The sequence below is a fragment of the uncultured Pseudomonas sp. genome (assembly GCF_943846705.1).
Classification (GTDB): domain Bacteria; phylum Pseudomonadota; class Gammaproteobacteria; order Pseudomonadales; family Pseudomonadaceae; genus Aquipseudomonas.
This window is the reverse complement of the sequence record NZ_OX044366.1, coordinates 2,782,722-3,235,557: the sequence shown is the minus strand read 5'-3', so window position 1 is coordinate 3,235,557 and position 452,836 is coordinate 2,782,722. Positions and strand designations below refer to the sequence as shown.

Sequence of the window (452,836 nt, the reverse complement as noted above, 5' to 3'; positions counted from 1 at the left end):
GTCGCGCAAACCTGAATGGCGCATGCGCGTGGTGCCGACCTCAATCGTCGGCACCGACTCAACCACCGCGGACAACATTGCCGACCACCGCTTCGATATCAGCAAACTGGGTTGGAGCAAAGCCGAACTAAGCAAACTGGATGTGCGCCTGTTTGGCGCGACGGTAGACGATATCGAAATGCGCAGTGTCTCCAGCGCCAAGGCCCTGGCCTATATCACCGCCTATGTAGAAAACCGCGCCTATCAGGATGCGGCTATCTCCGACCGTGAGCGCTGGCGCATGGACGGTTATGGCCTACCGATTGGCGTGCAGGAAAAACGTGGCTACAAAGCCCGGCCACTGGATGGCATCTGGGCCACCCCGCCGTTTTTACATAATGGTTCGGTGCCGACCTTGTTTCAGCTGTTATCGCCCGTATCAGAACGGCAAACCCAGTTTTGGCTGGGTAACTTCGAATTCAACCCCAAGCAGGTTGGCTACAACAGTGAGCGATTCAGCGGCGGTTTCCTGCTGGACACCCAGGTGACTGGCAACAGTAACCGCGGCCATGAGTTCCGCGCCGGTTGCCGTCAGGGCGGAGTGGTCGGCCGCGCCCTGCAACCGGAAGAGCGCTGGGCGCTGGTCGAATACCTCAAGGTGCTGGGTAACCCGGCGCTGGAGCAGCAACTACAGCCGGTCAAAGCCAAAGCCTGGACGCCTGGCCCGGCGTGCCAGAACTGAACGGCGCACGGCTTGAGAGCGCCACAAAGAACAACGCAAAGGAATTGACCATGTTAAAACGACTTTGGCTGGGCTTCGGCCGTGTACTGGGCACGTTACTGCTGCTTGTACTGGTAATCGGCCTGGGGGGTTGGGCCATCGGAGCCGCTTACTACGAGCGGAAGTTCTCCGGCCCGGTGGCCAGTGAAGAGCAAATCCCCGCCGATGAAGCTGCACTGACGCAAGGCATCATCGAAGATGCCATCCGTGTGGTTGAGCAGCACCGCGACAACACCCGTGTGCTGCGCGACGCGCACGCCAAAGCACATGGCTGTGTAAAGGCTGAAGTCACCGTTAACAGCGATCTGCACAGCAGCTTGCAGCGCGGCGTATTCAGTGAGCCGGGGAAAACCTGGCAAGCTTGGATGCGCCTGTCCAACGGTAACGCCTACCCACAGTTCGACAGAGCCCGTGATGCGCGAGGCATGGCAATCAAACTGCTGGATGTGCCGGGAGAGAAGCTCAGCCAAAGCCCGCAGCACGCAGGCGAACAAGATTTTGTGATGTTCAACCACACGGCCTTTTTTGTGCGTGACGTGGCTGAATACCAGAGCAACTTCGCGGCCCAGGCTGATGGCAAAAAGATCATGGCTTTTTTACCCAGCTGGAACCCGAGTACCTGGGAAATCCGCCACCTGATCATTGCCCTGCGCACCCTAGCCCCAGCCCCGCACACCCCGCTGGCGACCACCTACAACTCCATCGCCCCGTTCAAGCTAGGTGAGCACAACATCAAGTACAGGGTGATTCCTCAACCAGAAGCCTGCCCGGACTATCAACTGCCTGAACCAAACCACGCCTTACCGAACTTCCTGCGCGCCGCGCTATATCGGCAGCTGTCGCTGGACCGTGTACCGGCCTGCTTTGCCCTGCAGGTGCAACGGCAGAACCCTGAATACTACATGCCTATCGAAGACCCCAGCGTCGAATGGAGCGAAGCCATCTCGCCCTATGAAACGGTCGCCAGGATTAAAGTCCCGGCGCAGGATTTTGATAGCCGCGAGCAGAACCTGCTCTGTGACAACCTGGCCTTCAACCCTTGGCATGCGCTCCCCGAACATCGCCCGATTGGCGGCATAAACCGCCTGAGAAAGGCGGTCTACGAGGCCGTCAGCAGCTATCGACTGGAGCGCAACCAGCCATAAAACTGTATCCAATTCTCGCAACACTCGGTTAACCGCGCGTGAGCTGGTAACATTCGCGCCTTGCTAAGCGTGCTGTTAGCCGCGTACACCTGAGAGAAATTCCGTGGAACTGTTCAAAGAGTTTATGTTCGAGGCCGCGCATCGCCTGCCTCACGTCCCTGAAGGTCACAAGTGCGGCCGTTTGCATGGCCACTCCTTCAAAGTGGCGGTGTATATCGAAGGCGAAGTTGACCCCTATACCGGCTGGATTCGTGACTTCTCCGAGATCAAGGCGATCTTTAAGCCGCTGTATGAGCAACTCGACCACAACTACCTGAACGACATTCCTGGCCTGGAAAACCCCACCAGTGAAGTGCTGGCCAAGTGGATCTGGCAGCAACTCAAACCACTGCTGCCTGAACTGTCGCGCATTCGCATCCACGAGACCTGCACCAGCGGCTGCGAATACCGCGGCGACTGATCGCACCTTGCCTGGTGCCTGCTTAAAGGCACTAGGCAAGCGACTCAACCGACAACACAAGCGTTCAGTGCGGTGTCCAGCCCCAGGCTTTACTTGGGGCCGTACTGGCTAGAGGCCGAAGCCCGCCAAGGCTGACAGAAACTGCGCCTCATCCATTACCCGCAGCCCTAACTCGCTGGCTTTCGCCAACTTCGAGCCGGCACCAGGCCCCGCCACCACACAGCTGGTTTTCGCTGACACCGAACCCGCCACTTTAGCCCCCAGGCTTTCCAGCTTCGCCTTGGCGATATCGCGGCTCATGATCTCCAGGCTGCCAGTCAGCACCCAGGTCTGCCCAGCCAGGGGCAAGCCTGCAATGACTTTCTTCTCGCTGTGCCAGTGCATGCCAAAGGCTTGCAGCTGAGCCTCGATAGCGCGGGCGCGCTCGGCATTGGCCGCATTATCGAAAAATTCGCGCACTGCTTTGGCTTGCTTCTCCGGCAAGGTTTGCCGCATATCCAGCCAATCAGCCGCCAAGATGGCTTCCAGGCTGGTGAACTTATCCGCCAGCTTCTGCGCACCACCGGGGCCTACTGACGGTATGTGCAATTTATCGAGCATGCCCGCCAACGTAGCGCTGGCGCTGAACTCGGCGCTGAGCTCGCCCTGCCCCTGGAGCGCCAGGCCACACTCATCGCTGGCCAGCAACGCCGCAATCACCTGCTGGTTATGGCTGTCTGCAAAGAAGCTGTGGATCTCATACGCCACCTCAAGGCCGATATCCGGCAGGTAGGTCAGCACCTCGGGGAGGGCTTGCTGAACACGCTCCAGCGAAGCCAATACGCGTGCCAGCACCTTGGCCGTCTCTTCACCCACATCAGGTATGCCAAGGGCGTAAATAAAGCGCGCCAGGCTGGGCTGTTTGCTGTCCGCAATGGCCTGCAGCAGCTTGTTGCAGGAAACCTCGGCAAAGCCCTCCAGGTTGATGATCTGCTCGTACGTGAGCCGGTACAGGTCGGCTGGTGAGGTGATGAGCCCCTCATCAACCAGTTGCTCAATGGTCTTGTCGCCCAGGCCTTCAATATCCATAGCGCGCCGCGAGACGAAATGAATGATCGCCTGCTTGAGCTGAGCAGCACAGGCCAAACGGCCGACACAGCGGTACACCGAGCCTTCACTGAAGGTTTCCTTGCCCTTACTGCGCTTAACCAACTGGGTGCGCTCAACATGCGAACCGCAGACTGGGCAGCTTTCGGGGATCTGCACGGCCCTGGCATCCGCAGGACGCCGCTCAAGCACCACCTGCACCACCTGGGGGATCACATCACCGGCGCGGCGGATAATCACCGTATCGCCAATCATCACGCCCAGGCGCGCCACTTCATCCATATTGTGCAGCGTGGCATTGGAAACGGTGACGCCGGCCACCTTGACCGGTTTCAAGCGCGCCACAGGCGTGACGGCGCCAGTGCGGCCGACCTGAAACTCCACATCCAGCAGTTCGGTCAGCTCTTCCAAGGCCGGAAATTTGTGGGCAATCGCCCAGCGCGGCTCGCGGGCCCGGAAGCCCAGTTCGCGCTGAGAGGCCAGACTATTGACCTTGAATACCACGCCATCGATTTCATAGGCGAGCGACTCACGCCGTTCGCCTATGTCGCGGTAATACGCCAGGCATTCATCTGCGCCTTTGGCCAGCTTCAGCTCACGACTGATCGGCATACCCCACTGCTTTAGCGCCTCAAGAATGCCGATATGCGTTGCCGGCAACTCACCCTGCACCTGACCGATGCCATAGCAGCAGAACTCCAGTGGACGGCTGGCGGTAATTTTTGAGTCCAGCTGACGCAAGCTGCCCGCCGCCGCGTTACGTGGATTGGCGAAGGTCTTGCCGCCCTGCTCCAGTTGCCGTGCGTTAAGCGCGGCAAAGCCGGCCTTGGACATAAAGACTTCGCCACGCACCTCAAGCACCGCTGGCCAACCTTCGCCCTGCAGTTTTAGCGGCACATTACGAATGGTGCGCACGTTGACGCTGATGTCCTCGCCTGTACTGCCATCACCGCGCGTCGCGCCGCGCACCAGCAAACCATCACGGTACAACAGGCTGACGGCCAGGCCGTCGAGCTTAGGCTCGCAGCTGTACTCAACCTCGGCGCCGCCGCCAAACAAGTCGCCCGCAGGTAGATCCAGCCCCTCGCGCACCCGACGGTCAAAATCCAGCAGGTCGGTTTCTTCGAAGGCATTGCCCAGGCTGAGCATCGGTACTTCATGCTTGATCTCGCCAAAGGCCGAAAGCGCCAGGCTGCCTACCCGCTGGGTTGGCGAATCCGCAGTAACCAGCGCCGGGTAGTCCGCCTCCAGGGCTTTTAGCTCATGGAACAGGCGGTCATATTCGGCGTCCGGAACACTCGGCTCATCGAGTACGTGATAGCGATAGTTATGCCCATCCAGTTCGGCTCGCAGTTGCAGAATGCGCTGGGCGGCAATAGAGGCGTCGGTCATTGCGGTGTGCTCTCAAACGAAAAGAGCAGCCTTGGCTGCTCTTTCTACTTCACGGGTTAATTCAGCGCTTATTGGTCAGTTGCTTGCGCTCGTATTCGACAATGCGCTGGCGGTAATGCTCGATAGTTTGCGCAGTCATCACGCTGCGCTGATCATCCTTCAACTCGCCATTGAGTTCATGGGCCAATTTACGCGCAGCCGCCACCATTACATCAAACGCCTGCTTGGGGTGGCGCGGGCCTGGCAAGCCAAGGAAGAAGCTCACCGCACGGGTGCTGAAACCCTCAATGTCATCGAGATCAAAGGTGCCAGGCTTCAGTGCATTGGCCATGGAGAACAGGACTTCGCCATTACCGGCCATGCTTTCGTGACGGTGGAAGATATCCATTTCACCAAAACGCAGGCCACTTTCCAGAATATTCTGTAACAACGCCGGGCCTTTGAAGCCCTCTTCATCGCGGCCAATGACATGAATGACCAAGACTTCCTCAACCGGCGGCAACTCTTTAGCGCTTTGTTTAGCCTGGTTCGAAGGTTTAGCCACCTCGCCATCAACCGGGTTGAGCAATGTGGGGACAGGCTCTTCCTGGCCCAGATTAAGGTCCCCCTGCTGCGGTTCGGCGCTGCGACGGTTCAACTCACGAGCGCTTAACGACGGCAGATCCTGCTCATCAAAAGCCGGCTCATGGTTGCGATCAATAACCCGCGGCTGGCTGAGCAGATTGGGATCATCTTCATCATCCGGCAGGTTGGCAAAACTGCGGTCAAGTTTGAACTTAAGTTTGCCCTTGCCACCGCGCATTCGCCGCCAGCCATCAAACAAGATGCCGGCGATCACAATAATGCCGATGACAATCAGCCACTCGCGCAGACCGAATTCCATGAAATACCTTAACCCCTAAAAATAATGTGATGAAAAAGGCCATCCAAGGCCATTTTGCTAATTCTTTTACGTGACGCCAAGCCCATGTTCTGACAGGCCTTTCCCTGCCTTAACAGATAGGCTTAATAACAATGCGCATTAAGCTAGCACGACGAAAGACAACTTTACACCGCCTCGCGCATCAGGACTCGACCAACGCCAGGGCTTCTTCAACATCTACCGCCACCAGACGCGAACAACCCGGCTCATGCATGGTCACGCCCATCAATTGATCGGCCATTTCCATGGCGATTTTGTTGTGGGTGATATAGATAAACTGCACGGTTTCTGACATTTCTTTAACCAATCGGGCATAACGCCCAACGTTGGCATCATCCAGTGGCGCATCGACTTCGTCGAGCATGCAGAACGGTGCCGGGTTGAGTTTGAAGATGGCAAAGACCAGCGCCAATGCGGTGAGCGCCTTCTCCCCACCAGACAACAAATGAATGGTGCTGTTCTTCTTGCCCGGCGGGCGCGCCATGATCGTTACCCCGGTATCCAGCAGGTCTTCACCGGTCAGCTGCAAGTAGGCGTTGCCACCGCCGAAGACCTTCGGGAATAACGCCTGCAAGCCCGCGTTGATTTGCTCGAAGGTTTCCTTGAAGCGATTGCGGGTTTCCTTGTCGATCTTGCGGATGACGTTTTCCAGCGTATCCAACGCCTCCACCAGATCGGCATTCTGTGCATCCAGGTAGCGTTTGCGTTCAGACTGCTGCTGGTATTCGTCAATTGCCGCCAGGTTGATCGGCCCCAGGCGCTGGATACGCGCAGCCAGACGCTCAAGCTCATCTTCCCAGGCTTTCTCACTGGCCTCGACCGGCAAGCTGGCGAGCACCCCATGCAGGTCGTAATTGTCTTCCAGCAACTGCTCCTGCAGCGCTTTACGGCGTACGCTGAGGGATTGCCAGTCCATCCGCTGCTGCTCCAACTGACCACGCAGTAACTGCGCCTGCTGTTCGGCCTGGGTGCGGCGCTTTTCCGCGTCACGCAGTTCACGATCGGCATCTTCCAGGGCCAGGCGCGCCAGTTTGAGTTCGTCTTCAACGGCCATGCGCTTATCGAGCTGTTCTTCAAGCTTCATGCGCAGCTCTTCCAGCGGTGCAGCGCCCTCCTCCAGATTAAGGTCGAGCTGCTCGCGTTTCTCGTGCAGGCGCTCGGCCTGTAACTCAAGACGCTGCAAGGCTTGCTGGGTCGAGTCATGCTGGGCTTGCAACGAACCCAGGCGCACGGCTAGCTGGTGGGCGTGATCCTTGTGCTGGCGAGCTTCCTGGCGAACGCGATCGAGGCGCTCACGCAAGCTGTCACGCCGTGCCAGCAGGCTTTCCCGCTCATCGTTGTCAGAGGCCATGGCATCCAGGGCGTCCTGCAGATGCAGGCGCGACTCACCCAACTGTTCATGTTCGATTTCTCGCTGTTCGCTCAGCTCAAGCAGCTCGCTGTCCAGGCGCTTACGCCGCAGCACCAGTTGCTCGACCTTCGCTTGCCCGGCCGACAGCCGCGCTTTCAGCTCAGCAAGGCGCCGCGCTTGCTCTTGTGCCTGGCGACGCTGCTGCTCGCGCTGTTCTTCTTGGGTGCGCTGGCTTTCGCGCAAATGCACCAAGCGCTCATCGAGCAAAGCCAGCGCCGCCTCACGCTCCTCACAGTCCAAACTCAGACGTTGAATTTCCTGGCCACGGGCCAACACGCCACTTTCCGCTTCGCTGGCGCGCCGCACCCGCAAAAAATGCCGACCCACCCAATAGCCGTCACGGCTGATCAGGCTTTCACCCTCAGCCAGGCTTAAGCGTGCGGCCAGCGCTTCATCCAGGCTCTGCACCGGCTTGACCTGACCCAGCCAGGGAGCCAGATCGACACTGGCTTCGACCTTATCCAGCAAACTGCCGGCCACCCGCGCACCGTTCTTGCCCGGGCTGACTAGACGCAAATCGCCCTGGCTCAAGCCGGCGAAATCCAGGCTGTTAAAGTCATCCAGCAGCACGGCCTGCAGGTCAGCCCCCAGCACGGTTTCCACCGCCAGCTCCCAACCCGCTTCAACGCGTAAGCCTTCGGCTAAGCGCGGCCGCTCGCTCAGTTGCTGGTCGCGCAGCCAGTCGCCTACGCCCTTGCCGGGATCGAGAGCGGCCTGCTGCAAGGCTTCCAGTGAGGCCAGGCGACCATTTAGGCGTTGCAACTCACCTTGCGCCTGCTGCTGGGCCTGGCCGCTTTGCTGCAAGTCATTGCGCAGCTGCTGCAAATGTTCGGCCTGCTGCTGCTCTTCGCTCTGCAGGTCTTCCAGGCTGATTTCACTGGCCGCAATTTCTTCGCTCAACTCGATAATCGCAGCATCTTCCGGGTCGGCCGCCAATTGCTGCAGCTCATCGCTGAGACGGCGCTGCCGTTCGGCCAAACGCTCAAGACTCTGCTCCAGCTGGGCAATCCGCGACTGCTGCACCTCGGCCTGCCGCCGTGGCTCGGCGCTGCGCTGGTTGAAACCGTCCCACTGTTCCTGCCAGCCATGCATGGCGCTTTCGCAGTCTTCCAGTACGGCTGCAGACTCTTCCGCTGCGGCGGCAGTCAGCTCTTGCTCAGGCAAGAGCATGTGCAACTCTTCATCAAGGGTCGCCAGCAAGGTGCGGTCATGGCCCAGGTGCGACTCGGTTTCCAGGCGCGCGCGCTCGGCCTCGTTGAGATCGTCCTGCAGTTGACGCAAGCGTTGCTGGCCGTGCTGGATGCTTTGCTCGATACGGGCAATATCACCGCCGACCGAATAAAAACGCCCCTGCACCAGGTTAAAGCGCTCACTCAGTTCATGGTGACCATCACGCAGTCGTTCAATACTCGCGTCGGCATTGCGCTGCTCGGCTACCAGCGCTTCGAAAGCAACCTCCTGGCTACTAATCAGCGCCTCGCGGCTACCGACCTGCTGGTTCAACGCCTGCCAACGCAAAGCCGTGAGCTGCGCCTTGAGCTGACGCTCTTCGGCTTTATATTCCTGATATTTTTCCGCTGACTGAGCCTGGCGATGCAAGCGATCGAGCTGGCGCTCCAGTTCTTCACGCAGGTCGGTCAGGCGCGCCAGGTTCTCGTGGGTACGGCGGATGCGGCTCTCGGTTTCGCGGCGGCGCTCCTTGTACTTGGAGATGCCGGCGGCCTCTTCGATGAAATTGCGCAGGTCCTCGGGCTTGGCTTCGATCAGCTTGCTGATCATGCCCTGCTCGATAATCGAGTAACTACGTGGGCCCAGGCCGGTGCCGAGGAAGATGTCGGTGATGTCGCGCCGGCGGCACTTGATGCCGTTGAGGAAGTAGGTGTTCTGGCTGTCGCGGGTAACCCGGCGGCGGATGGAGATCTCGGCATAGGCCGCGTATTCGCCCGTCAGGGTGCCGTCGGAGTTGTCGAAGATCAGCTCAATGGAGGCCTGGGTGACCGGCTTGCGCGTGTTCGAGCCATTGAAGATGACGTCGGTCATCGACTCGCCACGCAGGTTCTTCGCCGAACTCTCGCCCATTACCCAGCGCACGGCGTCGATGATGTTCGACTTGCCGCAACCATTGGGCCCGACCACCGCCGCCATATTGCTGGGGAAGTTGACGGTGGTTGGATCAACGAAGGATTTAAACCCCGCGAGCTTGATGCACTTGAGCCGCATGCGCTGCCTTCCTTAGGACTCGGCCAATGCGGCCAGCACCAGCTGGCAATTGTGCTCACCGTACCCCAGCAACACCTGACGAACGGCCTGATGATCACGGGCGATTATCGCCTGCAGCAGGGCCGCAAAGGTATTGAGGAACTGGCCCATTTCGCCTTTGCGCCGCTCCAGCGCCAGGTGATAGGTGCGGCTGATGGCTGGCAGCAGGTTCTCCACGGTTTCCTGCAAGTAGACATTGTTGGAGAACGGAAACGCAGCACGCATGATGTCGAAGCTACCTTCCACAAAGCCGTGGATATCCTCACGCTGCATGCTGTCTTGCAGGCGCTGCTGAATCAGTAGAAACGCCCGCAAATCGCCCTCAACCTGCCAACTGTCGGCCACCGCCTTGCCCAGCAGGATGTACAACTCCGTCACCAGAGCATACAGGCTCTTGACGTTGTCTGCCGTCAGCTCAGCGACCTGAGCACCGCGACGCGGCGGGATCACGATCAGGTGACGACGCTCAAGAATCAGCAGTGCTTCGCGCACCGAGCCACGGCTGACATTCAGGGCCTGGGTGACCTTCTGCTCCTGAATTCGCTCACGCGCCTTTAGCTCACCACGAATGATGCGCTCTGCAAGGTGATGGGCAATCTGCTCTGCGAGGCTATCCGGTGCCTTGAACGTCATGATGATCCTTAGGCTCTATCTGACCTAATCGGGGGCAAGCAAGGGGACATAAAGCGGTTTAAGCCCTCGCCAGGCATGGCTTGGGCGCTGCAGCGCGGGGCGCGAGTGTAACACAGGCCGTTACCGGGCCAAGGCTGCCTGAGTGCGCCTGGCAAGCAAAAGATCTGCGTTTGCAACATGGCGAGAACCTGCGATTGTCCTACAATCAGGCAATACCTTTTATTCAACATCAAGGATAGGACGCCAGCATGTTCGAACGTCTGCCCTCCAACTGGATGCTCGCCATCAAAAGCATCGGCTACTGGCTTTGGTTGATCTCTGTCGTGGGCATCCCCATGAGCTATTACTCGTCCTTGCATAGCCCATACAGCAACGCATGGCCGTGGCTGGTGGTCGTGGTGGTTTTTGGCGTGATTCCGCTGCTGGACTTGCTTGTCGGGCGTGACCCGGCCAACCCCGATGAAGCCGTGCAGGTCCCTCGCATGCAGCAGCAAGGCTACTACCGCCTATTGAGCCTGGCCGCTGTGCCGGCTTTAATCGGCATGCTCGGCTGGGCCGGCTGGGTATTCGTCAACCATGCAGCCTGGAACTGGCTCGGCCAGTTAGGCTGGGTGCTATCCGTTGGTACGGTAACCGGCTCAATTGGCATCACCGTGGCCCACGAACTCATCCATAAAGACCCGGCGCTTGAGCAGAACGCTGGCGGCCTGTTGCTCGCAGCCGTCTGCTATGGCGGTTTCAAGATCGAGCATGTACGCGGCCACCACGTGCATGTCTCCACCCCGGAAGATGCCAGCTCCTCGCGTTATGGCCAGAGCCTGTATGCCTTTCTGCCGCATGCTTACAAACACAACTTTCTCAACGCCTGGAAACTTGAAGCCGAACGCCTGAAGCGCAAGAACCTACCCGCCCTGCACTGGCGCAACGAGTTGCTTGGTTGGTATGCGCTCAGCGGGCTATTTCTGCTTGGCTTCAGCCTCGCGCTCGGCTGGCTCGGCGCACTGTTTTTTATTGCGCAATCGGTGGTCGCATTTACCCTGCTGGAGATCGTCAACTACGTCGAGCATTACGGCCTGCACCGCCGTAAGCTGGAGAATGGCCGGTACGAACGCACCAACCGAACACACTCATGGAACAGCAACTTCCTGCTGACCAATCTATTTCTGTTTCATCTACAACGACACTCAGATCATCACGCCAATGCCAAACGCCGTTATCAGGTGTTGCGCCACTTCGATGACAGCCCACAACTGCCCAATGGTTACGCCGGCATGGTTGTCCTGGCGCTCTTCCCACCACTATGGCGGGCGGTAATGGACCCCCGCGTACGTGCGTATTACGCCGGCGAAGAGCATCAACTGAGCGACTCACAATTGACGCGCTCCTAATTGTGCAGCCTCTGCAACTCGCCACACAACAGTCGGGGCATGCGCTTAATGCAGCCAGGTGCTCAGCAAACCCCCATACCCAGCTGCAAAAATGCCAGGCCACTTTGCAACCAGCCCCACCAGGCCAAGCCGAGGAGCAACATGCCGGCCATTACCAGCGCGGTATTCAAGCCATAGCCCGTATTCATGCACCCGCCTCCTGTTGTTGCAAACGTGCCACCGGCTGCTCACGCACTGGCCAGTTCAGCGCTGCAGCCAGCAAGCTCAGCAGCACGGCAATCTGCCAGACCAGATCGTAACTGCCGGTACGGTCATACAGATAACCGCCCATCCAGCCGCCGAGAAAGGCACCAAGCTGGTGGAACAGGAACACAATACCGCCAAGCATCGACAGGTTGCGCACGCCGAACAGCGTCGCCACCGTGCCATTGGTCAGCGGCACCGTCGACAACCACAGCAGGCCCATGGCCACGCCAAAGGCATAGGCGCTCCACACCGTCAGCGGGGTCATGATAAACGCCATAATCACCACCGCACGGGCCAGATACAGCGCGCTGAGCAGCCGCGGCTTGGACATGCGCCCACCCAGCAAGCCGGCAATGTAAGTGCCAAAGATGTTAAACAGCCCGACCAGCGCCAACACCGTGGTGCCGACCATGGCTGGTAGGTGTTGATCGACCAGATAAGCCGGCAGGTGTACACCAATAAACACCACCTGAAAGCCGCAGACAAAAAAGCCTAACGCCAACAGCCAGAAACCCGAATGGCCGCAGGCCTCACGCAGAGCCTCGCCCAGGGTTTGCTCATCACCGCTATGTGGCAGCGGCGTGTCTTTGAGCATCGTCGCCAGCGGAATGATCAAGGCAACCAGCAACCCCAAGGCCATCAGCGCCACCGACCAACCCAGCCAGCTGAGCAAGCCCAACGTACCGGGCAGCATGACAAACTGACCGAAGGAGCCGGCGGCGGCAGCGATGCCCATGGCCATGCTGCGCTTCTCCATCGGCACGGCGCGACCGACCGCGCCGAGAATCACCGAGAACGAGGTACCGGAAAGCCCGAGACCAATCAGCAGCCCAGCACTCAACGACAGGCTCATGGGGGAATCAGCCAGGCCCATGCAGGCCAAGCCAATGGCATACAAAATACCGCCGACGATCACCGTGCTGCGCGCACCAAAGCGGTCAGCCAACGCACCGGTAAACGGCTGAGTCAGCCCCCAAATCAGATTCTGCAAGGCAATGGCAAAGGCGAAGACCTCACGCCCCCAGCCAAATTCGGCGCTCATCGGCGGCAGAAACAAACCAAAACCATGGCGAATACCCAGCGATAGGCCGAGGATCAGCGACCCGCCCAGCATGATCCATAACGTAGTTCGTCCTCGCGACGTCATGCCTGTCTTCCCTAGAAATCCCAGCGCCAAATAGCAGTCATAAGCAGTTTGCAGTTCACCATCACAGAAGGCAATCAGACCATCGGCGAGGATTTGTTGCTGGCGCACCCTGACAATTCGGCGGCGCTTTCAGCACACAAGTCGGCATCAACTGGGCCGCAGGCAGCGCCATATAGAAAGCAGTGCTGAAATATCCAGCTTAAGTCAGGCGTTGCCGCGATCAGCACAGAACTGCAGAAGGTTTTGCTAACAGCAACCACCACAGCTACCGAGCAGGCATCCGCACAAGCAGAGTAGATAAAGCGCGCACCGGGCAAACCGACGTAACGGCTCGCACAGCTGCGGTGAGCACGGCAGGCACAGCCTCACTCAGGCCTAGGTTATTGCCCCAGACCTGAGTCTGCGTTGCTGCGCTGACACTGACGCGCAGGGCGGACCAACGGGTTATTTCAGATCACTAAGCGCTGCGCCGAAGTTCAGATGCAGCACCTGGCCGTCCACCACTAGCACGGGCACCGACTTGACCCCTGCCTGCTCGGCTTCAAGCACGCGCTTCGGCTGTTCGCCGAGGTGAACGACTTCGACCTTCACTTTTGGGTCCAGCAGGCTGAGCAGGGTTTGTTCGGCCGAGACACAAACAGGGCACCCGGCGTGGTAGAAGCGTGCAATGGTCATTTCGGATCTCCTCAGGCAGTTAGTATCGTATCGACACACAACCAACCATAGGCGCAACCAGCGGTTTGTCAATGTAGTTTTTAGTCAATACTATGTGGGCAAAGGAGTAATGCCATGACCGCGATAACGCTCTTCGATCTATTCGAACGCCTGTCCAGCTTGATGCGTATGTGGCACCGCCAACACCCGCTGTTGGCGGATCTGCAACCGATCCAGGTCAGCGCCTTAATTTATCTATCGCGTTGCAACCGCTACTCGGACACGCCACTTGGAGTGACCGAGTACCTGGGCCTGACCAAGGGCACGGTGTCGCAATCACTCAAGGTGCTGGAAGCCAAAGGCCTGATTGTTAAAACGCCGGACGCCCGGGACAAACGCAGTGTCCATCTGCAGTTGACCGACACCTCGCGCACCCTGATTGACAGCCTGTTACCGCCAACCTTGTTAATCGACGGCGAAGCGCGGCTGGCTGAACGTGGGCCGCAATTAACCGCGCTGCTGGCCGAGTTGTTGGTCGAGGTGCAACGTAGCGCAGACGTGCCGAGTTTTGGCCTGTGCGCCACCTGCCGCTTCCACCAGCACGTAGCTGGCCAGCCCTTCTGTGGCCTGACCCAGGAGCCATTGAGCCAGAGTGACGCGACGCTGATTTGCCGCGAGCATCAAGCCCACGAGGCCTGCGTATCAGCCTGACAAACATCACCCTCGACACCCCGCTAACCGACCGCGCTCAGCCGTTCAGCCGCCCGGCTCACGCAGCGCCATCGATAAACAGCCCCAAGCGGCGGCGCTGGCGGCAAACACATTGGGCCTTGCCGGCGACGCGCAAGGCGATCTAAAGGTTCATGGCGGCAAAGAGAAAACCATCCACCATTACCCGTGCGAGCACCACAGCGCCTGGGTTATTGAGTTAGGCGAAGTGCAAACCACCGGCTGCAGCGGGGTCGGTAGCTGCCGGTAGCCAGGTTGCTTTCGGCCAGGAGCAACCAATCGCAGAAGCTGGTGGACAGCTCTGCCGCCGGCCAGTAGCTTCTCGCAGCAGAGGTGCAACCACCCTGCACCCGCATCAGTCTTATGGCGTTTTTCGTCCTGCCCGTGTCGCGTTCTCCGCGCGCGGCTGCATAGAGTTCAAATGCTTCGCGAGTGACAAGGAACGTTATCAGACACCAAGAAGGGTGTTATGCGACAGCGATGTCGTCTAATAATAGTTATGCACAATCTAGTTTAAATACCGTAGGTTTTCAGGCGGGTCATCGTTGATAAATTAAGGTACTAACGAATGAGCTTTTCAGATTTTCTAAGTGAGTACCTGCTAGTTCTCTCGACTCAGCTAAGCTCATCAAATACTTATCTCACTCTGTTCGCAGCAGTGCTTGGAGCCATAGTTGGTGTATTTTTATCTGTAGTTGCTGGTTGGATTTCAGGCTACTTAAAAACCATTTCATACAATGAAATAGCCAGGATGCAAGTAAGGGATTTTGCTTTCGATAATATTACAAGGTGCGACTCAAATGCCGGAATCTTAAATAATGAAATTTCAAATTTAAGCCCAGGCTCTGGCCCCATGACTCTCACTGGTATTTCTAATCTAATCGACTACCAACCTTTACTTTTACAAGTTCCAGCAAAATTCAAAAGCCCAGAGTTATTTTTACTAAGGATGCAAATCTCGGCTTTGAACACTCACCACTCTCAATTAGTCAATGTAGTCAAACTCCGAGATAGCCTATCAATAGAAATAAGAAAAGCACCTCAAGGCCAGCAAGAGTGGGAGCTAGTAGGGCTTCGCTTAGAATACGACCGTTATCTATTGAATAAGTACAACGAAATCAAGATCTACACACAAACCTTATCTGATTTTACTAAAATGTCATTTTGTAAGCGTGCCAGAATTAATTTCTCAAGAATCAACAAGCTTGAAAGCACGCTGAAAAAGTTGCAGTCACAAAAATGTGGGTAGTTGTGCATAACAACTGGTTCAAACCGTTCGCTTCGCTCACTGGGACGGGCTAAAGCCCGCCCCTTAACCAAACGTTAGCTCTCAAAAGGAAAAATTTTGCTTACTCAAGAAATGCCGATCGTATTCGTTCAACATGCAGCTGATATTCTCGCTGACACGAACTCCGGCCTGAGTGGGCCAAATATAGTTCGTATCACTGCGACATACGGCGTTGAATATGATGTAACTCTAAAGCATCCAACATATCCATTTGAAGCACCAAACAAACGAACTGCACTCCTCGACAATCTAATGTGCTTCAGCCCACAGCAGCAGTACAGAATTATAAAAGAACTCTGCGACCACACTTCCTTTCCGGTAAATCCTAATCCGGAAAGAAAGACATTAAAAATTAAGTTAGTAACGCGATACTCTCATCTTGACCCGCGCGACACGCCATCAGAAGTAAACGAAAATCTTATAGAAGAAACCCGCCACTGGCTTGATGGCTATTCGGAGGCGCAGTCACTTTACAACCAAGCACTCGAAAAATATGAGCACGGGGCTTTCAGTAGAAACCTGCTAGACGATCTCCGTTTATCACTTGAGAAATTGCTCCATAAAATATTTGAAAATAAAAAATCTCTTGAGAATCAAATACAGAATGTAGGACAGTTACTCAAAGCAAAAGGAGGCTCGCCAGAGCTATCCAACATGTTTGTAAAATTAATCGACTACTACACAAAGTATCACAACTCATATGTGAAGCACGATGACGCAGTAAACGAACAAGAAATCGAATTCATTCTTGAAATAACATCATCGCTTATGAAGTATCTAATTAGGCTCGCGCGTGTTGAAAGCTAACAACTGGTTCAAACCGTTCGCTTCGCTCTCTGGGACGGGCTAAAGCCCGCCCCTTAACCAAACGTTAGGTTCTCAATGACCAATCGCGTTTACCTCTACTGCACAAACGCAACAGAAATGCCTCATGAGATTGGCACAGAAAATTTCTTTTCTATATCAGGAAAAGAGTACGAAGCCGGAGCATGTATCCCTTTATTCTGGCTGCTTATGTATGAAGAGATAGATATAAAGATTATCTCGCCGGATGATTTAGGCGCAGATATTGATGCTCACCCGTACCCTTATCTAATCTGCAAAAAAGAGAAAGCGATTCGGCAACTCACGGATTGGCACTCAATTATCGAGTGCACTGCCAAAAATTCCGTACAAATTGCACTGCTCTCAGAGTGGATCTTACGCTTAGAGAGTGAAGAGTTTAATAACGTAATCATCCGTACAGAAGAGCTATCTTGGTTTAGTCAGCCGGGTGAGCTAGAAAAAAGCTTGCGCATTGCGCTTAAACATATAAATTCCTGCAAAGAAAAGCGGGAGTTAATACTCAGTAGGCGTGTGGTTGATCTGATCGGTTTGTGGGATCAGGAAGAATTTCTAGAATGCGAGTCGTACCAACTTGCTGGCCAGTGCAACCAGAAAGAAGGATGGCCTAAACCATTCACATCACCTTATCAAGTTAGCACCACAGAAAAACCGAAGATACGAAAATGGTGGGAGTTTTGGAAAAGAACCTAACAAGGCGCTCAAATCGCTCACTTCGTTCGCTGGGACAGGCTAAAGCCTGCCCCTTAGCTTAATCGTTAGGCAAAAACAAATGACTCGCGTGCAACTCGTAGAAATCGACCTTCAAGCGGTCACTGATACGGAAGAACTCCATTCCTTGCTTATGGTGTCGCTAGCTTTTCCGAGTTGGTACGGGTGCAACTGGGATGCCTTCTGGGATGCCATCACTGGCCTAGTTGAAATGCCAAAAACACTAAAATTCATACATTGGCAAAACCTCTCTCAGCGCTTACCTAGTGACGCGGCATTGCTCCAAGATTTACTCACGGAAATGCAGGCTAAATACCCACAGTTAGCATCTGAGGTAGTTTATGCCTAACAAGTGTATATGGACTCTCCCCACAAGTAGTGGGCAAAGCTTTTCCTAACCCTGTCGTCAGCGCGGTTGCATTCGTATATCCGGCCTGTTTTGGGCTCTAGCGCCCTGGCCATTGCTTAGTGCACACAGCGGGGCCGAAAGCGCTGCCTTTTATGCTTACTTCAGCGAGGCAGCGCGGTTGAGCTTTCAACCTTTCGACGGTTTTATTGCCGAGTCAAAACTGCCTGAATAGCGCAGCCACCAGTATCCCAGCGGCAATCGCTGGCAGCGGTTTTTTCAGTAACAGCATGGTGATGGCGGTGGTCAGTAAAGCCAGCCTTGCGCCGTTATCGCCCTCAAGCGCCATGGGTGCCAGCAGCGCCACCAGCACGGAGCCAGACATTGCACTGATGAACTGTTTTACCCGGTAGCCGATGGGCACGAATGCCATCAGGTAAACCCCGGCCCAGCGGGTCAGCAAGGTCACCCCTGCCATGATCAGCACCACGAGCAGTGCGCCGAAGCCTGTCGTTTCAATGCTCAATTTTTTTCTCCGGCAAGCACACCCCAGCTAAACCGCCTGCCACTGCACCGACGACGACGTGACTGTTATCCGGCAAGTACCAGTAGGCCAGCAAGGAGGCGCAGGCCGCGACACACCAGATCAACAGCATACGCAGGCTCTTTTCCCCGCCCACCACCATGGCGAGCAGGAAGCAGCCCATGACCATATCCAGCCCTAAGCTTTTAGGGTTTTGAATGGCCCCGCCAAAGTAGACACCCAGCCACGTCCCCACTACCCAGGATGACCAGAGGACCAGACCACCTCCCAGCAGAAGGCCGATACCTGGCTGCCCTCGATTAAATGCCTGCATCGACATTGCCCAGTTGGCATCGGTGGCAGTGAGCATGACGCCATAACGTTTTACGGGCGGCAGATAACGCAGCCACGGGTAGAGCGTTGCGCCCATCAGCAAGTGCCGGGCATTGATGGCAAACACGGTAATCACCAGGGTGAAGAACGGAATCTGCGGCCCCCATAACTCCAGCGCAGCGAACTGCGAGGCACCCGCGAAGACCAATGCGCTCATCGCTATGATCACCGAGTCTTCCAGCCCGGTCTGTACAGCCGCCAGCCCGAAGGCTGCCCCGAACACCGCTACAAACATGGAAATGGGCAAGAGCTGTTTGAAACCAGCCCAGACCATCTGACCATTAAAGTCATGCAAATTTGTCTGCATGCCGCTCATCTCACGCCCTCTTCTTGAAAACTGCTGTCGATGCGCGCAGCACTGATGTTGGCTGGCTGCGCGTGACGAGTTCAACTGGCGGCCAAGGCCACCAGCAGCGCACATTCGGCCAATTCCAGCAGCGCCCCGGCGGTATCCCCGGTGGTGCCGCCCAGGCGCTTGAGCATCAGGCCGCGCAACCAGAGAAAAACCACCGCAGCCACCAACAGAGCCAGCAGCGCCGGCCAGCCGAACAGCAGCATGGCCACTCCATTAGCGGCCAACACCCAGGGCAGCTGCCGACGTGGCAAATGTTCGGCCAGCGCCTGGCCCAAACCGCCCTTGCGCACATAGGGGGTTGTTAGAAACAGCAGCGGCACTAAACAACGCGCCAGCCAAGGCACCAACAGCACCAGCAAGGCCGAGTGGTTTTCCAGCAGGCTGACCAACGCGGCAAACTTGAGCAGTAGCAACAGCACCAGCACCACCACGGCAATCGGCCCGCTACGTGGGTCCTTCATGATGCTCAGGGTGCGTTCTTTGTCGCCAAAACCGCCCGCCCAGGCATCAACACTGTCGGCCAGGCCATCAAGGTGCAGTCCACCGCTAATGCCCACCCATAGCGCCAGCAACAGCGCGGCCTGCAACAGCACGTGGGTATTGCCGAGCAGGTGCTGTGCGCCGAGCAACAGCAGACCGATCAGCAACCCCACCAGCGGGTAGAACAAGAACGAGCGGCCGCTCTGCTCAGGCGTGGGCATGCCGGCCAGGGTCACCGGCAGACGGGTGAGAAACTGCAGGGCAATCCACCACGGGGTCATGCCAACTCCCGCAGTTCGCCCTGATCATCCAGGGACAGTTGAAAGCGCTCGGCATGCCCCACCACCACCTGCAGCAGATCGTTGCGCGGCAAGCCACGGGCGCGCGCCAGCAGCAGGCGCATCACCCCGCCATGGGTGACCAGCAGCACGCGCTCGCCGGCATGACGCGCCTGCACACGCTGCACAGCGCCGAGCACCCGCGCTTCGAACGCCAGCAGTGGCTCGCCTTGCGGCGGCGTAAAACCGTAGGGGTCACTCCAGAAACGCCCAAGCTCGTCGGCGCTGGTTTGCATCAGGTCGGCGGTATTGCAGCCCTCCCACAGGCCGAAATGCAGCTCTTGCAGATCAGGCTCCAGGCTGAGCGGCACGCCCTGTTGCGCCGCCAACTCCTCGGCAAACCGCGCACAGCGTTGCAAGGGTGAGCTGATCAAGCGATCCCAGCGGCTACCGTCGGCCACCGCCGTGCGCAGTTGCGCCCAACCGGTATCGGTCAACGCATCATCCAGGCTGCCGCGCAGGCCACCGCCCAGTTCGGTTTCCCCGTGACGCAGCAGCTCCAGATACACCGTCATGCTGGACGATCCGCCACCGCCGCCTCGGTAAAGGTGGCCATGTTGTTGTGCAGGCTGCAGGCCAGTTGCAGCAGCGGCACCGCCAACGCCGCACCACTGCCCTCGCCCAGGCGCAGGCCCAGGTCCAGCAGCGGCTCGGCTTGCAGCGCCTTGAGCACCCGTTGATGACCCGGCTCGGCGCCGCTATGGGCAAACAGCAGCCAGTCGCGGCATGCCGGATTCAGCTGCACCGCCAGTAACGCCGCGACGCTGCAAATAAAGCCGTCGACCAGCACGCTGATGCCCTGCTGCGCACAGGCCAGATACGCGCCGCTGAGGGCGGCGATCTCAAAACCGCCCAGGCGCTGCAGGATCTCGATGGGCTCGCTGATTGCCGGACGATGCAACTCCAGTGCAGCCTCGATCACCTCGGCTTTATGCGCCACGCCGGCGCTGTCCAGCCCGGTACCGGGGCCGGTCACCTCCAGCGCAGTACAATCCAGCAGCAGGCAGGCCATGGCCGTGGCGGCGGTGGTATTGCCGATGCCCATTTCGCCACCGATAAACAGCTGACAGCCCGCTTCATGGGCGCGCTGCGCGCTCGCCTGGCCGGCATTCATGGCCAGCAGTAGCTGAGCCACGGTCATTGCCGGCGCCTCGGCGAAGTTCTGCGTACCCGGGCCAATGTGCAATTGACGCACGCCACGCAGCGGCTCTAATGGCTCAGCGAGGCCCAAGTCGATCACCTCCAGCGTCGCGCCCAGCTGCTTGGCCAACACGCTGATCGCCGCGCCGCCGTTGACGAAGTTATGCAGCATCTGCCCGGTAACGGCCTGGGGGAAGGCCGATACCCCTTCGGCCACCACGCCGTGGTCGCCGGCAAAAATGCTGATCCACAGATTGTCCACCTGCGGCCGCTGATTGCCCTGCATGGCCGCCAGCTCAATGGCCAGCTGCTCCAGCCGGCCGAGTGAGCCGGCCGGTTTGGTCAATTGTTGCTGGCGCGCCTGCGCCTTGCGGCGTACCGAGGCATTCAACGCCTGACAGCTTTGTTGCCACCATTGCTCACTCATAGCGCTGCTCCTTTCAAGACCATCGGCAAACCCGCCACGGTAAACACCACGCGCTGACAGCGCTCGGCCAAAGCCTGATGCAGCCAGCCGGCCTCATCCACATAGCGGCGGGTGAGTTCACCCAGTGGCACCACGCCGAGGCCGGTTTCATTACTGACCAGAATAATCCGTCCCGGCAAAGCCGTCAGGCATTCGAGCAACGCCTCGCGCTCGGCGGGCAAGCGCTCAGGGTCATCGAGCATCAGCAGATTGGTCAGCCACAGGGTCAGGCAATCGACCAACAGGCACTTGTCAGCTGCGGCGTGCTCACGCAGCACCTGGGCCAGCGCCAACGGCTCCTCTACCAGCCCCCAGGTGGACGGACGACGCTCGCGGTGATGCTGAATACGCGCATCCATCTCGCCATCCAGCGCCTGGCTGGTGGCGATATAGGTCACCGCCAGGCCAGACTCGCTGGCCAGCTTTTCGGCCAAGCGGCTCTTGCCGGAACGGGCACCGCCGAGAATCAGTTCAAGCATGTTCAAACCTCATAGATGGGCCCACTCACAGACCACAGAGCTGACGTAGCCGAGACGTATCCAGATGCTGTTCAACCAGATCAGCCAGGCGCTCGATATCGCGCTCGCGCAGTGCGTGGTAATCCACCGTTTGCACCTCGCGCAGCCCCGCCCAGCGCAGCAGCGCGCTACACGCCTCGCTGCGTTCAAACAGGCCATGCAGGTAAGTACCGAGCACCTGGCCATCAGCACTGACTGCGCCATCGCGGCGACCATCGTCCAACTGCACCGCCGCCACGTCCAGGGCCGCGCCGCTGCTGACGCCAGCATGAATTTCGTAGCCACTGACCGCGGCATTTTCCAAACACAGCTGGCCGTGCACATTGCGCAGCTGTTTCTCCGCCTCCAGTACGGTGCTGAAATCCAGCAGGCCTAATCCAGCACTGCCACCTGCGGCACCTTCCAGGCCATGGGGATCGTCAATTCGCGTTCCGAGCATCTGTAAGCCGCCGCAAATGCCGAGCAGTTTGCCGCCATAGCGCAGGTGCTTGTCGATAGCCGCCGGCCAACCTTGCTGACGGAGGAAGGCGAGATCGGCGCGCACGCTTTTCGAGCCGGGCAGGATGATTAGGTCAGCAGGAGGAATCGGCTGGCCGGGGCCAACAAAGCTCAGCTCGACCTGCGGGTGCAGGCGCAGCGGGTCGAAGTCGGTGTGGTTACTGATGCGCGGCAACACCGGCACCACCACTTTCAGCACCTCGGCAGCCTTGACGCCCTGACGAATGTCGATGGCGTCCTCGGCTTCCAGGTGAAAATCCATCAAATACGGCAATACCCCGAGCACCGGCTTACCGGTGCGTTGCTCCAGCCAATCCAGGCCCGGCTGCAACAGGGCGATATCGCCGCGAAAACGGTTGATCACAAAACCCTGCACCCGCGCCTGCTCGCTTTCGGAGAGCAGCGCCAGGGTGCCGACCAGGTGGGCAAACACCCCACCCTTGTCGATATCGGCAATCAGAATCACCGGGCAGTCCACCGCCTCGGCAAAGCCCATGTTGGCGATATCGCCGGCACGCAGGTTGATTTCGGCCGGCGAGCCGGCGCCCTCCACCATTACCACCGGGTAGGCCGCACTCAAGCGCTGGTGCGACTGCAGCACCGCCTGCATCGCCACCTTTTTGTAATCGTGATAGGCCAGCGCATCCATGCTGCTGAGGGCGCGGCCGTGGATGATCACCTGTGCACCGGTGTCGCTATTGGGTTTGAGCAGCACCGGGTTCATATCGGTGTGCGCTTGCAACCCTGCGGCCTGGGCCTGCACCGCCTGGGCGCGGCCGATTTCGCCACCATCAGCGGTGACTGCCGAGTTGAGCGCCATGTTCTGCGGTTTGAACGGCACCACCGCGACGCCCTGACGTTTTAGCCAGCGGCACAGTGCGGTGACCAGGGTGCTTTTACCCGCATCGGAGGTGGTGCCCTGCACCATCAGGGTGGTCATGTACGTGCTCCGGCATAGGCAATAAGCGCCTGCTGCAAACGCTGCCAGCCCGCTTCATCAGGCGGCAGGCCGAAACGCAGGCTCGGTGGTGTATCGAACAGCCGCGTGAGAATGCCGCGAGCGGCGAGAAACCCATGCAGCTCGGCCGCCTGCGGCAGGCGGCAGTAATGGAACAGCGCACTGCCGCCAGTCGGCGTTAGCCCCTGGGCACTGAGTAGCCCGGCCAAACGCTGGCCATCGGCCAACAAGCGCTCACGCTGTTGGCGCTGGCCGGCTTGATCCTGCAGCAGCGCAATCGCGACTACCCGGCTCGGGCCACTGATCGCCCAAGGGCCGAGCAACTCCGCTAACTGTTCGAGCAAACCCGGCTGGGCCAGGACAAAGCCCAGACGAATACCCGCCAGGCCAAAAAACTTGCCGAACGAGCGCAGCACGACCAACCCTGGCTGCTGACTAAAAGCCGCCAGGCTGTATTCGGGGGTGCAATCGATAAAAGCTTCATCCACCACCAGCCAGCCGCCGCGTTCAGCCAGGCGGGCGTGCCAAGCCAGCAGCTGCCGGGGTTCGAAACGTCGCCCAGTGGGGTTGTTCGGATTGACCAACAGCAGCACATCCAGGCGCTGCAGCGCATCCTCGATATCGGCTTCGCTGATTTCCAGCAGATGATGACCTTCACGCTGCCAGGCGGCCGCATGCTCGGCATAGGCTGGCGAGACGATACCGACCGTGGCGCTACGCAGCAGACGCGGTAACGCCTGAATCGCCGCCTGAGAGCCGGCCACCGGCAGCAGATTGCTAACCCCGTAATAGTCGCAGGCAGCCGCTTCGAGACCGTCCTGCGCCTCGGGCAGGCGCGCCCAGGCACTCGCGGGAATCGCCGGCAGCGGCCATCCGTAAGGTGCGATGCCGGTGGAGAGGTCCAGCCAATCGCTCAGGGCAATGCCATAGCGCTGCGCCGCAGCGCGTAGACGACCACCGTGTTCAAGCATAAAAAAACGTCCCAATCAGCAGTAGCACCAGCCACAGCAGCACGCCGCCGTTGACCAGGTTGATGGCGCGCTCGATATCCCGTGCCTTGGGTTGTGGTCCCGCACCCAGTTCAGGCCGCACATGCAGCTCACCGTGATATTCAGCCGCGCCGCCGAGGCTGACGCCCAGCGCGCCAGCGCCAGCCGCCATCACCGGGCCGGCATTCGGGCTGTCCCACAACGGCGCCTGGGTTCGCCAGCAGCGCAGCGCCAGTGCGGTACGGCCGAGCAGCGCGTAAGTCAGCGCGACCAGTCGTGCCGGCAGGTAATTGAGCCCATCGTCGATCTTCGCCGCAGCCCAGCCGAAGCGCTCGTAGCGTTCATTGCGATAGCCCCACATGGCGTCCAGGGTGTTGCTCAGGCGATACAACACCACCCCCGGTGCGCCGGCCAGGAGAAACCAGAACAGCGCGGCAAATACCGCATCACTGCCGTTTTCGAGCACCGACTCGGTGCCGGCACGGGCCACGCCGGCGGCGTCCAGGTCTGCGGTATTGCGGCTGACCATATAACCAACGCGCTCGCGGGCCAGGCGCAAATCGCCCAGTCGCAGCGCCTGCGCCACCGGCCGGGCATGCTCGCCCAGGCTTTTCAGGCCCAGCGCGGCGTACAGCGCAATAATCTCCAGCGCCCAACCGATACCGCTGATCTGGCTCAGCAGCCAGGCCAGCAGGGTCAGCGGCAACACCGCCAGGCACCAGGCGCTGACACCGTGACTGCGCCAGCCGCCACCGGCCGGGTTAAAGCGTTGTTCGATGCGCTCAGCCAATTTGCCGAACGCCACCAACGGATGCCAACCCTTGGATTCGCCAAAAACCGCGTCCAGGGCAACCCCGGCGCAGGCAGCGAGCGCCACACTCATGGCGTGCCCCAGTGGTTCTCAAACAGCAGTTCACTCAGTGGCCGTGGCGTCGCCCAACCTTCCTGAGCCAGCATCGGTGCGTCATAGAACGCCTCTACCGGCCCCAGGCACAACACTGCCAACGGCTTGCTGCCGGCCGGCATGCCAAGCAGAGCGGCCAGAGCCTGGGGCTCAAACAGTGACACCCAGCCCATGCCTAAACCTTCGGCGCGCGCAGCCAGCCAGAGGTTCTGGATGGCGCAGGCCAAGGAGGCCTGGTCCATTTCCGGCAAAGTGCGCCGGCCAAACACATGGGCCTCACGGCCCTCCATCAGGGCCACCACCAGCAGCTCGGCACAGTCGCGAATACCCTCGACTTTCAGCCGCATAAATTCATCACTGCGCTCACCCAGCGCCTCGGCAGTGCGCACCCGCTCCTCTTCCACCAAGCCGTGAATCGACTCACGCAAAGCCGGACGGGTAATCCGAATAAACCGCCACGGCTGCATCAAGCCAACGCTGGGGGCCTGGTGCGCGGCCTCAAGCAAGCGCGCGAGCAACTCGGGGGGCACCTCACCGCCGCTGAAATGGCGCATATCGCGACGCTCGGCGATGGCGCGGTAGACCGCCGCGCGTTCCTCCGGGCTGAAGGCGTGCTCGCTCATGCTGGCGCTCCGGGGTTAAACAACGCCGCCGCTGCAGCCGGGTCGGACGGCAGATAGAAGTGGATATAGGAGGCCGTCAACCGGCCCTGGCGATAGACTGCCTCGGCGGTGCGTTTATAGTTCGGGCACTCACCACGGGTCAGCGGCTGCAGTTCGCTGGTCAACGCCGAGTAGTGGAAACTGTGGCCGCGCAACAGGCCTTCCGGCAGCTCGGTTTGCTGCAAGGCCATGGCGGTCATGCGTGGTTGCAGCGTCGCCTCACCGCTTAACAAGCCGAGCATCTGCCCGCTCGCGCCCTGTTTGTCGGTCAGCTTGTCGAGCAGATAGAGCATGCCGCCGCACTCGGCATGGATCGGCTTGCCGGCCCCGTGGTGTGCGCGAATCGCCCGTGCCATAGCCTGATTGGCCTCAAGCCGCTGCAGGTGCAGTTCCGGGTAACCGCCGGGCAGATAGAGGCTGTCGACCTCGGGCAGCTGCGCATCCGTCAGCGGCGAGAAGAACTTAAGCTCAGCCCCCAACTCACCCAGCAGGTCGAGATTGGCCTGGTACAGAAAGGCAAAGGCACTGTCACGTGCCACCCCAATCCGTACGCCCTTGAGCAGCGGCGCTGGCCTTGCCTGTTCTGGCGCGGCGAAGCTGACGGGTGGCGGCAACTCGGTGTCGGCGCTGGCGGCCAAGGCATCGGCGGCGGCATCCAGGCGCGCATCTAGGTCGGCCAACTCCCCCGCCTGCACCAGGCCCAGATGCCGACTGGGCAAACCAACTTCGGCGCTGCGTGGCAGTGCGCCATACCAGCGGATCGAGGCCGGCAAGGCATCGCGCAGAATCTCGCCATGCCGCGCACTGCCAACCCGGTTGCCAAGCACACCGGAGAACGGCAGATCGGGCTGGAAGGTCGCCAGGCCATGGGCCATCGCCCCAAAAGTCTGCGCCATGGCCGAGCCGTCGATCACCGCCAGCACCGGCACGCCGAAGTGCCGGGCCAAATCGGCCGCCGAGGGGGTGCCATCGAACAGGCCCATCACCCCTTCGATCAGAATCAAATCAGCTTCAGCGGCCGCCTGCCAGAGTAAGCGGCGGCTCTCGGCGGCACCGACCATCCACAGGTCGAGTTGATACACCGGTGCGCCGCTGGCGCGGGCGAGGATCATCGGATCGAGAAAGTCCGGGCCGCATTTAAACACCCGCACACGCTTGCCCTGGCGGCTGTGCAAACGCGCCAAGGCCGCCGTCACGGTGGTTTTACCCTGACCGGAGGCTGGGGCGGCGATTAACAACGCGGGGCATGAGCGGGCAGCAGAGTCGCTCATTAGAATTCGACTCCCTTCTGTGCCTTAACCCCGGCTTTGAACGCATGTTTGACCAGGCTCATCTCGGTCACGGTATCCGCCGCTTCGATCATCCCTGGCAGCGCGCCACGCCCCGTTACCACCACGTGCTGGAGGAGCGGTCGCGCTTCGATATCGGCAAGCACCGCATCAAGCTCCAGGTAGCCGTATTTCAGGGCAATATTCAGTTCATCGAGCACCACCAGGCCGATGGCCGGGTCACTGAGCAACTGCGCCGCCACCGCCCAGGCTTCGCGGGCCTTGTCGATGTCGCGCTGGCGATCCTGGGTTTCCCAGGTAAAACCTTCACCCATCACGTGGTAGCTGACTTCATCGGGAAAACGCCGAAAGAACGCCTCCTCGCCGGTGCTGGCCGCACCCTTGATAAATTGCACCACGCCGACCTTGATGCCGTGGCCCAGCGCGCGGGCGACCATGCCAAAGGCGCTGCTGCTCTTGCCTTTGCCATTGCCGCTGTGCACCAGCAGCAGGCCGTATTCATCCTGAGCCTGGGCAATCTTCTCATCGATCAGGGCTTTTTTGCGGGCCATGCGCGCTTGGTGCCGGGCGTCACGCTCTATCGATTCAGTCATCACTCACACTCACTAAAAAACGGGCAGCCAGGCGGCGTCCGGTGGGTAAACGGCAGGCAAACGAGGGGGTAAGTCATCGCGCTGCTCCACCGCCACAAGGCGGTCTGGCTGTAAAAAGCAGGCGGAGATAAACCAAGCGCGGGCTCACGCACAACGCAAGCCACACGCCAGACAACGCCCTCCGCGATGCCGTGGACTGCAACAGGCCGGTCTCCGGGCTTGTGAGTGGAACCGCTAGGTTCCCCAATCGCGCCTTCCCATGCCGCTAAGCACAGTGGCGGAATGCGATTGTTGACTCACTTACCGTTGCGGGGGCAGCGTCGGAATGGCTGGCGTAGAACGCACAACGCACCGACTTCCCTGTTTCACCCCGCACACGCATAGCGTCGGGGGCACCTGTTACAAGGCGCGAAGGGTAGAGAGTTAGCCTTTAAGCGTCAAACGAATGCGCCGTGGGTGCATCACAAGATGTGCATTGGGTCAGGCTCAATGCTTGGGCATAAAACCCGCCGGCTTGCTCGCCAGCCACTCGACGAAGGTACGCAAGCGCTCATCACTCAACAGGCTGTCGCGATTGTTGTAGGTCAGCGCCAGCTGTTTTTCGCTGAACAGCCGATGGATCTGGTTGTGACAGGCACGACAAACCCAGAGCGTGGCGCTGATGCGCTGACTTTTGCCGAAGCGCTTTTGTACGTAGACCTTGTTATGCAGCGCCTTGGGGATCAGGTGATGGCGGGTCAGCGGCGCTGCACGGGCGCAGAGTTCGCAGCTATCCGGTTGCTCAGGCAGGCGGATCGGTTCGGGCATACAGGCAGCGCCGGTTCAGCGCTTACGGCACAGGCTCAAGCCATCGCCGAGCGGCAACAGGGACAGGTCGATGCGCGGGTCATCACGCAGCGCCAGGTTGAGCGCCTGAATCGCCTGGGTGTCGGCGCTCTCGGGGGCTTTTTCAAGTACCCGGCCACTCCACAGGGTGTTATCGAACAGAATCAGTCCGCCCTGGCGCACCAGGCGCAAGGCCGATTCCAAGTAGGCGGGATAGTTGGCTTTATCGGCATCGATAAACAGCAGATCAACCCCCCCGGCCAGCCCTTCACTTTCAAGCGCGGCCAGGGTTTGCAGCGCCGGGGCCAGGCGCTGCTCGATACGCCCACTCAACCCCGCCTCACGCCAGTAACGCTCGGCGGTGGCGTTGTAGTCGCCGGGAATGTCGCAACAAATCAACTGACCATCGGCCGGCATGGCCTGGGCCATGCAGATGGCGCTGTAACCGGTAAAGGTGCCAACTTCGACAATCCGCCGCGCGCCCATCAACTGCACCAGCAAGGCCATAAACTGGCCCTGCTCAGGGGCAATCTGCCAACGCGAGTTACTCAGCTGCGCGGTTTCTTCGCGCAGACGCTTGAGCAATGGCGTTTCACGCAACGAGACGTCGAGCAGGTACTGATACAGACTGGCATCGAGATTGAGTGTTTGCGTGGTCATACAAGCCCCTCTACAAATACCCAGCGCTGGGCGCTAGGGGTTACCCGCCAGCTCCGCGGTGAATACGCGCTTGGCATTCAAGTAAGTGCGCTGCCAATAAGTATTGCTCAGGCTGTCCAGGCGCACGGTTCCGCCGCTGGAAGGCGCATGCACGAAACGCCCGTTGCCGACGTAAATGCCCGCATGACTGACCTGGCTGCCGCCATTGGTGGCAAAGAACAGCAGATCGCCGCTTTGCAGGGCATCGCGACCAACGCCCGGGCCGCGCATGCGGATCAGCTCACGGGTTGAGCGCGGCAGCTTGATGCCCGCCGCATCACGATAAACAAAGCCAATCAGGCCACTGCAGTCGAAGCCGCCTTCAGGGGTGTTACCGCCATAACGATAGGGTGTGCCCACCAATCCCAACGCACGAAACAGCACATCATCAGCATTGCCGTTAATGCCACTGATGGGCTGATAAACAGTGGATTGCGGGCTTGGTGCCGGGGCTTGGCTGGCGCAGGCGCTAAGCAGCGCGGCCAGTACAAGCAAACTGATACGGGAGAGAGCGGTCATGGACAAGGCGATCCTGAGCCGGGATGCGCCCTACTCTGCCGGCTTGCCCATTCTAGCGCAAGCTTTAGCTTTGCTTGGCAGGTTGTTGATATCTATCACTATGCGCCTACTTGGCACCTTGCCTACAGCGGCCTAGAAATTTCGACCGCTGCGCGCAGGGCTCAAGGGTGACGTACAACCGAGTCGGTTGGCGCCAACGCCAGGGCACGTTTGGCCTCGATAAAGGTGCGCTTCCAATAGCGATCATCCAGGCTATCAACCCGCACACCGCCACTGCGGCTGCTGGAAGAATGGATGAACTGATCATCACCCATGTAGATGCCGGCATGGCTGACGCGGCCGCCACCATTGGTGCTGAAGAACAGCAAATCGCCTGGCTTGAGGTCACCACGATCCACCAACGGTGCATCGATATTGATCATTTCACGGGTCGAGCGTGGCAATTTGAGCCCCGCTTCTTCCTTAAACAGGTAACCGATAAAACCGCTGCAATCGAAGCCGGAACTTACCGAGCCACCACCAAAACGGTAGCGCGTACCCACCAACGACAGGCCATGGGACAGAATGCCATCGGCCAGTTGCGGGAGTTTGTAGGCTTTTTCTTCGGTGAAATCGCCAAGGGCGGCTTCTTTGGCTTGTTCATCAAACTCGGCAAGGTCTGTCGAGGAGAACACGCTGGATTGAGTGCTCAGCTGCGGTTGCGGAGCATGGTTGGCGCAGGCGGCCAAAACCAGGGAAAGTGCGATAGGCACGAGGGGTGCGAGGCGTTGGAGCATGGGCACGACCGTGTCGGTGAATTTCACAAGGGCGCGACTATGCCCTCTATGACATGCATTTGCAAATTCTATGGCTCTAAATGTGACTCAGTAGTTCCGGCAAAACATCTAAGGCACGCCCCGGCAAATGTACATCCACCCTGTCGCTCAGCTCGGTACGCTGTGGGTTGACATCAACCGTAAAGCCACCGGCTTGCCGCGTGCGCAGCAGCGGTTCGACGATATAGGGAAAGCTGGCGCTGGTGCCGATACTGATGACCACATCAAAACCTTTGCCTAGCTCGGCGTAAAGCGTATCGATGGCCTGCTCCGGGAGCATTTCTTCAAACAGCACCACGGGCGGGCGCAGCACCCCGGCGCATTGCCGGCATTTGGGTGGCAATGGCCGCTGCAAGTGCGCGGCCAGCTCCGCATCGACCGCCCCGCAGGACTGGCAATACAACGGAGCCAGCTCGCCGTGAATCTCGATCAGCCGCTCCATCGGGCTACCGGCTGCGCGGTGGTAGCCATCGATGTTCTGCGTTAGCAACCAGCATCCTGGCTTTCTGCGCTGTAGCTCAGCAATCGCGTAATGCCCGGCATTGGCCTGGGCACCCAAACACGCCCTGCCCAGCTCCGCCAGGTACTTCCAGCACAGCGCCGGATCACGCTGCAGCATCGACCCCGATAACGCGGTTTCAATCGACAGGCCTTCGGCGGTATGACCGTTATACAGACCGCCCAGGCCGCGATAGGTAGGTAAACCGGAATCGGCAGACAAGCCGGCACCGGTAATTAGCAAAATTCTTTCGGCTTGCTTGAGTTGCTGCGCGACCCGCTTGATTGCCTGCTCCATCGCAACGCTCGACCTTAGTGATTAACCGTAAGCGCCAGCATCGCTGACAGCTGACACAGTGGCCGCCCGCTCTGCTGATGCCACTGATTGAAGGCGTCCTGCACGGCTGCCCGCTCTTTTAGGCTGGTCGGGGCTTTATCGATAATCTTCTGCGCCTTCAGTGCTGCGACCACATCATCGGTAGGCACGAACGTGTCCTTGCCAACCATGCGTAGAAACCGTGGCGCAGAGAGCCCGCCGAGCTGACTGCCGTGTTTGGCCAGGTACTTCCACAGCCCGACGATATCGCTCACTGGCCAATCGGCGATCAGCGCGCCGAAGCTGCCCTTTTCCTGGCGCACATCGAGAATGAACTGAGCATTGCGCGGCACGCTCTTAAGCTTGCCCAAGTGACGAATGATGCGCGCATCCTGCATCAGGTTTTCCAGGCGCTCTGCGCCCATCAGCACCACTTTCTCCGGATCGAAGCCGAAGAACACCTGCTCAAACGCCGGCCACTTGGCATCCACCAGGCTGTGTTTAAGGCCGGCGCGAAACACTCGCAGGCTGAGCGTCGACAGGTAGCGGTCATCACTGATCGCCCGCAATTCCTCGGCGCTGCACGACTGTGGCAGCATTGACTCCAGTGCGGCGATCGAACCGAAGCGGTTCAGGCAGTATTCGTGCAGCCATTTGTAGTCACGCATCGGGCAATCCTTAAACCGTAATTGATGGGTGTCGCTGCGCTCGACCCATCCTCCGCAGCCAAGCCTAGGCTCAGAGGTTCATTACATCGAGAAAGCGCGGCGCCGCGCTGTCATCGATTTTCAGGCTCTTGAAGTCGAACAGATTGCGGTCAGCTAATTGTGACGGCACCACGTTCTGCAAGGCGCGGAACATGATCTCGGTGCGGCCCGGCGACTTGCGCTCCCAGTCCTGGAGCATCTCTTTGACCACCTGGCGTTGCAGGTTTTCCTGCGAGCCACAGAGGTTGCACGGAATGATCGGGAACTCCTTGAGCTGGCTGTAAGCCTCGATATCCGCTTCGTTGCAATAAGCCAACGGACGAATTACCACGTTACGGCCGTCATCGGCGCGCAGCTTGGGCGGCATGGCCTTGAGGGTGCCGCCGTAGAACATATTCAGGAAGAAGGTTTCCAGGATGTCGTCACGGTGGTGACCCAAGGCCATCTTGGTCGCACCGATCTCATCGGCGAAGGTGTACAGCGTGCCGCGACGCAGACGCGAGCACAGCGAACAGGTGGTCTTGCCTTCCGGGATCTTCTCTTTTACCACCGAGTAGGTGTCTTTCTCGACGATGTGGTACGGCACACCGATGGACTCAAGATACGCCGGCAAAACGTGCTCGGGGAAGCCTGGCTGCTTCTGGTCCATGTTCACCGCAACGATCTCAAACTTGATCGGCGCGACCTTTTGCAGGTGCAACAGCACGTCAAGCATGGTGTAACTGTCCTTGCCACCCGACAGGCAGACCATGACCTTGTCGCCATCCTCGATCATATTGAAGTCGGCAACGGCTTCGCCGGCCTGGCGACGCAGACGTTTTTGCAGCTTGTTCTGATTGACCGAAAGGGTGCCCATGGTGCGCTGGAGTCCGGAAGTCGTTGAGGATGCGGCATTTTACGCAGAAAGCGTGACGCGCCCCACCCCGCAGTTGCTGAAATGCTAGGCTCGGCCGATGAATGACGATTTAGACCCCAGCCTCGACCTCTGCGAACACCTGCATCAGCTGCTGAGCGCCTCACCTAGCGGCCTTGCCGAGTACGACTTGATCCAGCAGCTGAAAGCACGCCACTGCACCCACATCCCCAACCTGCCGCTGACCGACAAGTTGGTGCTGTTTCGTACGCACTTTCTGCTGTTTAACGCGCTCTATCGCCTGCGCGAGCGACTGTGGGCAACGCGTAGCGGCTATCTACAGATCAGCGCACTGAACATTCAGCTGCTGCCCTACCTGTCGGGCAGCCTGGAGTTAAGCGAGCACGACCCACTGCGCGATTACTACCTCGACATGAGCCAGCTCAGGGACACCGACGAGGAGGATGTCGCCACGCTGCTGCGCAGTTTCTGGTCACGCATGCAGGGTGGCGAAGAACTACAGGCGGCGCTGGAGCTCTTTGAACTTGCTGAAAGCCCGGAGACACTCACGCCTGCGAGTATCAAACAGCGCTACCGACAATTGGTCAGCCTGCACCACCCTGATCGGGGCGGCAGTACAGAGCGTTTGCAGTCGATCAACAAGGCCATGGAAATCCTAGAACGTTATTACGGCCGTGGTTGAGAGTCCGATTTGCTCTAACGGCCCGCCCTTGCCTGACTGAATCGCCACCTATACTGCGACATACGGTCGCATAGGTTCGGCCTCGCACCTGATGACGCTGCACACGCGAATCAGGCGCTGAGCTGGGGGGCGATCGCTATAACAAATGGAGGTCTGGCATGATCCATCACGTTTGGGGGCTCTTCACCCATCCTGACCAGGAATGGCAGGAAATCCGTGGCGAAGAAGAAAGCATCAGCCACATGTATCTCACCCACGTCCTGATTCTCGCGGCAATTCCCGCGGTTTCGGCTTTTATCGGTACCACCCAGGTTGGCTGGGCAATCGGCGAGCGAGCGCCAGTGATGCTGACAGAGGCCAGCGCGCTGCAAATGACCATCATGACCTACCTGGCAATGCTCGCCGGCGTAGCGGTAATGGGCGCGTTTATTCACTGGATGGCACGCACCTACGATGCCAGCCCAAACCTCACACAGTGCGTAGTGTTTGCCGCTTACACCGCCACACCGCTGTTTATCGGAGGGCTTGCGGCGCTCTACCCACACCTCTGGCTGGCCATGGTGGTGGGCACGGCAGCCATCTGCTACACGGTGTACCTGCTGTATGTCGGTATACCGATGTTTATGGGCATACCCGAGGATGAAGGCTTTATGTTCTCCAGCTCGGTGCTTGCAGTAGGCTTGGTGGTGCTGGTGGCGATGATTGCCTGCTCGGTGATCCTCTGGGGCATGGGTGTTGGGCCGGTGTACACCAGCTAACATCATGCGGTGACATACAACGAAACCACCTGCGGGTGGTTTCGTCGTTTCTGGGCTGCGAAGCCCATCTACCTTGGGCATAATCACCCGCCCTGTTTCGATAGCCGCATCCATGCCTGAACACCTCCTGAGCCGCGTAGAACACTGCTACCAGCAGGCTGAAAGCTTTTTCAAACAAGCCTTTGTTCGCCCCGAAGTGAGTTTCAAGCTGCGTGGACAAAAGGCTGGCGTGGCGCATTTGACGGAGAACAAGCTGCGCTTCAACCCGCAGCTGTATCGGGAAAATCGTGAAGACTTTCTCAAACAGACGGTGCCCCACGAAGTGGCGCACTTGGTCGCTCACCAGCTGTTCGGCCTGAAGATCCAACCCCACGGCGAAGAGTGGCAGCTAATCATGCGCGGGGTGTATGAGCTGCCGCCGAATCGCTGTCACACCTATGCTGTGCAACGGCGCACGGTCAATCGCTACATCTACCGCTGCAGCTGCCCGCAGGGCGAGTTCCCGTTTACCGCGCAACGCCACGCACTGGTCAGCAAAGGCCGGCGCTACTTCTGTCGGCGCTGCAAGGTGACGTTGAGCTTTACCGGTGAACAGCGCGTCGAATAAAGCTATAGCCCGATCCAATGTTGTACCTGTTGCGAGGCGGGCGTTAACCGTGACAATCACAACACGTAGCGCAGCACTGCGACGAAGTGCATCAGGCTGCCGCCCATCACGAACAGGTGCCAAATGCCATGCCAATGGCGGAAGCGGCTGTCATATGCGAAGAAGATGATGCCCACGGTGTAGAGCACCCCGCCGCCGGCCAGCCAGGCAAACCCTTCTATACCCAGCGCACTAATCAGCGGCTTGACCGCTACCAAGACAATCCAGCCCATCACGGCGTAGATCACAACCGACAGTACGCGTGCCTCGGAGCGCGGTTTGATCTCCTGCAGCATGCCCAACACCGCCAGCCCCCAGACCACACCAAACAGACTCCAGCCCCACGCGCCTTCGAGCGTCACCAAGCAAAACGGCGTATAGCTGCCGGCGATTAGCAGGTAGATCGACAGGTGATCGAGCTTGCGCATCAGCACCTTCGCCGGCCCCCTTACGCTATGGTAAAGCGTCGAGATGCTGTAGAGCAGCACCAACGTCAGGCCGTAGATGGCCACGCTGATGATCTTGCGCAGGTCACCATCCAAGCTTGCCAGCACCAGTAGCCATACTGCACCCATGCAGGCTAAAAGGGCGCCAACCAGATGGGTCCAGGCGTTGAAACGTTCACCGTGATACATGTTATGTGTTCCCGCAGCGCTCAGAGGGGTATAGCCCCAGGCTTATGCCGGAAAAACTAACATTTGACGAGCTTCCTGTGGGGTAGATGCAGCGCCGCCGACTACTGCGCAGCGGACTCCAAGCAGGGCTCAGGCAACCACCTTGGCGGCCTTAAGCTGAACAATCTGCTCGGCGCTGTAACCCAGCTCATGCAACACCTCGGCGGTATGCGCACCCAACGCCGCGCCAATATGGCGCGGCGCGGGCAAACCGCTGGAAAACTTGATCGGGCAGGCCATCTGCGCCTGTGGCTCATTGCCCGTCCGCGGCACTTCGGTCACTAGACCGCGGGCCTTGATCTGCGGATGCGCCACCGCCTCGCTGAGATTCAGCATCGGCTCGACGCAGGCATCGAGGCCAGCAAATACCTGACTCCACTCGGCGAAATCGCGCTTCTCAAACTCGATTTCAATCTCGCGTTTAAGTGCCTGCTGATCCTCCGGGCGCTGCGACAAGCCGCGTGACGCCAATTCCGGGCGGCCGATGGCGGCGCAGAACTGCTGCATAAACTGTGGTTCCAGGCTACCGACCGAAAACCAGCGACCGTCGCGGGTACGGTAGTAGTCGTAGAAACTGCCGCCATTGAGTGCCTGATTCTCCATCGCCGGCTCCACCCCGGCCGCCAAATAACCCGCCCCGGCCATACCGTGCAAGCTGAAAGCGCAGTCGGTCATGCTGATGTCCACTTGCTGGCCCTGCCCCGTCGCCTGGCGCTGGATTACCGCTGCCAGCAAGCCGATCACCCCATGCAGCGAGCCACCAGCGATATCTGCCGCTTGAATACCCAGTGGCAATGGCCCCGTTTCGCGCCGTCCGGTGTAACTGGCAATACCGGCCAAAGCCAAATAGTTGATGTCATGCCCAGCGCGATCCTTGTACGGGCCGCTCTGGCCGTAACCGGTGATCGACACGTAGATCAGCTTCGGGTTGATCGCCTTGAGCGCCTCATAGCCCACACCGAGTTTATCCATCACCCCCGGGCGAAACTGCTCCAGCACGATGTCGTACTCAGCCACCAGTTGCTTGACCATTGCCACCGCCTCGGGCTTTTTCAGGTCCAGGGCGATGCAGCGCTTGTTGCGGTTGAGGTAGGCATGGCTGGCGGACACCCCGCCATCATGCGGCGGCAATACCCGAACCAGATCCATGCGACTGGGCGACTCAACCCGCAACACCTCTGCCCCCATATCAGCCAGCAGCAAGGAGGCAAATGGCCCAGGCAGTAGGGTGGAAAAATCCAGTACTTTCAGGGTGGACAGCGGGCCTGACATAACAGCTCCTTAAACAATCGGGAGAAAACGATGGGTATCGCTGCGCTCAACCCATCCTCGGCAGTGCAACTATTGCCAATGCAGTGGCTGCTGGGTGTTGAGCGCGGCGACTTCCTCAGCAAAGCGCGCCTCCAGCACATTACGGCGGATTTTCATGGTCGGCGTCATGCAACCGTTGTCCACGGTCCAGGGCTCACGCACCAGCACGAAATGGCTGACCCGCTCATGGTTTTGCAGCGTGGCATTGAGTTGCTGCAAGGTTTGTTGCAGGTCGGCTGTCACCTGCTCGCGCGGCTGCTCACGGGCTGCAGGCGACAGTTCGATCAGCGCCAACGGCTGGTCCAGATTGCTGCCCATCAGGCACACCTGCTCGACCCAGTGATTTTTGGCAATCTCACCTTCAATCGGTGCCGGGGCGATGTACTTACCCTTGCTGGTCTTGAAGATGTCCTTCACCCGTCCGGTGATGCGCAAGTAGCCATCGCTGTCCAACTCACCCTTGTCACCGGTGTGCAGCCAGCCATCGACCAACGCCTCGGCAGTTTTCTCCGGCTCGAGGTAATAGCCGAGCATCAGCGTCGGGCTGCGGAACAAAATCTCGCCAGAGTCAGCAATACGCACTTCCAAGCCTTTCATCGGCCGCCCCACAGTGCCAAAGCGCACCTGACCGGGGCGGTTGAAGCAGCCGTAAGCGACGTTTTCACTCATGCCGTAGCCCTCACAGAGGGTCAGGCCGATTGCTTGGTACCAGTCGAGCAGCCCCCGCGAAATCGCCGCCGCGCCAGAGATCATGATGCGCGCCTGATCGAGACCCAGGCCACGACGCACCTTGCGCGCCACCAGTGCGCCAATCAGCGGGATACGCAGCAGCCGAGCCAGCTTGGCCTGCGGCAGTTTCTCCAGCACGCCCAGCTGAAAGCGTGTCCACAGCCGTGGCACGGCGAAAAACACCGTGGGCCGCACATGACACAGATCGCGAGAAAAGGTCTCCATCGACTCAACAAACGCCACGGGGGCGCCGCAATACAGGCTGTTGAACTCGACCATAAAGCGCTCGGCGACATGCGATAACGGCAGGAAGGAGAAGAACCGATCCTGCGTACTCATGCCCATTTCCCGGCAGGCGTTTGCTGCGGTAAAGGCCATCGCATGCACCGAGAGCATGACCCCCTTTGGGTTGCCTGTGGTACCGGAGGTATACACCAGCGTCAGCACTTGCCCAGGCTGTTGCACGGCAAGGGTTTGCAGCGGCTCATGCGCGGCCAGCAAGCTATGCCATTCATGGGTACAGGCCAGGGTCGGGTACGGCAACGCGATACGCGTCAGCTGTGGGCCAATTCCAGCCTCCAGCTTTTCCGCGTCATCCAGCTTGCCAAGCAGGATGACCTTGCACTGCGCATGCTCCAGCACATAGGCAATGCTGTCGGCCGATTGCAGCGGGTACAACGGCACGCTGATCAGCCCGGCCATCATGATCGCCAGGTCACAGATAAACCATTCGGCGCAGTTCTTCGACAACAGCGCCACCCGGTCGCCCGGCACGCAGCCCTGCGCCAGCAGTGCGCTGGCTAATCGCCGGGCCTGGTCATCGACCTGACGCCAGCTGAAGTCATGCCACTGACCGTTAACCGGCTGGCGCAGCCAGACCGCATCCGGGCGTTTCTCAACCCAGAGCGCGAAACGCTCCAGGGGCAGTTGCTCATCCATATGCAGACCTCTTGTTGTTATTGTCTGTCTCGTCTTGGCTCAGCCGTTACCGCTGTATCAGAGCTTCATGCCACGGCTGATGATCTCTTTCATGATTTCCGAGGTGCCGGCGAAAATGCGCTGAATACGCGCGTTTGCGTACATCTTGCAGATCGGGTACTCCCACATATAACCCCAACCGCCGTGTAGCTGTACCCCTTCATCGACCACCTTACCCAGCAGCTCGGTGGTAAACAACTTGGCCTCGGCGGCGACCTCAGGGGTGAGTTTCTTCTCGTTGTGATCCATCACGCAGCGGTCGACGAACACCTGCGCCACGTCGATTTGCGTGCGCATTTCCGCCAGTTTGAAACGGGTGTTTTGGAAGTGTGAAATTGGTCGATCGAAGGCCTTGCGCTCCTTCACATAATCGATGGTCGTTTGCAGCGCGGCCTCGGCACCCGCTACTGCGCCACAGGCATTGGTCAGGCGCTCTTGGGCGAGCATGTTCATCAGATAGAAGAAGCCGCCCGTGGCATCCCCCAGCAGATTGGCCTTGGGCACCTTGACGTTATTGAAGAACAGCTCAGCGGTGTCCTGACTCTTCATGCCCAGCTTCTCCAGCTTCTTGCCGCGCTCGAAACCCTGCATGCCGCGCTCAACCAAAAACAGCCCCATGGCGTGCTTGTTGGCCGGATCGGTCTTGGCCGCGACGATCACCACATCGGCCAAAATACCGTTGGAGATAAACACCTTTGAGCCATTGAGCACATAGTGATCACCCTGATCCACCGCGGTGGTGCGCATGCCTGCCAGGTCGGAGCCGGCGCTGGGCTCGGTCATCGCCACGGCCAGAATCAGCTCACCGCTGATGATGCCCGGCATAAGCCGCGCCTTCTGCTCGGCATTACCATATTCGGCGATATACGGGCCGCACAGCGCCGAATGCAGCGGCAGCATAAAGCCCGCCTCGTTAACCTTGGCCAATTCCTCGCACATGATCTGCTCGTAGCGAAAATCCTTAAGGCCCGATCCTCCGTATTCTTCATCCGCCCAGGGCAGCAGAAAACCCATGTCGCCGGCCTTCTTCCACACCTCACGGCTGACCATGCCGTCGGCCTCCCACTGCTCCTGATGCGGTACCACCTCTTTCTTGAGGAAGGCGGCAAAAGCGTCACGAAACAAGTTGTGCTCGGTGTCGAAAATATTGCGCTGCATGCGGTTGGCTCCTAGAGCTGAAGTCGTCCTGCAGAGTAGGCCTGCCCTGCCACCTGCCTCAATGACCCATGCGCTCAGCCTAAATTGACCCATTCGCTCGGCGCTTGTCCTAATTCCATCAAGCTGCTTACCATCGGCGCACTTTACAAGGAGCCGTCATGCGCGAACGCACCATCGCCAGCCATTTTGTCCGCGCCGCCTTGCGTGGTGCCGAGGCCCAGGGCCACGACTGCACGCCGCTGTTGCGCCAGCTGGGTATTCAGCCGGCCTTGCTGGATGAGCCACGCGCACGGGTCGCCCCCGAGCAATTCACCCGCTTGGTGCAATTACTCTGGGAAAGCCTCGACGACGAATACTTAGGCTTCGGCCGCCTACCCAGCAAACGCGGCACCTTCGCCATGATGTGTAACGTCATCATCCACTGCCGCACACTGGAAAAAGCCCTTGGCCGCGGTGCGCTGTTCTACAGCCTGTTCCCTCAAGCACCGACCATCAGCCTGCAACGTGAAGGCGACTGGGCGCGCCTGAGCGTGGATGGCTCAACCCTGTGCGACCCCGACCATTTCCTAGTGGAAAGCCTGCTGGTGATCTGGCACCGCCTCGGCAGTTGGATGATCGGCCAACGCATCCGCCTGGAAGAAACCACCTTCACTTACACCCAACCCGCCCATGCCGCCGAATACGAGTTGCTGTTCCCCGCCAATCGGCGTTTCTCGGCAGGTCGCACCAGCCTGCTGTTCCATGCCCGCTACCTGGCCATGCCACTGCTGCAAGACGAACGCACGCTTAAGCAGTTCCTTCAGCACTCCCCCGCCGACCTGCTCGCGCGCCCGGATGGCGGCGACAGTTTGATCAGCCAGATCCGGCGCTTATTGGGTCGTGACTGCAGCAACTGGCCGGATCTGGATGCCGTCGCGCAGCAACTGCATATGAGCCCGCAAACCCTGCGCAGGCACCTGCGTGAAGAAGGCTCTAGCTTTCAGGAGCTCAAAGACCACCTGCGCCGCGACCTGGCGATCTACCACCTGGGGCGTGATGACTTGGCGATTCAGGATATTGCCGAACAGCTCGGCTTCTCCGAGCCTTCGGCGTTTCACCGGGCGTTTAAGAAGTGGACGGGGCTAACGCCGGGCGCTTATCGGGCGCAGGAGGGGTAAGGATCAGTCGAACGTTTGCAGCATCCGAGGCTGAGCCGTTTGCCCCTATAACTTGCGAGCGCTGATCCCGGCGGCGACAAACAGGGCGGCCAATACCGCCAGCATCGGCAACCAGCCGGCGTGCTCCCAGATATACCCGGCGGCGTAGCCAATCACGCTGGACCCCAGGTAATAGGCGCACAGGTAAAGCGCCGAAGCTTGCGCTTTGGCTACGCTCGCGCGTTGCCCGACTTGACCGCTGGCCACCGCGTGCGCCGCAAAAAAGCCCAGGGTGAACAAGCCCAGCCCGGCCACTGCAGCGCTTAACCACGGTGTCGCACACAGTGCCACGCCCAGCAGCATGATGCCGATTGCGCCCTGCATCACTTGCCGCGCACCCAGGCGTGGCACTAACCGCCCCGCCCAGCCGGCGCTAAATATCCCGACCAAATACACCGTAAACAACAAGCCAATCAAACTGGAGGACAAGTTGAACGGCGCAGCCGCCAAGCGAAAACCGACATAGTTGAACAAGGCGACAAAGCCGCCCATCAACAAAAAGGCCATCAGGAACAGCCGGCGCAGTTCGCCATTGCTCAGGTGCGCGGCAAAGTTGTGCAGCAAGCCGCGCAGCGACAGCGACTGCGCGGTGAAATGCCGTGACGGTGGCAGCAGCCAAATAAACAACCCCAGCGCCAACAAGCCCATGCCGGCAATACCGGCCAAGGCCAGCGGCCAACCGCCGAGATCACTGAGCAAGCCGGCGAGCAAACGCCCGAGCAGCCCGCCCAGGGCAGTGCCACCGATATACAGGCCCATCGCTGCAGGCAATGCCTCGGGCTCGAACTCCTCTCCCACATAGGCCATGGCCAGTGCTGGCAGACCGCTCAGGGCCAACCCCAGCAACGCACGCAGCCATAGCAGGTGATCCCAGCTTTCGACCAGCGCGCAGGCGATCCCCAGCACTGAAGCCAGGCCCAAGGCAATCGCCATGACCGGTTTACGCCCCCAGCTCTCGGCCAGCGCACCGGACACCAGCAAACACAGCGCCAGGCTCAAGGTGGTGAGCGATAACGCCAAGCTGCTGCCCGCCGCTGACACGGCGAAGTGCTGCGCCAGCAGCGGCAATAGCGGCTGCACGCAATAGAGCAAGGCAAAGGTGGCAAACCCGGCACAGAACAGCGCCAGGGTGGCACGCCGGTAGGCGGCAGTGCCGCGCATGAGGTACGCAGTTGAGTCAGCTACAGGCATCGGCAGGCTCGCTAAATGGCTCTAGATCGGCCGTTGCGGCAGAGTAGCACGCAGCCAGCATGAGCGGCTTTGCGTAATCGGTATAAGCGTTATGCAGAACTTGAACAGTTCGCCGCTAGGTGCAGCACCGACCTCAGAGGGCTGCCAGACATAGCGCGCAAAAAAAACGGGAGCCCAAACGGGCTCCCGTACTCATTCTCAGAGAAATGCCGACACACACCTCACGCACGCGCCGGCTACAACCTCACCTACGCTTCCACAGAAACGCAGCGCGCAGTCTGGCAAAAAACATTCACGCACTCCGTTTAGCTTTGTTGTTGCTGTGCAACGAATTGTAACTAGGCCAACACGTCTGGCCGACACCTCAAGCACGCGGCAGAATGCGCCTATGAATACAGACTATCTGCCTGCCTGCTGTACGCCGCTTGATGACCACTGGCCATTACCTCAGCCGTTGCCGTCGTTGCGCTTGATCAGCACCCGCTTTGATCCTACGCGCCTGCATGGCGAGGACTTCAACCGTTGCGGCATCCAACCGGTGCGTGGCGTCGCCAAGCGCCAAAGCGAATACCTGGCCGGCCGCCTGTGTGCGCGCGAGGCTTTAACGCAACTGACTGGCGCGGCTGCCATCCCTGGGATTGGTGAGAACCGAGCACCGCAATGGCCTGCCGCTACGCTAGGCTCAATCACCCATGGCAGTGGCTGGGCCGGCGCAATAGTGGGCCATAGCGCTGACTGGCGCGGCCTGGGTCTGGATGTTGAGCGCTGCATGCCGACCAACCGGGCAGAGCGTCTGGCGGCAGAGATACTCACCCCCGCCGAACTGCTGCGCTTGGAGGGCTTGACCGCCGAGCAGCGCGCCCGCCGCATCAGCCTGACTTTTTCGCTCAAAGAAAGCCTGTTCAAAGCGCTCTACCCCATGGTTTTGCGGCATTTTTACTTTCAGGATGCTGAGCTGCTGAGTGTGGCCGCCGACAATACAGTTCGCATACGCCTGCTAATTGATCTGCATGCGGACTGGCCAGCAGGCAGCCAACTGGAGGGCCAGTTTGCTGAGTTCGCTGGCTATCTACTGAGTTTGGTCAGCATCCCGCACTGATCTGTTCGCCACTGCCGCCCAAAGCCAGGGGCAAATCCGCTAAACTCGGCCGCTTGCCGTCTGGAGTGCCCTATGCGCGATGATTTGAATCAAGGCCTGATCGATTTCCTCAAGGCCTCACCGACCCCCTTTCATGCCACCGCAAGCCTGGCCCTGCGCCTTGAAGCGGCTGGCTTTCAGCACCTGGACGAGCGCGCCAGCTGGCACACCGAAGCCGGTGGCCGCTATTACGTGACCCGCAATGACTCCTCGATCATCGCGTTCAAGCTGGGCAAGCGCTCAGCACTTGAGGGTGGCATTCGCCTGGTTGGCGCACACACCGACAGCCCGTGTTTACGCGTCAAGCCGCAGCCTGAACTGCAACGCCAGGGCTTTTTCCAGCTCGGCGTAGAAGTCTATGGCGGGGCACTGTTAGCCCCATGGTTCGACCGCGACCTGTCGCTGGCCGGCCGCGTGACTTACCGCCGCGACGGCAAGGTGGAAAGTCAGCTGATCGACTTTGAACACCCGATTGCGGTGATCCCCAACCTGGCGATTCACCTCAACCGCGAAGCCAATTCTGGCTGGACGATCAATCCGCAGAACGAGCTGCCACCGCTAATTGCGCAGCTGGCCGACCCTGAGGCCGCCGATTTTCGTGCACTGATCACCGAGCAGCTGGCCCGCCAGCATGATTTCAGCGCCGATGCGGTGCTCGATTACGAGCTGAGCTTCTACGACACACAGAGCGCAGCGGTGATTGGCCTGAATGGCGATTTTATTGCCGGCGCGCGATTGGACAACCTGCTGTCCTGCTACGCCGGGCTACAAGCCCTGCTGGCCGCCCCGGATGAGGAAAGCTGCGTACTGGTGTGCAATGACCACGAAGAGGTCGGCTCCAGCTCGGCCTGTGGTGCCGATGGACCGATGCTCGAACAGGTATTGCGCCGTGTACTGCCGGAGGGCGACGCCTTTGTCCGCACGATTCAGCGCTCGCTGCTGGTATCGGCTGACAACGCGCATGCCGTGCACCCCAACTACCCCGATCGGCATGACGAGAATCACGGCCCCAAGCTCAACGCCGGCCCGGTGATCAAGATCAACAGTAACCAGCGTTACGCCACCAACAGTGAAACCGCCGGGTTCTTCCGCCACCTGTGCCTGGAAAACGAAGTGCCGGTACAGAGCTTTGTCACCCGCAGCGACATGGGCTGCGGCTCGACTATCGGCCCAATCACCGCCAGCCAACTGGGCGTACGCACCGTGGACATCGGCCTGCCAACCTTCGCCATGCACTCGATCCGCGAACTGGCCGGCAGCCATGACCTGGCGCATTTGGTGAAAGTGCTCACCGCCTTCTACGCCAGCGCCGAGCTGCCATGACGGGGTACCGTAGGATGGGTTAGCCGCCCAGGTAGTCATAGGTAAGACAGCTGTGCGGCGCGGCGTAACCCATCATCGCGCTGTACCTGCTGCTGCACTGATGGGTATCGCGTCGCTCAACCCATCCTACCAACTGCGACGAGTCGCTTGCTGTGCGGCTCGCAGCTGGTCGCCGAGCGTGCCGGCCAAGCCCATGTCATAGTCCGCGTCGCCACATTAGATGAAGACCCCGGCGCACGCCCGACCCAGCATATCCGGACCGATCACGATCGGCTCTGGCTGGCGACCGATGAGTTGCCTCACTACCCCGAGTGGCAACCCGGGCGTTAAATCACTCCGGCACTTCGACGCTCACATGCAGGGCGTCGTGGCGCCAGAACTCCAAATCGCAATCGATCAGACGGCCATGCTGATCTCGATTGATCCGCACGATGCGCAGCGCCGGGCTGCCTACTGCTACCTTGAGTGCTGCCGCTGCTTCACTGTGCAAAGCAGTGGGCACCATGTCGAAGCGCACTCGACCGTAATGAATGCCGTACTCGCTGCCATAGAGTTCGGTCAGTGAACGGGTCAGATCAAAACCGAGAACCCCTGGGAAATAGCTAGGATTGAGGTAATGCTCGACATACAGCACCAAGCGCCCATCAATGCGCCGTGCACGGCGAATCTGGTACACGCTGGATAACCCTGGCAAGGCCAGCAGCTGACAGATTTCGGCATTGGCCGGAATCAGCTTGGCGCTCAACACCTCAGTGGCCGGCACTCGGCCCTGCTCACCCACCATGGCATGGAAGTGGCTGCGGATCAGTGGGTTGTACGCCACGCGAGGCGGTGAAACAAACCAGCCGCGGCGCTCTTCACGGTAAATCAGCCCCTGCGCCTCAAGCTGACCCAGCGCCTCACGCAAGGTGATCCGCGTGGTATCGAACACCTCACTGAGCTTGCGCTCTGCCGGTAACTGACTTCCCGGCGACAGCAGGCCGTGTTCGATCTGCTCCTGCAATGCCCGGCATATCGCAGTGACTGCCCGCGGCGCTTCATCACGCATCAAGACCTCCATATTTGGACTAGTCCAGCACCATTCAAGGGCAATGTTTCGTGCATGCCGCCCTAAAACTCATGTTTCAAGTTTAAGCAGCCTAGATGACTGAGATGTGACAACTCTATTTCAGAGCACCAGCAAACCCAGAAAAATGGCGCTGAAAGTTGAGGTATTGGCGGTGATATTCATGGTCTACGCTTGTGAAGCGCCAACTCTGCCGAGGTGGCTGCAAGCGAAAAGAGGGCAACGTACACAAAATTGTCATTTAACCGGCCTAAATTGGTCTGGGTCTTGCTGATCTAGACCAGAACTGTTCACCGCACACCTCGAAACCGTAAAAGGAGTTTCCAATGAAACAACTGCTGATGGCTTCACTGATGGGCTCGGCCATTGCTCTGGCAACCTCTGCCATGGCCAGCGACATGGACATGCAAGCACTGGAAAAGGCTGCGCGTGCAGAAGGCGCGGTTAACAGTGTGGGCATGCCGGACAGCTGGGCCAACTGGAAAGACACCTGGGTTGATCTAGAGAAAAAATACGGCCTCAAGCACATGGATACCGACATGAGCTCGGCCCAGGAAATTGCCAAGTTCGCCGCCGAAAAGGACAACGCCACCGCCGATATCGGTGACGTCGGCGCGGCCTTCGGCCCCATCGCCGTGCAGCAAGGTGTTACCCAAGCCTACAAACCCAGCACCTGGGAGCAAATTCCAGCCTGGGCCAAAGACACCGACGGCCACTGGATGCTTGCCTACACCGGCTCCATCGCCTTTATCGTCAACAAACAGCTGGTCAAAGATATTCCACGCTCTTGGGCTGACCTGAAAACCGGCACCTACAAAGTCTCCGCTGGCGATGTCAGTACCGCTGCACAAGCAGTAAACGGCGTACTGGCCGCCGCCATCGCCATGGGTGGTGATGAAAGCAACGTCAAACCGGCACTGGAATTCTACGGTGCCCTGGCCAAGCAGGGCCGTTTGTCGCTGGCCAACCCAACCATCCAGACCCTGGAAAAAGGTGAAGTGGAAGTCGGTGTAGTGTGGGACTTCAACGGCTTGTCCTACCGCGACCAGATCGACCCGGAGCGCTTCGAAGTGCTGATTCCGTCTGACGGCTCGGTGATCTCGGGCTACAGCACCATCATCAACAAATGGGCGAAAAACCCCAACGCTGCCAAGTTGGCGCGTGAGTACATCCTCAGCGACGCAGGCCAGATCAACTTGGCCAAGGGTAATGCACGGCCGATCCGCGCTGAGCACCTGACGCTGCCAGCCGAGGTGCAGGCCAAGCTGTTGCCGCAAGAGCAATACGCCAAGGTTCAGCCGATCAAGGATGCGACCGTCTGGGAAGCCACCTCTAAAGCGCTGCCGCGCCTGTGGCAAGAGCACGTCATCATCAACATGAACTGATACCGCGCCGTAGGATGGGTTGAGCCGGCGATACCCATCGTTCCATGCACCTTGATGGGTATCGCGAGCTCAACCCATCCTCTGCACTAAGGCTTTTAACCATGTCGCACAACGTCATCCTCGTGGTTCTGGATGGCCTGAGCTATCAGGTGGCCCAGCATGCGCTGGGGCATCTGCAGGCTTACTGCCAAGCCGGACGTGCCGCGCTGTACAAACTCGACTGTGAACTCCCCGCACTGTCACGCCCGCTGTACGAGGCCATTCTGACCGGCGTTACGCCGATCGATAGCGGCATCGTAAATAACGACGTGGTTCGCCTGTCGACCCAGCGCAGCATCTTTCACTACGCCCGCGATGCCGGCCTGATTACTGCGGCGGCGGCGTATCACTGGGTCAGCGAGTTATATAACCGTTCGCCTTTCCAGGCCGCCCGTGATCGCCACACCAGCGATACCGCGCTGCCCATCCAGTACGGCCACTTTTATTACGCCGATCACTACCCCGATTCACACCTGTTTGCCGATGCCGACAGCCTGCGTCAGCGCTACGCGCCTAACTTGCTGCTGGTGCACCCGATGAATATCGACGATGCCGGCCACAAACACGGCCTCGACAGCGCGCAATACCGCAACAGCGCACGCATGGCCGATGTGCACTTGGCCGAATACATTCAGCCCTGGCTGGATGCGGGTTATCAAATTCTGGTCACTGCCGACCATGGCATGAACAACGACCGCTCACACAATGGTCTGCTGCCCGAAGAGCGTGAAGTGCCGCTGCTCGTCCTCGGTAGCGCCTTTAGCCTCGACCCCAACGCCCAGCCCAAACAGTTGGAGTTGTGCGGCACCGTCTGCGAGTTACTCGGTGTGGCCCACGACAAACCTGTGTGCCGGGAGCTCTTATCGTGATGGCAGCCCTGCGCGGCAAATGGCTGGCGCTGCTGTGCTTGCTGCCTTTTGCCTTGTTCTTTCTTGCCTTTCAAATCGCACCGCTGCTCTGGGTCGCCAGCAACAGCCTGCACTCTAGCGAAGGCTGGGGCCTGGGCAATTTCAGCGAGGCTTTTGCCTCGCCGTTCTACCGTCAGGCCATGCGTCACAGTTTGGAGGTGGCCTTCTGGTCAAGCTTGATGGGTATCAGCATTGCCATCCTTGGCAGCTACTCGCTGCGCCAGGTGGACAGCAAACTGCGCGACTTCGTCATGGCCTTCACCAATATGACCAGTAACTTCGCAGGCGTGCCACTGGCATTTGCTTTTGTCATCCTGCTTGGTTTTAACGGTGCACTGACCATTCTGCTCAAGCAGGCGGGGGTGATTGAGGATTTCAACCTCTACTCCAAGACGGGCCTGATCGTGCTCTACACCTATTTCCAGATCCCCCTCGGTGTATTGCTGCTCTACCCGGCCTTTGATGCATTACGTGAAGACTGGCGCGAGTCTGCCGAATTACTCGGGGCGAACAACTGGCAGTTCTGGCGCCACATCGGTTTTCCGGTACTGACCCCAGCACTGCTCGGCACCTTCGTGATTCTCATGGCCAATGCCTTGGGCGCTTACGCCACGGTGTATGCACTGACCACCGGCAACTTCAATATTCTGCCGATTCGTATTGCCGCCATGGTTTCTGGCGACATCTTCCTCGACCCGAATATGGCCAGTGCCCTGGCAATGATTCTGGTGGGCTTGATGACCCTGATCACCCTGGTTCACCAATGGCTGCTGCGCCGGAGCTACCATGTCCCACGCTGAAAAACGTTCACCGCTGTTCCATCAGCTGGTGGTCTTCGCCCTGATGCTGATTCTGCTGATGCCGCTGCTGGGGACCTTGATCTACTCGTTGTCGACCAGCTGGTCGGCGACCATTCTGCCGAGTGGATTGACCTTCAAGTGGTACTTGGCACTGTGGAGCGATGCGCGCTTCCTGTCCGCCTTCGGCCGTTCGTTACTGGTGTGCTTTGCCGCACTGGCCTTGTCACTGGTATTGATTCTGCCGTTGCTGTTTGTGGTCAGTTATCACTTTCCCAAGCTCGACGCCGTGATGAACGTGCTGATCCTGCTGCCCTTTGCCATTCCGCCGGTGGTGTCATCCGTGGGCCTGATGCAGCTGTTTGCCGGTGGCCCGCTGCCGATTCTGGGCACGCCGTGGATTCTGATTGGCTGCTACTTCACCATCGCCCTGCCCTTTATGTACCGCGCGATCAGCAACAACCTGCAAGCGATCAACCTGCGTGACCTGATGGACGCTGCCCACTTACTCGGTGCCAGCACCTGGCGCGCAGCCTTTATGGTGGTGCTGCCCAACCTGCGTAAAGGCTTGCTGGTCTCGGTGTTCCTCTCGTTCAGCTTCCTGTTCGGTGAGTTCGTGTTTGCCAACCTGCTGGTCGGCAGCCGCTATGAAACCCTGCAGGTGTACCTCTACAACATGCGCAACGACAGTGGTCACTTCACCAGCGCCCTGGTGATTTCCTACTTTATGTTCGTGCTGCTGATGACCTGGGCGGCCAACCGCCTGAATAAGGACAAGTCATGAGTTTTCTGAGCATCCAAGGTCTGCATAAAAGCTACGGCAGCACCTCGATTTTCACCGATATCAACTGCGAAATCGCCAAGGGCGAGTTCATCACCCTGCTCGGCCCGTCAGGCTGTGGCAAATCCACCCTGCTGCGCTGCATTGCCGGATTAACCGGGGTCAATGACGGTCAGATCCTGCTCGACGGCGAAGACCTGGTACCTGTTGCGCCACAAAAGCGCGGCATCGGCATGGTATTTCAGAGTTATGCCCTGTTCCCCAACATGACCGTGCAGCAGAACGTCGCCTTTGGCCTGCGCATGCAGAAGGTCAAAGGCAGCGAGGCTGAGCAGCGAGTAAAAGAAGTGCTGGAACTGGTGGAGCTGAATGACTTTGCCAACCGCTATCCGCCGCAGCTCTCAGGTGGTCAGTGCCAGCGTGTCGCCCTGGCGCGCTCGCTGGTTACCCGCCCGCGCCTGTTGCTGCTGGATGAGCCGTTGTCGGCGCTGGATGCGCGGATTCGCAAGCACCTGCGCGAGCAGATCCGCAATATTCAGCAGGAGATGGGCCTGACCACCATCTTCGTCACTCACGATCAGGAAGAGGCGCTGGTCATGAGTGACCGCATCTTCCTGATGAATGGCGGCAAGATCGTCCAGAGCGGCGACGCCGAAACCCTCTACACCGCCCCGGCCGATGTGTTTGCCGCCGGGTTTATCGGCAACTACAACCTGCTCGACGCCGATGCCGCCAGCCGCTTGCTGCTGCGCACGATCAACAGCCGCGTGGCGATTCGCCCGGAGGCCATTCAAATCGGTGCGCAGGGCAGCATCGAGGGTCAGGTGCGCAGCCACAGCCTGCTGGGTAATGTGATCCGTTACAGCATCGAAGCCCGCGGCGTCGAACTGCTGGTGGACGTGCTCAATCGCTCCCCCGCCGACTTGCACGCGCGTGGCCAACGCATCAACCTGAGCATTGAAGACAACGCAATATGTGAGGTGGCTTGATGGCCCTGGCAATTTTTGACCTGGACGAAACCCTGATTGGCGGCGACTGCGCCAGCCTGTGGAGCCAGGAGATGGTCAAGCTCGGCTGGGCCGACGCTGACAGTTTTATCCCCCGTGAGCAGGAGCTGATGCGCCAATACGCCGCCGGCAGCCTGGCCATGGAAGACTACATGGCCTTCACCCTCTCGCCCTTGGTCGGTCGTACTCCAGAGGAAGTCGCGCATGTGGTCGAGCCGTTTGTTGAGGATGTCATCGAGCCGATCTTCTACAGCGACGCCACCCGCTGTCTGGCCAACCACCGTGCCGCCGGCGACCGCATTTTGGTGATTTCCGCCTCGGCACATTTTCTGGTCAGCGCTATCGCCGCACGCTTGAAGATCGAGGAAGTACTGGCCATCGACCTGGAACTGCAACACGGCCACTACAGCGGCCGCACCCAGGGCGTACTGACCTACCGCGACGGCAAGGTCAGCCGCCTGCAGAGTTGGCTGCAAGAGCAGGACGAAAGCCTCGACGGTGCTTACTTCTACTCAGACTCGCGCAACGACCTACCGCTGCTGCAACGGGTCGACAACCCCCATGTGGTCAACCCCGATCCGACCTTGTTACAGCACGCGCAACAGGCCGGCTGGCCGCTTCTCAACTGGCGCTAACAGGCTGCATGATGCGTTCGCAGGCAGCAGTGAACGCCACTGCCAGCTCCCGGGCATAGGCCGGCAGCTGTTGCCGGGCATGCAGCGCAACCTCCACATCGACCACCGGCGCAAAGCCATCGGCGGCGCCCAACTCACGGTGGCTGGGGGTAAGCAGGCGGCGTGGCAGTAGCGTTAGACCCAGCCCGCCTTCGGCGGCAGCGCTGACCCCGGACAGGTTGCTGCTGACATAAGCAATGCGCCATGGCTTACCCATGGCGTCCAACGCATGGGTCATCTCCAGTCGATACAGGCCATTGGGCGGAAACACCGCCAGCGGCACGGGGTTACGCTCAAGCACGGGGCGTGTGCGACTGTCCATCCAAGCCAACGGTTCTGGCCAGCTGGCCAGGCCCTTGACACTGCCGATGCGCTGTTTGATCAGGGCCAGGTCGAGTTCGCCGGCATTGAAGGCGCTCCACACGTCATGACTAAGCCCATTGATGATTTCCAGGCGAATCCCCGGATGGCTATCGGCGAAGTCCGCTAGGCAGGATGTCAGGCTGTCGGCGGCGAAGTCGTCCGGCACGCCCAGGCGCACTTCGCCCGCCTGCTGATTGCGGCCCATGGCCAGCTCCGCTTCGTCGATCAAGGCAACGATGCGATTGGCATAACCGAGCATCCGCTCACCCTCGGTGGTGGTCACCACATAGCGCCCACCGCGCTCAAGCAACTCGGCCCCCACCTGCTCTTCCAGTCGGCGCACCTGCTGGCTGACCGTCGACTGGGTCAGGTGCAGGCTCGCGGCGGCTCGGGTAAACCCGCCCGTTTGCACCACGGTTAGAAATGCGCGTAACAACACCGGATCAAGCATGACGACATCCCATTCACAAAACCACTACCAGGGATTCTACTATTTAATTTCAGAATCCTCGCGCAAGTTCCTATAGTAAAGCCACGCCGGGAATCCAAGCCACGGCCCACGCATTCCGTTTCCGCGCCGGTCTACTGCCGACGCCCCACAGAGGCCTGTCTCGATGAGCCAAACAACTTACTACGCCCCCCATGGTGGCCACCCGGATCAGAAACAACTGCTGACCGATCGCGCCATGTTCACCGAAGCCTATGCTGTTATCCCGAAGGGGGTGATGCGTGACATCGTCACCAGCCACCTGCCGTTCTGGGACAAGATGCGCATGTGGGTCATCGCCCGCCCGCTAACCGGTTTCGCCGAGACCTTCTCGCAGTACATCGTCGAAGTCGCCCCTGAAGGCGGCAGCGAGCGCCCCGAGCTGGACCCGAACGCCGAAGCGGTCCTGTTCGTGGTCGAAGGCAAAATCGACATCAGCCTCGAAGGCAAGCACCACACCCTGGTACCGGGCGGCTACGCCTTCCTCGCGCCAGGCGCCGACTGGAGCCTGCGCAACAACAGCAAGGCCAACGTCACCTTCCACTGGCTGCGCAAGCACTACCAGAAAGTCGAAGGGCTGCCGGCGCCGGAGTCGTTCGTCACCCACCGCGACAACGCCACCGTCATCGAAATGCCGGGCACCGAAGGCGCTTGGAAGACCACCCGCTTCGTCGACATGGCCGACATGCGCCACGACATGCACGTCAATATCGTGACCTTCCAGCCTGGCGGCGTGATCCCGTTCGCCGAGACCCACGTGATGGAACACGGCCTGTACGTGCTCGAAGGCAAGGCGGTGTACCGCCTGAACCAGGATTGGGTCGAGGTCGAGGCCGGCGACTTCATGTGGCTGCGCGCATTCTGCCCGCAAGCCTGCTATTCCGGCGGCCCAGGCCCGTTCAGCTACCTGCTGTACAAGGATGTAAACCGCCATATGCCGCTGACCCTGACCGGCCAGCCGCGCTAAGCGCTAAAGTCCATATAAAAAAACGGGCCACCCTCACAGGTGGCCCGTTTTTTTATCTGCCGCTAGACCGCTTTGGCGACGCCAGCGAAGAGCCCGGCGCACCTCGGACGGTCTGTATCAGTTGCGGATCAGATGATCAAAGGCACTCAACGAGGCTTTGGCACCGTCGCCGACAGCAATCACGATCTGCTTGTACGGCACGGTAGTCACGTCACCGGCGGCGAAGATACCCGGTACATTGGTGCCGCCTTTGCTATCGACGATGATCTCGCCACGCGGCGACAGCTCGATCACGCCCTTGAGCCAGTCACTGTTAGGCAGCAGGCCGATCTGCACGAAAATCCCTTCGAGATCGACGGTGTGCAGCTCTTCGCTGCTGCGATCCTGGTAAACCAGGCCGCTGACCTTCTGGCCATCGCCCTTAACTTCGGTGGTCAGTGCGCTGGTGATCACTTTAACGTTGGCCAGGCTGTGCAGCTTTTTCTGCAATACCGCATCGGCACGCAGCGCGCTGTCGAACTCGATCAGGGTGACATGCGCGACGATGCCGGCCAGATCGATCGCGGCTTCAACGCCCGAGTTACCACCACCAATCACCGCCACACGCTTGCCCTTGAACAGTGGGCCATCGCAGTGCGGGCAGTAAGCCACGCCCTTGCCGCGGTACTCCTGCTCGCCAGGGACGTTCATCTCTCTCCAGCGCGCACCGGTAGCGAGAATCAGCGTCTTGGCTTTCAGTGATGCACCGCTGTCAAACTGCACTTCATGCAGCTCACCAGCCTGTTTGGCCGGAATAATGGCGCTGGCACGCTGCAGGTTCATGATGTCGACTTCGTATTGCTTAACATGCTCTTCCAGAGCGCGAGCCAGCTTTGGCCCTTCGGTCTCCTGCACCGAAATAAAGTTCTCGATGGCCATAGTATCGAGCACCTGGCCACCAAAACGCTCAGCTGCCACGCCGGTGCGAATGCCTTTACGCGCCGCATAAATAGCCGCTGCCGCACCGGCTGGGCCGCCGCCAACCACCAGCACATCAAATGCTTCTTTGGCGTTGAGCTTCTCGGCATCACGCTTGGCCGCGCCGGTGTCGATCTTGGCGAGAATTTCTTCCACACCCATGCGGCCCTGGCTGAACAGCTCACCATTCAGGTAGATGCTCGGTACCGACATGATCTGCCGCTCTTCGACTTCTGCCTGGAACAGTGCGCCGTCGATGGCCACATGACGAATGTTCGGGTTGAGCACGGCCATCAGGTTAAGTGCCTGAACCACATCCGGGCAGTTCTGGCAGGACAGCGAGAAGTAAGTTTCGAAGCTGAACTGGCCTTCAACGCCCTTAACCTGCTCGATCACGTCCGCTTCGAGCTTGGACGGATGACCGCCGACTTGCAGCAGTGCCAACACCAATGAGGTGAATTCATGGCCCATGGGGATACCGGCAAAACGCACGCCGATGTCTACACCCGGGCGATTCAGCGAGAACGACGGTACACGGCTATCGCTGCCGTCTTCACGCAAAGTGATCTTGTCAGTCAGACCGACGATGTCGTGCAGTAGCGCACTCATTTCACGGGATTTATCGCTGTCATCGAGGGACGCAACGATCTCAAACGGCAGAGTGACCTTTTCCAGATAGGCCTTCAATTGGGCTTTAAGCGCGGCGTCCAACATAATTCAGGTATCCCTTTGTCAAAATTCAGGAACAAAAACGCCCGGGCGGATTGCGCCCGGGCGTTCGGGCACTAAAGAGGCTGGGTTACAGCCCTCAAGCGCAGAGCAGATTAAAACGCGTTCAGTACGCTGCCTGCCTGGGCAAGGCAGCGTTGCAGACGGTTTTAGATCTTGCCAACCAGGTCCAGAGACGGAGCCAGAGTCTTCTCGCCTTCTTTCCACTTAGCTGGGCAAACTTCGCCTGGATGAGCAGCGGTGTACTGAGCAGCTTTCAGCTTGCGCAGGGTTTCCGATACGTCACGAGCGATTTCGTTGGAGTGGATTTCAACAGTCTTGATCACGCCTTCTGGGTTGATCAGGAAGGTGCCACGCAGCGCCAGACCTTCTTCAGCGATGTGCACGCCGAAAGCATTGGTCAGCTGGTGAGTCGGGTCACCGATCAGTGGGAACTGAGCCTTGCCAACAGCTGGCGACGTTTCGTGCCATACCTTGTGCGAGAAATGGGTATCGGTGGTGACGATGTACACTTCGGTGCCCGCATCGCGGAACGCAGCGTAGTTGTTGGCAGCGTCTTCAATCTCAGTTGGGCAGTTGAAGGTGAAAGCTGCTGGCATAAAGATCAGTACCGACCACTTGCCCTTCAGGGACTGCTCGGTGACTTCGATGAATTTACCGTTGTGGAAAGCGTTGACCTTGAACGGTTGAACTTGGGTGTTGATGAGGTTCATCTCTGATTCCTTCTGAGGGTTAGGAAATTTACGGGGCCCATTTTAGCGCCTTGAACAAAAAAAGCTTATTAATTGCCGCCATGGCATCGATTGACTAAGGCAATCGATGCCATCTTTCAAACCAAGCTCGGGTCTATGACCAATACCAGTTTGCCGTTGACCTGGTTAGTCGCCAACACCGCAAAGGCCGCCTCGGCGTCTTTGAGTGCATATGCCTGCTGCAGTTGCGGCTTAAGCCGACCCTCGGCAAATAGCGGCCAGACAAACTGCTGCAGATCGCGCATCAAGTCGGCCTTGAATTGCTCATCCCGGTTACGCAGGGTCGAGCCGATCAGCTGAATGCGCTTGCCCAGCAGCACCGCCAGATCCAGTTCAGCCTTACGCCCACCGAGCAAACCAATATTGACCCAACGACCATCCAGGGCCAGCAAATCCAGGTTAAGCGCCGCGTAGTTGCCACCCACCGGGTCGAGAATCACATCGAACGGGGCGAAGTCACGCAACGCCTGTAACTGCTCTTCGCCGCGCAATACACCGCCCTGAGCGCCCAGGCTTTCGCAGTAAGCCAACCGCTCCGGTGAACCGACGCTGACCCAGCTCGGACTGCCGAATGCCTTGCATAACTGAATGGCCGCAGAGCCCACACCACTGGCTCCGGCATGCAACAACACCTTTTGCCCCGGTTTCAGGCCCGCCAGCTGAAATAGATTGAGCCAGGCCGTGGCGTAGACCTCAGGCAATGCGGCTGCTTCATGCAGCGTCACCCCTTCAGGCACAGGCAAGGCGTGGCGCGCATCGACCACCACCTCCTCAGCCATACCGCCACCGCTCAGCAGTGCACACACCCGGTCGCCCACTTTCCAGCCACAACCGGCGCCCACTTCACTGACAATACCGGCGCACTCCAGCCCGAGTATCTCGGTGGTTCCTGGCGGCGGCGGATAGAGCCCGGCGCGCTGTAACAAGTCAGCACGGTTGAGCCCAGCGGCCGCCACACGGATACGAATTTCGCCAATATCACAGGCCGGTGCTGGGTGCTCTGCCCATGCCACACGGCCTTCAACGCCTTGCAATGCCTTCACGCTGCCTCCATAGTGCATTTAAACCGAGCCCGGCGTTGAACACCGGGCTTTTGCATTGCGCCGATGGAACCGGGCGCCATTAAAGACGGCCTAATATGCGTTATAAACTGCCCACACGTCGAACCAGCATGAAGCGATCCTTACTCAGCGCCACCCTCGCATTCTCATTTGCCCTGAGCGCCCTGCCGCTCGCGGCGAAAACCAGCAATGACTCCTGGGAGTACTTGCAACCTGACCGCGAGCAAGTGATCGCCAGCCTCAACGTCGTCGAGCTGTTGAAGCGTCATCATTACAACAAGCCGCCGCTGAATGACGAGCGTTCGGAGAAAATCTATCAGGGCTACCTGAAGATGCTCGACCCCTCGCGCAGCTATTTCATCGCCAGCGACATCGCCGAGTTCGACCAGTGGCGCACGCGCTTTGACGACCTGCTGAAGAACGGCGACCTGCAGCCCGGCTTCGCCATCTACACACGTCATCTGGAGCGTTTGCAAGGGCGCCTGCAGTTCGCCCTGAGCATGCTCGAGAAAGGCGTCGAGACGATTGATTTCGACAGCGATGAGAGCCTGCTCATCGATCGCGAGAACGCCCCCTGGGTCAAGAACGTCGCCGAACTGGACGACCTCTGGCGCAAGCGGGTAAAGGATGAAGTGCTACGCCTGAAGATTGCCGGCAAAGAGCCCAAAGCCATTCAAGAACTGTTGACCAAGCGCTACAAGAACCAACTCGCACGCCTGCAGCAAACCCGTGGCGAAGACGTATTCCAGGCGTACATCAACGCCTTTGCGATGTCCTACGACCCACACACCACCTACTTGTCGCCGGATAACGCAGAAAACTTCGACATCAATATGAGCCTCTCGCTCGAAGGTATTGGTGCGGTACTGCAAAGCGACAACGAGCACGTCAAGATCGTGCGCCTGGTGCCGGCTGGCCCAGCGGAAAAGAGCAAGCAGATCGCCCCTGCTGACAAGATCATCGGCGTTGCCCAGGGCAGCAAGGAAATGGTCGACGTCATCGGCTGGCGTTTGGATGAAGTGGTCAAACTGATTCGTGGACCAAAAGGCTCGCAAGTTCGCCTGGAAGTGATTCCGGCCAGCAATGCGCCGAACGATCAGACCAGCAAAGTCGTCGCCATCACCCGTGAAGCGGTGAAGCTGGAAGAACAGGCGGCGAAAAAATCGATTCTCCACCTCAAGCACGAGAACCGTGACTACACCCTTGGGGTCATCGAAATCCCGGCGTTCTACCTGGACTTTAAAGCCTACCGTGCTGGCGACCCGAACTATAAAAGCACCACCCGTGACGTTAAACGCCTGCTGACTGAGCTGGCAAAGGAAAAAGTCGACGGCGTGGTCATCGACCTGCGCAACAACGGCGGGGGCTCACTGCAGGAAGCCACTGAACTGACCGGGCTGTTTATCGACCAAGGTCCTACCGTACTGGTGCGCAACAGCGATGGCCGCGTCGATGTATTGGCCGACGAGAACACCGGCATTTACTACAAGGGCCCGCTGGCCGTGCTGGTCAATCGCCTGTCGGCCTCGGCCTCGGAAATTTTCGCCGGTGCCATGCAGGACTATCACCGTGCGCTGATTCTCGGTGGTCAGACCTTCGGCAAAGGCACCGTGCAGACCATCCAGCCGCTTAATCATGGCGAGTTGAAACTGACCCTGGCCAAGTTCTACCGCGTCTCCGGGCAAAGCACCCAGCATCAAGGTGTAATTCCGGACATTCAGTACCCGGACATCATGGACACCAAGGAAATCGGTGAGAGTGCTCTGCCCGAGGCCATGCCGTGGGACAGCATCAAACCGGCGATCAAGCCTGAGCTGGACTCGATCAAACCGTTCCTTGCCGAACTGCAGAGTCGTTACGAGAACCGTACCGCGCAAAATGCGGACTTCACCTTTGCTCGCGACCGCCTGCAACTGGCGCAAAAGCTGATGCAGGAAAACACCGTCAGCCTCAATGAGGCCAAGCGTCGCGCTCAGCAGGCGGATATTGAAGGCCAGCAACTGGCCATCGAAAACAGCCGGCGTGAAGCCAAAGGCGAAGCGCCGCTGAACAAACTCAAGCAAGAAGACGAAGACGCGCTGCCGGTGGAAGATAAGAAAATCAAACCGGAAGATGATGCCTACCTCGCCGAAAGCGGGCGCATCCTGCTCGATTACTTAGGTCTGAATACGCGCCTGGCCAAGCAGTAAGCAGCGGGCGTCATCAAAGGGTCATCAAACTGTCGTGAAATGCGGGGACTGGTAGCCATACCAGTCCCCGTTTTTATGCCACAGAGAGCCGCCATGATCGTCACCGAGCAGTTCCGCGCGCTGGACACCATCCTCGCCAACGGCGACCTGCACAGCCTGTTCCAGCCTATCTTCTCACTCTCTGAGCGGCGCATCCTTGGCTATGAAGCCCTCAGTCGCGGGCCGTCCAATAGCGCCCTGCACTCGCCCATCAACCTGTTCGCCGTGGCCCGCAGCGCCGGCCGCCTGAGTGAGTTGGAGCTGTTGTGCCGCAAGAGTGCCTGCCAGCGTTTCAGTCAGCTGAAACTTGAAGGCAAGCTATTTCTCAACGTCTCGCCAGACTCATTGCTGGAGCCCAAGCATCAACCTGGGCGCACCCTGCAACTGCTGCAAACCCTGGGCATTCCGCCGAGCCAGGTGGTCATTGAATTGACCGAGCAATCGCCCACAGACGACTTCACCTTGCTCGACACGGCCCTGCACCACTACCGCGCCATGGGCTTTTCGATTGCTCTGGATGATCTCGGCGCAGGTTACTCAAGCCTGCGCCTGTGGTCTGAACTGCGCCCGGATTACGTGAAAATCGACCGACACTTTATCGATGGCATCCATCAGGATGCGGTCAAGCGCGAGTTTGTCGGCTCGATCCTGAAAATGGCCAAAGCCTCCCGCGCCCAAGTGATCGCCGAAGGTATCGAACTGCCCGAGGAGCTCGCGGTGTTAGCCGAAATGGGCGTTGATCTGCTACAAGGCTACCTGCTCGGCCGCCCGCAGGAGCAGCCGCCGCATGATGCCGCTAACCTACTGCCCAACACCCATATCAGCAGCCCCCTCAACGAGGAGGTCAGTGATCTGCGTGCCCTGCTCAACCCGCAACCCGCCGTGCCCTTGAGTACGCCCACCAGTGATGTGCTGGAAATGTTTCGCGCCCAGGCCAACCTCAACTCGCTGGCCGTGCTCAGCGAAGCCCGGCAACCCGTCGGCATCGTGCACCGCCACTCACTGGCCGAAGCCTTGCTCAAACCCTTTGCCAACGAGCTGTACGCACGCAAACCGATTAGCCGCCTGATGAGTGATGACTACTTGGCGGTGGAGTCCAGCCAGTCCCTGCAGCAGGTCAGCCGCCTGCTTACCAGCCGCGCCCGCCAGCGAATCGAAGAAGACTTCATCATCACCGAGAACGGGAGCTATAGCGGTCTGGGTCGAGTGATCGATGTACTCAAGCAGATTACCGAACTGAAAATTCAGCAGGCCCGCTACGCCAACCCACTGACCCTGCTACCAGGCAATGTGCCTATCCAGCAGTGCCTCACCCGCTTACTGCAGCAAGCACGCGAAACCGTGGTGTGTTATGTGGATATCGACAACTTCAAGCCCTTCAACGATATCTACGGCTATGCCAAAGGCGATGAAGTGCTGCTCAGCCTGGCGCAGTGCCTGAATGACCGGGTCGATCCGACGCGGGACTTTGTTGGCCATATCGGCGGCGATGACTTTCTGCTGGTGCTCGGCTCGCAGGATTGGCGCGCGCGACTCAACCGCCTGCTGGAAGATTTCCAGAGCCAGTGCCGTCGTTTCTACCGGGAAGAAGACTTGTATGCGGGCTGCTTTGTCGCCCATGACCGCAGCGGTAAACGCCAGGAATACGCCCTGCTGTCATTGTCATTGGGGGTGGTGCATGTGCATCCCGAGCAATGCGCACACCTGGATGCCAGTCAGCTGGCAGCAATGGCCTCAGAGGCCAAGCGTCACGCTAAGGCGGTGCCCGGTTATAGCGTGCATATCATCGACACTCAGGCTGAAACGGCGGCATAGCTGTCGAGCATGGCTGGGCTTATAGACCGCTTAGGCGCTTCGACAGCTCAGTGAAATACTCGGCCTGGGCTTCATCGGCGCTAACGCCCTCGGCACCGCTGCGGTACAACTCAGCCAGGCGATACGCGGCTGCCGGGTGCCCTGCTTGCGCCGCCATGGTCCACCATTCGGTGCTTTGCTGGGCATCCGCAGCGTGCTGAGTATCACCTGCCAGACTCAAGACCCCGAGCTGATAGGCCGCCTTGGCATCGCCGGCCTTGGCCGCTAAACCGAGCAAACGCCGACCTTCGTTACGCGCCCCCAGCCCCTGCCCGCGAAACAGCAGAATGTGCCCATAAAAGCTTTGTGCCTGGGTATCGCCTAGGTTGGCCATGCGTGCAAATTGCCCTTCCAGCCAGCGCCAGGCCCGCGGCTGTTTGACCAACCACGTCCAGTGGAATAAGCGGCGCGCCAGCAAATAGCCGAGACGCGCACGCAGCGCGCCGAACATCAGGCCTCTTCCGAGTAGCTGAACTCAAATACCCGCGCCACTTCAGCGGCATGCCAAGACGCAGCCGCAACGCCATCAGAGGCACCGCTAAAGCGCCCTAAGCGGCTTACGCACTCGAAAAAACCAGTACGTGGCAAGCGGCTGGCTCCCTGGCTGATAACCAACGCACTGCGCAGTGGACGCTCAGCACGAGCATCCAGCGCCGCAAGATGCTCCAGCGCAGCGGCTAACGTTTGCATGGCCGGGCTTGGCAAAGCCAAGCGCTCGATCATCGCCCGATAGGTGACAACGTGGCGCTGCCGCTGGGCACTCTCTAGTTCAGCAAGCAAGGCCTGCCAGTGCTGCCGACTGATGCTTACACTCAAGACTGCGACTCCCAACCAGCAACACCCAAATGCCAGGCCAGTGCGCGCTGAATGGCCGCGTCAGGCAGGCGCTCACCACTCTCGATCATGCCCAGGTAATGTGGACTGATGCCCACAGTGCGCGCCAGTTGCTCGACGCTCAAGCCCTTGGCCTCGCGCAGCGCCGTGAGTTGGCTCAAGGCTGGCTTGCTGGCATCTACCTCAACAGGGGCAACCTCAGGGGCATGCCCTGCCGCTTGCAGCAACGCTTGATACTGCGCCCAGGGCAACACCGCATACTCAGGCGTGCCATCGCGCTCGATTACTTGCACATTCATCTGTAAATCTCCATGCAGAGTAATTCCATCACTCTCAGCAACTCCAGAATAGGCGGCCATCTTAACAGCCCGATACAAAAAAGAGCGTGATCGGTAATAACAACCCGCAGCGCAAGGATAACCCGAGCACTGTCATAGGTTCCCACTGATCTACAGCGAAGAAGATGCCAGACAGCGCCTCGACAATCCGGGCCTGTTGAGTGCTGCTTAACGACACCGGAGGTAAATAATCCGCCTTAGTCCAACGCCCCCTCTATCACCGCAAGGGTCTCGTCCGCCTCTGGCAAGCGTTCGACTACCTGCAGCACATCTGGAGCCTGAGCCGCTCGCCACTGCTGAAACGCCGCAAGTTCCGCCTGCCAGGTACGCAGCACCCACGCGAGAACGGCCAGATCGTCAACCAAGCCAATACCAAACAGCCAATCAGGTATGGCATCCAGCGGCGTGACGAAGTACAGCAAGGCCGCCACCACCGCCAACAATGCCCGCGAGTCAATTGCCCGATACTCACCGCGCCACCATGCAAGGCAAAGCGCCTGCAGCAACTGCAGTTGCTCTGCCAAGTCGGCAAAGCGATACCCCAATTTTTCACGCTTGCGAGCGACCGATAACAGCAAAGCCGGTAACCGTCCGGCTTTTAGGAAACGCTTGGCCAAAAACTGGTAACGGGCGAAATTTTTCGGTGCTTTCATCGTCGTCTCCCGGCAATCCCGCATGCCCGCTGGGCTGACTAAGGTTATCCACTAAAGCTGTGGATAACCTTGTGAACAGTTTCTCGATAAGCCTGGCAAACGCCCAGCCTACGCGGCCTCGTCACAGATCGGACACTTTTTGCCCACAGACCAAAACCCCATATAAATCAATGCGTTAAAAATGGCAAAGGATTTATTCAAGAGAGTTACATTAACCCGTCACAGCGCCGATGGGAAATGTGCATAACCGTAACACCACAATCACCGAATGCACCCTTTAAGACCCGCCAGTCAAGCGCAAAGTGCATATTACGGCCAGCAGAAATGACAACGCCCCGTCGAGGCGGGGCGTTGTCTACAGCGCTGAACGTTACTCTTCAGTGGCGGCGTCTTTGATCGAGATCAGCTCAAGATCAAACACCAGCACCGAGTTGGCTGGAATGGCCGGGGTCGGGCTTTGCTCGCCGTAAGCCAGCTCACTTGGGATGTACAATTTGTACTTCTCGCCAACGTGCATCAACTGCAAGCCTTCAACCCAACCTGGTATCACGCCGTTAACCGGCAGGTCAATCGGGCTGCCGCGCTCAACCGAGCTGTCGAACACGCTGCCATCGGTCAGCTTGCCTTCGTAGTGAACAGTCACCACGTCTGTCGCCTTTGGCTGCGCGCCATCGGCCTTCTTCACCACTTCATACTGCAGACCGGAAGCGGTGGTGGTCACGCCATCACGCTTGGCATTGTCTTCAAGGAACTTCTTACCAGCCTTGGCCGACTCTTCATTCAGCATCGCCATGCGCTCTTCCGCACGCTTCTGCAGGAAGGCAAAGGCCTCGATCAGCTCTTCATCTTTCAGACGCTGTTCTTTCTTGCCAATGGCGTCTTCGATGCCTTGAGCAACAGCATTGGAGTCCAGATCATCCATGCCTTCCTGAGCCAGGCTTTTGCCCATGTTCAGACCGATGCCATAGGATGCCTTCTGCGCTGGAGTTTCCAGGGCGATTTCGCTGGTTTGCGAATCGCAACCTGCGAGAACCAAACCTACCAGGGCGACCGCCGCTGCTAAACGATGCTGTTTCATGCTTGTTCCTTGTCCGGTGCGCCCTAGGGCTAATGGTGTGAAAGCGCGAGCTTAGCAGGCCGCTACGATCACTGGCTACCGTGATAGGAGGCAAGAAATGCGTATAAGTTCAGATGTTTAGGTGTTTTTTGAGAATTGATTTTGCGAGGCGTTGCGAGGAATTTCGATGTGTCACAGAGGGGATGAAGCGAGGATAAAAATGGCGCAGCGGACGGGACTCGAACCCGCGACCCCCGGCGTGACAGGCCGGTATTCTAACCGACTGAACTACCGCTGCGCGTAACTTCAAAAGCGATTGGTGGGTGATGACGGGATCGAACCGCCGACCCGCTGCTTGTAAGGCAGCTGCTCTCCCAGCTGAGCTAATCACCCTTCTCTCTCGAAGTGGGCGCATTCTAGACAGCCATACGTATCTTGGCAAGCACTGTTTTGAAAATTTTTATTGTTGCAGCAAAGGCTTAGCGCAGACTTGGCCTCAAGCACTGCGCGGGGGAATAATGCACGCCGAATGAAACGTGCAGGCTATCTAATGGGTCACATGGCCTTGAACAAGCTGAATCAGAACCTGCCCCCGCTACTCACGACTTGTGATACCTGCCGCTGCCGGCAGCTCAGTTAAAGGAGATTCACCCCCTTATGTGGTTTCGTAACCTACTGGTTTATCGCCTCACCCAAGATATCCCTTTTGATGCCGAGGCGCTGGAGACTGCTCTGGCAGCCAAACCAGCCCGCTCATGCGCCAGCCAGGAGCTCAACACCTACGGCTTTATCGCGCCCTTCGGTAAAGGTGGCGATGCTCCGTTGGTTCACGTCAGTGGTGATTTCCTGCTGATCGCCGCCCGCAAGGAAGAACGCATTCTGCCGGGCAGCGTGGTGCGCGACGCATTAAAGGATAAAGTCGACGAGATCGAATCCGAGCAGATGCGCAAGGTCTACAAGAAAGAGCGCGATCAGCTTAAAGATGAAATCGTACAAACCTTCCTGCCGCGCGCCTTTATTCGTAAATCTGCCACTTTCGCCGCCATCGCCCCCAAGCAGGGCCTGATTCTGGTTGACTCGGCGAGCGCCAAGCGCGCCGAAGATCTGCTGTCGACCCTGCGTGAAGCCATCGGCTCGCTACCGGTTCGCCCGCTGACCGTTAAAATTGCCCCGAGTGCCACGCTTACTGACTGGGTCAAGACCCAGCAAGCCGCTGACGATTTCTTTGTTCTGGACGAATGCGAGCTACGTGATACCCACGAAGATGGCGGCGTGGTGCGCTGCAAGCGCCAGGACCTGACCAGCGACGAGATCCAGCTGCATATGACCTCAGGCAAACAGGTCACCCAACTGTCCCTGGCCTGGCAGGAAAAGCTGTCGTTCATGCTGGATGACAAACTGGTGGTCAAACGCCTGCGTTTCGAAGACCTGCTGCAGGATCAGGCCGAACAGGACGGTGGTGACGACGCCCTCGGCCAGCAGGATGCCAGCTTCACCCTGATGATGCTGACCTTAGTGGAGTTTTTGCCGGCACTGTTCGAAGCGCTGGGCGGCGAAGACATTCCTCAAGGTATCTAATCACAGCGGCACAACCCCGAGGAGCAAACCACGACTCCTCGGGGCTTGACCTACTCACTCTGCGAGTGATCATCCTGGGTCAGACCCTCAGCATTAACCATGATGACCTCAAGGCCTTGGATCACTTTATTGCTGGCCATCCTGTTTGAAGTCGACTGAGCTGCCGGCCTGAAATGCACCGACGGCCTTACCTGCCCTCTCCCTACCCTGCTAACCCTAACCGCGATGATCGCCAGCCTGCCCTGATCGCCTGCGGCCTGCTCGGGCTGAAACTGAGCCACTAATCTGCCACATGCACCAACGGACGCACTGAGACCAGAGACGTTTAGATGCTCGCCGCAGTCGAGCTAAGACTGCTGCAGAAACAAAAAATCCGATACCAGAACAGCTGGTATCGGATTTTCGCGGCAGCACTGCCCAGACTTAAATGCTTAAGCGGGCAGTACTGCTGCCATTAGCAGGCGTTTACCTTTGCCTAGATCAGGCAGACAGTTCAACCAACAGCTTATTCAGGCGCTGCACATAAGCAGCCGGGTCTTTCAGGTTATCCCCCGCGGCCAATGCGGCCTGGTCGAAGAGAATGTGACTGAGGTCGGCGAAACGGTCTTCGTCTGCTTCAGCATCGAGCTTTTCGATCAGCGGGTGGCCTGGATTGAACTCGAAGATCGGCTTGGATTCCGGCACCTTCTGCCCGCTGGCTTCGAGAATCTGGCGCATCTGCAGCCCCAGGTCCTGTTCGCCAATCGCCAAAATCGCCGGCGAATCGGTCAAACGATGCGATACACGCACCTCGGCGACCTGCTCACCCAGGGCAGTTTTCAGGCGCTCGACCAGGCCTTCTTTGCTCTTGGCGACATCTTCCTGAGCCTTCTTGTCCTCTTCCGAATCCAGCTTGCCCAGGTCCAGATCACCACGAGCAACATCGACAAACTGCTTGCTGTCAAAGTCGGTGAGGTAGCTCATCAGCCACTCATCGATACGATCGGTGAGCAGCAGCACTTCGATGCCTTTCTTGCGGAACACTTCCAGGTGCGGGCTGTTCTTGACCTGTGCGTAGGACTCGCCAGTGAGGTAGTAAACCTTGTCCTGGCCTTCGCTCATGCGCGCGATGTACTCAGCCAGGCCGACGTTCTGCTCACCGTTTTCACTACGGGTTGAGGCAAAGCGCAGCAAACCGGCGATTTTTTCCTTGTTGGCGAAGTCTTCCGCCGGGCCTTCCTTGAGCACCTGACCGAAGTTCTTCCAGAAGCTCTTGTATTCTTCTGGCTGGTTCTTCGCCAGTTTTTCCAGCATGTCCAATACGCGCTTGGTCAGCGCCGACTTCATCGAGTCGATGATCGGGTCTTTCTGCAGGATTTCACGGGAGACGTTCAGCGACAGGTCGTTGGAATCAACCACACCTTTGATAAAGCGCAGGTACAGCGGCAGGAAGGACTCGGCCTGATCCATGACGAAGACACGCTGCACATAGAGCTTCAAGCCACGTGGCGCTTCTCGCTGATACAGGTCAAACGGCGCACGGGCCGGGGTGTACAGCAGCGAGGTGTATTCCAGCTTGCCTTCAACCTTGTTGTGGCTCCAGCTCAGCGGGTTCTCGAAGTCATGCCCGATGTGCTTGTAGAACTCCTGATATTCCTCGTCCTTGATCTCGGTACGCGGACGAGTCCACAGCGCGCTGGCACGGTTGACGGTTTCCCACTCCAGAGCCGGCGCTTCTTCGCCTTCGGCAGCGGTTTGCTCTTTCGGCAGCTCGATCGGCAAGGCGATATGGTCGGAGTATTTCTTGATGATATTGCGCAGGCGCCAGCCATCGGCGAACTCGTCTTCGGCAGCCTTCAGGTGCAGCACGATGCGGGTACCGCGCTCGGCTTTCTCAATGGTGGCAATTTCAAAATCGCCCTCGCCTTTGCTCGACCAGTGCACGCCCTCGCTCGCTGGAGTGCCGGCACGACGGCTGTACACATCAACCTTATCGGCCACGATAAAGGCCGAATAAAAGCCCACACCGAACTGACCGATCAGGTGCGAGTCCTTCTTCTGGTCGCCCGTCAGACGCTGCATAAAGTCGGCCGTGCCGGACTTAGCGATGGTGCCCAGGTGGGTGATCGCATCTTCACGGTTCATGCCGATGCCGTTGTCTTCGAGGGTGACGGTTTTGGCGTCTTTGTCGAAGCTAACGCGGATCTTCAGATCAGCGCCGCCTTCGAGCAGCTCTGGCTTGGCCAGTGCTTCGAAGCGAAGTTTGTCAGTGGCGTCGGATGCGTTGGAAATCAGTTCGCGAAGAAAGATTTCCTTATTCGAATACAGCGAATGGATCATCAGGTGCAGCAGCTGCTTCACCTCTGTCTGGAAGCCCAGGGTTTCTTTTTGAGTTTCCACACTCATGCTCTCTTACTCCACTTTGTTGACGAAGCCGCAGTGCGGCGGATGTCATAGAGGTGGGGGCATGTTGTGGGATTTCAAGTGCTTGGCTGTGGCTGGCTTAGGGCTCGAGTAGCTCGATGCGGGTGATTTCTTCCGGGAGCAGCCTGTAGCTGACTTCACCCCGCCCATTCATACGCTGCCGCAGGATGATCCGCCCATCCTGATCAACCCCCTGAAAGCGCCCTTCGCCAGTATTGCCGCGCTCGGTGACCGCACGCATGCTAAGGTCGTGATAGCGGCTCGGGCTGCGCAGCAAGCCTTCGAGACTAAAGCGCACACGACGGTCCAGCGCCCTGCTAGCTCGCTCAGGCAGCACAGCAACAACTGCGGCAGTTTTTTCTACATCGGTTGGAACAACGGCATTAGCCAGCGGCGCAAAACTATCAGGCACCACCTGCCAGCCACGGCCATCGAGCTTGTGCAGAGCGACCGGTAGCAGCTGCAGCTCACCATTGATGCGGGCTTGCACATTCAGGTCAATCTTCTGCCGGGGGAAACTCAGGCTGCCAATCGGCTGCAGCTGCACCTGACGAGTGGCAAAGCGGCGTTCCAAGTAATCCTGGATGACATGGTTGAGGGTATCGACCGAGTCAAATTGACGATTCACCTGATCGCCTTGGTAGCGCAGGCCATTGCGGAACAACTCAAGCCTGCCGCTCAGGGTGGTTTTAAATTGCGGGGGGAGAACCAAATGAAAATCTCCCACCAGCTTGTTCGGTGCAAGCGGCTGCAAATCTAAATGCAGGGTATAACCACGACTCAAACGGCGCGCTTCGGGCAATTCCTGCTCCGGCAACAGCCAGCTGATTTCCACCTCCGGCAGTACGCCTTGATCTGCGGGCAGCACATCGACCCGTACCGGGCCCTGACCGACGCTTGGCAGGCGAATCAGCAGCTCGCTCTGGGCGAAGAAATCCTGACCTTCACGCAGACTCAATACACCGTCAAGCAACTCCGCCTGCTGTGGCGCGAAAGGCCGGCCATTCAGCTCGCCGCGCAGATCGATGGCCAACTCGGCGGGTGCCTGCACCTCAGGTTGGAGCCATTTCAGGCTGAGGATCGCCTCCAGACGCTGCGCATCATGGCTGGCCAGCAGCGTCAGGCCGACCACCAACGGAATAATGCCTAAGCCAGACAACACCAAAGCCGGGCGCGCTGAATGCCAGTGACGCAACACATAGAGCAAGGTGAATGGCGGCAAAAAACTGGCCCAGCCCCATAGCAGGCTGGTAGCGAAAGCACGCATCACCAGCCAGACCAACCCGGCGAGTATCAGCAGCAAGCCACCCAGAATCAGCAGCGCATCCATTCAGTCGTCCTTAGCGTTGATTAAAGTCAGTGGTCATACGCCGGGCTGACGGCTAGGGCTCGTCGACCTTAAAGTGCGCCCGCGCCGTGGCAATGGGTTCGGCTTGCTTGGTTTGCCAGGCGGTGATGGCCACGTTGGCCACCCGGCGCCCCTGCCGCCACACCTGGCACTGCACGAAGGTGTCACGATAATGGCCGGCGCGCAGGTAATCTATCGAGAAGTCGATGATTTTCGGCAGATGTGGAATGCCCATAAACATCAACAGATGGAGCATCGCCGAATGCTCCATAAAGCCGGCGATCACCCCGCCGTGCAGCGCCGGCAGGGTTGGATTGCCGATGCAGTCTTGGTTGGCTGGTAGGCGAAAGACCATGTCATCACCCATACGCAAACACTCGATGCCGAGCAACTTGGCATAGGGAATCAGGCTGATCAGCGAGTCGTAGTTATTCTGCTCATGGGCTTCACGCACCAGTTGGTTAAGGTTGAGCGCACTCATTGGCCACCCCCTTGGCAGTGCGTTGCAGATCCGCAGGCTTGCCCATGCGCATAAAGGCCCCCACCACATGAGCAATCGGCTCGTCGGGATTATCCTGATAGGCATAGCCGCGCGTGAAAATGATGTTCTCGGTCACTCGATAACACTCGGCAAACCCGAACACATCCTTGTTTGGCTCGGCCGGTCGCATGTAATCGATGCGCAGGTCCAGGGTCGGGCAGATTTCAAACTCAGGCAGCACACAAACGGTCGATATCCCGCAGGTGGTGTCCATTAATGTGGTGATGGCCCCGCCGTGAATCACTCCGGTTTCCGGGTTGCCTACAATCTGCTCACTGTAGGGTAACCGCAGAATCAGGCCTTTCGGCTCAGCACTGTGCACGCGCATGCCCAGTACCTGGCAATGACGCAATACCGATAGAAAACGCTGTGCCCGCTCAATAATAGGGGAATCACTCATGGCTACAGACCCAAGACAACTGCACAAAGGGTGAGCATGATACCTGCAGACAGAAGGACCGGCACCACGGCCACAACCAGCGGGTGAGAACTAGCGGGCATCTCACGGAGGAACTTCGGCGAAAAACTGTTGTTTAATGGCTATGCTTGGGAAACCCTGCATCGATTACTACATTACAAGGAGTACTAACTGTGCAAAAGCCATTCACCTATGCCCTGCTGCTCGCCGCCATGCTTGGCCTGGCCGCGTGTGAGAAAGCCCCGGAAGACAAAATGGAGTCGGCCAAGGAATCCGCAGCTGAAGCCATCGAATCCATGGGTGATGCTGTTAAAGAGACTGGCGATGCCATCGAGCAGAAAGCCGATGAAGTAATGGGCACCGAGCCAACCACTGGCGAGAAAATCGAAGATGCCGCCAACGATGCAGCTGATGCCATCAGCGACGCTGGCGAAGAAGTCAAAGACGCAGTTGAAGGCAACTAAGCCTTCCAACTGAAACAAACAGGCCCGCATATTGCGGGCCTGTTTGTTTATGGCGTAATTAAAGTGCCGGGGTGAGCATCAGTAGCAGGCTACACAACAGCCCCACTACCCAGACCACACTGCGCTGCCAGTGCAAGTCAGCCCAGTAGCAAAACAGATACAGCACCCGCGCTACTACAAAAGTCACGGCCAACACATCCACCAGAATGCCGTGATTATTAGTCACATAGGCCACCAACACGCCCGCTGCAAACAGCGGAAACGCCTCGATACTGTTCAAGTGCGCTGCCAGGGCACGCGCACCAAAACCATTCAAGCGCGCTTGCTGGGCACGCGGATGATGATTGTCGTAGTGACCGCCACCCTCTGTCGCCATCGCTTTGGCCAGCGGCGCCTTGGCGATGAAAATCAATAGCGCACTGATAAACAGACACCAGAACGGGATGCTCACTCGCTTTTCTCCTTGGCCGCTTCAAATGGGGTCTGGGTGTAGACCATCACCTCAAGCACATCCGAGTGAAACTCGCGGCGATACAAGATCAATACCACTCCTGTGCTCACCAGCATGAAAAACCATGGATTGATAAACCAGGCCAAGGTCGCCATGCCAAAGTAATAGGCGCGCAAGCCCTGGTTGAACTGGTTGGCTGCCATCGAGATGACCCGCGCAGTCCGTTCGGCAAAGGCTTTGCGCTCCTGCTCGGTAACATGTCGCTCGCCAATCATCGGTGCAGAGCCAATTAGAGTCGCCGCAAAATTGTACTGGCGCATGCACCAACTGAACGTGAAGAAGGCATAGACGAACACCACCCCCAAGCACAGCAACTTGACCTCAGAAAGCCCGCGACTGGCGGCCTGGACAAAAGGCAGATCAGCCAGCAACGATACTGCGCGATCAGAAGACCCCAGCACGGTGAGAATGCCGGCGAGAATAATCAGCGTGCTGGATGCAAAAAATGAGGCGTTACGCTCCAGATTGCCAATCACATTGGCATCGGCGATGCGGTTGTCGCGCAGCAGCATGCGGCGCATCCAGTCCTCACGGTACAAGTGCAGCACGCTGGCCAAACAGGGTGTGGTGCGGCCCTTGGCCTGGGCATAACGGGTATAACCGGCCCAGCACACTACAAACCAGAGAGCGGCGAGTAAGTGCGGTAGGTAATAGTCACTGATTGACATGCAAACTCCTTGTTAACCTGCGCCGATTATAGACAGGCCTGGCTTTCAGTTGGCCAACAAAAAGGCCGCTCAATGAGCGGCCTTGGGTATACAGCAGAACTTAGCTCGCCGCGGCTTGCGGCGCGCCCAGTGCGCGATCCACCACCACAGCCAGCAGCAAGGTCAGCAGCACAGGCAGTAACCAACCGAGGCTCTGATCCGCCAACGGCAATTCGCTGAAGAACTGCGGAATCATGGCCTTGCCTCCTGCTGCAGCTATGCCATCAACCAGGCCGAAAATCAGGGTTACCACCATAACCGGGCGGAACACCCGTGCCGGCGAGCACCACAGATCATCCAGCAAGCTCAGCGCTACCAGCACGATCGCCAGCGGGTACAAGCCGACGAGAACCGGGATCGAGAAACTGATCAACTGGGTCAGTCCCTGATTGGCTACCAGCAAGCTGAACAGCCCCAGCGCGATCACCACGGTGCGGTAGGACACTGGCAACAGGCCACTGAAGAACTCACCACACGCAGTCAACAGACCCACGGCCGTGGTCAAACAGGCCAGGGTGATCACCACTGCCAGCAACAGACTGCCCGTGGTGCCGAAGGTGTGCTGCACATAGGCAGTGAGCACCTGCACGCCATTCTGCGCTTCACCGGCAATCTCCTGGCTGGTCGCGCCCAGGTAGAACAGCGCCAGATAGACCAACGACAACCCCACAGCAGCAATAAGACCGGCTATCACCGAATAGCGGGTAATCAGCTTGCCATCAGTCACGCCATGGTCGCGAATTGCGGTAGCAATCACGATTCCGAACACCAGGGCACCAAGGGTATCCATGGTCAGGTACCCCTGCAGAAAGCCCTGCACAAATGGCGTGCGTTGATAATCCGCCGCTACCTGACCAATCTCACCCGCCGGTACCAACAGTGCAGCACCGCCCAATACCAGCAGTGAGGCGAGCAGTACCGGGGTAATGTATTTACCGATCCGATCAACCAGTTGCCCAGGGTTCAGGGACAGGAACAACACTGCTGCGAAATAAGCCAGGGTGTAGAGCAGCAACGCCGTGCTGCTATTGCCGCTGAAAGGCGCTATGCCCATCTCAAACGACACCACAGCCGTACGCGGAGTAGCAAACAACGGACCAATGGCCAAGTAGACTGCGACCGCGAACAGTAGGCCGGCACGCTTGCCCAGTGGCGCGGTCAGCAGCGCCATACCACCGCCAACGCGGGCCAGCGCAACAATAGTCAGCAACGGCAGACCAACGCCCGTGAGCAGGAAACCCAGCGCTGCCGGGCCGATATTTTCACCCGCAGCCATACCGGCACTGGGAGGAAAGATGATGTTGCCGGCGCCGAGGAACAGCGCAAACGTCATAAAACCGAGGGCCAGGACATCCGAGCCTTTCAAACGTGTCATAGAAGGGAATACCACAGGCAGAAAGTTAAAATTCCGAGGGTTTCCCGAAGGATCGGGGGAAACGTCACCCCGCCGGTTAAGCGGAGCCACTGCAGCACCTTGAACCGCTTATGACGGAACAGGTGGTAATAGTTGCAAGCCTAACGAATTTGTCCAGCCAGCGGCACTGGCGCATGTCGGGCTGTCGGACTGGTGAATAAAGCTGTCGCCTCAACGACAGTTCCCGTATGACTGAAATAGAAAAGGCCACCCGAAGGTGGCCTTTTCTTAAGTCAAAAAGCCTTAGGCTTTTTTGACTTCCCAACCGGTCAGCTCGGCCAGGGCCTTACCGATATCAGCCAGGGAACGCACGGTTTTCACACCAGCGTCTTGCAGGGCTGCGAACTTCTCGTCTGCAGTACCCTTGCCGCCGGAGATGATTGCGCCGGCGTGGCCCATACGCTTGCCTGGAGGCGCAGTAACGCCGGCAATGTAGGAAACCACTGGCTTGGTCACGTTAGCCTTGATGTAGGCAGCCGCTTCTTCTTCAGCCGAACCGCCGATCTCACCGATCATCACGATCGCTTCGGTCTTCGGGTCTTCCTGGAACAGCTTCAGGATGTCGATGAAGTTGGAGCCTGGAATCGGGTCACCGCCGATACCAACACAGGTGGACTGACCGAAGCCAGCGTCTGTGGTCTGCTTAACAGCTTCGTAAGTCAGGGTGCCGGAACGCGACACGATGCCTACTTTGCCTGGCAAGTGGATGTGACCGGGCATGATGCCGATCTTGCACTCGCCCGGAGTGATCACGCCTGGGCAGTTCGGGCCGATCAGGACCACGCCCAGTTCATCACACTTGACCTTGGCTTCGAGCATGTCGATGGTCGCGATGCCTTCGGTGATACACACGATCAGCTTGATGCCGCCCATGGCCGCTTCAAGGATCGAGTCCTTGCAGAACGGAGCTGGAACGTAGATCACGCTGGCGGTAGCGCCAGTCTGCTCAACCGCTTCACGCACGGTGTTGAACACCGGCAGGTTCAGGTGAGTGGTGCCGCCTTTACCTGGAGTCACGCCGCCAACCATCTTGGTGCCGTAGGCGATGGCTTGCTCGGAGTGGAAAGTACCCTGCGAGCCGGTGAAGCCCTGGCAGATAACTTTGGTGTCTTTATTAATCAGGACGCTCATTACTTGCCCTCCGCAGCTTTGACGACTTGCTGAGCAGCGTCGGTCAGGCTGGTTGCCGCGATGATGTTCAGGCCACTTTCTGCCAGGACTTTAGCGCCCAGCTCGGCGTTGTTACCTTCAAGGCGAACAACTACCGGAATCTTAACGCCGACTTCTTTCACCGCGCCGATGATGCCTTCGGCAATCATGTCGCAACGAACGATACCGCCGAAGATGTTTACCAGAACGGCAGCAACGTTGCTGTCGGACAGGATGATCTTGAACGCTTCGGTTACGCGCTCTTTAGTTGCACCGCCACCAACGTCGAGGAAGTTGGCTGGCTTACCGCCGTGCAGGTTGACGATGTCCATGGTACCCATGGCCAGGCCAGCACCGTTGACCATGCAACCAATGTTACCTTCCAGCGCAACGTAGTTCAGTTCGAACTTGGCAGCATGGGCTTCACGCGGATCGTCCTGGGACGGATCGTGCATGGCGCGCAGCTTCGGCTGACGGTACATTGCGTTGGCGTCGATGTTGATCTTGGCGTCCAGGCAATGCAGGTTGCCGTCAGCCTTGATCACCAGCGGGTTCACTTCCAGCAGTGCCAGGTCATAGTCCTGGAACAGCTTGGCCAGACCAACGAAGATCTGAGTGAACTGCTTGATCTGATCACCTTCCAGACCCAGCTGGAATGCCAGATCGCGGCCCTGGAACGGCTGAGCACCGACCAGCGGGTCGATAGTGGCCTTGAGAATCTTCTCAGGAGTGTCGTGAGCGATTTTCTCGATGTCCACACCACCTTCGGTGGAGGCCATGAACACGATGCGGCGGCTCGAACGATCTACAACAGCGCCGAGGTACAGCTCCTTGGCGATATCGGTGCAAGACTCGACCAGAATCTGGTTGACCGGCTGACCGTTGGCGTCAGTCTGGTAAGTCACCAGACGCTTGCCAAGCCAGTTGGCAGCGAAAGCCTTGGCGTCTTCTGTGCTCTTGACCAGCTTCACGCCGCCCGCTTTACCGCGACCGCCGGCATGGACCTGAGCCTTAACAACCCACTCAGTGCCACCGATTTTATCGCAGGCTTCTGCGGCTTCTTCTGGGGTGTTTACCGCGAAGCCCTTGGATACGGGCAGGCCGTATTCAGCGAACAGCTGCTTACCCTGATACTCGTGGAGATTCATGCTTGTCTACCGTCTTCGTTTAGGTATTGCGCATACGGTGCTGCACTTGTGATGCCGCACCACCTGTGACTGCTTCTGGAGCAATCCGACAAACCTTCCGCGCAGCAGCCTAAGCCGTGCGCGGGCAGTTTGCCGTGGTTCTTCCTATTGAGCCGCCACCTTCATCGGTACACAACGCCGACGAAGGTAACCGCTCAAATAAACAACGACTTAACGCTTCTTGCGGTTGGCGATGTGGATGGCCTGGCCATGCACGGCCAAGGCGGCTTCGTGCAGCGCCTCGGACAGCGTCGGGTGGGAGAAGACCATCATCCCCAGATCCTCGGCGCTGGTGCCGAACTCCATACCGATTGCACCCTGCTGTACCAGTTCAGCAGCGCTCGGGCCAATTACGTGTACACCCAGAACGCGGTCAGTGTTGGCATCAGCAATCACCTTGACGAAACCGCCGGTATCGTTAGCCGCCATGGCGCGACCGCTGGCAGCAAACGGGAAGGTACCGACGTTAACGGCAACGCCTTCAGTCTTCAGCTGCTGCTCGGTCTTACCAACCCATGCGATTTCCGGGTGGGTGTAGATAACCGAAGGAATCAGGTCGTAGTTCATCTGGGCTTTATGCCCGGCGATGCGCTCGGCAACCATGATGCCTTCTTCAGAAGCCTTGTGAGCCAGCATTGCACCACGCACCACGTCACCGATGGCGTAGACGCCCGGCACGCTGGTGGAACACTGATCATCGACAAAGATAAAGCCACGCTCGTCCATGTCGACGCCGCTATCGGTAGCCAGCAGATCGGTGGTGACTGGGCGACGGCCGACGGCAACGATCAGCTTGTCGAAAACGATCTTCTGCTCGCCTTCCGCGTCGGTGAAGTTAACCGTGACTTGCTTCTTCTTCACTTCCGAACCCGTGACGCGCGCGCCCAGGCGGATGTTCAAACCTTGCTTGGTGAGGGTTTTCAGCGCTTCTTTGGCGACCTGCTCATCGGCAGCCGGGAGGAACTTGTCCAGGGCTTCCAGGACGGTAACTTCAGCACCCAAACGGGCCCAAACCGAACCCAGCTCCAGGCCAATTACACCCGCGCCGATCACGCCAAGCTTCTTCGGCACGCTCTGGAATTCCAGGGCGCCTGTGGAGTCGACGATCACATCTTGATCAACCGGCGCTGGCGGAATATCGATCGGCTTGGAGCCGGAGGCCAGGATCACATGCTCAGCTGCGACGATCTGCGTCTTACCATCGGATCCGGTGACTTCAACTTGCTTGCCTGCCAGCAACTTGCCGTGGCCTTCAAGCAGGGTCACGCCGTTGGCCTTGAACAGACCGGCAACACCACCAGTGAGGTTTTTCACGATGTTGGCTTTACGGCCAATCATCGCAGGCACATCGATAGTCACGCCTTTGGCTTCAATACCGTGAATAGCGAAGCCTTCGTGTGCTTCGTGGTATTTCCAGGAGCTGTCCAGCAGGGCCTTGGACGGAATACAGCCGACGTTCAGGCAAGTACCACCGAGGGCAGTCTTGCCCTCCTTATCTTGGTACTTCTCAATGCACGCTGTTTTCAAACCGAGTTGAGCGGCTTTGATCGCGGCTACATAACCGCCAGGGCCGGCACCGATGACTACCACGTCGAATTTCTGGGTCATAACGTATTCCTTCTCGAATAAACCGGACGGCCCTGTGTACAGGGCCGCCGTGGGAGAAACTGGCTTTAGATATCCAGCAGCAAGCGCGCCGGGTCTTCCAGCAAGTTTTTGATGGTCACCAGGAAGGTCACGGCTTCCTTACCATCAATCAGGCGGTGATCGTAAGACAACGCCAAGTACATCATCGGGCGAATCACCACTTGGCCGTTGATGGCCATCGGACGCTGAAGGATGTTATGCATCCCCAAGATCGCAGCTTGTGGTGGGTTGACGATCGGCGTCGACATCATCGAACCGAAGGTACCACCGTTAGTAATAGTGAACGTGCCGCCGGTCATTTCGTCGATCGACAATTTGCCGTCGCGGGCTTTTTTACCAAAAGTGGCAATGCCATTTTCGATTTCAGCCAGGCTCATCAGTTCAGCGTTACGCAGCACTGGAACCACCAGACCACGATCGCTGGATACCGCAACACCGACGTCCGCGTAACCGTGGTAAACGATGTCGGCACCGTCAATCGAGGCGTTGACCGCAGGAAAACGCTTCAGCGCTTCGGTAGCCGCTTTAACGAAGAACGACATAAAGCCCAAGCGCACGCCATTGTGCGACTTCTCAAACAGGTCCTTGTACTTCGAGCGCAGCGCCATGACTTCAGTCATGTCGACTTCGTTGAAGGTGGTCAGCATGGCCATGTTCGACTGCGCTTCGACCAGGCGACGGGCCACGGTGGCACGCACGCGAGTCATCGGTACGCGCTTCTCTGTGCGGTCGCCCGTAGCAAATACTGGAGCAGCGGCAGCAGGCGCAGCAGCCTTGGCAGCAGGGGCAGCTGGGGCGTTTTTCTTCGCTTCAACGGCGGCAACCACATCTTCCTTGGTTACACGACCACCTTTGCCGCTACCGGCAATACTGTTCGGGTCGATGCCGTTTTCTTCGGCGATCTTACGCGCGGCCGGCGAAAGAATCTGATCATCACCAGCGGCAGCAGTCGAAGCAGCGGCGGCAGGTGCAGCAGTTTGTGCAGCGGCCGGCGCAGGAGCAGCAGCACCGCCCTCGCCCAGGGTGCCGAGGACTTCATTGCTGAGGACGGTGTCGCCTTCATTCTTAACGATTTGTGCGAGGACGCCGTCGGCCTCGGCCAGCACTTCGATCACTACCTTGTCGGTTTCAATGTCGACGATCAGCTCGTCGCGCTTGACCGCATCGCCCGGCTTCTTGTGCCAAGTGGCCACGGTGCCGTCGGCAACCGATTCCGGGAAAGTAGGGGCTTTGATCTCGATAGCCATTATGTGTGGTTCCTTAAATTCGGTTTTTCTAGCAGGCGGCCCAGTCGGCCGCCTGTTGCGCGAAGGCGTTAAACAGTAAAGGCGTCTTGCAGGAGTTTTTCCTGCTGTTCAGCGTGCATCGATGCATAACCACAGGCAGGTGCGGCAGACGCCTCACGACCGGCGTACTCGAGGAGCAGCGTTTTCTTGTGCGCTGTTGCCACGCGACGCATGTGATGCTGACTGCAGTACCAAGCGCCCTGGTTCATCGGCTCTTCCTGACACCAGACGATGTGCTTGAGGTGCTTGTACGCCGACAAAGCCTCGGTCAAATCTTCTTCAGGGAACGGATAAAGCTGCTCGATACGCACGATGGCGATGTCTTCGCGACCTTCGTTGCGGCGCTTTTCCAGCAAGTCGTAGTAGACCTTGCCGCTGCACAGTACAAGACGTTCGACTTTCTTCGGATCGATTGCATCGATCTCCGGAATTACCGTCTGGAACGAGCCTTCGGCTAGATCTTCCAGCGTCGAGATGGCCAGTTTATGGCGCAACAGCGACTTCGGCGTCAATACAACCAATGGCTTGCGCAGCGGGCGGATCACCTGGCGGCGGAGCAAGTGGTAGATCTGCGCAGGCGTCGTTGGTACCGCAACCTGCATGTTGTGCTCAGCGCACAGCTGCAGATAACGTTCCAGACGTGCCGAGCTGTGTTCAGGCCCCTGCCCTTCATAACCGTGTGGCAACAGCATGGTCAGGCCGCACAGACGACCCCACTTGTGCTCACCGCTGGAAATGAACTGGTCGAACACCACCTGGGCACCGTTGGCGAAGTCGCCAAACTGAGCTTCCCATATCACCAACGCATTCGGCTGGGTAGTAGCGTAGCCATATTCAAACGCCAGTACCGCTTCTTCCGACAAGAAGGAGTCGTACAGGTCAAAGGCCGGCTGACCTTCATACAGGTTCTTCAGCGGCACATAAGCAGTGGCATCTTTCTGGTTATGCAGCACCGCATGGCGGTGCGAGAACGTGCCACGGCCGATGTCCTGGCCGGTCATGCGGATCGGGTGGCCTTCAAACAACAGCGTCGCGTACGCCATCGTTTCGGCGTAGCCCCAGTTGATTGACAGCGCACCGGCACCCATCTTCTGCCGGTCTTCAAGAATCTTCGCCACCTGACGCTGGACAACCACGCCTTCTGGAATTTCCAGCAGCTTGTTCGACAGTTCCTGCAGGGTTTTCAGCTCGAAACGCGTGTCATGGCGCGCGGTCCAGGCGTGACCCAGATAAGGGCGCCAATCGACGAACAGCTCCTTGTTCGGTTCCTTGACCAGGCTCTTGACCACATGCTGACCGTTATCCAGCGCGGTGCGGTACTCATCGATCTTGGCCTGCACGTCATCAGTTGACTGGCGCGCGGCAGCAATCAGCGACTCGGCATACAGCTCACGGGTGGTGCGCTGTTTGCTGATCTGCTGATACATGATCGGCTGGGTACCACTCGGCTCGTCGGCCTCGTTGTGGCCGCGGCGACGGTAGCAAACCAAGTCAATCACCACGTCACGTTTGAACTGCATGCGGTAATCGACGGCCAGTTGGGTTACAAACAGCACCGCTTCCGGATCGTCACCGTTTACGTGCAGGATCGGCGCTTGAATCATCTTCGCCACATCGGTGCAGTACTCAGTGGAGCGCGAGTCCAGCGGGTTGCTGATGGTGAAGCCAACCTGGTTGTTGATCACGATATGGATGGTGCCGCCCGTCTTGAAGCCACGGGTCTGCGACATCTGGAAGGTTTCCATGACCACACCCTGACCGGCGAATGCCGCATCACCGTGCAGGGAAACTGGCAGAACCTTCTCACCCGACGCATCGTTACGACGATCCTGACGGGCGCGCACAGAACCCTCGACCACCGGAGAAACGATCTCCAGGTGCGACGGGTTGAACGCCATGGCCAGGTGCACTTCGCCGCCAGCGGTCATCACGTTGGAAGAGAAGCCCTGATGGTATTTCACATCACCAGAGGACAGGCCTGCGGTTTTCTTGCCTTCGAACTCGTCGAACAGATCACGCGGGTTCTTACCAAAGGTGTTAACCAGCACGTTAAGGCGACCACGATGGGCCATGCCGATAACGACTTCCTTGGTGCCATAGGAGCCAGAGCGCTGAATCAACTCATCGAGTAGCGGAATCAGGCTCTCGCCGCCTTCCAGACCGAAACGTTTGGTGCCCGGGTATTTAGTCCCCAGGTACTTTTCCAGTCCCTCAGCTGCAGTCAGGCGCTCAAGCAGATGACTCTGCACCTCGACCGAGAATTGCGGACGGCCGCGTACGCTTTCCAGGCGCTGCTGGAACCAGGTGCGCTGCTCGGAATCGACGATATGGGTGAACTCAGAACCGATGGTGCGACAATATGTCTGCTGCAACGCATCGTGAATTTCGCGCAGAGTGGCTTCTTCCTTACCAAGGTGAAGCCCACCTGTGCGGAATGTGGTGTCTAGGTCAGCATCAGTCAGACCATAGTGATTGATTACCAGATCATCCGGCGCAGGACGTTGCCAGAGGCCAAGCGGATCGAGCTGAGCGGCCTGATGGCCACGCATGCGATAAGCCTGAATCAGGCGCAGCACTTCGACTTGCTTCTTCTCGTGCTCACTGCTGACGCTACCAGCAGACACCGGTTGGGCGCGCCGCTGATTTTTAGCAAGCAAGACGAAATGATCGCGAATCGTTGAATGCGATACGTCTGTAGCGGCGCTGCCGTCAGTCGGCAACTTCTGGAAGTAAGTGCGCCACTCTTCTGGCACAGCGTTGGGATCGTGCAGGTAAAGCTCATAGAGCTCTTCCACATAGGCAGCGTTACCACCGGATAGGTGGGCACTGTCCCACATGCGCTGCATCACGCTTTCTTGCATGCTTGGTCACCCTCGGTAAGGGGACACCACCGGCGAAGAAACCGTATGGCTGTCAGTCCTGAAGCAGCGACTGGTAAGCCACTACGGATCCCGCAGATAGTCCGGGCACCAGCCCGGATGCCCCTGCTGGTCGTCATATTTTTTCAAATTAGAACCACCGCTTTGTGAGCAGCAGTTCTGGCTAAAACTACAGCGCCGGATCGAAACCAGCGCTGCAGGTGTTACAGGTCTAGCAAACAGCCGTGAATCAAGTACCGCTTTGCAGCAACATGTTGCGTACGTGGCCAATTGCCTTGGTCGGATTAAGACCCTTAGGGCAAACGTTCACGCAGTTCATGATGCCGCGGCAGCGGAACACGCTAAACGGATCATCCAGAGACGCCAGACGCTCTTCAGTCTTAGTGTCACGGCTATCTGCCAGGAAACGATAAGCTTGCAGCAATGCAGCCGGGCCAAGGAACTTATCAGGGTTCCACCAGAACGATGGGCAGCTGGTGGAGCAGCAGGCGCACAGAATGCACTCATACAGACCATCCAGTTTCTCACGCTCTTCCGGCGACTGCAGGCGCTCGATGGCTGGAGCCAGCGTATCGTTCTGCAAATACGGCTGCACCTTCTCGTACTGCTTGTAGAAGATGCTCATATCAACAGCCAAGTCACGAATGACTGGCAGGCCAGGCAGAGGGCGAATCACCAGCTTGCCGCCTTTAAGGCCAGCTGCTGAAATCGGCGTGATGCAGGCCAGGCCATTCTTGCCATTGATATTCATGCCATCGGAACCGCACACGCCTTCACGGCAAGAGCGACGATAGGAAAAACCCTCGTCCTGCTCCTTCACCAGCGCCAGTACGTCCAGGACCATGATGTCCTTACCGCCGGTATCGACCTGGAAGTCCTGCATAAACGGCGCAGCATCCTGCTCCGGGTTGTAACGATAAACGCTTACTTGCAACAGATTGGCTTGCGACATATCGGCCACCCTTAGTAAGTACGAATCTTGGGTTCAAACGAGGGAACTGTCTTCGGCGAGAAGTTGACCGCACGCTTGCTGACGCGCTTCTCACCCGGGAAGTACAGGGAGTGGCACAGCCAGTTTTCGTCGTCACGCTCTTCAAAGTCTTCACGAGCGTGAGCACCACGGGATTCCTTACGAACCTCGGCTGCCACAGCAGTGGCTTCAGCCACTTCGAGAAGGTTTTGCAGTTCCAATGCTTCGATACGCGCAGTGTTGAATGCCTGGCTCTTGTCCGCGATTTTGACAGTCGCGATCCGCTCACGCAGGTCGGCCAGTTGGGTGATGCCCTTCTGCATGTACTCACCGGTGCGGAACACACCGAAGTAGTTCTGCATGCACTGTTGCAGCTCTTTGCGCAGCGGCGCGACATCTTCACCGGTGGTGCGCTCGTTCACACCCGCCAGACGCTTGAGCGACAGTTCGATATCGGTTTCGCTGGCACCACGGACTTCCACGCCTTCTTTCAGCGCTTTTTCCAAGTGGATACCCGCGGCACGGCCGAACACCACCAGATCGAGCAGCGAGTTACCGCCCAGACGGTTGGCACCGTGCACGGATACGCAGGCCACTTCGCCTACAGCGAACAGACCGTCGATGATCTTGTCGTTGCCGTTGGCATCCTGAGTGATGGCCTGACCATGAATATTGGTCGGCACGCCGCCCATCATGTAGTGGCAGGTCGGAATCACTGGCACTGGAGCAACAACCGGGTCGACGTGAGCGAAGGTCTTGGACAGTTCGCAAATGCCTGGCAGACGGCTGTGCAGCACCTCTTCACCAAGGTGATCAAGCTTGAGCAGTACGTGGTCCTTGTCAGGACCACAACCGTTGCCGGCGAGTACTTCTTTAACCATCGAGCGAGCAACTACGTCACGACCTGCAAGGTCTTTGGCGTTCGGTGCATAACGCTCCATGAAACGCTCGCCATGGGCGTTGATCAGGTAACCACCTTCACCACGGCAACCTTCGGTGACCAGTACGCCCGCGCCGGCAATACCGGTTGGGTGGAACTGCCACATCTCGATGTCCTGCACCGGCACGCCGGCACGCAGGGCCATACCAATACCATCACCGGTATTGATCAGGGCGTTAGTAGTCGAGGCATAAATACGACCAGCACCACCGGTAGCCAGAACCACAGCCTTGGAGCGGATGTAGACGGTTTCGCCAGTTTCGATGCAGATGGCAATGGTGCCGACTACAGCGCCATCCTGGTTCTTCACCAAGTCAACCGCGTACCACTCGTTGAGGAACGAAGTACCGGCTTTCAAGTTGGCCTGATAAAGGGTGTGCAGCAGAGCGTGACCGGTACGGTCAGCTGCCGCGCAGGTACGCGCTGCCTGGGTCGGGTTATCCGGCCCCTTGGACTGACCGCCGAATGGACGCTGATAAATGCGACCCTGCTCGGTACGGGAAAACGGCAAGCCCATGTGCTCAAGTTCGAATACGGCTTCAGGGCCTACGGAACACATGTACTCGATCGCGTCTTGGTCACCGATATAGTCGGAGCCCTTAACGGTGTCATACATGTGCCACCGCCAATCGTCGTTCGGATCAGCGGAGGCGATAGCGCAGGTAATGCCGCCCTGTGCAGACACAGTGTGCGAACGCGTCGGGAAAACCTTGGTGACTACTGCAGTCTTGTGACCACCCTGAGCCAACTGCAACGCAGCGCGCATACCCGCGCCGCCGCCACCAACAATGATGGCGTCATATGAAAGAGTGCGAATGCTTGTCATGGATCAGTTACCCCAAAAAATCTGCACGCCCCAGACGAGAAACACGAAAATGGCAATGCCATACGCGGCCTGGAACAGAAAACGCACGGCAGTCGCCGACTTACCCAGCGCCATTGGCGTCAAGTAATCAGTGGAAATCGTCCACATGCCGACCCAGGCGTGAGCGCAGAGCCCCACCAGTGCCAGCAGACTGAAAATGCGCATAGCATTATTGGAGAACAGACCCTGCCATTCGGCGTAGCCCATACCGGGATTGAGCAATACATAGCCCAGCAAGAACAGCGTGTAAGCAGCAAGAATGACCGCAGAAACCCGCTGAACCATCCAATCAGCAAGACCCGAACGGGCAAAGCTAGTGACGTTAGTTACCATATCCACACCCCCAGCAGCACGATCACGATCGTCGACACGACGAGAACGATTTTCGAACCCAGCTTGCCGCCTTCCAGCGTCTCACCGATGCCCATGTCCATGATCAAGTGGCGTATACCGGCCACCAGGTGGTACAGCAGAGCGGACAACAGACCCCAAATCACGAACTTGGCCAGCGGGCTGGTCAAACATTCCTGCACCTGGGCAAAGCCCTCTTCGGACGCCAGCGACTTGTCGAGGCCATACAACAGAATGGCAATACCAACAAAGAGGATGACACCGGAAATACGGTGAAGAATGGACGTGTAAGCAGTGATTGGGAGTTTGATAGTCCTAAGGTCTAGGTTTACAGGTCTTTGGCTATTCACGGCTTTTTTATCACACTGAGAGCCCCTAACTATCAGGGCAAAGTTGTCGGGAAGTGCACTGGTCAGGTACCCATCACCCAAGGAGTGACAACCACCAAATACGGGCGTACAGCCCTTGGTAGTTGGGCGCAGAGTATAGACAGTTAGGTTACTAATGACAACGCAAAGCCCCCTACCTAAAAGCGCATTGCACAGCATCAATAAATGACGTAAAGAACCCCTTTTTCAACCCCCTAACCAGCCGCAAACCCTTCTGCCGCCTGGCTTCTCGCAAATTGACATTCAAATTTATCTCACTATAGTGGTGCACGCCCTGCGTGGGGGGCAGTCAGATGATTTCAAGCATAACTAGGAGGCCAAACATGGCTGACAAAAAAGCGCAGTTGATCATCGAGGGCGCTGCCCCCGTCGAGCTGCCTATTTTAACCGGCACCGTTGGTCCCGATGTAATTGATGTACGCGGCCTAACAGCCACGGGCCGTTTCACCTTCGACCCTGGCTTTATGTCCACCGCCTCGTGCGAGTCGAAGATCACTTATATTGATGGCGATCAGGGCATCCTGCTACACCGCGGCTACCCAATTGAACAGCTGGCAGAACAATCCGATTATCTGGAGACCTGCTACCTGCTACTGAACGGCGAACTGCCGAACGCAGAAGAAAAAGCCAACTTCGTCAGCACCATCAAGAACCACACCATGGTGCATGAGCAGCTGAAGACCTTTTATAACGGCTTCCGCCGCGACGCTCACCCGATGGCCATCATGTGTGGCGTCGTCGGTGCTCTGTCGGCCTTCTATCATGACTCCCTAGACATCAAGAACCCGCATCACCGCGAAGTTTCGGCCATGCGCCTGATCGCCAAGATGCCGACCATCGCCGCCATGACTTATAAGTACTCCATGGGTCAGCCGATGATGTATCCGCGTAACGACCTGAACTACGCGGAAAACTTCCTGCACATGATGTTCAACACCCCGTGCGAGATCAAACCGATCAACCCGGTACTGGCCAAGGCAATGGATAAGATCTTTATCCTGCATGCCGACCATGAGCAGAACGCTTCGACCTCGACCGTACGTCTGGCAGGTTCTTCGGGCGCCAATCCGTTTGCCTGTATCGCTGCTGGTATCGCCGCCCTCTGGGGCCCGGCACATGGCGGTGCCAACGAAGCGGTACTGAGCATGCTCGATGAAATCGGCGATGTTTCCAACATCGACGCGTTCATCGCCAAAGCCAAAGACAAGGACGATCCGTTCAAGTTGATGGGCTTCGGGCATCGCGTGTACAAAAACCGTGACCCGCGCGCCACGGTGATGAAGCAGACCTGCGACGAAGTACTGAAAGAGCTGGGCATCAAGAATGATCCACAACTGGAACTGGCGATGCGTCTGGAAGAAATCGCCCTGACCGACCCTTACTTCATCGAGCGCTCGCTGTATCCAAACGTGGACTTCTACTCGGGTATCATCCTCAAAGCGATCGGCATTCCGACCAGCATGTTCACCGTGATCTTCGCCCTGGCGCGCACCGTCGGCTGGATCTCGCACTGGAAAGAAATGCTCTCCAGCCCGTACAAGATTGGCCGTCCGCGCCAGCTGTACACCGGCTATGCGCAGCGCGATCTGAGCAAATAACTCAGGTTGCACCGCAATAAAAAAGGCTGCCCTCGGGCAGCCTTTTTTGCATCTGGATATCCGACCTTATCGTAACCCAGGTAAATCACCCAGCAGCCCTGAGCCCCTAGGCCATAGCCTCAGACCGCAATCGCAGTACTCTGTTCCAGCCAGCCCAGCAACTGCATGGCCTGCGCCGTAGTACTGCCGCAGACATACTCGGCAGCCTGAAACGCCGAACACACCGCCGGCCGCTCAGGCTGACCGAAGATTAAACAGTGATTATCTGCATCCAACTGCACGCAGCGCACACCTGCCGGCTTGCCATCAGGCATACCAGGAATCGGAGAGCTGATCGAAGGGGCAATGCAGCAGGCACCACAGCCAGCTCGGCAATTCATCAATGGCAAACCTCGAAACCAACAAAACAGATAAGGCCGCAGAGTTTACGCCGCCTTAACTGTTTTCTGTATTTCAGCGCCTAAAGATTCAGACGAAAAGGAAACATTAACAAACCGCGCCATAGCCCTATCAGCTAACCACTCAGGACAAACGCCCAGCATCAAGACTGAGAGACGGTCTGCTTTAGACCCCCTCAACTCGGCTTGCGACCCTGCAGGCGAGCCAACAGGCTTGAGGTGTCCCAACGGCCGCCGCCCATCGCCTGTACGTCAGCATAAAACTGATCCACCAACGCCGTAACCGGCAGCTGAGCGCCATTACTACGGGCCTCGGTCAACAGAATTGATAGATCCTTACGCATCCAGTCCACGGCAAAGCCATGCTCAAACTCACCGGCCAGCATGGTTTTATGACGATTTTCCAGCTGCCAGGACTGCGCCGCGCCCTTGCTGATCACCTCCATCGCCCCTTGCGCATCAAGCCCTGCACACTCGGCGAAATGCAGCGCTTCGGACAACCCCTGAACCAGCCCCGCGATGCAGATTTGGTTAACCATTTTGGTCAACTGACCACTGCCGGCCTCGCCCATCAAGCGAGCCATGCGCGCATAAGCCTGAATCACTGGCTCGGCCTTGGCGTAGATTGCCGCCTCACCACCGACCATGATGGTTAGCGCAGCGTTCTGTGCACCGGCTTGACCGCCGGATACCGGCGCATCGAGAAAGCCCAACTGCAACACAGCCGCCTGTTCGGCCAACTCACGCGCAACCTGCGCCGATGCGGTCGTGTGATCAACCAATACCGCGCCGGGCTGCATGCCGGCAAAAGCGCCCTGCTCGCCCAGCACAACACCGCGTAGATCATCGTCATTGCCGACGCAGACCATCACAAACTCGGCACCTGCAGCCGCCTCACGCGGTGTCGGCGCATGGCTACCAGTGTACTCGGCAACCCATTGCGCCGCCTTCGCGGCAGTACGGTTGTACACACACACCTGATGCCCGGCGCGCGCCAGATGCCCCGCCATCGGATACCCCATCACACCCAACCCGATAAACGCTAGCTTTGCCATATCCACTCCCTCAATCTCGTTAAAACCTGCCGGCAAACAACCGTGCGACCCTGATTTACTGCGCCACCGCGACCCACGCAGAGCCGAACCTGATTGCAAGCATGCCCGCCACACAAGGCAAGTACCAGTACAGCCATAGGGCAAAACTGTATGGGCGCGCTCTAAAGCAGGCTTTACCCCCCCTAAAACGGCATGCTCGCGACTCACCAAGGAGAACGTATGCAACGCTGGCTGGTAATCGACCTGGAAGCCACCACCGCAGAAGGGGGCTGGCCGGTTACAGAGATGGAAATTATCGAAATCGGCGCGAGCCTAGTCGACGCTGACGGCCATGAGATCGATTATTTTCAGCGCCTTGTCCGCCCCACTCGACGCCCACAGCTGACCCGCTTCTGCCGCCAACTCACCCACATCAACCAAGCTGATGTGGATCTCGCCGCACCGTTAAGCGCGGTATGGCCGCAATTCGAACGCTGGCTATTGACCCAGCAGCCTCAACTGGTGGGCTGGGCCAGCTGGGGCGACTACGACCGCCGTCAGCTTGAACAGCAATGGCTCACCCACGGACTGCACAGCTACCTGAAGCAAATCCCCCACCTAAATATGAAGAAACGCTTCGCCGAAGCCCGCCAACTGCCTGCCCCAACCAGCCTAAAGCAGGCGCTAAGCCTGGCGGGCTTGCAGTTTCAGGGGCAGCAACACCGCGCCCTCACGGATGCGCGCAATACCGCTCGCCTGCTGCCGCTGGTTTTGCCTGCGCAAAGCAGATGACGAGGAAAAAACCCTTGTGCATACTTGCAGGCCTTTCTTATGGCCTGCCATATAAAGCAGTCAGCCTTTTAATCCCCTTTCGAGGAATTGCATATGTTCAAGGTCAATGAGTACTTCGATGGCACCGTCAAATCCATCGCCTTCGGCATGGCTGAAGGCCCGGCTACCATTGGTGTGATGGCTGCAGGCGAATACGAGTTCGGCACGAACCAGCTGGAAATTATGCACGTGGTCGCTGGCGCCCTGAGCGTAAAACTGCCCGACAGCGAAAACTGGGAGACCTTCACCAGCGGCAGCCACTTCACCGTACCGGCCAACAGCAAATTCCAACTCAAGGTCGCGATGGATACTGCCTACCTGTGTGAATACCGCTAAGCCGCAGACTAGTGCACGCGTACCGGCACTAAGCGCCCGCTGAGCCTTGCACCTCTGCACTGCCGCAAACAATAAAACCCCGATAACCAACAGGCATCGGGGTTTTATTCGCTTAGACCCTGTAGACAGCCCTTTTTTATCAGCCTGGCGCTTTAGTGCGCCTGAGCATCCTTGAGCTTTTTACGCGCCAGAAAGTCCAACTTCCACTGCTCCACACCCATACGTTCGGCATCTAGATTCGCCTCGACTTTGTACTGGCTTTTGAGCGCCGCTATCTCGGCCTGATACTCAAGCAGAAACCGATCGAAACGCTGGATTACCTCAGCATGCTTGACGCTTGAGAGTTTAAAACTGCCGCGGTTGTACGGCAGCTTGGGGTCGAATACCAACGCCCCGGGACGCGCACGAATGTTATCCAGGTAGTGAGTGGCCACCGCCACATTGAAGTAAGCGCCATCGGTGTCCTTCTTCAGCGCCTGACGGATCATCTGGCGTAAGTCATCGCTGTAGGTCAATTCGATCTGCCCAGCATCGATGCGTTCCTGATAGCCCCACGGCGTCCAGCCATTGACCATGGCTAGCCGCTTGAGCTGCTCAACGGGCTGACCATGGCGCTGCGGCGTAACCAATACACCATCGACATAATTAACCACCCCCTGGCTATAGATCAGGCTGTGGCCGGCCTTCCGCGCTTGCGACCAAGCTTCGCTGTCGGGGTATTTGAAGTCCACCTGAGCACTGAGCAGGGCTGGCAACAACTGTTCAACGGGTAAAACCTTGTAACTCAATTCGATGCCGTTTTTTTGCCCGAACAGGTCAAACAACTCACGCGCAAATCCCCGGTACTGGCCTTGCGCATCGACACTGTAGTGCGGAGCAAAGGCCAGCTTCTCTACACCGATCACATAGTTTTCAGCACTAACCGCGCCAGAACAGACCATCGCGAACACACTGCAGACGTGCAAAAGCTTCACAGCAAACCTCCTGTTTAGTCGTGAGATTGAAACCACTGGAACCGCTCAAAGCGGAGGGAAGGCAGCTCGGTACTAGCCGCCAGTCATGCTCATAAAGCGCACCACCTGGACCTGTGCATCAGTCTCGAAGTGATGACGCTCGGGCTTAAGCTGCAGGGCCTGCAGCAAAGCATTGCGCAGGCGCTCACTGTCACCAGGGTGGGCGCGCATCAGGCGTTTAAGATCCAGGGCATTTTCATGACCCAGACAAAGCACCAACTTGCCTTCCGCGGTCACGCGCACGCGATTGCAGTCGCCACAGAAGTTGTGACTGTGCGGGGAAATAAAACCGATCTGAGTGTCGCTGCCGACCACCTGCCAATAGCGCGACGGCCCGCCGGTCAGTTTGCTGCTGCGCACCAGGGCGTAGCGCTGCTCAATGCGCTCGCGCACCTCGTCACTGGAACAAAATGTCTGCTCGCGCTGGTGGCTGGTAATACTGCCTAGGGGCATTTCCTCGATAAAACTGATGTCCAAACCACGAGCCATAGCGAACTCGACAAGATCGAGCACCTCATCGTCATTACGGCCTTTCTGCACCACGGTATTGAGCTTGATTTTGCTAAAGCCGGCAGCGCGGGCCGCGTCGATACCCGCCAGCACCTGATCGAGCTTGTCGCGCCGGGTAAAGGCGCTAAAACGCTCACGCTGTAACGAGTCCAGGCTGATATTCAGGCGCTTGACCCCTGCGGCCTGCAGCTGCAGGGCCAATTCGCTCAGCTGCGAGCCATTGCTGGTGATGGCCAGGTCTTCCAGCTCCGGGCGCTGGCCCAGGCGGGTAAGCAGGCTGATTAGATTTTTGCGCACCAGCGGCTCACCACCGGTGATGCGAATGCGCTTAACCCCCAGACCAATAAACGCATCGGCCACGTTATACAGCTCTTCAAGGCTGAGGATCTGCGCGCGCGGAGCGAAGACCATGTCCTCACTCATGCAGTAGGTGCAGCGGAAGTCGCAGCGATCGGTAACCGACAGCCTTAAATAGGTAATACGCCGACCGAAGGGGTCAACCAGTTGATTGCTCACTGCAGGTCTCCTAACAGGCCCTTGAAAACTACCTGCGTTGCCAATGCGGCGTTAAAACACGTTCAACAAGCCGCTGCGGCTAACGCGCTTCAGCGCGGCCCGAAGGGCGAGTGAAACGAGTAATACTGATTTACAACACCTAAACTCCGCTTGATTCGCTGCGCTTACCCTATGGGCCAGCCGCTGGCTGTTACTGCGCCGCGCTTCGTTAATCGCCTGCTTTTGCCTTGGCGGCCTCGCCAACATTTTTAACGGCCTGTCAGAGCCCAAATGAGCCGAGACTTTTTGCTCATGAATACACATAAAGAGATAAAAACAGAAAAGCCAAATCTTGTACACAACAACCTGACCCACAAGTCAGGCGGTTCTAGGAAAGCCCCGCTCACTGCCTTGAGCGCCGCGCAAAGCCGATGCTACCATGCCCGCCGCTGCCCACCGCCGGGCGATTCAAAGAAGCAACGAGGCTTATGACCAGTATCCGCGAACGTAACACCGCGCTGATTTTACGCGCAGCCAGTGAGGAGTTCGCCGACAAAGGTTTTGCCGCCAGCAAAACCAGCGATATCGCCGCTAAGGCAGGGGTGCCCAAGCCCAACGTTTACTACTACTTCAAGTCAAAAGAAAATCTCTACCGCGAAGTGCTGGAAAGCATTATCGAACCGCTGCTGGAAGCCTCGACCCCCTTCAACCAGCCGGGTAAACCTGCCGACGTACTGCGCGCCTATATCCGCTCGAAAATCCGCATCTCCCGCGAACTGCCCTCCGCCTCCAAGGTGTTCGCCAGCGAGATCATGCACGGTGCGCCGCACCTATCCGCCGATCAGGCGGAGCAGCTGAATACTCAAGCCAAACACAATATCGCCTGCATCCAAGGCTGGATCGACCAGGGCCTAATGGCCAAGGTCGACCCGCACCATCTGCTGTTCAGTATCTGGGCCGCGACCCAGACCTACGCCGATTTCGACTGGCAGATCTCCACCGTCACCGGCAAAGCCAACCTGGATGAAGCCGATTATGAAGCCGCGGCGCAGACCATCATTCGCCTGGTGATCAAGGGTTGCGAGGTCGATGAATGTCACGTCAGCCCATCCGAGCAGGTCACAATCGCCTAAGCCTCACCTGGGTTAAACGCCAGAAAAAAGCTGAATGCCTAGCACGCATTCAGCTTTTTTAGGCCGACTCGGTTATCTGAGCCTCAGTAAACCGCGTGTTAGCGGCAAGTGCTTAGCAATACCATCACGACTCCCTCCCAGCAGATCAGCGCCCTGCACACAACATCAGGCGGCGTTACCGGCATCCGCCTTTAGACCGACCGATTCCACCGCGTTGATCGCGCACTGCTCATCGATATCTGAGGTATCGCCAGTGATGCCCACCGCACCGATCACCCCCCCACGCTCATCACGAATCAACACCCCACCCGGTGCCGGCACCAACTGACCGTCAGCCAGGTTGTTCACTGCGCCGATAAACGCCGGGCGTTGTTGGGCATCTGCCGCGATCAGCCGCGAGCCCTTGCCCAGCGCCAACGCCCCCCACGCCTTGCCGATGGCGATTTGCGGGCGCAGTAGGCTGGCACCGTCCTCGCGCTGCAAGCTGATCAAGTGCCCCCCTGCGTCCAGCACGGCCACGGTCAAGGGTGCGGCTGATATTTCGCGGGCGACTGCCAATGCCTGCTCAGTGATAGCGGTCGCGACCTGCAGATTCAACGTACTCATATTGGCTATTCCTCGATGCTGATAAATCTTGCGCACACCCAACACAGCGCCGCCTGGTGAACAACTGAGCGTGGCCGGGCAATCAAAAGCTCATCACCACTATCCAAGCAGAAACAGAAAAATCAACAACTGAATACAAGTATCAATTTATTTGTATACACAGAAAGCTTCTAATTTTTAAAAACAACAGACCTCCCTAGCTAAAACAAGCGTTTCAATTGCTTTTCTCGGCAGAAAAACATCTCAGCAAAACTTATTGACCACCAGGTCAGTGCATGAATAGAATCTGCACCAGCTGCTTTGTATACAATTCAATAAGAACTGAGGCACAAGATAATGGCCAAAATGAGAGCAATCGAAGCCGCCGTACTGGTAATGCGCCGCGAAGGTGTTAACACGGCGTTCGGCATCCCTGGCGCCGCCATCAACCCCCTGTACGCAGCACTGAAAAAAGTCGGCGGTATCGACCACGTCCTGGCTCGCCACGTTGAAGGCGCCTCACACATGGCCGAGGGTTACACCCGCACCAACGCCGGCAACATCGGTGTGTGCATCGGCACCTCCGGCCCGGCTGGCACCGACATGGTCACCGGTCTGTACTCGGCCAGCGCCGACTCCATCCCAATTCTGTGCATCACTGGTCAAGCACCACGTGCCCGTATGCACAAGGAGGACTTCCAGGCCGTCGACATCACCAGCATCGTCAAGCCGGTGACCAAGTGGGCAACCACCGTCATGGAACCTGGCCAAGTGCCACGCGCCTTCCAGAAGGCCTTTTATGAAATGCGCAGCGGCCGCCCAGGCCCGGTACTGATCGACCTGCCGTTCGACGTGCAGATGGCCGAAATCGAATTCGACATCGACGCTTACGAGCCACTGCCATTGGCCAAACCTGCCGCCAACCGCGTACAGGCTGAGAAAGCTTTGGCCATGCTGAACGACGCCGAGCGCCCATTGCTGGTCGCCGGTGGCGGTATTTTCAACGCTGACGCCGCAGACAAACTGGTCGAGTTCGCTGAACTGACCGGCGTGCCGGTTATCCCAACCCTGATGGGCTGGGGCGCAATCCCCGACGACCACAAGCTGATGGTCGGCATGGTGGGTTTGCAAACCTCGCACCGCTACGGCAACGCCACCCTGTTGGAATCCGACCTGGTATTCGGTATCGGTAACCGCTGGGCCAACCGTCACACCGGCAGCGTCGATGTGTACACCGAAGGCCGGAAATTTATCCACGTGGACATCGAGCCGACGCAAATCGGCCGCGTATTCAACCCGGACCTGGGCATTGTTTCCGATGCCGGCGCGGCGCTGGATGCCTTTATCGCCGTGGCCAAGGAGTGGCAAGCCGCCGGTAAGCTGAAAGACCGCAGCGCTTGGGTCGAGTCCTGCCAGCAACGCAAGCGCACCCTGCAGCGCAAGACTCACTTCGACAACGTGCCGGTCAAGCCGCAGCGAGTGTACGAAGAGATGAACGAGTTCTTCGGCAAGGACACCTGCTACGTCAGCACCATCGGCCTGTCGCAAATTGCCGGGGCGCAGTTCCTGCACGTCTACAAGCCGCGCCACTGGATCAACTGCGGTCAGGCCGGCCCGCTGGGCTGGACCATTCCGGCGGCGCTGGGTGTGGTCAAGGCTGACCCAACCCGTAAAGTCGTGGCGCTGTCCGGCGACTATGACTTCCAGTTCATGATCGAAGAGATGGCCGTGGGCGCGCAGTTCAACTTGCCGTACATCCACGTGGTGGTGAACAACTCCTACCTGGGGCTGATCCGTCAGTCGCAGCGCGGCTTCGAAATGGACTACTGCGTGCAGTTGGCGTTCGAGAACATCAACGCGCCTGAACTCAACGGCTACGGCGTCGACCACGTTGCTGTGGTTGAAGGCCTGGGTTGCAAGGCCGTACGGGTGTTCGAGCCAAACGACATTCAAGCGGCTCTGGCCAAGGCCAAGGCGCTGATGGAAGAGTTCCGCGTCCCGGTCATGGTGGAAATCATCTTGGAGCGCGTCACCAACATCTCCATGGGTGTAGAAATTAACGCCATCAACGAGTTCGAAGACCTCGCCGAACGCGGCGTCGATGCCCCAACAGCGATCTCGCTGCTGGATTGATGCAACCGGAGGGTGGATGGCCACCCCGTGGAAAACCGCGAAGCGTTTTCCACGGCCTCTGGAGGATGTGCTGCACGACATCCACCCTACGCATTTGAAAGGAGCACACCATGCCCCGTTTTGCCGCCAACCTGTCCATGTTGTTCACCGAAGTGGACTTTCTTGAGCGCTTCGACGCCGCCGCCGCCGCGGGTTTTACCGGTGTTGAGTACCTGTTCCCCTACGATGTTCCGGCTGAGGTGATCAAAGCCCGCCTGGATACCAATGGCCTGACCCAGGTGCTGTTCAACCTGCCCGCTGGTGATTGGGCCAAGGGCGAGCGCGGTATCGCCTGCCACCCCGAGCGCGTTGAAGAGTTCCGTGCCGGTGTCGATCAGGCCATCGCCTACGCCAAGGTGCTGGGCAACAGCCAGATCAACTGCCTGGCCGGCATTCGCCCGCAAGGCTACGACTGCGCCACAGTTGAGAAGACCTTCGTTGATAACCTCAAGTTTGCTGCCGAAAAGCTGCAAGCCGCCGGCATCAAGCTGGTCATGGAGATGATCAACACCCGCGACATCCCCGGCTTCTACCTGAACACCACCGCGCAGGCCCTGGCCATTCGCGACAAGGTCGCCAGTAGCAACCTGTTCCTGCAATACGACATCTATCACATGCAAATCATGGAAGGTGACCTGGCGCGTACCGTCGAGGCCAACCTGGCCGTGATCAACCATGTGCAGTTGGCGGATAACCCGGGGCGTAACGAGCCGGGCACTGGCGAAATCAACTATCGCTTTCTCTTCGCCCACCTGGACCGCATTGGTTATCAGGGCTGGATCGGCTGTGAATACAAACCCGCCACCACCACTGCTGCCGGCCTTGGCTGGATGAAAGCACATAACGCAATCTGAGTTCGTAGGATGGGTTGAGCGCAGCGATACCCATCGATACAGGCCCGCCGCCCAGTGATGGGTATCGCAGGCTCAACCCATTCTACGGTGGCTCGGCGTATACCAGACATCACCACACCAGGAGCACATCTCATGGCTAAAATCGGATTTATCGGCACCGGCATCATGGGTAAGCCCATGGCGCAAAACCTGCTCAAGGCAGGTCACAGCATCATTCTCTCCGAGCACCACGAAACGGCTCCGGCCGACCTGGTAGCGGCTGGTGCCATCGCCCTGGCCAACCCGCGTGAAGTGGCGCAGGAAGCCGAATTTATTATCGTCATGGTGCCGGATACCCCGCACGTTGAAGACGTGCTGTTCAGCAAGAACGGTGTGGCTGAAGGCACTGCGGCCGGCAAAGTGGTGATCGATATGAGTTCGATCTCGCCGACCGCTACCAAGGTCTTCGCCGAAAAAATCAAAGCCACCGGCGCGGCCTACCTCGACGCGCCGGTTTCCGGTGGCGAAGTGGGCGCTAAAGCTGCCACCTTGTCGATCATGGTCGGCGGCTGCCCGAAGGCCTTCGAACGTGCGCTGCCGCTGTTCCAGGCCATGGGCAAGAACATCACCCACGTCGGTGGCAGTGGTGACGGTCAGACCGCCAAGGTGGCCAACCAGATCATCGTCGCCCTGAACATTCAGGCCGTCGCGGAAGCGCTGCTGTTCGCCGCCAAAAACGGCGCCGATCCAGCCAAGGTGCGTGAAGCTCTGATGGGTGGCTTCGCCGGCTCGAAGATTCTTGAAGTGCACGGCGAGCGCATGATCAAAGGCACCTTTGATCCGGGCTTCCGTATCAATCTGCACCAGAAAGACCTCAACCTGGCCCTGGCCGGTGCCCGCGAGCTGGGTATTAATCTGCCCAACACCGCCAATGCTCAGCAAGTGTTCAGCACCTGCGCGGCCATCGGCGGCAGCAATTGGGACCACTCGGCGCTGATCAAGGGCCTGGAGCACATGGCCAACTTCAATATCCGCGGCGAGTAACCAACACTGCAGGATGGGTTGGACCGGCGATATCTATCAAATGGTCGACAGCGACCGGAATGATCGGTATCACTGCACTCCACGCGCCCTGCATGACCCTTTCGATCTGCCTGGTAAACGGTGTCACGGCCTGTTTGCCGGGTGGGTCGATTCTAGTGCAGAGCGTCTTGTTAGAAGACCCTGCGCACTAGAATTGAAGTTGATCCAGCCCAAGAGATATTGCCATGCCCATCGATCCGCAACGCCTGCTGCGCGACTTGTTCGCCAGCGCCATCGACGCCGCCCATCCGCGCCAGGTTCTGGCTGATTACCTCCCCGCCGACCGCAGTGGCCGCGTGATTGTTATCGGTGCTGGCAAGGCCGCCGCGGCCATGGCCGAGGTGATTGAGCAGGAGTGGCACGGTGAGGTTTCAGGCTTAGTGGTAACCCGCTACGAGCACGGCGCCAACTGCGAGAAAATCGAAGTGGTGGAAGCCGCTCACCCGGTGCCCGATGACGCCGGCGAACGTGTGGCCCGTCGTGTTTTAGAGTTAGTCAGTAACCTCAGTGAAAGTGACCGGGTAATCTTCCTGCTCTCCGGCGGCGGCTCATCCCTGCTCGCCCTGCCCGCTGCCGGCATCTCACTGACCGACAAGCAAGCGATCAACAAAGCCCTGCTTAAATCCGGCGCCAGCATTGGCGAGATGAACTGCGTGCGCAAACACCTCTCGGCCATCAAGGGCGGGCGCTTGGCCAAGGCCAGCTGGCCAGCCAGCGTGTACACCTATGCGATTTCCGACGTGCCCGGCGATGAGGCCACGGTGATTGCCTCTGGCCCGACCGTGGCCGACCCCACCACCTCGACCGAGGCACTGGCGATTCTCGCCCGCTATAACATCGAGATCCCCACTAACGTGCGCAGCTGGCTGCAGAGCCCCGCCTCGGAAACGGTCAAACCCGGCGATCCGTGCCTGGCGCGCAGCCACTTCCAACTGATCGCCCGCCCACAACAATCCCTTGATGCAGCGGCAGCTGCCGCGCGTGCCGCCGGCTTGCCGGTGCTGATTCTCGGTGATCTGGAGGGCGAATCGCGCGAGGTCGCCAAGGTGCATGCGGGCATCGCCAAGCAAGTGGTGTTGCATGGCCAGCCGATCCAAGCGCCGTGCGTGATTCTCTCCGGCGGCGAAACCACCGTGACCGTGCGCGGCACAGGCCGTGGCGGGCGCAATGCCGAGTTTCTCCTCAGCCTCACCGACAGCCTCAAGGGCTTACCAGGGGTTTACGCCCTGGCGGGTGACACCGACGGCATCGACGGCTCGGAAGACAACGCCGGCGCCATCATGACCCCCGACAGCCATGCGCGCGCCGCCGCACTGGGGCTGAGCAGCAGCGATGAGCTGGACAACAATAACGGCTATGGCTATTTCGCCGCCCTTGAGCAACTGATCATCACCGGGCCGACGCGAACCAACGTCAACGATTTCCGCGCCATTCTCATTCTCGAAGGTTCTGCCCAATGAACGCCGATAAAAAAGTCAAAATCCTCGCCACCCTTGGCCCTGCGATTAAAACCATCGACGATATCCGTCAATTGGTGGAAAACGGTGCCAACCTGTTCCGTCTGAATTTCAGCCACGGGGAACACGCCGATCACGCCGAGCGCTACAACTGGGTGCGTGAGGTCGAAAAACAGCTGAACACCCCGATCGGCATTCTGATGGACCTGCAAGGGCCGAAGCTGCGCGTCGGCAAATTTGCCGAGGGCAAGGTCATCCTCGAGCGCGGGCAAAGCCTGCGCCTGGATCTGGACAAGACCCCAGGCAACAACGAGCGGGTCAACCTGCCGCACCCGGAAATCATCGAAGCACTGCAGCCGGGCATGAGCCTGCTGCTCGACGATGGCCGCCTGCGCCTGGAAGTCACCGCCAAGCACAATGATGCAGTCGACACCCGCGTCATCGCTGGCGGTGAGCTCTCCGACCGCAAAGGCGTCAACGTGCCGGAGGCGGTTCTGCAACTCAGCCCGTTGACCGAGAAAGACCGCCGCGACCTGACCTTCGGCCTGGAACTGGGCGTTGATTGGGTGGCGCTGTCGTTTGTCCAGCGCCCGGAAGACATCCTCGAAGCCCGTGAGCTGATTCAGGGCAAAGCCTTGCTGATGGCCAAGATCGAAAAACCCTCGGCCGTGGTTCACCTGGAAGAAATCGCCAAACTCTGCGACGCGATCATGGTTGCCCGTGGGGATTTGGGTGTGGAAGTACCGGCGGAAAATGTACCGCGCATCCAGAAAGACATCATCCGCACCTGCCGCCAACTGGGTCGCCCGGTGGTGGTGGCTACGCAGATGCTCGAATCCATGCGCTTCTCCCCGGCACCAACCCGCGCCGAAGTCACCGACGTGGCCAACGCCGTAGCCGAAGGTGCCGATGCGGTGATGCTCTCGGCAGAAACCGCGTCCGGTGATTACCCACAAGAAGCCGTGCAGATGATGAGCAAGATCATCCGCCAGGTGGAAAGCGGCCCGGACTTCCAGGCCCAGCTCGACGTTAGCCGCCCAGTGGCCGAAGCCACTTCATCCGACGCCATCAGCTGCGCGATCCGGCGCATTAGCACGATTCTGCCGGTGGCGGCACTGGTCAACTACACCGAGTCGGGCAGCTCCAGCCTGCGCGCCTCACGCGAGCGCCCGGCTGTGCCGATCCTCAGCCTGACGCCGAGCCTGAACACTGCACGGCGCCTGAGTGTGGCCTGGGGCGTGTATTCAGTGGTTAACGAACGCCTGAGCAAGGTTGAAGACGTTACCCGTACGGCTCTTGAAATAGCCCGCAGCACAGGCCTGGCCAAGACCGGCGACACCGTGGTGATTACCGCCGGCGAGCCGTTCGGCCAACCGGGTAGCACCAACAGCCTGCGCATCGAAATTCTGCACTAAGAGTCACTGGCAGGGCCTGTCTGGCCTGCCAGCACAGCTATCCCATACTGGCTTGCCAGTTTATAGGCACCCACTGCGCCCGCAGTGGGTGCCTCTTTTTATGGCCCGGCGGCGCTAGCGAGCACCTTCGCAGCGGCGCGCTGCGTCGTTAAAGTGGCGTCCAGCCATTCTCTTTAGGTTCGTTTGCATGCCGCCACTCACGCCGCCAAGCCATTACCGCCAAGGCGTTCATACCCTGCTCAATGGCTTCAGTCAGGTCTTCCTCCAGGCTCACCCCGGCTGCGGCCTGCTGATAGTTCTGGCCATCGCTTTCGGTGCGCCGCAGTTACTCGGTGGCGCGCTGCTGGGTGGCCTCAGTAGCACGCTGACGGCGCAGCGCCGTGGCTATGCCAAGGCGGACATCGAACTGGGCCTGTATGGCTACAACGGTATTCTGTTGGGCCTGCTGATCAGCCTGCAATTCACCTGGTCGCTATTACTGCCGCTGTTGATCATCGCCATCGCCGGGCTGTCCAGCCTGATGCTGGAGCCCTGGATGCGGCGTATGCGCGAGCGCCAATGGCTGCCAGCCTTCACCTTGCCCTTTATCACCCTAAGCTGGTTGGTGTTGTGGCTGGCCCCGGTGCTGCAATTGCAACTGCACCACCCAGCAGCAAGCCAAATCCTGCCGCTCGACTGGCTGGCCAGTGTGCTGGCGATGGCGCGAGGCTTGAGCCAGGTGATCTTTCTTGATCAACCCCTGGCCGGCGTCTGTTTACTGCTAGGCCTGCTGCTGGCTGATCGCCGCGCCGCCTGCTGGGCGGTCCTGGGATCCGGCGGCGGCTTGGCCCTGGCGCTTTACCAGGGGTTTGAGCAGCAAAGCGCGCTGATTGGCCTGTATGGCTACAACGCCGTGCTCGCCGCTATTGCCCTTAGCCAGGTGCATCGACGGATCTGGGTGCCGGCGCTCGGCATCGTGCTCGCACTGCTGCTGCAACCTGGCTTCAGCGCCATAGGCCTGCCCGCCCTGACCATGCCGTTTATCCTCACCTGCTGGCTGGTGAGCGCGGGCCAACGCCTGCTGCGCAAAGCCACAGGCGACTGCACGTCACGGCCACCGAGCAAAGGCAAAAGCTTGCATCGTCAGGATAAAACTCCCTAGGCTGCGCACTCAGTCGTTCGCTTCATTTGAGAGCGATGCAAACGGAGCAGCCAGAACACCATGGAAACGCCGCAGAACCTGCGTCAGCAGCTGTACAGCATCATCTTCTTCACTGACACGCCGGCCGGGCAGCGCTTTGATCGCTACCTGCTGGTGGCCATCCTGGCCAGCCTGGTGGTTGTCATGGTCGATAGCATCGACAGCATCCACACCCAGTACGGGGAAACCCTGACTGTATTTGAATGGGCCTTCACGGCGTTGTTCGCCATGGAGTACGCGGTGCGCCTGTATTGCTCGCCGAAACCGCTGCGCTATGTGTTCAGTTTCTTCGGCCTGATCGACCTGGTGGCGATCCTTCCGGCGATCCTCGCGTTGTTTTACCCCGATGCTCAGTACCTGCTGATCATCCGGGTGATTCGCATGCTGCGGGTATTCCGTGTACTCAAGCTCAGCCCCTACCTGAAACAGGCTAATTTTCTCCTGACTGCACTGCGCGGCAGTCGGCAGAAAATCATCGTCTTCTTCGCCAGCATCGCCACCCTGGTCACGGTGTTTGGCACCCTGATGTACGTCGTCGAAGGCCCGGTTAATGGGTTTACCAGTATTCCCACCGGTATCTATTGGGCCGTGGTTACCTTAACCACCGTAGGCTTCGGCGACATTGTGCCGAAAACGCCACTGGGCCAGGCGCTCTCGACGTTGGTGATGATTACCGGCTACTCAATCATCGCCGTGCCCACCGGCATCTTCACCGCCGAGCTGGCCAACGCCATGCGTGGCGGCGGCGAGCAACTCAGCCACGCCTGCCCGACCTGCGCGAAAGACTCCCACGAACACGGTGCAGCCTTCTGCAACCGCTGTGGTAATCCGCTATTTCCACGGCAGAGTGATACGCCGTAAGGCCTTAAGACAGGTACAAAAAAGCCGCAGTTAACTGCGGCTTTTTTGCCTAAACCTGAAATCAGCCGCGCTCGGCCGGGCTCGACGTCAGTTCAAATGGGCTGTTGCTGCGGCGCTGGTTGCGATCTTCACGCGGGGTGGCACCGAAGAAATTACGGTAGGCGCTGGAAAAATGCGGGCCGGAGGAAAACCCGCAAGACAAGCCAATCTGGATGATCGACTTGCTGGTTTGCATCAACAACTGACGCGCCTTGTTCAACCGCAGCTCGAGGTAGTACTGGCTGGGCACACGGTTGAGGTATTGCTTGAAAATGCGCTCCAGCTGACGCCGCGAGACACAGACGTGCTGGGCGATTTCGTCGGTGGTCAGCGGCTCTTCGATATTGGCTTCCATCAGCAATACGGCTTGAGTCAGCTTGGGATGGCTAGAGCCCAGACGGTTCTGCAGCGGAATACGCTGACGTTCACCGCCTTCGCGGATGCGTTCGACCACCAGCTCTTCCGACACCGCACCGGCCAGCTCGGCACCGTGATCGCGGGTCAACAAGGCCAGCAACAGATCGAGCACCGCCAGGCCGCCACAGGCGCTCAGGCGATCACGGTCACAGTCGAACAGGTGGCTGGTGGCAATGACCTTGGGAAAGCGCTCGCTGAAATCATCCTGCCAGCGCCAGTGCACCGACGCGCGATAACCATCCAGCAGCCCCAACTGCGCCAGTGGGTAGACCCCAGCGGCAATCGCGCCGATCACACAACCGCCACGTACCACGTGCTTTAGTGCAGCAGAAAGCGCGGCGGGCATGGGCCCGGGTGGTTCATCGGCCAGCAGGAAAAGCCTCTGACAGCCCTCCAGCTTGCCCACCCACGACTCTCCCGGCAGTCGCCAGGCTTCTTCAGACGGTGCTTCGGCCTGCAAGAAAACCAGCTCGTAAACCACCTCGGGGTGGACACGCTGGGCGACGCGCAGGGCCTCTTCGGCCAACGCCAGGGTCAGCGGCTTAGTGGAGGGCCAAAGCAGGAAGCCAATTCGGTGGGCATTCATGGGGGGCAGTTTAGGCTCTGTTGGCAATAATAGGCATAGCTAGAATGACTGCAGTTGTTGCCGCTGGTTATTTGAGACTGCCAGAGAGGAACTGCTGCAAACGCTCGGATTGTGGGTTGACCAAGACTTCGCGCGGGCAGCCACGCTCTTCCACCACGCCTTTGTGCAGGAACACCAACTGGTTGGACACTTCACGGGCAAAGCCCATCTCGTGAGTAACCACCACCATGGTGCGGCCTTCCTGAGCCAGGTCCTGCATCACCTTGAGCACCTCGCCGACCAGCTCTGGGTCGAGGGCCGAGGTTGGCTCGTCAAACAGCATCACCTCAGGCTCCATGGCCAGGGCGCGAGCGATGGCCACACGCTGCTGCTCACCACCACTCATGTGCGCGGGGTAAGCATCTTTGCGATGCGCCACACCGACCTTGTTGAGGTAGTGTTCGGCTTTTTCCAGGGCGTCCTTCTTGCTCATGCCGAGCACGTGCACCGGGGCTTCCATGACGTTTTCCAGGGCGCTCATGTGCGACCACAGGTTGAAATGCTGGAACACCATGGACAGGCGCGAGCGCATGCGCTGCAGCTGTTTGGGGTCAGCGGCCTTGAGGGCACCGTCCTTGTTGGCCACCAGCTTCAGTTCTTCATTATTGAGCAGAATCTTGCCGCTGTGCGGTTGCTCCAGCAGGTTGATGCAACGCAGGAAGGTACTCTTGCCCGAGCCACTGGAGCCGATGATGCTGATCACATCACCGGCCTTAGCGGCCAGCGACACGCCCTTCAACACTTCATGGCTGCCGTAGCGCTTGTGCAGATCCTGAACTTCAAGTTTGTACATGGTTTCCACTCTCTTGAATCAGTCGCTGAGCAAGCGACCCTGGCGAATAGGGGTACAACCGGCCACCTTGGCCAACCACAAACCGGGCTGGGCAAAACGCAACCGCTCGCGCGCATAAAGCACACCATCTGTAACCGCACAGACAGTTGTATGGCGATCGTCCAGAGGATCGATCACTTCAAACAATGGATCGCCAGCCTTGACCGTTGCGCCCACTGGCTGCAAAAAACTCACCACTCCGGCGTGCGGGGCATAGGCGTATTGCGCACCGGCAAACGGCGTGGCCTCGCAGCTTGCAGCAGGTGCTGCCGGCCAGTTACCGGCAATCAGCCCCTGCTCAGCGAGAAACCCCAGAATGCGTTCGGCGCTGGCTTCGGCCTCAGGCTTGCCGGTATCTGCCATACCACCCAGCTCCACCGTCGCCGCCAAGCAGGCCAGCGGTACAGCGGCCTGGGGGAAATGCCGTGCCAGCTGAACCCAGGGCAAGGCGCAGGCTTCATCGAACGAGCTGCCACCGGAATCCTCGACCGTCAGCGCCGCACCCGCTTGCAGCCGCGCCGCCAGTGAGCGCAGCTGCGGCCATTGTTGTGGCAGCAAGTACAGATGCACGGCAGCATCAAAATCACAGTGCAAATCGAGCACCACATCGGCATCACAGGCGTGCTTGAGCAGTAAGCGCTGCAGGCCTTGCAGCTCGGATCCGGCGGCAGGCAGTGCCTCCAGCGCGGCCAGCATGGCGCTGCGAATCAGCTGCACATTACGCGCTTGGTCATCGCCCAACCGGCCTTGCAGCGCTGGTGTAATTGCGGCGGCCAGATCAACGAAATCACGGTTGAAATTCTTGCCGCTGGCCAACTCGAAACGGCCCTGATGGGCAGCCTGGAACATCTGCCCCAAGCCAATCGGGTTGGCCACGGGCACCAGTTCAATCACCCCGGTCAAACGGCCCTGGGCTTCCAGCTCATGCAGGCGACGCTTGAGTTCAACGGCCACACGCATTCCCGGCAGCTCATCGGCATGCAAGGAGGCCTGGATATAGGCCTTGCACGGACCGCTGCCAAAGCGAAACACGCTCAGCCGGCGCTCGGTGCCGGGGCAACCCCAGGGCAGTGGATGATCGATACGCTGCATAGCTTTACCCTCAGGCCTTGCGCGGAGCGAGGTAGGCCAGCCAGCGGCGCTCGGCGTGCTTAAACAAGCGCACGAGGATAAAGGTCAGGCACAGGTAGAACAGGCCGGCGGTAATAAAGGCTTCAAACGGCAGGTAATACTGCGAGCTGACGGTGCGTGCCGCGCCGGTGATGTCGATCAGGGTAACGATCGAGGCCAGCGACGTGGTGTGCAGCATCATGATCACTTCGTTGCTGTATTGCGGCAGTGCCCGGCGCAAGGCCGAAGGCAGCAGAATGCGCCGATACAGCTTGCTGCGCGACATCCCCATGGCCTTGGCCGCCTCGATCTCGCCATGTGGCGTGGCCTTCAGGCTGCCCGCGAGAATCTCGGCGCTGTAGGCGCTGGTGTTGATGGCAAACGCCAGGCAGGCACAGAAGGTGGCGCTGGAGAAATACGGCCAGAGCACGCTCTCACGTACCGCCTCGAACTGGGCCAGGCCGTAATAGATGAGAAACAGCTGCACCAGCATCGGCGTACCGCGAATCACATAGGTGTACAGCCAGGCCGGGAAGTTGACCCATGCCGACTTGGACACGCGCATTAAGCCCAGGGGAATGGCCAGTGCCAGGCCGAACGCCAGGGAAATCAGCAGAATTTTCAGGGTGACCAGTAAACCGCCCATGTACAACGGCAGGCTGTCCCAGATTACGTTGAAATCAAAAATCATCGATGCGCTCCCCGCTTACAAATCAGCGGCTTTAGTGCCGACCGAGTAACGTTTTTCCAGGTAACGCAGAGCCAGCAACGACACGCTGGTCAGCACCAGATACAAGGCCGCTACGGCTAGGTAGAAAGTGAACGGCTCGCGGGTGGCATCGGCGGCACTTTTTGCTTTGAACATCATGTCTTGCAGGCCGACCACAGAAATCAACGCAGTGGCCTTGGTCAGCACCAGCCAATTGTTGGTGAAGCCGGGTATGGCGAAGCGAATCATCTGCGGCACCATAATGCGGAAAAACACCTGCATACCGCTCATGCCGTAGGCCGCACCGGCTTCAGCCTGACCTTTGGGGATGGCCATAAAGGCCCCGCGGAAGGTCTCCGACAGGTAAGCACCAAAGATAAAGCCCATGGTGAACACGCCGGCGATAAACGGGTTGATGTCGATGTAATCGTCGTAACCAAACATGGGCGCAAGACGGTTGACCACGTCCTGACCACCGTAAAAAATCAGCAGAATCAGCACCAGATCGGGAATCCCGCGAATCACCGTGGCGTAGGTTTCACCCAGCAGCGCCAGCCACTTGATGGGCGACAAGCGAAAGGCCGCACCGAGCAAACCCAGTGTCACCGCCACCGCCATCGAGGTCAGCGCCAGATTAAGGGTGAGCCAGGCACCCTCTAGAATGGTCGAGCCGTAGCCGTTGAGCATGCTCTGATTACCTCATGCAAACGCCGGTCGGCGCCTGGGAGTACAACGAAAAAGTGGCGTAAACCTCAGGGTAATACGGGTTTACGCCACTCTCAGTGAAGACGACTGGGTGAACTCAATCAGTCGCCGTAGACGTTGAAGTCGAAGTACTTGTCCTGCACTTCTTTGTATTTGCCATTAGCACGAATGGCCAAAATGGCGGCGCTGATTTTTTCAGCCAGGGCCTTGTCGCCCTTACGTACGGCAATGCCTTGGCCTTCGCCGAAGTATTTAACGTCGGTGAAGTCCGGGCCGGCAAACGCAAAACCTTTGCCTGCGTCGGTTTTCAGGAAGCCATCGTCTATGTTCACCGAGTCAGCCAGGGTGGCATCCAAACGGCCAGAGGTCAGATCAAGGAAGATTTCGTTTTGCGAGCTGTAACGCACAATCTCAGCGCCGTTAGGGGCAAACACGTCCGTGGCGAAACGGTCATAAACAGAGGAGCGCTGCACGCCAATCTTCTTGCCCTTGAGGTCGACCGCTGGGTCTTTCAGTTCGGTGCCCGCCTTCATCGCCAGCTTGGCTGGGGTGGCGTAGTACTTGCCGGTGAAATCCACGGATTTCTTGCGATCATCGGTGATCGACATGGACGACAGCACCGCGTCGAACTTGCGCACCTTCAGTGCCGGGATCAGGCCGTCGAACTCTTGCTCGATCCACTTGCACTCGACTTTCATCTCTTCGCACAGGGCCACGCCGATGTCGTAGTCGAAGCCGCTGATGGCACCTTCAGGGGTTTTGAAGGCAAACGGCGGGTAGGCCGCTTCAATACCAATACGCAGAGGCTTGGCCTCTTCAGCCATGGCCAGCGGCGACAGCATGGACAGCGCCAGCGCGCCGAGAAGTGCAATCTTCTTCATCTTATGACTCCTTCGAATGGGTATGGCTTAAGTGCAGATCAAACAGCATGAACAGTGGCAACGCGCATTGTGGCGCATCCAGGCTGCTTGAATTGTACTGAGTCGTGTCTAGTTGCGCAGTGCACAGCACTCAGACGGTCTCAGCCGGGTGAGCGGCATTCTAGCGACAGGTCGAAAGTCGATATTTCTTCAATGCGACAAGTAATTACAAAAGACCCGGAGAGGCATAGCGAGGATATTGACAGCTCACACAAAATATGAGGCAAAGAAAAGACGGTAAACCTGTTAATAAAGCAATTACCGCGCCCGATTTAGATCAGGCCGCTATTTTAGGGGCTTGATAGCGTCTTTGAGTTTCCACGCCACACGCAACGGCGCGCTATTTTGGCGCAAAACGTTCCCGTACACCTCATAAAAGTGTGCACTGTTACGCCCAGGTGACAGTCAACTACCCAGATGAAAATCGATAACTGCGCATTCGCGCTGCAAATCACCCAGAACGCACAACGCCCTGCCCGGCTTGTGGCCGAAACAGGGCGTTGCTTGCAGGAGCTGTAACAGCTGTTAGGCAGCCTGCATCTCGCGGTGAGTATCGATAAGGTGCTGCACCACGCCAGGATCGGCCAACGTGGAGATGTCGCCAAGTGCATCGTATTCGGCGGTGGCGATCTTGCGCAGGATGCGGCGCATGATTTTGCCCGAGCGGGTCTTCGGTAAGCCCGGTGCCCACTGGATAACATCCGGTGTCGCAATCGGGCCGATCTCCTTACGCACCCAGTTCTTCAGTTCCTGGCGCAGCTGCTCAGTCGGCTCCTGCCCCTGGTTCAGGGTTACGTAGACATAGATGCCCTGCCCTTTGATGTCATGCGGCACACCGACCACCGCAGCCTCGGCGACTTTCGGGTGAGCGACCATGGCGCTCTCTACTTCGGCTGTACCCATGCGGTGGCCAGAGACGTTAAGCACGTCATCCACTCGACCGGTGATCCACCAGTAGCCGTCCTCGTCACGGCGAGCGCCGTCACCGGTAAAGTACATGCCTTTGAAGGTCTTGAAGTAGGTATCGACAAAACGGTCGTGGTCGCCATACAGGCTGCGCGACTGACCTGGCCAGGAATCAAGGATGACCAAGTTACCTTCAGCCGGCCCCTCAATGATGTTGCCCAAGTTATCCACCAAGGCCGGCACCACACCGAAGAACGGCCGGGTCGCCGAGCCTGGCTTGAGCGCCGTGGCACCCGGCAAAGGCGTAATCATAAAGCCGCCGGTTTCGGTCTGCCACCAGGTGTCAACGATCGGGCAGCGCGACTGGCCAACCTTCTCGTAGTACCAGTTCCAGGCTTCCGGGTTGATCGGTTCACCCACCGAGCCGAGCAGGCGCAAGCTGGAGCCATCGGCCCCCGCCACGGCCGCATCACCCTGGGCCATCATGGCGCGAATCGCGGTCGGCGCGGTGTAGAGGATGTTGACCTTGTGCTTGTCGATGATCTGCGACACACGGCTCACATCGGGATAATTGGGAATACCTTCGAACAGCAGCGTGGTCGCGCCATTGGCCAGCGGCCCGTAGACGATATAGCTGTGGCCAGTGACCCAGCCGACGTCAGCGGTGCACCAGTAAATATCGCCCGGCTTGTAGTCAAATACCCGCTCATGGGTCAGCGCGGCGTACAGCAGGTAGCCGCCCGTGGTGTGCAGTACGCCCTTTGGCTTGCCGGTCGAACCGGAGGTATAGAGGATAAACAACGCCTCTTCAGCACCCATTTCTTTAGGTGCACAGACGCTGCCGGCCACCTTCATCAGGTCCTCGTACCAGATATCGCGATGCTGGCTCCACTTGATCGCGGAGCCCGTCCGCTTGACCACAATGACCTTCTGAATGCTGCGCGTTTCGGGATTGGTCAGGGCATCGTCAACGTTGGCCTTGAGCGCGACCTTCTTGCCGCCACGCAGACCTTCATCTGCGGTGATCACCACCTTGGACTGGCAATCGATGATACGACCGGCCAGGGCGTCCGGAGAGAACCCGCCGAACACCACCGAGTGAATCGCGCCGATCCGGGTGCAGGCCAGCATGGCGACCACGGCTTCCGGGATCATCGGCATATAGATGGTCACCACGTCGCCGCGATGCACATCCTGGCCGCGCAGGGCGTTAGCAAACTTACAGACTTCTTCGTGCAGCTCACGGTAGGTGATGTTGCGGCTGTCAGCCGGGTCATCGCCTTCCCAAATAATCGCGATTTGATCGCCGCGTTCAGCCAGGTGACGGTCGAGGCAGTTGTAAGAGACGTTCAAGGTGCCATCGGCAAACCACTTGATGTCGACATGGTGATCGTCAAAAGAGGTTTGCTTGACCTTAGTAAACGGCTTGATCCAGTCCAGACGCTGAGCCTGCTCACGCCAGAAACCGTCGGGATTGATTACCGACTGCTGGTACATGGCTTTATAGGTCGCCTCGTCGGTCAGCGACTGGGCCGCCACCTCTGGGCGCACGGGATACAAGGACGCAGCAGTCATCAGAAACACCTCGATGGGTAGTTGTTGTTCTATACCCCATTTTGTAGCCCGCACACCCCTACAGGGCCATTCGACCATGGTCTTAAAGCTCTGCAACGATAGTCTGAGGGCAGCCCATGGCTTTTGCGCCGTTAAAAAACGGCGCCCTAAGGAGTCGCCTTACACCTAATTCAGGTAGGGCAATGCAGATAGGCTCACATCCAAACCACGCAGACCGGCAGGCCTCCAGCCCGCCCACACATGACTAGACTGCAACTGCATCTCAACTCATGGAACACCGATGAATAATCACCACAGCGCCTTGCTTGAACAGGCACCTCACAGCCAAACATCCGCCGACACCTGGGCCAGGCTGTGTTGCGAACAAGCGCTAGTCGCCGTGGAGCATGGCTGTTATGGCGTGGGCGCCGTGTTGGTCAATGAGGCGCAGGAGTTAGTGTGCAGCGTGCGCAATCAGGTGTTTATCGACGGCCGCTACAACAGCGCCGGACATGCCGAGATGCTGCTGCTTGATCAGCTGGAAAGCCTGTTTCCACAACTAGACCGCAGCACCCTCACCCTCTACACCAGCCTGCAACCTTGCCTGATGTGTTACGGCCGCATTCTGCTCGCTGGCATAACCCATGTGCGCTACTTGGCCCGCGACAAACCCGGCGGCTTTAACGGTAAACACCTGCCTGCGGCCTGGGCAGAATTGGCTGCCCACACCTCGATAGACCAAGCCACTGTAGCGCCCTATTGGATCGACCTGGCAGAGCAGGCCATCAACACCCTGCAGGACCGTCAGGCGATGCGCCAACGTGTCTTTCGTGCCTGGAGCGGCAACCAGCAGACTTGATCACCCGCTGGGTTAGGCAGGTCCTGCCGCGTGGCTTTTGGGCAATCTCACGGTTGATTAGTTAATGGCTATGTAGGGTGGACAACGCTTTCTTGCCCACCGGCCTGCCATCAATATGCCGTGTACTGGTAAGGCAACGGTGCCTGACCCGCTGCGATTTTTCGCGGCGGTATCAGGTGCTTATGGCTCAACTGAGTGGTGATTTCCACGGATGAAGTGGCTACCTCTCCTGGCTTAACGGTTAGCCGTCTGCGCCGACGGCAAAACCCTAGCGGCGTGGCTGCCCCGCTACTCCTTACCCAGCCCATGTTGGCGCAGCTTATTGGCGATGGTGGTGTGCGACACGCCGAGGCGCTTGCCCAACTGACGGCTGCTCGGGTGATCGTGAAACAGGCGTTCCAGCACGGCTTTCTCGAAACGCCCGAGAATCTCATCCAGCCCGCCCTCGACTGAGAACTCACCCAGCGGCTGCGGCGCGCCGTAGTCCGGCAGGCGGATGTGCTCGCCCTTGACCGTGCCGCCGTCGCACAGCGATACCGCCTGGAACAGCACGTTCTCCAACTGACGCACGTTACCCGGCCAATGGTAATGGCTGAGCTTGTCCAACACTGCTGGTGCCAGCTTGGGCAAGGGGCAGCCGATTTGCCGGCTGGCCTGGTCGAGAAAGTGCTCAACCAGGGGCGGCAGGCCGTCCAGGCATTCGCGCAGCGGCGGTATATGCAGGCTGAGCACGTTGAGGCGGTGATACAGGTCCTTACGGAATTCGCCTTTGGCGCACAGCTCGGACAGGTCAACCTGGGTGGCGCACATCACCCGCACATCCAGATAAACCTCCTCGTCACTGCCCACCCGGCGGAAGCAGCCATCCTGCAAGAAGCGCAGCAGTTTGGCCTGCAAGCGCGGGCTCATCTCGCCGACGCCATCGAGAAACAGCGTGCCGCCTGCAGTGAGTTCCAGCAGGCCCAGCTTGCCTTCCGGCCGTGCGCCCTCAAAGGCACCGGGGCCGTAGCCAAACAGCTCAGTCTCGGCCATGGATTCCGGCAACCCGGCGCAGTTCAGCGCCATAAACGGTGACTGCCCACGCGGGCTGGCCAGGTGACAGGCGCGGGCCAGCAGCTCTTTCCCGGTGCCGGTTTCGCCCTCAATCAGCAGCGGCGCATCCAGCGGGGCCATGCGCCGCGCCTCGCGCACCACGGCAGCCATCACCTTGGAACTCTGGAAGATCGAGTCGAAGCCGCGCAGCTCCTGCTTGCGCACGTTATAGATGCGCTCGCCGACACGGTCGGCCCGATGCAGGGTGAGTACCGCGCCAGCCATGGCGTCGCTCTCTTCGTGCTCGGTTTGCAGTGGTGCGATGTCGGCAAGAAATACGTCGCCTTTAATCTTCACCCGCAGGCCATTGATGCGCGATTTATTGGCGCGCACCAGCTCCGGCAGGTCGAAGTCCTCGGCGTAACGTGACAGCGGAATACCCGGCACTTCATCCACGCGCACGCCGAGCAACTGCGCGGCGCTGCGGTTAGCGGCGACGATCGAGCCGCCCATGTCGATCGACAGCACCGGGAAATCCAGCGCACCGAGTAAGGCGTTGAGTTCCAGATGACGGCGCTCGCTGGGCATCAACCCCACGCGCTTAACCCCGAACACCCCGGATATCGCCTCGAACTTGGGCCGCAATGACTGGAACTGCAGGTTGATCAGGTTTGGGCAATGCAGGTAGATGGCGTTGCCCTGCTCGCCTCCAACCTCACCACGGGCGACGTTGATGCCGTACTCAACCAGCAGGTTAAGGATGTCACGCAGGATGCCAATTCGGTTCTGGCAGTGGACTTTGATACGCATGGCAGGGCTCTGATCAGGCTTTTTTATAAGCTGCGGCAGAGGAATCGTCGGCGGCAGCGGATTGTTCGTCAAGAATATGTGACAGATTAGCGCACCAGCAAGGCGATGCTTCGCCACATCGCCAAGCACGTAATCATTTCTTTACAAAATACCGCCCCATACCACCGGCGCTGCACCTATTAATGCGCTGCGCAGCGGCACTAAGCGGGGTATTTCTAGCTCCAATACAACAACAAAGCCCCAGCAGGAGGCAGCGATGAAGAGCACGCAATACCAGGCTCGTGAACCGGACGACAGTGGCTTTATCGATTACCCGGAAAGCGAGCATCAGGTGTGGAACACCCTGATCACCCGCCAGCTCAAGGTGATCGAAGGGCGTGCCTGCCAGGAATACCTGGACGGTATCGAACAGCTCGCCCTGCCCCATGAGCGCATCCCGCAACTGGGCGAGGTTAACCGGGCGCTTGAAGCCAGCACCGGCTGGCGGGTGGCGCGGGTACCGGCGCTGATTCCGTTTCAGACCTTCTTCGAGCTGCTGGCTAGCAAGCAATTCCCGGTAGCCACCTTTATCCGCACCCCGCAAGAGCTGGATTACCTGCAGGAGCCGGACATTTTTCACGAAGTATTCGGCCACTGCCCGCTGCTCACCAACCCCTGGTTTGCCGAGTTCACCCACACCTACGGCAAGCTCGGCCTGGCAGCCAGCAAGGAAGAGCGCGTGTACCTGGCGCGGCTGTATTGGCTGACCATCGAGTTCGGCCTGGTCGACACCAGCCAGGGTCGGCGCATCTATGGTGGCGGCATTCTCTCGTCACCGAAAGAAACCTTGTATTGCCTGTCCGATGCGCCCGAGCAACTGCTCTTCGACCCCGTCGAGGCCATGCGCACGCCCTACCGCATCGATATCCTGCAACCGTTGTATTTCGTGTTGCCAGAGCTCAAGCGCCTGTTTGAGTTGGCTCACGAAGACATCATGGCTATGGTCCAGCAGGCCATGCGTTTGGGCCTGCACGCGCCAAAATTTGCCCCAAGAGCCGCTTAACTGCATGTGTAGGATGGGTTGAGCCGCGCGATACCCATCATTCCCCGATGTGATGGGTGTCGCTACGCTCCATCCATCCTACGGTTCACCATCGAATTCTGGAGAAACCTGATGTCCCTTGCCCAAGCCCAATGCGAAGCCTGCCGCGCCGATGCGCCGAAAGTCAGCGATGACGAGCTGGCCGAACTGATCCGCGAGATCCCGGATTGGAACATCGAAGTGCGTGATGATCATATGGAACTGGAGCGCTCCTATCTATTCCGCACCTTCCGCCACGCCCTGGCCTTTACCAATGCGGTCGGCGCCATCGCCGAGGAAGTCGGCCACCACCCGGCATTGCTCACCGAGTGGGGCAAAGTCACCGTGACCTGGTGGAGCCATGAAATGCGCGGCTTGCACCGCAATGACTTCATCATGGCTGCGCGTACCGATGTGCTGGCGGCCAGCGCCGAGGGTCGCAAGTGAACCACTTCCACAGAATCGCACGCGTTCCCGGCGACCCGATTCTCGGCCTGATGGAGGCTTACCGCGCGGACCGCAACCCAGCCAAGTTCGACCTCGGCGTTGGCGTGTACAAGGATGCTCAAGGCCTCACGCCCATTCCTCAGGCGGTCAAGCTGGCGGAGCTGACGCTGCAACAGAGCGAAACCACTAAAAGCTACATCGGCGGCCATGGCGACGCGCTGTTTGGCCGACTGTTAAGCCAGCTGGTACTGGGCGCAGAGTGCCATTTACTGGAAGAGCGTGCGGCGGCCACACAAACCCCCGGTGGCACAGGTGCGCTGCGCCTGAGCGCCGAATTTATTGCTAATTGCCTGCCAGGGCGCGGCATTTGGCTGAGTGATCCGACCTGGCCGATCCATGAAAGCATCTTTGCTGCCGCCGGTTTGCGCGTCGGTCATTACCCTTATGTCGGCGCAGACAATCAACTGAATGTCGAAGCGATGCTCGCCGCCCTCAGCCATGTACCCAAAGGCGACGTGGTGTTGCTGCATGCCTGCTGCCACAACCCCACCGGCTTCGACCTCAGCCCACGTGACTGGAAGCGCGTACTGCACGTGGTCAAGGCGCGCGAGCTGCTGCCATTAATCGACTTTGCCTACCAAGGCTTCGGTGATGGTCTGGAGCAGGACGCCTTTGCCGTGCGTCTGTTTGCCGCCGAGTTACCTGAGTTACTGATCACCAGCTCCTGCTCAAAGAACTTTGGCCTGTACCGTGAGCGCACCGGCGCGCTGATCGTCTGCGCCGAAAGTGCCAGTAAATTGCAGGATGTACGCAGCCAGCTGGCGTTTATTGCGCGTAACCTGTGGTCCACGCCACCCGCCCACGGCGCGGCAGTGGTCGCAAGCATCCTGGCTGACGACGAGCTGCAAGCACTGTGGATGAGCGAGCTGGAAAGCATGCGGCAACGGGTTGCCAGTTTGCGCAGCGGGCTGGTTGCGGCCTTGCAGCCCCACGGACTGGCAGAGCGGTTCGCGCATATCAGCAAACAGCGCGGAATGTTCTCCTACACCGGCCTCTCGCCAATGCAGGTCCAGCGTCTGCGTGATGAGTTCAGCGTGTATATGGTCGGCAGTGGCCGGGCCAATATGGCGGGGCTGGATGCCAATCGCCTAGAGCCATTAGCCAGCGCGATTGCCCGCGTCTGCTGAGGTTGAAGTGCAGCTGAGCCCAGCCCCTGCAGCGCCAGGGCTCAGCTAAGCGCATGTGACCATAGCCTTGCTATAGTCGCAGCACGCCCACCATGCCGAGATGCCTGTGTCCCGCCTCTCCAACATCGTCTTCCGCGTCTACCAGCGCACCCTGCACAGCCTGGCGCTGTATCCGACGCTGATCGCCTTGGGCTTTTTCGCCCTGTGCCTGGTGGTGATGAGCATCGAGTTTCAGCCCTGGCTAATGGCGTTGAAAGCCAAGGTGGATGTGGGCCTGGTGCGCAACGCCGAAAACGCTCGGTTGATTCTCAGCACCCTGGTCGGCGGCATCCTGTCGCTGACGGTGTTCAGCTTCTCCATGGTCATGGTGGTGCTTAATAACGCCTCGGCCGCCCTCTCACCCAGGGTGATCCCCGGGCTGATCAGTGACAAGGGCCACCAGAAAACCCTGGGCTTTTACCTCGGCAGCATTCTCTATTCGCTGTTGCTGATCACCACCATTGAGCAGGGTAACTCCACCCAAGTGCCTAGCCTGGGGGTACTTATTGCGCTGGGTATGGGCATTGCCTGCCTCGGTCTGTTTGTGCACTTTATTCACTCGATTAGCCGCTCGATTCAGGTTGAGTACATCCTCAACAACCTCTACCACACCACCCTGAAAAAACTTGCCGCCAGTGAGGCCCGACTGGCCGATATCGAAGACATGCCTAGCTGGCCCGATGATCAGCACTGGCCGCACGTTCGCGCCCAGCGCAGCGGTTACTTCAAGGAACTCAACAGCAGCGCCGTCAACGCCCTATTGGTTGAACACGACCTGCGCATGACCGTGCTGATCCACCGTGGCTTTTTCGTGATGGCGGGCCGCCCGCTGTTCAAACTGGAGCGTGAGGTTGACGAGGAAGTCGCCAACGCCCTGCTCGACTGCTTCGATTTCTTTATCGAAGAGTACGCCCACGCTCACTATCTATTTGGCTGCACGCAAATCTCCGAAATCGCGGTCAAAGCCCTCAGCCCCGGGATCAACGACCCTGGCACCGCGCTTACCGCCATCGATCTACTCAGCGTGCTGTTCAGTAAACGCCTGGCCTTACCGGACCTCGACTTCGCGCTGCTGGACGATGAGCCGCCGCGCCTGTTCCATTACGAGTTGTCGCTGGATGAGTTAGTGCTGCTGGTTTTCGGCCCTATTCGCAACTACGGCAGCACTGATGCCAGCGTGCTGGTCGGGCTGCTACAGGCCTTCAAGAACCTGCTTTATCAGCCACTGCGCGCGCAACAGAAAACAGACCTGCTCAGGCATGTACGCAGCGTGCAGGAAACGGCAGACCAGCACCTGCATAACAGTCGTGAGCGTGAGGCCATCAACCAGCTGCTCGAACGCCTCAACCAGACCAGCGACCTGCAGCAGCCAATTGCATTGCTTGCCGTGCCCCGCACAACAACCTCATAAAAAATAATTAGTACGCTCACGAACGATAATAAATATAACTAAAACAACAACTTAAAACATAACTGCAGCACCTTAACGACCGCCCATGATTTGCCAAGCAGGCCTATCTTGCTTAGGGTAGGCCGCTATGCGGACCTTACTTGCCCCAATTAGCTCGTTGCTAGGAGGGGTTGCATTACTCCTCCTCGGCAACGGCCTGCTTAACACTTTACTGACTCTGCGTGGCGTCGCCGAAGGCTACTCCACCTCAATGCTCGGGCTGATTATGTCCGGGTACTTTGTCGGTTTTCTCCTTGGCACCTGGCTAGCGATTCCGCTGGTTCGCCGCGTTGGGCATATCCGTGCATTTGCCTTTTGTGCCGCGCTGGCTGCCATCACTGCCCTGCTGCATGTGCTGATCGTCGACCCTTGGGTCTGGCTGGGTTTGCGCGTGCTCTACGGCCTGGCGCTGGTCAGCCTGTATATGGTGATCGAGAGCTGGCTTAACGCCCAGGTGCCGAACGATAAGCGCGGCCAGGTATTCGCCGTGTATATGGCGGTCAACCTTGGCGCACTGGCGGCCGCTCAACAGCTGCTCAACCTGGCGTCGCCCACGGACTTCGTGCTGTTCGTACTGGCCGCCATGCTGATCAGCGCAGCCTTGATGCCCATAACCCTGACTCGCCAGGTTCAGCCAAGCGTACCGGAGACCTTGCACACCAACCTGCGCCAGATCGCCGGCATTGCGCCACTGGCAATCGCTGCGGCGGGCTTGTCCGGCTTGGCACTAGGCGCGTTCTGGGGCATGGCCCCGGTCTATGCCAGCCTGAATGGCTTTGATGCCACCGGCGTGGGCCTGTTGATGAGTAGCAGCATCCTCGGCGGCGCACTGTTGCAGTGGCCGATCGGGATTTACTCAGACAAACACGACCGTCGCCTGGTGCTGCTCTGGGTCGTCAGCCTGTCAGTCGTGGTGGCGCTGCTGATGAGCCTGCTACCAGCCGGCCCCCTGCTGCTTGGGATGATGTTTATCTGGGGTGGCCTGACCTTTGCCATCTACCCGATTGCCGTGGCGCAGCTGATTGACCAACTGCACAGTGATGAAATCCTCGCCGGCTCCAGCAGTTTGCTGATGGTCAACGGCATCGGCTCGGTCTGCGGCCCGCTGCTTGCTGGCCTGTTGATGCAGCATCTGGGCGCCCAAGCGCTGCCGCTGTATTTCGCGGTAACCCTCGGCCTGCTCGCGGCTTACACCTTATATCGCCTGCGCCATGTCAGCGACCTGGTCAGCGCACCGGCAGGGCACTTTATGCCTATGCTACGTACCAGCCATACCGTGCTCGAGTTGATGCCTGACACCCCCCATACAGACGCAACCGAGCCCACCGAAGAATCTCAACACCAGGAGCAGCAGACTCCGACGTAAAAAGAGGCGCACGCATGAAGCGGAGTGTCCGGTACAGCGCGTCGACTTAACTCGGCGTGTCACTGCACCCACTAACAGAACAGGAGGACAGCGCATGTTACTTGCCACCGATCTCGATGGAACCTTTCTCGGCGGCGATCCCAAGGATCGTTTAAGCCTTTACCAGACAATCGCCGCCCACCCTGAAATCCGCCTGGCCTATGTCACCGGGCGTAGCCTGGAGTCGGTCTTGCCACTGCTGGCCGACCCAACCCTGCCGCAACCGGACTTCATCATCTCTGACGTCGGTGCCAGCCTGGTGCATGGCGACACCTTGCAGCCGATTCAGCCGCTGCAAAGCGCAGTAGACGCCCTCTGGCCCGGTGACAGCCAGGTCGCCAGCGCCATCGAACACCTCGCCCTGGAACGCCAGGACGTACCGCAAGTGCGCCGTTGCTCCTACTTCTGCAGCCCTGCAGAAGCCGCCAACCCGGAACTCCTGAGCATTGCCGAGAGCCTGGGTTGTGACCTGCTGTATTCGGCCGAGCGTTATTTGGACTTTCTGCCCAAAGGCGTGAATAAGGGCAGCAGCCTGCAAGCACTGATCGACTGGCTGGAACTGGACAGCGATCAGGTACTGACCGCAGGCGATACCCTGAATGACCTGAGCATGCTCAGCGGGCAGTTCAAGGGCGTGTGCGTGGGCGAATCCGAAGAGGGCTTGCTGCAAGCCACCCGTCAATTCTCGCGGGTATTCCATGCCGAGCGCGCCGGTTGCGGCGGCATCCTCGAAGCCTTCGTGCATTTTGGCTTTCTCGGCAAGCAAGGCATCGCCGCCGAAGGCAAGCAAGTTGCCGAGCCCGGCAAAGCCGATCTGGTAATGGTCTATCACCGCCTGCCTTATGAAGAGTACCGCGGCAAGGACGGCAAGTTGCAACGCCGTCGCCCGACCTCGCCCAATGGCATTATCCCGACCCTGCTGAGCTTTTTCGGTGACGGTCGTGCCGGCTCCTGGGTGGCGTGGGCCGAACATGACGAAGACAGCGGCGAAACCTTCGACAGCCACACCACCGTGGATGCCGAACGCTACCCCAAGCTGACCGCCGCACGGGTGGCGTTGAGCAAAGAAGAAGTCGACATTTTCTACAAGCGTTTCTCCAAGGAAGCCTTCTGGCCCACCCTGCACACCTTCTGGGAGCGCGCACAGTTCCGCGAGGACGACTGGCAGGTGTTCCTCAAGGTCAACCGCGCCTTTGCCGAGCGCACCGCGCTGGAAGCCGCCGAAGGCGCTACCGTCTGGCTGCATGACTACAACCTGTGGATGGTGCCGGGCTACTTGCGTGAGCTGCGCCCAGACTTGCGCATCGCCTTCTTCCACCACACCTACTTCCCCTCGGCGGATGTATTCAACGTACTGCCGTGGCGTAAGCAGATCATCGGCAGCCTGCTGCAGTGCGACTACATTGGCTTCCACATTCCGCGCCAGGTGGAGAACTTCGTCGATGCCGCGCGCGGTGTGATGCCATTGCAAACCGTCAGCCGGCAGAACTGTGCGCCACGCTTTATCACCTATGGCTGCGCCGTAGGTCTGGAGCGCATGACCACGGCCGTGGACACTGGTACGCGGGTGGTCAAGCTCGGTGCACACCCGGTGGGCCTGGATATCAACCGCGTCAGCAGCGCCCTGGAGTCACCGAAGATCAAGGAGATGATGGCGCGCCTGCGCGCTGAGCTGGGCACGGTCAAACTGATTCTCTCGGTGGAGCGTCTCGACTACACCAAAGGTATTCTGGAGAAACTCAACGCCTATGAACGGCTGCTGGAAGAAAATCCGGAGTTGCTGGGCAAAGTCACCCTGGTTACGGTCTGCGTACCGGCGGCCAAAGAAATGACCATCTACGACGAGCTGCAAGGGCAGATCGAACAGGCTGTAGGGCGGATTAACGGGCGCTTTGCGCGTATCGGCTGGACGCCGCTGCAGTTCTTCTTCCGCAGCCTGCCGTTCGAAGAAGTCAGCGCCTGGTACGCCATGGCCGACGTGATGTGGATCACTCCGCTGCGTGACGGGCTTAACCTCGTGGCCAAGGAATTCGTTGCCGCCCAAGGCTTGCTCGGTGGCCGCGGTGTGCTGGTGCTGTCCGAGTTTGCCGGCGCCGCCGCCGAGCTTAAAGGCGCGTTGCTGACCAACCCGCATGACCCGGTGGACATGGTGCAAACCTGTTACGTGGCGCTGAACATGCCCAAGGCTGAAGCCCAGGATCGCCTGCGTGAACTGTTTGATATCGTCAGCTACAACGATATCCGCCGCTGGGGCGATGAGTTTCTCGGGGCCGTCAGTGACCCGGAAGAACGGCTCGACCGCGCCCTGGGCCTGGTCGTCTGAGCTTAAGCCCGCGTAATAACAGCCCGGCCCCATGGCCGGGCTGTTGCGTTGTGGCTTAACCCATCTGCGCATCAATGTTGCAGTTGATCATCCACGACACGCCAAACCGGTCAGTGAACACGGCAAACCGGGTCGCCCAAAAAGTCGGCTGCAAGGCCATCTGCACGCTGCCCTGGGCCGACAAGGCCGCATACAAGCGCTCGGCTTCTGGGACGTTCTCAACCTGCAGGGAAATCGAACAGCCTTTGATACCGTCATAAGGCGTGCCTGGGAACGTGTCAGACCCCATCAAGGTTTGATCGCCACTGGTCAGGCACACATGGATGACGCGGTCATGAAACGCCTCCGGCACATTCTCGGCCTCAGGGCTTTCACCGAAACGCATCAACTCTAGGCTACCGTTCAGGCAGTCGGCATAGAACGTAAACGCCGCCTCACATTGGCCATCGAAGGTTAAATAGGCATTAATTTTCATCTGCATACTCCTTAGCGTTAACCATCGTTATGCGCACCAAGGGCTAAGCCCAAGCGCCATAGTCAGATCAGCATAGGCACAACACCGCCCACCTGTTTAAGCAGACCCCAGCAGACCGATGAGGTTCGCCTGCCACACAGCCTAGCCGCGCCGGAGCTAGGCTGGTGCCGAAGTGCACCGCACTGCCCCAGAAGCGTTAACACCTCGGCCTGGGCTCAGAAGTCCACTTTCCCTCTACCCGCCTTGATCGCCCCACGCTTGGTCTTTCCTTCCAGACGGCGCTTTTTCGAACCCAGGGTGGGCTTGGTCGGACGGCGGGCTTTCTCGGTTTTAGCAGCGTTGCGAATCAGCTCAGCCAAGCGTTCCAGAGCATCGGCGCGGTTCTGCTCCTGGGTGCGGTATTGCTGGGCCTTGATGATCACCACGCCCTCGGCGGTGATCCGGCTGTCGCGCAGCGCCAGCAGGCGTTCCTTGTAGAACGGCGGCAAGCTGGAAGCCTGGCTGTCGAAGCGCAGGTGCATGGCACTGGAGACTTTGTTGACGTTCTGCCCACCCGCGCCCTGGGCACGAATAGCTGTCAGCTCGATTTCGGCATCCGGGAGATGAACGCTGTTGGAAATAACCAGCATGGTCAGGCTTCAACGCAAGAAAGGACGTTCAGGATAACGCTCCCTGGCCGCCCGCGCACATTAGCCGCCCGCGCCACGTCAAACAGATTGACTGCAGCTACGGCTTAAAACACGCGTCGCTGCAGCGCTTATTAGCCCGTACAGCGAATATCTAGGGGGGATAGGTCGCCAGGCCAGTCCTGCTGGTTGGCGACCGCTTCAAGACAGAATGTCGTGTCGTCCTCGGTCCAACAGACGAAATAGCCACCGCGACGCAGGGCATAGTGGGTAAACGGCAGGCAGAGTTCTTGATGAGGCTGTATCTGTGCAAACCCACTGTGGCTGCGGACAACGGTGTAAAAGCCGGCTTTGCTCCTTTCTCGCCCCAGCACCTGGAAGCGCTCCTGCTCACACTCCAGGCAAGATGCGCCTGCATTCACCAGCAGCCGCTGCAGTGCGTAATGCTCAAGAGGAGAAAGCTGCATGGGCTTTATTCGCCGTAAATGTCGTACGAGAAGTATTTGCTGCGGATCTTGTCGTAGGTGCCATTGCTGCGAATGGCGGCCAGCGCTTGGTTGATTCGCTCAGCCAGCGGGTCATTCTTGCGCACGGCAATACCGGCGCCCATGCCGAAGTAATTGACATCGGTATAGCTCGGGCCGACAAACTCGAAGGCCTTGCCCTCAGGTTTATTCAGCAAGCCTTCCTCAATCGCTACCGAGCCGGCAAGGGTCACGTCTATGCGACCGGCCAGCAGGTCGAGAAACACCTCATTCTGATTGCCATAACGGACAATCTCGGCGCCGGCGGGCACAAAGAACTCGGTGGCGTAGCGGTCGAAGTTGGTCGAGCGCTGCACGCCAACACGCTTGCCGGCAAGATCAGCCGGGATGGCCTGGATGCCGCTGTCTTTACGGTGCGCAATCTTGGCGGGCAGGCGGTAGTAGCTGTTGCTGAAGTCGACCGATTTGAGGCGGTCCGGGGTGATCGACACGGAGGAGATGGCAGCATCGATCTTGCGCACCTTGAGCGAGGGGATCAGGCCGTCGAATTCGACCTCGGTCCACTCACACTTCACCTGCATTTCCGTGCAGATGGCTTCGCCAATGTCGTAGTCAAACCCTTGGATACGGTTATCCGCCGTTTTGAAAGCAAAAGGCGGATACGCCGCCTCGATACCCAGGCGCAGGCTGTCACCTGCGGCCTGGACGCTGCTGCAAAAGGCAATCAGGCCGGTCAGGCCGAGGGTGGTCAGGCTTAATTTCTGGTTCATATGAGGCTCCACTTCTATTGTTGTTGTAAATCGGGGCTTAGCCAGCAGTTTCAGACGGCTGCAGTAACGATCAGCTCAAGGCGGATCTCGGGATCATCGAACGTCACCTGGCAGGTGGCGCGCGCCGGCGTCTCACCCGCACACCAGGCGCTCCACTCTTCGTTCATGGCGGCAAAATCTGCGCTCATGTCTTTCATCCATAGTTGGGCGCTGAGCACCCGCGTTCTGTCGCTGCCAACCGAGGCGAGCAGTTCATCAAGCCGCGCCAGCACCTGGCGGGTCTGGCCACGAATGTCCTGGCTGCAATCGGCGGCGACCAGGCCGCTGAGCCAGGCCACGCCCTGATGGACGACCACGCGACTGAGTTTGGCGTTGCTGTCGATACGTTGGATGCTGCTCATGGCGTCTCCGGACTAAGGTCGTGACTGGATTGACTCGCCAGCTGGGCGAGTGTGATGGGCTTCAACGGCGGGCGAACGCGGTAGTAGCCAACCGCAGACGGCGACACCTGGCGCTGCGCAGCGATGACTTCGGTAACGCTCAGGCCGCACAACCGCCCCTGGCAAGGCCCCATGCCGCACCGGTTAAACGTCTTGGTCTGGCTGGGGCCGAGGCAACCGAGGCGGACATCGGCGCGGACCTGGCCGGCGGTGACCTCTTCGCAACGACAGACGATCACCTCGTTGTGGGGAATGCGGTTTTCCGCCTGCGGACGGTAGAGGGCATCGATCAGCGGGCGCGCGGCCAGGCAGCGCGCCAGTGCGCGCTGAGGCTCACGGGCCAGATGGTCGCGACGCGCGCCATCCAGCCGTTGCAGCTGACTGGCTACCGCCAGGGCCACCAGCCGACCTTCCTCCTGCGCTGCCAGTGCACCGCCGATGGCGCCACCGTCGCCGGCGATAAACACCCCGGCAAGGCTGGTTTCACCCCACTGGTCGCGATCGGCACGCCAGCACAGCTGCGCATCGCTCCACTGGTGGCGCATGCGTAAAGACCAACTGATCTGGGTATTCGGCACCACACCTTGATGCAGCAAAACCAGGTTGGCGGGTAACCGATGAGCCTTACCGCCACTGCTGAAGCAGAATGCTTCGGCGCACTCAGCGCCTTCGATGCGCAGCGCTCGCGCCCCTCGGTAATGCGGCAGTTTCGCCTGGCGCAGTTTCGCCAACAGCGACAGGCCTTTGAGCAGGTCACGCCAGCCGAGCAAGGCTTTCGGGATATGTCGCCAGGCCTGGAGAATGTCGCGGCGCTCGGCGGTGTCCACCAGGGCCGACAGTTGAATGCCCGCCTTGAGGTACTGCACCGCCAGTAAATACAGCAGCGGTCCGCAGCCGGCCAGCACCACGGGGCCGGCGGGCAGCAGCGCGGCGCTCTTGAGCAGAATCTGCCCGGCACCGGCGCTCATGACCCCTGGCAACGTCCAGCCCGGTATCGGCATGGGACGCTCGAAGGCTCCGGTGGCGATCAGCAGCCGACGCGCCTGGACGACCACGCTGCGCCCCTCAAGCAGGTAATGCACCTGACACTGCTCGCCGACTTGCCAGACGGCCGCGCCGGGCACATAGCGCGCGCCACTGGCGATAAATTCATCGGCCAAGCGGCGGCCGGCACTGTAGTCATCCCCCAATATCGCCAGCCGCTGCGGATCACTCTCGCGGATGTTGCGGTAGATCTGCCCACCGGGGCTTGGCTGTTCGTCCAAGACCAGCACCTCGAGACCATGCCGGCGGGCTTCGACGGCCGCACTCATGCCGGCAGGGCCGGCCCCGATGATCAGCAGGTCGATACGTTCAGATGGCATCGTGTGCGCCCTCTTCAGCCAGCGCGTTCAACGCCCGCGCGCCCTGCTGGCGACGGACCTTGAGGCCGGCGCTGACCGTGACCATGCAGGCCTGACAATTGGGCACGCCGTCCACTTCCACCAGGCATTCGAAGCACACCCCCATCATGCAATAGGGCGCGCGCGGTGCACCGCTGACCGCCGTGCTGCGGGTATGGCGAATGCCACTCGCCAGCAAGGCGGCGGCTAGAGAGATACCCGGCGGCACGGCCAGTGGCTGGCCTTCAAATTCAATCATCACGCTGGGGCTGTCCGTGGGCAGCTGGATAAATAGGCTGTCAGCCGGCATGGCGCACCTCGGGAGCAGAGTTGAAGCGGTCCAGGGCAAAAGCGGCCACCTCAGGCAGTGCGAGCTTCCCGGCGATCCAGGGCGCCAGGCGCAACGCATGAATAGCGGCCAGGGTGACGCCGCTGTGGCAGGACAGCAGGTAGGCGCCCGGCGCTTTGCTTAATGGCTGGTAAATCGGGCAGCCGTCCGGGGTCAGTACCCGCAGTGCGCCCCAGGCGCGGACCAGGCGAACATTGCCCAGACGCGGAAAACTGCGTACGGCGCGGTCAGCGATGTCGGCCATGACCGCGGTGCTGGTGCCATCATCAAAACCGACCGACTCTGCCGAGTCGCCCAACTGCACGGTGCCCTCGTCGGTCTGCCGTACAGTGGAGGTGGGGTGGCTAAGGAAAGGCTCGACTCGCTCGGTGACGAGAATTTGCCCACGGCTAGGCTGCAGCGGTATCGCATGGCCAAGGTGCGCGCCCAGCTCGCGATTACCGAGCCCGGCCGCCAGCACCAGTTGTTCACTGCGTACCTGTTGCCCGCCCGCCGTCACGACAAAGTCGTTATCACGGGCCTCGATGCCCATGACCTTATGGCCACTGAGCAGGTGCACGCCACGCAGCTGGCAGGCCTGATGCAGGGCGCGCAGCAGCTTGAGCGGGTTCACATCGCCATCCATCGGTGAGTAGCACGCGCCGACAACCGCCGGGCCAACCCCTGGCAGACGCTGGCTCAGCTGCACGCCCCGCAGTACTTCATAGGGGTAGTCGCCGAGTTGCTCTTTTAACCACTGCAGGCGGCGTACTTCTTCTGCCAGCTCGGCTTCGGATAAACACAGCTGGAAACCGCCAGCCTGGCGCAACTGCACGTCAATGCCGGTTTCCGCCTGCAGTAGGCTGGCCAGCTCCGGCCACAGTGCAACCGCTTGCCGAGTCCAGCGTGCATAGGCGGCCATGCCGTAGCCCTTGCCCTGCACCCAAAGTAAGCCGAAGTTACCGCGCGAGGCGCGAAATGCCGTATCAGCTTCATCCAGCACGCAGACTTTTTGCCCAAGCCGAGCTAAGCCATACGCGGTGGCCATGCCTAATAGGCCACCACCAATGACTGTCGTCTGTGTTTTATGCATAGGGTGCGTCTCGGCCATTGCTGCAGGGTGACCATGGCCTTGAGCCCAGTAGACTCAAGATCACTATTTAGATTAAGCCGATGGTAGGAGGCTTACCTGCAGGTTAGAAATGCTTTATTTTCGCTAGCCTATGTCTTTTTGTTATGGACTCCACAGTGAACCTACGACAGCTTGAGGCCTTCCGCGCAGTCATTCTCGGGCAGACGGTGACCCGTGCCGCGGAAATGCTGCACATCTCCCAGCCTGCCGCGACGCGGCTGATCGCGGCGCTGGAGGAGGACATTGGTTTTCTATTGTTCGAGCGCATCAAAGGCAGGCTGCATCCAACGCCCGATGCGCTGGTGCTGTATGAAGAGGTGCAGCGCTCGCTGCTGGGGGTGGAGCGCATCGCCCGCACCGCCAAGGAGATTGGCAGCCTGACGCGCGGCTCGCTGCATATCGCCTGTGCGCCAGTGATGGGCCTGTCCTTTCTGCCCAGGGCCATACACGCGTTCACCAAGCAGCATCAGCATGCACAAATCAGCCTGCTGGTATTGCCCTCACGCGAGGTGGTCGATCAGCTTGTGGGCCAGCGCTGCGATCTGGGTTTTATCGCAGAACCCAACACCTACCCCAGCCCACGGGGTGAGCGTTTGCTGCGCTCGAGCATGCTCTGCGCCCTGCCCCGTGGCCACCGCCTGCAGGAGAAATCCGTGGTAGTGCCCGAGGACCTCGAGGGTGAGGCGTTTATTTCCTACCCCCAGGCAGTCGGCTCACGGCACCACCTGGATGCCATTTTCGACGCCCATGGGGTTACCCGGCAGTTGCAACTAGAAACCCAATTGTCGGCATCCATGTGCGCCTTCGTTGAGCTGGGCGCAGGGGTGGCGCTGGTAGACACCATCAGCGCGCTGGAATATCGCGGCGCTGGCGTTGTGTTTCGGCCGTTTGAGCCGGCTGTCGAGGTGGACTTCAGCATGCTGATGTCAGCGCAGAGCCGCCCTTCGCGGATTCAGGAAAGCTTTATGCAACATATGCGCGAATTTGTGGCGAATGAAGTGGCGAACACCCTGCTGCAAGAAACCACGCTTGCTCCAGGCCATGGCGCGCCGCCCGCATAAGCTGACCCCTAGAGGCCGGCGAGACGCACACCGCGCCTCGCATCCCCCACAGGTTAAAGGCCGGACAACACCCAGCCCATCAACAACGGCAGCAACACCGCACTGATCACCCCGAGCAGGCTCATGCCCAGCGCGGCAAAGGCGCCACACTCCGAACCCTCTTCCAGCGCCCGCGCCGTGCCGATGGCATGCGCGTTGATGCCGTAACTCAGGCCACGCGCCGCCGGGTGACTGACCTTGAACAACCCCAGCAGCCAGGGGCCCAGTGCGGTACCGATCACCCCAGTCAACATGACGAACACCGCAGCCAGGGACGCCAGGCCGCCGAGCTGCTCGGCCACCAGCATGGCGATGGGCATGGTCACCGACTTGCCTGACAGGCTCGCCAGCACCGGCAGTTGCGCGCCCATGCTGTGGGCGATCAACAGCGTCAGCATGACCGTCAGCGTACCGCCGACCAGTACGGTCAGCAGCACCGGCATGGCCAGCAGGCGAATACGCTTGATGTTGTTGTACAACGGCACCGCCAGCGCGATGGTCACCGGGCCGAGCAAAAAGGCAATGGGTGTAGCACCTGCGCGGTAGGTGGCGTAGTCCATGCCACAAGCCAGCAACGTGCCCACCACCAGCAACATGGACACCATCACCGGCTGCAGCACCAGCCAGCCACTGCGCCGGTACAACCACAAGGCAAACTGGAATGCCAGCAGCGTCAGCCCCACCGGGAACAGCGGATGATCGACCACCAAGCGGCCCACCGTCAGCCAGGAAAACTCACTCATGACCGCCCTCCACGCGCTGCTCCACACGCCGGGCCAGGCGCTGCATCATCCAGCCACACAACGGCACCGTGACCAGCAACGACAGGCACAACGCCGCCATGATCGCCGGCAGGTCGGCGAGCAGCTCATCGCTGGCCACCATGATGCCGGCAGCAGGCACCACGAACAGCAGCGGCAGGTACTGCAACAGGGTGCTGGTGGCCTGGCTCAGCGGCTCGCTGACCTCGCCACACAGGATCAAGTAGGCAAATAACAGCAGCAGCCCGATCACGCTGGCGGGCAGCACAGGCAGCACTAACTCACTGATCAGGCTACCAACGATTTGCAACAGGACCAGCCAGGTCAGCCCTTTCAACACCATGGAAAACTCCTTAATTACAATGGCGCAACAGCGGCGCGGCTCAATCGCCGAGCGCCCATATACCACACCCATGCCGGGGTAGTTCGTTGGCCGCAGCCGCGCTGGACTGACCCGCGCCTGCGCAAACGCAGCAAAAACCCACGGGCGCGCCTAGCTGAGCTGGTCACCCAACTTGCCAATGCTCGCAACCACCACACAGCCTCGCCCGAACGGCGACACCGCTCGCAGAGCTATACCGGCGACCTCAACGTCAGCGCCGGCCACACTATGCCCGCGGCCCGGAGAGCGAAACAGTTGCAGTTGCCGAGGAAAAATACGGAGCAGATGCCATAAGCAATGCCGCAGGCGCGACGAAGCAGCTGATATCGGTAATGGCCTACTGCAGCGACAGCTATAGCCGTCGCTGCAGAGTTATCAGCTGGCCATCAGGCCCAATACGCCGATGCAGACAAACACCGCAATCACCGGAATCAACACCGTCACGACAAAGATGTCCTTGTAAGCCTGCTTGTGGTTCAGGCCCATGATCATCAGCATGGCAATTACAGCGCCGCAATGGGGCAACGAGTCCAGGCCGCCCGCAGCTATGTTGGCGATCCGGTGGAGGATTTCTGGCTCCACACCCATGTCCAGGTACTTGGGTGCCAGGGTCTGCATAAAGATCTGCAGCCCGCCGGAGGAGGAGCCGACAATGCCTGACACCACACTGACCGAGGCGACAATGGACAGCAGCGGCGGCAAGTCCACCGACAGCACCCAGGTCACGAAGTGGCTGAATCCCGCCGTCTGTGTGACAACGCTGCCGAAGCCGATAACCGCAGCGGTATTAAGCAGCGGCATGATCGAGTCGTCAGCCCCCTGCCCAAGCAGCGCGAAGGTATTACGCCGCAACGCCGGAAACAGCACGATGGCTGTAAGCGTAGCGATCACCAGAGCCAAACTCGGCCAGATGATCGGCTGGCTTTGGCTGAAGCTCAGCAGCTGACTGAGCATGCCCTCACCTACGCCGCCCCCACCAAGCAGCAGCACGCGCGGCAGCATGATCACGCCCAGCACCACCCCAATCGGCAGCAGCGCCATCCCCCAATGTGGTCCGGAGCCAGGCTCACCGGCCATCTGCTCCATGCGCAAATCCTGCGCATTGGCCTCGAAGCCTTCACCGCGGTCGCGGGCCATCCGCCACTCACGCTGCATATACAGCATACCGAGGCTGATCATCACCACACTGGCCAGCAGGCCAATCCAGGCACCGGCAAACAGGTCGGTACCCAAGGCGTTGGAGGCGATCACGTTGTGGATCGACGGCGAGCCCGGCAGTGCCGTCATGGTAAAAGTGCCCGAGCCCAGTGCAGCCGCAGCACAAAACAGCCGCTTGGGCAGGTTGGCCTCGCGCATCAGGGTGATGCCCAGTGGGTACATGGTGAAAATCACCACAAACACCACTACGCCGCCATAGGTCAGCAAAGCGCAGACCGCCACCGTCACCCACAGCGTGCGTTGAATGCCCAAGCTGCGCGTAATGGCCTGGGCAATGCTGCTGGCCGCCTGGCTGGCGGCCATCACCTTGCCGAAGATCGCACCACAGAGGAACAGCACAAAAAACTTGCCAGCGAAGGAGAAAGCGCCCAACGGGCCGAAGGGAAAATACTCGAGTAAGGTTTTCGGGATCGCCAGGTCGTTGGTGAGGGCGATAACCAGCGAACACAGCAGCGCCGCAATTAAAATATTAATGCCGCGCAAAGCCATCCAGATCAGTAACGCAAGACCGAAAAACAGTCCGAAATTGCCCAACATAATTGCACTTCCTTATTTTTGTATTACCACTGCGTTGGATTAACAGCTGTCTAGCGCTGTACTTTGCAGCGAATAGCTGCAGCACCGCCGGCTTATTTCATCAGCGCATTTGTCTGGCTGTGCCTAACGTTAACCCCTTGAAAAGTCAGCGCGAACCTTAACCTGATCGTGAATAGCGACTCATTCAGAAGATCGTTCCACATGGCAGCATGCAGACGCCTAGACGCCCCCAGCCAAGCGCATGGCCACGCTCGATCCTTACCTTTGCAGATGCTAAAGGCAAGCAAACTGGACGCGAGCGAGCGTCTTTCGTTCAAGGTCAATAAACCGCACGTGGCGAACTGGTGCTGGTGGCTGAAATGCCGGCCGGCAACAGCTGCAGGATCGCCCCATCCAGAGGTGGCGGAGCCCAAAGGCGGATTCGACCTGGTTCAAGCTGAGCTGGTTTACGCCGCCCAGTGCGCGATGTAGCGCGGCAAGAATGGCGAGGGCAGAGGCTGGGCAAGGACATCTAACGCAGCCACCTGGGCTTGCTGGCGAAGGCATCACACTCCGCGCCCTCCTCCAACGCCCTCGCTGTGCCGTACCGATAGCATCACGCTACTGCCACCAGTCGGTCCGGCGTTGCGCACATAGACGCCGAGCCCGGAGCGAAGGACTTATCGCGGGATCAGGCTGGCAATACCTGCAAGGCGCTGGCTCACCTGCTCTTCAAGGCGCTGCACCTCCTGACGATGGCGCTGCTCTTGCTCGACCTGCTCGGCGCACAGCTTTAGCGCCGTGAGGACCAGCAAGCGCTCACCAATCAGCGCGGGTGCGCCCACCTTGCTCTCCACCAGGCGTTCCTTGAGCAGCCGTACTGAGTCGCTCAAGGCCTGCTGTTTTCCGGCAGGCGCCTTGATGCTGTAGTCATTGCCGAGAATGGAAATGACCGTGACCGTGTCCCCTGCGAGGCTCATGCTTGGGCAGGACTCGGCGCCGCACTGCCACTGCCGCTGGCCAACTCAACCAATGCTTGAATACGTGCAGCAGTGCTGCTGTGCAGCTCGTCTTGCTCCAGCGCGCTGATTTGCAGCGCGTCATTCTCGTCCTTGAGTTGGGCCAATTCGTTGCGAATCTGCTGGTTCGCTGCCTGCAGCGCTTTGTTCTCTTGCACCAACTCGCTGACAAGCTGTTCCAACTGACTCAGATTTTTTTCCAACATATTGATTACTCAAGCTTTTTTTGCGGGCCACCAGAATAAAGAAAAGCGCCGAGAGAAGCCAGGCGAGCGGCTGGACGGCGACTAGCGATGCGCGTTATTGCTCGCTCGCCGCGTGGAGCGCGGCTTGGCTTCAACCGGTGAGGCTGGATATCGCTTGCACCTCAGTGACACCAGCGTCTGCGAGGGCATGCTTGCCGCGGATGGTCAGGTCGCTGACAAATTCAAACTGGTCGCGCAGGTCAAACGGATAGGCCTTTAGCTGGTAGTGCGTTGCCAGCGGGGTCTGGCTCAGCATCACCAACACCGGCTTGTCATATTCGAGGTACGCACTGGTCATGGCCACGTCGCGCAGCACAGCGCGCACCATGGCAGGGTCATGGTCAGGGGCGACGTAGAACGAGGTCACGCACATCAACGTGTGGGAGCCGTCGTTGGCGTTGGAGATGTTGCTTTTCCAGATTTTGTCGTGCGGCACATGGATAACGTTGTCGTCCGCCGTGCAAATTTCAATCGCACGCATACCCACCGTGCGCACTTCGCCGTAATCACCGTCAATCTCAACCCAGTCGCCGGGGCGATAAGGTCGCTCGAAAATAGCCACCATGCCGGCAATCAGGCTGCTGACATAGTCTTTAAAGGCAAAGCCGACGGCTACGCCCAGCGCACCAGAGATGACCAGAAAGTTCTGGAAGGTGATGTTGAAGACGATCGGAATGACCCACAGAATCGCGACCACCAGCATCAACATACGGATGATGGGCACGCCGCCGAGCAGATACAGGCGTAACTGGCTCGGCCCGCGCTCAGCGAGGTACGGCAGCAACCTGCGGGCGATCAACACGACAAGCCAGGTGCCAAATAGGATTAAGCCGATCTTGGTAAAGCTGATGTCCTGCAGGTCGTAAATAAGCTGGGCGGTTTTCTGCTGATTTTCATGCACAGCGGCCATATTTATAGCCCTCCCGATGGAAAACCGGCCGAGCGCAAAGCCTGGCGCACGGCGGGATAGGCGATCGCGCGAACGCGGAACAAAGCCGCCTCGCACTCAATGATTCCGGCCGATAACAGTGCTGGCAGCACATCCGGCTCACCGGTTGCAGGGAGCACCTTGCTCAGCTCTGCGGCGGTTAACGAGCCATGAATCAGTAATGCCTGCAGCACCAATAACGATCGATCCTCGTGGCCCTGTGGCAAACGGCCGTCATCCACGCTGATGATCCACAACGTGCGCTCGTCGTTTCCGGTCGCACGGCGGGCACGCTCTGGCAGGTCGGCGTCGGGGCTGCGCCTGACGTTTAAACTCGCCCGCCACAGGTGCGCAGCCACCCAAGGAATGCCGCCACTGCGCGCCGCTAACTGTTGCAGGTGGGTGTTGTGTAATTTGCCGCTGTCGCCGCTCGCCAGCACGTCATAGCCGGATTTTGCCAGGCGAAAGGTAATGCGCTTGCCGTCATCATCCACGGCAATCGTCTCGAACCAGGCTTGCAGGCTTGCCGCATCGGTAGCAGCCAAGGTGTAAGGGCTGGGTAACGAGAGATTGGCTCCCACCGCCTTGACCAAAAAGCGCCAGGCCCAGGGATTGCAGCAGATCAAACAGCGCCGCTCCAGCTTCGCCAGTTGAGCCAGCAAGGCGCGGACCATGTGCAGGCCATGACGCTGGCGGATAAACCAGTGTTCAAGGTGCGGTATCACCAACAGACCGCTGCCATGCAAGTTTGGTACGACGTCGTAGCCCGCCAGCAGTTGCTGGCGCTGAGGCGGCGCAAGCACTTGGTGCCCAGCAGCCTCGGCCCAGTCTTCGGCAAGCCCCTGCGGGCCACACGAGGGCACAATCAGCAGCTTAAGCCACGAACCGGTCACTTCGGCCGTCAGCCAAGGGGCCAGATGCTCGTCAAGCGCATCACGGAAGAAGCCATTAGGGTTGAAACACACCTCGTCGAGGCCTTTCAGCGAAGTCCGCTCGAGCCCCTCCTGCTGCAGCATTGACTCTTCGTCATCGCCGAGCAGCCTCTTCTTCAGCTTGTCCAACGCCTTGCGCACGGCATGCTCAGTCGGCATCGCCGGCGCTGCGTAGTCAGCCAGTGGAATCAATTCGGTCAATGGGCACCGCCTTTGTGCACGCGTCTGCCATAATCGGCTGTGCCGATGGTAGCCGACACGGAGGGGCATGTTTAAGTAAAGGTGATGTGCATGTGCTCGTGCAATGCCAAGCTTTTAAGCCGCGGCATCGCGATTGCCAGAGAATGTCTGCCTACTGCGACCTCGCTCACCACGCGACCGGCCTTCAAACAGCTGGCGATTCAGCGCCATATCCCCTCTGCCCCATTGACCTAAAGTGAGCTTAGGAGCGCGGCCCCATGATCTGTTTCAGTACCTCGGGGCTCGGTGCGCCGAGTTGCTGGCGTAGCTGACCGCTTTCATCTTTATAGAAAATCGCCGGCGTAGCCGAGGCGCCCATTTCAGCCATCAGGCCAAGGTTATGGTCGAGTTGTTGCTGGATGGCGTCTGGGATCTTTTTCAGCCCTTGCAACTTACTGGCTTTTCCGGCGGACTCATGCTCATGCAGCGCCGCCTGGGGATCACTGGCGCTGAGCAATGCGGCGGCTTTGGCCGCGCTGTCTTGGCGCAACATGCCCACCAGCACATGGCGCACCTGCACATCACCGGCCTCGACCCAAGGCCGCGCTTGTTTCCAGAACAGGTTGCAGTACGGGCAGTTGGGGTCGGAAAACACATAAACAATACGCGGCGCGCTGGTCTTGCCGTCGCTGATCCAGCTGCTGTTTTCCAGCTTGATCAGCATCTCCTTACCCTGCGGGCCGTATACCAGTCGGTCCAGCGGCTCACGGGAGAGGTCTTCACCTTGAGCGTTAAGCAGGCTGCCGACCAGCACGTGCTGACCATCGGCCGTCAGGTACAGGGCCACGCCCTGGCCGTTAAAGCGCGCGGCATACCCCTGCAGGCCGCTGGGCGCGTCAAAGCGCTGAATAATTTCGGCACCTCGCGCCTCGATCGCCTTGATCGCGGCCGGCCATTCCTCGGCCTGCGCCAGGGGTATCACCAAGAGAGTCGAGAGCAGTGCAGCCAGGTGGCTAGGTCGCAGCATGATTATTGTTCCTTCTTCAGTACTTCAAGCGCGCGAGCCAGGCTGGCGCGAGACAATTCGCCCAAGTGGCTGCCAACCTGGCGACCCTCGGCGTCGTAAAACAGGGTACTGGGCAACGCCATGGAGCCGACGTGCTGGCCCAAACGGCCGCCGCTGTCGAGTAATACGTTGTGCAAGTCGAGGGCTTCAGCGCCCAGGTATTGGTTGACCTCAGCCTGGCCTTCACCTTGGTTGACGAACAGGATGGTCAGCTCGGGATGATTGCGTTGCGCCTCGGCCAACACCGGCATTTCCCGGCGGCACGGCGGGCACCAGGTGGCCCAGAGGTTGACCACCAGCGGTTTGCCGAGATAGTCGTGCAGCGCCACTGTGCTGCCATTGCTGTCCCTGAAGGACAACGATGGCAGCACAGTGCCCTGCTCAAGCCCATACAACGTCAGGCTGCCCAGGCCCCAGCTGAATACCCCTACGGCCAATGCGCAGGCCAAGGATTTTCTGATGGCCTGGGTGCGCCAGGCCTGCCAAGCACCCAACAGCAGAGCGGCCAGCACGCCAGGCCAGGCAATAAAGCCACCGTCACGGACGTTCAGCGCCTGCCAGGGTTGCTCGCGGTAGTGCTCGAAGTACGCCGCAACAAACGCCAGACGCGCGACCAGCAGGGCCACCAGTAACAAACGAAACAGCTGCTTTTCCGGGTTAACTGCACTGCGCCGGCCGACGTACCAGCCGGTAAACGTCGCCAGCAACAGGCTGATCATCAACAGCACATGGGCGGTGCTGAGTGCCAGGGGACCAACATTCACCGTTAGCATCAGCCGCGCTCCTGGGTGGTCGCCCATATCTGTAGAAATTGCTCGGTATTCACCGCGCCAGTCATGCGCTGTGAGCGGCGCTCCTCACCGTCAGGGCCAAGCCACAACAATGTTGGTGGGCCCAGCACCTGAAATCGTGCGAGCAGCGCACGGCTGGCTGCGTTGTTCGCTGTCACGTCGGGACGCAACAGGCGAACGCCTTGCAGGCTGGCCTGCACTTGCGGATTAGCAAACACGGTTTTCTCCATGACTTTGCACGACACGCACCAGTCGGCGTAGTAATCAATCAGCACCCACTGGCCTTGGGCTTTGGCGGCGGCCAGCTCCCGCTCCAGCGCGGCCGGCTCATTTATGCCGACAAAGTGCTGTGCATTCGACGCGGATACAACGCTGCTGCCGGCATACACCTTGAGCGGCTGCATGGGGTCGCTGGCACCGCCCGCCGCTCCCAGCACCATCGCCAGCCCCCAAATACCCAGCAAGGCGCCAATGGCCTTGGCCACGCTGGCGTGTTGGCGAAGTTGCCGCGCCAAGTGCAGCAGCGCACTGGCCAGCAGAATCAACAACGCGCCCCACAGGCCGAGCCAGGTCGGCTCCGCCAGCAACGGCCGGATAACCAGCAGCGCAGTGAGCAGAAAGAGGAAGCCAAACAGCACCTTGACCCGATTCATCCACGCACCAGGCTTGGGCAGGAAGCGATTGCCGAGGGTTACCAACACCAGCAGCGGCGTACCAATGCCCAGGCCCAAGACGAATAACACCAGGCCGCCATGCAGCGCGTCGCCACTTTGCCCGATATACAACAGTGCAGCAGCCAGCGGTGCGGTCATGCATGGCCCGACCAACAGGCCGGAGCACACACCGAGCATGCCCGCACCGACCAGGCTGCCGCCTTGCTGCTTGCGCCCGGCACTCTCCAGGCGATCACGCAGGGCTGCCGGCAACTGCAGTTCAAACAGACCAAACATCGGCAAGGCCAGCAACACAAACAGCGCGGCGAAGCTGGCCAACAGCCAGGGTTGTTGCAGCAGCCCCTGCAAGTTAGCCCCCATCAACGCAGCCACCACGCCCAGCGCGGCATACACCAGCGCCATGCTCACCACATACACCGAGGCCAGCGCCAAGCCACGTCGTGGTGACGCGCCGCTGCCCACAACAATGCCCGCGAGAATCGGCAGCATCGGCAACGAACATGGGGCGAAGGCCAGCAGCAGGCCCAGCCCAAAGAACAGCAACAGACTCAACACCAGGCGCTGGGATTGCAAACCGCCCGCCAAGGCCTGGTCCTGCGCCAGGTCCGTGCCGGGCTGGCTCAGCCCGCCGGCACCGGACAGATCAAGCTGCTGAGTCTGTGGTGGGTAGCACAGCCCGGCATCCGCACACCCTTGCCAGCCAAGCTGAATGCTGCCGTCAATCCCGGCAGGGAGCGTCAGTTCTAGGTGCTCGCGATAGATTTGCGAGTCGCCAAAGAATTCATCGCTGTAGGGCAGCCCCGCTGGCAGCTCAGGCGCAGCATCTGCAGGCAATCCGCTGAACTGCATACGCTGCTGATAGAGGTAATAGCCGGGCGCAATATCCCAGCGCAGCAGGGTTTCACCATTGCTCTGCGGCTCGACGTTAAGCGTAAACGCCTGCTCTACGGGGAGAAAATCGACCTGTTGAGTGCTGCCCAGCATCACTGGCTTAGCGGAAAAACTGGAGGCCTGAACCGGCTGCAGCAAGCCAATCCAGAGTAGAAAAAATAACAGGAACGCCCGCATCGATAACCACGCCTTTGCATATTTAGGCGCAGAGCATCGCAGTCGGCGGTTAAGCCAGGATTAACCCGGCGTTATACAGCGCGACCTGCCCTCAGTGCGAAATTGTACCCCGCTTGACCACCCGGTTGCATTCGCCCTGACCACCGATTGCATCGGATTTGACCAGCAGCCTTTGTAACCATGATCGGCAGAAACGTGCCAGAAGCGGTCTATGGTGACAGGCAGATATCGGTGTGAAGGTCGTCCTTACATACCTTTACCGGACCTTTACCTTAGCCTGAGGTTTACACCCCTGAAACTGTGATTTGATAACTCCATCGCATCCGACATCGACAACGTTTTGCCGATCACTCACAGATACAGGACCATCACCAGATGAAAAAGACACTTTCAGTGATCTGCGCCGCGCTTATGTTCAGCGCTCCCTTGGCCAGCTTTGCTCACCCCGGAACGCCGCAGGACCACCAGCATCAGAGTAATCAACAGAAGTACAATGGGCCGGACAAAAAACAGAGCTATCGTGACCCGGGCTTCCGTCCACAGCCCGGCATGCCCGTGCCTCATTCCCAGTGGAAACGTGGCCACGTCGTCGCTAAAACTTATCGCGCCGATCGTTACTGGGTGACGGACTGGCGGTCGCGCCACTTGCCTGCTCCACCGAAGAACCATCGTTGGTTGCGCATCAACGGCGATTATGTGCTGGTTGTCGTCGGCACTGGCGTGATCATTAACATTCTCACCGGCTACTGACTGTCATAAGAAAGCCCGCTGATGCGGGTTTTCAACAGAATGCATGGGCATCTAAAAATACAGAGGGATAGCGGCGTGTGACTAGCGGCGATTCAAACCCACCGCGACCTCATCAAACAAGGTTCATGCTCATGTTTGAAAAGCCCAATGATAGCTGCATCCACGAAGTATCCTGACGCGAAGGTCTGGGATACCAAAATCGGGATGACTAGGGATTTTGAGTTCAACGAAGTCACGACCTGAGACGTCATTTCGACCCACTGCGGCCTGCGACGACAGGCATAGTACGGCCAATAGTGGACCCTCAGATAACTAGGGCCGACTCAGTTTGAAGTTAATGTTCAGCCCCCTTGGGTCGGCCGCTGGCTGGCAGCGGCCGAATGAGTAGTGGCTAGTCGATCAGCGTCAGGGTGACGTCGATATTGCCGCGAGTAGCGTTGGAGTAAGGGCAAACGATGTGTGCGCGGTCGATCAAAGTCTGTGCTTGCTCGCGGTCCATGCCTGGCAAGCTGATGCGCAGTTCAGCTTCGATGCCAAAACCGTCAGGGATAGCGCCGATGCCGATGACTCCTTCAACCGATGCATCTGCAGGCATAGCCAGCTTGTCGCGACCGGCAACGAACTTCATTGCGCCGATAAAGCAGGCCGAGTAGCCCGCCGCAAACAGCTGCTCTGGGTTGGTACCTTTGCCGCCGGCACCTCCGAGTTCTTTCGGAGTAGCCAGGGCGACATCGAGTGCGCCATCGGAGGAGATAGTATGGCCGTCACGGCCACCGAAAGTTTCGGCATAGGCACGGTAAACAACAGTTTGAATCGACATTGGGATAATCCTCTAGGGTTGACTTGTAAGTCGTTGCAGTATCAGGTGATCGGTTAGCCTTCGTAGCTGGCCGACGCTTACGGAAATATATTTTTGTAACTAAAGAAGGATGTAAGTGCTCTGGTTTCAATCAAATGATTTGCTACTTTAAAAATATTCGCAGGCTGAAATTAGCCACAAATACATGATTGCTTCAGTGTACCTGTAGGTACTGCGTCTTGATGTTATTTGGACAGGTTTATATGTGGAGTTGATTTGTGCTGATAGCGTGGCTAGCAACTTTTAGAAGAATTGTTTAGCGACTCTATTAAGAGACTGCTTTAGTAGGTTTACTACCATTCTATGACGATTTTTCCAAAGTGGTTACCGCTTTCTTGGAAGCGGAAAGCATCTGCCAGTTGTTCTAATGTGAAACTCCGGTCGATAATCGGGCGAATATTATTTTGCTCCAGCGCTGTTATGTACTCTTGTTGTAGGCGACGACTTCCTACAATCAGCCCCTGAATACGCGCTTGCTTTGCCATAAGCTCCATGGTTGGAATTTCACCTTCTCGTCCGGTAAGTACACCGATCAAAGCAATATGACCTCCAACACGAACAGATTTTATCGACTGTGCGAGAGTACCAGGGCCGCCGACTTCAACTACGTGATCAACACCGTACCCACCTGTTAGTGCTAAAACCTTCTCGCCCCACTCAGGGGTTTGCCGATAGTTGATTAGCTCATCTACGCCAAGGAGTCGTGTGCGTTCGAGTTTTTTATCAGAGGAGGATGTATTGATTACACGTGCTCCCATAGCTTTGGCGATCTGTATGGCAGCCACTGAGACACCTCCAGTACCAAGTATGAGTACGGATGCGCCCGCTTTGAGCTGGCCATCAGTCACTAGTGCGCGCCACGCTGTTAGCCCTGCAGTTGTAATTGTTGACGCTTCAGCATGAGACCAACCCTGAGGAGCCAATGTGAAATAACTGGCCGGTCGTACCGTGTACTCGGTGGCGTAGCCATCGATGCCGTCACCGGGCGTTCCCCGGAAGTTTCCGACAGCGTCGAAAGGTAATCCATCCTGCCATTGCGGAAAGAAGCAGGAAACTACGTGATCGCCGACCTTAAATTCGCTAACTGCTTCACCAACAGCTTCGACTACGCCAGCGCCGTCGGACATGAGGATGCGTCTATCGGCTGTATTAATGTTTCCATTCGCGACTAGTAGATCGTGGAAGTTAAGTGAAGATGCATGCAGTGCGACGCGGATCTGGCCTGGTCCTGGCTTACCAGGATCAGGAAGGTTATGTAGTTCTAGACGGTCCAAGCCACCGGGGGCGCGTAAAACAATCGCTTTCATATCGTTGCACCTTTTTCCAAAATTTTATTGCAATGAAGTTCTGACAATCGCTTAGCAGAATTTTTCATGGAGTACCTCCTGGGGAGCCTGAGGTGGTTTTCGAGGTTAGGTTATTTGCAATATTCATATATGTCAATATATAGTTTTATGTGCCTGCGGGTATGGATATATCCGTACCCTTGCAGCTTACTTCTCGATCAACTGGGAGCGCGCCGTGCTACGCGCCAGGCGTGTCTATGTAGTCCAGCCCCGGATGTCATCATCAAGGGGGGCGACTGCATCAGGCACGGATGTTTTCGCGTTTCTAGGCGCTCGATCTGAATGGGGGAGCAGCGTGTTAAAGCCAGCCGTGATCGAAGTGGAGGCTTAGAAGTACTAAGCCCGGATTATCGATCTAGCGACGAGCGACTGCTTAATGGGGGTGTAATTGTGCGGGTGGTCTACTGAGTCGCCGCAGGATTGCTTCACCCCTAGATCTTTTCTTGCAGCGCCTTGAAGAAGGCATCGATATTTTCGTCGTGGCGTTTGTAGTAGGTCCAGGGGCCGATCCGCTGTGATGTCACTAATTGCGCGCGCTGCAAAGCTGTGAGGTAAAGCGATGTGGTGGACTGCGAGAGGCCCGTGCGTTCCTGGATAATACTGACGCACACACCTACCGTCTCTGGGTCTACCTCCTGCTCGGGAAAGTTTGTCCTGGGATCCTTGAGCCAATTAAGGATGGCAAGGCGCATCGGGTTCGCCAATGCTTTAAGGGCTTCGTTGACATCAATGGTCATAGATTTTTCTATACCTGTTTTTTGCGATATTTAGATATTTTCCTAGTTCGCGTAGAAAATTGGAAGGCGTCTCCGTGACCTCTGCGCGCCCGCCTGTCACAAAGACTGGCTGCTCTGGACTGAAATCCTATTGCCCTATCAGGTCGGGCTATCGGACGTCTATGTGTCGAAGTGCGGGATGATGTGCTTGCCAAGTTCCTCGATAACCTCTGCTGCGGGGCGTTTACCGTACTTGAGGTTCAGGATGACGTGGTCCACACCGATTTCCTCAAGCGTATCCAGTAAGGCCCGAAGGTGGTCACGTCCCAGGCGGAATCCAAGATGGATATGCGAGGGCGGCGTGGACGGGTGTTCGTCAAGGTCGATATAAAGCGACTGCAAGAACGGCTTGTAGGTGGGACCACACTGTTTCAATATTTCCTGTCGCCAATCCTCCACGATCAGTCGCTGTATTTTCGGTGGGCGTGGATAGTTGATCCATCCATGGCTTTCGCGCGCGATCCAATCGAGCGACTGGCGGCTGTGTCCAGTTACGAATAGCGGTATTTCACGGGTCGTGGGTTTGGGAATGAGATCGGCCCCCAACAACTCGCCTCCACTCCAGCGAATGGGCTCGAAGTGTGTTCGATGAGCTTGACGTATCACATCACAGTTTTCTTGAAAGGTCTCGCCACGCTTTTCGGGATCAATGCTGAATGCGGGAAACTCCACGGGACGATCGCCAGAGGCTACTCCCAGGAGCAAGCGACCTCCGCTCAACTGATCAATGCTCGCTGCGGCCTTTGCCGTGTGCAAGGGATTACGCAAAGTAAGGGCGATGGAGGCGGTACCTAGTGCGATTTTTGTTGTATGAGCGGCCATGTAGCCCAGGTACACCCAAGGGTCGAAGACCTGGCCGACATCGCCGAAGCTTGGGTCCCTGAGTGGGACGTCGCGAAACCAAAGCGCCGAAAAACCAAGAGCCTCTGCACGTTTGGCCAGAGCGACCTGATCTAGCATGCTCGGTGTATCACCTTCGAAAGCCTCTAGGGGAAAGAACAGCCCAAGGCTTAGATGACCCTGCCTGAAGGTTCGTTTGAATCCCCTATGCTCTTGGTAGGGGATCGTGCTCGGTTGGTACATGCTTAACTTCCTCGGTCAGCAAACGCTGAGCCACGCCCCTGAGTTATGGGGCGTGGCATTGAGCGTTTAGGATTTGTAAGTCGGGTAGTCGGTGTAGCCCTTATCGGTACCGCCGTACATGCTGCTTGGATCAACTGGGTTAAGCGGCCAGTTGTTGGCGATACGAGCGGGCAGGTCGGGGTTCGCAATGAAGGGGCGACCAAAAGCGATCAGGTCGCCCCAGCCAGCTTTGATCACGCGATTTCCTCGTTCAGCGGTGTACTTCCCGGCATAGAGAATCTTGCCGCTGAAGGTCTTACGAACATCTTCGCGGAACGTCTCAGGCAGCTCGGGTGCGTTTTCCCAATCGGCTTCGGCGAGCGACAGGTAGGCAATGCCCACTTCCTCGAGGATCTTCACGGCCTCGATGTAGGTTTGGTGCGGATCTTCTTCGACCAGGCCTAGGTACACGCGGTCTTCGTCTGTGGTCGCGAACAGCGGGGCGAAGCGAACGCCCATGCGCTCCTTGCCGACGACACCAGCAACGGCCAGGGTGATTTCGCGCAGGAAGCGAAGACGGTTCTGCAGCGAGCCGCCATATTCATCATCACGCTGGTTGGTATGGGCCGAAATGAACTGGTTTACCAGGTACCCGTTCGCGCAGTGAAGCTCCACCCCGTCAAAACCTGCGTCCAAAGCATTTCGGGCTGCTTGGGCGTAGAGCTTAACCAGTTCCTTTACCTCCTTGGTGGACAGGGCACGTGGGGTCGATGGGTCGGCTAGGGCACCCGTGCCGGGGCCAGTTTCGATGAACACCTTGACGTTGTCCGCGCGGATGGCTGATGGCGCGACGGGTGCTTCACCACCGGGCTGTAGTGATGTGTGCGACACGCGGCCTACATGCCAAAGTTGAGCAAAGATCACCCCCCCCTCGGCGTGAACAGCGTCGGTGACCTTACGCCAGCCTTGTATCTGTTCTGGGCTATGAATGCCGGGTGTCCAGGCGTAACCCTGTCCTCGGGGTTCGATCTGGGTGCCCTCGGTCACCATGAAGCCAGCACCGCTGCGCTGACGGTAATAGGTGGCCATGAGGTCGTTCGCAATGTTGCCGGGTTGGGAGCTGCGCGAACGTGTCAGTGGCGGTAGAACGATACGGTTCTTGAGGGTGTATGGGCCCAGCTGAGCGGTTTTGAAGAGTTCTGTTTGTGTCATTTTACTTACCTGCATATCTAAAATATTCGATGTTATAGGCTAAAAAACATGGATCAACGAGGTCAGAAGAGCCCGAGCGGTGCTTCGTTGAGGCTGACGTAAATGTTCTTCTTCTGGCTGTAGGCTTCCAGCATTGACTTGTGAGTTTCCCGTCCTAGGCCAGATTTCTTATAGCCACCAAAGGGGGCGTGAGCAGGGATCTCATGGTAGGTATTTACCCACATACGTCCGGTTTCCACCGCGCGTGCCACACGCAATGCCCGGTTGATGTCTTGGGTCCAGACTGCACCCGCTAGGCCGTACTCGGAGTCGTTGGCCATGGCGATGACCTCCGCTTCATCCTTGAAAGGAATGACGCACAGAACTGGGCCGAAAATTTCCTCGTAGGCGACGCGCATATCGTTGCGAACACCGACCAAAATCGTTGGCTGGATGAAGAAGCCGGCATCGTAATCGGCACCTGTAAGACGACCGCCGCCGATCAGTACCTCGGCACCTTCCTGTTTGGCGATATCGACGTAGCCGAGGATCCGTTCCATCTGGGTTTTGCTGACCTGTGCGCCCATCATGGTGTCCGGGTTCAATGGGTCACCCACACGCACAGCTTCGAACTTATGCTTGAGCTCAGCCAGGAATCGCTCGTAGATGGACTCGTGAACGAACAGCCGTGCGCCGGATTCGCAGACTTGACCTTGGTTCCACAGGATGGCGAGCACTGCGCCTTCCACGGCCTTGTCCCAGTTCGCATCGGGGAAAACGATGTTGGCTGACTTGCCGCCCAGTTCGAGGGTTGCGGGAATGATTTTCTTCGCTGCCGCATTGGCGACGAGTTCGCCGACACGCGTCGAGCCAGTGAAGGCAAGCTTGCGCAGGTCTGGATGATCCAGTAACGCCTGGCCAACTGTGGTGCCTAAGCCTGTGACGATGTTGACCACGCCGGCCGGAAGTACCTTGGCAAAGATTTTCGCCAGTTCAAGGATGGTTACCGGGGTTAGCTCGGAAGGTTTGATGACTACGGTGTTACCCGCCGCGATGGCAGGAGCGATCTTCCAGGCGGCCATAAGAAGCGGGAAGTTCCACGGAATCACTTGGCCCACGACGCCGAGGGGTTCACTGAGAGCGATGCTGAGTGTTTGCTCATCCAGCATGACTGCCTCATCCGATTGGCTGCGGATTGCGCCGGCGAAATAGCGGAAGTGATCAATCGCCAGCGGGATGTCGACGGAGCGACTTTCACGAATGGGTTTACCTACATCAAGGGTTTCCAGAACCGCGAACCGATCGGCATCGGCTTCCAGCAGGTCGGCGATCTTCAATAACGCATTGGCGCGTTCCGCTGGTGAGGTGGTACGCCAGGTCACGAAGGCGCGCTGTGCGGCCTGCACCGCGCGGTCGACGTCGGCAGCTGTGGCGTTTGGGATATTGGTGAGAATTTTTCCGTTGGCGGGATTGATAATGTCGAGGGTTTCACCGTATTCGCCAGAAACCCACTGGTTGTCAATAAACAGGCCGTAGCTGCTGTCGGGAAGGTGATTCGGATGGGTATCGCTGGAATTTTTCATGGGGTACCTCCTGAGGCGCCTAGGGTGGTTTACGAACCCAGATTATTCGCAATATTCATATATGTCAATATATAGCTCTGCATTCCTGCATGTATGCACTTCTGGATCAGCTGGGAGCGCGCCTATGCAGTCCAGCCCCCGGATGTCTTCATCGAGGGGCCAACTGCATCAGGCATTGATGGTTTTGTGTACCTAGGCTGTTGAATCGCCCCAGAATTCGTAGTCGCAAGGTGACCGCTTTTGGCCGATTTCTGCCTGTCGCTACCGGCAACTATGAATCGTTCTTTGCTGGTCATAGCCACGCAGCGTGATGGTCAAATCCGATGCAAACGGGTGGTCAAGTCTGCGCAATTACCCACCCTCAGCCGTTATCATTCCACGCCCCGCAGTAACCCTGACTTAATCCTGCTGCTGGATACTGCCCGCCTTCCTACGGATCGGCTCCATGTACATATTGCTAACTGAAGATAACCCCCTGATTGCCAGTGGTGTCGTGGCCGGGCTCACCGCCCAGGGCTTTCGCGTGATGCATGCCGCTACAGCAGCTGAGGCCGAAGCACTGCTGCGCTCGGTGCAGTTCGACGCATGGGTGCTGGATCTGGGCCTACCGGATGAAGACGGTTTAAGCCTGCTGCGTCGCCTGCGCCAGCGCGGGATGAGCTTGCCCGTGTTGTTGCTGACAGCCCGCGACTCGGTAGCCGACCGCGTGTCGGGGCTACAGGAGGGGGCTGACGATTACCTGGTCAAACCCTTCGACCTGCGTGAACTCGCCGCCCGCCTGCATGCCTTGCTGCGCCGCGCGGCCGGGCGTGCCAGCTCACTGGTCGAACATGGTCCACTGCGCTACGACCCGGTGGCTTGCCAGGCTTTTTTGCATGAACAGCCGATCGACCTGTCGCGCCGCGAGCAGGTACTGCTGCAAGCGCTGTTGCACAACCCTCGCCGGGTGCTCAGCGGCGAACAGCTCAAGGACGCGGTCTACGGCCTTGACGGCGAGGTCGAGAGCAATGCCCTCAATGTGCATATTCACCATTTGCGGCGCAAGTTAGGCAGCGGCATCGTTGAGACAGTGCGCGGCCTGGGTTATCGCCTCGGCCCCGCCGGCCATAGCGAGGAAAGCCCGTCATGAGCCTGCGTCTACGCCTGACCCTGATTCTCGGCTCGGCCTTTGTGCTGCTCTGGTCACTGGCCGCTGTGTGGATGCTGTTCGACCTGCGCAACCAGCTGATGTTGACCCTCGATCAACGCCTGGCATCTTCAGCGCGCATGGTTTCTGGGTTGCTCTTACAACTGCCGCAATTGCAGCAAACCGAGGGCGGGCCGGCGCTCAGTACAGAACAGCTGGGCATGCCCGAAGGCATTGCCTGCCAGATCAGCTCAGTGCGTGGCGAGATTCTCGCCAGCAGCCGCGCCGCGCCGGGCAGTGCCCTGGGCGTGCAGGATAAGGGCTTCCATGAGCGCAATATTGACGGCGTCACCTGGCGCACCTTCACCTTGATCGAAGGTGACATGCGCGTGACCACCGCAGACCGCCTGGACGAACGCGACACTCTCAAGCACTCGATCTTACTGGCGGCTGCAGCGCCGGTGCTGCTCGCGTTAATCGGCAGTTTGCTGGTGCTCTGGTTTGGCCTTAGCCGTGAACTGTCGCCCTTACGGCGCATTCGTCAGGCACTGGCTCAGCGCAGCGCCGACAGCATCGAAGCGCTGCATGTCGAAGGCCTGCCGCAAGAACTGCAACCGCTGGTGGCAACCCAGAATCAGCTATTTCAGCGCATCGCCCAGGCGATCGAGCGTGAACGCCGGCTGACCGATGATGCCGCCCATGAGTTACGCAGCCCGCTGACAGCGATCAAAACCCACCTGCAGGTGGCCAGCATGACGGAAGGCGCCACCGCCCGTCAGGCATTGGCGCAGGCCGAAGCCGGCACTGACCGCCTGCACCAGACCCTGGAGCAGCTATTGCTATTGGCACGCGTGGAAGGCCGCCTGCCGTTTGACGAAACCCTGCAATACAGCGCGGCACAAGTGGCCAAGATGGCCATCAGTGACGCCCAACAGCCGGGCCAGCAGGCCATCGAACTGCACCTGTTCGATGCCAGCGCCCAGCGTTTGCTGACGATGCCGCCGAGCTTGGCCATCGCCGCCTTACGCAACCTGCTGGACAACGCCCAGCGACATAACTGCGCGGGTAGTGCTGTCAGTTTGCGCGTGCAGTTTCGCGGGGAGCACGTCTGCTTTAGCGTGCAGGACTCGGGACCTGGGGTGGCCGCCGAGAAAATCCCCCAGCTGACCGAGCGCTTCTGGCGCAACTCTCCCGGTGACGGCAGCGGCCTGGGCCTTTCAATCGTCAACGCTATCGCTGAGCGCTGCGGTGGCGCACTCGAGTTTGTGAACACCGACAGTGGCCTGTGCGTGAATTTAGTGGTGATGAGCAGAGCGGCCACTCACACACCCTAGAACATTGGCTATCAGCAGACGATGGCTGCTGGTAGCCGATTAGGCCGCCAACGCCTTCCGGGCGACCTACCCGCCACATTCCGCATGGCCTGCCCCGCATTCTGATCCGCTTTTTATTTGAAAACCTGAGTCTGTTATCCAAACAGCCTTGCTCGCATAGTGCGCCTCGCCTGATAAAGCCCGACGAGGCCACTAATGAGCCAACGCATACCCGCGCAAATCATCGAGACCATCGACACGCGCCAACCGATCCGCCTGACCCCGTCCCAGGCTGGCGGGCCGATTCACACCCGCAGTTTCACTGGCCTTTACCGCAACCTGCGCCTGTACGGTGCAGGTCTGTTGTTTCTGATTTTCTTCGGCACTGCCTGGCTCGACTGGGACGGTCGCCAGGCCGTGCTGTGGAACCTCGCCGAGCATCGCTACTACATCTTTGGCGCGACCTTCTGGCCGCAGGACTTCATCTTGCTCTCGGCGCTGCTGATCATCGCTGCCTTCGGCTTATTCACCATCACCGTGGTGGCCGGGCGTGTCTGGTGTGGCTACACCTGCCCGCAAAGCGTGTGGACCTGGGTGTTTATGTGGGCGGAGAAAGTCACCGAAGGTGAGCGCCACCAACGGATCAAACTGGATGCGGCGCCCTGGTCATTGCACAAGCTGCTGCGGCGCAGCGCCAAGCACAGCATCTGGCTGGGCGTTAGCTTGCTCACAGCCGTGACCTTTATCGGCTACTTCACGCCGATCCGTGACATGGCCGGCGACCTGCTGCACCTGCAATTGGACGGTGGCACGCTAGTGTGGGTGCTGTTTTTTATGGCAGCCACCTACCTCAACGCTGGTTGGCTACGTGAGAAAGTCTGTGTGCACATGTGCCCGTATTCGCGTTTTCAGAGTGCGATGTTCGATGACGACACCCTGCTGGTGGCCTACGACGCCAAACGCGGCGAAGGCCGTGGCCCGCGTAAGAAAGACAGCGACTATAAGGCTGAGGGCCTGGGCGACTGCATCGACTGCCAGATCTGCGTGCAGGTCTGCCCGACCGGCATCGATATCCGCGACGGCCTGCAGATCGACTGCATCAGTTGCGGTGCCTGCATCGATGCCTGCGACTCGATCATGGACAAAATGGGCTATGCCAGAGGGCTGGTCGGTTATCACTCCGAGCGCGAGTTACAAGGTGGCAAAACCCAACGCCTGCGCCCACGGCTGATTGGCTACGGCATTGCTCTGCTGCTGATGCTTGCCGCTTTCGTCTGGGCCTTGAGCGCGCGCACGATGCTGTCCATCGATTCGGCCAAGGATCGCAGCATGTTCCGCGAAAACGCGCTTGGGCAAATCGAGAACACCTACCTGCTCAAGGTCATCAACAAGACCCAGCAGCCACAACGCTATGGCCTGACCCTGCTTGACAGCCCCGGTTTGCGCCTAGACGCACCGCATCAGTTGCTGCTTAACCCCGGTGAAATTCTCGATGTACCCGTGACCCTGGTGCTGGAAAATCAACAGGCCAAAACGGGAGCCAGGCCGGTGCGCTTTGCGATCCACAACCTCAGCGATGCCAGCGAACAGGCACACACCAAGAGTACCTTTCTCTCGCCACGCGGGCGCTGACAGTCGCATGGCCAAGCAAGTCCTCGTAAAGTGCGCAGGATCACTCAGCGCACCGATGGACACGATGAAACGCTACGAGAAATTCGCCGAGCAGATTGCCGAACTGATACGCACTGGCGTATTGGCCCCTGGCGAGCGGGTGCCGTCGGTGCGCCACGCCAGCCGCACCTATGGGGTGAGCCCGTCCACGGTGTTCCAGGCTTACTACCTGCTGGAAGACCGCGGCCTGATCCAGGCCCGCGCCCGCTCCGGCTATTTCGTCCGCGAACTGGCGCGGCACTCGCTGGCCGAGCCGGAAACCAGCCCGCAGCCGACGCAGACCACCGAAGTGGATGTCAGTGAGCTGGTGTTCTCGGTGCTGGCCTCCTTGAAAAACCCCGACACCGTGCCATTCGGTTCGGCCTTCCCGAGCCCGCAGCTGTTTCCCCTGCCGCGCCTGGCTCGCTCGATGGCCAAGAGCCTGCGCGATATGCAGCCGCAGGCGGTGATCGCCGACATGACCGAGGGCAATCCCAACCTGCGCAGGCAAATTGCCCTGCGCTATATGGTCAGCGGCGTGATGCTGCCGCTAGAAGAACTGGTGATCACCAGTGGCGCCATGGAAGCGCTCAACCTCTGCCTGCAAACAGTGACCCAGCCCGGCGACCTAGTGGCCATCGAAGCACCGGCGTTCTACGCCACCCTGCAGGTACTCGAACGTCTGAAGCTCAAGGCCGTGGAGATTCCGGTTCATCCACGTGAAGGCATCGACCTCGACCTGTTGGCTGAGCGCCTGGCGAACCTGCCGATCAAGGCCTGCTGGTTTATGAGCAGCCTGCAAAACCCGCTGGGCGCGAGCATGAGCGACAGCAAAAAAGAAGCGCTGTATCAGCTGCTGCAGCGCCACCAGGTGCCGCTGATCGAAGATGACGTGTACGCCGAGCTGTACTTCGGCAGCCAGCCGCCCAAGCCGGTTAAGAGCTTCGACCATGACGGTCTGGTAATGCACTGCGGCTCGTTTTCCAAATGCCTGGCCCCCGGTTACCGGGTCGGCTGGGTGGCCGGCGGGCGTTATGCCGAGCAGATCAGCCGGCTCAAGCTGATGACCACCATTTCACCCTCGGTACCCGCCCAGGCGGCACTGGCCGATTACCTGCAACACGGCGGCTATGACCGCCACCTGCGCAAGCTACGCCATGCGTTAGAGGCCCAGCAGGCATCAATGCTGGCCTCAGCGGCGCGGCACTTCCCCGCCAGCACCAAGGTTACCCGGCCCAGTGGCGGTTATTTTCTCTGGTTTGAGTTCCCTCAGCAGGTTGATGCGCTGCGCCTGTTCCAACTGGCCCTGGCCCAGGGCATCAGCCTGGCACCGGGGCCAATCTTCTCGGCCACCCGGCGCTTCGGCAACTGCGCCCGGCTCAATTATGGACACCCCTGGGACGCACAAAGCGAGCAGGCCATGAGCGTGCTCGGGCGCATCCTCGCGTCCTTTTAAAGCACCTGCTGCCTAGGCGTTGCGCCGCCGACTCAGCTGAAACCTTTGCTTGAACATTAATCGCAGCCAAAACCAGGTCAGTCGGCTAATTTAACCATCTGTTCAATTCAGGTATCAGGCATGGACTCGATAACCCAGGCGGTACTCGGTGCCAGCATTCAGGGCGCGCTACTCGGCCGCTGGCAAGGCCGCAAGGCGCTGCTGTATGGCGCTATGCTCGGCACCTTGCCAGACCTGGATGTGGTCATCGATTACGGCGACGCCGTTGCCGACATGACCTACCACCGTGGTTTCAGCCATTCGCTGTTTGTCCTCACGGGCCTGGCCCTGCTGCTGAGCTGGCTGACGCGGCGCTTTAGGCATAACCCCGGTTACTCAGCACAACGCCTGTTCCTAACGATATGGCTGGTACTGATTACTCATCCGCTACTCGACAGTTTCACCAGCTATGGCACACAACTGCTCTGGCCACTCACGCCCACCCCTACGGCTTGGTCGAGCATCTTTATTATTGATCCGCTGTTCACCGTGCCGTTGTGCCTCGCCGTGGCGCTGGGGCTGTTGTTTGGCTTGCGCGACAAAACAGCCAAAGCCCCGGCGTGGGCGCTGCTGCTTTCAACGCTGTATCTGGGTTCTACCCTGGGCGGCAAATACATGGCCGAACAGCGGGTAGAAGCCGAACTGGCGCGACAAGGTATTCAGGCGCAGCAGCTGTTCAGTACGCCGACGCCGTTCAATAGCCTGTTGTGGCGGGTGATCGTGCTGGATGGCGAGAGCTACCACGAGACGTTGGTCAGCTGGTTCGACGATGCCGCGCCGCAACTGCAGCGCATTCCCCGTGGCACACACCTGGCCGCCGCCCTGGCTGACTCGCCGGCGCATGCGCGCCTGGCCTGGTTTACCAACGGTGTGTTGCGTTACGACCAGCTGGGCGAACAATTGGTGGTCACCGATATCCGCCTGGGCATGACCGGTTTTCACCCGTTCCGTTTCGACTTCGCCACCCTGGAAAACGGCCAATGGCGCCTGCATGACGAGATTCAGCGCCTGCCCACTGAGCGCGGCGACCTCTCACGCCTACAGTTGCTGTGGGCACGCACCTGGCAGCCCGAAGTGCAGGTGCCGCTCCTGGCCTGGGCAGAAGAGCTGCGCAGAGCGCCGCTGGCCAACAGCCGCGCGCCATAGCGCCGGGCTTTACCGGCCACTTAATAGCAGCCGGCCCGCCGCACACTCAGCTGCGGAACTGCGCAACCATGCCCTGCAGCTCCACGCCAAGACGTGCCAGCTCGGCGCTGGAGACGGCGGTCTGCTGGCTGGCTGTCGCGCTTTGCTCGCCGATATCCCGCACCCGCGTCACGCTTTCGCTGATGGTTTCAGCCACCGCACTCTGCTCTTCGGCGGCTGCGGCAATCTGCAGGTTCATCTGCTCGATGGTGCTCACCGCCTGGGTGATGCGCCCTAGGGCGGCACCGGCCTCACCGGCCAGCGTCACCGTGCGCTGAGTCAGGTTGCGGCTGCTGTCCATTTTATCCACTGCGCCCTTAGCCAGGTGCTGCAGGCTGGCGATCAGCCCTTCGATTTCCTCGGTGGAATCTTGCGAACGCTTGGCCAGGGCTCGCACTTCATCGGCCACCACGGCAAAACCACGGCCCTGCTCACCAGCGCGCGCGGCCTCAATGGCGGCGTTCAGCGCGAGCAGATTGGTCTGTTCGGCCACGTTGCGAATCACCTCCAGTACACTGCCAATGCGGGCGCTTTCTTGATTCAGCGCGGCAATGGCCTCGGCCGACTCCTCCACCTCAGTGGCCAGGTGACCAATCTGACTGACCGTCTGCTGCACCACCTGATTACCCTGTTGCGCTTCGTGGTCGGCCATCCGGGCGGCCTGGGAAGCTTGCTCAGCGTTTTGCGCCACTTCCTGCACGGTGGCGGCCATTTCATGCATGGCGGTGGCGGTCTGCTCGGTTTCCATCTTCTGGTTCTGCACGCCCGCGCTGGTCTGCGCGGTAATCGCTGACAATTGCTCGGCAGCGGCGGCAATTTGGCTGACGCCACCGCCAATGCGCCCGACCAAGGTACGCAGGCTGACACTCATCACCTGCATGGCGGTCATCAGTTGCCCCGGCTCGTCGCGGCGATCCTGGGGCAGGTCATGGGTCAGGTCGCCGGCGGCGATGCGCTGGGCAAACACCACGGTGCGCTGCAACGGCGTAACGATCAAACGGGAAATCACCAACGCCGCCAGCATGCCCACTATCACCGCAGCAATGCCCATGGCACCGAGCATCAGCAAGGCCTGGCGGCTATCCGTGGTCATTGCCTGCTCCTGCTGCACCTTGGCTTGCTCTACCAGGGCGAGTACGTTGCGGGCCTGCTCAACCATGGCGGTTTCACTTTGCTGGTTCTGCGCGCGCATCTGCTGGTAGTTGCTGAATGCCTGCTGGTACAGGGTCAAGGCCTGCAATGCAGCTTCGATTGAGCGTTTCTGGTCGTCGTCAAGCCAGACCATCAGGCTACGCGCCACGGTTTGCAGGTCTTCGCTGATATAGGCCCATTCTTCCAGGGCCTCGGCCGAGCCGTCGATGATGTACTGGCTTTCATAGCCTCGCAGGTCGAGCATGCGCTTGCTCAGGCCGGAGGCCGCTTCTGCCAGGGTCAGCGGATCACTGCCGCGCAGTTTGTCGCCCGCCAGGCGTAACTCGCGCACGGCGTCGTACATGTCCAGCTCAATCACATCAAACTGATCGCGCGCTTCACCGGCCGCTTTACTCATCTGCGTGCGCGCCGTGCGGGCTTTGTTCTGTTGCTCGACAAAACTATCAAACTGCCGGCGATAGTCATCAAGGGCCTGCTGCATGCTGCTCAAGCGCGCCTGGTCGGCACTGGAAGCGGCAGCCAGTTGCTGACTCAATATTGCACTCACACGGTCTAGTTGCTCATGCACCTGGGCGGCCGCATCGCTGTTCTGACGCAGGGCAAAGTCGCGCTCGGCACGCCGCGTTTGCAGTACCTGGGCATCGATTGCCGACAGGCCGCTGGTGCTGGCATGCCCATCCAGCACCGCTTGCACCGCGAGAAAACCACTACCGATGACGGCAACCGTGAGCAACAGCACCAGGCCGAAACCACACATAAGCTTTTTACCGACAGACAAATCGGCCAATAGACGCGCAGCAGCAGAAGACATAACAACTCCGTTTTTATTATCCAGCCGGCCCGCTAACAGCATGACAGCCAAGGCCCACAGGTGAACGACAACGAGCCGCCCAACCGCGCTGCATTGCAAACCGTGCGCCAGCTCTCTGCTCTGCCCTGGTTAACCCTAGTAAGGCAGCGCTATGGCCCGCGCCAAAGCCGTTAACGAATCAATCAAGGTGATCATTGCGCCGCTCAGACGAGGCCGCTAGGCGCCTTATCGGCAAATTTCCGCTGATCCTCTGGCGAGAGTGGCGAGTTATCGCCAAAAAATAAGCGCCAAGCTTATGACGATATAAGCCTGCAGGCAGCAAAAAGGGCGCACGGCTTGTGCCCGTGCGCCCTTTGCAATTACAGCTCAGCTATCGCGGTTTAACGCCCGGCGAGCGCCGGCACGACTCGCGGTCGCAGCACTTCACCGAGTACAGCCAGCAGGCCGATGGCCCCGGCAATCCAGTACCACTGGCCAACCGGGTCAAACATCAACCAACCCAGGGCATGCAGGAACACCACCATGATCAGCACCGGACTGACGTAGCGCACCATAAACAACCACAGGGCGTAGCCCAGCGGCGGCAGGCCCAGTTCATCGCGCATGATCTCGCTGCGCAGCGCATAACCGGCCAGCAGCACCATAAAGATCCCGCCCAGCGGCATCATCCAGCGCGAGGTCAGGTAATCCAGCCAGTCGAAGAAGTTCTTGCCCATGGGCGTCCAGCCCGCCATCAGGTTGAACGAGAGCATCGCCAGCAGGCTGATCAGCAACAACACCGCGCCGGAAGCAGCCGCGGCCTTGAAGCGGCTGACGCCGTACTTCTCGTTGAGGTAGGCCACCGTGGCTTCGATCATGGAAATCGCCGAGGTCAGTGCGGCAATCGAGACCATGGCGAAGAACAGCACGCCGAAGGCAGTGCCGAATGGCATTTGCTGGAACGCCAACGGCAGGCTCATAAAGATCAACCCAGGGCCGGCGCTCGGGCTCATGCCGTTGGCGAAGATGATCGGGAAGATCGCCAAACCCGCCAGCAGCGCCACACAGGTGTCGCAGATCGCCACCACGAAGGTGGTGCGCGCCACCGACTGGCCATCCGGCAGGTACGAGCCGTAGGTGAGGATCGCCCCGGAAGCCAGGCTCAGGGTGAAGAAGGCATGGCCCAGGGCAGCCAGCAATGCTTCACCGGTAATTTTCGAGGCATCGAAGCTGAACAGGAAATCAAAGCCGGCGCTGAAACCGCCACTGGTAAAGGCGTAGCCCACCAGCACCACCAGCATTACAGCCAGGCCCGGCATCATCCAGCGCACGGCATTCTCGATGCCTTTCTGCACGCCTTTGGCGACGATCCACAGGGTCAGCAACGCCACCAGCACACTCCAGCCGCCGAGCTGCCAGGGGTTGGCGTTATGCGCCTCAAACACCCCAGCCAGCGCGTCGACACTGGTCGCCGCCAGCGAGCCGTCGAGCATTTTCACCGTGTAGGCAAACGCCCAGCCTGCGACCACCACGTAGAAACACAGAATCATAAAACCGGCGAGCATGGCCATGCCGCCCACGGCCTTCCACAGGGGGTTGCCGCCATTCTCTTTAACCACCCGACTGATTGCATCGATGGGGCTGCCACGGCCGCGTCGGCCAATGGCGATCTCGGTCATCATCACCGGGATGCCGATGGCCAGGATGCAGGCCAGGTACATCAATACAAACGCACCACCGCCGTACTCGCCGGTGATGTAAGGAAACTTCCAGATGTTGCCCAAGCCCACAGCGGAGCCGGTTGCAGCAAGGATAAAGCCCCAGCGCGAGAGCCAGAGGTTTTTCGGTTTTTCACGAGTCATGCGTCACCTGCTTGTTTTTATCTGTGACGAAATAGAACCCGCTGCGCTTGTGGCGCGACGGAGTGGCAAGGCAAATCCACCTTAAACGGCGTCGGGTTGCACCTCCGGAGCGGCTTTTTTGAAGGCTTCGAAGGTTTCACAGCGCGCCGCCATGGCGAGAATGCGAGGGTACGCATCAAGGTCACAGTTAAAACGGCGCGCATTATACAACTGCGGGATCAGACAGGCTTCCAAATATCCAGGTTGCTCGCCGAGTGACAGGCGATCATTAAATACCGCCAGGCCGGCTTCGACTGCAGCCAAGCCCTTGTGCAGCCAATGGCGGTACCAGGCATCCTTGGCGGTATCGGCGACGCCCAGCTCAGCGCTGAGGTACTGCAACACCCGCAGGTTATTCAGCGGGTGCAGGTCGCAGGCGATATGCAGCGCCAGCGCGCGCACCTGCGCACGCTGCGCCGGGTCACGAGGCAGCAGCGGCGTGCCGGGGAACACCTCGTCCAGGTACTCCAGAATCGCCAACGATTGGGCAATACGTACCCCGCCGTGGCCCTGATCGACCAACAAGGGCAACAACTGCTGCGGGTTCAGTGCCTGGTAGTCGGCACTGTGCTGCTGGCCGCCGTCCTTGACCAGATGCACCGGCACCTGCTCATAGGCCAGGCCTTTGAGGTTGAGGGCAATGCGCACGCGGTAAGCCGCGCTGGAGCGCCAGTATGAATAAAGAGTCAGCACGTTATTTCCTCTATCAACGTAGGATAGGTTGAGCACAGCGATACCCATCAATGCTATCGATGGGTATCGTCGCTACGCGCCTCAACCCATCCTACGATTCATACTTTTCTACGATCTGATCGATCGCGCCGAACAAGCTGTGGCCGGCGGCGTCGAACATTTCGATACGCACCCGGTCACCAAATTTGAGGAACGGGGTTTTCGCCTCACCGTTCTCGATGATTTCCAGCATGCGCTTCTCCGCCAGGCAGCTGGAGCCCGCACTGCGGTCGTAGTTCGACACGGTGCCGGAGCCGATGATGGTGCCAGTGCCCAGTGGCCGGGTCTTGGCGGCGTGAGCTACCAAGGTCGGGAAGTTGAAGGTCATGTCCACGCCGGCATCCGGCTGACCAAACAACGCGCCGTTAATATGCGAAACCAACGGCCGGTGCACCTTGCCGTCACGCCAGGTGTCGCCCAGCTCATCTGGGGTAATCGCCACCGGCGAGAAACTCGACGAGGGTTTGCTCTGGTAGAAGCCAAAGCCCTTGGCCAACTCGCCGGGGATCAGATTGCGCAGCGACACATCGTTGACCAGCATCAGTAACTGGATATGCCCGGCGGCCTCGGCGGCGGTTGCGCCCATCGGCACGTCATCGGTGATCACCGCGATCTCCGCCTCCAGGTCGATGCCCCAGGCCTCATCGGCCATCTGGATCGGGCTGTGCGGCGGGATAAAGCTTTCAGAGCCACCCTGGTACATCAGCGGGTCATGCCAGAAGCTTTCCGGGATCTCGGCACCGCGGGCTTTGCGCACCAGCTCCACGTGATTGACATAGGCGCTGCCGTCGGCCCAGTGATAGGCGCGCGGCAATGGGCTGTGGCAAACGCTCTGATCGAAGGTAAATGCGCCCTCTTCCAGACCGTCGTTCAAGCGCTGATACAGCGCTTCCAGTTTGGGTTTGGCCTGCGCCCAGTTATCCAGCGCCGCCTGCAAGGTGGCAGCGATGCTTGGCACTTTGACTGCCCGAGTGAGATCACGGGAGACCACCACCAGTTCGCCGTCACGGCCGTGCTTGAGGGATGCTAGTTTCATCAGGATTCCTTGCCCGGCGCGCGCCAGGAGTTCACGTATTCGGGGACATCGACGCCGGCAGCGGCTTCGCCGATTTCCAGGGCACGGCGGGTGTCGATCATCACCGCCACTTCATCGATAAAGGTCGCAGGGTCGACCTGGGCTTTTTTCAGCGCCTTGGGGTGCGGGCCGTGGGGGAAGCCGCACGGGTGCAGGGTGACCATGCCCTGCTCGATATTGTCGCGGCTGAAGAAGTTGCCACGGTGGTAGAACAGCACTTCGTCGTAGTCGTCGTTGTTGTGATAGAACGGCACTTTCAGCGCGCCGGGGTCGCTTTCCATCGGGCGCGGGGTGAAGGTGCAAATCACGAAACCATTGGCGACAAAGGTGGTGTGCGCCGACGGCGGCAGGTGGTAGCGGTGGCTCATCAGCGGGCGAATATCACGCCAGTTGAGCCGCACCACGGTGTTGTCGCCATGCCAGCCGACCACATCCAGCGGGTTGTACGGGTAGGTCACGGTACTGATCTGGCCGCGCCGTTTGATCCTGATTTGCCAGGTATTTTCGTCCTGCTGGGCCTTGAAGGCGTCATCGATACGCGGATGGTCGAGCACCGCCGGGTCGAAGATCGCCTGCGGGCCGAGCAGGCCTTTGTCCGGCAGCTGATAGGCACCGTCGCTGCTTTCGATCAGCAGCATAAAGGTCGGCTCACCGGCCTCAATGCGCCAGGCGGTACCGCGCGGAATCAACAGGTAATCGCCGTCGCGGTAGCTCAAATGGCCGAAGTCGCAATAGAAGTGCCCCGCCCCCTCATGGATAAACAGCAGGTCATCGCCATCGGCGTTACGCACCAGATGACGCATGGCACCGTGGGTTTTCCACACGCGCAGCTTCACATCGCTGTTATGCAGGGTCAGCGGCGCGGCCAGCGGGCAGTCACGCTCGCTGGCAATGTCGTTGAAGTTGAACGCATGCGGGCGCAGCGGCCCCTGCCAGTCGATCCAGCTGGTGGGCGGATGCTTGTGGTGCAGGTGCGCGGTGGGGCCGAAGAAGCCTTCGCGGCCCATTTCACGCTCGTAAGTGCCCTCGGGAAAGTCGCAGTGTGCCTGCCGCGAACACTCGCCTTCACGCAGGGGAAAACTGATCCAGTTACGGCTCATGGCCGGTGTCTCCTCGATTCGACGCCTCTGTGGGCGAACAAAGCAAAACCGTAGGGTGGGTTAGCGGCGCTCAATAACGAGGCGGGTACTGCGCTGCATGTGCGCCGCGTAACCCACCATTTGCCTCAATTGACATCGCAACGGTGGGTTACGGCGCGGCGCAATCGCGTTATGCCTGCGCTAACGATAGACGCGCCTAACCCACCCTACGCTCTGCTGGTCACTCGGCTTTGATCACACCACGTTTGATCTGATCTTCCTCGATGGACTCGAACAGCGCCTTGAAGTTGCCCTCACCAAACCCCTGATTGCCCTTGCGCTGGATGATCTCGAAGAAGATCGGGCCGATTACCGTGTTGGTGAAAATCTGCAGCAGGATGCCGTCATCGCCTGGCGCGCCGTCGATCAGGATGTTCAGCTCGCGCAACACATCGGTCGGCTCGCCATGCCCTGCCACGCGGCTGTCGACCTTGTCGAAATAGGTGCTGGGGGTGACCATGAAATCCACGCCATTGGCGCGCAGCTGGCGCACGGTGGCGTAAATGTCCTCGCTGCTCAGGGCGATGTGCTGGATGCCTTCACCCTGATACTCGCGGATAAATTCCTCGATCTGTGACTTGTCATCGGACGACTCGTTGATCGGGATGCGGATCTTGCCGCACGGTGCGGTCATGGCGCGCGACAGCAGGCCAGTGAGCTTGCCTTCGATATCGAAGTAGCGGATTTCGCGGAAGTTGGCGATGCGCTCGTAGAAGCTCGACCAGACATCCATCTGCCCGCGCTTGACGTTGTGGGTCAGGTGATCGAGCTCTTTCAGGCCGACCGAATTGTCGTTCGGCGTGCGTCCCTCGATATACTCGAAGTCGACGTCGTAAATGCTCTTGTCGCCATAACGATCGACCAGGTACAACAACGAGCCGCCAATGCCCTCAACGCAGGGGATATTCAGCTCGCCGAAGTTGGCGTGACTACCAACCAATTTGGCGCCCTGGGACTCAACATAGGCCGCGGCTTGCGCGGCGTTCTGCACGCGGAAGGCCATGGCGCAGGCACTCGGCCCGTGTTTCAAGCCGAACTCACGCACATGCCCGGTCGGGCTGCCGTTGAGCACGAAGTTGATGTCGTGCTGCTGGAACAACCAAACCTCTTTGGAGCGGTGCTTGGCGGTTTCGGTAAAACCCATGGCAGTGAACAGCTCGCGCAGCTGCTGAATGCCTTCCGGGGTCGGTGCGGTGTATTCAACAAACTCGAAACCGTCGGTGCCGATGGGGTTGTGCTGTTCGATCTTGTTCACGGCGTTCATTGCGCCTCCTCGTTGTTGTTTTGAGCAACCCTGCGACGCCTGGTCGCACGGCACGGATTGACCTCATAACAACCGAGCGCCGCGCGGCTAACAAGCAGGCTCACGCCACTCATTGCCATCCTGGGCTGAAGCTTTCGGCAAGTTTTTATTACAGGCAGGAAAATAGCGTGTTTACTAACTGCAAACACCCATCATGCGTAACGATAAATTTACAAGGCGGTTGATTTAGCTGCCAGATGTAAGGCCGCTGCGCCCCAGGCCTGATAGAAACGCACAACAAATAGCCGGCATCGCCCGCTCCTACGGTCGGTATTGCCCCATAGGAGCGGCGCGGACGCCTAGTCCATGCCAGCCAAAAAGTGCTGTGCTCACAAGGCATCATAGGGTGCGATGACGCGTCATCATCCACCCGCACGGTATCCCGGCCGATGAAAAAGCGTCATCCATCCGACTGTTTGCCAACGCAGCTGTCAGTGCTGCAAATGCCCATACAACTTGGCGTACAGCCCGCCGTCGGCAATCAGCTGTTGATGGCCGCCGTCCTCGGCAATGCGGCCGCCGTCGAATACCAGCACCCGGTCGGCTTGTTTCACCGCGCTCAGGCGGTGGGCGATGATCAGCGTGGTGCGGCCGCGCAGGAACTGGTTGAGTGCCTGGTGCAGGGCGTACTCGGTGGCCGCATCCAGCGCCGAGGTGGCTTCATCGAGAATCACCACTTTCGGCTCGGCCAGGACCATGCGAGCAATCGCCAAGCGTTGGCGCTGACCACCTGACAAGCGCACCCCGGAGCGTCCAACCATGCTGTCCAGGCCTAGCGGCAAGGCAGCAATGGTATCGGCCAGCTGGGCTATCTCCAGCGCCCGCCAGCAGGCTTCATCCTGGCGCTCGCGGCCCATGCACAGGTTGGCTCGCACCGTGTCGTTGAACAGCGCCGGGTGCTGCAACACCACTGCCACGTGCTCGCGCACGGCTTCCAGGCCAATCTCTTGCTGGCTGCAGCCACCAAAACGAATGGTCCCGGCCTGCGGCGTATACAGGCCGAGCAGCAGTTGCACCAAGGTACTTTTACCGCCGCCACTGGCACCGACTATGGCCACCTTCTCGCCTGGGGCAATGCTCAGGTTGAGCTTATCCAGCACCGGCTCATCGTTATAGGCGAAGGTCAGCCCGCTGACCTCAATGCCTACGGTGTCGCGCCCCTTGAACGGGTCGACACGGCCGGGGTATTGCGGCTCGTCGTTGCGCGCCAACAGCTCGTTGATCCGGCTCAACGCGCCGCCAGCAGCGTAGAAGGCGTATTGCAGGCTGAGCAGTTGCTCGACCGGGCCGATCATGAACCACAGGTAACTGAATACCGCGAGCATCTGCCCAATCGACAGGTCAGAAAACAGCACAGTGAGCATGGCAGCAGCACGGAACACATCAATGCCGAACTGGAACAGCAGGCCACTGGCGCGATTAGAGGCATCGGTCTTCCACTGCGAGTTCACCGCGAAGTCGCGTACTTCTTTAGCCCGGCCACCGAGACGGCCGAGGAAGAAACCCTGGCGGTTGCCGGCGCGGATTTCCTGAATGGCTTCGAGGGTTTCAGTCAGCGCCTGGGTAAAGCGCGAGGTGCTGTCGTTCTCCAGCTTTTTCAGGTGCTTGACCCGTTTGCCCAACTGCACCGTGGCGTAGATCACCAAGGGGTTGAACAGCAGGATCAACAGTGCCAGCTGCCAGTGCATCCAGATCAGGATCGCCGAGGTGCCGGCCAGGGTCAGCATGGCCACGAGAAAGCGGCTGAGGGTTTCGCCGACAAATTTGTCGAGGGTATCCAGATCGGTAACCAGGTGCGTGGTCACCGTGCCGCCACCGAGGCTTTCGTATTCGCCAAGGGAAATACGCTTGAGCCGCTCAATCAGGCGCAGGCGAATGCGGTAGACAATGTCCTTCGACAGCCGGGCAAACAGCCGCGCCTGCAGCACGTTGAAAACCAGCGCGCCAGCGCGCAGAAACAGGGTCAGCACCAGCATCAGACCGATATAGCCAGCGGCCGTTTCCCACTCAGTCGGCAGGAAGTTATTCATGACTTTGAGCGCGCTGTCACCGTCCTTGAGCAGCACCTCATCAACCAATAACGGCAATAACAGCGGGATCGGCACGCTGCACAGGGTCGCCAGCACGGCGACCACGTTGGCCCAGATCAATGCTTTGCGGTGCTGCAAGGCCAGGCGGCGGATTTCCGCCCAGCTCAAACGATCAGGCATGGGTAACCTGCTCCAACCAGCGCGCCAGCAACGGCTGCAGCACGTCAAGCGGTTGATAGCCGTTGGTCAGCAGCGCCAGCTGACCGTTGCGCTCAGCCAACAAGGTTGGAAAGCCGGCAATGCCCAGACCCTGAGCCCAGCTAAAGTCAGCGGCGGTGGCGGCACGCTGTTCGGCGCTGTCGAAGGCCTCGGCAAACTCGGTGCGCGCAATACCGGCGCGCTCGGCCAACTCCACCAGCACGTTGGCGCGGGTGACGTCTGCACCTTCGGTATAAAACGCGCGTTGAATCAACTGAGCCAGCGGCCAGGCCAACTCCGGGGCCAGATGGCGCGCGGTCACCAGAGCACGGCAAGCCGGCTCGGTGTCGTACACCAAGCCTTCAGGCAAACCGTCATTGAAGTTGAACAGCTGGCCGGTGCTGGCATTCACCGCTTGCCAGTAGCCCAGGTAGCGCACCCGAGCAGCGGCATCGACGGCCACGCTATCGCGGCGCAAACCGCCCACCACCAACTGCAGGCCAACCCCGGCCGCCGCGGCCTGCTCGGTGAGGGACTGCAGCACTGGGGCAAAGCCCCAGCACCATGAACACATCGGGTCCATCACGTACAGCAGGCGTGCGTGCATGCTCAAGCCTCGCGCGATTTACGCGGGTTATAGCCCAATGGATGCGGCTGGTTGCGCGCCTTGGCCAGTTCAATCTGATTCTGACGCTCGCGGGCACCGGCACGGGTTTTCTCCGGCAGTGAGTCCCAGCAATGCGGGCAACTGACGCCTGGGGTGTACAGCTCGGACTGACGATCCGCCACCGACACCGGCGTGCGGCAGGCGTGGCACTGGTCGTAGTCACCTTCGCTGAGGTCATGGCGTACGGTGACGCGGTTATCGAAAACAAAACAGTCGCCCTGCCACTTGGTGTCTTCCTGCGGCACCTCTTCCAGGTATTTGAGGATACCGCCCTTGAGGTGGAAGACCTCCGCAAAGCCTTCGCCGAGCATATAGCTGGAGGCTTTTTCGCAACGAATGCCACCGGTGCAGAACATCGCGACTTTCTTATGCTTGGCCGGGTCGAAGTGCGCCTTGATGTACTCGGGGAACTCGCGAAAGGATTTGGTTTTCGGGTCTACCGCGCCCTCAAAGGTGCCAATCGACACCTCGTAATCGTTGCGCGTATCGATCAGCAGCACCTCGGGATCGCTGATCAGCGCATTCCAATCCTTGGGCTCGACGTAGGTGCCGACCTTTTGGTTCGGATCGACCCCAGGCACACCGAGGGTGACGATTTCTTTCTTCAGTTTGACCTTGGTGCGATAGAACGGCTGCTCGTCGCAGTACGACTCTTTATGGTCAATATCGGCTAAACGCGCATCCAGGCCAAACCAGGCGAGCAAGCCATCGATACCGGCACGGCTGCCGGACACAGTGCCGTTGATGCCCTCTTCGGCAATCAATAGCGTGCCCTTGATGCCGTTATCGAGCATGGCTTGCAGCAGCGGCTCGCGCAGCGCATGGAAGTCCGGCAGGGAGACGAATTTATACAGCGCGGCGACAACGATTTTGTCTGTCATGGGCAGGTCCTTCAGTAGTCGCCCACGTAAAGGGCGGACTGGGATAGAAAAAACACGCCGAGCCAGGGCGGGTGATGACCTGGCTCGGCGGCGGCATAGTTTACGTTTGTTAGGGCAGACCGTGTAGCGGCGAATCGCCTCAGTGGCCGCCTTTGCAGGTTGGCGAAGCCGGAGCAACGCCCTGCTGCGCCCACTCATCCGCGGTATAGGTGTGCAGTGCTAGGGCATGGATCTGGCCCATAAAGTCACCCAGGCAGGCATAGACTTTTTGGTGGCGCTTGACCGCATTCAGTCCGGCAAACTGCTCGCTGACGATCACCGCCTTGTAATGGGTTTCCAGGCCACGGCTGTGCATGTGGCTTTCATCCAGCACCTCGAGGTGCTGCGGCTGCAAGCCGTTGAGGGTTTCCTGCAGCAGGTCGATCTTTGGCATTTCAAACATCCAGTCAGGGAGTTTTCGGGGTCAACTTGGCGGTCATCTCTGCCAGCAACTGGTTGACCTTGGGCACAGCTGCTTCCAGTTTGCTCTGGGTAAGCTGTGCCGATTGCGCGGTCAGGGTCGGCATTTTCACCAAGACCTTCTGGCCCACGGGTGACTCGTAGAAACGGATCAACTCCTGCATTTCCTGCTCGTTGAAGTTGCTGGTGTAGAGCGTAATCATATCCGGCTTGAGCTTGTCCCAACCCACCGCCTGCTCAAGGGCCGTATTCGCTTGGGCCTGGTAGGTTTCGAGCATGGCTTTTTCACTCTCGGGGGCTTTGGACTCGGCAAAGCGCTGGGCAAACATCTGCTGCACCTGGGCATACACCGGCACCGCCAGCTTGTCTGCACGCGCTAACAGCAGGAAGCGCTCGGCATCGGCGGCATGACTCTTGGCATCGGCCAGCACCTGAGCACTGCCACACGTCAGTAGTAGGGCAACGCAAAAGGCAGATAAACGTGGCATGTACGACTCCTGAACCTGAGAAAGAGCCCGTTTGACTCAATTACCGGCATTTTGTGCCCAAGCGCTTGTCCTACTCAAGCGCGGTGGGCATTTCAGCTAGTCCCGCCACAACTGTGCACTGGTGCACAACCTGCTTAGAGGCCAAAATGCCAGTAATTGCCGAGCGTACGTATGCCCGGGCATGCTCGGAGTATTGCCCCCATTACGCTTCAACGTGCCCCGTCGACAAGGCCAGCACTCGCACACATGGACGTGCCAAATGAACAGTTCCGCCCTCTCAGAGTCTTCCACGACCATTGCGCTGTGCGACAGCCGCGGCCAACTCAACCCGCAAGCAGTCGGCTGGTCACCCCGGCCCATGGTTGACTGCGCTATCCCAGGCCACTACGGCCGGCGCAAACGCTGGAATCACTGGTGCATCACGACGCCGCAGTGGATGCTTTCGTTCACCCAAGCCGACCTCGACTACCTGGGTTATGCCGGCGTCTGTTTTGCTGACCTGCAAAGCGGTCAAGCCGTTGCCTACAGCCAGTACCGCCTGTTCGGCCGCGGCTGTGAGCTGCCAGACCAGCCCCAGCAAAGCCATGAGTTCAACCACCCTCGCCTGCACCTGCGCGTAACCGAACATACCGGGCGCAGCCGCATCAGCATCAGTGCAGCGGATATCGGCGGCCAGCCACTGCAGGTTGACCTGGATATCCAGCGCCCTGCTCACCTGGAGTCGGTCAACCTGGTCGCCCCGCTTAGCGCGCAGCACTTTCATGCCACCAGCCGCCAGCTGGGCCTGCCTTGCAGCGGCAGCGTGCAGCTGGGCAAACAGCAATACAACTGCGTGGCCGGGCAGAGCTTTGCCTCACTGGATTTCGGCCGCGGTGTCTGGCCCGTTTACAGCCACTGGACCCGCGCGGCCTTCGCCGCTCCCGGCGGTATCGCCGGCAACTTCGGTGACGGCTGGACCGACCACAGTGGCCTGTCAGAAAACACCCTGTGGTTTGGCGGCGAATTGCTGCACCTGGACACTGCCATCCGTATCACCCAAGCCCCGCCAAAACCCTTGGGCCCTTGGCAGCTGCGCAGTGCGGATGAGGCTGTCCACCTGACCTTCACTCCGCGTCAACGCCACCAGGCTTACCGCCGGCTGGGGCCGTTCTTTGCAGACACCCAGCAGTGGTTCGGTTACTTCACCGGCACTCTGCGCGGCCCGCAAGGCGAGCGCGTGCCCGTCAACAATGCCCTCGGCTGGCTCGGTGAAACCCGCGCACGCTGGTAATCCGCCTAAATATTGAACCTCTGCTGAGGCATAGCGACCTAAGCTGAGATACGGGCCAAGGCGCTGACGGCCTGCCACTCACGCTGTTTTACACGCACCCTCAGGAGAGCCGCCATGAGTCGCACTGAAACCGACAGCCTAGGCCCAATCGAAGTCCCTGATGAAGCCTATTGGGGCGCGCAAACTCAGCGCTCATTACTCAACTTCGCCATCGGCCAGGAACGCATGCCGTTGCCAGTGGTGCACGCCCTAGCACTCATAAAGAAGGCCGCCGCACGGGTCAATCAGCGTATCGGCGATTTGCCCGCCGATCTCGCCCGCCTGATTGAGCAAGCCGCCAATGAAGTGCTGGCCGGCCAGCATGATGAGCAATTCCCCCTGGTGGTCTGGCAAACCGGTAGCGGCACGCAGAGCAACATGAACGTCAACGAGGTGATCGCCGGGCGCGCCAATGAACTGGCCAGCAGTGGCCGTGGCGGCAAGACGCCGGTGCACCCTAACGACCACGTCAATCGTGCGCAAAGCTCCAACGACTGTTTCCCCACCGCCATGCATATCGCCGCGGCGCAGGCCGTTCAGCAGCACCTGCTGCCAGCCATGCATGAACTGCGCGACGGTCTGCAGGAGCAAGCAGAGCGCCACGCGCACCTGGTCAAAACCGGGCGCACGCACATGATGGATGCCACACCGATCACCTTCGGCCAGGAGCTGTCAGCCTTTGTCGCCCAACTGGGTTACGCCGAGCGCGCCATCCTCGCGACCCTGCCGGCCGTCTGCGAATTGGCCCAGGGCGGCACTGCCGTAGGCACCGGCTTGAACTCGCCGCAGGGTTTTGCCGAAGCCATGGCCGCTGAATTGGCCGCATTGAGTGGCCTGCCACTGGTCAGTGCGCCGAACAAGTTTGCCGCCCTGGCGGGGCATGAACCGCTGGTGGCGCTATCGGGTGCACTAAAAACCCTGGCGGTGGCGCTGATGAAACTGGCCAATGACCTGCGCCTGCTGGGCTCGGGGCCACGCGCTGGCTTTGCCGAAGTGCGCCTGCCGGCCAATGAGCCGGGCAGCTCGATCATGCCCGGCAAGGTCAACCCCACCCAATGCGAAGCGCTGTCGATGCTAGCCTGCCAGGTATTGGGCAACGACACCACGATTACCTTTGCCGCGAGCCAAGGGCATCTGCAGCTCAATGTGTTCAAGCCGGTGATCATTTATAACGTGCTGCAATCAGTGCGATTGCTGGCGGACGGCTGCCATAACTTCCAGCAGCACTGCATCGCTGGCCTACAACCGGATGCCGAGCGCATGGCCGAGCACCTGGAGCGCGGCCTGATGCTGGTCACCGCACTGAACCCGCACATTGGTTACGACAAGGCCGCGCACATCGCCAAGCAAGCCTATCAAGATGGCTCCACTCTGCGTGAAGCAGCGCTGCAGTTGGGCTATCTGAACAATCAACAATTCGATGCCTGGGTGCGCCCGGAAAACATGCTAGAGGCAGGACAACATGAGTGAAGCGGCAAAGAGCGGCGCAACGCCACTGGAAGGTGACGGCAAGCGCATCCTGATGATTCTCGGCACCCCGAAAAACAGCAGTCTCTGCCATGCCTTGGGCGAGGCTTATGCCCAGGGGGCACGCAGCAAAGGCCATGTGGTACGCCAGTTGAAGCTCGGCGAAATGAGCTACGACCCGGTGCTGCGCGACGGCTACGAGCACAGCCAGCAACTGGAGCCCGACCTACTGGAAGCCCAGCGGCAGTTTCACTGGGCCGAACATTTGGTGTTTGTCTACCCGGTTTGGTGGGGCGGCATTCCAGCGTTGCTCAAAGGCTTCTTTGACCGCACATTCCTGCCCGGCTTTGCCTTCAAATACCGTAACCGCTCGCAACTCTGGGACAAGCTGCTAAGCGGTCGCACGGCGGATTTGCTGGTGACCATGGACACCCCGCCCTGGTATTTCCGCTGGATCTACGGCGCCCCTGCACACCGGCAGATGACGCGCACCATCCTTGGTTTCAGCGGCATAAAAACCCGCCGCCTGAGCGAATTCGCCCCGGTGCGCCCCTCCTCTGAAGAGCAACGCCAGAGCTGGCTGCGCCGCGCCGAAGCACTCGGCGTACGCGCCTGAGACGTTAACCTGCGCCGTTAAGCCAATGCGCGCACGCGCACCTTGCGTGCGCGCCAACCGGCCAGTAACGAAGGCCAAAGTGCTGTCAACGCCGACCCAGCACCACCAGCACTGCACCAGCGCCTTAACCCTTGCCCAATGCAGGTTACCGCAGCGAAACAGTATTTTAGGCCGCCAGCCTTAACCGGCACAGCCACAGCGAAGTATCAGCGTGCGCAGAAACTGTACTGACGGCCGAATAGCATCAAGTCATTGCATTGACGTCAATGATTGTAAAAGAGCAGTTAAATACTGCGAATAGCGGGTAAATTCGACCATCTATCGCTAACTCCAAAAGATGATCAGGCGGAGGTTTAGACTGAATTCAGTTATCACCTTGCGGGAGGATCACCTATGTTCGGTCAACGCGCTATTGATCACAGTCCTGGCACGCACTACCGTTGCGAGCGCGTCAGTGCGGTTAACGGTCAATACTTCTTCTCCACCCGTGAAGGCTCACTGGAGGGGCCATATTTCACCCGCACGGACGCGGAACGTGAGATTGCGTTTTATATCCGTAGAATGATGCAGGCCAGCGACATCATTGAGAGCCGCTCTTTCTAGAATGACGGCAATGCTCAGCCAATAAAAAACCGCGATTTCTCGCGGTTTTTTATTGGCTTTATATACCTGTGGAGCGCCTTATCGACCGTGACATAAGGCGCATTGGCGCTCCAGCACTTATGCCGGATCAGCGCAGCGCTTCGAACAACCCGGTTGCCCCCATGCCGCCGCCCACGCACATGGTGACGATGCCGTAACGCTGGTTACGTCGCTGCAGTTCACGCACCAGGTGACCAACCTGACGCGAGCCGGTCATGCCAAATGGGTGACCAATGGAGATCGAACCGCCATTGACGTTGTACTTGGCGTTGTCGATTTGCAGACGGTCGCGGGCGTACAGGCACTGCGAAGCAAATGCTTCGTTGAGTTCCCACAGGTCGATATCGTCGACTTTAAGCCCCTTGGCTTTGAGCAGTTTTGGCACCGAGAACACCGGGCCAATGCCCATCTCATCCGGCTCACAGCCGGCGGCCACAAAGCCTCGGAACAATGCCAGTGGCTTGAGGCCCAGCTCGATGGCTTTTTCCAAGCTCATCACCAGGGTCATCGAAGCACCGTCGGACAACTGCGAAGCATTACCTGCTGTCACCGAACCATCATCGGCAAACACCGGCTTAAGCGCGGCCAGGCTTTCCAGCGTGGTATCGGCACGGTTGCAGTCGTCATGGGCGACGATGCCATCGACAATGCTCTTCTCGCCGCTGGCCTTGTCCTCTACTTGGTACTTGACGTTCATTGGCACGATTTCATCGTCGAACAGGCCATCAGCCTGCGCCTTGGCAGTGCGCTGCTGGCTTTGCAGTGCGTAGGCGTCCTGCGCCTCACGGCTAACGTTGTAGCGACGGGCGACGATCTCCGCAGTCTGGCCCATCGGGTAATAGATGCCTGGCACGTCTTTCTGCAGCAGCGGATTGAATAGGTGCTGCGTGTTCATGCTTTTCAGGGTCATGGTGATCGACTCAACACCGCCCGCCACGATCACATCACTGCAGCCCGATGCCACCTGGTTGGCGGCAATCGCGATAGCCTGCAAGCCCGACGAGCAGTAACGGTTGAGCGTCATGCCGGCCACGTTAGTGCCAAGGCCCGACAGCACGGCAACGTTACGGCCGATGTTCATGCCCTGCGCGCCTTCATTGGACGCCGCCCCGACGATGCAGTCATCGACCAACGCGGGATCGATACCACTGCGTGCCAGCAGTGCATTAACGCAATGAGCGGCCATGTCGTCTGGACGAGTCAGATTGAACTTGCCGCGAAACGACTTGGCCAAACCAGTCCGTACGCTGTCAACGATCACCACTTCACGCATGCTGCACCTCATTGTTATTCGATTAAGTTGCCTATGAGAATAAGACCGAACAATCTCACGCGACGACGATCATTCATCAGCCGTATGCGCAGCCATCCTTAGCCCTTGGCGAACGCGGCCTCTAGCGCCGCATTGATGGTGCGCAGCACCTTGATCCGGGCAAAGCGCTTGTCGTTAGCCTCCACCAGCGTCCAAGGCGCAATTTGCGTGCTCGTACGGTCGACCATATCACCCACCGCATCGCGGTATAGAGGCCACTTATCGCGGTTACGCCAATCATCTTCGGTGATCTTGAAGCGCTTGAAGGGTATCTGCTCACGCGCTTTGAAGCGTTCCAGCTGGGTTTGTTGATCGATCGACAACCAGAACTTCACCAGGACCACGCCAGCATCACTGAGTTGCTCTTCGAAATCATTGATCTCCGAGTAAGCACGCAACCAGTCACCTTCGGTACAAAAGCCTTCAACCCGCTCCACCAACACCCGGCCATACCAGGAACGATCAAACACGGTGAACTTGCCGCGCGCCGGGACATGCCGCCAGAAACGCCATAAATAAGGCTGCGCACGCTCTTCCTCGGTCGGCGCCGCAACCGGCACGATGCGGTACTGACGCGGATCGAGCGCCCCAATCACCCGGCGAATCGCCCCACCCTTGCCGGCGGCATCATTGCCTTCAAACACTGCAACCAGTGAATGCCGACGCATACGCTTATCACGCATCAGGCTGGAGAGCCGCGCCTGCTCAATGATCAGTTGCTCGCTATACGTTTCCTTGTCCAGCGCCTGGCTCATATCCAGACTATCGAGCAGGCCACGCTCATCCAGGCTGGATGTCAGCGGTGCCGCATGGGGTAGTGATAGCGGCCGGTTTTTCGCCTTCAACGCCGCTTGCAGGCCATCAAGAAGGATGCGCCCGACGGTTAGGCTGCGGTAATACTCATCCACGCCCTCCACCACATACCACGGCGCGTAATCACGGCTGGTGCGGCGCAATACGCGCTCACCCACACGGACAAACTTGTCGTAGGTTTTCGATTGCTGCCAGTCCAGCGGGCTGATCCGCCAACTGTGCAGCGGGTCGTCCTGCAGCGCCTCAAGTCGCGCCTTCATATGGTCTTTGGAGAGGTGAAACCAGAACTTGAATATCAGTGTACCTTCGTCACAGAGCATGCGCTCCAGCCCCAGAGCGGTGTCTATGGCTTGGTCGAGCACGGCATTCTTAATGCGTCGATTCACCCGACCGCTGAGCATCTGGCTGTACCAATTGCCGAAGAACACCCCGATGCGCCCCTTGGGCGGCAGTTGTCGCCAGTAACGCCAGGCCGGCGGACGCGCCAGTTCCTCATCGGTCTGCTGATCGAAGGTGTTGACTTGAATCAGCCGTGCATCCATCCACTCATTGAGCAGCTTGACCGTCTCGCCCTTACCCGCGCCCTCGATGCCATTAATCAGGATGAGCACGGCAAACCGCCCCTGCTGCTGCAGTTCGTACTGCGCCTCAAGCAGGGCCTCGCGCAGGACTGGAGCCTCCGCATCGAAGGTGTCTTTATCGATACTGCGGCCGATCTCGGCGGATTCGAACATGACTCACTCCATGACGATATGACTTGAGCCTAGCGGATAAACAGTGCCTTAAGGCAAACCTAACGCCGGGTAATCAAGCCTTGCTTGGCCACCCTCGTCAGCTGCCGTACCGTTTCTTCTAGCTGAGCAGATGTAGGCGCTTGAATCACTGCCATATCGAAGTGATTACTGCCAAATCGAGCCAGGGACTCGCCATCGTGGACAAAGTTGATCAGGAAGGTGCGCGGCGCCGGCCAGCGCTTGGGCCAGCCATCGAGGTAGCGCAGCAAGGTCGGCTGGTGACTGCCGCCGAGGAGAATTTTCGGGTTGTGCTGGCTAAGCCCGGAGGTGATCGGGACCAGACGAATAAGCGGTTGGGGACATTGCATGGGTGCGTCTCCGCCTCATTGGATCCGCTGGGCAGCGGTGAGAGGCGACACCGAACCAGCGCTTTAGCGGTATTTCGAAGCCTCCATGGAGGTCTTCTGAGGGTTGTGCATTGAGCAAGCAACCCGGCGCCCCGCAAGTAGCTGTTTAAATCGGCGCATGGGCTGGCATCCTAGAGAAAGCCGCGCAAAGCTGTCAATACGTGCGCCAAGGCCAAGCACGCCTGCAACCTCATTTGCGTGGTGCAACAACCAGCCCACCTAACTGCAGTTACCAGCCGTGCATATTCCCGGCAGCACGTCACTGCGGGCTTAAAGCCGCTCATTTCGTTACTCTGCGTAACAAGAAAACCAGTCGATACGCAGCGAAAATCCATCTATTTCGAGAAAAACATCCTAGATAGAGCGATTCGTGTCGACACTCTCCTACTGGCATAGTTTGTGCGTTTAACCATGTGCTGATGCATGCGCCACAGGATGGGCGCTTTAACTGCATCGATGCATTGAACCGCCCGATTAACCCTAGCGAGAGCACCAATGAACAACAATAAAACTCTGCTCGCCCTCTGCCTGGGCGCCGGCTTACTGGCCTCCGGCAACACCCATGCTTCCTGGTTCGGCTCCTCCGGCTACACCCAGACCAAATACCCAGTCGTATTAGCCCACGGCATGCTCGGTTTCGACAGCCTTCTCGGTGTCGACTATTGGTACGGCATTCCTGCTGCACTGCGCCGCGACGGCGCCAGCGTGTACATCACCGAAGTCAGCCAACTGGATACCTCTGAGGCTAGAGGCGAACAACTGCTGGCCCAAGTGGAAGAGATTGTCGCCATCAGCGGCAAGCCCAAGGTCAACCTGATCGGCCATAGCCATGGCGGCCCAACCATTCGTTACGTCGCCGCTGTGAGCCCCAACCTAGTTGCATCGGCCACCAGCGTGGGGGCACCACATAAAGGTTCGGCCACCGCCGATTTTATTCGCCAAGTACCGCCAGGCTCAGCCGGTGAAACCCTGATAGCAGGCATCACCAATGGTCTCGGCACTCTGATTAACTTCCTTTCTGGCAGCTCCAGCACCAGCCCGCAGAACGCCCTGGGCTCTCTGGAATCACTCAATAGCGAAGGCGCGGCGCGTTTTAACGCCAAGTTCCCACAGGGCATCCCTACGACGGCTTGCGGTGAAGGTGCCTATAAAGTCGGCGGCGTGCGCTACTACTCCTGGAGTGGCACCAGCCCGATCACCAACATCATCGACCCAAGTGACCTGCTGCTGGGCGCAACCTCGCTGACCTTTAAGGGTGAAGCCAACGATGGCCTGGTTGGCCGCTGCAGCTCGCACATGGGCAAGGTGATTCGCGACAACTACCGGATGAACCATCTCGACGAGGTCAACCAGACCATGGGGCTGACCAGCCTGTTCGAGACCGACCCGTTAACGGTCTATCGCCAGCACGCCAATCGCCTGAAAAACGACGGTCTATAAAAACTCGCCAGGGGTTGTATGCAGCCCCTGGCGTTACGCCTCCATCGCTCGCCTGAATGACCTGCCTAAGAGTGCCTGTGAAAAAACTCCTGTTATTGCCCCCACTATTATTCGCTGCATGCCTGGCTCTGGCGCTGTACCTGCAGCCTGTTGATATTCCAGCGCAGCTCGGCAGCAAGACGCCGCCACCGGGAGAACAAAGCGCGCCCCCACTGACGGCCACACAAGGCCCCAGCAGCCCGAAAAATACAGCGCCAGCATTGCAGACGTTGCCCGCCTCATTTCGCGGCACCACAGTGGATGGGGTCTTTCGCCTGGATGCCAATGGCAACCTGCTGATCAGCGAAGACATCCGCCAAATCTTCGATTACTTCCTCGCCGCAGTGGGTGAAGAGCCGCTGGCTACCAGTGTCGAGCGACTGCGCGCCTATATCACCGAGCAGCTACCGGCCAACGCCCGAGAACAGGCCCTGACCCTGCTCAACCAATACCTCGACTACAAGCGCGAACTGGTACTACTTGAACGCGACCTGCCGCAAATGGCCAACCTGGATGCCCTGCGCCAGCGCGAAGCAGCCGTACAGGCCTTGCGTGCGCGCCTCTTCGATGCGCCAACCCTGCAGGCGTTCTTTGCCCGGGAAGCGGCCTATAACCAGTTCACCCTGCAGCGGCTCGCTATTGTGCAAGACAGCCAGTTGAGCGATGCCGGCAAAGCCGCCGCCGTCGATCAACTGCGCAACAGCCTGCCCGCCGAAATGCAGGACGCGGTATTGCCGCAACTGCAGAACGAGCTGCGTCAGCAAACGGCGCAATTGCAGGCCAATGGAGGCAAACCTGAGCAGATCCGCCAACTGCGTCAACAACTGGTCGGCGCCGAAGCGACTCAGCGTCTTGAAGTGCTCGATCAACAACGACAAACCTGGAAAAAACGCATTGCCCAATACCGTATCGACAAAGCTGCTATCGAAAGCAACCAAGGCATGAGCGCCAGCGACAAGCGCGCCGCCATTACCCAATTGGCGGCGGAGAACTTCGATGAGCGCGAACAGCTGCGCCTGGACGCCGCCGAGCAACTGGTCATGCCAAGTAAGCCATAGCCCTGAAACGTAAAAAGCCCACACGAAGTGGGCTTTTTACTGGGTGCTGCCGAGTCGCTTAACCCGCGATGCGCTTGTCCAGCGACAGCTTGCCCGCGCCTTCAATCAGAACCGCTACGCTGATCGCCAACAGTGCCAGGGCGAACTCATAGCCGTTGTTGCTCATGAAGAAACCGTTGGCCAGGTGCACAGTGACAATCGCCACCACCATGGTCACTGCCAGCACCGCAGCCGCCGGACGTGCCAGCAGACCGATGATCAGCGCCAGGCCGCCGAAGAACTCAGCACTGCCCGCCATCAGCGCCAATAGGTAGCCTGGAGCCAGGCCGATGCTTTCCATCCATTGGCCAACGCCTTCCAGGCCGTAGCCACCAAACCAGCCAAATAGCTTCTGCGCACCGTGGGCAGCGAAGGTTACGCCGGCAATGATGCGCAGCACGGTCAGGCCATAGCCTGCTTGAGTAGCAACAACAGATTTGATCAGAGCGTTCATCAGCAGTAGTCCTTGTTGTGGGAGTTGATGGGGCGCATATTAAACAAGTATACCGATAATTAAAGCCGATAAAGTCGCTAAAAACAATCGAATTAACTAATACGTTAACGCTACTAGTCGCCGCTATGGCTCTAGCAAATAGCGCTCACGTGCATATGCAAGGTAGTACTTATTGACGCTATTTACATAGCTGACGACGCCCATGCCCATCTGCTCCATCGCCACCCGCTCGACCTGAAAGAACCACTGATTGGGATTCAAGCCTCGCAGGCGTGCTTCCGCCCGCATGCTCTGTACCCGTTGCGGGCCGAGGTTGTAGCCCGCCAGGATAAAGCCCATGCGTTCACGCTCATTAAGCTGCGGGCTGTTGAAATAGTTGCGGCGAATCATCGCCAGGTACTTGGCACTGGCCTGGACATTGTTATCCAGCACGCCGATGTTACTCACACCGACCGCGCGCGCGGCCGCTGGAGTAATCTGCATCAACCCGGTCGCACCCCCTACGCCGCGTGCTGCCGGGTTGAGGGTGGACTCCTTGAAGGCCAAAGCAGCCAAGGCCAGCCAGTCGAAATCATGTTGCGCGGCATAGCGCTGCAGCACCGGCCGGACCTTCTCCAGGCGCTGCCGTTCGGTGCGGCCCAGCGGGTAATACACCTTGTACAACCGCCGGTAAACCCGCTGAAACGCCGCATCCTGGTCCGCCGGGTCACGATAGCCCTTGAGAAAACGGTCGATGCTCGCGCCGAGCATCGGCGTGTCGCGACGCACATACCAACGCATGTCACCGTCATTCGACAGTTGCAGATGGCGGTCCAGCCGCAGCTTGGGCATCACCTTGGCCCAGCGCTCGGCTATTGGCTGCTCGACGGCGGTGGCGCTAAAGATGTCGGCCTGGACCATTTCCAGTACATCCTCAATGGCCAGGCTCGGGTCAACCCACTCGACGATGATCGGTGAACGTTTGCTGGCGATCAGCCGCTGGTTAACGGCGCGTATTGCGTCCCCGGCCACACTGCCTGCCGGCAAGGCCAGGCTGCGCCCGGAGAGTTGTTCGAGGCTCTGATAGCGCCGATTGCCCTGACGGGCGACGATGATCAACGGCACATTGCTACGGATGGCAGCGCTGGCACTGAGTTTGCTGCCGCGCGGGATATGCAGCAGTTCACCGGGGGCGACCAGATCGCCCTCGCCGCGTTGCAAGGCGGCCAGCAACTGATCCTTGGCACGGAGAATGACTTTCAATTTGAGGGTGCGGCCATCGCGCGAGTTGCGGTTAAGGTACTGCTCAAAAGCGCGGATACGTTGGTACTCAACGCCAATGCTCTGGCCCTTGACCTCACCTGAACTGTTGCGGCTCTGATTGACCAGCACACGCAACTCGCCGCTGCTGCGAATGCTCGCCAGGTCACGGGCCGCTTTAGGTTGCTCGACCTGCAGCGGCCCAGCCACGCGCGCCACCGCTGTACAGGACAGCAGCAATAGGCAGCAGGTGAGCAGCACTCGCAACATCAAGGCTCCAGAACAAAGACGGCCGTCAAGGCCATGCGGCAGCTCATCTGAAAAGGGCTGCGCACACGGCAACTGACGGCTCGCGCGGGGCGCGGAGATTCGCACAGCCCGCAGCCAGACGCCAGCCAGCAATCACACATAACTTCATATATAGGCTTTAAGTGACTGTATTTGTTAGCTTTTAATCTATTCAAAAAGCTCTGTTATGCTGCCCATTCAATTTAGCAGGTAGCACCATGCAACTCATCGACATTGGCGTCAATCTGACTCACCCAAGCTTTGCCGGGCAACGCGAAGCGCTGCTTGAACGCGCCTATGCCGCGGGCATCCAGCAAATGCTGCTGACTGGCACCAGCCTCAGTGAAAGCCAGCATGCGCTGGAACTGTGCCGGCAGTTAGATGACAGCGCCGAGCATTTGTTCAGTACCGCCGGCATTCATCCTCACGATGCCAGCAGCTGGAATAACGACAGCTATGCCGAATTCAAGGCGCTGCTGGGCGATTCTCGGGTACGTGCGGTGGGTGAATGCGGGCTGGACTTTAACCGCGACTTCTCGCCCCGGCCGCAGCAAGAGAAGGTGCTGGAACAGCAGCTGGCCCTGGCCGTAGAGCTGCAACTGCCCGTCTTCCTGCATGAGCGCGATGCCGATGCACGCTTGCTGGCGATCCTGCGTGATTTCCGTGACCACCTGCCGGCGGCAGTGGTGCACTGTTTCACCGGGGAAAAGCGTGCGCTGTTCAACTACCTGGATATGGACCTGCACATCGGCATCACCGGCTGGATCTGCGACGAACGCCGCGGCAGCCATCTACATCCACTGGTCAAGGAAATCCCCCGCGGTCGCCTGATGCTGGAAAGTGACGCGCCCTTCTTGCTGCCGCGCAGCCTGCGGCCGAAACCGAAAAGCGGGCGCAACGAGCCGGCCTACCTCTTCGAGGTGCTGCGTGAAGTGGCCCTGCACCGTGGTGAAACCGAACAGGACTTAGCCACCCACAGTAACGCCAGTGCACAGGAGTTCTTCAAGCTGCCGGCGTTCAGCGTCGCAACAACGTAAGCACGTAATCACGCTGCCAATGCAGGCTTGTTGATAAGGATCAATGGATCCGCCGTGGTGCTGTCCGACAATACTGGCACTTCGCCAAATATTGACACGCCACACAGAGACACCTGCATGGGCCATTGGATCAGCGACCTTTCCCTGAAATACAAGTTCTGGGCCGTGAATGCCGTGGCCTTCTTCACCACCCTGCTGCTGGTGCTCTATGCGCTGCACCTGGAACAACAGACGCATCAGCACGCCGCCAAGCAGGCCGCGCAACAGCAAGCGCGCCTGCTCAGCCAATGGCCGCAGGATCAGCCCCTGCCGAAAGCCAATCATCTACTGAGCTTTGCTCCTGAGCAGGCTCCGCGCCTGCCGGACAATCAGGGCAATGCCTTGCTCAACGCGCACGGCTGGGTCGAGTTAAACGGTAGCGCGGGGCTGATTGGCGCCGAAGTCATTGTCCGTGCAAACGCTCAGCGTCTGGCCATCACCGCCTCAGCACCAAGCTTCAGCCAGGTGTTCATCGACCGAGCGCCGAGCTATGCCGGGGTGGTTGCTCTGTTGATGTTGCTGCTGTTGGCCGCCTCACAGTTGCTGATTCGCTTCCTCCTCAACCACCTCAACACCCTCAAAGACGTGATGCTGCAGGTAGAACGCAGTGGCAACCTGAGCACCCGCGTGCCACTCGCATGCCGCGACGAAGTCGGCCAGATGGCCACCGCCTTCAATGCCATGCAGGCCGGCTACCAGCGGGTGGTGGGCATTGTCGCGCAAGCGGCGGCGCAGCTTGATCAAGGCGCCGAACAGCTGGCAGGCAATATGCGCGATGTGCGCCAAGGCATGCTTGATCAACAAAGCGAAACCGAGCAAGCCGCCACGGCCATTAATCAGATGTCCGCCACGGTGCAGCACATTGCCGAACACACCGCCGCGACCCGCGACCAATCAAAAAACGCCGAACAACTGACCCGTGGCGGCCAGCAGGTAGTCAATCGCGTGGCGCTGTCGATTTCCGGGCTGTCCAGTGGCGTGCAGCAGACCGCGCAAATGATCGAACAGTTGGCCGTCGACAGCCAGAAGATCAGTGGCGTGGTCGGGGAAATTCACGGCATCGCCGAGCAGACCAACCTGCTCGCCCTGAATGCGGCAATCGAAGCGGCCCGCGCCGGAGAGATGGGCCGCGGCTTTGCCGTGGTCGCCGATGAAGTGCGCAACCTGGCCAAACGCGTGCAAGGCTCCACCAGTGTCATCACGCAGATGATCAACACCCTGCAAAGCGGCACCCGCGATGCAGTGGACTATATGCAGGACAGCTCAATCAAGGCCGATGAATGCGTCAAACAGGCCGACGCAGCCGGCCAGGCCCTAGCCGCCATCACCGAGTCAGTGGCGCACATGCGCGCAAGCAATACGCAGATCGCCGTGGCCGCCGCGCAACAGAGCCAGGTCGCCGAAGAGATGAACCGCGCGGTGATGCGCATTCATGCCGTCACCGAGCAGACCGTCACGCAGACCGGGCAATCGGCGCTGACCAGTAGCGACCTGGCCGACCTGGCGGGTGAACTGAACACAGCCATTCGCCAACTCAAGCTGTAACACGCCAAACCGCCAGGTTCAGCCAAACACCGCCACGGTCTGCCGGCTGATCGCCAGTAACTCACCGGCCGGCGACCACAGCGCGGCGGCGATGTGTCCGTAACCATCGCGGGCATGTTCGATCTGCGCGCGGTACAGGCACCAGTCTTGGGTATTCAACTCGCTCATGGGCTGGACAAACTCAATGGTCCAGGTCAACGAGCTGCCCGGTGCCGGCGCACTCAAGTGCGACAGCACGGCCGGTGGCCAGGCATCGACCAAGGCCAGCAGGTGGGCCTCAGTGACTGGCTCGCTGCTACTTTGCTCACGTAGGCGCACCCAACCGCCCATCTCCCGCGCTGGATTGCCGCTAAACGGCATGCCGCCAAACGCCCAGCGCATGGCCAGGTAGCGGGTAAATTCCGGGGTGACGCCCGGGATATAGGGCAGCTCTTGGCACTCATCGACCGGTTTGGCCTGCGGCGCGGCTTCAGCCTGGACCGCGATGCGTGACTCACGCCCGGCACCGAAGCTGCCCTGCACGATGGTCACTACCTGGCCATTCTGCATCGCACGGCCCAGCACCTGGCTGACGGCCTTGCCTTCACGCAGCACTTCCACTGCAAAGCTGATCGGCACATCCGGCGCAGCTGGGCCGACAAAGGTAATCGCCAGCGAGCGCGCCGGCCGCCCGGCGGGCACCTGAGCACGCATGGCGTCGTACACCAGCGCCGCCACCAGTCCTCCGAAGCTGGCCCGGCCTTGCGCCCATTGCGCCGGAATTTGCACCGCTTGCGGGTTGTTACGCACTGCCTGGAGTAACTCGGAAAAGCCCATAACCACCTCAAGAACTAAACATGCGGGTGATCTTAGGGCAAAGGCAGCACCGATTGGCACGGCATTTCAGCCAAATAAGCCGAAGGTATAAGCACCGATCAGTCCTTATGGCGGGTGATGTCCCTGACTAATTTATCCAAGGCCCGATCAGCCGCTTGCTCAGCACGCTGCATGGCTGCCCGCCAGGCCGGCACGCACGGCTGTAGGTCAGCCTCTGTCTCGGCCCGCAGCAGCCACTGCCAATGGTCGTGCCAATCACCTAGTGCCGATTGCGCCTGCTTGAGCCGCAGCCGTGTGCGCCCGGACAACTCGCTCAGCGCGGGGTACGCCTCAGTCGCATAGCGCAAACGCTTAACCAATAAACGCAGACGATGACGATCATGGGCAGGATCAAGCAGCGCCTGCAGCAGACGCTTGCGGTCTTTACCCAAGCGCTGCCTGATTAGCCGGTGCAAGCCACGCAGTTGTTCGCCGCCGGCCGCTTCTCGCCACTGCGGCGGCCAGCCATCCAGAGCGCTGAGCAGCTGCGCCAGCAGTGCGCTGTCCAACAGCTCGGCATAGCCCTGCTGCAGCAGTGGCTGGCGTGATTGCGCCGCCGCATACAAACCTTGCTGCTGGAGATAGCGGTGCAGCACTTCAAGGTCACGCAGCGGCCCGCTTACTCGGCCCACCTCAGCCGCCCGCTGTTGCAGGTCGGCGCAGGCGTTCAGCGCCATTAGAGGCCGCAGCAAACTGCGCAGTTTGCGCAAGGCGATGCGCAGATCATGCAAGGCCTCATCGTCGGTGCCCGCCAGCAGCCTTGCACGGCAAGCAAACAGGCGAACCTGTATACGCAGGACGTGCTGTTGCACCTCATCAATCAAGCTTTGCATCGTCTCACTCCGTTGAAATCGCTTGCCCGCTTATGCGCGTATTGAGTCGGCACACGTGACCAATGATCACTCAGGCTGTACTCGGGTAAAGCGCCAAGGTAATGCTCGACGCAGTGTTTGCAAGCGCTGAGTTAACTGCGCAACTGAAAGCGCTTGCCCGGCATAGCGCTGCGCCTCGAAAGCGGCGGCGAAGTCAGTAATCGCCTGCGCCTGGGCAGGCAGCTGCAACGCCGCTCGCACGGCATAGTCACGCGGGCCTTCACCGGGCCGACGCGGTACACCATGGCGCGCCAGCAGCGCCTCGAAGCGACGGAACAGGCGCTGCTGCGCATCGCGCTCACGCTGCCAGGGCTTGAACAACCAAAGCGCGAGCAAACCGAGCAATAGCCCGCCGCAGCCAACCAGGCCCAACACCAAGGCTTGCCCATCGACACGACCCAACCAGCGCTTTAAGAACGCCAACTGCTGCTCACCCTGATACCCGAGGACCCAGCGCTGCCAGCCGTAATTGACGTTGTCCCAGGCCAGACGCAGGTCATTCAGCCAACTGAGGTTGCGATAGCGCAACGGCGAAAAGGGCGACCCCTCAAGAAAACTCTGTTCACCGGCCAGAGCTTCCTCCAAGCCCATGTCGATGCGTTCGGGCGCCACCTGAAACGTCGGGTCGACACTGACCCAACCCTGCCCAGCCTGCCAGTATTCGACCCAGGCATGTGCATCGAACTGGCGCACTTGCACATAGTTACCCGCCGGGTTGAACTCGCCACCCTGATAGCCTGCCACCACCCGTGCCGGGATGCCGGCGGCGCGCAGCACATAGGTCATCGCCCCGGCGTAATGGGCGCAAAAGCCGCTGCGGGTTTCAAAGAGAAAATCATCAATGTTGTTCACCCCCAGCGTCGGTGGGCGCAGCGTGTAGGCATAGGGCTCACGGTTGAAATGGCTGAGCAGCGCCTGCACCAGCTGCTCGGGCCGCGGATAGTCGCGTTTGAGCTGCTCGGCCCAGGCGCGGCTGCGCGGTTCACCTTGCACCGGCAGCTGCAAGGCACGGCGCATGGGTTCGGCGGCCAACTGCGGCTCACGCAACGCCTGCGGCCAGGAGCTGACCTGGTAGATCAGCGAACGCTCCACCGGCTGGCGCCGCTGCAGGCGAAAGTCGCTCATCTGGCGGGTTTGCTCCAGTGAGGTTTGCGCCACATCCAGGGCAAACAGCCAGCGCTGCCCGCTCGGTTGCATGATGATGCTGTAGCTCAATGCCTCGCCGTGCTTCTGCCACTGCGCCCCCGAGGCAAACTCGGCGTAATCGGATTGCGACCAGCGCCGCCCATCAAAACGATCCAGGGTCAGTGCACGCCAATACAACTCACTGCGTGGCGGCGTTGCTCCGTTGAAACTGGCGCGAAAGGCCAAGGCGGCGGAGCGACTGAGGTCGGCAATATCAGCCGGCGCCATGCTGTTCGACAAGCCTGTGGTGGCCTTGTCATTGGGCACGGGCAATGACCACAACGGACCCATTCGCGGGAAGAAGATAAACAGCAGCAGCATCACCGGCAGCGCCTGCAGCAGCAGCCCGCCGGCCAGGCGTGCGGTTTGCCAGGGCTGCGTGGCCAGGCTGCTTTGCTGCAAACCAATCAGCGCGGCCAGTAAGGCGGTAACCGGCAACAGGCTGTACAAGGCCATCAGCATGCTGTCGTCGAACAGGTAAGCGGTGACCACCACGAAGAAGCCGAGAAAAATCAGCACCAGCGCATCACGCCGCGTGCGCATCTCCAGCAGTTTGAGGACAAAAGCGGCAATCAGCAACACCACCCCGGCATCCAGACCGACCAGGCTGCCACGGGAGATAAACACCCCTACCGCCGCCGCCAGCATCAAGCCGCCCTTGGCCCAGGCATTCGGGTAGCGGGCGCGCATGCGGAAGATTTGCACGCGCCAGGCCGCACTGCCCAGCCACAGGCCGATGATCCACAACGGCAAATGGCTCAGGTGCGGAATGATCACCAGCACCTGCGCCACCAGTAGCCAGGTCAGGCTGATCCGTGGAATCGCGGTAGCACGGCTCATGATGCCCGTCCGAACAGCGCCAGTGCGCGCAGACAGGCATCACGGTGCAGCTCGCCACTGTCGGCGCTCAGCAGCTGGCCCGGCAGGCTCAGGGCAAACGGCTGCTGGCGCTCGGACAACTGCAGCACCCAATGGCAGAGCAATGACAGCCGCGTTTCAACATCACCGGCCAAGGCCTCGAAATCCAGCTGCACCTCACGCCCGGTGATGGAAGCAAAATCCTTGACCAGCAGGCCCTGACCACGGGAATAGGCTTTCCAGTGCAGGCGGCGCTTGGAGTCGCCCGGCTGGTAGCTTTTCAGGCCTTGGTAATCGTCCACGCCCTGGCCATTAGGACGGCTGCCCTCCTCGTCCTGATCCTCGCTGATACCGGCAGACAGTGGCAGATCCCCCGGCAAAGGGCGTGGATAAACCAGCACCCGCTGATCCAGATCAAGCCAACTCCAGGCCACCAGAATACCCAGCGGAAAACGGCTCTCGACCCGCAGGCGACCAGGTCGCAGCCAGCCGCGCTGCAAGGTTGGCAGGCTCAACTGACACTCGCTGACTCCCAGCGCGGGTACATCCTGGGTCTGCAACTCGGCTGCTGGCCAACCCAGGCTGATCGCCTGATGGGCTCGCTGGCTGCTTTCCAGGCGCACGCGAAAGCCGGCCGGCTCGCCGACGAACACCGCTGGTGCGTTACCGGCTTTGAGGATCAACCCAGCCAGGTTGCGGTAGGTATGCAGGATGGCGACTACAAAGACCGAGGCCAGAAGAAAGGTCAGGCCATAAGCCAGGCTGTTCTGATAGTTGATCGCGGCCAGCAGCATCAACAACAGCGCCAGCATGAAGGCCGCGCCGACCCGGCTGGGGATGATGAAAATCCGCCGCTGGCTCAAGCGCACACTGGCGGCGGCCGGTATGCGCCGGGCCAACCAGCGCTGCCAACGCGGCTTGAGCTGAGCGATCAAAGCGCCGGCACCTCGCGCAGCAGCCACTGCACCAAACTGCCCGCACCATGCCCGGCCGGGTCTGCACGCTCACGCAGGCGATGGCCGACCACCGAAGGCAGCACAGCCTGAACATCTTCCGGAATCACATAGTCGCGCCCATCGAGAAACGCCCACGCACGTGCGGCCGCGAGCAACGCCAGGCTGGCCCGTGGCGACAGGCCCCAGGCGAACTGCGGCTGCGTGCGGGTGGCATCGACCAGGCGCAGCACATAGTCGACCAAGGCATCGCTGGCACGTACTTTGGGTACCTCAGCCTGCAGCAGCGCCAACTCGCGGTGATCCAGCAAGGCCGGCAAACCGGGTAGCAAGGAGCGCCGCGAATCACCGAGCAATAGCGCTTTTTCCGCCGCTTTGCCGGGATAGCCGAGCGACAGGCGCATCAGAAAACGGTCTAGTTGCGACTCGGGCAACGCAAAGGTGCCGCCCTGGCTCACCGGGTTTTGCGTGGCAATCACAAAGAAGGGTTCGGGCAAGGGCCGGGTTGCACCTTCGATGGTCACCTGGCCCTCTTCCATAGCCTCAAGCAAAGCGCTCTGGCTTTTTGGCGTGGCGCGGTTGATCTCATCAGCCAGCACCAATTCAGCGAAAATCGGCCCGGGGTGGAAGACAAACTGCCCCGTGTCTTTATCAAATACCGAGGTGCCAAGAATGTCGCCGGGGAGCAGATCGGAGGTGAACTGGATACGCTGAAAACTCAGCCCCAGCACCTTAGCCAGCGCATGACTGAGGGTGGTTTTGCCCATGCCAGGCAAGTCCTCAAGCAACAGATGGCCCCGGGCCAACAGGCAGGTCAATGCCAGACGCACCTGCGGTTCCTTGCCTAACAGCACTTGATTGACCGTCTGCAGCACAGTTTCCAGTTTGGCGCGCATGCTTCACTCCTTTAAGACTAACGGGCGATGCTACTGCGCCGCGCCGCCAGGGCATAGCGGCTGGAAACCTTTACTGACGAACTTGTGTGCCAATCAATTGATCCACGCCGGCATTGAGCCGTATTGGAGTGACTAAGCTAAAAGCCAAACGCGCTGGAGTAGATCATGCAAGAGCCATCTGGCCAGACGTGGCACGCCTTATCAGGTCAACAATGCCTGCAACAGCTCAATAGCAGCGTTCAAGGCTTGAGCACTGCTGACGCCCTGCAGCGCCGCAATCAGCACGGTCCTAACCAACTGCCACAACAGCAGGTCAGCGGACCACTCAGGCGCTTTGCCCAGCAATTTCACAACGTATTGATCTACGTGTTGCTCGGCGCATGCCTGCTCACACTTGCGCTGGGTGAATGGCTCGACAGCGCGGTGATCTTTGCTGTGGTGTTACTCAATGCCCTGGTCGGCTTCATACAAGAAGGCAAAGCCCAGCATGCCATGTTGGCCATACAGCACATGCTCAGTCTGGAAAGCCGGGTGCGCCGCAACGGTCAAACTCAAAGCATCGCCGCCGAGCAATTGGTGCCTGGTGACTGGGTAATCTTGGAGGCCGGTGACCGTGTGCCTGCGGATCTGCGCCTGCTGGAAACCCGTGACCTGCGCCTGGATGAAGCAGCGCTGACCGGCGAATCACTGCCCGTGGCCAAACACCCTGACGCAGTCGCTGCAACTAACAGCCTCGCCGACCGGCGCTGCATGGCCTACTCCGGCACTCTGGTGAATGCCGGTAGTGCTGCAGGTGTAGTGGTGGCCACCGCTCGGCAAACAGAACTGGGCAAAATCAGCCACATGCTGGAAAAAGTAGTCCGCCTGCAAACGCCACTGCTGGTTGATATGGCCACGTTTGCCCGCCACTTGACGCTGGGCATTCTCGTTCTGGCGCTGTTGACCTTTACCTTTGGCGTACTGCTGCGTGGTTACAGCAGCGAAGCCATGCTGTTGGCGGCCGTCAGCCTGGCGGTTGCGGCAATCCCTGAAGGCTTGCCAGCAGTGCTGACTATTATTCTCGCCCTCGGCGTGCAGCGCATGGCCAAGCGGCGGGCAATTATTCGCCACCTGCCGGCGGTGGAAAGTCTGGGCGCGGTTACGGTGATCTGCTCGGACAAAACCGGCACCCTGACACGCAACGAGATGACCGTGCAGCAGGTGTTTACCGCAGCCCACCACTACCGCATCGACGGCGTAGGCTATGCCCCACAAGGGAGTATTCATTGTGATGATGGCCAGTTGTGCCAACTCGACGCCGCCGATGACCTGCGCGAATTGGCCCGCGCCGCTCTGCTGGCCAACAACGCCAGCCTGCTCAGCCACGACAGCGGCTGGTGCATCACCGGCGACCCAACTGAAGCCGCTCTGCTGACGCTCGCCGGCAAGGTTGGCCTGCAACTGCAGCATGAGGCCGAAAACCTGCCCCAGGTCGACGCCATACCCTTCAGCTCGGAGCAACGCTGCACCGCCAGCCTGCACCATGATCACGCCAGCCATGCGCTGATTTATATGATCGGTGCACCCGAGCGCCTGCTCGCCGCCTGCAACCGCCAATGGCGCGACGGCCATCCCGAGCAGCTCGATCTGAGACACTGGCATCAAGCGCTGGACAGTGGCACCAGTCAGGGCTTGCGCATGCTCGGCCTGGCCATACGGTCGCTCAGCGCCCCGCAACAAACGCTCGACTACCAAGACCTGAATGGTGATTACGTGCTGCTCGGCCTAGTCGGCATGCTTGACCCACCCCGTCAGGAAGCCATTGCCGCCATCGCCGAGTGCCAGCGTGCCGGCATCGCGGTAAAGATGATCACCGGCGACCACGCCGGGACAGCCGGCGCTATCGCGCAACGCCTCGGCCTGGGCGCTGGCAAACCGTTGACTGGCGCTGAACTCGATACGCTCAGCGACTCACAACTGGATCAACTACTGCCCGAAACCTGCGTGTTTGCCAGGACCAGCCCAGCGCACAAGTTGCGCCTGGTTGAACGCCTGCAGGCCCATGGCGCGCGGGTGGCCATGACCGGCGACGGCGTTAACGACGCGCCCGCGCTGAAACGCGCAGACATCGGCATTGCCATGGGCATCAAGGGCACCGAAGCGGCCAAGGAAGCCGCGCAGATGGTGCTGACTGACGACAATTTCGCCACCATCGCCAATGCGGTCGAGGAAGGTCGCACCGTCTACGACAACCTGAAGAAAACCATTCTGTTTATCCTGCCAACCAATGGCGGCGAGGCGTTGATCCTGCTGACCGCCATCGCGCTGGGGCTGACGTTACCGATCACCCCGTTGCAGATTCTCTGGATCAACATGATCACTGCCGTGACCCTGGCGCTGGCCCTGGCATTTGAGCCGGCAGAAGCCAACCTGATGCGCCGCCCGCCGCGAGACCCGAAGCTCAACCTGCTTAGCGGTCACCTGCTCTGGCGCGTGGCCTTTATCGCGGTGCTGATGACCCTGACCAGCCTGGGCCTGTTTCTCTTTAGCCAAGCGCTAGGCTGGAGCCTGGACAGCAGTCGCACCCTGGCGGTCAACAGCCTGGTTGCCTGCGAGATTGGCTACCTGTTCAGCAGCCGTCGCCTCGAAGGACCGGCCAACTTATCCCTAGGCAGCAATCCAATGGTCTGGAGCATGGTCGGCCTGTTGCTCAGCCTGCAACTGCTGCTGACCTATTGGCCGGTCATGCAGCAGGTCTTTGCCACTGCCGCCCTGCCGGCTTTCGCCTGGGGCTGGTGCCTGCTGGTAGCGCTGGGGGTATGCGCCTGTGTTGAAGCGGAGAAATGCCTACTGCGCCAGCTCAAGCGCCCGGTTTAAGGGCGCTGCAGCTCAAAGCGTTGCTCGGTACGGGTGTAACCGCTGCCGCCGAGGCGCCCAATCAAATCGAGCCGGTTGCTGTCGATCCGCCCCTGCTCATTGAGCACCCGCTCATCAATATGCGCCAGCAGCACCTCGGCAAATAACAGGTGGCAGTTCGGCGCAGCCGCAGGGTAAGGCATGGCCTCGACCAGACGGCACTCCAAGGCTACCGCCGCACCCGCCACCCGCGGCGGCTTAACCTGGACTGACGGCACACAGGCGATGTCGCAGTGCTCGAACTCGCTGATGCCATGAGGCAATACTGCCGCACTGGCATTCATCGCCTCTGCCTGCGCAAAGCCGACCAGTTGAATCACCAGTTCGCCGGTGGCCTGAACATTCAGCAGCGTGTCTTTCAGGTCACCGTCAGCACGGTGATTGACGTTGACCAGCAAGGTCGCGGGGTCATCGCTGATCACCGTAAAGAAGCTAAACGGCGCCAGATTACTGACCCCGCCTGCCGACAGGCTGGAAACCCAGGCAATCGGCCGCGGAGTGATGGTCGACGCTAGCCAGCGGTAACGCTCAAGCGGTTCAAGGGTGCTGAAATCCAGTTGCATTAACGACCCGCTCGCGACTCTCGGATATAGAAGCGCGCCCGCTCGGATTTGGCCGTACAACCTTTATAAGCCTCAAACTGCTGCTGAGTTTTCGCCGCCGTCAGCAGCGACAGTGCCTTGGAGTAACTCACCGTACCGGCAAACCCCTCGGCCTTGGCCAGATCCAGCTCCCGCCAAGCGGCGTCCAGCTGATTGGCGCAGCTGTCACGATAAGCCGTTTTACCGGCGCAACCGCTGAGCACCAGCAACAACATTGGCAGCACGATCCATAGTTTCATCAGGTAACTCCAGGAAGAGAGATGTACGATTGAATGCGTGTATCAGGGCGTATGGCCGCACCTGAGGGCAACACATCAACACAGCCACTATGACGCGTAAAACAGATAAAAGTGCCGCAGCCTCAAGCAACTCCACGCTCAAGCACGAATGCCGCGGATACTAGCAAATCGCGCCTTGGCGGCGCACTGCAGCGCGCGTATGTTCGTTGCATAAATCGATACGAGGGGCATACGAATGAGTAAGCGCATTGCGCTGGTATTGGGCTCCGGTGGCGCGCGTGGTTATGCGCACATCGGCGTGATCGAAGAACTAGAAGCCCGTGGCTATGAAATTGCCTGCATTGCCGGCTGCTCCATGGGCGCGGTGGTCGGCGGAATTTACGCCGCCGGTAAACTCAAGGAATACCGTGAGTGGACCCAAAGCCTGGATTACCTGGATGTATTACGCCTGCTCGATGTGAGTTTTAGCCTCGGCGCGATTCGTGGCGAGAAGGTCTTCGGCAAGATTCGTGAAATGCTCGGCGAGATCGACATCGAGGATCTACGCATCCCCTTCACGGCAGTCGCCACCGACCTTACCAACCAGCAGGAAATCTGGTTTCAGGAAGGCTGTTTGCACCAGGCCATGCGCGCTTCGGCGGCCATTCCCAGCCTGTTCACCCCAGTGGTGCAAGGCAACCGCATGCTGGTCGATGGCAGCTTGCTCAACCCGTTACCCATCGTCCCGGTGGTGTCCAGCCACTGCGATTTGATTGTCGCGGTCAACCTTAACTCGACTAATCAGCGGCATTACGAGCTGCCGATCATCGAACGTACGCCGGCACTCAAAGGCCGCTTCGATCTGCTGATGAGCTCATTGGGCTCGCACCTGCCCTCGTTCAAGCGTAAACACAGCGAGGAGGACGAAATGCTGTTGCTCGAAGAACATGACAGCTCCTTGCAGCCTGAAGCCATCAACCCCTGGCAACAACAAAGCCGCGGCAACCAGGACAAACCCGCCGCCCCCAAATCCGCCAGCGGCTCGCGGGTGGCCGACCTCAGTGGCCCGGCCTCTTTATTGGAGTTGATCAACCAGAGCTTCGAGGTCATGCAGACCTCCCTGGCGCAGTACAAAATCGCCGGCTACCCACCAGACATCCTGATCAACGTGCCCAAGCGCGTATGCCGCTTCTTCGAGTTCTACAAGGCCCCGGAGCTGATCATGCTCGGCCGGCAGATCGCCAGCGATACCCTAGATAAATACGAGCGCGGCGATCACTAGCCACTGAGCGTTTAGCTGTGCGGCTGGTCGGCGGGCTCGCTGCTGGTGAGCACAATGCTCCCGGCAGGGCTGCCCACCCAGTCACTCAGCAGGCTGTAGGCCACCGCCAACAAGGTTGGGCCGAGGAACAGGCCCATAAAGCCAAACGCCAGGATGCCGCCAAACACCCCGAGCAGCACCACGATCAACGGCAGGTTGCCGCCGCGGCTGATCAGGTATGGCTTAAGAATGTTGTCGACGCCACTGATCACAAAAAAGCCCCAGATCAGTAAGAAGATCCCCATGCCGGCCTCGCCCTGCCAGAACAACCAAGCCACTGCAGGCCCCCAGACCAGTGGTGGCACCATGATCAGGCTAAAGCCGAACGTCATAACACCCAGCACCAGCGCCCCCGGCACACCGGCGATGGTGAAGCCGACCCACGCCAGAGTGGCCTGCGCTGCTGCGGTACCGATCACGCCGTTGACCACCCGCTGAACCGTACCGGCCACTAACTCCAAGTAGTGGTCGGCACGAGAACCGATCAAACGTTGCAACAGGCTTTGCGCAAACGCGGCCAGCCGAGGCCCGTCGCGGTAGAAAAAGAACACCAGGATCAGGCTCAGCGCCAGTTCCAATATGCCGCCACCGATCTGCGCACTGCGCGCCAACAGCCAGTTGCCAACCTGCCCCAGATACGGCCGGACTGTGGCGAAAAATGCCGCGCCCTGCTGGTCAATGGTCAGCCAGAAGCCCACCAGGCGATCACCCACCAGCGGCACATCTGCCAACCAGGAGGGCACCGGCGGTAAGCCTTCAACCTGGAACCCCTTGAGCAACGCGGTGGCATCCTTGATGTGATCCGCCAGGTTGAACCCGAGCATCAGCAAAGGCACCGCAACCACCACGGTCCAGACCAAAGTCAGTAGACCTGCAGCCAGCGCCTGACGACCGCCGAGCAAGCGCGTCAGTACGCGCATCACCGGCCAGCTGGCAAAGGACAGCACCGCTGCCCAAAACAGCGCCGACCAAAACGGTGCCAGCACCCACAGGCTGGCACCAAGCAAGACGAGAAGCAGTATCTGCACCAGCAGCCGATCATTATTGGCCATTCATTCAGCTCCCTGCACAACGAAAACGGCTCTGCCACAAGGGTCAGAGCCGGAAAATTTATAACGACAAACGCAGCGCAAATGACGGTCTAGCGCAGCACGTTGAGTTGCACGCCATTGACATCAGGCTCACCCAGTTCCAGACGGCTGGCGCGAACCCGCTGTGCAACCAGTGCCTCACGCCAGGCTTGCGCCTGCGCACCGCTGATACTGACGCGCAACGTGCTGTCCAGCCTGAGGCTGCGCGCCAGCAGTTCGACCCAGGCAGCGCTAGGTTCGACCTGCTTGGTCAGACGCAGTTCACCAGTACTTTTCAGCTGGCGCTGCAAGGTAGCCGGTGTTGGCAACACTTCACCCAATGCTGCATTGGCCGTGAGTAATTCGGCATGCAGGTAGGCGCGCTTGTTACCGCGAGTGATGCTGTACAACGCCAACAGGCTGTCCTGACGTGGTTCAGCCAGGCGCAACAACGCATAGGTTTGCTCGTCATCAGCACCCGTCAGCTTGGTATTGTCGAATACCGCGTTCGCCCACAGGCTGCTTGAGCCGCATTCGCGACCTACACACCAGTACAGCAGCTCGGCATCTTGCGCTTGCAGGGCGGCACGGGCATTGGCGAACACCTCATTGGCCGAGTGGCTGCGCGGCAATTCATAAGTCACGGCGGTTAGCTGACCTTTAGCGGCGACTTCGCGCTCGTAGCGCAAGGTGCCACTGATGCGCCGGATCGACCCTTGCGGGTAGATGCGTTCCTGCTCGGCAACGTCCTTGAAGCTGACAATCTTGCTTTCAGCAAAACGCGGCAGCACCTCAAGGTCATGACTGCCGGCAACGTCGGCACAGGCAACAGTACTGGCCAGCAGCACACTCAAGCCGAGGCAAAACCGATTAACCCGGCTCATTTGATCAACATCGACTGGCCGGCCTTGACGATTTTATCGCCGTCTTCTTCGCGCGGCGGCACCAACAGGCCCCGCTGCACCGCCGGGCGCGCAGCCAACTCATTCATCCAGCGCTGCAGATGCTCCAGCCCGTCGACCGCAACACCCGCCCACTCATGGATCCGCACCCAGGGATAAGTGGCGATATCGGCAATGCTGTAGTCATCGGCCAGGTATTGCGCTTCGCTCAGGCGCGTGTCGAGCACCTCATAGAGGCGCCGGGTTTCATGCTGATAGCGGTCGATAGGCCCCTGCAGCTTTTCCGGGAAGTAGCGGAAAAACACATTGGCCTGGCCCTGCATCGGGCCGACGCCGCCCATCTGGAACATCAACCACTGGATTACCCGCGAACGGGCTTTGCCGTCGCTGGGCAGCAGCTGCCCGGTTTTCTCGGCCAGGTACAGCAGAATGGCACCGGACTCAAACACCGCAAAGTCGTCGTTGCCGCGATCAACAATCGCCGGGATGCGGCCATTGGGGTTTATCTTGAGAAAGGCCGCAGCCTTCTGCTCCTGTTTGTCGAAGCTCAATGCCTGCACGTTATAAGGCAGTTGCAACTCTTCCAGTGCGATGGACACTTTATGGCCGTTAGGGGTGGCGGCGGTATACAGGTCGATCATGCAAATCTCCATGGCTATCGCCACACCTTCCCCAGTTACCTAGATCAAGTCAAGACGCACCCAGGAAAGCTTTGAAACAGTCTGCTACCAGCGCTGCACCTTGCTCGTCATCCAGGTGCAAATGATGCCCGCCGGGCAACTGCACCGCCTCAACGGCCAGGCCTTCGAGCAATTGCTGGATGCTCGGTTGGGCCAGCAGCATGCCTTGTTGCGCCATCAGCAATTTAGTCGGGCATTGCAGGCCGCGCGCAAACGCCAACGCATGCGCATGGGTCAGGCGCAACGGTGACGGTAGGGTCAGGCGGCTGTCGGTACGCCATGTATAGCCACCGGGCACCGGCATCAGGCCACGCTGGGCGAGCAGCTCGGCCGCTTCGCGACTGACCGCACCGACGCCGCGCATGCGTGCTTCAACCGCGCGGGAAAACTCGGCGTACACCGGCTTGTTTTTACCGGCCAAGGCCAGCTGCGCCTTGAGCGCTTCGCCGAGTTTCTGCGGTGAGCTGTCCGCCTCGCCGGTATAGGGAATTAGCCCGTCAATTAACGCCAAACGCTCGACACGCTCGGGCATGGCCGCCGCCAGCAGCACCGAGACAATCGCGCCCATGGAATGCCCGAGCAGGGAGAAACGCTGCCAGCCGAACTGCTCGGCGACCTGCAGCACATCGTAGGCATAATCCCAGATGGCGTAACTGCTGCCTGGCGGGCGGTGATCAGAGTGGCCATGCCCGGCAAAATCCAGGGCGACGATGCGCAAGCCCGGCAACAGCGGCGCCAGGCGGGCAAAGCTGGCGGCATTGTCAAGCCAGCCGTGCAAGGCAATCACCGGCAGGCCATCTTCAGGCCCATACAGATGGGCTGCCAGTTCAATGTGTGGCAGGCGCAGACGCACCTCTTCGAAATTCAGGCTCATGCACTTTGCTCGCTTGTGGGCTGACCAGACCAGCGCTGAAACAGCGTCTTCAGCAACTGCGCGGTGTCCTGAGGACGCTCCAGAGGAAACATATGGCCGCCGGGTAACGTCAAGTATTCGCCTTTCGGCACGCGCCGCACCAGGTGGGTATGGTGCGGCATGACCACGCGACTGTGCTGACCCCGAACCACGGCCAGCGGCACCTGCAACTGTTGCGGCCGACCAGGGCTGGTGTGCGGCACGTTGCGGTAGATGCTGATTTCCGTGGCTGGATCAAAGCGTAGGCGCAGGCTGTTCGCGTTCGCCTGCAAGCCATGCTCAATATAGGCATCCAGACATTCCGGATCGAAGCGGCTGAACAGGCTTTTGGCCGCGAAATAACGGCGCGCTTCGGCCAGGTCGATAAACTCCTCGCGCCGCCCCAGGGTGCGGCCGGCCGGGGTGATGCGGTCGATAAAGCCAAAGCGTTTAGCCGCACGAATGACGATTTTGTCGGCCAGGGTCAGCACCGGCGAGTCGAGCATCACCACCCCGCAGTACAACTCCGGACGGAGTAAGGCGGCATGGTAATGCAGCACCCCACCCAGCGAATGGCCCACACCCCATACCGGCTGCTGATTGGCTTCGAGGTGATGAATCAACTCATCGACCAAGTTGCTCCAGTTTTCATTCACCGGAAAGCGCGGGTCGTGACCATGCTGCTCAAGGTGCTGCACCTGATAGTCAGGTGCCAGCGCGGCAAACAACTTGCCGTAGGTGGCCGAAGGAAAGCCATTGGCATGGGCGAAGAACACGTGCTGGGTCATGGCGGCAGACTTATAAGGGTAATGAGTGATGATTGTCCGGTAGCCATGCACGTGCGGCAATGACAAAACGGCCAGTGAATGACGGCACTATGGCCAAACCTGATGGGCAGCTCGCCAGCCAGCGCAGCACTGGCGGGTTTTGCCTGTTAGCGCTGAGCCGGGTCGTTTTCTCCCAGCGGCACGATGGCCATGGTTAACCGGGAAATACAACTGGCTTTGCCATCCTCACCGCTCAGGCGGATGTCCCAGACGTGGGTGGTCCGCCCCAGGTGAACCGGCCGCGCCACCGCAGTGACTCGACCACTGCGCACGCCACGCAGGTGGTTGGCATTCACCTCCAGGCCGACGCAGTAGAACTTGCTGCTGTCGATGCACAGGTGGCTGGCGGTCGAGCCGAGTGTTTCCGCCAGTACCACTGAAGCACCGCCATGCAGCAGCCCATAGGGTTGATGTGTACGCGAGTCGACCACCATGCTGGCGGTGATCGACTCGTCGTCGAAGGACTCGAAGCGAATGTCCAATTGTTCGCCAATGGTGTTCTGCAGAAAGCCATTGAGCTGCTCAAGGTTCGGGGTTTGCTGCCAGAGGGCCATAGTCAATCCTTAAAAGTATGTTGCGCAAGAAAGTGGCCGGCACCAATGCCGGCCAGATGCCTACTTACTCATGCCAGAGCACCGCTTCGCTGCGCTCAGTCCACTCGCTAAAACGCTCAGCGTAGGTACCTTCGACTATTGCGCGTTTGATTTTCAGGGTTGGCGTGAGAAAGCCGTTGTCGACTGCCCAGACTTCCTTGACCAGCACCAGGCGTTGCAGTCGTTCGTGCTTATCGAGGCTCTGGTTGACCTGCTCCAAGAGTTTTTTCAGGCTGCTTTCCAGCTCGCCCCGAGCACTGTTGGCCGCTTCGCTGCGTCCCACCTCGGAGAGCACGCACAAGGCCATGGGCTGGGCCATGCCATCGCCAACCACACACACCTGCTCGATACGCGAGTGCTCACTCAAGCGGTTCTCGATGGGGGCCGGCGCCACGTACTTGCCCTTGCTGGTTTTGAAAATCTCCTTGATCCGGCCAGTCAGCCGCAGGTTGCCTTGGGCGTCCTGCTCACCTTTGTCACCGGTACGCAGGAAGCCATCGGCGGTGATGGTCTCGGCGGATTTCTCCGGGTCTTTGTAATAGCCCTGCATGGTCGCGCCACTGCGTACCTGCACCTCGCCATCTTCGGCAATCCGCACCTCAACCCCTGGGTTGTTTTGGCCAATCCAGCCCTGCTGGAATTTGCCGGGCCGGCAGACATGCGAATAACCGCAGTTCTCGGTCATGCCATACACCTCAAGCACCTCCAGCCCGAGGCGCTTGTACCAGTTGAGCAATGCCTCCGGCACTGGCGCCGCACCCGACAGCGCGTAGCGCACGGCATCCAGGCCCAGGCCAACCAGTACCTTCTTGCCGACGATGCGGCCGATGAGGGGTAGCTTGAGTAGAAAGTCGAGTTTCTCAGCGGGCATCTTGCTGTACACGCCCATCTGAAACTTGGTCCAGATCCGCGGCACGCCGAACAATACTGTCGGGCGCGCACGCTTGAGGTCTTCGAGGAAGGTATCCAGGCTCTCGGCAAAGAAAATCGTTTGCCCTGAATAAATTGAAGCCAGTTCGACAAACATGCGCTCGGCCACGTGGCACAGCGGCAAGTAGGACAACACCCGGTCAGCCTCCCCCACACCGAACAGCTTGGTCGCGTGCGTGGCCGCAAAACCGAAGTTACTGAAGTGCTGCATCACCCCTTTCGGCGTGCCGGTGGTACCCGAGGTGTAGATGATGGTGGCGAGCTGATCGGCGGCCGGCTTGGGGTTGTCCTGGATCGGCGCGCACGCCTGCAACTCAGCCCAGGTAAAGCTGAACGCGCCTTGCGGGCGTAATGGCAGGCCAATAGTCGCAATCTCTTCCGGCACACCCGGAGCCATGGCCGGCCAGTCATCCAGCTTGCCGACAAATGCCAGCGCCGCTTCGGAATGGCGCAACACCTGGCCGACCGACTCGGCGGTAAGGTTCGGGTAGAGCGGCACCGAGACGTGGCCGGCCATCCAGATCGCCAGATCACTGATAATCCAGTGCGCGCAGTTCTTGGAAATAATCGCAATCCGGCTGCCCTGCGGCAATTCCCGGCTACGCAGCCAATTAGCCGCACGGCGCGCTTGCTCGCCGACATCAGCCCAACTCAGTTCCTGCAGCTGACCGCCCGGCAGCGGCTGCACCATGTAGCGTTTATTCGGGTGCAGAGCCTCACGCTCATAAAACACCTCAAGCGGCAAACGGTTTGCATCAGCCACAGGGCTTCCTCCTTTGTAGTTTTTGTGGAGCCAACCAAGCAATTGCTTGGTTGGACTATTCCACGCACAAAGGTGACCCGCAAGAGGAGAAATGTTTCGGTGTGTACTGCTACGTCAGCACTGCACAGGGTGCTGGTGAGCCGCCAACGTCATCAGCCCAGCGACCAGCGCATCACCCTCAAGCAACGCCAAGCTGGCGGTATTCATGGTCAAGGGCTGCTGGCGATGACCATGCACCAGCAGGCCCGCCAAGGCACCTACCAGCGGTTGATGGGTCACCAGTAACAGCTCCTTGAATGGGTAGCTATCAAGCTCGCGCATGGCCTGACGCACGTCACTTTCCGGCGTCAGCCAGGCCACGTTTTCCCGCGCGCCGCTGAATGCCAACACCTCGCAGAGCAGATCCGCCGTCTGCTGAGCGCGCACATAGGGACTGACCAGCACCGCTTGCAATGGACGGCCTTGCACAAACGCAGCGGCTTCGCGCACCTGCTGCCGGCCATGGGCCGTCAGGTTGCGTTCGGCATCGCTGCGTGCAGACGGCTCGGCCTCACCGTGGCGCAGCAACCACAGTTTCAACGCTCTGCCCTCGCTAGCGGACGCTTCACAGCTTGGGCTCTTCGTCACGCACCGGGTGAGCAGCCGGCGGTATGCTGTGCGGGGTTTCGCCCTGCGGTGCTTGCGGCGTTGGCCAGTCAGCGAATGGCCAAGGCTTTTCATCGCTGTTAAAGGTGCCGAAGCGCCCGATCTGCGCCAGGTACTGGCTCAGGCTGTCGCCAAAACCGAGCAGGCCCGCATTTGGCGCGCCATAGAACAAGCGGTAAGCCAACTGCAGCAGCACCACCGCGCCCAAGAGTAATTCCGCCAGTTGCCAGACGATGGTGAACATCACCATCCAGAGAATGCGCAGCAGAATGGATTCGCGCTGCAGTTCCTGATTGCCATCACTCATGTTTATCTCCTTGCAGGTCTTAAAGGTGAAACTCAGAAACCGCTGGTGGGGATAAAGTCGACGTCGGTCTTCGGCTCTGCATTCATCAGCGCGCCAATCACCTGATCCAGCGTACGCCCCTCAAACACAATCGCATGCAAACCTGCCACCAGCGGCATGTAGACATCCAGCTCCTCGGCTTTGGACTTCAACACCTTTATGGTGTTTACCCCTTCCGCCACTTCGCCCAAACGCTCAACCGCGTCCTCCAGGCTCAAGCCTTCGCCCAAGGCAAAACCGACTTGGTAATTCCGACTTTTAGCGGACGAACAGGTGACGATCAGATCGCCCACGCCGGCCAGGCCAAGGAAGGTCATCGGGTTAGCACCCAGCTTGACGGCAAAACGAGTCATTTCTGCCAAAGCGCGAGTAATCAGCATGCTCTTGGTGTTTTCGCCCATGCCCATGGCGGCGGCCATGCCGGCAATGATGGCGTAGACGTTTTTCAGTGCACCGCCCAGTTCGACACCAAAACGGTCGCCACTGGCGTAGACACGAAAGGTGCGGCCATGCAGCGCCGCCTGCACCTGCTGGCAAAGGTCTTCATCCTCACTGGCGACCACCGAAGCGGTCAGCGCATGCTCGGCCACTTCACGGGCCAGGTTCGGCCCAGAGAGCACGCCGATGCGCGCTTGCGGGGCAATGTCCTCAAGAATCTGGCTCATCAACAGAAAGCTCTGCGCCTCGATCCCCTTGGTGGTGCTAACCAACAGCTTGCCTGCAAGCTGCTCCGCCAACGGCTGCAACACTTGCCGTAGGGCGCTGGAGGGCAAGGCGACAAAAACCATCTGGCAGGCGTGCAAAGCCGCGGCAAGATCGGTCACAGGCTCCACACCCAGGTGAATTTTGATGCCTTTGAGGTAACGCGGATTTTCACGGGTCAGTCGAATCGCCTGGGCCTGCTGGGGGTCGCGCATCCAGTGCAGGACCTGCTGGCCATTTTCCGCCAGCAAATTAGCAATTGCAGTGCCGAAGCTACCGCCGCCAAGCACTGCGATGGGTTGCTGATCAGTCATAACACATCCGTGGTGAACCATTGAAAGAGGCAAATCGCCCGCATTATACGGTGCTGAGCGTGCACGACCAATTTAAGCCATTGCTCGTGCCCCCTGCAAAAGCCTGATGCCTCGGTTAACATGCTGGCCTTTGAATATCGTCCGAGCGTTTGCGTGGCTAACCCTACCTCCCTAGCATCACTGATCGGCGCACTGGCCTTGCTGGCCCCCGCACTGGTAGCGGCCGAAGACCTGTTCGAGCAAGGCCAGGCGCTACCTGAAATCCTCAGCGCCACCCGTTTGAAACAGTCGCCTGCTGCGGTTCCGGGGAGCGTTTCGGTGATTGACCGCGCGCTGATTGATGCCAGCGGCGCACGCGACATTCCAGAGTTGATGCGCCTGGTGCCAGGCATGATGGTCGGCTACGTCAAAGGCAACGAAATGACGGTCAACTACCATGGCGGCCAGGTTGGTTCAGCCCGGCGCTTGCAGGTGCTGATCGATGGGCGCTCGGTGTATCGACCGGGTCTGGCCACCGTTGATTGGAGCGACCTGCCGCTGGCCATGGAAGATATCGAGCGAATTGAAGTGTTTCGCGGCCCCAACACCGTCAGCTACGGTGCCAATGCGCTGACTGGGGTAATCAGCATCACCACCCGTAATCCCGCCAATAGCCATGGCACACGTTTGAAATACATCCACGGCCAGCGCGGTATTGATGACTGGTATGGCAGCCAGGGTTTCAGCAGCGGGAACGGTGATTTCCGCCTGTCGCTCTCTGGCCAACAAGACAGCGGCTTTGACCACACCGACAAGGATCAACCCTACCGCGACAGTCGCCGCAGCACGCGCATGCAGTTCAGTGCGAGCCACACGCTGGACGACAGCCAGACCCTCGACTGGCAACTGGCCGCCAAAGAAGGCAGCAACCAAAAAAACTTCTATTCCGATGAAGAGGCCTTGGTCAGAGGCATAGTCCCGAACGGCGACAGCAACAAAGACATCAAAGCGCGCGATTTTTCCGGCTCGGTGCGCTGGAGCCTGGACACCAGCAGCACGCACAACCTGCAGCTACAGGCCTATGCGCAGCGCTGGGAGCGCACCCAGGAATGGCGTACGTGCGACCTGGCCCTGTCCTTCACGCCAGAAGTCGCGGCGCTGCAAAAGCTCGACCCGGACATGCTCGACACCGTCTCCCGGCTACTCCGACAAGGCAAAAAAATACCCGCATCGGCAGGGCCGCTGGCCGTCGCCATCGGCAATAACTTCTATGCCAACGGCGGCGCGCTGCAGGCGCCAGTGTGTGGCGACATCAACAACAATATTAATGAAAGCCGTTACGACTTTGAGCTGCAGGACACGCTAAGCCTGAGCGATGACCTGCGCCTGCTCAGCGGCATGAACTACCGTAAAGACAGCAGCGATTCGCAAAGCTACTTTCAAGGCAGCCTGAGTAACGAAATCTGGCGTTTGTTCGGCCACCTGGAGTGGCACCTGAGTGAACATTTCGTCCTGCAGGGCGGCGTCATGCATGAAGACGATACCCTCAGCGGCAGCTCGCTGACCTCGCGCATCGCCCTCAACTACTTGATTACCCCACGTCACGGCTTGCGCTTCGTCTATTCCGAGGCGATCCGCTCACCGGACATGCAGGAAAACAACGTCAACTGGTCCTACCTCATGGAGAACTTGTCGCCGACGCTGAACGGCCGCGACTCGGCCTATTACTACGCGACTGCGCAAGGGCCCGGCAACCTGCAGCAAGAGATCATGCGCTCGCGTGAGATCGGCTATAACGGCCAGTTCGATTTTGGCTTACAGGTCGACATCAAGCTGTTCAACGACGAAATTCACCGGATGATCGCCGAACCGCTGAAAATCAAAGAATTCCTCCAAGACAACAACAACTACATGTGGCTGCGTGGCGCGGAAACTGAAGTCGACTGGACATTCACATCCTCGGATCGTCTGCGCCTGACCTACGCCTACGTAGATTTCGAGACCTCAGAAAAATCCTACCGGCGCCTGACCGCACGTTACAGCGGCTCTGCCGGCTGGCTACATGAGTGGGGCGGCGGCTGGTCGAGCAGTCTGTTCTACTATGGCGCGGACCTGCTCAATGAACGGCGTTTCGAGCGCGCTGATTTGCGTGTTGCCAAGCGCTTCAACCTGGGTAAAAGCGACCTGGAACTGGCGCTTATGGTGCAGCAACGCCTGGATGATGAAGCCCTAACCTGGCGCGAGAACCTGTATGACGAGCGCCGCCTGGTGTATGTCAGTGCGCAACTGGATTTTTAGATGCCCGAGCCGTCAAGGATAACTGCTGAGGCCAATGGATGAGCCGCCTGCTATTACTCTGTTGCTGCCTGCTGATTGCACTGCCCGCCTGGACCGCCGAAGTCATCTTCAGCAGCAGCACGGACAACCCCGCGATCCAGGCGTTCGTCAACGAGCTGAAACAACGCCGACCGCAGGATCAGGTCAGGTTTGTTGCCTTGAGCGAACTCCCCGCGCCCTCGCAACTACCTGACACCAGCCGCTTGGTATTGCTCGATAGACAAGCACTGGATTGGCGCCTGAACGATCCCACAGGCCCACCCACCTTGGCCTTGCGCATCAGTCGCCTGCAAGCCAGCAGCTTGCCCGCAACCCTGCCCGCGCAGCTAAGCCTGCTCTGGAGCGACCCCTCGCCGCAGCGCCAGATGAGCCTGCTGCGCTTACTGCTACCTGCTGCGCTGCGCGTCGGCATGCTGTATGACGCGCACAGTGAGTTCCTGCTCGATGAATACCGTCAAGCCGCAACGGCCCAAGGCATGAGGCTCGTGACGCGGCGCTGGAGTGATACGCGTGACAGCCGACCGCTGCTCTATCTGCTGTCACACAGCGATGTACTGCTGGGCATCAACAACCCAGAGCTGTTCAATTCACACACCGTGAAGAACCTCTTGCTCACCAGCTATACCCATCAGCGCGCGATGATTGGCCCTAGCGCCAGCTTCGTCCAGGCCGGTAGTTTGGCCAGCATCTACAGCGACAAGGATGACTGGCTGGCCAGCCTTGAGGAACTCCTCGATCAGCCCCCAGCAAGATGGCCGAAAAGCAGCTACCCCAGTCACTTCAAGGTCACCAGCAACCCCCAGGTTGCACGCTCACTGGCAATTGAATTGCCCAGCAACGAATCACTGGCGCAGAAGCTCGCTGAAGGAGAACACCCATGAAGCTGCCACGCCATTGGAATATCCATACTCGTACCCAGCTCATCAGCGTGGGGCCTGCACTGCTATTGACCCTGCTGCTGACCGGTTTTTTTACCTTTACGCGCATTCAGGAACTGCAGCTGGAGCTCAAGCAGACTGGCCAACTGATCGCCAGCCAGCTCGCACCAGCCACCGAGTACGGCGTTATTTCCGGCAACCTGACAGTGCTCAAGTCACTGCTCGGGGTCACGCTACAGACCCCGCACGTGCGTTTTCTGGAAGTGCGCGACCACGACGATCGCATCCTCCTTTACGTCGAACAACCCAGTAGCCATAGCGTTTCCCGGACCGAGGTGAGTGTCTTCGAAGCGCCGATTCTGTTGCAAAAGATCACCCTCAACGCAGATTTTATGCACAGCGACAATGCCAACCTTTCGCCTCCCCCGAATGATTATCTAGGGCGTGTGGTCGTGGGCATCTCGAGCGACGCGTTCAACACCCGGCAGCAGGAAATACTCCTCAAGGCAGCCCTGCTCGCTCTGTTTGCCCTGGTTTTAACCTTCCTTCTGGCTCGCCGCTTAGCCCGCCACCTGTCGCAACCCCTCAGTGCCATGGGTGAAGCCGTCAGCGCCATTCAAGCCGGTAATTACCAGGCCACCCTGCCTGAGGTCGGCGAAGGCGAGCTGCAGGCACTGGCGCGGCACATCAACAACCTCGCTCACGGCCTCGCCAATGCCAGTGAAGAACAACAGCGGGCGATGAGTTTGCTGATCCAGGCACGCGAACAAGCCGAGCTGGCTAACCGCGCAAAATCCGACTTCCTGGCGATGATGAGCCACGAACTACGCACGCCCATGAACGGTGTTCTGGGTATGTTGCAGCTCATGGAAACCACCGAAATGACCCAGGAACAGGCGGAATACGCGGCGCTGGCCACCGAGTCCACCGAACACCTACTCAAGGTCATCAACGACATTCTCGACTTCTCACGCATCGAACGCGGTGCATTGGAACTGGAACACATCCCCTTCAATCTCAAGGTGCTGCTGCAAAGTTCAATTCAAGTGTTCCAGCACAGCGCCCAACAACGCGGCCTACTGCTGCAACTGGAAGCTCAAGACGGCTTGGAGCAACTGCAGGTTCGCGGAGACCCGACGCGTATTCGCCAGATCCTGGTCAACCTGATCGGCAATGCACTGAAGTTCACAGAAACCGGCAGCATTCGCGTGCACTGCACCTGGCAGGCCTTGGATAACCAGGTGTTGTGGTTCAGTTGCGCGGTACATGACAGTGGTATTGGTATTTCCCCTGAGCGCCTGGAGCACATGTTCGATGCGTTCCAGCAAGCCGACACGTCTATTTCAAGACGTTACGGCGGCACAGGTCTGGGCTTGCCTATCGCGCGCACGCTGGTCGAACGTATGGGCGGCACACTGCGCGCGACTAGCGAGGAAGGTCATGGCTCGGTATTTACCGTGGAGATACCCCTACCGTTTTCTCAGCAAACTGCAGCGGCGGCCAGCGACAGCGCACAGTCGCCGGGCCAGGGTAGCGGTCAGGCGGTGCTGTTAGTGGAAGATAATCCGGTCAATCAAACCGTGATCGAAGCCATGCTGCGCAGCCTGGGTTACCACGTGAGCTTGGTTGGCGATGGTGCCCAAGCCATCTATCAGGCCAGTCAGCACGGTTATGCGGCAATTTTGATGGACTGCCGGCTGCCCATCATCGATGGCTATGAGGCTACTCGGCAGATCCGCCTACTGCCCGGCTGTGCTGAGATACCGATTATCGCCCTGACCGCCAACGCCCTGCAGGGCGACCGCGAAACGTGCCTGGATTGCGGCATGAATGACTACCTGGCAAAGCCGTTCAAAAGAGCGGATTTGCAACGAATATTGCAGCGCTGGCTACCCCCTCGTCCGTCGATGGGTAGTCAAGAAGATCGAACTGTTGCAGGCTAATGCGTAAGGCCACTATGACAGGCCAACAAGAGCGGAGTACAACTGTACTCACAAGGCTGTGACTTTCACTACAACGCAACAGTCTATGACTAGGTTATTGGCAAGCGCAGCAAACTGCGCCGCCAGCCAGGACGATTCGCCCAGCCTTGGCGCATGGGACATATTGAGGAGCTCGCATGACCAAACAAAACGCCTTCACCCGGGAAGACCTGTTGCGCTGCAGCCGTGGCGAACTGTTCGGCCCAGGTAATGCGCAACTGCCCGCGCCGAACATGCTGATGATCGATCGCATCACCCATATCAGCGACACTGGCGGCAAGTACGGCAAGGGCGAAATAGTCGCCGAGCTCGATATCACTCCAGACCTGTGGTTCTTCGCCTGCCATTTCGAAGGCGACCCGGTGATGCCAGGCTGCCTGGGCCTTGACGCCATGTGGCAGCTGGTTGGCTTTCACCTCGGCTGGCAGGGCAACCCAGGCCGTGGCCGCGCCCTAGGCTCGGGTGAAGTCAAATTCTTCGGTCAGGTGCTGCCAACCGCGAAGAAAGTCACCTACAACATCCATATCAAACGCACCATTGCTCGCTCCCTGGTCCTGGCTATTGCCGATGGCACCGTCAGCGTCGATGGCCGCGAGATCTACAGCGCCGAAGGCTTACGTGTTGGCCTGTTCACCTCTACCGACAACTTCTAAAGGACTCTCTGCATGCGTCGCGTCGTAATTACCGGCCTAGGCATCGTTTCCTGCCTCGGCAATGACAAAACCACCGTCTCGGCCAGCCTGCGTGCAGGCAAGTCAGGCATCCGCTTCAACCCTGCCTATGCCGAAATGGGCCTGCGCAGCCACGTGTCCGGCTCGGTTGACCTGAACCTGGAAGAGCTGATCGACCGCAAGGTCTATCGCTTTATGGGTGACGCCGCCGCCTTTGCCTACTTGTCTATGCAGCAGGCCATCGCTGACGCCGGCCTTAGCGCGGAAGACATCTCCAACCCACGCGTGGGTTTGATTGCCGGCTCCGGCGGTGCGTCGACCTTCAACCAGATGGAGGCCATGGACATCCTGCGCGAGAAAGGCGTCAAGCGTGTTGGCCCCTACCGCGTACCGCGCACCATGGGCAGCACCGTGTCCGCCTGCCTGGCCACGCCGTTCAAGATCAAGGGCGTCAACTACTCGATCTCCTCGGCCTGCGCCACCAGTGCGCATTGCATCGGCAATGCCATGGAGCAGATCCAGCTGGGCAAGCAAGACATCGTATTTGCCGGCGGCGGCGAAGAAGAGCATTGGAGCCAGAGCTTCCTGTTCGACGCCATGGGCGCACTGTCGACCCAGTACAACGACACCCCGGAAAAAGCCTCACGCGCCTACGACGCCAAGCGTGACGGTTTCGTCATCGCCGGCGGTGGTGGCATGGTCGTGGTCGAGGAACTCGAACACGCCCTCAAGCGCGGCGCGAAAATCTATGCCGAAGTCATCGGTTACGGCGCAACCTCCGATGGCTACGACATGGTCGCCCCGAGCGGTGAAGGTGCCGTGCGCTGCATGCAGCAAGCGCTGGCCACTGTCGACACACCGATCGACTACCTGAACACCCACGGCACCTCGACTCCGGTCGGCGATGTCGCCGAAAGCCGCGCAGTACGCGAAGTGTTTGGCGCCAAAGCTCCGGCCATCAGCTCGACCAAGAGCCTGTCTGGTCACTCGCTGGGCGCTGCAGGCGTGCAGGAAGCGATTTACTGCATGCTGATGATGGAAGGTAACTTCATCGCCGGCTCGGTCAACATCGACGAAGTCGACCCGGAAATCGCCGACCTGCCGATCCAGCGCAGCACCGTCGAGAACGCCAAGCTCGATACAGTGATGAGCAACAGCTTCGGCTTTGGTGGCACCAACGCGACACTGGTACTCAAGCGCTGGGCTGGCAAGTAAGCCACCCCAGTTGTTTGCAGTATGAAAAAGGCCACCTCTCGGGGTGGCCTTTTTTGTTGGTTACCTGCCGGCTCTACAAAACCCGCAGAGGCTGAACATGCCGGCGGCCGCTCTTGCAGCCGAGGCCATTCAGGATCAAATCGAGAAACGCGACACCAGCGTATTCAGGTCCACTGCCAGGCGCGATAGCTCTTGACTTGCGGCAGTGGTCTGATTGGCACCAGCCGACGACTGCATCGACAAGTCACGGATATTCACCAGGTTACGATCCACTTCGCGGGCCACTTGGGCCTGCTCTTCCGAAGCACTGGCAATCACCAGGTTACGCTCGTTGATCTGCGAGATGGCTGCAGTAATCTCTTCCAGCGCCTGCCCTGCGGCCGTGGCCACCTCGAGGGTTGAACGCGCTCGCGTATTGCTACTCTGCATGGCATTCACCGCATTATCAGTGCCTTGCTGAATACCACTGATCATCTGCTCGATTTCGCTGGTCGACTGCTGAGTACGGTGAGCCAAGGCGCGCACCTCATCCGCCACCACAGCAAAACCACGCCCTGCATCACCGGCCCGCGCGGCTTCAATGGCGGCGTTGAGTGCCAATAGATTGGTCTGATCGGCAATCGAACGGATCACATCCAGCACCTTGCTGATATCGCGTACCTGGCCAGCCAGTTGCTCGACTTCAACAGCAGTGTGGGTCACGTCGTCAGCCAGGGCGCTGATCGAGTCAACGGTCTGGCGAACCTGCTCACGGCCCTGCAGCGCGGTGCGGTTGGAATCGCTGGAGGCTTCCGAGGTGCTAACCGCATTGCGCGCCACTTCCTCGACAGCGCTGGTCATCTGGTTGACCGCCGTGGCGGCCTGCTCGATTTCATTGTTTTGCTGCAGCAAGCCGCGGGTTGAATCCTCAGTGACCGCATTCAGCTCTTCCGAGGCAGAGGCGAGTTGATTAGATGAGTCAGAAATATTCTGAATCGTGCTGCGCAGGCTCTGCTGCATGCTTTTCAACGCACCGAGCAAGCGCGCAGGCTCATCCGTACCCAACACATTGATCGACTGAGTGAGATTGCCACCCGCCACGACTTCGGCAACCCGGACGGCTTCGGCCAGCGGCGCGACGATGCTACGCGTCAACAGCAGTGCCAGCACCACGGTCAGCAAAACGGCTAGCACGATCATCGTAATCACCCACAAACGCGCGCTAGCAAATACTTCATCGCTACTCTTGGCAGCAGCGGTGGCACCTTCGCGATTCAACACAGACAGATCGTTCAGTGCCTTGGCCATGCTGTCAGCATGTGAGTTGATAGAGCCTTCCATCACGGCACGGGCTGCTGACGCATCATTCTGACGCATCGCATCAACAATTTTCCGCTGCTCCTGTAAGTAAGCGTACTCACCTTGCTTGAAGCGCTCGTACACAGTGCGCTCTTCGGCGGTGACTATCAGTTTCTCGTAATCCGCTTGCGCCTTTTCCAGCATGTTTCTGAGCTCTTCGATACGCGGCAAGGTATCCGCAACGACGGTCTCTTCATAACTGGCCAGCATGCGCAGAGTCAGGGCACGCAAACGCAAAATATCCTGGTTCATCTCGCCCAGACTGAGAATGCTAGGCAACCAGTTCCCGTTTATCTGATCTGACTGCTTGTTCATTTCAGCCATCTGCAACAACGAAAAGCTGCCAAGTAGCAGAACCAGCAATGCCACCAAGCCAAAGCCGAGCGATGCTCTGGGCGCAATATTGAGGTTTCTTAGGGTCATTACGGGGTGTCCTTACGGTCTGACATATGGTCAACGGCATAGCGCCATGCATGCCTTATGGGCATAACCAAGGCCTTCAGCCAGCATTCAATCAACTTTCCAGCTATCGGCCTCACAGCCATATTCTTGATCACTGTCACATAAAAAAACCCGAGCCAATACTCGGGTTTTTAGCACGCCTTAACCTAGGTTTAGCGCACGAAAAAGCGCTGCTCCAATAACTTGCGGTCATCCTGAAACACCATAAAGTGCCATTCTCCCGGCACCACTTCGTGCGCCTCGGTGAATTCGAAGGCCATCACATCCTGCGGCGCAGTGGGCACCAGCTTTTGCGTCACGACAAACTTGTCATGACGCTTGCCATCTGGGGTGATCACCCCCGGCGTGAGGTACAGCAGGGTCAGCGGCGAGTCATTGACCTGCTTGCCCGCCAGGCTGTAGCGCAGGCCGAATTTGCTGCCAAGCTTGGCGGGGATCACTTCAGCGGTTTCGATCTGCTGATTGCTGCGGGCCAGCACCCGCTCGCCAGCCTGAAAATCCTGATAATCGCTGACGAACACGCCATATTCGACCGGCCCCTCAACACGGACTTCGGCTTGGGCCAGACTGCTAATCAGGACAAGTGCGGCCAGGCCGCTGAAACGGGTGTAGTGCATGTCGCGCTCCTTTTTAGATGAGCGCGAGCCTATGACACCGGTATGACAGCGCGATGACAGGCTTACTCTGCCAGCTCGGCCTGCACCTTGCGTGGCAGCACGGCGAGGAAGTTATCGCGCGCCACCTGCTGGGCGACATCCTCGGGTAAGGCGTCGAGAAACGGCTTAAAGCCGGTCATATTTTCAGCCAGGCCATTAAACCGGCCAACCACGTCAGAACCCAACATAAAGCGCGCCGGGTAGCTGCTGACCAATGTCACCCAAGCCGGATCAGGCTGACCCTCGGCGTCCAGCAGGTAGGGCTGGAGCATGGTCCAGGACAGGTCGATATACAGATTGGGGTACTGCTTGAGCATTCGTTGAAGAGTGGTCAGAAGAAAACCCAGTTTTTCCTGGTGCCGATGAATCTCCATGCTGGTGCCGGCATGCGCCCAGATAAACCGCACATGCGGATGGTTGCGCAGCGGGTCTTCGACTTCCTGCAGGTACAACGGATTACGCTCACGCTTGGAGGTGATATTGGAATGCAACATCACCGGCAGGTCGTACTCGGCGGCCAGGTGGAAAACTCGCGCCAGTGCCTCGTTATTGGCACGCGGGGTATCACCATTGATCAACGCAGTAAGGTCGTCATGCCGGGTAAATATTTCACCGATACCCTGCCACAGCCCGGGATCGAACTCGAGCATGCGGCGGATATGCGCATCGGCATTCTTGTCATTTGGGTTGAAGCCTGAGAGAAACGGGTGCAGTCGCTTGCGCTGCTCGGCAGGCACTTGCTTGTATGCGTGCGCCACCAGCACATCGGTGGCACTGTACCAATAGGCGTCGGCATCATCGCCGGCGTAGTAACGCGGGCGCTTGGGCTCGTCTTCATGCCACTTCTTCGCCACTGGAACGCCCGACAACATCACATGTTCGATATTGCCGGCGGCCATCTGCTCAAACAGCGCAGTCATGCCAGCACTTTCCTGAAAGAAATCGACGTAGTGCAGATGTGCATCGCTGTAGCGATAGTCACGGGCCTGGGCAAACTGAGCCGCAAAGCCAAGGATCAAGGCAAAACTGATTTTAAAGGCTAGCAAGTCGGTGTCCTCCTGACAGACTGAGCTCATAGACTCCGTGTATTGAATGCAAGTTCACCCGGCTTGGCGCCCCTCGCAAAGCACTGACTGCCCTTCAGTGCTTTGTCAGCAGGCCTCGGCACACAGGCTCAGTGGCTGCCTGTGCGTGGCGTAAATGTGCGCATATAAAGCAGTGGCCGCCGACTGATGGCCTAAGCTAGGCTGCCAATTCAGCCCCTGACACTGGAGTACCAATGATCAGCATCAGCAACGAAAAAGGCCTGCTGCAGCGCATCAGCATTGGTCCACACACCCTGCATAGCGACGTCGCCGTGGAGCTAGGCGGTACAGCGTTGGCACCTGACCCGCATGACCTGTTCGACGCGGCACTCGGCGCGTGTAAAGCACTGACGCTGTCACTTTATGCAAAGCAGAAAGGCTTACCGCTGGACGGCCTCGACGTGACCCTGAGCCGTGATAGCAGCCAGGAGCGCCAAGGCGTCTACAGCTTAAATGTCGAACTGACCCTGCATGGCGCACTGGACGAGGCACAGCGCCAGCAGCTGCTGCGTATTGCCGACAAATGCCCAGTGCACAAACTGATGACCAGCAGCGAGGTTAAGGTCAGCACCCTACTGCGCGAGGCCGCATTATGAGTGACTTTCTGCTGATCAAGCCGCGCCAGGAAGACATCTCCGGACAACCCATTCTGCGCCCCCTGCCCTCGGCCAAATGCCGCAGCGTCGGCCCGTTCGTGTTTTTCGACCATATGCTTGAAAACACCTACCCGGCCGGTCGCGGGATGAACATCAACCAGCATCCGCACATCGGCCTGTCCACCCTCACTTACCTGTTCGAAGGGCAGTTACAACACAAGGACAGCCTTGGTTCGGATCAACTGGTCAGGCCTGGCGAAGTCAGCTGGATGACTGCCGGGCAAGCCGTGGCGCATGTCGAGCGCACCCCTCAAGCCTTGCAGCGCAGCGGCTCACGCATGCATGGCTTGCAGGTTTGGCTGGCCATGCCCACGGCTGAAGAGCAAGGCCTACCGAGCTACAGTCACCACCCAGCCAGCAGCCTGCCGCGCAGCACGAGTATGGGTGTGGACATCTGCCTGATCGCCGGCAGCGGTTTCTGCCTGCAATCACCGGTGCCGGTGTGCTCCCCAACGCTTTATGCAGAAATCAAGCTGGCCGCCGGGGCCACACTGCAGATACCGACCGAACATGCCGAGCGCGCGCTGTATCTGATTGACGGGGACGCAGCGCTCGATGAACAGCAACTGCCACTGCGCGGCCTGCTGGTAATGCCCGAAGGCGAGACCTTTACCCTCAGCGCCTGTAGCGAGAGCCATCTGGTATTGATTGGCGGCGCACCAGTCGGCCCCCGGCGGATCAACTGGAATTTCGTCGCCAGCGACCAGGCCCTGATCGACCAGGCCCGCCAGCGCTGGGCCGCGCAGGACTGGCCGTCAGTACCTGGTGAGACTGCGCGGATCGAGCTGCCAGGCTGACCGGCTGGTGGGGCACGCCTGGCACAGCAAAGCAGCAGTTGCTGTCAGCGCTGACCGAACGCCTCGCTGAACAAATCATCCATGGCCTTGAACGCGCGCGCGGCCACCACCGGATGGTATTGGTTGCGCCCCGGCACACTGGCTTGCGGGTTGGTGAAGGAATGCACTGCGCCGCCGTAGCTGACCAATTGCCAATCGGTGTTGGCGGCCTTCATCTCGGCGATAAAGCCTGCGACCTGCTCAGCAGGCACGCTCGGATCATCCGCACCGTGCAATACCAGAACAGGTGCCTTGATGTTCTGCGCATCGCTCGGGTTAGGCGTATCCAGATTGCCGTGGAAGGACACAAAACCTTGCAGCTCCGCGCCGGAGCGCGCCAGCTCGAGCACCGCACCGCCACCAAAGCAGAAACCAATCGCCCCCAGTTTGCTGGCATCCAAGGCTACCTGTGCGGTTTGCGCCTTAAGCACCTCCACCGCCGCCTGGGCCCGTTTGCGCATCAGTGACCGATCACTGCGCACAAAGGTCGCAGCCGTTTTGGCTTCTACAGCGTTGGTGGGGCGCACGCCTTTACCGTACATGTCCGCCATAAACACCACGTACTTATCGCCGGCGGCACGTGCGGCCTTCTTCGCCGAGTCCTCGCTGACGCCCAGCCAGTTGGGCACCATCAGCAAGCCCGGACGCGGCGTAGTGATCGCATCGTCATAAATCAGCATGCCCTCGAATGCCTCACCGTCAATTTCATAGGGCACCGCTTTGACCACCACGGCGGCTTCAGCGACGCCAAGCATGCCGGCGCATAGCAGGGGCAACAGGGTTTTCGTAGACATGGCGCAATACCTTTACGTGGACTAAGCACAACAGCAACCATAGACCGCCGAGCGAGGATAACCAGCACCAGTGCCCTAGGTCATACCGAGCTAACGTCGCTCACCACGCAATGCCGCCACCTGCGCCTGCAACAGCTCACGCTTGACCGCTTCGGCAGGCACCGGTGCACCCGCCACCAGGGTGATACGTGACCACAGGCGTTTGAATAAACCCTTGTGTGGATCACGGCTGAAAAAGCTGCCCCACAACCCTTGTAACGCCATGGGGATCACCGGTACCGGGTTGTCTGCGACGATGCGCTCGATGCCATTTTTGAACTCATTGAGCTCGCCATCGCCGGTCAGTTTGCCTTCCGGGAAGATGCACACCACTTCGCCATTGCGCAGGTATTCGGCGATTTTTTTGAACGCCGCGTCATAGATCAGCAGGTCTTCGTTGCGCCCGGCAATCGGCACGGTGCCGGCGGTGCGGAAGATAAAGTTGAGCACCGGCAGGTTGTAGATCTTGTAGTACATGACAAAACGCACCGGGCGGCGCACCGCGCCGCCGACCAGCAGCGCATCAACAAAGGACACGTGGTTGCACACCAGCACCGCCGCGCCTTCATCAGGAATAGCCTCAAGCCCCTTGTGCTCAACCCGGTACATCGAGTGGCTGAGCAGCCAGATCATAAAGCGCATGCTGAATTCGGGGACGATCTTGAAGATGTAGCTGTTGACCGCGATGTTCATCAGCGAAATGGTCAGAAACAGCTGCGGAATCGACAGCTCGGCGACGCTGAGAAACAGGATTGAGGCAATCGCCGACGCCACCATAAACAGCGCATTGAGGATGTTGTTAGCGGCGATCACCCGCGCCCGCTCATGCTCCACCGTGCGTGACTGGATCAACGCATACAGCGGCACGATGTAAAAGCCGCCAAACAACCCTATGCCCAGAATCGAGCCGAGAATCCACCAGCCCTGGCTGTAACTCAGCACCGTCAGCCAATCATGCGCCACCGCTGCTTCAGGAAAGCCGCCGGAAAACCACCACAACAGAATGCCGAAAACGGTTAGGCCGATTGAGCCAAATGGCACCAGACCAATTTCCACCTTGTGTCCGCTCATGCGCTCACACAGCATCGAGCCCAGGCCAATGCCCAGGGAGAACACGGTGAGAATCAGCGTCACCACACTCTCGTCACCGTACAGCCACTCCTTGGCGTACGCCGGAATCTGCGTCAGGTACACCGCGCCGAGAAACCAGAACCACGAGTTGCCCACCAACGAGCGCGACACCGCCGGGCGCTGGCCCAGGCCGAGTTTCATGATCAACCAGGACTGACGCAGGATGTTCCAGTCCAGTTTGAGCTGTGGCATGGCGGCGGCAGCAGCCGGAATGCCGCGGCTGGCCAGGTAACCGAGCAGCGCCACCGTCACCACGCTGGCCGCGACTATCGAGGCGTAGGCGCTGCTGCCCATGATGATGCCCGCGCCAATGGTACCGGCCAGGATGGCCAGAAAAGTGCCCATCTCCACCAGCGCGTTACCGCCCACCAGCTCCTGCTCCTTGAGGTGCTGCGGCAGAATCGAATACTTCACCGGGCCGAACAACGCCGACTGCGTGCCCATGGCAAACAACACCGCGAGCATCAGCGGCAGGTTGCCAAGCAACACCCCGGCCGCGCCCAGCAGCATGATCACGATCTCAGCAAACTTGATCTTGCGGATCAGCGAGTCCTTGGCGAACTTCTCGCCAAACTGCCCGCCAAGGGCGGAAAACAAGAAGAACGGCAGGATAAACAACAAGGCGCAGAGGTTGATCAGCAAGGCCTTGTCAGCGCCCGAACTGATCTTGAACAGAATGGCGAGGATGAGCGATTGCTTGAAGATGTTGTCGTTGAAGGCGCCCAACAGTTGGGTGATAAAAAACGGTAAAAAGCGTTTTTTACCCAGCAATGCGAATTGTGATTGTTCGGTCATCGTCCGTGTACCTTTGTGCAGTGGCCAAGCGGGTGGTCAGGCATTTGACTGCAAGAGCAGCCGACAAAGCCACAGCAGCGCAGGTTTTTTGCTGCACTTTCGGCAAATTTGCCGCGCTTATATCGGTAACTGACCGAGCCACGCACGCAACAAGAAGAACACCAACAAGCCGCCACCAATGGTCGCCAGCAGGTGTCGCGTCAGCGCGGCAATGGCAATCGTCGCCAGGCCTGCCAGTAGGTAGGCATTGTGCAGATTGAATGCCCATTGCTGGCCATCTGGGATCAGCATGCCCGGCAGCACAATGGCGCTCAACACCGCTGTCGGCACGTAATGCAGCCCCTGGCGCACCAGTGGCGGGAAGCGCAGATCTGGCAGGGCAAACAGGCTGTAGCGAATGACGAATGTGATCAACGCCATGCCAAGGATCAGTAGCCAGATATCCATCAGCCGAGCTCCCCGACCGTCACCGCCGGTTTTTGCCGCTCCAGCAGCACGCCAACCGCAATACCGCTGAGCGCGGCCGCCATCAGCCCCAGTTTGTACGGCCAGGCATGGCACAGCAAGGCCACCGCGCCCGCCACCAGCGCCGCGGCAATTTGCGGTTGGCTGCGCAGCGCCGGCACCACAATGCCAATAAAGGTCGCCAGCATGGCGAAATCCAGCCCCCAGCCAGCACTGTTTGGCACACTCTGGCCAAACAGTGCACCGACCAGCGAACTGCCCACCCACGACAGGTACAGCGCCAACGCCACCCCGGCGTGGTACCACTGACCATGCTCAGTCATGCCGCGGGCCAGATAACGGCGCTGCACCACAGCGAAGGTTTCGTCGGTCAGACTAAACGCCAACGGCACGCGCCAGCGCTGCCCAAGCCGCCCCACATAAGGCTGTAGTGCCGCGCTGTAGAGCACATGCCGCAGGTTGACGACGAACGTCGTGAGCAAGATCACCACAGCACCGCTGCCCAGCGTCAGCAGGCTGATGGCAATAAATTGCGCAGAGCCGGCATACACCAGCAACGACATGCCCAGCGCCTGGCCGAGGCTAAGCCCGGCTAAGCTGGCCAGCGCACCATAGATCAGACCGAACGGCAGAATACCGACGATCATCGGAATGCTGTCGCGACTACCATAAAGAAAATGTTGCAAACGGCTCATGCGCCCTCCTTGTGCCTAATAGCCTGCCGTATCGCGGGCACGTCGTCTTGAATAATCTTGCGCATAGACGTCACCACACACTGACTTGCCGCAATAGCGCCTGCTACTCACTGGCTAAACTGCCGGCAATCTTCGCCCAGGACGTGCGCATGCCGGAAGCCCTCGACACCTTGCTGAATTTTGCCAGCGCCTTAGCCGCCGGACTGCTGATTGGTGCCGAGCGCGGCTGGCAGGGGCGCAATGCTGATGACTCAAAACTCGTCGCGGGGATTCGCACCTTCGCCCTGAGCAGCCTACTCGGGGCCTTTGCTATGTTGCTCGGCGAGCACTTCAGCGTCATCGCCTGGGCCGCGATCTTTGCCGGTTTTACCCTGCTCGTGGTGGCGTCCTACTTTGCCGAATTGAAACGCCTGGGTGATATGGGCATGACCAGCGAAGTGGCGTTGCTGATCACCTTTCTCCTTGGCAGCCTGGCCATGGCCGGGTATGCCGGGCTGGCGGCGGCAGGCGCGGTGGCAGTGGCGTTGCTGCTGAGCCTCAAACAATCCCTGCATGGCGCCCTGCAGCGGCTCACTGAAGCGGAACTGTCCGGCGCACTGAAACTGCTGTTTATTTCCCTGGTGCTACTGCCGGCGCTGCCCAATCAGGGCTATGGCCCCTGGCAGGTGTTCAACCCTTACGTCATCTGGTGGATGGTGGTGCTGATCGCCAGCATCGGCTTTGTCGCTTATGTGGCAATTCGGCTGGTGGGTATGCGTCAGGGTCTACTGATCACTGCGCTGCTGGGCAGCGTGGTGTCTTCCACGGCAATGACCGTGACCCTGGCGCGGCTGGCCGCCGGACGCAACCTGCACGCGGTGCTGGCCTGCGGCCTGCTCACCACCTCGGCATTGATGTTTCCGCGCATTCTTCTGGAAGTCGGCCTGGTCAATTCAAGCTTACTGCCACAGCTGTTCTGGCCACTGGGCGTCGCCACCTTGGTGTATGCCGGCGGCGCGTTGCTGCACTTCTGGCGCGCTGGCACGGAGAACGAAGATGCCGCCGAACCGCCGCTGAACAACCCGTTCGAGCTGGGCCCGGCCCTGCGCTTTACTGCGCTGCTGGCCTTGATCCTGTTCTTGGTCGAAGGCGCGCAGCACTGGCTAGGCGATGTCGGCGTCTACCTGGTGGCGCTGCTCTCGGGGCTGGCCGATGTGGATGCCATTACCCTGTCATTGGCACGCAGCGCACAGGGCGAACTGGATGGCCAAGTCGCCGTGCAGGGGATTTTCCTTGCGGCGCTGAGCAACAGCCTGGTCAAGGCTCTGCTGGTTGCGCTGATCGGTGGCCGTAAGCTGGCGCTAATGACCGTGCCGGTCATGGCCGCGGGCATGCTGGCAGGCGCGACGGTCTTACTGCTGCTTTGAATCAGCGGCGGGCAAAAAAACCTGCGGCAGTTTCGCCGGCGCGGGTTAAAAAGCTGACACTGGCCAAGCCAGCCTACTCAACCGCCTGATCATCCAGCACCCTGACGCCAGCTGCCTGCTCAAGCAAATCAGCAGGCAAGCTCTTGCTCGCGCGGGCACCGAGCAGCTTGAGGTTTTCCACCCGGCTGATGATATTGCCGCGCCCGTCGCAGAGCTTGTTGCGCGCCCCGGCATAGGCTTTATCCAGCTGTTGCAAACGTGCGCCGACTTCATCCAAATCCTGAATAAAAGCCACAAACTTGTCATACAACGCGCCGGCGCGCTCGGCAATCTCGCGGGCATTCTGGCTTTGCCGCTCCTGCCGCCACAGGCTGTCGATCACCCGCAAAGTGGCAAGCAAGGTAGTCGGGCTGACGATAACGATATGTTGATCGAAAGCCTCCTGAAACAAGCCAGGATCCGCCTGCAACGCGGCGGCAAAGGCTGCTTCGATGGGCACGAACAGCAGGACGAAATCCAGGCTATGCAAGCCTTCAAGGCGCTGATAATCCTTGAGCGACAGGCCTTTCAAGTGATTGCGCAGGGACAGCACATGTTGCTTCAACGCCTGCTGCCGGGCTGGCTCATCCTCGGCGGCAATGAATTGCTGATAGGCGGTCAGGCTGACCTTGGCATCCACCACCACCTGCTTGTCGCCCGGCAGCTGGATCAGCACATCCGGCTGGAAGCGCTCGCCGTCGGCACTCTTCAGGCTGACCTGGGTGTGGTACTCGCGGCCCTTCTCCAGGCCGGCGTGCTCCAGCACCCGCTCCAGCACCAGCTCCCCCCAGTTGCCCTGGGTTTTCTGGCCCTTGAGCGCACGGGTCAAATTGGTCGCCTCATCGCTCAAACGTTGATTGAGCTGCTGCAAGCGCTCCAGCTCCTTGCCCAGGGAAAAGCGTTCGCGGGCTTCTTGCTGGTAGCTTTCTTCCACACGCTTTTCAAAGGACTGGATGCGCTCCTTGAGCGGGTCGAGCAGTTGCCCGAGTTGCTGCTGGCTGGTTTCGGCAAAACGCTGCTCACGTTCATCGAAAATCTTCCCGGCCAGCTCGGCGAACTGCGCACGTAACTCATCACGCGAACCCTGCAGGTCGCTCAGGCGCTGCTGATGGTTGTCTTGCTGTTCCTTGAGTTCGGCGCTGAGTGCGGCGCGCTGGGCATCCAGGCGACGGATCTCGCCTTCCTGCTGCTCGCGCTGGCCAGCCCAGGCTTGCGCAGACTCACGGGCGAGCTGGCGCTCGTGCTGGAGCAAATCGGTTTCACGGCGCAGTGCAGCCAGCTCGGCCTGCTGATCGGCCTTGATCTCGCTGATCTCGGCGATCTCGGCGCGGCAGTCATCCAGCTGTGCGGCAAGGCCTGCCTGCGCCAGTTGCGCATGGCTCAGGCGCTCCTGCAGCAGGCTAAACGCCAGTTGTTGACTGCTCAGGCGGCGTTGCAACGACCAAGCCAGATAAACCAGAGGGAGTGCGGCCGCGGCAACGCCGAGCAAGGCAGGCGCCAGCGCGGTAGAAAGGTCGATGGGCATAAGCAACTCCGCAGTAAAGTACTGGGAGTATAACCAGTACCTGCAGCAGAATCAGAGCTGTTTGAGCAGTTGTTGCGCCTCTGGCGAACCCTGACCAGCCGCCAGCTCAAGCCAGTGCCGGGCTTTTTGCGGTTCATTATTGCGCGACTGGCAATACAGCTGGCCGAGTTCCAGCTGAGCGCCCATATCACCGGCGCGAGCCGCCTGGCGCAGCAGCTCAAACCCCATACGGCGATCACGCGGGTTGCCGCAATCGCGGCAAAGCAATTGCCCCAGCCGGCTCTGAGCTTGCACCACGCCCTGCAAGGCAGGCTGTTTGAGCAGGCGACCGGCAAAGCGTTTAACGCTCGGGGCATCGCCCAGACGTGGGCTGTCCAGTAACCAGAGCGCGACGCGCGCAGGCAACCGCGGCGTGGCAACAGAATGAGCAGCAGGGATACGAGTGATTGCGCGTGGCATAAAAAGCAGCGGTAGCTGGAAAGGCGCGCCACTCTACTCTTATTTTCGCCAAGGTAAAGACTTGTAAAAAGCGCTAACCCGCGATCTAGAGCAAGCGCTCGGGTTAATCCACAGAAGCTGTGGATAACTTAGTGGATAACATGGGATCAAGCGCCCTTATCGCTTACCCCGTGGGGCTTAGGCTCAAACTGGTGGTTTTTTCACCAGCACAAAAAACTCATATATTTCATTGACTTATAAAAACAATAAAAAGAATCAAGGGTTTACACCACACACCGAATTTCGCTTGACGGAACGCATCGCAATTGTGCACAAGTCGATGCGGCAAGCCGTCGCACCGCCCTTTTTCAGCGCAAATCTTCCTGTAAACCCCGCCCCAACTGAGCGCACGTGGCTGGCGGCCGTGCAACTGTTAGGCCTTAAGATGGAACACCTGACGGCATCCATTGCCTGATCAATTTAACGGCAACCTATGTGCGGTAGGTTTCGCCTAACCTGCCAGCACAGTGCGCCACCGGTTAAAGCGGTGGTGCCCCATGATTGGCAGCATGCCCATCATGGGTTAACGTCCTGCCACGCAACACTCCCCACTATGGATCAGTGCTTATGCCCAGCCGGCGCACCTGGCTGCGACTTATTGGTTGCCTGGTTTTACTGCTCATCTTGCTTGGCGCTTACGGCTACCTCAGCCTCAGCCGCCTGCTCGAACGCGAGCAGATCGAAAACCTTGAGTGGCGTGGCCTGGGCCTCACCACTCAGGGCATCCAGCTTGAGCAACTGAGCCTGCAGCACCCCAGCGGCGCAATAGAGCTGCAGCACCTGCAATTACAATGGACTGGATTCAGCCTAACGCTGCCGCTCTGGCAGCAGATACATATCACCCAGCTGCAACTAAACCTGCCCTCTGGCCGCGAGCCAACAAGCACTGACAACACAAACCTAGACGTGCAACTTAAGCAGTTGGCCAACGTTATCAGCCTGTTGCCGCAAACGTTGCAGATTGATGCACTGCACGTTGAGCTGCCTTGCGCCGAAACGCGCTGCCGGCTACTGGGCGACCTTAAACAGAGCAAACAGCCAACCGCCGCTGGGCAGCGGCTCGATGTGCAACTCAACCTGCAACATCATCACGATCAGCTGCGCTGGCATGGCCAATTACAAGGCGCTGCTGCAGCGGCAGAGTTGCAACTGAGCCTGGCCATCAATCAGCAACCGCAACTGCAGTTCAACAGTCGCCTGCAGCGCGTGACCGAAGGGCCCCGCTGGCAGGGTGAGCTGAGTGGCGATCTGCAGCAAAGCGCAGTGCTGCACAGCTGGCTCAGCCAATGGTTGCCCAGCCCCACCGCCCCGTTGCCTGAAGTGCCAACGGCTGCGCAATTTGCGGCGAGCTGGCAACTGCAGCTGCCACCAGGCCCACCTAGCCTGGCGTTACTGCAGCAGGCCAGCGGCCAGGTTAATGCCAGCGCCAGCCTCGCTGAAGCCTGGCCAATACCGGCTATAGGGCAACTGCAGGGCGCATTTAAGCTGTCAGCACATGGGCTGGATGGGCAGTGGCTGGCCGACAGCCTCAACGCCGATCTCAACCTGCAACACATCCCCAGCAATCTGGTTAGCAGCCTACCGGCACAACTGCATCCCGCCTCCCTGCAGCTGAATATCCAAGCCGCACCGATGCCTGTGCTGATTGCTGAGCAATTGAAAGGTCGCGCCCTGCCCCTGCAACTCCAGCTAACGGGCAAGGGGCGCAGCCCGTTCACGTTGCACGGCACCCTGATGCTGGCCAACGGCCTGCCCTGGGCAGCACAACTGCTGGATGGCACGCTCAGCGCCAGCACCCCAGCGCTGCGGCTAGAGGGGTGGGATATCGGCGCACTGCAGACGCAGGTGCAGCTCGACGGCTACGTGGATCAACAGCAACTGCAGTTCACACTCGGCGATGACTCACATCTCAGCTTGCGCCATTTAGCTCATGGTGACTTTCGCGCCCAGCAACTCACGGCCAGCAGCAGCGCGCTGCAGCTGCATGCACAACTTGCAGCAGGCGCGCTGCTCGACTGGCAACTGCAAGGCCCACTCGAGCTGAGTGCGCAGCTGCAGCATGCACAGCTGCACCGCCAACGCTGGTACTGGCAAGGACCTCTGCAGGCCAGCCAACAACAGGTGCACGCGGACGGCACGCTGCGCAACGATGCCGGGTTGCAGTTCAAGCTGCAGGCGCAACACAGCAGCGCCAAGGGTTTGAGCCTGCAAGCGCAACTGAACGAACTGTTTTTGCGCAGTGGCAACCCACTGCAAGGTAGCTTCACTGCCTGGCCGGGCTTGCTGGAGCTGAATAACGGCCGCCTGAACGCCGACGCCAGCCTGACCATGGCCAAGGACCAGCAACTGCCCAGCCTCAAACTTGGGTTAACCGCCAAGGGCCTCGGCGGGGTTTATGACCGCACCGCGCTGGAGGGCCTAAACAGCCACTTTCATCTGCTGGTCAGCCCCAAACAGCTGCAACTAGAGCTGACCGAGCTGCACCTGGCCCAGGCCAACCCAGGCATACCCCTAGGCCCGGTACAGCTCAGCGGCCATTACAGCGCCCCGCTGCACGCCCTTACACAAGGCCGCTTACAGCTGCGTAAAGCGCAAGCTGAGCTGATGGGAGGCAACCTGCATCTGGCCGCTGGGCAGTGGAACCTGGCCGCCGGGCCGCTACTGCTGCCCATCGAGGTGCGCGGCCTGGAACTTGAGCAGCTGTTTATCCTCTACCCCACAGAGGGTTTGGCCGGCACGGGCACCTTAGATGGCCGCTTACCGCTGCAAATTAGCCAACAGGGCGTGACCATTGCGCAAGGCCAACTGAGCGCGCGCGCGCCGGGAGGCCAGTTGCAGTTTCACTCTGCACGCATCCGCGCCTTGGGCCGCAGCAACCCGGCGATGCAACTGGTCACTCAGTCGCTGGAGGATTTTCGCTTCACCGTGCTCAGCAGTCAGGTTGACTACAACCGAGACGGCAAGCTGAACCTGAGCATGCGCCTTGAGGGGCAAAACCCGGCCATCGAACAGGGCCGGCCGATCCACTTCAACATCAACCTGGAAGAAGATATCCCGACCCTGCTGGCCAGCCTGCAACTTACGGACAAAGTCAGCGATATCATCAGGCAGCGCGTGCAACAGCGTATGCTGCAACGCAATGCCAAGCCGGCTCCGACAGAGCCCTGATTCATGATCAAGGAGAAGCGCCATGCGCTTGCGTAATTGTTCCGCCGCCCTACTTTTTGGGTTGCTTAGCACGGCCTGCACCCCGACCGTGCAGCTGGCGATGCCCAATGAGCCGATCAACATCAACCTCAATGTGAAGATCGAGCACGAAATTTATATCAAGGTGGATAAAGCCCTGGACAGCATGTTCAGCGAATCCAGTGGTTTGTTCTAAGGAGCCCGAACATGACTATTTATAAACGCCTTGCCGGCTTGTTACTGCTGCTCAGCCTGAGCCTGCCAGCCGTCGCGCTTAACCTCAATGAGGCCATGTCAGCCCTGGGCACAGCCAAGGCCAGCGGCCAGTTGGGTGAAATGCCCAATGGCTACCTTGGGGTTGTTCGCGACAACGGTCAGGCTGCCGAAATCGCCAAACTGATCAACCAGGCCCGCCGCACCGAATACCAGAAACTGGCGACGCAGAATGGTATCCAGCTGCGCGATGTCGAGGCCATAGCCGGGCAGAAAGCCCTCGATAAGACCCCACCTGGGCAGTACATCCAGCTGAACGGTAACTGGCAGCGTAAATAGCCTGCGGCCATAACTAGAAAGGAGCGCATTGCGCTCCTTTTTAGTTATGGCCGCAGGCCAATCTCAGCGCGGCTGATGCACCGGCTGCCCAGCTTTTGGCTTGAAGTACAGGGTTTCACCGCGGCTCAGGTTAGCCAGGCTGAGGTGGTCTTTCGCTACTTCAGCCTCGATCGGCTCGCTCTGCCCGGCAACCTTGAGGGTCACCCGGGTGATGGCGCCGAGTGGGCGAATATCGCGCACTTCACCGGCCTGATGGCCCTCTTCCGCCTGGCGCGACAAGTGGATCTCGTGCGGGCGGAACAGCACATGATGGTCGTCGCCGACATACAGGCGATTAGCATCGCCGAGGAAGTGATAAACGAAGTCACTGGCCGGATTTTCATAGACTTCACCGGGCGAGCCGATCTGTTCAATCACGCCTTTGTTCATCACCACGATGCGATCGGCGACTTCCATGGCCTCTTCCTGGTCGTGGGTAACGAACACCGAGGTCAGGTGCACTTCCTCATGCAGGCGCGCCAGCCAACGGCGCAACTCCTTGCGAACCTTGGCATCCAGCGCGCCGAAGGGCTCGTCGAGCAGCAACACTTTCGGCTCTACCGCCAGGGCGCGGGCCAAGGCGATACGCTGGCGCTGGCCGCCGGAGAGCTGTTCCGGGTAACGGTCCGCCAACCAGTCGAGCTGCACCAGATCGAGCAGTTCATGGACCTTTTTCTTGATCACGTTTTCGTTCGGCCGTTCGCCTTTAGGCTTCATGCGCAAGCCAAAGGCAACGTTGTCGAACACCGTCATATGGCGGAACAAGGCGTAATGCTGAAACACGAAACCGACGTTACGGTCGCGCACATCGTGGCTCGACACGTCTTCACCGTGGAACTCGATGCTGCCGCTATCCGGGGTTTCCAGGCCGGCGATGATGCGCAGCAAGGTGGTTTTGCCGCAGCCAGACGGGCCGAGCAAGGCGACCAACTCGCCGCTCTGGATATTCAGATTGATGTCGTTCAGCGCTTTGAACGCATTGAAGTTCTTGCTGACATTGGACACTACGATCGACATGACTTATTCCTCGCCAGCACTGGCTTTCAGACGGTTGATACGTGACTCGCTCCACTGCTTGAGCAGCAGAATAAACAGCGCCAGCAGTAGCAGCAGACTGGCGACACTGAACGCGGCGACGTGATTGTATTCGTTATAGAGAATCTCGACATGCAGCGGCAGCGTATTGGTGTAACCACGGATGTGCCCGGAGACCACTGACACCGCCCCAAATTCACCCATGGCCCGTGCGGTACACAGCACCACGCCATAGATCAGACCCCATTTGATATTCGGCAAGGTCACGTGCCAAAACATCTGCCAGCCATTGGCCCCGAGCAGGCGCGCGGCCTCCTCTTCCTGGGTGCCTTGCTGCTGCATCAGCGGGATCAGCTCGCGGGCGACAAAGGGCACGGTAACGAACATGGTGGCCAAGACGATGCCCGGCAGGGCGAAGATAATCTGGATGTCGTGCTCACGCAGCCAGGGGCCAATAAAGCCCTGGGCGCCAAACAGCAGCACATAGACCAGCCCGGCGATCACTGGCGAGACCGAGAACGGCAAGTCGATCAGAGTCACCAGAATGCTCTTGCCGCGAAATTCGTATTTGCTCACGCACCAGGCGGCGGCCACGCCGAACACTATATTCAGCGGCACGGATATACCGACTGCCAACAGCGTCAGCTGCAACGCAGAAATCGCATCCGCTTCGAAGATTGCGCCGAAGAACGCCCCCATACCCTGCTTGAGTGCCTCACTTAGCACGATAAGCAGCGGCAGCAACAGAAACAGCGCAAACACCAACCAGGCACTGATGATCAGCAGCCGGCGACCGAGCAGATTACCGCGCCGTACAGCGTTGGCTGAGGCTGACGCGCTTAAGGTTACAGCAGACATGGCGACCTCCTCAGGCTTTGGCAATCTGGCGCTGCAGCAGGTTAATCAGCAGCAGCAAAACAAAAGAAACCACCAGCATCAGTACGCCGATAGCCGTGGCACCGTGATAGTCGTATTGGTCGAGCTTGCCCATGATCAACAGCGGCAGGATTTCGGTTTTCATCGGCATATTGCCGGCTATGAAAATCACCGAACCGTACTCGCCGACGCCGCGAGCAAAGGCCAGAGAGAAGCCCGTCAACCAGGCCGGTAACAGCGCCGGTATGAGGATATAGCGCACCACTTGCAGCGGCCTTGCGCCAAGACAGGCTGCGGCTTCTTCGACTTCGCGGGGGATGTCCGCCAATACCGGCTGCAGAGTACGCACCACAAACGGCAGGGTGACAAAGGTCAGCGCCAGGGTGATGCCGATGGGCGTGTAGGCAATTTTGAAACCCAGGTCAGTGGCAAACTGCCCCACCAGCCCGCTCGGGGCATACAGCGCAGTCAGGGCGATACCGGCAACCGCGGTAGGCAAGGCAAAGGGCAAGTCGATCATCGCCTCGATGACCTTGCGCCCCGGGAAGCGATAGCGCACCAGCGCCCAGGCCAACAGGGTGCCGATAATGCCGTTGATCAGTGCCGCGACAAACGCGGTGCTAAAGCTCAACTTGAGTGCGGCCAGGACCCGCGGGGCGCTGATGATTGCCCAGAACTCCGCCCAGCTAAGCTGTGCGGCGTGGACGAACATGGCAACCAGCGGAATCAGCACCACGAGGCTGAGGTACACCAGGGTGTAACCCAGCGTCAGCCCGAAACCGGGGATGACCGGAGAAGTACGACGAGACATGGTTTGGCCTTAATCTGCTTCTGTGTTGGAACGCTCAAATCAGCCCTGCCGCCGGTGTCGCCCTTTCGGCTGGCCTACAACTGGGCGGACGCTTGCACAACAAATCCGTAGGATGGGTGGAGCCTGCGATACCCATCGCAACGTATGGGTATCGCAGCAGATGGGTATCGCTTCGCTCAACCCATCCTACGTTCGCTCTTCGAGCTCACTGCGCCAGATAGATCTGGTCGAACACGCCGCCATCGTTGAAGAACTTCGGCTGGGCGCTTTTCCAACCGTCGAAGTCCTTGTCGATGGTGACCAGCTGCAACGCCGGAAACTGCTCGGCGAACTCAGCGGCAATGGCCTGATTGCGCGGCCGGTAGAAGTGCTTGGCCGCCAGGCGCTGGCCTTCATCGCTGTACATGTAGTCGAGGTAGGCCTCAGCGACTTTGCGGGTGCCTTTTTTGTCGACGTTTGCATCCACCACAGCCACTGGCGGCTCAGCCAGGATCGACAGCGACGGCGCGACGATCTCGAAGTTGTCGCCATCCTCCTCCTTCAGTGCCAAAAAGGCTTCGTTTTCCCAGGCCAACAGCACATCACCGATCTGGTTATTGACGAAGGTAATAGTCGAGCCGCGAGCCCCGGTATCGAGTACCGGGACGTTTCTGTAAAGCTGGCCAACAAACTCTTGGGCCTTATCTTGGCTGCCGTATTTCTGCTGGGCGTAGGCCCAGGCAGCGAGGAAGTTCCAGCGAGCACCGCCGGAGGTTTTCGGATTGGGGGTGATCACCGCAACGCCCGGTTTGACCAGGTCATCCCAGTCCTTGATGCCCAGCGGATTGCCTTTGCGCACCAGAAACACGATGGTCGAGGTGTAGGGCGTGCTCGCTTGCGGCAAGCGCGCCTGCCAGTTTTCCGGGATCAACTTGCCAAGCTTGTGCAGCTCATCAATGTCACCGGACAGGGCCAGGGTCACCACATCGGCGCGCAGGCCATCAATTACCGCACGGGCCTGCTTGCCCGAACCGCCGTGGGATTGCTGGATGGTCAGCGCTGCATTGCCCTGGGCTTGCCAGTGCGTGTTAAAGGCTTTGTTGAAGTCGCTGTACAGCTCACGGGTCGGGTCGTAAGACACATTGAGCAGGGTTTCAGCAGCGGCCACCGGGCCGGTGATCAGGGCGCTGGCAAGGGCAGCGAGGGCAAAACGGCGAATGGACATGGTGCAGCTCCTAAACTCTTCGAATGTGTGTGTGTGCTTGGTCTGTCAGACAGGGGCGATCAACAACGCATTCGCGGATAACAGCTGCAGTAGCAATAAAGGGTCATGGTCTTGCTCCTTGAAATCCCCACCTGCTACGGCTGATAAGTGACCGTGAGCAGTGGGCGTGGAGCGGATGCTAGCGACAGACTTATATTCTTAAAAATACTATTTAATAACATTGATATGCACTTTTAGAATAAACGAAACACCCACCGACCAGCCGCACTAAAAACAGATATGGAATAAGAAAATAATTTTTAAGTCTTTTTAGTATCTTCAGCGCTTCCCTACACTGCAGCCACTCACACCTGCAGGAGAGCGCACGATGCGCACGCACACTGTCCGCTACTTGATCGTGCCGGGCTGGCAAGGATCGACTGATGAACATTGGCAGAGCCACTGGCAGCGCAGCCTGCCGAACAGCGCCCGCGTGGAACAAACCGATTGGCTAAAACCTAATCGCGCAGACTGGGTGGCCGAGTTGCAACGCAACATCGGTAGCCACCCGTGCCCGACCATCCTTATCGCCCATAGCCTGGGCTGCATCACCGTGGCGCATTGGGCGGCTCAAGCCCCTATCGAGTCGCTGCGCCGAGTGCGCGCGGCACTGCTGGTCGCCCCGGCGGATGTGCAGCGGGCCAATTGCCCGCCAGCGCTGCAGAACTTCGCGCCAATACCGCAGCAACCGTTGCCGTTCCCCAGCCAGTTGGTCGGCTCGGACAACGACTGCGCCGCCAGCGCCGCACGGGCAATCGAACTGGCCCGTGACTGGGGAAGCGCGGCGACGATTCTCAGCGGCGTTGGCCATATCAATGTGCAGTCGGGGCACCAGCGCTGGGAGCAGGGCTTCGCCTACCTTTACCGCCTGCAAAGCCATGCCGAGCAGCACACACGCCGCCGTGCCTAACAGCCCGCTGGCTGGCATGACTGCGGCGCGCATGCAGTCATGCCAGCCAGCGGCTGCAAACGCACCAGCCGTCTAAGCGAGTCGACTGGGCACGGCGCAGTTGCTAAAAAATGCGAGCAGTCCGCGTTAAAACTTTAAGCTATATCAATAGCATTAAAAGTTACTTTTTAAGAATAAAAAACTTGGGCAGTATCCGACCCACATTCTGGCCAAACGGTCAGGCTTCAACCCCGCGCTGCATACCGGCGCTGTGACGAGGAACGTCTGCATCATGCTCAAGAAAATTTTGCTGGCCAGCGCCATCACCTCAAGCCTGCTCGGCAGTGCCGCTGCACTGGCCGAAGACGCGCCGATCCTGAACGCCTCCTACGACATCGCCCGTGAACTGTTTGCCGAAATCAACCCCAAGTTCGTCGCTCACTGGCAAGCGCAAACCGGCAAAGAGCAGAAGATCGACCAGTCGTTCGCCGGCTCCTCACGCCAGGCTCAGGACATCATCCAGGGCAAGAAGGTCGATACCGTAACCTTCAACCAGGTCACCGACGTCGACATCCTGGCCAAGCGCGGCCTGCTGCGCGAAGACTGGGCCAAGCAGTTCCCCAACAACAGTTCACCGTACTACAGCACCACCGCCTTTCTGGTGCGCAAGGGCAACCCGAAGAACATCAAGGACTGGAACGACCTGGCCCGTGAAGACGTCAAGCTGGTGTTCCCTAACCCGAAAACTTCCGGCAATGCACGTTACAGCTACCTGGGTGCCTGGTTGTATGCCAACGAGCAGTTCAAAGGTGATGAAAGCCAGATCAAGGCCTTTGTCGGCAAAATGCTGCGTAACGTCGAGAACTTCCCTACCGGTGGCCGTGCCGCCACCGTAGCCTTTGCCCAGAATGGTCAAGGCGATGTGCTGCTGACCTTCGAGTCGGAAGTGGTCAACATTGCCAATGGTGAGGAATTCAAATCCGGCGAATACGAAATCGTCGTCCCGCCGGTTAGCGTGCTGGCCGAGTTCCCGGTGGCGCTGGTCGACAAGGTGGTCGATCAGAAAGGCACTCGCGAGGTGTCCAAAGCCTACCTGGACTTCCAGTACACAAAGGACATTCAGCAGCTGCTGACCACCTACAACTACCGTGTGCACAACCCGGAAGTAGTGGCGGCTACCGCAGCGCAGTTCCCGCAGATTCGCCTGATCAACCCCACCGAAGTGCTCGGCACTTGGGATGAGATCACTGCCAAGCACTTCGATGCCGATGGTATCCTTGACCAGTTGTTGGCCGAGGGCCGCTAGGAACCGCGTTACAATCTGCTGCGCATCGGCCCTGCTGCGTTAAAAACAGGCTTGGAATGCTCATGTACAAAAGTACACTGCGCTTGCTCGCCTCTTTTTGCCTTGCAAGGCTCTAGCTCGCTAGATCGTAAAAAGATTCCAGAGCCTGAATGATCTTGGCTAGGTAAATAACAGCCGCCGTCTTTACGGCGGTTTGTGCTTTCAGGGATTTATGCGTGCTTAAGACACCCCGTTTCTTTCTGCAGAACCCGCTGCTGCCAGGCTTCGGCCTGAGTTTCGGCTTCAGCACCTTTTACATCTCGCTGGTCATCCTGTTTCCGCTGTCGGCGCTGTTGCTGTATGTCAGCGACATGAGCTGGGCGCAGTATTGGCGAGCGATCAGTGATCCGCGCGTGGTGCAAAGCTACAAGGTGACCATCAGTGGCGCGTTCTACGCCACCATAGCGACCCTGCTGATCGGCCTGTTGCTGGCCTGGATCATCACCCGCTATGACTTCCCTGGCCGTCGTCTGGTGGATGCGCTGATTGATCTGCCCTTCGCCTTGCCCACCTCGGTAGCCGGTTTGACCCTGGCCACCCTGCTCGCCCCTGGCGGCTGGCTTGGGCAATGGCTGGCGCCCATGGGCATCAAACTGGCGTATGCCTACCCGGGCATTCTGATTGCCATGGTCTTCACCAGCCTGCCGTTTGTGGTGCGCACGGTACAACCAGTGCTGCAGGATCTGGGCCGCGACTACGAAGAAGCCGCCAACACGTTGGGCGCCACTCGCCTGCAAACCTTCTTTTATGTGGTGCTGCCCACCCTGATTCCGGCTCTGGTCACTGGCGCCTCGCAATCGTTTATCCGCAGCCTCGGTGAGTTTGGTGCGGTGATCATGATTGCCGGCAATATCCCGTTCAAAACCGAAGTCTCTTCGCTGATGATTTTTGTGCGTCTGCAGGAGTTCAACTACCCCGCGGCTGCGGCAATTGCCTCGGTCATTCTGCTGGCCTCATTGGTACTGCTATTTACCCTGCAAGTGCTACAAGGCCGCCTGTTCAAATGGCAACGGCAAGGCAAATGAAAAAACCTCAATACTGGCACCAATGGCTGTTGATCGGCCTCGGCCTCAGCCTGGTGACCCTGATTCTGCTGGTGCCGCTGGCACTGATTTTCAGCAAAGCCTTCTCCGGTGGCCTGGCCTTGCTGTGGGGCAACCTCGGCGAAGACTTTATGCTGCATGCCATCGGCCTAACCCTGCTGGTGGCGGCACTGACGGTGCCGATTAACCTGTGTTTCGGCATTCTGCTGGCCTGGTGCGTGACCCATTACGATTTTCGCGGGCGCAAGCTGCTGACCACCCTACTCGACATTCCGTACGCAGTGTCACCGGTGGTGGCTGGGCTTTGCTACCTGGTGGTGTACGGCCTGGAACATGCGCTGGGACGCTGGTTCTACGATAACGGCATGCAACTGATGTTTGCCTGGCCGGGTATCGTCATGGTCACGGTGTTTGTCACCGCACCTTATGTGGCGCGCATTCTGATTCCGGTGATGCAGACTCAGGGCCAGGATGAAGAGACTGCCGCGTTGTGCCTGGGCGCCAACGGCTGGCAGATTTTCCGCCACATCACCCTGCCGAAGATCAAGTGGGCGCTGCTGTATGGCGTGGTCATCACCAATGCGCGCGCAGTCGGCGAGTTCGGCGCGGTGTCGGTGGTGTCCGGCACCATCATCAACCAGACCCTGACCCTGCCCTTGCTGGTCGATCAGCTGAACAACGACTACAAGCCCGCAGCGGCCTTTACCGCCGCCGCGCTGCTGGCGTGCATGGCCCTGCTCACATTGCTGCTGAAGACCTTTATGGAATGGCGCCAGCGCAGCTTGATGCAACGCGCTGACGCCACCTGAGGCTAACCTCAGTGGCTGGCTGAACTGAGTTGGTAACGCTTCAACTCAGCGTTAGTCAGCACGCGCATGCGCTGTGGCGGGGTGCTGTTCATCGCCTCAAGCAGATCGAGCGGCATGTGCATTTGCTTGAAGTAAGCGATTTGACTGGCCTTCACTGCACCCGCACCTGAGACGGAGTGCACCGAGTCACTGCCGGCGTAGTACGGCCGATGAATACCGACATGGCCACGCACCGTTTTACGCTGCCCGGCAGCCAGTAGGTAGACGCAACTGCCCTGGCACACGGCGGTGGATGGCACCAAGGCATCGAACCCGGTTTCCCGGAACAAACGCCCCATTTTCATGGCCTCGACGACGCTGCCGCCGATTGTGTCGAGCATCACGACCTTCTGCGCATACTTGCCCGGATTGCCTGTGATGCCTTTAAGCAGCGCCTCGTAGTCGCCCGGCACAATATCCTCGGAGACCTTGACCACAAGGATCCGCCCCAGCGTCTTATGCTGCCCGCCCTGCACCTCGACCTTGGCCAGCGCCACGCTCGAAAATAGCGTCGCCACACAGATAATCACAGCCTGAAACACACTAGGACTCATAAACCGGGTAAATCCTTAAGCAAAACAATCAACGGATGGCGGAAGATACCTGCTGCAGGCTTTTCGCGCATAATTTGCGGCCTTTTGCCTGACCTCGCCCCATACAAGCGCAGTTGCACTACGGGCACCTCACCCTGCGCGCACTGAGCGACACCGCGCCCCCTATCAACTGAGAAACCTGTGGCCGTAATGTTTGAACTCCAGCAACTGAACCCTGAAACCTACCGCCAACAAACCCGCCGCAGCACCCTGGTTATTGTGGTGATCTTCATCGCCCTGGCCATGCTGCTGTCGAGCACTGCCGTGATGCTATTCGGCACCCCAGACGGCGATAATTTCCGCTACAACCTCGGCGGTGTTATCGCCGCACTCGCGCTCAGCATAGCCGTGGTGCGGTTGCTGTTGTGGCCACAGCCTTTTATGGCGGCAGCCGTCTACGGCTGGCGACTCAAGCGCAACCTGATGCGTATCACCAACCTGATGCACCACGTCAAAGCGGGCGTCGCCGCCCGCGACCTTGTGGCGATGCAACTGCTGCGCTTTTACCACCTGGGCCTGACGCAAATGCACCAGCTGGATGGCAACACCAGCGCCCTCAGTGAAGCGGTAGCGGAGATCAACCAACACAAGGAACGTATGCAAAGCCTGGGCATGGACACCGAGCAAACGCAGCTGAATCCCGATTGGCTGAAAGCCGTTAAGGCCATCAGCGCACTGCCTCACTAAGCCTCTAAAGGATGCTAGGGATGGCACACCCATACAAACCGAGCGAGGGCGGGCGGACATAAAAAAGCCGATGCCAGTACCCTGGCATCGGCTTTTCAAGAAGACCTTAAAGACTCACGTGACGAGCATGCCCCAAAGTGCGGCAATTGTGCGCGCCGGAGTCCGGCATCAACTCAGGCGCGAGGTCGACTTGCGGATGATCTTGATCGAGTGCTTGAGCGTCGGCTTACGCGTCACGCTGATGGCTTTACGGGAAACCGTATCGATAGTGATGTTCCAGAAACCGCTGCTAGGTACGGTGATCTTCGCCGGAAAGCTGTCAAACGCGCCGCCGTGATAGGTATGCCGGCCGCCATTCTTAAAGCTGCGGAAGTTGGCATCACTCATCAAGCGAATATTGCAGGTTTGCGAGCACTCGATCACGACGACGTCGTCTTCGTTGAGGTGTTCGCGCTGGTGTATAAATTTCATCTACCGCTCCGCACAGCTGGGTCAGGCTTATCAGGCCGCTAGTATGAGTGTCAGGCACGGGTTGAGCAAAGCCTAAGCCGCTTTGTCTCCGCCCGGCGCTTGTCTGGCTCAACGCATACCACCGCCGCCTGCCCAGTGATAGCATGCGCGCCCCATGAATATCGACGAATTCCACCAGCGCCTCACCGACCTCGGTGCCAAGCCCATGCACATTGGGCGGATCACCCGTGCCTGGCTGGGCGGCAAGCCGCTGGACACCGGCACACGTAACCAAAAAACCGAGAACTTCCTGCCATTGGCGGTGCGTAACGCCCTGCCTGAGTTGAGCGACCAACTGGACGCACTGGCCCGTTTAAGCGCCGAACACCCGGCCAGCGATGGTTCGGCGCGCCTGCTGGTAGAACTGACCGACAAGCAAATGGTGGAGAGCGTGCTGCTGCCACGCGATGGCCTCTGCGTGTCCAGCCAGGTCGGCTGCGCGGTGGGTTGCGTGTTCTGCATGACCGGCAAAAGCGGCCTGTTGCGCCAGCTGACAACCACAGAGATTCTCGCGCAGGTGGCCTTGGCCCGGCGCTTTCGCGCGGTGAAGAAAGTGGTGTTTATGGGCATGGGCGAGCCCGCGCATAACCTGGACAACGTGCTGGAGGCGATCAACCTGCTCGGCACTGAAGGCGGTATTGGTCAGCGTAATCTGGTGTTCTCCACCGTTGGCGACCCTCGGGTATTCGAGCGCCTGCCGCAACAGCTGGTCAAACCGGCCCTGGCGCTATCGCTGCACAGCACAGACGCCGAACTGCGCCAGCAATTGCTGCCACGCGCGCCACGCCTCGCCCCTGAAGAATTGGTTGAGCTGGGCGAAACCTACGCGCGGCAGATTGACTACCCGATCCAATATCAGTGGACACTGCTCAAGGGCATCAACGACAGTCAGGAAGAGATGGACGGCATCCTGCGCCTGCTCAAGGGCAAGTACGCGATCATGAACCTGATCCCCTACAACAGCCTGCAAGACGATGAGTTCCAACGCCCCGATGGCGAGCGCATCGTGCAGATCGTGCGTTACCTGCACAGCCGCGGCGTACTGACCAAGGTGCGCAACTCGGCTGGCCAGGACATTGATGGCGGTTGTGGGCAACTGCGCGCACGGGCGACCGCAGTGCTGGAACGGCGTAAAAGCCGTGCATAGGTGATGGCTACACTGCTGGGGTCGCGGCGTTTTATCAAACATCCAGCCCCATAAAAAATGCCCGCAGAGCGCGGGCATTTTTGTTTAGCCTTCTACTTAGTAGTAGGCATTTTCCTTGATGCTGTGGTCGGTCACGTCACGCACCCCTTTGAGCTCGGGAATGCGCTCCAGTAAGGTTTTCTCGATGCCTTCCTTGAGCGTCAGGTCAACCTGACCGCAACCCTGGCAACCACCACCAAACTTCAACACCGCGATGCCATCGTCGACCACGTCGATCAGGCTGACTTCGCCACCATGGCTGGCCAAACCGGGATTGATCTCGGTCTGCAGGTAGTAGCTGATGCGCTCGTTGAGCGGGCTGTCGTCATTGACCATCGGCACTTTGGCGTTTGGCGCTTTGATGGTCAGCTGGCCGCCCATACGGTCGGTGGCGTAATCAACCACGGCGTCGTCAAGAAACGGCTCGCTGACGGCATCAATCCAGGCCGTAAAGGTGGCCAGGCCCAGGGCAGTATCTTCAGGCTTCTGCTCGCCCGGCTTGCAATAGGCAATGCAGGTTTCGGCGTACTGGGTGCCTGGCTGGGTAATAAACACGCGAATGCCGATGCCCGGGGTGTTCTGCTTGCTCAGCAGATCAGCCAGATAATCGTGGGCAGCGTCGGTAATAGTAATGGTGCTCATGGCAACTCCTCGCAAACATGATCGCAGTGTACGCCACTCGCCCGCGCCGGCAAAGTCCTAGTGTTTTAGTAGGAATAACATTCAATCAACCTAGCCGACCAACGCATGTTAACGGCAGAGAAAAGCCGCCAGCGCATCGGCGGCGTTAAGCAGGTGCTGTTGGTGAGTAAAGCCTGAGCTTTTTAGCGGTTTGAGATCGTGATCGCCGGCAGTCAGCCAGTGCAGTTTGATCGACTCCGCCAGTCTATAGCTGGCCACTGCCTGATGATTACCCAAGGCATCACGCTCGCCCTGAACGATCAAGGTCGGCGTGCGCAAGTCGGCCAGGTGCGCGACCCGGGGCTTTTCCGGTTTGCCCACGGCATAGAACGGATAGCCCAGACACACCAAGGCATCCGCGCCCAACTCATCAGCCAGCAGGCTGGCCATGCGTCCGCCCATGGACTTGCCACCGATGGCCAGCGGCCCTGCGACCTGTTGGCGCACCTGACGGTAGACCTCACGCCATTGCTCGAGCAGTTTGACCTGGGGGTTGGGCGGGCGCTTCTTGCCATCCAGACGGCGCGCCGCCATATAAGCAAACTCGAAGCGCAGCACGGCAATCCCACGCGCCGCCAGCAGTTGCGCCATGTCCTGCATAAACCCGCTGTCCATCGGCGCGCCCGCGCCATGGGCCAGGATCAAGGTTGCACACGGTACTCCCTGCGGCCGATCCCAAAGCCAACCGCCGTCAGCCTGCCCCTGCACGTATTGATCCCCGTCAATACCCGCCGCTTGCCCTTTGCTCATGCTTGCCTCGCTTAAAAATCTGTCGGACTGCGGCGCTGATCGTACAGGCCCGCGGCCGTAGATTTCGATGATCTGCCAATAATCGTGGATGGAAGCCTCCAGATGAGCACAACCAGGAACACAACCAGCAGCAGCGCCTACAACTACAGGGTGGTGCGCCAATTCGCCATCATGACAGTGGTATGGGGCATTGTCGGGATGGGGCTCGGCGTGTTTATCGCCGCGCAATTGGCCTGGCCCGAACTCAATTTCAACTTGCCGTGGACCAGCTTCGGCCGCCTGCGCCCGTTGCACACCAACGCGGTGATCTTCGCCTTCGGTGGCTGCGCGCTGTTTGCCACCAGCTATTACGCGGTACAGCGCACCTCGCAGACCACGCTATTCGCGCCCAAACTCGCAGCCTTTACCTTCTGGGGCTGGCAGTTGGTGATTGTCCTGGCCGCCATCAGCCTGCCGATGGGCTGGACCAGCTCCAAGGAATACGCCGAGTTGGAATGGCCGATCGACATCCTGATCACCATCGTCTGGGTCAGCTACGCAGTGGTGTTTTTCGGCACGGTGATGAAGCGCAACGTCAGCCACATCTATGTGGGTAACTGGTTCTTCGGTGGCTTTATTCTCACCGTGGCGCTGCTGCATTTGGTCAATAACCTGGAAATCCCCGTCAGCCTGACTAAGTCCTACTCGGTCTATGCCGGCGCGACCGATGCGATGATCCAGTGGTGGTACGGCCACAACGCCGTGGGCTTTTTCCTCACGGCGGGGTTTCTCGGCATGATGTATTACTTCGTGCCCAAGCAGGCGGGCCGTCCGGTGTATTCCTATCGCCTGTCGATCGTGCATTTCTGGGCATTGATCGCCGTGTACATCTGGGCCGGCCCGCACCACCTGCACTACACCGCGCTGCCGGATTGGGCGCAGTCGCTGGGCATGGTGATGTCGCTGATTCTGCTGGCTCCCAGCTGGGGCGGCATGATCAACGGCATGATGACCCTCTCGGGTGCCTGGCATAAGCTGCGCACCGACCCGATCCTGCGCTTCCTAGTCGTCTCCCTGGCGTTCTACGGCATGTCGACCTTCGAAGGTCCGATGATGGCGATCAAGACCGTCAACGCCCTCTCCCACTACACCGACTGGACCATCGGCCATGTGCACGCCGGCGCTCTCGGCTGGGTGGCCATGGTCTCAATCGGCTCGCTGTACCACATGCTGCCCAAGGTATTTGGCCGCGAAGAGATGCACAGCATCGGCCTGATCAATGTGCACTTCTGGTTCGCCACCATCGGCACCGTGCTCTACATCGCCTCGATGTGGGTTAACGGCATTGCTCAGGGCCTGATGTGGCGCGCCGTCAACGAAGACGGCACGCTCACTTATTCCTTTGTCGAAGCGCTGGAAGCCAGCCACCCCGGCTTTGTCGTGCGGGTGATCGGCGGGGCGATCTTCTTTGCCGGCATGTTGGTGATGGCCTGGAACGTCTGGCTAACCGTGCGCCATACCCAGGCTGCTGAAATGCATGCCGCCGCGCAGTTTTCGCTTGAGGGAGCCCACTGATGAGACACGAAATACTCGAAAAGAACATCGGCCTGATGGCGCTGATGATGGTGCTGGCCGTGAGCATTGGCGGCCTGACGCAGATCGTTCCGCTGTTTTTCCAAGACGTCACCAACGAGCCAGTCGCCGGACTTAAGCCGTACACCGCACTGCAACTGGAAGGGCGTGACATTTATATCCGTGAAGGCTGCGTTGGTTGCCACTCGCAGATGATCCGACCGTTCCGCGCCGAAACCGAGCGCTACGGGCACTACTCGGTGGCAGGGGAAAGCGTCTACGACCACCCCTTCCTCTGGGGCTCCAAGCGCACCGGGCCGGACCTGGCACGGGTTGGCGGTCGCTACTCGGATGAATGGCAGCGTGCGCACCTGTACAACCCGCGCAACGTGGTGCCTGAGTCGAAGATGCCAGCCTACCCCTGGCTGGTGGAAAGCACCCTGAGCGGCAATCACACACCCGCCAAGATGAAAGCCCTGCGCCTGCTCGGCGTGCCGTATAGCGATGAGGACATTGCCGGTGCCTCTAGCGCGGTTGAGGGCAAGAGCGAGATGGACGCCATGGTCGCCTACCTGCAAGTGCTCGGCACTGCCGTGAAGAACAAGAGGTAGCGCCATGTCATTCGAACTCATTGATATCGGCACCCTGCGCGGCGTCGGCACAGCCCTGGTGCTGCTGTCATTTGTCTGCGTCACCCTGTGGGCTTACAGCGATAAACGCCGCGCGGCCTTCGATCGGGCAACACAACTGCCCTTTACCGATGAATCCACGCTGGCTGCACCAAGGAGCACAACCCCATGAGCACGTTTTGGAGCTGGTACATCACCGTGCTGACAGTCGGCACGCTGTTCGCCCTGACCTGGCTGATTTTCGCCACCCGCAAAAGCGAGGTTCACAAAAACCCAACCGATCAGACCATGGGCCATGCCTTCGACGGCATCGAGGAATACGACAACCCGCTGCCCAAATGGTGGTTCATGCTGTTTGTCGGCACCATCGTTTTCTCCATTGGTTATTTGGTCTTGTACCCGGGCTTGGGCAATTGGCAAGGCGTATTACCAGGCTATGAAGGCGGCTGGACCCAGGTCAAACAATGGCAGCATGAAGTGGATCAAGCCGACGAGTTGTACGGACCAATCTTCGCCAAATACGCCGCCATGCCCCTGGAAGAAGTAGCCAAAGACGAACAGGCGCTGAAAATGGGTGGGCGCATGTTTGCCACCTATTGCTCGGTCTGCCATGGCTCTGACGCCAAAGGCGCGGTGGGCTTTCCTAACCTGACCGACAAGCACTGGCGCTGGGGCGGCGAAGCTGAAGTAATCAAAGCCAGCATCCTCAGTGGCCGCATAGGGGCGATGCCGGCCTGGGCCGCGGTGATCGGCGAAGATGGCGTGCAACAAGTTGCCGCTTATGTACGTAAAAACCTGGCCGGTCTGCCGTTGCCCACCGACAAGCACTTCGACCTGGAACAAGGCGCCGCCATCTACGCCGCCAACTGCCTGGCCTGCCACGGCGCAGAAGGTAAAGGTATGACCATGCTCGGCGCCCCAGACCTGACCAGCCCAACGGGTTGGATCTACGGAAGCAGCCTGGTGCAGTTGCAACAAACCATCCGCCACGGCCGTAACGGTCAGATGCCGGCGCAGGAGCAATACCTGGGCAACGACAAGGTGCATCTGCTGGCCGCTTATGTGCTGAGCCTGAGCCAGCAACGGCAAAGCGCTACAGCCCAGTAAGCAAGCCATCGGCACTACTGCCTGGCGACTCACTGTCGCCAGGCAGACCAAATACCCCCTCCGCACGCGTGGATAACCCGCCAATTCATGCGACCCAAGGTCGCACCCCTCCGACCACGTGCATGCGCGGCCTTTGACTTGAGCTAATCTTGCCGACAGTCGCCACCTGTCATAACTCCAAGGCGATTCCCATCTTTGCGCCACGCCGTTTAAGGCGTTTATTGCTTGGCGCAATGCCCTCCAACAGGGGGCATGCGTGCTTGCCAAGAGCCCTGAAAGGCCTATCGCGCCGGCTTGTATCGTTGCAATGACTACCCGCTTTCTACATACTTGCCGCCGATTTTTGCCCCTAAAAAATCCATTAACCGTGGAACCCATAATGAGCACAGCAATCAGCCCGACTGCTTATAACTACAAGGTGATTCGCCAGTTCGCCGTCATGACGGTGATTTGGGGAGTCATTGGCATGTCCTTAGGTGTATTCATCGCCGCACAATTGGTGTGGCCTGAACTCAACCTGGGCATGGAATGGACGAGCTTCGGCCGTCTGCGTCCGCTGCACACCAACGCGGTGATTTTCGCCTTTGGCGGATGCGCGCTGATGGCTACATCGCTTTACGTGGTGCAGCGCACCAGTCAGGTTCGCCTGATTTCCGACTCCCTGGCGGCTTTTGTCTTCTGGGGTTGGCAAGCCGTGATCGTCGCTGCGGTGATCACCCTGCCAATGGGTTTCACCGGTTCCAAGGAATACGCCGAGCTGGAGTGGCCGATCGATATCCTGCTGGGTATCGTCTGGATCGCTTACGCCGTGGTGTTCTTCGGCACCATCGTCAAGCGTCAGACCAAGCACATCTATGTCGGCAACTGGTTCTTCGGTGCCTTCATCCTGGTCACCGCGATGCTGCACATCGTTAACAGTGCGGCCGTTCCGGTCAGCCTGTTCAAGTCCTACTCGGCTTACGCCGGTGCGACTGACGCGATGATCCAGTGGTGGTACGGCCACAACGCCGTGGGCTTCTTCCTGACCACCGGTTTCCTGGGCATGATGTACTACTTCGTACCCAAGCAGGCCGAGCGTCCGATCTACTCCTATCGCCTGTCGATCGTGCACTTCTGGGCGCTGATCACCCTGTACATCTGGGCTGGCCCGCACCACCTGCACTACACCGCTCTGCCGGATTGGGCGCAGTCCCTGGGTATGGCGATGTCGATCATCCTCCTGGCTCCGAGCTGGGGCGGCATGATCAACGGCATGATGAGCCTGTCCGGCGCCTGGCATAAGCTGCGCACCGACCCAATCCTGCGCTTCTTGGTGGTATCGCTGGCGTTCTACGGCATGTCGACCTTCGAAGGCCCGATGATGGCGATCAAAACCGTTAACGCCCTGTCGCACTACACTGACTGGACCATCGGTCACGTACACGCCGGCGCTCTCGGCTGGGTCGCGATGATCTCCATCGGCGCGCTGTATCACCTGCTGCCGAAGGTCTTTGGTCGCCCACAAATGCACAGCATTGGCCTGATCAACGCGCACTTCTGGCTCGCCACCATCGGCACCGTGCTGTACATCGCTTCGATGTGGGTTAACGGCATCACCCAGGGCCTGATGTGGCGTGCAGTCAACGAAGACGGCACCCTCACCTACTCCTTCGTTGAGGCGCTGGAAGCCAGCCACCCAGGTTACGTGGTGCGCATGATCGGCGGCGCGTTCTTCGTCGCAGGCATGCTGTTGATGGCATACAACACTTACCGCACCGTGCGTGCAGCCAAAGCTTCTGAGTACGAAGCTGCCGCACAGATTCCAGCCGGAGTAGCGCACTGATGAAACACGAAATCATTGAGAAAAATATTGGCCTGATGGCGCTGCTGATGGTTCTGGCCGTCAGCATCGGCGGCCTGACTCAAATCGTTCCGCTGTTTTTCCAGGACGTCACCAACGAGCCGGTGGAAGGCCTCAAGCCTTACACCGCGCTGCAACTGGAAGGCCGCGATGTGTACATCGCCAACGGCTGTGTCGGTTGTCACTCGCAGATGATCCGTCCGTTCCGTGCTGAAACCGAGCGCTACGGTCACTACTCGGTTGCCGGTGAAAGCGTCTGGGATCACCCCTTCCTGTGGGGCTCCAAGCGTACCGGTCCGGACTTGGCCCGCGTTGGCGGTCGCTACTCGGATGAATGGCAGCGTGCGCACCTGTACAACCCGCGCAACGTCGTGCCTGAGTCGAAGATGCCGGCATACCCTTGGCTGGTTGAGCACAAACTCGACGGCAAAGACACTGCCAAGAAAATGGAAGTCATGCGTGGCTTTGGCATCCCTTACACCGATGAAGACATCGCTGGGGCCAAAGACGCGGTGAAAGGCAAAACCGAAATGGACGCCCTGGTGGCGTACCTGCAGGTTCTCGGCACTTCCATCAAGAACAAACGGTAACGCACGATGGATATCGGGACTATTCGCGGCATAGGCACAGCAGTGGTGTTCATCGCCTTTATTGGCGTGGTGCTCTGGGCCTACAGCAGCAAGCGTAAATCCAGCTTCGACGAGGCCGCCAACCTGCCCTTCGCCGACGATCCCAAACCCAACGCGCGTGACGAGCACTCTTCCAGGAGCAATAACCAATGACCACGTTCTGGAGTTGGTACGTAACCATTCTGTCTCTGGGCACCATCTTTGCCCTGACTTGGCTGATTTTCGGCACCCGTAAGGGCCAGCGCGAAGAAACCACCGAAGAAACCGTCGGGCATGAATTCGACGGTATCGCGGAGTTCGACAACCCGCTGCCCAAGTGGTGGTTCATGCTGTTTGTCGGCACCATCATCTTCGCCCTCGGCTACCTGGTGCTCTACCCGGGCCTGGGTAACTGGAAAGGTGTGTTGCCGGGCTATGACTACCTCGACACTGAGGCCAAGACGCCCTTCGCCACCAACATCGAAATCGCTGGCGGCGTAGAGCGTAATGCCGGTTGGACCGGGGTGCACCAGTGGGAAAAGGAAATGGCCAAGGCCGACGCCCAGTACGGGCCGATCTTTGCCAAGTATGCCGCCATGCCGATTGAGCAAGTGGCCCAGGACGAGCAAGCGCTGAAAATGGGCGGCCGCCTGTTTGCTTCCAACTGCTCGGTCTGCCACGGTTCTGACGCCAAGGGTGCCTACGGTTTCCCCAACCTGACCGACAACGACTGGCTGTATGGCGGCGAGCCAGAAACCATCAAAACCACTATCATGGCGGGCCGTCAGGCTGCCATGCCCGCGTGGAAAGACAGCATCGGTGAAGAAGGCATTCGCAACGTCGCCGGCTATATCCGCACACTGTCCGGCATGAAAAACCCGGAAGGTATCGAAGTTGACCTTGCCGCAGGTCAAAACATCTTCGCGACCAATTGTGCAGTCTGTCATGGTCCAGAAGCCAAGGGTCAACAGGCCATGGGCGCACCGAACCTGACTGATAAAATCTGGCTCTACGGTTCCAGCTTCGCTCAGGTTCAACAAACGCTGCGCTATGGCCGCAACGGCAAGATGCCTGCCCAGGAAAACTTCCTCGGCAACGATAAAGTGCACCTGCTGGCCGCTTACGTGTACAGCCTGTCGCAAGGCAAAACCGAGAAGTAATTCTCTAGCCCGACAGACGCGACCGCAGGTCGCACCTGTCGGGCAATCGTCAGGCGTACCATAGCGCAAGAGCCCGTATGACTCCGGTCGGCACGTATCGCCGGAGCAGCCAATCAACCGCCGTGGTACGAACTGATGAGTGCACAGATTCCAGTCAAAGACGTCACCCCTGCCCAGGCCAAGGTCGAAGTTGTTGACCTGTACGCCAACCGCGAAAAAATCTACACCCGCTCCTTCACCGGCATCTTCCGCAACCTGCGCATGCTCGGTGGTGCAGCCTTGTTTCTGTTGTACTTCGGCACCGTATGGTTGACCTGGAATGGCCGTCAGGCCGTCTGGTGGAACCTGCCGGAGCGCAAGTTTCATATCTTCGGTGCCACCTACTGGCCACAGGACTTTGTCCTGCTCTCGGCACTGTTGATCATCGCCGCCTTCGGCCTGTTCTTTATCACCGTATTCGCCGGCCGCGTCTGGTGCGGCTACACCTGCCCGCAAAGCGTCTTTACCTGGGTATTTATGTGGGCGGAAAAGGTCACCGAAGGTGATCGCAACCAACGCATGAAGCTCGATAAAGCGCCGATGACCAGCCAGAAATTCCTGCGCAAACTGGCCAAGCACGGCATCTGGGTCGGCGTCTCGCTGGTTACCGCGATTACCTTCGTCGGCTACTTCACGCCGATTCGCGAACTAATCCCTGAGCTGTTCACCCTGCAAGCGGGCGGCTGGGCGCTGTTCTGGGTCGGTTTCTTCACCCTCGCCACCTACGGCAACGCCGGTTATCTGCGCGAGCAAGTGTGCATCTACATGTGCCCCTATGCGCGCTTTCAGAGCGTGATGTTCGACCAGGACACTCTGATCGTCTCCTACGACCCACGTCGCGGCGAACAGCGCGGTCCACGTAAACGTGATGCCGACTACAAGGCTGAAGGCCTAGGCGATTGCATCGACTGCAAGATGTGCGTGCACGTCTGCCCGACCGGCATCGATATTCGCGATGGCCTGCAAGTCGAATGCATCGGCTGCGCCGCCTGTATCGACGCCTGCGACAGCATCATGGACAAGATGAACTACCCCAAGGGGCTGATCAGCTACACCACCGAACACAACCTCTCCGGGCAGAAGACTCAACTGATTCGTCCGCGCCTGATCGGCTATGCCGCCGCGTTGCTGGCGATGTTCTGCGTCTTCGCCTGGGCCATTGCTGACCGCTCGCTGGTGGAACTGGATGTACTCAAGGACCGCGTGCTCTACCGTGAAAACGAAGAAGGCCGAATCGAGAACGTTTACACCCTCAAGATCATGAACAAGGCGCAACACGAAGTGACCTACCTGATCGAAGCCGACGGCCTCGACGGTCTGGTGTATGAAGGCAAGCGTGAGATCAAGGCATTGGCGGGAGAAATCCTGTCGCTGCCTGTCGAACTGTCCATCGACCCGGAAAAACTGCCTTCGAGCGCCAATAAAATCAGCTTCCGCCTGCACTCGGTGGATAACCCCAGCATTAAAACCGACGCCGACAGCCGCTTTATCGGCCCCAGCGTGCGCTGAGCAGAGAAGACCATGACCGAACAAACGCCTGAGATGATTAAGCCCTGGTACAAGCAATTCTGGCCCTGGTTCCTGATTGGCCTTCTGGCTTACTCAGTCATCCAAGGGTTAACCCTGCTGACCATCGCCACGAAGAACCCGCCAGGGCTGATTTCCGATGACTATTACGACGTCGGCAAAGGCATTAATCAGTCCTTGGAGCGGGAAAACCACGCCATTCGCCTCAAGCTGCACGCCAGCCTGCTGCTCAACAATGACAACGGTACCGCCACCCTGCAGCTCAGCGGCAACAGCCGTCCGCAGCAGTTGGTGCTCAACCTGATCTCGCCAACCCAGCCGGAACGTGACCGCCGGGTGATCCTGCAGCCACAGGCCGACGGCAGTTACAGCGGGCAGATGATTGATGCGGTGGCGGGCCGCCGCTTTGTCGAGCTGATCGGCCAGGAAGGCGGTAAAGACTGGCGCCTGTTCGAAGAAGAAACTGTCGCCAGCGGGCAGAGCATTCTCCTTGGGGATGCCCAATAAGCACAGCGATGGCCACCCCTACCCCCTGCTATCACTGCGGCTTGCCGGTCCCCAACGGCAACCGCTTCCAGACCAATGTGCTGGGCGCAACCCGCGAGATGTGCTGCCCGGGCTGCCAGGCCGTGGCCGAAGCCATTGTCAGCGGCGGTCTGGAGCACTATTACACGCACCGCAGCGAAAGCGCCGCCAACCCTCAGAACCTGCCGCAGGCCCTGCCTGATGAACTGGCCTTGTACGACCGCAGCGACGTGCAACAACCTTTTGTCGAGCATGACGGCGAACTCAGTGAAACCTGCCTGCTGATCGAAGGTATCAGCTGCGCGGCCTGCGGCTGGCTGATTGAAAAGCATCTGCGCGGCCTGTCGGGCGTCAGCGAGGCGCAGCTCAACCTCTCAAACAACCGCCTGCACGTGCGCTGGGCCGCCAGCCAATTAGCGCTCAGCAGCCTGCTCAAGGCGCTGCGCAAAATCGGCTACGCCGCCCACCCCTGGCAAGCCGATGCCGCCGCCGAGCAGTTGCAACGGGAAAACCGCCGCGCCATGCGCGAGCTGGGCGTGGCCGGCATGCTGTGGATGCAGGTGATGATGGCGACCATGGCCACCTGGCCGGAATTCAACATCGACCTGTCGCCCGAGCTGGACAAGATCCTGCGCTGGGTCAGCCTGTTCCTCACCACGCCAATTGTTTTCTACTGCTGCGGCCAGTTTTTCCGTGGCGCGCTGCGTGACCTGCGCACTCGCCACCTGACCATGGATGTCTCGGTATCCCTGGCGATTGGCGGTGCCTACATCGCCGGCATCTGGTCAACCATCACCGGCCAAGGCGAGCTGTATTTCGATGCCGTGGGCATGTTTGCTCTGTTTCTGCTAGCCGGCCGCTACCTCGAACGCCGCGCCCGCGAACGCACGGCAGCGGCCACCGCGCAGCTGGTCAACCTGCTACCGGCCTCTTGCCTGCGCCTGGATGCGCAGGGCCAGAGCCAGCGCATTCTGCTCAGCGAGTTACACCTCGGCGATCAGGTACTGGTGCCGCCTGGCGCGTTACTGCCTGCCGACGGGCGTATTGTTCAGGGCCAGTCGAGCGTGGATGAATCACTGCTGACCGGCGAATACCTGCCACTGCCGCGCAATGTCGGCGACAGCGTTACCGCTGGCACCCTGAACGTCGAAGGCCCGTTGCAGATTGAAGTGCAGGCCCTCGGCGATGCCACACGGCTATCGGCCATCGTCCGCTTGCTGGAACGCGCACAAAGCGACAAGCCTCGCTTGGCGGTGCTGGCTGATCAAGTAGCGCAGTGGTTCTTGCTGATTGTCCTGGTGGTAGCCGCCATCGTTGGCCTGGTCTGGTGGCAACTCGATCCATCGCGCGCCTTCTGGATTGTCCTGGCTCTGCTGGTCGCCACCTGCCCCTGCGCCCTGGCATTAGCCACGCCCACCGCACTCACCGCCGCCACCGGCTCGCTGCATAAACTGGGCATGTTGCTGACGCGCGGCCATGTATTGGAAGGCCTCAACCAAATCGACACCCTGGTGCTCGACAAAACCGGCACCCTGACTGAAGGCCGTCTGACCCTTAGCGCCATCCAGCCTTTGCGCGAACTGGACGCTGACAGCTGCCTGGCCCTGGCTGCGGCGTTGGAAAACCGCTCAGAACACCCGATTGCTCGCGCCTTTGGCCAGGCCCCCGAGGCGGCTGAACACGTCGACAGCCATCCCGGCCTGGGTTTGCAGGGGCGCGTGGGCGGTCGCCTGTTGCGTATAGGCCAAGCCGATTTCGTCTGCGCGCTCAGCGCCCAGCCCACACCTCGGATTACCGGTGAACATGGCCAGTGGCTGCTGCTCGGCGACGAACAGGGGCCACTGGCCTGGTTCGTCCTGGATGACCGCTTGCGCGACGATGCCCCGCAACTGATCGAAATGGCCAAGGCTAAAGGCTGGCGGATCATGCTGCTGTCCGGTGACAGCTCACCCATGGTGGCTGAAGTGGCGCGGCAACTGAGTATCGACGATGCCCGTGGCGGCCTGACGCCGGATGCCAAACTGGACGTGCTCAAGCAGCTGCACAACCAGGGAAGCCGAGTGCTGATGCTGGGTGACGGAGTCAACGATGTACCCGTTCTGGCCGCTGCTGACATCAGCGTGGCGATGGGCAGCGCCACCGACCTGGCGAAAACCAGCGCCGATGCCGTGCTGCTGTCCAACCGCCTGAGCAGCCTGGTGCAGGCACTACACATGGCGCAACGAACCCGCCGCATCATCATCGAGAACCTGGCCTGGGCCAGCCTGTACAATGGCTTGGTGCTGCCTTTCGCGGCCATCGGCTGGATCACCCCAATCTGGGCGGCACTGGGCATGTCAGTCAGCTCATTGTTGGTGGTGATTAACGCCTTGCGCCTGACTCGCACCTAGGGTGGATCACGTTTCACCGATCCACCACAGCACCGCCAGGGTGGATGCAAGAAGCGACATCCACCCTCCGTCTCGCCCGCACCTGGAGATTCCATGCCCGCCCTCTATATCCTGATCCCGGTCGCCATTGCGTTAGTCGGCTTTGCCATCTGGCTGTTCTTCTGGGCTGTGGACAGTGGCCAGTACGACGACCTCGACGGTCCGGCCCACAGCATTCTGTTCGACGACGAAGACCCTAAACACCAAGCCGCCATCAGCCCGACGCCACAGCGCGACGAGCCTCAAACAGAACAGGACAAGCCTGGTGTTTGAGTTGTTGCCCCTGCTGGTCTCGGCCTTGATCCTCGGCCTGCTCGGCGGCGGCCATTGTTTGGGCATGTGCGGCGGACTCATGAGCGCCCTCACCCTCGCCATTGCGCCGGAGCAACGCGCCAGGCGCTTTCAACTGCTACTGGCCTACAACCTGGGGCGCATCCTAAGTTACACCCTGGCCGGCCTCTTGCTCGGCCTGGCCGGTTGGGTAGTCGCCGGCAGCCCGCTGGTTAACGCTTTGCGTGTGGCCGCAGCGCTGCTGCTGATTGCCATGGGCCTGTACCTAGCCGGTTGGTGGAGCGGCCTGACCCGCATCGAAGCCCTAGGCCGTGGTCTGTGGCGCTACATCCAACCTTTAACCCGGCGCTTTATGCCCGTCACCAACCTACCCCGCGCCCTGGTACTGGGCAGCCTGTGGGGCTGGCTGCCGTGCGGCCTGGTCTACAGCACCCTGTTATGGGCCGCGAGCCAGGGCAACGCACTCGACAGCGCCGCGCTGATGCTGGCTTTCGGCCTCGGCACCCTGCCGGTCTTGCTGGCCACCGGCCTGGCCGCCGAACGCCTGACGGCGCTGCTGCGTAAGCAGGGTATCCGCATGGCCGGTGGTATTCTGGTCATCCTTTTCGGCCTGTGGACCCTGCCCGGCCCGCACCAGCACTGGCTGATGGGCCACTGATCGGCAAACGGTCACAGCACGTAGCTGCTTGATGCAAGTCAAAACACCCCCACAGCGGCGCACTTAGACTCCCCTGGTATTGCAAGCCAAACCGGGAATACCCGCATGCTCAACGCCATTCAGTGGGACAGCAACCTGATCCGCCGTTACGACCAGGCCGGCCCGCGCTACACCTCCTATCCGACGGCCGTGCAACTGCATGAGCGCGTCGGCCAGTTCGACTTGCTGCATGCCCTGCGCGACAGCCGCACAGCGCTGCGAGCGCTGTCGCTGTATGTGCACATCCCGTTCTGTGCACATATCTGCTACTACTGCGCCTGCAACAAAGTCATCACCAAGGATCGCGGACGCACCCAGCCCTATCTGGAAAAACTCGAACGTGAAGTGGAGCTCATCAGCCGTCATCTCGACGCCAAGCAAAGGGTTGAACAGCTGCACTTCGGCGGCGGCACCCCAACCTTTCTCAGCCACGATGAACTGCGCCACCTGATGGCCCACCTGCGCCAGCACTTCAACCTGCTGGATGATGATTCAGGCGACTACAGCATCGAGATCGACCCGCGCGAAGCAGATTGGTCAACCATGGGCCTGCTTCGCGAGCTGGGCTTCAACCGCGTCAGCTTGGGTGTGCAGGACCTCGACCCGGCCGTACAGCGCGCAGTCAACCGTTTGCAAACCCTGGAGGAAACCCGCGCCATCGTCGAAGCGGCGCGCACCCTGCAGTTTCGCTCGGTGAACATCGACCTGATTTATGGCCTGCCGCTGCAAACCCCGGAACGCTTCGCTCGCACAGTGGACGAGGTAATCGCCCTGCAACCGGATCGTCTATCGCTGTTCAACTACGCCCACCTGCCGGAGCGCTTTATGCCGCAGCGACGGATCAACAGCTGTGACCTGCCCAGCCCCTGCGCCAAACTGGCCATGCTGCAGGCCAGCATCGAACAACTGAACGCCGCCGGCTATCGCTATATCGGCATGGATCACTTCGCCTTGCCCGACGACGAACTGGCCAGCGCCCAGGAAGACGGCAGCCTGCAACGCAACTTTCAGGGCTATACCACGCACGGCCACTGCGACCTGATTGGCCTGGGGGTGTCATCGATCAGCCAGATTGGCGACTTCTACTGCCAGAACAACAGCGACCTGAGTAAATACCAGGACAGCCTCGACCATAGCCAACTGGCCACCTTGCGCGGCCTGCATTGTGATGCTGACGACCGTGTGCGGCGTGCGGTGATTCAGCAGTTAATTTGTCATTTCCAGCTGCGCTTTGCCGATATCGAACAGGCCTATGCCATCGACTTTCGCAGCTACTTTGCCGATATTTGGCCGCAACTGCAGGAGATGGCCAGCGATGGCCTGATTGAGTTGAGTGCCCAAGGCATTGAGGTTCAGCCTGCTGGCCGCCTGATGGTGCGCGCGCTGTGCATGCTGTTTGATCGCTACCTCGACGAGGTCAGCCGCCAACGCTTTTCACGGGTGATCTAAGGCGTGGCTCTCCGGGCCAGTCATAATTGACTGCCCCAGGGTGAGAGCCACCCTGATCACTCTTTACTTCATTCGTGGACGTAGCGACCCGGAGCGGGTTCCAGCTCGGGATGGCTCTGACTGCCAGCCACCTGTGGGCTCTTGCGCTCAGCCCCGGCACGCTCCAGCATCCAGTCGGCCCAGTGCACCCACCAGGTTCCTGGCTGCTCGCTGGCTTGAGCCAACCAATCGCTTGGGTCGACGCTCGGTGCCGGGCCAACAAAGTGACGGGCCTTGGGGTTACTCGGTGGATTGATCAGGCTGGCGATATGTCCCGCGCTGCTGAGCACAAAACTACGCTCACCACCGAACAACTGCGCAGAGCGATAGCAACCCTGCCACGGCGTCACATGGTCGCCCTCTGCCCCCATAAAATAGCTGTCACATTCGATGGCACCGGCCTGAAGTGGTGCCCCCAGGACGTCCAGGCTCCCCTTGAGCAGAGCGTTGTCCTTAAAGATATCGAGGAATTGGCTATGCAAGGCCGCTGGCAGCCGGGTGCCATCAGCATTCCAGGCCATGATGTCGTTTGACGGCGGGGCCTCCCCCATCAAGTAATTGTTGTGCCAGTAATTCCAGACAAAATCATTCGGGCGCAGCCAGGCGAAAGCGCTGGCCATGTTTTTTGGGCTCAATACGCCAGCCTTGGCCGAGCTTCGACGAGCGCGGTTGACCACAGATTTCGACGAAAAAGCCGCGATTGGTGCTGGCGTATCGAAATCCAACAGCATCACACTGAAGGAAGCGGCCTGTACCTGGCATTTGCCTTGCGCAGCGAGATGGCTGAGTGCACAACTGAGAATAAGACCACCAGCGCAAACACCATGAACATTGGGCTCGGCGCCATCAGCGATGTCGCGGACCACCCCCAGGGCTTCAATGACAGCGGCGGCGTAGGTGTCGAGATCCCATTCGGCCTGCTGGGCGCATGGGTTGCGCCAGCTGATGGTGAAGAAGTGCAAGCCGCGGCTGACGGCATACTCGATAAAACTGCGGCCCTTGGCCAAGTCGAGGAAATAGTACTTGCCGATCACCGGCGGCACCAGCAGCAGCGGGCGCTCGCGAACCACCGCCGTCACCGGGCGATATTCGATCAGTTCAAACACGTCGCAGCGGTACACTACCGCGCCTGGGGTTACCGCCAGGTTCTCACCAATCTTGAAGCCACTGCTGTCCACCTGAGTCGGCATCCCACCATTGTGCTGTAGGTCATGCAGCCAGTTTTTCATCCCCCGCCGCAGGCTGTCACCGCCAGTACTGAAGGCCTTTGCCAGCGCAGCCGGATTACCAAACAGGGTGTTTGTCGGCGCGGCGGCGCTGGTCAACACGTCCAGGGCAAAGCGCAGTTGCTCTTTCTTGCGCCAATCTGGAATATCCAACTGCTCGCCGAGTCGATTGACGCTACCCGACCACGCTAGGTAAGCCTGCCCCAGGCGACGATAGCCTGGATTCTCACGCCAGGCCGGGTCAGTGAAACGCCGGTCGCGCTTGTCAGCCTCAATCTTTGAGTTGCCAAGGCCGACTGCTGCCAGTTCCGTCGCAAGTTCCGCGCTGGCCACAGCAACGCGAGCACCATTTGCTGCCAGGCGCGCCAAACGAGCCACCAGCAATTCGCGGGGAGCCTCGGCCTGTGCGTTCTGCGGATCAACGCTACTACAGGTTGGGACGTTATTTTCCTTGGTCATCGTGAACTCCATGTGCGCCGACAGAGCTCGGCATAAACCTGCGATGCGCCGCCAATGGGCGATATTGTCTTAACGCCATTGCACGGCAGGGCATGAACAGCAGCGTCAGACTATCTGGGTTACAACATAGGGCCACCTTAGCTTGGACTAGGCTATCCAGTTCTGCCCGTGTCTAAGCGCACGCTGTCGTTTCCTGCAGGGTTTAATGCCAGCCACTCTTTTTCCCGCAAAACGGCGTACTTGAGCTATCGATCAGGATCGTGCGCACTGGCCGCACCCTACGCACTGCTGTAACCTTACGACTATTGTGTGTTTATCCAGGATCACCCGTGATGTCCGAAAGCATCAAGTTGCACGCACCTCATCAAGCGCATTGCAAGGATTGCAGCCTGTCGAGCTTGTGCCTGCCACTCTCGCTGAACATGGAGGACATGGACGCTCTCGACGACATCGTCAAACGCGGCCGGCCACTGAAAAAGGGCGAGTTTCTGTTCCGCCAGGGCGACATCTTCAATTCGGTGTTCGCCGTGCGCTCCGGCACGCTTAAAACATTCAGCCTGAGCGACGGCGGCGATGAACAAATCACCGGCTTTCACCTGCCCAGCGAACTGGTCGGCTTGTCGGGCATGGACAGTGAAGCCTACCCCGTCTCGGCTGTGGCGCTAGAAACCACCTCGGTGTGTGAAATCCCCTTCGAGCGCCTCGACGAATTGTCAGTACAACTGCCGCAGCTGCGCCGCCAGTTGATGCGCGTGATGAGCCGGGAAATCCGCGACGATCAGCAGATGATGCTGTTGCTGTCGAAGAAAACCGCCGATGAACGCATCGCCACCTTCCTGGTTAACCTCTCGGCGCGCTTCCGCGCACGCGGCTTTTCGGCCAACCAGTTCCGCCTGGCCATGTCGCGCAACGAAATCGGTAACTATTTGGGTCTGGCGGTAGAGACCGTATCGCGGGTATTTACCCGTTTCCAACAGAACCAGCTACTCGAAGCCGAAGGCAAAGAAGTGCATATCCTCGACCCTATCGAGCTATGCGCCCTGGCCGGCGGCAATCTCGACGGCTGATAGAATCGCCCTGCGCAGGACCTAGCCGATGATCTTCGACGAATTCAGCATCAAAACCCTGATCCGCCCGGTAGTGGACTTCCCCAAGCCTGGGGTGATCTTTCGTGATATCACCCCACTGTTTCAGTCACCCCGCGCCCTGCGCATGGTCGCCGACAGTTTCATCCAGCGTTACGTAGAAGCAGACTTCAGCCATATCGGCGCCATGGACGCCCGTGGTTTTCTGATCGGCTCGATCATCGCTTATGAGCTGAACAAGCCACTGGTGCTGTTCCGCAAGGAAGGCAAACTGCCCGCAGACGTGCTCAGCGAAAGTTATAAAACCGAATACGGCGAAGCCAAGCTCGAAGTGCATGCGGACAGCCTCTGCGAAGGCGACAAAATATTGATGTTCGATGATTTGATCGCAACCGGCGGCACCCTCTTGGCTGCCGTGCAACTTGTGCGACGCATGGGCGCAAGCATCATCGAAGCGGCAGCCATCATCGACCTGCCCGAACTGGGCGGCTCACAGAAACTGCAGGACATTGGTATCCCCACGTTCGCACTGACCCGCTTTGCGCTAAACGACCAGTAACCACGACACTGCCAAATGCCCGCTTCTTGCGGGCGTTTGCATTTTCTGGCGATGTAATCAGTGCGGCTACCCTCCCCCTCAGGGCCAGTCTACAAACCGAGGCACTCAGGAAGCTTCGGTGCGGGTCTCCAGTGTCCTGATCACATGCTCGGCCAGACCCGAACCAGCTTCGCTCATGGTCAGGTAGGTCCGGTCGGCTCCTGCATCCTGGATACGTCTAGCGATGTCCTCGTACAAGGCATGGGACACCACCAGGCCGCTGAAACCACGTTCGCGCAGTTTCTGCGTAGCAATAATCTTCGCTTCTTCATCGTTAAGCGTAAGAATCACCGCATCAATCCCTGGCATATCCAGGTGCTGCCAAAACACCGAATCCTCACCATCGGCGAACAGCACTTTACGACCTGCCGCCTTGCTCTGCTCGATCACCACCGGGTCGGAGTCCAGCCCCACCACGCGATAGCCCTGCTCGGTTAAATAATCGTAAGCCGCGCGACCAGTACGGCCCATGCCCATCACCAGCGTCTGCGCATCTCCCAGGGACAGGGGTTGCTCATCGGGGTGGCGAATATTGCGTTCAAAGGGAATCAACCGCCTGGCCAGCAACTCGTACAGCGGGTGAACCATCCGGTTAAGTGGCGCCGAAATAACAAAGGACAGCGCCACCGTAATGGCCAACGGAATCAGCCACTGCGGCATCACCACGCTGACCATAATCAGGCCGAACTCACTGTAATTGGTCAGGCTAACGCTGGTGAGGAAGGCGCTGCGTGCGCGCAAGCGAAAGAGCAGAAACAAAAAGAAGAACAGCACACCTTTGAGCGGCAATAACACCGTCATTACCAACGCAAACATCAACGCGTCAGCATCCGGAAGACCAGCAATACCGATCTGCAGAAAGAAGCCAACGAGGAAAATCTCCTTGATCCCCCACAAGGAGTTGGACAGTTCCGTAGCCCGTTTGTGCTTCGCCAAAAGAGCCCCGAATGCCAACGCCCCCAGCTCTGAACTCAGCCCCAACTGCTCAAAACCGAAACCACCGACCGCCAGCGCCAAGAGCAAGCCGAGCAACAGCATCAACTCCTCGTGGCCACTGACATCGAGTAAGCGAAACAGCAAAGGACGAAGAAACGGCAGGCCGAACACCAGCAACGCCCATGGTGAAGGCAAATCGCCGGCCGCCAGGCTCATTACCAGCAAGGCTATGAGATCCTGAATCACCAGCACGCCAATCGCTACACGCCCGTGGAATGCGCGCAGCTCGCGTTTGCTTTCGAGCACCTTGGCCGCCAGCACCGTACTGGAAAACGACAAGGCACACGCCAGTAATAAACACTGATGCCAAGGCAGATCGAGCAGCAGCATGATCGCCGGTAGAAACAACACGCTGGAAATGACGAAGTGCAGCAGCCCACCGCCAATCACTTCACGGCGCAACAAGTTACTCGGCTTCAGCTTAAGGCCTACGGTAAACAGCAACAGCAATACACCCAAATGAGCAATGTGCTGCAGCGCAGCACTGTCATGCGGGCCAAAACCGAGGTGTTCGCCAGCCCCCGCCAGGGCAAAGCCTGCACCCAGATAGCCGACCAATGGCGGCAGACCTATTATTCGCGCAGCCAAACCCATGCCAAAGGCGAAAGCAATCCAGGCGGCTTCAATCATCAGTAATCCTTATCAACAGAGATGCAGACCGCCGAGCCATCAACCAACTCACACAGCCAATCGAAGCAACTTAACAGGATACTGGCGCAGCGCTTAAGCAACATTGATCGATGTCAGCCATGGCAATGTCACCAGCAGTTGTAACTGAGCAGCCTTTTCTAACACGAGGCCTCCGGTAGGCAGCATCACGATCGGCCGTTAATTTGAGCAACACATGACGCAAAATGCCCTGCGCAATGAAGGCCAGCGAAGCATTTCCGGAGGCTTATTTGCGCACTTGAGCGCTCAAGACAGCCTTAGGCAACACCATTTATCCGATGCCTAACGGCCCTACAGACCAGCAAACATGGGCCTTCGCGGGTAACAGACAGATAAAAATATGAATATTTGTCGTTAAACCCAACACTTGCCGCAAAAACGGCCTATTATGGTTGTGCTGACTTCTTGTAGTTATCAGCAAAACCGCATAGGTGCTATGAGCACTCTGGCACCGCAATTCGTATCGATTTAAGAGACACACCATGGCAAATCGCGAAACTGGCACCGTCAAATGGTTCAACGATGAGAAAGGCTTCGGCTTCATTACCCCGACTAACGGCGGCGATGACCTCTTCGTTCACTTTAAAGCCATCCAAAGCGACGGTTTCAAAAGCCTGAAAGAAGGCCAGACTGTTACCTACGTGGCCGCTCGCGGTCAGAAAGGTATGCAAGCTGAAGAGGTACAGGTAGCTTAAGCTCCCTGTCCTGCTTTAAAACAAACCCCGCGCTCGCGGGGTTTGTTTTATCTGCCGTTTGTAAAATGCTGTAGTCGAGGGTCTATAAACCCATCTGCTTACTGATGATCTCGTTCATGATCTCACGCGAGCCACCGCCAATCGACAGAATGCGGTTATCACGGTACAGCCGCTCTACCAGGCTTTCGCGCATGTACCCCATGCCCCCCATGATCTGCACCGCATCGTAAGTCAGGCGGTCGGCAATATCAGTGGCAAAGTTTTTAGCCATGGATATTTCCTTGATCACACTTTTACCAGCCGCCATCTTCGCCGCTTGCCGATAGGTAAAGTCACGCGACACTTCTAGCTGCGTCGCCATCTCGGCCAAGCGATGCTTGAGCACTTGAAACTTGCCGATCGGCTTACCGAACGCTTCGCGCTCCTTGGCCCACTTCAATGCTTCTTCAAGGGCTAGCTGCGCCGTCATGTTAGCCATGATAGCCAATGACAGTCGCTCACTCTGGAAGTTGGCCATGATGCAGGCGAAGCCCATGTTCTCTACGCCGATCAGGTTGTCCACCGGCACCTTGCAGTCATCAAAGAACAACTCGGCCGTGTCAGACGCCCACCAGCCCATTTTCTTCAGCTTGCGACCTACGGTGAAGCCAGGGGTACCCTTCTCCACCACCAGCAAGCTGACGCCGCCAAAACCGTCACCGCCGGTGCGCACAGCCACAGTGTAATAGTCAGCCCGCACGCCACTGGTGATGAAGGTTTTGCTCCCGGTGACACGGTAGAAATCACCGTCACGCAGCGCGCGTGTTTTTAGATTGGCCACATCCGAACCACCCGATGGCTCAGTCACTGCCAGCGCCATGATCTTTTCGCCAGCAAGTACCTGCGGAACGATACGTTGGCGTAACTCTGGCTTGGCCCACTTCACCACGGGCGGCAGGCCGATATCCAACGAGCCAAGCCCTGCCACTAGGCCGCCAGAGCCCGAACGCATTAACTCCTCACTGGCCGCGACCTTGGCAAATACATCACCCTCATGACTGCCACCAAAAGCCTCTGGGTAACCAATGCCGAGGATTCCAGCCGCGCCGGCCTTCAGATAAAGCTCGCGGGGAAACTCCTCAGCCTCCTCCCACTCGTTGATATGCGGCAGAATTTCGCGTTCGACAAAGCGCCGGACTGAATCGCGCACCAGCTGGTGAGAATCATCAAAGTATTCTTGCAAGGCAGACATGAGGTAACTCCGCTGAGGTTTCAGGGAAATTACCAAGCGCTTGCTTGGTTTACAAGGACAGGATTAGGCCAGATAGAAGGGCAAATGAGCCGCTCGCAATCGCAACCCTAGAGCAAGATAGGCCGTCGCCCAGCAATCGAGTGCGCCAGAGTACCGCCGTCGACCAACTCCAGCTCACCGCCCAGGGGCATGCCGTGGGCAATGCGCGAGGCAATCAAACCTTTACCCGCCAATAGCTGAGCGATGTAATGCGCTGTTGCCTCACCCTCGACTGTTGGATTGGTCGCCAGAATCACCTCCTCGAAACTACCCGCTGCGATCCGCGCAAGCAGTTCGGGAATGCCAATCGCCTCAGGGCCTAGGCCGTCGAGGGGTGACAAATGCCCTTTGAGAACAAAATAGCGCCCGCGAAACCCTGTGTGCTCGACGGCATAAACATCCATTGGCCCTTCGACTACGCAGAGCAGGCGATCATCGCGCCGCGGATCAAGACACAGCTGGCACTCGGCCTCCTCGCTCAGGCTGCGGCATTGCTTGCAGTACCCGACCCCGTCCATCGCCTGCGTCAGCGCCTGGGCCAGACGCAATGCTCCAGGACGATCACGCTCAAGCATCTGCAGCGCCATACGCTGAGCAGTCTTTTGCCCAACGCCAGGAAGAATGCGCAGAGAGTCAATCAGATGGCGGATCAGCGGACTAAAGCTCATAGGGAATACTCGACGACGACAAAGACTCAAGCGCTTGCCATCCAGCCCCAGCAGGCTGTTTAAACCTTGTGGGGCAAGACACAAGCGAGTGCGGGCTGAGGGTACCCACACCGCTTGCAGCGCAATGATATGCGCTAGCCGGGATAGCTTTTAGAATGGCATTTTGAAGCCTGGGGGCATCTGCATACCTGCTGTCACACCAGACATCTTGTCCTGACTGTTCTGCTCAACCTTGCGCACGGCATCGTTTACCGCAGCGGCAATCAGGTCTTCGAGGATTTCCTTGTCCTCCTGCATCAGGCTGTCATCCAGGCTGACACGCTTGATATCGTGACGCCCAGTCATGACCACGCTGACCAAGCCAGCACCGGATTGACCGGTAACTTCGGCGTTAGCCAACTCTTCCTGCATCTTCTGCATTTTTTCCTGCATCTGCTGAGCCTGCTTCATCAGGCCGGCCATGCCACCTTTCATCATGGTGTAATCCTCGGTAATTAGGGGTTAACAGGCGTATCTAGGGGTTCAATGCTGTCCGCGCGAATCACCGCTGCGAATTGCTGAATCATTTGCTGGATCAATGGATCCTTCTCAATCGACGCTTCCGCGTCACGCTGTCGATTAGCGCGTTTACGCGCCGCTGCCTGCGCTGGAGTCTCCTGCTCGGGCTTGTGTAGCTCGATCAATACGTTGAGTTCGCGCCCGTGAAATTGATTAAGCGCGTCATTAAGACGCCGCTGCTGAGTTGAGTTAAACAGCGCCGACTGGGCTGGATCAAGATGCAACAACCAGTTGTCGCCCTCAATAGAAATCAAGGTGCAGTTGGCTCCGATACTACCGGTCATCCCAGACAAACCGAGCTTCGGAAACAACTCCAGCCAGTCAGCAGCAAGCCCTGTTGCCGGCTGGGCGGCGGGTAATACTTCTGGCTCGGCAGGCTCGCTGCGCTCCACCGCATCAAAATCATAGTCAAACGACTCGGCATCCATCTCGACATAGTCGTAATCGCCCAGCGGCGGCTCATCATCGTCATCCGCCAACGGCTCCGCCTCGACCTGCCGCGCCTCGAGCACGGCAGGTTGCGGCGCGTCAGCCATCACGCCGCCAGCAATAGGCGCGACTGACGCTAATACCTCAGTAACCGGGACTTGAGCCGGCTCGTCCCAGGGAAGATTAACAACTACGGCAGGTGCAGCCTCGGCTGGCGGAGCCTGAACAGCCGGCTCTTCGACACTTTCAGTCGCTGACGGAACTTGCGACCCGACAGCAGCAGGTACGCTAACAGGCAGCGTGAGTGGCGCCGCCACAGCTGGAGCCGACGGAGGCGCTGGGGGAATAGCAACAGGATCACTGACCGGGGCTGCGAGAGCAGTACCGGCCACTGGGTTGGTCGCGGGATCAGCAGTGGCCTGGCTAATCCCCAGCGGCTTTAACACTACCCTGGGCGCATCATGGGTATCCGCTGGGCGGAATGCCAACATACGCAGCAACACCATTTCGAAGCCGCTGCGCGGATCAGGCGATAACGGTAAATCGCGCCGACCAATCAGGCCCATCTGATAATAGAACTGCACGTCCTCACTGGGTAAAACCCGCGCCAGTTCAAGTACTCGCTCGCGATCACCTTGGCCGTTGTCTACTGCCTCGGGCAGCGCCTGGGCAATGGCTACTCGGTGCAGCACGTTGAGCATCTCGGACAGCACACCGCTCCAGTCAGGCCCTTGCTCAGCGAGGTGACGCACCGCGTCAATAAGCCCCCGAGCATCCCCCTCCAGCAGAGCGTGCAACACGCCGTAAACCTGCCCATGGTCGAGGGTCCCCAGCATGGCGCGTACATCGGCCGCGAGCACCTTGCCCTCGCCAAAGGCAATCGCCTGATCGGTCAAGCTCATGGCGTCACGCATGGAGCCGTCGGCCGCGCGACCGAGCAACCAAAGCGCGTCATTTTCGAACGGGATATTTTCTGCCGCCAGAACATGGGTAAGGTGATCAACCACCCGCTCCGGCGGCATGTTCTTCAGCGAAAACTGTAAGCAGCGCGACAACACCGTGACCGGCAGTTTCTGCGGGTCAGTTGTAGCCAAGAGGAATTTCACGTGAGGCGGTGGCTCTTCCAGTGTTTTCAACAGCGCGTTGAAGGAACTGGTCGAGAGCATGTGCACTTCGTCGATCAGATAAACCTTGAAGCGTCCGCGGCTAGGCGAGTACTGCACGTTGTCGAGCAACTCGCGGGTGTCTTCAACCTTAGTCCGGCTGGCTGCGTCGACCTCAATCAGATCAATAAAGCGGCCGTCATCAATCTCTTTGCAGATCGAACAAACACCACAAGGCGTCGAGCTGATGCCAGTTTCACAATTCAGGCACTTGGCAATAATCCGCGCAATCGTAGTTTTGCCCACCCCACGCGTGCCCGTGAACAAGTAGGCATGGTGCAGACGCTGGCTATCGAGCGCATTGATCAGCGCTTTGAGCACATGCGTCTGGCCAACCATTTCGTTGAACGAGCGCGGACGCCACTTACGTGCAAGAACCTGATAACTCATCGAAACCCGTCACGAGAGGAAGCAAAAGTGGCGCTAATCCTAACGGAGCATGGGCCAAATTGCATCCGATGCTCAGCCCACTAACTGCCACTCTGCAGCATTAATGGTATTTTGGCTGGCTAATAATCAACCACACAGGTATCATCTGCCTCGTTCGTACCACGCTGTAAGTCAAATAGGCCTTTTGGCCCCCTCGATGGTTTCCAGGTAAGAGCGCATCACCCAAGGGTAATGCCGCACAGCTCTGACCTACGACCCAACCTGCTGACTGATCTGGCCGTCCCGCGCAAGCGCTGACTCAAGCCCGCCTCCGACGTACCGACCCGCACACCGCACCCCTAATGGGAACTTGTGCGCGCAGTCCAGCTCCAATTTGCACACGCAATAGACACTTTAAGTCGACCGCCTGGAGCTCCATTTAGCGCAATGACGCGCCTGCTGTTTTAGGAAATACTAAAAATGAATACTCAACACCAAATTCAGGATGCCATTCGCACCCTATCCAGTGCATTTGCACCGCTTGATTGCCGCATCCTAGCCGCCCGCAAAGGCAGCTTCAGCTTCACCATCGTTAATGATGCTGGCATCGCCAAGCACAGCCAACGCCTGTACCCCGGCCAATATAGTGGTGCACACCTGGAGCAGGTCATTGAACGCGCCCGGCAATCTTTGACAGCCTGATTACCCAGAGCCGCGAACCTTCGAACATTCCTGAGGTCTGAATCTGTCACCCTCAGGAAGGAATATCGTCATGGAAAACATTAATCGCGAACTCGTTGAGCAGCTGTTTTCTCCACTGCGCGCCACATTCAGCCCACCCCGACCAGATGGCGGAGTGGTCCTCTCCCTACTCGATGCCGGCGACGCCACAGCCTATAGCCGTGTACTCAGCGCCGCTCAACGCGCCGATCCGCAAGCCTTTGCACAGAGTCTTGAAGACATACGCCTAGAGCTCGCCATGCGCTCTGGCAGCATTCCCGCAGACATGCGCAAGGCACTCAAGGAACAGGACAGCGTCCTCAGTTACCACGCGAACTGAGCGCAGCAAAGCCTCGCCAACCTGCAAGACCCGCACTAAATCCAGCATTAAGCTCAACGCATCGCGGTGTGAAACATCACCGCGCAGGCGTGCTTTTTTCAGTAAGCCAAGACACCGACTTAGTCGCTCGACAGCAGTAAAAAAGCAAACAGAGGCCGCAGCAAAATTCAGCAGACAATTGATGAGCAATAGATAGGGATATTTGAGAGGAAATTCAGACCGGCAGTTACTCAAGTAGATGAGTCGCGCCACAGCGATATGGAGGCAGCCCTACCAGCCACACCTCGGCACACAATGTCACCGCTGCGGCTGCTCCCTTCCAGGCCTGACCGGGTTCACGGCTGATCGTTGCGAGGGGACCGGCAGGACCACCATAACGCAGCCCGCAAGAAGCGAGCCGCGCCATTGTACCGGCTTGCAACGAAGTTACAACCGTTTCAATTACTTAGCGCATTGAAACGGGCGCGCAATCGGCCATCTCTTTGCTCTGGCTTACGTCCTCCCGCGACCATTGAGTTGCCGACACAAAAGGTCGCGGGGAACGCATGCTCGGTTTGCTGACGGAAAGCCCCCACCAGCTAAATTCTGCTGCCACATTGCAACGCTGACCGCCGACTTAACGCCCGTAGTGCACCCTGCCCCAGTGCAACTGGGCCTCCAACAACTGGCGCAGCAGCGCACGCACCGGTTCGGCCAGTTCAGCGCGGTAGCTGTAGGGCTGTACCTCATCCATATAGGTGCACTGCGCCAACTCCAGCTGAATAGCGTGGATATTGTCTGCTGGGCTGCCGTAATGCCGGGTGATATGCCCACCCTTGAAGCGCCCGTTCAGCACGTGACTGAAGTGCGGCGCGGCGGCGCACACCTGCTTTAGCTGTTGCGCCAATTGCTCGCTGCAGCTGGCACCTTCATTGGTACCCAGGTTGAAGTCCGGTAGGCGGCCGTCGAACAGGCGCGGCACGTGGGAGGCAATCGAGTGGGCGTCGAACAATATGGCGTAGCCAAACTCGCCCTTCAACCGCGCCAGCTCAGCGGCCAGGGCTTGATGATAAGGCGTCCAGATCTCCGCCAGATAACGCGCGCGCTCCTCGCTTGAGGGCTCAAGACCGTCACGAAACAGCGGCGTACCATCGAATAACGTCGAGGGGTACAAGCCGGTGGTTGCCGTGGCATACAACGGCTTGTCGTCGGCCGGCCGATTGAGGTCGACCACATAACGCGAGTAGCCAGCAGCCAGGGTGCTGGCCCCCATTTCTGCGGCGAAGTCGTAGAGCTGGGGGATATGCCAGTCGGTGTCTGGCAGGTTACGCGCCTGCTCGACCAACCCCGCCTCCACTGCCGGCGTCAGGCGTAGGCCGGCATGCGGCATGCTGATCAACAGCGGTACACGACCAGGGTTGAACTCGAAAGCGTGGTTGATCTCAGACATCGCTCAGCTCCTCAGCATGGCGGATCACTCGTTTGGGCAGTTCGCCGCCGAGCCAATAAGCCAACTCTGCCGGGCGGGCGATGTCCCAGGCGACAAAGTCGGCGACCTTGCCGGATTCCAGGCTGCCGTGGCTGTCGTCCAGGCCCAAAGCCTTGGCCGCGTTGAGGGTCACCCCCGCCAGCGCCTCCTCCGGCGTCATGCGGAACAGGGTGCAGGCCATATTCATCATCAACCGCAGCGACAGCGCCGGCGAGGTACCGGGATTAAGGTCACTGGCGATCGCCATGCTCACGCCATGCTCACGCAGCATCTGCACCGGCGGCAGTTGCGTTTCGCGCAGGAAGTAGAAGGCACCGGGCAGCATTACCGCAACGCTGCCGGCAGCAGCCATGGCCTTGGCATCGGCCTCATCGATAAACTCCAAATGATCGGCTGACAAGGCACCGTAGCGCGCCGCCAGGCTGGAGCCATGCAAGGATGAAAGCTGCTCGGCATGCAGCTTGATCGGCAGCCCCAACTCACGGGCGCACTGAAATACCCGCTCGACCTGCGCCGGCGAGAACGCCAGGTGCTCACAGAAGGCATCGACCGCATCCACCAGCCCTTCCGCAGCCAGGGTTGGCAGTATCTCGCGGCACACCAGGTCGATGTAGTCATCGCTGCGCCCGGCGTATTCCGCTGGCAACGCATGGGCGGCCAGGCAGGTGGCGCGCACGGTGACTGGCAGGCTTGCGCCTAGGCGGCGAGCCACCTGCAACATCTTGCGTTCGCTGGCCAGGTCGAGACCGTAACCGGACTTAATCTCCAGCGTGGTCACGCCATCACCCAGCAGGCTGCGCAGACGCTGCTCGGCACTGGCGAACAGCTCATCCTCGCTGGCTGCACGGGTGGCGCGTACAGTGCTGGCAATGCCGCCACCGGCCGCGGCAATCTCGGCATAGCTGACGCCTTCCAGGCGCTGCTCGAATTCAGCGCTGCGATCGCCGCCAAACACCAGATGGGTATGGCAGTCGATCAGCCCCGGCGTCAACCAAGCGCCGCCCAGATCGATGGTTTCGGCGTAGTCGCCGACCGGCAGCTCGGCGCGCGGGCCAATCCACTCGATGCGTTCGGCACGCGTGACCAACGCCGCATTCTCGATGATCGAGTAACGGCCGCCGACCATCGTGGCGGCGTGGCAATTGAGCCAGAGTTTATTCATCACAAATCTCCAATGTGCGGATCACCAGGACCCCGCTTGCCGGCGACCCCAGTCAAGATACAGACCAAGGCCAAAACATTGAGCAGGACACGACACACGCCCTGCTCATGCGCGACTCGTCAGCTGAGGCGCCTTACCGGCTCAATAGCCCGGCTCGACGCCACTGCACGACGGCGGGTTATACCGACTGCTGCGGGTAGAGCAGCGGGAACAGCGGGTGCTCCAGCGGCGCGCCCTCCGCCAACTCCTCGACCAGGCCCGGGAATTCCGGCGAGGTTTTCCAGTGGCGTGGCGCGTGGCGCATGTCGTCGCCAAGGAAGCGCACCGAGAACGCCCGACGCCGCCGGTTGCCGCTAACACCCGCCGAGGCGTGCAGCGTGAGCATATGGAAGAACACCACATCCCCCGGCTCGAGCTGCCAGCCGAGAATATTCCAGGCCGCACGGTCCGCTTCGATATCCGGCAAATCAGCCAGACTGCCTTCCGGGAACCAGCGCGCCTGGTTGTCCAGGAAGGTTCGCGGCATCAGCCAGGGCCCCAGGTGCGAGCCGCCAACAAACTCCAGCGTAGCCTCGCGGGAGACCGGATCCACCGGCATCCACATGCTGCAGTTCTGCCGGCCCTCGACGTTGTAATAGGGCTGATCCTGGTGCCAAGGCGTACGCTGCTGGGTATTGGGCTCCTTCACCAGCAGGTGGTCGTGATACAGACGCGCTGTAGTGCTTTGCATCAGCTGCGCGGCCACCGCCCCCACACGGCTATCGAAGATGAACTGCCGATAGGCAGCAACCTCCTGCCAGTTGCAGAAGTCTTCAAAGAACCAGCCTGGATCATCCGGGCTACTGGCAACCTTGGCGCGCTCGCTGGGCTTGGCCAAATTCTGTTCGATGCCCGTCGTCAGCAGGGCTACCTCCTCAGCACTGAACAACTGCCGAATGCAGATTGCGCCATGGCGCTGAAACTCTTCCACCTGATCTGCGGTTAACTTGAACTCACTGGTTTGTAACGTCATGTCGGCTATTCCTTATGGCTCACAACACCATGGCCGCGGCCCAACCAAAGGCAATCAGCGGCAGGTTGAAATGCAGGAAGGTCGGGACCACGGTGTCCCAGATATGATCGTGTTGACCATCGGCGTTGAGGCCAGCAGTCGGGCCCAGGGTCGAGTCCGAGGCCGGCGAGCCGGCATCACCGAGTGCGGCAGCCGTTCCAACCAGGGCGATGACCGCCAGTGGTGAGAAGCCAAAGCTCAACGCCAAGGGCACATAGATGGCCGCGATGATCGGCACAGTGGAAAAGGAAGAACCAATGCCCATGGTGATCAACAGCCCCACCAGCAGCATGACCAGCGCCGCCAAACCACGGTTATCACCAATCAGCTCTACCGAACTGCTGACCAGTGTCGGAATTTCCCCGGTGGCATTCATCACCCCTGCAAACCCCGAAGCAGCGATCATGATAAAGCCCACCATGGCCATCAAGCGCATGCCCTGGGTGAACACATTGTCTTGCTCACTCCAGCGGATGACCCCACTCATGGTGATGACGGAGAAGCCAACCAAACCGCCGAATACCATCGAGCCGGTCCACAGCTGCACCACCAGCGCCAACACCAGGGCTAACACGATCATCCCCAGCTGTTTGGAACTCAGGCTTATGGCCTGCTCTTCATGGGAGCCTTCGATGGGCAGATCCTGATAGCCGCGCTTGCGTCTGTAGGTCACCAGCAACGCAATGCCAAGCCCCACCAGCATGCCCAGCACAGGAAGCAGCATCGCTTGCGGTGCCATACCTGCGGTCACGCTGAAACCTGACGGCTGACCAGCGCTATTGATCTGGGCGATCAGAATATCGTTGAGGAAAATGCTGCCAAAACCCACCGGCACACACATATACATCACAGTGATAGAGAAGGTAATGACACAGGCGACCGCGCGACGATCCAGCTGCAGGCGGTTCATCACATGCAACAACGGCGGTACCAGGATCGGAATAAAGGCAATGTGTACTGGAATCACCGTGCCGGAGGCGAAACCGGCCAAGATCAAGCTCGACAGCATGCTCCACTTGATAACGGTTAAATGACTGCCCGAATGATTGCCCGCATTGATGTAGCTCACCACGCTGCGCGACATTTTCTGTGACAGGCCGGTGCGCGACAGTGCGATGGCGAACGCCCCCAGCGTGGCATACGCCAGCGCCACCGGCGCTCCGCCGCCCAACCCACTATTAAAGGCCGAAACAATGTCGCCAATCGGCATGCCGGCAAACAGCCCGCCCACCACTGCCGAAACGATCAAGGCAAACACCACCGAGACCCTCAGCAAACTCAGGGTCACCATCACCAGAACGGCCAATACAATTGCGCTCATGCAACACTCCTAATTGTTATTTTTATTGTCGGCAGGCGATGCCCCTGGAGACCGCTGTGCATCGCCCTTTCATTGATTAGCTAGACCACAACTCCCTATTGGCTAGGCAGCAGCTTTGCAGGCACCAGCGCGCTCAGGCAGCGAGAAGCGATCAGCTGGCTGGCGGCCTCGATGTCCGGGGCGAAGAAGCGGTCTTTTTCGTAGTGAGAGACCTGCTCGCGCAGCGCCGTGCGGGCCTGCTCCAGCTTCACCGAAGTCTTGCGACCTTCGCGGAAGTCCAGGCCCTGACAGGCACCTAGCAGCTCTACGGCGAGGATACCGCGCACGTTTTCGGCCATTTCCCACAGACGCTTGCCGGCGGCCGGCGCCATGGACACGTGGTCTTCCTGGTTGGCCGAAGTCGGCAGGCTGTCGACGCTGTGCGGATGCGCCAGTGCCTTGTTCTCGCTGGCCAGTGCAGCGGCGGTCACCTGGGCGATCATAAAGCCGGAATTGACCCCGCCATTAGCCACCAGGAACGGTGGCAGTTGCGACATGTGCTTGTCCATCATCAACGAGATGCGCCGCTCGGACAGCGAACCGATTTCGGCGATGGCCAGGGCCAGGTTATCGGCGGCCATGGCCACCGGCTCGGCGTGGAAGTTACCGCCGGAGATCACATCGCCCTCGGCGGCGAACACCAGCGGGTTATCCGACACAGCGTTGGCCTCGACCGACAGGACGTCGGCGGCCTGGCGAATCTGCGTCAGGCAAGCGCCCATGACCTGCGGCTGGCAACGCAGCGAGTACGGGTCCTGCACCTTGTCGCAGCTGGCGTGGGACTGCGAGATCTCGCTGCTCGGAGTGAGCAGGTCACGATAGGCCGCAGCCGCATCGATCTGCCCACGCTGGCCACGGGCGGCGTGGATACGCGGATCAAACGGCGAGCGCGAACCGAGCATGGCTTCCACGCTGAGGCCGCCGGTGACCAGTGCAGCCGCGAACAGATCCTCAGCCTGGAACAAGCCACGCAGGGCGTAGGCGGTGGAAACCTGGGTACCGTTAAGCAGCGCCAAACCTTCTTTGGCTGCCAGGGTCAGCGGTTCGAGACCGGCCTTGGCCAGCGCTTCAGTGGCCGGCAGCCATTCACCCTGATAGCGGGCCTTGCCCTCGCCGAGCAGCACCAGCGACATGTGCGCCAGCGGTGCCAGATCGCCGGACGCGCCGACCGAGCCCTTAAGCGGAATATGTGGGTACACCTCGGCATTGATCAGGGCAATCAACGCATCAATGACCACCCGACGGATACCGGAAAAACCACGGCTCAGGCTGTTGACCTTGAGCACCATGATCAGGCGCACCAGATCATCATCCAGCGGCTGGCCAACGCCGGCCGCGTGCGACAGCACTAAGGAGCGCTGCAGGTTTTCCAGATCTTCCGTGGCAATGCGGGTCGACGCCAACAAACCGAAACCAGTATTGATGCCATACGCGGTGCGGTTTTCGGCGAGGATCTGCTCAACACAGGCCACACTGGCCTCGATGCCTGCAGCGGCGCTGCTATCCAGGCTCAACTTGACCGGTGCCTGATGAATTTGACGCAATTGGGCCAGGGTCAGCTGACCCGGCAGAATATTCAGAGTGTTCATGTTCAGGCTCCTTTAGCCGAGGTGATCATCGGCAGGTTCAGGCCCTGCTCATGAGCGCAATCAATCGCAATTTGATAACCGGCATCGGCGTGACGCATCACCCCAGTGGCCGGGTCGTTGTGCAACACGCGGGCAATGCGTGCCGCCGCTTCATCGGTGCCGTCGCAGACAATAACCACGCCGGAGTGCTGGGAGAAGCCCATACCGACGCCACCACCGTGGTGCAGGGAAACCCAGGTCGCGCCGCCCGCCGTATTCAGCAAGGCATTCAGCAGCGGCCAATCAGAAACGGCATCCGAGCCATCGGCCATCGCCTCGGTCTCGCGGTTGGGGCTGGCCACCGAACCGGAGTCCAGGTGGTCGCGACCGATCACCACCGGCGCGGACAGCTCGCCACTGCGCACCATTTCGTTGAACGCCAGGCCAAGCTTGGCGCGCAGGCCCAGACCAACCCAGCAGATACGTGCCGGCAGCCCCTGGAAGGCAATGCGCTCGCGCGCCATGTCCAGCCAGCGATGCAGGTGCTCATCGTCCGGGATCAGCTGTTTAACTTTTGCATCGGTCTTGTAGATATCCTCCGGATCGCCGGACAACGCGACCCAGCGGAATGGGCCGACGCCACGGCAAAATAGCGGGCGAATATAGGCCGGCACAAAGCCGGGGAAGTCGAAGGCATTGGCGACGCCTTCTTGCAGCGCCATCTGGCGGATGTTGTTGCCGTAATCAAAGGTGGGCACGCCCATCTTCTGGAACTCCAGCATGGCTTGCACGTGCACGGCCATCGACTGCTTGGCGGCCTTGACCACTTCAGCCGGCTGCAACTTGGCCTTGGCACGGTACTCATCCCAGCTCCAGCCGATGGGCAGGTAGCCATTGAGCGGGTCGTGGGCGCTGGTCTGGTCGGTGACCATGTCCGGGCGCACGCCACGCTTGACCAGCTCAGGAAGAATTTCGGCGGCGTTGCCGCACAGGGCGATAGAAACCGCACGGCCTTCACCGGTGTACTTGGCGATGCGCGCCAGGGCATCGTCAAGGTCCTTGGCCTGTTCGTCGACGTAACGGGTACGCAGGCGGAAGTCGATGCTGACTTGTTGGCACTCAATATTCAGTGAGCAGGCACCGGCCAGCGTCGCGGCCAGCGGCTGCGCGCCACCCATGCCACCGAGACCGGCGGTGAGCACCCAACGCCCCTTGAGGTTGCCGCCAAAGTGCTGGCGACCGGCTTCGACGAAGGTCTCGTAGGTGCCCTGGACGATGCCCTGACTGCCGATGTAGATCCAGCTGCCGGCGGTCATCTGGCCGTACATGGCCAGGCCTTTGGCATCCAGTTCGTTGAAGTGCTCCCAGTTCGCCCAGTGCGGCACCAGGTTGGAGTTGGCGATCAACACACGCGGCGCATTGCTGTGGGTTTTGAACACGCCGACCGGCTTGCCGGATTGCACCAGCAGGGTCTCGTCGTCGTTCAACTGCTTGAGGCTCTCGACGATCTGGTCGTAGCACTCCCAGTTACGTGCAGCGCGGCCGATGCCACCGTACACCACCAATTCCTTGGGATTCTCTGCCACATCGGGGTCGAGGTTATTCATCAACATGCGCAGCGGTGCTTCGGTCATCCAGCTCTTGGCATTGAGCTGGGTACCGCGCGGGGCGCGGATTTCGACATCACGGAAACGGCTTGAATTACTCACAAGAAACCCTCCAGAAAATTTCACTGCTTGCATGACCGTGCACACCTGCCACGCCAAGACACGCATGAATATAATCATGTATATACAACTCATATCAAGTGATTTTTAAACACCCGAATCAACGCCATGGGCGACCCCTGCAGGGCAGTGAAATGGCAGCCGGCAACGGGCTTCTCCCGATGAATTGAGCTCTACAGAAGCGCGCCCAGCGCCCCATGCCGCGTCTAGGCATCCACTACACCAAGGGCGTTACTGCACAGCCCGCAATGCGCGGCATCTCGCTAGAAAGAGGGAGGGAGAAAAGAGGAGGAGCAGCCTCAATGAGCACAACACAGGCTCGCAGCGGCATTGAAGGCTTGGTTGAGGCCAAGGACTGGATTGCGCGAAGCCATTTCTGCGGCAGAAAATCCACTCATGGCTGGCGACTCAACGGGGAAAGACGCGGCCGGCTGACGCCGGCCCCGCCCGCTGCTTATTCTGCCTTGAAGCAGTAAGCAGCCAGTTTGTTGCCATCCAGATCACGCACGTATGCTGCGTAAGCGTGCGGTGCCCAATCACGGGTGCCCGGAGCGCCTTCGTCTTTACCGCCAGCAGCCACAGCCGCCGCATGGAAGGCATTGATCGCTGCACGGTTAGGCGCTTCGAAGCTGACCGTCACACCGTTACCAACCGATGCAGACTGACCGTTAGCCGGCTTCAGAACGAAAAACGCAGGCGCACTTTCGCCCCAGATCGAACCGTTCTCACCCAGATCAGTGATGCGCTTCAGGCCCAGCTTGCCAAGCGCGTTATCGTAGAAAGCACGAGCCTTCTGCAGGTCATTGGTGCCGACTGTAACGTGGGTATAAATGCTCATTTATTGTTCCTATTAGTGAGGAGGAATGGGATGCAGCTGCACCACTGGAAAACGCTCACTGCCGCCCAGGCGGCATTGAGTAATCTGCACCCGTGATCGAAAGGGATCACCGTGCGCATGCTTTGGCTTGGTACATCAAATCGGCCCCATCATTGCGCTGCCCACCTGCATGCTGCAGGTGGGGCCTAACCGGCGGGCTTTCAGGCTGGCGATTCAGGCCATCTGCCGAAGCACCTGGGCAAAGGCCTGCTGGGTTTGCGCCTCGGCGGCGTGACGCCCCTCGCAGATGACCTGCCTCCCTGCGACGAACACATCGCGAACCTGCCGATCACCGCCGGCAAACAGCCAGCGATTGAGAATGCCATCGCCCTCAGCCGTGGCGATGTACGGATCATTGCCATCGAGCACCAGCAAATCGGCACGCTGGCCAACCTCGAGCACGCCAACAGGCTGCCCCAACGCCTGGGCACCGCCGGCTACCGCGGCATCGAACAGGCTGCGGCCGATCATCGGCTGATCGCTGCGGTACAGGCGGTTGCGCTTCTGATCGCGCAGGCGCTGACCATACTCAAGCCAGCGCAACTCCTCGGCCACACTCAGCGAAATATGGCTGTCTGAGCCGATGCCCAGGCGACCGCCTTGGGCGAGGTAGTCCACGGCCGGAAAGATGCCGTCGCCGAGGTTGGCTTCCGTGGTGATGCACAAGCCGGCCACCGCGCCACTGCTGGCCATGCTACGGATCTCGCCCGCACTCGCATGGGTCGCATGCACCAGGCACCAACGCTGATCCACCGGCACATGCTCGAACAACCACTGCAACGGCCGACGGCCACTCCAGGTCAGGCAGTCGCTGACTTCCTTCTGCTGCTCGGCAATATGAATATGGATCGGACAGCCACTGCTGTCGGCAGCCAACACCGCATTGATTTGCTCCGGGGTCACTGCGCGCAGCGAATGGAAGCACAGCCCCACCTGTTGCGCGGGCTGCTCAGCCAACAGCGGGCGCAGGCGCTCGACCAGCCGCAGGTAACTGTCGGTGCTGTTGATAAAACGCCGCTGCCCATGAGTAGGTGGCAGACCGCCAAAGCCCGAGTGGCTATAAAGCACCGGCAGCAGGGTCAAACCGATCCCGGCATCGCGCGCCGCGTTGCTGACCCGCAGCGCCAGCTCCGCCGGATCGGCATAGGCCTGACCGTTGCCGGCATGGTGCACATAATGGAACTCGGCAACGCTGGTATAGCCGCACTTGAGCATCTCGATATACAGCTGACGAGCGACGACTTCGATTTGCTCGGGGTCCAAACGCTCGACCAAGCGGTACATCACATCGCGCCAAGTCCAGAAGCTGTCATTGGGATTCCCCGCCAACTCGGTCAAACCCGCCATGGCGCGCTGGAACGCATGCGAATGCAGGTTCGGCATACCTGGCAGCACCGGCCCGGAGAGACGTATGGCACCCTCAGCCGAACCGCCAAGCGTAATCTTTTGCAGATTACCGGCAGCGCAGATATCCAGTCTCACGTTCTGAGCCCAGCCCTCGGCGAGCAGTGCGGAAGAGGCGAAAAATGCAGGCATAGTGGTTGTCCTAGGTACTGTCTTGTATTTGTATATACATATACAGACCTTAAAGCCAGCTGTAAACGAGCGGACCACTGAAGCAAGCAAAATCACCGGCCGCAGCGGCGCGCCTAAACGCAGAAAGCGCCTGGCTATAGCCGCTGTTTGCATGTGACCATAGGCAGCCGCACAGACAATCACTTGTGGTTTTCGCCACCGAACGACATGCCAGCAACCCGCCAGGGATTTGGAAGATGCCCCAAAAAAGCCCGCAACAACCGCCGCAAGCACGCTATCGCCAGGCGAAGGCCTTTGTTATGGCGAAGGTACGCTCTGGCGAGTGGAAGCCCGGCGACCTTATCCCGTCGGAGCAGAAGCTGACGCTTGAGCTGAACATGTCACGGATGACGGTTAACCGCGCCCTGCGTGAGTTGACCGATGAAGGTGAACTGGTGCGTCTTTCCGGCGTCGGCACCTTTGTCGCCAGTCGCAAGCCGCAGTCCAACCTGCTGATGATTGCCAACATCGCCGACGAGATACAGGCGCGTGGCCACCAGTACGCCTGCGAAATTTTGCAGCTGGGCCGTGAAAGCGCCTCCATGGCAGTGGCTGCCGCCCTCGAACTGAAAACCGCTAGCTCGGTCTATCACCTGGTCTGCGTTCACTCCGAGGATGGCATACCGGTGCAACTGGAAGACCGCTACGTTAACGCGGCGCTGGTGCCCGAGTTTCTCCAGCAAACGTTCGGTGAACGCCTGCAACCGTCGCAGTACTTGCTGGACACTATCGCCGCCGACGACATCGAACACATCGTCGACGCCGTGCTGCCGACACCCGAGGAGCGCCAGCAACTGCAGATCAGTGAGCACGAGCCCTGCCTGGTACTCATCCGCCGCACCTGGTCGAACGCGCAAGGGGTCACCTTCGTGCGCTTCCTGCACCCCTCTTCACGCTATCGCCTGGGCAGCCGCGTGCCGACCAGCGGCAACAACCGCTCGGGTTAAGCCTGGCTGCAACGCTCGCGCAATTGCCGCCAAACGGATTAACCCGTTGTGAGCCGATGCAGCTCGATCATGCAGCAACCGCCGCCAGCAGACGCAGCCAACTGCCACTCGCGCAAAGCGGCCTCAGCGTCCAGCACCAGGCAATCGTGCTGCCCAAGCGCAGCGCAGCTTTCACCATCAAGAGTCACGTTCAGGCTATCGGCGACACTGAACAGCAGCACGATGGCGGCGCTACTGTAGACCTGCACGGGCAAGTCGAGACTCAGCCACTGCAGCCGCGCGGCGTAACGCGCCGGCGCATAGATCAGGTTGAAGTCGCGAATGGCGCCGCCCAACAGCCGACACTCGACTCGGCTGTCGCCGGGAAACGCGAAAGCATCCAACGGCAATAGCGGCCGCGCCGCCACGCCATCAACCTCCAACTGCATCCCCGCCCCCTCGAGCACGGTAATGATGCGCTGATAACCGTTGAACGCCGAAAAACCGCCGGACTCGGCAATATCGGCAATAGACAAACGCCAACCGAAACCCTCCAACCCCTTGCCTGCATCCTTAACGATTTCCAGGGTGCTGCCGCCGCCGTTTTTCCATGGCATGCGCGGGTAATCGGCAGCTCTCAGCGTTTTAATCGCGCTCATGAACTGAAACGCCCCTCTAGACGATGGCGCGAGCCCGGGTGCAACAGGCGCGCGGAGCTAACCGCCTGCTGCCCGGACCAGGTACGCCGACGAATCAACAGGCAGGGTTCACCGCGCTCAATCTGCAGCAACTGGCACTCCTCAGCCTCGGCAAGTATGGCTTCGACTACATGCTCACCCTCGGTCAGAGGCGCGACCTGTGACAGGTAAGCATAGGGCGTGAGCTGGGTGAAGTCCTGGGCCAGGTAATCGGGGGCCACGAGCGCATTGACATAGCGATCCTCGAGTTGCACCGCCACGTCATTCTCGTAATGCACGATCAGTGAGTGAAAGATTTTCTGGCCCGCCCGCAGATCGAGGGCAAACGCACGCTCTGCACTGGCCAGTTCCTCACCGAGCGTAATCACCTGACTGCGATGCCGGTGACCGCGCGCGGCGATCTCGTCGGCGATATTATTCACGGCGAACAATGCTGAGCGGCCTTTCGGTTCGGCGACAAAGGTGCCAACACCCTGCATGCGCACCAGCAATCCATCGCTAGTCAGCTCGCGTAGCGCACGATTGATGGTCATACGGCTAAAGCCCAGCTCTTCCACCAGCTCACTTTCTGAAGGCACCCGATGGTGTACGGGCCACGCCCTGCTCTGAATTTGCTGAATAATCATTTGCTTCACTTGGGCATACAGTGGAGCAGGCGTGTCACTCAGCTGGTCGGCCAGTAACGACGTGCGCTGGAGCTGTTTAGCCATGTGCTTCTCCTTGGAAGCCAAGTACTTAGCTTGCCTTCACCTAACCAACGTAAATATGTATATACATAACCATACAAATGCATAGGATAGTAGTATGCATGAATTGTTAGCGCCCTGCGCCCCTCCTCGGGCTGGCTATGCGCAACTTGCTAGGCGCAGGCTAAAGCCGAGCTAAGCCGCGAATATCCATGGGGTCTTGTATTACCGGTAATCCGCCTGCCAACCGTCCCTGCACGCGGCTTCCGTAGGTGCATGCACAGCCGACATTGGCCGGCGCATTACTCGCTCACTCTGCAGCCGCACACTCATCCTCTCTGTTCGTGGAGCCGTAATGGACAATCTCCCACCACTTCGAGCACTGCAAGTGTTTGACACTGTTGGCCGCTGTGGCGGCATTTCCGAAGCAGCCAGACGTTTGAATATTTCAGCCGGGGCGGTGAGCCAACAGATGAAGTTATTGGAAGATGCGCTGGGCATCAGCCTGACCGCCCGGGACGGCAAACGCATACGCTTGACCAGTGCCGGCCAGCGCTTTCATCAGAGCTGCGCCAGCGCCTTCGAATGCTTGCGAATAGCCCAGGCTGAAGTCGAACTGTCGAAGAACAGAAGCAATCTACGCGTCAGCGCATTGCCTTCGCTGATGTCCGGGTGGCTTGCCCCACAGGTGTCTACTTGGCAACAGGGCCAACCGAACGTCGATATCTATCTCGATGGCAGCCATGCGGAACCCGCCAATAGCGGTTATGAGATTGACTTCCGCATCACCTACAGCGACCGAGCGCTGGACGCGGAAAACGCCATGGAGCTATTTCGTGACTGCGTCGTGCCGGCGTGTAGCCCCAACCTGCTGCCCGCAGCCAGCACGCAGATAACCCCAGCAGAATTAATGAACTACCCACTGCTTTCAATTGACTGGCTGCCTAAATTTGCCTCCCCGCCGTCATGGCGCGACTGGTTCAAAGCAAACGCAGTTGATTGCGCGCAACTGCACGACAGCCACAGAGTGTTCTCACTTTCGGCTGTGGCGATACAGGCGGCCATTGACGGCCAAGGTTTAGTACTTGCGCAGTACTCGATGATTGCTCAAGACATTGCAGCCGGGCGTCTGGTAATCCCCATATGCCACCCCTTGCCAATGCCCGCGCCCTACTTTCTGACCTGGACAAAAAGCGCGTTCGACTACGAACACTGCCGGCAATTCCATCGTTGGCTGGTGGCGCGGGGGCGCGAGCAAGGTGAACGCAACAGGGCGCTGCTTGAAGCCAGCAACAGGGCGCGTGAAACTTAAACACGCGCCCGCGGCGAACACCAACACGCATGGGGCAGCGCGTAAATGCTGCGCCTTGCGCCGCAGTGATAGCCTCGCTATTAGGTGCCGAGGTCGATGGTTACGGCACTGCGCGGACGCGAGCAGCAGAGCAGAACCCTGCCGTTTTCCGGCTCTTCCAACGGTTCCTCAAAGTACTCGACTGCACCCTCGCGCAAATCAACCTGACAGGTGTTGCACAAGCCGGCCCGGCAGTTAAACGCCGGGGTCAGACCGGCTTGCTCGGCCAGATCGAGCAGCGAATGACAATTCTCATCCCAAGCCAGCGTGGTGCCGGATGGCAGGAAGTGCACGCTCAAGGCGTGCGCGCCCTGCTCTGCACCGCTCTGCGCCGCTGCAGTGGGTACGGGCTGCGCAACCGGAGCGGCCGCGGCTTGCTCGCTATCGTCCTCTTCGAGGATGCTCGCCGGACCAAAAAACTCGTAATGGATACGCTCTTTGGCAATCCCCAGGCTACGTAACAAGCGCCAATTCGCCTGCATAAACAGCCGCGGGCCACACAGATAGACGTCGTAGTCATCCAGTGGCAGCAGCGCCTGTAGGGTTGCCCGGGTGACCAGGCCCTGACTGTGGTAAGCACGGTCGGTAGGGGCGGGGTTGCGGTAGCAAAAGTGTGCGCAGATCCCGGGGCGGCGCTCGGCCAGTGCCAGCACTTCATCGCGGAAGGCGTGCACGTCGCCATTTTCACAGGCATGAATGAAGTGCACCGAACGCGTCGAAGCCTGACTCAACTTATGCAGCATGCTCAGCATCGGCGTCAGCCCGACGCCGCCACTGAACAGCACCACCGGGCGCTCACTCTCCTCGTCGAGGACAAAGTCACCCGCCGGGCCGGCAACGTCTAGCAGATCGCCGACCTGCACGCAGTCATGTAGGTAGCTGGAGCCCAGCCCGGCGGGCAGTTCGGGCCTGTCGAAGGGGGCCGGCTCGCGCTTTACCGAGATGCGCAACTGCGCAGGATTGGCGACATCCCCCGAGAGACTGTAGTTGCGCAACAGGGTACCGCCGTCTTCCCCTGGCAGGCGCACGATCAGGTACTGCCCCGGGCGAAAGCTCAGGTTCGCAGAGCCATCGGCAGCCGTCAGTACAAACGAGGTGATCACACTGCTTTCCTGCTGCTTATCCACCACCCGGTAGTGGCTAAAGCCACGCGGGCTCGATGGGGTCTGGCGCTCGGCACTCATTTCACACCTCCGCGTGTTGCTTAGCCAGTGGAATCAAGCGGCTGGCTTGCTCCTGCTCAATCAGCTTGCTCAAGTTGCGGCGAAAACGCAGCGGGCCGGAGTCGGAAGCCAGGTCGATGTTCGGCGTTTGTTTGTTGGCCAAGCCGCTGTGCACGGCCTCCAGAATCACTCGGTCTTCGGCGAAGGCATGACGCACGTCCTCATCGAACTCGCGCGACACGGCTTCGTTGCTTGGATCGAAGTTGCGCATCTGGAACCAGTAGTAACGGGTAGTCGATTCGTCGATCGGGGTCATGAAGTTGTAGGAGTTCATCAGGAACACCTGCTCATGCAACGCACCTTCGTCCGAGCCGGTACCCGCCGGGGTAAACAGCGCCTTGATGATCGCCTGCGCAGGGTAGTGCACTTCGTAATGTTGCTTGCGATCACAGTTGCCGCTGAACTGCACAAACTTGGCGTAGAAAGGCGCCACCTCGACATCGCGCATCCAGCGCGAAACGATCACACCGACATCGGTGACTGTGGTCTTGAGCGGCTCATCGGCGCAGGCCGCATTGCCGAAAGAGGACTGATGCACCCAGGCCACATGGGATGGATCGAGCAGGTTATCGGTGACGTATAGATAGTTGCAGGCGACGATCATACTGTCGCCCCGGTTCATGCCCCAGGCCGAGTCGCCCCACTCCGGCACGTGACAAATCTTGCTCGGGTCAGCCAGCTCGGCATCACCCATCCAGATCCAGATCAGACCATAGCGTTGTTCCAGCGGATAGCTGCGCACCCGCGCACCTTGCGGAATGCGGCTGCTGCCTGGGGCCCGGACACAACTCCCAGAGCAGTCGAACGTCAGGCCATGGTAGCCGCACTCCAGCGTATCGCCCTGCCGGCGCCCCATGGACAGCGGCAACTTGCGATGCGGGCAAGCATCCTCCAGCGCCGCTGGCGTGCCATCGGTTTTGCGGAACAGCACCACTTTCTCAGCGAGAATAGTCACCGGGTAAAGATCTTCACCCAGCTCTGCCTCACTGGCCGCTACATACCATGCATTTCGCAGAAACATAGGTTCTCTCCTCACGTTGTTATTGGTGCTGTGCCGCAGCGCGGTGACTGAGGCCTCGGCTTTACTGATGAGATCAGAATACGGAAAAACAAAACTCAGAAAAGACACAAAAACCTTGAGCTTTGTTTAGAAAAACTAAATTGTTTTTGACCGGCTAACCTAGACACACAACAGATTCGTCAACAAAACCGTCCTGTATAAGCAGCTCGATGCAGGTAAAGCTCGCGACTCGCCATCACGCGCCAGTTGCTCGGCGAACTCAGCGCCTGGGCTGCGCGCCGAACTGATCGGCCTGCGACAGCGCCGCCAGTGCCCGCTCCCAGATTTGTCGCGTGCGTAACCAGACTAGCGCCTGCCAGTCGTTGTCATCCGGAAAGAACTGCTGCAACAGCTCCTGCTTGATCTGCCGGCCCACCCGGTCGTAGGGATCGCCGTGCAGGTGCAGCCAATGATCGTCACGCAGATGGCGGTGCACCTGCTCCCCCGGATAAGTGCCGCACTCGATGACAAATTGCATCACGTGCTGATCGGTCAAGGCATTGAGCAGCGCCTGCGAGGTATAGCCTGTGGCAGTTGCCGCGACACCGGTATCGCTCTGGCTATCGCTAGCGGTGAGCAGTGTGTGCAACCAGGGCCCATATATCGCCTGCGCATCGCTCAGCGCCGGATAGGCTGTCTGGGCGATCGCCAGCAACATCGGGTGACCGTAATCGCCAGCACCGGTATGCAGATCAAAACACATGACAGTACGCGCCTGGGCCAGATGCTGCTGAACGATCCGATGCAGCGTCTGGTTCGACCAACTCGGCGCCTGACCACCATAAAACAGGCCGTCGGGGTGGGCATACTGTCCGGCTTCGACTATCGACATCAGCGCCGACCATCCATGGGCCTGGAGCCGCTCAGCCAACAGCACATCCGCGCGCTCACGCAGCGGGCCGCGCAACTGGGAGCAGGCATAGATCGCGTGCAACGATTCGTAGCCGCTATTCACCGGCGCGGGCTGAGCGAAGTCCAGGTAGTTGCGATTGAGGTCGATATTGTCCTCATTGACCCGGCGCATCCAGGCCGTCCCCCAAGGGTTGAGCAGATGGATCATCACCACCGCCACGTCCCTTGGCAGCGCCCTACCAGCCAGTTCCTGCAACCAACGGGTCTGGCAGTCCGAGCCATAGAAGCCCTCCACCCCATGAGTGCCACTGAGCGCCACCAGCACCCGCGAAGCATTAGGGTCACCGATTACCGCGACATCGGTGAACAACGGTTCCTCGAAGGGGCCGCGCAAAGGATGACGATACTCGCTGAGGATGGCCTCTGCGGCCCGTGCCGCCGCGAGAAAGCGCTCACGCTGCGCGGCATAACTTGGCTGTATCGGGAAGTCTCGGCTCATGCTCATTTCATCCAACTGGAAGGCTGTGCGCTGGATTACTTCAAGCGCCCGGAGAGAAACTGGGTCAAACGCTCGCTCTTCGGGTTGACCAGCACCTCGCTCGGATGGCCCTGCTCCTCGACGACGCCTTGGTGCAGAAACATCACGTGGTTGGAGACGTTACGGGCGAAGCCCATTTCATGGGTCACCACGACCATGGTGCGACCCTCTTCAGCCAGCGCTTGCATCACCTTCAGTACCTCGCCAACCAGTTCCGGATCGAGGGCCGAGGTGGGTTCATCAAACAGCATTACTTCCGGCTCCACCGCCAGTGCACGGGCCATGGCGACACGTTGCTGCTGGCCGCCCGAGAGGTGCGAGGGGTATTTGCCTTCCACGTTACGATCCAGCCCGACCTTGGCCAGGTAATCCCGCGCCCGCTGCACGGCTTCCTTGCGACTGACCCCGAGGACATGAATCGGCGCTTCGATAATGTTCTCCAGCACCGTCATGTGCTGCCACAAATTGAAATGCTGGAAGACCATCGCCAGCTTGGTGCGCACGCGCTGCAACTGGCGTGCATCGCTGACCCGCAGCGCGCCGCTGGCATCGTGGTGCATACGGATTTCCTCGGCGTTCACCGTGATGCGTCCCGCACAGGGTTGTTCGAGAAAGTTAATACAGCGCAGAAAGGTACTTTTCCCCGACCCACTCGAGCCGATCATGCTGATCACATCGCCGGCCTTGGCTTGCAATGACACCCCTTTGAGCACCTCATGGGGGCCATACTTTTTGTGCAGATTTTCTACGGTTAATTTATACATGGCGCGACTCTCCCTATGTCCGGCGAATCAATGGGCTTGAGGTTGCTGGAAAGCCAGCCAACGTATTTCGCAGCGACGAAACACCCAGACCAGAAGGAATGCCAGTACTGCATAGAGCATGGCAGCGATGCCAAAGGCCTCGAATGAGGCGTAGGTAGCCGAGTTAACGTCCCGCGCCACTTTGAGGATGTCGGGCACCGTGGCGGTAAAGGCCAGCGTGGTGGAGTGCAGCATCAGAATTACTTCATTGCTGTAGTACGGCAGTGCACGACGCAGCGCTGACGGCAAGATGATCCGCCGATATAGACCGAAGGACGACATGCCGTAGGCACGCCCCGCCTCGATCTCACCATAAGGCGTCGCACGGATGGCCCCGGCGAACACTTCAGTGGTGTAAGCGCAGGTGTTCAGCGCGAAAGCCAATAAGGTGCAATTGAGACCATCGCGGAAGAACCCCTCCAGTAACGGCTGATCGCGCACCACCTCAAGGCTGTAGATACCGGTGTAGATAATCAGCAACTGGATATACAGCGGCGTCCCCCGGAACACATAGGTGTAGAACCAGACGGGCCCGCGAATCGCCCAGTTGCTCGATACGCGTGCCACCGACAGCGGCACCGAAAGCAAAAAGCCTATGACGATGGAAACCGTCAGCAACCATAACGTCATGGCCAGGCCGGACAGATGGTAGCCATCGTTCCACAGGTACGCCTGACCATACTCCTGGATAATCGCGATCATAACGCTGCCTTCCTGACGCCCTGGGAGTAGCGACGCTCAAGCCAGAGCAGCACGCCGTTGGAAACCGTGGTGATCGCCAGATAGATCAGCGCGCCAACGATGCTGAAGTACATCAACTGCATCGAGCTTTTGCCGGCGTCCTGGGTCACCTTGACGATGTCGATCAGACCGATCAGCGACACCAGCGCCGTCGCCTTGATCAGCACCTGCCAGTTGTTACCAATCCCCGGCAAGGCAAAGCGCATCATTTGCGGGAACAAGACCCGCCGGAACACTTGCCAGCGGCTCATTCCGTAAGCCAAGGCCGCTTCCAGTTGACCTGCCGGAACCGCCTGAAAGGCACCGCGAAAGGTTTCGGTGAAATAAGCACCATAAATGAAGCCCAGGGTGATCACCCCAGACACAAAGGGGTTTAGGTCGATTTGCGCGAGCCCAACCCACTCAGTCAGGTTATTCAAAAACATTTGCAGGCTATAAAACAGCAACAGCATCAGCACCAGATCGGGAACACTACGAATCAGCGTGGTATAGACCGTTGCGCTATGCCGGATAAAAGTAAACTTGGACATCTTTGCCGACGCACCCAGCAAACCAATCAACACTGCCAGTAACACTGAAAGCACGGCTAACTTTATCGTGGCTAACGTCCCTTCAAGAATAAGTCCGCCAAAACCTTGCAAGAGCATGTTCTCTCCCCCCACATGAACGTTTTAGAACGGTTCACTCAGGCGACTACGTAAACGAGCGAATTTAACAACCAAGACAACACAACATCGCACAACGAGTCAGGCAGGTAATGAGCCACTTGGCCGACACTGACTCATTACCCTCCGACTAACTCGCAACAGTTATACGGATGAACTCAGTTGTACATATCGGAGGTGAAGTACTTCTTCTCAATGGTTTTATAAGTACCGTCGGTGTGCATTGCAGCTAGGGCCGCGTTGATCTTCTCACGCAGTGCACTGTCCTCCTTACGCAGGCCGATAGCGATGCCCTCGCCAAGCACGGTCTTTTCTTCGACTGCTTCACCGACGAAGGCGAAACCCTTGCCATTAGGAGTCTGCAAGAAGCCAATATCGGCGACCGGTGCATCAGTCAGACTGGCGTCGATACGCCCGCTGATCAGATCCTGGAACACCAGATCTTGATTTTGATAGGAGACAATTTCAACGCCATGCTGCGCCCAGAAAGCTTTAACGTAGGCTTCTTGCGTGGAGCCCTGGGCCACCCCTACACGCTTGCCCTTGAGCGAGTCGGTGGTCGGCAGCAAGCCGCTGCCTTCACGTGCCACCAAACGGCTTGGAGAGTTATAGAGCTTATCGGAGAAGTTGATTTGCTCTTTGCGCCTGTCATTGACCGTCATGGCGGACAGCACGCCATCGAACTTCTTGGCCTTAAGTGCAGGAATAATACTGTCGAAAGCGGTTTCAACCCAAACACACTTAGCCTTCAACTTGGCACAAATGGCGTTACCGAGATCGATGTCGAAGCCGACCAGCGAACCATCAGGGCTTTTAGATTCAAAGGGCGGAAAGGTTGGGTCCACACCAAAACGAATTGAGCTCAACTCTTCAGCCATCGCGCCGAAAGAGCAACCAACAAGTACAGCGGCAAGTGCAAAGGTCTTCATTTTTATTATCCTTTAAGCTCGACAAGGTCGCGCACCCAACAAAGTCATTTAACGCTCAAACTTCCTGGATACAGCTCACGATATTGAGACAAGTCAAACGAACCGACCGACGAATATATTTATCCATCACCCAGTCATTAGTGCAAAGCTTGTATCTCGACAAACCCGCAGATCGACAGTAAAGCCACGAACCATTAATTAAAATAGAGAAATAGTGTCGGTTACTTTAGCCAACCTAAAACGACAACTATATAAGGCTATCGAGCTTGACCAAAACGCACTGCACCTTTCTTGGATAATCGAGGTCAGCTGGGCTCAGCTCTACCGCCGAGGCGCAATCAAGCACGCGCGGGTTCTGCTGTAGGCACGTTGATCTGTCAGGTATCCTGCAGCACACCGAGTCCGTATCGACCTTAAAGGAGCAACACCATGGCCATAACCAAAGACCAGTTAATCAGCGATATTGCAGAAGCTATCGACGCTCCGAAAAGTACCGTGCGTGCAGCACTTGAGCAGCTGAGCGAGATTGTCGGCGACGCCTTGGAAAATGGTGATGAAATCACCCTGCCGGGCATTGGCAAGCTCAAAGTAAACGAGCGCCCCGCCCGTACTGGCCGCAATCCCCAGACCGGCCAAACGATGCAGATCGCTGCCAAGAAAGTCGTTAAATACGTACCGGCAAAAGCATTAAGCGATTCAATAAACTAAATGCCTGTCGCTTTTTTGCGCTACCCCAATGGCTAGAACATCCGCGCAGTAAGCGCTGCGGTACTAAACCGCAGCGCAACAAGACCACAATGCTAAAACAGGCACAGATTCACGCCGCCCTAAAGTGTCTGGCGGCGTGATTTGGCTCGTCTAGTTGCCTATCCAGGTCTGCACGTTGCCGTAGATTTATCGCGCGCAAAAGTAAAACCCCCGACCGTTTTCACGATCGGGGGTTTTGGTATAGGTGCTTGACGATGACCTACTCTCACATGGGGAGACCCCACACTACCATCGGCGATGCATCGTTTCACTACTGAGTTCGGGATGGGATCAGGTGGTTCCAATGCTCTATGGTCGTCAAGCGATTCAGCTGAGATGTCGTGCTGCTTGCGCGGCTCGCTACCTCGAATTGGGTATGTGATTTGGTTTGTAGTTGTGCAAATTTTCGGCTGTTGCAGTCTTCATAGAGACACACAAACATCAAATTGTTTGGGTGTTATATGGTCAAGCCTCACGGGCAATTAGTATTGGTTAGCTCAACGCCTCACAGCGCTTACACACCCAACCTATCAACGTCGTAGTCTTCGACGGCCCTTTAGGGAACTCAAGGTTCCAGTGAGATCTCATCTCAAGGCAAGTTTCCCGCTTAGATGCTTTCAGCGGTTATCTTTTCCGAACATAGCTACCCGGCAATGCCACTGGCGTGACAACCGGAACACCAGAGGTTCGTCCACTCCGGTCCTCTCGTACTAGGAGCAGCCCCTTTCAAATCTCAAACGTCCACGGCAGATAGGGACCGAACTGTCTCACGACGTTCTAAACCCAGCTCGCGTACCACTTTAAATGGCGAACAGCCATACCCTTGGGACCGGCTTCAGCCCCAGGATGTGATGAGCCGACATCGAGGTGCCAAACACCGCCGTCGATATGAACTCTTGGGCGGTATCAGCCTGTTATCCCCGGAGTACCTTTTATCCGTTGAGCGATGGCCCTTCCATACAGAACCACCGGATCACTAAGACCTACTTTCGTACCTGCTCGACGTGTCTGTCTCGCAGTCAAGCGCGCTTTTGCCTTTATACTCTACGACCGATTTCCGACCGGTCTGAGCGCACCTTCGTACTCCTCCGTTACTCTTTAGGAGGAGACCGCCCCAGTCAAACTACCCACCATACACTGTCCTCGATCCGGATAACGGACCAGAGTTAGAACCTCAAGGTTGCCAGGGTGGTATTTCAAGGTTGGCTCCACGCGAACTGGCGTCCACGCTTCAAAGCCTCCCACCTATCCTACACAAGCAAACTCAAAGTCCAGTGCAAAGCTATAGTAAAGGTTCACGGGGTCTTTCCGTCTAGCCGCGGATACACTGCATCTTCACAGCGATTTCAATTTCACTGAGTCTCGGGTGGAGACAGCGCCGCCATCGTTACGCCATTCGTGCAGGTCGGAACTTACCCGACAAGGAATTTCGCTACCTTAGGACCGTTATAGTTACGGCCGCCGTTTACCGGGGCTTCGATCAAGAGCTTCGCGTTAGCTAACCCCATCAATTAACCTTCCGGCACCGGGCAGGCGTCACACCCTATACGTCCACTTTCGTGTTTGCAGAGTGCTGTGTTTTTAATAAACAGTCGCAGCGGCCTGGTATCTTCGACCGGCATGGGCTTACGCAGTAAATGCTTCACCCTCACCGGCGCACCTTCTCCCGAAGTTACGGTGCCATTTTGCCTAGTTCCTTCACCCGAGTTCTCTCAAGCGCCTTGGTATTCTCTACCTAACCACCTGTGTCGGTTTGGGGTACGGTTCCTAATTACCTGAAGCTTAGAAGCTTTTCCTGGAAGCATGGCATCAACCACTTCGTCATCTAAAAGATAACTCGTCATCAGTTCTCGGCCTTGATCTCCCGGATTTACCTAAGAAATCAGCCTACCACCTTAAACACGGACAACCAACGCCGTGCTGGCCTAGCCTTCTCCGTCCCTCCATCGCAGTAATTAGAAGTACGGGAATATTAACCCGTTTCCCATCGATTACGCATTTCTGCCTCACCTTAGGGGCCGACTCACCCTGCGTCGATTAACGTTGCGCAGGAAACCTTGGTCTTTCGGCGTGGGAGTTTTTCACTCCCATTGTCGTTACTCATGTCAGCATTCGCACTTCTGATACCTCCAGCAAGCTTCTCAACTCACCTTCACAGGCTTACAGAACGCTCCTCTACCGCTCATCCTAAGATGAACCCGTAGCTTCGGTGTATGGTTTGAGCCCCGTTACATCTTCCGCGCAGGCCGACTCGACTAGTGAGCTATTACGCTTTCTTTAAAAGATGGCTGCTTCTAAGCCAACTTCCTAGCTGTCTAAGCCTTCCCACATCGTTTCCCACTTAACCATAACTTTGGGACCTTAGCTGACGGTCTGGGTTGTTTCCCTTTTCACGACGGACGTTAGCACCCGCCGTGTGTCTCCCGTGCTGACACTTGCTGGTATTCGGAGTTTGCATCGGTTTGGTAAGTCGGGATGACCCCCTAGCCGAAACAGTGCTCTACCCCCAGCAGTGATACACGAGGCGCTACCTAAATAGCTTTCGAGGAGAACCAGCTATCTCCGAGCTTGATTAGCCTTTCACTCCGATCCACAGGTCATCCGCTAACTTTTCAACGGTAGTCGGTTCGGTCCTCCAGTTAGTGTTACCCAACCTTCAACCTGCCCATGGATAGATCGCCCGGTTTCGGGTCTATACCCAGCGACTGTCGCCCTATTAAGACTCGCTTTCGCTACGCCTCCCCTATTCGGTTAAGCTCGCCACTGAATATAAGTCGCTGACCCATTATACAAAAGGTACGCAGTCACCCAACAAAGTGGGCTCCCACTGCTTGTACGCATACGGTTTCAGGATCTATTTCACTCCCCTCTCCGGGGTTCTTTTCGCCTTTCCCTCACGGTACTAGTTCACTATCGGTCAGTCAGTAGTATTTAGCCTTGGAGGATGGTCCCCCCATATTCAGACAAAGTTTCTCGTGCTCCGTCCTACTCGATTTCATTGATAAGAGAATTTCGTGTACGGGGCTATCACCCACTACGGCGGCACTTTCCAGAGCCTTCCACTATTCTCAAATCAACTTAAGGGCTAGTCCCCGTTCGCTCGCCACTACTAAGGGAATCTCGGTTGATTTCTATTCCTCAGGGTACTTAGATGTTTCAGTTCCCCTGGTTCGCCTCACACACCTATGTATTCAGTGTGTGATAACCAGCTTATGCTGGCTGGGTTCCCCCATTCAGAGATCTCCGGATCAAAGTCTGTTTGCCGACTCCCCGGAGCTTATCGCAGGCTACAACGTCTTTCATCGCCTCTGACTGCCAAGGCATCCACCGTATGCGCTTCTTCACTTGACCATATAACCCCAAGCAATCTGGTTACTGTCTCTAACGTGAAGACGACATTCGCCGAAAATTTGCAATTGAGAACTACAAATTTTACCTTGACCAAATTAATTACCAGTGAAAGTAATCAATCAGTCACTTCTATCACATACCCAAATTTTTAAAGAACGATTTTCTTACTGGTCAAAGACCAGAAATCAACATTCATCTGCTTGTAGCAGGAACGTTCATTTCTGAACTCTTACGGTGCTGTATATGGTGGAGCCAAGCGGGATCGAACCGCTGACCTCCTGCGTGCAAGGCAGGCGCTCTCCCAGCTGAGCTATGGCCCCATATTCGTACAAGGCCAAACCCCACAACAATTGGTGGGTCTGGGCAGATTCGAACTGCCGACCTCACCCTTATCAGGGGTGCGCTCTAACCAACTGAGCTACAGACCCAATCGTCTTTTTCAATGAATCAAGCAATTCGTGTGGGAACTTATGAAGAAGCTGAAGTCTTCGATTAAGGAGGTGATCCAGCCGCAGGTTCCCCTACGGCTACCTTGTTACGACTTCACCCCAGTCATGAATCACACCGTGGTAACCGTCCTCCCGAAGGTTAGACTAGCTACTTCTGGTGCAACCCACTCCCATGGTGTGACGGGCGGTGTGTACAAGGCCCGGGAACGTATTCACCGTGACATTCTGATTCACGATTACTAGCGATTCCGACTTCACGCAGTCGAGTTGCAGACTGCGATCCGGACTACGATCGGTTTTATGGGATTAGCTCCACCTCGCGGCTTGGCAACCCTTTGTACCGACCATTGTAGCACGTGTGTAGCCCTGGCCGTAAGGGCCATGATGACTTGACGTCATCCCCACCTTCCTCCGGTTTGTCACCGGCAGTCTCCTTAGAGTTCCCACCATTACGTGCTGGTAACTAAGGACAAGGGTTGCGCTCGTTACGGGACTTAACCCAACATCTCACGACACGAGCTGACGACAGCCATGCAGCACCTGTGTCTGAGTTCCCGAAGGCACCAATCTATCTCTAGAAAGTTCTCAGCATGTCAAGGCCAGGTAAGGTTCTTCGCGTTGCTTCGAATTAAACCACATGCTCCACCGCTTGTGCGGGCCCCCGTCAATTCATTTGAGTTTTAACCTTGCGGCCGTACTCCCCAGGCGGTCAACTTAATGCGTTAGCTGCGCCACTAAGAGTTCAAGACTCCCAACGGCTAGTTGACATCGTTTACGGCGTGGACTACCAGGGTATCTAATCCTGTTTGCTCCCCACGCTTTCGCACCTCAGTGTCAGTACCAGTCCAGGTAGTCGCCTTCGCCACTGGTGTTCCTTCCTATATCTACGCATTTCACCGCTACACAGGAAATTCCACTACCCTCTACCGTACTCTAGCTCAGCAGTTTTGGATGCAGTTCCCAGGTTGAGCCCGGGGATTTCACATCCAACTTACTGAACCACCTACGCGCGCTTTACGCCCAGTAATTCCGATTAACGCTTGCACCCTTCGTATTACCGCGGCTGCTGGCACGAAGTTAGCCGGTGCTTATTCTGTCGGTAACGTCAAAGTAGCAACGTATTAAGTTACTACCCTTCCTCCCAACTTAAAGTGCTTTACAATCCGAAGACCTTCTTCACACACGCGGCATGGCTGGATCAGGCTTTCGCCCATTGTCCAATATTCCCCACTGCTGCCTCCCGTAGGAGTCTGGACCGTGTCTCAGTTCCAGTGTGACTGATCATCCTCTCAGACCAGTTACGGATCGTAGCCTTGGTGAGCCATTACCTCACCAACTAGCTAATCCGACCTAGGCTCATCTAATGGCGCGAGGCCCGAAGGTCCCCCGCTTTCTCCCGTAGGACGTATGCGGTATTAGCGTCCGTTTCCGAACGTTATCCCCCACCACTAGGCAGATTCCTAGGCATTACTCACCCGTCCGCCGCTCTCAAGAGAAGCAAGCTTCTCTCTACCGCTCGACTTGCATGTGTTAGGCCTGCCGCCAGCGTTCAATCTGAGCCATGATCAAACTCTTCAGTTCAATACTGCTTGGGTTTTGAGAAAACCCTAAACTTAGCTCAGCAATCGTTGGTTACATCTTTGATTTCTCGCGGAGTAACTTGTGATGCTGATAATCTTGCGACTAGCAGTCTTACTTCACAAGCACCCACACGAATTGCTTGATTCAGTTGTTAAAGAGCGGGTGGTTAAGTCTTTCGTCTCAACCGAGGCGCGAATTCTACAGCAACCTCTTCTTTCGTCAAGTGATTTCGAAAATTTCTTTTCAAACTCAACCACTTGCGCTTTCGATCAACCTCTAGCTTCTCGTCAGCGGGAGGCGAATTCTACAGCGTTTCAAACCGCTGTCAACCGCCTCTTTTACCGCTTCCGATCTACTCGACCGCACAACCAACAGAGCAAAATCACCACCCTGTCAGCCCGACGCATTCTACGCAGCTTTCGCTGCTTTGCAACCCCTCTATAAAACCTAACCCCTTGTTTTGCAAGAGGTTTAAGGGGCGCATGCGCCTGAACAGCAGTGCAGTATAGAGACTATCTATAGAAGATCAATTCTTTATTAGGCTTTTGCCCCCCCCCCAAAGTACCCCCTATTTACCCGGCAATACTCGCAGCCGCCCAAAGGCACTCTTATCTAGCTTCATTTAATGAGGCGATCGTGATCGGTTGCCCTCTCCTCGACGATATCACTCTTGCAGAGCACCCATACCGAATTAGCCGATCCAGAAAGCCCGCCCATCATCCTGAATACGCAGTCAACCACCACCCCTCACCAATGCCAAACTTAGCCAAACACCGCCCCCCGTGCACCGACGCCTGCGACCCCGCGCTTCGCCACGATGCTGCACTTTGATCGCAAGCATCTGAAAGCACATGAAAAAAATTGAAAATATGGTTCGCCAAACGTCATTGAGCTGCTATTATTTGCGCCGCCACGGGAAGATGCCGGAGTGGCCGAACGGGACGGATTCGAAATCCGTTGTGTTAGCGATAGCACCTAGGGTTCAAATCCCTATCTTCCCGCCATACAAAAAGCCCCGTAATTCAACGAGTTACGGGGCTTTTTCTTGTCTTTTAGAAAGTGAAAAATCGCTTGGGGGCAATTGGGGGCAAAATTCGCTACCTCCATGTCGCTACAAACCGCTCCAGCCTCCTACATTCGTCAATAAATTTCGGCGCGCCATCCACAGGTTCGATAGCGCGAACATCGTCACCAGTTGCGCCGTGTTCTTGGCCAGACCACGGAAGCGCGCCTTCACATAACCGAACTGCCGCTTGATCACCCGAAAAGGATGCTCGCCTTGGCCTTCTCGATCTTGCGCTTGGCTTTGTATCAGGAACAACTCTTTGCGGGTCTGCTTGCGCTTACCTGCATACTCGGCGTCGGCGAAGGTCATCTGCTTCATCGGAAAACTCGGCGGGTGGCGCCCAGGCATTTTGCCAAAATTCGGAAGTCTTTTTCAGACCTTCCCTAACTACCAATCGTCGACACTTCGTTCAGAATTTGACTCAATATCGCACGTAGTTTTCCGGGCTTCACCGGCTTGTTGAGTATTGGCACGCCCATACCATGCAATTCCCTGCGACATTCATCACTGCGGTCTGCAGTGATCATCACTGCAGGAATATTCATAGCAAAGTGCTGACGCAGGTGCTTTACCACCTGGCTACCGAGCACGCCGTGATCTAGATGAAGGTCGGCAAGGATTAACTCAGGCGCGCACACGCCAAGAACCTGTAGTGCCCCCTCTTGATCGGTGGCTGTCAGCACTTCACAACCCCACTGCTCCAATAGGGCTGACATGCTTTGCAGAATACTCAGTTCATTGTCCAGCACGAGAAGTCGCCGTCCAGGCAGTGGATCACCTAGCTGCGGCTGCGGAAGAGACAAAGGTCTGGTCATTCGTTGCGGCGTGCTGCTGGCCAGCGGTACCTCAATGCTGAACACTGAGCCACGCCCAGGCTGCGAGCGCACTTTAATCGGATAACCAAGGATGCGCGCAATACGCTCAACAATTGCTAGCCCCAAACCCACGCCCTTGCGCTCCGCCGCACGTCCGACATTGAGCTGGTTAAATTCGAGGAAGATGCTTTCCAACTGATCCTCGGCAATCCCACTGCCAGTGTCCCAAACCTGCAACTCGACAAACGCGCCACGCTTGCGCGCGCCAAGGACGATTCCTCCCTGTTCGGTATAGCGGCAGGCGTTGCTGAGGAAGTTACGCAAAATGCGCGTGAGCAAACGTAGATCGGTAGTCACTTGGTAGCCACTGATACGCACCCGTAGAGCCAGCCCTGACGCTTCGGCAACCGGCTGGAACTCAGAGGCCAGTGGTGCGAGCAATTCATCCAGGCTGTAAACATCCAGATCTGGCTTGATCGCGGCCTGGTCCAGGCGGGCAATATCCAACAAATCGGTCAGTAGATCCTCTGCGCCCTCCAATGCCTGATGGGTACGCTCCACCAAATGCTGCTCGCTGGCCGGCAAGCGGCGCTCGCGCAAGGTCGAGATCAATAAGCGCGCAGCATTAAGTGGTTGCAGCAGGTCATGGCTAGCGGCGGCCAGGTATTTGTCCTTACTGCGATTAGCGTCCTCGGCGGCATCGCGCGCATCACGCAGTGCCGTCTCGATGCGTTTGCGCTCGCCGATCTGCTGCAACAGGTTGCGGTTGGCCTCTTGCAGCTCGCCGGTACGCGCACTAACACGCTGCTCCAGTTGATCATTGAGCTGCTGCAGACGTTGCTGGGCTTGCTTGCGCTCGGTTATATCCGCAACAAAGCCTTCGAACAGGCCATTTTCATCGGGTTTGAGCAGCAGGTTCATCAGCACATCAATGACGCTGCCATCACGCCGACGCAGCTGTGTTTCATAACCGAACAGCCCCGGCTCATGGGCCAATATGCTGCGGATATGTTCCAGTTCAGTGACCCCGCCAACGAACAGGTAGTTAGCCAAGCCGGTCAACGACCAAAGCACCTGCTCCGGATCGTCATAACCGAGCATGCGCGCCAGCGCGGGGTTAGCGGCCAGAAGGCCGTCTTGTAGGCTGGCTTGAAAAATCCCGTGCACGGCATGCTCAAACAACCATTTATACCGATTGCGCTCAGTTTCCAGCTCCTCTAGCCGCGCCAGTAGTTCGGGGTAGTGGCTTTTTCGTGCGGACTGACTACCCAAACCGAGCAGCCCGGCAAGGGCCTCACTCTGACTCTGCGGCGGATCAGAGCGCCTCGGCATAAACAACCTCGACATCGCGCTGACTGGATTCCCGGGGATTAGTCAGAATGCACGGATCCTCCATGGCATGCTGCGAGAGGAAGGGAATGTCTGAGACGCTAACCCCGTGCAACTTCAGGGTGTCATGGAAACCGACCGATTTCTTGAAGGTAACCAAGTGTTCCACCAGGCGCTGGCGCACCTGGTTATGGTTGAGGCCACGCGCATCAATGCCTAATGTCTCGGCTACCATGCGGAAGCGCTCGGGGGCCGAGTTGTAGTTGAAGGCCACCACATGCTCGACCAGCGCCGCATTGCACATGCCATGGGGCAAGTCGAGAAACCCGCCCAGGCTGTGGCTCATGGCATGCACAGCACCGAGAATCGCATTGGAGAACGCCAGTCCCGCCTGCATGCTGCCCAGCATGATTTTCTCGCGCAGGGCGATGTCATGAGGTGTGGCAATCATCTGCACCAAGTTGCCGTTAATCAGGCGCATCGCCTCTAGTGCATGGGTATCCGTCAGCGGGCCACTGCCAGTAGAGACAAAGGCCTCGATGGCATGCACCAGTGCATCGATACCGGTACAGGCCGACAGGAACGGGTCCATGCTCAGGGTGGTTTCCGGGTCGATCAGCGACACATCCGGCACCACAGCCTTGCTGACGATGGAGAACTTCATCCGCTCGGTCTGGTTGGAGATGATCACGAACTGCGAAACATCCGCCGAAGTACCGGCGGTGGTCGGGATCAGGATCAGCGGCGGGCTCGGCACACGAATAGTATCCACGCCCTCAAACTCGATAATGCTGCGCCCGTGGGCGACCACAATGCCGATGCCTTTGGCGCAATCCATTGGGCTGCCGCCACCGATGGCGACGATTACGTTGCAGTTGTTGGCACGGTAGATTTCCGCCCCGTGCATCACCTCTTCTACCCGTGGGTTGGGCGAGACCTGGGTGTAGAGGCAATAGTCGATGTTCTGCGCCTGCAGGCTGGCCTCAACATCGGCCACCCAACCAGCGGCAATCACCCCGGGGTCGGACACCACCAGCACCTTGCGGGCCCCAAAGGTACTGGCGTAGTTGCCAACATTGTGCCGGCTGCCCGCGCCAAAAATGATTTCCGGTGAAACGAATTTGCGTAACTGACTGAGGGTGTGGCTCATACAACGGCCTGTTCTTGTTGTTATCAAAATCGTCAGCCAGCCTACTGCATTCCCGGCTTTATGCAATTGCACTATCGCAGCAGGTGTCGCTCACAGCAGGCGGCGATAAAAGACCAGTTCGGCCTCTAGGGCATCGGCCAGATTCACCGCCTGGCGAAAACCATGGCGCTCGTTTTCATAAACCCGGCACTCGACCTCAACGCCACGGCGCTGCAAGGCTGCCACCATTTGTGCAGTCTGCTCGGGCACCACGACCTTATCCAGCGCGCCCTGGAAGAAGATCAGCGGCGCCTGGATGCGCTCAGCATGCAGCAGCGGCGTACGCGCTTGATAACGCGCCGCATCGCGTTGCGGATCACCAATCAGCCAGTCCAGATAGTCGGCCTCAAACTTGTGAGTGACTCGCCGCAACGCCAGCGGATCGCTGACGCCATACAGGCTCGCGCCTGCGCGGAACACCTGGGTAAAAGCCAACGCACACAAAGCAGTATAACCGCCGGCGCTGGCCCCGCGAATAAACACCCTGTCAGCGTCAACCAGATCACGTTCAGTCAGGTGCTGCACGGCAGCCACGGCGTCCTCGACCTCCACCTCCCCCCAGCCGCCCTGTAAGCGCAAGCGATAGGCACGGCCATAGCCACTGCTGCCGCGATAGTTGAGGTCGACCACGGCAAAGCCACGCTGGGTCCAGAACTGGATGCGCGGATCAAACACCGGGTAACAGGCCGACGTTGGCCCACCATGCAGAAACACCAGCAACGGCGGCTTCTGCCCAGCAGGTGCCTGAAACGCCGGGTTGTGCGGCGGGTAGAAGAAAGCGTGGCAGCTTTCCCCTGCACCGCTGAGAAACAGCAAGCGCTGCGGCAAAGCAACCGCACCGGCCGGCAAACCGCACTCGCTTCCCGCAAGCACTTTACAGGCATGAGTTACGCGGTCGATGGCCAGCACCACACTGCCGCGCTGCGGTGCTGCGGCGATCACGTAGAAATGCTGCTGATCCGCCGCCAACTGGCGAAAGCGGCTGTACTCAGCCGCCAGACGCTGCTCATGACCACTGACGGCATCACGTTCAGCAAGCCAGGCAAAACCGCTATCAAAACCGCTGAGCAGTAAATGCTTACCCGCCAGCGTCAGGTAGTTGCGCCCCCCCAACTGCCAAGGCGCAGCGGCATGATCCGCCGCGCGGCAGTTAAGTGGCTGCATGCCGCCCTCGCCTTCACGCCAGGGTTGCCAGTAACCCTGGCGATCACTTAAGGCCAGCAAACGGTTGTGTTCATCAAAGCTCGGTTGCTGGATTGACTGATCCGTCCCCTGCCCAGCCACAACGCGCCCTGGCGACCAGCCACCTTCCGCTGTGCGCTGGCTTACGCAAATCCGGGTGGCCAACCAAGGCTGCTGCGGACGGTCCCATTCGATCCAGGCCAGACGCTGACCATCATTGCTGAGGGTAGGCGACGCGTAGAAATCACAGCCTTCGCCGATCACTTGGCGCGTGCCATCATCGCGGCCGATCGCCACTAACCGGTGCAGCACGCCTGACTCAGCGTGCTGCTCTTCCACAGCCAGCACGGCGCGGCGCACGGGGTCATAACAAAGATCGCCATAACGGCAGTCGCTGCGTGCAGTGAGTGCCTGAGGCTGCTCATGCAGACCTTGCCAATAGAGCTGCTGATCCGCTTCGCTTACCAGTGCCAGGCCATCGTCGCCAAGGCAGAAGGCGCCGCCGCCGTACTCGTACACCCGGCTGCGCACAGACCAGCCTGCGGGCGTCAGACAGCGCAGGCTGGCAGGCGTCCAGTGCCACAAGCGGGTGCAGGCATCCGCCGGGTCGAACTCGGACCACACCACGCCGTCCAACCCCGTGCGCAGCTCGGCAAAGTCGCGACTGGCGCTGGCCGCGTCGACGCTGCTCCAGGCGCTAGTCCATTGGCCGTAGTTAACAATGCGTGGCGTCATCAGCGCGTCAAACCTTACAAATCAGCTTGGAAGCCTTTTCGTTGCGAAACTGCAGATTTTCCAACGCACCGGGAGCCTGCTCGGCCTCAGCCCGCGCCGCGAGGATGATGCCGTGATGGGCCGACTTGCTGCACACCGGGTCGGCATTACTGGCGTCGCCGGTGAGCATAAATGCCTGGCAGCGGCAGCCGCCGAAGTCCTTGTGCTTCTCGTCGCAGGAGCGGCACGGTTCGGGCATCCAGTCGTCGCCGCGAAAACGGTTGAAGCCGAAGGAGTGACGCCAAATGTGTTCAATGCTCTGCTCGCGCACATTGGGAAACTGCACGGGCAGTTGCCGTGCGCTGTGGCACGGCAAGGCGGTACCATCCGGAGTGATATCGAGGAACAGATTGCCCCAGCCGTTCATACAGCCTTTGGGGCGTTCTTCGTAATAGTCAGGGGTGACGAAAATCAACTTACAGGGGTGATTCTCGGCCGCCAATTTTCCGCGCCATTGGTTAGTGATGCGTTCGGCGCGCTCAAGCTGAGCGCGGGTCGGCAGTAGCCCGGCACGGTTCAGCTCAGCCCAGCCGTAGAACTGACAGGTGGCCAATTCGACGAAGTCCGCTTCCAGCTCCAGGCACAGTTCAATGATCCGCTCGATATTGTCGATATTGTGCCGATGGGTCACAAAGTTCAGCACCATCGGGTAGCCATGGGCCTTAACCGCACGGGCCATGGCCAGTTTATGGGCGAAGGCCTTTTTCGAGCCGGCCAGCAGGTTGTTCACCTCCTCGTCAGCGGCCTGAAAGCTGATCTGAATATGGTCCAGGCCCGCCTCGCTGAAGCTGGCGATACGCTCTTCGGTCAAGCCGATGCCGGAGGTGATCAGGTTGGTGTAGTAACCCAGGTCACGCGCCGCCTTAATCAGCTCAGCCAGGTCTTGGCGCACCAGTGGCTCTCCGCCGGAGAAACCCAGTTGCGCCGCGCCCAGTTCACGAGCCTGACGAAATACCTCGATCCACTCGGCGGTGCTCAACTCGGCACCCTGCTGGGCGAAGTCCAGCGGGTTAGAACAGTACGGGCACTGCAATGGGCAGCGGTAAGTCAGCTCGGCCAATAACCACAGGGGGGGCCCGGCCTCGTGCCCAGGCTTAGCGAAGCTCGATCCAGAATTGAGCATTGGCGACCTCCATAAAAGTGAGGATGTCTTCGTCGAGGCCCGGCACATCGGGAAACTGCGCGCTCAGGCTGGCAATGATCTGGCCCACACTGTGCTCACCATTGACCTGTTTGAGGATTTCCCCGGCGCTTTCATTGAGCTTGATCATGCCTTCCGGGTAGAGCAGCACATGGCAGCTTTGGGCGGGCTCCCACTGCAGGCGGAAACCACGGCGCAACTTCGGCACCTGATCAATAGTCAAGTTCATAGGGCAATACCTCGGTGCCAGACGCGTTCATGCGTCACGCTGTGATACGGCGGACGCTCCAGCTGATAGGCCATGCTCATGGCATCGAGCATGCTCCACAGCACATCCAGCTTGAACTGCAGGATTTCCAGCATGCGCTGCTGGGCTTCCAAAGTGACGTAGTGCTGCAAGGTGATGCGCAGGCCGTGCTCAACATCCCGGCGTGCCTGCTGCAGGCGCGAGCGAAAGTAGCTGTAACCCTCGGCATCAATCCAGGGGTAGTGCTGCGGCCAACTGTCCAGTCGCGACTGGTGAATCTGCGGGGCGAACAGCTCGGTCAGCGAACTGCTCGCGGCTTCTTGCCATGAGGCACGCCGAGCGAAGTTGACGTAGGCATCCACAGCAAAGCGCACGCCGGGCAGCACCAGCTCCTGCGACAGTACCTGCTCACGCTCAAGCCCCACGGCCTCGGCCAGACGCAGCCAGGCCTCGATACCGCCTTCATCACCACTCGCGCCGTCGTGATCAAGGATTCGCTGCAGCCACTCACGGCGGGTGTCGCGGTCCGCGCAATTGGCCAGAATCGCCGCGTCTTTGAGCGGAATATTCAGTTGGTAATAGAAGCGGTTCGCCACCCAGCCCTGAATCTGCTTACGGCTAGCCTGGCCGGCATACATTGCCTGATGAAACGGGTGATGAATGTGGTAGTAAGCGCCCTTGGCGCGCAACGCCTGCTCAAACTCAGCAGGGCTCATGGCAGTCTGGCTCATGGCCACTCCTTATAACTCGATACGCATGCCATCCCAGGCGACATCAATGCCATGCGCAGTCAGTTCAGCGCGCTCAGCAGAGTCGACATCCAGGATCGGATTGGTGTTGTTGATGTGAATAAGGATTTTCTGCGCCGCCGGAAGACCATCGAGCACCTCGATCATGCCGCCAGGGCCGCTCTGGCAAAGATGACCCATCTCACTGCCGAGCTTGTCGCCGACTTCACAGACACGCATTTCGTCATCGCGCCACAGCGTGCCATCGACCAATAAGCAATCAGCACGACGCATCCAGGCCAGCAGTTGCTCATCAACTTGACCCAAACCTGGTGCGTAGAACAGCGCGCCACCAGTGGTGCGGTCTTCAACAAACAAGCCGATGTTGTCGCCCGGATGCGGGTTACCGCGATGGGGGGAATATGGTGGTGCACTGCTGCGTAGAGGCACTGCGGTAATAGCCAAACCTGGGCATGCGGGAATGCTGAAGGGCTCGCCGTGCAAATCAATCAGGTTGTGCTGCAGGCCGCCATTCCAATGGCTGAGCATGTTGAACAGGGGAAAACCGGTGGTGAGGTCCTGATGCACCATCTCGCTGCACCAAACCTGATGCGGGCAACCTTCACGCAGGGTCAGCAACCCGGTGGTGTGATCAATCTGGCTGTCGAGCAGGATGATTCCGGCAATCGCGCTGTCACGCAGGTGACGGGCCGGATTGAGTGCCGAAAAGGCTTCGATCTGCACGCGGATATCTGGCGAGGCGTTGCACAGAATCCAATCTATGCCGTTATCACTCAGGGCTATAGATGACTGGGTGCGCGGCTGAGCATTGACGCTGCCGTCACGAACGCCACGGCAATTGCGGCAGTTGCAGTTCCACTGTGGGAACCCACCGCCAGCGGCGGAGCCAAGAATCTGGATATACATGGGCGCTTCCGCTTGGGTGTCGATTGGAATTCCAATTGGGATGCCCCGGCAGAGCCGGGGCAAAACGTCTCAACGATTGGCGAAGTACATGGTCACTTCGAAACCAATACGCAGGTCGGTAAACGCGGGTTTAATCCACATGGCGCGGTCCTCTTCTTATCGACGCCGGCAAATTCCGGCCCATTCATTAAGCCCCTCGACCGGCGGCGACCAAATGGTACTTTGGGATGAATTTGTACTGGTATTGGTAGCGATTCAGGCGCTGATCAGGCGTCATGCAAACACTCATGCTAGCGCTCTAAGTAGGGTGGGTAAGCGCCCATAAAAAACGCGGCCGAAGCCGCGTTGCGATAATGATCTGCTGCAGTAAATTCCACCTGCCCAGACCACAAACAGATCTCGCCCACAGACGAATCGCAGGAAGGAGCCCGACGCACTGGAGCGAATGCGCCGGGATTACACGATTTAGAAGAAGCCCAACGGATTGATGTCGTAGCTGATCAGCAGGTTCTTGGTTTGCTGGTAGTGGTCGAGCATCATCTTGTGGGTTTCACGGCCAACGCCGGACTTCTTGTAGCCACCGAACGCGGCGTGCGCCGGATATAAGTGGTAGCAGTTGGTCCACACGCGCCCAGCCTTGATCGCCCGGCCCATCCGGTAGGCGCGGTTAATGTCGCGGGTCCATAGACCGGCGCCCAAACCGAACTCGGTATCGTTGGCAATTTCCAGGGCTTCGGCTTCATCTTTGAAGGTGGTGATACCCACCACAGGGCCGAAGATTTCCTCCTGGAACACGCGCATCTTGTTGTTGCCTTTGAGCAGGGTCGGCTGAATGTAGTAGCCACCCGCCAGATCGCCTTCCAGTCGCTCAACGGAACCACCGGTGAGCAATTCGGCACCTTCCTGCTGGGCGATTTCGAGGTAGCTGAGGATTTTGTCGAACTGCTGTTCGGATGCCTGAGCGCCAACCATGGTCTCGGTATCCAGCGGATTACCACGCTTGATCGCCTTAACCTTCTTCATCACCTCAACCATAAAGGCGTCGTAAATCGACTCCTGCACCAGCGCGCGGGCTGGGCAAGTGCACACTTCACCTTGGTTAAAGAACGCCAGCACCAGGCCTTCGGCGGCTTTTTCGATAAATGTCGGCTCGGCATTCATGATGTCTTCGAAGAAGATGTTCGGCGATTTGCCGCCCAGTTCCACGGTGCTCGGAATGATGTTCTCAGCTGCGCACTTGAGGATGTGCGAGCCCACCGGCGTAGAACCGGTGAAGGCGATCTTGGCAATACGTGTGCTGGTGGCCAGGGCCTCGCCCGCTTCGCGGCCAAAGCCCTGCACCACATTGAGTACGCCTGGCGGCAGCAGGTCGCCAATCAGTTCCATCAGAACGGTAATCGACAGTGGTGTCTGCTCGGCTGGTTTGAGCACGATGCAGTTACCGGCAGCCAGAGCGGGAGCAAGCTTCCAGGCGCCCATCAGCAGCGGGAAGTTCCACGGGATAATTTGCCCCACCACACCCAGTGGCTCATGGAAGTGATAGGCGGCAGTGTGCTCGTCGATCTCGGCAGCGCTACCCTCCTGGGCGCGGATGCAGCCGGCGTAATAACGGAAGTGGTCGGCCGCCAGCGGTACGTCGGCGTTGAGGGTTTCACGCACGGCTTTACCGTTATCCCAGGTTTCAGCCACGGCCAGCAGTTCAAGGTTGGCTTCGATACGGTCGGCGATTTTCAGCAGAATCAGTGAGCGATTTTGTACGCTGGTCTTGCCCCATGCATCGGCTGCGGCGTGAGCCGCATCCAGCGCAAGGTTGATGTCCGCAGCGTCAGAGCGTGGGAACTCGCCAATCACCGAGGCATCCACCGGACTGGTGTTGGTGAAGTAACTACCATTAACCGGCGCGACAAATTCGCCGCCGATGTAGTTACCGTAGCGCGGCTTGAGATTGATGACTGAGCCTGGGGTACCGGGCTTGGCGTAAATCATGGAATTAACCTCTCTTATTGGCGGAGCCTGATCCCTGGGACGTGGAGCAGGTCATGGATCGATCTTAGGAAGCCATCCGTTTGACCGGTATGCGCCCATGGCACAAAACCTCTCGTCATTTGGTAGTAGAGCCGCAAGCCGATTCTCAGAACCTCCCGCTCGCGCGCTTCAGCGCAGCTGCCGACGGTACTCGCTGCCATCAGCATCTACCCAGCGCAGCAGCAGCGGTGTATGTCCAGTCGGCAACCACAACCTCCAGTAAGGGTTGGCCGCCAGACCCTCAAAAGGTTCGACGCGCAGCAGGTTGCCGTGCGCCCCATTGATTTCGAAGCGAGTCGGTAAGTGGCGCGCCAGCAGCTGACCGTCCGCGCCGGGGCGCCGTCCGGTTTCCATGGGATGACGCAACAAGCTGCGCAACTCCAGGCCGTGACTGCCCTCATCCAGCCAGCCCTGCAACTGGCCCAGCGTGGCGGCGTTATTACCCAGGCTGGGCGACAGACAGCTGCTGGCCAATACCTCGACCGCCTGCGCGGCCTGCCATAGCCGTCCACGGCCGTCACGTGCCAGCACAATCAGTTGCTGGCTGCGTGGCAATCGCACGCGCGTCGACAAGCGTAGCGGCGCTTCCCAGGCCTGCAGTTGCAACGTAGCAATGCGTGGGTCCTCCTCACCGCTGCGCAACAGGCTGAGGGATAACGGTGGCTGGGCATCGTGCAAGGTCAGGTCGACAGTAACGAACGCACCATCCTCGACCCAGCTCGGCACCTCGACAGCCAGCCCCTGCGCCTGTACTTGGGCGCCCTGCAACCACTGCTCAACAGCCCCCTGGGCCTGCCCCCAAGGTTGCGCCACAGCCGGGCACGCCAACATCAGCAGCATTAATACGCGCAGACTCATACAAGCTGCCCCCAGGCATCGGCACAGATACTTTGATACCAGGCCTCGGCCAGAGCCGCTTCTTGGGCGCGCAGGCCGGATGGAGCCTGCAGCGGGCTGAGTGACAGACTGCCTGGCCGCTCAATCAAACGCTGCTCCTGCACACCATAATCGGCGGCAATCGATACCGCCTGCCCTGGTGCCAGCAAGCTGTAACAGGTGTTGCGCCAAGCCGCTGTCGGCGGTTCCTGCCCAGCCAAATCGGCCAGCAACGCCGACACCGCGACCTTGGCCTGGGCATTGGCGCTGTAGGCTGATTTGGGCATGGGTGCAGCGATGCAAGCATCTCCGGCCAGGTATACGTCACTAGCCTCGCGGGCCTGAAAAGTCGCCGGGCGAATCGGCACCCAGCCACTGGCATCGGCCAGACCACTACGCTGGGCCACCTCGGCCGCCTTCTGCGGTGGAATCAGGTTGATCACTGCGCCGCGGTGACGCTGGCCAAACTCACAAACCAACTCGCGGCGTATAGCATCGGCACGCACCACGCGACCATCACCGGCCCGACCGACCCATTCGATACGCTCACCGTAGAGCGTCTGCCAGCCCTGTTGAAACAATGTCTGTTTGGAGAAGCTGTCTTTGCTGTCGAGAATCAGCAGCTTGCTGCGTGGCTTGGCCTGGCTCAGGTAATGGGCAATCAGGCTGGCGCGCTCGTATGGGCCCGGAGGACAACGATAGGGGTTGTCGGGTACGCTGATAATCACCAGCCCGCCGTCATCCATGGCCTGCAACTGTCGGCGCAACAGGCTGGTCTGCGCGCCGGCCTGCCAGGCATGGGGAAGGTGCGTCGAGGCGTTACGGTCGTAGCCTTCAATGGCCTGCCAATCCATATCGATCCCAGGCGCCAGAAACACTCGGTCGTAGCGCAAGCGCTGGCCGCCTTGCAGCACCACTTGGCGGGCCTGCAGATCAATTTCCCGTACTAGTTCACGCACGTGCAGCACCTGTTGGCGCTGCAAGGCGCGGTAATCCTGGCGCAGGCTATCCAGGTCAGCCATGCCCGCCAGCACGTGGTTGCTGAAGGGGCAGGTATAGAACGCCGACTTGGGTTCAATCAACACCACCTCAAGCGTTGGCGCCTGACGTTTGAGGTAACGCGCAGCGGTGGCACCGGCAAAACCGCCGCCGATCACCAGTACCCGCGCGCGACCAACGCTAGCATTCAACCCACCGGGTAACAGCCAAGGCATTGCGGCTAGGCCGGCGAGCAATTGACGACGGGTAAGTTCCTGCATACATCCCCCATAGCCAAGCGATATAGATACACGCTGAGGCATTGCCATGCATTCGGCCATGCCGCTTTAGTCGAGAATCCCTAGCACTAACGCCTAGAAACGCAGATGGCCGGTCTAGACCGGCCATCTCATACACTACAGGCTAATTAACGCTTGGCGACCAGCTCCTTGGGCAGCTTGAAGGTCCAGAGCATGCCGCCCTGGTTGTAGTTCTTCACCCGTTTGGCCACTTCGCCGCCCCACAGCGGTACCGCGCCGCCCCAACCAGAAAGTACCGAGACATACTGCTCGCCGTCCATTTCCCAGGTCACCGGGGAGCCGAGTACACCGGAGCCGGTCTGGAATTCCCAGACTTTCTCGCCGGTCTTGGCGTTGAAGGCCTGCAGGAAACCTTCAGGGTTACCGGTAAATACCAGGTTGCCCTTGGTAGTCATTACCCCACCCCACAGCGGCGCGTAGTTGTTCTGCCGCCAGACTTCCTTGCCGGTTTTCGGGTCAATGGCGCGCAGCACGCCGATATAATCTTCGTTTAGCGGCTTAATGGTGAAGCCTGAACCGAGATAGGCCGCGCCTTTCTTGTAGGCGATATCCTCGTTCCAGATGTCCATGCCCCACTCGTTGGAAGGGACGTAGAACAGACCGGTGTCTTGGCTGTAGGCCATCGGCATCCAGTTCTTAGCACCGAGGAAGGCCGGTGCGGAGAACACGCTCTTGCCCTTCTCAGCGCCACCTGGTGCACCCGGGCGGTTGCTGTCATCGAAGATCGGCCGACCATTCTTATCCAGGCCCTTGGCCCAGGTGATTTTGTCGACAAAGGGGAAGCCGCGAATGAACTTGCCGTTGGTGCGGTCGAGTACGTAGAAGAAACCGTTCCGGTCAGCAGTCGCGGCAGCCTTGATGGTCTTACCGCCCTCTTGGTAGTTGAAGGAAATCAACTCATTGACGCCGTCGAAATCCCAACCGTCATGCGGGGTGGTCTGGAAGTGCCAGGTGATGGTGCCGTCATCCGGGTTCAGAGCCAGACGCGAAGAGGAATAGAGGTTATCGCCAGGGCGTAGGTGCGAGTTCCACGGTGCAGGGTTACCAGTGCCGAACAGCAGCAGGTTGGTTTCTGGGTCGTAGTAGCCGCCCAGCCACGGGGCGGCACCGCCGGTTTTCCACAAATCACCTGGCCAGGTTTTGCCGGCTTCGCCACCGCTGATACCGTTCTCAATGGCCTTGCCGTCTTTGTAGACATAGCCCATGTGGCCTTCAACAGTTGGTCGGCTCCAGAGCAGCTCGCCATTCTTCGGGTCGTAGGCTTCAATCTTGCCGACCACACCAAACTCACCACCGGAAACCCCGGTAATCAGCTTGCCATTCACCACCAGCGGCGCAGCAGTGATCGAGTAACCGGCCTTGTGATCGGCCACGTTCTTGCGCCAGACCACCTTACCGGTGTCCTTGTGCAGAGCCACCAACTTGGCGTCCAGGGTGCCAAAAATCACCAAGTCGCCATACAGCGCCACACCCCGGTTGATCACGTCGCAGCACGGACGAATGTCATCGGGCAGGCGCGCATCGTATTGCCACAGTTCTTTGCCGGTGCGCGCATCCACGGCAAATACACGCGAGTAGGAGGCGGTCACGTACATCACGCCGTCCTTGATCATCGGCTGGGCTTGCTGGCCGCGTTGCTTTTCGCCACCAAAGGACAGGGTCCAGACCGGACGCAGGTCCTTGATGTTATCCGTGTTCAACGTCGTCAACGTGCTGTAGCGCTGACCTTGCAGGCCCATGCCATTGGTGACGATCTCATCGGTGGTGTTCACATCGTTAAGGATTTCCTGATCAGTCACCGCCCAGGCTGGGGCGGCGGCCACGAGCATTGCGCTACACAAGGCACTGAGAACGAAGGATTGGCGAAAACCGGAGTGTTTCATTGCGGCTACCTCTGCGGGTTCATTGTTATCACCGGGAGTTTTTCCCGATCTGCCACAGATTCTTGGCTGCATAGGACTGTCCAACAATTGCCCGCAGTACCGATTTAGCTACTTCCTTGGTAGCAATACTGCAAGGCGCCCGCACAATTGACCTTGTGCTCAGCGCCACTTGCCTAGGGCAATTTTCCTAGCTGGGGAGTCCGTTCATACCGCTGCAAACGGCTACTGCAGGGCTGAATAGAAGCAAGCCGTGCCGAGCCAGAACGGCGGACAGCAGTCAAACGCTGCGTATCAAGAAGGTTTTATGCCCGCGCGCCTAACGATCAACCCGCTGCATGGTCGCCAGCTCATAACGCGGGTAGAGGTGACTGACGCTGCGAATCAGCTCATAGCGGCTGAGGCTGACGCGAGCAAAGCGCTCTGGGATAGGCGCACGGATCAGCTCATTCATCTCCGCGCCCTGCTCTGCGCCGCCGCGCATCAGCCCGTCCAGCCAACTGAGGTAATCACGCATCTGCGCGAAGGGCGCGCTGTCAACGGCCAATGGACCGTGACCCGGCACAATCTGCTTCCAAGGTAACTGCTGCAGCTGGTCGAGATCCGCCAGCCAGGTATCCAGTCCCGGCGTACCGGGTGTGGTCAGCGCACGCTGGTAAAACAGCAGATCGCCGGCAAACAACACGCCGGTCTTCTCATCGAGAATCGCCAGATCAGCGCCGGTATGGCCCCGCAACGCCAGCAGTTGCAGTGAGCGTCCGCCTATCTGCAGTTGCCCCGCTTTTAGCGCTTCAGTCGGCAGCACAACCTCGGTGCCGCGCATCCAGTCACCGACCAGGCGGTACATGTTTTCCGCCATGGCTTCGCCCTGCTCAGCCACCAGCGCTGTAGTGGCCGGCAAAGCCGCAATCGGCACATCACTGAACGCCTGATTACCCAGCACATGGTCAGGATGGTGATGGGTCAGCATGACTTTAAGCACTGGCTTGTCGGTGACCTTGGCAATCGCCTGGCGCATGGCCTCGCCGTAACGTTTGGAAGGCCCACTGTCGATCACCAGCACGCCCTCATCGCTGACGATAAATCCGGTGTTGACGATATTGCCACCGTTGGTCTGGGAGAAATTCTCCGTGCTGCCCTCAAACAGCCACACATCGTCGGCAATCTGCCGGGGCTGCAAGGCATAGTCGAAATCAGCCTGCACGTAGGCGCTGGCCAGCGCCACCAGTAACACTATCCAGCGCATAAGCACCTCGCGATAAAGTCGGCGCGCCCTAAGCAGGCGCCCTTGTCAGAGTATGCAACTGCACGCAGCAGGCTCAGGGCGCGAGCCGCACCTCACTGATCTGCACCAACGGCTGGCTGTCGGTGAAATTGACTAAATCCCCCATGACTCGCTCCGCGTGCGGGGCAAAGCTCTGCTCAAAGGCCGCCACACTGTCGAAATACAAATGCCCCATGGCGATATACGGTGCCGGCTGACCTGGTGTGGCGCTGGCCAACCCGGCATCCACGGCAATACCCTTGCAGGCACTGCCCAGGCATTCACGCACAATGGCCATGTGCTGCTCGCAGTAATAACTCATGTCGAAGTGCACACCGGCGGCATTGGGGTACAACACACTGACTTTGATCATCGTAAGGTCCTTGTGGCGTATGGAGAGTGGCGTTTAGAGGTCGGCTTTGAATTCATTGCCGTTGTTGTCACGTAACCAGAGTTCGGTCTCCACGGTGCCTTTTACATCCAGGCTGATGGTCGGGTTTTCACTGACTGCGGGAAACAATTCGAGACTGGCCAAGGTGTTGCCCTGACGGTCACGCAGCTGCGCCTGGTTAAGAAAAAACTCGGGGATGCCACCCACCAGACCGTTATCCATGGGGTGCGCCACTTGCACCCGCAGGCGATTGGCATCGCTCAGCACATAGCGTTTACCAAGCACTTCGCCCAAGCGCTCTTCCCAACCGGCCTCGGCGCGCACCACGCTGGGTGCCGTGCAACCACCACCGGCGGCATCAACCTGTGCCGAACCCACATGCCACACACCATCACGGGTTAGCACCGCCACGCGCAACGGCGTGGCCTGTTCGACGCGAATACGAATGGCCAGGCGCGGCAACACCTGCTCACCGGGTTTAAAGTCGAATATCTGCGCAATCGGATTAAGCTCGGCCCAGGCCAGCATGCGCACCACTTGGCCGTCGAAGGCACTGGCATCGACCTGGATCGGCACCTGGCGAGCATCCTCGGCAAATGGCGGGACGCTGACCTTGACCCGCTCATCGAATACGAATGCCTCGCCGCCCAGTAAACGCTCGTGGTAGTACGCCCACATCACTGACGTGACCGGGTCACGCTGCGCGGCCCAGCTGTCCCAGGGCAAGGCAAACAGCGCTAGCAGTAGATATGAACGCCAATCCAGTTCCATCACACACCTCCCAGCACTGTCCTAGAACGCCATTTTTTGCTGCACCGCGCCTGGCGCGTGTAACAGCAACAAACGCCGGCTACTCAACCTCCTGATACAGCCCCGGCAGCTCATAGCGCAGACCGTACTGGCCGTAGATACGCTTGAGTTCCCCCGCGAGAATCAACTCTTCAAGCTTTTCTTCCAGGGCATAGGCCAGTTGCCGATTGCTTTCGTGCACGGCCATGCCGATGTCCCAGACCTGTTTGCCCATATTCGGGTAAGCATTCTCGGCCAAGGCGAGCTGGCTGTCGGCGGCAAGTTGGAGCTGCCAATCCACCTCGCCGCGCAACGCCATGACGGCATCCACGGCCCCGGTTTTCATCGCAGCAAAGGCTTCCTGCGGATTGCGATAGTGGTGGGTCATCTTGCTGAGCATGCCGTCGAACACCGAAGACAGGTAGAACGACGGAACGCTCTCCACCTCAACGCCAATCGGATGTTGCTGGAACACCGCAACACTGGGCACCGCCGGTAAGCGACGCTGGTCAAACGCTACTTGCCAACGCTCACGCTGATAAGGCCCGAACATCACCACCAGCTCGTTGACCAACTCACCGAACTCATTGCTCTTGTAGGAGAATTCGCGGTCATAGGGCACCCGCAGCATCACATCAGCCAATTGCCTGGGCCGCAGGTAATGCCCGCGCCAAATATAATCACGCAGGTCGTCATCCAGCTTCTCGCCGGGCGGTGCCCATATCACCTCAAGTTTGAGGCCAAAACCCGCGGCCAGCGCCTGGGCAATGTCATAGTCAACGCCACGCGGCTGGCCATCCTGCCGAAAGCTGTAGGGTGCAAAATCCTCATACAGCGCGACCTTGAGCACACCAGACTCGACGATCGAGTCATAGCTGCGCACCTGCGCCTGCAACGTCCCGCTGGTCGACAACAACAGACTGCATAGCACCGACAGCCACAGCTTCCGCCGCGTCATCAGCCTTACTCCTCGATGGCCACACTTTCGAGGTAACTGCGCACAGCCCACAACGCCTCTTGGCTGAGGTAGTCAGCCATTTTCGGCATGTACACCCGGCCATCTCGCACCGCGCCGTTGATCACCCGCTCCTTGTACCACTCATCACCACTGATGCCGGTCTCAAGCAGGCGTAGATCGGGGGCAATACCACCCGACTTGGCCTCCAGGCCATGGCAAGCCGCACAGTTTTGGTTGTACGCCGAAGAGCCAATCTCAATGGCACGGGCATTGCCCCGATAAGGGTTCTCTTCAAGCCACTCCTCACCCAGCGGCTCCAGGCCTTCGGTCTTCACTGCCTGGGGTACCACATCACCGTGAGCCCAAAGGTTGGCGGAAAAGGCCAACAGCAGAAGTGCATAACCGGTGTTCTTTTTAATTGTCATGTTCAAGGCCTCTTCAAATGCACGCAAAACAGCTCATGGAGCTTGCTTGTGAACATCTTAGGAACAGCGCCGCCGCCACCGAATGCTGCTTTGGTGGCCCACGCCTAGTCCCTTGGTAGTAGGGCTTGTGGCCGTGTAACAGGTGGCTTTAGCAGCAAGGCTAAGTCATGTCCGGTTTGGGCATTCTTCCCGGCATAGCCGGGAGTTTTTCCGTTTCGGCGTCATCCGTGTGGTTCCACTATCGGCTCGCCAGGTTGCCAACAGGGCAGTACCTGCCACATTCCTCACCACGATGGGAACCATAGCCATGACAACAAGATCGTTACCCAGCACGCCACGCCCCGTGGCGCTTGCCGTCCACAGCCTGCTACTGGCCAGCAGCCTGACATTGAGCGGCAGCGTCCTGGCCAAGAATGTCACCTGGGACGACATCGCCAACGACCACACCAGCACCCACAACGTGCTGCAGTACGGCATGGGCACCAATGCCCAACGCTGGAGCCCGCTGGCCCAGGTCAACGCAGACAACGTATTCAAACTGACCCCCGCCTGGTCGTTCTCCTTTGGCGACGAGAAACAACGCGGCCAGGAATCCCAGGCCATCGTTCACGAAGGGGTGATCTACGTCACCGGCTCCTACTCGCGGATCTTCGCCCTTGACGCAAAGACCGGTAAACGCCTGTGGACCTACAACCACCGCCTGCCAGACAACATCCGTCCGTGCTGCGACGTGGTTAACCGTGGCGCGGCAATCTATGGCGACAAGGTCTACTTCGGCACCCTCGATGCTCGCGTCGTGGCCCTGAACAAAGACACTGGCAAGGTGGTGTGGAACAAAAAATTCGGCGACCACGCCGTGGGCTACACCATGACAGGCGCGCCGACCCTGGTAAAAGACCAGAAGAGTGGCAAAACCCTGCTGATTCACGGCAGCTCCGGTGACGAATTCGGCGTGGTCGGCAAACTGTTTGCCCGCGACCCGGACACAGGCGAAGAAGTCTGGATGCGCCCCTTCGTTGAAGGTCACATGGGCCGCCTGAACGGCAAAGAAAGCACACCAACCGGCGACGTCAAAGCGCCCTCCTGGCCAGATGATCCCAACCACCCAACCGGCAAGAAAGCCGCTTGGAGCCAGGGTGGCGGTGCGCCGTGGCAGAGCGCCAGTTTCGATGCCGAGACCAACACCATCATCATCGGTGCCGGCAACCCAGCGCCCTGGAACGGCTGGGCACGCACCAGCGAGGGTGGTGATCCGAAGGACTACGACAGCCTCTACACCTCCGGCCAGGTTGGCGTAGACCCAACCACCGGCGAAGTGAAGTGGTTCTACCAACACACCCCGAACGATGCCTGGGACTTCTCCGGCAATAACGAACTGGTGCTGTTCGACTACAAAGACAAGGACGGTAAAACCATCAAGGCCACGGCTCACGCCGACCGTAACGGTTTCTTCTATGTGGTCGATCGCGCCAACGGCAAACTGCAAAACGCCTTCCCCTTCGTCGACAAAATCACCTGGGCCAGCCATATCGACCTAGAAACCGGTCGCCCGGTAGAAAACAAAGGCCAGCGCCCAGCCAAGCCGAAACCCGGTGAAGCCAAAGGTGAGTCCGTAGAAGTGTCGCCGCCGTTCCTCGGCGGCAAAAATTGGAACCCCATGGCCTACAGTCAGGACACCGGCCTGTTCTACGTGCCAGCCAACCACTGGAAAGAGGACTACTGGGCCGAAGAAGCCACCTATAAGGCCGGCTCTGCCTACCTGGGCATGGGCTTTCGCATCAAACGGCTATTCGACGACCACGTCGGCATCCTTCGCGCGATTGACCCCACTACCGGCAAGGTGGAGTGGGAGCACAAAGAAAAACTGCCGCTGTGGGCCGGCGTACTGGCGACCAAAGGCAACCTGGTGTTCACCGGCACGGGTGATGGCTTCTTCAAAGCATTCGACGCCAAAAACGGTAAAGAGCTGTGGAAGTTCCAGACCGGCACCGGAATCATCTCCCCGCCTATCACGTGGGAACAGGATGGCGAGCAGTACATCGGTGTAACCACCGGTTACGGCGGCGCGGTACCGCTGTGGGGAGGCGACATGGCCGAGCTGACCAAACCAATCGCCCAAGGCGGCTCGTTCTGGGTATTCAAGCTACCAAGCTGGGATAACAAAACCGCACAACGCTAACGGCTGCTCGCATGGCGCACACAGGTGCGCCATGCGCCCTATCGCTCGAAGCTAAAGCCAATCCCTTGTGAGGGCGGCTTCAGCCGTGACCGCCCATCACTCAACGCCCTAAGGTATTGCCATGAACTACCTGCCCCTACTTTTGCCTGTCGTGTTACTGGTTCTGGGTTCTGAACTGGTCAATGCCGATGAGGTGCTTAGCGTCAACGGCTGCCGTATCGAAGCCGACAGCCAATGCCCCAACGCCAATCTGCAAGGTGCCGACCTGAGCAACCAGGACATGCGCCGCATGAACCTGCAAGGTGCCGACTTACGCGGTGCCAACCTGCGCCACGCCCGCCTGGACCTGGCTAACCTAGAAAAAGCCCAACTACAAGGCGCCAACCTCACCCGCGCCAGCCTGCAACAAAGCAACCTGCGCCTGGCCGACCTGAGCAACAGCACCCTAGTATCGATCAACGGCTGGGCACTGTTTGCTCAGGCCGCACAGTTTAAGGACGCCGACATGCACGGCGCCAACTTGGAGTTTGCCCGTCTGTCCGCCGCCAAAATGCATAACGTCAACTTGCAAGCCGCCAACCTGGAAATGACCTGGCTGAGCAAAACCGACCTCAAAGGCGCCTCACTCAAGGACGCCAACCTGCAGGAAGTCAAACTCTCCGGTGCCAACCTGGGCGATGCCGACCTAAGCGGCGCACGCACCCACTACGGAAACTTCCAGGGCACCAATATGCAAAGCTGTGTGGAATGCCCAAAGGGCTGGGACTAGAGGTTGGTTATGTGCGCTGCCGGGTTAGAGGGGCGCCCAACTACATCAGGAAAGGTGGAACCAGCCCAAATAAGAACCAATTAGTTCACCTAATAAACAAGCCTGCTCTTTATTAATTTATTTTAAATCAATCAGTTAGATCTTAAATAAGTGCAGCTACTGACCCATACCTTTATATTGAATATCGCAGAGCAATACCCCATGGTTTTGACGCCTGTTATTTGTCACTTTGTTAAGTGCCAAAAATGCAAAAAAAATGATAAGTAGCCTTGAGCCATCAGTGATAATGTTCGCGCGCAAAAATTACAGGGCAGACAAATAAGCCCTAGGACACTTCCATCGGAGGCTTAAATGCGTCGCGTCAAAAAAGCGCTTTCATGCGGCTTACTTGCCAGTATTTTTTTCGCCCACATGACGCCTGCCCAGGCTGCGTCAACTGTAGAGCGCCCGACCGTTATCGTTAGTTATGGTGGCAGTACCTATTCGATTTCATCAACCCTTACCAACTATGTAACGTCGGCAGCATTGTTTAGAGAGCAGCCATGGTGGGGTAATCCTACGCTGGCAGCCGTATTATCGGGTGCTGTGGGCACTTCGGCAGGTGGTTACGCCGACGCTGCCTCTAACACAGGTATTCTTTTTGTTTACGGCGAAGGTAGCGGATACCCGTTTTTAAAGTATCTGGAGGGGGGGGGAGTCAACGACTGCCAAGTAGGTTGCAATACAACAACTGCCAGTTGGTACTACGCCTTTATCAACCAACTAATCACCTTGGACAGTCTAGCCGCTAGCCTGGAGTCCACTTCAGCCGGCGTGAGCTCCATCAACAGCAACCTGAACATGATGATCAACGGTGCCCATAGCCGGCCGTTGGCGCGTTTAGTTGCGCCGGGCCAGAATACTTTCTGGGCCGCAGGCGACTGGGGTCGTGATGATCATGGCAATCGCTCCGGCAGTAGCGGTCTTGCGGAGGTGGGGCTGGGTCATAATTTGGGCTTTGCCCAAATCAATGTGTCCATTGGTCAAACTTGGGCCAAACAGAGTCTGATACACGACGGAGAAGTAAAAGCCGACGGCCAGTATCTGATGCTGGAAAGTATCACCCCGCTAACGCAGGTGGATGGCCTGTATGCCACCGTGGGCGCCTATGGCCACTGGGGCGAGGTAGATATCCGTCGCGGCTATACCAACATGAGTGCGCAGGACTCCTCCAAAGCAAGCCCAGACAGCCAGGCTTGGGGCATACGCACCCGCTTGGATTGGCAGAATGCCTTCAGCGTAGCGAGCACCGGTATCAGCCCTTACGTGGACCTGAGCTACACCAACAGTCACTTGGACAGCTACACCGAAAAGGGTGGCGGTATTCCGGCGCGCTTCGATGCGCGCTCTGATGACCACACCGAGGTACGCCTGGGATTCAACACCCAGACCCCGCTGCCGTTCGCGTCGAGCTTTAACTTCATCACTAATCTAGAAGCCGCGCATCGTTTCGAGAAGAACAGCGCTGGTGTCAATGGCGAAGTGAACGGCTATTTCACCTTTAACCTGCCGGGTGAGGACGTAACCAACGACTGGCTGAAAGCAGGTGTGGGAATTGAGGGCGAGGTTGCCTCTGGAAAGTTCTCACTGATGCTTAACGGCACCACCCAAAGTGAGATACCCAATTTCTGGGTTGCCACGTCATATCAGCTGGCATTCTGAATCGCGAGCAGAAGCAAAAAGTTACCCGCCTGTAAGGCCAGACTGCTCTTGCTCGGGAGGCAGAGCAGTCTTCGGGGAGCCAGCGCTGGCGACGACCCCTACCAACGCAAATCTCGCCCAAGGGCAAAGCAGTTAGATTTTTAATAGAGTGTACTTAAACGCTAACCAACTGTTTGTAGGCAGCCCAGCGCAGACCTTCAGGCGCTTTCCAGCCCCAGCCGAATTACCCCGGTATCAATCGCAAGGTGCACCAATTCGGCCTGGGAGCTGATCTGCAGTTTGCTCTTGAGCAGCGTCAGGTAGTTGGACACGGTTTTGCTGCTGATGCACAAGTGCTCGGCAATCTGCCGGCTGGGCATGCCCTTGGCCAGCATCACAAAAATCTCGAACTCGCGCAGGGTCATGCAACGCAGGCGTGGGTCGCTACTGCCCTCACCCAAAGGGTTGCAAGCCAAGTGCGTGGCCAGGCTTTGCTCGATGTACGCATGCCCGGCCAAGGTGCGTTTGGCGGCCTCGACCAGCACCTCCGGCGATGAGGTTTTGGTCAGATAACCCAGCGCGCCGGCATCCAACGCCTGACGCACCAGAGGTAACTCGTCGTGCATGCTGAAGAACAACACACGCAATTGCGGCAGGCGCTGACGCAACCGTCGGGTCACCTCCAGGCCGCTGATGCCGGGCAGGCCAATATCCATGATGACCAGGTTGGGGATTTCCTCCTGAACCATCTGCAACGCCTGCTCACCATCACAGGCCTCGCGCACCATGACCTCCGGCAATAAGGCGCGCAGCAGGCTGGCATAGCCTTGACGGACAACCGCGTGATCATCAACCAGCAGAATTTTCATAGACCCGACTCCGGCAGTACCAGGCTGAGGCACAAGGCCCACCCGGCTTGAGGGCGACTGTGTACGCGCAGCACGCCACCCAGGCTGCGCGCACGTTCGTGGATCGAACGCAGGCCAATGCCAGGGCGCTGCGGCAACTGCGCGCCGCAACCATTGTCCCGAATAAACAGACGCAAGCGCTGCCCCTGATAGTGCAGCCGCACGCGCACTTCGCTGGCCTGGGCGTGCTTGGCCACATTGGTCAGCGCCTCTTGCACCAAGCGGTACAGGTGCGCCTTGATCGGTAACGGCAGGTTTGGCAGCGTACCGCTGACCGTGACGTGGCACCGCACACGCTGCGCCGTCTGCCAATTGCTCGCCAGTAAGTGCAGCGCTTCATCCAGTTGTAAATGCTCCAGCACCACGGGATAGAGGTCACGAATCAACGCCCGAAAGCCCTCTTGCAGGCGCTGGCAATTGGCATCCAGCTGCTGCGCGGTATGCAGTACCTGCTCGGGTTGCTGCGCCACGGCCTGCAACAAACAGGCTTGCGCACGAATACCACTGAGGTACTGGCCGAGGTCGTCATGCAGCGTCTGTCCCAAGCGCGCGCGCTCACGCTCTTGCAAGGCCATTAGGGCTTGGGTCAACTCGGTGTTATCGGCCTGGACCTGCTGCAAGGTGGTGGCCATGGCATTGAAATAGCCGGCCAGTTGCCGCGCCTCCGGCAAACTGCGCGCGGGCAAACGGGCATCGAGCTGGCCCTGGGTCACCTGCTGCAAGCCAGCCAATAGTTCATCCAGCACGCGCAGGCCACGGCGTACGGCCCAGCGAATCGCCAACAGGCTGCTCAGCAGCGCCAGCAGGCAGAGCAACAGCAACTGCAACAGTGAATCCCAGACTTCGTCGATCTCATCGGTAGGGTCGACGCTAATCTGCAATTGCCGACCGTCCGCCAACTTGAGCACGCGAGGGGTGTGTTGCAACGCAAACAGGTGCTGCCCCAACCACTGCTCAAGTGACAGCGCCGCCGGGCCTGTCGCTAACGGCAGCCACTGCACCCGCACATGGCGCAAATTATCGGCCAGGCCACTGTGCAGGCTGGCGGGGTCATGCTGCGCCGCTTCGTAGAGGTACTCGACCACCGCTTCGGCGGCCTGCACCTCGCGCTGCACATCCTCGCTGGCCTGGCGCAGCAAGAGCGCCAGGCCGAGCACGGTGACCAGGGCGAAGAACAGCGTCACCAGCAGGTAAGTGCGCCACAGAACGGACACCTTACTTGACCACGAAGTGACCCAGCATGCCCTTGCCCTCTAGGCCCTTGGCATAGAAGCGGAATTTGCCCGGTTTGATTGGCACGAAGAAAATCTCCGCCTCGCCGGCATCCTCAAATTCCAACTCAGTAAGCGTGATGGCCTTGATCTCGACGCCGCCGGCTTCAACCTTGCGCAGGAAGATCGAAGTGGCAAACTCAGGCGCCTGGAAGGCGTATTCCTTCTGCCCACTGGCGATGATCTTCAGCTGGTAGGCCTTGCCGGTTTCCAGCTGATATTCCATGTGCGACATGCTGTAGTCGCTGTCCTCGTTACCCAGCACTAAATCCGGTAGCGCCTGTGAACGTCGGGTCAGGTCGCCAGCGGCATAGATGCTATCAAAGCCGACCAGGCCGCTGAGCAGAATCAGTGTGAGGACAAGTGTTTTGATCGTGGTCATGCTGCCTACCTTTGTTGTTTTAATTAGTGCCCCATCGTAAAACCCCGGCGCAGCCACTGACTTACTACCTTGGTACAGGCGTACTGGTACTTTGGGCATATTTCCCGCACGCCCGGCTGTTCCTATGCTGGCAACATCTATTCAGGAGTTGCCCATGCGCCGGATCAGTCAATCCCTCATGTTCTGTGCCATTGCCCTGTGCGGCCTGGCCACACCTTGCCTGGCTAACACTGGCACAGCTGAGCTACAGGTACGCATCGCCTATCTGGGCTATACCCCCGATACCGGCCCATTACTGTCCAACGTGATTCCCGAACCGGAAGACGCCGGCCGCCGTGGTGCTGAGCTGGCGATTGTTGACAGCAACAGCACCGGGCGCTTTCTCAAACACAGCTACCAGCTGGACGTGGCCGAACGCAGCGACAGTGACAGCCTGCTGGCCGCCGCGCGCGAGTTGCATAGCCAAGGTTTGCGCCTGTTTGTGGTCAATGCCCCCGCGACCACCCTGCGCCAGCTCAGCCAGGCACTGCCCGACAGCCTGCTGCTCAACGCTGGCAGCGCCGATGACAGCCTGCGGCAGAGCCAGTGCTTGATTAATGTGCTGCACACCCTGCCCAGCCGCGCCATGCTCGCCGATGCCTTGGCGCAGTTTTTGGTGGTGCGTAAATGGACACGCGGCCTGCTGATCAGCGGCCCGACTGATGACGATCAAGCCTATGCCGCAGCACTCAAGCGTGCGGCCAAACGTTTTGGCCTGCGCATCGTCGCGGAAAAAGCCTGGAGCTTCGACAACGACCAGCGCCGCAGCGCCCAGGCCGAGATGCCGCTGTTTACCCAAACGGCGGAATACGACGTGGTGCTGGTGGCCGATGAGCGCGGTGACTTCGGCGAATACCTGCCCTACCAAACCTGGTACCCGCGCCCCGTTGCCGGTACCCAGGGGCTAACCCCGACCGCGTGGCACAAAACGGTGGAAACCTACGGTGCCGCGCAGCTGCAGAAGCGCTTTGAGGCCCATGCGCAACGCTGGATGAATGACCGCGACTTCGCCGCCTGGATCGCCGTGCGCAGCATCGCCAGCGCCGTCAGCAAACTGCGCCAGAACGACGCCCAGGCCATCCGCACCTTGGCCCTGAGCGATCAGTTGCCACTCGACGGCTTCAAGGGTCGCAAGCTGAGCTTTCGCAGCTGGAACGGCCAGCTGCGCCAACCCATTGCGCTGGTGCAACCCCGCGCCCTGGTCAGCAACTCGCCGCAAGAAGGCTTTCTGCACCCCAACACTGAACTCGACAGCCTCGGTTATGACCGCCCTGAAGTGAGCTGTGATCTGGCGAAAACACCTTAAGGACTCTGGCCGAACAGTGATTGTGGGAGGGCTTTAGCCGCGACTGTCGTCGCTGAGCGCCGCCCACGCAATTAAGCCTAAGACTCAGCAAGCCGCTCGAAAACCCGACAGCAGCCAATTAAAACAAGAGGATTAACCCCATGCGTTTTACTCGCCTTGCCTGCGCCATCGCCGTTAGCCTCAGTTGCCATAGCGCCCTGGCGGCCACGGCCTATGTGTCCAACGAAAAAGACGACAGCATCAGCGTGATTGACCTGGACAGCATGCAGGTCACCGCCACCCTGGATGTAGGTCAGCGGCCGCGAGGCTTGCTGCTCTCCAGTGACAACAAGCTGCTGTATATCTGCGCCAGCGACTCGGACCGCGTACAGGTGATGGACCTGGCCACGCGCACGATCATCAAGGAACTGCCCTCCGGCGCCGATCCCGAGCAGTTCGCCCTGCACCCCAACGACCGTTGGCTGTATATCTCCAACGAGGACGATGCCCTGGTCACGGTGGTCGACACCCAGAGCGACGAAGTACTGGGGCAGATCGACGTCGGCGTTGAGCCCGAAGGCATGGCCGTCAGCCCTGATGGTAAGTGGGCCGTGAACACCAGCGAAACCACCAACATGCTGCACTGGATCGATACCAGCACCCAGCAACTGGTGGACAACACCTTGGTCGACCAGCGCCCACGGCATGTCGAGTTCGACAAGGACGGCAAGCGCCTGTGGGCCTCGGCCGAAATCGGCGGCACGGTCAGCGTGATTGATGTCGCCAGTAAGCAGATCGAAAAAGTCCTGACCTTCCAGATCAAGGGCGTACACCCGGACAAAGTGCAACCGGTGGGCGTGAAGCTGAGTGACGATGGCAAGTACGCCTTTGTCGCCCTCGGCCCGGCCAACCACGTAGCGGTACTCGATGCCAAGAGCTACGAAATCCTCGATTACCTGCTGGTTGGCCGCCGCGTCTGGCACCTGGCCTTCACCCCGGACCAGAAGCAATTACTGACCACCAACGGGGTCAGCGGCGATGTCTCGGTGATTGATGTCGACTCACTCAAGGTTAGCAAATCGATCAAGGTCGGCCGCTACCCTTGGGGCGTGGTCGTCACGCCATGAACGCGCTTCAGGTAGAGGGCGTAAGTTTCGCCTACGGCCAACGGCAAGCCTTGCAGAACGTTAGTTTCAGCGCCGCGGCGGGAAGCTTTAGCGCGCTGCTGGGGCCTAATGGCGCGGGTAAATCCACCCTGATTGCTCTGCTCACCCGGCTTTATGACCTGCAACAGGGCGATATCCACATCTTCGGCCACAGCCTGCGCAGCGCCCCACGCCAGGCGCTGCGTCAACTGGGCGTGGTGTTTCAGCAAAGCACCCTCGATCTGGACCTGTCGGTGCAACAGAACCTCGCCTATCACGCCGCCCTGCATGGCCTAAGCAAGCGCGAGACGCTGGCGCGTATCGACGAGGAACTGGCGCGCCAGCATCTCGACGAGCGCCGCCACGAGAAAGTGCGTGCACTAAATGGCGGCCACCGGCGCCGTGTGGAAATTGCCCGTGCCCTGCTGCATCGCCCGCGCCTGTTGTTGCTTGATGAAGCCAGCGCCGGCCTCGACCCGGCCAGCCGCCTGGCGCTGAACCAGCATGTGCGCCAGCTGTGTGCTGAGCATGCGCTCGCGGTGCTGTGGACTACCCATTTGCTCGATGAAGTTGAGCACCAGGATGAGTTGCTGATCCTCAATCGCAGCCGCCTGGTCGCCCAAGGTGGCGTGGCCCAAATCAGCCGCGCTGACGCCGATCTGGCCGCCACTTTCACCCGCCTGACGGGTAGCGAGAACCATCCATGACAGCCCGATCAACGGCCTTCTTTCAATCGGAGCCTCGCCCATGAGCGCCTACTGGTACTGCCTGCAAGGCATCGTGCAGCGTGAGTGGTTACGCTTTGTTCTGCAGCGCAGCCGCTTCTTCAGCGCACTGGTGCGGCCGCTGCTGTGGCTGCTGGTGTTCGCCGCCGGCTTTCGCGCCGCGCTGGGCATCGCCATCATCGCGCCGTACGACACCTACATCACCTACGAAACCTACATCGTGCCGGGGCTGGCCTGCATGATCCTGCTGTTCAACGGTATGCAGGGTTCGCTGTCGATGGTCTACGACCGTGAAATGGGCAGCATGCGCATTCTGCTGACCAGTCCACTGCCACGTGCCTTTCTCTTGGCCGCCAAGCTGCTGGCCATCGCCCTGATCTCGTTGCTGCAGGTGTATGCCTTTCTCGCAATTGCCTGGCTCTACGGCGTGCAACCACCCGCTTTGGGGCTGCTCAGCGCACTGCCGGCGTTGCTGCTGGTGGCGCTTATGCTCAGCGCGCTTGGTTTGCTGCTGTCCAACGGCATTCGCCAGTTAGAGAACTTCGCCGGGGTGATGAATTTCGTGATCTTCCCGTTGTTCTTCCTCTCTTCGGCGCTTTACCCCTTGTGGAAGATGCGTGAAGCCAATGAATGGCTGTACTGGCTGTGTGCACTCAACCCGTTTTCCCATGCCGTGGAACTGGTGCGCTTTGCCCTCTATCAACGGCTCAGCCCGCTGGCGCTGGCTGTCTGCTTAGGCCTGACGCTGCTGTTCGCCGTACTCGCCGTGCTGACCTTCAATCCGCAGCATGCAGCCCTACGCAAGAACAATGCCTAAGCCGCCCCTTCACAGCCAGCAGGTATGCACCCTACTACTTTGGTACTGGTTTTCCTCTCCAACGTAGAATTCCCAAAGCAGCAACATTGCCCTGTAATAGAACGATAAGAAGAACCGAGAACCAAGGCGATGAAGTACTGCCTGGCGCTGCCAAAGCTCCTGATACTGATGGCTAGTTTGTTGCTGACCAGCACTGCACTGGCCGAAGCCCCGCTGTTTTCTGCCGATGGCTACCGTCTGAGCCATTACCGCAGTCCCACACCTCTTAGCCACGACTATGCCCGCACGCTGGATACCGCTGCGCTGCAACAGCTGCTGCGTGAACGACCCGAGACTCGCCTGATTGATGTCTACCGCCGGCAATGGCTGCATGGCCAGTTCATCGAGGATGATCTGCACGCCAACCTGCCAAACAGCCTGTGGCTGGCCAACACCGGCGACGGTGAGCTCGCTGCACAATGGCAGGACTATTTCCGTGAACATCTGCAGCAGGCCAGCCAGGGCAATAAGGCGTGGCCCTTGGTGTTCTATTGCCGCGCCGACTGCTGGCTGGGTTGGAATGCGGTAAAACGCGCCCATCATCTGGGTTACAGCAACCTCTACTGGTACCGTGACGGCATTGATGCCTGGCAACAAGCCGGCCTGCCCCTGCTACCCGCACAACCTTTACCCTTGCTACGTTAAACCCAGCGTTACGGCTCAACCCCACCATAATCAAAACAACGAGGTGATAAGGCCATGTACAAAATTCTAATTGCCGATGACCACCCGCTGTTTCGCGAGGCCATCCATAACGTCCTCAGTGACGGCTTCCCCGGCAGCAGCATCATGGAAACTGCCGATCTCGACAGCGCCCTGGCACTGACTCAGGAGCATGATGATCTCGACCTGATCCTGCTCGATCTGAACATGCCCGGTATGCATGGCCTCAATGGCCTGATCAACCTACGCAACGAAGCGCCGACCATTCCGGTGGTGATCGTCTCTGCCGAACAGGACAAGCAGATCGTCCTGCAGGCCATCACCTACGGTGCGGTTGGCTTTATCACCAAGTCATCACCACGAGCGCAGATGACCGATGCCATCCAACAGATTCTTAACGGCAACGTCTACCTGCCGCCAGATATCATCCGCTCTCAGAAAGTCAGTTCACACCGCAGTCATTCTGAGCACCACAGCTTCCCTCCCGAATTGTTGCAAGCGCTTACCCGCAAGCAGTTGCTTGTACTTGAGCGTATGACTAAAGGCGAATCCAACAAGCAGATCGCCTACAGCCTGAACATCGCCGAGACCACGGTCAAAGCCCATGTCTCGGCCATTTTGCGCAAGCTCAATGTCCACAACCGGGTGCAGGCGATTCTTTCGGCTAGCGATATTGATTTCGCGGCCTACCTGCGGCGCTAATTGCTGACACACTCCACCAGCCGGCCACGGACGGGCCAGCTACCACGCTAAGCGCACACCCTCTCCCCAGCCAAAGGTTTACAGCATGTCTAAAACAGCATTGATCATCGTCGACCTGCAAAATGACTACTTCCAAGGCGGTAAGTGGCAGCTCGAAGGCACCGAAGTTGCTGCCACCAACGCTGCTCGTCTGCTCAGCGCCTTTCGCGCCAAAGGCGCGCCGGTGGTGCACATCCGTCACGTATTCGCCAACGCCGACGCACCCTTTTTCGCCCCAGGCTCGTCTGGCGCAGAGGTTCATCCGCTGGTTGCAGAACTCCCTGGCGAGACCGTGTTGATCAAACAGCAGATCAACAGCTTTCGCGATACCGAGCTTAAACAAGTGCTGGATCAGGCCGGGGTTAGCCAGGTGCTTATTTGCGGTGCTATGAGCCATATGTGCATCGACGCAGTAACCCGCGCTGCCCATGATTTCGGTTTCAGCTGCGCGGTAGCACATGACGCTTGCGCCACCTTGGCCCTGGAGTTCAACGGGGTGAACGTGCCCGCCAGCCAGGTGCATGCTGCGTACATGGCAGCACTGGCGTTTGCCTATGCCAATGTGGCGAGCACCGAAGCACTGCTAAGCGAGCTGCTGTAACGGCACACATCTTTAGCGCTGTACGGTGCAGTAACCGGCGCGCTAAAGACATCGCTACCCCGCTACGCTGCGGTCCAGTAGATGGCTGATGGCGGTTTTTAGCTTCATCGGCCGCACCGGTTTATGCATCAGGGTATGGCCCAACTCGCGCATCTGCAGCTTGAGCTCGTTGCTGTAGTTGGCGGTGATCATCAGAGCCGGCAAAGGTGAGCTGCGCCGGGCATTGATCTGGGCCACGGCATCCACTCCGTTATGGTCATCATCGAGGTGATAGTCGGCGATCAGCAGGTCGGCATCATCATGGTAATTATCGACCTGTCGCGCCAAGTCCTCCTCCGACAAGGCGGTCACCACCTGACAGCCCCAGGCTTCCAGCAAGGTGCGCATACCGGCGCAGATCGCCGCATCGTTATCCAGCACCCAGATACGCGACCCACTGAGGCGCTCAAGCAGTATGTCTGGGGTGTCATGCTCCACGCGTACACGCGGCGCACGAGTGCTCAGCGGCACCTCAATGGCAAACACCGAACCCTGACCCTGGCGTGACGCCACACGGATACGGTGGCCCAGTATGCGGGCGATCTTATCGACGATGGCCAGACCGAGGCCAAGCCCGCGGTCCTGTTTCAAATGCGCCACGTCGCCGCGCTTGAACTCCTGGAAGATCTCCTCCAGCTTGTCATCGGCGATACCCATGCCGGTGTCCCACACCTCAATCGACACGCTTTGCCGACGCCGCCGACAACCCAGCAAAATGCGCCCACTGCTGGTGTAGCGAATGGCATTGCTGAGCAAGTTGCGCAGAATGCGCGCCAGCAGCTGAATGTCGCTGTGCACCAGCGCCGAGCTGGGCACGAAGTCCAGTTGCAGGCCTTCACTGCCAGCGATCTGGTGATACTCGGCTGCCAGATTCTCCAACAACTCGCTGACCGCAAAAGGGGCAATGTCGGCTTTGATCACTCCGGCATCCAGCTTGGAAATGTCGACCAGGGTACCCAGCAGGCTTTCCACATCTTCCAGCGAGTTGCTGACATTGCGCACCAGGCTTGCGCTCTCCACCAGGTCACGTTTCTCCAGCAGTGCGCTGGTAAACAGCCGCGCCGCGTTGAGTGGCTGCAGTAGGTCATGACTGACGGCGGCGAGAAACTTGGTTTTCGACAGGTTGGCCTGCTCTGCCTCGCCCTTGGCTTCACGCAGGCGCGCTTCCATCTGCGTGCGCTCATCAATCTCGCGGCGAAGTTGGTTGTTCAAGTCGGTCAGCTCGGCGGTGCGCTCACGCACCCGTTGCTCCAGGTGTTGATAGGCCTGGTGCAACGCTTCGGCGGTACGCCGCCGCTCAGTGATATCGCGGACCAGCACAAAGATCCCGACCACCTCGCCGCAGGCCAACCGATTGGGCACATAGGAGCGCAGCATGTAACGCTCCTGCCCGTTACGGTTGGTTTCGGCAAACTCGAAGGTCACGCTCTCGCCGGACAGCGCACGCGCAACAAAAGGTTCAAGGCGCCGGCAGTGTTCGTCACCGTGTACCACACGCAGGTCCTGCCCGAGCATCGCGCCCCGCGGCCAGCAATACCACTCTTCGTAAACCTTATTGGTGAACTGATACGTCAGGTCAGCTGTGAGGTAAGCAATCAACGCAGGTACATGGTCCGTGATCAGGCGAATCCAGCGCTCACTCTCGCTCAGCGCATTTGCGTGGCGGTGCCGTTCGGTGATGTCCGTGAAGGTATTGACGAACCCACCAGTGGGCAGTGGATGAGTACGCACTTCAAGCATGCGTCCGTCGAACAGGCGCAGCTCCATTTCATCGATTGAGCGGCCGCTGGCATCGCGACTTTCCGGGGTCAACAGTTGCAGTTCACTGTCAGCCATGACCTCGGCAAATGGCCGGTGAGCATTGATTGGGGCTAGGCCACAGAGATCGAGGAAACGGTGATTCCATAACTCCAGCTTGCCCTCGGCATTGACCATCGCCATGCCCTGAGAGAGATTGTCCATGGCCCGCTGTAGCAGTCGCGACTTCTGCGCCAGCGCCTGCTCGCGGCGCATAGTTTCGTTGAGTTTGACCTCGGTGATATCGGTGTAGAGGATTACCAATCCCCCCTCACGGGTCGCTCTTTCACTTACCTGCACCCAACGCCCGTCTTGCAGACGGTAGAGCATGTTGTCGTCACGATTGCTACGCTGCTCCTCGACCACCAGCCCCGTACTTTTACTCAGGCGCTTGATCTCTGCCAAACGTGTGCCTGCAGTGATACGCGCCCTACTATCAGCCCAGAATGACTTGAAACGGCTGTTGAACAACACAATGCGCTGCTCACGATCGAACAGCACAAAGGCATCGGAAATGCTCTCGATTGCATCGATCAGGTGATGGTGAGCCGTTTCAGCCCGTAAGCGCGCATCGCTGAGCAACTGATTACTGGATTTCAGTTCGGCCATGGCCTGGTTCAGCGCATCGGTGCGCTCTCGCACCTGTTCGGCCAACACAACCGAATGCTGAAATGCCGCGTAGGCGTCATCACCTAGAGAGTGCGCCGATTCGACTCGTTCGATCAGGGCGTTGTTAATCTGCCGAAGCTTAAAGTTCTGCCGCTCCAACCCAGCGCAGCGTGCCTGTAGCTCGGCAACATCAGTCGTGAGCGGGGCGACCAATGGCGACTCCGGTAAAGGATTGGTTGATATGCATGCCATTGAACTGCTCTCCGTAGGTATTAAACCCAATCACCTTCTGGCTGCGCAAAAAGGCTGAAACAGGCTCGACGCCGTCCCGTTCTTCGATTTCCAGACGACGCAGAAAACAGTCGCAGCCAATGGTCAGCAGCAACGGCCCGAGCCGCTCGCGCAAGCCATCAAAAACGTTCTGTAGGTCCGGCAACAGAGGGCCAGGCTGCATAGCGGTAAGCACAATGCCGTTCTCCACCGCGCAATAGAAGGTCAGGCTGAGATCGTCATTGACCCGCTGGATGGAGCGCACGTAATACTGCCCGCCGATCCGTACGGCCAAAGGGTGCGCAGCAAACAGACGGTGGTCCAGAGCGGCCAACGGCACACCGATCAGCTCGGCATACTCCAGCGCCGCAGGCGCGGCATTCAGCTCATACACTCGTCGGCTGGCGCTGTCGGCTCGTGTCACCACCAGCTTCTCGGTGCGTGGCAAGATGTGGTGGGTGCTGAACACCTCGAAATCCAGCCAGGTATTGAACAGCACTACCACTGCCGAACCGGTATGGAACTCGCCGTTGTAGTAGACGTAGGTGTGGGTCAAGTGATTGTCGTCGCCTGCCGAGCCGCCAAAGTGCGGAATACTGCCAAATGCGGCACTCAAGGCGCCGAGCACCACTTCCTCACGGCTGGACAGGCCATCAAGCAAGGTCAGGGCGAAGCTGTGGCCCTTGATGGTAGCCAGTTCATTGTTACGACAATCGCTGACCAGACGCTCGACCAACTGTTGCGCATCGATGAGGCTGAAGCGCTCCATCTCATCGATTAGCGCACTGGCAATTGAGAAGCTGCGGTGATCAAAGCCGATGGCGCTGACGCAGCCGCGATCATAGCCTTGCGCAGTGATCTCTCCGGCGCTGGTACAGCCCACTAGGTTGACCCCGCCAAAGTATTTATCCAGGGCTTCGCCCAAGCCCCGCAGGTCGTATTCCGCCGAGCAGAAGAACAGCACGAAGCCAAGGTTTGGATGGATCAGCTTACGGGCTAGCTCCTGCGCCACAAGCTCGACTTCAGTGGCGTTTGAGGTGGCCGTCACAACACCTTCAGTAAGCGTATGCGGCATAGCGACTCCCATCGAAAACACCTTAATTCATGCGGGTATTCTACGAAGGTAGCCAGCAACCCCCCATGCAACTTGAGTAGCGCAGGGCTAGTTCCTAAGTAGCGGGCCATAACAGCAGTGTCAGCACCAGCATGCCGCTATAGAAGCCTATTTCCGGTTTTCACTGAGCGGCTGAATCCGCCGCAATGCACTATAGATGTGGACGATGACCATCATCACGGCGACTGCTGCCAGCATCTCGACGTCAACGTGAATGGACTCACCGCTAAGCGCCGCGCGGAGCACCATGGTTTCGGGAGTCAGAATAAAGGCACTCAGGCAGCGGCCGAAGTACACCGCCAGATCGGTATGCGCAGGAGTCTTCCAGCCCGTCAAACGGGCCAAACCAGTGGAATACAGAAAATCGACAAGGCAAATACCGGGATGGTCGCCAGCGTCAGATTCAGCAGGTACTGCGGGGCGTAAACACGCCATAAACCGCGTACATGGTCTTTCTTGGAAGACTTATTTGAGGGTTACAGACAGCGCATTAACACAATGGGCAGCGCCAGCAATACGCCACTGAAGGGCAGCAGGATCAGCAGTACATCCAGGTGCATGGCAACCTCCAAGTAAAAGCCGGGCAACTTCTGCCCGGCCCTGACAGCCTGCTTACCAGCTGAGAACCGCACCCACCGCGAAGGTGTCGGTGTCTTCGCCCAGGCCGCTGCCCTGAGCCGCATCAATCTCGTACTGGTTGTATTCGGCAACCAGCTTGAGGTTGTCGTTAATGGTGCGGAAGTAGGCGACACCGCGGGTCTCGTAATCGGCGGCAGTTCCCAAACCGTTGCCTTCATCCTCGGTCTTGCCGTAAGACAGTGCGACACGGTTTTTGCCAAAGGTGTAGGAGCCTTGCAGTAAATAGCCGTCGCTATCGATTTCACGCAGCGTGGGCTCACCCAGGTTGTTGGTAAAGAATGGGTTGATACCCTCAGCCTGGAAGCCTGAAGCGGTCACTGAAAAGCCAGCCATCTTCGCCTGTACGCCATAGCCCAAGCCTTGTGACGTCACGCTATCAACTGTGCTATCGGTGTTTTCCGAGGTTTGGTAAGCGCCGTTGAGCCAGGAGTAGATGGTCGCCCCGCCTAGGTCAAACTGGTAGCTGACCTCCGACTCAAAGCGCGGCTCATCCTGATAGGACTTGCCCACGGCGCTGTCATCGTTGGTGTCTACTGGGTCCATGATACCCACGGCAACGCGCAAGCCTTCTGCCAGGTTGTTGTTGCGGTAAGTGATCTGCGAGGTCGGGAACGGGTACGGATAGCCGGTGCCAATATTGCCGAACGATACGCCCGTGCCATCGACTAGGCCCAGGGTATCGCTGACGTTGCCGTAGCCGGCCAGTAACTCATCAAGAAAAATGTTCGAGCGTGAGAACAGACCAAAGTCTTTACCGACCAGTACTTCACCCCACTCTGGCGAGGCCACGGTGCCGTAGAACTGACGCACATCGATGGCGGTATCGGTGCCGTTGGTTTCACTGTCGTTGATGGTGACCCAGAACGACGAACGTCCGCCAAGTTGCAGGCCATCAATCTGCTTACCGAAGTTGAAGCCAATCCAGTTCGGCAAAAAACCCATTTTCACCCGCGATTGACGGCGGTCGAATTTCTCACCTTCGCGATCAACATCACTGCTCACATAAAAGGCATTGATATAACCGTCGGTTGAAAAGGTGGTGTCGTCCTTGTCATACAGGACGATCTCGGCGGCCGCGTGCTGAGCGCTTAGCATTGCGATGGTGGCAGCCAAGGTCAGGGGCATAAATCGGGTGCTGGCGATCTTGTTGTTGTTCATAACACTCTCCGCTGGATGGGACGACCGGCAATGGTCAGTCAAGGTCGGAGGTGATTATTGAAAAGCTCTGGCAACCGCCATAGGCTGCCATAGTGCTGGTTGACTGCTGCTTTGGAGCGGTCATCTTGCTGCACCTTAATGGTGTACTACTACCTGCCCTCTGGTGCCTGAACTCAAGGATGCCCACCCAAGGTCGTAGAGGTACTAATCCACCTACAGGCGAAATCCTGCCAACGCGGGGCGTAAGAGTTCAGGTATCAGGGTTTGACGCAGCCAGGCATGCGTCAGGCGGGAAGCTGCTCGTCGTTACTCAACACATACCAGCCACCATCGGCCTGGTTCAGGGCCTGCTGGGCCTGCTGCAGTGCATCCAGGCTTACTTTCTGCAGCGCCTGCTGCACGGACTGGCTATGTTCACTGGTCAAACCGGCTAGGTGTGCTTGCCAGGCCAGTTCGGCCAACCCGTCAGGGCTGCACGCCTGCACCTGCCACTGGCAACGTAAGGCTTCGACCGCGCAAGCCAGCCCCGCTGCATCCAGTCCAACCATGTAGTCACCCCGAGCCTGCAAAAACGCCTGAATGTGCTCAAGAATTATCTCGGCGCTGCAGCATGGGGATTGCACGCCAAACAGTAGCCCACGTCGCCCCTGAATTTGCTCATACCTGCAGAAAACCGCATAACCCAATTGCAGCTCACTGCGCAGACGTTGGTAGAACGCGCCTTGATGCAGCTGGCCAAGCAGGCGCCAACAGGCCTCGGTAGCAGCTGCCTGATCCGGCTGAGGGCAAAATAGCAACAACGCTGATTCGCCCTCAGCATCTAATCTCCGCCAGTGCTGCCCAGCCGTAACAGTAGCTGTGCGTGCTGACGGCTGCAGGGGAACCACCTGTGTAAACATTGCAGTAATCTGCCGCTGCGCACCTTGATCCAGGCCCACGCCAAGGGCGTCGATACGCACCTGACGATGGCGCAACTGCAGCACCCTTGAATCGATGCTTTGCGCGTCGGCAGACGACTCATTCAGAAGCTCGGCGCTGGCTGCCAGCAACTGCCGGATCGGCATGCTCTGCCGATCTGCCGCCCCCCTCGTCACGGCGGCGAAAAAACATGCAGCCTCAGGCTGCAGCAGCGCGGGCATAAGCAGTGCTAAAGCGCGCGGAACAAGACTCGCCTGCCCCTTGAGCCGCAAGCTCAAACTGGAGGGTTCAGCCTCTAATACCAAACTGATACCAACGTCAGTCAGGTGCTGACGTAGCGCCCGAGTACTGATCTCCGCCAGATTAAGCAGGAATGCCGAGCCCAGTGGCTCGGCAAAACACAAGCGTGCTTGCCAAACAGCTAATGGGCCAGAACCCAGTATCTTGGGTGCTGGCAACCAAGCCATTGAGGCAGGAACGCCAAGTGCTATGAAGATCGACTCATTGGCGGACAAAAACGGATTAGGCTCAGGTAATTTCCAGCGACCACGCAGTTCTGGCAACAACAATGCCGGCGTACAGCACATACGCAGAGGAAAGCCTGCACCGCCACACTCGGGTAGCGCGCGGTTATCGGCAATTAGTACACAACGACGCAGCGGGTCCTGTAACTGCTGCAACAACGCGCTTAAGGTTTTACCCTCACAACATGAAAATTCCTGCCATGCACGAGCCAGTTCCAGTGGAGCCATGCCATATCGACGTTTCTGTTCAATCTGTTGATAGCTGTCGAGCCAGGCGGAAAAGTTGACGTTAGCGCTAACGAAAGCCAACCAATCCAGCAGCAGAGCCAAGGTGTCCGGTGGTGACGCCACACCACGAAAACTGATTAGCAGCAAAGCCTGACCTGCATGGCAATAAAGCACCTGAGCACCCAACGACTCCGCCAAGCCACGCTCACGCCCTTCCGCGCTCAACCCTCCTGAACTCTCATCGGTAAACTTGGATTGCAGCACAGCCAGAGCTGAATCAACGGATCCGCTAGGTAACTCCAGTGCAAACCCAAGATGAAGGCTAAGCGGCTCACCAGGCAGGTTGAGCCGAAAATGGTCGGCGCGTAATGGCAACATGGGCACAGGCAACTCGCCCCCCGCCGTGCCACCTTCATCCATGCACTGCCCATAACGCTGAGCCAAAGCATAGAGTTCATCAACTCGCAGGGGGGCAACGATACTCAGCTGACAGTGGCCTGCACTGTAGTAAGTAGCGTGAAACGAACGCAGTGCTGCCTGAAAATCCGCATCTTCCACCGGCAGGGTTTCACGATTACCTGCCTGAAAAACACCGCACCGATGCCCTTCGGCCAGCGCCTGCCCAAGTGCTGTGCTTATGAGGGTTGTAGCATCCTGGCTACGTGCAATAAATTCGGCATGCACCACTTCGCGCTCACGAGCCTGCTCGATCTCGCCCAGTAATGGCCTAGAAACCATATCCACCAGCCGCGCCAATGCACCGTCCAGGTACTGGACAGGTACCTCGCAAAAATACTCGGTATAACGCGCCTGCGTTGTCGCATTCACCTGGCCAGCGCAGCGCTGGACAAAAGGCATCAGACGCTGCTCACCTGTAAATCCGACGCTGCCAAGAAACAGCAAATGCTCAAGAAAATGGGCCAACCCCGGGTAAGCCAGCGGCTCGTCATGACTCCCGGCATTCACCCTCAGACACAGCCCGGCTCGATTTAACCAAGGCTGAGTGCGCAAGCGGATAGACAAGCCGTTTTCTAGCCTTCGACACACTGGTTCCATACTCTGGCTAGCGAGACAATGGGACATAGCCGACAAAGCCATTGGTGGACAGGGAATGGTCAAGCATCAATCGCATAAGGATCTAGCGCAATTGTTCTTTGGGAGTAAGTTCTTGTTGATACTGACCATCGATCAACTTCGCGACTTTGGCCTGACCGTAGATGTCGGCCACACTGGTGAGGAACCGAGAGTTTCCCTGGAGAAACAACTAAAAAAACCGCTCGTTATGAGCGGTTTTTTATTTGTTTGCAGGCCCCACTTTCCCCTTGATGGGCTCATACCTATGGACTTCAGGCTAGCTCATCGAAACACTCGGCGATAATGCTCATGCCTTTGTCCAGTAATGCATCTTCTGCCGTAAGTGGGACCAGTACGCGCAGTACGTTGCCATAGGTTCCGCATGACAGCAGGATCAGTCCTTTGTCGCGGGCTTTGGCTACCACTTGGCCGACCAACGCAGCAGCCGGTTTGTGTGGGTCGCCCCCTTCAAACAGTTCAACGGCAATCATTGCACCCAGAGCGCGTACTTCGCCGATAACCTTGTGTTTGGCCTGGATGGCTTTGAGCCCGCTGACCAAGCGTTCCCCGACTACGTTGCAGCGTTCTAGTAGGTTTTCTTCTTCAAAAACCTCCATTACGGCCAGCGCGGCAACGCACGAAATAGGGTTACCTGCATATGTACCACCCAAGCCGCCTGGTGCAATCGAATCCATGTACTGCGCCTTGCCGCATACACCGGCGATTGGGAAGCCGCCGGCAATGGATTTAGCGAAGGTAGTCAGGTCGGCGCTAACGCCCATTTGCTCCATGGCGAAGAAGGTGCCTGTGCGGCCGGCACCCGTTTGCACTTCGTCAGCAATCAGCAGAATTCCGTGCTGGTCACACAGGGCACGCAGTCGCTGCATAAAGTCTTTCGGCGCGACATAGAAACCGCCCTCGCCCTGCACTGGCTCGATGATGATTGCGGCGATGTCTTTCGGCTCGGCGTCGTTCTTGAAGATCCGCTCGATGCTGGCAATCGCATCATCCGTGCTCACGCCGTGCAGCGCGCATGGGTACTGGGCGCGGAAGATACCGCCGGGCATCAAACCCATACCGGCGGAGTACGGCACAACCTTACCGGTCAGACCAAGGGTCATCATGGTGCGACCATGGTAGGCGCCGGTAAACGCAATCACACCAGTGCGACCGGTGGCGGCACGGGCAATTTTCACTGCGTTCTCTACCGCTTCGGAGCCAGTGGTAACTAGCAAGGTCTTCTTGGTGAAGTCGCCCGGAACCTTGGCGTTGATCTTTTCGCATAGCTCAACGTAGGGCTCATACGCCAGTACCTGAAAGCACGTATGAGTAAGCTTGCTCAACTGGGCCTGCACGGCCGCGATTACTTTGGGGTGCAGATGGCCGGTGTTAAGGACGGCGATGCCGCCAGCGAAATCGATAAATTCACGACCTTCTACATCGATCACTGTGACGTTTTTGGCCGTGTCAGCAAAAATCGGGTGAATCTGGCCGACGCCACGCGGTACAGCAGCGTCGCGGCGCTTCATCAACGATTCATTAGTGTTTTTCATGCGGCTCCTCATGGGCGTCTATCGACGGTTTATGCATGTTATTAGCGGTCGCTACTGCGCAATACGTGGGCTTAAATGCCCAGACACAGGTATTTAATTTCTAGGTATTCATCCAAACCGTACTTAGAGCCTTCACGGCCAAGACCGGAGGCCTTCATGCCGCCAAACGGTGCAACCTCGGTTGAGATAACCCCGGTATTGACACCTACAATGCCGTACTCCAGCGCCTCCGCTACGCGGAACACCCGGCTTAGGTCGCGCGAGTAGAAGTAACCCGCCAGACCAAACTCGGTGTCGTTGGCCATGGCAATCACGTCGGCTTCCTGCTGAAAGCGAAACAGCGGCGCCAGGGGGCCGAAGGTTTCTTCCTTGGCCACTGCCGCCGTGGTGGGCACATCGACGAGTATGGTCGGCTGGAAAAAAGTACCGCCCAGGGCGTGTGGCTTACCGCCCGCGAGTAGACGTGCGCCTTTGCTGAGGGCATCTTCAAGGTGGCGTTGGACCTTGGTCACGGCGTTGCTGTCGATCAGCGGGCCTGTGGTGACGCCATCATCAGTGCCATTGCCGACTTTGAGGGTGGCAACAGCAGCATTGAACTTCTGCGCAAAGGCCTCGTAAACGCCGTCCTGCACGTAAATGCGGTTAGCGCAGACGCAGGTCTGACCGTTGTTGCGGTATTTGGAGATCATCGCGCCTTCGACGGCAGCGTCTAGATCAGCGTCATCAAACACGATAAAAGGCGCGTTGCCACCCAGCTCTAGGGAGAGCTTCTTCAAGGTCGGTGCACATTGCTGCATCAGTTTGATGCCCACAGCGGTTGAGCCGGTGAACGAGAGCTTGCGTACCACCGGGCTTTCGCACAGCTCGGCACCGACTTCTCGGGAGACCTCTACATCTGCGGTAATCACACTAAGCAAACCGGGCGGTAAGCCTGCGCGCTCAGCCAGAACAACCAGCGCTAATGCGGAAAAAGGCGTCTGCGGCGCAGGTTTAAGCACCATGGCGCACCCAGCCGCTAAGGCGGGACCAGCCTTGCGGGTGATCATCGCGCTGGGGAAGTTCCAGGGCGTAATAGCCGCCGTAACGCCCACGGGTTCCTTCTGCACCAATATGCGTTTATCCGCCGCATGGGCCGGTATCACATCGCCATAAGCACGCTTGGCTTCCTCGGCAAACCACTCGATAAACGAAGCCGCGTAGGCAATTTCGCCTCGGGCCTCGGTCAGAGGCTTGCCTTGCTCTGCAGTCATGATGCGCGCCAAGTCTTCTTGGTTTTCCATCACCAGTTGGTACCAGCGGCGTAAAAAGTTGGCGCGCTCTTTGGCCGTAAGGGCGCGCCAGGCCGGCTGTGCTGCTTGCGCGGCGGCAATGGCACGGCGGGTTTCGCTGCGCCCCATATTCGGCACGCTGCCCACCAGCTCAGCGGTGGCAGGATTGAAAATTGAGGTGCGCGCATTGCTATCGGCTTCGCACCACTGGCCATCCACATAGGCGTGTTGGCGCAGCAGGCTTGGGTCTTGTAGTTCGAGTGGCATGGCTGGGCTCTATGTTTAGATCATTCAGGCTGTTGGGTGCGGAGTTTTTCGCTGCGGCCGCGCAGCCATTCCAAGGTCAGCAGTAACAGGATGGAAAACCCGATCAGCATGGTTGCGGCGGCCGCGATAGTCGGGCTGAGGTTCTCGCGGATACCACTGAACATCTGCCGAGGTAGGGTGACTTGCTGTGGGCCGGCGAGAAACAGCGTCACCACGACTTCATCAAACGAGGTGGCGAAGGCAAACAGCGCGCCGGAGATAACGCCAGGGGCGATCAGCGGCAAGGTCACTCTGCGAAAGGCGGTAAACGGCGAGGCCCCTAGGCTAGACGCTGCGCGAACGAGGTTGTAATTGAAGCCCTGCAGCGTCGCCGACACGGTGATGATCACGAACGGTACGCCAAGTACCGCATGCACGAGGATCAGTGATATGTAGCTGTTACCCATGCCTAACGGCGCGAGGAACAGGTAACTGGCCACACCGACAATCACCACGGGCACCACCATCGGCGAAATCACCAGGCTCATTACTAGGGCCTTACCGCGGAACTCCCCCCGGGTTAAACCGATGGCCGCGAGCGTGCCCAGCACCATGGCGATGAAGGTCGCCGCTGGAGCAATAATCAGGCTGTTTTTCAGGGCGCGCATCCAGCTGGCCGACTCGAAAAAGTCTTGGTACCACTGCAGGGAAAACCCTTGCAGTGGGTAGGTTAGAAAACTGCCCGAGTTAAACGACAACGGAATGATGACCAACACCGGCAAAATCAGGAACAGCAGTACCAGGGCGCACAGGGTGCGCAAGCTGTAGTGCCAGATCCGTTCAATAGGCGACATATAGGGGCTTAGCATCTCGACTTTCTCCTTAGCTCATACGCAGGCGGCTAGCGCCCACCAGCCAGCTGTAAACCACATAGAGCACCAAGGTCGCGAGTAACAGCAGACCGCCAAGCGCTGTGGCCATACCCCAGTTGATGCTGACGTTGGTGTAGAACGCAACGAAGTAGCTGACCATTTGATCGCTCGGACTGCCGAGCAGAGCCGGGGTGATGTAGTAGCCAATGGACAGGATGAACACCAACAAGCAGCCGGCGCTGACACCCGCCACCGTTTGCGGGAAGTACACGCGCCAAAAGCTGGTAAATGGATGGCAACCGAGGGAAATAGCGGCGCGCATATAGGTCGGCGAAATACCTTTCATCACGCTGTAAATCGGCAGAATCATGAAGGGCAGCATGATGTGCACCATGGAGATGTAAACCCCGGCGCGGTTGAACACCAGTTGCAGGGGTTCATCAATAATGCCGAGGCTGATCAGGGCGCCATTAATCAAACCCGAGGACTGCAACAGCACAATCCAGGCGGCAACACGCACCAAGATCGAGGTCCAGAACGGCAGCAGCACCAAAATCATCAGCAGGTTGCTTTGCCGCGTTGGCAGGGTTGCCAGCAAGTAAGCCAGTGGGTAGGCCAACACTAAACAGATGGCGGTAATCACCAAACCCATCCAGAACGTGCGGACGAAAATATCGAGGTAAATCGCTTGGTCGGGGGACGCTGCGGCCAACTCGCCTAAGTCATCAATACGATGATCAACCGCAGCCAATAAATAATAGGGACTGATGCTGCTGGTATTGCGGCGGATGACCTGCCAATACGCGGGGTCACCCCAACGCTCGTCGAGACCTTCAAGAGCGTCTTTATAAGAAGCCGGCTCGGTCTTGAACGGCAAGGCCCTGGCGCTTTTCATCATCAAGCTGCGGTAGCCCGCCTGCTCCATGTTCATGCGCTTTGATAGGTCACCAATGGTGCGGCTCTTGCGCGCCTCCGCAAGGTCAAGGCTGAGTGCCTTGTAGACGGGCTCGCCAGGCAGCGCGCGGCCGTCCCAATCGGCAATCGCTGCCACGGTCAGCGGCAGCGTGTCGACCACCTCTGGGTTGTTCACGCTTTTGTAGAGCAGTGCGGCAATCGGAACCAGGAAAATCAGCACCAGAAATATCAGAAGCGGCGCTATTAGTGCCTGGGCTTTAAGGCGATTAAACCGCTCGGCACGAGCCAGGCGCTGCTTCAGCGTGGTGCCGGCGTTCTCGTTGAGAGGCGCTGCAATTGCCATAACGAACTCCGCAAATCAGGGAAGGCCCCCTTCTAGATGAAGGGGGCTAAGCAGTGGTTAACGGGCCGCCCAGGAGTTAAAGCGCTGTTCCAGTTGCTCGCCGTAATCAGCCCAGAACGTCACATCAATAGCGACCTGGTTGACAATGTTGTCGGGGGCGGTAGGCATGTCACTCAGCAGCTCCGGCGCGAGCAGGTTGATGGCTTCTTTGTTGGCCGGGCCGTAAGCGATGTTTTCTGAGAAGGCTTTTTGCTGTTCTGGCTGCACAGTGAACGCGATGAACTTCTGAGCTGCTTCAAGGCTTTTCGCGCCTTTAGGAATGGCCCAGCTGTCGAAGTCATAAATTCCGCCGTTCCACACCACTTTCAGGTTGCTCTCATTTTTCACTGCGGCAATTCGCCCGTTATAGGCTGAGCTCATCACAACGTCGCCAGAGGCCAGAAACTGCGGAGGCTGGGCTCCGGCTTCCCACCACTGAATGCTTGGTTTGATTTGATCAAGCTTTGCGAAAGCACGGTCCTGGCCCTCTTTAGTGGCCAGCACGCCGTACACATCCTTGGGGGCTACGCCATCAGCCATAAGGGCGAACTCAAGGGTGTATTTAGCGCCTTTGCGCAAACCGCGCTTGCCCGGGAATTTTTCGGTGTCCCAGAAATCCGACCAACCGGTTGGCGCTGTCGTGAGTTTGTCGGCGTTGTATGCCAGCACGGTCGACCAGACGAAGAAGCCAACGCCGCAAGGCTGAATCGCGCCGGTAATAAACGTATCTGCATGGCCAAACTGGGCCGAGTCGAGTTCCTCGAACATGCCTTCTTCGCAGCCGCGCGCGAGTTCCGGCGATTCAACTTCAACCAGATTCCAGGTCACACTGTTGGTGTCCACCATGGCTTTAACCTTGGCCATTTCACCGTTGTAGTCCCCGGAAATGATTTTATTTCCCGTGGCTTTTTCCCACGGCTGATAGAAGGCCTTGATTTGCGCATCTTTGTTAGCGCCACCGAAGGCAATTACCGTGAGGTCGTCCGCCATTGCCGGCGCGGCGAATGCGACAGCCAATGTCAGAGCTGTAAGCGAGAGAGTTTTGGTCATTGTTGTTTTCTCCACTGCAGGATTGATGAAGCGAGGTGAACTCAGTGTGTTTCGATCAGCGGGTCTAGGGCGCGCACATGCTCGACCTCCCAGCCTAGGGGGACGACATCGCCTACAGCCAATGCCGGGTCAAGTTCGGCAATGGGTTGCTTGACGAAGAAATCGCTCATGCCACAAACCTCTAGACGAACCCGCACGTGGTCGCCGAGGTAAATAAATTCGGATACGCGGCCCGAGAAACGGTTCTGGCAGGACTCACTCGAACCATTCAAGCGAACACGCTCTGGGCGCACCGACAGCGTCACCGGCTCGCCGGGTTGGCCAACATTGACAGCCAGCGCTTCAATTTTTTCTCCACGCGCCAGCTCGACCATGCAGCGGTCGCCGGCTTGGCTGAGCAAGCGGCCATTGATTCGGTTGTTTTCGCCAATGAAGTTGGCGACGAAGGTGTTGCTCGGCTCTTCATACAGCGTGCGTGGGTCGGCGATCTGTTGAATTTCGCCTTGATGAAACACCGCCACGCGATCAGACATGGTCAAGGCTTCGCCCTGATCATGAGTCACGTAAACCACGGTGACTCCCAAGCGCTTATGCAGGTGTTTAATTTCCATCTGCATGTGTTCGCGCAGTTGTTTATCGAGAGCGCCGAGCGGCTCATCCATCAGCACTAACTGCGGCTCAAACACCAGCGCACGGGCCAAGGCCACGCGTTGTTGTTGACCGCCTGAAAGCTGGCCGGGATAACGATTACGGAAGCTATCGAGTTGCACCATCGACAAGGCTTTTTTCACCCGCTCGGTGCTGTCGGTGCGTGACATACCGCGTACTGAAAGGGGAAAGGCCAGGTTCTCGGCCACGGTCATGTGGGGAAACAAGGCGTAGTTCTGGAACACCATGCCGATATCACGCTTGTGCGGAGGGAGCTTAGTCAGCGAGCGGCCACCCAGTTGGATATCACCAGCGGTGGGCGTTTCGAAACCGGCCAGCATCATCAGGCTGGTGGTCTTACCTGAACCAGAAGGGCCGAGCAAGGTGAGGAACTCGCCCTTGCGTATATCCAAATTGAGATCTTTAACGATCAGGTTTTCGCCGTCGTAGCTCTTCTGAATGCCACGAAAACTTACCAGAACGTCATTTTCCTGAGACCCAGTCATCGCTATACCTTTGTTTTTATCTGCACGCTGTTAAGTACAGAGAGTAGGCACGGTTTCAGATTGGAAAAATCGGGCAGGATGACAGCTGGCTATCAGGCTGTAGGACAATTTCTTGTAGGGATTGCCCTACAAGAAACGTGGTGAGTGCTGCCTAAGTACTCACATCAACTTGTTATCAATGGCATAGCGCACCATGTCTGCTAATGAAGCCATGCCGAGCTTTTGCATCAGACGGGCTTTATGGGTGCTTACGGTTTTATTGCTAACGGCCAGGTGCTGGGCAATTTCATTCACCCCCTCACCCCGAACCAGTCGCTCAAATACCGAGAACTCCCGTTCAGATAATTGCGCATGCAGCGGCCGTGAATCAGTGAGGCCGACCTCGAACACCATACGGTCGGCCAAAGCGGGGTCGATATAGCGACCACCCGCCGCCACTTTGCGAATAGCGGTAATCAGTAGCGCAGGCTCGCTGTCTTTGGTGGCGTAGCCTGCCGCCCCCACTTTAAGCGCGCGTGCCGCCATCTGCGCTTCATCGTGCATGGACAACACCAAAATCGCCGGCGCATCAGCCAAGGCACGAATCCTTGGAATCGCTTCAAGTCCATTGATCCCCGGCATGGAAATATCCAGCAGCACCACATCGCAAGGGGTGCGGCGCAGGCATTCGAGCAACTGCTCACCATTACTCGCCTCCCCCACCACGTGCAAGTCATGGCACATGCCGAGCAAGGTTTTTATGCCCTCGCGAACAATGGTGTGGTCTTCTGCGACCATGACTCGGATCACCTTAACTCCTCCTCACTCAGTGCCACACGTGCGCACAGGGTTGTCCCTTCGCCAAGTTGGCTGTCAATGCTCAGGGTGCCGCCCAGCATCAATATGCGCTCGCGCATACCGACCAAGCCAAATGACCTTACAGGGTTGTTGCTGTTGGTTGTGAACCCCTTGCCGTCATCACTGATGCACAAGCACAACTCCCCCCCCTTCAAACTCAAGGTAACGTGCACACTGTGCGCTTGTGCATGGCGCATCACGTTGGTCAGCGCTTCTTGAAGAATGCGAAATAAGCCTGTGGCTTTCGCGTCGCTCAGCTTCGGCAAATTGTCGGGTACATCTACCAAACAGGTAAGGTGGCTGCGCGCTTCAAAGCGACGCACTTGCCACTCGATGGCCGACGCGATGCCGGCATCAAGAATCGGTGGGCGCAGTGCCGTCGCCACGTCGCGCACCAACTGGAATAACTGGGCGATCAGCCGTTTTATGTTGTGCAGGTGTTCATCCAACGCGGGCACCTGACCTGCGCAAGCCAACTCGCACATGGCGGTTTCAAGCTTTAGCACCGTGAGCATTTGGCCCAGCTCATCATGCACTTCTCGGGCAATGCGGGTTTTTTCCTCTTCACGCACACTTTCTAAATGTTTAGACAGCTCACGCAGCTGGCTGCGGGATTCGGCCAACTCCAGCTCAATGTGTTTATTGGCGGTGATGTCCCAAACCACGCCATCCCACACCACCCGTTGGTGGTCGAGATGACGCACAGTGGCGCGAATATCCGCCCAACGCAGATCGCCGTCACGTTTAATAATACGGCCCTGCCAGAACCAATCACTGTCACGGGCTAGGGCGGCTTCCTGACTAAGGTTGTAGCTGGCCAGGTCATCCGGGTGGACCAAGCTGCGGATGCCACGATCAACGCGTTGCAGCTCCTCAGCCGGGTACCCCACTAATGCTTGACTGACCGAGCTGATGTACGCAAAGACGACCGGCTGATCGATAACCGGCCGTTCCAGACGAAACACCAACCCTGGGATATTGCCGACGATGCCTTTAAAGCGCGCTTCGCTTTCCTGCAAGGCGGCGTTGGTGCGGCGGCGCTCGGTTATATCGGTGAGGAACACCACCAGATATTCGGCATCGCGAAAACGCAAAAAACTCAATGAAATATTGACGGGTAACAAGCATCCATCGGCCTGCACGCACTCGGTTTCAAAGCTCAGCGGCCCCTCTTCGCGGTTGCGAACTTGTTTCCACAGAGTCAACCAGCGGTCCATGCTCAAACTGGTTTCCAGCTCACGCAAGGGACGCTCAACCAGCGCTCCGGAGGCATAACCCAGCATCATCTCGGCAGCGTGGTTGGCGTAGCGTACATGGCTGTCCCAATTAACCCAGAGAATGCCTACCGTGCTGTGGTCGATGGAGAACTGGCTCAGGTGCAACGCCTGCTCGGCCACCTCGCGCAGGCTCAATTGCTGCCGACTATGCAGTAATTGACTTTCCAATGAGCGCCGTTGCCGGCGCAACTTCACAGCAACGGCAACCGCGCCAAGCAGCGTAATAAATAACAGCAGGGCCAAACCGCGCCAGAAAGACAGGGAATCACTGGCTTGTGGGTACTTTAACGGCAACCAACGCTCACGCAGACGGTCAACTTCGCCAACCGGCAGGGCGCGCAGCGCTTGTTCCATGATCTCTGCCAGCATTGGCTGATCGCGCCGGCTGGCAATGCGCAGTAATTGCGGCAGGCCCAGATCACCGACAATTCTGAGCCCTGCAAATTGCGACTCACCTAACAGCAGACTAAGCCGCGCCTCATCAACCACGGCATAGCGGGCTTGGCGTTGTACTATTTTTTGCAAGGCGGCGCGTGCAGATGACACAGGGAGGATTTGCAGCTGGCTGTAGGTACTGCTCAGGTAAGTCTTGGCTGCACTAGGCGAGCGCACGGAAAATATTTCTGCGGTTTCCAGGTTATCTATATCCACCACATTGCCTGACTGGCGTTCACCGACTATCAAATGCGGCACACGCATATAGGGGTCTGAAAATAGCCATTGCCGAAGGCCCGCGGGCGATTGCTGCATACCAGGCACAAGGTCTAACTCGCCACGCTTTGCCGCAAGATCTAACGCGGCGTAGCTAGAAAAACGCCGCCATACCGGCTCAACCCCGATGCTGGCTAGTATCTGAGAGATCAGCTCGACATTAGCCCCGGAAAGCTTCTGTAATCGCGAGTCGTAACGGGCCCAAGGGGCTTGCATGAGCAGCCCTACGCGCAGCTTTTTATGTTGAGCTAGCCAAATACGATGCTCTGGCGTCAAAGAAACCTGAAGGCCAGTCCTAACCACTTCGGCATGACCTAAAACGGGTAACAGCAGCGCGACTACGAAAAAAAAACACATCAAGCGATACATGTGAAACCTACCCTTAGAATAAGAGCTAAGTACGCATGAGCATGATCTCATGCTGCTTTCGAAGGGTGTAACCATGGACGGTCCCGTGTCTTATCAAGCAACTGTAATAAGGTGATTTAATTCGAAGCAGTGCCCTCAATAAAGGCGAGCAGATAGTCATTGCCGTCACAAATATCGGTGCATATGGCTGCCCTTGAAGCAAGGCCATCTTGTTTGTGCAAAGCGGCAAGAACCTCCCAATGGTGTTCGATGGCAATCTGCTCGGAGAAGTTATGGTAAGCAAGGGCAATCAATGGCCCTGTCCGCATCCATAAACTGTCAAGAAAACCCAGCAGCACAGGCATGGCGGCGATTTCAGCAAGGGCAAAGTGGAATGCTTGGTTGAGTTTGATTGCCTCGACGAAGTCACCTGTCTTTATCGCCTGCAAATTAGCGTTGATATTGTCCTCCAACGCGCGTAAATCCTCCTCAGTCGCGCGCTCGGCGGCTGTTTCTGCCGCCAGCCCCTCCAGTGCGAGGCGAATACTTCGAATCTCTAGATATTGCTCTTTGCTAAGCACGGGCACGCGGATGTCTTTCGGGGTTTTAAGCACCAGCGCCCGCTCCTTGGCGAGTTGCAAAATGGCATCGCGAACCGGCGTGACGCTCGTACCTAACTGCTGCGCCAAGTCGCGGATACGCAGTTTGTCATCAGGCTTGAAACGGCCGGTGATCAGCGCCTCGCGCAGCAGTGCGTACACACTGCTGCCTAGATAGGAATGATTGAGGCCTTCTATCGGGTAGTTCATGGGTATCTCGTCAGGGGGCCGGCGCAGTGTCGTCTGACGAACTGTCAGACGTTAATGATCCTCGTTGTCAGACGTGATTGCCAGTTCGCTAAACGTGCTGCCCTCCGTTGACGTGGATTTCGGCACCATTCACATAAGACGCACCATTGGTACAGAGGAAGTGGATTAGCGAAGCGACCTCCTCCGGCTTGCCTAAGCGATGCAGGTGACGTTGATGATCGTGCCCTGAGCCGCCTTCAACTCCTCGAATAAACCGCCGCCAAGCAGCGCGGTGGAGAATAAATTGACGTTAAACACGCGTATCCAGATCGCGTAATCACTCTCGCGCCCCCATTCGCGCACCACTCGCCGACTTCGGCGAGGTCCCGGCATTGTTCACCAATGCGTGCAACTGGCCGCCCAGCCTCTCGCGGATCAGCGGAAGGTTGCATTCGGCGCTATCAATGTCTTCCAGATCCATATGGATATGGCTCTGCCGCCCTTCAGCCCAAGGACAGCCTGCCCCCACTCCTGGCGCGAGCGGTGAACACTCGCCAGCCAGCGAAATTGAAATGCTTCGCCGTCGCGTGCCCGATACCGCGACTGGCGCCTGTTAGCAGCAACGTTTGGGGTCCATTCATTATCGCTCCCCTCCTTTGCAGTGGCTGTCTCCTGAATGGAGGACAAACGTATAGTGTCTGAACAACCAAATAAAACATGATGCATCATGTTTTTCTAGGTGCTTTAATACCATCGTCTACCTATGACAACAATAAAAGCTCGGAGGACATCGCATGCAGCCCACCCATCCCCATATGCGACAGGATGCGTCGGCATTGCCCAGGTCATTTATCGGCAATGCTGCGCCCCTCAGCCCGAATCAAAACTGCCTCCCCCCTCAAGTAGCCCCAGTACGTCGGACCTCTGGTTTATTAAGGAGCATTCCTATGTTCAAGAAATTCGCAGCCTTACTGTTGCTGGCCGGCGCGACCGTCCCAGCCCAGGCAGCCGAAACGCTGACCGTGGTGTCGTTCGGCGGCGATAACAAAGTGGCCCAGGACAAAGCCTTCTATCAACCCTTCTCGGCGCAGCACAACGCCTCTGTCATAGCGTCCGAATACAATGGTGAAATGGCCAAAATCAAAGTAATGGCCGATACCGGCTATACCAACTGGGACGTGGTGGAAGTCGAGACGCCGGAGCTTGTGCGTGGATGCAGTGATGGCCTATTTGAACAACTGGACTGGTCAAAACTAGGTAAGAAAGAAGATTTTCTCGACGCGGCTGTGAGTGACTGCGGCGTCGGGATCTTCATCTGGTCCACCTTACTCACCTATGACTCCAGCAAACTGGCCGAAGCGCCCACAAGCTGGGCAGACTTCTGGGACACCGAGCGCTTTCCAGGTAAGCGCGGCCTGCGCCGAGGCGCCAAGTTCACCCTAGAGTTTGCGTTGCTCGCTGATGGCGTGCAGCTGGATGATTTGTACAAGGTGCTCGGCACCAAGGAAGGCGTTGACCGGGCTTTCCGCAAACTCGACCAACTCAAAGCCAATATCCAGTGGTGGGAGGCCGGCGCACAACCCCTGCAATGGCTAGCCTCTGGCGACGTAGTGATGACCTCTGCATACAACGGCCGTATCACCACTGCGCAAAAAGAAGGTCGGCCGTTCGTCATGCAGTGGAACGGTAGCTTGTACGACGTCGACCACTGGGCCATCGTCAAGGGCAGCAAAAACAAGGCGTTGGCCGAGAAATTCATCGCTCTGGCCAACCGTCCAGAGCAGCAGAAGGTGTTCGCCGAGGCGATTCCCTATGGCCCGACCAACATCCACACTCTCGCCCTGATCGACCCCGCGATCCGCCCCGCTCTGCCCACTGCGCCGGAAAACCTTGCGCACGCGCGGGCCATGGACACCGAGTTCTGGATCGACCATGGCGAGGCGCTGGAACAACGCTTCTTCGCTTGGGCCAGCCAGTAACCTCTCATGCCCGTCCGGCGTCGCCGGGTGGGCTGCTTATGCATGAGTCGATGGAGTCCTTCGCAGTGTCTCTGAATACCGCCCCCGTACACGACCACCTGCTCGAAGTCGCTCCGGCGCAGGTCAGTCTCGAGCAGGCTGCCGCCATCGCCACCGAACACTTCGGCCTGCATGGCGCCGCCCAGCGTCTCGCTGGCGAGCGCGATCTGAATTTTAAAATCAGCGCTGCTGACGGTGTAACCCGTCTGCTTAAGCTGTCTCATCCGCTGGAAGATCCTCAGGTTGTGGATTTCCAGAATGGCGTTCTCTTGCACGTTCAGCGCACCGACCCTGAACTGCCGGTGCAGCGCGTCTACCCGGCGCTGGACGGTTCCTACCAGTTCGCCGTAGAGGTTGACGGCCAGCGCATGCTGGCGCGCCTGATGTCCTTCGTGGAAGGCTTACCCTTGCACCAAGTAGCCGAGCGCAGCCTGGCCTTACGGCAAAACCTCGGGGATGCGCTGGCTCGCCTCGACCGCGCCATGCAGGACTTCAGCCATCCGGCTTCTGGCCATGAATTACTCTGGGACATGAAGCATGCCTCCCGCCTGCGGCGCTTGCTCCCGCACATCGACCACGGCAAAAAACGCGCGCTAGTGGAGCGATTCCTCGATAATTTCGAGGAACAGGCTTTGCCGCATCTGACGAAATTGCGTGCGCAGGTCATTCACAACGACCTCAACCCGCACAACGTCATCGTCGATGCACATCACCCAGAACGCATCCTCAACATCCTCGACTTCGGCGATATGGTGTATGCACCGCTGGTCAACGATCTAGCGGTCGCCGCCGCCTACCAACTGGGCGGAATCGACGACCCCCTCGCGCCCGCGAGCGAGCTAATCGTCGCCTACCATCGGCGCAATCCGCTTTTGCCCGACGAGCAGACGATCCTCGTGGACCTGATCGCCACACGCCTGGTTATGACCCTTTGCATCACCGCCTGGCGCGCCAGCCTGCACCCGGAAAATTGCGATTACATTCTGCGCAATAGTCAACACGCCTGGCAGAGCCTACAGGGCCTAGCTAACCTGTCGCGCCACCAGGCTCAAGCGCAAATCATCAAGGCCTGCCAAGAGGAGCCACACGCATGAGCATGCTCAATGGGTTCAGTCCGGCCGACGCCGAGCGCCTAAGCCAACAGGAACGGGCATTAATCGAGCGCCGCGAGCGTCTGCTTGGCCCGGCCTACCGTCTGTTTTACGAGCGCCCTCTGCACACGGTGCGTGGCGAGGGGGTCTGGCTCTACGACGAACAAGGCCGACGTTACCTGGACGCCTATAACAATGTCGCTTCGGTCGGCCATTGTCATCCGCGCGTGGTCGAAGCGATTTGTACACAGGCCGCTCAACTCAATACCCATACGCGCTACCTGCAGCAAGGCATCCTCGACTATGCCGAGCAACTGCTGGCTACCTTTCCCGCCGGTCTTGAGCGAGTGATGTTCACCTGCACCGGCAGCGAAGCCAACGACCTGGCCCTGCGCATCGCCCGCCACTTCACCGGTGGCGAAGGGGTGATCATCACCCAATTCGCTTACCACGGCGTTACCGGAGACATCTCGGCGCTTTCGCCGTCGCTCGGAGCCGGAGTCCGCTTGCCGGCTCATGCACGCTGCGTTCGCGCGCCAGACGCCTACCGGCTTGGGACGCAAAACGTCGCGGCCGCCTTCGCCGCCGACGTGCGCGCGGCCATCGACGACCTGCGCGCCCGTGGCATCAAACCTGCCGCGCTGCTGCTCGACGGCATCTTCGCCAGTGATGGGGTGTTCGCCGAGCCCTGCGGCTTTCTCGCCGAAGGCGTGGCCCTGGCGCGCGCTGAAGGGCTGCTGTATATCGCTGATGAGGTGCAATCCGGGTTTGCACGCACCGGCGAAAACATGTGGGGTTTCCAGCGTCATACCGTGCAGCCAGACATCGTCACCCTGGGTAAACCCATGGGTAACGGTCAGCCCATCGCCGGCGTCGTGGCGCGCGCCGATTTGATCGAAAGCTTTGGCCGCAGCGTGCGCTATTTCAACACTTTCGGCGGCAACCCTGTCTCCTGCGCCGCTGCCAAGGCCGTGCTGGAGGTTATCCAAGAAGAGGGTTTACAACAGCGTTCGGCACAGATTGGCGACTATCTGCTGCAGGGTTTCCGGCGTCTCGCCGAACACCACGAACTGATTGGCGACGTACGCGGTGCGGGGATGTTCTTTGGTATCGAGTTGGTCAGCAACCGGGAAACCAAGGCACCGGCAGCACAGGCTACCCGGCGCATCGTCAACGATTTACGCGAACACGGCGTGCTGATCAGTGCCGCTGGGCCTCTGGAAAACATCCTCAAGATCCGGCCGCTTCTAGCGTTCGAAAAGGAGCACGCCGACCTGATGCTTGACGCGCTGAATCAAGTGCTTAACGCCAATAAGCCATCACACACGACCCCTGTTCTTTAATGGCCTCATAGGCCTCGCTGCTAGGCAATCGTTGCAGTGCGTCCTGGCGGGTGATGAGGCCATCGCATACTTCAATGAAACGCAAAATATCCATATTTTAAAACTGACTCAAAGAGGCAGAGTAAGTGAGTCGCCCTAGTTTCGTAGATGCTACTGAGTGTCGGCTTTTGGCCGCTGTCGTCTATCGCGACGGGCAGTTATCGACTCAAAGCGGCCAACTTGGATTGAGACCTGACGGAACGTATTTATCACCTAATGGGTGTCCATAAAGCGCAACGAACTATCTTTAGTCGCCCATCCAGTACTGCTAACACATGGGTGTGCAAGCGCACACCGCCACTCTTGTTGATGGCTGTTCTGCGCTGGACTGCATGCTTTCATTTGGGTTGGCAGATATTGCTGAAGTGCGACTGTAATCAAGCGAACTTGCTTGATAAATTGCTATATCGCCTCAACGAGCACCGCGATGCGTGCTTGATCGATGAATTTTGCATGTGGCGCAGCAGTGTTTGGCTAAGCCGCGCACTTGATCAGGATAATTCCCAGCGTCACGGTTACTGCGGCAATCAGCCGGCGATGACCGAAGGGTTCCTTAAATAGCAGCGTGGCAATCACCGCGCCGATAATTACGCTGCTCTCGCGCAGAGCGGCGATTTTTGCCACGTTCTCCAGCGTCATGGCCCATAACACCAGTGCATACGCCGCGCTGTAGGTCAGCCCGCCAAACACCGACATACGCCAGTGTTGGCGAACGTGTCGACCCAGCGCGGGGCCCCGTCGCCAGGCGGCGAACAGGGGGATCGGTATGCTCAGCAACAGGGTGAAATACACCAGGTACTGGAGCACGCTCTCTGAGCTGCGCACGCCATGGGCGTCGATCACCGTGTACAAAGCCACGCACACTCCAGCGGCCAACGCGTTGCGCGGTGCCTGCCAGTTCTGGGTTACGTGCAGCAAGCTGAGCACCCCGAGTGACAACACCACCACGCCGACGATGCCCAGGTCCGGCAGCGACTCTCCCAGCCAGACGGCTGCAAACACCACGACCAGCAATGGCGGTAAGCCGCGAACCAGCGGATACACCTGGCCGAAGTCGCCGAAGCTGTAGGCGCGGATTAGAAAGTAGCGATAGAACAGGTTGACCAAGGTCGATAGGCCAATCACGACCCACACCTCTAATGAAGGCAGGTCAACAAAGGGCAGCAATGCCAAAGCTACGACAAATGCCACGCCATCAACCATTGCCATCGATGACAAACGGTCACTGCTGGACTTGACCACCGCGTTCCAGCTGGCGTGCATAAACGCCGAAATCAAAACCAGTAGTGTGGCCAGGTTGGCATCTGACATGGTGGTGCTCACAGAGAAGACCCACTCAGCATGCCAAGCATAAAGCCATCATTCCAATCGATTTAGTGGCTATCAGGTATCAGTAAGGCTTATTTATAGACTGAGAACCCAAATGCTGACTCAAATGCCAGGCAAGGCTGACTGTAGCCTCGGCCTGTAGTCAGTTGGCGTCTTCGCCGACCATAAAAGCGGCTATCAGGCGCGACTCCGTGCGCCGTTCAAGGCAGCCGCTTATATGTCGGCTTATCAAGTTACATCCTACGCCGCGACCATCAAGCCATCGCTACGACTACCCCTTCTAACGGTGCGCGCGCCACTATTGAGTGCTGTTACAGGGTGGCCGCGCTGCATGGACAACCTCAAATAACCGATTACAGCCGATAAAACACGCGGGCGTGGGAAAGTCTCGCCGTCGGCTAGTCCGGCGGACTGACCGCAACAGTCGCCGATTTAATCAGTGATACTCGAGCGCACCACATCAAGAAAGGTCTCGATGACTCGTCGCGTGCCTTGGCTACGCAGACACACCAGGGTCTCGGTCATATAGCGCTGGCAATCCTCAATCGGCAAGACACGCATGCTGCGGCTGCTGCCAAACTCAGCCGCCGAGACGATGCCCACCCCCAGCCCAGCGGCGACCATCTCGAACACCGCCTCGCGTCCCTCTACCTCAATGGCTGGGCGCAGTCTGGCGCCCACGCGCAGCATCTCGTCCTCAATGCTTTGCCGGGTCATTGAGCCACGTTCGCGTAACACCAGCGGTGTGTCGTCGAGGTCGGCCAGCACAATAGATTCGCGCTCGGCCCAGGGATGCCCCGGGCCGACAAAAGCCACCAGCGGTGCCGTGCTGAGTACATGGGTCAACAGGCTTGGGTCTTCGATCGGCCGGCCAAGTACGGCGAAGTCGGCCTTGAACTCGAACAGCCGTGCCAACGCCTCGTCGGTATTGCCGGTCACCACGCTGAAGCGAATACCCGGGTAACGCTCGTTGAACCGGGCGATAAATGGCAGCACATGCACCGGCGAGTCGACCGCCAGGGTCAGACTACCGGCTTGTAAAGCCTGTGAGCTGGACAGCAGTTCCTGCGCTTCTGCTGCTACGGCATACAGGCGCTGGGTGATGCCCAGCAACTGCTCGCCCAGTTCAGTCAGCTGTACCGAACGCTTCGTGCGGTTGAACAGCAACACACCGAACTGCTCTTCCAACTTGCGCACTTGGTCGGATACTGCCGGCTGGCTGAGAAACAGACGTTCTGCGGCACGGGTAAAGCTGCCTTGCTGGGCCACCGCATGAAAGGCTCGTAGCTGCGCGTGTGATACCGCCATGAGTACTCCATTAATAATCTGAGCTTATTTTAGAAATACTATAAATCGATTTTATTTATTATCTATAACTTGTTTTTATCTTCTCCAGCACGGCGTACCGCCGCCTCAACACACGCTGGAGACGATCATGAGCAAAGCTGAATTCCCCATCGCCCGTCCTGCCCTTAACGCCCCCGCCCTAGGCGAGCCGTACCTGCTCACCCCAGGTCCACTGACCACCTCGCTGGCCACCAAGCAAGCCATGCTTAGCGATTGGGGTTCTTGGGACGCCGACTTCAACCGCATCACCGCTGAAATCCGCCAGGGCTTGCTAGTGATGGCAGGCGTGCATGACGACAGCTACGCCTGCGTGCCCCTGCAAGGCAGCGGCACTTTCGCCGTGGAAGCCGCGCTGGCCACCGCCATCGCGCGTGATGGCAAAGCCCTGGTGCTGATGAACGGTGCCTACGGTAAGCGTGCCACGCAAATTCTCGACTATTTGGGCCGCGACTATATTGCTCTGGATAAGGGTGACTACCTGCCACCGCAGCCAGAAGAAGTTGCCGAATTACTCACCGCCAACCCCGACGTCACCGACGTGTTCCTGGTTCACTGCGAAACCAGTTCGGGCATTCTCAACCCGCTGCGCGAGATCGCCGACGTGGTCAAGGCTCATGGTAAGGGGCTGATTGTCGACGCCATGAGTTCCTTCGGTGCGGTTCCGCTGACCGTCGATGAGATCCCTTTCGACGTCATGGTGTCCTCGGCCAACAAGTGCATCGAGGGCATCCCCGGCTTTGGCTTCGTCATCATCCGCCGCACGTTGCTGGAGCAGTCAAAGGGCCGCGCCCACTCGCTGAGCCTGGACCTGCTAGAGCAGTGGCAATACATGGAGCGCACCGGCCAGTGGCGCTTCACCCCGCCGACCCATAGCGTAGTGGCCTTTCGCAAAGCGCTGGAACAGCACGTTGCCGAAGGTGGGGTCAGCGGCCGGCAAATGCGTTACACCAACAATCGCAATGTCCTGGTCAGTGGCATGCGCGACCTGGGCTTCCAGACCCTGCTGGAAGATCGCTGGCTGTCGCCAATCATCACCACCTTCTTCAGCCCGGCCCACCCGAACTTCGAGTTCAAGCGTTTCTACGACGAACTCAAGGCCCGTCAGTTTCTGATCTACCCCGGCAAGCTGACCACCGCCGAGAGTTTTCGCATCGGCTGTATCGGCCAGATCGACGAACGCATTGTCGCTCAGTTGCTGCGCGCCATTGCCGATGCCCTCGCGGTTATGGGTGTAGATACGTGCCAACCCGCTGCCTAAGAAACGCGACCGTCATGCACCTTGAGTACCTGTAATACGGAGCCGACTCGCAGAGCTTGATCCAGGATACTGACACCGACGTCGTTGCGCGGTGTCAGTATCCGACGCAGCAGCGTAGGAAAGAAACTCTGATTCGTTGGTCCCGATACATCTGGATATACCCGTTCGCGAGAACGGCGAAAGAAGTGCTTTTAACAACAACAAATTGCAGTCGTTGAACTGCAAGCACACTAAATTCAGAGGACCGCAGCATGAATCATTCGACAAGCCCCTCCCCCTTCAACCTCGGCAGCCTAAAGCGCTGGCGTCTACAGATATTTGCCATCACCTGGCTGGCTTACGCCGCCTTCTACTTCACCCGCAAGGCCTTCTCGGTGGCCAAGCTGGGCATTGGTGATGACCCTGACTTCATGATGGAAAAGTCGGTCATGGCCAACCTGGATGCCCTGTACCTGGGTGCCTATGCCATCGGTCAATTCACCTGGGGTATTCTCGCCGACCGCTTCGGCCCGCGCATCGTGGTCCTCGGCGGTCTGCTGATCTCGGCCGCCGCCGCTGCGATCATGGGTACCTTCGCCACCCTGCCGATCTTCGCCACCTGCATGGTGGTGCAAGGCCTCGCCCAGTCCACCGGTTGGTCCGGGCTGTGCAAGAACATTGGCAGCTTCTTTTCCACCCAGGAACGCGGTCGCGTACTTGGCTGGTGGTGCACCTGCTATGCCTTCGGTGGTCTAGTGGCTTCGCCCTTCGCTGGCTGGATGGCTTATGAGGTCTACGGCGACTGGCGCGCGGCCTTTATTGCCACGGCTGCAGTGGTGGCCGCAATCGCCGTGCTGTTCTTCATCTTCCAGCGCAACACGCCGCAGGACGTCGGCCTACCAGCGGTCGAACCCCTGACCGAGTCGGGCGATGGTACTGCACAGGCGCATCCCAGCTTTCTCGCCTGCCTGAAAACCATCCTCAAGAATCGCACGGTGCTGGTGCTCGGCCTGGCTTACTTCATGCTCAAGCCGGCGCGTTACGCCATCCTGCTGTGGGGCCCGGTGATGGTTTACGAGCGCATGCCGGAGATTGGCAAAATTGCCTCCGCCGTGGTGCCGACCGCCTTTGAGGTCGCCGGCCTGGTCGGACCGATCCTGATCGGCCTGCTCTCGGACAAGGTGTTTGGCGCCCGCCGTTTTCCTGCCTGTGTAATCAGCCTGCTGGCGCTGACCGTGAGTCTGGTGCTCTTCGTACCGGCCATGAACACCGGCAGCGTACTGGTAGTGGTTGGCTTGCTGTTCATGATGGGCCTGACCCTGTACGGACCAGACTCGATGATCAGCGGCGCCGCGGCCATCGACTTCGGCAAGCAAACCTCCGGCACCGCAGCAGGCTTCGTCAACGGTTGTGGCTCGATCGGCGCAGTACTCGGCGGCCTGCTGCCCGGCTACTTCGACACCGAGACGGTATTCCTCTGCTTCACCGCCTCTGCTGTGGTCGCCATCCTGATCATGCTGCCGTTCTGGAACAGCCGTCCAAATGCCCAGCCGAGCAGCGAATCCTTTATCCCCAGCCGTGACATCAGCAACGCACCGGTCAAGGCCTGAACCCACTAACCACTCGCCCTCTTTCGGCAATCAATTGGAGTCACTCACATGAACTATCAATCCCCCGACCAACTGCAAGCCATCATCCTCGACTGGGCTGGTACGGTCGTCGACTTCGGCTCCTTCGCGCCGACCCAGATCTTCGTTGAGGCCTTCGCCGAATTTGGCGTCGAGGTCAGCCTGGCTGAAGCCCGCGGCCCGATGGGCATGGGTAAATGGGACCATATCCGTACCCTGTGCAATGAACCGCAGATTGCCGAACGCTATCGTGCCTCCTGCGGCCGCCTGCCGACCGACGAAGATGTCACCGCCCTCTACAAGCGCTTTATGCCGCTGCAGATCGAGAAGATCGCCGTGCATTCAGCTCTGATTCCCGGCGCTCTGGACACCATCACCGCACTGCGCAAAACAGGCCTGAAAGTCGGCTCCTGCTCTGGCTACCCGGCTGTGGTAATGGAGAAGGTGGTGCAGTTGGCCGAACGTAATGGCTATGTTGCCGACCACGTTGTCGCGACCGATGAGGTACCCAACGGCCGTCCGCACCCAGCGCAGGCCCTGGCTAACGTGATCGCCCTTGGGATCAGCGACGTCGCCGCCTGCGTCAAGGTCGACGACACCTGGCCGGGCATTCTTGAAGGCCGCAGCGCTGGCATGTGGACGGTAGCCCTGACCTGCTCCGGCAACGCCCTTGGCCTGACCTACGAGCAGTTCCGCGCCTTGCCGGAAGAAAAACTGGCACAGGAGCGCGCACGCATCGGCCAGATGTTCGAGGCCTCACGTCCGCATTACCTGATCGACACCATCAATGAGCTACCGGCAGTGATTGAAGACATCAATGCTCGCCTCAAGCGCGGTGAAACCCCGCAGAGCGCCTAACCTAAGCTCACGCGGGAGCGCCGCAGAGGCCCCTCCCGCCACCTGTTTTGCACATCTGCTCCAGCACGGTCGCGTCCAACACAATGGCCGGCCAGCGCTCCCGATCAATACGAGAGGTCGTCCACATGATTTACGCCAAACCCGGTACTCCAGGCGCACTTATCAACCTAAAGCCGCGCTACGGTAACTTCATCGGTGGCGAGTTTGTCGCCCCAGTCAATGGCCTGTACTTCACCAACACCAGCCCGGTGGATGCCTCGGTAATCGGCGAATTCCCCCGTTCCTCCGCGGAAGATATCGAACGCGCTCTGGATGCCGCCCATGCCGCCGCCGATGCCTGGGGCAAGACCTCGGTACAAGATCGCTCGCGGGCTCTGCTGAAAATTGCCGATCGCCTTGAGGCCAACCTCGAGCTGATGGCCGTCGCTGAAACTTGGGACAACGGCAAAGCCGTACGGGAGACGCTCAACGCCGACGTGCCGCTGGCCGTCGACCACTTCCGTTATTACGCCGGCTGCATCCGCGCACAGGAAGGTAGCGCCGCCGAAATCAACGAACACACCGCCGCCTATCACTTCCATGAGCCGCTGGGTGTGGTTGGGCAGATCATCCCGTGGAACTTTCCGCTGCTGATGGCCGCCTGGAAACTCGCTCCGGCCCTGGCAGCGGGTAACTGCGTGATCCTCAAACCAGCCGAGCAGACGCCGCTGTCGATCACCCTGTTCGCCGAACTGGTCGGCGACCTGCTGCCACCGGGCGTTCTGAATATCGTCCAGGGTTATGGCCGTGAAGCCGGCGAAGCCCTGGCCACCAGCAAACGCATCGCCAAAATCGCGTTCACCGGTTCCACCCCGGTGGGCTCGCACATCTTGAAATGCGCGGCCGAAAACATCATCCCGAGCACCGTTGAGCTGGGCGGCAAGTCGCCGAACATCTTCTTCGAAGACATCATGAGCGCCGAGCCTCAGTTCATCGAGAAGGCCGCCGAAGGCCTGGTGCTGGCCTTCTTCAACCAAGGCGAAGTGTGCACCTGTCCGTCGCGGGCGCTGGTGCAGGAGTCCATCTACCCGGCGTTCATGGCCGAGGTGATGAAGAAGATCAAGCAGATCAAGCGTGGCGACCCACTGGACACCGAAACCATGGTCGGCGCCCAGGCTTCCGAGCAGCAGTTCGACAAAATCTTGAGCTACCTAGAAATCGCCCAACAGGAAGGCGCCGAGTTGCTCACCGGTGGCGCGGCGGAACGTTTGGAGGGCGACCTGGCCAGCGGCTATTACATCCAGCCGACCCTGCTCAAGGGCACCAATAAGATGCGCGTGTTCCAAGAGGAAATCTTCGGCCCAGTGGTGAGCGTGACCACCTTCAAGGACGAAGCCGAAGCCCTCGCCATCGCCAACGACACCGAGTTCGGCCTTGGCGCCGGCCTGTGGACCCGCGACATCAACCGCGCCTACCGCATGGGCCGGGCGATCAAGGCGGGCCGGGTGTGGACCAACTGCTACCACCTGTACCCGGCGCACGCCGCGTTCGGTGGCTACAAGAAGTCCGGCGTCGGTCGCGAGACCCACAAGATGATGCTCGACCACTATCAGCAAACCAAAAACTTGCTGGTCAGCTACGACATCAACCCCCTGGGCTTCTTCTAAGCGCTGGCCCCGACGGCAATCCGTCGTCGGGGCCAGCGCTTCTCTGGATTGCCGCTAACCATGCAACCGCGCCGCTCTCGAAGCGGCGCGCGGGGATGTCAGGTCGCGGTATTGGCTGGGGGCGGATGAGGTCCGCGCTTTTGCCTCGCGGACCTCATCCGCCATCCACTCAGCAAGATCACCTTCTCAGCCGCTGCAGGCGTGGCCTCGCTGTTGCGTACTGGCCGTTGCAAACACCGCTATCGACGGTTTGCACGGGGTGGTTCTGACAATGCCAGGTTGCCTGCGCGCTAAGGCAGCTTGAGCCAGCGCATACAAAAACAATTACTCCAGCTAGGTATTTAAAGATGAGTGCGACTTCTTCGTATTCCGTTCGCCCCGAGGTTCTGCTCAATACGCTGACTGACGAGACGACGTACAAAGCCATGTACCAGCAGTCAATCGTCAACCCGGACGGTTTCTGGCGCGAGCAGGCTCAGCGCCTCGACTGGATTAAGCCGTTTACTAAGGCAAGCAGACTTCATTTGACGATCACCACGTCGACATCAAGTGGTTCGCCGACGGCACCTTGAACGTTTCCTACAACTGCCTGGGTCGGCACTTGGAAGAACGCAGCGATCAGCTGGCGATCATCTGGCGATCATCTGGGAGGGTGATGATCCGTCCGAGCACCAGCACATCACTTACCGCGAGCTGCACCAGCAAGTGTGCAAGTTCGCCAATGCCCTGCGCGGTCAGGACGTGCACCGTGGCGACGTGGTGACCCTTTATATGCCGATGATTCCGCAAGCGGTAGTGGCGATGCTAGCCTGTGCCCGCATCGGCGCGATCCACTCAGTGGTGTTCGGCGGCTTCTCGCCGGAAGCCCTGGCGGGTCGAATTATCGACTGCAAATCCAAAGTGGTGATCACTGCCGATGAGGGCATTCGTGCCGGCAAGAAGATCCCGCTCAAAACCAACGTCGATGACGCACTGACCAACCCGGAAACCAGCAGTGTGAAGAAAGTCATCGTGTGCCAGCGCACCGCTGGCGAGATCAAGTGGAACCCGCACCGTGACATTTGGTACGAAGACCTGATGGCGGTGACGTCCAGCCATTGCGCGCCAAAAGAGATGGGGGCCGAAGAAGCGCTGTTCATCCTCTACACCTCCGGCTCCACCGGCAAGCCCAAGGGCGTGCAGCACACCAGCGCCGGCTATCTGCTGTACGCCGCGCTGACCCATGAACGGGTATTCGACTACCAGCCGGGCGAGGTTTATTGGTGCACCGCGGACGTCGGCTGGGTCACCGGCCACAGCTACATCGTCTACGGCCCGTTGGCCAACGGCGCGACCACGTTGCTGTTCGAAGGTGTGCCCAACTACCCGGATATCACCCGCGTCGCCAAGATCGTCGACAAGCACAAGGTCAATATCCTCTACTCCGCTCCAACGGCAATCCGCGCCATGATGGCGTCAGGTACCGCCGCCGTTGACGGTGCCGATGGCAGCAGCCTGCGCCTGCTGGGCTCGGTCGGTGAGCCGATTAACCCGGAAGCCTGGGATTGGTACTACAAGAACGTAGGCCAATCCCGCTGCCCGATCGTTGACACCTGGTGGCAGACCGAAACCGGCGGCATCATGATCAGCCCTCTTCCGGGCGCAACTGCGCTCAAGCCAGGCTCGGCAACCCGTCCGTTCTTCGGCGTGCAACCCGCGCTGGTGGACAACATGGGTAACCTGCTGGAAGGGGCCGCCGAGGGCAACCTGGTGATCATCGACTCCTGGCCGGGCCAGGCGCGCACCCTGTATCGCGATCACGACCGCTTCGTCGACACCTACTTCACAACTTTCAGGGGGATGTACTTCAGCGGCGACGGTGCGCGCCGTGACGAAGACGGTTACTACTGGATTACCGGCCGTGTTGACGACGTGCTCAACGTGTCTGGGCATCGCATGGGCACCGCCGAGATCGAAAACGCAATGGTGGCCCACCCGAAGGTCGCCGAAGCGGCGGTGGTGGGTGTACCGCATGACATCAAAGGACAGGGCATCTACGTCTACGTCACCCTGATCGGTAGCGAAACGCCGAGCGAGCCATTACGCGTGGAACTGAAAAACTGGGTGCGCAAAGAGATTGGGCCGATTGCCTCACCGGATGTCATCCAGTGGGCACCGGGCTTGCCGAAAACTCGCTCGGGCAAAATCATGCGGCGCATCCTGCGCAAGATAGCCACGGCGGAATACGACGGGTTGGGGGATACCTCCACCTTGGCGGATCCAGAGGTGGTCATTCATTTGATAGATACGCACAGAACCATGAACGTCGCCTGACCGGCGTTAGTGCCAACCAGCCCCTGCCCGGCAACTTGCGCGCGGGGTCTTTTTGTTTCTCATGTAATCAGCCGTGGAGTCGCCCGGGGTGTTGTCGGGCAGGTGCTCCAGGCTCAGAGACCAAGCGGGTGCATGCTCGAGGGCTGCTAGGGGCGCTTGCGCTCGCCATAACCCTCGGCGGTTGTGCCCCGAGGCATCGGCGAAAACCCATGAGCCGTGTCCATCCCTCCCGAGATACCTCTGCTCGGCAACCTGTCAGGCCGCAACTAACAATCTCAGCTTATTTATGAAATACGATAAATCGATTTTTCTTATTCGCTGCAAATTGCTTCCATAACTGCACGCCTCACGCTTCGCCAGCCACCCGACAGCACTGGAAGACATCATGAATATCGAACGCTTTGAAACCTCTGCGCGCCGCTCCGATATGGTGCTGCACGACAACACCCTGTACATCGGGGGCCAGGTTGCCGCAAACACCCAAGGCGACATTGAGGCTCAGACCCGCGAGATCCTCGGCAATCTCGAGGCGATGCTGCTCAGTGTCGGCAGCAACCTCAGCCGGGTGCTCTCGGTACGCATCCTGTTGGCTGACAGGGCTGACTATGCAGGACTCAACCGGGCCTGGGACGACTTCTTTCCAGAAGGCCATGCGCCGACGCGCGCCTGCACTCTGGCCGAACTGATCAACCCGGACTGGCGAGTGGAAATGATCGTGGTAGCCGGGCGCTGATCAAGCTCACGGCACGCTTGCAACCTAACCATTCGGAAGCCTCGCGATGAGACCTTACTGGCTCGACCAAGCCTTGCAACAAGATACCTCTGCACCTTGTGCACCTCTACGGCAGGACATCCAGGCTGATGTCTGCATCGTCGGCGGCGGCTATACCGGCTTGTGGACGGCGATCATGCTCAAGGAGCAGAACCCCGAGCTCGACGTGGTGATTATCGAGGCCGACATTTGCGGCGCCGGGGCCAGCGGCCGAAATGGCGGTTGCGCGCTGTCCTGGTCGGCCAAGTACTTCACCCTAGAGCGTCTGTTCGGGGTAGAGGAAGCCATCCGCCTGGTTAAAGCCTCGGAGCAGAGCATCTACGCCATCGGTGATTTCTGCCAGAAGTACGGGGTGGATGCCGACTACCGCCTCGACGGCACGCTCTATACCGCGACCAACCTCGCTCAGGTCGGCGCCACCGACGGCGTTATCGCTGCGCTAGAGCGCAACGGCATCAACTCGTTCAGCAGGCGCCCACTGGCCGACGTGCAGCGCTTGGCCGGATCTAATAAACACCTGGAGGGTTGGTTCTCGCCGGCGGCGGCCAGTGTGCAGCCCGGTAAGCTGGTCCGCGGCCTGCGCCGAGTTGCCCTGGCTCTAGGCGTGCGCCTGTATGAAGGCACGCCCATGACCAAGCTCAACGAGGGATTGCCGGCCACCGTGGTCACGGCCCATGGGCAGATCAAGGCGAGTCGCGTGGTACTGGCGATTAACGCCTGGATGGCCAGCACCTTAGCGCAGTTCGAGCGCAGTGTGGCGATCGTTTCCAGCGACATGATCATCACCGAGCCACGTCCGGATCTACTGAAGAAAATCGGCCTGACCAGCGGCGTGACGGTGCTCGACTCACGGATCTTCGTGCACTACTACCACAACACTCCAGACGGCCGAATCATGCTCGGCAAAGGCGGCAACACCTTCGCCTATGGCGGGCGCATGCTGCCGGTATTTGACCAGCCGTCGCCCTACGAGGGCCTGCTACGCAAGACCCTGATCGATTTCTTCCCGGCTTTCGAAGGCGTCGGCATCGAGTCAACCTGGAACGGCCCCTCGGATCGTTCGGTCACCGGCTTGCCGTTCTTTGGTCGGCTGGAGCAGGCGAGTAATATTTTCTACGGCTTTGGCTACTCGGGAAGTGGCGTCGGCCCCTGCCATATGGGCGGGCAGATTCTGTCCTCGATGGTGCTGGGCCTGGATAACGAGTGGACGCGCTCGCCCCTGCTCAATGGCCCGCTCGGCTATTTCCCCCCGGAACCGGTTCGCTACCTTGGCTCGCTGATGGTGCGTAACGCTGTTCGACGCAAGGAACAGGCCGAAGACCACGGCAGGCGGCCACGTTTTCTGGACATCAGCCTAGCGAAATTTGCCGCCGCGGCCGGCAAAGCGGATAAGGCTTAGCAGCCTCGGTTGCAGACGAGTCGTTCATATTCGCCTCCACCACTTAACCTCCAACTCAGCGGCATAGCCATGGTTCGTTTAGAGTTAGCTGAACCGCGCTCATCACTGGCGTGTAATGTCATCGAAATCTGACGATCATCAGGATGAATATCTGCTTTGTGCGATTTCCTGCTTTTGGTCTAACTCTGCCAGCTACAACAGGCGAAAATCGGCTCTGGGGGAACTGTCTTCGCCAGTTGAGGGCACTGAGAAACAATAACTTTTCACATCACGCTGATTTAGCAAAGGAATCTCATGAGCATTAAACGATATGAAACAGCCGCGCGGATGAGCCGAGTCGTCGTACATAACCAGACCGCCTATCTCTGTGGCCAGGTCGCAGAAGATCGTAGCGCCGGCATTCAGGAGCAAACCCGCACCATGCTGGCTAAGGTCGATGCGCTGCTGGAGTCGGTTGGCAGCAATCGTGAGCAGTTGCTGTCAGCCACCATCTACCTGAAGGATATGAGCCTGTTTGCCGAGATGAACAGCGTTTGGGACAGCTGGGTTCCGTCAGGCTTCGCCCCTGCGCGTGCCTGTGTCGAGGCCAAGATGGCCAGTCCGGAGTTGCTCGTAGAGATCTCGGTGATCGCAGCCATTACTAAGTAATTAGATTTGCTGCGTGCAGCTTCATATTCACTTTCTGGCCTGCTCAACTATCAGAGTAAAACAGCTGCGGACACAGTAGCGTTCAACCCCTATCGTCCCGCCATACAAAAAAGCCCCGTACTCAATGAGTTACGGGGCTTTTTCTCGCCTACCGGAAAGGCAGTATCCGTTTACGATACCAGTGGATCTGTCCAAGTCAGTTCAGGCCGCAATGCTTAGCTCAAAGCCGCACTCCAAGCCGACCTGAAGGGGAACGCCGCCTACCATAATTCACACTGCGGCTAGCCCCTGCTACCAGGCTGATAGCCTTGAGCAGCTCAACTAAACGATCTCGAATACGCTATTTGGGTTAGAACAACTGCCCTACTCATGCGCAGGGCATTGGCCACCTTGTTGTCGACACCCAAATCTTCAAACGTACAAAGCGATTTATACAGTCAGTCGCGTCAGGGCTTCGCGGTATTTATCTGCAGTCTTCTGAGCAACATCTGCAGGCACGGCAGGGGCTGGCGGCTCTTTATTCCAGCCAGTGGACTCTAGCCAGTCACGCACATACTGCTTATCGAAGCTTGGCGGATTCTTGCCTTCTTCATAGCTGTCAGCCGGCCAGAAGCGGCTGGAGTCCGGGGTCAGAGCTTCGTCCATCAGTGTCAGCGTGCCCTCCTCATCCAAACCAAACTCGAACTTGGTGTCGGCAATGATGATGCCGCGTGTAGCGGCGTATTCAACCGCTGCGCTGTACAGCGCAATCGAGGTGTCACGCACTTTGGCAGCCAGTTCAGCACCAATGATCGCTTCGCACTGGGCGAAGGAGATGTTCTCGTCGTGATCGCCCACGGCGGCCTTGGTCGAGGGGGTGAAAATTGGCTGCGGCAGCTTGGCAGCTTCTTTGAGGCCGGCTGGCAACTGAATACCGCAAACGGTGCCGCTCTTCTGGTATTCCTTCCAGCCGGAGCCAACGATATAGCCACGCACAATCGCCTCGACCGCCACAGGCTGAAGACGCTTTGCAACCACAGCACGACCTTCGACCAGCGGTAATTCAGCAGCCAGCACCACATCTTCGACCTTGTCACCGGTGAAGTGATTGGGCACCAAGTGCGCCAGTTTGTCGAACCAGAAGTTGGAGATAGACGTAAGAATCTTGCCCTTCTCCGGAATTGGTTCAGCAAGGATCACGTCGAACGCAGAGAGGCGGTCAGTGGCGACCATCAACATACGCTTGTCGTCGATCTCGTAGAGGTCGCGGACTTTGCCCGAATAGATTTTTTTCAGGCTTAAAGTAGTGGCTGTACTCATGTCGAAATTTCCGCCTTTGGTAAACAAAACAGGCGAAACCCGTCGGGTTTCGCCTATTAATAGTGCCGGTGCAGCAGTTGCCTGCTGTCAGCCAAGGTTTTCCTGGATTAGGTCAAGCACCTTGCGCGCCACATCAGCTGGGGCAATGGTGTTGAGGTCTTTTTCCACAGTGACCTGCACGCTATCGCCAACACCTGTCAGGCGAACCTGATAGCGCTCAGCGCGGGCGTCGATCTCTTCCTTACTCGCTTCGCTGCCAAAAACCTTGCCGAAGAAGCCTGGCTTATCGTCCGGCTTTTGCGCCCGCTCTGCCAGGTTGATGTAGTACACGCCTAGGCTGCGGTTGATGTCGTCGATGCGCACATCGGCCATTTCCAGGGAGCGGCCCACACCGGACCAGGCACGATCAAAGTCGGCACCCAGGCTCAGCACCGGGTTGCCGTTACCGTCTTCGGACAGGCTGACGCGGTTAGGTGCGTCGTAGTCGCGAGCGGCAAGTAGCGATACCGAGCCACCCTGCTCAGCACTGCGCGCCAGGGTGACAAGCATTTCATCCAACAGCGCGGCGTCCAGACTCGGATTATTGCTGCGATTGGTGAATGCCACGTCGGCCGTACTGCCGGCCGGACGCTCAGCGCTGACCACAAAGATTTCACTGGTATTACGCTGTACACCAGGCTCGATACGCACCCGCACGCGGGTTTCCGCGTCTGGAGTCGCGCTCGATAAACGACCACTCAGGCGACGCGCCATAGATTCGGACAAGGCATCAAAATGCTGCCAGCCAGTGCTGAACTCACCGGTTTGCGGACGCTCTTCAGCAATCTGAAAGCCATTATCGGTAAAGAACTGGCGCGCCACCGGCCACACTTCTGCGGGTACGCGCTGCGCTACGAGCCAGCGCGACTCGCCGCTCTTTTGCAGGCTGAACTCGCTGGCATTGCCTGCTACCGCCAATGACTGCGGGCGCGGCACGGTGAACTCACCTTTATCCGTAGTGGTCGCTACCTGCTGCGGCACGGGCAACAGTGGGTCGATACGCTTGGCTTGCACATTTGCCGGCATCTGCATGGTGGCCGTCTGGCGGGCTTCGAGGTAATCACTACCACGATCACGGAAATAGCCGTTTTCGCCATAAATCCAGCCACAACCGCTGGTACTAGCGATGATCAGAGCCAGTGTTGAGAGTCCGGTGAGTCGCTTCATGCGTCGTAATTCCTCAATTAAACCAATACGCCGGACTGGCGCATGGCCTGACGCAGCGGTTCATGACAACGCGGGCTGAGCCAGGTCAGCGGCAGACGGATACCGTCCGGCATCAAACCCATCTCATGTAGAGCCCACTTAACCGGAATCGGGTTGGACTCAATAAACAACGACTTGTGCAAGGGCATCAGGCGATCATTGATGGCGCGGGCGATAGCCGCTTCACCGCGCATGGCAGCAGCACACATATCACTCATGGCGCGCGGTGCAACGTTGGCGGTCACTGAGATATTGCCCTTACCGCCCATCAGTATCAGCTCAACGGCCGTGGCATCGTCACCCGAATACACAAGGAAATCCTTGCTGACGCGATCCAGTACTTCCTGAGCGCGCTGCAGATCGCCGGTGGCTTCCTTGATACCGATGATGTTATCGATCTTAGCCAGCCGCTCGACCGTCTCCGGCAGCATGTCGCAGACGGTTCGGCCCGGCACGTTGTAGAGAATCTGCGGAATGGCAACTGACTCGGCAATGTGGCGGAAGTGCAGATACAGCCCTTCTTGAGTCGGCTTGTTGTAGTACGGCGTGACCAACAAGCACGCATCAGCACCGACATCTTTGGCTGCGCGGGTGAGCTCGACCGACTCACGGGTGGAGTTGCCGCCGGTGCCGGCGATGACCGGGATACGCCCAGCCACCTGATCAACGACGCGGCGGATTACTTCAATGTGTTCGTTCACATCAAGCGTGCAGGACTCACCCGTAGTGCCGACCGCGACGATGGCGTTGGTGCCCTCCTGCAGGTGGAAATCCACCAGTTTGCTAAGGCTGTCCCAATCAAGACCACCTTGTGCATCCATGGGCGTAACCAGTGCCACCATACTGCCCGCAATCATGCAACCGCTCCTGCCGGAAAAAGAGAGCGGTAATGGTACTGGGGCCACCTGCCTTGCACAAGGCGAAGTACCGTCGCGGCGTGCATACAATTTATATTGCTCAACCGCGGCACAATCCTCACCCGCCCAGACCGTTGGCATTCCCCTAAGCGATGCTTTTCGCTACCCTTCGGCCTTTGATCGGCACTGCCCGTGCAGGCCGACCCTTTATTGTTTAGGAAGGCTGCATGTCCACCCCCCCAGTACGCGAACAATTCCTGCTTATCAGCGCCCTTGGCCGCAACGCCATGGAGCTGACTAACGTGCTCTGCCGCACCAGTCACGAGAACCGTTGCGCCGTGGTCAGCACCCGCCTGAGCCGCCATGGCGAATACAGCGCACTGGTACTGCAAATATCCGGCAGCTGGGATGCGCTGGCGCGCCTTGAGTCGAGCCTGCCAGCACTGGCGAAGAAACACAGCTTCACGGCAAACGTAATTCGCAGCGCCGCGTCCGACAGCCGCCCGCAAGCACTGCCTTATGTAGCGTATGTCAGCTCGGTCTACCGGCCGGACATTCTCAATGAGCTGTGCCAGTTCTTTATCGACCATCACGTCGAGCTGGAGAACCTTACCTGCGACACCTACCAGGCTCCGCAAACCGGCGGCACCATGCTCAACACCACACTGACCGTGACGCTACCCGCCGGTACGCAGATCAGCTGGTTGCGCGATCAGTTTCTCGACTTCGCCGATGCCTTGAATCTGGATGCTTTGATAGAACCTTGGCGTCCACAGACCCCATAAAGGAGCGCGTTATGGCCGTAGCACTCGATACCCCGGTTGCCGATTTCCAAGCACAGGCCACCAGCGGTCAAACTGTTGAGCTGTCCGCACTCAAGGGCCAGCAGGTCGTGATCTATTTCTACCCGAAGGACAGCACCCCCGGCTGCACCACCGAAGGCCAGGGTTTTCGCGACCAATACCCAGCGTTTCAAGCCGCCAACACCGTGGTATTTGGCGTATCCCGGGACGGCATCAAGTCTCACGAGAACTTTAAGAGCAAACAGGCATTTCCTTTCGAGCTGATCTCCGACAAGGATGAAGCTGTTTGCCAGCTGTTCGAGGTGATCAAGCTGAAAAAACTCTACGGCAAGGAATATCTAGGCGTCGACCGCAGCACCTTCCTGATCGACAAAGACGGCGTACTGCGCCAGGAGTGGCGTGGCGTTAAAGTGCCGGGCCATGTCGATGCTGTGCTGGCTGCAGCCCAAGCGCTGAATAAGGCTTAAGGCTTCACGCAAGAAAAAGCCGACCCTTTGGCCGGCTTTTTCTTGCCTACAACTTATTTGGATGCCACCTGCTCTCTGCGCGGCCAGGCGTCGATGACCGCCTTGAATAAGGTGGCCAACGGAATGGCAAAGAACACGCCCCAGAACCCCCACAGGCCGCCAAACAACAACACTGCACAAATGATCGCAACAGGGTGCAGGTTGACCGCCTCGGAGAACAGCAGCGGCACCAGAACGTTGCCGTCCAGCGCTTGAATAATGCCGTAGACCACCATCAGGTAGATGAACTGGTCCCCCAACCCCCACTGGAACAAGCCAATCAGCGCCACCGGCACTGTCACCACCACCGCGCCGATATACGGCACCACCACTGACAAGCCGACAAACAATGCCAGCAGCGCGGCGTAGTTAAGCCCCAAGTAAGCAAACGCCACATAGGTGACCACGCCACAGATGATGATCTCGATAACCTTGCCACGGATGTAGTTGGCAATCTGCTTGTTCATCTCCTGTGCCACGCGGGTGATCAGCGACCGCTCACGCGGCAAGTAGCTGCGAAACCATGCGCCAATCAGCTCACGATCCTTGAGGAAAAAGAACACCAAAATTGGCACCAGCACCAAGTAAATCATGATGCTGACCAGCATCGGCAAGCTGGACAGGGAAAACGACAGTGCCCATTGGCCGAACTTGCCAACCTCGCCGCGCACCACCTCGATCAGCTGCAGCACCTGCGCATCAGTGATCAGCGTCGGATAGCGCTCCGGCAATAATAGAAACAGCGACTGCCACTCGCCCAACATCCGCGGCAGCTCATTGAACAGGGTACTCAACTGCTGCCAAAGCAGCGGCATCAGTACCAGCAAAAACAGCGCGAGCATGCTCATAAACAGGGTAAACACCAGCCACACTGCCACCACCTGGGGCAGACGCAAACGCTCAAAGGCATTGACCAACCCTTGCATCAGAAACGCCAGCACCATGCCAGTTAACACCGGCGCCAGCATGCCGCCCAAAGTCAGAATGGCAGCAAAGCCGACGATCAGCAGCAGCGCCAACACCACCGCCTGCTCATCGGAAAAATAACGGTGTAGCCAATCCTGAAACACCTTGAACATCGTGACTCCCTACCCGGACAACAGTGTATTTATAACGATTTAACATCAGCACTGATCGTAGCGGCGCTATGCCTTGCGCAACCAATAACGGTACACGCCGCCCTCGACCTCTTCACGTAATAAACCATGCCCGGCGAGGCTCGCGAATGCACGAAAATCGCGCTGCGAGCCGGCATCGGTAGCCGTAACCATAAGCACCTCGCCACTGGCCAGACGATTGAGCTCCAGCTTGGCCTTGAGTAAAGGCAGCGGACAATTGAGGCCACAAGCATCAAGTTGCGCGTCGAAGTCTTCGGCACGCCAGTGCATATCAGTCATTTATCTACTCCAGGAGGGCCGCAAGGATAACCAAGGCTGCACAACCCTGGCCAGCACCGCAGCCAGGCAGCTACAGTATCGCCTTTGTTCGACGCGAGCTTTGTGCATGAGCCTTTTGCGCCCCACCCTGTTGACGCTTGCCTGCCTGCTGGCAGCCCCCAGCATAGCGAGTAACCTGCCCTCCCTTGGCGACGCCAGTTCTTCCATCGTCTCGCCCCAGCAAGAACACCAGCTAGGGCGCGCCTGGCTGAGCCTGGTGCGCGGCCAGGTCAGCCAGCTCGATGACCCGCAACTCAAGGACTTCATCGAGACGAGCGTGTATCGGCTGAGTGAAACCAGCCAGCTGCAAGACCGTCGCCTGGAGTTCGTCCTGCTTAACAGCCCGCAGATCAACGCCTTTGCCGCCCCCGGCGGGATTGTCGGGGTCAATGGCGGCCTGTTCCTGTATGCCCAGACCGAAGCCGAGTATGCCTCGGTCATGGCCCACGAACTGGCGCACTTGTCACAGCGCCACTTTGCTCGCGGCCTGGAAGCTCAGCAACGCATGCAGATCCCGGTGATGGCCGGCATGCTGGCCGGCATTGTCGCCGCTGCCGCCGGTGCCGGCGACCTGGGGATCGCGGCAATCGCCACCACCCAGGCGGCGGCGATGCAGGAACAGCGGCGCTTCTCGCGCCAGAACGAACAAGAAGCCGACCGTATTGGCCTGGTCAACCTGGAGAAAGCCGGTTTCGACCCGCGCGCCATGCCCAGTATGTTCGAACGCTTAATGCGCCAATATCGCTACGACCGCAAGCCGCCGGAGTTCCTCCTGACCCACCCAGTGTCGGAGTCGCGCATCGCCGACACCCGCAACCGCGCCGAGCAATACACAACCACAGGCACCACCGACAGCGTGCGCTACCAGCTGATGCGCGCCCGCGTGCAGTTGATCTACGAAGAAACACCAGGGATTGCCGCCAAGCGTTTTCGTAGCATGCTCGACGAAAACCCAAACATGGAGGCCGCTCGCTACGGCCTGGCCATTGCGCAACTGAAAAGCAGCCAACACAAACAGGCCCGCGAATCCCTGCAACCACTGCTTGCAAGTACACCCAACGACGTCAGCTACAACCTGGCCCAAGTTGAACTGGACATGGCCACAAACCGTCTTGCCGAGGCGCAAAACCGCATTAGCCGGCTGCTGACCCTCTACCCCAGCAACTATCCGGTTAATCAAGCGCACATCGATCTGCTGATCAAACAAGCACGCACCCAAGAGGCGGAGCGTGCGCTCGACGAGATGCTGAAAAGTCGCGGCAACGATCCAGACGTTTGGTACCAGGTGGCAGAAGTGCGTGGTCTGAGCGGCAATACCATTGGCCTGCACCAGGCCCGCGGTGAGTTTTTCGCCTTGATCGGCGACTACAAGCAGGCGCTGGAACAGCTCGATTACGCCAAGCGCCGCGCCAGCAACAATTTCCAGTTGGCGTCACGCATCGATGCCAGGCAGCGGGAGCTGATAGAGGAGCAACGCATCATCGAACAGATGCTGCGCTAGACACAAAAAAGCCAGGCAAATGCCTGGCTTTTTTCTGCTGCTCGCTTAAGCGTTACCACTCAGCTTGAGTCGCGCCGCATGGGTGAAGTCCAGCATGCGCTTGAGCGGCTTGATCGCCTTGGGGATCAGCGCCGGGTCGACAAATATCTCATTACTGCCCTCGCGCAAGCACGCCAGAGTGCGCTGCAGGGTATTCATCGCCATCCATGGGCAGTGCGCACAACTGCGGCAGGCTGCGCCATTACCAGCGGTCGGCGCAGCAATAAACTCTTTATCCGGGCACAGCTGCTGCATTTTGTAGAAGATGCCGGCATCGGTAGCAACGATAAAAGTCTTGTTCGGCAGCGTCTGCGCGGCGGCAATCAGCTGGCTGGTCGAACCCACAGCATCAGCCAAATCGATCACTGCCGTCGGTGACTCGGGATGAACCAGGACCGCTGCATCTGGGTACAGCGCCATCATGTCTTCCAGCTGCTTGGACTTGAACTCCTCGTGGACAATGCAAGCGCCATCCCACAGCAGCATGTCAGCACCGGTCTTATTCTGAATATACCGCCCCAGATGCTGATCAGGTGCCCAGATGATGCTCTCGCCGTTGTCCATCAGGTGCTCGACGATTTCCACCGCGCAACTGGATGTCACCACCCAGTCCGCACGCGCCTTCACCGCCGCCGAGGTATTGGCGTACACCACCACCGTGCGCTGCGGGTGTTGATCACAGAACGCCGAGAACTCTTCCACCGGGCAACCCAGGTCAAGCGAGCACGTCGCCTCCAGCGTCGGCATCAGCACACGCTTCTCCGGGTTGAGAATCTTCGCCGTCTCACCCATGAATTTGACCCCAGCCACCAGCACCGTCTGCGCGGGATGCTGATTGCCAAAGCGGGCCATTTCCAGCGAGTCGGAAACGCAACCACCGGTCTCCTCGGCCAGAGCTTGCAGCACCGGGTCACAGTAATAGTGTGCAACCAGTACCGCGTTCTGCTTTTTTAGCTCAGCAGCGATTTCGGCACGGTAAAAAGCCTCTTGCTCAGGCGTCAGCGGCTTGGGCTGCTTGGCATCGAGGTGAGCTTGTACCAGCAGGCGTTCGGAAATCTGCGTCATGTCATCAGGCCCTGTGAAGGTCTATCAGCGCGGCACTCGAGTATACCCGTCAGCTGGCGGCAGAGCAGGCGGGATGGTCGAGATAAAAGTTACAGATAAAAAAAAGCCTGAAAATTCCTTTAATCAGAACTTTCAGGCTTTCTTGTCCTTCCGAAGAAGGAAATATGGTGGGTCGTGTGGGATTCGAACCTACGACCAATTGGTTAAAAGCCAACTGCTCTACCAACTGAGCTAACGACCCGCTGCGAGGCGTATAATACTGATTTAATTCAGGATTTCAACACCCAGCAGAAAAAATTTCAGAAATAACGCGTAGGATCAGCGAGCCCTGCCGCCGCAAAACCGGCAGCACGCAGACGGCAGCTGTCGCACTTACCACACGCACGCCCTTGCTCATCCGCCTGGTAGCAGGAAACAGTCAACCCGTAATCCACCCCAAGCCGAACACCGGCCTGGGCAATTTCCGCCTTACTCATATTTTGCAACGGTGCCTGGATCCGGAAGCCCTGCCCCTCCACGCCCGCCTTAGTGGCCAGATTGGCCATACGCTCAAAGGACTCGATAAATTCCGCACGGCAATCCGGATATCCCGAGTAATCCACCGCATTGACGCCGATGAAAATATCCCGCGCGCCCAGCACTTCAGCCCAACCCAGCGCCAGGGACAGGAATACGGTATTACGCGCCGGCACGTAGGTCACCGGGATCCCTTCACTCGGGCCTTCCGGCACCTCAATACTGGCATCGGTGAGCGCCGAGCCGCCCATGCCATTGAGGTTTAAGCCAATCACTTTATGCTCGATGACACCCAACTGGCGAGCAACCTGCTCGGCGGCCTGCAACTCTGAACGGTGACGCTGGCCGTAATCGAAACTTATGGTGTAGCAGCTGTAGCCATCGGCCTTGGCCAGCGCCACCACAGTGGCCGAGTCGAGGCCACCAGACAGCAGAATTACCGCTTTTTTATCGCTCATATCAATGTCCCGGCTCGTCATTCCAGAGGATTTTGTGCAGTTGCATTTGCAGGCGCACTGGCAGGTTGTCGGCAATGATCCACTCAGCCAGCGAGCGCGCATCCAACTCATGATGACTCGGCGACATCAGCACCTCACTGACGCGCGCATCCAAGCCGTATTGGATCAGCTTGCTCACCGCCCAGTCATAGTCTTCGCGCGAGCAGATGACGAACTTCACCTGATCATTAGGTGTCAGCAGCGCAATATTCTCATAGCGATTGCGTGTGACTTCCGCCGAGCCCGGGGTTTTCAGGTCAAGCACCTTACTCACTCGCGGATCGACCGCCGACACATCCAGCGCGCCACTAGTCTCCAGCGACACTTCATAGCCGGCATCGCACAGCCGCTTGAGCAGCGCAATACAATTAGGTTGCGCCAACGGCTCACCACCAGTCACACAGATATAACGCGGCCTGTAGCCGGCAACCTGCTCAACAATGGCATCCAGCGACATAAGCTCGCCACCACTGAAGGCATAGGCGGTGTCGCAGTATTGGCAGCGCAAAGGACAGCCGGTCAGGCGGACGAACACAGTCGGCAAGCCGGCGGTGCGCGTCTCGCCCTGCAGCGAGTAGAAAATCTCGGTAATTCGCAGGGTATATTGCATATCAGCCACGGGCGTAACAGCTAAACAGGCTGTCCGCCTCCGTTGCGGGAAAAGGGCCGCGGATTGTATACGAAAAATGCGCCGGGCGAAAATCTAACACTGCGCAGCGTTAGCCCGAGGCGCGAGCGCCATAAACGGAGACCATAAAAAACCCGCGCATGGCGCGGGTTTATTGACTGCTGACTCAGCTTTACGGCAAGCGCTGCAAGTCGCGCTGCGCCAACTGCGCGGCGGAACTGCCCGGGTATTGCGCAATCACCTGCTGCAAAATCCCCTTAGCCTTGTCGCTGTTACCGAGACGCTGCTCTACATCGGCAAGCTTGAACAGTGAGTCCGGCACCTTGGCGTGGCTCGGGTAAGCCTGGCTGACCCTTGCGAAAGCCTGACCAGCCCCCTGCAGATCACCCTTGGCTAGATTCACCTCACCCAGCCAGTACTGTGCATTACCCGCGTACTGACTATTCGGGTACTTACGCAGGAACGCGGCAAACGCCTGGCTGGCCTTATCGAAATCCTTGGCCTTAATCAGGTCAAAAGCCGCTTCGTAGAACAGCTTTTCCTTAGCCGGATCGGCCGCTTCATTACTGGCCGACTGCCCCGCGACTGGCGGGGTCGGCGTACCGTTGGCATTGATCGCACCAGCGGCTGAAGAATTCTGGTTGACTGCAGCAGCTGCTGCGCCACCACTCAGACGTTTATCAAGGTCCTGATAACGCTCCAGGCTTTCTTGTTTTAAACGCTGAATTTCATTCTGTTGTTCTTCCAGCGTACCGCGCAGTTGCGCGATCTCTTGCTGCATCTGCTGCAACTGGTTGAACAGCATGCCCTGCGCCGAGACAGGAGCCGCAGCCCCTGCCTCCGCGTAGGTGCCGGACGTACCGTAACCAGCAGGCGGATAACTGCTGCCGTAACCGGCATTGTTATCCACCACGGGAACCTCAGCCCACGCCGCAAGCGGCAGGCTGAGCGCCAAAACGGTTAAAGCACGGCGGCACGTTCGCATATCGAATTACTTACGCAGTTCGACGCGACGGTTTTGAGCCCACGAGGACTCGTCGTTACCAGTGGCGATTGCACGCTCTTCACCGTAGGAAACCAGTTCCAGTTGAGCCGGGGAAACGCCCTGCAGTACCAGGTAACGCTGCACAGCCTTGGCGCGACGCTCGCCCAGAGCCATGTTGTATTCACGAGTACCGCGCTCGTCAGCGTGGCCTTCCAGAACTACGCGAGCGCCATTACCCTGCAGGTCTTTGGCGTGCACGTCCAGAGCGCGCATGGCCTCTGGCTTCAGGTCGGAGCTGTCGTATTCGAAGTAGAAAGTGGTGATAGCGCGCAGAGCAGCTTCTTCGCTCAGGCTGCCATCAACAGCGCCAGTGTTGGCACCGTAACCAGCGTTAGGATCGATCGCGCCTTCGCCAGCAGCGTCGCCGCCTTTGGAGGAACAACCTACAGCCACGGCGAGAGCCAAACCCAGTGCAGCGAACTTACCAAATTTCAGCATTTCCATCATGTAACTCCTAATGAACCCCAGTGTGTTAAGCAGTATTTCAAACAAACAACGGTGTAGCGCCGCATCAGTTCAGGTAAGGGGACCAAGAAGGCTCTCGAACTTCGCCTTGAGCGGTAGGAAGAGGGAGCCTCACACGTCCATTGGTGGACGCTAATACCAAGACTCCCCGGCCCTGCTGGCGGGTGGCGTAGATTACCATGGTGCCGTTGGGCGCAACAGTAGGCGACTCATCCAGACTGGTATCTGAAAGTATCCGCAAATTGCCGCGCTGCAGGTCTTGTGCAGCCACCTTGAACACGGTGTAACCATCCTGGCGATGAATCATCACCAGGGTTTTCTCATCAGCAGACAGCTTCGGGTTAGCGTTGTAGTTACCAATAAAGGTCACTCGCTCAGCCGCGCCGCCGTTGATGTTGGTTTTGTAGATTTGTGGCTTACCGGAACGATCCGAGGTGAAATACAGCGTCTGGCCGTCCTTGCCCCAGAACGGCTCGGTATCGATAGACGCTTGGTTGGTGACCCGCCGCAGTTGACGAGTGCCCATGTCCATCACATAAATCTCGGGATTACCATCACGCGACAGCACGAAAGCCAGGCGATTGCCATCCGGCGACCAAGATGGCGCACCGTTCAGGCCTTCGAAATTGGTGACCTGCTCACGACGACCAGTATCGATGTGCTGAACGAAGATCCGCGGACGCTTCTGCTCGAACGACACGTAGGCAATCCGGCGACCGTCCGGGGCAAACGACGGCGAGAGAATCGGCTCACGCGACTGCAGCAAGGTGACCGCGCGCGCGCCGTCATAGTCGGAGCGCTGCAAGGTGTAACGGGTGTTACTCACTGAGAAGCGCTCAGCCGTTACATAGAGCATGCGCGTGGAAAACGCGCCTTTGACGCCGGTGAGCTTCTCGTAAGACTGATCGGCGATGTGGTGCGCCATGTCACGCAGCTGATCAACGCCACCACCGACACTGCCGGTCATGACTTGCTGCTGGGTGGTGACGTTAAACAGGCCAAACTGAATCTGCAGGCGACCGGCGTTTGGCACGATGCTGCCGACCAACACGTACTGCGCACCAAGCGCTTGCCAGTCGCGGTAGATCACTTCAGCTGCCTGCGTCGGCAAACTGATCATGTTCTGCCGCGGGATCGGCTCGAAAACGCCAGAGTTGCGCAGGTCATTGCCGATGATTTCAGCCATGTCCTCAGGCAACACGCTGCCGCCCTGCCAGCCAAAAGGCACCACGGCGATGGGCGTAGCACGGTCGGTGCCACTGCTAATCACCAGCGGGTCAGCGGCCTGAACGGAGCCGACCAGCAAGGTCAGACCGAGCAGAACAATACGCATCAGGGTATTCACAGACCTAAATCCTCCGGTTTGAAGACAGCGCGACGCTGCCGGTAAAGGCGATCAAAAGTGGCGCGGTCCAGCTGCTGCATTTCAGCAATACGGCCGACGTTGCGCACCGCTTGTACGGCCGAATTATCAAAAGGCGAGTCGCCACTCGAGCGCGTCACGCTAGCATTGGTAATGGTGCCATCGGGCAACATTTCGATCATTACTTCTACACTCATGCCGTTACGCGCAGAAGGCGGACGCCGCCACTGCTGACTTACGAGCATGACAATTAAATCATCCAGACTGCCGGCCACTTCATCACCGACCGTATCGGCCATGGCCTGCTGGCGACCCACATCCTCAGACAACAACTCGGCCAGCGCAGCGGCTTTTTTATCTTCTACAGCCTTACGCTGAGCAGCCTCCGCGGCTTTTTTCTTGGCATCGTCAGCGGTTTTCTTCTTTGCAGCTTCAGCGGCGGCTTTTTTCTTCGCCTCTTCTGCTGCTTTTTTCTTGGCGTCTTCGGCGGCCTTCTTCTTAACGTCTTCAGCGGCTTTTTTCTTTGCAGCCTCGTCAGCGGCTTTCTTCTTGGCTACGTCAGCCAACCTCTTCTGCTCTGCCGCCTTATTGGCCTCTGCAGTCTTCTTCTGGGCATCGGCTTTCTTAGCTTCTTGTGCTTTCTGAGCCTCTTGCGCCTTCTTTTGTTCCGCCGCCTTGGCCGCTAGTTTTTCCTGCTCGGCTTTCTTCTGCTCAAGCTGTTCGGTTTCGTACACCGGCGCAGTGGTCTTCTTGGTTTCACCGGCTATTTTCTGGTTGGTCTGGGTGGTGGCCTGACTCTGCGATTGCAATTTGTACAAGGTTGCCTGCACCACCGGCTTGGCCGGCGGAAGGTCCGGAGCAAAAGCAAAGCTGACAAACAGCATGGCAAACATGATGACGTGCAGCGCCACAGCCCAGACCACAGGCCAAAACAGACTTTCCGAGGACGAACGCTCGCGCTGGTACTGCATCAGGGGGCCTCGGTAATCAGCCCGACGTTACCCACGTCAGCTTGCTGCAGGCCGCCCATGGCCGCCATCACCGTGCCGTAGTCAACGGATTTGTCACCACGTACGAACACCTGCACCTGCTTACCGGTGGCACGACTTTGGTTGATGATCGCAGTTACCGCACGGGTCATCTCCTCCAGCGTCAATGCCTTGTCCTGCACGGTATCGACATCCACCTCGGTGCCCATATTCCAGTAGTAGGATTTGTCGGCCTTGATCGAGATGGTCAGCACCTGGGCATTGTTGTCTTGCGGCAAGGCTTCACTGCTGACTTTCGGCAGATCGACCTTAACCCCTTGGTTGAGCATCGGCGCGGTCACCATAAAGATCACCAGCAGCACCAACATCACGTCGATGTAGGGCACCACGTTCATCTCGGCGACGGGCTTGCGTCTGTTGCGAATTCTGGCCATGGCTTAAAAACCTGTATTGAGAATGCCTAAGGCTTAGTCGTCGCTGGTGTGGACTTTACGGTGCAAAATTGCCTGGAACTCGTCGGCGAAGGTGTAGTAACGGCCGATCAACATCTCGCCGCGCGCAGCAAAACGGTTGTAGGCAATAACCGCAGGAATCGCCGCAAACAAACCAATCGCGGTGGCGATAAGCGCTTCGGCAATACCCGGCGCCACAGTGGCCAGGGTGGCCTGCTGCACTTGGGCCAGCCCGCGGAAGGAGTTCATGATGCCCCAGACGGTACCGAACAGACCGATATACGGACTGGTAGAACCCACAGTGGCGAGGAAAGGCAGGCTTTGCTCGAGTTTTTCTTCTTCACGCGAGATAGCCACACGCATGGCCCGCGCGACGGCATCCATCACCGCATCCGGGTCAACACCGGGCTGCTGACGCAGGCGCGAGAAATCTTTGAAGCCAGCGCGGAAAATCTGCTCCAGCCCGGAGTCCGGGTCAGGATTGCTGCCAGCCTGACGGTAGAGCTTGGACAGGTCGATACCCGACCAGAAACGCTCCTCGAAGTTATCCAGGGCACGTTTGGCCGCGCGCAGCAAAGCCGTACGCTGGAAGATCATGACCCACGAGGTGACCGATGCGGCCACCAGCGTCAGCATTACCAGTTGCACCACCAGGCTGGCGTTGCTGATCAGACTCCACATCGACATGTGGTCAACGGCGTTGGCTTCCACGCTTACTCTCCTGCTCTAGATGTACCCGCGCCACCCTGCCCGGCAAAGGCCGCATGCAGAGTTTGGGGAATAGCCCGGGGTTTCAAATTGTCGGCGCGCACACAGGCCACCATAAATTGCCCTTCACAGAGCAACACATCATCCGCTGCCCGCCTGACTTGCTGACGAAAACGCAGGCTGGCACGGTTTAATTCGATTACTTCAGCGCTTACCACCAGCTCATCATCGAGCTTGGCTGGCGCGTGATAGCGCGCTTCAGCCGAGTGCACAACAAACAACAGGCCCTCCTCGGCCAACGTCGACTGGAGAAAGCCCAGATCACGCAGGCGCTCGGTACGAGCCCGTTCCATAAATTTGAGGTAATTGACGTAGTAGACGATGCCGCCCGCATCGGTGTCTTCGAAATAAACTCGACAACGAAAGGCGAACGGCTGAACTCCGTTTTGCGCGCGCATACTCTAGTCCTAGCTCTCGGTCTTGCCAATTGGGTACAGCAAGTATTTTTTCTTACTCGGTGGCGCCACCAACCTGCTCCATTACCACTAATTCGCCCATGCGCTTTGGCACATTCAGACCAAAATGCAGGTAGGCATGCCGGGTAACCACTCGTCCGCGAGGGGTGCGCATGATATAGCCCTGCTGAATTAGATAGGGTTCCAACACGTCTTCAATGGTGTGACGCTCTTCACTGATGGCCGCAGCCAGGTTATCAACACCCACCGGGCCACCATCGAACTTCTCGATCATGGTCAACAGCAGGCGTCGATCCTGGTGGTCGAAACCACGCTCATCGACGTCCAGCAAGTTCAGCGCCAGGTCGGCAATTTCACGGGTGATGTCGCCTTGCCCACGCACTTCGGCAAAATCACGCACTCGGCGCAACAAACGGTTGGCGATACGTGGCGTTCCACGCGCCCGCCGCGCGATCTCGAACGCACCCCGCGGCTCAATCGACAAACCGAGAATCCCCGCCGAACGCATGACGATGGTGCTCAGGTCTTCGGTGTTGTAGAACTCAAGCCGCTGGACGATACCAAACCGGTCACGCAGCGGATTGGTCAGCATGCCGGCACGGGTGGTGGCGCCGACCAGGGTAAAAGGCGGCAGATCAAGTTTGATCGAGCGTGCCGCCGGGCCTTCGCCGATCATGATATCGAGCTGGAAGTCCTCCATGGCCGGGTACAGCACTTCCTCGACAATCGGAGAAAGGCGGTGAATTTCATCGATAAACAGCACATCGCCTGGTTCAAGATTGGTCAGCAACGCCGCCAGATCACCCGGCCGCTCGAGCACCGGGCCAGACGTGCTCTTGATCGATACATTCATTTCCTGGGCGATGATGTTGGCCAGGGTGGTTTTACCCAAACCGGGCGGGCCAAATATCAGCGTGTGATCAAGCGCCTCACTGCGCCCACGGGCAGCCTGAATAAACAGCTCCATCTGCTCACGCACGCTGGGCTGGCCAATGTATTCAGCCAGCTTCAGCGGACGTATGGCGCGATCGACTTGCTCGTCACGGTCGCGGGAGGTGGCGGTAATCAGGCGATCAGCTTCTAGCACTAGACCATTCCCTTAAGGGCTCGACGAATCATATCTTCACTGCTCAAACCATCTTCCTTAATAGCCGAGACGGCGCGACTGGCTTCCTGGGGTTTGTAACCGAGCGAAATAAGTGCACTGACGGCATCATCCTCCGCGCTTGAGACTGCACCACCGCTGCGAGGTTCCAGCGCCAGCGGGGAAAGACCCGGCACGACGTCCCACGCCTTGAAGCGGTCTTTCAACTCAACCAACAGGCGCTCGGCAGTTTTCTTGCCGACCCCCGGAATCTTCACCAGTACCGAAGTGTCCTGCGCCTGCACACAGCGCACCAACTCATCGACCTCCAGACCCGACATCAGCGCCAGCGCCAACTTCGGCCCGACACCATTGAGGCGGATCAGCTCGCGAAACAGCTCACGTTCACGTTTCTCGAAGAAGCCATAAAGCAGATGTGCATCTTCACGCACCACCAGATGGGTGTGCAGGGTCAGCGGCTCGCCCACCGAGGGCAAACGGTACAGCGTGGTCATGGGCACTTCCAACTCATAACCCAAACCATTTATGTCCACAATCACATGAGGCGGCTGCTTTTCCGCCAGGGTGCCGCGCAAACGTCCGATCACCGCTGCTTTCCTTAAAAGTTACGTTACAAACGAAGGCGACCCGCACGCCGTTTAGCACCCACCAAACCGTGCGGGATAAGACTCTGTCGGTGGTGGGCATGACACAAGGCAATCGCCAGCGCGTCTGAGGCATCGATTTGCGGCTTTTGCACCAACTTAAGCAGGTGCATGACCATCATCTGCACCTGCTCTTTGTCCGCACCACCGGTTCCAGCGATGGCCTGCTTGACCTGAGTTGCCGTGTATTCGGCGATATCCAGCCCCAACTCGATTCCGGCGACAATGGCCACACCACGCGCCTGACCGAGCTTGAGGGCGGAGTCTGGGTTACGCGCCATAAAGACCTGCTCGATGCCCATGGTCACCGGCCCGTAGGTCTCGATCACTTCGCGTACACCGCGAAACACCACCTGCAGACGTTCCGGCATGGAGCCATTGCCCGTACGAATACAACCAGACGCGACATACTCGCAATTACGACCGTTATCGCGCACCACGCCATAACCGGTAATGCGCGAACCGGGGTCGATGCCGAGAATCAGGGTCATGCCTTACCGCCCACTCAAGGTACCCGCCAACTCAGCCGGCACACTGTCTATTTATCCAGTTGGCGAGTATAGAGCCAGCCCACGCCTGCGTCACCCGGTCACCTCCCATAAAAAAGCCGGAAGCTTTCGGATTAACATCCCAAATACTTCCGGCCTGGTTAAAAACGTCGATGCTCAGCCAAGCTGATCCATGATCTCGTCAGGAATTTCAGCGTTGTGGTAGACCTCCTGCACATCGTCGAGGTCCTCCAGCATGTCGATCAATTTAATGACTTTCTGCGCGGTTTCCAGATCGGTAATCGGCGAGCTGATCGAGGGGATCATGGCGATTTCCGCGTCGTCAGGCTTAAAACCTGCCGCACTGAGCGCCTCGTTAACGGCATGAAAATCAGCAAAGCTGGTTGATACCAGCGCCGAACCTTCTTCACCCATCTCCACATCGTCGGCGCCGGCTTCCAGCGCCGCCTCCATCAGCGCGTCCTCGTCGACACCCGAGGCAAAGCTCAACTGCCCCTTGCGGTCAAACATATAGGCCACCGAGCCATCGGTGCCTAGGTTGCCGCCACACTTGGTAAAGGCATGGCGCACTTCCGCAGCCGTGCGGTTACGGTTATCGGTCATGGCCTCGACGATAATCGCCACCCCACCCACGGCGTAACCTTCATAGCTCAGCTCAACAACGTTATCTGCCTCGTTGTTGCCGGCACCACGCGCAATCGCCCGATCAATCACGTCGCGCGACATGTTGGCGGTCAGCGCTTTATCCACCGCCAAACGCAAACGCGGGTTGTCTGCCGGAACAGGGCCGCCATGCTTGGCCGCCACAGTCAGCTCACGAATGATCTTGGTGAAAATCTTGCCGCGCTTGGCGTCCTGACGCCCTTTGCGGTGCTTGATATTGGCCCATTTGGAATGACCAGCCATAACTCACTCCGGTTGCTTCAGATTCAATGTCGAGCGCAGCAGCTGAGCACGCTCAGCTCTGCACCCGGCCATAAAGAAGAAGCCTGGAAAACCAGGCTTCTTCTTACGCTTTATTCCGCTTTCGGCTGCTCACGCAGACGAATGTGCAATTCACGCAACGACTTGTTATCCACCTCGCCCGGCGCCTGGGTCATGACACAGGCTGCGCTCTGGGTTTTCGGGAAGGCAATCACTTCGCGGATCGACTGTGCGCCGGTCATCAGCATGACCAGGCGATCCAGGCCGAAAGCCAGACCACCATGGGGCGGCGCACCGAACTTCAGGGCGTCGAGGAGGAAGCCGAATTTCTCCTGCTGCTCTTCTTCGCTGATACCCAGCACGCGGAACACCGTCTGCTGCATCGATTTGTCGTGGATACGGATCGAACCGCCGCCTAACTCAGTGCCATTCAGTACCATGTCATAGGCACGCGACAGCGCGCCCGCCGGGTTGGCTTCCAGCTCTTCCGGGCTGCAGCTCGGCGCGGTGAATGGGTGGTGCATGGCGGTAAGGCTGCCGTCGTCGTTCTCTTCAAACATCGGGAAGTCGACCACCCACAGCGGCGCCCACTCACAGGTCAACAAGTTGAGGTCGTGACCCAGCTTGATGCGCAGTGCGCCCAACGCTTCGGAAACGATCTTGGCCTTGTCTGCACCGAAGAACACGATGTCACCATCAACCGCACCGACGCGATCAAGGATCACATTGATGTTGTCCAGCGGGATGTTTTTGACGATCGGCGACTGCAGCCCATCAACACCGTTGGCACGCTCGTTGACCTTGATGTAGGCCAAGCCCTTGGCACCGTAGATGCCGACAAACTTGGTGTAATCGTCGATCTGCTTACGCGGCATGCTCGCGCCGCCCGGAACACGCAAGGCGGTCACGCGGCACTTCGGGTCGTTGGCTGGGCCGGCGAACACCTTGAAGTCGACATCCTTAAGTTGGTCGGCAACGTCGACCAGCTCCAGTGGGTTGCGCAGGTCCGGCTTGTCCGAACCATAACGACGCATGGCTTCAGCCAGGGTCATGTGCGGCAGCTCACCAAACTCAACATCCAGCACTTCTTTGAACAGCTGGCGAATCATCTTCTCGGTGATGGCCATGATGTCAGCCTCATCGAGGAAGCTGGTTTCGATGTCGATCTGAGTGAATTCAGGCTGACGGTCGGCGCGCAGGTCTTCGTCACGGAAGCACTTGGCGATCTGGTAGTAGCGGTCAAAGCCGGCAACCATCAGCAATTGCTTGAACAGCTGCGGCGACTGCGGCAGCGCGAAGAAGCTGCCGGCGTGGGTGCGGCTTGGCACCAGATAGTCACGCGCGCCTTCTGGCGTGGCGCGGGTGAGGATCGGCGTTTCCACATCGAGGAAGCCGTTGTCATCCAAGTAGCGACGAATGCTGCTGGTGATGCTCGAACGCAGCTTCAACTTGGCCGCCATTTCCGGGCGACGCAGGTCGATAAAGCGGTAGCGCAGGCGGGTTTCTTCACCGACGTCGGTGTACTCATTGAGCGGGAATGGCGGGGTTTCCGCCTCGTTCAACACTTCCAGCTCATAACCCAGCACTTCGATAGCGCCGGACGCCATGTTGGCATTGCCAGCACCAGCTGGACGCAGGCGCACCTTGCCGGTGATTTTCACCACATATTCGCTGCGCACTTTATCGGCGGCAGCAAAAGTTTCCGCGCGATCCGGGTCGAATACCACCTGGGCCAGACCTTCACGGTCACGGATGTCGAGGAAAATTACCCCGCCATGGTCACGGCGGCGGTGCACCCAACCGCAAAGGGTGATTTCCTGGCCGTCCAGGCTCTCGTTCAGTTGGCCGCAATAATGGCTGCGCATCATGGTGGTGGTCGCTTCTCTTGAGTCTTGAATTCGTTGGGCCGCAGTGCTTGCGACGCTCGTGGGCCGGCAGGCGCATTCGCCAGATTCCGCAATTGCGCTGTTTTTCAGGGGGGCATAAATGTCAGCTGGCGCATACGCACTCGCCTGCAAATCCCATAAAACACGGCAAAGGCCGGGATTATATATGGTTAAGCCGTCACTTGCAGCCGCTGCCCCGCGCGCTATTGTCAGCCCTCCCTATACTAGGCATGCAGCTATCTGACCATCGATTAGTGGAGAAGCGTATGAGCAGGCCAAACCTGGCGCAATTATCCAGTGACTTGCTGGACGACTTCCGCCTGGAGTCCAACGAACAATTCCAACGCTGCGAGCAATTACTGATTGAGCTTGAGCACGCGCCAGATGATAACGAGCGCCTGCGTGAGTTGTTTCGCCTGGTGCATACGCTCAAAGGCAACCTAGGTTGCATCGGCCTGGGCACGCTGATGAGCGTCCCGCAGGCAACGGAGGATGTGCTGTCTTGCTTGCGCGAAGGCCAGCTGGACTTTGACAGCCTGCTGGGCGATATCCTCCTGCTCACTCTCGACCACCTCAAAGAGCTTATCCATCACGCATTCGGCGGCCCCGAGGCACGACTCAGTGCAAGCCAGAGCCAGGCGCTGAGCCAGGCGCTGAGCCATATTGCACGCACCCCACCAGCACAACAAACCAGCATTCGCAGCGCGCTGCTGCAACAACTCGACCCCAGTTCACAAGTAGCCAGCATCAACACCGCCGAGCACCCTGCAGCAGCTGCACTGCTTAGGCGTCATGGCATCGAACCGGAGGCTGACCTGCTGTTCTTTGTCGATTTAATGCAAGCCAGCGAGCGCCGCTCACACTTCTGGCAAGGCCGCGGGTTACGCCAGCTCGACCTGGCCTTGGCTATCAACCGACTGGGCGGCACTCCAGAACGCCCCGAGCAACTGACGGCAGCCATCTGCCTGCACGACGTAGGCATGGCCTTCCTGCCACTGGAAATGCTACACAAAAAGACCAACTTGACTCACGAAGAACGCCGCCAGATGCAATCTCACCCACGCATCGGCCACGACTTACTCAAGCGCATGCCGCACTGGGACGCAGCAGCGCAAATGGTCCTACAGCACCAGGAGCGCGCTGACGGCAGTGGCTACCCCAAAGGTCTACTGGAAACCGCAACCCGTCCGGGGGCGCTGATTATCAACATCGTCGACACCTTCGACGCACGCACCCACGAACGCGCCCACCAAGCACTGAACAAACGCCCTCTGCTGCGCGCCATTCTCGAAATCAACAACCTAGCCGGGACTCAGTTCAGCCCTCATTGGGTCAAGTTATTCAATCAAGCACTGCAGCAGCACCCAGAACTGGCGCACCGCTGAAGTACAAAACCAGCCCCTCTCTGCGCGCCACCTACCCAGAACTCACCGAGCCAAAAAATATTAACCTCAGGCCCAGCAACACCACCCAAACAACATGCCAATTGATATAAACCACACGAGTGCTCAATAGCCGTCATGTTAGGCTTTGCTCATTAAAGGGGCAGCCAAAGCCCGTCCACCCGAGAGGAGAAATGGTATGGAAATCAACATTGGAATTGCCGAGCAGGATCGCGCCGCCATCGCCGAAGGCTTGTCGCGCTTACTCGCCGACACCTACACGCTTTATCTGAAAACCCATAACTTCCACTGGAACGTCACCGGTCCGATGTTCAACACCTTGCACCTGATGTTTGAAGGTCAATACACCGAACTGGCGCTGGCGGTGGACGATATCGCAGAACGCATTCGCACCCTCGGCTTCCCCGCACCTGGCACTTATGCGGCCTACGCCCGCCTCTCCTCTATTAAAGAAGAAGAAGGCGTGCCAGATGCACAAGAGATGATCAAGTTGCTGGTTCAAGGCCAGGAAGCGGTCGTACGCACAGCCCGCGGAATTTTTCCGTTGCTGGATAAAGTCAGCGATGAACCTACCGCAGACTTGCTGACACAACGCATGCAGGTTCATGAAAAAACCGCCTGGATGCTGCGCAGCCTGTTGGCCGCCTAGACACATCGCACAAAGGTCAGCATCTTCGTCAATACTCGCTTAGCTGCCGACCAATTAAGCCATTAGGCTTTCAAGTGCGACCCACACCATAAACCTCGGTTTACTTTGCCGAGGTTTATGGTTTTCTGGATGCGCGCACTACAGAAAGGTCTTGTATCCACAGGCTTTTGTTAGGCGAATGAGCAGCAGCTGTTCTATGCTTCGACCAACTAGAAACCTGACACAGTGACGTGCATGAACACTCCCAGAAAAGCCCCCGGCATTCTAGAGTTGTATCCCGAAGTAACCCGCGACGCGGCTGCTCTTCTGAAAAAAGCAGTACCGCTAATGATGCGCCATGACATCCCACCAAACCCCGTGCACTACGCCCTTTGGTACACCTACAGCAAAGGACTTGAACCCGAGCTCAATCGACGCTTGGATAAGACCGTCGCAGACTTTGACAGCTTTCCACCGGAAACCGCAGCCAAGCTCTTTCGCGACTACATCATCCACGGCGAACTCGAAGAGGCACGAGCCGGTCAGCAGCAGGTCATCGAACTGGTCGACGATATCGAAGGCAATGTGTCACGCAGCATCACTGGCAGCAGCAACTATCAAGTCAGCCTGGAGCTCGGCCTGGCGGCACTGCAAGAGCCGATCATTGACGACCTGCCCAGCGTTTTAACTGAACTGCAAGAAAGCACACAGCTGATGCAGGACCAGCAAACCAAATTTCTTTATCGCCTAAACGCCGCCCAACAAGAGATCAAGAGCCTGCGCGGCCAACTTGAACGCGCGCACATCGCCGCCACACTGGATAACCTGACACAGGTCTTCAACCGTAACGCTTTCAGCCGCCTGCTTGAGCAGACCTTGAGCACAGAGCATGGCGGAATTGCCCTGGTGATGCTGGACATCGATCACTTCAAGCAGTTTAACGACCAGTACGGCCACCCCTTGGGCGATCGCGTACTGCAGCATGTCGGCCAGTTACTGCGCGAGACCCTGCCCGCCCGCGCCATTGCAGCCCGCTACGGCGGCGAAGAGTTCTGCATCATCCTGCGCGACTGCTTTGACGGCACAACCGCCCACGCCTTTGCCGAACAATTGCGGCACAAAATCGAATCTCTGCGCATCAAAGTTCGCCGCACGGACGAAGTACTCGACAGCATCACCGCCTCTTTCGGCTATGCCCTGGCAGTACCTAACGACACCCTGGAAAGCCTGCTTACCCGCGCCGACGATGCGCTTTATCAAGCCAAGAACGATGGCCGCAACCGGGTAAACCCCAGCGCCGCTCAAACTGCACTGCACGCTTGATTGAGAACCCCACCTCTTTACTGTTAAATACGCTCCGTGTCGCTGAACCGCCCATGGTTCGGCACACAGGCTGGTACCACGCGCTTCGAATCCTCCCTTGCAACGCCAAATACGCGCAGCCAGCCCTCCGTTGACTCTTTAAATTAAGCGAGCTAATTGAACATGTTGAAAATTGTCCACCTCCTGACGGGCGTTATCGCCCTGCTGCTTTCTTTTGCTCCAGCCTTCAGCAACACCCCACTGTCACTTTTAGCCCACCCCGACGCCCTATGCCTTGGGCTGTTCGGCCTCCTGAACCTGTTACTCGCCCCACAACTGCCGATTTGGCACGTCGGCCTGCGCCATCAAGCGCAAAATCTGGTTTCCGCCCTACTGGTACTTGGCACCCTGCTGCAAGCCTTGATACTGCTGGCTCCATTAGCCGAAATTGCCAACCAACCCGCCAGCCTGTTTAGCCTGATCATCATTGCAGCAGCCGTGGCCATACACCTCGCAACCAACCTGCGCTTGCAGTCGCGCAATACTTCAAGCCAGCAAGACTTGGGCGACCGCGAAACGGGCACGGTGAAATGGTTCAACACCTCGAAAGGCTTCGGCTTTATCTCCCGCGACTCAGGTGATGATATTTTCGTGCACTTTCGCGCCATTCGCGGTGAAGGCCACCGCGTATTGGTCGAGGGTCAGCGGGTCGAATTCGCTGTCATGCAGCGCGACAAAGGCCTACAGGCCGAAGACGTAATCGCCGCACTACCTGCAAGGCGCTAAGCGTATAAACGCAAAAGGCCCGCACAGCGCGGGCCTTTTGCATTCTAGCGTTTCAATAATGCGGCGGCGGTACTTCGTCCTCGGCCAAGCCAAATTGCGACCCCACCTCATCTTGGCGCTTGATCAAGGCAGCCACCTGCAACTGCAAACGCTCTATTAGACGCTGCTGCGCTACCAGCGCGTCATTAAGCGCTTGAATAGTATCGTCCTGGAAAGCCAGGCGGCTTTGTAGGTCGTTGACTTGCTCTTCTACTTCCACCAATCAGCCCTCAGCAAAACAAAAATCCTCAGTCAAAATCAGGCGCAAACGCGCTTTCAGTGCCGCCAGCTGCTCCACCGTATACGCCTGCGACGGATGACGCCCCCACACAGACGCAGGCCAAGCCACATCATCACGGCGGCGCACGATGACATGCATATGCAGCTGGCTGACCACATTGCCCAGCGTCGCGACATTCATTTTATCCGCCGCAAAACAGTCTTTAAGCACTTCAGCCAAACCGTTGGTCTCCTGCCAGAGCTGCAACTGATCCGCTGCATCCAGCTGGAATAGCTCACTCACAGCCTCACGACGAGGCACCAGGATAAACCAGGGGTACTGCGCATCGTTCATCAGCAACAGGCGGCACAACGGGTAGTCACCCAATACAACCGTGTCCTGCTGCAACCGCGAATCCAGAACAAACATAACTATTCCCCCCGTTAATACAAACCGACTCACTTGCCTTGACAAAAACCGAATAGGCCGAGCAAAAGCCCGCACATCCCAGCCTCGCCACGAGAACTTGAGCCCGAAAAAATCGGCGATGCAGGATACGCCGAAGCAGCGAACTCAGCACCCACGACCCACCCCTTACCATAGCGCACTATAAAAGGGCGCCCGACCAACTCCCCCATACCGCGCACTAAAACTGTTCCCTTCGGTAATCCCTACATAGCCGCCACATGCCATGCATGCACCACTACGACTGCAACCTTCTGAAAAACCAGCAAAAATCACTAATAAAAATCCCTTCACAACATAAGAAAAATAGAAGAAAAACCTAAAAAAACACGAACAAACAACTACACAACCCAAAAAACCACAGACAGCCTGCTCATCTCAAGCCCAGAAAACGCGCTCAATAGTTTTTTGCGCACGATTATTGCTTAAGTGACCCATGACGAATCGCACTGAGCCGCCGGGCTGCCGAAATCAAGCCTTGTGCAAGCGCAAAAACCGTCAGCAATGACTTCAAGCACGCCAGCAGCATCTACAGAAATGCGACATGACTCATAAACGTTGCGACACGAGCGTGAAGAAATCGTGGTGAATAGATTGCAACTATCGCCAATAAAGGCAGCGTGCTATAAGTTACCGCCGACACAAAAAGAAAGAGTCGCCCTATAACAAACAGCCGGGCGACGCAACTTTTCTAAACCAAAGGAGCAATCACGATGCAAGTGATGAAGTGGAGCGTAATCGCCCTCGCAGTAGCAGCGGGCACCACCCAAATGGCCGTGGCGTCCAGCCAGTCCGAATCCAAGGGCTTTGTTGAAGACAGCAGCTTCAATATCTTCAATCGCGCGCTGTATCACAATCGCGACTTCCGCAACGGCGCTGGCAACATTGGAATTGACGACGATTTGACTGTCGACTCCGATGGCGACGGCAAAACTAATAACGATTCTGATCGCTACAAAAACGGCTATCGCGAAGAGTTTGGCCTAGGCATTCGTCTGCTGGCCGAATCCGGCTTCACTCAAGGTACTGTGGGCGTTGGCTTTGACGCGCATAGCTTGAGCAGCATTAAGCTGGACAGCGGTCGTGGTCGTTACGGCTCAGGCCAATTTGCACAAACTGACAGCGGTCGCGGTGATGACACTCAGACCGAAGTTGGCGGCGCTATCAAGTTCCGCGTTTCTGATACCGTCTTGAAATATGGCAACCAGTTTGTTGGCAGCCCAGTGTTTTCCACCGATGACAGCCGTATCCTGCCAGAAGTTGCTACCGGCACCCTGCTGACCAGTAATGAGATCGAAGGTCTGGAACTGACTGCTGGCCGCTTCACAGCCATCAGCAGCCAAACCGCCACCGGCCGTGACAGCAACACACAGAAGGGTCACACCCTTAAGTCTGCCAACATCGTTGGTGCAAGTTACAGCTTCACTGACAACTTCAGCGGTGCAATCCATGCATCCGACGTTGAAGATTTCTGGAAGAAAAAATATGTCAACCTGAACTACAACCTGCCACTGGCAGATGATCAGGGTCTGAATTTTGACTTCAACTACTACAAGTCAAATGATGACGGCCGTAAGCTGGCTGGCGCTCTGGACAACAAACTCTGGAGCTTGGCTGCAGCTTATTCGCTGGGCGCGCATAAATTCACCCTCGCCCACCAGCGCTCCTCCGGCGATACCGGTTACAACTACGGCATTGACGGTAACGGCACTATTTGGACAGCTAACTCTGTTCAGTACTCTGACTTTATCGGTAAGGACGAGCGTTCCTGGCAGGCTCGTTACGACATCAACATGGCTACCTACGGTATTCCGGGCCTGAGCTTCATGACCCGCTATATCACCGGTGACAATATTGATGTTGGTAGCGGTGTCGATGCAAAAGAGCACGAACTGGACATCGAAGCTAAGTACGTGATCCAAGAAGGCGCTGCGAAAGATTTGTCTTTCCGTATTCGTAACGCGACCTATCGTGCTAACAGCTCGTACGACAACGATAACAATGACTTCCGTCTGATCGTTGAATACCCACTGAGCGTTCTGTAATTCAGATTGCTTAGCTGGTAAAGAAAGCCCGACCTAGGTCGGGCTTTTTCTTGTCCGCTAAGAACTTACAGGGGCAACGCATACGTCCCCGTTACATGCGCCACCAGTTCATCTTCGTTACCTTGCGAATAAACCGACACCTCACACACAGCCTGCCTGCGACTTAGCCGCAATATCCGCGCCTTTGCTAGCAAATCAACCGGCTTAGGCTTGACCAGAAAATTGATATTCAAATTTGATGTAACGGCCATCTCCACCCGCCCGAGACTGCCAAGCACCACCGCATACATGGCCGCATCCGCTAGCGCCATGATGGTTGGCCCGGACAAGGTGCCACCCGGCCGCACCAGCTTGCTGTGGAACGGCACACGGGCCAATGCTCCGTCGGCGTCCAGCCGATCAATACACAGGTTAATGTCGTCCGCCATCGGCAACCCTGCCCGAATCAGCGCCTGCACCTGCTCTGCCGTCAATATCGACACACGCTCCTCCTAATCAGTAGACACCAGTATCCTGTACGCATCTGTACAGGCACCGTACAATGCCGGCCATTGAAAACCTCTTGCAACCGACAGAACAGCCAAATATGCGTACCAGCCAATTCCTGCTCTCGACTCTTAAAGAAAACCCATCCGATGCCGTGGTTATCAGCCATCAGCTGATGCTGCGTGCCGGGATGATCCGCAAACTGGCTTCCGGCTTGTACACCTGGCTGCCCATGGGCCTGCGTGTTCTGCGCAAGGTTGAGAAAGTTGTGCGCGAGGAGATGAATGCCGCTGGCGCGCTGGAAGTGCTGATGCCTGGCATCCAGCCCGCCGAACTGTGGCAGGAATCCGGCCGCTGGGAGCAGTACGGCCCGGAACTGCTGCGTATGAAAGACCGTCACGGCCGCGATTTCTGCGCAGGGCCGACCCACGAAGAAGTGATCACCGATCTGGCGCGCAACGAGCTGAACAGCTACAAGCAGCTGCCAATTAACCTGTACCAGATCCAGACCAAGTTCCGTGACGAAACCCGGCCGCGCTTCGGTGTGATGCGCGGCCGCGAGTTCATCATGAAGGATGCCTATTCTTTCCATGTTGACCAGGCTTCGCTGCAACACACCTATGACCGCATGCACCAGGCCTACTGCAATATCTTTACCCGCCTGGGCCTGAACTTCCGTCCCGTGCAGGCTGATACCGGCTCCATCGGCGGCACCGGCTCCCACGAGTTTCATGTACTGGCCGAATCGGGTGAAGACGATATCGCCTTCAGCAATGCCTCGGAATACGCGGCCAATATCGAAAAAGCCGAAGCACTGCCCCGTGAAACAGCACGAGCAGAAGCCCGTGAAGCCATGCGTTTGGTTGAAACACCCGACACCAAGACCATTGACGCACTGGTACAGGGCTTCGGTCTAGCGATCGAGAAAACCATCAAAACCCTGATGGTGCACGGTGCTAAAAAAGGCACCTTGGTCGCGCTGATCGTGCGCGGCGACCATGAGCTCAATGAGATCAAGGCTGCTAACTTGGAGCTGGTTGCCAGCCCACTGGTAATGGCCAACGAAACCGAAATCCGCGCTGCCATCGGCGCCGGCCCTGGCTCACTGGGCCCGGTCAACCTGCCAATCCCCTGCATCATCGACCGTTCAGTTGCCTTGATGAGCGATTTCGCCTCGGGCGCGAATATCGACGACAAGCACTACTTTGGCGTCAACTGGGAGCGTGACCTGCCGCTGCCGGCAGTCGCCGACCTGCGCAATGTCGTGGCGGGCGACCCAAGCCCGGATGGCAACGGCACCCTGGAAATCAAACGCGGCATTGAAGTCGGGCATATCTTCCAGCTCGGCACCAAGTACAGCGAAGCGCTGAACTGCCAAGTGCTGGGCGAGAACGGCAAACCCGTCACCCTGACCATGGGCTGCTATGGCATTGGCGTATCCCGCGTTGTCGCGGCGGCCATCGAGCAGAACAATGATGAGCGCGGCATTCTCTGGAATGACGCGCTCGCGCCGTTTCAAATCGCCCTGGTACCGTTGCGCTACGAGACCGACGCCGTGCGTGAGGCGACCGACAAGCTGTACGCCGAACTCACTGCTGCCGGCTTCGAAGTGTTGCTCGATGACCGTGACAAAAAGACCAGCCCAGGCATCAAATTCGCCGATATGGAACTGATCGGCATTCCACACCGCGTCGTGGTCAGCGATCGCGGCCTGGCCGAAGGTAACCTGGAATACAAAAGCCGTAAGGAAACCGAAGCCCAGGCCGTGCCTGTGGCCGAGCTCCTGAGTTTTATCCAGGCCCGTATCAGCCACTGATTTCAGCCCTTTTAGCCAGAGCCGTCATGTTCAAGCGAAACGCCCTCAGCCTCATCGCCACCCTTCTGGGTGGCAGCCTGCTACTCAGCGGTTGCGCTAACCAGTTGCCGCAGCGTAGCGAGCATGAGGAGCGCATCGAGCGTAAATTGCTCCACCACAGCCTACAAATCGATGTCGGTGAACCACGTGTGCTGGAATTGCCGCAGCGCCGCGTTCGCGTGCACGAACAAAAGACCTTCGAGGTCACGGCATTTGACGTGACCCGCCGCTATGATCGCTACACCCCTTACCAGGCCTGGCGCGAACTGTATGAAGTGCCACTCGGGGCACTGGCGGTGGTCGGCGGCATCGGTGCCAATGTGCTAAACGTGGCATTGCTCGGCAGCCTGCCGGACAGCGCCACCAAGGACTGGATCAGTTACGGTTTCGCCGGGCTCAACCCGGCGATTAACGTCGAGTCCAACGGTCGCTCACAGCAGAACCTTGCCAGCCTTGAAGAACGCCGCCAGGACGCGCGAACTGAATATTCCAGCCTGCCATGGGCCGAGCGCCCAGTGCTGGTTAAAGCCGGCGAGCAGAACCACGAGCTGCTCACCGATCGCAATGGCATCCTGCGTCTGAACCTGCTCGACAGCCCGTTTGCCGAACAGGATGTCACGCGCATCAGCACCCTGCTGCTGACCGTTACCGATGATCAGGGTTCGGCCCGCGCCGATGCCTCACTGCTGGTCAGCCGCACCTTGCGCGGCAAGCTGCAGGAAGCTCATGAGCTGATTTACAACGACCTTGAGAACGACGACGTTGCCCAGTGGGTTCACCGGGTCAAACGCTTGTCGGAGCTCGGGCTTGAAGAAGAGGCCAGCGAACTGGAACAAAGCCTGATCGAACTGACGCGTAACGATCCAGAGCTGCAGAAGATCTTCCTCTTGTCCTTGACCAAGGACGCCGGCCGCCTGGTCGCTGACCCCGGCAACGACTAACAGCGACATGAGGCAGCGCCTGACTTGCGCCCTACTCGGCTTACTGCTGTGCAGTGCAACACCTGCCGAAGTACGTCAGGCACCTGAACCTGAACTGCGCGCACTGCTGCAACAAACCGTGGCCCAGGCGGACAGTTTTCAGGATCGTTTCGATGCCGAAGTTTGGCTGCTGGATATGTCCACGCGCATGCGCCACTATATTCCCGATGCCGAAGAGCGCCTGAGCCTGCTCAGGCTGGCGCATCGCGAAGCCAGTAAAGCCGGCTTGCGCCCGGATCTTGTGATTGCATTGATTCACGCCGAAAGCCACTTTGATCGCTTCGCCATTTCCTCGGTCGGCGCCCAAGGCATGATGCAGGTGATGCCCTTCTGGAAAGCCGAGTTAGGCCGCCCACAGGACAACCTCACCGACAACGCCACCAACTTGCGCTATGGCTGCACCATCCTGAGTTTCTATCTGCGCAAAGAAAACGGTGATCTAAACCGCGCACTGGCGCGCTACAACGGCAGCCTGGGCAAACACAGCTACTCGTCCAAGGTGGTCGGCTTCTGGCACGACTTCTGGTACGTCAAACCCTGACGGGACTCAGCGCCGTACGATAAACCCGGCAATGCCTTGCAGCGCCAGCTCTTGCAACTCCAGCCCGCTCACCTCGGCGGTTTCCGGCCCTTGCTGCAGCCAGTCCGCCAACTCAGCAACAGCCGCCTCCTCACCCTCAAACAGCACCTCGACACGCCCATCAACCAGATTGCGCACCCAGCCATCGAGAGCAAGTTGCTCAGCCTGCTGCGCAGTTGCCTGACGGAAATACACCCCCTGAACCCGGCCACTGACATAACCATGCTTACAAATACGCGCCATTGCTCTAGTCCTCCACCTTAAATGCCGCCAGACGGGCACTCAGACCCGCAGCGGTTTGCTCACCCAACAGACGCTCACGCATGCGCCCCTGCGGATCAACGATATAAGTCACCGGCAACACCTCGGCACGCGGCAATTGGTAGCGCTCAGCCGGATCTAGTGCCAGCACAGTGAAGGCGATATCCATGTCCTGCGTCGCTTGAGTAAGTTTTTCACCCTGCAAGGCATCGAAGTTCACACCCAACACCTGCACCGGCTGCTCCTTGAGCTGTTTTGCCAGAGCATTAAGCTCGGGAATCTCAGTACGACAGGGCGCACACCACTGCGCCCAGTAATTAATCACTAACCACTGGCCTTCCAGCCGCTCAGCCGCTACCTTTCGTCCATATTGATCGACGCCTATGTCTTCAGCACAACCGGCCAGCATCAGACCTATGCCTACGCCCGCGACTGCACGAATGACCGCTTGCAAACGCATTGCCATGCTTTCGCCCCCTGATTCCATAAGGTTGATATGACATTAGATGCCTTGCGCCTGGAAGTGCCGGACATCCTCGAGACAGAGGCCGGCTCACTAACCGACCTCAACGAGCAACTGACCCAGGCTCGCCTGCAACCGCCAGAAGTGGCTTTGCAGCAGGTGCTCAGCCTACTTTTCAGCCTGAACCGCAGCGCCATGACCTTACTCGAAAGGCAACGCGCACTGCAAAGCTTCAGCGATCATTACCGGCACTACAGCAAGGCCTACCAGGGTGAACATCCTCCCACAGCCTTGTTCGTGCGCTTGTGCAGTGAGCTGGCCATCGGCTTCAAACGCTTGCTGCTGCAAATCCTGCAGGGCCGCCAACCCTCACGCCCCCATTTAACCTGGTGCCTGTATATGGCCCAGCACTTTCTCGCGCAGAGCCTGCTGCGCCACTATCAGCGGTATCACGAGCCGCCCCCCAGTCTCTGGCGCGACAGCCATCTGCTGTACTGGATGGGTGAACATCAAGACTGCCTGGATGAACCGGTGGCAGCAGCCTTTACCCCGCAGCCAGCGAGCACACTGCGCGGCCTCTACCAGCAGATGCTACTCCTGGCGTTGAGCAACCCCTTCCATTTGGCCGAAGGTGAGTGTGCGCTGCTATTCGGAGCACTCTCACCGCTGGCCGAGTTAGCCCGTTTGCTGCCCTGGGATGAAGACGATGACGTTGAAGGGCCAATCATCGACTTGACTGAAGCCCAGCCCTGCCTGAGCTACGCCCAGATGCCGGAAGGCAGCGCTGACTATCTACGCCGCTTCGAGCTGGGTGCCCTACTGGTCGCCTTGCATGACCCGGCGCCCCTGCAAAGCACTGCTGAGCGGCAAATCCTGGAACGTGTGCAGCAGCACTGGCTGGGTCGCCAGCAACGCCGCCATAGCCGCGCTGATCACAGCGCCGAATGCAACCTAGTCGTGGGGTTAACCGGCATTCACGCACAGCTACTGGAACAGCGGCCGCCGTGCACCAACGCGCAGATGCTGGATGCCAGCGCAGGGGGCGCCCGCCTGCTGTGCAATGCCGACCAGGCCACGCACCTGTCGATCGGGCAATTGGTGTTGCTGCTCACCGGCAGCGACACACCCACCTTGGCCCTGGTGCGCTGGCGCCACCTGAATAATGAAGGTCTGCATCTGGGCCTGCGCTACCTGAAAGGTTTGCCCCGCGCAGTCTGGCTGCGACGCGCGCCCAGCGCGAAAACCCATCCCGGCGTACTGCAGAGCACTCCAGCACCGGGTAATGGCTGGCTCCATGGCCTGTGGCTGCCTAATGGGCAGTTCGTGGAAGGCGAAAATGTCTGGCTGCAACTGGCCAGTGCGCACAAGCAGGCCATTCTGGCCCTGCCAACCGCCAACCTGCTTAGCGCCTCTGTCAGCCGCTATCCAATGCAGCTGGCCTAGCCATGCCAGCCCACTAAAACTGCGAGCAGGGTCACGGCCAACGTCGGCCAAGCGCACAGTTTCATCGAGAGGGCCGAGCTTATAATTCATCGCACTCACGCTTGCTGCGATCTGTTATTAGCCTGGAACATCACCATGACCCAAGCCCTCGATAAGTTGGTCGGCCCAGTACCCTCTACCATCGTCAATCTGGCCCGATTACAGGTCACCCCATACGAAGGGCGCGTGGCCGAGTTCAACGTTGCCGCTTGGTTGCACCTGCCAGGGCTGGCCAACCTGCCCGTGTCGCTGCTGATCAGCTACCGCGACGGTAGCGCTCACCGTGAGGTGCTGGTCGACCACGGCAAGGTCAACCAGCACAGCAAGATCCTGCTTTCCAGTGTGGCCCGCCTGCCGGTCAAACTGAAAATCGAAGACATGCAGGTACGTTTGCGCTCTGCCGTGCCGGCGACCAGCCTGGTGGTCGAAGAGTTATTTGTGCAAGCGGCCGAGCCCGCGCAGAGCGATAGCCGTCAAGCACTCGCCTGACAGCGCCTTGTCACAGCAAAACCCCGCGTACTGGCGCGGGGTTTTGCGTTTAACGCGAGAATCGCCCCGCTGGCTTACACCTGCCTGCTAAAGCCGGCGGCATAGCCGCCTGAGAGGCTTCGGCTTGATCCACTGGCATGCTGGCACTAGCCAGGGACTGCGGCCAACTGCTAAAGCGCAGGCCAGTGATGCGATTGAGCCGCTCAAGGGCCTCTTCAGGGGCACGCAGGTGCAGATGAATCACGTTGCCTTTAATGGCTGTCATAACCCCTTCCCACTCCGCCCATTCCGGGCCCTGCTGGCAATTTGATTGCAACCTACAAGAAAGATAGCCAGAAGCGTGCCAGCCTCCTTGTCGCCGCGCCTGGCGTCTTCCATGTCCAGCAGTGCCATCGGCCGCCAGCAACACAACGCCGCAAACTGACGTTTTGCGTCACTCTGGCGACTGAGCCTGCGGCTGCAGCCACTGCGCCAGGTCGGCCCCAAATAGTGCCAACTGCTCGTCCTGCAGTTTGGTCAACCCGCTGCGCAATGCCGGGTACCAGGGCTCATCTAGCTGCTCGGGCAGGTTCTCCGCTCTGGGTAGCGGCCAAGGGCTGTGGCTGAGCAGCTGCTGTAGCGAATAATGGCTGAGGTCACGGCTGAGCACCCAAGTACCTGAACCGGTTGGCGCGATCAGCTTTTGCTGCTCAAGAAAGACCAAAATTTCTTCCCACTCATGCTCCGCCAGCAGCCAGCCCTGGCGCTGCACGTCGCGTAATCGCACCTTCAACCCCAATTGCTGGCGCTCATAAAACACCCGCAAAACGCCAAGCGCCATCAGCAGCCGCGGCACCGCACGCTTGCGCCACTGCTGAGAAAACCCCAGGTTGCAGACCAGCTCAGCGCCGAACAGCACGATCAGCCAGGACAGGTAGACCCACAAGAGGAACAACGGCACCGTGGCAAACGCGCCATAAATCAGCTGATAGCCTGGAAACAAGCGCACGTACAACCCGAATAGCATCTTGGCCACTTCAAACAGCACCGCCGCAAACACCCCACCCAACAAGGCATGACGAATCGGCACCCGAGCATTCGGCACTGTGGCATACAGCAGGGTAAAGGCTGCCATGCTTGACAGCAGCGGCATGAACTTCAAAAACGCCTGCGCCCCCAGCAAGGCATCCGGCCCGGAAATCAGCGACAGCGAAGTCACGTAGGTGCTGATGGCAAAGCCGCCGCCCAGCAGCAGCGGCCCCAGACTGAGAATCGCCCAATACAGCAGAAAGCTCGACACACCTCGGCGCGGCTGCCGCACCCGCCAGATGGTGTTGAAGGTTTTTTCAATCGTCACCAGCATCCAAAACGCCGTGACCGCCAACACCGCCACTCCCACCCAAGTCAACTGGCGAGCCTGGGTGGTGAACCCACGCAAGTACTGCTGCAGCGCTTCACCTGCAGAAGGCACAAAGTTGTGGAAGATAAAACTCTGGATCTGTTCGCCGCTGCCCTGAAATGCGGGGATCGCCGAAAGCATGGAAAACGTCACGGTCATCATCGGCACCACCGCAAACAAGGTGGTGTAGGTCAGCGCCGCTGCATTGCTGGTACCCCTGTCGGCAATAAACCGCTGCAGTAGAAATCGCCAAAAATCCAACCAGTTGCTAACGCGCTGCCGCATGCCTTCTCCTTAGCCATTTACACGCCAACAACCTGCTAGGACGCAGGCGTGAGCGCCGTTAGCGGTTAGAATAGCCGCCATCGAAGGTAACCGGCGACCCGAACATGACCGATATGACGCTCTACCATAACCCGCGTTGCTCCAAGTCGCGCAACGCACTACAGCTCTTGGAGGAGCGCGGGCTCAACCCAACCATCGTGCGCTATCTGGAGACGCCCCTGAGCGCAGCACAGCTGCAAGAGCTACTGGCTAAGCTTGGCATCGCTCCTCGGCAACTGCTGCGCACAGGCGAAGATGAATACAAAAGCCTCGGCCTGAGCGACCCGCAACTGACTGACGCACAACTGATCGACGCTATGGCCAGCCAGCCAAAACTGATTGAGCGGCCGATTCTGGTCGTCGGCGACAAAGCGGTTATTGGCCGTCCACCGGAAAACGTCCTGGAGATTCTGCCGTGAGCGCACCCTATATCCTGGTGCTGTTTTACAGCCGCCATGGCGCAACGGCCGAAATGGCCCGCCAGATTGCTCGCGGTGTAGAGATGGGCGGCTTGGAAGCACGAATACGCACCGTACCGGCGGTCTCCACTGAGTGCGAAGCGGTTGCCGCAGACATTCCGGCAGAGGGTGCGCTGTACGCCAGCCTGGATGACCTGAAGAACTGCGCCGGTTTGGCACTCGGCAGCCCGACCCGTTTCGGCAACATGGCCGCGCCGCTCAAGTACTTCCTCGACAGCACCAGCGGCCTGTGGCTGACCGGCGGCCTGGTCGGTAAACCGGCTGGGGTATTCACCTCCACCGCCAGCCTGCATGGCGGCCAGGAAACCACCCTGCTGTCGATGCTGCTACCCCTGCTGCACCACGGCATGCTGATCACCGGCCTGCCCTACAGCGAGTCAGCGCTGCTGGAAACCCGTGGCGGCGGCACGCCTTATGGCGCCAGCCACCACGCCGGCGCCGATGGCAAACGCGCCCTCGACGAGCATGAAATAGCCCTGTGCCGCGCACTCGGCCAACGCCTGGCGCACACCGCAGCAAAACTGGAGAGCACCCGTGGCTAAAACCGTAAAACCGTTGCCGTCGCTGGAGTGGCTGCAGCCGCGCCTGAACATCAGCCGCGCAGTCAGCCTGCTGAGTTTTTTCGGCCTGGCTGCGTTGCTCGTGGTGTGGAACCTCGGGTTTGCCAACGTCCCCGGCAAGCTGCTCTGGGTGATCCTCGGCGCGCAACTCGCGCCGCTGCTGCTGCTGGCCCCTGGTCTTATTCTGGGCAACGCTCGCGCCCACGCCTGGGCCTGCTTTGTGGTGAACCTGTATTTTATCCAGGGCGTGCTGGCGGCCTTCGACCCGAGCAAGGCGCTGTACGGCTGGCTACTGACAGGGCTGAGCGTGAGCCTGTTCTGCGCCGCCTTGATGTTTACCCGCTGGCGCTTCCAGTACGAGCGCAAATTGGCTGGGGAATAACCACCAATACTTTTCTGGTTTAAGCAGAATGGTTTAAAGCCGTCATTAAAGCGTCGCGTGCGACAGACAGGCAAGGCGAAACCCGGGCTGAAATGCGGGATTCACTGCGGTAAATCAGCATTTTCAGCTCGAGCCTCAACGCCGTATGACCGTGCGTAGCCGCTTTAAAACGGACTTTTACCAGCCGAGGGTTTCTTTGAGGAAAGGAATCGTCAGTTTGCGCTGAGCCTGAAGCGATGCCTGATCCAGTCGTTCCAGCAGATCGAACAAGGCATTCATGCTGCGCTCGCCGCGGGTCAGGATAAAGCGCCCAACCTCATCGCTCATATGCAGCCCGCGCCGCGAAGCGCGCAGCTGCAAGGCACGCAACTTGTCTTCATCAGACAGTGAGCGCAACTGGAACACCAACGCCAGGGTCAGGCGCGATTGCAGATCAGCCAGCTTGACCGGTAACTCACGCGGCGAAGCACTGGCCGCCAGCAACAGACGCCGGCCACTATCACGCAGCCGGTTGAACAGGTGAAACAGCGCCTCTTCCCACTCACTGTCCCCGGCCACCGCATCCAGGCCATCCAGGCAGACCAGCTCGTAGCGTTCCAGATTGTCCAGCAGCCCCGTGCCATATTGGACTAACTCAGCCAGCGGCAAGTACACCGCCGGCTCGCCGCGTTGCTCAAAGCGCAAGCAAGCCGCCTGCAACAAGTGACTACAACCCACGCCTTGCGCACCCCACAGGTAGATCAGGCTTTCGGTCCAGCCGGCATCGGCTTCGCACAGACGCTCGACATAGCCCAACGCCGCAGCGTTGGCTCCGGGGTAGTAGTTAGCGAAAGTGGCGTCATCGCGCAGACGCACACCTAGAGGCAGTTGTATGGGTGTCATGCTGGGTTGGGCGGCTCGTCGGAACCACGGGCTGGCTCACCGTAAAGATTGGAAAGTTTATAGAATTCATGCAGATGACGCACTAAAACCATAATCACCGCTGCCACCGGCAGAGCCAGGAGGATGCCGCTGAAGCCAAACAATTGGCCGCCGGCCATGATCGCGAAGATCACTGCAACCGGATGCAGGCCGATGCGATCGCCCACCAGCATGGGCGTCAGCAGCATGCCTTCGAGCATTTGCCCGACCACAAATACGCCGGCAATGCCCAGCAGTGGATAGAAGTCGAGGCCGAACTGGAACAAGCCCGCCGTCATTGCCGCACCAACCCCCACTACTACACCCAGGTACGGCACGATGCTGGCCAGGCCGGCCAACACACCGATCAGCAGCCCAAGCTCCAAGCCAATCACCATCAGCCCGCTGGCATACATCACGCCCAGCGCCAGCATCACCAGCAACTGGCCACGCAGGAAAGCCCCGAGCACTTCATGGCACTCACTAAACAGCTGCACAACCAGCCCTTCACGACCTCTTGGCAGCAAGCTACGCAGTTTGGCGACCATCAGGTCCCAGTCACGCATCAGGTAGAAGCTGACCACCGGAATCAGCAGCAGATTGGCCAGCCAGGCCAGCAACGCCAGGCCCGAAGAAGTGACCTTGGACAGCAGCATGCCAACGATATCGGTGGTTTTACCCAACTGCCCGGACAGCGCCTCTTTTAGTTGATCAAAACGCCAGAAGCCATCACTCAAACCCAGCTTGAGCTGAACCCACGGCAAAGCCTGGTGCTGCACCCAGTCGAGTATTTGTGGCACCAGCTCATACAGACGCACCAGCTGCTTACCCAACATAGGCACCAAGACCAGCAACAGAATGGCCATAACCAGGCTAATCAGCGCAAACACCAGCACCACACCCCAGGTCCGCGACAACCTCCAGCGCTCCAGACGGTCGACCAGCGGATCGCCCATGTAAGCCAGCAACACACCGATCAGGAAGGGTGAAAGAATCGGTGCCAGCAGGTACAGCAGGCCACCCAGCAGCAACGCTGCGACTATCCATATCCAACGATGCGACTCGATCATGCGCTGCGCTCCATATACCAATGCTTAATTCAGAAACACCCAAGCCGGGGCTTACGGCATAAGCAAACCGCAGCTATCGAGCTGCGGTGTTTGCGCCAGGGCGGCCGTAATAACTGCAACCTACCAGCGAAACTTCAACACCTTGCCCTGCGGCTCAGCCGGCACCACTGGCGCCGCCTCGGTGGCAGGCAGCGTTACCGCCTGACCACCCTCAATCGGCAGAGCCTCGGCCGGGACTTCCTGCAACTGCGCCAGGCCTAGTTGCGCCCGCAGCTGCTCGGCATTGGCATTGACGGCAAAGGTCAGGGTGTCGCCCTCTACCTTGCGCAGTTGCGCGGCGAAAGGTTCAAGAATGCGCTGTAATTCGGCGTAGCGCGCCAGGTCGACGCCCTGCACCTCGACAGTCAAACTACTGGCGACACCGGGGGCCACAATAAAACGTGGTGCCAAACGCTGATTGACTGCCAACAGGACGGCATCTGCCAGTGCCGCCTGATCCGCGCCCTTAGCCTTACCCTGCTCACGCTCATCGCCCAGCCACAACCGCCACTCGGCCTGCCACTGCCCGTTTGCTTCACGCGCCAGCACCGCCAGCACGGCATCGGCCGTGTAACGTTCGGACGCTTCACGCAAAGCGGCGGGATCATTCGCGGTAAGGTTTTCCGGCACGGCCAGCAACTGCTCGGAAAGATCCGCCAACGGCAGACGCAGCGGTAGACCACGGTGTTGCGCGGCCTGATTGAACAGTGCAGCAGCGGCTTGGCCATCACCCAACAGGCGACTGCCATCACTGGCGTCACTCAACCACCAGAGCAGGATGCTCGGACGATTCGCGCCCCACAGCGCCAGGCCCGCCTGACGCAGGCTGCGCTCGGTGCTCAGCGGATCGAAGTCGACCAGCAACATCTCGCCTTGATAGCCAGATTGGCTAACGATTTGCTGCGGGTCTTTGCGCAACGCCACAACAGCCGGGTTTTGCAACGCATCGGCCGTGCCCGTCAAGCGCAGCACCAAGGTATCCAACGCGCGACTCAGTGCCGCCGCACGCTCTTGCGGTTGCTGGCTGCTAAGCGCTTCGCGGACCTGGTACAGATCACTCACGGGCGCGGCCAAGACGGGCAGACCAGACACTGATAAACAGACAAGAAGCAGGCGAGCGATCAAACGCATGAAGAGGTTCTCGACGGACGGAAAGCGGCACGCAGGCCAGATTTAACAACAATGCCAGCCAACCCAGGCCACACAAGGCAGCCAACAAGGGCGCTGGATTGCCAGTTTAGAGGCTGCCAAGGGGCATTCCAAAGGCATTTTCAGCCGCGTTTAGTCGGCAGCGGCCAGATTGTCAGCACGTGGCCACCTTAAACAGCCATCCCCACGGCCGCAACCGTGGCGGCTGGCCGCTGCCGGGTAAGCCTGATAAAATCGCGCGCCTTCGCAGACCGCCACCATAAGCGGCGGTGTCTATCCGAATTTCCCCTAAAGGCCTGGATCTATGAGCAAGCAACCCTCCATCAGCTACAAGGACGCAGGTGTAGATATCGACGCGGGCGAAGCCCTGGTCGAACGCATCAAAAGCGTGGCCAAGCGCACCGCGCGTCCGGAAGTCATGGGTGGGCTGGGCGGCTTCGGCGCGCTGTGCGAGATCCCGGCTGGCTACAAGCAGCCCGTGTTGGTCTCCGGTACTGACGGTGTCGGCACCAAGCTACGCCTGGCGCTGAACCTGAACAAGCACGACAGCATCGGCCAGGACCTGGTCGCCATGTGTGTGAACGACCTGGTGGTATGCGGTGCCGAGCCGCTGTTCTTCCTCGACTACTACGCCACCGGCAAGCTCAACGTTGATGTGGCCGCCACTGTGGTCACCGGCATCGGCGCAGGCTGCGAACTGGCAGGCTGCTCGCTGGTTGGCGGTGAAACCGCTGAAATGCCCGGCATGTATGAAGGCGAAGACTACGACCTGGCCGGCTTCTGCGTGGGTGTGGTGGAAAAAGCCGAGATCATCGACGGCTCCAAAGTCGCTGCAGGTGATGCCCTGATCGCCCTGCCGTCTTCCGGCCCGCACTCCAACGGCTACTCGCTGATCCGCAAGATCATCGAAGTCTCCGGCACTGAGATCGAAACCACCCAGGTCGATGGCAAGCCGTTGACCGACCTGCTGATGGCACCGACACGTATCTACGTCAAGCCGCTGCTCAAGCTGATCAAGGACACCGGTGCGGTTAAAGCCATGGCCCACATCACCGGTGGCGGCCTGCTCGACAACATCCCGCGCGTGCTGCCAAAAGGCGCACAAGCGGTGGTCGACGTAGCCAGCTGGACCCGCCCAGCGGTATTCGACTGGTTGCAGGAAAAAGGCAACGTCGATGAGCACGAGATGCACCGCGTCCTCAACTGCGGCGTCGGCATGGTTATTTGCGTCGCCCAGGATCAAGTCGATATCACCCTGCAAACCCTGACCGCCGCTGGCGAGCAGCCATGGGTCATCGGCCAGATCAACACAGCGGCCGAAGGTGCAGCCCAAGTCGTCCTGAACAACCTGAACCAGCACTAATGCCGACACCGTGCAATGTTGTGGTGCTGATCTCCGGTTCCGGCAGCAACCTGCAGGCGCTGATTGACAGCATCCAGGCCGGGACCATCCCGGCCCGCATCAGCGCGGTGATCTGTAACCGCGCCGATGCCTACGGCCTGCAACGCGCGCAGGCCGCTGGCATCGCCACTGCGGTACTGGATCACAAGCAGTTCGACGGCCGCGAAGCTTTCGACGCTGCCCTGATCAAGGCGATCGACGGCTACCAGCCGCAGCTGGTGGTTTTGGCCGGCTTTATGCGCATCCTCACACCCGGCTTTGTCCGTCATTACGCCGGACGCCTGCTGAATATCCATCCGTCCCTGCTGCCGAAATACAAAGGCCTGCATACCCACCAACGCGCGTTAGAGGCAGGTGACCGTGAACATGGCTGTAGCGTGCACTTCGTCAGCGAGGAACTCGATGGCGGGCCACTGGTCGTACAAGCAGTGGTAGCGGTCGAGCCCGATGATTCGCAAAACAGTCTGGCGCAGCGCGTACACGAGCAAGAGCATGTGATTTACCCGTTGGCAGTCCGCTGGTTTGCCGAAGGCCGCTTGCACCTGACGGCGCAAGGGGCGATGTTGGACGAGCACCTGCTACCGAGTACTGGACACCTTATCCGAACGTAAACAGGAGACACCATGGGTCGCGCCTTACTGTTCGCACTGACACTTCTGAGCCTGCCGGCATTCGCCGTTGAGCTAAAGCCCTTCTCCGCCAGCTACACCGCCGACTGGAAGCAACTGCCGGTCAGCGGCAGCGCCGAACGTAGCCTGCAGGCGCTGGACAATGGCCTGTGGAAGCTCAATTTTGAAGCTTCCATGCTGATTGCTAGCCTTTCCGAAGAAAGCACCCTGCGCGTGGATAACACCACGTTCCTGCCCCAGAGCTATTTGTATCAACGCAACGGCCTGGGCAAAGGTAAGAAAATCGAGCAAGACTTTGACTGGGATGCCAAGCAAGTCATCGGCAGCGACCGCGATACACCGGTGCGCCTGCCGTTGAACCGTGGCCTGCTGGATAAATCGACTTACCAGCTGGCCCTGCAGTACGACGTGGCTGCCGGAACCAAGAGCATGAGTTACCAGGTGGTCGATGGTGACGAAGTGGAAACCTATGACTTCCGCGTACTCGGCGAGGAAGTGGTGCGCACCAAGGCGGGCCTGATCGATGCGATCAAGGTCGAGCGTGTGCGTGACCCGACCCAAAGCAGCCGCAAGACCATCCTCTGGTTCGCCAAGGACTGGGACTTCCTACTGGTCCGCCTGCATCAGGTCGAGAAAGACGGCAAGGAATACCAGATCATGCTCAAACAAGGCAGCGTTGACGGTCGAGTCGTTGAAGGCCGCCAGGACTGAGTGCTGAGTGCAGATAAAAAACCGGGCAATGGCCCGGTTTTTTTGTGCCTAAGCGTTCTACTCTGCAGGTAACTTACAGCGGAGCACAACCATGAGCAGCGATTACCAAGCCCTTGCTTGCGACCTGCATGACTACCTGGAAATCGCCTGCCTGCACCACTACCGCGTGCATCTCGAACTGAGCGATGGCAGCGTCCTTGATGCTGAGGCGCTGACAACGCAAACCAGCGCAAGCAAGGAGGAGTTTCTGCTGGTGCGCAGCGCCGCTGGCGAACAGCGTCTGCGCCTGGACCAACTCCTCGCCATCACCCCACTAAACCCAAACGCCAGCTTCGGGCGCGTAGTGCTCGCCGGCCACGGCGGCTAAGCAGCCGCCGCAGACGATGGGTTTACCACATCAAATCATCCGGCACCTGATAGGCCGCGTACGGATCATCGGCATCCGGCGCTTCGGTTGGTGTATTGAGCAACACCACACGCTGCGCGTCACGCTCCTGAATCTTCAGCGCCGCCTCACGCGGGATCACTTCATAACCGCCAGCGTGACGCACGATGGCCAGCGAACCACTGCTGAGTTTGTTGCGCATCAGCGCGTTGACCGACAGGCGCTTGACCTTCTTGTCATCAACGAAGTTGTAGTAATCCTCGGTGGTCAGCTTGGGCAGGCGCGACACCTCGATCAGTTGCTTGACCTGCGCGGCGCGAGCTTTTTGCTCAATTTTCTCCTGCTGCTGGCGGTTCAACTCCTGATCACGCGCAGCCTTCTCGGCCATGGCCTGTTGAGCAGCGAGCTTTTGCGACTCGTCCTTCTCGATGTGGCCTTTCTGCTCCAGACGCTGCTTCTTCTGTTTTTCCTTGCCGACCTGTTTGGCCTGCTTTTCGTTGACCAGCCCCGCTTTAAGCATCTGATCGCGTAGTGAGAGAGCCATAACCTACCTTCCAACCATCAATATTGAGTGGGCGCGCCCACCCGTAACTTGTCGTATGCAGACGCACTAGCGCCTATGTATTCAGCAACTCGGGGTGAGTTTTTCCAGCTTCTTGGCTTCGCCCCACAGCGCATCCAACTCATCCAGGGGGCAATCTTGCATAGCCCGCCCCCGCTCGCGCAAGGTTTGCTCGATAAAACGAAAGCGCCGCTCGAACTTGCCATTGGCCGCGCGCAGGGCCGTTTCCGGATCGATTTTCAGGTGCCGCGCCAGGTTGCTGACCACAAACAGCAGATCGCCGATTTCCTCGGCTATGGCTTCAGGGTCGTTTTCGCTCATGGCTTCAAGCACTTCATCCAGCTCTTCGCGCACCTTATCTACCACTGGCAAGGCGTCTGGCCAGTCAAACCCGACTTGGGCGGCGCGCTTCTGCAACTTGATCGCCCGGCTCAGTGACGGCAAGGCCGTGGGCACATCGTCGAGTAGCGACAACTGCTCGGGGGCAACGGCCTTGGCGGCGCGCTCTTCAGCTTTCAGCTCTTCCCAGCGCTGCTTGACCGCAGCCTCTTCGAGCTTGGCCACGTCCGGCGCGCCATACAGGTCGCCATCGGCAAATACATGGGGGTGCCGACGCAGCAGCTTGCGGGTAATCCCGTCGACCACCTGAGCAAACTCGAAACGCCCTTCTTCACGCGCCAACTGGCTGTAATACACCACCTGAAACAGCAGGTCGCCCAACTCACCCGGCAGGTGATCGAAGTCGCCACGCTCAATCGCGTCGACCACCTCGTAGGCTTCCTCGATGGTGTGCGGCACGATCGTCGCGTAGCTCTGCTTGAGATCCCACGGGCAACCATGCTGCGGGTCACGCAGACGGGCCATCAGGTGCAGCAGATCGTTAAGTTGGTACATAACAAATCCCGATAAATACGCTTACGCAGGAGGGGTTAGTGGTGCAAGGCACGGATGATAGCGCGTTGATTAAGCCAACGCGCCGCTTGCTCCATCTTACCCAACCGCCATAGCCTCCTCTTGCGACTTAAGCGGCCGCCAGCGACGCAGCAGCATGTACAGGGTCGGAATCACAAACAGAGTGAAGAAGGTGCCGACCAACAAGCCGCCGACAATCACTAGGCCAATTTGCTGACGGCTTTCCGCCCCCGCCCCAGTGGCGATGGCCAGCGGCAGCGAGCCGAGCACCATGGCACCGGTGGTCATCAGAATCGGCCGCAGACGCTGCACCGAAGCCTCAATCACCGCAGCCCGCAGCTCATGCCCCTGACGCAACAAGACGTTGGCAAACTCGACGATCAGAATGCCGTGCTTGGTAATCAGACCAATCAGCGTCACCAACCCAATCTGCGAGTAGATGTTCAAGGTGCCGCCGAACAGGGTCAGCGCCAGCAAGGCCCCGGCCATGGATAACGGCACGCTGAACAGGATGATCAGCGGATCGCTAAAGCTCTCGAACTGTGCCGCCAGCACCAGGAAGATAAACGCCAGGGCCAAGGCAAAAATCAGCGCGATGCCAGCACTGGACTCCTTAAACTCGCGCGAGGTACCGGTGTAGTCATACTGGGTTTCGCCGGGGAACACCCTGCGTGCCGTGCTTTCCAAATGCGCCAAGGCTTCACCGAGGGTAAAGCCGGCACCGACGTTGGCACTCACCGTCACCGCACGCAGCTGGTTGAAATGGTTGAGCTCGCGCGGGGCCACGCTTTCACTGACCTCGATCAGGTTGGACAGTTGCACCATATTGTCATCACGGCCGCGCACATACACACGGTCGAGGTCCTGTGGGTTGCTGCGGTCGACACCCTGCAACTGCACCAGCACATCGTACTGCTCGCCGTTCTGCTTAAAGCGCGTCACCTGACGGCTACCAAACAGGCTCTCCAGGCTGCGGCCGATGGTGGCCACGTCGGTGCCCACCGCTACGGCCTGCTCGCGATTAACCGCCACCTTAAGCTGCGGCGCGTTGAGCTTGAGGTCACTGTCCAGGCTTTCCAGCCCTGGGTAATCAGCCAAGGCGTTGAGCAGCTCATCAACATAGCCCTGCAACTCGCGGTACTCCATGGATGAGCGAATCACAAAGTTGACCGGCTGATTACGCGCGCTCTGCCCCAGCGGCGGACGGTTGACCGGGAAGGCGCGTACGCCGGCGATTTCCTGCAATTTGGGCAGTAGCTCATTGCGGATTTCAAACTGGCTGCGTGAACGGTCTGCCCAGTCCTCCAGCTTCAAAAAGGATATGCCTTGGGCCACCGTAGGGAAGCCGGCCACCACCAAGTAGCGGTTGGTTTCGGCGATGCTGGCATAGGCGTCCTCAATCTCCTTGGCATAACGCCCGGTGTAATTCAGGGTTGCGCCGTCCGGGCCGCTAAACACACCAATGATGGTGCCGGTGTCCTCAGTCGGCGCCAACTCGGATTTTAATCCGGCGAACAACAGCACGCAGGCCACCACGGTCAACAGCAGCACGCCCACCACCAGTACCCAGGCGCTCAGCGCCTTGGCCAGCAGGTGTTTGTAGCTGTAGGTCAGGCCATTGAGGAAGTTCTCGATCAGGTTGTACACGCGGTTATGCCGCTCGCCGGCCTGATGCGGTTTGAGCAGTAGCGCGCACATCATCGGCGTCAGGGTCAGGGCAACAAAACCGGACACCAGCACCGCACCAGCCAACGTCCAGGCGAACTCGGTAAACAGCTTGCCGGTGGTGCCCTGCATAAAGCCGATAGGTGCGAATACTGCCGCCAGCGTCAGGGTCATGGCGATCACTGCAAAGGCAATCTCGCGGCTGCCCTTGAACGCCGCCTGCATGGGCTGCATGCCCTCTTCAATATGCCGGTGAATGTTCTCCAGCATGACAATGGCATCGTCCACCACCAAGCCGATGGCCAGCACCATCGCCAACAGCGTGAGGGTGTTGATGGTGAAGCCCATCAGCGACATCAGGGCGAACGCGCCGATCAGCGACACCGGAATGGTCACCAGCGGAATCAGGGTGGCGCGCAGTGAGCGCAGGAAGATAAAGATGATCAGGATGACCAGCCCCACCGCTTCCCAGATGGTGATAAACACGTTGTCGATCGACTCGCGGATAAACAACGAGTTGTCGCTGGCCACCACCATTTCCATGCCATCCGGCAGCAGCGCGCGCACATCGGGCATGGCGGCCGTCAGGCCATCAGAGATATCCAGCGGGTTGGCGGTGGCCTGCTTGATCATCCCCATTGATACGGCCGGCTGGCCTTTGTAGCGGACAATGCTGCGTTCATCCCGGGCGCCGATTTCGGCATAACCAACATCGGCCAGGCGCAGCAGGTAGCCGCGCGAATCATCGAGAATCAGCTGATTGAACTGCTCCGGGGTGTTCAAGTCGGTTTCCGAGAGCACAGTGAATTCACGCTGCTGCGACTCGATGCGCCCGGCCGGGATCTCGACGTTCTGCCGGCGCAGCGCGCCTTCGACATCCTGCACGGTGAGGTGGTGCGCCGCGAGCTTCTCCGGGTCGAGCCAGATGCGCATGGCGAAGGTACGCGCGCCACGGATCTGCACTTCAGAGACTCCGGGAATGGTCTGCAGGCGATCCTTGATCACCCGCTCCAGCACATCGGTGATCTCCATCGCGCTGTAACGGTCACTGTAAAAGGCGATCCAGATCACCGGTTGCGCATCGGCCTCGACTTTCTGCACGATCGGCTCGGCGATTTCATCCGGGAGCAAGCCGCGCACGCGGCCGAGGCGATCACGCACATCGTTGGCGGCCTCATCGGAGTTGCTGCCCAGGCGGAACTGCGCGGTGATCTGGGTGTTTTCCGAGCGGCTGATGGAGCTGACAAAATCCAGCCCCTCAATACCCGACAACACGTCCTCAATCGGCTGAGCGACTTGGGACTCCATGATTTCCGGGCTGGCGCCGGGGTAACTGACGTTAACCGTGACAATCGGCACGTCGATGTTTGGGTACTCGCGCACCGCTAAACGGTCGTAGGCCATCAGCCCGAGCAGCACCACGATCAACGACAGCACGGTGGCAAATACCGGCCGGCGGATGCAGATATCCGACAGCGTCATGGTGCAGGCTCCACCACCTTGGTGCGCACGGGCGAGCCGGCGCGCACCTTGTGCCAACCGGCGCTGATCAGGGTTTCATCACCCTGCAGACCTTCCACCACCTCTACCTTGCCGTCCAGCCGCTTGCCCAGCACCACCTCACGCAGCGCAACCTTGCCGTCTACCACCAGGTTGACCAGCCGTTGCTCGCCCATCGGCATGATGGCCTCTTCAGGAATCACCAGGGCGTTCGGCCGCTCGGCCAGGATCACCGAAACGCGTACAAACTGCCCCGGGCTCAGGCGGCCTTCGCGATTGCTGATGTGCGCACGAATCGCCTGGCTACGCCCTGCTTCGTCCAGGCGCGGGTTGATGGCGAAAATCTCACCACTGAAGCGTTCACCCGGATAAGCATCCAGGCTGATTTCGATGGCTTGTTTTAGACGCACCTGGCTGACGGCTTTTTGCGGAATACGGAAATCGACCTTGAGCGGGTCGAGCACTTCCAGGTTGACGATGTCCTGACCGTCGCTGAGGTAATCGCCGGGGCTAACCTGACGCAAGCCCAGTACGCCTTCATGCGGCGCAACGATACGGGTCTTGTCCAGGCGCGCCTGCGACAGCGCCAGGCTGGCACGCGAGGCTTGCTGTTCAGCGTTGGCTTCATCCAGCGCCTGCGCGTTACTGGCACCGCGCTTGAACAGCATTTGTGCACGCTGGAAGTTGTTTTCCGCAAGGTTCAGGTTGGCGCGTGCTTGGGCAAATTCGGCGCGGGCAATCGAATCATCCAGACTAACCAGCAGAGCTCCCGCCGCGATGCGCTGACCTTCGCGAAAATGCAGCTGGGCGATGCGGCCGGCGATTTCCGGGCGGATCATCACCGACTCATCGGGGCGCAGCGAGCCAAAGGTCACCAGCTCATCACGCACCAGGCTGCGCTCAACCTTGACTACCTCAACCAGCGGCCCTTCGTTGGCATATGCCGGGGTAATGGTCAGCGTGTACAACAGCGTAAAAGCGACGAGCAGAGCAGGCGCGCGGGCAAACATATACAACCCCTAGTCATTGTAGAAGCTGAGTCTAACGGCCGAGCCGCAGCGATCAGCCGTCAAAACTGTTTCCCGATATTAGATAGGTTACTGGCGCATACCACGGCCGCTCACCAGCAAACGGATACACACGCTATACAGCACCACCGTGGCCACCAGCATAAAGCTGATGGCCACGCCGATACGGATATCCGAAACCCCAAGAATGCCGTAACGGAAGGCGTTGACCATGTGCAATACCGGGTTGGCCAACGATACCGTCTGCCAGAACTGCGGCAGCAGAGTAATCGAATAGAACACCCCGCCCAGGTAGGTCAGCGGCGTCAGGACAAAGGTCGGAATAATTGAAATATCATCGAAGTTGCGCGCAAACACCGCGTTGATAAAGCCGCCGAGGGCAAAGATAGTCGCGGTCAGCAACACCACCAGCACGGTCACACCCAAGTGGTGCACCTGCAGCTTGGTGAAGAACAGCGACAGCAGGGTGACGATAAAGCCAACTGCCAGGCCGCGCAGTACCCCGCCAATCACATAGCCGGTGAGGATAATGTGCGGCGACACCGGCGACACCATCAGCTCCTCGATCGAACGCTGAAACTTACTGCCGAAGAAGCTCGACACCACGTTGCCGTAGGAGTTGGTGATCACCGACATCATGATCAGCCCCGGCACGATGTACTCCATGTAGCTGAAACCGCCCATGTCGCCGATCTGCCGGCCAATCAGGTTGCCGAAGATCACAAAGTACAAAACCATGGTGATGGCTGGCGGCAGCAGGGTTTGTGGCCAGATCCGGGTAAAGCGGCGAACCTCACGGTAAACGATGGTGCGCAGCGCCACCATGTTGGCGGCCAGCTCGGAGTTCAGATAAGTGCTGCTCATACCGCAGCCCCCGCCAGGTTCTTCTCCACCAGCGAGACAAACAACTCTTCAAGGCGATTGGTTTTATTGCGCAAGCTAAGTACCTCGATGTTCTGCAGAGCCAGCTGGCGGAACAGCTCGGTAATGCCCTGGGTTTTCTCCACCTGCACCTCAAGGGTGTGGTGATCCAGCAACTGTGCGGGGTAACCGGTCAAATGGGGTGGCACCAGCAGCGATTCTTTCAGATCAAGCAGGAAGGTCTCGACATGCAGGGTCTTGAGCAGGTCCTTCATGCTGGTGTTCTGCACTATCCGGCCGTGGTCGATGATGCCGATATTGCGGCACAGCTGCTCGGCCTCTTCCAAATAATGCGTAGTCAGAATAATGGTGATGCCCTGCTGATTCAGCTCGGTGAGAAAGCTCCACATCGAGCGACGCAGCTCGATGTCGACCCCGGCGGTCGGCTCATCGAGGATCAACAAGCGCGGCTGATGCACCAGGGCGCGGGCGATCATCAAGCGACGCTTCATGCCGCCGGACAGCTCACGGGATGGCACGTTGTGCTTGTCCCACAAGCCGAGTTGCGTGAGGTATTGCTCGGCACGCTCCTTGGCGATTTTCGCCGGAATGCCGTAATAACCGGCCTGAGTCACGACGATATCGAAGGCTTTCTCGAACTGGTTGAAGTTGAACTCCTGCGGCACCACACCCAGGCAACGCTTGAGCGCCGAGGGCTGCTTGTCGAGGTCATGGCCAAACACATTGACCGTGCCGCTGCTTTTGCTCACCAGGGTCGAGAGGATGCCGATGGTGGTGGATTTACCGGCACCGTTAGGGCCGAGCAAGGCGTAAAAGTCGCCTTCAGCCACGTCCAGGTCGATGCCATGCAGGGCCTGGAAGCCGTTGCCATAAGTCTTGGTCAACTGGCGAATGGACAGAGCGGTACTCATATAAATGCGCACACCTGATAGCTAAGAAAATGTCGAGGAAGGCTGCGCCACGCAGCGCAAAGTTGCCCAAGTCTAGCGCCTGGGCGCCGTCTATCGCAGCCCTTTAGCGGAAACTGGTGCCCCGAGGCTGTGCAACAGCCTACCAGCGCCAGCGGAGGAATAAACCCGGCCTTGCCGATGATGCTTATCAATCCTGTCGATAGCTCAGCTGGAGCGCGCTTAGTGCAACTGCGTACTGCTGACGGCTTCAGCGGCAAAGTCGCCACTGACAGACAACACCTGTTCACTAAACAGGTGTGGATAACACTCGGCCAGATGATCGAAGAACAGTTGTTCCGGCACATCAGCAAACTGGCCATGGTCGCGTAGGTATTCCATATGGCGCTCACCCTGCTGGTTGAACGCGTGAAACACGCTGTCGGTGCAGCCGTCGAACTCCAGCGCGGCCACGTTAAACAGCTGGCACAGCGCCAGATTGAACGCTGGCGTGGCCTTGACCCAGCGATCATTCAAATACAGTTCGGTGTAACCATGCATGGCGAATACGTCGCTGCGCAGCATTTCCAGCAGGCGCGGGGTGGCCAGGTGATTACGCACGTCAGCCAAGCCGATACGCGCCGGGATGCCGCAATGCCGTGCACACGCAGCCAACAGGTTAGCCTTGGGCACGCAGTAACTTTCCATCGACTGCAGCGCATGACTGGCCTTTAGCGTTTCGGCCTGACGACTGAAGGCATAGGGGTTGTAGCGGATTTCATCACGCACCGCGTAATACAAGCTGACGGCTTGCGACCGAGGGTCGCGACTGACGCCACGGAACGTTTCTGCGAACTCCACCAACGCAGGGTGGTCACTATCGATGAAGCGGCCGGGCTTGAGATATTCGCGCATCAGGGGTTCTCCATGACTGAGAAATCAGTCTAGCGAGGTGAGTCCGGCCAATGTCACGGCGATTCGGCCAAGCTCACCGCTCTTGTCGCCATATGTGTCGACTACGCTCATGATGGTGCTTCAACTACATCGTCATCACGGAGGATTCTGCATGCTCGCTCTCTGGTTACTCGCCCTACTGTTCGGCACGGCTTATCTCGCCCATCGCCGTTGCGCGCCACTCCCCGCAATCGCAATAGTCGGTGGTTTCTTGATCCTGATGGGCATCTTCAGCCACGCCCCTACCTGGCTGATGGGCGTCTTCTGGCTTCTACTGCTGGCAGTGGCGCTGCCTCTCGTACTACCACAGCAACGCCGCAGCCTACTCAGCGCGCCGCTATTTAAGTGGTTCAAGCAAACATTGCCACCCATGTCAGCCACCGAACGCGATGCCATCGAGGCCGGCACAGTGTGGTGGGATGGCGAGCTGTTTAGCGGCCGCCCCGACTGGGACACCCTGCTCGCCTACCCCAAGGCGCAGCTCACCGAGGAAGAGCAGGCCTTCATTGATGGTCCGACTGAAGCACTCTGCGCCATGGTCAGTGACTGGCAAATTGGCCAAGAGATGGACCTGCCCGCTGAAGCCTGGGCGCACATCAAGGAGCACGGCTTCTTCGCCCTGATCATCCCCAAAGAATATGGCGGCAAAGGCTTCTCAGCCTATGCCCACTCACAAGTCGCGATGAAACTGGCCACCCGCTCTGGCGACCTGGCCTCCACCGTGATGGTGCCCAACTCACTGGGCCCTGCTGAACTTCTGCTGCATTACGGCACCGACGAACAGCGCAAGCACTACCTGCCGCGCCTGGCCAGTGGCGAAGACATCCCCTGCTTTGCCCTCACCGGCCCGCTGGCAGGCTCCGATGCCGGGGCCATGCCGGACACCGGGATCATCTGCAAAGGCCAATGGCAGGGTGAGGAAGTCATCGGCCTGCGCCTGAATTGGGAAAAGCGCTACATCACCCTCAGCCCAGTGGCGACCCTACTCGGCCTGGCCTTCAAGGCCTATGACCCCGAGCACTTACTGGGCGAGGAGGAAGACCTGGGCATCAGCCTGGCGCTGGTGCCAACCGATACCGCCGGGGTAGAAATCGGCCGCCGTCACCTGCCGCTTGGCGCCGCCTTTATGAACGGCCCCAACTCCGGCAAGGATGTATTCATCCCGCTGGATTACCTGATCGGCGGCCAGGAGATGCTCGGCAAAGGTTGGATGATGCTGATGAACTGCCTGTCCGTAGGCCGCTCCATCTCCCTGCCCGCCGTCGGCACCGGTGCCGCCAAGTTCACCAGCCTGACGACCGGCCAGTACAGCCAGATCCGCGAGCAATTCAACGTGCCCCTGTCTGCCTTCGAAGGCGTACAAGAAGCCATGGCCCGGATTGGCGGCAACGCCTGGCTGATGGACAGCGCGCGCATCCTCACGGCCAACGCAGTGGACCTCGGAGAGAAGCCCTCGGTGCTGTCGGCCATCCTCAAGTACCACCTGACCGAGCGCGGCCGAGAGTGCATCAGTCACGCCATGGACGTGCACGGCGGGAAGGGCATCATCATGGGCCCGAACAACTACCTGGCGCGTTCCTGGCAGGGCGCACCCATTTTCATCACCGTAGAGGGCGCGAATATTCTTTCCCGCAACCTGATGATCTTTGGCCAGGGCGCGATTCGCTGCCACCCCTATGTACTCAAGGAAATGGCCCTGGCCAGCTATGAGGATCAGGATCAAGCCTTGCAGGAGTTTGATGAGCTGCTGCTGCAGCATATCGGCTTTGCCGTCAGCAACGCCGCCAGCAGCCTGTTGCTCAGCCTGGGCTTCGGGCAGTTCAGCCAGGAGCCCGGTGATGACCTCAGCCGGCCTTACTTCCGCGCGCTCAATCGACTAGCGGCCTCTTTTGCCCTGCTTGCCGATACCAGCATGATGATCCTGGGTGGCGAGCTGAAACGCCGCGAGCGCTTGTCGGCACGCCTGGGGGATGTACTCAGCTATCTGTACCTGGCCTCAGCAGCCCTCAAGCGCTACCACGACCTCGGCTACCCTGAACACTCTCAACCGATGTTGCGCTGGGCCATGGAAGAGAGCCTGAGCAAGGCCGAACAAGCCTTGGAAGATCTGCTGGCAAACTTCCCCAACAAACTGCTGGGTTGCGCCCTGCGCGCACTGGTGTTGCCACTGGGCCGCCGACACAAGGGCCCGAGCGATGAGCTGGATGCACAGCTGGCTGCCATTATCGGTCGCAACAGTGGCGACCCTGCGCTGGAGGAGCTGCTCGAAGGCTGCTACCGCCCGCAAACCGAGCAAGACCCGGTGGGTGCTCTGCAATATGCGATGAACGTGCTGCAGGACGCACAGCCTTTGCAGAAGAAGCTATACAACGCTGTCAAGGCCGGCGACGTCCAGCAAACACCTGGGCAAAGCCAGATTGATGCGGCGCTGGCTGCCGGTGTCCTCAGCGCGGATGAGGCACACAGCTTGCAGCAGGCGGAAACTGCACGCCGCGTGGTGATTGATGTCGACGACTTTGCCAAAGAGGAGCTAACGCTAAGTTCTGGCAAGGTGCGCTAGGGGCAAATCCGGCTTCGTGGCATGACCACTGCAACGAAGCCGGAACCACCTCAATCAGGACAGCGGGCAGCGTCGGCCTTTATACTGCGCCGCCCGTTTTATCTACAGGATTGCCCCATGGCCAACGTCCACATCGACCACCACCTCGCCCTGCTCCAGCACTTGCGCACCATATTGGTGGCGCTGGGCGAAGCCGAGCAGATCCTCGATGACAGCCACGCCATGTACCTGGAGCGCTACGACGAATTGCTCAGCGACTTGCCCGGCGATCCCGAAGCCAGCCTCTACCTGGGCCAGGACTTGGTCAGCCAGATCTTTCAACGCTACCCGCAAATCGCCCACCTGGTTCCACGCGACCTGCTGTGGTTCTTCGGCGGTGATTGCCTGCACTTTATGCCGGACGAAGAAATCGAGATGTACCAGGCCCTTGAAGAGCGCCGTTTCTACGCGGCAGAAAACGATGAGCCTTTCGACTGGAACCAAGAAAAGCAGTTGCTGAGCATGCCCGCCCAAGGCGGCACGCACTAAGCGGCAGTCAACGCAGAACAAAAAAGCCCGCACGGCATCACCGGCGGGCTTTTTCCAGCAGCTGAATCTGCAGACACAAAAAAAGCCGCTCAATGAGCGGCTTTTTTGTTATTTGGAGCGGGAAACGAGACTCGAACTCGCGACCCCGACCTTGGCAAGGTCGTGCTCTACCAACTGAGCTATTCCCGCAATTACAGCATGTAGCAACAACAAAAATGGCGTCCCCTAGGGGACTCGAACCCCTGTTACCGCCGTGAAAGGGCGGTGTCCTAGGCCACTAGACGAAGGGGACCTTGGAACTCTTTGAAAACCTGCAAAAAGCAGATTTTCTTAATATGGAGCGGGAAACGAGACTCGAACTCGCGACCCCGACCTTGGCAAGGTCGTGCTCTACCAACTGAGCTATTCCCGCTTTACAACAACTTCATTCAGAACCTGCACACTTCTTAAAGAAGTGGCGTCCCCTAGGGGACTCGAACCCCTGTTACCGCCGTGAAAGGGCGGTGTCCTAGGCCACTAGACGAAGGGGACGCAGCCCGGAAGCTAAAACTTCTATCCGGCTTCTAGGCGTTTTGCTGTTACACATTGCGCTTCGAAGTGGCGCGCATTCTATTGAGCCTTTGCAGAGCCGTCAACCTCAATGTAAAAAATTTTATAAATCAACGACTTCAGCTGCAAATCCGCGGCTGCTCTATGAGCCTCATCGCTAAGGCACTACACTCGGGCGAAACTGGTAATCGAGAGACTCCCCCATGTCACCACTCGTGATTACCATATTGATTGTGTCTGGCATTGGTCTACTGATCCTCATTGCCTATATCAATCATATGGTCGAGAACAACAAGCTGGAGAAGGCGCGCATCAAAGCCGACCTCAACGACCGCCTGCGCCGCAGCACCGATCTCGGCGAAGCTCTGCCCGGTCAGCTGATGAGCCCAGCACTGAAGTTGCTACTAAGTCGCCTGCAACTGCATTTCAGTGAACGCATGCTGCTGTTGGACAAAGCGAATAACGCCCTTAAAGCCCGCATTGATGAGCTGCGCAAGTTGATCGCCTTGGGTGACTCAATCCCCGTAAACAACCCTGCGCAACCCATCCTCAATGAAGCCAAGGCCAAGGACGTACGTTTCCAGCTGGAGAACCTGCATGGCCAACTGACCCGCTGTGCCAAAGAAGGGATTATCCCGAGTAACGATGCCAAACATTGGTTGCAAGAGGTACGGCATATGCTGACCCAGGTGCATATCGAGTTTTTTGGCAACCTCGGCCAACAAGCGTTGCAACAAAACCAACCTGGACAGGCCCGCCTAGCCTTCGAGCGCGGCGTACAGTACCTGCGCAAACAGCCTGACCCAGCCCCTTATCAGAACGCCCTAACGAAATTCCAAGAGCAACTCGCTCGCGCCAATGCCATGGTGTTGGAAACCAGCCACACCAACGCCGACCAAGCCAGCGAACTGGATGCCGGCCTTGAGTCTCTGGATGGCGAGAACGAATGGAAGAAGAACAACATTTACGACTAACCCCTCCCCGGCGTGCAGGTTGCGCGCTAACGCCCACCAACGAGAGCCACACATGAGCCTGATTGTTTACGGTGCGCCACTGTCGCCCTTCGTCCGCAAAGTCCGCCTGTTGCTGGCCGAAAAGGCCCTGGATTATCAGCTGGAACTCATCCTGCCATTTGGCAAGCAGCCTGACTGGTATAGAGAGCTGAGCCCGCTGGGGCGTATCCCTGCCCTGAAAGACGGCGACTTGGCCCTCGCAGACTCCAGCGTGATTTGCCAGTACTTAGACGACAAGTATCCGCAAAGCGCCAGCCTGTTCGGCCAGAGCCCAGAGCAGCGCGCACAGGTGCTCTGGCTGGAAAAATACGCTGACTATGAACTGGCGCCACTGTGCACCTTCACCGTATTCAGCAACCGCGTGTTGAAGCCAAGCTCCGGCCAGAGCAGCGACGAAGCCGCCGTGCACAAAGCCCTGCACGAGCAACTCCCGCCGCATTTCGACTATTTGGAAAAAACCCTCGGCAGCGGCCAGTACCTGGTCGGCGACAGCCTCACCCTGGCTGATCTGGCCCTCACCTGCCAGTTGATCAATATGCAGCACGGCGACGCACAACTCGACGCCGAGCGCTGGCCCAATCTGAGTGCGCATTATGCGCGGATCAAGGCACGCCCCTCAGTGCAAGGCGTCTTGCCGAACGAGCAGAAAATGCTCGCCAAGATGGCGGCAACAGCCTAAGTCGCCAGCCCAGACAGCAAAAAGCCCGGACTCACCGGGCTTTTTGCTGTCTGGGCACCCTCAACAATCGGTGAGTTCGACAAACACCTCTACCAAACGCTCAATACCCGCCTGATCCGTGGCGCTAAAGCGCGCCAGCGACGGACTGTCGAGATCCAGCACGCCCAGCAAACTCCCGCCCTTGAACAATGGCACCACCAGCTCGCTATTGGAGGCGCTGTCGCAGGCGATATGCCCGGCAAAGGCATGCACATCGTCAACCCGCTGGGTTTGCCCAGTGGCTGCGGCGGCACCGCAGACACCACGACCAAAGGGTATCCGCACGCACGCCACATTGCCTTGGAAAGGTCCGAGCACCAGCTCTTCGCCGCGCGCCAGGTAGCACCCAGCCCAGTTCAGATCACTTAGCTGCTGGAACAAAAACGCAGAAAACTGTGCCGCATTGGCAATAAAGTCCCGCTCGTCCGCCAGTAACGCCTGCAGCTGCGCCAGCAGAAACGGATAGTCATCGGGCCCCTGCCCGCTTGGTTGTAAATCAATCATCTGTCTTATCCAGTAATTGCAGCCCGACCCAGTCACGGGCAAATTGATAGGCACAGCGGCCGTTGCGGTTGCCGCGGCCCAGCGCCCAGCGAATAGCCGCCTTTTCTAACGTTTCATCCCACTGCCAGGCCAGACCTGCCTGTTCGGCGTGCACCGCCACCCAGTGACGCACAACGTCGAGGAAGTGCTCCTGAGTGAAGGGGTAGAACGACAACCACAGCCCGAAGCGGTCAGACAGCGCAATTTTGTCCTCCACCGCCTCATTGGGATGCAACTCGCCATCCACCCGCTGCCAGTTTTCGTTGTCACTGTGTTTTTCCGACATCAGATGGCGTCGATTGGAAGTGGCATACAGCAGCACATTATCCGGCGCACGCTCCAGGGAGCCGTCGAGCACAGTCTTCAGCATGCGGTACGCGCCTTCACCAGCCTCGAATGACAGGTCGTCGCAGAACAACACAAAGCGCTGCGGCAACTCGCTCAGTTGCTCGACGATACGCGGCAGGTCAGCCAGATGATCGCGCTCAATCTCAATCAAGCGCAGCCCCGCCGCCGCATGTTCAGCCAACAGCGCCCGCACCAGCGATGACTTGCCGGTTCCACGCGCGCCCCAGAGCAAAGCATGATTAGCCGGCAGCCCTTGAATAAACTGCTGAGTATTGCGCGCCAACTGGCTGCGCTGGCGATCCACCCCGATCAAGTCATCCAAACCTATATCTAGGCTGACCTTGAGTGGCGCTAAAAAGCCACTGCGCCCAACGTGCTGCCAACGTGCTGCCAAACTCGCCTGCCAGTCGATAACGGGGCGCTGCACCGGCAATACCGGCTCCAGCCGAGCCAACACGGCCCCGGCCTGCAATAAAAAATCACTTATCCGCGAATCCACAGAACACTCCTGGTTTTTTGAGCCGCCAGCCACTGCCGTCCGGTGAGACAGATGGGCTATGCTTGCCGGGCAACTCAATACGAGAACCACCAGCCCATATGGATATAGCGCTAACCCAACGCCTGTCATTTAAACAGGCCGGCTTGACCGTATTGGTAGCCTTTATCCTCGGCACGGCGCTCAGCTTGCTGCAAGTGGGCATCGATTATGCCAGCGAAGATGCCTCCATCGACCGCGAGATTAATGCGCTGATGGAGATCAGCCACAACCCAGCGGCGCGCATCGCCTACAACATCGACGCCGAGTTGGCCCAAGAACTGGTACTGGGCCTGCTGCGCTCACCTGCCGTGCTCAGCGCCCAGATCATCGACAACAATCAGCTGACCCTCGCCAGCGTCAGCCGCCCGGCCATGCAAAGCCGCTACCGGGTACTCAGTGATTTCATGTTCGGCCCGCGCCGGCACTTCGAAACCGCCCTATTCGTCAGCCACTCGCCCGCCGAGGCACTGGGCAAACTGAGCCTTGAGGTGGACACCTATGCATTTGGCAGCCACTTCCTGCGCCGCTCACTGCTGACCCTGGTCACCGGCTTCGCCCGCAGCCTGCTGCTGTCACTGATTCTCCTGGTGATGTTCTATTTCATGCTGACCAAGCCGCTGACTGGCTTTATCCGCGCCCTCAGCGAGCGCGACCTACGCAGCTCCAACCACAGCAAACTGCCCTACCCGCCCGGCCACGAGCGCGATGAAATCGGGGTGCTGGTCAACGTGACCAACCGCCAGCTGGCCAGCATCGCCAGCGAAATCGAACAACGCCAACACGCAGAAGCCCGCCTGACCCGCTACCTGGCCGAGCTGGAAGACATGGTCTCGGCGCGCACTGAGCAGCTGGAAGCAGCCAACAGCCGCCTGCTCGACTCCAATAGCGAGCTCGAAACCGCCAAGCGCACGGCACTGGACATGGCCCACGCGCGCTCGGCCTTCCTGGCCAATATGAGCCACGAAATTCGCACCCCACTCAACGGCCTGCTGGGCATGCTTGCGCTGTCTTTGGACGGACCACTGAACAACCAGCAACGCCAGCAGCTGTCGATTGCCCACGACTCAGGCAAGGTGCTGGTCGAGCTGCTCAACGACATTCTCGACCTGTCCAAGTTCGAGGCCGGCCAGCTGGAGCTGGAGCACATCCCTTTTGACCTCGGCAGCCTGGTCGAAGAAACCGCCAACCTGCTTTCGCAGAACGCTGCACCCGGTGTCGAGCTGACCTGCCTGATCGACCCACTGCTGCCCAACCAGCTACTCGGCGACCCGACCCGGGTCAGGCAGATTGTCAGCAATCTGCTGTCCAACGCGCTGAAGTTCACCCGCTTCGGTCGCGTCGACATTAACCTCCGCGCACAGGCTGATGGCGTCAGGATCATTGTGCGTGACACTGGCATCGGTATCGCCGAAGACGCCCAGGCACGAATCTTCCACCCCTTTGCCCAGGCAGGCGCTGGTATTACCCGTCAATTTGGCGGTACCGGCCTGGGCCTGGCCCTGACGCGACGGCTCTGCGAAGCCATGCATGGCCACCTCAGCCTCGACACGCGCGAAGGCTTTGGCAGTACGTTCTGCGTCGACCTGCCGCTGCCCAGCAAGGGCGCTGTAGCACAACCACCGCAACTGCGCGGACGCATTCTCGGGCTTAGCCCCGCCAGCTCAGGGCTTAGCGAACAGCTGGCCAACCTGCTGCCCAGCTGGGGCCTGGAATATCAGCGCCTCGACGCCGACGTGAGGCTGACCACGGTTGATGCCGATCTGTTGATCAGTGACTGCCCGCAGCGCTTGAATGAACTGCGCGCACTCTCCAACCTGCCGATTCTGCTGGTCAGCGCCTATGGCGATTTTCTCAGCGGCGAACAGGTGGAAGAACTCTCGCCTATCGAGCAACTGGCTCGCCCCTTGTCGCGCCAGACCCTGCTCCAGGCCTTGCGGCGCCACCTTGGTCAAGGCGAAGCGCATGCCGCCGAACAGCACAGCGAGCCACAACGCAGCCGCCAGGCCCGCGTACTGCTAGTCGAAGACAACCCGGTCAATCAGTTGGTGGCCAAAGGTATGCTGGGGAAACTGGGCTGCGAGGTGCTACTGGCCAATCACGGCGCGGAAGCCCTGAGCCTGCTGGAAACCCAGGCGGTCGAGTTGATCCTGATGGACTGCAACATGCCGGTCATGGATGGCTATGAAACCACCCGCAGGATTCGCCAGAAAACCGAGTTCGCCGAACTGCCAATCATCGCCCTGACGGCCAACGCCTTGTCCGATGAGCGCGAACGTTGCCGCGCGGCAGGCATGGATGACTACCTGGCCAAACCCTTCCGCAAGGATGAGCTGGCAGCCCTGCTCGATCAGTGGTTAAGCGCGGCAAACTGATCAAGCAGCACGCCTACCTGGCTGCGCAATGTGGCGACCGCATCCAGATCAACACCGCGCTCACAAAGCAGCTGGTTTTTCAGTGGCAACACCTGATCTCGCAAGTCGCAGCCGGCTGGCGTTAAGGCCAAATGCACCTCACGCTCATCCTTGGCCGAGCGCTTACGTAGCAACAAGCCTTGCTGCTCCAGGCGTTTGAGCAACGGTGTCAGCGTGCCCGAATCCAGCAGCAAACGCTCGCCCAGCGCCTTCACCGTTGGCTGCGCGGGCGGCTGTTGCTGCCATTCCCACAGCACCAGCATGGCCAGATACTGCGGATAGGTCAGACCAAGCTGCTCGAGCATCGGTTTATACGCGCGAATCACCGCACGTGAGGCCGCGTAAAGCTTGAAGCACAGCTGGTTGTCCAACTGCAGCCCTTCCTCCACTTGCAGACTGAGTGAGGTCATTTCAGCAGCGCTTCGATCTCGGCAGTCAGGTCTTCAGGCTTGGTGGTCGGGGCGAAGCGCTTGATCACCTGGCCATCGGCACTCAGCAGAAACTTGGTGAAGTTCCATTTTATGCCCTGACTACCGAGCAGACCCGGCGCGCGCTGCTTCAGCTTGACGAACAGTGGGTGGGCATCACTGCCATTGACGTCGACCTTCTTGAACAGCGGGAAGCTCACGCCAAAGTTCAGCTCGCAGAACTCAGAAATTGCGCCGTCATTGCCCGGCTCCTGCTTGCCAAACTGGTTGCAGGGAAAGCCAAGCACCACCAGCCCCTGATCCTTGTACTGCTGCCAGACGTTTTCCAACCCCTTGTACTGCGGGGTAAAGCCACACTTGCTGGCGGTATTGACGACCAGCACGGCCTTGCCGCCGAAATCGGCCAGGGTCTTCTGCTCGCCTTTAATAGTGGTAACGGGAATATCAAAAAGGGTGTTGCTCATGGTGGCTCATCCTGGTGAGTGGCAATGCACGCAAGATAGCGACCAATCAAATTGCGCGCAATCTAATTGGTCGCTAATAAACAACCCTGATAATCGCTCACAGCGTCATCACCTGGCCACACGGGTCACTCGCCGGCTTTAGCGACCAGCTTGAGCGATGCCGAGTTGATGCAGTAGCGCAGCCCTGTCGGTGCCGGGCCATCTGGAAACACATGGCCAAGGTGGGCGTCACACTGGGCGCACTTGACCTCGATGCGGTGCATGCCGTGATTGAAATCATCCAGACTGGTGATGGCTTCACTGCTGACCGGCTGAAAATAGCTGGGCCAGCCACTGCCGGAGTCAAACTTGGCGTCGGAGTCGAACAACTCAGCCTGGCAGCAGGCGCAGTGGTAAACACCCGGCACCTTGCTGTCATGGTACTGCCCCGTGAAAGCGCGCTCGGTACCACCGAGGCGACACACATGGAACTGCTCCTCGGATAGCTCTTCACGCCAGGCATCCAGTGGCTTCTCTAACTTGTTCATAGACAAAATCCTCAATAGAAAATCGCCAGAAGCGATTTTTAACGGCGCACAACTACGACCCACTAGGTGACGACCATGGATGGCACGCCACAAAACGCCGGGAGCGCTCTTTGCGCGTAAGCCCCGAAGGGGTCAAGCACATGGATGTGCTGAGCACAAAAAAGCCCGACCAGTACCTTTGCCAAGGTCGGGCTGCCACGTATCATTCGCCCCCAGTCTGTCACCGGCATTACAACCTGCCAAGGCGCGTCATCCGCCGCTTTTTTGCAGGGTAATTCAACGGCGCTTCACCATTCGGGATCACTTACATGCAGTTCAGCAAATCGAACAAGCTCGCCAACGTCTGCTACGACATCCGCGGGCCGGTGCTCAAGCACGCCAAACGCTTGGAGGAGGAAGGCCATCGCATCCTCAAGCTGAACATTGGCAACCCGGCACCGTTCGGTTTCGAAGCGCCGGAGGAGATCCTTCAGGACGTGATCCGTAATTTGCCCACAGCGCAAGGCTATAGCGACTCCAAGGGTCTGTTCAGTGCGCGCAAGGCGGTGATGCAGTACTACCAGCAGAAGCAGGTAGAAGGCGTTGGCATTGAGGACATCTACCTCGGCAACGGCGTCTCCGAGCTGATCGTGATGGCCATGCAGGCGCTGCTCAATAACGGCGATGAAGTGCTGATCCCGGCTCCGGACTACCCGCTGTGGACCGCCGCAGTAGCTTTGGCCGGCGGCAAGCCGGTGCATTACCTGTGCGATGAGCAAGCCGGCTGGTTCCCCGATATCGCTGACATGAAGGCCAAGATCACCCCGAACACTAAAGCGCTGGTGTTGATCAACCCGAACAACCCCACCGGTGCGGTGTACTCCAAAGAAGTGCTGATGGACATCGTCGAACTGGCGCGCCAGCACAATCTGGTGCTGTTCTCCGACGAGATCTACGACAAGATCCTCTACGACGAAGCCCAGCACATTTCCACCGCCTCGCTGGCCCCGGACGTGCTCTGCCTGACCTTCAACGGTCTGTCCAAGTCCTACCGTGTAGCGGGCTTTCGCTCTGGCTGGGTGGCAATTTCCGGGCCCAAGCACCGCGCACAAAGCTATATCGAAGGCATCGACATACTCGCCAACATGCGCCTGTGCGCCAACGTGCCGAGCCAACACGCGATCCAAACGGCCCTGGGCGGCTACCAGAGCATCAATGACCTGGTGTTGCCACAAGGCCGCCTACTGGAGCAACGCAACCGCACCTGGGAGCTGCTCAACGACATCCCAGGCGTTAGCTGCGTCAAACCCATGGGCGCGCTGTATGCCTTCCCGAAGATTGATCCAAAAATCTGCCCGATCCACAACGACGAGAAATTCGTTCTCGACCTGCTGCTTTCGGAAAAACTGTTGATCGTGCAAGGCACCGCCTTCAATTGGCCATGGCCGGATCACTTCCGCGTGGTCACCCTGCCGCGCGTGGATGAGCTGGAAATGGCCATCGGCCGGATTGGTAGCTTCCTCAAAACTTACCAGCAGTAACCCCATGGACCTGCAGATCGACGACTTTTACAAGGACGCCGCCGCCGGCATGCTGACCCTGTACCAGGCGTTTCCCAGCAAAGCCGCGCTGTATGTCGAAGACCTGATCGGCCGTGAAGAGCCTGACGAATTCGGCCTGCCCACGCCACGCCACCAAAGCTGCCTGGGCGCGCTGTTGTGGCTGGCCGAGGAAGGCTACATCCGCTTCGACACCACCATTGGCTACGACGCCCTGGATCAGGCCGTGCTCAGCGAAAAAGGCTTTCTGCGCCTGACCCGCGGTGTGCCCCACGCCTTGCGTGAAGGCGATGCGCTGCCGCCCAGCGTGCGCCGCGTCCATGCCACCCTGGCGTTCCAGCTGCGTGAAGCGCTGGGCCAACGGCACGGCGAACGCGTCGCCCGCCTCACCCGCCTGCTGTTTGAAAGCAGCCTAAACGGTACAAGCGACATAGTTTGAAATAGTCGCCGGGTTGAAGTGCCGGGGGGCGCGCCCTTATATAGCCGACATAACTAACAGCAGGCCGCTGCACAACCAGGCGAAGCAGCCAATCCATGGTTGTACAGCGGTCTGATAGCTATTCCCCTTGAGGAGTCTCAATACACCATGATGCGCATTATGCTGTTCCTGGCCACCAACATTGCGGTGTTGATCATCGCCAGCATCACCCTGAAGTTACTTGGGGTTGACCGCTTTACCGGCCAGAATTATGGCAGCCTGCTGGTTTTCTGCGCCGTGTTCGGTTTCGCCGGCTCGCTGATCTCGCTACTGCTGTCCAAGTGGATGGCGAAGATGAGCACCAAGACCGAAATCATCACCCAACCACGCACCCGCCACGAGCAATGGCTGCTACAGACCGTGGAAGAGCTGTCCCGCGAAGCCGGAATCAAGATGCCGGAAGTCGGTATTTTCCCGGCGTACGAGTCCAACGCATTTGCCACCGGCTGGAACAAGAACGATGCCCTGGTTGCCGTCAGCCAGGGCCTGCTGGAGCGCTTCTCGCCCGACGAAGTAAAAGCCGTTCTGGCCCACGAAATCGGCCACGTGGCCAATGGCGACATGGTCACCCTGGCGCTGATTCAGGGCGTGGTGAACACCTTCGTGATGTTCTTCGCGCGGATCTTCGGCAACTTCGTCGACAAGGTCATCCTGAAAAACGAAGACGGCCCAGGCATTGGTTACTTCGTCGCCACCATCTTTGCTGAGCTGATACTCGGCATCCTGGCCAGCATCATCGTCATGTGGTTCTCGCGTAAGCGCGAATTCAAGGCCGACGAAGCCGGTGCCCGCCTGGCCGGCACTGGCGCAATGATCGCCGCCCTGCAGCGCCTGCGCGCCGAACAGGAAGTGCCGGTGCACATGCCCAACAGCATGATGGCCTTCGGCATTAACGGCGGCCTGAAAAACGGCTTGGCTGGCCTACTGATGACTCATCCGCCACTGGAGCAGCGTATCGAAGCCCTGCGTCAGCGCGGCTAAGTCAAGCACAGACTATAAAAATGGCGACCCTCGGGTCGCCATTTTTATTAACCCGCGCAGACGTCCTCAGCTGCGGGCCGTGGGCACTAAGCGAACTTAAGCCACCACCCCGAGTCGGATTTTAAGAAGGTTAAACCCAAAGATTGATTAGCTCTCGGACAGGCACCGAGCTCAACGATAACGGGAGACACTCACATGAAATACGACTGGGATCTTATCGAACGCTTGCTGCATGAAGTGCAAAACACTGCCGATGAGCGCTTTGCCCCACGCGCCTATGCCGAAGAATTAGCCGCCGAAGCGGGCCAAGCCGGGCATCCTGTCGATGATCTGGATGCGCTCAAGGCCCAAGCCACAAAATACGAAGCTCAATTGCTCAAGGCTGGGTTTATTGCCCCGCGCCCGGAGAGCCAAGGCGGTAACGGTGAAAACTTTGTGCTGACCGATCGCGGCCTGCAACTTCTGAGCATGATCGACAGTAGCTTCCCCGGTGAGCAACATCCTCGCGAGGTGCTCGACAGCTATGGCTTGGCAGCGCTGACGCCGGAGGTATTCGAGAAAATCGCCATCGAGGCGGTATGACCCGCCAAGCCGCCAACACAACGCGTTAAGCCATCAGCAGACGGCTTAACGCTAGAGCAAGCACACTGATTTATTGACGCTGCAGTCGATACACCCGCTCATCCAGGCGGCTGAGCCCACGCTGCAAAAACCTCCAGTTCTGCCCCAGCACATCACACTCTTCCAACAGCTCAATCTGCCAATGCCTGGCGAGCAAACGTTGCACTTGCGCTTCATTCACCGCAAAAGGCGGCCCGTCCATTTGCCCCTGATCGTAGTCAAGCGCGACTAGTAACGCCTGGATAGAGCCCGGTAGCAGCTCAGCCAAGCGGGCGACATAGCGCTCACGCATGGCTTCGGGCAGGGCAATCAAGGCGGCACGGTCATACAGCGCGCTGCACTGCGCCACATGCCGAGGCTCCAAGGCGAACAAATCCCCACAGTAAATCGTCACTGCGCCGGCTCGGTAGACCTGGAACACGCCATCCTGACTGATCTGCGGCTCAAGCCCATGCTCAGCAAAAAAGTCTTCCACGGCGCGCTGCGCCAACTCAATACCGATCACCTGATAACCCTGCCCAGCCAGCCAGGCCATATCTACGCTCTTACCGCACAACGGCACCAGCACCTGCGCACCCTGAGCCAACTCCAGCGCCGGCCAGTAACGCTGCAGGTAAGGATTGACCTCGGAGAGGTGGAAGCCAATCTCACTGCGCGACCAACGCGCCTGCCAAAACTCTGCGTGCATAACGACTCCTGTAAATATTCAGATGAGGATCCTGGCGCAAAGCAGCCAACAAGGTCAAAAGATTCGTCCCACAGACAACTCATCTACAAATACGATGAAAACACTGGGATATTTGCGCTTTTATGCACAGCCTGACTGATAGAAGATACAGATAACTGCTCAGGAACTCGCCATGTTATTACCCAGCCTGTTTATCTCCCACGGCTCACCCATGCTCGCCCTGCAACCCGGCGCCAGCGGCACCGCCATCACCCGCCTGGCTCAGCAGCTAGCGAAACCACGCGCCATTGTGCTGGTTTCAGCGCACTGGGAAAGCCGCGAACTGCGGGTCGGCAGCGCTGGCAAACCGGACACCTGGCATGACTTCCATGGCTTCCCGCCTGAACTCTATCAGCTGCACTACCCGGCCCCTGGCGATCCCCTGCTAGCGGGCGAGATCGTGCAGCTGCTGGCCCAGGCTGGCCTGCCTGCGCAACTGGATGCCGAGCGGCCACTGGATCACGGCGCCTGGGTGCCACTGCGATTGATGTACCCGCAAGCCGATATACCGGTGGTACAGGTTTCCCTTCCCAGCCAGCAGGGTCCGGGATTGCAGCGCCAAATCGGCCAGGCCCTCGCCAGCTTGCGTACGCAAGGTGTGCTGCTGATCGGCTCAGGCAGCATCACCCACAACCTCGGCGAGCTGGATTGGCAAGCGCGGCCAGAGAGCATCGAACCCTGGGCCCAGGCCTTCCGCGACTGGGTGGTCGACAAGCTGAGTCAGCAGGATCACGCGGCCTTGCAAGACTATCGCCGACAAGCGCCGCATGCCCTGCGCAACCACCCCAGCGACGAGCACCTGCTACCACTGTTCTTTGCCGAGGCTGCCGGTGGGCAGTTCAAGGTCGAACACAGCGGCTTCACCCTGGGCGCCCTGGGGATGGATATTTACAGCTTCACCTGAGCCCTAGCCGGCAAACCGCAGACATAAAAAAGCCCCGCACTAGGCGGGGCTTTTTATTTAGCGAAGGATCAATCTTCGCGATAACGACGCAGCTTGAGCGGCTTGCCACCGACGCGGGTGTCTTTCAGCTTGCCCAACAGACGATCGAGACCCTCTTCCGGCAGCTCGACCAGGCTGAAGCTCTCACGCACCTGAATGCGCCCGATGTCTTCGCGGGCCAGACCGCCTTCATTGAGGATCGCGCCGAGCAGGTTCTTCGCGGCGATACCATCACGCGCACCCAGCGCGGTACGGCAACGTGCACGACCTTCACCCAGCGGCACTGGAGCACGACGCTCGCGGCTGCCTTCACGATCAGGACGCTCACTGCGCTCGCTGCGTTCACGCGGAGCACCACCGCTACCAGGTACCAGCGGCTGATCACGCTGAACTTCAGCCAGGGTCAGCGCCTGACCGTTAGTGGCCTTGCGCAGCAGGGCCGCAGCCAAAGCACGCGGGGTGCAACCAATGTCAGCAGTCAGACGATCCAGCAGCTCACCGTGGCTGGCTTCAGCATCCGCCACCAGTGGTGCCAGGCTGTTGGTCAGCTTCTTGATGCGAGCGTCCAGCACTTGCTGGGCGTCCGGCAGTTTGACCTCACCGACTTTTTGCCCGGTGACGCGCTCGATCACTTGCAGCATGCGGCGCTCACGCGGGGTGACCAGCAGCAGCGCACGACCGGTACGGCCGGCACGACCAGTACGGCCAATACGGTGCACGTAAGACTCTGGGTCGTACGGCATGTCCACGTTCATCACGTGGGTGATGCGCGGCACGTCGAGGCCGCGAGCGGCAACGTCGGTGGCAATGACGATGTCCAAACGGCCATCTTTCAGCGAGTCGATGACGCGCTCACGCTGGTTCTGCGCGATGTCACCGTTCAGGGCAGCAGCCTTGTAACCCTTGGCTTCCAGCGCGGCGGCCAGATCCAGGGTGGCTTGCTTGGTGCGTACGAAACCGATCAGCGCGTCGAACTCTTCGACTTCCAGCAGTCGCAGTACGGCAGCATGCTTCTGGTCGGCGTGAACCATCAGATGCACCTGCTCAATCGCAGTTACGGTCTGGGTTTTGGTTTCGATCTTGACGTGCTTGGGGTCACGCAGGTGCTTTTCCGCGATGGCACGGATCGAGTGCGGCAGCGTGGCGGAGAACAGCACGCTCTGACGGCTTTCCGGCATGGCCTTGAAGATGACTTCGAGGTCATCCATAAAGCCCAGCTTGAGCATCTCGTCGGCTTCGTCGAGGACCAGGTGCTGAATAGTCGACAGCACTTTCTCGTCACGACGCAGGTGGTCAACCAGACGCCCCGGCGTGGCCACAACAATCTGCGCGCCATTACGGATCGCTTTAAGCTGTGGACCCATCGGTGCACCGCCGTACACGGCGATGACATTGACGCCCGGCATTTGCTTGGAATAGGTTTCAAACGCGGTGGCAACCTGCAACGCCAGCTCACGTGTCGGGGCGAGGATCAGCGCTTGTGGCTGACGCTTGGCCGGGTCGATACGGCTGAGAATTGGCAGGGCGAAGGCAGCGGTTTTACCGGTACCGGTCTGCGCCTGGCCGATCATGTCGTGGCCAGCCAGAATTACTGGAATCGCTTGAATCTGAATGGCCGACGGCTCTTCATAGCCAGTAGCAATTACAGCAGCGAGAACATTGGGATGGAGATCGAGAGCGGCGAAGCCGCCGGTTTCCTGGGTCATGGGTCTGCCTCAAGTGCATCCGCAAAGACCCATATTCCAAAGCTACGCATGCCGTGTAAGACCCGAAAGTCACCCTGGCAGCCATGTCGGCGGGGATTTGCGAAAACGTGTGATAAATGAATCGTCAAGGATAGTCCGCAAAACGGACTAACTGCCAAAGTTAACCTTCGGGCGAGCTGTACTACCTGAACGTGGCCAAGAATTGACCGGCGCGCACTATACCGGAAAAGCGGACTGATGTGCCTGCTTTTCAATAAAAATGCGTAAGCAACACCTCTCGCGTGCCATACCGCGATCATCTGATAGCCTCAAACTGAAACGCCACAACAGCCGCAAGCCCCAATTCACTCACCCTGCGCACAAGGACTCCTAATCATGTCTTCTAGCACCAGCGGTCGCGTCAGCCGTGAAAAACGTGGCCATATCATGTTGATTGGCCTGGACCGAGCGAACAAACGCAACGCCTTCGACCTGCCCATGCTCGATGACATGTGCCTGGCCTACGGTGAATTCGAGCGCGACAGCGAAGCGCGGGTGGCGCTGATCTTTGCCCACGGCGAGCATTTCACTGCGGGTTTGGACCTGGCCAATGTGGCGGCGCAGTTTGCCGCCGGCTGGCAAATCCCCGCTGGCGGCTGCGACCCCTGGGGCGTATTCGGTGGGCCGCGGGTAAGCAAACCGGTGATAGTCGCCGCGCACGGTTACTGCTTCACCATCGGTATCGAGCTGATGCTGGCCTCGGACATCAACCTCTGCGCGAGCAACACCCGTTTTGCCCAGATGGAAGTGCAGCGCGGCATCTTCCCATTTGGCGGCGCGACCTTGCGCATGCACCAAACGGCGGGCTGGGGCAACGCCATGCGCTGGCTGCTCACCGGTGACGAGTTCGACGCTCACGAGGCCTATCGCCTGGGGCTGGTACAAGAAGTGCTGGCCAGCGAGGAGTTGCTGCCCCAAGCCCTGTGGCTGGCCGAACGAATTGCCGCCCAGGCACCACTGGGCGTGCAGGCCACCCTGGCTTCGGCCCGCCAGGCGGTGCACGAAGGTCCGGCCGCCGCCGCTGCCAACCTGCACCCGACCATCACCCATCTGATGGTCAGCGAAGACGCCCAGGAAGGCGTCAAGGCCATGCTGGAGCGACGCCCGGGCGACTTCAAAGGTCGCTGACCAGGCCGCCCGGCGCTCTGCTCAGGACGCCGGGCGTACCGCTTTAATCAATGACTCCAGCGAGTAGCCCAACTGCGGGGCGAGCAAGGCATCACGGCGGCGCAACTCGTCGAGATCGAGTTCCTGGTCCATATCAGCCGGCACCAGCAACACCACGTTGCCCTCCTTCACCGGGCATTCCCAGTAATGCCGATGGTAAAGACCGCGCAGCAGCGGTGCGCCAAGCGGCTTGCCGTCGCTGCCGGCCCATTGATTGATGATCAACCAACCACCAGGGTTAAGCTGCTTCTGACAGTTTTCCAGAAAGCGCCAAGCCAGATGCCCAGTCGCCGGGCCGTGGTCGGTGTACAGATCAACAAACAACAAATCAGTCTTTTCCGCGCTTTCCAGCAACTCCAAAGCATCACCAATGCGAATGGTCAGCCGAGGGTCATCGGCCAGACCCATATGCTCCATGGCCAGACGCGGCACATCGGCGCGCAGCTCGATCACCTCGACATCGTCCAACGGCAGAAACTTCAGGCACGCCTGGGTCAGGTTGCCGGCACCCAACCCGAGAAACAGTGCCGTTTCCGGGTATTCATGGCACAGCGCACCAAGCAGCATGGCGCGGGTGTAGTCGTACTCCAGCCAACTTGGGTCCGGCATATAGATGCAGCTCTGCTCGATGGCCTCGCCAAATTCGAGAAAGCGATAAGCTCCCATTTCAACCACTTGAATCACACCGTGGGCATCGCGAACTTCGGCAATCAATACTGGTTCTGGCATTTGATCGACCGGAGGTAAACCTGGCATCCCGCACTCTCCACCGTGACATCCCCGACCGCTTCAGGCCGAGGAAAGGCGGCAATTGTCATTGAGGTGCCTGGCCTGGGTCACGCAATAATTAGCCAGCAGGCGTTTCAAGGGCTTAAAGCCTGGGCAACTACAGCCATAAAAATACCGCAACTGGCCCCGCACGCGACTATCACTGCCAACCTATGAGGCGGTGCACAGCACGCCAAAGGCACAGGCACAGGCACAGGCATGCGTTTCGGCTTTGTCGGTTACACGCAAGCGCGCCAACCGATACAGCAGCTCTATCACGGCTATCGGCTTACTGGGCGAGGCGTATCGGTTACCATGCAGGTCCGCCTGATTTGACTAAAGCCGAGAGCCACGATGTCGCAAGCCTGGAGCCCTGAAAGCTGGAGAAGCAAACCCATCCAGCAACAACCGCAATACCCGAATGCCGCGCATGTACTGGATGTCGAGCAAAAGCTTGCCAGCTATCCGCCGCTGGTATTTGCCGGTGAAGCCCGCGAACTGCGCCGTCAGTTTGCCGAGGTGACTCAGGGTCGCGCGTTTCTGCTGCAGGGCGGCGACTGTGCCGAGAGTTTCGCCGAGTTCAGTGCGGCGAAAATCCGTGACACCTTCAAAGTGCTGCTGCAGATGGCCATCGTCATGACCTTTGCTGCCGGTTGCCCGGTAGTGAAGGTCGGACGCATGGCCGGGCAGTTCGCCAAGCCACGCTCGGCCAACGATGAAACCATCGACGGCGTGACGCTGCCGGCCTACCGCGGCGACATCGTCAATGGCATCGGCTTCGACGAGAAAAGCCGCGTGCCAGACCCAGAGCGACTGCTGCAGGCTTACCACCAGTCCACCGCCAGCCTGAACCTGCTGCGCGCCTTCGCCCAGGGCGGCTTTGCCGACCTGCATCAGGTGCACCAGTGGAACCTCGACTTTATTGCCAACTCCGACCTTGGCGAGAAATACAGCCAATTGGCCGGGCGCATCGACGAGACCCTGGCCTTTATGCGTGCCTGCGGCATGGATGGCGCGGCGCAAGTACGCGAAACCAGCTTCTTTACCGCCCACGAAGCATTGCTGCTGAACTACGAGCAAGCCTTTGTACGCAAGGACAGCCTCACCGGTGACTTCTACGACTGCTCGGCGCATATGCTGTGGATCGGCGACCGCACCCGTCAGTTAGATGGTGCGCATGTCGAGTTCCTGCGCGGCGTCGGTAACCCGATCGGGGTTAAAGTCGGCCCGAGCATGGACAGTGAAGAACTGATCCGCCTGATCGACATCCTCAACCCAGACAACGATCCCGGCCGCCTCAACCTGATCGTGCGCATGGGCGCAGACAAGGTCGAAGCGGGCCTGCCGCGCCTGATCCAGACCGTGCAACGCGAAGGTCGCCAGGTGCTGTGGAGCTCCGACCCGATGCACGGCAACACCATCAAGGCCAGCAGCGGCTACAAGACCCGCGACTTTGCGCAGATCCTCAATGAGGTGAAGCAGTTCTTCGCGGTACACCAAGCTGAAGGCAGTTACGCCGGCGGTATCCACATCGAGATGACCGGGCAGAACGTCACCGAGTGCATCGGCGGCGCACGACCGATTACCGAAGCGGGGCTGTCGGATCGCTACCACACCCACTGCGACCCCCGGATGAACGCCGACCAGTCGCTGGAGTTGGCCTTCCTCATCGCCGAAACCCTCAAGCAGGTTCGCCGCTAGGCCAGTGTCAGCGGCTGATCTGACAGACCAGCCGCTGGCAGGTTATGGTGAACACTCCCCCACACACGAGGAGCGCCCCATGACTTGGTATATCTGGCTATTGATGCTTGTGGTGCTGGGCTCCATCGTCGGTGGCCTGATGGTGCTGCTGCGCACCGCCAAGCCACTGCCGTTGAGCGAGGAACAGCTGAGCAAGATTCGGCAGCGCGAGCTTGAGCAAGAGGCCAAGGACGCTCGCGAGGGTTGATGCCGAGGGGCCGTCAATCTGTTGTAGCGGTGGTTGAGCTATCCGCTGCAGCGGGTACGACGCGGATCTGATAACGACTGAAAATTTTCTCCAGCGCCCCATTATCATGGAGCGCCTCATACAGCGCCATAAACTGCTCAGGCTGGATGGGCGCTCGAGGACGCAACAGTGCGTGATGGCGATAGTACTGATCGACGCGCTCGGAAATCAGCAAGGCGCGGCTCTGCTCCGGGTAGCGCTGCTGGTAGGCGCGCAAGTAAGAGCGGGTGATTACTGCCACATCGGCTCGGTCGCGCAGCAGCATATTCAGGTTGCTGTCATGTGAATAAGTCAGCACGGCACGGAAGTTATCCGTCAGGAACTGCTTGTCCGAGTTGAACCCGGCAAAGCCATAGTGATAGCCACTGTAAAGGGCCATACGCTTGCCCTTGAGATCATCGAAGTAGCTCTCGTCACGCCCCGCCTGCTGGCGTGTGACATACACCTCGGCATCTTCGATGCGCAAATCCAGCGGTGCATGCGGGACACCCTGCCAACCCCAGCCTGGCGACTCGAAGAACATCAGATCGAAGCGACCACTTTGCATATCACGGTAACGGCGCATGACCGAGGTGGCGACGAGGGTGAAGCGGTAGTCGCTCTGCAATTGATTAAGCGCTTGCAGCAACTCCGGCAGCAGGCCGCCTACCTGCTGACTTTCCGGTTTAATTGCATAGGGCGGGAAATGATAGGCCCCCACTCGCACCTCTTCTACAGCCTGCGCAAAGCAGGCCGCAGAGAGCATCAAGCCAAGTAGTAACGCTTTTAACAGCATGGCCAAGCGAAAACCTCGGAGCAGACAAGGTATTGCAACTGCGTGGGTGCACCGGAAAATCTGCAGCCCGTTGACGCCAAAATACTATCAAAGTGCCATCTAAGCGTAGCTCAATTTGCTCAGGCTTCCTTAATAACCAGTGACAGGGCTTCTTCGGCTAGCTGATCGAGCGATACCGCGCCCTCGGGACGGAACCAGGTATTGGTCCAGCTGAGCGCCCCCATAAGCAGGCGCCGCATAATAAAAGGGTCGGCCTTGAAATAGCCGGCCGCACTAGCCTCACCCAGCACCTCAAGCCAGAGCTGCTCGTAGTTGTCACGCAGTTCGAGGATAAACGCCTGGCTAGGCTCTGACAGCGAGCGCCATTCATACACCAGCACCGCCATCGCCTCGCCAGTGCCGCCCATGATCGACTGCAACTCACAGCGGATCAGCGCCAGCACCCGGCCGCGCAGATCGCTCGCTTCAGCCAGCGAGGCATTCATCAGCGCGGTGTTGTAGCGGATGGTTTCCTCCATCACCGAGCGGAGGATTTCGTCCTTACTCTTGAAGTGATGAAAGATGCTGCCGGACTGAATGCCCACAGCGCTGGCCAGATCACGCACCGTGGTGCGCTCATAACCCTTACTGCGAAACAGGTGCGCTGCGGTTTGCAGCAGTTTGCCGCGCGCACTGTCCGGATCGGTGACCTGCCCACTGGCCACCAGATCCTGCATCACCGCCTGCGCTTGTTGATCATCCACGCTAAATACTCTCCCGCCTTATCGCCTTGAATCCAACACCCTCTGCGTTTGCATCCAAGTGCTTGTCGTTATTGGTGAAATTTATGCTGAGCCGGCCACCCAAGCAAGCGCTTGGGTGCATTTGAAGCAGAAAGATTCACCCAAGGGCTTTTCAACCAAGCGCTTGCTTGGTAGCCTTCAAATCACCTTATTCATGTGTGGCGGGACCTATCGCAATGACTAAAACCGTACGCATCGGCTGTGCTTCCGCGTTTTGGGGGGATACCAGCACCGCCGCCGCCCAGTTGGTAAATGGCACCGAACTGGATTACCTGGTATTCGACTATCTGGCCGAAGTGACCATGTCGATCATGGCCGGGGCGCGGATGAAGAAACCCGACGCCGGCTACGCCACCGATTTCGTCGAAACCCTCGCGCCGTTGCTGCAGGACATCGCCGCCAAGCAAATTCGTGTGATCAGCAACGCCGGCGGGGTTAACCCCAGCGCCTGCGCGGCGGCCCTTGCCAGTGCCTGCGAGCAGGCCGGGGTCGAGCTGAAGATTGCCGTGCTGCATGGCGACAACCTGCAAGCCAAGCTCGGCGAGTTGGCCAAGGCCGGCACCGTGGAGATGTTTAGCGGCGCCGCGCTACCGCCCTTCTGTGTGTCGGTTAACGCCTATCTGGGCGCACCGGGCATCGTCGAAGCATTGAAACTCGGTGCGGACATTGTGATTACTGGCCGCGTGGTCGACAGTGCGGTGGTCAGCGCCGCGCTGGTGCATGAGTTCAACTGGGCCTGGGACGACTACAACCAGCTGGCTCAAGCCGCACTGGCCGGGCACATCATCGAATGCGGCGCACAGTGCAGCGGTGGAAATTTCACCGACTGGCAAAGCGTGCCGGACTACGAACACATCGGCTTCCCGGTGGTGGAAGTGGCCGCCGACGGCAGCTTTGTCGTGAGTAAACCAGAAGGCAGCGGCGGCCTGATCAGCACCTTCACCGTGGGCGAGCAAATGCTCTATGAGATCGGCGACCCACGGGCCTATTACTTGCCTGACGTGGTCTGCGATTTCACCCAGGTCGAGCTGAGCCAGGTTGGCCCGCATCGGGTTGAGCTAAAAGGCGCACGCGGCCTGCCGCCGACCGATCAGTACAAGGTCAGCGCCACCTACCCTGATGGTTTCCGCTGCACCGCCAGCTGCCTGATGGCCGGCATCGATGCGCTGAAAAAAGCCCAACGCGTCAGCCAGGCGATCATCAACAAGACCGAAGAGCTGTTCGCTGAGCGCGGCTGGGGGCCGTATAAAGAAGTCAGCATCGAACTGCTGGGCTCAGAAGCCACCTACGGCGCTCACGGCCAACGCACCGACAGCCGCGAGATCGTCATCAAGATCGCCGTGCGTCACGCCAAAAAAGAAGCCCTGGTGTTGTTCTCCCGCGAGATCGCCCAAGCCGCCACCGGCATGGCACCCGGCCTAACGGGCATAGTCGGCGGCCGCCCGAGTGTTTACCCAGTGATCCGCCTGTTCAGCTTCCTTGCCGACAAAAGCGCCTGCGCGCTGGAAGTGGAACTGAACGGCGAACGTACCCCCGTCGCCCTGCCGCAAATCGAGGCTCTAGATAGCACGCAGATCGCCACGGATATCGCCGCGCCACTGCCAAGCACTGAGGCTGACGCCTGCGTGCCGCTAATCAAGCTGGCCGTGGCGCGCTCCGGCGACAAGGGCAACCACAGCAATATCGGCGTAATGGCCAGAAAGCCCGAGTACTTGGCCTGGATCGCCGCTGCGCTGAGCGAGGCGGCCGTGGCCGAATGGATGCAGCACGCCCTCGACCCACAGCACGGCAAGGTTACGCGCTGGTACCTGCCCGCCAGCCACAGTTTGAACTTCCTGCTGGAGAACGCCCTGGGCGGCGGCGGCATCGCCAGCTTGCGCATCGACCCGCAAGGCAAGGCCTTTGCTCAGCAGCTGCTGGAGTTTCCGGTGCCAGTGCCACAGGCGCTCGCCGCCAGCCTCGAACAAGGACAATAAGCATGCGCTACGACTCGGTATTTAAACCCGGCTTGTTTAGCGGCCAGACCATCATGGTCACCGGCGGCGGCAGCGGTATCGGCCGTTGCACCGCTCATGAGCTGGCCCACCTGGGCGCGCATGTGGTGCTGGTCGGACGCAAGCTGGAAAAACTCGACGCCACCTGCAGCGAAATCAGCGCAGACGGCGGCAGCGCCAGCTTTCAGGTCTGCGATATCCGTGACGAAGACGCGGTCAAGGCCATGGTCAAAACCGTGGTCGCCGAGCGCGGGCAGATCCACCACCTGGTCAACAATGCCGGCGGCCAGTTCCCTGCGCCGCTGATCGGCATTAACCAGAAAGGCTTCGAGACCGTGGTGCGCACCAACCTGGTCGGTGGTTTTCTGATTGCCAAGGAAGTGTTCCTGCAAAGCATGAGCAAGCACGGCGGCAGCATCGTCAACATGCTCGCCGACATGTGGGGCGGCATGCCCGGCATGGGCCACTCCGGCGCGGCGCGCGCCGGCATGGAGAACTTCACCAAAACCGCCGCCTACGAGTGGGGCCACGCCGGCGTGCGGGTAAATGCCGTAGCGCCGGGCTGGATCGCCTCCAGCGGCATGGACACCTACCCCGAATCCATGAAAAGCATGATCCGCTCACTCAAGGATCACGTGCCGTTGCAGCGCATCGGCAGCGAATCAGAGGTGGCCGCGGCCATCGTCTTCCTGCTCACGCCAGGGGCCAACTTTATCAGCGGCAACACCATCCGCATCGACGGGGCCGCCAGCCAGGGCACCCGTGCCTGGACGCTGGGCAAGGCGAAAAACAGCGAGACCTATAACGGCTTCCACCGGGCCTATATGCCCGATGTGCTGAAAGATCAGGAGTAAGCCCCTATGCCGGTTATCCAATCCGAGATCGATGTGCATGGCGACGATTTCGCCAAGAACCGCGAGGCGATGCTCGCCGCTGTGGCGAGCTTTCGCGAGATCGAGCAGAACTGCCTGAACAAGGCCGCTGCCGCCAAGGAAAAATTCAACAAGCGCGGCCAACTGCTGCCGCGTGAACGCCTTAATTTGCTGCTGGATCCCGGCGCGCCGTTTCTTGAGTTGTCCTCGCTGGCCGGCTACAAGCTGCACGATGACAAGGACGGCACCCAGGCCGGTGGCGGGATCATTTCCGGCATCGGCTATATCGCCGGGGTACGTTGCCTGATCACCGCCAGTAACAGCGCGATCAAAGGCGGCACTATCTCCCCTACCGGGCTGAAGAAAACCCTGCGTCTGCAACAGATCGCCGTCGAGAACAAACTGCCGCTGGTAACCCTGGCGGAAAGTGGCGGCGCCAACCTCAACTATGCCGCCGATATCTTCGTCGAAGGCGCACGCGGTTTTGCCAACCAGGCGCGCATGTCCGCCATGGGCCTGCCGCAGATCACCGTGGTACACGGCTCGTCGACTGCTGGCGGGGCTTACCAGCCGGGGCTGTCAGACTACGTGGTGGTGGTACGTGGTAAAGCCAAGATGTTCCTCGCCGGCCCACCGCTGCTAAAAGCTGCCACCGGCGAAATCGCCACCGATGAGCAACTGGGCGGCGCCGAAATGCACGCACAGGTCGCCGGCACCGCCGAATACCTGGCCGAGAACGATGCTGACGGCGTGCGCATTGCCCGCGATATTCTCGCCATGCTGCCGTGGAATGCCCAGCTACCCGCACGCCCGGCCAAGCGCTACAGCGAACCGCTGTACCCGGCCGAAGAGCTGCTCGGCCTGGTGCCGTCAGATCCGAAAAAACCCTACGACGTGCGCGAAATCATCGCCCGTATCGCCGACGGCTCGGCCTTTCTCGACTTCAAGAACGAGTTCGACAACCAGACCGTCTGCGGCCATTTGCAGATCGAAGGCCAGCCCTGTGGCTTTATCGGCAACAACGGCCCGATCACCCCGCAAGGTGCGGCCAAGGCGGCGCAATTTATCCAACTATGCGAGCAGAGCAACACGCCGATTCTGTTCTTCCATAACACCACCGGCTTTATGGTCGGCACCGAGTCGGAACAGCAAGGCGTGATCAAGCACGGCTCGAAGATGATCCAGGCAGTGGCCAACGCCACGGTGCCGAAACTGACCATTGTCGTCGGCGGCTCTTACGGTGCTGGCAACTACGCCATGTGCGGCCGTGGCCTGGACCCGCGCTTTATTTTCGCCTGGCCCAACAGCAAAACCGCGGTGATGGGCGGCGCTCAGGCCGGCAAAGTGCTGCGCATCGTCACCGAGGAAAAACACCTGAAGGAAGGCAAAGAAGCCGACCCGAAGATGCTCGACATGCTGGAAACCGTCACCGCGCAGAAGCTCGACAGCCAGTCGACCGCCTTGTACGGCACGGCCAGCCTGTGGGACGACGGCCTGATCGACCCGCGCGACACGCGCAAACTGCTCGGCTACCTGCTGGATATCTGTGCCGAAGCCGCTGTACGCCCGCTTAAAGCCAATTCATTCGGCGTAGCCCGCCTGTAATCATTCGGAGAATAAAAATGATCTTCACCCAAGAACACCAAGAGCTACGCCGCACCGTTCGTAACTTCGTCGACAAGGAAATCAACCCACACGTCGAACAGTGGGAAAAAGACGGTCGCTTCCCGATTCACGAGATTTTCAAGAAAGCCGGTGACCTGGGCCTGCTGGGCATCTCCAAGCCGGAGAAATTCGGCGGCATGGGCCTGGACTACAGCTACTCGATCGTCGCTGCCGAAGAGTTCGGCACCATCCACTGCGGCGGCATTCCGATGTCCATCGGCGTGCAGACCGACATGTGCACCCCTGCTCTGTCACGCTTCGGTTCCGACGAGCTGCGTGAGGAGTTCCTCAAGCCGGCGATCAGCGGCGAGATGGTCGGCTGCATCGGCGTCTCCGAAGTCGGCGCGGGTTCGGATGTGGCCGGGCTGAAAACCACCGCCAAGAAAGACGGCGATGACTACGTGATCAACGGCAGCAAGATGTGGATCACCAACTCGCCTTCAGCCGACTTTATGTGCCTGCTGGCCAACACCAGCGACGACAAGCCGCACGTCAACAAATCGCTGATCGTGGTGCCGATGAACACCCCGGGCATCAGCGTCAGCCCGCATCTGGACAAACTCGGCATGCGCAGCTCGGAGACCGCCCAGGTGTTCCTCGACAACGTGCGCGTGCCGCAGCGCTACCGCATTGGCCATGAAGGCGCGGGCTTCATGATGCAGATGCTGCAGTTCCAGGAAGAGCGCCTGTTCGGCGCGGCCAACATGCTCAAGAGCCTCGAGCACTGCGTCAGCGCCACCATCGAGTACTGCAAAGAGCGCAAGACCTTCGGCAATGCGCTGATCGACAACCAGGTCATTCACTTCCGCATGGCCGAACTGCAGACCGAAATCGAGTGCCTGCGCGCCCTGGTCTACCAGGCCACCGAGCAGTATGTGCACGGCAAGGATGTGACCAACCTGGCGTCCATGGCCAAACTCAAGGCCGGTCGCCTTGGCCGTGAAGTCACCGACAGTTGCCTGCAGTACTGGGGCGGCATGGGCTTCATGTGGGACAACCCGGTATCACGCGCTTACCGCGACGTGCGCCTAGTGTCGATTGGCGGCGGTGCCGACGAAATCATGCTCGGCATCATCTGCAAGCTGATGGGCATTCTGCCGGGCAAAAAGAAAGGTTAAAGCCAGGCAGCCGTAGGATGGGTAGAGGCGCGCAGCGCTGATACCCATCGCCACCGACCTGATGGGTATCGCTGCATTCAACCTGCGCGGCCCGCCCATCCTTCGCCCCCTTGTATCGGAACACGTACATGCCATTACCGAACTGCGAAACCCTGCTGCTTAACCTCGACGCCGGCGTGCTGCACGTCACCCTCAACCGTCCGGACAGCCGCAACGCCATGAGCCTGGCCATGGTCAGCGAGCTGCGCGCGGTGCTGGACAGTCTGCGTGGCGACATGAGCGTGCGCGCCATCGTGCTGCGCGGTGCCGGCGGACACTTTTGCGCCGGCGGCGATATCAAGGATATGGCCGGTGCCCGCGCCAAGGGGGGCGACGCCTACCGCGACCTGAACCGCGCCTTCGGCAACCTACTGGAAGAAGCGCAACACACACCACAGGTGCTGATAGCCGTGCTGGAAGGTGCGGTGCTCGGCGGCGGTTTTGGCTTGGCCTGCGTCTCGGATATTGCCATCTGCCAGCAAGACGCCAAGTTCGGCCTGCCGGAAACCACCTTAGGGATTCTGCCGGCGCAGATCGCACCCTTTGTGGTTAAGCGCATTGGCCTGACCCAGACCCGTCGCTTAGCCCTTACCGCCGCACGCTTTAACGGCAGCGAAGCCGAACGTTTGGGCCTGGTGCACTTCAGCGAAGCCAGCAGCGCCGCGATCGACACGCGACTGCAGCAGGTGCTGGGCCAAGTGCGTAGCTGCGCACCGCAGGCCAACGCCCAGACCAAGGCCCTGCTGCTGGCCAGCCAGGATGAAGCCCTTGGCCCGCTGCTGGACCGCGCCGCCGAACAGTTTGCAGCGGCCGTCACGGGGCCCGAAGGTGTTGAAGGCACCATGGCCTTTGTAGAAAAACGCGCGCCGAAGTGGGCGCAGTAGCGGCATAACTACAGACGGTCGGATGGGTGGAGCGCAGCGATACCCATCAACCAACCACGATGGGTATCGGCACTCCGCGCCTCAACCCACCCTACAGTGCGATACAACCTAGCCAGCAGGAGCACCCAGATGCCCGCTTTCAACAAGATTCTGATCGCCAACCGCGGGGAAATCGCCTGCCGGGTGATGCGCACCGCCCAGGACCTCGGCTACCGCACGGTCGCCGTGTATTCCGCGGCCGATGCCGACGCCCGCCATGTGCAGCAAGCCGATGAAGCCGTGTGCATCGGCCCGGCGCAGGTCAATCAGTCCTATCTCGTAATCGACAACATCATCAAAGCCGCCCAAAAGACCGGCGCCGATGCGATTCACCCCGGCTATGGCTTTCTCTCGGAAAACGCCGATTTTGCCCGCGCCTGCCAAGCCGCCGGCATCGTGTTTATTGGCCCCACCGTAGAAGCCATCCACTTGATGGGCAGCAAGCGCCTGTCGAAAATCGCCATGCTAGAGGCCGGAGTGCCGTGCATCCCAGGTTTTGAAGGCGCAGCCCAGGATGACGAGACCCTAAGCCGTGAAGCCGAACGCATCGGCTACCCGCTGATGATCAAGGCCAGCGCCGGCGGTGGCGGGCGTGGCATGCGCCTGGTGCATGAGTCCAGCGAACTGCTGGCGCAGATCCGCACCGCACGCTCCGAGGCGCAAAACGCCTTCGGCTCTGGAGAGCTGATTCTCGAACGCGCGGTGATCCAGCCGCGTCATGTGGAAATTCAGGTGTTCGGCGATAGCCAGGGCAACATCGTGTATCTGGGTGAACGCGACTGCTCGGTGCAGCGCCGCCACCAGAAAGTGGTCGAAGAAGCGCCCTGCCCGGTGATGACGCCCGAACTGCGCCAAGCCATGGGAGAGGCCGCCGTTAAGGCCGCTGCATCGGTTAACTATGTCGGTGCCGGCACCGTAGAGCTCTTGCTCGATCAGAGCGGCGAATTCTTCTTCCTGGAAATGAACACCCGCCTGCAGGTCGAGCACCCGGTCACCGAATTGATCACTGGGCAAGACTTGGTTGCGTGGCAGATTCATGTTGCCGAAGGCCATGCGCTGCCGCTCAAGCAAGACGAAATCCGTCTGAGCGGCCACGCTATGGAAGTGCGACTGTACGCCGAAGATGCCACGCAAAACTTCCTGCCGCAGACCGGTACCGCGCTGCGCTGGGAGCCGGCGCTGCGTGACGGCATCCGCATCGACCACGGCCTGCTCGAAGGTCAGGTTATTAGCCCGTTTTACGACCCGATGCTGGCCAAGGTCATCGCCTACGGTGCCACCCGCGAAGAAGCACGGCGCAAGCTGGTGCGGGCAGTCGAGGATTGCGTGCTGCTCGGCGTCAACGGCAACCAGCGTTTCCTTGCCAACCTGCTCAGCCACCCAGAATTCGCTGCCGGTAACGCCACCACCGCGTTTATCGCCGAGCATTTCGCCACGGACCCGAGCCTCAGCCCACAACCGCCACACGCCGCTGAACTGGCTGCCGCTGCCGCCCTGCTATTTCAGCAATCAGCCAATGCCCGTGCCCATCAAGGCGGCCTGGCCGGCTGGCGTAATGCCGGCAGCGCGCCCTGGCACTTTGTGCTTAAACACGCCGAGCAGTCTTTCAATGTAGCGCTGGACGTATTGAGCGATGGTGCGCAGCCCAGGCTACTGGCCACCCTCGGCGATCAGCAGGTCAGCCTCACGCTGCTGGCCAGCGACGGCCGCTGGGCCACGCTAGAAGTGGACGGCATTCGCCAGCGTCTGGCCTATCACCTGGAGGGCGACAACCTCTGGCTGTATGGCCATAACGGCAACCTGCAACTCATCGACATCACCCACCAACCGGTCAGCAGCGCGGCTGGCGCTGGCTCGGGCAGCGTCAAAGCGCCGATGGATGGGGCAATTGTCGAGGTATTGGTCGAGGAAGGCAGCCAGGTCAGCAAGGGCCAACTGCTGGTGGTACTGGAGGCGATGAAGATGGAACACCCGCTCAAGGCCAGCATCGACGGCGTGGTACGCCGCATTAGTGTAGGGCGTGGCGACCAGGTGAAAAACCGCCAGCTGTTGGTGGAAATCGAAGCCGCAGAGGCTTAGTGACAGAACCGTAGGATGGGGCGGGCCGCGCAGGTTGAGCGTAGCGATACCCATCCGACAAAAGCAACGCAGACGAATAACAACAAATCACGGAGCACGCCCATGTCATTGCAAGATAAAACCCTGTTTATCACCGGTGCCAGCCGTGGTATCGGCCGTGAAATCGCGCTGCGCGCTGCGCGCGACGGTGCCAATATCGTCATCGCCGCAAAAAGCACCGAGGCGCACCCCAAACTGCCGGGCACCATCCACTCGGTAGCGGCCGAGGTTGAAGCCGCTGGCGGTAAAGCCCTGGCCCTGCAACTCGACGTGCGTGACGAAGAGGCCGTGAAAACGGCCATGGCCAAGGCTGCCGAACACTTTGGCGGCATCGACGTACTGATCAATAACGCTGGCGCAATCAAGTTGATGGGCGTCGAGCACTTGCCGCCCAAGCGCTTCGACCTGATGTTTCAGATCAACACCCGCGCGGTGATGGTCTGCAGCCAGGCCGCACTGCCCTACCTGAAAAAAAGCCAGGGCCACATCCTCAGCCTGTCGCCACCGCTCAACCTCGACCCCAAGTGGTTTGCCAACTACGGCCCCTACACCACCACCAAGTACGGCATGAGCATGCTCACCTTGGGCATGCATGAGGAATTCAAAAAATACGGCATCAGCGTCAACTCGCTATGGCCGAAAACCGTGATAGCCACTGCCGCCATCGAGTTCGAAGCCGGCGGCCCCGCGGTGATGAAAGCGGCGCGTCTGCCCGCGATCATGGCTGACGCGGCGTATGCCATTCTCTCAAGCCGTGAGCGCAGCATCAGCGGCCGGTTGCTGATCGACGAAGAGTTGCTCCGTGAGCAAGGGGTGAGTGACTTCGAACACTATCGCTATGACCCGAGCGGCAAACTGATGACCGACTTGTTTGTCGACTGACTCAGCGAAACAGCCCTGATCGCCGCACGTTCAGCCAGTGCCATGCGCTGGCTTGAACGTGCATCCCCAGCGTTTGGCGGCAAACGCCCATCGCATATAAAGTTGAGCCTTGAACCCAGCCATCTGGCTGCCGCCATCTGACTAAAACTCGCCAACAGTGCCGCGCAAACTTGGCTACTGCTTGAACTCGAACTGCAACTGCGCCCCTTCAATCGACTGCCAATAGTCACCGTCACGCTCATTGCTGATCAGTTTGCCATTGAGCTGAAAGGGGCTGTCGGGCTCGACCTTTTCCGTAAACAGCGGCGGCAGTAAGGTGCTCTCCTCGCTGAGCGGTGCCACAGGCTGCAGCGGATCAAACACGTTAGGCCGCAGCTTCAGGTCCAGCGGGTGATTTGGCTCTGCAGGCTCGACCTCAGGTAGCTGGGTAACTTTAGGCTTGCTTTGAACCGCTTCGGCGGGAGCAGCGCGTTCCTCTGCGCGCCTCAGCGCAGGCTTTTTCGGCTCAGCCTTAGCGGCACTGTTATCGCTTGCCGCTTGCACGGGCTGCACCGTGACGGCTTCGGGCTTGGCCGGCGCAGGAGGATTGGCAGTTTGCTCGCAGGCCGCTGATAACAGCAGCGCCAGTAGCAACAAGGTGCTTCGGATAGAGGGCATTAGCAGGTACAAAGGCAGTGGTATAAGCCGCTATGCTCGCCCCTACCTCTGGCGCTGGCAAGCCTGCAATGCGTACCAGAGGTAACAACGCCGCGCCCTGGCAAACCAGAGGCGCTGCCACACCGCGCTCAGTCTGCCTGCTGTAACTGCTGTAACTGAACATCTACATCCAGCTCAGGGTACTCACGCATCAGTTTTAACAGCAACGCATCGGCTTCGTCCGTCCAGCCATCACTCCGTAGCTTGAGTAAGCGCTGCAACTCACTGCGCAGTTGCCGCTCGGCTTGATTGGCTGAGGGCGCAACCGTTTTGCTTAAGGCGCGCTGGGCGGGTACGCGGTCGGCCGCTGGCGGCAGTTGCTCATGCAGCGCCTCGGCTGTTGGCGCTTCACCTAACATGGGGCTCGACGCAGCAGCCGAGCGTTTTTTCTCAGCCGTGGCAGCATCGGCGCTGTAGCCCTGAAGCGCCGGGGCGGGCTGGGCCGTCCGCGAGCGCTGGACTGGCTCAGCCGTGGCAGAGTCCGTCAGCGGTGTCGCTGCAGGTAACGACTGCGGTGCCATCCGGGCAGCCGCTGGCGCCGTGGGCAAGCCGCTGGGCACGGCATCAAATGCATCGGGGGTTTGTTCCAAGGTACGCCAGGTCAGGCTGACACCGATGCCCAGGCACGCGACGCCCGCCAAGGCCAGCGACCAGCGTGGCCGGCCGCTTGCACCGAATAGCCAATGGTGCAAGCGGCCACTCAAACCCGACTTGGCGGCTACGGCAGCCTTACTGCGCACTGCCGCGCTGGCTGCCGCCAGAATCTGTGCATCCAGCTGCGCGCTGGGCTCACCGCCACTGTGCTGGCGGAAATGCTCAAGCATCTGCCGCGCCTGCTCATCAGCTGTGTGTTGATCGTGATTCATACGGACAACTCCTCGGCGGCCGGGTCAGCCAGCAGCCGACGTAACTTCTGTAGGGCATAACGCAAGCGACTTTTCACCGTCTCGGCGGGTATCTGGGTCAGTTCGGCGATCTCCGCCAGCTCTAGGTCAGCATGGGCACGCAGCAGAAACACCTCGCGCTGTTCCGCCGGTAAGTCTGCCAAGGCGGCCTGCAAACGCTGCTGATCGCGGCTCAGGCTGAGCTGCTGTTCAGGACTCGGTTGCGAGTCGTGCGGGGCATGCCGCTGTTCATCATATTCAGCATGCCCCGCTTGGTGGCGAGCGTACTTGCGCCAGTGATCAATCAATCGATTGCGGCCGATCTGGTACAGCCAGGTTTTGAACAGTACCGCTTCGCGCAGCGCGCTCTGGCTGCGGATCAGGTTCATCCAGGTGTCCTGAAACACTTCTTCGGCCAGCGCGTGATCGCCACACAGGCCAAGCAGAAAACGAAACAGGCCGAGCCGATGGCGCTGATACAGCTCGGCGAAAGCCGCCGCATCACCGCGGCGGTAACGCCGCAACAGGGCGGCATCGTCACCCATGAGAGGTCGATTCACTGCTGCACTCGTAAAGGTGTTGTACGGGAATCCGCAGTTTGCAGGCTCTGCGCCAGTTCCACCAGCTGCACGAACTCGCCGCGCAGGCCGAAGCGATCCTCCCCCTTGGCGTTACGCGCCAACTCGGCGCTGTCCGCCAGACTGAAATGCCCGGTGTATTGCTCACCCTTAAGCTGCTGGGCAAACGCGGCCACGGCGGCGGCAAAGCGCAGGTCTTCACTGGCGCGACTGATAACTGGCACATCAGCAGCCTTAATGGCTTGCTCAAGCAGCTTACTCGCGCCCTGCCCCGGCGCCTTGTAACGAATCCGTAGCCACGCCAGTTCGCCCGCCTTGCTATCGGCTTTTATAGCCGTTTGATAACGCAGCGGCTCCAGCCAGCCGTTGCTACCCACCGGCACCACTTCATAAAGCGCAGTCACTGTATGGCCTGCGCCGATTTCGCCGGCATCGACCTTGTCGTTACTAAAGTCCTCGCGCTTTAGTGCGCGGTTCTCGTAACCCAGCAGGCGATATTCACTGACCTGCGCCGGGTTGAACTCGACTTGAATCTTTACATCGCTGGCCACCGTGACCAGGGTCGAGCTGAGCTGATCGACCAGCACCTTGCGGGCTTCGCGCAGGTTGTCGATATAGGCGTAGTTGCCATCGCCGGCATCGGCCAGTTGCTCCATCAGTTGCTCGTTGTAGTTGTCGGTACCAAAACCGAGCGTGGTCAGCGATACGCCGGTTTGGCGTTTGTCGGCGGCCAACTGCTTAAGGCTTGCAAAGTCACTGATGCCGACATTGAAGTCGCCATCGGTGGCCAGCAAGATGCGGTTGATGCCTCCCTCGATAAAGCCTTGCTGCGCCTGCTGGTAAGCCAGCTGGATGCCCGACTCACCGGCGGTGGAGCCGCCGGCAGCCAGCTGATCAATCGCCGCGCGAATCTTGGCTTTTTCGCTGCCCGCAGTCGGTTGCAACACCACGCTGGAGGAACCGGCATAGACCACCAGCGACACCTTGTCTTGTGCACCCAGCTGATCAACCAGCAACTTCAGGGTGCTTTGCACCAACGGCAACCCATCGCGACGATCCATCGAACCGGAGACATCCACAAGAAACACCAGATTGGCCGCTGGCAACTCGTCTACCCGCAAATCCGATGCTTTGATGGCAATGCGCAGCAGGCGACTCTGCGAGTTCCACGGCGTGGCTGCTAGCTCGGTATGGATACCGAAGGGTGCATCACCCTTCGGCAGCGGGTAGGCATAGGGAAAGTAGTTAACCAGCTCCTCCAGACGCACGGCGTCCTGTGGCGGCAGCTGCCCACCATTGAGAAAACGCCGCACATTGGCGTAACTGCCGGTATCGACATCAATGCTGAAGGTCGACACCGGAGTTACGGCGACGGCATGTACCGGGTTGTCTGCAAGTGCCTGGTACTGCTCGCGGCTCTGCGCTCGATAGCCCGGCAGCGCGGCATCAGCCTGCACCCTTGATATGGCCATGGCCCCTGGCATCGGCGCATAAGCCGCGCTGGGCATAGCAGCCTTACCCAACACCTCGCGCTTGCGCTGCGGCTCAGCCGGAGCGGCCAGTGTTTCATGCAACGCAGCAGGTTCGCTTGCACGGGCCTGGTCGGCCAAAGGGCTGTTACCCGCCGCCTTAGCGGGGGCTTCAGGATTGGCGGCGCTACACGCGCCCAGGCTGAGCAAAACGCCAGCGGCAAAACCGGCAAGTAAAGGACGGGTAAGCAGTACGTGAAAAGCAGACATGGGCGCAGCTCCTGAGCGATTGAATACACCATTCGCTCAGGTAGACGCAGGCTTTGTCTAAATCGGGTTAAACCGGGTTAAAACTGGCCGCCCCGTCCTGACACAGCTGCCCGGCGAGCATGCCCAGGGTCATCAATGCACGCTCGGCTTCGCGGTTCCACGGGATGCCGCAGTTCAGGCGTATGCAGTGGTTGAACTGCTCGGTATTACTAAAGATCAATCCCGGCGCGATGCTGATGCCCTGCTGCAAGGCGCTCATGTGCAGGTCCTTGGTGTTGACCCGCGCCGGCAGGCTGACCCAGAGAATAAAGCCGCCTTTGGGCCGGCTCATCTGTGTGCCTTCGGGAAAATACTGCTGTATCGCCAACTGGAAAGCGCTGAGATTCTTGCGGTACTCCTGCCGGATAAAGCGCAGGTGACGGTCATATCCGCCGTTCTCCAGATAAGCCGCCACCGCCATCTGCGTCACGCTGCAGGCCGAGTGGGTGCTGAAGGTCTGCAGGCGCTGGATTTCATCCTGGTACTTGCCGGCCACTATCCAGCCGATACGCACCCCCGGCGAGAGAGTTTTCGAGAAGCTTGAGCAGTACACCACTCGGCCGTCGCGGTCATAGGACTTCAGGGCCTTGGTCGGCCCTTGCTCGAACATCAGCTCACCGTAGATATCATCTTCGATGATCTGAATATCGTAATCGCTGGCCAGGCGCAGCAACTGCCGCTGACGCTGCTCAGGGATGGTGCCGCCCAGCGGGTTACTCAGGCGTGCGGTCAACACCAGGGCCTTAATCGGCCACTGGTTGGACGCCAGCTGCAGGGCTTCCAGGCTGATGCCGGAGGTCGGATCGCTGGGAATCTCGATGACTTTTAAGCCGAGCAAATCCGCCAGTTGCAACAGCCCGTAATAGGTCGGTGATTCGGTGGCAATCAGGTCGCCCGGCTTGGTCAGCACGCGCAGGCTCATCTGCAAGGCATCGACACAGCCGTGAGTGATCACCACCTCGCTCGGATCGACCACCACGCCGGCGTCACGCATGCGGATCGCCACCTGACGACGCAACGGCTCGAAACCTGGGCTGAACATATAACTGAAGGCACGCGCACTGTGAAACCGGGTGACCTTGGCCAGTTGCTGGTGCAACGCGCGCACCGGCAGATAATCCACGTGCGGCACGGCGGCCCCCAAGGGGAACACACCTTCTCGGCGCGACTCAGCCAGTACCTGATTAATGATGCTGCTGCGCGTCACCAGGCCAGGCCGCTCGACCCTGGCAATATCGGGTGTGGGTGCGGTCAAGGCTGGGGTCTGGTGAACATAAAAGCCGGACTGCGGCCGCGCGCGGATCAAACCCTGATCCTCTAGATTGGCGTAGGCCTGCAGCACAGTGGCATGGCTGACGCTGAGCTGCGCACTCATTTTGCGCACCGAGGGTACGCGCTCACCCGGCTGGTAAACGCCACGGCGAATGTCTTCCGCCAGTTGTTGAGCAATGCGCTGATAAAGCAACAGACTGGTCATAACCACGTTCCTGCTTGACTGAACCGTAACAGTAAACCGACTCATCGAAAGTTCACCGGTACAACTCAGTCAATTGTGAGCGTTACAGTGCCTCCACGCCAGCGACTGTTACGGTTCACTTAACACTTAAGCTGATTGTGCCAGGCGTATCAGCGGCAATAAAAAACCTGGCGAACCAGGTTTTTTAACAATCGGCAAAGACTCAACGAGCTGAGCCGAGACGACCCTGCTCGTCGGAGAAGACAATTTCAACCCGACGATTCTGCGCCCGGCCTTTGGCCGATGCATTTTCAGTCACCGGGAAGCTCTCACCGTGGCCCTGTACCTCGATGCGTTTGGCATCAACGCCTAAATCGACCAGCGCATCCGCAATCGCTTGCGCACGCATACGCGACAGCTCGAGGTTTTCCTGGGCATCGCCGCGGCTGTCGGTATAACCCTCGATGCGCACGATACGGCGTGGGTTTAACTGCAGGAACTGCACCAGTTTCAGTACAGTGCGGTTGGCTGAAACGTTCAGATCACTCTGCCCAGCATCGAACAGCACATCGCCCAGGGTCATCACCAAACCACGCTCGCTCTGGGTGGTGGCCAAGCTGATCATCTGCTCCTCAAGCCAGCTGCTCTGATCCTGGAGACTCAACAACTTGGCTTCGCGCAGCGCCAACTGCAGGCGCTGACGCTCCAACTCCAGTTTGACCGCGCGTTCCTGATTCAGGTTGAGGGTGCTCTTCTGCCGCGCAATCGCACTGTGCTGCTGGCTCAGATAGGCATAGTGCAGCACATCAGCAGAGCTGCCCCAATAGCTCGACAAGCGATCGGCTTTAGCCAGCGATTCACCGGCGCGAATCAGGTCCTTAGGCGCGCTGCGGAGTACATCCGCATCTTCCCTAACCTGCTGATAAGCCGCGTGGGCGGCATCCAAGGCCTGGTCACTGGAACGCTGCGATGATGCGCAACCGCTCAACAGCAGCGCACTCACTGCAACACTTAAAGCAGCCTGAAAACGCTTCATTGCAAACCTCCCAACTGTTTACGCAGGCGGTTAATTGCGTTGTTCAGTGCTGCCAGCTGTTGCAGGCTTTTTGCATTCAGGTATTCAGCTTCAGCCAGGCGGGCGTCCAGCTCTGCCTGCTCGGCATACACCCGCGCCTGCTTGTAGTCTTCGTCCTGCATGGCGGTTTGCGCCAACGCGAGCTTGTCTTCGGCGAGATGCAGGGCGGGCGATTGCTCTGCCGATAACCCCAGTGCTGCCGCCTGGCTAAGGGCTTGTTCAGTTAAGCGTACCTGCTCATGAGGGGCCGGGTCAGATACGCAGGCGCTGAGCATAAGCGGCAGCAAGACCGCACAAATAAATCGATTGATCACGGAGTTTCCTACTGTTTGGCCTCAGTGGCGAGGGCGGGCTGTTGATCGGCCCAGCGTTGCAGGTTGCGTTGCAACAAGGCTTCAGGCAAATCGCTGGCAACTGCTTCAGTCATTTTCTTCGCTAGCATGCCGCGTAGCCAAGGGTCATTACAGGACGAATTATGCGACAAGCTCAGGTGCAGCCCCTCGCTGGAGATTGGCGGGTCAAGCACCAACAGCTCATCTTGAATACCTAGGCGATCAGCCAGTGCCTGGCCTGGATAACGCTCGTACAAAACATAATCGGTGCGCCCCAGCAGCAGTTTCTTGAAAGCCTGGTTCAAACTGGACACACCTTCCACAGCGAGGTTGTTCTTGCTGTAGGCATCAAACTGTTGGCCAAAACTGTTATTGACCAAGGTACCACCTGTGCGCTCACGCAGATCTTCCCAGCCAGCATAAGGAAATTCAGCCCCACGGTGCACCCACACCACACTGGGCGTCAGGTAGAAGGCAGGGTGAACATAGTCCATCACCTCCAAGCGCGGCAGTGTAAGGAAAGCCCCGGCAAGCAAATCGACACGACCTTGGCGAACCTCATCCTGCGCGCGCGACCACGGCCCGGTATAAATGACGTCCACCACTACGCCCAGTTCCTTGGCCAGGTGCTGCAGTAAATCGGCATTAGCGCCGATGAGCTTCTGCGGGTTCTGCGGGTCGCGCCACAAATAAGGCGGATACTCCGGATTACCAGTGGCCACCAAGCGCTCACACTTACCTGCGGCAAGGGCGAAACCCGGCATCAGCAGCACGCCGAGCAACAGCAAAATCGATTTGTATAAACCACGCTCAAGCATTGGCGAACTCTCGACTTAACCTTTGGAAGGGTGTGGGCAGGTGCAGACAGGAATGTATCGCATTCATGCTAGCTTAATACGCATTCATACTAATTTGCGATAAAGACCTTTTATGAAAACTTATCGTTAGCTTGATTCTCATGCTCATGACCGGCGCAACTCTGCTCTATCTATCGCCAGCCAGCTTGTTAGCCAGTATGCAGTTCATAGAGAGGCAACGCGCAGAGCTGAATCTCAAGCAAATCAACGTTGGCGATCTTAGCATTCATTACTACGAAGGCGGCCCAAGCGACGCACAAACCATCCTGATGGTGCACGGCTTTGCCGCCAATAAAGACAACTGGCTGCGCTTCGCACGCCACCTTCCTCAGGATTACCGAGTCATAGCGCTCGACTTGCCAGGATTTGGGGCAAGCAGCAAGCCAGCCGGTAGCTACGATGTCGGCACACAGACTGAGCGCCTGGCGGGGATTATCGACGCGCTGGGTGGCCACATCAGTACGCTGTATGCCTCGCGCTATCCGAACCGGGTAGCCTCACTGGCATTACTCGATAACGCCGGCATCACCTCGCCACACCCCAGCGAGCTACGTCTGCGCCTACAGCGCGGCGAAGCCAATCCACTGGTAGCAAGAAGCCCCGAGGATTTTCAACGCTTACTGGCATTCATCTTTGTAAAACCGCCCTACCTGCCGGAATCGCTCAAAGGCTATTTCGCCGAACAGGCTGCCAGCAACAGCAGCCATTACGACCAGGTCTTTGCCCACCTGGTCGAGCGTTATGTCCCGCTGGAACCTGAGCTGAGTAAGATCCAAGCGCCAACGCTGATCATCTGGGGAGCCGAAGACTGCGTATTAGACGTATCCAGTGTCGAAATCATGCGACCACTCCTGGATAAACCCAGTGTGGTCATCATGCCCAATACCGGCCATGCGCCGATGATTGAACAACCGCAGTTGACCGCCCAGCACTACCGAGCCTTCCTTAAGGCGCTTGTGCAATAGGTGGCGCCAGCCAATAGCGTTGGATTGACGGACAGCAAGGGCACGCGACTTTCGCAAACAAAAAACCCGCTCAATGAGCGGGTTTTGTGTGAGCGGAGAACGCCTGGTTTAAACCAGTTTTTCCAGCTCAGGTACGGCGTCGAACAGGTCAGCGACCAGACCGTAATCGGCTACCTGGAAGATCGGCGCTTCTTCGTCCTTGTTGATCGCAACGATCACTTTGGAGTCTTTCATGCCGGCCAGGTGCTGGATCGCGCCGGAGATACCGACGGCGATGTACAGCTGTGGCGCAACGATCTTGCCGGTCTGACCGACCTGCATGTCGTTCGGCACGAAACCGGCGTCAACCGCGGCGCGCGAAGCACCCACAGCAGCGCCAAGCTTGTCGGCCAGAGCGTAGAGGTGCTTGAAGTTGTCACCGTTCTGCATGCCACGACCGCCAGAAATGACGATTTTGGCAGCGGTCAGCTCAGGACGGTCGGATTTAGCCAGCTCTTCGCCGACGAAAGCCGATTTGCCAGCATCCGCTGCGCCGCTAACGGCTTCAACAGCAGCACTGCCGCCTTCGGCAGCAACTGGATCGAAACCAGTGGCGCGCACGGTGATGACTTTGACAGCAGCCGAAGACTGCACAGTGGCGATAGCATTACCGGCGTAGATCGGACGCTTGAAGGTGTCAGCGCTTTCAACCGCGATGATTTCCGAGATCTGATCAACGTCCAGCGCAGCGGCTACGCGCGGCAGGATGTTCTTACCGTTGCTGGTAGCAGCAGCCAGAATGTGGCTGTAGCCCTTGCCCAGTTCGGCCACTAGCGGCGCGACGTTTTCCGGCAGCTGGTGCGCGAAAGCCGCGTCGTCAGCAACCAGCACCTTGGCCACGCCAGCGATTTTGCCAGCAGCTTCGGCAGCGGCGGCGCACGCGGCACCGGCAACCAGAACGTGAATGTCGCCGCCGATCTTCGCAGCAGCAGCCACGGTGTTCAGCGTGGCTGGAGCCAGGGCGGCATTGGTGTGTTCAGCGATAACCAGGATAGTCATTTAGATTACCTTCGCCTCGTTCTTCAGTTTCTCGACCAGTTCAGCCACGGACTTGACCTTGATGCCGGCGCTGCGGGTAGCAGGCGCTTCGACTTTCAGGGTCTTCACAGTGGAGGCAGTGGAAACGCCCAGGTCGCCCGGGGTAACAGTTTCCAGCGGCTTCTTCTTGGCCTTCATGATGTTCGGCAGCGACGCGTAGCGCGGCTCGTTGAGGCGCAGGTCGGTGGTCACGATAGCCGGCAAGCTCAACGCAACAGTCTGCAGACCGCCGTCGATTTCGCGGGTGACGTTGACCTTGTCGCCGGCCACTTCCACTTTGGAAGCGAAGGTGCCTTGAGCGAAACCAGTCAGGGCGGCGAGCATCTGGCCAGTCTGGTTGTTGTCGCTGTCGATGGCCTGCTTGCCGAGGATAACCAGCTGTGGCTGCTCTTTATCAACAACCGCCTTCAGCAGCTTGGCGACAGCCAGGGAGTTCAGCTCATCGGCCGATTCAACCAGGATGGCACGGTCAGCACCCAGCGCCAGCGCGGTACGCAGCTGCTCTTGAGCAGTGGTCGGGCCGATGGTTACAACAACGATTTCGCTCGCTACGCCTTTCTCTTTCAGGCGTACGGCTTCTTCCACGGCGATTTCGCAGAAAGGGTTCATCGACATCTTGACGTTGGCAAGATCAACGCCGCTGTTGTCCGCTTTGACGCGAACTTTGACGTTGTAGTCGACCACTCGTTTGACAGCTACAAGAACCTTCATGGATTCCTCGTTACTCTCCGGTGAATAAGAATGTCGCCAGAAGCGAACATGGCGGGAACTGCAGACCGGCCGGAACCGGGAGTCAACCAATTAACGGCAGACACAAAACCGCTCGTATCTTGAACGCACGACCTAGGCTGGTCAATACAACGAGGCGGCCAATCGCAAGCGATGTAGTAAGATTCTACCAGCCCTACAGAAAATTCAAACAAACGTTTGTATTGGACCGTTGGAAGGCTGCGGATATAATGCGCCAGCATCGCTCACGGAACGAGCTCGATCGCCAAATAAAATTAGAGAGCCTTGAGTAGGAGATAGCCTGTGGAACGCGAGTTTATGGAATTCGACGTCGTCATCGTCGGCGCCGGCCCTGCGGGTCTGTCCGCCGCCTGCCGACTGAAGCAGAAAGCAGCCGAAGCCGGCAAAGAAATTAGCGTCTGCGTGGTCGAAAAAGGCTCCGAAGTCGGCGCACACATTCTTTCCGGTGCCGTATTTGAGCCCCGCGCCCTGAATGAGCTGTTCCCCGACTGGAAAGAGCTTGGCGCGCCGCTGAACACCCCAGTCAAGCGCGATGACATCTATGTACTGACCGGTGCAGACAAATCCACTCGCGTGCCTGACCTGTTTGTGCCCAAGACCATGCACAACCATGGCAACTACATTATTTCCCTCGGCAACCTGTGCCGCTGGTTAGCTCAGCAAGCGGAAAACCTCGGTGTAGAAATCTACCCAGGCTTCGCCGCCCAAGAGGCCCTGATCGACGAAAACGGTTCGGTGTACGGCATTCTCACCGGTGACCTTGGCGTTGACCGCGAAGGCAACCCGAAAGAGGGTTACTACACCCCCGGCATGGAACTGCGCGCCAAGTACACCTTGTTCGCCGAAGGCTGCCGTGGCCACATCGGCAAGCAGCTGATCAAAAAATTCAACCTCGACTCCGAAGCCGATGCCCAGCATTACGGCATCGGCATCAAGGAAATCTGGGACATCGACCCGGCCAAGCACGAGCAAGGCCTGGTGGTGCATACCGCTGGCTGGCCACTGGACATCGTTGGCAGCGAGAACACCGGCGGCTCCTTCCTTTACCACCTGGAAAACAACCAGGTAGTCGTGGGACTGATCGTTGATCTGTCGTACAGCAACCCGCACCTGTCGCCATTCGATGAGTTCCAGCGTTACAAGCACCACCCGGTGGTTGCTCAGTACCTGGAAGGCGGCAAGCGTGTGGCATACGGCGCTCGCGCCATCGCCAAGGGCGGTCTCAACTCGCTGCCGAAGATGGTCTTCAACGGTGGCGCGCTGATCGGCTGCGACCTCGGCACCCTGAACTTCGCCAAGATCAAGGGCAGCCACACCGCCATGAAGTCCGGCATGCTGGCCGCTGAGGCGGTAGCGGACGCGCTGTTTGCAGGCAAGGAAGGCGGCGACCAGCTGACCGGGTACGTCGATGCATTCAAAGCCAGCTGGCTGTATGACGAGCTGTTCCGCAGCCGTAACTTCGGCCCGGCGCTGCACAAGTTCGGCCCACTGGTTGGCGGCGGCTTCAACTGGCTGGATCAGAACATCTTTGGTGGCAAGATTCCTTTCACCCTGCACGACACCAAGCCGGACTATGCCTGCCTGAAGCTTGCCGCAGACGCACCGAAGATCAGCTACCCGAAACCCGACGGCAAGCTCAGCTTCGATAAGCTCAGCTCGGTATTCCTCTCCAACACCAACCATGAAGAGGAACAACCCTGCCACCTGAAGCTCACCGACTCGAGCATTCCGCTGGGCAAGAACCTGCCGATGTAC

Annotated in this window: 422 protein-coding genes, 10 tRNA genes, 3 rRNA genes, 1 other RNA gene, 5 pseudogenes and 1 riboswitch (2 of these 442 only partly in view); of the genes and pseudogenes, 166 read left to right on the top strand and 275 right to left on the bottom strand. The window is 59.0% G+C overall.

Annotation, left to right across the window (positions count from 1 at the left end; translation table 11 throughout):
* The 3 genes from Q0V31_RS15285 to queD all read left to right on the top strand — a co-directional run.
* Window positions 1–721, top strand: the 3' portion of a protein-coding gene (locus tag Q0V31_RS15285; protein ID WP_298188898.1) for a cytochrome c. 1,154 nt of this gene lie to the left of the window's left edge; the window shows 721 of its 1,875 coding nt (coding positions 1,155–1,875); its start codon lies beyond the left edge, outside the window; its stop codon occupies window positions 719–721.
* Between the two features lie 50 nt (window positions 722–771).
* Window positions 772–1,905, top strand: coding sequence for a catalase family protein (locus Q0V31_RS15280; RefSeq protein WP_298188896.1), 1,134 nt, complete (start codon window positions 772–774; stop codon window positions 1,903–1,905).
* A gap of 103 nt (window positions 1,906–2,008) precedes the next feature.
* A complete protein-coding gene (queD, locus tag Q0V31_RS15275; protein ID WP_090241991.1) occupies window positions 2,009–2,365 on the top strand; it encodes a 6-carboxytetrahydropterin synthase QueD in 357 nt (118 codons plus the stop codon).
* A 108-nt stretch (window positions 2,366–2,473) separates the two neighbouring features.
* Here the strand turns inward: queD and ligA are convergent, their stop codons facing one another.
* From ligA to Q0V31_RS15255, 4 genes are all read right to left on the bottom strand, one after another.
* On the bottom strand, window positions 2,474–4,843 hold the full coding sequence (ligA, locus tag Q0V31_RS15270) for an NAD-dependent DNA ligase LigA (RefSeq protein WP_298188893.1): 2,370 nt from the start codon (window positions 4,841–4,843) through the stop codon (window positions 2,474–2,476).
* 61 nt (window positions 4,844–4,904) lie between these two features.
* On the bottom strand, window positions 4,905–5,726 hold the full coding sequence (gene zipA / locus Q0V31_RS15265; protein WP_298188891.1) for a cell division protein ZipA: 822 nt from the start codon (window positions 5,724–5,726) through the stop codon (window positions 4,905–4,907).
* A gap of 181 nt (window positions 5,727–5,907) precedes the next feature.
* A complete protein-coding gene (gene smc, locus Q0V31_RS15260) occupies window positions 5,908–9,396 on the bottom strand; it encodes a chromosome segregation protein SMC (RefSeq protein ID WP_298188889.1) in 3,489 nt (1,162 codons plus the stop codon).
* Between the two features lie 12 nt (window positions 9,397–9,408).
* Complete coding sequence (locus Q0V31_RS15255; RefSeq protein WP_298188887.1) at window positions 9,409–10,068, bottom strand: GntR family transcriptional regulator; 660 nt, start codon at window positions 10,066–10,068, stop codon at window positions 9,409–9,411.
* A 248-nt stretch (window positions 10,069–10,316) separates the two neighbouring features.
* On the opposite strand from Q0V31_RS15255, the gene Q0V31_RS15250 reads away from it, so the two are divergent.
* Window positions 10,317–11,456, top strand: a complete 1,140-nt coding sequence (locus Q0V31_RS15250) for an alkane 1-monooxygenase (protein ID WP_298188885.1) — start codon at window positions 10,317–10,319, stop codon at window positions 11,454–11,456.
* Window positions 11,457–11,518: 62 nt separating this feature from the next.
* On the opposite strand, the gene Q0V31_RS15245 is transcribed toward Q0V31_RS15250, so the two are convergent.
* The 3 genes from Q0V31_RS15245 to Q0V31_RS15235 all read right to left on the bottom strand — a co-directional run bounded on the left by Q0V31_RS15245 (window position 11,519) and on the right by Q0V31_RS15235 (window position 13,524).
* Window positions 11,519–11,644: a hypothetical protein gene (locus Q0V31_RS15245; RefSeq protein WP_298188883.1), complete on the bottom strand. Its 126-nt coding sequence runs from the start codon at window positions 11,642–11,644 to the stop codon at window positions 11,519–11,521.
* Window positions 11,641–12,849, bottom strand: a complete 1,209-nt coding sequence (locus Q0V31_RS15240; protein WP_298188880.1) for an MFS transporter — start codon at window positions 12,847–12,849, stop codon at window positions 11,641–11,643. Before Q0V31_RS15240 ends, Q0V31_RS15245 begins: the two co-directional genes overlap by 4 nt.
* Window positions 12,850–13,293: 444 nt before the next feature.
* Window positions 13,294–13,524: a glutaredoxin domain-containing protein gene (locus Q0V31_RS15235; RefSeq protein WP_298188879.1), complete on the bottom strand. Its 231-nt coding sequence runs from the start codon at window positions 13,522–13,524 to the stop codon at window positions 13,294–13,296.
* A 114-nt stretch (window positions 13,525–13,638) separates the two neighbouring features.
* On the opposite strand from Q0V31_RS15235, the gene Q0V31_RS15230 reads away from it, so the two are divergent.
* From Q0V31_RS15230 to Q0V31_RS15210, 5 genes are all read left to right on the top strand, one after another.
* The gene (locus Q0V31_RS15230; RefSeq protein WP_298188878.1) at window positions 13,639–14,214 is read left to right on the top strand and encodes a MarR family winged helix-turn-helix transcriptional regulator; all 576 of its coding nucleotides are present in this window, start codon (window positions 13,639–13,641) and stop codon (window positions 14,212–14,214) included.
* Window positions 14,215–14,800: 586 nt separating this feature from the next.
* Complete coding sequence (locus Q0V31_RS15225) at window positions 14,801–15,481, top strand: hypothetical protein (RefSeq protein WP_298188875.1); 681 nt, start codon at window positions 14,801–14,803, stop codon at window positions 15,479–15,481.
* Window positions 15,482–15,577: 96 nt separating this feature from the next.
* Entirely contained in the window at window positions 15,578–16,327 is a 750-nt protein-coding gene (locus tag Q0V31_RS15220; protein ID WP_298188873.1) for a hypothetical protein, read from the top strand.
* 75 nt (window positions 16,328–16,402) lie between these two features.
* Window positions 16,403–17,056: a hypothetical protein gene (locus tag Q0V31_RS15215; protein WP_298188872.1), complete on the top strand. Its 654-nt coding sequence runs from the start codon at window positions 16,403–16,405 to the stop codon at window positions 17,054–17,056.
* Between the two features lie 79 nt (window positions 17,057–17,135).
* The gene (locus tag Q0V31_RS15210) at window positions 17,136–17,423 is read left to right on the top strand and encodes a barstar family protein (RefSeq protein WP_298188870.1); all 288 of its coding nucleotides are present in this window, start codon (window positions 17,136–17,138) and stop codon (window positions 17,421–17,423) included.
* A gap of 214 nt (window positions 17,424–17,637) precedes the next feature.
* On the opposite strand, the gene Q0V31_RS15205 is transcribed toward Q0V31_RS15210, so the two are convergent.
* From Q0V31_RS15205 to ttcA, 19 genes are all read right to left on the bottom strand, one after another.
* On the bottom strand, window positions 17,638–17,946 hold the full coding sequence (locus Q0V31_RS15205; protein WP_298188867.1) for an AzlD domain-containing protein: 309 nt from the start codon (window positions 17,944–17,946) through the stop codon (window positions 17,638–17,640).
* On the bottom strand, window positions 17,936–18,652 hold the full coding sequence (locus Q0V31_RS15200; protein WP_298188865.1) for an AzlC family ABC transporter permease: 717 nt from the start codon (window positions 18,650–18,652) through the stop codon (window positions 17,936–17,938). Before Q0V31_RS15200 ends, Q0V31_RS15205 begins: the two co-directional genes overlap by 11 nt.
* Window positions 18,653–18,723: 71 nt before the next feature.
* Window positions 18,724–19,452 carry an adenosylcobinamide-GDP ribazoletransferase gene (locus Q0V31_RS15195; RefSeq protein WP_298188863.1) on the bottom strand — a complete coding sequence of 243 codons (729 nt, stop codon included), beginning with the start codon at window positions 19,450–19,452 and terminating at the stop codon, window positions 18,724–18,726.
* Window positions 19,449–20,024, bottom strand: coding sequence for an alpha-ribazole phosphatase family protein (gene cobC / locus Q0V31_RS15190; protein ID WP_298188861.1), 576 nt, complete (start codon window positions 20,022–20,024; stop codon window positions 19,449–19,451). The genes Q0V31_RS15195 and cobC overlap by 4 nt, the downstream gene beginning before the upstream one ends.
* Window positions 20,021–21,076: a nicotinate-nucleotide--dimethylbenzimidazole phosphoribosyltransferase gene (cobT, locus tag Q0V31_RS15185; protein WP_298188859.1), complete on the bottom strand. Its 1,056-nt coding sequence runs from the start codon at window positions 21,074–21,076 to the stop codon at window positions 20,021–20,023. The genes cobC and cobT overlap by 4 nt, the downstream gene beginning before the upstream one ends.
* On the bottom strand, window positions 21,073–21,594 hold the full coding sequence (gene cobU / locus Q0V31_RS15180) for a bifunctional adenosylcobinamide kinase/adenosylcobinamide-phosphate guanylyltransferase (protein ID WP_298188857.1): 522 nt from the start codon (window positions 21,592–21,594) through the stop codon (window positions 21,073–21,075). The genes cobT and cobU overlap by 4 nt, the downstream gene beginning before the upstream one ends.
* Window positions 21,595–21,619: 25 nt before the next feature.
* The gene (locus Q0V31_RS15175; protein WP_298188854.1) at window positions 21,620–23,071 is read right to left on the bottom strand and encodes a cobyric acid synthase; all 1,452 of its coding nucleotides are present in this window, start codon (window positions 23,069–23,071) and stop codon (window positions 21,620–21,622) included.
* Window positions 23,068–24,060, bottom strand: a complete 993-nt coding sequence (gene cobD, locus Q0V31_RS15170) for a threonine-phosphate decarboxylase CobD (protein WP_298188851.1) — start codon at window positions 24,058–24,060, stop codon at window positions 23,068–23,070. The genes Q0V31_RS15175 and cobD overlap by 4 nt, the downstream gene beginning before the upstream one ends.
* Entirely contained in the window at window positions 24,053–24,961 is a 909-nt protein-coding gene (gene cbiB, locus Q0V31_RS15165) for an adenosylcobinamide-phosphate synthase CbiB (RefSeq protein WP_298188848.1), read from the bottom strand. The genes cobD and cbiB overlap by 8 nt, the downstream gene beginning before the upstream one ends.
* A complete protein-coding gene (gene bluB / locus Q0V31_RS15160; RefSeq protein ID WP_298188846.1) occupies window positions 24,958–25,605 on the bottom strand; it encodes a 5,6-dimethylbenzimidazole synthase in 648 nt (215 codons plus the stop codon). Before bluB ends, cbiB begins: the two co-directional genes overlap by 4 nt.
* Window positions 25,602–26,915: a cobyrinate a,c-diamide synthase gene (locus Q0V31_RS15155; RefSeq protein ID WP_298188844.1), complete on the bottom strand. Its 1,314-nt coding sequence runs from the start codon at window positions 26,913–26,915 to the stop codon at window positions 25,602–25,604. Before Q0V31_RS15155 ends, bluB begins: the two co-directional genes overlap by 4 nt.
* A complete protein-coding gene (gene cobO / locus Q0V31_RS15150) occupies window positions 26,915–27,526 on the bottom strand; it encodes a cob(I)yrinic acid a,c-diamide adenosyltransferase (RefSeq protein ID WP_298188842.1) in 612 nt (203 codons plus the stop codon). Before cobO ends, Q0V31_RS15155 begins: the two co-directional genes overlap by 1 nt.
* 186 nt (window positions 27,527–27,712) lie before the next feature.
* A riboswitch (cobalamin riboswitch) is annotated at window positions 27,713–27,941 on the bottom strand.
* Window positions 27,942–28,012: 71 nt separating this feature from the next.
* Window positions 28,013–28,333 carry a hypothetical protein gene (locus Q0V31_RS15145; RefSeq protein WP_298188841.1) on the bottom strand — a complete coding sequence of 107 codons (321 nt, stop codon included), beginning with the start codon at window positions 28,331–28,333 and terminating at the stop codon, window positions 28,013–28,015.
* Between the two features lie 15 nt (window positions 28,334–28,348).
* A complete protein-coding gene (locus Q0V31_RS15140; protein WP_298188838.1) occupies window positions 28,349–29,011 on the bottom strand; it encodes an O-methyltransferase in 663 nt (220 codons plus the stop codon).
* Window positions 29,012–29,044: 33 nt separating this feature from the next.
* Window positions 29,045–29,569, bottom strand: a complete 525-nt coding sequence (locus Q0V31_RS15135) for a C40 family peptidase (RefSeq protein ID WP_298188835.1) — start codon at window positions 29,567–29,569, stop codon at window positions 29,045–29,047.
* 161 nt (window positions 29,570–29,730) lie between these two features.
* Window positions 29,731–30,345: an NlpC/P60 family protein gene (locus tag Q0V31_RS15130; RefSeq protein WP_298188834.1), complete on the bottom strand. Its 615-nt coding sequence runs from the start codon at window positions 30,343–30,345 to the stop codon at window positions 29,731–29,733.
* Between the two features lie 76 nt (window positions 30,346–30,421).
* Entirely contained in the window at window positions 30,422–31,180 is a 759-nt protein-coding gene (locus Q0V31_RS15125) for an NAD-dependent deacylase (RefSeq protein ID WP_298188831.1), read from the bottom strand.
* A gap of 14 nt (window positions 31,181–31,194) precedes the next feature.
* A complete protein-coding gene (locus Q0V31_RS15120) occupies window positions 31,195–31,866 on the bottom strand; it encodes a DNA-3-methyladenine glycosylase I (protein WP_298188827.1) in 672 nt (223 codons plus the stop codon).
* Between the two features lie 70 nt (window positions 31,867–31,936).
* Window positions 31,937–32,761, bottom strand: a complete 825-nt coding sequence (gene ttcA / locus Q0V31_RS15115) for a tRNA 2-thiocytidine(32) synthetase TtcA (RefSeq protein ID WP_298188824.1) — start codon at window positions 32,759–32,761, stop codon at window positions 31,937–31,939.
* Window positions 32,762–32,858: 97 nt separating this feature from the next.
* Here ttcA and Q0V31_RS15110 point away from each other — a divergent pair, with 97 nt between their 5' ends.
* The 3 genes from Q0V31_RS15110 (at window position 32,859) to Q0V31_RS15100 (ending at window position 34,826) form a co-directional block, all read left to right on the top strand.
* Window positions 32,859–33,461 carry a DNA-J related domain-containing protein gene (locus Q0V31_RS15110; RefSeq protein ID WP_298188821.1) on the top strand — a complete coding sequence of 201 codons (603 nt, stop codon included), beginning with the start codon at window positions 32,859–32,861 and terminating at the stop codon, window positions 33,459–33,461.
* 158 nt (window positions 33,462–33,619) lie between these two features.
* Complete coding sequence (locus Q0V31_RS15105) at window positions 33,620–34,219, top strand: Yip1 family protein (RefSeq protein ID WP_298188820.1); 600 nt, start codon at window positions 33,620–33,622, stop codon at window positions 34,217–34,219.
* A gap of 112 nt (window positions 34,220–34,331) precedes the next feature.
* Complete coding sequence (locus Q0V31_RS15100; RefSeq protein ID WP_298188818.1) at window positions 34,332–34,826, top strand: SprT family zinc-dependent metalloprotease; 495 nt, start codon at window positions 34,332–34,334, stop codon at window positions 34,824–34,826.
* Between the two features lie 56 nt (window positions 34,827–34,882).
* On the opposite strand, the gene Q0V31_RS15095 is transcribed toward Q0V31_RS15100, so the two are convergent.
* The 4 genes from Q0V31_RS15095 to Q0V31_RS15080 form a co-directional block, all read right to left on the bottom strand.
* Window positions 34,883–35,500 carry a hemolysin III family protein gene (locus tag Q0V31_RS15095; RefSeq protein WP_298188816.1) on the bottom strand — a complete coding sequence of 206 codons (618 nt, stop codon included), beginning with the start codon at window positions 35,498–35,500 and terminating at the stop codon, window positions 34,883–34,885.
* A gap of 129 nt (window positions 35,501–35,629) precedes the next feature.
* The gene (locus Q0V31_RS15090; RefSeq protein WP_298188811.1) at window positions 35,630–36,811 is read right to left on the bottom strand and encodes a CaiB/BaiF CoA-transferase family protein; all 1,182 of its coding nucleotides are present in this window, start codon (window positions 36,809–36,811) and stop codon (window positions 35,630–35,632) included.
* A 69-nt stretch (window positions 36,812–36,880) separates the two neighbouring features.
* The gene (locus Q0V31_RS15085) at window positions 36,881–38,518 is read right to left on the bottom strand and encodes an AMP-binding protein (protein ID WP_298188809.1); all 1,638 of its coding nucleotides are present in this window, start codon (window positions 38,516–38,518) and stop codon (window positions 36,881–36,883) included.
* A 57-nt stretch (window positions 38,519–38,575) separates the two neighbouring features.
* Window positions 38,576–39,715, bottom strand: coding sequence for an acyl-CoA dehydrogenase family protein (locus Q0V31_RS15080; protein WP_298188806.1), 1,140 nt, complete (start codon window positions 39,713–39,715; stop codon window positions 38,576–38,578).
* A gap of 158 nt (window positions 39,716–39,873) precedes the next feature.
* Here Q0V31_RS15080 and Q0V31_RS15075 point away from each other — a divergent pair, with 158 nt between their 5' ends.
* Complete coding sequence (locus Q0V31_RS15075; protein ID WP_298188804.1) at window positions 39,874–40,872, top strand: AraC family transcriptional regulator; 999 nt, start codon at window positions 39,874–39,876, stop codon at window positions 40,870–40,872.
* 45 nt (window positions 40,873–40,917) lie between these two features.
* Here the strand turns inward: Q0V31_RS15075 and Q0V31_RS15070 are convergent, their stop codons facing one another.
* Window positions 40,918–42,102 (bottom strand): MFS transporter, encoded by a 1,185-nt coding sequence (locus Q0V31_RS15070; protein ID WP_298188802.1) that lies wholly within the window; start codon window positions 42,100–42,102, stop codon window positions 40,918–40,920.
* Between the two features lie 388 nt (window positions 42,103–42,490).
* Between Q0V31_RS15070 and Q0V31_RS15065 the strand changes: the two genes are divergently transcribed.
* Both Q0V31_RS15065 and Q0V31_RS15060 read left to right on the top strand, forming a co-directional pair.
* Window positions 42,491–43,201, top strand: coding sequence for a 4'-phosphopantetheinyl transferase superfamily protein (locus Q0V31_RS15065; protein WP_298188799.1), 711 nt, complete (start codon window positions 42,491–42,493; stop codon window positions 43,199–43,201).
* A 72-nt stretch (window positions 43,202–43,273) separates the two neighbouring features.
* Window positions 43,274–44,563, top strand: coding sequence for a M18 family aminopeptidase (locus Q0V31_RS15060; RefSeq protein WP_298188797.1), 1,290 nt, complete (start codon window positions 43,274–43,276; stop codon window positions 44,561–44,563).
* Between the two features lie 331 nt (window positions 44,564–44,894).
* On the opposite strand, the gene Q0V31_RS15050 is transcribed toward Q0V31_RS15060, so the two are convergent.
* Window positions 44,895–45,611, bottom strand: a complete 717-nt coding sequence (locus Q0V31_RS15050) for a UTRA domain-containing protein (RefSeq protein WP_298188795.1) — start codon at window positions 45,609–45,611, stop codon at window positions 44,895–44,897.
* Window positions 45,612–45,955: 344 nt separating this feature from the next.
* Between Q0V31_RS15050 and Q0V31_RS15045 the strand changes: the two genes are divergently transcribed.
* From Q0V31_RS15045 to Q0V31_RS15020, 6 genes are all read left to right on the top strand, one after another.
* Window positions 45,956–47,014 carry an ABC transporter substrate-binding protein gene (locus tag Q0V31_RS15045; protein ID WP_298188793.1) on the top strand — a complete coding sequence of 353 codons (1,059 nt, stop codon included), beginning with the start codon at window positions 45,956–45,958 and terminating at the stop codon, window positions 47,012–47,014.
* A gap of 101 nt (window positions 47,015–47,115) precedes the next feature.
* Window positions 47,116–47,922 (top strand): alkaline phosphatase family protein, encoded by an 807-nt coding sequence (locus tag Q0V31_RS15040; RefSeq protein ID WP_298188791.1) that lies wholly within the window; start codon window positions 47,116–47,118, stop codon window positions 47,920–47,922.
* Complete coding sequence (locus Q0V31_RS15035; RefSeq protein WP_298191092.1) at window positions 47,922–48,761, top strand: ABC transporter permease subunit; 840 nt, start codon at window positions 47,922–47,924, stop codon at window positions 48,759–48,761. Before Q0V31_RS15040 ends, Q0V31_RS15035 begins: the two co-directional genes overlap by 1 nt.
* Window positions 48,748–49,542: an ABC transporter permease gene (locus Q0V31_RS15030; RefSeq protein ID WP_298188789.1), complete on the top strand. Its 795-nt coding sequence runs from the start codon at window positions 48,748–48,750 to the stop codon at window positions 49,540–49,542. Before Q0V31_RS15035 ends, Q0V31_RS15030 begins: the two co-directional genes overlap by 14 nt.
* Complete coding sequence (locus tag Q0V31_RS15025) at window positions 49,539–50,528, top strand: ABC transporter ATP-binding protein (protein ID WP_298188787.1); 990 nt, start codon at window positions 49,539–49,541, stop codon at window positions 50,526–50,528. Before Q0V31_RS15030 ends, Q0V31_RS15025 begins: the two co-directional genes overlap by 4 nt.
* Window positions 50,528–51,181 carry an HAD family phosphatase gene (locus Q0V31_RS15020; protein ID WP_298188785.1) on the top strand — a complete coding sequence of 218 codons (654 nt, stop codon included), beginning with the start codon at window positions 50,528–50,530 and terminating at the stop codon, window positions 51,179–51,181. The genes Q0V31_RS15025 and Q0V31_RS15020 overlap by 1 nt, the downstream gene beginning before the upstream one ends.
* On the opposite strand, the gene Q0V31_RS15015 is transcribed toward Q0V31_RS15020, so the two are convergent.
* On the bottom strand, window positions 51,168–52,034 hold the full coding sequence (locus Q0V31_RS15015) for a LysR substrate-binding domain-containing protein (RefSeq protein WP_298188783.1): 867 nt from the start codon (window positions 52,032–52,034) through the stop codon (window positions 51,168–51,170). The two genes, Q0V31_RS15020 and Q0V31_RS15015, sit on opposite strands and share 14 nt — an antisense overlap.
* A gap of 163 nt (window positions 52,035–52,197) precedes the next feature.
* On the opposite strand from Q0V31_RS15015, the gene Q0V31_RS15010 reads away from it, so the two are divergent.
* Window positions 52,198–53,037: a bifunctional allantoicase/(S)-ureidoglycine aminohydrolase gene (locus Q0V31_RS15010; protein WP_298188781.1), complete on the top strand. Its 840-nt coding sequence runs from the start codon at window positions 52,198–52,200 to the stop codon at window positions 53,035–53,037.
* A gap of 117 nt (window positions 53,038–53,154) precedes the next feature.
* Here Q0V31_RS15010 and ahpF read toward each other — a convergent pair whose 3' ends face one another.
* The 3 genes from ahpF to Q0V31_RS14995 all read right to left on the bottom strand — a co-directional run bounded on the left by ahpF (window position 53,155) and on the right by Q0V31_RS14995 (window position 56,518).
* A complete protein-coding gene (ahpF, locus tag Q0V31_RS15005; protein ID WP_298188779.1) occupies window positions 53,155–54,708 on the bottom strand; it encodes an alkyl hydroperoxide reductase subunit F in 1,554 nt (517 codons plus the stop codon).
* Window positions 54,709–54,872: 164 nt separating this feature from the next.
* The gene (gene ahpC, locus Q0V31_RS15000; protein ID WP_298188777.1) at window positions 54,873–55,436 is read right to left on the bottom strand and encodes an alkyl hydroperoxide reductase subunit C; all 564 of its coding nucleotides are present in this window, start codon (window positions 55,434–55,436) and stop codon (window positions 54,873–54,875) included.
* A gap of 116 nt (window positions 55,437–55,552) precedes the next feature.
* The gene (locus Q0V31_RS14995; RefSeq protein ID WP_298188775.1) at window positions 55,553–56,518 is read right to left on the bottom strand and encodes an NAD(P)H-quinone oxidoreductase; all 966 of its coding nucleotides are present in this window, start codon (window positions 56,516–56,518) and stop codon (window positions 55,553–55,555) included.
* Between the two features lie 95 nt (window positions 56,519–56,613).
* Between Q0V31_RS14995 and Q0V31_RS14990 the strand changes: the two genes are divergently transcribed.
* Window positions 56,614–58,725, top strand: a complete 2,112-nt coding sequence (locus tag Q0V31_RS14990; RefSeq protein ID WP_298188773.1) for a carboxy terminal-processing peptidase — start codon at window positions 56,614–56,616, stop codon at window positions 58,723–58,725.
* Between the two features lie 93 nt (window positions 58,726–58,818).
* Window positions 58,819–60,579, top strand: coding sequence for a bifunctional diguanylate cyclase/phosphodiesterase (locus tag Q0V31_RS14985; RefSeq protein ID WP_298188771.1), 1,761 nt, complete (start codon window positions 58,819–58,821; stop codon window positions 60,577–60,579).
* Window positions 60,580–60,598: 19 nt separating this feature from the next.
* On the opposite strand, the gene Q0V31_RS14980 is transcribed toward Q0V31_RS14985, so the two are convergent.
* The 7 genes from Q0V31_RS14980 to Q0V31_RS14950 form a co-directional block, all read right to left on the bottom strand.
* Entirely contained in the window at window positions 60,599–61,069 is a 471-nt protein-coding gene (locus Q0V31_RS14980) for a sel1 repeat family protein (protein WP_298188769.1), read from the bottom strand.
* A complete protein-coding gene (locus Q0V31_RS14975) occupies window positions 61,069–61,434 on the bottom strand; it encodes a hypothetical protein (protein ID WP_298188767.1) in 366 nt (121 codons plus the stop codon). The genes Q0V31_RS14980 and Q0V31_RS14975 overlap by 1 nt, the downstream gene beginning before the upstream one ends.
* Window positions 61,431–61,751 (bottom strand): helix-turn-helix transcriptional regulator, encoded by a 321-nt coding sequence (locus Q0V31_RS14970; protein WP_298188765.1) that lies wholly within the window; start codon window positions 61,749–61,751, stop codon window positions 61,431–61,433. The genes Q0V31_RS14975 and Q0V31_RS14970 overlap by 4 nt, the downstream gene beginning before the upstream one ends.
* Before the next feature lie 236 nt (window positions 61,752–61,987).
* Entirely contained in the window at window positions 61,988–62,443 is a 456-nt protein-coding gene (locus Q0V31_RS14965) for a YkvA family protein (RefSeq protein WP_298188764.1), read from the bottom strand.
* A gap of 370 nt (window positions 62,444–62,813) precedes the next feature.
* Entirely contained in the window at window positions 62,814–63,521 is a 708-nt protein-coding gene (locus Q0V31_RS14960) for an FKBP-type peptidyl-prolyl cis-trans isomerase (protein ID WP_298188762.1), read from the bottom strand.
* Window positions 63,522–63,721: 200 nt separating this feature from the next.
* Window positions 63,722–63,798: transfer RNA gene (locus tag Q0V31_RS14955), tRNA-Asp, on the bottom strand.
* A gap of 19 nt (window positions 63,799–63,817) precedes the next feature.
* Window positions 63,818–63,893: transfer RNA gene (locus Q0V31_RS14950), tRNA-Val, on the bottom strand.
* 264 nt (window positions 63,894–64,157) lie between these two features.
* Here Q0V31_RS14950 and rdgC point away from each other — a divergent pair.
* On the top strand, window positions 64,158–65,078 hold the full coding sequence (gene rdgC / locus Q0V31_RS14945) for a recombination-associated protein RdgC (protein ID WP_298188759.1): 921 nt from the start codon (window positions 64,158–64,160) through the stop codon (window positions 65,076–65,078).
* A 102-nt stretch (window positions 65,079–65,180) separates the two neighbouring features.
* Window positions 65,181–65,318: pseudogene (locus Q0V31_RS14940) on the top strand (SMR family transporter); the annotation flags it as partial.
* Window positions 65,319–65,558: 240 nt separating this feature from the next.
* Here the strand turns inward: Q0V31_RS14940 and htpG are convergent.
* From htpG to Q0V31_RS14920, 4 genes are all read right to left on the bottom strand, one after another.
* A complete protein-coding gene (htpG, locus tag Q0V31_RS14935; protein WP_298188757.1) occupies window positions 65,559–67,463 on the bottom strand; it encodes a molecular chaperone HtpG in 1,905 nt (634 codons plus the stop codon).
* Window positions 67,464–67,560: 97 nt separating this feature from the next.
* On the bottom strand, window positions 67,561–68,811 hold the full coding sequence (locus Q0V31_RS14930; protein ID WP_298188755.1) for an MFS transporter: 1,251 nt from the start codon (window positions 68,809–68,811) through the stop codon (window positions 67,561–67,563).
* Window positions 68,812–68,863: 52 nt separating this feature from the next.
* Window positions 68,864–69,310, bottom strand: a complete 447-nt coding sequence (locus tag Q0V31_RS14925; protein ID WP_298188753.1) for a PaaI family thioesterase — start codon at window positions 69,308–69,310, stop codon at window positions 68,864–68,866.
* Window positions 69,291–69,770 carry a PaaI family thioesterase gene (locus Q0V31_RS14920; RefSeq protein ID WP_298188751.1) on the bottom strand — a complete coding sequence of 160 codons (480 nt, stop codon included), beginning with the start codon at window positions 69,768–69,770 and terminating at the stop codon, window positions 69,291–69,293. The genes Q0V31_RS14925 and Q0V31_RS14920 overlap by 20 nt, the downstream gene beginning before the upstream one ends.
* Before the next feature lie 191 nt (window positions 69,771–69,961).
* Here Q0V31_RS14920 and Q0V31_RS14915 point away from each other — a divergent pair, with 191 nt between their 5' ends.
* Window positions 69,962–70,252: a hypothetical protein gene (locus Q0V31_RS14915; protein WP_298188749.1), complete on the top strand. Its 291-nt coding sequence runs from the start codon at window positions 69,962–69,964 to the stop codon at window positions 70,250–70,252.
* A gap of 58 nt (window positions 70,253–70,310) precedes the next feature.
* Here the strand turns inward: Q0V31_RS14915 and Q0V31_RS14910 are convergent, their stop codons facing one another.
* From Q0V31_RS14910 to sdhC, 12 genes are all read right to left on the bottom strand, one after another.
* On the bottom strand, window positions 70,311–70,703 hold the full coding sequence (locus Q0V31_RS14910) for an MAPEG family protein (RefSeq protein ID WP_298188747.1): 393 nt from the start codon (window positions 70,701–70,703) through the stop codon (window positions 70,311–70,313).
* Window positions 70,700–71,431 (bottom strand): DUF599 family protein, encoded by a 732-nt coding sequence (locus Q0V31_RS14905; protein ID WP_298188745.1) that lies wholly within the window; start codon window positions 71,429–71,431, stop codon window positions 70,700–70,702. Before Q0V31_RS14905 ends, Q0V31_RS14910 begins: the two co-directional genes overlap by 4 nt.
* Window positions 71,432–71,531: 100 nt before the next feature.
* On the bottom strand, window positions 71,532–72,845 hold the full coding sequence (brnQ, locus tag Q0V31_RS14900; RefSeq protein WP_298188729.1) for a branched-chain amino acid transport system II carrier protein: 1,314 nt from the start codon (window positions 72,843–72,845) through the stop codon (window positions 71,532–71,534).
* Window positions 72,846–73,127: 282 nt separating this feature from the next.
* A complete protein-coding gene (sucD, locus tag Q0V31_RS14895) occupies window positions 73,128–74,015 on the bottom strand; it encodes a succinate--CoA ligase subunit alpha (RefSeq protein ID WP_136664820.1) in 888 nt (295 codons plus the stop codon).
* A complete protein-coding gene (sucC, locus tag Q0V31_RS14890; RefSeq protein WP_298188719.1) occupies window positions 74,015–75,181 on the bottom strand; it encodes an ADP-forming succinate--CoA ligase subunit beta in 1,167 nt (388 codons plus the stop codon). The genes sucD and sucC overlap by 1 nt, the downstream gene beginning before the upstream one ends.
* Before the next feature lie 210 nt (window positions 75,182–75,391).
* Window positions 75,392–76,828, bottom strand: coding sequence for a dihydrolipoyl dehydrogenase (gene lpdA / locus Q0V31_RS14885; RefSeq protein ID WP_298188717.1), 1,437 nt, complete (start codon window positions 76,826–76,828; stop codon window positions 75,392–75,394).
* A 65-nt stretch (window positions 76,829–76,893) separates the two neighbouring features.
* A complete protein-coding gene (gene odhB, locus Q0V31_RS14880; protein ID WP_298188715.1) occupies window positions 76,894–78,114 on the bottom strand; it encodes a 2-oxoglutarate dehydrogenase complex dihydrolipoyllysine-residue succinyltransferase in 1,221 nt (406 codons plus the stop codon).
* 68 nt (window positions 78,115–78,182) lie between these two features.
* Complete coding sequence (locus Q0V31_RS14875; RefSeq protein ID WP_298188713.1) at window positions 78,183–81,014, bottom strand: 2-oxoglutarate dehydrogenase E1 component; 2,832 nt, start codon at window positions 81,012–81,014, stop codon at window positions 78,183–78,185.
* Window positions 81,015–81,261: 247 nt separating this feature from the next.
* On the bottom strand, window positions 81,262–81,969 hold the full coding sequence (locus Q0V31_RS14870) for a succinate dehydrogenase iron-sulfur subunit (RefSeq protein ID WP_298191089.1): 708 nt from the start codon (window positions 81,967–81,969) through the stop codon (window positions 81,262–81,264).
* Between the two features lie 26 nt (window positions 81,970–81,995).
* On the bottom strand, window positions 81,996–83,768 hold the full coding sequence (gene sdhA, locus Q0V31_RS14865) for a succinate dehydrogenase flavoprotein subunit (RefSeq protein ID WP_298188712.1): 1,773 nt from the start codon (window positions 83,766–83,768) through the stop codon (window positions 81,996–81,998).
* Window positions 83,769–83,771: 3 nt separating this feature from the next.
* Window positions 83,772–84,140 (bottom strand): succinate dehydrogenase, hydrophobic membrane anchor protein, encoded by a 369-nt coding sequence (sdhD, locus tag Q0V31_RS14860; protein ID WP_298188710.1) that lies wholly within the window; start codon window positions 84,138–84,140, stop codon window positions 83,772–83,774.
* Window positions 84,134–84,508: a succinate dehydrogenase, cytochrome b556 subunit gene (gene sdhC, locus Q0V31_RS14855; RefSeq protein WP_298188708.1), complete on the bottom strand. Its 375-nt coding sequence runs from the start codon at window positions 84,506–84,508 to the stop codon at window positions 84,134–84,136. Before sdhC ends, sdhD begins: the two co-directional genes overlap by 7 nt.
* A 362-nt stretch (window positions 84,509–84,870) precedes the next feature.
* On the opposite strand from sdhC, the gene gltA reads away from it, so the two are divergent.
* Entirely contained in the window at window positions 84,871–86,145 is a 1,275-nt protein-coding gene (gltA, locus tag Q0V31_RS14850) for a citrate synthase (RefSeq protein ID WP_298188706.1), read from the top strand.
* Window positions 86,146–86,264: 119 nt separating this feature from the next.
* Here the strand turns inward: gltA and Q0V31_RS14845 are convergent, their stop codons facing one another.
* Both Q0V31_RS14845 and Q0V31_RS14840 read right to left on the bottom strand, forming a co-directional pair.
* Window positions 86,265–86,525, bottom strand: a complete 261-nt coding sequence (locus Q0V31_RS14845; protein WP_298188703.1) for a YkgJ family cysteine cluster protein — start codon at window positions 86,523–86,525, stop codon at window positions 86,265–86,267.
* A 194-nt stretch (window positions 86,526–86,719) separates the two neighbouring features.
* A complete protein-coding gene (locus tag Q0V31_RS14840) occupies window positions 86,720–87,598 on the bottom strand; it encodes an NAD(P)-dependent oxidoreductase (RefSeq protein WP_298188701.1) in 879 nt (292 codons plus the stop codon).
* Window positions 87,599–87,817: 219 nt separating this feature from the next.
* On the opposite strand from Q0V31_RS14840, the gene Q0V31_RS14835 reads away from it, so the two are divergent.
* Together Q0V31_RS14835 and Q0V31_RS14830 are read left to right on the top strand one after the other, a co-directional pair.
* Window positions 87,818–88,369, top strand: coding sequence for an exonuclease domain-containing protein (locus Q0V31_RS14835; RefSeq protein ID WP_298188699.1), 552 nt, complete (start codon window positions 87,818–87,820; stop codon window positions 88,367–88,369).
* A gap of 93 nt (window positions 88,370–88,462) precedes the next feature.
* Window positions 88,463–88,744 carry a pyrimidine/purine nucleoside phosphorylase gene (locus tag Q0V31_RS14830; RefSeq protein WP_298188697.1) on the top strand — a complete coding sequence of 94 codons (282 nt, stop codon included), beginning with the start codon at window positions 88,463–88,465 and terminating at the stop codon, window positions 88,742–88,744.
* Between the two features lie 152 nt (window positions 88,745–88,896).
* Here Q0V31_RS14830 and Q0V31_RS14825 read toward each other — a convergent pair whose 3' ends face one another.
* Together Q0V31_RS14825 and moaA are read right to left on the bottom strand one after the other, a co-directional pair.
* Complete coding sequence (locus Q0V31_RS14825; RefSeq protein ID WP_298191087.1) at window positions 88,897–89,685, bottom strand: transporter substrate-binding domain-containing protein; 789 nt, start codon at window positions 89,683–89,685, stop codon at window positions 88,897–88,899.
* 105 nt (window positions 89,686–89,790) lie between these two features.
* Entirely contained in the window at window positions 89,791–90,783 is a 993-nt protein-coding gene (gene moaA, locus Q0V31_RS14820) for a GTP 3',8-cyclase MoaA (protein WP_298188695.1), read from the bottom strand.
* A gap of 467 nt (window positions 90,784–91,250) precedes the next feature.
* Here moaA and Q0V31_RS14815 point away from each other — a divergent pair, with 467 nt between their 5' ends.
* Complete coding sequence (locus Q0V31_RS14815; protein WP_298188693.1) at window positions 91,251–91,895, top strand: TetR/AcrR family transcriptional regulator; 645 nt, start codon at window positions 91,251–91,253, stop codon at window positions 91,893–91,895.
* Between the two features lie 165 nt (window positions 91,896–92,060).
* Here the strand turns inward: Q0V31_RS14815 and Q0V31_RS14810 are convergent, their stop codons facing one another.
* Window positions 92,061–92,501: a heme-binding protein gene (locus Q0V31_RS14810; RefSeq protein WP_298188691.1), complete on the bottom strand. Its 441-nt coding sequence runs from the start codon at window positions 92,499–92,501 to the stop codon at window positions 92,061–92,063.
* Window positions 92,502–92,837: 336 nt separating this feature from the next.
* Here Q0V31_RS14810 and gcl point away from each other — a divergent pair, with 336 nt between their 5' ends.
* The 7 genes from gcl (at window position 92,838) to Q0V31_RS14775 (ending at window position 101,481) form a co-directional block, all read left to right on the top strand.
* Window positions 92,838–94,613: a glyoxylate carboligase gene (gene gcl / locus Q0V31_RS14805; protein WP_298188689.1), complete on the top strand. Its 1,776-nt coding sequence runs from the start codon at window positions 92,838–92,840 to the stop codon at window positions 94,611–94,613.
* A 110-nt stretch (window positions 94,614–94,723) separates the two neighbouring features.
* Entirely contained in the window at window positions 94,724–95,506 is a 783-nt protein-coding gene (hyi, locus tag Q0V31_RS14800) for a hydroxypyruvate isomerase (RefSeq protein WP_298188687.1), read from the top strand.
* 132 nt (window positions 95,507–95,638) lie between these two features.
* Complete coding sequence (locus Q0V31_RS14795) at window positions 95,639–96,529, top strand: 2-hydroxy-3-oxopropionate reductase (protein ID WP_298188686.1); 891 nt, start codon at window positions 95,639–95,641, stop codon at window positions 96,527–96,529.
* A gap of 224 nt (window positions 96,530–96,753) precedes the next feature.
* Window positions 96,754–98,028 carry a glycerate kinase gene (locus Q0V31_RS14790; RefSeq protein WP_298188685.1) on the top strand — a complete coding sequence of 425 codons (1,275 nt, stop codon included), beginning with the start codon at window positions 96,754–96,756 and terminating at the stop codon, window positions 98,026–98,028.
* Entirely contained in the window at window positions 98,025–99,440 is a 1,416-nt protein-coding gene (pyk, locus tag Q0V31_RS14785) for a pyruvate kinase (RefSeq protein ID WP_298188683.1), read from the top strand. The genes Q0V31_RS14790 and pyk overlap by 4 nt, the downstream gene beginning before the upstream one ends.
* A gap of 187 nt (window positions 99,441–99,627) precedes the next feature.
* The gene (locus Q0V31_RS14780) at window positions 99,628–100,581 is read left to right on the top strand and encodes an urea transporter (protein WP_298188681.1); all 954 of its coding nucleotides are present in this window, start codon (window positions 99,628–99,630) and stop codon (window positions 100,579–100,581) included.
* 60 nt (window positions 100,582–100,641) lie between these two features.
* The gene (locus Q0V31_RS14775) at window positions 100,642–101,481 is read left to right on the top strand and encodes an ion transporter (protein ID WP_298188679.1); all 840 of its coding nucleotides are present in this window, start codon (window positions 100,642–100,644) and stop codon (window positions 101,479–101,481) included.
* Between the two features lie 61 nt (window positions 101,482–101,542).
* Here the strand turns inward: Q0V31_RS14775 and argR are convergent, their stop codons facing one another.
* The 7 genes from argR to acs (Q0V31_RS14740) all read right to left on the bottom strand — a co-directional run bounded on the left by argR (window position 101,543) and on the right by acs (Q0V31_RS14740) (window position 109,319).
* Window positions 101,543–102,523: a transcriptional regulator ArgR gene (gene argR / locus Q0V31_RS14770; RefSeq protein WP_298188677.1), complete on the bottom strand. Its 981-nt coding sequence runs from the start codon at window positions 102,521–102,523 to the stop codon at window positions 101,543–101,545.
* Between the two features lie 67 nt (window positions 102,524–102,590).
* The gene (locus tag Q0V31_RS14765; protein ID WP_298188674.1) at window positions 102,591–103,355 is read right to left on the bottom strand and encodes an ABC transporter ATP-binding protein; all 765 of its coding nucleotides are present in this window, start codon (window positions 103,353–103,355) and stop codon (window positions 102,591–102,593) included.
* A gap of 18 nt (window positions 103,356–103,373) precedes the next feature.
* Complete coding sequence (locus tag Q0V31_RS14760; RefSeq protein ID WP_298188673.1) at window positions 103,374–104,486, bottom strand: succinylglutamate desuccinylase/aspartoacylase family protein; 1,113 nt, start codon at window positions 104,484–104,486, stop codon at window positions 103,374–103,376.
* Window positions 104,487–104,496: 10 nt separating this feature from the next.
* Window positions 104,497–105,195, bottom strand: coding sequence for an ABC transporter permease (locus tag Q0V31_RS14755; protein ID WP_298188671.1), 699 nt, complete (start codon window positions 105,193–105,195; stop codon window positions 104,497–104,499).
* Window positions 105,196–105,210: 15 nt separating this feature from the next.
* Window positions 105,211–105,900: an ABC transporter permease gene (locus Q0V31_RS14750; RefSeq protein ID WP_298188669.1), complete on the bottom strand. Its 690-nt coding sequence runs from the start codon at window positions 105,898–105,900 to the stop codon at window positions 105,211–105,213.
* A 119-nt stretch (window positions 105,901–106,019) separates the two neighbouring features.
* The gene (locus Q0V31_RS14745; protein WP_298188667.1) at window positions 106,020–106,799 is read right to left on the bottom strand and encodes an ABC transporter substrate-binding protein; all 780 of its coding nucleotides are present in this window, start codon (window positions 106,797–106,799) and stop codon (window positions 106,020–106,022) included.
* Between the two features lie 564 nt (window positions 106,800–107,363).
* Window positions 107,364–109,319: an acetate--CoA ligase gene (gene acs, locus Q0V31_RS14740; RefSeq protein ID WP_298188665.1), complete on the bottom strand. Its 1,956-nt coding sequence runs from the start codon at window positions 109,317–109,319 to the stop codon at window positions 107,364–107,366.
* 280 nt (window positions 109,320–109,599) lie between these two features.
* Between acs (Q0V31_RS14740) and Q0V31_RS14735 the strand changes: the two genes are divergently transcribed.
* Window positions 109,600–110,157: a nucleoside deaminase gene (locus tag Q0V31_RS14735; protein WP_298188663.1), complete on the top strand. Its 558-nt coding sequence runs from the start codon at window positions 109,600–109,602 to the stop codon at window positions 110,155–110,157.
* A 288-nt stretch (window positions 110,158–110,445) separates the two neighbouring features.
* Here the strand turns inward: Q0V31_RS14735 and Q0V31_RS14730 are convergent, their stop codons facing one another.
* Window positions 110,446–111,999 carry a sigma-54-dependent transcriptional regulator gene (locus Q0V31_RS14730; RefSeq protein WP_298188662.1) on the bottom strand — a complete coding sequence of 518 codons (1,554 nt, stop codon included), beginning with the start codon at window positions 111,997–111,999 and terminating at the stop codon, window positions 110,446–110,448.
* A gap of 256 nt (window positions 112,000–112,255) precedes the next feature.
* Here Q0V31_RS14730 and phhA point away from each other — a divergent pair, with 256 nt between their 5' ends.
* The 6 genes from phhA to ggpS all read left to right on the top strand — a co-directional run bounded on the left by phhA (window position 112,256) and on the right by ggpS (window position 119,910).
* The gene (phhA, locus tag Q0V31_RS14725) at window positions 112,256–113,041 is read left to right on the top strand and encodes a phenylalanine 4-monooxygenase (RefSeq protein ID WP_298188660.1); all 786 of its coding nucleotides are present in this window, start codon (window positions 112,256–112,258) and stop codon (window positions 113,039–113,041) included.
* A gap of 108 nt (window positions 113,042–113,149) precedes the next feature.
* Window positions 113,150–113,506 (top strand): 4a-hydroxytetrahydrobiopterin dehydratase, encoded by a 357-nt coding sequence (locus Q0V31_RS14720; protein ID WP_298191082.1) that lies wholly within the window; start codon window positions 113,150–113,152, stop codon window positions 113,504–113,506.
* The gene (locus Q0V31_RS14715; RefSeq protein WP_298188657.1) at window positions 113,503–114,693 is read left to right on the top strand and encodes an amino acid aminotransferase; all 1,191 of its coding nucleotides are present in this window, start codon (window positions 113,503–113,505) and stop codon (window positions 114,691–114,693) included. Before Q0V31_RS14720 ends, Q0V31_RS14715 begins: the two co-directional genes overlap by 4 nt.
* Window positions 114,694–114,799: 106 nt before the next feature.
* A complete protein-coding gene (locus tag Q0V31_RS14710) occupies window positions 114,800–116,143 on the top strand; it encodes a DUF2254 domain-containing protein (protein WP_298188655.1) in 1,344 nt (447 codons plus the stop codon).
* Window positions 116,144–116,270: 127 nt separating this feature from the next.
* The gene (locus Q0V31_RS14705) at window positions 116,271–117,548 is read left to right on the top strand and encodes an MFS transporter (RefSeq protein ID WP_298188653.1); all 1,278 of its coding nucleotides are present in this window, start codon (window positions 116,271–116,273) and stop codon (window positions 117,546–117,548) included.
* A gap of 94 nt (window positions 117,549–117,642) precedes the next feature.
* On the top strand, window positions 117,643–119,910 hold the full coding sequence (gene ggpS / locus Q0V31_RS14700; RefSeq protein WP_298188650.1) for a glucosylglycerol-phosphate synthase: 2,268 nt from the start codon (window positions 117,643–117,645) through the stop codon (window positions 119,908–119,910).
* A gap of 55 nt (window positions 119,911–119,965) precedes the next feature.
* Here the strand turns inward: ggpS and Q0V31_RS14695 are convergent, their stop codons facing one another.
* From Q0V31_RS14695 to Q0V31_RS14660, 8 genes are all read right to left on the bottom strand, one after another.
* Window positions 119,966–120,385 carry a VOC family protein gene (locus Q0V31_RS14695; RefSeq protein WP_298188649.1) on the bottom strand — a complete coding sequence of 140 codons (420 nt, stop codon included), beginning with the start codon at window positions 120,383–120,385 and terminating at the stop codon, window positions 119,966–119,968.
* Between the two features lie 215 nt (window positions 120,386–120,600).
* Window positions 120,601–121,014, bottom strand: coding sequence for an alternative ribosome rescue aminoacyl-tRNA hydrolase ArfB (arfB, locus tag Q0V31_RS14690; RefSeq protein ID WP_298188647.1), 414 nt, complete (start codon window positions 121,012–121,014; stop codon window positions 120,601–120,603).
* A 131-nt stretch (window positions 121,015–121,145) separates the two neighbouring features.
* Complete coding sequence (locus Q0V31_RS14685; RefSeq protein ID WP_298188645.1) at window positions 121,146–121,478, bottom strand: hypothetical protein; 333 nt, start codon at window positions 121,476–121,478, stop codon at window positions 121,146–121,148.
* A 5-nt stretch (window positions 121,479–121,483) separates the two neighbouring features.
* On the bottom strand, window positions 121,484–122,266 hold the full coding sequence (locus tag Q0V31_RS14680) for an ABC transporter substrate-binding protein (RefSeq protein ID WP_298188643.1): 783 nt from the start codon (window positions 122,264–122,266) through the stop codon (window positions 121,484–121,486).
* A 50-nt stretch (window positions 122,267–122,316) separates the two neighbouring features.
* Window positions 122,317–122,667: a RidA family protein gene (locus Q0V31_RS14675; RefSeq protein WP_298188641.1), complete on the bottom strand. Its 351-nt coding sequence runs from the start codon at window positions 122,665–122,667 to the stop codon at window positions 122,317–122,319.
* Window positions 122,664–124,070, bottom strand: a complete 1,407-nt coding sequence (locus Q0V31_RS14670; RefSeq protein ID WP_298188639.1) for an FAD/NAD(P)-binding oxidoreductase — start codon at window positions 124,068–124,070, stop codon at window positions 122,664–122,666. The genes Q0V31_RS14675 and Q0V31_RS14670 overlap by 4 nt, the downstream gene beginning before the upstream one ends.
* Window positions 124,060–124,398 carry a (2Fe-2S)-binding protein gene (locus Q0V31_RS14665; RefSeq protein WP_298188637.1) on the bottom strand — a complete coding sequence of 113 codons (339 nt, stop codon included), beginning with the start codon at window positions 124,396–124,398 and terminating at the stop codon, window positions 124,060–124,062. The genes Q0V31_RS14670 and Q0V31_RS14665 overlap by 11 nt, the downstream gene beginning before the upstream one ends.
* A complete protein-coding gene (locus Q0V31_RS14660) occupies window positions 124,388–125,509 on the bottom strand; it encodes an FAD-dependent oxidoreductase (protein ID WP_298188635.1) in 1,122 nt (373 codons plus the stop codon). The genes Q0V31_RS14665 and Q0V31_RS14660 overlap by 11 nt, the downstream gene beginning before the upstream one ends.
* A gap of 155 nt (window positions 125,510–125,664) precedes the next feature.
* On the opposite strand from Q0V31_RS14660, the gene Q0V31_RS14655 reads away from it, so the two are divergent.
* The gene (locus tag Q0V31_RS14655) at window positions 125,665–126,609 is read left to right on the top strand and encodes a LysR substrate-binding domain-containing protein (RefSeq protein WP_298188633.1); all 945 of its coding nucleotides are present in this window, start codon (window positions 125,665–125,667) and stop codon (window positions 126,607–126,609) included.
* 53 nt (window positions 126,610–126,662) lie between these two features.
* On the opposite strand, the gene Q0V31_RS14650 is transcribed toward Q0V31_RS14655, so the two are convergent.
* From Q0V31_RS14650 to dsbD, 10 genes are all read right to left on the bottom strand, one after another.
* A complete protein-coding gene (locus Q0V31_RS14650) occupies window positions 126,663–127,391 on the bottom strand; it encodes an LrgB family protein (RefSeq protein ID WP_298188629.1) in 729 nt (242 codons plus the stop codon).
* Window positions 127,384–127,752 carry a CidA/LrgA family protein gene (locus Q0V31_RS14645; protein WP_298188627.1) on the bottom strand — a complete coding sequence of 123 codons (369 nt, stop codon included), beginning with the start codon at window positions 127,750–127,752 and terminating at the stop codon, window positions 127,384–127,386. The genes Q0V31_RS14650 and Q0V31_RS14645 overlap by 8 nt, the downstream gene beginning before the upstream one ends.
* A gap of 414 nt (window positions 127,753–128,166) precedes the next feature.
* Window positions 128,167–129,546: a GntP family permease gene (locus tag Q0V31_RS14640; protein ID WP_298188625.1), complete on the bottom strand. Its 1,380-nt coding sequence runs from the start codon at window positions 129,544–129,546 to the stop codon at window positions 128,167–128,169.
* A gap of 659 nt (window positions 129,547–130,205) precedes the next feature.
* Window positions 130,206–130,505 (bottom strand): cell division protein ZapA, encoded by a 300-nt coding sequence (locus tag Q0V31_RS14635; protein ID WP_298188623.1) that lies wholly within the window; start codon window positions 130,503–130,505, stop codon window positions 130,206–130,208.
* Complete coding sequence (locus Q0V31_RS14630) at window positions 130,502–130,750, bottom strand: hypothetical protein (protein ID WP_298188621.1); 249 nt, start codon at window positions 130,748–130,750, stop codon at window positions 130,502–130,504. The genes Q0V31_RS14635 and Q0V31_RS14630 overlap by 4 nt, the downstream gene beginning before the upstream one ends.
* Before the next feature lie 130 nt (window positions 130,751–130,880).
* A complete protein-coding gene (locus Q0V31_RS14625; RefSeq protein ID WP_298188618.1) occupies window positions 130,881–131,699 on the bottom strand; it encodes a mechanosensitive ion channel domain-containing protein in 819 nt (272 codons plus the stop codon).
* A gap of 2 nt (window positions 131,700–131,701) precedes the next feature.
* Window positions 131,702–132,850 (bottom strand): hypothetical protein, encoded by a 1,149-nt coding sequence (locus Q0V31_RS14620; RefSeq protein ID WP_298188616.1) that lies wholly within the window; start codon window positions 132,848–132,850, stop codon window positions 131,702–131,704.
* A 241-nt stretch (window positions 132,851–133,091) separates the two neighbouring features.
* The gene (dsbG, locus tag Q0V31_RS14615; protein ID WP_298188614.1) at window positions 133,092–133,856 is read right to left on the bottom strand and encodes a thiol:disulfide interchange protein DsbG; all 765 of its coding nucleotides are present in this window, start codon (window positions 133,854–133,856) and stop codon (window positions 133,092–133,094) included.
* A 2-nt stretch (window positions 133,857–133,858) separates the two neighbouring features.
* Window positions 133,859–134,668 carry a TlpA disulfide reductase family protein gene (locus Q0V31_RS14610; protein WP_298188611.1) on the bottom strand — a complete coding sequence of 270 codons (810 nt, stop codon included), beginning with the start codon at window positions 134,666–134,668 and terminating at the stop codon, window positions 133,859–133,861.
* On the bottom strand, window positions 134,668–136,428 hold the full coding sequence (gene dsbD, locus Q0V31_RS14605) for a protein-disulfide reductase DsbD (protein ID WP_298188607.1): 1,761 nt from the start codon (window positions 136,426–136,428) through the stop codon (window positions 134,668–134,670). The genes Q0V31_RS14610 and dsbD overlap by 1 nt, the downstream gene beginning before the upstream one ends.
* 375 nt (window positions 136,429–136,803) lie before the next feature.
* On the opposite strand from dsbD, the gene Q0V31_RS14600 reads away from it, so the two are divergent.
* Window positions 136,804–137,178 (top strand): RcnB family protein, encoded by a 375-nt coding sequence (locus tag Q0V31_RS14600; RefSeq protein WP_298188605.1) that lies wholly within the window; start codon window positions 136,804–136,806, stop codon window positions 137,176–137,178.
* A 391-nt stretch (window positions 137,179–137,569) separates the two neighbouring features.
* On the opposite strand, the gene Q0V31_RS14595 is transcribed toward Q0V31_RS14600, so the two are convergent.
* From Q0V31_RS14595 to Q0V31_RS14570, 6 genes are all read right to left on the bottom strand, one after another.
* The gene (locus Q0V31_RS14595; protein WP_298188603.1) at window positions 137,570–137,998 is read right to left on the bottom strand and encodes an organic hydroperoxide resistance protein; all 429 of its coding nucleotides are present in this window, start codon (window positions 137,996–137,998) and stop codon (window positions 137,570–137,572) included.
* A gap of 332 nt (window positions 137,999–138,330) precedes the next feature.
* Window positions 138,331–139,344: an NAD(P)-dependent alcohol dehydrogenase gene (locus Q0V31_RS14590; protein ID WP_298188600.1), complete on the bottom strand. Its 1,014-nt coding sequence runs from the start codon at window positions 139,342–139,344 to the stop codon at window positions 138,331–138,333.
* A 470-nt stretch (window positions 139,345–139,814) separates the two neighbouring features.
* Window positions 139,815–140,120 carry a helix-turn-helix transcriptional regulator gene (locus tag Q0V31_RS14585; protein WP_298188597.1) on the bottom strand — a complete coding sequence of 102 codons (306 nt, stop codon included), beginning with the start codon at window positions 140,118–140,120 and terminating at the stop codon, window positions 139,815–139,817.
* 159 nt (window positions 140,121–140,279) lie between these two features.
* On the bottom strand, window positions 140,280–141,242 hold the full coding sequence (locus Q0V31_RS14580) for an LLM class oxidoreductase (protein ID WP_298188594.1): 963 nt from the start codon (window positions 141,240–141,242) through the stop codon (window positions 140,280–140,282).
* A gap of 66 nt (window positions 141,243–141,308) precedes the next feature.
* Window positions 141,309–142,433 (bottom strand): alkene reductase, encoded by a 1,125-nt coding sequence (locus Q0V31_RS14575; protein ID WP_298188591.1) that lies wholly within the window; start codon window positions 142,431–142,433, stop codon window positions 141,309–141,311.
* A 62-nt stretch (window positions 142,434–142,495) separates the two neighbouring features.
* Window positions 142,496–143,995, bottom strand: a complete 1,500-nt coding sequence (locus Q0V31_RS14570; protein WP_298188589.1) for an aldehyde dehydrogenase family protein — start codon at window positions 143,993–143,995, stop codon at window positions 142,496–142,498.
* Window positions 143,996–144,440: 445 nt separating this feature from the next.
* Here Q0V31_RS14570 and Q0V31_RS14565 point away from each other — a divergent pair, with 445 nt between their 5' ends.
* The 5 genes from Q0V31_RS14565 (at window position 144,441) to Q0V31_RS14545 (ending at window position 150,725) form a co-directional block, all read left to right on the top strand.
* Window positions 144,441–145,124, top strand: coding sequence for a response regulator transcription factor (locus Q0V31_RS14565; RefSeq protein WP_298188587.1), 684 nt, complete (start codon window positions 144,441–144,443; stop codon window positions 145,122–145,124).
* Complete coding sequence (locus Q0V31_RS14560) at window positions 145,121–146,455, top strand: ATP-binding protein (RefSeq protein ID WP_298188585.1); 1,335 nt, start codon at window positions 145,121–145,123, stop codon at window positions 146,453–146,455. The genes Q0V31_RS14565 and Q0V31_RS14560 overlap by 4 nt, the downstream gene beginning before the upstream one ends.
* Window positions 146,456–146,650: 195 nt before the next feature.
* Complete coding sequence (gene ccoG, locus Q0V31_RS14555) at window positions 146,651–148,066, top strand: cytochrome c oxidase accessory protein CcoG (RefSeq protein WP_298188583.1); 1,416 nt, start codon at window positions 146,651–146,653, stop codon at window positions 148,064–148,066.
* Window positions 148,067–148,130: 64 nt separating this feature from the next.
* A complete protein-coding gene (mapR, locus tag Q0V31_RS14550) occupies window positions 148,131–149,540 on the top strand; it encodes a GntR family transcriptional regulator MpaR (RefSeq protein ID WP_298191080.1) in 1,410 nt (469 codons plus the stop codon).
* A 120-nt stretch (window positions 149,541–149,660) separates the two neighbouring features.
* A complete protein-coding gene (locus Q0V31_RS14545; protein ID WP_298188581.1) occupies window positions 149,661–150,725 on the top strand; it encodes a metal-dependent hydrolase in 1,065 nt (354 codons plus the stop codon).
* Window positions 150,726–150,771: 46 nt separating this feature from the next.
* Here Q0V31_RS14545 and Q0V31_RS14540 read toward each other — a convergent pair whose 3' ends face one another.
* The 11 genes from Q0V31_RS14540 to Q0V31_RS14490 all read right to left on the bottom strand — a co-directional run bounded on the left by Q0V31_RS14540 (window position 150,772) and on the right by Q0V31_RS14490 (window position 163,579).
* Entirely contained in the window at window positions 150,772–152,727 is a 1,956-nt protein-coding gene (locus Q0V31_RS14540; RefSeq protein WP_298188576.1) for a methyl-accepting chemotaxis protein, read from the bottom strand.
* Between the two features lie 380 nt (window positions 152,728–153,107).
* On the bottom strand, window positions 153,108–154,568 hold the full coding sequence (locus tag Q0V31_RS14535) for a sodium-dependent transporter (RefSeq protein WP_298188574.1): 1,461 nt from the start codon (window positions 154,566–154,568) through the stop codon (window positions 153,108–153,110).
* A gap of 81 nt (window positions 154,569–154,649) precedes the next feature.
* Window positions 154,650–155,300, bottom strand: a complete 651-nt coding sequence (gene maiA / locus Q0V31_RS14530; RefSeq protein WP_298188571.1) for a maleylacetoacetate isomerase — start codon at window positions 155,298–155,300, stop codon at window positions 154,650–154,652.
* Between the two features lie 91 nt (window positions 155,301–155,391).
* Entirely contained in the window at window positions 155,392–156,375 is a 984-nt protein-coding gene (locus Q0V31_RS14525) for a fumarylacetoacetate hydrolase family protein (protein ID WP_298188569.1), read from the bottom strand.
* Window positions 156,375–157,514: a homogentisate 1,2-dioxygenase gene (locus Q0V31_RS14520; RefSeq protein ID WP_298188566.1), complete on the bottom strand. Its 1,140-nt coding sequence runs from the start codon at window positions 157,512–157,514 to the stop codon at window positions 156,375–156,377. Before Q0V31_RS14520 ends, Q0V31_RS14525 begins: the two co-directional genes overlap by 1 nt.
* A 220-nt stretch (window positions 157,515–157,734) precedes the next feature.
* Window positions 157,735–158,817 (bottom strand): 4-hydroxyphenylpyruvate dioxygenase, encoded by a 1,083-nt coding sequence (gene hppD, locus Q0V31_RS14515; RefSeq protein WP_298188562.1) that lies wholly within the window; start codon window positions 158,815–158,817, stop codon window positions 157,735–157,737.
* 470 nt (window positions 158,818–159,287) lie between these two features.
* Complete coding sequence (locus Q0V31_RS14510) at window positions 159,288–161,066, bottom strand: ABC transporter ATP-binding protein (RefSeq protein WP_298188559.1); 1,779 nt, start codon at window positions 161,064–161,066, stop codon at window positions 159,288–159,290.
* Complete coding sequence (locus Q0V31_RS14505) at window positions 161,059–161,691, bottom strand: DsbA family protein (protein ID WP_298188556.1); 633 nt, start codon at window positions 161,689–161,691, stop codon at window positions 161,059–161,061. Before Q0V31_RS14505 ends, Q0V31_RS14510 begins: the two co-directional genes overlap by 8 nt.
* A 2-nt stretch (window positions 161,692–161,693) precedes the next feature.
* Window positions 161,694–162,632, bottom strand: coding sequence for a rhodanese-related sulfurtransferase (locus Q0V31_RS14500; protein ID WP_298188553.1), 939 nt, complete (start codon window positions 162,630–162,632; stop codon window positions 161,694–161,696).
* Window positions 162,633–162,771: 139 nt separating this feature from the next.
* Window positions 162,772–163,065, bottom strand: coding sequence for a BolA family protein (locus Q0V31_RS14495; protein WP_298188550.1), 294 nt, complete (start codon window positions 163,063–163,065; stop codon window positions 162,772–162,774).
* 13 nt (window positions 163,066–163,078) lie between these two features.
* Window positions 163,079–163,579 carry a DUF2059 domain-containing protein gene (locus Q0V31_RS14490; RefSeq protein WP_298188548.1) on the bottom strand — a complete coding sequence of 167 codons (501 nt, stop codon included), beginning with the start codon at window positions 163,577–163,579 and terminating at the stop codon, window positions 163,079–163,081.
* A 259-nt stretch (window positions 163,580–163,838) separates the two neighbouring features.
* Between Q0V31_RS14490 and Q0V31_RS14485 the strand changes: the two genes are divergently transcribed.
* The 4 genes from Q0V31_RS14485 to Q0V31_RS14470 all read left to right on the top strand — a co-directional run bounded on the left by Q0V31_RS14485 (window position 163,839) and on the right by Q0V31_RS14470 (window position 167,574).
* Window positions 163,839–164,849 carry a DUF2804 domain-containing protein gene (locus Q0V31_RS14485; protein ID WP_298188546.1) on the top strand — a complete coding sequence of 337 codons (1,011 nt, stop codon included), beginning with the start codon at window positions 163,839–163,841 and terminating at the stop codon, window positions 164,847–164,849.
* Window positions 164,850–164,963: 114 nt separating this feature from the next.
* Window positions 164,964–166,358 (top strand): class II fumarate hydratase, encoded by a 1,395-nt coding sequence (locus Q0V31_RS14480; RefSeq protein WP_298188544.1) that lies wholly within the window; start codon window positions 164,964–164,966, stop codon window positions 166,356–166,358.
* Window positions 166,351–166,971 carry an NAD(P)H-dependent oxidoreductase gene (locus Q0V31_RS14475; protein ID WP_298188541.1) on the top strand — a complete coding sequence of 207 codons (621 nt, stop codon included), beginning with the start codon at window positions 166,351–166,353 and terminating at the stop codon, window positions 166,969–166,971. The genes Q0V31_RS14480 and Q0V31_RS14475 overlap by 8 nt, the downstream gene beginning before the upstream one ends.
* A gap of 393 nt (window positions 166,972–167,364) precedes the next feature.
* Window positions 167,365–167,574 carry a DUF6316 family protein gene (locus Q0V31_RS14470; RefSeq protein ID WP_298188539.1) on the top strand — a complete coding sequence of 70 codons (210 nt, stop codon included), beginning with the start codon at window positions 167,365–167,367 and terminating at the stop codon, window positions 167,572–167,574.
* Between the two features lie 127 nt (window positions 167,575–167,701).
* Here the strand turns inward: Q0V31_RS14470 and Q0V31_RS14465 are convergent, their stop codons facing one another.
* The 3 genes from Q0V31_RS14465 to Q0V31_RS14455 all read right to left on the bottom strand — a co-directional run bounded on the left by Q0V31_RS14465 (window position 167,702) and on the right by Q0V31_RS14455 (window position 170,840).
* Complete coding sequence (locus Q0V31_RS14465; RefSeq protein ID WP_298188536.1) at window positions 167,702–168,886, bottom strand: thiolase family protein; 1,185 nt, start codon at window positions 168,884–168,886, stop codon at window positions 167,702–167,704.
* A gap of 98 nt (window positions 168,887–168,984) precedes the next feature.
* Window positions 168,985–170,472 carry a polyphosphate:AMP phosphotransferase gene (gene pap / locus Q0V31_RS14460; protein WP_298188534.1) on the bottom strand — a complete coding sequence of 496 codons (1,488 nt, stop codon included), beginning with the start codon at window positions 170,470–170,472 and terminating at the stop codon, window positions 168,985–168,987.
* A 59-nt stretch (window positions 170,473–170,531) separates the two neighbouring features.
* Window positions 170,532–170,840: a class I SAM-dependent methyltransferase gene (locus tag Q0V31_RS14455; protein ID WP_298188532.1), complete on the bottom strand. Its 309-nt coding sequence runs from the start codon at window positions 170,838–170,840 to the stop codon at window positions 170,532–170,534.
* A 534-nt stretch (window positions 170,841–171,374) separates the two neighbouring features.
* Here Q0V31_RS14455 and Q0V31_RS14450 point away from each other — a divergent pair.
* Window positions 171,375–172,319: a triacylglycerol lipase gene (locus tag Q0V31_RS14450; protein ID WP_298188530.1), complete on the top strand. Its 945-nt coding sequence runs from the start codon at window positions 171,375–171,377 to the stop codon at window positions 172,317–172,319.
* A gap of 77 nt (window positions 172,320–172,396) precedes the next feature.
* Window positions 172,397–173,416, top strand: a complete 1,020-nt coding sequence (locus tag Q0V31_RS14445; protein WP_298188528.1) for a lipase secretion chaperone — start codon at window positions 172,397–172,399, stop codon at window positions 173,414–173,416.
* 58 nt (window positions 173,417–173,474) lie between these two features.
* Here the strand turns inward: Q0V31_RS14445 and Q0V31_RS14440 are convergent, their stop codons facing one another.
* The gene (locus tag Q0V31_RS14440; RefSeq protein ID WP_298188526.1) at window positions 173,475–173,909 is read right to left on the bottom strand and encodes a DoxX family protein; all 435 of its coding nucleotides are present in this window, start codon (window positions 173,907–173,909) and stop codon (window positions 173,475–173,477) included.
* A gap of 123 nt (window positions 173,910–174,032) precedes the next feature.
* Window positions 174,033–175,418: a transglycosylase SLT domain-containing protein gene (locus tag Q0V31_RS14435; protein WP_298188522.1), complete on the bottom strand. Its 1,386-nt coding sequence runs from the start codon at window positions 175,416–175,418 to the stop codon at window positions 174,033–174,035.
* A 236-nt stretch (window positions 175,419–175,654) separates the two neighbouring features.
* Here Q0V31_RS14435 and Q0V31_RS14430 point away from each other — a divergent pair, with 236 nt between their 5' ends.
* Entirely contained in the window at window positions 175,655–176,473 is an 819-nt protein-coding gene (locus Q0V31_RS14430; RefSeq protein WP_298188519.1) for a TatD family hydrolase, read from the top strand.
* A 117-nt stretch (window positions 176,474–176,590) separates the two neighbouring features.
* Window positions 176,591–178,057 (top strand): methyl-accepting chemotaxis protein, encoded by a 1,467-nt coding sequence (locus Q0V31_RS14425; RefSeq protein WP_298188517.1) that lies wholly within the window; start codon window positions 176,591–176,593, stop codon window positions 178,055–178,057.
* Window positions 178,058–178,075: 18 nt separating this feature from the next.
* Here Q0V31_RS14425 and Q0V31_RS14420 read toward each other — a convergent pair whose 3' ends face one another.
* The 5 genes from Q0V31_RS14420 to Q0V31_RS14400 all read right to left on the bottom strand — a co-directional run bounded on the left by Q0V31_RS14420 (window position 178,076) and on the right by Q0V31_RS14400 (window position 183,676).
* Entirely contained in the window at window positions 178,076–178,873 is a 798-nt protein-coding gene (locus Q0V31_RS14420; RefSeq protein WP_298188515.1) for a thioesterase family protein, read from the bottom strand.
* A 98-nt stretch (window positions 178,874–178,971) separates the two neighbouring features.
* Window positions 178,972–179,745, bottom strand: coding sequence for a CHAD domain-containing protein (locus Q0V31_RS14415; protein WP_298188513.1), 774 nt, complete (start codon window positions 179,743–179,745; stop codon window positions 178,972–178,974).
* A 66-nt stretch (window positions 179,746–179,811) separates the two neighbouring features.
* Window positions 179,812–181,809, bottom strand: coding sequence for a DUF3488 and transglutaminase-like domain-containing protein (locus Q0V31_RS14410; protein WP_298188510.1), 1,998 nt, complete (start codon window positions 181,807–181,809; stop codon window positions 179,812–179,814).
* Window positions 181,806–182,762 (bottom strand): DUF58 domain-containing protein, encoded by a 957-nt coding sequence (locus tag Q0V31_RS14405; protein ID WP_298188507.1) that lies wholly within the window; start codon window positions 182,760–182,762, stop codon window positions 181,806–181,808. The genes Q0V31_RS14410 and Q0V31_RS14405 overlap by 4 nt, the downstream gene beginning before the upstream one ends.
* Complete coding sequence (locus Q0V31_RS14400; RefSeq protein ID WP_298188505.1) at window positions 182,759–183,676, bottom strand: AAA family ATPase; 918 nt, start codon at window positions 183,674–183,676, stop codon at window positions 182,759–182,761. The genes Q0V31_RS14405 and Q0V31_RS14400 overlap by 4 nt, the downstream gene beginning before the upstream one ends.
* A 165-nt stretch (window positions 183,677–183,841) precedes the next feature.
* Between Q0V31_RS14400 and Q0V31_RS14395 the strand changes: the two genes are divergently transcribed.
* Window positions 183,842–186,532 carry a cation-transporting P-type ATPase gene (locus Q0V31_RS14395; protein WP_298188503.1) on the top strand — a complete coding sequence of 897 codons (2,691 nt, stop codon included), beginning with the start codon at window positions 183,842–183,844 and terminating at the stop codon, window positions 186,530–186,532.
* Here the strand turns inward: Q0V31_RS14395 and Q0V31_RS14390 are convergent.
* Window positions 186,529–187,134: a flavin reductase family protein gene (locus tag Q0V31_RS14390; protein ID WP_298188501.1), complete on the bottom strand. Its 606-nt coding sequence runs from the start codon at window positions 187,132–187,134 to the stop codon at window positions 186,529–186,531. The two genes, Q0V31_RS14395 and Q0V31_RS14390, sit on opposite strands and share 4 nt — an antisense overlap.
* Window positions 187,134–187,412 (bottom strand): hypothetical protein, encoded by a 279-nt coding sequence (locus Q0V31_RS14385; protein ID WP_298188499.1) that lies wholly within the window; start codon window positions 187,410–187,412, stop codon window positions 187,134–187,136. Before Q0V31_RS14385 ends, Q0V31_RS14390 begins: the two co-directional genes overlap by 1 nt.
* 235 nt (window positions 187,413–187,647) lie before the next feature.
* On the opposite strand from Q0V31_RS14385, the gene Q0V31_RS14380 reads away from it, so the two are divergent.
* Window positions 187,648–188,673 (top strand): patatin-like phospholipase family protein, encoded by a 1,026-nt coding sequence (locus Q0V31_RS14380; protein ID WP_298188497.1) that lies wholly within the window; start codon window positions 187,648–187,650, stop codon window positions 188,671–188,673.
* An 11-nt stretch (window positions 188,674–188,684) separates the two neighbouring features.
* Here Q0V31_RS14380 and Q0V31_RS14375 read toward each other — a convergent pair whose 3' ends face one another.
* The 10 genes from Q0V31_RS14375 to Q0V31_RS14330 form a co-directional block, all read right to left on the bottom strand.
* On the bottom strand, window positions 188,685–189,764 hold the full coding sequence (locus tag Q0V31_RS14375; RefSeq protein ID WP_298188495.1) for an AI-2E family transporter: 1,080 nt from the start codon (window positions 189,762–189,764) through the stop codon (window positions 188,685–188,687).
* Window positions 189,765–189,853: 89 nt separating this feature from the next.
* Complete coding sequence (locus tag Q0V31_RS14370; RefSeq protein WP_298188494.1) at window positions 189,854–190,666, bottom strand: DUF4892 domain-containing protein; 813 nt, start codon at window positions 190,664–190,666, stop codon at window positions 189,854–189,856.
* Window positions 190,663–191,325: a glutathione S-transferase N-terminal domain-containing protein gene (locus Q0V31_RS14365; protein ID WP_298188493.1), complete on the bottom strand. Its 663-nt coding sequence runs from the start codon at window positions 191,323–191,325 to the stop codon at window positions 190,663–190,665. The genes Q0V31_RS14370 and Q0V31_RS14365 overlap by 4 nt, the downstream gene beginning before the upstream one ends.
* A 49-nt stretch (window positions 191,326–191,374) precedes the next feature.
* Complete coding sequence (locus Q0V31_RS14360; RefSeq protein WP_298188491.1) at window positions 191,375–192,238, bottom strand: alpha/beta fold hydrolase; 864 nt, start codon at window positions 192,236–192,238, stop codon at window positions 191,375–191,377.
* Complete coding sequence (locus Q0V31_RS14355; protein WP_298188489.1) at window positions 192,235–193,044, bottom strand: alpha/beta hydrolase; 810 nt, start codon at window positions 193,042–193,044, stop codon at window positions 192,235–192,237. Before Q0V31_RS14355 ends, Q0V31_RS14360 begins: the two co-directional genes overlap by 4 nt.
* Window positions 193,045–193,190: 146 nt before the next feature.
* Window positions 193,191–193,637 carry a hotdog fold thioesterase gene (locus Q0V31_RS14350; RefSeq protein WP_298188487.1) on the bottom strand — a complete coding sequence of 149 codons (447 nt, stop codon included), beginning with the start codon at window positions 193,635–193,637 and terminating at the stop codon, window positions 193,191–193,193.
* 64 nt (window positions 193,638–193,701) lie between these two features.
* Window positions 193,702–195,369 (bottom strand): AMP-binding protein, encoded by a 1,668-nt coding sequence (locus tag Q0V31_RS14345; protein WP_298188485.1) that lies wholly within the window; start codon window positions 195,367–195,369, stop codon window positions 193,702–193,704.
* 114 nt (window positions 195,370–195,483) lie between these two features.
* Entirely contained in the window at window positions 195,484–195,948 is a 465-nt protein-coding gene (gene sixA, locus Q0V31_RS14340) for a phosphohistidine phosphatase SixA (RefSeq protein WP_298188484.1), read from the bottom strand.
* Between the two features lie 25 nt (window positions 195,949–195,973).
* Window positions 195,974–196,321 carry a DUF4389 domain-containing protein gene (locus Q0V31_RS14335; RefSeq protein WP_298188483.1) on the bottom strand — a complete coding sequence of 116 codons (348 nt, stop codon included), beginning with the start codon at window positions 196,319–196,321 and terminating at the stop codon, window positions 195,974–195,976.
* Window positions 196,322–196,353: 32 nt separating this feature from the next.
* A complete protein-coding gene (locus Q0V31_RS14330; protein WP_298188482.1) occupies window positions 196,354–197,376 on the bottom strand; it encodes an NAD(P)H-dependent glycerol-3-phosphate dehydrogenase in 1,023 nt (340 codons plus the stop codon).
* Window positions 197,377–197,496: 120 nt separating this feature from the next.
* On the opposite strand from Q0V31_RS14330, the gene Q0V31_RS14325 reads away from it, so the two are divergent.
* From Q0V31_RS14325 to fabB, 5 genes are all read left to right on the top strand, one after another.
* Window positions 197,497–199,653 carry a TonB-dependent receptor gene (locus Q0V31_RS14325; protein ID WP_298188480.1) on the top strand — a complete coding sequence of 719 codons (2,157 nt, stop codon included), beginning with the start codon at window positions 197,497–197,499 and terminating at the stop codon, window positions 199,651–199,653.
* Window positions 199,654–199,691: 38 nt separating this feature from the next.
* The gene (locus Q0V31_RS14320; protein ID WP_298188478.1) at window positions 199,692–200,573 is read left to right on the top strand and encodes an ABC transporter substrate-binding protein; all 882 of its coding nucleotides are present in this window, start codon (window positions 199,692–199,694) and stop codon (window positions 200,571–200,573) included.
* Complete coding sequence (locus Q0V31_RS14315; RefSeq protein WP_298188477.1) at window positions 200,570–202,513, top strand: ATP-binding protein; 1,944 nt, start codon at window positions 200,570–200,572, stop codon at window positions 202,511–202,513. Before Q0V31_RS14320 ends, Q0V31_RS14315 begins: the two co-directional genes overlap by 4 nt.
* Window positions 202,514–202,689: 176 nt before the next feature.
* Window positions 202,690–203,205 (top strand): 3-hydroxyacyl-[acyl-carrier-protein] dehydratase FabA, encoded by a 516-nt coding sequence (fabA, locus tag Q0V31_RS14310; RefSeq protein WP_274088616.1) that lies wholly within the window; start codon window positions 202,690–202,692, stop codon window positions 203,203–203,205.
* Between the two features lie 12 nt (window positions 203,206–203,217).
* Window positions 203,218–204,438, top strand: a complete 1,221-nt coding sequence (fabB, locus tag Q0V31_RS14305; protein WP_298188470.1) for a beta-ketoacyl-ACP synthase I — start codon at window positions 203,218–203,220, stop codon at window positions 204,436–204,438.
* A gap of 135 nt (window positions 204,439–204,573) precedes the next feature.
* Here fabB and Q0V31_RS14300 read toward each other — a convergent pair whose 3' ends face one another.
* From Q0V31_RS14300 to Q0V31_RS14290, 3 genes are all read right to left on the bottom strand, one after another.
* A complete protein-coding gene (locus Q0V31_RS14300; protein WP_298188468.1) occupies window positions 204,574–206,199 on the bottom strand; it encodes a methyl-accepting chemotaxis protein in 1,626 nt (541 codons plus the stop codon).
* 191 nt (window positions 206,200–206,390) lie between these two features.
* Window positions 206,391–206,855 carry a DUF3859 domain-containing protein gene (locus Q0V31_RS14295; RefSeq protein ID WP_298188466.1) on the bottom strand — a complete coding sequence of 155 codons (465 nt, stop codon included), beginning with the start codon at window positions 206,853–206,855 and terminating at the stop codon, window positions 206,391–206,393.
* A gap of 62 nt (window positions 206,856–206,917) precedes the next feature.
* Window positions 206,918–207,940, bottom strand: a complete 1,023-nt coding sequence (locus Q0V31_RS14290; protein WP_298188463.1) for an amidohydrolase family protein — start codon at window positions 207,938–207,940, stop codon at window positions 206,918–206,920.
* 233 nt (window positions 207,941–208,173) lie between these two features.
* Between Q0V31_RS14290 and Q0V31_RS14285 the strand changes: the two genes are divergently transcribed.
* Together Q0V31_RS14285 and Q0V31_RS14280 are read left to right on the top strand one after the other, a co-directional pair.
* Window positions 208,174–208,575, top strand: a complete 402-nt coding sequence (locus tag Q0V31_RS14285) for an OsmC family protein (RefSeq protein WP_298188462.1) — start codon at window positions 208,174–208,176, stop codon at window positions 208,573–208,575.
* Window positions 208,572–209,432 carry a pirin family protein gene (locus tag Q0V31_RS14280; RefSeq protein ID WP_298188460.1) on the top strand — a complete coding sequence of 287 codons (861 nt, stop codon included), beginning with the start codon at window positions 208,572–208,574 and terminating at the stop codon, window positions 209,430–209,432. The genes Q0V31_RS14285 and Q0V31_RS14280 overlap by 4 nt, the downstream gene beginning before the upstream one ends.
* A 44-nt stretch (window positions 209,433–209,476) precedes the next feature.
* Here the strand turns inward: Q0V31_RS14280 and Q0V31_RS14275 are convergent, their stop codons facing one another.
* The 4 genes from Q0V31_RS14275 to Q0V31_RS14260 form a co-directional block, all read right to left on the bottom strand.
* On the bottom strand, window positions 209,477–210,265 hold the full coding sequence (locus Q0V31_RS14275) for a dienelactone hydrolase family protein (protein WP_298188459.1): 789 nt from the start codon (window positions 210,263–210,265) through the stop codon (window positions 209,477–209,479).
* Window positions 210,266–210,355: 90 nt separating this feature from the next.
* Window positions 210,356–212,230 (bottom strand): MFS transporter, encoded by a 1,875-nt coding sequence (locus Q0V31_RS14270; protein WP_298188458.1) that lies wholly within the window; start codon window positions 212,228–212,230, stop codon window positions 210,356–210,358.
* Window positions 212,231–212,347: 117 nt separating this feature from the next.
* Window positions 212,348–212,677, bottom strand: coding sequence for an AzlD domain-containing protein (locus Q0V31_RS14265; protein WP_298188457.1), 330 nt, complete (start codon window positions 212,675–212,677; stop codon window positions 212,348–212,350).
* Window positions 212,677–213,390 (bottom strand): AzlC family ABC transporter permease, encoded by a 714-nt coding sequence (locus tag Q0V31_RS14260; RefSeq protein ID WP_298188456.1) that lies wholly within the window; start codon window positions 213,388–213,390, stop codon window positions 212,677–212,679. The genes Q0V31_RS14265 and Q0V31_RS14260 overlap by 1 nt, the downstream gene beginning before the upstream one ends.
* A gap of 149 nt (window positions 213,391–213,539) precedes the next feature.
* Between Q0V31_RS14260 and Q0V31_RS14255 the strand changes: the two genes are divergently transcribed.
* Window positions 213,540–214,796: an MgtC/SapB family protein gene (locus tag Q0V31_RS14255; RefSeq protein ID WP_298188455.1), complete on the top strand. Its 1,257-nt coding sequence runs from the start codon at window positions 213,540–213,542 to the stop codon at window positions 214,794–214,796.
* 73 nt (window positions 214,797–214,869) lie between these two features.
* Here Q0V31_RS14255 and rmuC read toward each other — a convergent pair whose 3' ends face one another.
* Both rmuC and Q0V31_RS14245 read right to left on the bottom strand, forming a co-directional pair.
* Window positions 214,870–216,234, bottom strand: a complete 1,365-nt coding sequence (rmuC, locus tag Q0V31_RS14250) for a DNA recombination protein RmuC (RefSeq protein WP_298191077.1) — start codon at window positions 216,232–216,234, stop codon at window positions 214,870–214,872.
* Between the two features lie 177 nt (window positions 216,235–216,411).
* Entirely contained in the window at window positions 216,412–216,819 is a 408-nt protein-coding gene (locus tag Q0V31_RS14245; RefSeq protein ID WP_298188454.1) for a sel1 repeat family protein, read from the bottom strand.
* A 606-nt stretch (window positions 216,820–217,425) separates the two neighbouring features.
* Between Q0V31_RS14245 and Q0V31_RS14240 the strand changes: the two genes are divergently transcribed.
* Genes Q0V31_RS14240 through Q0V31_RS14230 form a run of 3 tightly spaced genes read left to right on the top strand, consistent with a single transcriptional unit; the run spans window position 217,426 to window position 220,596 of the window.
* Window positions 217,426–220,026, top strand: coding sequence for a YdbH domain-containing protein (locus Q0V31_RS14240; RefSeq protein ID WP_298188452.1), 2,601 nt, complete (start codon window positions 217,426–217,428; stop codon window positions 220,024–220,026).
* Between the two features lie 22 nt (window positions 220,027–220,048).
* The gene (locus tag Q0V31_RS14235) at window positions 220,049–220,240 is read left to right on the top strand and encodes a YnbE family lipoprotein (protein ID WP_298188451.1); all 192 of its coding nucleotides are present in this window, start codon (window positions 220,049–220,051) and stop codon (window positions 220,238–220,240) included.
* A gap of 11 nt (window positions 220,241–220,251) precedes the next feature.
* Complete coding sequence (locus Q0V31_RS14230; RefSeq protein WP_298188450.1) at window positions 220,252–220,596, top strand: YdbL family protein; 345 nt, start codon at window positions 220,252–220,254, stop codon at window positions 220,594–220,596.
* 63 nt (window positions 220,597–220,659) lie between these two features.
* Here the strand turns inward: Q0V31_RS14230 and Q0V31_RS14225 are convergent, their stop codons facing one another.
* The 4 genes from Q0V31_RS14225 to Q0V31_RS14210 all read right to left on the bottom strand — a co-directional run bounded on the left by Q0V31_RS14225 (window position 220,660) and on the right by Q0V31_RS14210 (window position 224,561).
* The gene (locus Q0V31_RS14225) at window positions 220,660–221,652 is read right to left on the bottom strand and encodes a sulfate/molybdate ABC transporter ATP-binding protein (RefSeq protein ID WP_298188449.1); all 993 of its coding nucleotides are present in this window, start codon (window positions 221,650–221,652) and stop codon (window positions 220,660–220,662) included.
* A 3-nt stretch (window positions 221,653–221,655) separates the two neighbouring features.
* Window positions 221,656–222,528, bottom strand: a complete 873-nt coding sequence (cysW, locus tag Q0V31_RS14220; RefSeq protein WP_298188448.1) for a sulfate ABC transporter permease subunit CysW — start codon at window positions 222,526–222,528, stop codon at window positions 221,656–221,658.
* A 10-nt stretch (window positions 222,529–222,538) separates the two neighbouring features.
* A complete protein-coding gene (cysT, locus tag Q0V31_RS14215) occupies window positions 222,539–223,357 on the bottom strand; it encodes a sulfate ABC transporter permease subunit CysT (protein WP_298188447.1) in 819 nt (272 codons plus the stop codon).
* A 205-nt stretch (window positions 223,358–223,562) separates the two neighbouring features.
* Window positions 223,563–224,561 carry a sulfate ABC transporter substrate-binding protein gene (locus Q0V31_RS14210; RefSeq protein WP_298188446.1) on the bottom strand — a complete coding sequence of 333 codons (999 nt, stop codon included), beginning with the start codon at window positions 224,559–224,561 and terminating at the stop codon, window positions 223,563–223,565.
* 367 nt (window positions 224,562–224,928) lie between these two features.
* Between Q0V31_RS14210 and Q0V31_RS14205 the strand changes: the two genes are divergently transcribed.
* From Q0V31_RS14205 to cysW (Q0V31_RS14190), 4 genes are all read left to right on the top strand, one after another.
* Complete coding sequence (locus Q0V31_RS14205) at window positions 224,929–225,510, top strand: alpha/beta hydrolase (RefSeq protein ID WP_298188445.1); 582 nt, start codon at window positions 224,929–224,931, stop codon at window positions 225,508–225,510.
* 271 nt (window positions 225,511–225,781) lie between these two features.
* Window positions 225,782–226,795 carry a thiosulfate ABC transporter substrate-binding protein CysP gene (gene cysP, locus Q0V31_RS14200; RefSeq protein WP_298188444.1) on the top strand — a complete coding sequence of 338 codons (1,014 nt, stop codon included), beginning with the start codon at window positions 225,782–225,784 and terminating at the stop codon, window positions 226,793–226,795.
* A 215-nt stretch (window positions 226,796–227,010) separates the two neighbouring features.
* Window positions 227,011–227,859: a sulfate ABC transporter permease subunit CysT gene (cysT, locus tag Q0V31_RS14195; protein ID WP_298188443.1), complete on the top strand. Its 849-nt coding sequence runs from the start codon at window positions 227,011–227,013 to the stop codon at window positions 227,857–227,859.
* On the top strand, window positions 227,856–228,686 hold the full coding sequence (gene cysW, locus Q0V31_RS14190; RefSeq protein ID WP_298188442.1) for a sulfate ABC transporter permease subunit CysW: 831 nt from the start codon (window positions 227,856–227,858) through the stop codon (window positions 228,684–228,686). Before cysT (Q0V31_RS14195) ends, cysW (Q0V31_RS14190) begins: the two co-directional genes overlap by 4 nt.
* 8 nt (window positions 228,687–228,694) lie before the next feature.
* Here cysW (Q0V31_RS14190) and Q0V31_RS14185 read toward each other — a convergent pair whose 3' ends face one another.
* Window positions 228,695–229,279 carry a hypothetical protein gene (locus Q0V31_RS14185; protein WP_298188440.1) on the bottom strand — a complete coding sequence of 195 codons (585 nt, stop codon included), beginning with the start codon at window positions 229,277–229,279 and terminating at the stop codon, window positions 228,695–228,697.
* A gap of 189 nt (window positions 229,280–229,468) precedes the next feature.
* On the opposite strand from Q0V31_RS14185, the gene Q0V31_RS14180 reads away from it, so the two are divergent.
* The gene (locus Q0V31_RS14180) at window positions 229,469–230,005 is read left to right on the top strand and encodes a DUF3087 domain-containing protein (RefSeq protein WP_298188439.1); all 537 of its coding nucleotides are present in this window, start codon (window positions 229,469–229,471) and stop codon (window positions 230,003–230,005) included.
* A gap of 168 nt (window positions 230,006–230,173) precedes the next feature.
* Here the strand turns inward: Q0V31_RS14180 and Q0V31_RS14175 are convergent, their stop codons facing one another.
* The gene (locus tag Q0V31_RS14175) at window positions 230,174–230,476 is read right to left on the bottom strand and encodes a DUF1883 domain-containing protein (protein ID WP_298188438.1); all 303 of its coding nucleotides are present in this window, start codon (window positions 230,474–230,476) and stop codon (window positions 230,174–230,176) included.
* A 154-nt stretch (window positions 230,477–230,630) separates the two neighbouring features.
* Between Q0V31_RS14175 and Q0V31_RS14170 the strand changes: the two genes are divergently transcribed.
* Entirely contained in the window at window positions 230,631–231,662 is a 1,032-nt protein-coding gene (locus Q0V31_RS14170) for an RNA methyltransferase (RefSeq protein WP_298188437.1), read from the top strand.
* Between the two features lie 96 nt (window positions 231,663–231,758).
* On the opposite strand, the gene nfuA is transcribed toward Q0V31_RS14170, so the two are convergent.
* Window positions 231,759–232,343, bottom strand: a complete 585-nt coding sequence (gene nfuA, locus Q0V31_RS14165; RefSeq protein ID WP_298188436.1) for a Fe-S biogenesis protein NfuA — start codon at window positions 232,341–232,343, stop codon at window positions 231,759–231,761.
* 108 nt (window positions 232,344–232,451) lie between these two features.
* Window positions 232,452–233,132: an alpha/beta family hydrolase gene (locus tag Q0V31_RS14160; RefSeq protein ID WP_298188435.1), complete on the bottom strand. Its 681-nt coding sequence runs from the start codon at window positions 233,130–233,132 to the stop codon at window positions 232,452–232,454.
* Window positions 233,133–233,234: 102 nt separating this feature from the next.
* On the opposite strand from Q0V31_RS14160, the gene ccoN (Q0V31_RS14155) reads away from it, so the two are divergent.
* The 14 genes from ccoN (Q0V31_RS14155) to hemN all read left to right on the top strand — a co-directional run bounded on the left by ccoN (Q0V31_RS14155) (window position 233,235) and on the right by hemN (window position 246,984).
* Window positions 233,235–234,686, top strand: a complete 1,452-nt coding sequence (gene ccoN, locus Q0V31_RS14155) for a cytochrome-c oxidase, cbb3-type subunit I (protein WP_298188433.1) — start codon at window positions 233,235–233,237, stop codon at window positions 234,684–234,686.
* Window positions 234,686–235,294 (top strand): cytochrome-c oxidase, cbb3-type subunit II, encoded by a 609-nt coding sequence (ccoO, locus tag Q0V31_RS14150; RefSeq protein WP_298188431.1) that lies wholly within the window; start codon window positions 234,686–234,688, stop codon window positions 235,292–235,294. The genes ccoN (Q0V31_RS14155) and ccoO (Q0V31_RS14150) overlap by 1 nt, the downstream gene beginning before the upstream one ends.
* A gap of 4 nt (window positions 235,295–235,298) precedes the next feature.
* Window positions 235,299–235,484 carry a cbb3-type cytochrome c oxidase subunit 3 gene (locus Q0V31_RS14145; RefSeq protein WP_298188430.1) on the top strand — a complete coding sequence of 62 codons (186 nt, stop codon included), beginning with the start codon at window positions 235,299–235,301 and terminating at the stop codon, window positions 235,482–235,484.
* Window positions 235,481–236,419, top strand: a complete 939-nt coding sequence (gene ccoP / locus Q0V31_RS14140; RefSeq protein WP_298188429.1) for a cytochrome-c oxidase, cbb3-type subunit III — start codon at window positions 235,481–235,483, stop codon at window positions 236,417–236,419. Before Q0V31_RS14145 ends, ccoP (Q0V31_RS14140) begins: the two co-directional genes overlap by 4 nt.
* Window positions 236,420–236,798: 379 nt before the next feature.
* Window positions 236,799–238,241, top strand: a complete 1,443-nt coding sequence (ccoN, locus tag Q0V31_RS14135; RefSeq protein WP_298188428.1) for a cytochrome-c oxidase, cbb3-type subunit I — start codon at window positions 236,799–236,801, stop codon at window positions 238,239–238,241.
* Window positions 238,241–238,849 (top strand): cytochrome-c oxidase, cbb3-type subunit II, encoded by a 609-nt coding sequence (gene ccoO / locus Q0V31_RS14130; RefSeq protein ID WP_090256144.1) that lies wholly within the window; start codon window positions 238,241–238,243, stop codon window positions 238,847–238,849. The genes ccoN (Q0V31_RS14135) and ccoO (Q0V31_RS14130) overlap by 1 nt, the downstream gene beginning before the upstream one ends.
* Window positions 238,850–238,855: 6 nt before the next feature.
* Window positions 238,856–239,041, top strand: a complete 186-nt coding sequence (locus tag Q0V31_RS14125; protein WP_298188427.1) for a cbb3-type cytochrome c oxidase subunit 3 — start codon at window positions 238,856–238,858, stop codon at window positions 239,039–239,041.
* Window positions 239,038–240,027 (top strand): cytochrome-c oxidase, cbb3-type subunit III, encoded by a 990-nt coding sequence (gene ccoP / locus Q0V31_RS14120; protein WP_298188426.1) that lies wholly within the window; start codon window positions 239,038–239,040, stop codon window positions 240,025–240,027. Before Q0V31_RS14125 ends, ccoP (Q0V31_RS14120) begins: the two co-directional genes overlap by 4 nt.
* A gap of 135 nt (window positions 240,028–240,162) precedes the next feature.
* Entirely contained in the window at window positions 240,163–241,575 is a 1,413-nt protein-coding gene (gene ccoG / locus Q0V31_RS14115; RefSeq protein ID WP_298188424.1) for a cytochrome c oxidase accessory protein CcoG, read from the top strand.
* Window positions 241,576–241,587: 12 nt separating this feature from the next.
* Window positions 241,588–242,100 carry a FixH family protein gene (locus tag Q0V31_RS14110; RefSeq protein ID WP_298188423.1) on the top strand — a complete coding sequence of 171 codons (513 nt, stop codon included), beginning with the start codon at window positions 241,588–241,590 and terminating at the stop codon, window positions 242,098–242,100.
* An 8-nt stretch (window positions 242,101–242,108) separates the two neighbouring features.
* Entirely contained in the window at window positions 242,109–244,508 is a 2,400-nt protein-coding gene (locus Q0V31_RS14105; protein ID WP_298188421.1) for a heavy metal translocating P-type ATPase, read from the top strand.
* Between the two features lie 93 nt (window positions 244,509–244,601).
* The gene (ccoS, locus tag Q0V31_RS14100) at window positions 244,602–244,820 is read left to right on the top strand and encodes a cbb3-type cytochrome oxidase assembly protein CcoS (RefSeq protein ID WP_298188419.1); all 219 of its coding nucleotides are present in this window, start codon (window positions 244,602–244,604) and stop codon (window positions 244,818–244,820) included.
* On the top strand, window positions 244,813–245,496 hold the full coding sequence (locus Q0V31_RS14095) for a sulfite exporter TauE/SafE family protein (RefSeq protein ID WP_298188417.1): 684 nt from the start codon (window positions 244,813–244,815) through the stop codon (window positions 245,494–245,496). The genes ccoS and Q0V31_RS14095 overlap by 8 nt, the downstream gene beginning before the upstream one ends.
* Window positions 245,497–245,601: 105 nt before the next feature.
* Window positions 245,602–246,984, top strand: coding sequence for an oxygen-independent coproporphyrinogen III oxidase (gene hemN, locus Q0V31_RS14090; RefSeq protein WP_298188415.1), 1,383 nt, complete (start codon window positions 245,602–245,604; stop codon window positions 246,982–246,984).
* Between the two features lie 68 nt (window positions 246,985–247,052).
* Here hemN and Q0V31_RS14085 read toward each other — a convergent pair whose 3' ends face one another.
* Window positions 247,053–248,708, bottom strand: coding sequence for an alpha/beta fold hydrolase (locus Q0V31_RS14085; protein WP_298188413.1), 1,656 nt, complete (start codon window positions 248,706–248,708; stop codon window positions 247,053–247,055).
* 332 nt (window positions 248,709–249,040) lie between these two features.
* On the opposite strand from Q0V31_RS14085, the gene fnr reads away from it, so the two are divergent.
* Window positions 249,041–249,775 carry a fumarate/nitrate reduction transcriptional regulator Fnr gene (gene fnr / locus Q0V31_RS14080; RefSeq protein ID WP_298188412.1) on the top strand — a complete coding sequence of 245 codons (735 nt, stop codon included), beginning with the start codon at window positions 249,041–249,043 and terminating at the stop codon, window positions 249,773–249,775.
* Window positions 249,776–249,803: 28 nt separating this feature from the next.
* Complete coding sequence (locus Q0V31_RS14075; RefSeq protein WP_298188411.1) at window positions 249,804–250,352, top strand: adenine phosphoribosyltransferase; 549 nt, start codon at window positions 249,804–249,806, stop codon at window positions 250,350–250,352.
* 105 nt (window positions 250,353–250,457) lie between these two features.
* Here Q0V31_RS14075 and Q0V31_RS14070 read toward each other — a convergent pair whose 3' ends face one another.
* The gene (locus Q0V31_RS14070; protein ID WP_298188409.1) at window positions 250,458–252,017 is read right to left on the bottom strand and encodes a cation:proton antiporter family protein; all 1,560 of its coding nucleotides are present in this window, start codon (window positions 252,015–252,017) and stop codon (window positions 250,458–250,460) included.
* A gap of 521 nt (window positions 252,018–252,538) precedes the next feature.
* Here Q0V31_RS14070 and Q0V31_RS14065 point away from each other — a divergent pair.
* Complete coding sequence (locus Q0V31_RS14065) at window positions 252,539–252,751, top strand: cold-shock protein (RefSeq protein WP_069516724.1); 213 nt, start codon at window positions 252,539–252,541, stop codon at window positions 252,749–252,751.
* Window positions 252,752–252,833: 82 nt separating this feature from the next.
* Here the strand turns inward: Q0V31_RS14065 and Q0V31_RS14060 are convergent, their stop codons facing one another.
* The 4 genes from Q0V31_RS14060 to dnaX all read right to left on the bottom strand — a co-directional run bounded on the left by Q0V31_RS14060 (window position 252,834) and on the right by dnaX (window position 257,229).
* Window positions 252,834–253,982 (bottom strand): acyl-CoA dehydrogenase family protein, encoded by a 1,149-nt coding sequence (locus tag Q0V31_RS14060; protein WP_298188407.1) that lies wholly within the window; start codon window positions 253,980–253,982, stop codon window positions 252,834–252,836.
* A 107-nt stretch (window positions 253,983–254,089) separates the two neighbouring features.
* Window positions 254,090–254,689, bottom strand: coding sequence for a recombination mediator RecR (gene recR / locus Q0V31_RS14055; RefSeq protein ID WP_298188406.1), 600 nt, complete (start codon window positions 254,687–254,689; stop codon window positions 254,090–254,092).
* 150 nt (window positions 254,690–254,839) lie between these two features.
* Complete coding sequence (locus tag Q0V31_RS14050) at window positions 254,840–255,166, bottom strand: YbaB/EbfC family nucleoid-associated protein (RefSeq protein WP_090242388.1); 327 nt, start codon at window positions 255,164–255,166, stop codon at window positions 254,840–254,842.
* Between the two features lie 17 nt (window positions 255,167–255,183).
* The gene (gene dnaX, locus Q0V31_RS14045; protein WP_298188404.1) at window positions 255,184–257,229 is read right to left on the bottom strand and encodes a DNA polymerase III subunit gamma/tau; all 2,046 of its coding nucleotides are present in this window, start codon (window positions 257,227–257,229) and stop codon (window positions 255,184–255,186) included.
* A gap of 459 nt (window positions 257,230–257,688) precedes the next feature.
* Between dnaX and Q0V31_RS14040 the strand changes: the two genes are divergently transcribed.
* Together Q0V31_RS14040 and Q0V31_RS14035 are read left to right on the top strand one after the other, a co-directional pair.
* Window positions 257,689–257,910 (top strand): hypothetical protein, encoded by a 222-nt coding sequence (locus Q0V31_RS14040; RefSeq protein ID WP_298188402.1) that lies wholly within the window; start codon window positions 257,689–257,691, stop codon window positions 257,908–257,910.
* Between the two features lie 70 nt (window positions 257,911–257,980).
* Window positions 257,981–258,268 carry a DUF3509 domain-containing protein gene (locus Q0V31_RS14035; RefSeq protein ID WP_298188400.1) on the top strand — a complete coding sequence of 96 codons (288 nt, stop codon included), beginning with the start codon at window positions 257,981–257,983 and terminating at the stop codon, window positions 258,266–258,268.
* A gap of 268 nt (window positions 258,269–258,536) precedes the next feature.
* Here Q0V31_RS14035 and ffs read toward each other — a convergent pair.
* From ffs to Q0V31_RS13990, 9 genes are all read right to left on the bottom strand, one after another.
* An RNA gene (gene ffs / locus Q0V31_RS14030) (signal recognition particle sRNA small type) lies at window positions 258,537–258,633 on the bottom strand.
* Window positions 258,634–258,884: 251 nt separating this feature from the next.
* The gene (gene hutG / locus Q0V31_RS14025) at window positions 258,885–259,697 is read right to left on the bottom strand and encodes an N-formylglutamate deformylase (RefSeq protein WP_298188399.1); all 813 of its coding nucleotides are present in this window, start codon (window positions 259,695–259,697) and stop codon (window positions 258,885–258,887) included.
* A complete protein-coding gene (gene hutI, locus Q0V31_RS14020) occupies window positions 259,690–260,898 on the bottom strand; it encodes an imidazolonepropionase (protein ID WP_298188398.1) in 1,209 nt (402 codons plus the stop codon). The genes hutG and hutI overlap by 8 nt, the downstream gene beginning before the upstream one ends.
* Before the next feature lie 178 nt (window positions 260,899–261,076).
* Entirely contained in the window at window positions 261,077–261,910 is an 834-nt protein-coding gene (locus Q0V31_RS14015) for a phytanoyl-CoA dioxygenase family protein (protein WP_298188397.1), read from the bottom strand.
* 19 nt (window positions 261,911–261,929) lie between these two features.
* Window positions 261,930–263,270, bottom strand: coding sequence for a Na+/H+ antiporter NhaC family protein (locus Q0V31_RS14010; RefSeq protein ID WP_298188396.1), 1,341 nt, complete (start codon window positions 263,268–263,270; stop codon window positions 261,930–261,932).
* A gap of 95 nt (window positions 263,271–263,365) precedes the next feature.
* Window positions 263,366–264,898, bottom strand: coding sequence for a histidine ammonia-lyase (gene hutH, locus Q0V31_RS14005; RefSeq protein ID WP_298188395.1), 1,533 nt, complete (start codon window positions 264,896–264,898; stop codon window positions 263,366–263,368).
* A gap of 2 nt (window positions 264,899–264,900) precedes the next feature.
* The gene (hutU, locus tag Q0V31_RS14000) at window positions 264,901–266,586 is read right to left on the bottom strand and encodes a urocanate hydratase (protein ID WP_298188394.1); all 1,686 of its coding nucleotides are present in this window, start codon (window positions 266,584–266,586) and stop codon (window positions 264,901–264,903) included.
* Between the two features lie 472 nt (window positions 266,587–267,058).
* Window positions 267,059–267,442, bottom strand: coding sequence for a VOC family protein (locus Q0V31_RS13995; protein ID WP_298188393.1), 384 nt, complete (start codon window positions 267,440–267,442; stop codon window positions 267,059–267,061).
* Window positions 267,443–267,655: 213 nt separating this feature from the next.
* Window positions 267,656–269,017: a formimidoylglutamate deiminase gene (locus Q0V31_RS13990; RefSeq protein ID WP_298188392.1), complete on the bottom strand. Its 1,362-nt coding sequence runs from the start codon at window positions 269,015–269,017 to the stop codon at window positions 267,656–267,658.
* A gap of 236 nt (window positions 269,018–269,253) precedes the next feature.
* On the opposite strand from Q0V31_RS13990, the gene hutC (Q0V31_RS13985) reads away from it, so the two are divergent.
* Window positions 269,254–270,003 (top strand): histidine utilization repressor, encoded by a 750-nt coding sequence (hutC, locus tag Q0V31_RS13985; RefSeq protein ID WP_298188391.1) that lies wholly within the window; start codon window positions 269,254–269,256, stop codon window positions 270,001–270,003.
* Between the two features lie 38 nt (window positions 270,004–270,041).
* Here hutC (Q0V31_RS13985) and Q0V31_RS13980 read toward each other — a convergent pair whose 3' ends face one another.
* Both Q0V31_RS13980 and hutC (Q0V31_RS13975) read right to left on the bottom strand, forming a co-directional pair.
* Complete coding sequence (locus tag Q0V31_RS13980) at window positions 270,042–270,641, bottom strand: HutD family protein (protein ID WP_298188389.1); 600 nt, start codon at window positions 270,639–270,641, stop codon at window positions 270,042–270,044.
* The gene (hutC, locus tag Q0V31_RS13975; RefSeq protein WP_298188388.1) at window positions 270,638–271,390 is read right to left on the bottom strand and encodes a histidine utilization repressor; all 753 of its coding nucleotides are present in this window, start codon (window positions 271,388–271,390) and stop codon (window positions 270,638–270,640) included. Before hutC (Q0V31_RS13975) ends, Q0V31_RS13980 begins: the two co-directional genes overlap by 4 nt.
* Before the next feature lie 331 nt (window positions 271,391–271,721).
* Between hutC (Q0V31_RS13975) and Q0V31_RS13970 the strand changes: the two genes are divergently transcribed.
* Window positions 271,722–272,678, top strand: a complete 957-nt coding sequence (locus Q0V31_RS13970) for a LysR substrate-binding domain-containing protein (protein ID WP_298188387.1) — start codon at window positions 271,722–271,724, stop codon at window positions 272,676–272,678.
* Window positions 272,679–272,758: 80 nt separating this feature from the next.
* On the opposite strand, the gene Q0V31_RS13965 is transcribed toward Q0V31_RS13970, so the two are convergent.
* The 7 genes from Q0V31_RS13965 to Q0V31_RS13935 all read right to left on the bottom strand — a co-directional run bounded on the left by Q0V31_RS13965 (window position 272,759) and on the right by Q0V31_RS13935 (window position 279,528).
* A complete protein-coding gene (locus tag Q0V31_RS13965; protein WP_298188386.1) occupies window positions 272,759–273,901 on the bottom strand; it encodes an FAD-binding oxidoreductase in 1,143 nt (380 codons plus the stop codon).
* A gap of 1 nt (window position 273,902) precedes the next feature.
* The gene (locus Q0V31_RS13960; RefSeq protein WP_298188385.1) at window positions 273,903–274,961 is read right to left on the bottom strand and encodes an aromatic ring-hydroxylating dioxygenase subunit alpha; all 1,059 of its coding nucleotides are present in this window, start codon (window positions 274,959–274,961) and stop codon (window positions 273,903–273,905) included.
* A 259-nt stretch (window positions 274,962–275,220) separates the two neighbouring features.
* Complete coding sequence (locus Q0V31_RS13955; protein WP_298188384.1) at window positions 275,221–276,351, bottom strand: DUF2817 domain-containing protein; 1,131 nt, start codon at window positions 276,349–276,351, stop codon at window positions 275,221–275,223.
* A 35-nt stretch (window positions 276,352–276,386) separates the two neighbouring features.
* Window positions 276,387–277,154 carry an ABC transporter ATP-binding protein gene (locus tag Q0V31_RS13950; RefSeq protein WP_298188382.1) on the bottom strand — a complete coding sequence of 256 codons (768 nt, stop codon included), beginning with the start codon at window positions 277,152–277,154 and terminating at the stop codon, window positions 276,387–276,389.
* 27 nt (window positions 277,155–277,181) lie between these two features.
* Window positions 277,182–277,895 carry an ABC transporter permease gene (locus Q0V31_RS13945; protein WP_298188381.1) on the bottom strand — a complete coding sequence of 238 codons (714 nt, stop codon included), beginning with the start codon at window positions 277,893–277,895 and terminating at the stop codon, window positions 277,182–277,184.
* Window positions 277,892–278,581 carry an ABC transporter permease gene (gene hisQ / locus Q0V31_RS13940; protein WP_298188380.1) on the bottom strand — a complete coding sequence of 230 codons (690 nt, stop codon included), beginning with the start codon at window positions 278,579–278,581 and terminating at the stop codon, window positions 277,892–277,894. The genes Q0V31_RS13945 and hisQ overlap by 4 nt, the downstream gene beginning before the upstream one ends.
* 176 nt (window positions 278,582–278,757) lie before the next feature.
* Window positions 278,758–279,528: an ABC transporter substrate-binding protein gene (locus tag Q0V31_RS13935; protein WP_298188379.1), complete on the bottom strand. Its 771-nt coding sequence runs from the start codon at window positions 279,526–279,528 to the stop codon at window positions 278,758–278,760.
* A gap of 429 nt (window positions 279,529–279,957) precedes the next feature.
* On the opposite strand from Q0V31_RS13935, the gene Q0V31_RS13930 reads away from it, so the two are divergent.
* Window positions 279,958–280,236 carry an HU family DNA-binding protein gene (locus Q0V31_RS13930; RefSeq protein WP_298188378.1) on the top strand — a complete coding sequence of 93 codons (279 nt, stop codon included), beginning with the start codon at window positions 279,958–279,960 and terminating at the stop codon, window positions 280,234–280,236.
* A 246-nt stretch (window positions 280,237–280,482) separates the two neighbouring features.
* Here Q0V31_RS13930 and rrf read toward each other — a convergent pair.
* The 5 genes from rrf to Q0V31_RS13905 form a co-directional block, all read right to left on the bottom strand.
* Window positions 280,483–280,598, bottom strand: a 5S ribosomal RNA gene (gene rrf / locus Q0V31_RS13925).
* 138 nt (window positions 280,599–280,736) lie between these two features.
* Window positions 280,737–283,626 (bottom strand): 23S ribosomal RNA (locus Q0V31_RS13920).
* Window positions 283,627–283,870: 244 nt separating this feature from the next.
* Window positions 283,871–283,946 (bottom strand) — tRNA-Ala (locus Q0V31_RS13915).
* A gap of 31 nt (window positions 283,947–283,977) precedes the next feature.
* A tRNA-Ile gene (locus Q0V31_RS13910) sits at window positions 283,978–284,054 on the bottom strand.
* 65 nt (window positions 284,055–284,119) lie between these two features.
* Window positions 284,120–285,656 (bottom strand): 16S ribosomal RNA (locus Q0V31_RS13905).
* The 16S, 23S and 5S rRNA genes sit together here with 2 tRNA genes alongside, the layout of an rRNA operon.
* Window positions 285,657–286,570: 914 nt before the next feature.
* Between Q0V31_RS13905 and Q0V31_RS13900 the strand changes: the two genes are divergently transcribed.
* Window positions 286,571–286,660 (top strand) — tRNA-Ser (locus Q0V31_RS13900).
* Window positions 286,661–286,767: 107 nt separating this feature from the next.
* Here the strand turns inward: Q0V31_RS13900 and Q0V31_RS13895 are convergent.
* The 18 genes and pseudogenes from Q0V31_RS13895 to pedF form a co-directional block, all read right to left on the bottom strand.
* A pseudogene (locus Q0V31_RS13895) lies at window positions 286,768–286,973 on the bottom strand (transposase); the annotation flags it as partial.
* Window positions 286,974–287,105: 132 nt separating this feature from the next.
* Complete coding sequence (locus Q0V31_RS13890) at window positions 287,106–288,869, bottom strand: NahK/ErcS family hybrid sensor histidine kinase/response regulator (RefSeq protein WP_298188377.1); 1,764 nt, start codon at window positions 288,867–288,869, stop codon at window positions 287,106–287,108.
* The gene (gene ercA / locus Q0V31_RS13885) at window positions 288,853–290,016 is read right to left on the bottom strand and encodes an alcohol dehydrogenase-like regulatory protein ErcA (RefSeq protein ID WP_298188376.1); all 1,164 of its coding nucleotides are present in this window, start codon (window positions 290,014–290,016) and stop codon (window positions 288,853–288,855) included. The genes Q0V31_RS13890 and ercA overlap by 17 nt, the downstream gene beginning before the upstream one ends.
* Before the next feature lie 90 nt (window positions 290,017–290,106).
* Window positions 290,107–291,972, bottom strand: coding sequence for a S9 family peptidase (locus Q0V31_RS13880; protein WP_298188374.1), 1,866 nt, complete (start codon window positions 291,970–291,972; stop codon window positions 290,107–290,109).
* Between the two features lie 7 nt (window positions 291,973–291,979).
* Window positions 291,980–293,134, bottom strand: a complete 1,155-nt coding sequence (pqqE, locus tag Q0V31_RS13875) for a pyrroloquinoline quinone biosynthesis protein PqqE (RefSeq protein WP_298188372.1) — start codon at window positions 293,132–293,134, stop codon at window positions 291,980–291,982.
* Window positions 293,106–293,381, bottom strand: a complete 276-nt coding sequence (gene pqqD, locus Q0V31_RS13870; protein WP_298188371.1) for a pyrroloquinoline quinone biosynthesis peptide chaperone PqqD — start codon at window positions 293,379–293,381, stop codon at window positions 293,106–293,108. The genes pqqE and pqqD overlap by 29 nt, the downstream gene beginning before the upstream one ends.
* The gene (gene pqqC / locus Q0V31_RS13865) at window positions 293,378–294,130 is read right to left on the bottom strand and encodes a pyrroloquinoline-quinone synthase PqqC (protein ID WP_298188369.1); all 753 of its coding nucleotides are present in this window, start codon (window positions 294,128–294,130) and stop codon (window positions 293,378–293,380) included. Before pqqC ends, pqqD begins: the two co-directional genes overlap by 4 nt.
* 9 nt (window positions 294,131–294,139) lie before the next feature.
* Window positions 294,140–295,054 carry a pyrroloquinoline quinone biosynthesis protein PqqB gene (pqqB, locus tag Q0V31_RS13860; protein ID WP_298188368.1) on the bottom strand — a complete coding sequence of 305 codons (915 nt, stop codon included), beginning with the start codon at window positions 295,052–295,054 and terminating at the stop codon, window positions 294,140–294,142.
* Between the two features lie 69 nt (window positions 295,055–295,123).
* Entirely contained in the window at window positions 295,124–295,195 is a 72-nt protein-coding gene (gene pqqA / locus Q0V31_RS13855; protein ID WP_298191075.1) for a pyrroloquinoline quinone precursor peptide PqqA, read from the bottom strand.
* A 324-nt stretch (window positions 295,196–295,519) separates the two neighbouring features.
* Window positions 295,520–297,040: an aldehyde dehydrogenase family protein gene (locus Q0V31_RS13850; RefSeq protein ID WP_298188366.1), complete on the bottom strand. Its 1,521-nt coding sequence runs from the start codon at window positions 297,038–297,040 to the stop codon at window positions 295,520–295,522.
* Between the two features lie 168 nt (window positions 297,041–297,208).
* Window positions 297,209–297,937: a thiosulfate oxidation carrier protein SoxY gene (locus tag Q0V31_RS13845; RefSeq protein ID WP_298188365.1), complete on the bottom strand. Its 729-nt coding sequence runs from the start codon at window positions 297,935–297,937 to the stop codon at window positions 297,209–297,211.
* Window positions 297,934–299,214, bottom strand: a complete 1,281-nt coding sequence (locus Q0V31_RS13840) for an NAD(P)/FAD-dependent oxidoreductase (RefSeq protein WP_298188364.1) — start codon at window positions 299,212–299,214, stop codon at window positions 297,934–297,936. The genes Q0V31_RS13845 and Q0V31_RS13840 overlap by 4 nt, the downstream gene beginning before the upstream one ends.
* Window positions 299,215–299,360: 146 nt before the next feature.
* Window positions 299,361–301,136, bottom strand: coding sequence for a PQQ-dependent methanol/ethanol family dehydrogenase (locus Q0V31_RS13835; protein ID WP_298188362.1), 1,776 nt, complete (start codon window positions 301,134–301,136; stop codon window positions 299,361–299,363).
* Window positions 301,137–301,452: 316 nt separating this feature from the next.
* Window positions 301,453–302,379: a quinoprotein relay system zinc metallohydrolase 1 gene (locus Q0V31_RS13830; protein ID WP_298188361.1), complete on the bottom strand. Its 927-nt coding sequence runs from the start codon at window positions 302,377–302,379 to the stop codon at window positions 301,453–301,455.
* Between the two features lie 73 nt (window positions 302,380–302,452).
* Window positions 302,453–302,770, bottom strand: coding sequence for an EthD family reductase (locus Q0V31_RS13825; RefSeq protein ID WP_298188360.1), 318 nt, complete (start codon window positions 302,768–302,770; stop codon window positions 302,453–302,455).
* 33 nt (window positions 302,771–302,803) lie between these two features.
* Window positions 302,804–303,559, bottom strand: coding sequence for a quinoprotein dehydrogenase-associated SoxYZ-like carrier (locus Q0V31_RS13820; RefSeq protein ID WP_298188359.1), 756 nt, complete (start codon window positions 303,557–303,559; stop codon window positions 302,804–302,806).
* A gap of 79 nt (window positions 303,560–303,638) precedes the next feature.
* On the bottom strand, window positions 303,639–304,535 hold the full coding sequence (locus tag Q0V31_RS13815) for a transporter substrate-binding domain-containing protein (RefSeq protein ID WP_298188357.1): 897 nt from the start codon (window positions 304,533–304,535) through the stop codon (window positions 303,639–303,641).
* A gap of 5 nt (window positions 304,536–304,540) precedes the next feature.
* A complete protein-coding gene (pedF, locus tag Q0V31_RS13810) occupies window positions 304,541–304,960 on the bottom strand; it encodes a cytochrome c-550 PedF (protein WP_298188356.1) in 420 nt (139 codons plus the stop codon).
* A 307-nt stretch (window positions 304,961–305,267) separates the two neighbouring features.
* Here pedF and exaA point away from each other — a divergent pair, with 307 nt between their 5' ends.
* From exaA to Q0V31_RS13795, 3 genes are all read left to right on the top strand, one after another.
* The gene (gene exaA / locus Q0V31_RS13805; RefSeq protein ID WP_298188355.1) at window positions 305,268–307,139 is read left to right on the top strand and encodes a quinoprotein ethanol dehydrogenase; all 1,872 of its coding nucleotides are present in this window, start codon (window positions 305,268–305,270) and stop codon (window positions 307,137–307,139) included.
* A 121-nt stretch (window positions 307,140–307,260) separates the two neighbouring features.
* The gene (locus Q0V31_RS13800) at window positions 307,261–307,908 is read left to right on the top strand and encodes a pentapeptide repeat-containing protein (RefSeq protein ID WP_298188354.1); all 648 of its coding nucleotides are present in this window, start codon (window positions 307,261–307,263) and stop codon (window positions 307,906–307,908) included.
* 351 nt (window positions 307,909–308,259) lie between these two features.
* Window positions 308,260–309,609, top strand: a complete 1,350-nt coding sequence (locus tag Q0V31_RS13795; RefSeq protein ID WP_298188353.1) for an autotransporter outer membrane beta-barrel domain-containing protein — start codon at window positions 308,260–308,262, stop codon at window positions 309,607–309,609.
* A 197-nt stretch (window positions 309,610–309,806) separates the two neighbouring features.
* On the opposite strand, the gene Q0V31_RS13790 is transcribed toward Q0V31_RS13795, so the two are convergent.
* Genes Q0V31_RS13790 through Q0V31_RS13780 form a run of 3 tightly spaced genes read right to left on the bottom strand, consistent with a single transcriptional unit; the run spans window position 309,807 to window position 312,149 of the window.
* The gene (locus Q0V31_RS13790) at window positions 309,807–310,457 is read right to left on the bottom strand and encodes a response regulator transcription factor (RefSeq protein ID WP_298188352.1); all 651 of its coding nucleotides are present in this window, start codon (window positions 310,455–310,457) and stop codon (window positions 309,807–309,809) included.
* Window positions 310,454–311,710, bottom strand: coding sequence for a HAMP domain-containing sensor histidine kinase (locus Q0V31_RS13785; RefSeq protein WP_298188351.1), 1,257 nt, complete (start codon window positions 311,708–311,710; stop codon window positions 310,454–310,456). The genes Q0V31_RS13790 and Q0V31_RS13785 overlap by 4 nt, the downstream gene beginning before the upstream one ends.
* A gap of 1 nt (window position 311,711) precedes the next feature.
* Window positions 311,712–312,149 (bottom strand): copper-binding protein, encoded by a 438-nt coding sequence (locus Q0V31_RS13780; protein ID WP_298188350.1) that lies wholly within the window; start codon window positions 312,147–312,149, stop codon window positions 311,712–311,714.
* A gap of 154 nt (window positions 312,150–312,303) precedes the next feature.
* On the opposite strand from Q0V31_RS13780, the gene Q0V31_RS13775 reads away from it, so the two are divergent.
* The 7 genes from Q0V31_RS13775 (at window position 312,304) to Q0V31_RS13745 (ending at window position 318,204) form a co-directional block, all read left to right on the top strand.
* Window positions 312,304–313,494: an ABC transporter substrate-binding protein gene (locus Q0V31_RS13775; protein ID WP_298188349.1), complete on the top strand. Its 1,191-nt coding sequence runs from the start codon at window positions 312,304–312,306 to the stop codon at window positions 313,492–313,494.
* Window positions 313,495–313,634: 140 nt separating this feature from the next.
* Window positions 313,635–314,600, top strand: a complete 966-nt coding sequence (locus Q0V31_RS13770) for a YVTN family beta-propeller repeat protein (RefSeq protein ID WP_298188348.1) — start codon at window positions 313,635–313,637, stop codon at window positions 314,598–314,600.
* The gene (locus tag Q0V31_RS13765) at window positions 314,597–315,325 is read left to right on the top strand and encodes an ABC transporter ATP-binding protein (RefSeq protein ID WP_298188347.1); all 729 of its coding nucleotides are present in this window, start codon (window positions 314,597–314,599) and stop codon (window positions 315,323–315,325) included. Before Q0V31_RS13770 ends, Q0V31_RS13765 begins: the two co-directional genes overlap by 4 nt.
* Window positions 315,326–315,365: 40 nt before the next feature.
* The gene (locus tag Q0V31_RS13760; RefSeq protein ID WP_298188346.1) at window positions 315,366–316,160 is read left to right on the top strand and encodes an ABC transporter permease; all 795 of its coding nucleotides are present in this window, start codon (window positions 315,366–315,368) and stop codon (window positions 316,158–316,160) included.
* Window positions 316,161–316,328: 168 nt separating this feature from the next.
* On the top strand, window positions 316,329–316,844 hold the full coding sequence (locus Q0V31_RS13755; RefSeq protein WP_366915224.1) for a PQQ-dependent catabolism-associated CXXCW motif protein: 516 nt from the start codon (window positions 316,329–316,331) through the stop codon (window positions 316,842–316,844).
* Window positions 316,845–316,898: 54 nt separating this feature from the next.
* Window positions 316,899–317,564, top strand: a complete 666-nt coding sequence (locus Q0V31_RS13750; RefSeq protein ID WP_298188344.1) for a response regulator transcription factor — start codon at window positions 316,899–316,901, stop codon at window positions 317,562–317,564.
* A gap of 85 nt (window positions 317,565–317,649) precedes the next feature.
* On the top strand, window positions 317,650–318,204 hold the full coding sequence (locus tag Q0V31_RS13745; protein ID WP_298188343.1) for a cysteine hydrolase family protein: 555 nt from the start codon (window positions 317,650–317,652) through the stop codon (window positions 318,202–318,204).
* A 54-nt stretch (window positions 318,205–318,258) separates the two neighbouring features.
* Here the strand turns inward: Q0V31_RS13745 and nahK are convergent, their stop codons facing one another.
* The 15 genes and pseudogenes from nahK to Q0V31_RS13670 form a co-directional block, all read right to left on the bottom strand.
* Entirely contained in the window at window positions 318,259–320,901 is a 2,643-nt protein-coding gene (gene nahK, locus Q0V31_RS13740) for a hybrid sensor histidine kinase/response regulator NahK/ErcS' (RefSeq protein ID WP_298188342.1), read from the bottom strand.
* Window positions 320,840–321,994, bottom strand: a complete 1,155-nt coding sequence (gene nosP, locus Q0V31_RS13735; RefSeq protein WP_298188341.1) for a nitric oxide-sensing protein NosP — start codon at window positions 321,992–321,994, stop codon at window positions 320,840–320,842. The genes nahK and nosP overlap by 62 nt, the downstream gene beginning before the upstream one ends.
* Before the next feature lie 147 nt (window positions 321,995–322,141).
* Window positions 322,142–322,468, bottom strand: a complete 327-nt coding sequence (locus Q0V31_RS13730) for a hypothetical protein (RefSeq protein ID WP_298188340.1) — start codon at window positions 322,466–322,468, stop codon at window positions 322,142–322,144.
* Between the two features lie 177 nt (window positions 322,469–322,645).
* Window positions 322,646–323,830 carry a porin gene (locus Q0V31_RS13725; protein WP_298188339.1) on the bottom strand — a complete coding sequence of 395 codons (1,185 nt, stop codon included), beginning with the start codon at window positions 323,828–323,830 and terminating at the stop codon, window positions 322,646–322,648.
* Window positions 323,831–324,114: 284 nt separating this feature from the next.
* The gene (gene pqqF, locus Q0V31_RS13720) at window positions 324,115–326,556 is read right to left on the bottom strand and encodes a pyrroloquinoline quinone biosynthesis protein PqqF (protein ID WP_298191073.1); all 2,442 of its coding nucleotides are present in this window, start codon (window positions 326,554–326,556) and stop codon (window positions 324,115–324,117) included.
* A 290-nt stretch (window positions 326,557–326,846) separates the two neighbouring features.
* The gene (gabT, locus tag Q0V31_RS13715) at window positions 326,847–328,127 is read right to left on the bottom strand and encodes a 4-aminobutyrate--2-oxoglutarate transaminase (protein WP_298188338.1); all 1,281 of its coding nucleotides are present in this window, start codon (window positions 328,125–328,127) and stop codon (window positions 326,847–326,849) included.
* A 71-nt stretch (window positions 328,128–328,198) separates the two neighbouring features.
* Entirely contained in the window at window positions 328,199–329,662 is a 1,464-nt protein-coding gene (gene gabD / locus Q0V31_RS13710; RefSeq protein WP_298188337.1) for an NADP-dependent succinate-semialdehyde dehydrogenase, read from the bottom strand.
* A gap of 20 nt (window positions 329,663–329,682) precedes the next feature.
* Window positions 329,683–330,510, bottom strand: a complete 828-nt coding sequence (locus Q0V31_RS13705) for an ABC transporter permease (RefSeq protein WP_298188335.1) — start codon at window positions 330,508–330,510, stop codon at window positions 329,683–329,685.
* A 13-nt stretch (window positions 330,511–330,523) separates the two neighbouring features.
* Window positions 330,524–331,771 (bottom strand): ABC transporter permease, encoded by a 1,248-nt coding sequence (locus Q0V31_RS13700; RefSeq protein ID WP_298188333.1) that lies wholly within the window; start codon window positions 331,769–331,771, stop codon window positions 330,524–330,526.
* A 57-nt stretch (window positions 331,772–331,828) separates the two neighbouring features.
* On the bottom strand, window positions 331,829–332,860 hold the full coding sequence (locus Q0V31_RS13695) for an ABC transporter substrate-binding protein (protein ID WP_298188331.1): 1,032 nt from the start codon (window positions 332,858–332,860) through the stop codon (window positions 331,829–331,831).
* Window positions 332,861–332,901: 41 nt separating this feature from the next.
* Window positions 332,902–334,014 (bottom strand): ABC transporter ATP-binding protein, encoded by a 1,113-nt coding sequence (locus Q0V31_RS13690; RefSeq protein ID WP_298188330.1) that lies wholly within the window; start codon window positions 334,012–334,014, stop codon window positions 332,902–332,904.
* A gap of 159 nt (window positions 334,015–334,173) precedes the next feature.
* Window positions 334,174–334,791 (bottom strand): response regulator transcription factor, encoded by a 618-nt coding sequence (locus tag Q0V31_RS13685; protein WP_298188328.1) that lies wholly within the window; start codon window positions 334,789–334,791, stop codon window positions 334,174–334,176.
* An 8-nt stretch (window positions 334,792–334,799) separates the two neighbouring features.
* Window positions 334,800–337,196, bottom strand: a complete 2,397-nt coding sequence (locus Q0V31_RS13680; RefSeq protein WP_298188327.1) for a PAS domain S-box protein — start codon at window positions 337,194–337,196, stop codon at window positions 334,800–334,802.
* 128 nt (window positions 337,197–337,324) lie between these two features.
* The gene (locus Q0V31_RS13675; protein ID WP_298188326.1) at window positions 337,325–337,996 is read right to left on the bottom strand and encodes a GntR family transcriptional regulator; all 672 of its coding nucleotides are present in this window, start codon (window positions 337,994–337,996) and stop codon (window positions 337,325–337,327) included.
* Window positions 337,997–338,084: 88 nt separating this feature from the next.
* Window positions 338,085–338,616, bottom strand: a pseudogene (locus Q0V31_RS13670) (SDR family oxidoreductase).
* Window positions 338,617–338,922: 306 nt separating this feature from the next.
* Between Q0V31_RS13670 and Q0V31_RS13665 the strand changes: the two are divergent.
* The 3 genes from Q0V31_RS13665 (at window position 338,923) to Q0V31_RS13655 (ending at window position 342,427) form a co-directional block, all read left to right on the top strand.
* Window positions 338,923–339,954, top strand: coding sequence for an extracellular solute-binding protein (locus Q0V31_RS13665; protein ID WP_298188325.1), 1,032 nt, complete (start codon window positions 338,923–338,925; stop codon window positions 339,952–339,954).
* Window positions 339,955–340,019: 65 nt separating this feature from the next.
* Window positions 340,020–341,087, top strand: a complete 1,068-nt coding sequence (locus tag Q0V31_RS13660) for a phosphotransferase (protein WP_298188324.1) — start codon at window positions 340,020–340,022, stop codon at window positions 341,085–341,087.
* On the top strand, window positions 341,084–342,427 hold the full coding sequence (locus Q0V31_RS13655) for an aminotransferase class III-fold pyridoxal phosphate-dependent enzyme (RefSeq protein ID WP_298188322.1): 1,344 nt from the start codon (window positions 341,084–341,086) through the stop codon (window positions 342,425–342,427). Before Q0V31_RS13660 ends, Q0V31_RS13655 begins: the two co-directional genes overlap by 4 nt.
* 513 nt (window positions 342,428–342,940) lie before the next feature.
* Here the strand turns inward: Q0V31_RS13655 and Q0V31_RS13650 are convergent.
* The gene (locus tag Q0V31_RS13650; protein WP_298188321.1) at window positions 342,941–343,777 is read right to left on the bottom strand and encodes an EamA family transporter; all 837 of its coding nucleotides are present in this window, start codon (window positions 343,775–343,777) and stop codon (window positions 342,941–342,943) included.
* Window positions 343,778–344,227: 450 nt separating this feature from the next.
* Window positions 344,228–345,103: a LysR substrate-binding domain-containing protein gene (locus Q0V31_RS13645; RefSeq protein ID WP_298188319.1), complete on the bottom strand. Its 876-nt coding sequence runs from the start codon at window positions 345,101–345,103 to the stop codon at window positions 344,228–344,230.
* 127 nt (window positions 345,104–345,230) lie between these two features.
* Here Q0V31_RS13645 and Q0V31_RS13640 point away from each other — a divergent pair, with 127 nt between their 5' ends.
* From Q0V31_RS13640 to Q0V31_RS13605, 8 genes and pseudogenes are all read left to right on the top strand, one after another.
* Complete coding sequence (locus Q0V31_RS13640) at window positions 345,231–346,400, top strand: 2-aminoethylphosphonate--pyruvate transaminase (protein WP_298188318.1); 1,170 nt, start codon at window positions 345,231–345,233, stop codon at window positions 346,398–346,400.
* Between the two features lie 251 nt (window positions 346,401–346,651).
* A complete protein-coding gene (locus Q0V31_RS13635) occupies window positions 346,652–347,989 on the top strand; it encodes an MFS transporter (RefSeq protein ID WP_298188317.1) in 1,338 nt (445 codons plus the stop codon).
* Between the two features lie 48 nt (window positions 347,990–348,037).
* Entirely contained in the window at window positions 348,038–348,865 is an 828-nt protein-coding gene (phnX, locus tag Q0V31_RS13630) for a phosphonoacetaldehyde hydrolase (RefSeq protein WP_298188316.1), read from the top strand.
* Window positions 348,866–348,990: 125 nt separating this feature from the next.
* Window positions 348,991–350,511: an aldehyde dehydrogenase family protein gene (locus tag Q0V31_RS13625; protein ID WP_298188314.1), complete on the top strand. Its 1,521-nt coding sequence runs from the start codon at window positions 348,991–348,993 to the stop codon at window positions 350,509–350,511.
* A gap of 347 nt (window positions 350,512–350,858) precedes the next feature.
* Window positions 350,859–352,824: pseudogene (gene acs / locus Q0V31_RS13620) on the top strand (acetate--CoA ligase).
* Between the two features lie 385 nt (window positions 352,825–353,209).
* Window positions 353,210–353,557 (top strand): RidA family protein, encoded by a 348-nt coding sequence (locus Q0V31_RS13615; RefSeq protein WP_298188312.1) that lies wholly within the window; start codon window positions 353,210–353,212, stop codon window positions 353,555–353,557.
* Between the two features lie 46 nt (window positions 353,558–353,603).
* Window positions 353,604–354,995 (top strand): FAD-dependent oxidoreductase, encoded by a 1,392-nt coding sequence (locus Q0V31_RS13610; RefSeq protein ID WP_298188310.1) that lies wholly within the window; start codon window positions 353,604–353,606, stop codon window positions 354,993–354,995.
* Between the two features lie 294 nt (window positions 354,996–355,289).
* Window positions 355,290–355,643: a RidA family protein gene (locus Q0V31_RS13605; RefSeq protein ID WP_298188309.1), complete on the top strand. Its 354-nt coding sequence runs from the start codon at window positions 355,290–355,292 to the stop codon at window positions 355,641–355,643.
* Window positions 355,644–356,072: 429 nt separating this feature from the next.
* On the opposite strand, the gene Q0V31_RS13600 is transcribed toward Q0V31_RS13605, so the two are convergent.
* The 3 genes from Q0V31_RS13600 to dapA all read right to left on the bottom strand — a co-directional run bounded on the left by Q0V31_RS13600 (window position 356,073) and on the right by dapA (window position 359,044).
* Window positions 356,073–356,942 (bottom strand): phosphoribosylaminoimidazolesuccinocarboxamide synthase, encoded by an 870-nt coding sequence (locus Q0V31_RS13600; RefSeq protein WP_298188307.1) that lies wholly within the window; start codon window positions 356,940–356,942, stop codon window positions 356,073–356,075.
* An 87-nt stretch (window positions 356,943–357,029) separates the two neighbouring features.
* Window positions 357,030–358,148: an outer membrane protein assembly factor BamC gene (bamC, locus tag Q0V31_RS13595; RefSeq protein ID WP_298188305.1), complete on the bottom strand. Its 1,119-nt coding sequence runs from the start codon at window positions 358,146–358,148 to the stop codon at window positions 357,030–357,032.
* A 17-nt stretch (window positions 358,149–358,165) separates the two neighbouring features.
* Complete coding sequence (dapA, locus tag Q0V31_RS13590) at window positions 358,166–359,044, bottom strand: 4-hydroxy-tetrahydrodipicolinate synthase (RefSeq protein WP_298188304.1); 879 nt, start codon at window positions 359,042–359,044, stop codon at window positions 358,166–358,168.
* Window positions 359,045–359,271: 227 nt separating this feature from the next.
* Here dapA and Q0V31_RS13585 point away from each other — a divergent pair, with 227 nt between their 5' ends.
* Window positions 359,272–359,829 carry a glycine cleavage system protein R gene (locus Q0V31_RS13585; RefSeq protein WP_298188303.1) on the top strand — a complete coding sequence of 186 codons (558 nt, stop codon included), beginning with the start codon at window positions 359,272–359,274 and terminating at the stop codon, window positions 359,827–359,829.
* Between the two features lie 11 nt (window positions 359,830–359,840).
* Entirely contained in the window at window positions 359,841–360,314 is a 474-nt protein-coding gene (locus Q0V31_RS13580) for a peroxiredoxin (protein WP_298188302.1), read from the top strand.
* Window positions 360,315–360,367: 53 nt separating this feature from the next.
* Here Q0V31_RS13580 and Q0V31_RS13575 read toward each other — a convergent pair whose 3' ends face one another.
* The gene (locus tag Q0V31_RS13575) at window positions 360,368–361,432 is read right to left on the bottom strand and encodes an AI-2E family transporter (protein ID WP_298188301.1); all 1,065 of its coding nucleotides are present in this window, start codon (window positions 361,430–361,432) and stop codon (window positions 360,368–360,370) included.
* Window positions 361,433–361,498: 66 nt separating this feature from the next.
* On the bottom strand, window positions 361,499–361,750 hold the full coding sequence (locus Q0V31_RS13570; protein ID WP_298188300.1) for a sulfurtransferase TusA family protein: 252 nt from the start codon (window positions 361,748–361,750) through the stop codon (window positions 361,499–361,501).
* Window positions 361,751–361,856: 106 nt separating this feature from the next.
* Here Q0V31_RS13570 and Q0V31_RS13565 point away from each other — a divergent pair, with 106 nt between their 5' ends.
* Window positions 361,857–363,290 carry a M48 family metalloprotease gene (locus Q0V31_RS13565; RefSeq protein WP_298188299.1) on the top strand — a complete coding sequence of 478 codons (1,434 nt, stop codon included), beginning with the start codon at window positions 361,857–361,859 and terminating at the stop codon, window positions 363,288–363,290.
* Between the two features lie 45 nt (window positions 363,291–363,335).
* Here the strand turns inward: Q0V31_RS13565 and nadA are convergent, their stop codons facing one another.
* The 16 genes from nadA to aspS all read right to left on the bottom strand — a co-directional run bounded on the left by nadA (window position 363,336) and on the right by aspS (window position 376,583).
* Complete coding sequence (gene nadA / locus Q0V31_RS13560; protein WP_298188298.1) at window positions 363,336–364,394, bottom strand: quinolinate synthase NadA; 1,059 nt, start codon at window positions 364,392–364,394, stop codon at window positions 363,336–363,338.
* Window positions 364,395–364,559: 165 nt separating this feature from the next.
* Window positions 364,560–364,635: transfer RNA gene (locus Q0V31_RS13555), tRNA-Lys, on the bottom strand.
* A 58-nt stretch (window positions 364,636–364,693) separates the two neighbouring features.
* Window positions 364,694–365,368: a 7-cyano-7-deazaguanine synthase QueC gene (queC, locus tag Q0V31_RS13550; RefSeq protein ID WP_298188297.1), complete on the bottom strand. Its 675-nt coding sequence runs from the start codon at window positions 365,366–365,368 to the stop codon at window positions 364,694–364,696.
* 1 nt (window position 365,369) lies between these two features.
* Window positions 365,370–366,017: a 7-carboxy-7-deazaguanine synthase QueE gene (gene queE / locus Q0V31_RS13545; RefSeq protein WP_298188296.1), complete on the bottom strand. Its 648-nt coding sequence runs from the start codon at window positions 366,015–366,017 to the stop codon at window positions 365,370–365,372.
* Between the two features lie 190 nt (window positions 366,018–366,207).
* The gene (gene ybgF, locus Q0V31_RS13540) at window positions 366,208–367,020 is read right to left on the bottom strand and encodes a tol-pal system protein YbgF (RefSeq protein WP_298188295.1); all 813 of its coding nucleotides are present in this window, start codon (window positions 367,018–367,020) and stop codon (window positions 366,208–366,210) included.
* Window positions 367,021–367,026: 6 nt separating this feature from the next.
* Complete coding sequence (gene pal, locus Q0V31_RS13535) at window positions 367,027–367,524, bottom strand: peptidoglycan-associated lipoprotein Pal (protein ID WP_090237783.1); 498 nt, start codon at window positions 367,522–367,524, stop codon at window positions 367,027–367,029.
* Window positions 367,525–367,591: 67 nt separating this feature from the next.
* Complete coding sequence (tolB, locus tag Q0V31_RS13530) at window positions 367,592–368,890, bottom strand: Tol-Pal system beta propeller repeat protein TolB (protein WP_298188294.1); 1,299 nt, start codon at window positions 368,888–368,890, stop codon at window positions 367,592–367,594.
* Entirely contained in the window at window positions 368,887–369,879 is a 993-nt protein-coding gene (tolA, locus tag Q0V31_RS13525) for a cell envelope integrity protein TolA (protein WP_298188293.1), read from the bottom strand. Before tolA ends, tolB begins: the two co-directional genes overlap by 4 nt.
* The gene (gene tolR / locus Q0V31_RS13520) at window positions 369,879–370,331 is read right to left on the bottom strand and encodes a protein TolR (RefSeq protein WP_298188292.1); all 453 of its coding nucleotides are present in this window, start codon (window positions 370,329–370,331) and stop codon (window positions 369,879–369,881) included. Before tolR ends, tolA begins: the two co-directional genes overlap by 1 nt.
* A 33-nt stretch (window positions 370,332–370,364) precedes the next feature.
* The gene (tolQ, locus tag Q0V31_RS13515; protein WP_298188291.1) at window positions 370,365–371,060 is read right to left on the bottom strand and encodes a protein TolQ; all 696 of its coding nucleotides are present in this window, start codon (window positions 371,058–371,060) and stop codon (window positions 370,365–370,367) included.
* 2 nt (window positions 371,061–371,062) lie between these two features.
* Window positions 371,063–371,515 carry a tol-pal system-associated acyl-CoA thioesterase gene (gene ybgC, locus Q0V31_RS13510; RefSeq protein ID WP_298188290.1) on the bottom strand — a complete coding sequence of 151 codons (453 nt, stop codon included), beginning with the start codon at window positions 371,513–371,515 and terminating at the stop codon, window positions 371,063–371,065.
* 52 nt (window positions 371,516–371,567) lie between these two features.
* Window positions 371,568–372,620, bottom strand: a complete 1,053-nt coding sequence (gene ruvB / locus Q0V31_RS13505; RefSeq protein ID WP_298188289.1) for a Holliday junction branch migration DNA helicase RuvB — start codon at window positions 372,618–372,620, stop codon at window positions 371,568–371,570.
* Entirely contained in the window at window positions 372,620–373,225 is a 606-nt protein-coding gene (gene ruvA / locus Q0V31_RS13500) for a Holliday junction branch migration protein RuvA (RefSeq protein WP_298188288.1), read from the bottom strand. The genes ruvB and ruvA overlap by 1 nt, the downstream gene beginning before the upstream one ends.
* Before the next feature lie 23 nt (window positions 373,226–373,248).
* A complete protein-coding gene (gene ruvC / locus Q0V31_RS13495; protein ID WP_298188287.1) occupies window positions 373,249–373,773 on the bottom strand; it encodes a crossover junction endodeoxyribonuclease RuvC in 525 nt (174 codons plus the stop codon).
* A 174-nt stretch (window positions 373,774–373,947) separates the two neighbouring features.
* A complete protein-coding gene (locus Q0V31_RS13490; protein WP_298188286.1) occupies window positions 373,948–374,697 on the bottom strand; it encodes a YebC/PmpR family DNA-binding transcriptional regulator in 750 nt (249 codons plus the stop codon).
* A 110-nt stretch (window positions 374,698–374,807) separates the two neighbouring features.
* Complete coding sequence (aspS, locus tag Q0V31_RS13485; protein ID WP_298188285.1) at window positions 374,808–376,583, bottom strand: aspartate--tRNA ligase; 1,776 nt, start codon at window positions 376,581–376,583, stop codon at window positions 374,808–374,810.
* A gap of 284 nt (window positions 376,584–376,867) precedes the next feature.
* Here aspS and Q0V31_RS13480 point away from each other — a divergent pair, with 284 nt between their 5' ends.
* From Q0V31_RS13480 to Q0V31_RS13460, 5 genes and pseudogenes are all read left to right on the top strand, one after another.
* Window positions 376,868–377,986 carry an HD domain-containing phosphohydrolase gene (locus tag Q0V31_RS13480; protein ID WP_298188284.1) on the top strand — a complete coding sequence of 373 codons (1,119 nt, stop codon included), beginning with the start codon at window positions 376,868–376,870 and terminating at the stop codon, window positions 377,984–377,986.
* Window positions 377,987–378,182: 196 nt separating this feature from the next.
* Window positions 378,183–378,653: a Dps family protein gene (locus tag Q0V31_RS13475; protein ID WP_298188283.1), complete on the top strand. Its 471-nt coding sequence runs from the start codon at window positions 378,183–378,185 to the stop codon at window positions 378,651–378,653.
* Window positions 378,654–378,887: 234 nt separating this feature from the next.
* Window positions 378,888–379,955 (top strand): GGDEF domain-containing protein, encoded by a 1,068-nt coding sequence (locus Q0V31_RS13470; RefSeq protein ID WP_298188282.1) that lies wholly within the window; start codon window positions 378,888–378,890, stop codon window positions 379,953–379,955.
* A 162-nt stretch (window positions 379,956–380,117) separates the two neighbouring features.
* Window positions 380,118–380,438, top strand: a pseudogene (locus tag Q0V31_RS13465) (cold shock domain-containing protein membrane protein); the annotation flags it as partial.
* Between the two features lie 57 nt (window positions 380,439–380,495).
* On the top strand, window positions 380,496–380,720 hold the full coding sequence (locus Q0V31_RS13460) for a cold-shock protein (protein ID WP_169852850.1): 225 nt from the start codon (window positions 380,496–380,498) through the stop codon (window positions 380,718–380,720).
* Window positions 380,721–380,772: 52 nt separating this feature from the next.
* Here Q0V31_RS13460 and Q0V31_RS13455 read toward each other — a convergent pair whose 3' ends face one another.
* Together Q0V31_RS13455 and Q0V31_RS13450 are read right to left on the bottom strand one after the other, a co-directional pair.
* Window positions 380,773–380,979 (bottom strand): SlyX family protein, encoded by a 207-nt coding sequence (locus tag Q0V31_RS13455; RefSeq protein WP_298188281.1) that lies wholly within the window; start codon window positions 380,977–380,979, stop codon window positions 380,773–380,775.
* A 3-nt stretch (window positions 380,980–380,982) separates the two neighbouring features.
* On the bottom strand, window positions 380,983–381,408 hold the full coding sequence (locus tag Q0V31_RS13450) for an HIT domain-containing protein (protein ID WP_298188280.1): 426 nt from the start codon (window positions 381,406–381,408) through the stop codon (window positions 380,983–380,985).
* Between the two features lie 749 nt (window positions 381,409–382,157).
* Here Q0V31_RS13450 and Q0V31_RS13445 point away from each other — a divergent pair.
* The gene (locus Q0V31_RS13445; RefSeq protein WP_298188279.1) at window positions 382,158–383,489 is read left to right on the top strand and encodes an OprD family porin; all 1,332 of its coding nucleotides are present in this window, start codon (window positions 382,158–382,160) and stop codon (window positions 383,487–383,489) included.
* 65 nt (window positions 383,490–383,554) lie between these two features.
* Here Q0V31_RS13445 and Q0V31_RS13440 read toward each other — a convergent pair whose 3' ends face one another.
* A complete protein-coding gene (locus tag Q0V31_RS13440) occupies window positions 383,555–383,962 on the bottom strand; it encodes a PaaI family thioesterase (protein WP_298191070.1) in 408 nt (135 codons plus the stop codon).
* 113 nt (window positions 383,963–384,075) lie between these two features.
* On the opposite strand from Q0V31_RS13440, the gene Q0V31_RS13435 reads away from it, so the two are divergent.
* From Q0V31_RS13435 to Q0V31_RS13425, 3 genes are read left to right on the top strand one after another with little or no spacing between them, the layout of a single operon-like run.
* On the top strand, window positions 384,076–385,791 hold the full coding sequence (locus Q0V31_RS13435; RefSeq protein WP_298188278.1) for a proline--tRNA ligase: 1,716 nt from the start codon (window positions 384,076–384,078) through the stop codon (window positions 385,789–385,791).
* Window positions 385,792–385,817: 26 nt separating this feature from the next.
* Complete coding sequence (locus Q0V31_RS13430) at window positions 385,818–386,771, top strand: hypothetical protein (protein WP_298188277.1); 954 nt, start codon at window positions 385,818–385,820, stop codon at window positions 386,769–386,771.
* Window positions 386,772–386,778: 7 nt separating this feature from the next.
* Complete coding sequence (locus tag Q0V31_RS13425) at window positions 386,779–387,351, top strand: lytic transglycosylase domain-containing protein (RefSeq protein WP_298188276.1); 573 nt, start codon at window positions 386,779–386,781, stop codon at window positions 387,349–387,351.
* A gap of 6 nt (window positions 387,352–387,357) precedes the next feature.
* Here the strand turns inward: Q0V31_RS13425 and Q0V31_RS13420 are convergent, their stop codons facing one another.
* Complete coding sequence (locus Q0V31_RS13420) at window positions 387,358–387,633, bottom strand: acylphosphatase (RefSeq protein WP_298188275.1); 276 nt, start codon at window positions 387,631–387,633, stop codon at window positions 387,358–387,360.
* A 4-nt stretch (window positions 387,634–387,637) separates the two neighbouring features.
* Window positions 387,638–388,117: a TlpA disulfide reductase family protein gene (locus tag Q0V31_RS13415; protein WP_298188274.1), complete on the bottom strand. Its 480-nt coding sequence runs from the start codon at window positions 388,115–388,117 to the stop codon at window positions 387,638–387,640.
* Window positions 388,118–388,147: 30 nt separating this feature from the next.
* Here Q0V31_RS13415 and Q0V31_RS13410 point away from each other — a divergent pair, with 30 nt between their 5' ends.
* Window positions 388,148–389,557: a PilZ domain-containing protein gene (locus Q0V31_RS13410; protein ID WP_298188273.1), complete on the top strand. Its 1,410-nt coding sequence runs from the start codon at window positions 388,148–388,150 to the stop codon at window positions 389,555–389,557.
* Between the two features lie 135 nt (window positions 389,558–389,692).
* Window positions 389,693–390,085, top strand: coding sequence for a hypothetical protein (locus tag Q0V31_RS13405; protein WP_298188272.1), 393 nt, complete (start codon window positions 389,693–389,695; stop codon window positions 390,083–390,085).
* 49 nt (window positions 390,086–390,134) lie between these two features.
* Here the strand turns inward: Q0V31_RS13405 and Q0V31_RS13400 are convergent, their stop codons facing one another.
* Together Q0V31_RS13400 and Q0V31_RS13395 are read right to left on the bottom strand one after the other, a co-directional pair.
* Window positions 390,135–390,350, bottom strand: a complete 216-nt coding sequence (locus Q0V31_RS13400) for a hypothetical protein (RefSeq protein ID WP_298188271.1) — start codon at window positions 390,348–390,350, stop codon at window positions 390,135–390,137.
* A 168-nt stretch (window positions 390,351–390,518) separates the two neighbouring features.
* Window positions 390,519–391,748, bottom strand: a complete 1,230-nt coding sequence (locus Q0V31_RS13395) for a virulence factor BrkB family protein (RefSeq protein ID WP_298188270.1) — start codon at window positions 391,746–391,748, stop codon at window positions 390,519–390,521.
* 104 nt (window positions 391,749–391,852) lie between these two features.
* On the opposite strand from Q0V31_RS13395, the gene arsC reads away from it, so the two are divergent.
* Genes arsC through Q0V31_RS13380 form a run of 3 tightly spaced genes read left to right on the top strand, consistent with a single transcriptional unit; the run spans window position 391,853 to window position 393,208 of the window.
* On the top strand, window positions 391,853–392,206 hold the full coding sequence (arsC, locus tag Q0V31_RS13390; RefSeq protein ID WP_298188269.1) for an arsenate reductase (glutaredoxin): 354 nt from the start codon (window positions 391,853–391,855) through the stop codon (window positions 392,204–392,206).
* Window positions 392,203–392,808, top strand: a complete 606-nt coding sequence (gene wrbA, locus Q0V31_RS13385; protein WP_298188268.1) for an NAD(P)H:quinone oxidoreductase — start codon at window positions 392,203–392,205, stop codon at window positions 392,806–392,808. Before arsC ends, wrbA begins: the two co-directional genes overlap by 4 nt.
* A complete protein-coding gene (locus tag Q0V31_RS13380) occupies window positions 392,801–393,208 on the top strand; it encodes a DUF2069 domain-containing protein (protein ID WP_298188267.1) in 408 nt (135 codons plus the stop codon). Before wrbA ends, Q0V31_RS13380 begins: the two co-directional genes overlap by 8 nt.
* Window positions 393,209–393,385: 177 nt before the next feature.
* Here the strand turns inward: Q0V31_RS13380 and hda are convergent, their stop codons facing one another.
* From hda to Q0V31_RS13365, 3 genes are all read right to left on the bottom strand, one after another.
* On the bottom strand, window positions 393,386–394,090 hold the full coding sequence (gene hda, locus Q0V31_RS13375; RefSeq protein WP_298188266.1) for a DnaA regulatory inactivator Hda: 705 nt from the start codon (window positions 394,088–394,090) through the stop codon (window positions 393,386–393,388).
* Window positions 394,087–395,178: an AI-2E family transporter gene (locus tag Q0V31_RS13370; protein ID WP_298188265.1), complete on the bottom strand. Its 1,092-nt coding sequence runs from the start codon at window positions 395,176–395,178 to the stop codon at window positions 394,087–394,089. Before Q0V31_RS13370 ends, hda begins: the two co-directional genes overlap by 4 nt.
* 120 nt (window positions 395,179–395,298) lie before the next feature.
* Window positions 395,299–396,348, bottom strand: a complete 1,050-nt coding sequence (locus Q0V31_RS13365; protein ID WP_298188264.1) for a DUF2066 domain-containing protein — start codon at window positions 396,346–396,348, stop codon at window positions 395,299–395,301.
* A gap of 322 nt (window positions 396,349–396,670) precedes the next feature.
* Between Q0V31_RS13365 and purM the strand changes: the two genes are divergently transcribed.
* The 4 genes from purM to Q0V31_RS13345 all read left to right on the top strand — a co-directional run bounded on the left by purM (window position 396,671) and on the right by Q0V31_RS13345 (window position 399,475).
* Window positions 396,671–397,729: a phosphoribosylformylglycinamidine cyclo-ligase gene (purM, locus tag Q0V31_RS13360; RefSeq protein ID WP_298188263.1), complete on the top strand. Its 1,059-nt coding sequence runs from the start codon at window positions 396,671–396,673 to the stop codon at window positions 397,727–397,729.
* Window positions 397,729–398,379: a phosphoribosylglycinamide formyltransferase gene (purN, locus tag Q0V31_RS13355; RefSeq protein ID WP_298188262.1), complete on the top strand. Its 651-nt coding sequence runs from the start codon at window positions 397,729–397,731 to the stop codon at window positions 398,377–398,379. Before purM ends, purN begins: the two co-directional genes overlap by 1 nt.
* A 12-nt stretch (window positions 398,380–398,391) precedes the next feature.
* On the top strand, window positions 398,392–399,108 hold the full coding sequence (locus Q0V31_RS13350; protein WP_298188261.1) for a DUF3108 domain-containing protein: 717 nt from the start codon (window positions 398,392–398,394) through the stop codon (window positions 399,106–399,108).
* Between the two features lie 91 nt (window positions 399,109–399,199).
* Window positions 399,200–399,475 carry a Rho-binding antiterminator gene (locus Q0V31_RS13345; protein WP_298188260.1) on the top strand — a complete coding sequence of 92 codons (276 nt, stop codon included), beginning with the start codon at window positions 399,200–399,202 and terminating at the stop codon, window positions 399,473–399,475.
* 22 nt (window positions 399,476–399,497) lie between these two features.
* Here the strand turns inward: Q0V31_RS13345 and Q0V31_RS13340 are convergent, their stop codons facing one another.
* The 7 genes from Q0V31_RS13340 to Q0V31_RS13310 form a co-directional block, all read right to left on the bottom strand.
* Window positions 399,498–400,037 carry a DUF2058 domain-containing protein gene (locus Q0V31_RS13340; protein WP_298188259.1) on the bottom strand — a complete coding sequence of 180 codons (540 nt, stop codon included), beginning with the start codon at window positions 400,035–400,037 and terminating at the stop codon, window positions 399,498–399,500.
* 81 nt (window positions 400,038–400,118) lie between these two features.
* Window positions 400,119–400,949, bottom strand: a complete 831-nt coding sequence (mazG, locus tag Q0V31_RS13335; RefSeq protein ID WP_298188258.1) for a nucleoside triphosphate pyrophosphohydrolase — start codon at window positions 400,947–400,949, stop codon at window positions 400,119–400,121.
* A 96-nt stretch (window positions 400,950–401,045) separates the two neighbouring features.
* On the bottom strand, window positions 401,046–404,114 hold the full coding sequence (locus tag Q0V31_RS13330) for an efflux RND transporter permease subunit (protein WP_298188257.1): 3,069 nt from the start codon (window positions 404,112–404,114) through the stop codon (window positions 401,046–401,048).
* Window positions 404,111–405,142: an efflux RND transporter periplasmic adaptor subunit gene (locus tag Q0V31_RS13325; RefSeq protein ID WP_298188256.1), complete on the bottom strand. Its 1,032-nt coding sequence runs from the start codon at window positions 405,140–405,142 to the stop codon at window positions 404,111–404,113. Before Q0V31_RS13325 ends, Q0V31_RS13330 begins: the two co-directional genes overlap by 4 nt.
* Window positions 405,143–405,229: 87 nt before the next feature.
* A complete protein-coding gene (locus tag Q0V31_RS13320) occupies window positions 405,230–406,009 on the bottom strand; it encodes an ABC transporter permease (protein WP_298191068.1) in 780 nt (259 codons plus the stop codon).
* An 11-nt stretch (window positions 406,010–406,020) separates the two neighbouring features.
* Window positions 406,021–406,953 (bottom strand): ABC transporter ATP-binding protein, encoded by a 933-nt coding sequence (locus tag Q0V31_RS13315; protein ID WP_298188255.1) that lies wholly within the window; start codon window positions 406,951–406,953, stop codon window positions 406,021–406,023.
* Between the two features lie 219 nt (window positions 406,954–407,172).
* The gene (locus tag Q0V31_RS13310) at window positions 407,173–407,844 is read right to left on the bottom strand and encodes a transglutaminase family protein (RefSeq protein WP_298188254.1); all 672 of its coding nucleotides are present in this window, start codon (window positions 407,842–407,844) and stop codon (window positions 407,173–407,175) included.
* 151 nt (window positions 407,845–407,995) lie between these two features.
* On the opposite strand from Q0V31_RS13310, the gene Q0V31_RS13305 reads away from it, so the two are divergent.
* Together Q0V31_RS13305 and Q0V31_RS13300 are read left to right on the top strand one after the other, a co-directional pair.
* Window positions 407,996–410,443 (top strand): acyl-CoA dehydrogenase, encoded by a 2,448-nt coding sequence (locus tag Q0V31_RS13305; RefSeq protein WP_298188253.1) that lies wholly within the window; start codon window positions 407,996–407,998, stop codon window positions 410,441–410,443.
* A 117-nt stretch (window positions 410,444–410,560) separates the two neighbouring features.
* Entirely contained in the window at window positions 410,561–410,971 is a 411-nt protein-coding gene (locus Q0V31_RS13300; protein WP_298188252.1) for a PA2817 family protein, read from the top strand.
* Window positions 410,972–411,084: 113 nt separating this feature from the next.
* On the opposite strand, the gene Q0V31_RS13295 is transcribed toward Q0V31_RS13300, so the two are convergent.
* From Q0V31_RS13295 to Q0V31_RS13280, 4 genes are all read right to left on the bottom strand, one after another.
* Window positions 411,085–411,160: transfer RNA gene (locus tag Q0V31_RS13295), tRNA-Gly, on the bottom strand.
* A 27-nt stretch (window positions 411,161–411,187) separates the two neighbouring features.
* Window positions 411,188–411,263, bottom strand: a tRNA-Glu gene (locus Q0V31_RS13290).
* A 44-nt stretch (window positions 411,264–411,307) separates the two neighbouring features.
* Window positions 411,308–411,383 (bottom strand) — tRNA-Gly (locus Q0V31_RS13285).
* A gap of 43 nt (window positions 411,384–411,426) precedes the next feature.
* Window positions 411,427–411,502 (bottom strand) — tRNA-Glu (locus Q0V31_RS13280).
* 221 nt (window positions 411,503–411,723) lie between these two features.
* Here Q0V31_RS13280 and Q0V31_RS13275 point away from each other — a divergent pair.
* Complete coding sequence (locus tag Q0V31_RS13275; protein WP_298188251.1) at window positions 411,724–412,494, top strand: hypothetical protein; 771 nt, start codon at window positions 411,724–411,726, stop codon at window positions 412,492–412,494.
* A gap of 52 nt (window positions 412,495–412,546) precedes the next feature.
* Complete coding sequence (locus Q0V31_RS13270) at window positions 412,547–413,212, top strand: glutathione S-transferase family protein (RefSeq protein ID WP_298188250.1); 666 nt, start codon at window positions 412,547–412,549, stop codon at window positions 413,210–413,212.
* A 60-nt stretch (window positions 413,213–413,272) separates the two neighbouring features.
* Here the strand turns inward: Q0V31_RS13270 and Q0V31_RS13265 are convergent, their stop codons facing one another.
* Entirely contained in the window at window positions 413,273–413,755 is a 483-nt protein-coding gene (locus Q0V31_RS13265) for a GAF domain-containing protein (RefSeq protein ID WP_298188249.1), read from the bottom strand.
* Window positions 413,748–414,641: an ATP-binding protein gene (locus tag Q0V31_RS13260; RefSeq protein ID WP_298188248.1), complete on the bottom strand. Its 894-nt coding sequence runs from the start codon at window positions 414,639–414,641 to the stop codon at window positions 413,748–413,750. Before Q0V31_RS13260 ends, Q0V31_RS13265 begins: the two co-directional genes overlap by 8 nt.
* Window positions 414,642–414,739: 98 nt before the next feature.
* Between Q0V31_RS13260 and Q0V31_RS13255 the strand changes: the two genes are divergently transcribed.
* Window positions 414,740–417,052 carry a response regulator gene (locus tag Q0V31_RS13255; protein WP_298188247.1) on the top strand — a complete coding sequence of 771 codons (2,313 nt, stop codon included), beginning with the start codon at window positions 414,740–414,742 and terminating at the stop codon, window positions 417,050–417,052.
* On the opposite strand, the gene Q0V31_RS13250 is transcribed toward Q0V31_RS13255, so the two are convergent.
* The 3 genes from Q0V31_RS13250 to msrB form a co-directional block, all read right to left on the bottom strand.
* Window positions 417,028–417,501, bottom strand: coding sequence for a MarR family transcriptional regulator (locus Q0V31_RS13250; RefSeq protein WP_298188246.1), 474 nt, complete (start codon window positions 417,499–417,501; stop codon window positions 417,028–417,030). The genes Q0V31_RS13255 and Q0V31_RS13250 overlap by 25 nt on opposite strands.
* Window positions 417,498–417,983, bottom strand: coding sequence for a glutathione peroxidase (locus tag Q0V31_RS13245; RefSeq protein ID WP_298188245.1), 486 nt, complete (start codon window positions 417,981–417,983; stop codon window positions 417,498–417,500). The genes Q0V31_RS13250 and Q0V31_RS13245 overlap by 4 nt, the downstream gene beginning before the upstream one ends.
* Window positions 417,984–418,108: 125 nt before the next feature.
* Window positions 418,109–418,510, bottom strand: coding sequence for a peptide-methionine (R)-S-oxide reductase MsrB (gene msrB / locus Q0V31_RS13240; RefSeq protein ID WP_298188244.1), 402 nt, complete (start codon window positions 418,508–418,510; stop codon window positions 418,109–418,111).
* Between the two features lie 308 nt (window positions 418,511–418,818).
* Between msrB and Q0V31_RS13235 the strand changes: the two genes are divergently transcribed.
* The 4 genes from Q0V31_RS13235 (at window position 418,819) to Q0V31_RS13220 (ending at window position 422,089) form a co-directional block, all read left to right on the top strand.
* Window positions 418,819–420,030 carry a pyridoxal phosphate-dependent aminotransferase gene (locus Q0V31_RS13235; RefSeq protein WP_298188243.1) on the top strand — a complete coding sequence of 404 codons (1,212 nt, stop codon included), beginning with the start codon at window positions 418,819–418,821 and terminating at the stop codon, window positions 420,028–420,030.
* A 4-nt stretch (window positions 420,031–420,034) separates the two neighbouring features.
* Window positions 420,035–420,487, top strand: a complete 453-nt coding sequence (locus Q0V31_RS13230) for a hypothetical protein (RefSeq protein WP_298188242.1) — start codon at window positions 420,035–420,037, stop codon at window positions 420,485–420,487.
* Window positions 420,488–420,634: 147 nt separating this feature from the next.
* Window positions 420,635–421,507 carry a protease HtpX gene (gene htpX, locus Q0V31_RS13225; RefSeq protein WP_298188241.1) on the top strand — a complete coding sequence of 291 codons (873 nt, stop codon included), beginning with the start codon at window positions 420,635–420,637 and terminating at the stop codon, window positions 421,505–421,507.
* A 195-nt stretch (window positions 421,508–421,702) separates the two neighbouring features.
* Complete coding sequence (locus tag Q0V31_RS13220; RefSeq protein ID WP_298188240.1) at window positions 421,703–422,089, top strand: transcriptional regulator; 387 nt, start codon at window positions 421,703–421,705, stop codon at window positions 422,087–422,089.
* 70 nt (window positions 422,090–422,159) lie between these two features.
* Here the strand turns inward: Q0V31_RS13220 and Q0V31_RS13215 are convergent, their stop codons facing one another.
* Window positions 422,160–422,816 carry a thiopurine S-methyltransferase gene (locus tag Q0V31_RS13215; protein WP_298188239.1) on the bottom strand — a complete coding sequence of 219 codons (657 nt, stop codon included), beginning with the start codon at window positions 422,814–422,816 and terminating at the stop codon, window positions 422,160–422,162.
* 172 nt (window positions 422,817–422,988) lie between these two features.
* Here Q0V31_RS13215 and Q0V31_RS13210 point away from each other — a divergent pair, with 172 nt between their 5' ends.
* Complete coding sequence (locus Q0V31_RS13210; RefSeq protein ID WP_298188238.1) at window positions 422,989–423,759, top strand: class III extradiol ring-cleavage dioxygenase; 771 nt, start codon at window positions 422,989–422,991, stop codon at window positions 423,757–423,759.
* 68 nt (window positions 423,760–423,827) lie between these two features.
* On the opposite strand, the gene Q0V31_RS13205 is transcribed toward Q0V31_RS13210, so the two are convergent.
* Window positions 423,828–425,504 (bottom strand): DEAD/DEAH box helicase, encoded by a 1,677-nt coding sequence (locus Q0V31_RS13205; protein WP_298188237.1) that lies wholly within the window; start codon window positions 425,502–425,504, stop codon window positions 423,828–423,830.
* Between the two features lie 375 nt (window positions 425,505–425,879).
* On the opposite strand from Q0V31_RS13205, the gene Q0V31_RS13200 reads away from it, so the two are divergent.
* Window positions 425,880–426,671: a crotonase/enoyl-CoA hydratase family protein gene (locus tag Q0V31_RS13200; RefSeq protein ID WP_298188236.1), complete on the top strand. Its 792-nt coding sequence runs from the start codon at window positions 425,880–425,882 to the stop codon at window positions 426,669–426,671.
* A gap of 21 nt (window positions 426,672–426,692) precedes the next feature.
* Here the strand turns inward: Q0V31_RS13200 and Q0V31_RS13195 are convergent, their stop codons facing one another.
* Window positions 426,693–427,466, bottom strand: a complete 774-nt coding sequence (locus Q0V31_RS13195) for a spermidine synthase (protein WP_298188235.1) — start codon at window positions 427,464–427,466, stop codon at window positions 426,693–426,695.
* A 366-nt stretch (window positions 427,467–427,832) separates the two neighbouring features.
* Here Q0V31_RS13195 and Q0V31_RS13190 point away from each other — a divergent pair, with 366 nt between their 5' ends.
* Both Q0V31_RS13190 and Q0V31_RS13185 read left to right on the top strand, forming a co-directional pair.
* Window positions 427,833–429,179 (top strand): class II 3-deoxy-7-phosphoheptulonate synthase, encoded by a 1,347-nt coding sequence (locus Q0V31_RS13190; RefSeq protein ID WP_298188234.1) that lies wholly within the window; start codon window positions 427,833–427,835, stop codon window positions 429,177–429,179.
* Window positions 429,180–429,258: 79 nt separating this feature from the next.
* Window positions 429,259–429,426: a DUF2897 family protein gene (locus tag Q0V31_RS13185; protein ID WP_298188233.1), complete on the top strand. Its 168-nt coding sequence runs from the start codon at window positions 429,259–429,261 to the stop codon at window positions 429,424–429,426.
* Window positions 429,427–429,439: 13 nt separating this feature from the next.
* Here Q0V31_RS13185 and Q0V31_RS13180 read toward each other — a convergent pair whose 3' ends face one another.
* On the bottom strand, window positions 429,440–430,240 hold the full coding sequence (locus Q0V31_RS13180) for an ABC transporter substrate-binding protein (RefSeq protein ID WP_298191066.1): 801 nt from the start codon (window positions 430,238–430,240) through the stop codon (window positions 429,440–429,442).
* Between the two features lie 119 nt (window positions 430,241–430,359).
* A complete protein-coding gene (locus Q0V31_RS13175; RefSeq protein ID WP_298188232.1) occupies window positions 430,360–430,983 on the bottom strand; it encodes a TetR/AcrR family transcriptional regulator in 624 nt (207 codons plus the stop codon).
* Between the two features lie 215 nt (window positions 430,984–431,198).
* Between Q0V31_RS13175 and Q0V31_RS13170 the strand changes: the two genes are divergently transcribed.
* From Q0V31_RS13170 to Q0V31_RS13140, 7 genes are all read left to right on the top strand, one after another.
* Window positions 431,199–432,998 (top strand): acyclic terpene utilization AtuA family protein, encoded by a 1,800-nt coding sequence (locus tag Q0V31_RS13170; RefSeq protein WP_298188231.1) that lies wholly within the window; start codon window positions 431,199–431,201, stop codon window positions 432,996–432,998.
* A gap of 2 nt (window positions 432,999–433,000) precedes the next feature.
* Window positions 433,001–433,870, top strand: coding sequence for an SDR family oxidoreductase (locus tag Q0V31_RS13165; RefSeq protein WP_298188230.1), 870 nt, complete (start codon window positions 433,001–433,003; stop codon window positions 433,868–433,870).
* 6 nt (window positions 433,871–433,876) lie between these two features.
* The gene (gene atuC / locus Q0V31_RS13160; protein WP_298188229.1) at window positions 433,877–435,493 is read left to right on the top strand and encodes a geranyl-CoA carboxylase subunit beta; all 1,617 of its coding nucleotides are present in this window, start codon (window positions 433,877–433,879) and stop codon (window positions 435,491–435,493) included.
* Window positions 435,494–435,510: 17 nt separating this feature from the next.
* Complete coding sequence (gene atuD / locus Q0V31_RS13155; protein WP_298188228.1) at window positions 435,511–436,671, top strand: citronellyl-CoA dehydrogenase; 1,161 nt, start codon at window positions 435,511–435,513, stop codon at window positions 436,669–436,671.
* Window positions 436,672–436,799: 128 nt separating this feature from the next.
* On the top strand, window positions 436,800–437,594 hold the full coding sequence (locus Q0V31_RS13150) for an enoyl-CoA hydratase-related protein (RefSeq protein ID WP_298188227.1): 795 nt from the start codon (window positions 436,800–436,802) through the stop codon (window positions 437,592–437,594).
* Between the two features lie 129 nt (window positions 437,595–437,723).
* A complete protein-coding gene (locus tag Q0V31_RS13145; protein WP_298188226.1) occupies window positions 437,724–439,712 on the top strand; it encodes an acetyl/propionyl/methylcrotonyl-CoA carboxylase subunit alpha in 1,989 nt (662 codons plus the stop codon).
* A 102-nt stretch (window positions 439,713–439,814) separates the two neighbouring features.
* The gene (locus Q0V31_RS13140; protein ID WP_298188225.1) at window positions 439,815–440,633 is read left to right on the top strand and encodes an NAD(P)-dependent oxidoreductase; all 819 of its coding nucleotides are present in this window, start codon (window positions 439,815–439,817) and stop codon (window positions 440,631–440,633) included.
* Window positions 440,634–440,807: 174 nt separating this feature from the next.
* On the opposite strand, the gene Q0V31_RS13135 is transcribed toward Q0V31_RS13140, so the two are convergent.
* The 8 genes from Q0V31_RS13135 to Q0V31_RS13100 all read right to left on the bottom strand — a co-directional run bounded on the left by Q0V31_RS13135 (window position 440,808) and on the right by Q0V31_RS13100 (window position 448,250).
* Window positions 440,808–441,290: a hypothetical protein gene (locus Q0V31_RS13135; protein WP_298188224.1), complete on the bottom strand. Its 483-nt coding sequence runs from the start codon at window positions 441,288–441,290 to the stop codon at window positions 440,808–440,810.
* A gap of 128 nt (window positions 441,291–441,418) precedes the next feature.
* Window positions 441,419–442,195: a hypothetical protein gene (locus tag Q0V31_RS13130; RefSeq protein WP_298188223.1), complete on the bottom strand. Its 777-nt coding sequence runs from the start codon at window positions 442,193–442,195 to the stop codon at window positions 441,419–441,421.
* Window positions 442,192–442,773 (bottom strand): RNA polymerase sigma factor, encoded by a 582-nt coding sequence (locus Q0V31_RS13125; RefSeq protein ID WP_298188222.1) that lies wholly within the window; start codon window positions 442,771–442,773, stop codon window positions 442,192–442,194. Before Q0V31_RS13125 ends, Q0V31_RS13130 begins: the two co-directional genes overlap by 4 nt.
* Window positions 442,770–444,530 carry a VWA domain-containing protein gene (locus Q0V31_RS13120; protein WP_298188221.1) on the bottom strand — a complete coding sequence of 587 codons (1,761 nt, stop codon included), beginning with the start codon at window positions 444,528–444,530 and terminating at the stop codon, window positions 442,770–442,772. The genes Q0V31_RS13125 and Q0V31_RS13120 overlap by 4 nt, the downstream gene beginning before the upstream one ends.
* Window positions 444,531–444,597: 67 nt before the next feature.
* Entirely contained in the window at window positions 444,598–446,046 is a 1,449-nt protein-coding gene (locus Q0V31_RS13115) for a PLP-dependent aminotransferase family protein (protein ID WP_298188220.1), read from the bottom strand.
* A 202-nt stretch (window positions 446,047–446,248) separates the two neighbouring features.
* Window positions 446,249–447,061: an OmpA family protein gene (locus Q0V31_RS13110; RefSeq protein ID WP_298188219.1), complete on the bottom strand. Its 813-nt coding sequence runs from the start codon at window positions 447,059–447,061 to the stop codon at window positions 446,249–446,251.
* Window positions 447,058–447,414, bottom strand: a complete 357-nt coding sequence (locus Q0V31_RS13105; protein ID WP_298188218.1) for a DUF4398 domain-containing protein — start codon at window positions 447,412–447,414, stop codon at window positions 447,058–447,060. The genes Q0V31_RS13110 and Q0V31_RS13105 overlap by 4 nt, the downstream gene beginning before the upstream one ends.
* Before the next feature lie 8 nt (window positions 447,415–447,422).
* Window positions 447,423–448,250: a transporter substrate-binding domain-containing protein gene (locus Q0V31_RS13100; protein WP_298188217.1), complete on the bottom strand. Its 828-nt coding sequence runs from the start codon at window positions 448,248–448,250 to the stop codon at window positions 447,423–447,425.
* A 140-nt stretch (window positions 448,251–448,390) separates the two neighbouring features.
* Here Q0V31_RS13100 and Q0V31_RS13095 point away from each other — a divergent pair, with 140 nt between their 5' ends.
* Complete coding sequence (locus Q0V31_RS13095) at window positions 448,391–449,254, top strand: alpha/beta hydrolase (protein ID WP_298188216.1); 864 nt, start codon at window positions 448,391–448,393, stop codon at window positions 449,252–449,254.
* A gap of 108 nt (window positions 449,255–449,362) precedes the next feature.
* Here Q0V31_RS13095 and Q0V31_RS13090 read toward each other — a convergent pair whose 3' ends face one another.
* Window positions 449,363–450,292, bottom strand: coding sequence for an FAD-binding protein (locus tag Q0V31_RS13090; protein WP_298188215.1), 930 nt, complete (start codon window positions 450,290–450,292; stop codon window positions 449,363–449,365).
* Entirely contained in the window at window positions 450,293–451,042 is a 750-nt protein-coding gene (locus Q0V31_RS13085) for an electron transfer flavoprotein subunit beta/FixA family protein (protein ID WP_298188214.1), read from the bottom strand.
* Window positions 451,043–451,363: 321 nt separating this feature from the next.
* Between Q0V31_RS13085 and Q0V31_RS13080 the strand changes: the two genes are divergently transcribed.
* Window positions 451,364–452,836, top strand: partial view of an electron transfer flavoprotein-ubiquinone oxidoreductase gene (locus tag Q0V31_RS13080; protein ID WP_298188213.1) — the 5' portion only. It continues 192 nt past the right edge of the window; 1,473 of the gene's 1,665 nt are visible here — the first part of the coding sequence; its start codon is at window positions 451,364–451,366; its stop codon lies beyond the right edge, outside the window.

Excerpts from the sequence above, each read along its gene's own strand:
- Q0V31_RS15280 (WP_298188896.1), top strand. The coding sequence starts at position 772 with ATGTTAAAACGACTTTGGCTGGGCTTCGGCCGTGTACTGGGCACGTTA.
- ligA (WP_298188893.1), bottom strand. The coding sequence starts at position 4,843 with ATGACCGACGCCTCTATTGCCGCCCAGCGCATTCTGCAACTGCGAGCC.
- zipA (WP_298188891.1), bottom strand. The coding sequence starts at position 5,726 with ATGGAATTCGGTCTGCGCGAGTGGCTGATTGTCATCGGCATTATTGTG.
- smc (WP_298188889.1), bottom strand. The coding sequence starts at position 9,396 with ATGCGGCTCAAGTGCATCAAGCTCGCGGGGTTTAAATCCTTCGTTGAT.
- Q0V31_RS15255 (WP_298188887.1), bottom strand. The coding sequence starts at position 10,068 with ATGACGTTCAAGGCACCGGATAGCCTCGCAGAGCAGATTGCCCATCAC.
- Q0V31_RS15250 (WP_298188885.1), top strand. The coding sequence starts at position 10,317 with ATGTTCGAACGTCTGCCCTCCAACTGGATGCTCGCCATCAAAAGCATC.
- Q0V31_RS15245 (WP_298188883.1), bottom strand. The coding sequence starts at position 11,644 with ATGAATACGGGCTATGGCTTGAATACCGCGCTGGTAATGGCCGGCATG.
- Q0V31_RS15240 (WP_298188880.1), bottom strand. The coding sequence starts at position 12,849 with ATGACGTCGCGAGGACGAACTACGTTATGGATCATGCTGGGCGGGTCG.
- Q0V31_RS15235 (WP_298188879.1), bottom strand. The coding sequence starts at position 13,524 with ATGACCATTGCACGCTTCTACCACGCCGGGTGCCCTGTTTGTGTCTCG.
- Q0V31_RS15230 (WP_298188878.1), top strand. The coding sequence starts at position 13,639 with ATGACCGCGATAACGCTCTTCGATCTATTCGAACGCCTGTCCAGCTTG.
- Q0V31_RS15225 (WP_298188875.1), top strand. The coding sequence starts at position 14,801 with ATGAGCTTTTCAGATTTTCTAAGTGAGTACCTGCTAGTTCTCTCGACT.
- Q0V31_RS15215 (WP_298188872.1), top strand. The coding sequence starts at position 16,403 with ATGACCAATCGCGTTTACCTCTACTGCACAAACGCAACAGAAATGCCT.
- Q0V31_RS15210 (WP_298188870.1), top strand. The coding sequence starts at position 17,136 with ATGACTCGCGTGCAACTCGTAGAAATCGACCTTCAAGCGGTCACTGAT.
- Q0V31_RS15200 (WP_298188865.1), bottom strand. The coding sequence starts at position 18,652 with ATGAGCGGCATGCAGACAAATTTGCATGACTTTAATGGTCAGATGGTC.
- Q0V31_RS15195 (WP_298188863.1), bottom strand. The coding sequence starts at position 19,452 with ATGACCCCGTGGTGGATTGCCCTGCAGTTTCTCACCCGTCTGCCGGTG.
- cobC (WP_298188861.1), bottom strand. The coding sequence starts at position 20,024 with ATGACGGTGTATCTGGAGCTGCTGCGTCACGGGGAAACCGAACTGGGC.
- cobT (WP_298188859.1), bottom strand. The coding sequence starts at position 21,076 with ATGAGTGAGCAATGGTGGCAACAAAGCTGTCAGGCGTTGAATGCCTCG.
- cobU (WP_298188857.1), bottom strand. The coding sequence starts at position 21,594 with ATGCTTGAACTGATTCTCGGCGGTGCCCGTTCCGGCAAGAGCCGCTTG.
- Q0V31_RS15175 (WP_298188854.1), bottom strand. The coding sequence starts at position 23,071 with ATGACCACCCTGATGGTGCAGGGCACCACCTCCGATGCGGGTAAAAGC.
- cobD (WP_298188851.1), bottom strand. The coding sequence starts at position 24,060 with ATGCTTGAACACGGTGGTCGTCTACGCGCTGCGGCGCAGCGCTATGGC.
- cbiB (WP_298188848.1), bottom strand. The coding sequence starts at position 24,961 with ATGAGTGTGGCGCTCGCTGCCTGCGCCGGGGTTGCCCTGGACGCGGTT.
- bluB (WP_298188846.1), bottom strand. The coding sequence starts at position 25,605 with ATGAGCGAGCACGCCTTCAGCCCGGAGGAACGCGCGGCGGTCTACCGC.
- Q0V31_RS15155 (WP_298188844.1), bottom strand. The coding sequence starts at position 26,915 with ATGAGCGACTCTGCTGCCCGCTCATGCCCCGCGTTGTTAATCGCCGCC.
- cobO (WP_298188842.1), bottom strand. The coding sequence starts at position 27,526 with ATGACTGAATCGATAGAGCGTGACGCCCGGCACCAAGCGCGCATGGCC.
- Q0V31_RS15145 (WP_298188841.1), bottom strand. The coding sequence starts at position 28,333 with ATGCCCGAACCGATCCGCCTGCCTGAGCAACCGGATAGCTGCGAACTC.
- Q0V31_RS15140 (WP_298188838.1), bottom strand. The coding sequence starts at position 29,011 with ATGACCACGCAAACACTCAATCTCGATGCCAGTCTGTATCAGTACCTG.
- Q0V31_RS15135 (WP_298188835.1), bottom strand. The coding sequence starts at position 29,569 with ATGACCGCTCTCTCCCGTATCAGTTTGCTTGTACTGGCCGCGCTGCTT.
- Q0V31_RS15130 (WP_298188834.1), bottom strand. The coding sequence starts at position 30,345 with ATGCTCCAACGCCTCGCACCCCTCGTGCCTATCGCACTTTCCCTGGTT.
- Q0V31_RS15125 (WP_298188831.1), bottom strand. The coding sequence starts at position 31,180 with ATGGAGCAGGCAATCAAGCGGGTCGCGCAGCAACTCAAGCAAGCCGAA.
- Q0V31_RS15120 (WP_298188827.1), bottom strand. The coding sequence starts at position 31,866 with ATGCGTGACTACAAATGGCTGCACGAATACTGCCTGAACCGCTTCGGT.
- ttcA (WP_298188824.1), bottom strand. The coding sequence starts at position 32,761 with ATGGGCACCCTTTCGGTCAATCAGAACAAGCTGCAAAAACGTCTGCGT.
- Q0V31_RS15110 (WP_298188821.1), top strand. The coding sequence starts at position 32,859 with ATGAATGACGATTTAGACCCCAGCCTCGACCTCTGCGAACACCTGCAT.
- Q0V31_RS15105 (WP_298188820.1), top strand. The coding sequence starts at position 33,620 with ATGATCCATCACGTTTGGGGGCTCTTCACCCATCCTGACCAGGAATGG.
- Q0V31_RS15100 (WP_298188818.1), top strand. The coding sequence starts at position 34,332 with ATGCCTGAACACCTCCTGAGCCGCGTAGAACACTGCTACCAGCAGGCT.
- Q0V31_RS15095 (WP_298188816.1), bottom strand. The coding sequence starts at position 35,500 with ATGTATCACGGTGAACGTTTCAACGCCTGGACCCATCTGGTTGGCGCC.
- Q0V31_RS15090 (WP_298188811.1), bottom strand. The coding sequence starts at position 36,811 with ATGTCAGGCCCGCTGTCCACCCTGAAAGTACTGGATTTTTCCACCCTA.
- Q0V31_RS15085 (WP_298188809.1), bottom strand. The coding sequence starts at position 38,518 with ATGGATGAGCAACTGCCCCTGGAGCGTTTCGCGCTCTGGGTTGAGAAA.
- Q0V31_RS15080 (WP_298188806.1), bottom strand. The coding sequence starts at position 39,715 with ATGCAGCGCAATATTTTCGACACCGAGCACAACTTGTTTCGTGACGCT.
- Q0V31_RS15075 (WP_298188804.1), top strand. The coding sequence starts at position 39,874 with ATGCGCGAACGCACCATCGCCAGCCATTTTGTCCGCGCCGCCTTGCGT.
- Q0V31_RS15070 (WP_298188802.1), bottom strand. The coding sequence starts at position 42,102 with ATGCCTGTAGCTGACTCAACTGCGTACCTCATGCGCGGCACTGCCGCC.
- Q0V31_RS15065 (WP_298188799.1), top strand. The coding sequence starts at position 42,491 with ATGAATACAGACTATCTGCCTGCCTGCTGTACGCCGCTTGATGACCAC.
- Q0V31_RS15060 (WP_298188797.1), top strand. The coding sequence starts at position 43,274 with ATGCGCGATGATTTGAATCAAGGCCTGATCGATTTCCTCAAGGCCTCA.
- Q0V31_RS15050 (WP_298188795.1), bottom strand. The coding sequence starts at position 45,611 with ATGCGTGATGAAGCGCCGCGGGCAGTCACTGCGATATGCCGGGCATTG.
- Q0V31_RS15045 (WP_298188793.1), top strand. The coding sequence starts at position 45,956 with ATGAAACAACTGCTGATGGCTTCACTGATGGGCTCGGCCATTGCTCTG.
- Q0V31_RS15040 (WP_298188791.1), top strand. The coding sequence starts at position 47,116 with ATGTCGCACAACGTCATCCTCGTGGTTCTGGATGGCCTGAGCTATCAG.
- Q0V31_RS15035 (WP_298191092.1), top strand. The coding sequence starts at position 47,922 with ATGGCAGCCCTGCGCGGCAAATGGCTGGCGCTGCTGTGCTTGCTGCCT.
- Q0V31_RS15030 (WP_298188789.1), top strand. The coding sequence starts at position 48,748 with ATGTCCCACGCTGAAAAACGTTCACCGCTGTTCCATCAGCTGGTGGTC.
- Q0V31_RS15025 (WP_298188787.1), top strand. The coding sequence starts at position 49,539 with ATGAGTTTTCTGAGCATCCAAGGTCTGCATAAAAGCTACGGCAGCACC.
- Q0V31_RS15020 (WP_298188785.1), top strand. The coding sequence starts at position 50,528 with ATGGCCCTGGCAATTTTTGACCTGGACGAAACCCTGATTGGCGGCGAC.
- Q0V31_RS15015 (WP_298188783.1), bottom strand. The coding sequence starts at position 52,034 with ATGCTTGATCCGGTGTTGTTACGCGCATTTCTAACCGTGGTGCAAACG.
- Q0V31_RS15010 (WP_298188781.1), top strand. The coding sequence starts at position 52,198 with ATGAGCCAAACAACTTACTACGCCCCCCATGGTGGCCACCCGGATCAG.
- ahpF (WP_298188779.1), bottom strand. The coding sequence starts at position 54,708 with ATGTTGGACGCCGCGCTTAAAGCCCAATTGAAGGCCTATCTGGAAAAG.
- ahpC (WP_298188777.1), bottom strand. The coding sequence starts at position 55,436 with ATGAACCTCATCAACACCCAAGTTCAACCGTTCAAGGTCAACGCTTTC.
- Q0V31_RS14990 (WP_298188773.1), top strand. The coding sequence starts at position 56,614 with ATGCGTTATAAACTGCCCACACGTCGAACCAGCATGAAGCGATCCTTA.
- Q0V31_RS14985 (WP_298188771.1), top strand. The coding sequence starts at position 58,819 with ATGATCGTCACCGAGCAGTTCCGCGCGCTGGACACCATCCTCGCCAAC.
- Q0V31_RS14980 (WP_298188769.1), bottom strand. The coding sequence starts at position 61,069 with ATGTTCGGCGCGCTGCGTGCGCGTCTCGGCTATTTGCTGGCGCGCCGC.
- Q0V31_RS14970 (WP_298188765.1), bottom strand. The coding sequence starts at position 61,751 with ATGAATGTGCAAGTAATCGAGCGCGATGGCACGCCTGAGTATGCGGTG.
- Q0V31_RS14965 (WP_298188764.1), bottom strand. The coding sequence starts at position 62,443 with ATGAAAGCACCGAAAAATTTCGCCCGTTACCAGTTTTTGGCCAAGCGT.
- Q0V31_RS14960 (WP_298188762.1), bottom strand. The coding sequence starts at position 63,521 with ATGAAACAGCATCGTTTAGCAGCGGCGGTCGCCCTGGTAGGTTTGGTT.
- rdgC (WP_298188759.1), top strand. The coding sequence starts at position 64,158 with ATGTGGTTTCGTAACCTACTGGTTTATCGCCTCACCCAAGATATCCCT.
- htpG (WP_298188757.1), bottom strand. The coding sequence starts at position 67,463 with ATGAGTGTGGAAACTCAAAAAGAAACCCTGGGCTTCCAGACAGAGGTG.
- Q0V31_RS14930 (WP_298188755.1), bottom strand. The coding sequence starts at position 68,811 with ATGGATGCGCTGCTGATTCTGGGTGGCTTGCTGCTGATACTCGCCGGG.
- Q0V31_RS14925 (WP_298188753.1), bottom strand. The coding sequence starts at position 69,310 with ATGAGTGCGCTCAACCTTAACCAACTGGTGCGTGAAGCCCATGAGCAG.
- Q0V31_RS14920 (WP_298188751.1), bottom strand. The coding sequence starts at position 69,770 with ATGAGTGATTCCCCTATTATTGAGCGGGCACAGCGTTTTCTATCGGTA.
- Q0V31_RS14905 (WP_298188745.1), bottom strand. The coding sequence starts at position 71,431 with ATGTCAATCAGTGACTATTACCTACCGCACTTACTCGCCGCTCTCTGG.
- brnQ (WP_298188729.1), bottom strand. The coding sequence starts at position 72,845 with ATGACACGTTTGAAAGGCTCGGATGTCCTGGCCCTCGGTTTTATGACG.
- sucD (WP_136664820.1), bottom strand. The coding sequence starts at position 74,015 with ATGAGCGTCCTGATTAATAAAGACACCAAAGTTATCTGCCAGGGCTTC.
- sucC (WP_298188719.1), bottom strand. The coding sequence starts at position 75,181 with ATGAATCTCCACGAGTATCAGGGTAAGCAGCTGTTCGCTGAATACGGC.
- lpdA (WP_298188717.1), bottom strand. The coding sequence starts at position 76,828 with ATGACCCAGAAATTCGACGTGGTAGTCATCGGTGCCGGCCCTGGCGGT.
- odhB (WP_298188715.1), bottom strand. The coding sequence starts at position 78,114 with ATGGCTATCGAGATCAAAGCCCCTACTTTCCCGGAATCGGTTGCCGAC.
- Q0V31_RS14875 (WP_298188713.1), bottom strand. The coding sequence starts at position 81,014 with ATGCAAGAAAGCGTGATGCAGCGCATGTGGGACAGTGCCCACCTATCC.
- sdhA (WP_298188712.1), bottom strand. The coding sequence starts at position 83,768 with ATGACAAGCATTCGCACTCTTTCATATGACGCCATCATTGTTGGTGGC.
- sdhD (WP_298188710.1), bottom strand. The coding sequence starts at position 84,140 with ATGGTAACTAACGTCACTAGCTTTGCCCGTTCGGGTCTTGCTGATTGG.
- gltA (WP_298188706.1), top strand. The coding sequence starts at position 84,871 with ATGGCTGACAAAAAAGCGCAGTTGATCATCGAGGGCGCTGCCCCCGTC.
- Q0V31_RS14845 (WP_298188703.1), bottom strand. The coding sequence starts at position 86,525 with ATGAATTGCCGAGCTGGCTGTGGTGCCTGCTGCATTGCCCCTTCGATC.
- Q0V31_RS14840 (WP_298188701.1), bottom strand. The coding sequence starts at position 87,598 with ATGGCAAAGCTAGCGTTTATCGGGTTGGGTGTGATGGGGTATCCGATG.
- Q0V31_RS14835 (WP_298188699.1), top strand. The coding sequence starts at position 87,818 with ATGCAACGCTGGCTGGTAATCGACCTGGAAGCCACCACCGCAGAAGGG.
- Q0V31_RS14830 (WP_298188697.1), top strand. The coding sequence starts at position 88,463 with ATGTTCAAGGTCAATGAGTACTTCGATGGCACCGTCAAATCCATCGCC.
- Q0V31_RS14825 (WP_298191087.1), bottom strand. The coding sequence starts at position 89,685 with ATGGTCTGTTCTGGCGCGGTTAGTGCTGAAAACTATGTGATCGGTGTA.
- Q0V31_RS14815 (WP_298188693.1), top strand. The coding sequence starts at position 91,251 with ATGACCAGTATCCGCGAACGTAACACCGCGCTGATTTTACGCGCAGCC.
- Q0V31_RS14810 (WP_298188691.1), bottom strand. The coding sequence starts at position 92,501 with ATGAGTACGTTGAATCTGCAGGTCGCGACCGCTATCACTGAGCAGGCA.
- gcl (WP_298188689.1), top strand. The coding sequence starts at position 92,838 with ATGGCCAAAATGAGAGCAATCGAAGCCGCCGTACTGGTAATGCGCCGC.
- hyi (WP_298188687.1), top strand. The coding sequence starts at position 94,724 with ATGCCCCGTTTTGCCGCCAACCTGTCCATGTTGTTCACCGAAGTGGAC.
- Q0V31_RS14795 (WP_298188686.1), top strand. The coding sequence starts at position 95,639 with ATGGCTAAAATCGGATTTATCGGCACCGGCATCATGGGTAAGCCCATG.
- Q0V31_RS14790 (WP_298188685.1), top strand. The coding sequence starts at position 96,754 with ATGCCCATCGATCCGCAACGCCTGCTGCGCGACTTGTTCGCCAGCGCC.
- pyk (WP_298188683.1), top strand. The coding sequence starts at position 98,025 with ATGAACGCCGATAAAAAAGTCAAAATCCTCGCCACCCTTGGCCCTGCG.
- Q0V31_RS14780 (WP_298188681.1), top strand. The coding sequence starts at position 99,628 with ATGCCGCCACTCACGCCGCCAAGCCATTACCGCCAAGGCGTTCATACC.
- Q0V31_RS14775 (WP_298188679.1), top strand. The coding sequence starts at position 100,642 with ATGGAAACGCCGCAGAACCTGCGTCAGCAGCTGTACAGCATCATCTTC.
- argR (WP_298188677.1), bottom strand. The coding sequence starts at position 102,523 with ATGAATGCCCACCGAATTGGCTTCCTGCTTTGGCCCTCCACTAAGCCG.
- Q0V31_RS14765 (WP_298188674.1), bottom strand. The coding sequence starts at position 103,355 with ATGTACAAACTTGAAGTTCAGGATCTGCACAAGCGCTACGGCAGCCAT.
- Q0V31_RS14760 (WP_298188673.1), bottom strand. The coding sequence starts at position 104,486 with ATGCAGCGTATCGATCATCCACTGCCCTGGGGTTGCCCCGGCACCGAG.
- Q0V31_RS14755 (WP_298188671.1), bottom strand. The coding sequence starts at position 105,195 with ATGATTTTTGATTTCAACGTAATCTGGGACAGCCTGCCGTTGTACATG.
- Q0V31_RS14750 (WP_298188669.1), bottom strand. The coding sequence starts at position 105,900 with ATGCTCAACGGCTACGGCTCGACCATTCTAGAGGGTGCCTGGCTCACC.
- Q0V31_RS14745 (WP_298188667.1), bottom strand. The coding sequence starts at position 106,799 with ATGAAGAAGATTGCACTTCTCGGCGCGCTGGCGCTGTCCATGCTGTCG.
- acs (WP_298188665.1), bottom strand. The coding sequence starts at position 109,319 with ATGACTGCTGCGTCCTTGTATCCCGTGCGCCCAGAGGTGGCGGCCCAG.
- Q0V31_RS14735 (WP_298188663.1), top strand. The coding sequence starts at position 109,600 with ATGAATAATCACCACAGCGCCTTGCTTGAACAGGCACCTCACAGCCAA.
- Q0V31_RS14730 (WP_298188662.1), bottom strand. The coding sequence starts at position 111,999 with ATGCGTATCAAAGTCCACTGCCAGAACCGAATTGGCATCCTGCGTGAC.
- phhA (WP_298188660.1), top strand. The coding sequence starts at position 112,256 with ATGAAGAGCACGCAATACCAGGCTCGTGAACCGGACGACAGTGGCTTT.
- Q0V31_RS14705 (WP_298188653.1), top strand. The coding sequence starts at position 116,271 with ATGCGGACCTTACTTGCCCCAATTAGCTCGTTGCTAGGAGGGGTTGCA.
- ggpS (WP_298188650.1), top strand. The coding sequence starts at position 117,643 with ATGTTACTTGCCACCGATCTCGATGGAACCTTTCTCGGCGGCGATCCC.
- Q0V31_RS14695 (WP_298188649.1), bottom strand. The coding sequence starts at position 120,385 with ATGAAAATTAATGCCTATTTAACCTTCGATGGCCAATGTGAGGCGGCG.
- arfB (WP_298188647.1), bottom strand. The coding sequence starts at position 121,014 with ATGCTGGTTATTTCCAACAGCGTTCATCTCCCGGATGCCGAAATCGAG.
- Q0V31_RS14685 (WP_298188645.1), bottom strand. The coding sequence starts at position 121,478 with ATGCAGCTTTCTCCTCTTGAGCATTACGCACTGCAGCGGCTGCTGGTG.
- Q0V31_RS14680 (WP_298188643.1), bottom strand. The coding sequence starts at position 122,266 with ATGAACCAGAAATTAAGCCTGACCACCCTCGGCCTGACCGGCCTGATT.
- Q0V31_RS14675 (WP_298188641.1), bottom strand. The coding sequence starts at position 122,667 with ATGAGCAGCATCCAACGTATCGACAGCAACGCCAAACTCAGTCGCGTG.
- Q0V31_RS14670 (WP_298188639.1), bottom strand. The coding sequence starts at position 124,070 with ATGCCATCTGAACGTATCGACCTGCTGATCATCGGGGCCGGCCCTGCC.
- Q0V31_RS14665 (WP_298188637.1), bottom strand. The coding sequence starts at position 124,398 with ATGCCGGCTGACAGCCTATTTATCCAGCTGCCCACGGACAGCCCCAGC.
- Q0V31_RS14660 (WP_298188635.1), bottom strand. The coding sequence starts at position 125,509 with ATGCATAAAACACAGACGACAGTCATTGGTGGTGGCCTATTAGGCATG.
- Q0V31_RS14650 (WP_298188629.1), bottom strand. The coding sequence starts at position 127,391 with ATGAGTGAGTTTTCCTGGCTGACGGTGGGCCGCTTGGTGGTCGATCAT.
- Q0V31_RS14645 (WP_298188627.1), bottom strand. The coding sequence starts at position 127,752 with ATGGTGTTGAAAGGGCTGACCTGGCTGGTCCTGTTGCAAATCGTTGGT.
- Q0V31_RS14640 (WP_298188625.1), bottom strand. The coding sequence starts at position 129,546 with ATGTTGGGCAATTTCGGACTGTTTTTCGGTCTTGCGTTACTGATCTGG.
- Q0V31_RS14635 (WP_298188623.1), bottom strand. The coding sequence starts at position 130,505 with ATGAGCCTCGCAGGGGACACGGTCACGGTCATTTCCATTCTCGGCAAT.
- Q0V31_RS14630 (WP_298188621.1), bottom strand. The coding sequence starts at position 130,750 with ATGTTGGAAAAAAATCTGAGTCAGTTGGAACAGCTTGTCAGCGAGTTG.
- Q0V31_RS14625 (WP_298188618.1), bottom strand. The coding sequence starts at position 131,699 with ATGGCCGCTGTGCATGAAAATCAGCAGAAAACCGCCCAGCTTATTTAC.
- dsbG (WP_298188614.1), bottom strand. The coding sequence starts at position 133,856 with ATGCTGCGACCTAGCCACCTGGCTGCACTGCTCTCGACTCTCTTGGTG.
- Q0V31_RS14610 (WP_298188611.1), bottom strand. The coding sequence starts at position 134,668 with ATGCTAACGGTGAATGTTGGTCCCCTGGCACTCAGCACCGCCCATGTG.
- dsbD (WP_298188607.1), bottom strand. The coding sequence starts at position 136,428 with ATGCGGGCGTTCCTGTTATTTTTTCTACTCTGGATTGGCTTGCTGCAG.
- Q0V31_RS14600 (WP_298188605.1), top strand. The coding sequence starts at position 136,804 with ATGAAAAAGACACTTTCAGTGATCTGCGCCGCGCTTATGTTCAGCGCT.
- Q0V31_RS14595 (WP_298188603.1), bottom strand. The coding sequence starts at position 137,998 with ATGTCGATTCAAACTGTTGTTTACCGTGCCTATGCCGAAACTTTCGGT.
- Q0V31_RS14590 (WP_298188600.1), bottom strand. The coding sequence starts at position 139,344 with ATGAAAGCGATTGTTTTACGCGCCCCCGGTGGCTTGGACCGTCTAGAA.
- Q0V31_RS14585 (WP_298188597.1), bottom strand. The coding sequence starts at position 140,120 with ATGACCATTGATGTCAACGAAGCCCTTAAAGCATTGGCGAACCCGATG.
- Q0V31_RS14580 (WP_298188594.1), bottom strand. The coding sequence starts at position 141,242 with ATGTACCAACCGAGCACGATCCCCTACCAAGAGCATAGGGGATTCAAA.
- Q0V31_RS14575 (WP_298188591.1), bottom strand. The coding sequence starts at position 142,433 with ATGACACAAACAGAACTCTTCAAAACCGCTCAGCTGGGCCCATACACC.
- Q0V31_RS14570 (WP_298188589.1), bottom strand. The coding sequence starts at position 143,995 with ATGAAAAATTCCAGCGATACCCATCCGAATCACCTTCCCGACAGCAGC.
- Q0V31_RS14565 (WP_298188587.1), top strand. The coding sequence starts at position 144,441 with ATGTACATATTGCTAACTGAAGATAACCCCCTGATTGCCAGTGGTGTC.
- Q0V31_RS14560 (WP_298188585.1), top strand. The coding sequence starts at position 145,121 with ATGAGCCTGCGTCTACGCCTGACCCTGATTCTCGGCTCGGCCTTTGTG.
- ccoG (WP_298188583.1), top strand. The coding sequence starts at position 146,651 with ATGAGCCAACGCATACCCGCGCAAATCATCGAGACCATCGACACGCGC.
- mapR (WP_298191080.1), top strand. The coding sequence starts at position 148,131 with ATGAAACGCTACGAGAAATTCGCCGAGCAGATTGCCGAACTGATACGC.
- Q0V31_RS14545 (WP_298188581.1), top strand. The coding sequence starts at position 149,661 with ATGGACTCGATAACCCAGGCGGTACTCGGTGCCAGCATTCAGGGCGCG.
- Q0V31_RS14540 (WP_298188576.1), bottom strand. The coding sequence starts at position 152,727 with ATGTCTTCTGCTGCTGCGCGTCTATTGGCCGATTTGTCTGTCGGTAAA.
- Q0V31_RS14535 (WP_298188574.1), bottom strand. The coding sequence starts at position 154,568 with ATGACTCGTGAAAAACCGAAAAACCTCTGGCTCTCGCGCTGGGGCTTT.
- Q0V31_RS14525 (WP_298188569.1), bottom strand. The coding sequence starts at position 156,375 with ATGAAACTAGCATCCCTCAAGCACGGCCGTGACGGCGAACTGGTGGTG.
- Q0V31_RS14520 (WP_298188566.1), bottom strand. The coding sequence starts at position 157,514 with ATGAGCCGTAACTGGATCAGTTTTCCCCTGCGTGAAGGCGAGTGTTCG.
- hppD (WP_298188562.1), bottom strand. The coding sequence starts at position 158,817 with ATGAACGCCGTGAACAAGATCGAACAGCACAACCCCATCGGCACCGAC.
- Q0V31_RS14510 (WP_298188559.1), bottom strand. The coding sequence starts at position 161,066 with ATGCCTGATCGTTTGAGCTGGGCGGAAATCCGCCGCCTGGCCTTGCAG.
- Q0V31_RS14505 (WP_298188556.1), bottom strand. The coding sequence starts at position 161,691 with ATGCACGCACGCCTGCTGTACGTGATGGACCCGATGTGTTCATGGTGC.
- Q0V31_RS14500 (WP_298188553.1), bottom strand. The coding sequence starts at position 162,632 with ATGACAGACAAAATCGTTGTCGCCGCGCTGTATAAATTCGTCTCCCTG.
- Q0V31_RS14495 (WP_298188550.1), bottom strand. The coding sequence starts at position 163,065 with ATGCCAAAGATCGACCTGCTGCAGGAAACCCTCAACGGCTTGCAGCCG.
- Q0V31_RS14490 (WP_298188548.1), bottom strand. The coding sequence starts at position 163,579 with ATGCCACGTTTATCTGCCTTTTGCGTTGCCCTACTACTGACGTGTGGC.
- Q0V31_RS14485 (WP_298188546.1), top strand. The coding sequence starts at position 163,839 with ATGAACAGTTCCGCCCTCTCAGAGTCTTCCACGACCATTGCGCTGTGC.
- Q0V31_RS14480 (WP_298188544.1), top strand. The coding sequence starts at position 164,964 with ATGAGTCGCACTGAAACCGACAGCCTAGGCCCAATCGAAGTCCCTGAT.
- Q0V31_RS14475 (WP_298188541.1), top strand. The coding sequence starts at position 166,351 with ATGAGTGAAGCGGCAAAGAGCGGCGCAACGCCACTGGAAGGTGACGGC.
- Q0V31_RS14470 (WP_298188539.1), top strand. The coding sequence starts at position 167,365 with ATGTTCGGTCAACGCGCTATTGATCACAGTCCTGGCACGCACTACCGT.
- Q0V31_RS14465 (WP_298188536.1), bottom strand. The coding sequence starts at position 168,886 with ATGCGTGAAGTGGTGATCGTTGACAGCGTACGGACTGGTTTGGCCAAG.
- pap (WP_298188534.1), bottom strand. The coding sequence starts at position 170,472 with ATGTTCGAATCCGCCGAGATCGGCCGCAGTATCGATAAAGACACCTTC.
- Q0V31_RS14455 (WP_298188532.1), bottom strand. The coding sequence starts at position 170,840 with ATGCAATGTCCCCAACCGCTTATTCGTCTGGTCCCGATCACCTCCGGG.
- Q0V31_RS14450 (WP_298188530.1), top strand. The coding sequence starts at position 171,375 with ATGAACAACAATAAAACTCTGCTCGCCCTCTGCCTGGGCGCCGGCTTA.
- Q0V31_RS14440 (WP_298188526.1), bottom strand. The coding sequence starts at position 173,909 with ATGAACGCTCTGATCAAATCTGTTGTTGCTACTCAAGCAGGCTATGGC.
- Q0V31_RS14435 (WP_298188522.1), bottom strand. The coding sequence starts at position 175,418 with ATGTTGCGAGTGCTGCTCACCTGCTGCCTATTGCTGCTGTCCTGTACA.
- Q0V31_RS14430 (WP_298188519.1), top strand. The coding sequence starts at position 175,655 with ATGCAACTCATCGACATTGGCGTCAATCTGACTCACCCAAGCTTTGCC.
- Q0V31_RS14425 (WP_298188517.1), top strand. The coding sequence starts at position 176,591 with ATGGGCCATTGGATCAGCGACCTTTCCCTGAAATACAAGTTCTGGGCC.
- Q0V31_RS14420 (WP_298188515.1), bottom strand. The coding sequence starts at position 178,873 with ATGGGCTTTTCCGAGTTACTCCAGGCAGTGCGTAACAACCCGCAAGCG.
- Q0V31_RS14415 (WP_298188513.1), bottom strand. The coding sequence starts at position 179,745 with ATGCAAAGCTTGATTGATGAGGTGCAACAGCACGTCCTGCGTATACAG.
- Q0V31_RS14410 (WP_298188510.1), bottom strand. The coding sequence starts at position 181,809 with ATGAGCCGTGCTACCGCGATTCCACGGATCAGCCTGACCTGGCTACTG.
- Q0V31_RS14400 (WP_298188505.1), bottom strand. The coding sequence starts at position 183,676 with ATGCGCGCCAAACTGGAAACTGTGCTGCAGACGGTCAATCAAGTGCTG.
- Q0V31_RS14395 (WP_298188503.1), top strand. The coding sequence starts at position 183,842 with ATGCAAGAGCCATCTGGCCAGACGTGGCACGCCTTATCAGGTCAACAA.
- Q0V31_RS14390 (WP_298188501.1), bottom strand. The coding sequence starts at position 187,134 with ATGCAACTGGATTTCAGCACCCTTGAACCGCTTGAGCGTTACCGCTGG.
- Q0V31_RS14385 (WP_298188499.1), bottom strand. The coding sequence starts at position 187,412 with ATGAAACTATGGATCGTGCTGCCAATGTTGTTGCTGGTGCTCAGCGGT.
- Q0V31_RS14380 (WP_298188497.1), top strand. The coding sequence starts at position 187,648 with ATGAGTAAGCGCATTGCGCTGGTATTGGGCTCCGGTGGCGCGCGTGGT.
- Q0V31_RS14375 (WP_298188495.1), bottom strand. The coding sequence starts at position 189,764 with ATGGCCAATAATGATCGGCTGCTGGTGCAGATACTGCTTCTCGTCTTG.
- Q0V31_RS14370 (WP_298188494.1), bottom strand. The coding sequence starts at position 190,666 with ATGAGCCGGGTTAATCGGTTTTGCCTCGGCTTGAGTGTGCTGCTGGCC.
- Q0V31_RS14365 (WP_298188493.1), bottom strand. The coding sequence starts at position 191,325 with ATGATCGACCTGTATACCGCCGCCACCCCTAACGGCCATAAAGTGTCC.
- Q0V31_RS14360 (WP_298188491.1), bottom strand. The coding sequence starts at position 192,238 with ATGAGCCTGAATTTCGAAGAGGTGCGTCTGCGCCTGCCACACATTGAA.
- Q0V31_RS14355 (WP_298188489.1), bottom strand. The coding sequence starts at position 193,044 with ATGACCCAGCACGTGTTCTTCGCCCATGCCAATGGCTTTCCTTCGGCC.
- Q0V31_RS14350 (WP_298188487.1), bottom strand. The coding sequence starts at position 193,637 with ATGGCCCTCTGGCAGCAAACCCCGAACCTTGAGCAGCTCAATGGCTTT.
- Q0V31_RS14335 (WP_298188483.1), bottom strand. The coding sequence starts at position 196,321 with ATGAGTGATGGCAATCAGGAACTGCAGCGCGAATCCATTCTGCTGCGC.
- Q0V31_RS14330 (WP_298188482.1), bottom strand. The coding sequence starts at position 197,376 with ATGACTGATCAGCAACCCATCGCAGTGCTTGGCGGCGGTAGCTTCGGC.
- Q0V31_RS14325 (WP_298188480.1), top strand. The coding sequence starts at position 197,497 with ATGCTGGCCTTTGAATATCGTCCGAGCGTTTGCGTGGCTAACCCTACC.
- Q0V31_RS14320 (WP_298188478.1), top strand. The coding sequence starts at position 199,692 with ATGAGCCGCCTGCTATTACTCTGTTGCTGCCTGCTGATTGCACTGCCC.
- Q0V31_RS14315 (WP_298188477.1), top strand. The coding sequence starts at position 200,570 with ATGAAGCTGCCACGCCATTGGAATATCCATACTCGTACCCAGCTCATC.
- fabA (WP_274088616.1), top strand. The coding sequence starts at position 202,690 with ATGACCAAACAAAACGCCTTCACCCGGGAAGACCTGTTGCGCTGCAGC.
- fabB (WP_298188470.1), top strand. The coding sequence starts at position 203,218 with ATGCGTCGCGTCGTAATTACCGGCCTAGGCATCGTTTCCTGCCTCGGC.
- Q0V31_RS14300 (WP_298188468.1), bottom strand. The coding sequence starts at position 206,199 with ATGACCCTAAGAAACCTCAATATTGCGCCCAGAGCATCGCTCGGCTTT.
- Q0V31_RS14295 (WP_298188466.1), bottom strand. The coding sequence starts at position 206,855 with ATGCACTACACCCGTTTCAGCGGCCTGGCCGCACTTGTCCTGATTAGC.
- Q0V31_RS14285 (WP_298188462.1), top strand. The coding sequence starts at position 208,174 with ATGATCAGCATCAGCAACGAAAAAGGCCTGCTGCAGCGCATCAGCATT.
- Q0V31_RS14280 (WP_298188460.1), top strand. The coding sequence starts at position 208,572 with ATGAGTGACTTTCTGCTGATCAAGCCGCGCCAGGAAGACATCTCCGGA.
- Q0V31_RS14275 (WP_298188459.1), bottom strand. The coding sequence starts at position 210,265 with ATGTCTACGAAAACCCTGTTGCCCCTGCTATGCGCCGGCATGCTTGGC.
- Q0V31_RS14270 (WP_298188458.1), bottom strand. The coding sequence starts at position 212,230 with ATGACCGAACAATCACAATTCGCATTGCTGGGTAAAAAACGCTTTTTA.
- Q0V31_RS14265 (WP_298188457.1), bottom strand. The coding sequence starts at position 212,677 with ATGGATATCTGGCTACTGATCCTTGGCATGGCGTTGATCACATTCGTC.
- Q0V31_RS14260 (WP_298188456.1), bottom strand. The coding sequence starts at position 213,390 with ATGAGCCGTTTGCAACATTTTCTTTATGGTAGTCGCGACAGCATTCCG.
- Q0V31_RS14255 (WP_298188455.1), top strand. The coding sequence starts at position 213,540 with ATGCCGGAAGCCCTCGACACCTTGCTGAATTTTGCCAGCGCCTTAGCC.
- Q0V31_RS14245 (WP_298188454.1), bottom strand. The coding sequence starts at position 216,819 with ATGCCACGCGCAATCACTCGTATCCCTGCTGCTCATTCTGTTGCCACG.
- Q0V31_RS14240 (WP_298188452.1), top strand. The coding sequence starts at position 217,426 with ATGCCCAGCCGGCGCACCTGGCTGCGACTTATTGGTTGCCTGGTTTTA.
- Q0V31_RS14235 (WP_298188451.1), top strand. The coding sequence starts at position 220,049 with ATGCGCTTGCGTAATTGTTCCGCCGCCCTACTTTTTGGGTTGCTTAGC.
- Q0V31_RS14230 (WP_298188450.1), top strand. The coding sequence starts at position 220,252 with ATGACTATTTATAAACGCCTTGCCGGCTTGTTACTGCTGCTCAGCCTG.
- Q0V31_RS14225 (WP_298188449.1), bottom strand. The coding sequence starts at position 221,652 with ATGTCGATCGTAGTGTCCAATGTCAGCAAGAACTTCAATGCGTTCAAA.
- cysW (WP_298188448.1), bottom strand. The coding sequence starts at position 222,528 with ATGTCTGCTGTAACCTTAAGCGCGTCAGCCTCAGCCAACGCTGTACGG.
- cysT (WP_298188447.1), bottom strand. The coding sequence starts at position 223,357 with ATGTCTCGTCGTACTTCTCCGGTCATCCCCGGTTTCGGGCTGACGCTG.
- Q0V31_RS14210 (WP_298188446.1), bottom strand. The coding sequence starts at position 224,561 with ATGTCCATTCGCCGTTTTGCCCTCGCTGCCCTTGCCAGCGCCCTGATC.
- Q0V31_RS14205 (WP_298188445.1), top strand. The coding sequence starts at position 224,929 with ATGCGCACGCACACTGTCCGCTACTTGATCGTGCCGGGCTGGCAAGGA.
- cysP (WP_298188444.1), top strand. The coding sequence starts at position 225,782 with ATGCTCAAGAAAATTTTGCTGGCCAGCGCCATCACCTCAAGCCTGCTC.
- cysW (WP_298188442.1), top strand. The coding sequence starts at position 227,856 with ATGAAAAAACCTCAATACTGGCACCAATGGCTGTTGATCGGCCTCGGC.
- Q0V31_RS14185 (WP_298188440.1), bottom strand. The coding sequence starts at position 229,279 with ATGAGTCCTAGTGTGTTTCAGGCTGTGATTATCTGTGTGGCGACGCTA.
- Q0V31_RS14180 (WP_298188439.1), top strand. The coding sequence starts at position 229,469 with ATGTTTGAACTCCAGCAACTGAACCCTGAAACCTACCGCCAACAAACC.
- Q0V31_RS14175 (WP_298188438.1), bottom strand. The coding sequence starts at position 230,476 with ATGAAATTTATACACCAGCGCGAACACCTCAACGAAGACGACGTCGTC.
- Q0V31_RS14170 (WP_298188437.1), top strand. The coding sequence starts at position 230,631 with ATGAATATCGACGAATTCCACCAGCGCCTCACCGACCTCGGTGCCAAG.
- nfuA (WP_298188436.1), bottom strand. The coding sequence starts at position 232,343 with ATGAGCACCATTACTATTACCGACGCTGCCCACGATTATCTGGCTGAT.
- Q0V31_RS14160 (WP_298188435.1), bottom strand. The coding sequence starts at position 233,132 with ATGAGCAAAGGGCAAGCGGCGGGTATTGACGGGGATCAATACGTGCAG.
- ccoN (WP_298188433.1), top strand. The coding sequence starts at position 233,235 with ATGAGCACAACCAGGAACACAACCAGCAGCAGCGCCTACAACTACAGG.
- ccoO (WP_298188431.1), top strand. The coding sequence starts at position 234,686 with ATGAGACACGAAATACTCGAAAAGAACATCGGCCTGATGGCGCTGATG.
- Q0V31_RS14145 (WP_298188430.1), top strand. The coding sequence starts at position 235,299 with ATGTCATTCGAACTCATTGATATCGGCACCCTGCGCGGCGTCGGCACA.
- ccoP (WP_298188429.1), top strand. The coding sequence starts at position 235,481 with ATGAGCACGTTTTGGAGCTGGTACATCACCGTGCTGACAGTCGGCACG.
- ccoN (WP_298188428.1), top strand. The coding sequence starts at position 236,799 with ATGAGCACAGCAATCAGCCCGACTGCTTATAACTACAAGGTGATTCGC.
- ccoO (WP_090256144.1), top strand. The coding sequence starts at position 238,241 with ATGAAACACGAAATCATTGAGAAAAATATTGGCCTGATGGCGCTGCTG.
- Q0V31_RS14125 (WP_298188427.1), top strand. The coding sequence starts at position 238,856 with ATGGATATCGGGACTATTCGCGGCATAGGCACAGCAGTGGTGTTCATC.
- ccoP (WP_298188426.1), top strand. The coding sequence starts at position 239,038 with ATGACCACGTTCTGGAGTTGGTACGTAACCATTCTGTCTCTGGGCACC.
- ccoG (WP_298188424.1), top strand. The coding sequence starts at position 240,163 with ATGAGTGCACAGATTCCAGTCAAAGACGTCACCCCTGCCCAGGCCAAG.
- Q0V31_RS14110 (WP_298188423.1), top strand. The coding sequence starts at position 241,588 with ATGACCGAACAAACGCCTGAGATGATTAAGCCCTGGTACAAGCAATTC.
- Q0V31_RS14105 (WP_298188421.1), top strand. The coding sequence starts at position 242,109 with ATGGCCACCCCTACCCCCTGCTATCACTGCGGCTTGCCGGTCCCCAAC.
- ccoS (WP_298188419.1), top strand. The coding sequence starts at position 244,602 with ATGCCCGCCCTCTATATCCTGATCCCGGTCGCCATTGCGTTAGTCGGC.
- hemN (WP_298188415.1), top strand. The coding sequence starts at position 245,602 with ATGCTCAACGCCATTCAGTGGGACAGCAACCTGATCCGCCGTTACGAC.
- Q0V31_RS14085 (WP_298188413.1), bottom strand. The coding sequence starts at position 248,708 with ATGACCAAGGAAAATAACGTCCCAACCTGTAGTAGCGTTGATCCGCAG.
- fnr (WP_298188412.1), top strand. The coding sequence starts at position 249,041 with ATGTCCGAAAGCATCAAGTTGCACGCACCTCATCAAGCGCATTGCAAG.
- Q0V31_RS14075 (WP_298188411.1), top strand. The coding sequence starts at position 249,804 with ATGATCTTCGACGAATTCAGCATCAAAACCCTGATCCGCCCGGTAGTG.
- Q0V31_RS14070 (WP_298188409.1), bottom strand. The coding sequence starts at position 252,017 with ATGATTGAAGCCGCCTGGATTGCTTTCGCCTTTGGCATGGGTTTGGCT.
- Q0V31_RS14065 (WP_069516724.1), top strand. The coding sequence starts at position 252,539 with ATGGCAAATCGCGAAACTGGCACCGTCAAATGGTTCAACGATGAGAAA.
- Q0V31_RS14060 (WP_298188407.1), bottom strand. The coding sequence starts at position 253,982 with ATGTCTGCCTTGCAAGAATACTTTGATGATTCTCACCAGCTGGTGCGC.
- recR (WP_298188406.1), bottom strand. The coding sequence starts at position 254,689 with ATGAGCTTTAGTCCGCTGATCCGCCATCTGATTGACTCTCTGCGCATT.
- Q0V31_RS14050 (WP_090242388.1), bottom strand. The coding sequence starts at position 255,166 with ATGATGAAAGGTGGCATGGCCGGCCTGATGAAGCAGGCTCAGCAGATG.
- dnaX (WP_298188404.1), bottom strand. The coding sequence starts at position 257,229 with ATGAGTTATCAGGTTCTTGCACGTAAGTGGCGTCCGCGCTCGTTCAAC.
- Q0V31_RS14040 (WP_298188402.1), top strand. The coding sequence starts at position 257,689 with ATGAATACTCAACACCAAATTCAGGATGCCATTCGCACCCTATCCAGT.
- Q0V31_RS14035 (WP_298188400.1), top strand. The coding sequence starts at position 257,981 with ATGGAAAACATTAATCGCGAACTCGTTGAGCAGCTGTTTTCTCCACTG.
- hutG (WP_298188399.1), bottom strand. The coding sequence starts at position 259,697 with ATGTCTGAGATCAACCACGCTTTCGAGTTCAACCCTGGTCGTGTACCG.
- hutI (WP_298188398.1), bottom strand. The coding sequence starts at position 260,898 with ATGAATAAACTCTGGCTCAATTGCCACGCCGCCACGATGGTCGGCGGC.
- Q0V31_RS14015 (WP_298188397.1), bottom strand. The coding sequence starts at position 261,910 with ATGACGTTACAAACCAGTGAGTTCAAGTTAACCGCAGATCAGGTGGAA.
- Q0V31_RS14010 (WP_298188396.1), bottom strand. The coding sequence starts at position 263,270 with ATGAGCGCAATTGTATTGGCCGTTCTGGTGATGGTGACCCTGAGTTTG.
- hutH (WP_298188395.1), bottom strand. The coding sequence starts at position 264,898 with ATGAACACTCTGAATATTCTGCCGGGTCAGCTGACCCTGGCCCAATTG.
- Q0V31_RS13995 (WP_298188393.1), bottom strand. The coding sequence starts at position 267,442 with ATGAGCATTTATACCCACGTTACAGTCGGCACCAATGACCTGCAGAAG.
- Q0V31_RS13990 (WP_298188392.1), bottom strand. The coding sequence starts at position 269,017 with ATGCCTGCATTTTTCGCCTCTTCCGCACTGCTCGCCGAGGGCTGGGCT.
- hutC (WP_298188391.1), top strand. The coding sequence starts at position 269,254 with ATGCCCCAAAAAAGCCCGCAACAACCGCCGCAAGCACGCTATCGCCAG.
- Q0V31_RS13980 (WP_298188389.1), bottom strand. The coding sequence starts at position 270,641 with ATGAGCGCGATTAAAACGCTGAGAGCTGCCGATTACCCGCGCATGCCA.
- hutC (WP_298188388.1), bottom strand. The coding sequence starts at position 271,390 with ATGGCTAAACAGCTCCAGCGCACGTCGTTACTGGCCGACCAGCTGAGT.
- Q0V31_RS13970 (WP_298188387.1), top strand. The coding sequence starts at position 271,722 with ATGGACAATCTCCCACCACTTCGAGCACTGCAAGTGTTTGACACTGTT.
- Q0V31_RS13965 (WP_298188386.1), bottom strand. The coding sequence starts at position 273,901 with ATGAGTGCCGAGCGCCAGACCCCATCGAGCCCGCGTGGCTTTAGCCAC.
- Q0V31_RS13960 (WP_298188385.1), bottom strand. The coding sequence starts at position 274,961 with ATGTTTCTGCGAAATGCATGGTATGTAGCGGCCAGTGAGGCAGAGCTG.
- Q0V31_RS13955 (WP_298188384.1), bottom strand. The coding sequence starts at position 276,351 with ATGAGCCGAGACTTCCCGATACAGCCAAGTTATGCCGCGCAGCGTGAG.
- Q0V31_RS13950 (WP_298188382.1), bottom strand. The coding sequence starts at position 277,154 with ATGTATAAATTAACCGTAGAAAATCTGCACAAAAAGTATGGCCCCCAT.
- Q0V31_RS13945 (WP_298188381.1), bottom strand. The coding sequence starts at position 277,895 with ATGATCGCGATTATCCAGGAGTATGGTCAGGCGTACCTGTGGAACGAT.
- hisQ (WP_298188380.1), bottom strand. The coding sequence starts at position 278,581 with ATGCTCTTGCAAGGTTTTGGCGGACTTATTCTTGAAGGGACGTTAGCC.
- Q0V31_RS13935 (WP_298188379.1), bottom strand. The coding sequence starts at position 279,528 with ATGAAGACCTTTGCACTTGCCGCTGTACTTGTTGGTTGCTCTTTCGGC.
- Q0V31_RS13930 (WP_298188378.1), top strand. The coding sequence starts at position 279,958 with ATGGCCATAACCAAAGACCAGTTAATCAGCGATATTGCAGAAGCTATC.
- Q0V31_RS13890 (WP_298188377.1), bottom strand. The coding sequence starts at position 288,869 with ATGCCGAGGCGCTCTGATCCGCCGCAGAGTCAGAGTGAGGCCCTTGCC.
- ercA (WP_298188376.1), bottom strand. The coding sequence starts at position 290,016 with ATGAGCCACACCCTCAGTCAGTTACGCAAATTCGTTTCACCGGAAATC.
- Q0V31_RS13880 (WP_298188374.1), bottom strand. The coding sequence starts at position 291,972 with ATGACGCCACGCATTGTTAACTACGGCCAATGGACTAGCGCCTGGAGC.
- pqqE (WP_298188372.1), bottom strand. The coding sequence starts at position 293,134 with ATGCTCAATTCTGGATCGAGCTTCGCTAAGCCTGGGCACGAGGCCGGG.
- pqqD (WP_298188371.1), bottom strand. The coding sequence starts at position 293,381 with ATGAACTTGACTATTGATCAGGTGCCGAAGTTGCGCCGTGGTTTCCGC.
- pqqC (WP_298188369.1), bottom strand. The coding sequence starts at position 294,130 with ATGAGCCAGACTGCCATGAGCCCTGCTGAGTTTGAGCAGGCGTTGCGC.
- pqqB (WP_298188368.1), bottom strand. The coding sequence starts at position 295,054 with ATGTATATCCAGATTCTTGGCTCCGCCGCTGGCGGTGGGTTCCCACAG.
- Q0V31_RS13850 (WP_298188366.1), bottom strand. The coding sequence starts at position 297,040 with ATGATTTACGCCAAGCCCGGTACCCCAGGCTCAGTCATCAATCTCAAG.
- Q0V31_RS13845 (WP_298188365.1), bottom strand. The coding sequence starts at position 297,937 with ATGAGTCTGCGCGTATTAATGCTGCTGATGTTGGCGTGCCCGGCTGTG.
- Q0V31_RS13840 (WP_298188364.1), bottom strand. The coding sequence starts at position 299,214 with ATGCAGGAACTTACCCGTCGTCAATTGCTCGCCGGCCTAGCCGCAATG.
- Q0V31_RS13835 (WP_298188362.1), bottom strand. The coding sequence starts at position 301,136 with ATGAAACACTCCGGTTTTCGCCAATCCTTCGTTCTCAGTGCCTTGTGT.
- Q0V31_RS13830 (WP_298188361.1), bottom strand. The coding sequence starts at position 302,379 with ATGCGCTGGATAGTGTTACTGGTGGCGCTGGCCAGCGCCTACGTGCAG.
- Q0V31_RS13825 (WP_298188360.1), bottom strand. The coding sequence starts at position 302,770 with ATGATCAAAGTCAGTGTGTTGTACCCCAATGCCGCCGGTGTGCACTTC.
- Q0V31_RS13820 (WP_298188359.1), bottom strand. The coding sequence starts at position 303,559 with ATGGAACTGGATTGGCGTTCATATCTACTGCTAGCGCTGTTTGCCTTG.
- Q0V31_RS13815 (WP_298188357.1), bottom strand. The coding sequence starts at position 304,535 with ATGACGCGGCGGAAGCTGTGGCTGTCGGTGCTATGCAGTCTGTTGTTG.
- pedF (WP_298188356.1), bottom strand. The coding sequence starts at position 304,960 with ATGACAATTAAAAAGAACACCGGTTATGCACTTCTGCTGTTGGCCTTT.
- exaA (WP_298188355.1), top strand. The coding sequence starts at position 305,268 with ATGACAACAAGATCGTTACCCAGCACGCCACGCCCCGTGGCGCTTGCC.
- Q0V31_RS13800 (WP_298188354.1), top strand. The coding sequence starts at position 307,261 with ATGAACTACCTGCCCCTACTTTTGCCTGTCGTGTTACTGGTTCTGGGT.
- Q0V31_RS13795 (WP_298188353.1), top strand. The coding sequence starts at position 308,260 with ATGCGTCGCGTCAAAAAAGCGCTTTCATGCGGCTTACTTGCCAGTATT.
- Q0V31_RS13790 (WP_298188352.1), bottom strand. The coding sequence starts at position 310,457 with ATGAAAATTCTGCTGGTTGATGATCACGCGGTTGTCCGTCAAGGCTAT.
- Q0V31_RS13780 (WP_298188350.1), bottom strand. The coding sequence starts at position 312,149 with ATGACCACGATCAAAACACTTGTCCTCACACTGATTCTGCTCAGCGGC.
- Q0V31_RS13775 (WP_298188349.1), top strand. The coding sequence starts at position 312,304 with ATGCGCCGGATCAGTCAATCCCTCATGTTCTGTGCCATTGCCCTGTGC.
- Q0V31_RS13770 (WP_298188348.1), top strand. The coding sequence starts at position 313,635 with ATGCGTTTTACTCGCCTTGCCTGCGCCATCGCCGTTAGCCTCAGTTGC.
- Q0V31_RS13765 (WP_298188347.1), top strand. The coding sequence starts at position 314,597 with ATGAACGCGCTTCAGGTAGAGGGCGTAAGTTTCGCCTACGGCCAACGG.
- Q0V31_RS13760 (WP_298188346.1), top strand. The coding sequence starts at position 315,366 with ATGAGCGCCTACTGGTACTGCCTGCAAGGCATCGTGCAGCGTGAGTGG.
- Q0V31_RS13755 (WP_366915224.1), top strand. The coding sequence starts at position 316,329 with ATGGCTAGTTTGTTGCTGACCAGCACTGCACTGGCCGAAGCCCCGCTG.
- Q0V31_RS13750 (WP_298188344.1), top strand. The coding sequence starts at position 316,899 with ATGTACAAAATTCTAATTGCCGATGACCACCCGCTGTTTCGCGAGGCC.
- Q0V31_RS13745 (WP_298188343.1), top strand. The coding sequence starts at position 317,650 with ATGTCTAAAACAGCATTGATCATCGTCGACCTGCAAAATGACTACTTC.
- nahK (WP_298188342.1), bottom strand. The coding sequence starts at position 320,901 with ATGGCATGCATATCAACCAATCCTTTACCGGAGTCGCCATTGGTCGCC.
- nosP (WP_298188341.1), bottom strand. The coding sequence starts at position 321,994 with ATGCCGCATACGCTTACTGAAGGTGTTGTGACGGCCACCTCAAACGCC.
- Q0V31_RS13730 (WP_298188340.1), bottom strand. The coding sequence starts at position 322,468 with ATGGCGTGTTTACGCCCCGCAGTACCTGCTGAATCTGACGCTGGCGAC.
- Q0V31_RS13725 (WP_298188339.1), bottom strand. The coding sequence starts at position 323,830 with ATGAACAACAACAAGATCGCCAGCACCCGATTTATGCCCCTGACCTTG.
- pqqF (WP_298191073.1), bottom strand. The coding sequence starts at position 326,556 with ATGGAACCAGTGTGTCGAAGGCTAGAAAACGGCTTGTCTATCCGCTTG.
- gabT (WP_298188338.1), bottom strand. The coding sequence starts at position 328,127 with ATGAAAAACACTAATGAATCGTTGATGAAGCGCCGCGACGCTGCTGTA.
- gabD (WP_298188337.1), bottom strand. The coding sequence starts at position 329,662 with ATGCCACTCGAACTACAAGACCCAAGCCTGCTGCGCCAACACGCCTAT.
- Q0V31_RS13705 (WP_298188335.1), bottom strand. The coding sequence starts at position 330,510 with ATGCTAAGCCCCTATATGTCGCCTATTGAACGGATCTGGCACTACAGC.
- Q0V31_RS13700 (WP_298188333.1), bottom strand. The coding sequence starts at position 331,771 with ATGGCAATTGCAGCGCCTCTCAACGAGAACGCCGGCACCACGCTGAAG.
- Q0V31_RS13695 (WP_298188331.1), bottom strand. The coding sequence starts at position 332,860 with ATGACCAAAACTCTCTCGCTTACAGCTCTGACATTGGCTGTCGCATTC.
- Q0V31_RS13690 (WP_298188330.1), bottom strand. The coding sequence starts at position 334,014 with ATGACTGGGTCTCAGGAAAATGACGTTCTGGTAAGTTTTCGTGGCATT.
- Q0V31_RS13685 (WP_298188328.1), bottom strand. The coding sequence starts at position 334,791 with ATGGTCGCAGAAGACCACACCATTGTTCGCGAGGGCATAAAAACCTTG.
- Q0V31_RS13680 (WP_298188327.1), bottom strand. The coding sequence starts at position 337,196 with ATGTGTTTTTTTTTCGTAGTCGCGCTGCTGTTACCCGTTTTAGGTCAT.
- Q0V31_RS13675 (WP_298188326.1), bottom strand. The coding sequence starts at position 337,996 with ATGAACTACCCGATAGAAGGCCTCAATCATTCCTATCTAGGCAGCAGT.
- Q0V31_RS13665 (WP_298188325.1), top strand. The coding sequence starts at position 338,923 with ATGTTCAAGAAATTCGCAGCCTTACTGTTGCTGGCCGGCGCGACCGTC.
- Q0V31_RS13655 (WP_298188322.1), top strand. The coding sequence starts at position 341,084 with ATGAGCATGCTCAATGGGTTCAGTCCGGCCGACGCCGAGCGCCTAAGC.
- Q0V31_RS13650 (WP_298188321.1), bottom strand. The coding sequence starts at position 343,777 with ATGTCAGATGCCAACCTGGCCACACTACTGGTTTTGATTTCGGCGTTT.
- Q0V31_RS13645 (WP_298188319.1), bottom strand. The coding sequence starts at position 345,103 with ATGGCGGTATCACACGCGCAGCTACGAGCCTTTCATGCGGTGGCCCAG.
- Q0V31_RS13640 (WP_298188318.1), top strand. The coding sequence starts at position 345,231 with ATGAGCAAAGCTGAATTCCCCATCGCCCGTCCTGCCCTTAACGCCCCC.
- Q0V31_RS13635 (WP_298188317.1), top strand. The coding sequence starts at position 346,652 with ATGAATCATTCGACAAGCCCCTCCCCCTTCAACCTCGGCAGCCTAAAG.
- phnX (WP_298188316.1), top strand. The coding sequence starts at position 348,038 with ATGAACTATCAATCCCCCGACCAACTGCAAGCCATCATCCTCGACTGG.
- Q0V31_RS13625 (WP_298188314.1), top strand. The coding sequence starts at position 348,991 with ATGATTTACGCCAAACCCGGTACTCCAGGCGCACTTATCAACCTAAAG.
- Q0V31_RS13615 (WP_298188312.1), top strand. The coding sequence starts at position 353,210 with ATGAATATCGAACGCTTTGAAACCTCTGCGCGCCGCTCCGATATGGTG.
- Q0V31_RS13610 (WP_298188310.1), top strand. The coding sequence starts at position 353,604 with ATGAGACCTTACTGGCTCGACCAAGCCTTGCAACAAGATACCTCTGCA.
- Q0V31_RS13605 (WP_298188309.1), top strand. The coding sequence starts at position 355,290 with ATGAGCATTAAACGATATGAAACAGCCGCGCGGATGAGCCGAGTCGTC.
- Q0V31_RS13600 (WP_298188307.1), bottom strand. The coding sequence starts at position 356,942 with ATGAGTACAGCCACTACTTTAAGCCTGAAAAAAATCTATTCGGGCAAA.
- bamC (WP_298188305.1), bottom strand. The coding sequence starts at position 358,148 with ATGAAGCGACTCACCGGACTCTCAACACTGGCTCTGATCATCGCTAGT.
- dapA (WP_298188304.1), bottom strand. The coding sequence starts at position 359,044 with ATGATTGCGGGCAGTATGGTGGCACTGGTTACGCCCATGGATGCACAA.
- Q0V31_RS13585 (WP_298188303.1), top strand. The coding sequence starts at position 359,272 with ATGTCCACCCCCCCAGTACGCGAACAATTCCTGCTTATCAGCGCCCTT.
- Q0V31_RS13580 (WP_298188302.1), top strand. The coding sequence starts at position 359,841 with ATGGCCGTAGCACTCGATACCCCGGTTGCCGATTTCCAAGCACAGGCC.
- Q0V31_RS13575 (WP_298188301.1), bottom strand. The coding sequence starts at position 361,432 with ATGTTCAAGGTGTTTCAGGATTGGCTACACCGTTATTTTTCCGATGAG.
- Q0V31_RS13570 (WP_298188300.1), bottom strand. The coding sequence starts at position 361,750 with ATGACTGATATGCACTGGCGTGCCGAAGACTTCGACGCGCAACTTGAT.
- Q0V31_RS13565 (WP_298188299.1), top strand. The coding sequence starts at position 361,857 with ATGAGCCTTTTGCGCCCCACCCTGTTGACGCTTGCCTGCCTGCTGGCA.
- nadA (WP_298188298.1), bottom strand. The coding sequence starts at position 364,394 with ATGACGCAGATTTCCGAACGCCTGCTGGTACAAGCTCACCTCGATGCC.
- queC (WP_298188297.1), bottom strand. The coding sequence starts at position 365,368 with ATGAGCGATAAAAAAGCGGTAATTCTGCTGTCTGGTGGCCTCGACTCG.
- queE (WP_298188296.1), bottom strand. The coding sequence starts at position 366,017 with ATGCAATATACCCTGCGAATTACCGAGATTTTCTACTCGCTGCAGGGC.
- ybgF (WP_298188295.1), bottom strand. The coding sequence starts at position 367,020 with ATGCGAACGTGCCGCCGTGCTTTAACCGTTTTGGCGCTCAGCCTGCCG.
- pal (WP_090237783.1), bottom strand. The coding sequence starts at position 367,524 with ATGGAAATGCTGAAATTTGGTAAGTTCGCTGCACTGGGTTTGGCTCTC.
- tolA (WP_298188293.1), bottom strand. The coding sequence starts at position 369,879 with ATGCAGTACCAGCGCGAGCGTTCGTCCTCGGAAAGTCTGTTTTGGCCT.
- tolR (WP_298188292.1), bottom strand. The coding sequence starts at position 370,331 with ATGGCCAGAATTCGCAACAGACGCAAGCCCGTCGCCGAGATGAACGTG.
- ybgC (WP_298188290.1), bottom strand. The coding sequence starts at position 371,515 with ATGCGCGCGCAAAACGGAGTTCAGCCGTTCGCCTTTCGTTGTCGAGTT.
- ruvC (WP_298188287.1), bottom strand. The coding sequence starts at position 373,773 with ATGACCCTGATTCTCGGCATCGACCCCGGTTCGCGCATTACCGGTTAT.
- Q0V31_RS13490 (WP_298188286.1), bottom strand. The coding sequence starts at position 374,697 with ATGGCTGGTCATTCCAAATGGGCCAATATCAAGCACCGCAAAGGGCGT.
- aspS (WP_298188285.1), bottom strand. The coding sequence starts at position 376,583 with ATGATGCGCAGCCATTATTGCGGCCAACTGAACGAGAGCCTGGACGGC.
- Q0V31_RS13480 (WP_298188284.1), top strand. The coding sequence starts at position 376,868 with ATGAGCAGGCCAAACCTGGCGCAATTATCCAGTGACTTGCTGGACGAC.
- Q0V31_RS13475 (WP_298188283.1), top strand. The coding sequence starts at position 378,183 with ATGGAAATCAACATTGGAATTGCCGAGCAGGATCGCGCCGCCATCGCC.
- Q0V31_RS13470 (WP_298188282.1), top strand. The coding sequence starts at position 378,888 with ATGAACACTCCCAGAAAAGCCCCCGGCATTCTAGAGTTGTATCCCGAA.
- Q0V31_RS13450 (WP_298188280.1), bottom strand. The coding sequence starts at position 381,408 with ATGTTTGTTCTGGATTCGCGGTTGCAGCAGGACACGGTTGTATTGGGT.
- Q0V31_RS13445 (WP_298188279.1), top strand. The coding sequence starts at position 382,158 with ATGCAAGTGATGAAGTGGAGCGTAATCGCCCTCGCAGTAGCAGCGGGC.
- Q0V31_RS13435 (WP_298188278.1), top strand. The coding sequence starts at position 384,076 with ATGCGTACCAGCCAATTCCTGCTCTCGACTCTTAAAGAAAACCCATCC.
- Q0V31_RS13430 (WP_298188277.1), top strand. The coding sequence starts at position 385,818 with ATGTTCAAGCGAAACGCCCTCAGCCTCATCGCCACCCTTCTGGGTGGC.
- Q0V31_RS13425 (WP_298188276.1), top strand. The coding sequence starts at position 386,779 with ATGAGGCAGCGCCTGACTTGCGCCCTACTCGGCTTACTGCTGTGCAGT.
- Q0V31_RS13420 (WP_298188275.1), bottom strand. The coding sequence starts at position 387,633 with ATGGCGCGTATTTGTAAGCATGGTTATGTCAGTGGCCGGGTTCAGGGG.
- Q0V31_RS13415 (WP_298188274.1), bottom strand. The coding sequence starts at position 388,117 with ATGGCAATGCGTTTGCAAGCGGTCATTCGTGCAGTCGCGGGCGTAGGC.
- Q0V31_RS13410 (WP_298188273.1), top strand. The coding sequence starts at position 388,148 with ATGACATTAGATGCCTTGCGCCTGGAAGTGCCGGACATCCTCGAGACA.
- Q0V31_RS13405 (WP_298188272.1), top strand. The coding sequence starts at position 389,693 with ATGACCCAAGCCCTCGATAAGTTGGTCGGCCCAGTACCCTCTACCATC.
- Q0V31_RS13400 (WP_298188271.1), bottom strand. The coding sequence starts at position 390,350 with ATGACAGCCATTAAAGGCAACGTGATTCATCTGCACCTGCGTGCCCCT.
- Q0V31_RS13395 (WP_298188270.1), bottom strand. The coding sequence starts at position 391,748 with ATGCGGCAGCGCGTTAGCAACTGGTTGGATTTTTGGCGATTTCTACTG.
- arsC (WP_298188269.1), top strand. The coding sequence starts at position 391,853 with ATGACCGATATGACGCTCTACCATAACCCGCGTTGCTCCAAGTCGCGC.
- hda (WP_298188266.1), bottom strand. The coding sequence starts at position 394,090 with ATGACACCCATACAACTGCCTCTAGGTGTGCGTCTGCGCGATGACGCC.
- Q0V31_RS13370 (WP_298188265.1), bottom strand. The coding sequence starts at position 395,178 with ATGATCGAGTCGCATCGTTGGATATGGATAGTCGCAGCGTTGCTGCTG.
- Q0V31_RS13365 (WP_298188264.1), bottom strand. The coding sequence starts at position 396,348 with ATGCGTTTGATCGCTCGCCTGCTTCTTGTCTGTTTATCAGTGTCTGGT.
- purM (WP_298188263.1), top strand. The coding sequence starts at position 396,671 with ATGAGCAAGCAACCCTCCATCAGCTACAAGGACGCAGGTGTAGATATC.
- purN (WP_298188262.1), top strand. The coding sequence starts at position 397,729 with ATGCCGACACCGTGCAATGTTGTGGTGCTGATCTCCGGTTCCGGCAGC.
- Q0V31_RS13350 (WP_298188261.1), top strand. The coding sequence starts at position 398,392 with ATGGGTCGCGCCTTACTGTTCGCACTGACACTTCTGAGCCTGCCGGCA.
- Q0V31_RS13345 (WP_298188260.1), top strand. The coding sequence starts at position 399,200 with ATGAGCAGCGATTACCAAGCCCTTGCTTGCGACCTGCATGACTACCTG.
- Q0V31_RS13340 (WP_298188259.1), bottom strand. The coding sequence starts at position 400,037 with ATGGCTCTCTCACTACGCGATCAGATGCTTAAAGCGGGGCTGGTCAAC.
- mazG (WP_298188258.1), bottom strand. The coding sequence starts at position 400,949 with ATGTACCAACTTAACGATCTGCTGCACCTGATGGCCCGTCTGCGTGAC.
- Q0V31_RS13330 (WP_298188257.1), bottom strand. The coding sequence starts at position 404,114 with ATGACGCTGTCGGATATCTGCATCCGCCGGCCGGTATTTGCCACCGTG.
- Q0V31_RS13325 (WP_298188256.1), bottom strand. The coding sequence starts at position 405,142 with ATGTTTGCCCGCGCGCCTGCTCTGCTCGTCGCTTTTACGCTGTTGTAC.
- Q0V31_RS13315 (WP_298188255.1), bottom strand. The coding sequence starts at position 406,953 with ATGAGTACCGCTCTGTCCATTCGCCAGTTGACCAAGACTTATGGCAAC.
- Q0V31_RS13310 (WP_298188254.1), bottom strand. The coding sequence starts at position 407,844 with ATGCGCGAATATCTCAAGCCCGGCCGCTTCATCGATAGTGACCACCCT.
- Q0V31_RS13305 (WP_298188253.1), top strand. The coding sequence starts at position 407,996 with ATGCTCGCTCTCTGGTTACTCGCCCTACTGTTCGGCACGGCTTATCTC.
- Q0V31_RS13300 (WP_298188252.1), top strand. The coding sequence starts at position 410,561 with ATGGCCAACGTCCACATCGACCACCACCTCGCCCTGCTCCAGCACTTG.
- Q0V31_RS13275 (WP_298188251.1), top strand. The coding sequence starts at position 411,724 with ATGTCACCACTCGTGATTACCATATTGATTGTGTCTGGCATTGGTCTA.
- Q0V31_RS13270 (WP_298188250.1), top strand. The coding sequence starts at position 412,547 with ATGAGCCTGATTGTTTACGGTGCGCCACTGTCGCCCTTCGTCCGCAAA.
- Q0V31_RS13265 (WP_298188249.1), bottom strand. The coding sequence starts at position 413,755 with ATGATTGATTTACAACCAAGCGGGCAGGGGCCCGATGACTATCCGTTT.
- Q0V31_RS13255 (WP_298188247.1), top strand. The coding sequence starts at position 414,740 with ATGGATATAGCGCTAACCCAACGCCTGTCATTTAAACAGGCCGGCTTG.
- Q0V31_RS13250 (WP_298188246.1), bottom strand. The coding sequence starts at position 417,501 with ATGACCTCACTCAGTCTGCAAGTGGAGGAAGGGCTGCAGTTGGACAAC.
- Q0V31_RS13245 (WP_298188245.1), bottom strand. The coding sequence starts at position 417,983 with ATGAGCAACACCCTTTTTGATATTCCCGTTACCACTATTAAAGGCGAG.
- msrB (WP_298188244.1), bottom strand. The coding sequence starts at position 418,510 with ATGAACAAGTTAGAGAAGCCACTGGATGCCTGGCGTGAAGAGCTATCC.
- Q0V31_RS13235 (WP_298188243.1), top strand. The coding sequence starts at position 418,819 with ATGCAGTTCAGCAAATCGAACAAGCTCGCCAACGTCTGCTACGACATC.
- Q0V31_RS13230 (WP_298188242.1), top strand. The coding sequence starts at position 420,035 with ATGGACCTGCAGATCGACGACTTTTACAAGGACGCCGCCGCCGGCATG.
- htpX (WP_298188241.1), top strand. The coding sequence starts at position 420,635 with ATGATGCGCATTATGCTGTTCCTGGCCACCAACATTGCGGTGTTGATC.
- Q0V31_RS13220 (WP_298188240.1), top strand. The coding sequence starts at position 421,703 with ATGAAATACGACTGGGATCTTATCGAACGCTTGCTGCATGAAGTGCAA.
- Q0V31_RS13215 (WP_298188239.1), bottom strand. The coding sequence starts at position 422,816 with ATGCACGCAGAGTTTTGGCAGGCGCGTTGGTCGCGCAGTGAGATTGGC.
- Q0V31_RS13210 (WP_298188238.1), top strand. The coding sequence starts at position 422,989 with ATGTTATTACCCAGCCTGTTTATCTCCCACGGCTCACCCATGCTCGCC.
- Q0V31_RS13205 (WP_298188237.1), bottom strand. The coding sequence starts at position 425,504 with ATGACCCAGGAAACCGGCGGCTTCGCCGCTCTCGATCTCCATCCCAAT.
- Q0V31_RS13200 (WP_298188236.1), top strand. The coding sequence starts at position 425,880 with ATGTCTTCTAGCACCAGCGGTCGCGTCAGCCGTGAAAAACGTGGCCAT.
- Q0V31_RS13195 (WP_298188235.1), bottom strand. The coding sequence starts at position 427,466 with ATGCCAGGTTTACCTCCGGTCGATCAAATGCCAGAACCAGTATTGATT.
- Q0V31_RS13190 (WP_298188234.1), top strand. The coding sequence starts at position 427,833 with ATGTCGCAAGCCTGGAGCCCTGAAAGCTGGAGAAGCAAACCCATCCAG.
- Q0V31_RS13185 (WP_298188233.1), top strand. The coding sequence starts at position 429,259 with ATGACTTGGTATATCTGGCTATTGATGCTTGTGGTGCTGGGCTCCATC.
- Q0V31_RS13180 (WP_298191066.1), bottom strand. The coding sequence starts at position 430,240 with ATGCTGTTAAAAGCGTTACTACTTGGCTTGATGCTCTCTGCGGCCTGC.
- Q0V31_RS13170 (WP_298188231.1), top strand. The coding sequence starts at position 431,199 with ATGACTAAAACCGTACGCATCGGCTGTGCTTCCGCGTTTTGGGGGGAT.
- Q0V31_RS13165 (WP_298188230.1), top strand. The coding sequence starts at position 433,001 with ATGCGCTACGACTCGGTATTTAAACCCGGCTTGTTTAGCGGCCAGACC.
- atuC (WP_298188229.1), top strand. The coding sequence starts at position 433,877 with ATGCCGGTTATCCAATCCGAGATCGATGTGCATGGCGACGATTTCGCC.
- atuD (WP_298188228.1), top strand. The coding sequence starts at position 435,511 with ATGATCTTCACCCAAGAACACCAAGAGCTACGCCGCACCGTTCGTAAC.
- Q0V31_RS13150 (WP_298188227.1), top strand. The coding sequence starts at position 436,800 with ATGCCATTACCGAACTGCGAAACCCTGCTGCTTAACCTCGACGCCGGC.
- Q0V31_RS13145 (WP_298188226.1), top strand. The coding sequence starts at position 437,724 with ATGCCCGCTTTCAACAAGATTCTGATCGCCAACCGCGGGGAAATCGCC.
- Q0V31_RS13140 (WP_298188225.1), top strand. The coding sequence starts at position 439,815 with ATGTCATTGCAAGATAAAACCCTGTTTATCACCGGTGCCAGCCGTGGT.
- Q0V31_RS13135 (WP_298188224.1), bottom strand. The coding sequence starts at position 441,290 with ATGCCCTCTATCCGAAGCACCTTGTTGCTACTGGCGCTGCTGTTATCA.
- Q0V31_RS13130 (WP_298188223.1), bottom strand. The coding sequence starts at position 442,195 with ATGAATCACGATCAACACACAGCTGATGAGCAGGCGCGGCAGATGCTT.
- Q0V31_RS13120 (WP_298188221.1), bottom strand. The coding sequence starts at position 444,530 with ATGTCTGCTTTTCACGTACTGCTTACCCGTCCTTTACTTGCCGGTTTT.
- Q0V31_RS13115 (WP_298188220.1), bottom strand. The coding sequence starts at position 446,046 with ATGACCAGTCTGTTGCTTTATCAGCGCATTGCTCAACAACTGGCGGAA.
- Q0V31_RS13110 (WP_298188219.1), bottom strand. The coding sequence starts at position 447,061 with ATGAAGCGTTTTCAGGCTGCTTTAAGTGTTGCAGTGAGTGCGCTGCTG.
- Q0V31_RS13100 (WP_298188217.1), bottom strand. The coding sequence starts at position 448,250 with ATGCTTGAGCGTGGTTTATACAAATCGATTTTGCTGTTGCTCGGCGTG.
- Q0V31_RS13095 (WP_298188216.1), top strand. The coding sequence starts at position 448,391 with ATGCTCATGACCGGCGCAACTCTGCTCTATCTATCGCCAGCCAGCTTG.
- Q0V31_RS13090 (WP_298188215.1), bottom strand. The coding sequence starts at position 450,292 with ATGACTATCCTGGTTATCGCTGAACACACCAATGCCGCCCTGGCTCCA.
- Q0V31_RS13085 (WP_298188214.1), bottom strand. The coding sequence starts at position 451,042 with ATGAAGGTTCTTGTAGCTGTCAAACGAGTGGTCGACTACAACGTCAAA.